This window comes from Achromobacter xylosoxidans A8 (assembly GCF_000165835.1).
In the GTDB taxonomy this organism is placed as follows: domain Bacteria; phylum Pseudomonadota; class Gammaproteobacteria; order Burkholderiales; family Burkholderiaceae_B; genus Achromobacter; species Achromobacter xylosoxidans_B.
The window spans coordinates 6,480,385-6,929,218 of record NC_014640.1; the positions used below are offsets into that span (position 1 = coordinate 6,480,385).

Annotated in this window: 436 protein-coding genes, 1 tRNA gene, 1 pseudogene and 1 riboswitch (1 of these 439 cut by a window edge); of the genes and pseudogenes, 211 read left to right on the forward strand and 227 right to left on the reverse strand. The window is 64.8% G+C overall.

What is annotated here, in order from left to right:
• The 7 genes from AXYL_RS29810 to AXYL_RS29840 all read right to left on the reverse strand — a co-directional run.
• Window positions 1-1,580, reverse strand: the 5' portion of a protein-coding gene (locus AXYL_RS29810) for a 7TM diverse intracellular signaling domain-containing protein (RefSeq protein ID WP_013396611.1). Its footprint begins 283 nt before the window's first position; the window shows 1,580 of its 1,863 coding nt (coding positions 1-1,580); its start codon is at window positions 1,578-1,580; its stop codon lies beyond the left edge, outside the window.
• Entirely contained in the window at window positions 1,577-2,287 is a 711-nt protein-coding gene (locus tag AXYL_RS29815; protein ID WP_013396612.1) for a LuxR C-terminal-related transcriptional regulator, read from the reverse strand. Before AXYL_RS29815 ends, AXYL_RS29810 begins: the two co-directional genes overlap by 4 nt.
• A 105-nt stretch (window positions 2,288-2,392) precedes the next feature.
• The gene (locus AXYL_RS29820) at window positions 2,393-3,178 is read right to left on the reverse strand and encodes an EAL domain-containing protein (protein WP_013396613.1); all 786 of its coding nucleotides are present in this window, start codon (window positions 3,176-3,178) and stop codon (window positions 2,393-2,395) included.
• A gap of 78 nt (window positions 3,179-3,256) precedes the next feature.
• Window positions 3,257-3,655: an Hpt domain-containing protein gene (locus AXYL_RS29825; protein WP_158307674.1), complete on the reverse strand. Its 399-nt coding sequence runs from the start codon at window positions 3,653-3,655 to the stop codon at window positions 3,257-3,259.
• A 25-nt stretch (window positions 3,656-3,680) separates the two neighbouring features.
• A complete protein-coding gene (locus tag AXYL_RS29830; protein ID WP_013396615.1) occupies window positions 3,681-4,310 on the reverse strand; it encodes a response regulator transcription factor in 630 nt (209 codons plus the stop codon).
• An 11-nt stretch (window positions 4,311-4,321) separates the two neighbouring features.
• Window positions 4,322-6,001: a hybrid sensor histidine kinase/response regulator gene (locus AXYL_RS29835; RefSeq protein WP_013396616.1), complete on the reverse strand. Its 1,680-nt coding sequence runs from the start codon at window positions 5,999-6,001 to the stop codon at window positions 4,322-4,324.
• A 23-nt stretch (window positions 6,002-6,024) separates the two neighbouring features.
• Window positions 6,025-7,878 (reverse strand): ATP-binding protein, encoded by a 1,854-nt coding sequence (locus AXYL_RS29840; RefSeq protein WP_080551117.1) that lies wholly within the window; start codon window positions 7,876-7,878, stop codon window positions 6,025-6,027.
• A 524-nt stretch (window positions 7,879-8,402) separates the two neighbouring features.
• Between AXYL_RS29840 and AXYL_RS29845 the strand changes: the two genes are divergently transcribed.
• The 10 genes from AXYL_RS29845 to AXYL_RS29890 all read left to right on the forward strand — a co-directional run bounded on the left by AXYL_RS29845 (window position 8,403) and on the right by AXYL_RS29890 (window position 20,575).
• Window positions 8,403-8,933 carry a fimbrial protein gene (locus AXYL_RS29845; RefSeq protein WP_013396618.1) on the forward strand — a complete coding sequence of 177 codons (531 nt, stop codon included), beginning with the start codon at window positions 8,403-8,405 and terminating at the stop codon, window positions 8,931-8,933.
• 83 nt (window positions 8,934-9,016) lie between these two features.
• Window positions 9,017-9,826 carry a molecular chaperone gene (locus AXYL_RS29850; RefSeq protein ID WP_013396619.1) on the forward strand — a complete coding sequence of 270 codons (810 nt, stop codon included), beginning with the start codon at window positions 9,017-9,019 and terminating at the stop codon, window positions 9,824-9,826.
• A gap of 15 nt (window positions 9,827-9,841) precedes the next feature.
• The gene (locus AXYL_RS29855) at window positions 9,842-12,346 is read left to right on the forward strand and encodes a fimbria/pilus outer membrane usher protein (RefSeq protein WP_013396620.1); all 2,505 of its coding nucleotides are present in this window, start codon (window positions 9,842-9,844) and stop codon (window positions 12,344-12,346) included.
• A gap of 40 nt (window positions 12,347-12,386) precedes the next feature.
• Window positions 12,387-13,397, forward strand: a complete 1,011-nt coding sequence (locus AXYL_RS34495; protein WP_013396621.1) for a fimbrial protein — start codon at window positions 12,387-12,389, stop codon at window positions 13,395-13,397.
• Window positions 13,398-13,431: 34 nt separating this feature from the next.
• Window positions 13,432-14,232: a winged helix-turn-helix domain-containing protein gene (locus AXYL_RS29865; RefSeq protein WP_013396622.1), complete on the forward strand. Its 801-nt coding sequence runs from the start codon at window positions 13,432-13,434 to the stop codon at window positions 14,230-14,232.
• 323 nt (window positions 14,233-14,555) lie between these two features.
• A complete protein-coding gene (locus AXYL_RS29870) occupies window positions 14,556-15,116 on the forward strand; it encodes a fimbrial protein (RefSeq protein ID WP_013396623.1) in 561 nt (186 codons plus the stop codon).
• A 13-nt stretch (window positions 15,117-15,129) separates the two neighbouring features.
• Window positions 15,130-15,861, forward strand: a complete 732-nt coding sequence (locus tag AXYL_RS29875) for a molecular chaperone (RefSeq protein ID WP_013396624.1) — start codon at window positions 15,130-15,132, stop codon at window positions 15,859-15,861.
• Window positions 15,862-15,942: 81 nt separating this feature from the next.
• Window positions 15,943-18,573, forward strand: coding sequence for a fimbria/pilus outer membrane usher protein (locus AXYL_RS29880; protein WP_013396625.1), 2,631 nt, complete (start codon window positions 15,943-15,945; stop codon window positions 18,571-18,573).
• Window positions 18,570-19,349, forward strand: coding sequence for a molecular chaperone (locus AXYL_RS29885; RefSeq protein WP_013396626.1), 780 nt, complete (start codon window positions 18,570-18,572; stop codon window positions 19,347-19,349). The genes AXYL_RS29880 and AXYL_RS29885 overlap by 4 nt, the downstream gene beginning before the upstream one ends.
• A 35-nt stretch (window positions 19,350-19,384) precedes the next feature.
• The gene (locus AXYL_RS29890) at window positions 19,385-20,575 is read left to right on the forward strand and encodes a fimbrial protein (RefSeq protein WP_013396627.1); all 1,191 of its coding nucleotides are present in this window, start codon (window positions 19,385-19,387) and stop codon (window positions 20,573-20,575) included.
• Window positions 20,576-20,642: 67 nt separating this feature from the next.
• On the opposite strand, the gene AXYL_RS29895 is transcribed toward AXYL_RS29890, so the two are convergent.
• Window positions 20,643-23,669 carry a filamentous hemagglutinin N-terminal domain-containing protein gene (locus tag AXYL_RS29895; RefSeq protein WP_013396628.1) on the reverse strand — a complete coding sequence of 1,009 codons (3,027 nt, stop codon included), beginning with the start codon at window positions 23,667-23,669 and terminating at the stop codon, window positions 20,643-20,645.
• A gap of 80 nt (window positions 23,670-23,749) precedes the next feature.
• The gene (locus tag AXYL_RS29900) at window positions 23,750-25,384 is read right to left on the reverse strand and encodes a ShlB/FhaC/HecB family hemolysin secretion/activation protein (protein WP_041654441.1); all 1,635 of its coding nucleotides are present in this window, start codon (window positions 25,382-25,384) and stop codon (window positions 23,750-23,752) included.
• A gap of 493 nt (window positions 25,385-25,877) precedes the next feature.
• Between AXYL_RS29900 and AXYL_RS29905 the strand changes: the two genes are divergently transcribed.
• The gene (locus AXYL_RS29905) at window positions 25,878-26,576 is read left to right on the forward strand and encodes a response regulator (protein WP_013396630.1); all 699 of its coding nucleotides are present in this window, start codon (window positions 25,878-25,880) and stop codon (window positions 26,574-26,576) included.
• Between the two features lie 229 nt (window positions 26,577-26,805).
• Window positions 26,806-30,186, forward strand: a complete 3,381-nt coding sequence (locus tag AXYL_RS29910; RefSeq protein ID WP_148260645.1) for a hybrid sensor histidine kinase/response regulator — start codon at window positions 26,806-26,808, stop codon at window positions 30,184-30,186.
• A 22-nt stretch (window positions 30,187-30,208) separates the two neighbouring features.
• Here AXYL_RS29910 and AXYL_RS29915 read toward each other — a convergent pair whose 3' ends face one another.
• Both AXYL_RS29915 and AXYL_RS29920 read right to left on the reverse strand, forming a co-directional pair.
• A complete protein-coding gene (locus tag AXYL_RS29915; protein ID WP_013396632.1) occupies window positions 30,209-31,735 on the reverse strand; it encodes a sulfatase-like hydrolase/transferase in 1,527 nt (508 codons plus the stop codon).
• Window positions 31,732-32,700: a Bug family tripartite tricarboxylate transporter substrate binding protein gene (locus AXYL_RS29920; protein WP_013396633.1), complete on the reverse strand. Its 969-nt coding sequence runs from the start codon at window positions 32,698-32,700 to the stop codon at window positions 31,732-31,734. Before AXYL_RS29920 ends, AXYL_RS29915 begins: the two co-directional genes overlap by 4 nt.
• Before the next feature lie 124 nt (window positions 32,701-32,824).
• On the opposite strand from AXYL_RS29920, the gene AXYL_RS29925 reads away from it, so the two are divergent.
• The 4 genes from AXYL_RS29925 to AXYL_RS29940 all read left to right on the forward strand — a co-directional run bounded on the left by AXYL_RS29925 (window position 32,825) and on the right by AXYL_RS29940 (window position 37,121).
• Window positions 32,825-33,799, forward strand: a complete 975-nt coding sequence (locus AXYL_RS29925; protein ID WP_013396634.1) for a LysR family transcriptional regulator — start codon at window positions 32,825-32,827, stop codon at window positions 33,797-33,799.
• A 293-nt stretch (window positions 33,800-34,092) separates the two neighbouring features.
• Window positions 34,093-34,524: a MarR family winged helix-turn-helix transcriptional regulator gene (locus tag AXYL_RS29930; RefSeq protein WP_049797877.1), complete on the forward strand. Its 432-nt coding sequence runs from the start codon at window positions 34,093-34,095 to the stop codon at window positions 34,522-34,524.
• A gap of 22 nt (window positions 34,525-34,546) precedes the next feature.
• Window positions 34,547-35,533 carry a Bug family tripartite tricarboxylate transporter substrate binding protein gene (locus tag AXYL_RS29935; protein WP_013396636.1) on the forward strand — a complete coding sequence of 329 codons (987 nt, stop codon included), beginning with the start codon at window positions 34,547-34,549 and terminating at the stop codon, window positions 35,531-35,533.
• A 4-nt stretch (window positions 35,534-35,537) separates the two neighbouring features.
• Window positions 35,538-37,121 carry a sulfatase-like hydrolase/transferase gene (locus AXYL_RS29940; RefSeq protein ID WP_013396637.1) on the forward strand — a complete coding sequence of 528 codons (1,584 nt, stop codon included), beginning with the start codon at window positions 35,538-35,540 and terminating at the stop codon, window positions 37,119-37,121.
• A gap of 32 nt (window positions 37,122-37,153) precedes the next feature.
• On the opposite strand, the gene AXYL_RS29945 is transcribed toward AXYL_RS29940, so the two are convergent.
• From AXYL_RS29945 to AXYL_RS29960, 4 genes are all read right to left on the reverse strand, one after another.
• Complete coding sequence (locus tag AXYL_RS29945) at window positions 37,154-39,292, reverse strand: LamG-like jellyroll fold domain-containing protein (protein ID WP_013396638.1); 2,139 nt, start codon at window positions 39,290-39,292, stop codon at window positions 37,154-37,156.
• Window positions 39,293-39,452: 160 nt separating this feature from the next.
• A tRNA-Pro gene (locus AXYL_RS29950) sits at window positions 39,453-39,529 on the reverse strand.
• Window positions 39,530-39,646: 117 nt separating this feature from the next.
• A complete protein-coding gene (ispB, locus tag AXYL_RS29955) occupies window positions 39,647-40,612 on the reverse strand; it encodes an octaprenyl diphosphate synthase (protein ID WP_041654444.1) in 966 nt (321 codons plus the stop codon).
• A gap of 196 nt (window positions 40,613-40,808) precedes the next feature.
• Complete coding sequence (locus AXYL_RS29960; RefSeq protein ID WP_013396640.1) at window positions 40,809-41,978, reverse strand: fumarylacetoacetate hydrolase family protein; 1,170 nt, start codon at window positions 41,976-41,978, stop codon at window positions 40,809-40,811.
• A gap of 103 nt (window positions 41,979-42,081) precedes the next feature.
• Here AXYL_RS29960 and AXYL_RS29965 point away from each other — a divergent pair, with 103 nt between their 5' ends.
• The 5 genes from AXYL_RS29965 to proB all read left to right on the forward strand — a co-directional run bounded on the left by AXYL_RS29965 (window position 42,082) and on the right by proB (window position 46,277).
• Window positions 42,082-42,840 carry an IclR family transcriptional regulator gene (locus tag AXYL_RS29965; protein WP_041654445.1) on the forward strand — a complete coding sequence of 253 codons (759 nt, stop codon included), beginning with the start codon at window positions 42,082-42,084 and terminating at the stop codon, window positions 42,838-42,840.
• A gap of 310 nt (window positions 42,841-43,150) precedes the next feature.
• Window positions 43,151-43,462 (forward strand): 50S ribosomal protein L21, encoded by a 312-nt coding sequence (gene rplU, locus AXYL_RS29970; RefSeq protein WP_006216228.1) that lies wholly within the window; start codon window positions 43,151-43,153, stop codon window positions 43,460-43,462.
• Between the two features lie 34 nt (window positions 43,463-43,496).
• Window positions 43,497-43,757: a 50S ribosomal protein L27 gene (gene rpmA / locus AXYL_RS29975; protein ID WP_006216229.1), complete on the forward strand. Its 261-nt coding sequence runs from the start codon at window positions 43,497-43,499 to the stop codon at window positions 43,755-43,757.
• 189 nt (window positions 43,758-43,946) lie between these two features.
• Window positions 43,947-45,083, forward strand: a complete 1,137-nt coding sequence (gene obgE, locus AXYL_RS29980) for a GTPase ObgE (protein WP_013396642.1) — start codon at window positions 43,947-43,949, stop codon at window positions 45,081-45,083.
• 57 nt (window positions 45,084-45,140) lie between these two features.
• Window positions 45,141-46,277 carry a glutamate 5-kinase gene (gene proB, locus AXYL_RS29985; protein WP_013396643.1) on the forward strand — a complete coding sequence of 379 codons (1,137 nt, stop codon included), beginning with the start codon at window positions 45,141-45,143 and terminating at the stop codon, window positions 46,275-46,277.
• 4 nt (window positions 46,278-46,281) lie between these two features.
• Here proB and AXYL_RS29990 read toward each other — a convergent pair whose 3' ends face one another.
• On the reverse strand, window positions 46,282-46,956 hold the full coding sequence (locus tag AXYL_RS29990) for a transcriptional regulator (RefSeq protein WP_013396644.1): 675 nt from the start codon (window positions 46,954-46,956) through the stop codon (window positions 46,282-46,284).
• Window positions 46,957-47,035: 79 nt separating this feature from the next.
• On the opposite strand from AXYL_RS29990, the gene AXYL_RS29995 reads away from it, so the two are divergent.
• From AXYL_RS29995 to nadS, 3 genes are all read left to right on the forward strand, one after another.
• Entirely contained in the window at window positions 47,036-47,488 is a 453-nt protein-coding gene (locus AXYL_RS29995) for a helix-turn-helix domain-containing protein (RefSeq protein WP_013396645.1), read from the forward strand.
• 182 nt (window positions 47,489-47,670) lie between these two features.
• The gene (locus AXYL_RS30000) at window positions 47,671-47,982 is read left to right on the forward strand and encodes a type II toxin-antitoxin system RelE/ParE family toxin (protein WP_013396646.1); all 312 of its coding nucleotides are present in this window, start codon (window positions 47,671-47,673) and stop codon (window positions 47,980-47,982) included.
• A 1-nt stretch (window position 47,983) separates the two neighbouring features.
• Entirely contained in the window at window positions 47,984-48,274 is a 291-nt protein-coding gene (nadS, locus tag AXYL_RS30005; protein ID WP_013396647.1) for a NadS family protein, read from the forward strand.
• A gap of 116 nt (window positions 48,275-48,390) precedes the next feature.
• Here nadS and AXYL_RS34500 read toward each other — a convergent pair.
• Both AXYL_RS34500 and AXYL_RS30020 read right to left on the reverse strand, forming a co-directional pair.
• A protein-coding gene (locus AXYL_RS34500; RefSeq protein WP_413772863.1) for an IS3 family transposase occupies window positions 48,391-49,739 on the reverse strand; the annotation gives its coding sequence in 2 pieces (ribosomal slippage) (window positions 48,391-49,269 and window positions 49,272-49,739; 1,347 coding nt in all).
• An 80-nt stretch (window positions 49,740-49,819) separates the two neighbouring features.
• Window positions 49,820-50,380: a SecDF P1 head subdomain-containing protein gene (locus AXYL_RS30020; protein ID WP_013396648.1), complete on the reverse strand. Its 561-nt coding sequence runs from the start codon at window positions 50,378-50,380 to the stop codon at window positions 49,820-49,822.
• Window positions 50,381-50,750: 370 nt separating this feature from the next.
• Here AXYL_RS30020 and thiC point away from each other — a divergent pair, with 370 nt between their 5' ends.
• Window positions 50,751-52,664, forward strand: a complete 1,914-nt coding sequence (gene thiC / locus AXYL_RS30025; RefSeq protein WP_013396649.1) for a phosphomethylpyrimidine synthase ThiC — start codon at window positions 50,751-50,753, stop codon at window positions 52,662-52,664.
• A gap of 984 nt (window positions 52,665-53,648) precedes the next feature.
• On the opposite strand, the gene AXYL_RS30030 is transcribed toward thiC, so the two are convergent.
• The 7 genes from AXYL_RS30030 to gpmA all read right to left on the reverse strand — a co-directional run bounded on the left by AXYL_RS30030 (window position 53,649) and on the right by gpmA (window position 61,808).
• Window positions 53,649-55,061, reverse strand: a complete 1,413-nt coding sequence (locus tag AXYL_RS30030; RefSeq protein WP_013396650.1) for an FAD-binding oxidoreductase — start codon at window positions 55,059-55,061, stop codon at window positions 53,649-53,651.
• Window positions 55,058-55,777 carry a FadR/GntR family transcriptional regulator gene (locus AXYL_RS30035; protein WP_013396651.1) on the reverse strand — a complete coding sequence of 240 codons (720 nt, stop codon included), beginning with the start codon at window positions 55,775-55,777 and terminating at the stop codon, window positions 55,058-55,060. Before AXYL_RS30035 ends, AXYL_RS30030 begins: the two co-directional genes overlap by 4 nt.
• A gap of 102 nt (window positions 55,778-55,879) precedes the next feature.
• Complete coding sequence (locus AXYL_RS30040) at window positions 55,880-57,067, reverse strand: GGDEF domain-containing protein (protein WP_013396652.1); 1,188 nt, start codon at window positions 57,065-57,067, stop codon at window positions 55,880-55,882.
• 107 nt (window positions 57,068-57,174) lie between these two features.
• Entirely contained in the window at window positions 57,175-57,930 is a 756-nt protein-coding gene (locus AXYL_RS30045) for a HesA/MoeB/ThiF family protein (protein WP_013396653.1), read from the reverse strand.
• Window positions 57,927-59,372 carry a S41 family peptidase gene (locus AXYL_RS30050; RefSeq protein ID WP_013396654.1) on the reverse strand — a complete coding sequence of 482 codons (1,446 nt, stop codon included), beginning with the start codon at window positions 59,370-59,372 and terminating at the stop codon, window positions 57,927-57,929. Before AXYL_RS30050 ends, AXYL_RS30045 begins: the two co-directional genes overlap by 4 nt.
• A 59-nt stretch (window positions 59,373-59,431) precedes the next feature.
• Window positions 59,432-61,048, reverse strand: a complete 1,617-nt coding sequence (locus AXYL_RS30055) for a murein hydrolase activator EnvC family protein (protein ID WP_013396655.1) — start codon at window positions 61,046-61,048, stop codon at window positions 59,432-59,434.
• A 7-nt stretch (window positions 61,049-61,055) separates the two neighbouring features.
• On the reverse strand, window positions 61,056-61,808 hold the full coding sequence (gpmA, locus tag AXYL_RS30060; protein ID WP_013396656.1) for a 2,3-diphosphoglycerate-dependent phosphoglycerate mutase: 753 nt from the start codon (window positions 61,806-61,808) through the stop codon (window positions 61,056-61,058).
• Between the two features lie 162 nt (window positions 61,809-61,970).
• On the opposite strand from gpmA, the gene AXYL_RS30065 reads away from it, so the two are divergent.
• From AXYL_RS30065 to AXYL_RS30085, 5 genes are read left to right on the forward strand one after another with little or no spacing between them, the layout of a single operon-like run.
• Window positions 61,971-62,393, forward strand: a complete 423-nt coding sequence (locus AXYL_RS30065; RefSeq protein ID WP_013396657.1) for a rhodanese-like domain-containing protein — start codon at window positions 61,971-61,973, stop codon at window positions 62,391-62,393.
• 51 nt (window positions 62,394-62,444) lie between these two features.
• Entirely contained in the window at window positions 62,445-62,702 is a 258-nt protein-coding gene (grxC, locus tag AXYL_RS30070) for a glutaredoxin 3 (protein ID WP_013396658.1), read from the forward strand.
• 39 nt (window positions 62,703-62,741) lie between these two features.
• Entirely contained in the window at window positions 62,742-63,275 is a 534-nt protein-coding gene (gene secB / locus AXYL_RS30075) for a protein-export chaperone SecB (RefSeq protein WP_013396659.1), read from the forward strand.
• 22 nt (window positions 63,276-63,297) lie between these two features.
• On the forward strand, window positions 63,298-64,380 hold the full coding sequence (locus AXYL_RS30080) for an NAD(P)H-dependent glycerol-3-phosphate dehydrogenase (protein ID WP_013396660.1): 1,083 nt from the start codon (window positions 63,298-63,300) through the stop codon (window positions 64,378-64,380).
• 47 nt (window positions 64,381-64,427) lie between these two features.
• Window positions 64,428-65,420: a Bug family tripartite tricarboxylate transporter substrate binding protein gene (locus AXYL_RS30085; protein WP_013396661.1), complete on the forward strand. Its 993-nt coding sequence runs from the start codon at window positions 64,428-64,430 to the stop codon at window positions 65,418-65,420.
• Between the two features lie 72 nt (window positions 65,421-65,492).
• On the opposite strand, the gene AXYL_RS30090 is transcribed toward AXYL_RS30085, so the two are convergent.
• On the reverse strand, window positions 65,493-65,963 hold the full coding sequence (locus tag AXYL_RS30090; RefSeq protein WP_013396662.1) for a tRNA (cytidine(34)-2'-O)-methyltransferase: 471 nt from the start codon (window positions 65,961-65,963) through the stop codon (window positions 65,493-65,495).
• A gap of 80 nt (window positions 65,964-66,043) precedes the next feature.
• On the reverse strand, window positions 66,044-66,889 hold the full coding sequence (locus tag AXYL_RS30095) for a ComF family protein (protein WP_237709954.1): 846 nt from the start codon (window positions 66,887-66,889) through the stop codon (window positions 66,044-66,046).
• Between the two features lie 50 nt (window positions 66,890-66,939).
• On the opposite strand from AXYL_RS30095, the gene AXYL_RS30100 reads away from it, so the two are divergent.
• The gene (locus AXYL_RS30100) at window positions 66,940-67,872 is read left to right on the forward strand and encodes a methyltransferase domain-containing protein (protein WP_013396664.1); all 933 of its coding nucleotides are present in this window, start codon (window positions 66,940-66,942) and stop codon (window positions 67,870-67,872) included.
• A 79-nt stretch (window positions 67,873-67,951) separates the two neighbouring features.
• Here the strand turns inward: AXYL_RS30100 and AXYL_RS30105 are convergent, their stop codons facing one another.
• The 7 genes from AXYL_RS30105 to rsmB form a co-directional block, all read right to left on the reverse strand.
• Entirely contained in the window at window positions 67,952-69,196 is a 1,245-nt protein-coding gene (locus AXYL_RS30105; protein ID WP_013396665.1) for a YbdK family carboxylate-amine ligase, read from the reverse strand.
• A gap of 308 nt (window positions 69,197-69,504) precedes the next feature.
• The gene (locus AXYL_RS30110) at window positions 69,505-70,974 is read right to left on the reverse strand and encodes a TrkH family potassium uptake protein (protein WP_013396666.1); all 1,470 of its coding nucleotides are present in this window, start codon (window positions 70,972-70,974) and stop codon (window positions 69,505-69,507) included.
• 51 nt (window positions 70,975-71,025) lie between these two features.
• Window positions 71,026-72,405 (reverse strand): Trk system potassium transporter TrkA, encoded by a 1,380-nt coding sequence (trkA, locus tag AXYL_RS30115; RefSeq protein ID WP_013396667.1) that lies wholly within the window; start codon window positions 72,403-72,405, stop codon window positions 71,026-71,028.
• Window positions 72,402-73,094: a response regulator gene (locus AXYL_RS30120; protein WP_013396668.1), complete on the reverse strand. Its 693-nt coding sequence runs from the start codon at window positions 73,092-73,094 to the stop codon at window positions 72,402-72,404. The genes trkA and AXYL_RS30120 overlap by 4 nt, the downstream gene beginning before the upstream one ends.
• A gap of 11 nt (window positions 73,095-73,105) precedes the next feature.
• Window positions 73,106-75,421 carry a sensor histidine kinase gene (locus AXYL_RS30125; RefSeq protein WP_013396669.1) on the reverse strand — a complete coding sequence of 772 codons (2,316 nt, stop codon included), beginning with the start codon at window positions 75,419-75,421 and terminating at the stop codon, window positions 73,106-73,108.
• The gene (locus tag AXYL_RS30130) at window positions 75,418-76,008 is read right to left on the reverse strand and encodes a DUF4390 domain-containing protein (RefSeq protein WP_013396670.1); all 591 of its coding nucleotides are present in this window, start codon (window positions 76,006-76,008) and stop codon (window positions 75,418-75,420) included. The genes AXYL_RS30125 and AXYL_RS30130 overlap by 4 nt, the downstream gene beginning before the upstream one ends.
• 40 nt (window positions 76,009-76,048) lie before the next feature.
• The gene (rsmB, locus tag AXYL_RS30135) at window positions 76,049-77,386 is read right to left on the reverse strand and encodes a 16S rRNA (cytosine(967)-C(5))-methyltransferase RsmB (RefSeq protein WP_013396671.1); all 1,338 of its coding nucleotides are present in this window, start codon (window positions 77,384-77,386) and stop codon (window positions 76,049-76,051) included.
• 93 nt (window positions 77,387-77,479) lie between these two features.
• On the opposite strand from rsmB, the gene AXYL_RS30140 reads away from it, so the two are divergent.
• Entirely contained in the window at window positions 77,480-78,112 is a 633-nt protein-coding gene (locus AXYL_RS30140) for a LysE family translocator (RefSeq protein ID WP_013396672.1), read from the forward strand.
• A gap of 31 nt (window positions 78,113-78,143) precedes the next feature.
• On the opposite strand, the gene AXYL_RS30145 is transcribed toward AXYL_RS30140, so the two are convergent.
• Window positions 78,144-78,896: an IclR family transcriptional regulator gene (locus AXYL_RS30145; RefSeq protein ID WP_013396673.1), complete on the reverse strand. Its 753-nt coding sequence runs from the start codon at window positions 78,894-78,896 to the stop codon at window positions 78,144-78,146.
• 185 nt (window positions 78,897-79,081) lie between these two features.
• On the opposite strand from AXYL_RS30145, the gene AXYL_RS30150 reads away from it, so the two are divergent.
• From AXYL_RS30150 to AXYL_RS30205, 12 genes are all read left to right on the forward strand, one after another.
• Window positions 79,082-79,861: an enoyl-CoA hydratase/isomerase family protein gene (locus tag AXYL_RS30150; protein WP_013396674.1), complete on the forward strand. Its 780-nt coding sequence runs from the start codon at window positions 79,082-79,084 to the stop codon at window positions 79,859-79,861.
• Window positions 79,858-81,480, forward strand: coding sequence for a methylmalonyl-CoA mutase (locus AXYL_RS30155; RefSeq protein WP_013396675.1), 1,623 nt, complete (start codon window positions 79,858-79,860; stop codon window positions 81,478-81,480). Before AXYL_RS30150 ends, AXYL_RS30155 begins: the two co-directional genes overlap by 4 nt.
• On the forward strand, window positions 81,477-81,893 hold the full coding sequence (locus tag AXYL_RS30160; protein ID WP_013396676.1) for a cobalamin B12-binding domain-containing protein: 417 nt from the start codon (window positions 81,477-81,479) through the stop codon (window positions 81,891-81,893). The genes AXYL_RS30155 and AXYL_RS30160 overlap by 4 nt, the downstream gene beginning before the upstream one ends.
• A complete protein-coding gene (locus tag AXYL_RS30165; RefSeq protein WP_013396677.1) occupies window positions 81,890-83,017 on the forward strand; it encodes a CaiB/BaiF CoA transferase family protein in 1,128 nt (375 codons plus the stop codon). Before AXYL_RS30160 ends, AXYL_RS30165 begins: the two co-directional genes overlap by 4 nt.
• Window positions 83,014-83,955, forward strand: a complete 942-nt coding sequence (locus tag AXYL_RS30170) for an ArgK/MeaB family GTPase (protein ID WP_013396678.1) — start codon at window positions 83,014-83,016, stop codon at window positions 83,953-83,955. Before AXYL_RS30165 ends, AXYL_RS30170 begins: the two co-directional genes overlap by 4 nt.
• Window positions 83,956-83,971: 16 nt before the next feature.
• Window positions 83,972-84,937, forward strand: a complete 966-nt coding sequence (locus AXYL_RS30175) for a Bug family tripartite tricarboxylate transporter substrate binding protein (protein ID WP_013396679.1) — start codon at window positions 83,972-83,974, stop codon at window positions 84,935-84,937.
• 3 nt (window positions 84,938-84,940) lie between these two features.
• The gene (locus AXYL_RS30180; RefSeq protein WP_013396680.1) at window positions 84,941-85,282 is read left to right on the forward strand and encodes a hypothetical protein; all 342 of its coding nucleotides are present in this window, start codon (window positions 84,941-84,943) and stop codon (window positions 85,280-85,282) included.
• Window positions 85,279-86,520 carry an ABC transporter substrate-binding protein gene (locus tag AXYL_RS30185; protein ID WP_013396681.1) on the forward strand — a complete coding sequence of 414 codons (1,242 nt, stop codon included), beginning with the start codon at window positions 85,279-85,281 and terminating at the stop codon, window positions 86,518-86,520. The genes AXYL_RS30180 and AXYL_RS30185 overlap by 4 nt, the downstream gene beginning before the upstream one ends.
• A gap of 72 nt (window positions 86,521-86,592) precedes the next feature.
• Window positions 86,593-87,669, forward strand: a complete 1,077-nt coding sequence (locus tag AXYL_RS30190; protein WP_013396682.1) for an isopenicillin N synthase family dioxygenase — start codon at window positions 86,593-86,595, stop codon at window positions 87,667-87,669.
• A gap of 71 nt (window positions 87,670-87,740) precedes the next feature.
• A complete protein-coding gene (locus tag AXYL_RS30195; RefSeq protein WP_013396683.1) occupies window positions 87,741-89,174 on the forward strand; it encodes an aldehyde dehydrogenase family protein in 1,434 nt (477 codons plus the stop codon).
• An 11-nt stretch (window positions 89,175-89,185) separates the two neighbouring features.
• On the forward strand, window positions 89,186-89,938 hold the full coding sequence (locus tag AXYL_RS30200; protein ID WP_013396684.1) for an SDR family oxidoreductase: 753 nt from the start codon (window positions 89,186-89,188) through the stop codon (window positions 89,936-89,938).
• Between the two features lie 36 nt (window positions 89,939-89,974).
• Window positions 89,975-90,526, forward strand: coding sequence for a cob(I)yrinic acid a,c-diamide adenosyltransferase (locus AXYL_RS30205; protein ID WP_013396685.1), 552 nt, complete (start codon window positions 89,975-89,977; stop codon window positions 90,524-90,526).
• Between the two features lie 19 nt (window positions 90,527-90,545).
• Here AXYL_RS30205 and AXYL_RS30210 read toward each other — a convergent pair whose 3' ends face one another.
• Window positions 90,546-90,761 carry a hypothetical protein gene (locus AXYL_RS30210; protein ID WP_013396686.1) on the reverse strand — a complete coding sequence of 72 codons (216 nt, stop codon included), beginning with the start codon at window positions 90,759-90,761 and terminating at the stop codon, window positions 90,546-90,548.
• Window positions 90,762-90,936: 175 nt separating this feature from the next.
• Here AXYL_RS30210 and AXYL_RS30215 point away from each other — a divergent pair, with 175 nt between their 5' ends.
• From AXYL_RS30215 to rimO, 4 genes are all read left to right on the forward strand, one after another.
• On the forward strand, window positions 90,937-91,635 hold the full coding sequence (locus tag AXYL_RS30215) for a heavy metal response regulator transcription factor (protein WP_013396687.1): 699 nt from the start codon (window positions 90,937-90,939) through the stop codon (window positions 91,633-91,635).
• Window positions 91,632-93,068 carry a heavy metal sensor histidine kinase gene (locus AXYL_RS30220; protein ID WP_013396688.1) on the forward strand — a complete coding sequence of 479 codons (1,437 nt, stop codon included), beginning with the start codon at window positions 91,632-91,634 and terminating at the stop codon, window positions 93,066-93,068. The genes AXYL_RS30215 and AXYL_RS30220 overlap by 4 nt, the downstream gene beginning before the upstream one ends.
• 113 nt (window positions 93,069-93,181) lie before the next feature.
• A complete protein-coding gene (locus tag AXYL_RS30225) occupies window positions 93,182-93,439 on the forward strand; it encodes a helix-turn-helix domain-containing protein (protein WP_013396689.1) in 258 nt (85 codons plus the stop codon).
• A 179-nt stretch (window positions 93,440-93,618) separates the two neighbouring features.
• Window positions 93,619-94,956 carry a 30S ribosomal protein S12 methylthiotransferase RimO gene (gene rimO, locus AXYL_RS30230; RefSeq protein WP_041656734.1) on the forward strand — a complete coding sequence of 446 codons (1,338 nt, stop codon included), beginning with the start codon at window positions 93,619-93,621 and terminating at the stop codon, window positions 94,954-94,956.
• Window positions 94,957-94,975: 19 nt separating this feature from the next.
• On the opposite strand, the gene AXYL_RS30235 is transcribed toward rimO, so the two are convergent.
• Window positions 94,976-95,293, reverse strand: a complete 318-nt coding sequence (locus AXYL_RS30235; protein ID WP_013396691.1) for a DMT family transporter — start codon at window positions 95,291-95,293, stop codon at window positions 94,976-94,978.
• An 81-nt stretch (window positions 95,294-95,374) separates the two neighbouring features.
• On the opposite strand from AXYL_RS30235, the gene AXYL_RS30240 reads away from it, so the two are divergent.
• Window positions 95,375-95,776, forward strand: coding sequence for a winged helix-turn-helix transcriptional regulator (locus AXYL_RS30240; protein WP_013396692.1), 402 nt, complete (start codon window positions 95,375-95,377; stop codon window positions 95,774-95,776).
• Here AXYL_RS30240 and AXYL_RS30245 read toward each other — a convergent pair.
• Window positions 95,773-96,333 carry a ferritin-like domain-containing protein gene (locus AXYL_RS30245; protein ID WP_013396693.1) on the reverse strand — a complete coding sequence of 187 codons (561 nt, stop codon included), beginning with the start codon at window positions 96,331-96,333 and terminating at the stop codon, window positions 95,773-95,775. The genes AXYL_RS30240 and AXYL_RS30245 overlap by 4 nt on opposite strands.
• Window positions 96,334-96,554: 221 nt before the next feature.
• On the opposite strand from AXYL_RS30245, the gene AXYL_RS30250 reads away from it, so the two are divergent.
• From AXYL_RS30250 to AXYL_RS30265, 4 genes are read left to right on the forward strand one after another with little or no spacing between them, the layout of a single operon-like run.
• Window positions 96,555-97,142, forward strand: coding sequence for a TIGR00730 family Rossman fold protein (locus tag AXYL_RS30250; RefSeq protein ID WP_013396694.1), 588 nt, complete (start codon window positions 96,555-96,557; stop codon window positions 97,140-97,142).
• 37 nt (window positions 97,143-97,179) lie between these two features.
• Entirely contained in the window at window positions 97,180-97,746 is a 567-nt protein-coding gene (locus tag AXYL_RS30255) for a hypothetical protein (RefSeq protein ID WP_013396695.1), read from the forward strand.
• A gap of 50 nt (window positions 97,747-97,796) precedes the next feature.
• Window positions 97,797-98,423 (forward strand): HAD hydrolase-like protein, encoded by a 627-nt coding sequence (locus tag AXYL_RS30260; protein ID WP_013396696.1) that lies wholly within the window; start codon window positions 97,797-97,799, stop codon window positions 98,421-98,423.
• Between the two features lie 17 nt (window positions 98,424-98,440).
• Window positions 98,441-99,067 carry a pyridoxamine 5'-phosphate oxidase family protein gene (locus tag AXYL_RS30265; protein ID WP_013396697.1) on the forward strand — a complete coding sequence of 209 codons (627 nt, stop codon included), beginning with the start codon at window positions 98,441-98,443 and terminating at the stop codon, window positions 99,065-99,067.
• Between the two features lie 34 nt (window positions 99,068-99,101).
• Here the strand turns inward: AXYL_RS30265 and fmt are convergent, their stop codons facing one another.
• Both fmt and def read right to left on the reverse strand, forming a co-directional pair.
• Window positions 99,102-100,043 (reverse strand): methionyl-tRNA formyltransferase, encoded by a 942-nt coding sequence (gene fmt, locus AXYL_RS30270; RefSeq protein WP_013396698.1) that lies wholly within the window; start codon window positions 100,041-100,043, stop codon window positions 99,102-99,104.
• Window positions 100,044-100,070: 27 nt separating this feature from the next.
• A complete protein-coding gene (gene def, locus AXYL_RS30275; RefSeq protein WP_013396699.1) occupies window positions 100,071-100,583 on the reverse strand; it encodes a peptide deformylase in 513 nt (170 codons plus the stop codon).
• 217 nt (window positions 100,584-100,800) lie between these two features.
• Here def and dprA point away from each other — a divergent pair, with 217 nt between their 5' ends.
• From dprA to AXYL_RS30290, 3 genes are all read left to right on the forward strand, one after another.
• Window positions 100,801-101,913: a DNA-processing protein DprA gene (gene dprA, locus AXYL_RS30280; protein WP_013396700.1), complete on the forward strand. Its 1,113-nt coding sequence runs from the start codon at window positions 100,801-100,803 to the stop codon at window positions 101,911-101,913.
• A gap of 129 nt (window positions 101,914-102,042) precedes the next feature.
• Window positions 102,043-102,951 carry a hydroxymethylglutaryl-CoA lyase gene (locus AXYL_RS30285; RefSeq protein ID WP_013396701.1) on the forward strand — a complete coding sequence of 303 codons (909 nt, stop codon included), beginning with the start codon at window positions 102,043-102,045 and terminating at the stop codon, window positions 102,949-102,951.
• Between the two features lie 8 nt (window positions 102,952-102,959).
• Window positions 102,960-103,433 carry a membrane protein gene (locus AXYL_RS30290; RefSeq protein ID WP_041656737.1) on the forward strand — a complete coding sequence of 158 codons (474 nt, stop codon included), beginning with the start codon at window positions 102,960-102,962 and terminating at the stop codon, window positions 103,431-103,433.
• A gap of 57 nt (window positions 103,434-103,490) precedes the next feature.
• Here the strand turns inward: AXYL_RS30290 and AXYL_RS30295 are convergent, their stop codons facing one another.
• Both AXYL_RS30295 and AXYL_RS30300 read right to left on the reverse strand, forming a co-directional pair.
• Window positions 103,491-104,507 carry an amino acid ABC transporter substrate-binding protein gene (locus AXYL_RS30295; protein WP_013396703.1) on the reverse strand — a complete coding sequence of 339 codons (1,017 nt, stop codon included), beginning with the start codon at window positions 104,505-104,507 and terminating at the stop codon, window positions 103,491-103,493.
• A gap of 192 nt (window positions 104,508-104,699) precedes the next feature.
• Window positions 104,700-105,941 carry a PLP-dependent aminotransferase family protein gene (locus tag AXYL_RS30300; RefSeq protein WP_013396704.1) on the reverse strand — a complete coding sequence of 414 codons (1,242 nt, stop codon included), beginning with the start codon at window positions 105,939-105,941 and terminating at the stop codon, window positions 104,700-104,702.
• 199 nt (window positions 105,942-106,140) lie between these two features.
• On the opposite strand from AXYL_RS30300, the gene AXYL_RS30305 reads away from it, so the two are divergent.
• Together AXYL_RS30305 and AXYL_RS30310 are read left to right on the forward strand one after the other, a co-directional pair.
• Window positions 106,141-106,860: a YggS family pyridoxal phosphate-dependent enzyme gene (locus AXYL_RS30305; protein ID WP_013396705.1), complete on the forward strand. Its 720-nt coding sequence runs from the start codon at window positions 106,141-106,143 to the stop codon at window positions 106,858-106,860.
• 128 nt (window positions 106,861-106,988) lie between these two features.
• On the forward strand, window positions 106,989-107,957 hold the full coding sequence (locus AXYL_RS30310) for a Bug family tripartite tricarboxylate transporter substrate binding protein (protein WP_013396706.1): 969 nt from the start codon (window positions 106,989-106,991) through the stop codon (window positions 107,955-107,957).
• 79 nt (window positions 107,958-108,036) lie between these two features.
• On the opposite strand, the gene AXYL_RS30315 is transcribed toward AXYL_RS30310, so the two are convergent.
• The gene (locus AXYL_RS30315) at window positions 108,037-111,996 is read right to left on the reverse strand and encodes a DUF3683 domain-containing protein (protein ID WP_013396707.1); all 3,960 of its coding nucleotides are present in this window, start codon (window positions 111,994-111,996) and stop codon (window positions 108,037-108,039) included.
• A gap of 132 nt (window positions 111,997-112,128) precedes the next feature.
• Window positions 112,129-112,665, reverse strand: a complete 537-nt coding sequence (locus AXYL_RS30320) for a YqaA family protein (protein WP_013396708.1) — start codon at window positions 112,663-112,665, stop codon at window positions 112,129-112,131.
• Window positions 112,666-112,740: 75 nt separating this feature from the next.
• Between AXYL_RS30320 and ilvA the strand changes: the two genes are divergently transcribed.
• Window positions 112,741-114,249, forward strand: coding sequence for a threonine ammonia-lyase, biosynthetic (ilvA, locus tag AXYL_RS30325; RefSeq protein ID WP_013396709.1), 1,509 nt, complete (start codon window positions 112,741-112,743; stop codon window positions 114,247-114,249).
• A 174-nt stretch (window positions 114,250-114,423) separates the two neighbouring features.
• Here the strand turns inward: ilvA and AXYL_RS30330 are convergent, their stop codons facing one another.
• Window positions 114,424-115,536 (reverse strand): porin, encoded by a 1,113-nt coding sequence (locus AXYL_RS30330; protein WP_013396710.1) that lies wholly within the window; start codon window positions 115,534-115,536, stop codon window positions 114,424-114,426.
• 462 nt (window positions 115,537-115,998) lie between these two features.
• Between AXYL_RS30330 and AXYL_RS34505 the strand changes: the two genes are divergently transcribed.
• Window positions 115,999-117,347, forward strand: a protein-coding gene (locus AXYL_RS34505; RefSeq protein WP_413772863.1) for an IS3 family transposase whose coding sequence is annotated in 2 segments (ribosomal slippage) — window positions 115,999-116,466 and window positions 116,469-117,347 — 1,347 coding nt in all. Because the reading frame shifts where the segments join, the coding sequence is not laid out codon by codon here.
• Window positions 117,348-117,415: 68 nt separating this feature from the next.
• Here the strand turns inward: AXYL_RS34505 and AXYL_RS30345 are convergent.
• A complete protein-coding gene (locus AXYL_RS30345; protein WP_013396711.1) occupies window positions 117,416-117,799 on the reverse strand; it encodes a DUF4148 domain-containing protein in 384 nt (127 codons plus the stop codon).
• 383 nt (window positions 117,800-118,182) lie between these two features.
• Between AXYL_RS30345 and AXYL_RS30350 the strand changes: the two genes are divergently transcribed.
• The gene (locus AXYL_RS30350; RefSeq protein WP_013396712.1) at window positions 118,183-119,073 is read left to right on the forward strand and encodes a LysR family transcriptional regulator; all 891 of its coding nucleotides are present in this window, start codon (window positions 118,183-118,185) and stop codon (window positions 119,071-119,073) included.
• Between the two features lie 3 nt (window positions 119,074-119,076).
• Here the strand turns inward: AXYL_RS30350 and AXYL_RS30355 are convergent, their stop codons facing one another.
• From AXYL_RS30355 to purT, 8 genes are all read right to left on the reverse strand, one after another.
• On the reverse strand, window positions 119,077-119,631 hold the full coding sequence (locus AXYL_RS30355; protein ID WP_013396713.1) for an adenine phosphoribosyltransferase: 555 nt from the start codon (window positions 119,629-119,631) through the stop codon (window positions 119,077-119,079).
• Window positions 119,632-119,685: 54 nt separating this feature from the next.
• Window positions 119,686-121,389, reverse strand: coding sequence for a thiol reductant ABC exporter subunit CydC (gene cydC, locus AXYL_RS30360; RefSeq protein ID WP_013396714.1), 1,704 nt, complete (start codon window positions 121,387-121,389; stop codon window positions 119,686-119,688).
• The gene (cydD, locus tag AXYL_RS30365; protein WP_041654462.1) at window positions 121,386-123,173 is read right to left on the reverse strand and encodes a thiol reductant ABC exporter subunit CydD; all 1,788 of its coding nucleotides are present in this window, start codon (window positions 123,171-123,173) and stop codon (window positions 121,386-121,388) included. The genes cydC and cydD overlap by 4 nt, the downstream gene beginning before the upstream one ends.
• The gene (gene cydX / locus AXYL_RS30370) at window positions 123,170-123,295 is read right to left on the reverse strand and encodes a cytochrome bd-I oxidase subunit CydX (protein WP_013396716.1); all 126 of its coding nucleotides are present in this window, start codon (window positions 123,293-123,295) and stop codon (window positions 123,170-123,172) included. The genes cydD and cydX overlap by 4 nt, the downstream gene beginning before the upstream one ends.
• A gap of 16 nt (window positions 123,296-123,311) precedes the next feature.
• Window positions 123,312-124,466 carry a cytochrome d ubiquinol oxidase subunit II gene (cydB, locus tag AXYL_RS30375; protein WP_013396717.1) on the reverse strand — a complete coding sequence of 385 codons (1,155 nt, stop codon included), beginning with the start codon at window positions 124,464-124,466 and terminating at the stop codon, window positions 123,312-123,314.
• Between the two features lie 13 nt (window positions 124,467-124,479).
• Complete coding sequence (locus tag AXYL_RS30380; protein WP_013396718.1) at window positions 124,480-126,054, reverse strand: cytochrome ubiquinol oxidase subunit I; 1,575 nt, start codon at window positions 126,052-126,054, stop codon at window positions 124,480-124,482.
• Window positions 126,055-126,181: 127 nt separating this feature from the next.
• Complete coding sequence (locus tag AXYL_RS30385) at window positions 126,182-126,727, reverse strand: GbsR/MarR family transcriptional regulator (RefSeq protein ID WP_013396719.1); 546 nt, start codon at window positions 126,725-126,727, stop codon at window positions 126,182-126,184.
• Window positions 126,728-126,974: 247 nt separating this feature from the next.
• Entirely contained in the window at window positions 126,975-128,192 is a 1,218-nt protein-coding gene (purT, locus tag AXYL_RS30390) for a formate-dependent phosphoribosylglycinamide formyltransferase (RefSeq protein WP_013396720.1), read from the reverse strand.
• Window positions 128,193-128,294: 102 nt separating this feature from the next.
• On the opposite strand from purT, the gene AXYL_RS30395 reads away from it, so the two are divergent.
• The 9 genes from AXYL_RS30395 (at window position 128,295) to AXYL_RS30435 (ending at window position 135,778) form a co-directional block, all read left to right on the forward strand.
• Window positions 128,295-129,284, forward strand: coding sequence for a KpsF/GutQ family sugar-phosphate isomerase (locus AXYL_RS30395; RefSeq protein WP_013396721.1), 990 nt, complete (start codon window positions 128,295-128,297; stop codon window positions 129,282-129,284).
• Window positions 129,281-129,889: a KdsC family phosphatase gene (locus tag AXYL_RS30400; protein WP_013396722.1), complete on the forward strand. Its 609-nt coding sequence runs from the start codon at window positions 129,281-129,283 to the stop codon at window positions 129,887-129,889. Before AXYL_RS30395 ends, AXYL_RS30400 begins: the two co-directional genes overlap by 4 nt.
• 37 nt (window positions 129,890-129,926) lie before the next feature.
• Window positions 129,927-130,559, forward strand: a complete 633-nt coding sequence (lptC, locus tag AXYL_RS30405; RefSeq protein ID WP_013396723.1) for an LPS export ABC transporter periplasmic protein LptC — start codon at window positions 129,927-129,929, stop codon at window positions 130,557-130,559.
• Window positions 130,556-131,182, forward strand: a complete 627-nt coding sequence (gene lptA, locus AXYL_RS30410; protein WP_013396724.1) for a lipopolysaccharide transport periplasmic protein LptA — start codon at window positions 130,556-130,558, stop codon at window positions 131,180-131,182. The genes lptC and lptA overlap by 4 nt, the downstream gene beginning before the upstream one ends.
• Before the next feature lie 32 nt (window positions 131,183-131,214).
• Entirely contained in the window at window positions 131,215-132,009 is a 795-nt protein-coding gene (gene lptB, locus AXYL_RS30415) for an LPS export ABC transporter ATP-binding protein (RefSeq protein WP_013396725.1), read from the forward strand.
• Between the two features lie 222 nt (window positions 132,010-132,231).
• Window positions 132,232-132,570 (forward strand): ribosome hibernation-promoting factor, HPF/YfiA family, encoded by a 339-nt coding sequence (hpf, locus tag AXYL_RS30420; protein ID WP_013396726.1) that lies wholly within the window; start codon window positions 132,232-132,234, stop codon window positions 132,568-132,570.
• 348 nt (window positions 132,571-132,918) lie between these two features.
• Window positions 132,919-133,374, forward strand: coding sequence for a PTS sugar transporter subunit IIA (locus tag AXYL_RS30425; RefSeq protein WP_006389881.1), 456 nt, complete (start codon window positions 132,919-132,921; stop codon window positions 133,372-133,374).
• Between the two features lie 21 nt (window positions 133,375-133,395).
• Window positions 133,396-134,322, forward strand: a complete 927-nt coding sequence (gene hprK / locus AXYL_RS30430; protein WP_013396727.1) for an HPr(Ser) kinase/phosphatase — start codon at window positions 133,396-133,398, stop codon at window positions 134,320-134,322.
• A 22-nt stretch (window positions 134,323-134,344) separates the two neighbouring features.
• Window positions 134,345-135,778, forward strand: coding sequence for a PLP-dependent aminotransferase family protein (locus AXYL_RS30435; RefSeq protein ID WP_013396728.1), 1,434 nt, complete (start codon window positions 134,345-134,347; stop codon window positions 135,776-135,778).
• A 32-nt stretch (window positions 135,779-135,810) separates the two neighbouring features.
• Here the strand turns inward: AXYL_RS30435 and AXYL_RS30440 are convergent, their stop codons facing one another.
• Both AXYL_RS30440 and AXYL_RS30445 read right to left on the reverse strand, forming a co-directional pair.
• Complete coding sequence (locus AXYL_RS30440; protein ID WP_013396729.1) at window positions 135,811-137,094, reverse strand: c-type cytochrome; 1,284 nt, start codon at window positions 137,092-137,094, stop codon at window positions 135,811-135,813.
• Window positions 137,095-137,106: 12 nt separating this feature from the next.
• The gene (locus tag AXYL_RS30445) at window positions 137,107-137,859 is read right to left on the reverse strand and encodes a c-type cytochrome (protein ID WP_013396730.1); all 753 of its coding nucleotides are present in this window, start codon (window positions 137,857-137,859) and stop codon (window positions 137,107-137,109) included.
• Between the two features lie 184 nt (window positions 137,860-138,043).
• Between AXYL_RS30445 and rapZ the strand changes: the two genes are divergently transcribed.
• Both rapZ and AXYL_RS30455 read left to right on the forward strand, forming a co-directional pair.
• Window positions 138,044-138,916, forward strand: coding sequence for an RNase adapter RapZ (gene rapZ / locus AXYL_RS30450; RefSeq protein ID WP_041656741.1), 873 nt, complete (start codon window positions 138,044-138,046; stop codon window positions 138,914-138,916).
• Window positions 138,913-139,875: a septal ring lytic transglycosylase RlpA family protein gene (locus AXYL_RS30455; RefSeq protein WP_013396732.1), complete on the forward strand. Its 963-nt coding sequence runs from the start codon at window positions 138,913-138,915 to the stop codon at window positions 139,873-139,875. Before rapZ ends, AXYL_RS30455 begins: the two co-directional genes overlap by 4 nt.
• 67 nt (window positions 139,876-139,942) lie before the next feature.
• Here AXYL_RS30455 and AXYL_RS30460 read toward each other — a convergent pair whose 3' ends face one another.
• Window positions 139,943-140,527 carry a methylated-DNA--[protein]-cysteine S-methyltransferase gene (locus tag AXYL_RS30460; RefSeq protein WP_013396733.1) on the reverse strand — a complete coding sequence of 195 codons (585 nt, stop codon included), beginning with the start codon at window positions 140,525-140,527 and terminating at the stop codon, window positions 139,943-139,945.
• Between the two features lie 3 nt (window positions 140,528-140,530).
• Window positions 140,531-141,466, reverse strand: coding sequence for a 16S rRNA (cytidine(1402)-2'-O)-methyltransferase (rsmI, locus tag AXYL_RS30465; protein WP_013396734.1), 936 nt, complete (start codon window positions 141,464-141,466; stop codon window positions 140,531-140,533).
• A gap of 67 nt (window positions 141,467-141,533) precedes the next feature.
• Between rsmI and AXYL_RS30470 the strand changes: the two genes are divergently transcribed.
• From AXYL_RS30470 to AXYL_RS30485, 4 genes are all read left to right on the forward strand, one after another.
• On the forward strand, window positions 141,534-142,016 hold the full coding sequence (locus AXYL_RS30470) for a YraN family protein (protein WP_013396735.1): 483 nt from the start codon (window positions 141,534-141,536) through the stop codon (window positions 142,014-142,016).
• Window positions 142,017-142,100: 84 nt separating this feature from the next.
• The gene (locus tag AXYL_RS30475; protein ID WP_013396736.1) at window positions 142,101-142,694 is read left to right on the forward strand and encodes a phosphoheptose isomerase; all 594 of its coding nucleotides are present in this window, start codon (window positions 142,101-142,103) and stop codon (window positions 142,692-142,694) included.
• On the forward strand, window positions 142,691-143,431 hold the full coding sequence (locus AXYL_RS30480) for a BON domain-containing protein (protein ID WP_013396737.1): 741 nt from the start codon (window positions 142,691-142,693) through the stop codon (window positions 143,429-143,431). The genes AXYL_RS30475 and AXYL_RS30480 overlap by 4 nt, the downstream gene beginning before the upstream one ends.
• Window positions 143,428-143,922, forward strand: coding sequence for a peroxiredoxin family protein (locus tag AXYL_RS30485; RefSeq protein ID WP_013396738.1), 495 nt, complete (start codon window positions 143,428-143,430; stop codon window positions 143,920-143,922). Before AXYL_RS30480 ends, AXYL_RS30485 begins: the two co-directional genes overlap by 4 nt.
• Before the next feature lie 146 nt (window positions 143,923-144,068).
• On the opposite strand, the gene AXYL_RS30490 is transcribed toward AXYL_RS30485, so the two are convergent.
• Complete coding sequence (locus AXYL_RS30490; protein ID WP_013396739.1) at window positions 144,069-144,857, reverse strand: MetQ/NlpA family ABC transporter substrate-binding protein; 789 nt, start codon at window positions 144,855-144,857, stop codon at window positions 144,069-144,071.
• Between the two features lie 266 nt (window positions 144,858-145,123).
• Between AXYL_RS30490 and argB the strand changes: the two genes are divergently transcribed.
• The 5 genes from argB to AXYL_RS30515 all read left to right on the forward strand — a co-directional run bounded on the left by argB (window position 145,124) and on the right by AXYL_RS30515 (window position 150,274).
• Window positions 145,124-146,026, forward strand: coding sequence for an acetylglutamate kinase (gene argB, locus AXYL_RS30495; RefSeq protein WP_013396740.1), 903 nt, complete (start codon window positions 145,124-145,126; stop codon window positions 146,024-146,026).
• On the forward strand, window positions 146,026-146,772 hold the full coding sequence (locus AXYL_RS30500) for a pyrimidine 5'-nucleotidase (RefSeq protein ID WP_013396741.1): 747 nt from the start codon (window positions 146,026-146,028) through the stop codon (window positions 146,770-146,772). The genes argB and AXYL_RS30500 overlap by 1 nt, the downstream gene beginning before the upstream one ends.
• 53 nt (window positions 146,773-146,825) lie before the next feature.
• Entirely contained in the window at window positions 146,826-147,401 is a 576-nt protein-coding gene (slmA, locus tag AXYL_RS30505) for a nucleoid occlusion factor SlmA (protein WP_013396742.1), read from the forward strand.
• A 314-nt stretch (window positions 147,402-147,715) separates the two neighbouring features.
• A complete protein-coding gene (locus AXYL_RS30510; protein WP_013396743.1) occupies window positions 147,716-149,209 on the forward strand; it encodes a DASS family sodium-coupled anion symporter in 1,494 nt (497 codons plus the stop codon).
• Between the two features lie 12 nt (window positions 149,210-149,221).
• Window positions 149,222-150,274, forward strand: coding sequence for an Ldh family oxidoreductase (locus AXYL_RS30515; protein ID WP_013396744.1), 1,053 nt, complete (start codon window positions 149,222-149,224; stop codon window positions 150,272-150,274).
• Window positions 150,275-151,283: 1,009 nt separating this feature from the next.
• On the opposite strand, the gene rodA is transcribed toward AXYL_RS30515, so the two are convergent.
• From rodA to AXYL_RS30540, 5 genes are all read right to left on the reverse strand, one after another.
• Window positions 151,284-152,420: a rod shape-determining protein RodA gene (rodA, locus tag AXYL_RS30520; protein ID WP_013396745.1), complete on the reverse strand. Its 1,137-nt coding sequence runs from the start codon at window positions 152,418-152,420 to the stop codon at window positions 151,284-151,286.
• The gene (gene mrdA, locus AXYL_RS30525; protein WP_013396746.1) at window positions 152,420-154,345 is read right to left on the reverse strand and encodes a penicillin-binding protein 2; all 1,926 of its coding nucleotides are present in this window, start codon (window positions 154,343-154,345) and stop codon (window positions 152,420-152,422) included. Before mrdA ends, rodA begins: the two co-directional genes overlap by 1 nt.
• Before the next feature lie 15 nt (window positions 154,346-154,360).
• A complete protein-coding gene (mreD, locus tag AXYL_RS30530; protein ID WP_013396747.1) occupies window positions 154,361-154,927 on the reverse strand; it encodes a rod shape-determining protein MreD in 567 nt (188 codons plus the stop codon).
• The gene (mreC, locus tag AXYL_RS30535) at window positions 154,914-155,798 is read right to left on the reverse strand and encodes a rod shape-determining protein MreC (RefSeq protein WP_013396748.1); all 885 of its coding nucleotides are present in this window, start codon (window positions 155,796-155,798) and stop codon (window positions 154,914-154,916) included. Before mreC ends, mreD begins: the two co-directional genes overlap by 14 nt.
• 84 nt (window positions 155,799-155,882) lie before the next feature.
• Window positions 155,883-156,926 carry a rod shape-determining protein gene (locus tag AXYL_RS30540; RefSeq protein WP_006216320.1) on the reverse strand — a complete coding sequence of 348 codons (1,044 nt, stop codon included), beginning with the start codon at window positions 156,924-156,926 and terminating at the stop codon, window positions 155,883-155,885.
• A gap of 227 nt (window positions 156,927-157,153) precedes the next feature.
• Between AXYL_RS30540 and gatC the strand changes: the two genes are divergently transcribed.
• From gatC to AXYL_RS30565, 5 genes are all read left to right on the forward strand, one after another.
• A complete protein-coding gene (gene gatC, locus AXYL_RS30545; protein ID WP_013396749.1) occupies window positions 157,154-157,462 on the forward strand; it encodes an Asp-tRNA(Asn)/Glu-tRNA(Gln) amidotransferase subunit GatC in 309 nt (102 codons plus the stop codon).
• Window positions 157,463-157,465: 3 nt separating this feature from the next.
• Window positions 157,466-159,001, forward strand: a complete 1,536-nt coding sequence (gene gatA, locus AXYL_RS30550) for an Asp-tRNA(Asn)/Glu-tRNA(Gln) amidotransferase subunit GatA (protein WP_013396750.1) — start codon at window positions 157,466-157,468, stop codon at window positions 158,999-159,001.
• Between the two features lie 4 nt (window positions 159,002-159,005).
• A complete protein-coding gene (gatB, locus tag AXYL_RS30555) occupies window positions 159,006-160,463 on the forward strand; it encodes an Asp-tRNA(Asn)/Glu-tRNA(Gln) amidotransferase subunit GatB (RefSeq protein WP_013396751.1) in 1,458 nt (485 codons plus the stop codon).
• Between the two features lie 129 nt (window positions 160,464-160,592).
• Entirely contained in the window at window positions 160,593-160,838 is a 246-nt protein-coding gene (locus AXYL_RS30560) for a hypothetical protein (RefSeq protein WP_013396752.1), read from the forward strand.
• Window positions 160,835-161,302 carry a type II toxin-antitoxin system VapC family toxin gene (locus AXYL_RS30565; RefSeq protein WP_013396753.1) on the forward strand — a complete coding sequence of 156 codons (468 nt, stop codon included), beginning with the start codon at window positions 160,835-160,837 and terminating at the stop codon, window positions 161,300-161,302. Before AXYL_RS30560 ends, AXYL_RS30565 begins: the two co-directional genes overlap by 4 nt.
• A gap of 49 nt (window positions 161,303-161,351) precedes the next feature.
• Here the strand turns inward: AXYL_RS30565 and pyrE are convergent, their stop codons facing one another.
• The gene (gene pyrE, locus AXYL_RS30570; RefSeq protein WP_013396754.1) at window positions 161,352-162,035 is read right to left on the reverse strand and encodes an orotate phosphoribosyltransferase; all 684 of its coding nucleotides are present in this window, start codon (window positions 162,033-162,035) and stop codon (window positions 161,352-161,354) included.
• Window positions 162,036-162,167: 132 nt separating this feature from the next.
• Here pyrE and AXYL_RS30575 point away from each other — a divergent pair, with 132 nt between their 5' ends.
• Window positions 162,168-162,956, forward strand: a complete 789-nt coding sequence (locus tag AXYL_RS30575) for an exodeoxyribonuclease III (protein ID WP_013396755.1) — start codon at window positions 162,168-162,170, stop codon at window positions 162,954-162,956.
• On the opposite strand, the gene AXYL_RS30580 is transcribed toward AXYL_RS30575, so the two are convergent.
• A complete protein-coding gene (locus tag AXYL_RS30580) occupies window positions 162,938-163,861 on the reverse strand; it encodes a LysR substrate-binding domain-containing protein (protein ID WP_013396756.1) in 924 nt (307 codons plus the stop codon). The genes AXYL_RS30575 and AXYL_RS30580 overlap by 19 nt on opposite strands.
• Before the next feature lie 105 nt (window positions 163,862-163,966).
• On the opposite strand from AXYL_RS30580, the gene AXYL_RS30585 reads away from it, so the two are divergent.
• Window positions 163,967-164,578 (forward strand): LysE family translocator, encoded by a 612-nt coding sequence (locus tag AXYL_RS30585; protein WP_013396757.1) that lies wholly within the window; start codon window positions 163,967-163,969, stop codon window positions 164,576-164,578.
• A gap of 429 nt (window positions 164,579-165,007) precedes the next feature.
• On the forward strand, window positions 165,008-166,354 hold the full coding sequence (gdhA, locus tag AXYL_RS30590) for an NADP-specific glutamate dehydrogenase (protein WP_013396758.1): 1,347 nt from the start codon (window positions 165,008-165,010) through the stop codon (window positions 166,352-166,354).
• A 188-nt stretch (window positions 166,355-166,542) separates the two neighbouring features.
• Here gdhA and AXYL_RS30595 read toward each other — a convergent pair whose 3' ends face one another.
• Together AXYL_RS30595 and AXYL_RS30600 are read right to left on the reverse strand one after the other, a co-directional pair.
• On the reverse strand, window positions 166,543-167,043 hold the full coding sequence (locus AXYL_RS30595; protein WP_013396759.1) for a copper chaperone PCu(A)C: 501 nt from the start codon (window positions 167,041-167,043) through the stop codon (window positions 166,543-166,545).
• Between the two features lie 19 nt (window positions 167,044-167,062).
• Window positions 167,063-167,962: a LysR family transcriptional regulator ArgP gene (locus AXYL_RS30600; protein ID WP_013396760.1), complete on the reverse strand. Its 900-nt coding sequence runs from the start codon at window positions 167,960-167,962 to the stop codon at window positions 167,063-167,065.
• 147 nt (window positions 167,963-168,109) lie between these two features.
• Here AXYL_RS30600 and AXYL_RS30605 point away from each other — a divergent pair, with 147 nt between their 5' ends.
• From AXYL_RS30605 to AXYL_RS30635, 7 genes are all read left to right on the forward strand, one after another.
• Window positions 168,110-168,742, forward strand: coding sequence for a LysE/ArgO family amino acid transporter (locus AXYL_RS30605; protein WP_013396761.1), 633 nt, complete (start codon window positions 168,110-168,112; stop codon window positions 168,740-168,742).
• Window positions 168,743-168,851: 109 nt separating this feature from the next.
• Complete coding sequence (locus AXYL_RS30610) at window positions 168,852-169,163, forward strand: antibiotic biosynthesis monooxygenase family protein (protein ID WP_013396762.1); 312 nt, start codon at window positions 168,852-168,854, stop codon at window positions 169,161-169,163.
• A gap of 52 nt (window positions 169,164-169,215) precedes the next feature.
• Entirely contained in the window at window positions 169,216-170,157 is a 942-nt protein-coding gene (locus AXYL_RS30615) for a LysR substrate-binding domain-containing protein (protein WP_013396763.1), read from the forward strand.
• Between the two features lie 330 nt (window positions 170,158-170,487).
• Complete coding sequence (locus AXYL_RS30620) at window positions 170,488-171,651, forward strand: ABC transporter substrate-binding protein (RefSeq protein WP_013396764.1); 1,164 nt, start codon at window positions 170,488-170,490, stop codon at window positions 171,649-171,651.
• Between the two features lie 142 nt (window positions 171,652-171,793).
• Window positions 171,794-172,666 (forward strand): branched-chain amino acid ABC transporter permease, encoded by an 873-nt coding sequence (locus tag AXYL_RS30625; RefSeq protein ID WP_013396765.1) that lies wholly within the window; start codon window positions 171,794-171,796, stop codon window positions 172,664-172,666.
• A gap of 3 nt (window positions 172,667-172,669) precedes the next feature.
• Window positions 172,670-174,592 carry an ABC transporter permease subunit gene (locus tag AXYL_RS30630; RefSeq protein ID WP_013396766.1) on the forward strand — a complete coding sequence of 641 codons (1,923 nt, stop codon included), beginning with the start codon at window positions 172,670-172,672 and terminating at the stop codon, window positions 174,590-174,592.
• 18 nt (window positions 174,593-174,610) lie between these two features.
• The gene (locus tag AXYL_RS30635; RefSeq protein WP_013396767.1) at window positions 174,611-175,333 is read left to right on the forward strand and encodes an ABC transporter ATP-binding protein; all 723 of its coding nucleotides are present in this window, start codon (window positions 174,611-174,613) and stop codon (window positions 175,331-175,333) included.
• Between the two features lie 899 nt (window positions 175,334-176,232).
• On the opposite strand, the gene AXYL_RS30640 is transcribed toward AXYL_RS30635, so the two are convergent.
• The 3 genes from AXYL_RS30640 to AXYL_RS30650 all read right to left on the reverse strand — a co-directional run bounded on the left by AXYL_RS30640 (window position 176,233) and on the right by AXYL_RS30650 (window position 178,028).
• A complete protein-coding gene (locus tag AXYL_RS30640; protein ID WP_013396768.1) occupies window positions 176,233-176,658 on the reverse strand; it encodes an organic hydroperoxide resistance protein in 426 nt (141 codons plus the stop codon).
• A gap of 143 nt (window positions 176,659-176,801) precedes the next feature.
• Window positions 176,802-177,263, reverse strand: a complete 462-nt coding sequence (locus tag AXYL_RS30645; protein WP_013396769.1) for a MarR family winged helix-turn-helix transcriptional regulator — start codon at window positions 177,261-177,263, stop codon at window positions 176,802-176,804.
• A 60-nt stretch (window positions 177,264-177,323) separates the two neighbouring features.
• Complete coding sequence (locus AXYL_RS30650) at window positions 177,324-178,028, reverse strand: Crp/Fnr family transcriptional regulator (protein ID WP_013396770.1); 705 nt, start codon at window positions 178,026-178,028, stop codon at window positions 177,324-177,326.
• A 169-nt stretch (window positions 178,029-178,197) separates the two neighbouring features.
• Between AXYL_RS30650 and AXYL_RS30655 the strand changes: the two genes are divergently transcribed.
• The 7 genes from AXYL_RS30655 (at window position 178,198) to AXYL_RS30685 (ending at window position 186,799) form a co-directional block, all read left to right on the forward strand.
• Window positions 178,198-180,174 carry an AMP-dependent synthetase/ligase gene (locus tag AXYL_RS30655; protein WP_041654496.1) on the forward strand — a complete coding sequence of 659 codons (1,977 nt, stop codon included), beginning with the start codon at window positions 178,198-178,200 and terminating at the stop codon, window positions 180,172-180,174.
• A gap of 5 nt (window positions 180,175-180,179) precedes the next feature.
• Window positions 180,180-180,977 carry an ABC transporter ATP-binding protein gene (locus AXYL_RS30660; protein ID WP_013396772.1) on the forward strand — a complete coding sequence of 266 codons (798 nt, stop codon included), beginning with the start codon at window positions 180,180-180,182 and terminating at the stop codon, window positions 180,975-180,977.
• An 11-nt stretch (window positions 180,978-180,988) separates the two neighbouring features.
• Entirely contained in the window at window positions 180,989-181,918 is a 930-nt protein-coding gene (locus AXYL_RS30665) for a branched-chain amino acid ABC transporter permease (RefSeq protein WP_013396773.1), read from the forward strand.
• A gap of 26 nt (window positions 181,919-181,944) precedes the next feature.
• On the forward strand, window positions 181,945-183,009 hold the full coding sequence (locus tag AXYL_RS30670) for a branched-chain amino acid ABC transporter permease (RefSeq protein WP_013396774.1): 1,065 nt from the start codon (window positions 181,945-181,947) through the stop codon (window positions 183,007-183,009).
• Window positions 183,010-183,135: 126 nt separating this feature from the next.
• Window positions 183,136-184,473: an ABC transporter substrate-binding protein gene (locus AXYL_RS30675; protein ID WP_080551121.1), complete on the forward strand. Its 1,338-nt coding sequence runs from the start codon at window positions 183,136-183,138 to the stop codon at window positions 184,471-184,473.
• A gap of 189 nt (window positions 184,474-184,662) precedes the next feature.
• The gene (locus tag AXYL_RS30680; protein WP_013396776.1) at window positions 184,663-185,502 is read left to right on the forward strand and encodes an ABC transporter ATP-binding protein; all 840 of its coding nucleotides are present in this window, start codon (window positions 184,663-184,665) and stop codon (window positions 185,500-185,502) included.
• A 28-nt stretch (window positions 185,503-185,530) separates the two neighbouring features.
• On the forward strand, window positions 185,531-186,799 hold the full coding sequence (locus AXYL_RS30685) for a phenylacetate--CoA ligase family protein (protein ID WP_013396777.1): 1,269 nt from the start codon (window positions 185,531-185,533) through the stop codon (window positions 186,797-186,799).
• Window positions 186,800-186,817: 18 nt separating this feature from the next.
• Here the strand turns inward: AXYL_RS30685 and AXYL_RS30690 are convergent, their stop codons facing one another.
• Genes AXYL_RS30690 through AXYL_RS30710 form a run of 5 tightly spaced genes read right to left on the reverse strand, consistent with a single transcriptional unit; the run spans window position 186,818 to window position 190,095 of the window.
• Complete coding sequence (locus AXYL_RS30690; RefSeq protein WP_013396778.1) at window positions 186,818-187,648, reverse strand: sulfite exporter TauE/SafE family protein; 831 nt, start codon at window positions 187,646-187,648, stop codon at window positions 186,818-186,820.
• 8 nt (window positions 187,649-187,656) lie between these two features.
• Complete coding sequence (locus tag AXYL_RS30695) at window positions 187,657-188,892, reverse strand: FAD/NAD(P)-binding oxidoreductase (protein ID WP_013396779.1); 1,236 nt, start codon at window positions 188,890-188,892, stop codon at window positions 187,657-187,659.
• 18 nt (window positions 188,893-188,910) lie between these two features.
• On the reverse strand, window positions 188,911-189,330 hold the full coding sequence (locus tag AXYL_RS30700; RefSeq protein WP_013396780.1) for a YeeE/YedE family protein: 420 nt from the start codon (window positions 189,328-189,330) through the stop codon (window positions 188,911-188,913).
• A gap of 1 nt (window position 189,331) precedes the next feature.
• Window positions 189,332-189,763 (reverse strand): YeeE/YedE family protein, encoded by a 432-nt coding sequence (locus tag AXYL_RS30705; protein ID WP_013396781.1) that lies wholly within the window; start codon window positions 189,761-189,763, stop codon window positions 189,332-189,334.
• On the reverse strand, window positions 189,760-190,095 hold the full coding sequence (locus AXYL_RS30710; RefSeq protein WP_013396782.1) for an ArsR/SmtB family transcription factor: 336 nt from the start codon (window positions 190,093-190,095) through the stop codon (window positions 189,760-189,762). The genes AXYL_RS30705 and AXYL_RS30710 overlap by 4 nt, the downstream gene beginning before the upstream one ends.
• A 123-nt stretch (window positions 190,096-190,218) precedes the next feature.
• Here AXYL_RS30710 and AXYL_RS30715 point away from each other — a divergent pair, with 123 nt between their 5' ends.
• From AXYL_RS30715 to AXYL_RS30730, 4 genes are all read left to right on the forward strand, one after another.
• Window positions 190,219-191,082 (forward strand): MBL fold metallo-hydrolase, encoded by an 864-nt coding sequence (locus AXYL_RS30715; protein ID WP_041654502.1) that lies wholly within the window; start codon window positions 190,219-190,221, stop codon window positions 191,080-191,082.
• A gap of 94 nt (window positions 191,083-191,176) precedes the next feature.
• Window positions 191,177-192,643 carry a polyphosphate:AMP phosphotransferase gene (pap, locus tag AXYL_RS30720; RefSeq protein ID WP_013396784.1) on the forward strand — a complete coding sequence of 489 codons (1,467 nt, stop codon included), beginning with the start codon at window positions 191,177-191,179 and terminating at the stop codon, window positions 192,641-192,643.
• Window positions 192,644-192,666: 23 nt separating this feature from the next.
• Window positions 192,667-193,116 (forward strand): GNAT family N-acetyltransferase, encoded by a 450-nt coding sequence (locus tag AXYL_RS30725; protein WP_013396785.1) that lies wholly within the window; start codon window positions 192,667-192,669, stop codon window positions 193,114-193,116.
• A complete protein-coding gene (locus AXYL_RS30730; RefSeq protein ID WP_013396786.1) occupies window positions 193,113-193,577 on the forward strand; it encodes an HIT family protein in 465 nt (154 codons plus the stop codon). The genes AXYL_RS30725 and AXYL_RS30730 overlap by 4 nt, the downstream gene beginning before the upstream one ends.
• Before the next feature lie 13 nt (window positions 193,578-193,590).
• Here the strand turns inward: AXYL_RS30730 and AXYL_RS30735 are convergent, their stop codons facing one another.
• Together AXYL_RS30735 and AXYL_RS30740 are read right to left on the reverse strand one after the other, a co-directional pair.
• Window positions 193,591-194,748: a glycosyltransferase gene (locus AXYL_RS30735; RefSeq protein ID WP_013396787.1), complete on the reverse strand. Its 1,158-nt coding sequence runs from the start codon at window positions 194,746-194,748 to the stop codon at window positions 193,591-193,593.
• 2 nt (window positions 194,749-194,750) lie between these two features.
• On the reverse strand, window positions 194,751-195,128 hold the full coding sequence (locus AXYL_RS30740; RefSeq protein WP_013396788.1) for a hypothetical protein: 378 nt from the start codon (window positions 195,126-195,128) through the stop codon (window positions 194,751-194,753).
• 228 nt (window positions 195,129-195,356) lie between these two features.
• On the opposite strand from AXYL_RS30740, the gene nhaA reads away from it, so the two are divergent.
• From nhaA to tenA, 4 genes are all read left to right on the forward strand, one after another.
• The gene (gene nhaA / locus AXYL_RS30745; RefSeq protein WP_041654507.1) at window positions 195,357-196,577 is read left to right on the forward strand and encodes a Na+/H+ antiporter NhaA; all 1,221 of its coding nucleotides are present in this window, start codon (window positions 195,357-195,359) and stop codon (window positions 196,575-196,577) included.
• A gap of 68 nt (window positions 196,578-196,645) precedes the next feature.
• Window positions 196,646-197,038 (forward strand): DUF488 domain-containing protein, encoded by a 393-nt coding sequence (locus AXYL_RS30750; RefSeq protein WP_013396790.1) that lies wholly within the window; start codon window positions 196,646-196,648, stop codon window positions 197,036-197,038.
• Window positions 197,039-197,165: 127 nt separating this feature from the next.
• Complete coding sequence (locus tag AXYL_RS30755; protein WP_013396791.1) at window positions 197,166-197,951, forward strand: 3-hydroxybutyrate dehydrogenase; 786 nt, start codon at window positions 197,166-197,168, stop codon at window positions 197,949-197,951.
• Window positions 197,952-198,051: 100 nt separating this feature from the next.
• Window positions 198,052-198,714, forward strand: coding sequence for a thiaminase II (tenA, locus tag AXYL_RS30760; protein WP_013396792.1), 663 nt, complete (start codon window positions 198,052-198,054; stop codon window positions 198,712-198,714).
• Between the two features lie 51 nt (window positions 198,715-198,765).
• Here tenA and AXYL_RS30765 read toward each other — a convergent pair whose 3' ends face one another.
• The 3 genes from AXYL_RS30765 to AXYL_RS30775 form a co-directional block, all read right to left on the reverse strand.
• Window positions 198,766-201,234 (reverse strand): TonB-dependent siderophore receptor, encoded by a 2,469-nt coding sequence (locus tag AXYL_RS30765; RefSeq protein ID WP_013396793.1) that lies wholly within the window; start codon window positions 201,232-201,234, stop codon window positions 198,766-198,768.
• A 196-nt stretch (window positions 201,235-201,430) separates the two neighbouring features.
• Entirely contained in the window at window positions 201,431-202,426 is a 996-nt protein-coding gene (locus AXYL_RS30770; protein WP_013396794.1) for a FecR family protein, read from the reverse strand.
• 11 nt (window positions 202,427-202,437) lie between these two features.
• Window positions 202,438-202,944 (reverse strand): RNA polymerase sigma factor, encoded by a 507-nt coding sequence (locus tag AXYL_RS30775; RefSeq protein WP_013396795.1) that lies wholly within the window; start codon window positions 202,942-202,944, stop codon window positions 202,438-202,440.
• Window positions 202,945-203,059: 115 nt separating this feature from the next.
• On the opposite strand from AXYL_RS30775, the gene AXYL_RS30780 reads away from it, so the two are divergent.
• The 3 genes from AXYL_RS30780 to AXYL_RS30790 all read left to right on the forward strand — a co-directional run bounded on the left by AXYL_RS30780 (window position 203,060) and on the right by AXYL_RS30790 (window position 207,146).
• Window positions 203,060-203,821 carry a uracil-DNA glycosylase gene (locus AXYL_RS30780; protein ID WP_013396796.1) on the forward strand — a complete coding sequence of 254 codons (762 nt, stop codon included), beginning with the start codon at window positions 203,060-203,062 and terminating at the stop codon, window positions 203,819-203,821.
• A 275-nt stretch (window positions 203,822-204,096) separates the two neighbouring features.
• Entirely contained in the window at window positions 204,097-205,869 is a 1,773-nt protein-coding gene (locus AXYL_RS30785) for a DEAD/DEAH box helicase (protein ID WP_013396797.1), read from the forward strand.
• Between the two features lie 89 nt (window positions 205,870-205,958).
• Window positions 205,959-207,146, forward strand: a complete 1,188-nt coding sequence (locus AXYL_RS30790) for a class I SAM-dependent methyltransferase (protein ID WP_013396798.1) — start codon at window positions 205,959-205,961, stop codon at window positions 207,144-207,146.
• Window positions 207,147-207,184: 38 nt separating this feature from the next.
• On the opposite strand, the gene AXYL_RS30795 is transcribed toward AXYL_RS30790, so the two are convergent.
• Both AXYL_RS30795 and AXYL_RS30800 read right to left on the reverse strand, forming a co-directional pair.
• Window positions 207,185-208,285: a tRNA CCA-pyrophosphorylase gene (locus AXYL_RS30795; RefSeq protein WP_013396799.1), complete on the reverse strand. Its 1,101-nt coding sequence runs from the start codon at window positions 208,283-208,285 to the stop codon at window positions 207,185-207,187.
• Window positions 208,282-210,426, reverse strand: a complete 2,145-nt coding sequence (locus tag AXYL_RS30800) for a lytic transglycosylase domain-containing protein (RefSeq protein ID WP_013396800.1) — start codon at window positions 210,424-210,426, stop codon at window positions 208,282-208,284. Before AXYL_RS30800 ends, AXYL_RS30795 begins: the two co-directional genes overlap by 4 nt.
• Before the next feature lie 117 nt (window positions 210,427-210,543).
• Here AXYL_RS30800 and AXYL_RS30805 point away from each other — a divergent pair, with 117 nt between their 5' ends.
• The 11 genes from AXYL_RS30805 to AXYL_RS30855 all read left to right on the forward strand — a co-directional run bounded on the left by AXYL_RS30805 (window position 210,544) and on the right by AXYL_RS30855 (window position 221,624).
• Window positions 210,544-211,218, forward strand: a complete 675-nt coding sequence (locus AXYL_RS30805; RefSeq protein WP_013396801.1) for a 5-formyltetrahydrofolate cyclo-ligase — start codon at window positions 210,544-210,546, stop codon at window positions 211,216-211,218.
• 424 nt (window positions 211,219-211,642) lie between these two features.
• Entirely contained in the window at window positions 211,643-213,076 is a 1,434-nt protein-coding gene (locus AXYL_RS30810; protein ID WP_013396802.1) for a circularly permuted type 2 ATP-grasp protein, read from the forward strand.
• A 2-nt stretch (window positions 213,077-213,078) separates the two neighbouring features.
• On the forward strand, window positions 213,079-214,050 hold the full coding sequence (locus AXYL_RS30815; RefSeq protein WP_013396803.1) for an alpha-E domain-containing protein: 972 nt from the start codon (window positions 213,079-213,081) through the stop codon (window positions 214,048-214,050).
• Between the two features lie 10 nt (window positions 214,051-214,060).
• Window positions 214,061-214,864, forward strand: a complete 804-nt coding sequence (locus tag AXYL_RS30820) for a transglutaminase family protein (RefSeq protein ID WP_013396804.1) — start codon at window positions 214,061-214,063, stop codon at window positions 214,862-214,864.
• 55 nt (window positions 214,865-214,919) lie between these two features.
• Entirely contained in the window at window positions 214,920-215,783 is an 864-nt protein-coding gene (locus AXYL_RS30825; RefSeq protein ID WP_013396805.1) for a proteasome-type protease, read from the forward strand.
• A gap of 223 nt (window positions 215,784-216,006) precedes the next feature.
• Window positions 216,007-217,005: a tripartite tricarboxylate transporter substrate-binding protein gene (locus AXYL_RS30830; protein WP_013396806.1), complete on the forward strand. Its 999-nt coding sequence runs from the start codon at window positions 216,007-216,009 to the stop codon at window positions 217,003-217,005.
• Window positions 217,006-217,063: 58 nt separating this feature from the next.
• Window positions 217,064-217,831, forward strand: a complete 768-nt coding sequence (locus AXYL_RS30835) for an IclR family transcriptional regulator (RefSeq protein WP_013396807.1) — start codon at window positions 217,064-217,066, stop codon at window positions 217,829-217,831.
• 295 nt (window positions 217,832-218,126) lie between these two features.
• Complete coding sequence (locus tag AXYL_RS30840) at window positions 218,127-218,579, forward strand: MaoC family dehydratase (RefSeq protein ID WP_013396808.1); 453 nt, start codon at window positions 218,127-218,129, stop codon at window positions 218,577-218,579.
• Between the two features lie 26 nt (window positions 218,580-218,605).
• Entirely contained in the window at window positions 218,606-219,460 is an 855-nt protein-coding gene (locus AXYL_RS30845) for an HpcH/HpaI aldolase/citrate lyase family protein (RefSeq protein ID WP_013396809.1), read from the forward strand.
• Window positions 219,461-219,462: 2 nt separating this feature from the next.
• Window positions 219,463-220,620 carry a CaiB/BaiF CoA transferase family protein gene (locus AXYL_RS30850; protein WP_013396810.1) on the forward strand — a complete coding sequence of 386 codons (1,158 nt, stop codon included), beginning with the start codon at window positions 219,463-219,465 and terminating at the stop codon, window positions 220,618-220,620.
• A gap of 29 nt (window positions 220,621-220,649) precedes the next feature.
• Window positions 220,650-221,624, forward strand: coding sequence for a Bug family tripartite tricarboxylate transporter substrate binding protein (locus AXYL_RS30855; RefSeq protein WP_013396811.1), 975 nt, complete (start codon window positions 220,650-220,652; stop codon window positions 221,622-221,624).
• 79 nt (window positions 221,625-221,703) lie between these two features.
• Here AXYL_RS30855 and metF read toward each other — a convergent pair whose 3' ends face one another.
• From metF to AXYL_RS30900, 9 genes are all read right to left on the reverse strand, one after another.
• The gene (gene metF / locus AXYL_RS30860; RefSeq protein WP_013396812.1) at window positions 221,704-222,552 is read right to left on the reverse strand and encodes a methylenetetrahydrofolate reductase [NAD(P)H]; all 849 of its coding nucleotides are present in this window, start codon (window positions 222,550-222,552) and stop codon (window positions 221,704-221,706) included.
• Entirely contained in the window at window positions 222,552-222,887 is a 336-nt protein-coding gene (locus AXYL_RS30865) for a phage holin family protein (RefSeq protein ID WP_006389784.1), read from the reverse strand. Before AXYL_RS30865 ends, metF begins: the two co-directional genes overlap by 1 nt.
• A 120-nt stretch (window positions 222,888-223,007) precedes the next feature.
• Window positions 223,008-224,426 (reverse strand): adenosylhomocysteinase, encoded by a 1,419-nt coding sequence (gene ahcY, locus AXYL_RS30870; protein ID WP_013396813.1) that lies wholly within the window; start codon window positions 224,424-224,426, stop codon window positions 223,008-223,010.
• 100 nt (window positions 224,427-224,526) lie between these two features.
• Window positions 224,527-224,661, reverse strand: a riboswitch (S-adenosyl-L-homocysteine riboswitch).
• A gap of 35 nt (window positions 224,662-224,696) precedes the next feature.
• The gene (locus tag AXYL_RS30875; protein WP_013396814.1) at window positions 224,697-225,803 is read right to left on the reverse strand and encodes a glycosyltransferase family 4 protein; all 1,107 of its coding nucleotides are present in this window, start codon (window positions 225,801-225,803) and stop codon (window positions 224,697-224,699) included.
• Window positions 225,804-225,881: 78 nt separating this feature from the next.
• Complete coding sequence (locus tag AXYL_RS30880) at window positions 225,882-226,118, reverse strand: DUF1289 domain-containing protein (protein ID WP_013396815.1); 237 nt, start codon at window positions 226,116-226,118, stop codon at window positions 225,882-225,884.
• A gap of 119 nt (window positions 226,119-226,237) precedes the next feature.
• Window positions 226,238-227,125: an alpha/beta fold hydrolase gene (locus AXYL_RS30885; RefSeq protein ID WP_013396816.1), complete on the reverse strand. Its 888-nt coding sequence runs from the start codon at window positions 227,123-227,125 to the stop codon at window positions 226,238-226,240.
• The gene (gene leuD, locus AXYL_RS30890) at window positions 227,122-227,769 is read right to left on the reverse strand and encodes a 3-isopropylmalate dehydratase small subunit (RefSeq protein WP_013396817.1); all 648 of its coding nucleotides are present in this window, start codon (window positions 227,767-227,769) and stop codon (window positions 227,122-227,124) included. The genes AXYL_RS30885 and leuD overlap by 4 nt, the downstream gene beginning before the upstream one ends.
• The gene (gene leuC / locus AXYL_RS30895) at window positions 227,766-229,187 is read right to left on the reverse strand and encodes a 3-isopropylmalate dehydratase large subunit (protein ID WP_013396818.1); all 1,422 of its coding nucleotides are present in this window, start codon (window positions 229,185-229,187) and stop codon (window positions 227,766-227,768) included. The genes leuD and leuC overlap by 4 nt, the downstream gene beginning before the upstream one ends.
• A gap of 36 nt (window positions 229,188-229,223) precedes the next feature.
• The gene (locus tag AXYL_RS30900) at window positions 229,224-230,201 is read right to left on the reverse strand and encodes a tripartite tricarboxylate transporter substrate binding protein (protein ID WP_013396819.1); all 978 of its coding nucleotides are present in this window, start codon (window positions 230,199-230,201) and stop codon (window positions 229,224-229,226) included.
• 126 nt (window positions 230,202-230,327) lie between these two features.
• On the opposite strand from AXYL_RS30900, the gene AXYL_RS30905 reads away from it, so the two are divergent.
• Window positions 230,328-231,251, forward strand: coding sequence for a LysR family transcriptional regulator (locus AXYL_RS30905; protein WP_013396820.1), 924 nt, complete (start codon window positions 230,328-230,330; stop codon window positions 231,249-231,251).
• Between the two features lie 49 nt (window positions 231,252-231,300).
• Here AXYL_RS30905 and AXYL_RS30910 read toward each other — a convergent pair whose 3' ends face one another.
• Window positions 231,301-232,305 (reverse strand): Lrp/AsnC family transcriptional regulator, encoded by a 1,005-nt coding sequence (locus AXYL_RS30910; RefSeq protein WP_013396821.1) that lies wholly within the window; start codon window positions 232,303-232,305, stop codon window positions 231,301-231,303.
• A gap of 81 nt (window positions 232,306-232,386) precedes the next feature.
• Between AXYL_RS30910 and AXYL_RS30915 the strand changes: the two genes are divergently transcribed.
• Together AXYL_RS30915 and AXYL_RS30920 are read left to right on the forward strand one after the other, a co-directional pair.
• Window positions 232,387-233,703, forward strand: a complete 1,317-nt coding sequence (locus AXYL_RS30915; RefSeq protein ID WP_013396822.1) for an MFS transporter — start codon at window positions 232,387-232,389, stop codon at window positions 233,701-233,703.
• A gap of 81 nt (window positions 233,704-233,784) precedes the next feature.
• Window positions 233,785-235,212, forward strand: a complete 1,428-nt coding sequence (locus AXYL_RS30920) for an amidase (protein WP_013396823.1) — start codon at window positions 233,785-233,787, stop codon at window positions 235,210-235,212.
• 61 nt (window positions 235,213-235,273) lie between these two features.
• Here AXYL_RS30920 and metK read toward each other — a convergent pair whose 3' ends face one another.
• Window positions 235,274-236,437 carry a methionine adenosyltransferase gene (gene metK / locus AXYL_RS30925; RefSeq protein WP_013396824.1) on the reverse strand — a complete coding sequence of 388 codons (1,164 nt, stop codon included), beginning with the start codon at window positions 236,435-236,437 and terminating at the stop codon, window positions 235,274-235,276.
• Between the two features lie 277 nt (window positions 236,438-236,714).
• On the opposite strand from metK, the gene AXYL_RS30930 reads away from it, so the two are divergent.
• From AXYL_RS30930 to xerC, 5 genes are read left to right on the forward strand one after another with little or no spacing between them, the layout of a single operon-like run.
• The gene (locus tag AXYL_RS30930; RefSeq protein ID WP_013396825.1) at window positions 236,715-237,581 is read left to right on the forward strand and encodes a lysophospholipid acyltransferase family protein; all 867 of its coding nucleotides are present in this window, start codon (window positions 236,715-236,717) and stop codon (window positions 237,579-237,581) included.
• A gap of 36 nt (window positions 237,582-237,617) precedes the next feature.
• On the forward strand, window positions 237,618-238,508 hold the full coding sequence (locus AXYL_RS30935; protein WP_013396826.1) for a lysophospholipid acyltransferase family protein: 891 nt from the start codon (window positions 237,618-237,620) through the stop codon (window positions 238,506-238,508).
• Window positions 238,509-238,538: 30 nt separating this feature from the next.
• A complete protein-coding gene (gene dapF, locus AXYL_RS30940; RefSeq protein ID WP_013396827.1) occupies window positions 238,539-239,450 on the forward strand; it encodes a diaminopimelate epimerase in 912 nt (303 codons plus the stop codon).
• A gap of 3 nt (window positions 239,451-239,453) precedes the next feature.
• On the forward strand, window positions 239,454-240,131 hold the full coding sequence (locus tag AXYL_RS30945) for a DUF484 family protein (protein WP_013396828.1): 678 nt from the start codon (window positions 239,454-239,456) through the stop codon (window positions 240,129-240,131).
• Window positions 240,132-240,151: 20 nt separating this feature from the next.
• Entirely contained in the window at window positions 240,152-241,147 is a 996-nt protein-coding gene (gene xerC / locus AXYL_RS30950) for a tyrosine recombinase XerC (RefSeq protein WP_013396829.1), read from the forward strand.
• Window positions 241,148-241,204: 57 nt separating this feature from the next.
• Here xerC and AXYL_RS30955 read toward each other — a convergent pair whose 3' ends face one another.
• Genes AXYL_RS30955 through AXYL_RS30975 form a run of 5 tightly spaced genes read right to left on the reverse strand, consistent with a single transcriptional unit; the run spans window position 241,205 to window position 245,501 of the window.
• Window positions 241,205-242,251, reverse strand: a complete 1,047-nt coding sequence (locus AXYL_RS30955; RefSeq protein ID WP_041656762.1) for a nickel/cobalt transporter — start codon at window positions 242,249-242,251, stop codon at window positions 241,205-241,207.
• 17 nt (window positions 242,252-242,268) lie between these two features.
• On the reverse strand, window positions 242,269-242,952 hold the full coding sequence (locus AXYL_RS30960) for a DUF1007 family protein (protein ID WP_041654528.1): 684 nt from the start codon (window positions 242,950-242,952) through the stop codon (window positions 242,269-242,271).
• On the reverse strand, window positions 242,913-243,896 hold the full coding sequence (locus AXYL_RS30965) for a metal ABC transporter solute-binding protein, Zn/Mn family (protein WP_013396832.1): 984 nt from the start codon (window positions 243,894-243,896) through the stop codon (window positions 242,913-242,915). Before AXYL_RS30965 ends, AXYL_RS30960 begins: the two co-directional genes overlap by 40 nt.
• A 22-nt stretch (window positions 243,897-243,918) precedes the next feature.
• The gene (locus AXYL_RS30970) at window positions 243,919-244,785 is read right to left on the reverse strand and encodes a metal ABC transporter permease (RefSeq protein WP_013396833.1); all 867 of its coding nucleotides are present in this window, start codon (window positions 244,783-244,785) and stop codon (window positions 243,919-243,921) included.
• Window positions 244,782-245,501: a metal ABC transporter ATP-binding protein gene (locus AXYL_RS30975; RefSeq protein ID WP_041654531.1), complete on the reverse strand. Its 720-nt coding sequence runs from the start codon at window positions 245,499-245,501 to the stop codon at window positions 244,782-244,784. Before AXYL_RS30975 ends, AXYL_RS30970 begins: the two co-directional genes overlap by 4 nt.
• Before the next feature lie 331 nt (window positions 245,502-245,832).
• On the opposite strand from AXYL_RS30975, the gene AXYL_RS30980 reads away from it, so the two are divergent.
• The 5 genes from AXYL_RS30980 (at window position 245,833) to hslU (ending at window position 250,534) form a co-directional block, all read left to right on the forward strand.
• Window positions 245,833-246,339: a Fur family transcriptional regulator gene (locus AXYL_RS30980; protein ID WP_013396835.1), complete on the forward strand. Its 507-nt coding sequence runs from the start codon at window positions 245,833-245,835 to the stop codon at window positions 246,337-246,339.
• A 388-nt stretch (window positions 246,340-246,727) separates the two neighbouring features.
• Window positions 246,728-247,846: a CobW family GTP-binding protein gene (locus AXYL_RS30985; RefSeq protein WP_013396836.1), complete on the forward strand. Its 1,119-nt coding sequence runs from the start codon at window positions 246,728-246,730 to the stop codon at window positions 247,844-247,846.
• Window positions 247,847-247,972: 126 nt separating this feature from the next.
• Window positions 247,973-248,437 (forward strand): RNA polymerase-binding protein DksA, encoded by a 465-nt coding sequence (gene dksA / locus AXYL_RS30990; protein WP_006389752.1) that lies wholly within the window; start codon window positions 247,973-247,975, stop codon window positions 248,435-248,437.
• A 149-nt stretch (window positions 248,438-248,586) separates the two neighbouring features.
• The gene (gene hslV / locus AXYL_RS30995; RefSeq protein ID WP_013396837.1) at window positions 248,587-249,126 is read left to right on the forward strand and encodes an ATP-dependent protease subunit HslV; all 540 of its coding nucleotides are present in this window, start codon (window positions 248,587-248,589) and stop codon (window positions 249,124-249,126) included.
• 73 nt (window positions 249,127-249,199) lie between these two features.
• Complete coding sequence (gene hslU, locus AXYL_RS31000; protein ID WP_013396838.1) at window positions 249,200-250,534, forward strand: ATP-dependent protease ATPase subunit HslU; 1,335 nt, start codon at window positions 249,200-249,202, stop codon at window positions 250,532-250,534.
• A gap of 154 nt (window positions 250,535-250,688) precedes the next feature.
• On the opposite strand, the gene AXYL_RS31005 is transcribed toward hslU, so the two are convergent.
• Window positions 250,689-250,994 (reverse strand): copper-binding protein, encoded by a 306-nt coding sequence (locus AXYL_RS31005; RefSeq protein WP_041656766.1) that lies wholly within the window; start codon window positions 250,992-250,994, stop codon window positions 250,689-250,691.
• A gap of 201 nt (window positions 250,995-251,195) precedes the next feature.
• On the opposite strand from AXYL_RS31005, the gene AXYL_RS31010 reads away from it, so the two are divergent.
• From AXYL_RS31010 to rfbC, 3 genes are all read left to right on the forward strand, one after another.
• The gene (locus AXYL_RS31010) at window positions 251,196-251,750 is read left to right on the forward strand and encodes a cob(I)yrinic acid a,c-diamide adenosyltransferase (protein WP_013396840.1); all 555 of its coding nucleotides are present in this window, start codon (window positions 251,196-251,198) and stop codon (window positions 251,748-251,750) included.
• 66 nt (window positions 251,751-251,816) lie between these two features.
• Entirely contained in the window at window positions 251,817-252,716 is a 900-nt protein-coding gene (gene rfbD, locus AXYL_RS31015; RefSeq protein WP_013396841.1) for a dTDP-4-dehydrorhamnose reductase, read from the forward strand.
• The gene (gene rfbC, locus AXYL_RS31020) at window positions 252,716-253,258 is read left to right on the forward strand and encodes a dTDP-4-dehydrorhamnose 3,5-epimerase (RefSeq protein WP_013396842.1); all 543 of its coding nucleotides are present in this window, start codon (window positions 252,716-252,718) and stop codon (window positions 253,256-253,258) included. The genes rfbD and rfbC overlap by 1 nt, the downstream gene beginning before the upstream one ends.
• A 1-nt stretch (window position 253,259) precedes the next feature.
• Here rfbC and lipA read toward each other — a convergent pair whose 3' ends face one another.
• Window positions 253,260-254,264 carry a lipoyl synthase gene (lipA, locus tag AXYL_RS31025; RefSeq protein ID WP_013396843.1) on the reverse strand — a complete coding sequence of 335 codons (1,005 nt, stop codon included), beginning with the start codon at window positions 254,262-254,264 and terminating at the stop codon, window positions 253,260-253,262.
• 170 nt (window positions 254,265-254,434) lie between these two features.
• Between lipA and AXYL_RS31030 the strand changes: the two genes are divergently transcribed.
• On the forward strand, window positions 254,435-255,247 hold the full coding sequence (locus AXYL_RS31030) for a substrate-binding domain-containing protein (protein ID WP_013396844.1): 813 nt from the start codon (window positions 254,435-254,437) through the stop codon (window positions 255,245-255,247).
• Window positions 255,248-255,301: 54 nt separating this feature from the next.
• Here AXYL_RS31030 and AXYL_RS31035 read toward each other — a convergent pair whose 3' ends face one another.
• From AXYL_RS31035 to AXYL_RS31060, 6 genes and pseudogenes are all read right to left on the reverse strand, one after another.
• Window positions 255,302-256,030: a tetratricopeptide repeat protein gene (locus AXYL_RS31035; RefSeq protein ID WP_013396845.1), complete on the reverse strand. Its 729-nt coding sequence runs from the start codon at window positions 256,028-256,030 to the stop codon at window positions 255,302-255,304.
• On the reverse strand, window positions 256,027-256,665 hold the full coding sequence (gene lipB, locus AXYL_RS31040; RefSeq protein WP_013396846.1) for a lipoyl(octanoyl) transferase LipB: 639 nt from the start codon (window positions 256,663-256,665) through the stop codon (window positions 256,027-256,029). The genes AXYL_RS31035 and lipB overlap by 4 nt, the downstream gene beginning before the upstream one ends.
• 18 nt (window positions 256,666-256,683) lie before the next feature.
• Window positions 256,684-256,959 (reverse strand): YbeD family protein, encoded by a 276-nt coding sequence (locus AXYL_RS31045; protein WP_013396847.1) that lies wholly within the window; start codon window positions 256,957-256,959, stop codon window positions 256,684-256,686.
• 161 nt (window positions 256,960-257,120) lie between these two features.
• Window positions 257,121-257,987 carry a D-amino acid aminotransferase gene (locus AXYL_RS31050; protein ID WP_013396848.1) on the reverse strand — a complete coding sequence of 289 codons (867 nt, stop codon included), beginning with the start codon at window positions 257,985-257,987 and terminating at the stop codon, window positions 257,121-257,123.
• A 126-nt stretch (window positions 257,988-258,113) separates the two neighbouring features.
• Window positions 258,114-259,366 (reverse strand): annotated as a pseudogene (locus AXYL_RS31055) (D-alanyl-D-alanine carboxypeptidase family protein).
• Between the two features lie 155 nt (window positions 259,367-259,521).
• The gene (locus tag AXYL_RS31060) at window positions 259,522-260,487 is read right to left on the reverse strand and encodes a GlxA family transcriptional regulator (RefSeq protein ID WP_013396850.1); all 966 of its coding nucleotides are present in this window, start codon (window positions 260,485-260,487) and stop codon (window positions 259,522-259,524) included.
• A 137-nt stretch (window positions 260,488-260,624) separates the two neighbouring features.
• Between AXYL_RS31060 and AXYL_RS31065 the strand changes: the two genes are divergently transcribed.
• Window positions 260,625-261,266 carry an HD domain-containing protein gene (locus tag AXYL_RS31065; RefSeq protein WP_013396851.1) on the forward strand — a complete coding sequence of 214 codons (642 nt, stop codon included), beginning with the start codon at window positions 260,625-260,627 and terminating at the stop codon, window positions 261,264-261,266.
• Between the two features lie 32 nt (window positions 261,267-261,298).
• On the opposite strand, the gene AXYL_RS31070 is transcribed toward AXYL_RS31065, so the two are convergent.
• From AXYL_RS31070 to AXYL_RS31090, 5 genes are read right to left on the reverse strand one after another with little or no spacing between them, the layout of a single operon-like run.
• Window positions 261,299-261,952 (reverse strand): alpha/beta hydrolase, encoded by a 654-nt coding sequence (locus tag AXYL_RS31070; protein ID WP_013396852.1) that lies wholly within the window; start codon window positions 261,950-261,952, stop codon window positions 261,299-261,301.
• Window positions 261,953-261,985: 33 nt separating this feature from the next.
• Entirely contained in the window at window positions 261,986-262,585 is a 600-nt protein-coding gene (locus AXYL_RS31075; protein WP_041656791.1) for an ABC-type transport auxiliary lipoprotein family protein, read from the reverse strand.
• Complete coding sequence (locus tag AXYL_RS31080) at window positions 262,585-263,541, reverse strand: MlaD family protein (RefSeq protein WP_013396854.1); 957 nt, start codon at window positions 263,539-263,541, stop codon at window positions 262,585-262,587. The genes AXYL_RS31075 and AXYL_RS31080 overlap by 1 nt, the downstream gene beginning before the upstream one ends.
• Window positions 263,528-264,367 carry an ABC transporter ATP-binding protein gene (locus tag AXYL_RS31085; protein ID WP_013396855.1) on the reverse strand — a complete coding sequence of 280 codons (840 nt, stop codon included), beginning with the start codon at window positions 264,365-264,367 and terminating at the stop codon, window positions 263,528-263,530. The genes AXYL_RS31080 and AXYL_RS31085 overlap by 14 nt, the downstream gene beginning before the upstream one ends.
• Entirely contained in the window at window positions 264,367-265,497 is a 1,131-nt protein-coding gene (locus tag AXYL_RS31090) for an MlaE family ABC transporter permease (protein ID WP_041654538.1), read from the reverse strand. Before AXYL_RS31090 ends, AXYL_RS31085 begins: the two co-directional genes overlap by 1 nt.
• A gap of 96 nt (window positions 265,498-265,593) precedes the next feature.
• Here AXYL_RS31090 and AXYL_RS31095 point away from each other — a divergent pair, with 96 nt between their 5' ends.
• From AXYL_RS31095 to AXYL_RS35225, 3 genes are read left to right on the forward strand one after another with little or no spacing between them, the layout of a single operon-like run.
• Complete coding sequence (locus AXYL_RS31095; RefSeq protein WP_041656813.1) at window positions 265,594-266,442, forward strand: biotin--[acetyl-CoA-carboxylase] ligase; 849 nt, start codon at window positions 265,594-265,596, stop codon at window positions 266,440-266,442.
• Complete coding sequence (locus tag AXYL_RS31100) at window positions 266,439-267,245, forward strand: type III pantothenate kinase (RefSeq protein ID WP_013396858.1); 807 nt, start codon at window positions 266,439-266,441, stop codon at window positions 267,243-267,245. Before AXYL_RS31095 ends, AXYL_RS31100 begins: the two co-directional genes overlap by 4 nt.
• Before the next feature lie 15 nt (window positions 267,246-267,260).
• A complete protein-coding gene (locus AXYL_RS35225) occupies window positions 267,261-267,437 on the forward strand; it encodes a hypothetical protein (protein WP_013396859.1) in 177 nt (58 codons plus the stop codon).
• 36 nt (window positions 267,438-267,473) lie between these two features.
• Here the strand turns inward: AXYL_RS35225 and AXYL_RS31105 are convergent, their stop codons facing one another.
• The gene (locus AXYL_RS31105) at window positions 267,474-268,769 is read right to left on the reverse strand and encodes a 3-deoxy-D-manno-octulosonic acid transferase (protein WP_013396860.1); all 1,296 of its coding nucleotides are present in this window, start codon (window positions 268,767-268,769) and stop codon (window positions 267,474-267,476) included.
• Between the two features lies 1 nt (window position 268,770).
• Window positions 268,771-269,811 carry a lipopolysaccharide heptosyltransferase I gene (gene waaC, locus AXYL_RS31110; RefSeq protein ID WP_041654542.1) on the reverse strand — a complete coding sequence of 347 codons (1,041 nt, stop codon included), beginning with the start codon at window positions 269,809-269,811 and terminating at the stop codon, window positions 268,771-268,773.
• A 205-nt stretch (window positions 269,812-270,016) separates the two neighbouring features.
• On the opposite strand from waaC, the gene AXYL_RS31115 reads away from it, so the two are divergent.
• Together AXYL_RS31115 and AXYL_RS31120 are read left to right on the forward strand one after the other, a co-directional pair.
• The gene (locus AXYL_RS31115; RefSeq protein ID WP_013396862.1) at window positions 270,017-270,853 is read left to right on the forward strand and encodes a hypothetical protein; all 837 of its coding nucleotides are present in this window, start codon (window positions 270,017-270,019) and stop codon (window positions 270,851-270,853) included.
• A 32-nt stretch (window positions 270,854-270,885) separates the two neighbouring features.
• Complete coding sequence (locus AXYL_RS31120) at window positions 270,886-272,070, forward strand: O-antigen ligase family protein (RefSeq protein ID WP_041654545.1); 1,185 nt, start codon at window positions 270,886-270,888, stop codon at window positions 272,068-272,070.
• Here the strand turns inward: AXYL_RS31120 and AXYL_RS31125 are convergent.
• Both AXYL_RS31125 and AXYL_RS31130 read right to left on the reverse strand, forming a co-directional pair.
• Entirely contained in the window at window positions 272,058-272,933 is an 876-nt protein-coding gene (locus tag AXYL_RS31125; protein WP_013396864.1) for an LpxD N-terminal domain-containing protein, read from the reverse strand. The genes AXYL_RS31120 and AXYL_RS31125 overlap by 13 nt on opposite strands.
• The gene (locus AXYL_RS31130; protein WP_013396865.1) at window positions 272,918-273,550 is read right to left on the reverse strand and encodes a PIG-L deacetylase family protein; all 633 of its coding nucleotides are present in this window, start codon (window positions 273,548-273,550) and stop codon (window positions 272,918-272,920) included. Before AXYL_RS31130 ends, AXYL_RS31125 begins: the two co-directional genes overlap by 16 nt.
• Window positions 273,551-274,711: 1,161 nt before the next feature.
• On the opposite strand from AXYL_RS31130, the gene AXYL_RS31135 reads away from it, so the two are divergent.
• The 16 genes from AXYL_RS31135 to AXYL_RS31200 all read left to right on the forward strand — a co-directional run bounded on the left by AXYL_RS31135 (window position 274,712) and on the right by AXYL_RS31200 (window position 291,903).
• Window positions 274,712-275,656 carry a Gfo/Idh/MocA family oxidoreductase gene (locus AXYL_RS31135; protein ID WP_013396866.1) on the forward strand — a complete coding sequence of 315 codons (945 nt, stop codon included), beginning with the start codon at window positions 274,712-274,714 and terminating at the stop codon, window positions 275,654-275,656.
• Window positions 275,653-276,240, forward strand: coding sequence for an acyltransferase (locus tag AXYL_RS31140; RefSeq protein ID WP_013396867.1), 588 nt, complete (start codon window positions 275,653-275,655; stop codon window positions 276,238-276,240). The genes AXYL_RS31135 and AXYL_RS31140 overlap by 4 nt, the downstream gene beginning before the upstream one ends.
• The gene (locus tag AXYL_RS31145; RefSeq protein WP_013396868.1) at window positions 276,237-277,343 is read left to right on the forward strand and encodes a DegT/DnrJ/EryC1/StrS family aminotransferase; all 1,107 of its coding nucleotides are present in this window, start codon (window positions 276,237-276,239) and stop codon (window positions 277,341-277,343) included. The genes AXYL_RS31140 and AXYL_RS31145 overlap by 4 nt, the downstream gene beginning before the upstream one ends.
• A 205-nt stretch (window positions 277,344-277,548) precedes the next feature.
• Window positions 277,549-278,838 (forward strand): lipopolysaccharide biosynthesis protein, encoded by a 1,290-nt coding sequence (locus AXYL_RS34510; RefSeq protein WP_080551123.1) that lies wholly within the window; start codon window positions 277,549-277,551, stop codon window positions 278,836-278,838.
• Window positions 278,839-278,976: 138 nt separating this feature from the next.
• Window positions 278,977-280,188: a glycosyltransferase family 4 protein gene (locus AXYL_RS34515; protein WP_013396870.1), complete on the forward strand. Its 1,212-nt coding sequence runs from the start codon at window positions 278,977-278,979 to the stop codon at window positions 280,186-280,188.
• Window positions 280,189-280,346: 158 nt separating this feature from the next.
• Complete coding sequence (locus tag AXYL_RS31150) at window positions 280,347-281,450, forward strand: N-acetyl sugar amidotransferase (protein WP_237709957.1); 1,104 nt, start codon at window positions 280,347-280,349, stop codon at window positions 281,448-281,450.
• A complete protein-coding gene (gene hisH / locus AXYL_RS31155; protein WP_013396872.1) occupies window positions 281,447-282,061 on the forward strand; it encodes an imidazole glycerol phosphate synthase subunit HisH in 615 nt (204 codons plus the stop codon). Before AXYL_RS31150 ends, hisH begins: the two co-directional genes overlap by 4 nt.
• A 61-nt stretch (window positions 282,062-282,122) precedes the next feature.
• Window positions 282,123-282,848, forward strand: a complete 726-nt coding sequence (locus AXYL_RS31160; RefSeq protein ID WP_237709958.1) for an AglZ/HisF2 family acetamidino modification protein — start codon at window positions 282,123-282,125, stop codon at window positions 282,846-282,848.
• Between the two features lie 38 nt (window positions 282,849-282,886).
• Window positions 282,887-283,924: a polysaccharide biosynthesis protein gene (locus tag AXYL_RS31165; RefSeq protein ID WP_013396874.1), complete on the forward strand. Its 1,038-nt coding sequence runs from the start codon at window positions 282,887-282,889 to the stop codon at window positions 283,922-283,924.
• A gap of 3 nt (window positions 283,925-283,927) precedes the next feature.
• Window positions 283,928-285,034: a UDP-2-acetamido-2,6-beta-L-arabino-hexul-4-ose reductase gene (wbjC, locus tag AXYL_RS31170; protein WP_013396875.1), complete on the forward strand. Its 1,107-nt coding sequence runs from the start codon at window positions 283,928-283,930 to the stop codon at window positions 285,032-285,034.
• A gap of 1 nt (window position 285,035) precedes the next feature.
• Window positions 285,036-286,169 carry a non-hydrolyzing UDP-N-acetylglucosamine 2-epimerase gene (gene wecB, locus AXYL_RS31175; protein ID WP_013396876.1) on the forward strand — a complete coding sequence of 378 codons (1,134 nt, stop codon included), beginning with the start codon at window positions 285,036-285,038 and terminating at the stop codon, window positions 286,167-286,169.
• Window positions 286,166-287,404, forward strand: coding sequence for a glycosyltransferase family 4 protein (locus tag AXYL_RS31180; protein ID WP_013396877.1), 1,239 nt, complete (start codon window positions 286,166-286,168; stop codon window positions 287,402-287,404). Before wecB ends, AXYL_RS31180 begins: the two co-directional genes overlap by 4 nt.
• On the forward strand, window positions 287,401-288,282 hold the full coding sequence (locus AXYL_RS31185) for an NAD-dependent epimerase/dehydratase family protein (RefSeq protein WP_013396878.1): 882 nt from the start codon (window positions 287,401-287,403) through the stop codon (window positions 288,280-288,282). The genes AXYL_RS31180 and AXYL_RS31185 overlap by 4 nt, the downstream gene beginning before the upstream one ends.
• Window positions 288,283-288,342: 60 nt before the next feature.
• Entirely contained in the window at window positions 288,343-289,374 is a 1,032-nt protein-coding gene (locus AXYL_RS31190; RefSeq protein WP_013396879.1) for an MraY family glycosyltransferase, read from the forward strand.
• A gap of 89 nt (window positions 289,375-289,463) precedes the next feature.
• Entirely contained in the window at window positions 289,464-290,048 is a 585-nt protein-coding gene (locus AXYL_RS31195; protein ID WP_013396880.1) for an acetyltransferase, read from the forward strand.
• 52 nt (window positions 290,049-290,100) lie between these two features.
• Complete coding sequence (locus AXYL_RS31200; protein WP_319946391.1) at window positions 290,101-291,903, forward strand: nucleoside-diphosphate sugar epimerase/dehydratase; 1,803 nt, start codon at window positions 290,101-290,103, stop codon at window positions 291,901-291,903.
• Between the two features lie 84 nt (window positions 291,904-291,987).
• Here the strand turns inward: AXYL_RS31200 and rfbB are convergent, their stop codons facing one another.
• Complete coding sequence (gene rfbB / locus AXYL_RS31205; protein WP_013396882.1) at window positions 291,988-293,052, reverse strand: dTDP-glucose 4,6-dehydratase; 1,065 nt, start codon at window positions 293,050-293,052, stop codon at window positions 291,988-291,990.
• Between the two features lie 171 nt (window positions 293,053-293,223).
• Between rfbB and AXYL_RS31210 the strand changes: the two genes are divergently transcribed.
• The 3 genes from AXYL_RS31210 (at window position 293,224) to AXYL_RS31220 (ending at window position 296,152) form a co-directional block, all read left to right on the forward strand.
• A complete protein-coding gene (locus AXYL_RS31210) occupies window positions 293,224-293,793 on the forward strand; it encodes a CoxG family protein (RefSeq protein WP_013396883.1) in 570 nt (189 codons plus the stop codon).
• Window positions 293,794-293,886: 93 nt separating this feature from the next.
• The gene (locus AXYL_RS31215) at window positions 293,887-295,242 is read left to right on the forward strand and encodes an MFS transporter (protein ID WP_041654554.1); all 1,356 of its coding nucleotides are present in this window, start codon (window positions 293,887-293,889) and stop codon (window positions 295,240-295,242) included.
• A gap of 19 nt (window positions 295,243-295,261) precedes the next feature.
• Entirely contained in the window at window positions 295,262-296,152 is an 891-nt protein-coding gene (locus AXYL_RS31220; RefSeq protein ID WP_013396885.1) for a DMT family transporter, read from the forward strand.
• Here AXYL_RS31220 and rfbA read toward each other — a convergent pair.
• The 17 genes from rfbA to AXYL_RS31300 form a co-directional block, all read right to left on the reverse strand.
• Entirely contained in the window at window positions 296,149-297,024 is an 876-nt protein-coding gene (gene rfbA / locus AXYL_RS31225) for a glucose-1-phosphate thymidylyltransferase RfbA (protein ID WP_013396886.1), read from the reverse strand. The genes AXYL_RS31220 and rfbA overlap by 4 nt on opposite strands.
• A 47-nt stretch (window positions 297,025-297,071) precedes the next feature.
• Window positions 297,072-297,398 carry a hypothetical protein gene (locus AXYL_RS31230; RefSeq protein WP_013396887.1) on the reverse strand — a complete coding sequence of 109 codons (327 nt, stop codon included), beginning with the start codon at window positions 297,396-297,398 and terminating at the stop codon, window positions 297,072-297,074.
• On the reverse strand, window positions 297,395-297,799 hold the full coding sequence (locus AXYL_RS34125) for a DMT family transporter (protein ID WP_013396888.1): 405 nt from the start codon (window positions 297,797-297,799) through the stop codon (window positions 297,395-297,397). The genes AXYL_RS31230 and AXYL_RS34125 overlap by 4 nt, the downstream gene beginning before the upstream one ends.
• A gap of 8 nt (window positions 297,800-297,807) precedes the next feature.
• Window positions 297,808-298,551, reverse strand: coding sequence for a class I SAM-dependent methyltransferase (locus AXYL_RS31240; RefSeq protein ID WP_013396889.1), 744 nt, complete (start codon window positions 298,549-298,551; stop codon window positions 297,808-297,810).
• Window positions 298,548-299,483, reverse strand: coding sequence for a class I SAM-dependent methyltransferase (locus AXYL_RS34520; protein WP_013396890.1), 936 nt, complete (start codon window positions 299,481-299,483; stop codon window positions 298,548-298,550). Before AXYL_RS34520 ends, AXYL_RS31240 begins: the two co-directional genes overlap by 4 nt.
• Entirely contained in the window at window positions 299,480-301,462 is a 1,983-nt protein-coding gene (locus AXYL_RS31245; protein WP_013396891.1) for an NAD-dependent epimerase/dehydratase family protein, read from the reverse strand. Before AXYL_RS31245 ends, AXYL_RS34520 begins: the two co-directional genes overlap by 4 nt.
• Complete coding sequence (locus AXYL_RS31250) at window positions 301,459-302,352, reverse strand: transketolase family protein (protein ID WP_013396892.1); 894 nt, start codon at window positions 302,350-302,352, stop codon at window positions 301,459-301,461. The genes AXYL_RS31245 and AXYL_RS31250 overlap by 4 nt, the downstream gene beginning before the upstream one ends.
• On the reverse strand, window positions 302,349-303,173 hold the full coding sequence (locus AXYL_RS31255) for a 1-deoxy-D-xylulose-5-phosphate synthase N-terminal domain-containing protein (protein WP_013396893.1): 825 nt from the start codon (window positions 303,171-303,173) through the stop codon (window positions 302,349-302,351). The genes AXYL_RS31250 and AXYL_RS31255 overlap by 4 nt, the downstream gene beginning before the upstream one ends.
• Window positions 303,174-303,288: 115 nt before the next feature.
• On the reverse strand, window positions 303,289-305,136 hold the full coding sequence (locus AXYL_RS31260) for a hypothetical protein (RefSeq protein ID WP_013396894.1): 1,848 nt from the start codon (window positions 305,134-305,136) through the stop codon (window positions 303,289-303,291).
• Window positions 305,137-305,440: 304 nt separating this feature from the next.
• The gene (gene clsB / locus AXYL_RS31265; RefSeq protein WP_013396895.1) at window positions 305,441-306,652 is read right to left on the reverse strand and encodes a cardiolipin synthase ClsB; all 1,212 of its coding nucleotides are present in this window, start codon (window positions 306,650-306,652) and stop codon (window positions 305,441-305,443) included.
• Entirely contained in the window at window positions 306,649-307,515 is an 867-nt protein-coding gene (locus AXYL_RS31270; protein WP_013396896.1) for an endonuclease/exonuclease/phosphatase family protein, read from the reverse strand. The genes clsB and AXYL_RS31270 overlap by 4 nt, the downstream gene beginning before the upstream one ends.
• 290 nt (window positions 307,516-307,805) lie before the next feature.
• Entirely contained in the window at window positions 307,806-309,593 is a 1,788-nt protein-coding gene (aspS, locus tag AXYL_RS31275) for an aspartate--tRNA ligase (RefSeq protein WP_013396897.1), read from the reverse strand.
• A gap of 41 nt (window positions 309,594-309,634) precedes the next feature.
• Window positions 309,635-310,300 (reverse strand): DUF502 domain-containing protein, encoded by a 666-nt coding sequence (locus tag AXYL_RS31280; RefSeq protein WP_013396898.1) that lies wholly within the window; start codon window positions 310,298-310,300, stop codon window positions 309,635-309,637.
• Window positions 310,301-310,316: 16 nt separating this feature from the next.
• Window positions 310,317-310,637: an FmdB family zinc ribbon protein gene (locus AXYL_RS31285; protein ID WP_013396899.1), complete on the reverse strand. Its 321-nt coding sequence runs from the start codon at window positions 310,635-310,637 to the stop codon at window positions 310,317-310,319.
• Between the two features lie 228 nt (window positions 310,638-310,865).
• Window positions 310,866-312,149 (reverse strand): putative Na+/H+ antiporter, encoded by a 1,284-nt coding sequence (locus AXYL_RS31290; RefSeq protein WP_013396900.1) that lies wholly within the window; start codon window positions 312,147-312,149, stop codon window positions 310,866-310,868.
• Between the two features lie 149 nt (window positions 312,150-312,298).
• A complete protein-coding gene (locus tag AXYL_RS31295) occupies window positions 312,299-313,795 on the reverse strand; it encodes a M81 family metallopeptidase (RefSeq protein WP_237709959.1) in 1,497 nt (498 codons plus the stop codon).
• 24 nt (window positions 313,796-313,819) lie between these two features.
• A complete protein-coding gene (locus tag AXYL_RS31300) occupies window positions 313,820-314,800 on the reverse strand; it encodes a Bug family tripartite tricarboxylate transporter substrate binding protein (RefSeq protein WP_013396902.1) in 981 nt (326 codons plus the stop codon).
• Between the two features lie 129 nt (window positions 314,801-314,929).
• Here AXYL_RS31300 and AXYL_RS31305 point away from each other — a divergent pair, with 129 nt between their 5' ends.
• Together AXYL_RS31305 and AXYL_RS31310 are read left to right on the forward strand one after the other, a co-directional pair.
• Window positions 314,930-316,261 (forward strand): aspartate aminotransferase family protein, encoded by a 1,332-nt coding sequence (locus AXYL_RS31305; protein WP_013396903.1) that lies wholly within the window; start codon window positions 314,930-314,932, stop codon window positions 316,259-316,261.
• Window positions 316,262-316,287: 26 nt separating this feature from the next.
• Window positions 316,288-317,160 (forward strand): MurR/RpiR family transcriptional regulator, encoded by an 873-nt coding sequence (locus tag AXYL_RS31310; protein ID WP_013396904.1) that lies wholly within the window; start codon window positions 316,288-316,290, stop codon window positions 317,158-317,160.
• Window positions 317,161-317,164: 4 nt separating this feature from the next.
• Here the strand turns inward: AXYL_RS31310 and AXYL_RS31315 are convergent, their stop codons facing one another.
• The 7 genes from AXYL_RS31315 to AXYL_RS31340 all read right to left on the reverse strand — a co-directional run bounded on the left by AXYL_RS31315 (window position 317,165) and on the right by AXYL_RS31340 (window position 323,534).
• Complete coding sequence (locus AXYL_RS31315; protein WP_013396905.1) at window positions 317,165-318,061, reverse strand: DUF6999 family protein; 897 nt, start codon at window positions 318,059-318,061, stop codon at window positions 317,165-317,167.
• Window positions 318,058-319,983, reverse strand: a complete 1,926-nt coding sequence (locus AXYL_RS31320; RefSeq protein ID WP_013396906.1) for a StlD/DarB family beta-ketosynthase — start codon at window positions 319,981-319,983, stop codon at window positions 318,058-318,060. Before AXYL_RS31320 ends, AXYL_RS31315 begins: the two co-directional genes overlap by 4 nt.
• 33 nt (window positions 319,984-320,016) lie before the next feature.
• Window positions 320,017-320,949 carry a fatty acid desaturase gene (locus AXYL_RS31325; RefSeq protein WP_013396907.1) on the reverse strand — a complete coding sequence of 311 codons (933 nt, stop codon included), beginning with the start codon at window positions 320,947-320,949 and terminating at the stop codon, window positions 320,017-320,019.
• Window positions 320,909-321,685: a sterol desaturase family protein gene (locus tag AXYL_RS31330; RefSeq protein WP_013396908.1), complete on the reverse strand. Its 777-nt coding sequence runs from the start codon at window positions 321,683-321,685 to the stop codon at window positions 320,909-320,911. The genes AXYL_RS31325 and AXYL_RS31330 overlap by 41 nt, the downstream gene beginning before the upstream one ends.
• A gap of 123 nt (window positions 321,686-321,808) precedes the next feature.
• Window positions 321,809-322,705: a 4-hydroxy-tetrahydrodipicolinate synthase gene (gene dapA / locus AXYL_RS31335; protein WP_013396909.1), complete on the reverse strand. Its 897-nt coding sequence runs from the start codon at window positions 322,703-322,705 to the stop codon at window positions 321,809-321,811.
• 141 nt (window positions 322,706-322,846) lie between these two features.
• Window positions 322,847-322,975 carry a hypothetical protein gene (locus AXYL_RS35425; protein ID WP_013396910.1) on the reverse strand — a complete coding sequence of 43 codons (129 nt, stop codon included), beginning with the start codon at window positions 322,973-322,975 and terminating at the stop codon, window positions 322,847-322,849.
• A gap of 73 nt (window positions 322,976-323,048) precedes the next feature.
• Window positions 323,049-323,534 (reverse strand): GAF domain-containing protein, encoded by a 486-nt coding sequence (locus AXYL_RS31340; protein WP_013396911.1) that lies wholly within the window; start codon window positions 323,532-323,534, stop codon window positions 323,049-323,051.
• Window positions 323,535-323,712: 178 nt separating this feature from the next.
• On the opposite strand from AXYL_RS31340, the gene AXYL_RS31345 reads away from it, so the two are divergent.
• The 5 genes from AXYL_RS31345 to AXYL_RS31365 all read left to right on the forward strand — a co-directional run bounded on the left by AXYL_RS31345 (window position 323,713) and on the right by AXYL_RS31365 (window position 328,610).
• Window positions 323,713-324,915, forward strand: a complete 1,203-nt coding sequence (locus AXYL_RS31345) for a PLP-dependent aminotransferase family protein (RefSeq protein WP_013396912.1) — start codon at window positions 323,713-323,715, stop codon at window positions 324,913-324,915.
• A 215-nt stretch (window positions 324,916-325,130) separates the two neighbouring features.
• Window positions 325,131-326,057, forward strand: a complete 927-nt coding sequence (gene ubiA / locus AXYL_RS31350) for a 4-hydroxybenzoate octaprenyltransferase (RefSeq protein ID WP_041656878.1) — start codon at window positions 325,131-325,133, stop codon at window positions 326,055-326,057.
• 116 nt (window positions 326,058-326,173) lie between these two features.
• Window positions 326,174-326,578, forward strand: a complete 405-nt coding sequence (locus tag AXYL_RS31355; protein WP_013396914.1) for a DUF1090 domain-containing protein — start codon at window positions 326,174-326,176, stop codon at window positions 326,576-326,578.
• A 313-nt stretch (window positions 326,579-326,891) separates the two neighbouring features.
• Window positions 326,892-327,284 (forward strand): DUF4148 domain-containing protein, encoded by a 393-nt coding sequence (locus AXYL_RS31360; protein ID WP_013396915.1) that lies wholly within the window; start codon window positions 326,892-326,894, stop codon window positions 327,282-327,284.
• A gap of 201 nt (window positions 327,285-327,485) precedes the next feature.
• Window positions 327,486-328,610: a saccharopine dehydrogenase family protein gene (locus tag AXYL_RS31365; protein WP_013396916.1), complete on the forward strand. Its 1,125-nt coding sequence runs from the start codon at window positions 327,486-327,488 to the stop codon at window positions 328,608-328,610.
• Window positions 328,611-328,670: 60 nt separating this feature from the next.
• Here AXYL_RS31365 and glcC read toward each other — a convergent pair whose 3' ends face one another.
• Entirely contained in the window at window positions 328,671-329,435 is a 765-nt protein-coding gene (glcC, locus tag AXYL_RS31370; protein ID WP_013396917.1) for a transcriptional regulator GlcC, read from the reverse strand.
• A gap of 238 nt (window positions 329,436-329,673) precedes the next feature.
• Here glcC and AXYL_RS31375 point away from each other — a divergent pair, with 238 nt between their 5' ends.
• The 3 genes from AXYL_RS31375 (at window position 329,674) to AXYL_RS31385 (ending at window position 333,697) form a co-directional block, all read left to right on the forward strand.
• The gene (locus AXYL_RS31375) at window positions 329,674-331,848 is read left to right on the forward strand and encodes a malate synthase G (protein WP_013396918.1); all 2,175 of its coding nucleotides are present in this window, start codon (window positions 329,674-329,676) and stop codon (window positions 331,846-331,848) included.
• A 121-nt stretch (window positions 331,849-331,969) separates the two neighbouring features.
• Window positions 331,970-332,587, forward strand: a complete 618-nt coding sequence (locus tag AXYL_RS31380; RefSeq protein ID WP_013396919.1) for a TetR/AcrR family transcriptional regulator — start codon at window positions 331,970-331,972, stop codon at window positions 332,585-332,587.
• A gap of 249 nt (window positions 332,588-332,836) precedes the next feature.
• On the forward strand, window positions 332,837-333,697 hold the full coding sequence (locus AXYL_RS31385; protein WP_041656881.1) for an isochorismatase family protein: 861 nt from the start codon (window positions 332,837-332,839) through the stop codon (window positions 333,695-333,697).
• Window positions 333,698-333,766: 69 nt separating this feature from the next.
• Here AXYL_RS31385 and AXYL_RS31390 read toward each other — a convergent pair whose 3' ends face one another.
• From AXYL_RS31390 to AXYL_RS31440, 10 genes are all read right to left on the reverse strand, one after another.
• Complete coding sequence (locus AXYL_RS31390) at window positions 333,767-334,360, reverse strand: TetR/AcrR family transcriptional regulator (RefSeq protein ID WP_013396922.1); 594 nt, start codon at window positions 334,358-334,360, stop codon at window positions 333,767-333,769.
• A 130-nt stretch (window positions 334,361-334,490) separates the two neighbouring features.
• Window positions 334,491-334,796 carry a DUF4148 domain-containing protein gene (locus tag AXYL_RS31395; RefSeq protein WP_013396923.1) on the reverse strand — a complete coding sequence of 102 codons (306 nt, stop codon included), beginning with the start codon at window positions 334,794-334,796 and terminating at the stop codon, window positions 334,491-334,493.
• An 83-nt stretch (window positions 334,797-334,879) separates the two neighbouring features.
• Window positions 334,880-335,185, reverse strand: a complete 306-nt coding sequence (locus AXYL_RS31400; RefSeq protein WP_013396924.1) for a DUF4148 domain-containing protein — start codon at window positions 335,183-335,185, stop codon at window positions 334,880-334,882.
• A 322-nt stretch (window positions 335,186-335,507) separates the two neighbouring features.
• Window positions 335,508-337,058, reverse strand: a complete 1,551-nt coding sequence (locus tag AXYL_RS31405; RefSeq protein WP_013396925.1) for an AAA family ATPase — start codon at window positions 337,056-337,058, stop codon at window positions 335,508-335,510.
• Between the two features lie 9 nt (window positions 337,059-337,067).
• Window positions 337,068-337,658, reverse strand: coding sequence for a hypothetical protein (locus AXYL_RS31410; RefSeq protein WP_049797881.1), 591 nt, complete (start codon window positions 337,656-337,658; stop codon window positions 337,068-337,070).
• 198 nt (window positions 337,659-337,856) lie between these two features.
• Window positions 337,857-339,569, reverse strand: a complete 1,713-nt coding sequence (locus AXYL_RS31420) for a hypothetical protein (RefSeq protein ID WP_013396927.1) — start codon at window positions 339,567-339,569, stop codon at window positions 337,857-337,859.
• A 10-nt stretch (window positions 339,570-339,579) separates the two neighbouring features.
• Window positions 339,580-340,059 (reverse strand): hypothetical protein, encoded by a 480-nt coding sequence (locus AXYL_RS31425; protein ID WP_013396928.1) that lies wholly within the window; start codon window positions 340,057-340,059, stop codon window positions 339,580-339,582.
• Between the two features lie 458 nt (window positions 340,060-340,517).
• Window positions 340,518-343,973 carry a DEAD/DEAH box helicase family protein gene (locus tag AXYL_RS31430; RefSeq protein ID WP_013396929.1) on the reverse strand — a complete coding sequence of 1,152 codons (3,456 nt, stop codon included), beginning with the start codon at window positions 343,971-343,973 and terminating at the stop codon, window positions 340,518-340,520.
• A gap of 35 nt (window positions 343,974-344,008) precedes the next feature.
• Complete coding sequence (locus tag AXYL_RS34525) at window positions 344,009-345,211, reverse strand: restriction endonuclease subunit S (RefSeq protein ID WP_013396930.1); 1,203 nt, start codon at window positions 345,209-345,211, stop codon at window positions 344,009-344,011.
• Complete coding sequence (locus AXYL_RS31440; protein ID WP_013396931.1) at window positions 345,208-346,686, reverse strand: type I restriction-modification system subunit M; 1,479 nt, start codon at window positions 346,684-346,686, stop codon at window positions 345,208-345,210. The genes AXYL_RS34525 and AXYL_RS31440 overlap by 4 nt, the downstream gene beginning before the upstream one ends.
• Before the next feature lie 495 nt (window positions 346,687-347,181).
• Between AXYL_RS31440 and AXYL_RS31445 the strand changes: the two genes are divergently transcribed.
• Entirely contained in the window at window positions 347,182-347,715 is a 534-nt protein-coding gene (locus AXYL_RS31445; RefSeq protein WP_041654575.1) for a hypothetical protein, read from the forward strand.
• 374 nt (window positions 347,716-348,089) lie between these two features.
• Here the strand turns inward: AXYL_RS31445 and AXYL_RS31450 are convergent, their stop codons facing one another.
• Complete coding sequence (locus AXYL_RS31450) at window positions 348,090-348,302, reverse strand: hypothetical protein (protein ID WP_148260648.1); 213 nt, start codon at window positions 348,300-348,302, stop codon at window positions 348,090-348,092.
• A gap of 123 nt (window positions 348,303-348,425) precedes the next feature.
• On the opposite strand from AXYL_RS31450, the gene AXYL_RS31455 reads away from it, so the two are divergent.
• Complete coding sequence (locus AXYL_RS31455; protein WP_049797884.1) at window positions 348,426-348,752, forward strand: DUF1778 domain-containing protein; 327 nt, start codon at window positions 348,426-348,428, stop codon at window positions 348,750-348,752.
• Between the two features lie 12 nt (window positions 348,753-348,764).
• On the opposite strand, the gene AXYL_RS34980 is transcribed toward AXYL_RS31455, so the two are convergent.
• The gene (locus AXYL_RS34980) at window positions 348,765-349,046 is read right to left on the reverse strand and encodes a hypothetical protein (protein ID WP_148260649.1); all 282 of its coding nucleotides are present in this window, start codon (window positions 349,044-349,046) and stop codon (window positions 348,765-348,767) included.
• A gap of 341 nt (window positions 349,047-349,387) precedes the next feature.
• On the opposite strand from AXYL_RS34980, the gene AXYL_RS31460 reads away from it, so the two are divergent.
• The 5 genes from AXYL_RS31460 (at window position 349,388) to AXYL_RS34985 (ending at window position 352,561) form a co-directional block, all read left to right on the forward strand.
• Window positions 349,388-349,663 carry a hypothetical protein gene (locus AXYL_RS31460; protein ID WP_013396935.1) on the forward strand — a complete coding sequence of 92 codons (276 nt, stop codon included), beginning with the start codon at window positions 349,388-349,390 and terminating at the stop codon, window positions 349,661-349,663.
• Window positions 349,660-350,028 carry a helix-turn-helix domain-containing protein gene (locus AXYL_RS35485; protein ID WP_080551127.1) on the forward strand — a complete coding sequence of 123 codons (369 nt, stop codon included), beginning with the start codon at window positions 349,660-349,662 and terminating at the stop codon, window positions 350,026-350,028. The genes AXYL_RS31460 and AXYL_RS35485 overlap by 4 nt, the downstream gene beginning before the upstream one ends.
• Window positions 350,028-351,086, forward strand: a complete 1,059-nt coding sequence (locus AXYL_RS34140) for an ImmA/IrrE family metallo-endopeptidase (RefSeq protein WP_013396936.1) — start codon at window positions 350,028-350,030, stop codon at window positions 351,084-351,086. The genes AXYL_RS35485 and AXYL_RS34140 overlap by 1 nt, the downstream gene beginning before the upstream one ends.
• Complete coding sequence (locus AXYL_RS34535; protein ID WP_013396937.1) at window positions 351,083-351,718, forward strand: C1 family peptidase; 636 nt, start codon at window positions 351,083-351,085, stop codon at window positions 351,716-351,718. Before AXYL_RS34140 ends, AXYL_RS34535 begins: the two co-directional genes overlap by 4 nt.
• A gap of 99 nt (window positions 351,719-351,817) precedes the next feature.
• Complete coding sequence (locus AXYL_RS34985; protein WP_148260650.1) at window positions 351,818-352,561, forward strand: hypothetical protein; 744 nt, start codon at window positions 351,818-351,820, stop codon at window positions 352,559-352,561.
• Here AXYL_RS34985 and AXYL_RS34540 read toward each other — a convergent pair.
• Genes AXYL_RS34540 through AXYL_RS34545 form a run of 3 tightly spaced genes read right to left on the reverse strand, consistent with a single transcriptional unit; the run spans window position 352,553 to window position 354,827 of the window.
• Window positions 352,553-353,224 (reverse strand): uracil-DNA glycosylase, encoded by a 672-nt coding sequence (locus tag AXYL_RS34540; RefSeq protein WP_013396939.1) that lies wholly within the window; start codon window positions 353,222-353,224, stop codon window positions 352,553-352,555. The genes AXYL_RS34985 and AXYL_RS34540 overlap by 9 nt on opposite strands.
• A gap of 9 nt (window positions 353,225-353,233) precedes the next feature.
• Window positions 353,234-354,514 (reverse strand): nucleoside triphosphate pyrophosphohydrolase family protein, encoded by a 1,281-nt coding sequence (locus AXYL_RS35235; protein ID WP_013396940.1) that lies wholly within the window; start codon window positions 354,512-354,514, stop codon window positions 353,234-353,236.
• Between the two features lie 25 nt (window positions 354,515-354,539).
• Window positions 354,540-354,827 carry a DUF4031 domain-containing protein gene (locus tag AXYL_RS34545; protein ID WP_013396941.1) on the reverse strand — a complete coding sequence of 96 codons (288 nt, stop codon included), beginning with the start codon at window positions 354,825-354,827 and terminating at the stop codon, window positions 354,540-354,542.
• 41 nt (window positions 354,828-354,868) lie between these two features.
• Here AXYL_RS34545 and AXYL_RS34550 point away from each other — a divergent pair, with 41 nt between their 5' ends.
• Complete coding sequence (locus AXYL_RS34550; protein ID WP_158307675.1) at window positions 354,869-355,195, forward strand: helix-turn-helix domain-containing protein; 327 nt, start codon at window positions 354,869-354,871, stop codon at window positions 355,193-355,195.
• Window positions 355,196-355,291: 96 nt separating this feature from the next.
• Here AXYL_RS34550 and AXYL_RS34990 read toward each other — a convergent pair whose 3' ends face one another.
• The 7 genes from AXYL_RS34990 to AXYL_RS31510 all read right to left on the reverse strand — a co-directional run bounded on the left by AXYL_RS34990 (window position 355,292) and on the right by AXYL_RS31510 (window position 363,547).
• A complete protein-coding gene (locus tag AXYL_RS34990) occupies window positions 355,292-355,861 on the reverse strand; it encodes a hypothetical protein (RefSeq protein ID WP_148260651.1) in 570 nt (189 codons plus the stop codon).
• A 327-nt stretch (window positions 355,862-356,188) separates the two neighbouring features.
• Window positions 356,189-356,623, reverse strand: a complete 435-nt coding sequence (locus AXYL_RS31485; protein WP_013396943.1) for a hypothetical protein — start codon at window positions 356,621-356,623, stop codon at window positions 356,189-356,191.
• Window positions 356,620-358,629, reverse strand: a complete 2,010-nt coding sequence (locus tag AXYL_RS31490) for a hypothetical protein (protein ID WP_013396944.1) — start codon at window positions 358,627-358,629, stop codon at window positions 356,620-356,622. Before AXYL_RS31490 ends, AXYL_RS31485 begins: the two co-directional genes overlap by 4 nt.
• Entirely contained in the window at window positions 358,626-360,170 is a 1,545-nt protein-coding gene (locus tag AXYL_RS31495; protein ID WP_013396945.1) for a site-specific integrase, read from the reverse strand. Before AXYL_RS31495 ends, AXYL_RS31490 begins: the two co-directional genes overlap by 4 nt.
• Window positions 360,145-361,203 carry a tyrosine-type recombinase/integrase gene (locus AXYL_RS31500; RefSeq protein ID WP_237709960.1) on the reverse strand — a complete coding sequence of 353 codons (1,059 nt, stop codon included), beginning with the start codon at window positions 361,201-361,203 and terminating at the stop codon, window positions 360,145-360,147. Before AXYL_RS31500 ends, AXYL_RS31495 begins: the two co-directional genes overlap by 26 nt.
• A 332-nt stretch (window positions 361,204-361,535) precedes the next feature.
• Window positions 361,536-362,057, reverse strand: coding sequence for a single-stranded DNA-binding protein (ssb, locus tag AXYL_RS31505; protein ID WP_013396947.1), 522 nt, complete (start codon window positions 362,055-362,057; stop codon window positions 361,536-361,538).
• Between the two features lie 293 nt (window positions 362,058-362,350).
• Window positions 362,351-363,547 carry an MFS transporter gene (locus AXYL_RS31510; protein WP_013396948.1) on the reverse strand — a complete coding sequence of 399 codons (1,197 nt, stop codon included), beginning with the start codon at window positions 363,545-363,547 and terminating at the stop codon, window positions 362,351-362,353.
• 186 nt (window positions 363,548-363,733) lie between these two features.
• Here AXYL_RS31510 and uvrA point away from each other — a divergent pair, with 186 nt between their 5' ends.
• Together uvrA and AXYL_RS31520 are read left to right on the forward strand one after the other, a co-directional pair.
• Window positions 363,734-366,589 (forward strand): excinuclease ABC subunit UvrA, encoded by a 2,856-nt coding sequence (gene uvrA, locus AXYL_RS31515; RefSeq protein WP_013396949.1) that lies wholly within the window; start codon window positions 363,734-363,736, stop codon window positions 366,587-366,589.
• 33 nt (window positions 366,590-366,622) lie between these two features.
• The gene (locus AXYL_RS31520) at window positions 366,623-367,285 is read left to right on the forward strand and encodes a glutathione S-transferase family protein (protein WP_013396950.1); all 663 of its coding nucleotides are present in this window, start codon (window positions 366,623-366,625) and stop codon (window positions 367,283-367,285) included.
• Window positions 367,286-367,292: 7 nt separating this feature from the next.
• Here AXYL_RS31520 and AXYL_RS31525 read toward each other — a convergent pair whose 3' ends face one another.
• The gene (locus AXYL_RS31525; protein WP_013396951.1) at window positions 367,293-368,195 is read right to left on the reverse strand and encodes a LysR family transcriptional regulator; all 903 of its coding nucleotides are present in this window, start codon (window positions 368,193-368,195) and stop codon (window positions 367,293-367,295) included.
• A 129-nt stretch (window positions 368,196-368,324) separates the two neighbouring features.
• Between AXYL_RS31525 and AXYL_RS31530 the strand changes: the two genes are divergently transcribed.
• Both AXYL_RS31530 and AXYL_RS31535 read left to right on the forward strand, forming a co-directional pair.
• A complete protein-coding gene (locus tag AXYL_RS31530; protein WP_013396952.1) occupies window positions 368,325-369,326 on the forward strand; it encodes a tripartite tricarboxylate transporter substrate binding protein in 1,002 nt (333 codons plus the stop codon).
• A 23-nt stretch (window positions 369,327-369,349) separates the two neighbouring features.
• Complete coding sequence (locus AXYL_RS31535; RefSeq protein ID WP_013396953.1) at window positions 369,350-370,543, forward strand: M20 aminoacylase family protein; 1,194 nt, start codon at window positions 369,350-369,352, stop codon at window positions 370,541-370,543.
• A gap of 50 nt (window positions 370,544-370,593) precedes the next feature.
• Here AXYL_RS31535 and AXYL_RS31540 read toward each other — a convergent pair whose 3' ends face one another.
• Genes AXYL_RS31540 through AXYL_RS31550 form a run of 3 tightly spaced genes read right to left on the reverse strand, consistent with a single transcriptional unit; the run spans window position 370,594 to window position 373,459 of the window.
• Window positions 370,594-371,721: a deoxyguanosinetriphosphate triphosphohydrolase gene (locus tag AXYL_RS31540; protein WP_041656895.1), complete on the reverse strand. Its 1,128-nt coding sequence runs from the start codon at window positions 371,719-371,721 to the stop codon at window positions 370,594-370,596.
• 23 nt (window positions 371,722-371,744) lie between these two features.
• A complete protein-coding gene (aroB, locus tag AXYL_RS31545) occupies window positions 371,745-372,821 on the reverse strand; it encodes a 3-dehydroquinate synthase (RefSeq protein WP_013396955.1) in 1,077 nt (358 codons plus the stop codon).
• Complete coding sequence (locus AXYL_RS31550; RefSeq protein WP_013396956.1) at window positions 372,818-373,459, reverse strand: shikimate kinase; 642 nt, start codon at window positions 373,457-373,459, stop codon at window positions 372,818-372,820. The genes aroB and AXYL_RS31550 overlap by 4 nt, the downstream gene beginning before the upstream one ends.
• 114 nt (window positions 373,460-373,573) lie before the next feature.
• On the opposite strand from AXYL_RS31550, the gene AXYL_RS31555 reads away from it, so the two are divergent.
• On the forward strand, window positions 373,574-376,021 hold the full coding sequence (locus AXYL_RS31555) for a penicillin-binding protein 1A (RefSeq protein WP_013396957.1): 2,448 nt from the start codon (window positions 373,574-373,576) through the stop codon (window positions 376,019-376,021).
• 60 nt (window positions 376,022-376,081) lie between these two features.
• Here the strand turns inward: AXYL_RS31555 and cyaY are convergent, their stop codons facing one another.
• Window positions 376,082-376,411 (reverse strand): iron donor protein CyaY, encoded by a 330-nt coding sequence (gene cyaY / locus AXYL_RS31560; protein WP_013396958.1) that lies wholly within the window; start codon window positions 376,409-376,411, stop codon window positions 376,082-376,084.
• A gap of 54 nt (window positions 376,412-376,465) precedes the next feature.
• On the opposite strand from cyaY, the gene lptM reads away from it, so the two are divergent.
• Both lptM and lysA read left to right on the forward strand, forming a co-directional pair.
• Window positions 376,466-376,627: an LPS translocon maturation chaperone LptM gene (gene lptM, locus AXYL_RS31565; protein ID WP_237709961.1), complete on the forward strand. Its 162-nt coding sequence runs from the start codon at window positions 376,466-376,468 to the stop codon at window positions 376,625-376,627.
• A complete protein-coding gene (lysA, locus tag AXYL_RS31570) occupies window positions 376,624-377,916 on the forward strand; it encodes a diaminopimelate decarboxylase (protein WP_013396960.1) in 1,293 nt (430 codons plus the stop codon). The genes lptM and lysA overlap by 4 nt, the downstream gene beginning before the upstream one ends.
• A gap of 60 nt (window positions 377,917-377,976) precedes the next feature.
• Here the strand turns inward: lysA and AXYL_RS31575 are convergent, their stop codons facing one another.
• The 6 genes from AXYL_RS31575 to tssJ are packed head-to-tail and all read right to left on the reverse strand — an operon-like array spanning window position 377,977 to window position 386,830.
• Window positions 377,977-379,239, reverse strand: a complete 1,263-nt coding sequence (locus tag AXYL_RS31575) for a serine/threonine-protein kinase (RefSeq protein WP_013396961.1) — start codon at window positions 379,237-379,239, stop codon at window positions 377,977-377,979.
• 19 nt (window positions 379,240-379,258) lie between these two features.
• On the reverse strand, window positions 379,259-379,993 hold the full coding sequence (gene tagF, locus AXYL_RS31580) for a type VI secretion system-associated protein TagF (protein ID WP_013396962.1): 735 nt from the start codon (window positions 379,991-379,993) through the stop codon (window positions 379,259-379,261).
• Between the two features lie 13 nt (window positions 379,994-380,006).
• Window positions 380,007-383,636: a type VI secretion system membrane subunit TssM gene (gene tssM / locus AXYL_RS31585; protein ID WP_013396963.1), complete on the reverse strand. Its 3,630-nt coding sequence runs from the start codon at window positions 383,634-383,636 to the stop codon at window positions 380,007-380,009.
• Window positions 383,633-384,910: a DotU family type VI secretion system protein gene (locus AXYL_RS31590; protein ID WP_013396964.1), complete on the reverse strand. Its 1,278-nt coding sequence runs from the start codon at window positions 384,908-384,910 to the stop codon at window positions 383,633-383,635. The genes tssM and AXYL_RS31590 overlap by 4 nt, the downstream gene beginning before the upstream one ends.
• Window positions 384,911-384,937: 27 nt before the next feature.
• A complete protein-coding gene (gene tssK / locus AXYL_RS31595) occupies window positions 384,938-386,272 on the reverse strand; it encodes a type VI secretion system baseplate subunit TssK (protein ID WP_013396965.1) in 1,335 nt (444 codons plus the stop codon).
• Window positions 386,273-386,290: 18 nt separating this feature from the next.
• Entirely contained in the window at window positions 386,291-386,830 is a 540-nt protein-coding gene (gene tssJ, locus AXYL_RS31600) for a type VI secretion system lipoprotein TssJ (protein WP_013396966.1), read from the reverse strand.
• Between the two features lie 139 nt (window positions 386,831-386,969).
• Here tssJ and AXYL_RS31605 point away from each other — a divergent pair, with 139 nt between their 5' ends.
• Window positions 386,970-387,341, forward strand: a complete 372-nt coding sequence (locus AXYL_RS31605) for a TssQ family T6SS-associated lipoprotein (RefSeq protein ID WP_013396967.1) — start codon at window positions 386,970-386,972, stop codon at window positions 387,339-387,341.
• 27 nt (window positions 387,342-387,368) lie between these two features.
• Window positions 387,369-388,130, forward strand: coding sequence for an FHA domain-containing protein (locus tag AXYL_RS31610; RefSeq protein WP_013396968.1), 762 nt, complete (start codon window positions 387,369-387,371; stop codon window positions 388,128-388,130).
• A gap of 4 nt (window positions 388,131-388,134) precedes the next feature.
• On the opposite strand, the gene tssH is transcribed toward AXYL_RS31610, so the two are convergent.
• The 10 genes from tssH to tssA all read right to left on the reverse strand — a co-directional run bounded on the left by tssH (window position 388,135) and on the right by tssA (window position 399,525).
• On the reverse strand, window positions 388,135-390,744 hold the full coding sequence (tssH, locus tag AXYL_RS31615) for a type VI secretion system ATPase TssH (protein WP_013396969.1): 2,610 nt from the start codon (window positions 390,742-390,744) through the stop codon (window positions 388,135-388,137).
• A 14-nt stretch (window positions 390,745-390,758) separates the two neighbouring features.
• Entirely contained in the window at window positions 390,759-391,862 is a 1,104-nt protein-coding gene (gene tssG, locus AXYL_RS31620; RefSeq protein ID WP_013396970.1) for a type VI secretion system baseplate subunit TssG, read from the reverse strand.
• A gap of 4 nt (window positions 391,863-391,866) precedes the next feature.
• The gene (locus AXYL_RS31625; RefSeq protein WP_237709963.1) at window positions 391,867-392,502 is read right to left on the reverse strand and encodes a DUF3540 domain-containing protein; all 636 of its coding nucleotides are present in this window, start codon (window positions 392,500-392,502) and stop codon (window positions 391,867-391,869) included.
• 25 nt (window positions 392,503-392,527) lie between these two features.
• Window positions 392,528-394,432 (reverse strand): type VI secretion system baseplate subunit TssF, encoded by a 1,905-nt coding sequence (tssF, locus tag AXYL_RS31630; protein WP_013396972.1) that lies wholly within the window; start codon window positions 394,430-394,432, stop codon window positions 392,528-392,530.
• The gene (gene tssE / locus AXYL_RS31635; protein WP_013396973.1) at window positions 394,432-394,983 is read right to left on the reverse strand and encodes a type VI secretion system baseplate subunit TssE; all 552 of its coding nucleotides are present in this window, start codon (window positions 394,981-394,983) and stop codon (window positions 394,432-394,434) included. The genes tssF and tssE overlap by 1 nt, the downstream gene beginning before the upstream one ends.
• Entirely contained in the window at window positions 394,983-395,798 is an 816-nt protein-coding gene (locus AXYL_RS31640) for a type VI secretion system accessory protein TagJ (RefSeq protein WP_013396974.1), read from the reverse strand. The genes tssE and AXYL_RS31640 overlap by 1 nt, the downstream gene beginning before the upstream one ends.
• 13 nt (window positions 395,799-395,811) lie before the next feature.
• Entirely contained in the window at window positions 395,812-396,279 is a 468-nt protein-coding gene (locus AXYL_RS31645) for an Hcp family type VI secretion system effector (protein ID WP_085947903.1), read from the reverse strand.
• Window positions 396,280-396,350: 71 nt separating this feature from the next.
• Complete coding sequence (tssC, locus tag AXYL_RS31650) at window positions 396,351-397,853, reverse strand: type VI secretion system contractile sheath large subunit (protein ID WP_013396976.1); 1,503 nt, start codon at window positions 397,851-397,853, stop codon at window positions 396,351-396,353.
• Between the two features lie 31 nt (window positions 397,854-397,884).
• Window positions 397,885-398,436: a type VI secretion system contractile sheath small subunit gene (tssB, locus tag AXYL_RS31655; protein WP_013396977.1), complete on the reverse strand. Its 552-nt coding sequence runs from the start codon at window positions 398,434-398,436 to the stop codon at window positions 397,885-397,887.
• A gap of 39 nt (window positions 398,437-398,475) precedes the next feature.
• Entirely contained in the window at window positions 398,476-399,525 is a 1,050-nt protein-coding gene (gene tssA / locus AXYL_RS31660; protein WP_041654587.1) for a type VI secretion system protein TssA, read from the reverse strand.
• 526 nt (window positions 399,526-400,051) lie between these two features.
• On the opposite strand from tssA, the gene AXYL_RS31665 reads away from it, so the two are divergent.
• Genes AXYL_RS31665 through AXYL_RS31685 form a run of 5 tightly spaced genes read left to right on the forward strand, consistent with a single transcriptional unit; the run spans window position 400,052 to window position 406,966 of the window.
• Entirely contained in the window at window positions 400,052-402,439 is a 2,388-nt protein-coding gene (locus AXYL_RS31665) for a type VI secretion system Vgr family protein (protein ID WP_013396979.1), read from the forward strand.
• 7 nt (window positions 402,440-402,446) lie between these two features.
• Window positions 402,447-402,851, forward strand: coding sequence for a hypothetical protein (locus tag AXYL_RS31670; protein WP_013396980.1), 405 nt, complete (start codon window positions 402,447-402,449; stop codon window positions 402,849-402,851).
• 2 nt (window positions 402,852-402,853) lie between these two features.
• Window positions 402,854-405,481 (forward strand): DUF2169 domain-containing protein, encoded by a 2,628-nt coding sequence (locus AXYL_RS31675; protein ID WP_013396981.1) that lies wholly within the window; start codon window positions 402,854-402,856, stop codon window positions 405,479-405,481.
• Window positions 405,478-406,536, forward strand: coding sequence for a pentapeptide repeat-containing protein (locus AXYL_RS31680; RefSeq protein ID WP_013396982.1), 1,059 nt, complete (start codon window positions 405,478-405,480; stop codon window positions 406,534-406,536). The genes AXYL_RS31675 and AXYL_RS31680 overlap by 4 nt, the downstream gene beginning before the upstream one ends.
• A gap of 46 nt (window positions 406,537-406,582) precedes the next feature.
• Window positions 406,583-406,966 carry a DUF4150 domain-containing protein gene (locus tag AXYL_RS31685; protein ID WP_013396983.1) on the forward strand — a complete coding sequence of 128 codons (384 nt, stop codon included), beginning with the start codon at window positions 406,583-406,585 and terminating at the stop codon, window positions 406,964-406,966.
• Between the two features lie 15 nt (window positions 406,967-406,981).
• Here AXYL_RS31685 and ccsB read toward each other — a convergent pair whose 3' ends face one another.
• The 3 genes from ccsB to AXYL_RS31700 all read right to left on the reverse strand — a co-directional run bounded on the left by ccsB (window position 406,982) and on the right by AXYL_RS31700 (window position 411,256).
• Window positions 406,982-408,349 (reverse strand): c-type cytochrome biogenesis protein CcsB, encoded by a 1,368-nt coding sequence (ccsB, locus tag AXYL_RS31690; RefSeq protein WP_013396984.1) that lies wholly within the window; start codon window positions 408,347-408,349, stop codon window positions 406,982-406,984.
• A gap of 8 nt (window positions 408,350-408,357) precedes the next feature.
• A complete protein-coding gene (locus AXYL_RS31695; protein WP_013396985.1) occupies window positions 408,358-410,436 on the reverse strand; it encodes a cytochrome c biogenesis protein ResB in 2,079 nt (692 codons plus the stop codon).
• A 118-nt stretch (window positions 410,437-410,554) separates the two neighbouring features.
• Complete coding sequence (locus AXYL_RS31700) at window positions 410,555-411,256, reverse strand: c-type cytochrome (protein WP_041656906.1); 702 nt, start codon at window positions 411,254-411,256, stop codon at window positions 410,555-410,557.
• Here AXYL_RS31700 and AXYL_RS35430 point away from each other — a divergent pair.
• From AXYL_RS35430 to hemB, 3 genes are all read left to right on the forward strand, one after another.
• A complete protein-coding gene (locus AXYL_RS35430; protein ID WP_255509206.1) occupies window positions 411,255-411,383 on the forward strand; it encodes a hypothetical protein in 129 nt (42 codons plus the stop codon). The genes AXYL_RS31700 and AXYL_RS35430 overlap by 2 nt on opposite strands.
• A gap of 114 nt (window positions 411,384-411,497) precedes the next feature.
• The gene (yihA, locus tag AXYL_RS31705) at window positions 411,498-412,121 is read left to right on the forward strand and encodes a ribosome biogenesis GTP-binding protein YihA/YsxC (protein ID WP_013396987.1); all 624 of its coding nucleotides are present in this window, start codon (window positions 411,498-411,500) and stop codon (window positions 412,119-412,121) included.
• Window positions 412,118-413,134, forward strand: coding sequence for a porphobilinogen synthase (gene hemB / locus AXYL_RS31710; protein ID WP_013396988.1), 1,017 nt, complete (start codon window positions 412,118-412,120; stop codon window positions 413,132-413,134). The genes yihA and hemB overlap by 4 nt, the downstream gene beginning before the upstream one ends.
• A 56-nt stretch (window positions 413,135-413,190) precedes the next feature.
• Here the strand turns inward: hemB and AXYL_RS31715 are convergent, their stop codons facing one another.
• From AXYL_RS31715 to AXYL_RS31745, 7 genes are all read right to left on the reverse strand, one after another.
• Window positions 413,191-414,075, reverse strand: a complete 885-nt coding sequence (locus tag AXYL_RS31715) for a DMT family transporter (protein WP_013396989.1) — start codon at window positions 414,073-414,075, stop codon at window positions 413,191-413,193.
• 137 nt (window positions 414,076-414,212) lie between these two features.
• Window positions 414,213-414,923 (reverse strand): ABC transporter ATP-binding protein, encoded by a 711-nt coding sequence (locus AXYL_RS31720; RefSeq protein ID WP_013396990.1) that lies wholly within the window; start codon window positions 414,921-414,923, stop codon window positions 414,213-414,215.
• Between the two features lie 35 nt (window positions 414,924-414,958).
• Complete coding sequence (locus AXYL_RS31725) at window positions 414,959-416,731, reverse strand: ABC transporter permease subunit (RefSeq protein WP_013396991.1); 1,773 nt, start codon at window positions 416,729-416,731, stop codon at window positions 414,959-414,961.
• Complete coding sequence (locus tag AXYL_RS31730) at window positions 416,728-417,651, reverse strand: branched-chain amino acid ABC transporter permease (protein ID WP_013396992.1); 924 nt, start codon at window positions 417,649-417,651, stop codon at window positions 416,728-416,730. The genes AXYL_RS31725 and AXYL_RS31730 overlap by 4 nt, the downstream gene beginning before the upstream one ends.
• Window positions 417,652-417,683: 32 nt before the next feature.
• Window positions 417,684-418,871 carry an ABC transporter substrate-binding protein gene (locus tag AXYL_RS31735; RefSeq protein ID WP_013396993.1) on the reverse strand — a complete coding sequence of 396 codons (1,188 nt, stop codon included), beginning with the start codon at window positions 418,869-418,871 and terminating at the stop codon, window positions 417,684-417,686.
• A 74-nt stretch (window positions 418,872-418,945) separates the two neighbouring features.
• The gene (locus AXYL_RS31740; protein WP_013396994.1) at window positions 418,946-419,713 is read right to left on the reverse strand and encodes an SDR family NAD(P)-dependent oxidoreductase; all 768 of its coding nucleotides are present in this window, start codon (window positions 419,711-419,713) and stop codon (window positions 418,946-418,948) included.
• On the reverse strand, window positions 419,710-421,416 hold the full coding sequence (locus tag AXYL_RS31745) for an FAD-dependent oxidoreductase (protein WP_237710065.1): 1,707 nt from the start codon (window positions 421,414-421,416) through the stop codon (window positions 419,710-419,712). The genes AXYL_RS31740 and AXYL_RS31745 overlap by 4 nt, the downstream gene beginning before the upstream one ends.
• A gap of 215 nt (window positions 421,417-421,631) precedes the next feature.
• Between AXYL_RS31745 and AXYL_RS31750 the strand changes: the two genes are divergently transcribed.
• Complete coding sequence (locus AXYL_RS31750; protein WP_013396996.1) at window positions 421,632-422,480, forward strand: IclR family transcriptional regulator; 849 nt, start codon at window positions 421,632-421,634, stop codon at window positions 422,478-422,480.
• A gap of 90 nt (window positions 422,481-422,570) precedes the next feature.
• Here the strand turns inward: AXYL_RS31750 and dsbD are convergent, their stop codons facing one another.
• The gene (gene dsbD / locus AXYL_RS31755; protein ID WP_167555711.1) at window positions 422,571-424,385 is read right to left on the reverse strand and encodes a protein-disulfide reductase DsbD; all 1,815 of its coding nucleotides are present in this window, start codon (window positions 424,383-424,385) and stop codon (window positions 422,571-422,573) included.
• A gap of 86 nt (window positions 424,386-424,471) precedes the next feature.
• On the reverse strand, window positions 424,472-424,819 hold the full coding sequence (cutA, locus tag AXYL_RS31760; protein ID WP_013396998.1) for a divalent-cation tolerance protein CutA: 348 nt from the start codon (window positions 424,817-424,819) through the stop codon (window positions 424,472-424,474).
• 113 nt (window positions 424,820-424,932) lie between these two features.
• On the opposite strand from cutA, the gene AXYL_RS31765 reads away from it, so the two are divergent.
• Window positions 424,933-425,370 (forward strand): HIT family protein, encoded by a 438-nt coding sequence (locus tag AXYL_RS31765; RefSeq protein ID WP_013396999.1) that lies wholly within the window; start codon window positions 424,933-424,935, stop codon window positions 425,368-425,370.
• A 73-nt stretch (window positions 425,371-425,443) separates the two neighbouring features.
• Here AXYL_RS31765 and rplQ read toward each other — a convergent pair whose 3' ends face one another.
• From rplQ to AXYL_RS31855, 19 genes are all read right to left on the reverse strand, one after another.
• A complete protein-coding gene (rplQ, locus tag AXYL_RS31770) occupies window positions 425,444-425,836 on the reverse strand; it encodes a 50S ribosomal protein L17 (RefSeq protein ID WP_006389635.1) in 393 nt (130 codons plus the stop codon).
• 184 nt (window positions 425,837-426,020) lie between these two features.
• The gene (locus AXYL_RS31775; protein ID WP_006216514.1) at window positions 426,021-427,007 is read right to left on the reverse strand and encodes a DNA-directed RNA polymerase subunit alpha; all 987 of its coding nucleotides are present in this window, start codon (window positions 427,005-427,007) and stop codon (window positions 426,021-426,023) included.
• Window positions 427,008-427,221: 214 nt separating this feature from the next.
• On the reverse strand, window positions 427,222-427,845 hold the full coding sequence (gene rpsD / locus AXYL_RS31780) for a 30S ribosomal protein S4 (RefSeq protein WP_013397000.1): 624 nt from the start codon (window positions 427,843-427,845) through the stop codon (window positions 427,222-427,224).
• 11 nt (window positions 427,846-427,856) lie between these two features.
• Window positions 427,857-428,258 (reverse strand): 30S ribosomal protein S11, encoded by a 402-nt coding sequence (rpsK, locus tag AXYL_RS31785; RefSeq protein WP_006216516.1) that lies wholly within the window; start codon window positions 428,256-428,258, stop codon window positions 427,857-427,859.
• A gap of 15 nt (window positions 428,259-428,273) precedes the next feature.
• Complete coding sequence (gene rpsM / locus AXYL_RS31790) at window positions 428,274-428,639, reverse strand: 30S ribosomal protein S13 (protein ID WP_006216517.1); 366 nt, start codon at window positions 428,637-428,639, stop codon at window positions 428,274-428,276.
• 43 nt (window positions 428,640-428,682) lie between these two features.
• On the reverse strand, window positions 428,683-428,796 hold the full coding sequence (rpmJ, locus tag AXYL_RS34555; protein ID WP_003806928.1) for a 50S ribosomal protein L36: 114 nt from the start codon (window positions 428,794-428,796) through the stop codon (window positions 428,683-428,685).
• Between the two features lie 34 nt (window positions 428,797-428,830).
• Window positions 428,831-429,049, reverse strand: a complete 219-nt coding sequence (gene infA / locus AXYL_RS31795; protein ID WP_003806927.1) for a translation initiation factor IF-1 — start codon at window positions 429,047-429,049, stop codon at window positions 428,831-428,833.
• Window positions 429,050-429,057: 8 nt separating this feature from the next.
• Complete coding sequence (gene secY / locus AXYL_RS31800; RefSeq protein ID WP_013397001.1) at window positions 429,058-430,383, reverse strand: preprotein translocase subunit SecY; 1,326 nt, start codon at window positions 430,381-430,383, stop codon at window positions 429,058-429,060.
• A gap of 14 nt (window positions 430,384-430,397) precedes the next feature.
• Window positions 430,398-430,838, reverse strand: coding sequence for a 50S ribosomal protein L15 (rplO, locus tag AXYL_RS31805; RefSeq protein ID WP_013397002.1), 441 nt, complete (start codon window positions 430,836-430,838; stop codon window positions 430,398-430,400).
• A 9-nt stretch (window positions 430,839-430,847) separates the two neighbouring features.
• Window positions 430,848-431,033: a 50S ribosomal protein L30 gene (rpmD, locus tag AXYL_RS31810; RefSeq protein WP_006216520.1), complete on the reverse strand. Its 186-nt coding sequence runs from the start codon at window positions 431,031-431,033 to the stop codon at window positions 430,848-430,850.
• 3 nt (window positions 431,034-431,036) lie between these two features.
• On the reverse strand, window positions 431,037-431,558 hold the full coding sequence (rpsE, locus tag AXYL_RS31815) for a 30S ribosomal protein S5 (RefSeq protein ID WP_013397003.1): 522 nt from the start codon (window positions 431,556-431,558) through the stop codon (window positions 431,037-431,039).
• A 15-nt stretch (window positions 431,559-431,573) separates the two neighbouring features.
• Window positions 431,574-431,939 carry a 50S ribosomal protein L18 gene (gene rplR, locus AXYL_RS31820; protein ID WP_013397004.1) on the reverse strand — a complete coding sequence of 122 codons (366 nt, stop codon included), beginning with the start codon at window positions 431,937-431,939 and terminating at the stop codon, window positions 431,574-431,576.
• Window positions 431,940-431,960: 21 nt separating this feature from the next.
• Window positions 431,961-432,494: a 50S ribosomal protein L6 gene (gene rplF, locus AXYL_RS31825; protein ID WP_013397005.1), complete on the reverse strand. Its 534-nt coding sequence runs from the start codon at window positions 432,492-432,494 to the stop codon at window positions 431,961-431,963.
• 12 nt (window positions 432,495-432,506) lie between these two features.
• A complete protein-coding gene (gene rpsH / locus AXYL_RS31830; protein WP_006392029.1) occupies window positions 432,507-432,902 on the reverse strand; it encodes a 30S ribosomal protein S8 in 396 nt (131 codons plus the stop codon).
• 10 nt (window positions 432,903-432,912) lie between these two features.
• On the reverse strand, window positions 432,913-433,218 hold the full coding sequence (gene rpsN, locus AXYL_RS31835; RefSeq protein ID WP_006216527.1) for a 30S ribosomal protein S14: 306 nt from the start codon (window positions 433,216-433,218) through the stop codon (window positions 432,913-432,915).
• Window positions 433,219-433,230: 12 nt separating this feature from the next.
• Entirely contained in the window at window positions 433,231-433,770 is a 540-nt protein-coding gene (gene rplE, locus AXYL_RS31840; protein ID WP_013397006.1) for a 50S ribosomal protein L5, read from the reverse strand.
• A gap of 12 nt (window positions 433,771-433,782) precedes the next feature.
• Complete coding sequence (gene rplX / locus AXYL_RS31845) at window positions 433,783-434,103, reverse strand: 50S ribosomal protein L24 (protein ID WP_006389623.1); 321 nt, start codon at window positions 434,101-434,103, stop codon at window positions 433,783-433,785.
• Between the two features lie 11 nt (window positions 434,104-434,114).
• Window positions 434,115-434,483: a 50S ribosomal protein L14 gene (gene rplN / locus AXYL_RS31850; protein ID WP_006216531.1), complete on the reverse strand. Its 369-nt coding sequence runs from the start codon at window positions 434,481-434,483 to the stop codon at window positions 434,115-434,117.
• Window positions 434,484-434,836: 353 nt separating this feature from the next.
• A complete protein-coding gene (locus tag AXYL_RS31855; RefSeq protein ID WP_041656915.1) occupies window positions 434,837-435,589 on the reverse strand; it encodes an aspartyl/asparaginyl beta-hydroxylase domain-containing protein in 753 nt (250 codons plus the stop codon).
• A gap of 192 nt (window positions 435,590-435,781) precedes the next feature.
• Here AXYL_RS31855 and AXYL_RS31860 point away from each other — a divergent pair, with 192 nt between their 5' ends.
• Window positions 435,782-437,209, forward strand: coding sequence for an NAD-dependent succinate-semialdehyde dehydrogenase (locus tag AXYL_RS31860; RefSeq protein WP_013397008.1), 1,428 nt, complete (start codon window positions 435,782-435,784; stop codon window positions 437,207-437,209).
• Between the two features lie 91 nt (window positions 437,210-437,300).
• Here the strand turns inward: AXYL_RS31860 and AXYL_RS31865 are convergent, their stop codons facing one another.
• Window positions 437,301-438,260, reverse strand: a complete 960-nt coding sequence (locus AXYL_RS31865) for a helix-turn-helix domain-containing protein (RefSeq protein WP_013397009.1) — start codon at window positions 438,258-438,260, stop codon at window positions 437,301-437,303.
• Between the two features lie 171 nt (window positions 438,261-438,431).
• Here AXYL_RS31865 and AXYL_RS31870 point away from each other — a divergent pair, with 171 nt between their 5' ends.
• The 6 genes from AXYL_RS31870 to AXYL_RS31895 are packed head-to-tail and all read left to right on the forward strand — an operon-like array spanning window position 438,432 to window position 444,131.
• Window positions 438,432-439,328: an alpha/beta fold hydrolase gene (locus tag AXYL_RS31870; RefSeq protein WP_013397010.1), complete on the forward strand. Its 897-nt coding sequence runs from the start codon at window positions 438,432-438,434 to the stop codon at window positions 439,326-439,328.
• Window positions 439,329-439,340: 12 nt separating this feature from the next.
• Window positions 439,341-440,513 (forward strand): substrate-binding domain-containing protein, encoded by a 1,173-nt coding sequence (locus AXYL_RS31875; protein ID WP_013397011.1) that lies wholly within the window; start codon window positions 439,341-439,343, stop codon window positions 440,511-440,513.
• A gap of 15 nt (window positions 440,514-440,528) precedes the next feature.
• Window positions 440,529-441,299, forward strand: coding sequence for an ABC transporter ATP-binding protein (locus AXYL_RS31880; RefSeq protein ID WP_013397012.1), 771 nt, complete (start codon window positions 440,529-440,531; stop codon window positions 441,297-441,299).
• Entirely contained in the window at window positions 441,296-442,045 is a 750-nt protein-coding gene (locus AXYL_RS31885) for an ABC transporter ATP-binding protein (protein ID WP_013397013.1), read from the forward strand. The genes AXYL_RS31880 and AXYL_RS31885 overlap by 4 nt, the downstream gene beginning before the upstream one ends.
• Window positions 442,042-443,052, forward strand: a complete 1,011-nt coding sequence (locus tag AXYL_RS31890) for a branched-chain amino acid ABC transporter permease (RefSeq protein ID WP_013397014.1) — start codon at window positions 442,042-442,044, stop codon at window positions 443,050-443,052. The genes AXYL_RS31885 and AXYL_RS31890 overlap by 4 nt, the downstream gene beginning before the upstream one ends.
• A gap of 11 nt (window positions 443,053-443,063) precedes the next feature.
• Window positions 443,064-444,131 carry a branched-chain amino acid ABC transporter permease gene (locus tag AXYL_RS31895; protein ID WP_013397015.1) on the forward strand — a complete coding sequence of 356 codons (1,068 nt, stop codon included), beginning with the start codon at window positions 443,064-443,066 and terminating at the stop codon, window positions 444,129-444,131.
• 12 nt (window positions 444,132-444,143) lie between these two features.
• On the opposite strand, the gene AXYL_RS31900 is transcribed toward AXYL_RS31895, so the two are convergent.
• From AXYL_RS31900 to rplD, 10 genes are all read right to left on the reverse strand, one after another.
• Complete coding sequence (locus tag AXYL_RS31900) at window positions 444,144-444,647, reverse strand: hypothetical protein (RefSeq protein WP_013397016.1); 504 nt, start codon at window positions 444,645-444,647, stop codon at window positions 444,144-444,146.
• A 112-nt stretch (window positions 444,648-444,759) separates the two neighbouring features.
• Window positions 444,760-445,041 carry a 30S ribosomal protein S17 gene (gene rpsQ, locus AXYL_RS31905; RefSeq protein WP_006216549.1) on the reverse strand — a complete coding sequence of 94 codons (282 nt, stop codon included), beginning with the start codon at window positions 445,039-445,041 and terminating at the stop codon, window positions 444,760-444,762.
• 2 nt (window positions 445,042-445,043) lie between these two features.
• A complete protein-coding gene (gene rpmC / locus AXYL_RS31910; RefSeq protein ID WP_003806912.1) occupies window positions 445,044-445,235 on the reverse strand; it encodes a 50S ribosomal protein L29 in 192 nt (63 codons plus the stop codon).
• Between the two features lie 11 nt (window positions 445,236-445,246).
• Entirely contained in the window at window positions 445,247-445,663 is a 417-nt protein-coding gene (rplP, locus tag AXYL_RS31915) for a 50S ribosomal protein L16 (RefSeq protein ID WP_006392071.1), read from the reverse strand.
• A 2-nt stretch (window positions 445,664-445,665) separates the two neighbouring features.
• Entirely contained in the window at window positions 445,666-446,460 is a 795-nt protein-coding gene (rpsC, locus tag AXYL_RS31920) for a 30S ribosomal protein S3 (protein WP_006216553.1), read from the reverse strand.
• Window positions 446,461-446,469: 9 nt separating this feature from the next.
• Window positions 446,470-446,799 carry a 50S ribosomal protein L22 gene (rplV, locus tag AXYL_RS31925; protein WP_013397017.1) on the reverse strand — a complete coding sequence of 110 codons (330 nt, stop codon included), beginning with the start codon at window positions 446,797-446,799 and terminating at the stop codon, window positions 446,470-446,472.
• Between the two features lie 3 nt (window positions 446,800-446,802).
• Window positions 446,803-447,078, reverse strand: a complete 276-nt coding sequence (gene rpsS / locus AXYL_RS31930) for a 30S ribosomal protein S19 (protein ID WP_006216555.1) — start codon at window positions 447,076-447,078, stop codon at window positions 446,803-446,805.
• Window positions 447,079-447,090: 12 nt separating this feature from the next.
• Complete coding sequence (rplB, locus tag AXYL_RS31935) at window positions 447,091-447,918, reverse strand: 50S ribosomal protein L2 (RefSeq protein ID WP_013397018.1); 828 nt, start codon at window positions 447,916-447,918, stop codon at window positions 447,091-447,093.
• Complete coding sequence (gene rplW / locus AXYL_RS31940) at window positions 447,919-448,215, reverse strand: 50S ribosomal protein L23 (RefSeq protein WP_006216557.1); 297 nt, start codon at window positions 448,213-448,215, stop codon at window positions 447,919-447,921. It abuts the gene before it with no gap.
• Window positions 448,212-448,832: a 50S ribosomal protein L4 gene (gene rplD, locus AXYL_RS31945; RefSeq protein WP_013397019.1), complete on the reverse strand. Its 621-nt coding sequence runs from the start codon at window positions 448,830-448,832 to the stop codon at window positions 448,212-448,214. Before rplD ends, rplW begins: the two co-directional genes overlap by 4 nt.
• Window positions 448,833-448,834: the final 2 nt, after the last annotated feature.

A 448,834-nucleotide genomic window follows, 5' to 3' on the forward strand; every position in this document is an offset into this window, starting at 1 on the left:
AGCGCCATGCACTGCAAGGCGCTGGGCGGCGCGCGCCACTGTTCGGGAACCCGCCAGTTGGCGCTGATGTCCAGTTCGTCGAACAGCTGCATGAAGCGGTGACGCAATGGCGCTATCCATTCCCGCGGCGTGGCCGGCACCGTAACACCCGCGCTGGAGCCGCTGTCTATAGTCTGTCGCAGATCGTCGCGCAGCAGCTTGAGCATGGATAGAAACTGCTGGCTGTGCAACGGCGCGCTGGCCTGCTCCACCATGGCCATCATGCGCACCAGCGACCCGCCCAGCCCGTCATGCAGATCATGCGCGATCTGCAGCCGGTCCTGCAGCCTGGCATTGGTCAGCGCCAGCGCGTGCTCGCGCTCCAGCGTGGTGGCGAGTTCGGTGCGCGCCTGCTCGATGCCGTCGGCGAGTTCCTGGTTGAAGCGCTCGATGCGGCGCACATTGCGCGCATGGCGCAGCCCCAGCACTGCGGACATGCACAGCGTGACCACCACGCTGGTGAACGGCGTATAGATATTCTCGCCGTCGATAAGCTTCAGCACCCGCAACAGATCGTGGGCGCAGGCGGCAACGAAGACCAGCAGGCACACCGCCAGCATCGCGTGCTCTGGCCGGCGGGTGCGCAGCGCATGCAACGGGAATTGCAGGCAATTGGCAAAGAAAATCGCGGACACGATCAGCACCACGCCCAGTTGCACCTCGGCCAGATGGATCTGCGGCACGAAGGCCAGCGTCGCCAGCAGCGCGGCCGCAAGCAGCCACAGCGCCTTTTCGATGCGCGGCAGCGACTGCCCGCCGAAGCGCCACGTAAAGACGCAAAAGCAGGCCACGTATAGCACCAGCACCATGATGTTGGCCCGGGCCGCCGTCAGGCTGTCCGGGAACGGCCAGGGACTGGTCACCAGCACGTTGGCGATGAACAGCACCCAGAACAAGGCCATCAGCGCATACCAACCAAAGGCGCGCTGCTCGCGGCGCATGAGCCAGATGCAGAAGCACAGCCCTCCCAGCACCGCCGAGACGATCAGGTTGAGCGTGAACAGCGTGCGGTGACGCCACCACAGGTCTTCGTAGCGCTGCAACACGGGGGCTTTCCCGCCGAGATAGACCGGCCCCAGGCCGGGCGATTGCCCTGCCACGCCAACTACCCGGATCCACAAGGTGTTCTCGCCGGGATGCAGCAGGGCGTCGGGAATCAGCCAGTAGCGCGGCATGTTCCAGCTGCGCGACAGCGGCTCGGTCAGCTGCGGATCGCTCCAGATCCGTTCGTCGTTGATATAGACCTCGCCCGCCATGACGACCGACTCCAGCGCCAGCGCGACCTGCCCGTCCGCAGCGCCTGCGCAATCGCGCCGCCAGCCTATTCGATACCAGGCCGTGCCGCTGTATCCCGGCCAGCGGGCGCTCCAGTCATCGGGCAGCGCGACCGTCTGCCACTGCACCGAATCGGGCCTGCGGCCGTCGTTGCCGCCCTGGGCGACCTGTATCGACAGCACCTGCGCCGTGCAGGCGCCAGCGGGCTCCTGGGCCCATGCCGGCGCCAGCCACAGCGCCAGCCACAGGACGGCAAGCCACTTCAATCGAGCAAGCCGCGCGTGCGCGCCGCGTGTATGGCCCGCGTCCGCGAAGAAACGGCGAGCTTGCGGTAGATGTGCTTGACGTGGCATTCGACGGTATAGCGCGACAGGTGCAGTTCCTCGGCGATCTCACGGTTGCCCAGCCCCTCGGAGACCAGGCGCAAGATCTGGCTTTCGCGCGGGCTCAGGGTTTCGCCCGAATCAGCGGACTCGGCCGGGTCGCCCGCTGCCGCATCGGACGGCCCTGTCCGCCTGGGGCGCAGCTCTTCGATGATGCGACGGGCCACGAAGGGATCGATCGGCGCCCCGCCGCGCAGCACGCTGCGGATCGACAGGGACACCTCCAGGTCGTCACGCTCCTTGAGCACATAGCCCGTGGCGCCCGCGCGCAACGCGGCAAGGATTGCGTCCTCCGTGCTCCATGCCGAAATCACCAGGATCGCCAGGCTGGGATCTTCCGCGTGCATCTCGGCGATCAGGTCCGTGCCGTTGCCGTCAGGCAGACCCAGATCGACCAGCGCCAGCGCGAACGGCTGGCTGGCAAGGCGCTCGCGCGCCTGCGCCAGCGTGGCGGCGAACACCAGCGCCTCCGGCGCATAGCCCAGCTGCAGCAACAGGCCTTCCAGCCGGCGGCAGATCAGGGGTTCGTCCTCCACCAGCAGCACCGGGGCAGGCAGGGTCGACTCGGAAGCAAGCATGTGAGCGGTCATCGGATGAGAGCGGGCGGAATTGCCCAGCCTGAACTATGTCTCAGCCGGGTGAAACCGCATATCCCTGGAAATGGGTATTTTCACAGGAATTCGGCCCTGGCGCGGCTAGCGCTTGCGGCTTTCGAGAAACTCGGAAAGCAAGATCGGCGGGGACAGCACATAGCCCTGCCCGTGGCTGCACCCCATGGACTGGAGCAGGGCGATATCCGGCGCGCTTTCAATGCCTTCGGCGACCACGCGCAAACCGAGCCGCTCCCCCAGCAGCACCGACAGGCGGGTGATTTCGCGCGCCTTCCTGTCGCGGCGGATGCGGCGCACGAAACGGCCGTCGATCTTCAGTTCGGCGATGGGCAGCGCGTTCAAGAGCTGCAAGGAGGCGTAGCCGGTTCCGAAATCGTCCATGCTGACCTGGCAGCCCGCCTTCGCGAATTTCTTCAGCGACCTGCGCAACGGTTCGAGGCGGGTGACAGGCTGGTCCTCGGTCAATTCGATGCGAAACCGCGTCAACGGTATGTTCGCGGCGCCCGCGTGGTGCACCAAGGCATCGATCGCGCCCTGGCTGGACAAGGTCGAGGCCGATGCGTTGATCGCCAGGGGCACGTCGATTCCCTGCGCGCGCAGGGCGGCCGAAGCGGCGACCGCCAGGCGGCAGATCTGTTCAAAAAAAGGCAGATCCACGCCAAGGCGATGAACGGCGGGAACGAATTCGGCCGGTCCAATCTCGCCCCTGACCGCGTGAGTCCACCGGGCCAGGCATTCCGCGGCGACCATTTCGCCATTCAGCAGATTGAACTGCGGCTGCAGCACGACGCTCAAGCCGTCGCCGCGCCGTGCCATCAACATGACTTCTTCGTCGCCAAGCTGCTGGCTTTGCGCTATGGCGCGTTTCATACTTCATTCCTGGTGGGCTTGGGGCGAAATTACATCCGCCACTCTACGACGCTTTGGGAACGAAAAATGTAGGATGATTCAGAATGTGCGCCTCACGCGCTCCAGGATTGCGCTCAAGTTTTGGACCACCGGCACATAGTCTTCCAATAGTTTCGCACGCGCCTGGCCGCCATCCTCGGCAAGCAATCCCTCGACGCGCAGGCAGAGCTCGACCAAGGCGCCACAGCCCAGCAACTGCGCGGTGTTCAGGATTCGATGCGCATATCGCTTGACCTCCGCCCACCGCTCCTGCTTGATCGCCAGCAGCAGGTCATCGACGTCCTCCCTATGGTTCTGATCCAGGCTTCGAGCAAGCTCCGCGGCGATATCCGGGTCGTTGCCGACCTTGGCAAGCAGTTCGCGGCGCAACACCTCCACGACCTGCGCCTGTCGGACTTCCTGCAGGGGATGAATGGCCGGAGCCGATGGATTATTCACGCGGGCATACGCCGTTTTGAGTTTTTTACATCGAAATTTTCGACTTTCTTGCAAAATCGACCAATTCAACCAAAGAGCCAATCTGCAATTTGTTCATTATCCTGGTCTTGTGCGTGCTCACCGTTTTATTGCTGATGAACAGCGCGTCGCCGATTTCCTTGTTGCTCAAACCCTGAGCCAGCATCTGGGTGACGACCATTTCCTTGTTGGAGAGCAGGTCGAGTTTCTTCTGATGGAAATCCACCACGTCCGCGTTGCTGGCCGCCTTGGCCGAGTTCGGAAACACGCTATAGCCCGCCAGCACGGACTCGATGCAGCGCACCAGTTCCTTGATTTCCAGACGCTTGCTGGCGTAGCCGCAGGCGCCAAGTTCCGCCACGCGCGACGCGAATACGGAAGGATCATGCGCTGACACGACTAGTATCCGCAAGTCCGGATTAACGGCAAGGATTCTGGAAATGGCTTCCAGGCCGCCCATTTTTGGCATGTCCAGATCAAGCACGATCAAGTCCGGGCGTTCGCTCCTGGCCAGCGCCAGCGTGTCGACCCCATTGTCCGCCTCAATTATCCGGTTAGCGCTGGGCAACAGCGCAATCTGCGTCCTCAGGACCAGACGAAATGCGGGATGATCATCAACAATCAGGACAGTCGACATCTCGTCCTCCTTCAGTGAATCGTAGTCCCGCAAGCCGGCGGTCGCCTGCCATGCGCGAGGATGAAGGATTGCAGCGTCTGCAGATCCACAGGCTTGATCAGCACGGCGTTCATGCTGGTCCGCGCGCCGGAAGCCAAATCGAGTTCAAGTTCGCTCGCGGTATAGCCCAGCACCGGCGTTGCCGCATTCAGGCCGCCGCCCGCCCTCAGGGCGGCCGTGAACGCGGCGCCGTCCATGACGGGCATGACGCAGTCGCAGATGATCAGATCGAACTCCAGCCGCTCCGCCAACGCCAGGCCGGCCGCGCCGTTCTGCGCGAATTGCGCGGAATGCTTCAACATCCGCAGCTGATGCTTGAGCAGCAGCCGGTTGGCTTCATGGTCGTCGATGACGAGTATGCGCAAGCCGCCGGCGTCGGCCGCCGCGAGCGCAGGGGCCGACGCCACGGCGGCGTGTTCGGAAGGCGGCAGCGCCAACGGCAAGCGCACCGATATCCTTGTGCCCTGTCCGGCCACGCTGGACACTTCCATGGATCCGCCCATCAAGCGCGCCAGCTCGCTGCATATTGACAGCCCCAACCCGATGCCTGCGCCCTGCTCCCTGAGCGCAGGCTCAAAGTGCGGCGCAGCCAGCCTGGCCTGAACATCCGCGGCGATCCCGGGACCGGTGTCCGCCACGCATAGCGTGATCCACTGGATCTCCTCCGTCGCCCGCCCGGCTTGCAGCGCAACATCGATGCGGCCATGGTCCGTAAAACGGACCGCATTGGACAACAGCTTATCCAGCAATTGCTTGAGCCGGATCGGATCCGAAAAATGGCGCTCCGCGAGCTCAGCCTCGACGTCCAGCGATAGCAGCAAGCCCTTCGCTTCCGCGGCGGCCCGGAACGGCGCCAGCGTGTCGGCCGCCAGCGCGCGCAGATCGACATTCTTGCGCCGCAGCTGGAAATGGCCAGTCTCCAGCTTGGAGATATCGATCAAGCCGCTGATCAGGGACAACAGCGATTGGGCGGACTGGCGCGACACCGCAAGCTTCTCGCGCGTGTCGCCGGACAGGCCGCCACGCTGCAGGATCAGCTCGAGCATGCCGATGATCGCATTCAATGGGGTGCGGATTTCATGGCTGATGAACGCAAGATAGGTCGACTTCATCAAATTGGCCCTTTCCATGCCCAACCGGGTTTCGGACACGTCCCGCAGCAAGTCGGGAAATCCGCGAAAACGCGCGTTGCCCCCTATCAAGCCGATAACGGCGCCGTCCGCCCCGCGCAAGGGCGCGGCCCATGCCGCCACCCCGGATGCGGGATCATGCTTGAAAGCATGCTCGCGCACCAGCGTTTCGCCGCTGGCCAGCACCTGGCGATAGTCGCGGATGATCTCTTCCAGATTGGCAGGCTGTCCGCTTTCAGGGGCCGGCGCGGACAGGGACTCCAGCGTGGCATGCAGCGGAAGGCCCCAGCCCTCGCTGCGGCACGTGTCGGCGTATGCCTTGAGCGAGTCGTTGCGCGTCATCAGGTTGAGATCGAGATCCCGGACGAAAAGCGCGACGGGCAGCGTATCCGCCAAGCGCGCCAGCCCGGCCAGCTCACCGCGCACAGACCTGGCGCCGCGAATGCGCAGCGCGACCCAGACCAATGCGGCAATCAGCGCCGCCGCCAGGACCATATTCAGGAACACGGAAAGCGTGAGCATGGCGCTTGCCTCGCGAGGAGCCACTATGCCGCTCCATCCCGCGCCAGCCCGCCTCGGGCGCACGCCGCCGGCAAGCAGGAGGCCAGCGCCTGTTCCAGTTCACGCAGACCCGCAGGTTTCACCAATACCTCATGCATGCCGGCCCGCAGGCCCGCCTCGCGATCCTCGGCGCGCGCGCCGGCCGTGTAGCCGAGCACGGGAACAGCGGCGCTTTCGCCTGAGCCCGCACGCAGCATCTGGATGAACCCGGCGCCGTCCATGTCCTGCAACACGTCATCGCAAACAACCAGGTCCAGCCGGCTGTCACGCGCCAGCGCCACGCCTTGGGCGCCGTGGTCGGCCACCAGCACCTCATGGCCGAGGAATTCCAATTGGCTTTTCAGCAGCAAGCGGTTGCCGGCCTCGCTTTCGACAACCAGCGTCCGCAGCCCGGCGGCCGGCCGTGGCGCCAAGCCGGGCGCGGTGTCTTGCGCCACATCGCTTGATGGGCTGGGTCCCAGCGCCAACGGCACACGCACATGGACATGGGTGCCCTCGCCGACAGCGCTGGAAATACGGATGGTGCCGCCTATGCGGTGCACCATCTGCTGGCAGTAGTGCAAGCCCAGGCCAGCGCCATCGGGAGAGGCGCTCAGTCCCGCTTCATAGCGGGACTCCGACAGCTTCTGCTGTATGTACGGCTCGATGCCGCTGCCGGTATCGATGACGGACAGCGTGACCCATTGCAGGCCGTCTTCCAGCGGCGCGCCGTCCAGGTGTATCCGGACCCCGCCGCGCGCCGTGTAGCGTATGGCGTTGGACAGGAAGTTGTTGAGCAGCTGACTCACCCCTTTCGCATCTGTCAAATGACAGGCGGCGACCTCGGGAGCCACCTCCAGCGTCAGGCTTATGCCTTTCTCATAGGCACTGGGCGCGAACAGCGCCACCACGTCCGCCGCGACCCTGCGCAACGAAATGGGGGCGCTCGTGCACGGGAGATCTCCCGTCTCCATTCCACGGATATCGACAATGGAAGGCAGCAACTGGAGCAGCGACTGGGCGGAAGACCGCACAGTCGCCAGCATCTCTTTCGATTGCCGGGGAGTCGCGGCATCGCACAAAGCCATCTCCAGCAGCCCCGCCATGGCGTTCAAGGGATTGCGCACATCGCGGCTGACCGCCGCGAGGAATCGGGTCTTGGTGTCATTGACGCGCTCTGCCCTACCGCGCGCGGCGGCCGAGTCGTCCAGCGACTGGCTATGGCCGAGGAAATACATCCCCTTGGATATCATGCCTATGACTTCGCCGTGCACACCGAACAGCGGCGTCACCCGCCCCCCGTATGGCGCCTTGATGCCGACCGTTTCCACCTCATTGTAAAAGTCATAGGAGCGCGCTGCGCCAGTAGCCATCGCAGTCTGGTACTCGCGCACCAAGGCCGCCACGCTAGCCGGCATCGGAAGCTGATCCTTCTCATCGCGGGAAAGGAATTCCAGATCGATGAATTCCGGCCTCACCCATCCGTTCCGGACCGTGATATCGACAAAGCGCTGCATGCCCGCGCTGGACGCGACCATGCGCAGCGACTTGTCCCGCACGGTGATATCCACGGGCGCGGCGGCAATCAGGCGGCCGACCTGCTTCAGGCGCCGCAGCGGATCCCGGTCTTTTCTTGCGGCGCGCCGCAATACTCCCCCGGCCGACAAAAGGACGAGAAATAACACGCCGCTCAACACCCAGGACCAGCTTGTGGCCGCGGCATGCGGCTGCAAGCGCTCGGCAACGATAGGCGCGCCATACGCGCATAGAGCGATGAGAATCGCGGCCGTCCCAACCGCTATCCGGGTGCGGACGACGCCGCTGCGCTGCATAGCGTTCGCAAGAACTTCCGGCTTCATTCTGGGGAGGGTCGGTGGTCGTGCCTGTGGCTGGATTTGGTACGCGCTGCGCAGCCGCGATTTTATCGCAGAAGGCTTGCCACAAACCCATTGCACGCGTCCGCGGCCCAACAAAATCCACGAAACGTTGCTTTCAAATCACGGCCCAAAACGGCCCAAAAAATACCAATTAAATCGCCTCATTCGGACAATATTGGCAATTATTGGCAAGAATCGCCGATCATCTTTTTCATATGAAATTTCATACAACAAGAAGGGAGGATTCCTACATTTCACAAATTCTGATTCTTTTAACTTTCGGTTGCCGACGAAATGCAGGACGCGGGATCCGGAGGAGCAGACGAATTGAATATCTGGCTGCGCCTTTTCATCAATATCCGAATTGAATGTTGATAACAGCCGGATTGCACGGAAGTTAATTCCTGAAAACCCATAGACAGCATTTCGAAAATCGGCCGCCATCTGTTTTCAATAATTTCCAGGCGGCGTTTTTGATTATTAATCGACTCAGGATATTTACTTCCATGAACAAGAACACGATTGCCAAGTTTGCCCTGCTTGCCACCGCGGCAGCTGTTTCCCAAGCCGCCCTGGCCGCAGACGGGACGGTTAATTTCGTCGGCGAAATCGTCGATGCGCCGTGCGACGTTTCTCCCCAAGCAACCAACCTGGTCGTTCCGCTTGGAAAAGTGTCGCGGACCACCCTGGACGGCGCCGTGGGCAAGTACTCGACGCCCGCGCAATTCGAACTCCAGCTGGCCAACTGCAGCGCCACGGCCAAGGGCGCAAGCGTGACCTTCACCGGCACCGCAGACACCATCAACACGGACACGTTGGCCATCGGCATCGGTGAACTTGGCTACGCCACCGGCGTGGCCGTCGAACTGCGCGATGCCGCGCAGAAAAAAATCAAGCTGGGAGCGGAGTCCCCCGACTACACGCTGCGCGCCGGCACCAACAATCTGAAGTTCGGCGCCGTCTATGTATCGACCGCCAACACGGTCACCGTCGGCCCCGCCAACGCCACCGCGCAGTTCACGGTCAACTACAAGTAACGCCGCTACGCCGGACCGCTAGTCCCTCACGGCGAGGGGCTGGCCGCAAGCCTCCTCGCAACAGGCGGTTCCACGAGAACCCGATGGCTTGCGAGCACAACATCGAGATCCCCATGCTGAAAGACATCGCGCAACGGTTCGTGCACAAGGCGCGACCCTTCATGATTTTCGCCCTGGCGGCCACGCTGGCCCACGCCAATGCGGCAGCCGGCGTGCTGGTCGGCGGCACCCGCGTCATTTTCAACGAGAAGGACCGCGAGGCCTCCATTCCCGTCAAGAACACTGGCGTGTCCCCTTACGTCGTGCAGGCCTGGATCGATGCCGGCGAAGGCAATGCCAAGGCGCCGTTCGTGGCCAGCCCGCCGCTGTCGCGGTTGGATCCGGGCCAGGAAAACGTGCTGCGCATACTGCGCCTGGCCGGCAATCTACCCCTCGACCGCGAATCGGTGTTCTGGCTCAACGTCAAGGAAATTCCGGAAAAGAGCCAGGACGAAAACGTGCTGCAGATCGCGGTGCGCACCCGCATCAAACTGTTCTACCGGCCGTCGGGCCTGGCAGGCCAACCTGGCGAACAGCGCCAGCAATTGCAATGGGCTGTCGTCTCCGGCGGCAGGGGCGCGGTGCTGAAGATCGCCAATCCGTCCGCCTATCACGTCACCTTCGCCACGCTGACCATCAACGGCGGCCAGCAGGAGATCAACGGCGGCATGGTGTCGCCTGGCGGCGTGCTGGAGTACCCCTTGTCCGGGTTGTCCGCGCCCAGGGACGTAGACGTCGTGTTCACGACCATCAACGACTACGGCGCCGAGACCCCCGAGGAAAAAGTCCGAGTGCCCAGCGCGCAGGTCCCGGTCCACGTCAAGGCCGAGCTCGTCGCGCCTGCCGCGCGTTAACGCCCGGAGCACGCAATGAATGGCGTATCGCAGGGTCGCATGCCCCCTACCGCGGCATTGGCATCGCTGTTGCTGGGCCTGGCCTCCTTCTCAGGCCAGGCCGCCGAGCCGGCGGGCACTGTCTTCAATCAGGAATTCCTGGGCACGGGCGGAGACCAGCCGCAGGCTGACCTGTCCATCTTCAGTTTCGGCAACAAGGTGCTGCCGGGCGAGTACCTGGCCGACGTGTTCGTCAACGATCAGTCCATGGGCAGGAGCAGAATCCTCGTCGAAACCCAGGAAGGCCAGAAGCAGCCTTCGGTCTGTCTGACTCGCAGCCAACTGGAGACCTGGGGCGTCAACATGGCCGCACTGCCCGAATCCGCTGGCGTGGACGGCGCCTGCGTGGACCTGCCCGCCCTGGTGCAAGATGCCGCCGTGAACTTCGATGGCGGCAAGCAACGGCTGCATCTGAGCATTCCGCAAGCCGCGCTCAAGCGCTCGGCGCGGGATTCGGTCGACCCGTCGCGCTGGGACAAGGGCATCACCTCGGGTCTGCTGGATTATCAGTTCAACATGTCGCGCCAGGGCGGAGGAAATTCCTCCAGCCGCGGCGCCGAATCACCCTACACGGCCTACGCCGGATTGCGCGGAGGCCTGAACTTCGGCGACTGGCGCCTGCGCCACGCCTCCAACTACAACCGCGGCACCAACGGACGCGGAGAATGGCAGTCGCAGGAAACCAATCTGCAACGCGACTTGCGCTCGATCAACGGCCAACTGCTGCTCGGCGATGGCTACACGCCCGGCAACTTTTTCGACAGCGTGCCGTTCCGCGGCGTGCAGGTCTATTCGGACGACGCCATGCTGCCGGACAGCATGCAGGGCTATGCGCCGACCATACGCGGCATTGCCCAGACCAACGCCCTCGTCACCGTCAGGCAGAACGGCTACATCGTGTACAACGCCTATGTCGCGCCCGGCGCCTTCGTGCTGGACGACCTGTACCCCTCCTCCTCCGGCGGCGACCTGGAAGTCACCATCACGGAAGCGGACGGCCGCCAGAACCGCTACGTGCAGGCCTATGCCTCCGTGCCCACGCTGTTGCGCGAAGGCACCTGGCGCTACAGCGCCACCGCCGGGCGGTATCGCGACGCCTACAGTTCGAACGAACGCGAGCCCACCTTCGTGCAGGGAACGGTTGCCCGCGGCCTGGGCCAGGAGTTCTCGCTGTATGGCGGCGTCACCGCCGCCAGCATCTACCAATCCGGCCTGGTGGGCGTGGGCAAGAACCTGCGCAGTTTCGGTGCGATCTCCCTGGACCTGGCGCATGCGCGCACCTCCACCGAGCGGCTGAAAACCCAGGGCCAATCCGTGCGCTTCCTGTATGGCAAGTCCTTCGATGAATCCGGCACCAACTTCCGCGTCGCCGGTTATCGCTACTCCACCAGCGGCTACCGGACCTTCCAGGAAGCGACCGGCATCGACGATTTCGAACGGGGCTACAGAATGCCCAGCCGCCGCAACGAACTGCGGTTCGAGGTAAACCAGTCGCTGGGCTCATGGGGCTCGATCTACGCGTCGGCGCGCCAGCAGTCGTACTGGCAGACGAATCAGAAGGAAAGGCTGATCCAGGCCGGATACTCAGGCTTCTACCGACAGGTCAGCTACAACGTCCAGGTTGACATGAACACCGGCCGCAACGGTTCGAACGACCGGCGGGTCATGCTGTCGCTGTCGATTCCGCTGGGCACCTCGCGTAGTAGCGCTCAGTATTCCGTAATCACCAGCAACAATGGCCGGACCAGCCATCAGACCAGCGTCTATGGCTCCGCGCTCGAAGACGGCCGGCTCACCTACAACCTGATGGCCGCCACCTCCAACCAGGAGAGCGTCAGCAGCACCGGGAACGCCAGCTACCTGTCCAGAGTCGGCCGCTTCGACCTGGGCGCGTCGCAGGGGCGGAACTCCAACCAGATCAACGCGGGCTTGTACGGCGGCATCGTTGTACATGGCGGCGGCGTAACGTTCGGCCAACCCCTGGGCGAAACCGTGGCGCTGGTGCGCGCGCCGTCGGCAGAGGATGTGCATTTCGAATCGCATCCGGGCGTCAGCACCGACGCCGGCGGCTACGCCATCGTACCGAGTCTGAGCCCGTACCGTTCCAACCGCCTGGCCATGATCACCGCGGACCTGGGCGACACCGTGGAAGTCAGGAACGCGGCGGTGAATCTGGTGCCCACCCGCGGCGCGGTGATACAGGCAGGGTTTGAGACGGTGGTGGGCTATCGCCTGATGCTGACGCTGACCCGCAAGGACAACAGCGTGGTGCCGTTCGGCGCGCGCATCGACAACGAAGCGGGCGAGGAAATCGGCATCGTGGGGCCGGACGGTCAGGCTTTCGTGACGGGGGCACAGCAATCCGGAACGATACAAGTGACCTGGGGCCGCAGCGCCAAGGATAGCTGCAGCGTGTCCTACAGCTTGCCGGAAGAGGAACGTCCCGCGCCCATACGGGAAGTCAGCTACATGTGCCAGTGACGCACCTATTGAAGATCGCAAAACATAGAACGGACACGAGATGAAAGAGCATCAGACCACTAAGAGCAATCGTTCAGGCGGACTTCTGTCGTTGGCCTGCCTGGCGCTAATGTTGTGTGTGTATGCGCCGCAAAGCCAGGCGAAATGCACATTGGGAAAAGGGCTAGACAAGAATGTGATCAATATCGCATTGGGCACCATATTCGTGCCAGCGAATGCAGAAGGCACCCTCAGCCGCACAATTGCCCGGAAGGAATTCCCCGTCTCGCACGACGACACATCGATCGTTACCTGCGACAGCGGTGGCGATAGTTCGTTGATCGGCACCGTCCACAAGGGAGTTCAACATACCAGCGGCAACCGGATCTACTCGACGAACATTTACGGGATCGCAATTCGAATAGGCTTCAAGCCTTGGCCTGGCCAGTCACCCATGCATTTTCCATTTTCAAAAGCTAATTCTGAATGGAGTACCAACAGTAAATGGATGGTAACCGTCGAACTCTACAAGTCCCATGACAAACCGGGAAACGGTCCTCTCGATGAAGGGATATATGCCTCCATGTACACATCGGACGACCCGCAAAACGCTCTGCGAGTAGTAGTCAGCGGACGCGCCACCACCATCAGCTCCCCTTCCTGCTCCGTGTCCGACAAGGATATGAAGGTTCAGCTCGGCAAGGTCTGGAAAAACATGTTCAGCTCGGTCGGCAGTACGGCAGCCGAACAACGTTTCAGCATCAAGCTGAGTTGCTGGAAAGTCGAACCCGAACTGAATTCCGTGTACCTGCGCATGGACGCCACGGCCGACGCTTCAGGCGCGCCGGGCGTGATCGCCCTGACCTCCAACACCAATGCCGCGACCGGCGTCGGCATCCAGATCCTGGACAAGGACCGCCAGCCGGTCGCCTATCGCCAAAGCGCCTTGGTGGGCGTATCCAAGGACGGCGTCTACGACGTGCCGTTCTACGCCCGCTACTACCAGACCGCAAGCCAGGTGACCGCGGGCGTCGCAAACGGCACGGCCACCTTCACGCTTGAATACAAATGAGCCCTTTCGCCCCCCGAACCACAGGCCATCAATCATGAAGAAAACCGCTTTCAACCACACCGTCCATGTCTGCGTCGAAGCGATAGAACCGGCTGCGGCGCTGGTGCAGGGGCTGGGCGACCGCGCCCAGATGGTGTGCCTGACCCAGTCCGCCGCCAGATTGCAGGAGCAGCTGGCCGAACCCGGCCTGCACCATGTCGTGTTGCACGGCAGCGCGGAATGGCTCGCCTCGATGCTGTACGCGCGCCGCGGCCCCTATGTCGCCGGACTGGTGTTGATGATCACCGCCAATGACTCCTCCAATACCAGGGCCGAACTGGTATGCGCTGGCGCAGACGCCTGCCTGTCCTCGGATGCGGGTATCGACGAATTGCTGGCGGCGCTGAGCAGCCTGGAACGCCTGTCTTCGGCCTTGCGCGCGCGTCTGCAGCGCGAAGCCGTACCCGCGCAGGAGGCGCAGGCACGGCAACGGCGAGCCCTGACGGGGACCGTCGCGAGCGTCCGCGTCACGCCGGTCCGCGAGTGGGCGCTGATCGAGACGGAGAAGACGCTGCGCGCGCCAGACAGCGCCGGCAAGATTGCGCTGAGCAACAAGGAATACGCGCTGTTGTCGTGCCTGAGCGGCCATGACTTCCGGTATCGCAGTATTGCGGACCTGCACCGCGAGGTCTGGCCGGATGCCGCTGGCCGCCCCGCGCACCTGCAGCGCGCCATCGTCTCCAGCGTGGTCGGCCGCCTGCGCCGCCGGGCGCGGCTGGCGGGGATCGAACTGCCGCTGCGCACGAGCTATGGGCAGGGCTATACGTTTGTTCATCCGCTGAGCAGCGCAAACTAGCAGCGGCCGCCAGGCGCCGCGCAGCAAAGGCGGCGGCAAACTCACCCTCGACGCACTTTCGTATTCCTCAGACGCGGAAATCGATGTCTTCCGACTAAATTTCCCGGCCCTGCCCCATACAGTATCCGTACTCGCCGGCATGCGCTGATTCGCGCATGCGGCCGGCGGGTATGAGCCGCCATATCACCGCATTCGCGGTGCCTGGCCTTACAGAAATCCCTCAAGAGATCGACGCCCTCCTGACGCGCAAGGACCCTGGTCCGGCCCGCGCCCGGGATGGTTTCGATCGCCGCGGGCAAGCCTAGCTTCAAAGGAAATACAACATGAAACGCAGTCTCGTCGCCTCTCTCCTGGCATCCGGAGCCTTGGTCTCCGTGCTCGCGCCAGTACCCGCCCATGCCGTCGACGGCGTCATCAATTTCATGGGCGTGATCCGCGCACCCGGTTGCGATATCAACGGCAACACGCCTGGCCTGGGCAACACGCAGACGGTGCAGCTGGGCACGCCCACCCCGGAAGAAGTGGGCCTGGGCAACGCGGTCGAAGCCGAGTTCCAGCTGAACCTTGCTGGCGGCGCAGGCTGCACCGATGGCAGGAAGGTCCGCATCATGTTCGACCCGACCAACGGCACGCCCGCGGGCAACCTGGCGCTGCTGGACGCCGACCGCGCCCCCAACGTCGAGATCCAGATCCGCAACAACGCAACGGGCAACACCTCCGTCATCCCCATCGGCGGTTCGGAAACCACGCCGCAGATCGCCACAATCGCGGGCAGCCCAGGCTCCGCGGAACTGAAGTACGCCGCCAAGTACGTCGAGGTCGGCGGCGCGGCGGGCGCCGGTTCGGGCGCGTCGAGCATCAAGTACCTGCTCTCCTACAACTGAGCGCGGGCCGGTCATGGCGTCGACAGCGCGCATCGTTTCATCCCTGGCGGCCGCTTGCGCCATGACCCTGTGCGCCTGGGCGGCTCCCGCCCGGGCCGGGCTCGTGCTGCAAAGCACCCGCCTGGTCATTTCACCAGAAACCCGGGACGCGACACTGGCCATCCGCAACGCGGGCGCCGGCCCCGTGCTGGCGCAGAGCTGGCTGGACGACGGCAATGCCGATACCTCGCCAGTGGACATGCGCGTGCCTTTCGTCCTGGCGCCGGCGGTCGTGCGGGTGGATCCTGACAGCGGCGCGGTGCTGCGGATCTCATATACCCGCGAGCCGTTGCCTGCCGACCGCGAAAGCCTGTTCTATCTCAACGTGCTGGAAACGCCGCCGCGCGACCCGAACGACGCCAATGTGCTGATCTTCCAGTTCCGGTCGCGCATCAAGGTGTTCTTCAGGCCGAATTCGCTGCGACCCCATGTTCAGGCTGCACCAGGACTGCTGACCTGGAAGCTGAGCGGGCAGGCGCTGGAAGTCACGAACCCGACGCCCTACCACGTGTCCTTCGCGAGCGTCGATCTGATCGCGGGGGGCAGGCGAACCGCCCTGGAAGGCGGCATGGTGGCGCCCTTCGACAAAACGCGCTTCGCCTTTCCGGCACGCGCGCCCAAACCTGCGGGCAAAGTCTCGGTCCAGTACGAGGTCATCACCGATTACGGCGGAACCAGCAAGAACGAGAAGACCGTTACCGAATAAAGGCGCGGCGCAACTTAGACCTGCGCATCACAGAGCTGACACGTCCCGATGGATTACCCACACGCAAGGGCTTGCCCCCGCTTGCCAAACCTCGCTCGTCCCGCGAGCCCGCGCCCGGCCGCGTTCAGGTCGGCATCCGGCCTTTCTGCCGCGCTGCTGGCGGCGGCGGCCTGGGCCGCGCCCGTACACGGCAAGCAGGCGTTCTTCGACCCGCAGATGATGTTCCAGGGCGCCGGCGGCACGGCCATCGACACGAGCCGCTTCGAACGCGGCAACCTCATGGAGCCTGGCCTGCACCGGCTGGACATCTACGTCAACGGACAGTGGCGCGGCGTGGAGGAGATCCAATTCCGCCTCCTGGCCGGCAGCGACGGCGCCACGCCCTGTTACGACGGCGAATTGCTGGCGCGCCTGGGCCTGGACACGGACAAGGCCGCGCGCGGCGACGGCATGCTTGCGCTGTCCGCAACGGCAGCCTGCGGCGAGTTGTCGCGCTACGTCCCCGGCGCCCAGGTCAAGCTGGAGGCGGCCGAGCAAAAGCTCTATCTCACCGTGCCCAAATACTATCTGCGCCTGGCCACGCCTGGCGCCTACGTGGATCCGTCGAACTGGGACAGTGGCGTGACGGCGGCGCGACTGAACTACAACAGCAATCTCTTCACGTCGGACAGCCGGGGGACGCGGACCACGCGCGGCTATGCCGGCCTGAACGCCGGCATCAACCTGGGCGCGTTCAGGTTGCGCCACTACGGCAGCGCCACCTGGTCGCCCGGCCACGGCGCCAGCTATCAGCGTGGCTATACCTACCTGAAAACAGATGTGCCGGCATGGAAGTCGCAGCTGCTGATGGGCGAAAGCTCCACCGAAGGCGATCTGTTCGACTCCGTGTCGTTTCGGGGCGTGCAGCTGGTCAGCGACGAACGCATGCTGCCCAGCGCGCTGCGCTCCTATACCCCTACGGTGCGCGGCACCGCCACCAGCAATGCCCAGGTATCGGTGTACCAGCGCGGCTATCTCGTGTACGAAACCACGGTGGCGCCCGGCCCCTTCGCGATCGAGGACCTGCAGGCCGCGGGATACGGCGGGGACCTGGACGTGCGCATCGTCGAGGCGGACGGCAGTTCGCGCAGCTTCGTCGTGCCCTTCGCCACGACGGTCCAGCTGCTGCGGCCCGGCACCAGCCGCTACAGTTTGACCGCCGGGCGCGCGATAGACCTGGGCATGGGCAGCAGCTCGCAGTATCTGCTCCAAGGCACGTTCAAGCGCGGGCTGGGCGACATGTACACGGGTTACGGCGGCCTCGCGTTCAGCCGGCACTATGGCTCCGTGCTGGCGGGCGCCGCGGTAAATACCCAGATTGGGGCATTCGCGGCCGACGTCACTCTGTCCCGTGCCGATCTGCCGGACGAAGGCACCCGCACCGGCGCCAGCTACCGCCTGTCGTACAGCAAAAACCTGCCCAACAGCGGCACCAACTTTTCGCTGCTGGCCTACCGCTATTCCACCAGCGGCTTCGTGGGCCTGCGCGAGAGCATCGCGCTGCAAGGCACGCCGCAGCGCTACCGCTGGTTCGGCGACATGGGCCGCACGCGCGGCCGGTTCGACGCCAACATCAGCCAGCAGCTGGGCACCAACGGCGGCAACGTCTATTTGTCGGGTTCGGCCATCCAATACTGGCAAGGTCGCAGCAACACCATCAATTTTGCGCTGGGCTATAGCAACCGCTGGCGCGACGTCTCCTATTCCTTCGGCGTGCAGCGCATGCAGAACCTCGCCACGCGCACTTCCTACCGGGGCGGCGGTCGGGACAACTCCACCCTGATCACCCTGAATCTCTCCATTCCCCTGGGGCGGGCCGAGCGCGGCGCCCCCACGCTCAACACCTATTACAGCGCAGACTCGCGCGCCGGCGCCAACGTCACCACCTCGGTCGCCGGCACGATGGGCGAATCCGACCGCGGCACCTATTCGGTGTCGGCGTCTCACGCCAGCCGCGAAAACGCCAACTCGGCAAGCGCGAACATCGGCTACCGCCTACCGCAGGCCTGGGTGGGGGCGGGCATTTCTCAAGGCTCCGGCTATCGCCAGGCATCGCTGAACGCATCCGGCGGGGTGCTTGCCCATGCCGGCGGCGTGACCTTCTCGCAGACGCTGGGCGAAACGGTAGCGCTGGTCCGCGCCGACCACGCCGAAGGCGCGCAGATCGGCTATGGCGGCGATCGCCTGGACGGCCGCGGCTACGGCGTCGTCGCCAGCCTGAGCCCTTACCAGCTCAACACGGTCGACATCGATCCGCGCGACATCCCCGACGACGTGGAGTTGCAGGCCAGTTCGCGCAATGTGGCGCCGCGCGCTGGCGCGGTCGTGCTGCTGTCCTATCCCACCCGCGTGGCGCGGCCGGTACTGATCGACGGCCGCCAGGCCGACGGCGCCGCGTTGCCCTTCGGCGCGGAAGTGCTGGATGCCGCCAACGACAAGCCGTTGGGCGCGGTGGGCCAGGGCAGTCGCATCGTCATGCGGGTGGAACAGGATCGGGGCCGCGTCATCGTGCGTTGGGGCCCCGGTCCACAGCAGCGCTGCGCGATCGACTACGCCTTGCCGGAGCGCACACGGCAGCGCGACCAAGGCTATGACGAGCTCTCCCTCACCTGCGCGCCGATGCCGGCGGACGGCGGCGGGCCAGCGAGCCCCGGGCCGCTGGCGCGTCGATGATGCGCCTGCGATCCTGCCGGGCGATTCTGCGCGTGTGCGCGCCATGCCTGGCCGCCGGCCTGCTGACGACCGCCATGGCGGCCTGGGCGCATGCGGGCCTGAGCGTGATCGGCACGCGCTTCATCTACCCAGCGCAAGCCAGGTCGCTGACGATACGCACCGGCAACTCGGGAGACGCGCCCATTCTGGTGCAGGCGTGGCTGGACCAGGAGCAGGCGCAGACGCGCACCGACCCCAGCAAGCTGTCCGCGCCCTTCGTGCTGACCCCGCCGGTCTACCGGCTGGATGGCGGCGAGCGCAGGGCCCTGGAACTGCGCTACACGGGCGGGTCCCTGCCGCAGGACCGCGAGTCGGTGTTCTGGATCAACTTCCTCGAGATCCCCTCGCTGCCGCCATCACGCTACAACCGGCTGCAGCTGTCGGTCCGGTTGCGGATGAAGGTCCTGTTCCGCCCCCCGGGACTGCAAGGCAAGCCGCGGGAGGCTCCGGCACACGTCACGTGGAAATATGGACGGACAGGCGACGCCGCCGCGCCATGGCAGCTGGAGGCGCGCAACCCCACCCCTTTCCATGTATCGCTGGCGCGGCTGGAGATCCCCGCCGCAGCCGGCATGCGGCGCCTGGAGGGCTTGACGCTGCCGCCCTACGCCACCAGCCGGTTCACGCTGCCCGCCGGCCATCAACCCGAGGCAGGCAGCACCACGCTGCACTATGAGGCGGCCGACGACGCCGGCGCCCTGGTCCGCGGCGTGGCGACGCTCGCGCCCGCAGACTGAGTCCGGGCAGGTCCCGGCATCCAGGAGAACACCCGATGAACAAGCCTCCCATTCCCGCGCTCACTCACGGCCCCGACCGCCCGGCACGGTCCGCCATTGTCCTGCTGGCCGCAGCGGTGGCGCTGCCATGCGCCCCGGCCCGCAGCGAACTGGTCATGAACCGCCCCGCCATCCACTGCACCCAGTCGAACCAGGCCGGCGGCCCCTGGCGCGAAGTCTCGCCGCTGACCAGTTCCTCGCAGATCGGCGACGTGCTGTTCGAGCGGGGAGCCGGGCTCTTCAACAACTTCCAGTTCGGCTCGGGAGTATCGCCAGGCGTGCTCCACGAACTGGTCGCGGCGGCGCAATGGGGCCACAACGTAGGCGTGGCCGCCGACGGCACGGCACAGACGAACGTGCCCGGCATTGGATTGCAGGTATCCGTCATGGGCGCGGATGGCGTCGAAAGACGGATCAAGCCCGGCGCACTGCCCGTGGTCGTGGACAAGCGTCCCGTGTACTACGACACCTCCGGGTCGGCATCGCAGAAGAACTCCACCGTCACCGAGTACATCCAGCGCCTGGTACTGACCGACTCCGCGGCCAACCTGCCCAGCGGGGAACTGAAAGTGACTGGAGTAGACCCCAACATTACGCTGATGCTCTATGCGGTCAACTATCAGCAGGGCAAGGTGGGCTACGGCGAGGTCATCCAGAGCTTTCCCGTGTGGACGCCGGGTATTGCCGGCGTCTGCGGCAATCAGCCCTTTTCCTACCAGGGCACGGGCGTCATCGGCATCGGCGGCGGCACCGGCGTGATCGTGCCCAACAAGTGCGAGGTCGGCGCCTATCGGACGATAGCGGTCTCGCTGGGCGACTTGCCTATCTCCATTTTCGACACGCCGGGGGTCACCTCGCCTTCCAAGGAATTCTCCATCGTGCTGAGCCAATGCAGCGCCGCGGCCAAGCCGACCATTACCTTCTCCGACAAGTACGGACCCAACCCGAATCCCCATGTGCTGAACCTGAAACCCGGCTCGGAAACGGCCGAGGGCATAGGTATCGCAATGATCGACGATGCCGCCAATACCCCTGTCCGCCACGGCATCGCGTATGCCATGCAACGCGTCGGCGACCAGGCCGTGCTGGCGCTGCGGGCCCACTACGTCCGCACGGCGCCGACCGACGGGACGGTCAAGGCCGGCATCGCCGACGGTAGCGCGGAGTTCACCTTCGAATTTCCTTGAGATGGCTGCGCCTCTTGCGAACAGGCCATGGACGCAAGCGCCCACGGCCCTTTTCAAGCACCGCCAATCAACGTTCGACGATGCCGTGGTTCAAGCCCACTTGCGGCACCAGGGATGCCAGTCCGAACGTGCTGTTGGCGCGCATCACCCCATAGTTCGCACCGGCCAGGCCGCCATAGGTGTGCGAAAGGGAGTTGACGAAGTTCACCTTGCCGCTCGCGCTGGAATAGGTGATCGCGCCCTGGTTGAGGCCCGCGATGCCGCCAAGGTAAGCCTGGCCGGCGCCGCCAACCTCCCCCGCGGAAGACGACTGCAGGACTTCCCCCATGTCGCCGTTCTCGCCCACCACGCCGCCGACATGGCTGTTGAAGCTGCCGTAAACATTGCCGTTGGCCATCGCTGAAACGATAAAGCCCCGATTGGCGCCAACCAGCCCTCCTACCGCGCTGTTCTTCCCCGCCTTCACGTCGCCGCTGGCGTTGACCGTTGCCAGCGTCCCGGTGTTGTAGCCGACCAGGCCCCCGGTGTAGGCATACGCCCCGCCAGCAACCTTGCCGCGGGCGACCGAGGCTTCTATCCTGCCGCTGTTGTAGCCAACCAGACCGCCCGCGTGGCCGCCATTGCGGGTTTGGCCGGCCCTGACCTCACCGCCCGCTTCTGCCGTATCGATGCGCCCGTCGTTGGCGCCGACCAGACCGCCCACATTGACGCCATACGCGGCCGTCACGTCGCCCGCGGCCGTGACATCCGCCAGCAGGCCGCTGCTGGTGTTGCGTCCGGCAAAGCCGCCGGTCGATCCGCCGCCCTCGGCACTGACACCGCCCTCAGCTGCCGACCCGGAAATGCTCCCGCTGTTCAAGCCCACCAGGCCGCCCGTGTAGGCGTTGCTGCCGTTCTGCACCCACCCAGTAGCGAACGAGCGCTCGATGGCCCCGCCCAGGTTGTTGCCCACCAGTCCGCCCACGCTGTGGCCAGCGCCCGTGGCCTGCGTGCCCGCGTGGCTGGAGGCGTCCGCGACCAAGCCGCGATTCACACCAACCAGACCACCCATGCCGCCCAGTTCATCGCGCTGCATGACGCCCGATACGGCGTTGTGCGAGACGCTGCGCGTGATGGTGCCGCGACTCGATACGGAGTTCAGGTTCTCGCCCGCCAACCCGCCGAGCGCGACCGTGTGCGAACCCGCGTACACGTTGCCCGCGACGCTGGCCCGGTCGATGCTGCCGCCGACGTTGGTGCCGACCAGGCCGCCCACCACATTGCGGTGGTACGAACTGCCCTTCACGTACATGCCGGTAGTGGACACGTTGATGATCTGGCCTGAGTTGTAGCCCACCAGCGCGCCCACCGACATGGACGCCACGCCGCTGGACGGCGTATTCACCTTCATCGACGCCAGGTTGATATTACGGATGCTGCCGGACGATGCGGCAAACAGGCCCACATTGGGACCGGCTCCGCTGACCGAGTAGCCGCTCAGCGTATTGCCCAGCCCGTCGAAGGTACCCGAGAAGGTGCCGTGCGAACCGCCTATGGACTGGATCGCGCCGCGACCACTCAGGTTGTTGCCCAGCACGTACAAGCCGCTCAGATTGCGGTCGATATCCTGAAGTTGAACGAGGTTCTGGATAACGGCGTAGCGCTGGCCATGCGCGTGGAACGAGGCGCCCGCGCCGGACAGCGTGATCGACGCGCCTTCGCCCAGCACATGGCCGCCTGGCGCCTGCAAGGACAATGCGCCATTGATGCCGCTGACGGCGGTCTTGCCGTTGAGCGCGATTTCGCCGCCAGCGGACATGGCGATGGCGGCGTTCTGGCCGGTCGCGGTCAGGTCTCCGGTGACCGCAATATCCCGCGCCGCGATCAAGCCTAGCGTGTTACCGCTGCGCCACGCGACCGGGCCGTCGAGCGCGACATCGCCCGCAGTGCCTTCCAACACGATGTTGGTGGCCGCGAGGTTGCTGGCGATGGTGTCCGCATGCACCGTGGCGTTTGCCGCGCTGGCGTTTGCACCCACGGCCACGTCCGCCGAGGCGATGCGCCACGTTCCGCTATCGCCATTCAACGCCCGCGCATCGACCTCGGCGCCGAGCCGCACTGTCACCTGCTGCCCGCGGATCTCTACCTCGCCCCCATTGCCATGCGAGGCAAGCGCGCTCGCATTCATCTTGCCGGCAGCCACCACCAGGCCGGCGTCGCCGCCATCCAGCGTAATCTTGCCGCGCTGACCCTGCAGCGTCTTCGCTTCGATGATGCCCTGGCTGTTGACTACCGTGCGCAAGGCTGCGCCGGCAGCCTTGGCGGTCATCAGCACCTGCCCGCCGTCGGCGCTCAGCATGCCGCCATTCTCGGCCAGGGCGGACAGCGCGGCGCCATCCATCCGCAGATCGAGCAAGCCGTTGCCGTCGAAGTTCACGGTGAACGCTCCGCCTGCCGCCAACGCGATCCGTCCCAGCCGCGCCTGGATTACGCCCTGGTTGCTGACCTTGGCGCCCAGCAGCGCGACACTGCCCCGATCGCGCGCCGCGATCACGCCCTGGTTCAGCACAGCGGCCTCCGACGCCCCCGTGAAACGGTAGTTGCCCGCGTTGAAATCCGCGTCGGAAAGCAACTTGGTCGAGGCAACCAGGCCACCCACATTGACCTCCGCGCCCTTGCCGAAGACGATGCCGTTGGGGTTGACCAGGAAGACCTGGCCATTGGCGTCCATGCGCCCCAGGATCGAACTCGGCGACAGACCATTCACTCTGTTCAGCGCGATGGAACTGGCGCCCGGCTGGTTGAAGGCGACACGTTCATCGGCGCCAATGTTGAAGCTGTTCCAGTCGATGATCAGCTTTTGCGTGTGCTGGTTGATCGACACCTGCTTCCGGTCCAGCGTATTGTGGATATCGCCGATACCGTTGCCGGCCGCAATCGTTCCGCCCGTCGGCGCAGCATGCGCGGAAGACAGGCCCGCCAAGCCGATCAGCGCCAGCGCCGCGACGCTGCCGCGCCTGCCGCCCCCCTTTTTTCCGTGACGCCGCACGGACTCGCGCGTCACGCTCCAGCATTGTCTGGCCTCGTTCCATACCAATGCATATGTCTTGTTCATGATTGCCTCGCAAGAGTGGCGGGTCCGCCGTCATGGCAGGCTGCGCCGGTTGGGAAAATTGCGCGCGTGCTGCGCCTGGATCAGAAGTAGTGCGATGCCTGGAGCCAGAAACGGGGCTCCTGGTCCGCCTCCGTCGCGAGTGGCTGCTGCCCAATCGGCCAGGCGATGCTCACATTCACCTGATGGCTGGCGCCGAACTGCGTAATGCCGAATCCCGCCGCGCCCAGGCCGTTGCGGTTGTCGCCCTGCGCCCAGCGGCGTTTGCTCAGACGCACGCCCCCCCGGTCCGCGAAGGCGTTCAGTTGCCAGCCGGGGGCCAGCTGGTAGCGCAACTCGGCGCTGGCCAGCCAACCTTCGTCGCCGCTGGCCGCGCCCAGCGGGTACGCGCGCACGCCATAGGGGCCGCCCAGGCTGAATTTTTCCGAACTGTCCAGGTTCCTCGAAGCCCACTGTGCCTCCAGCCGCGCAAACAGCTGGAAGCGGCCTGCGAGCTGCTGCAATCGGCTGGCCGAGAGATTGGTCCTGCCGAACCAGCCGGCTGCACGCACGGTCTGGCGATCCTCGCGCCCGGCCTGCGCGTCGCCCAGCCGCAGCCGGCCGCGGCTGTGCGACAGATTCCAGGCGTTCCGTCCACCGCCGAACCATCCGTCCTCGCTGTTGCCGGCCAGGGCCAAGGTCCATAGCCCGATACGCTTGCGACTGCTGAGCTCGAAGAGGTCCATGCGGTCAGCCAGACGCTTGCGCTCATACTGCAATTGCAGGCGCAGGCTGGCGCGACGCGTGCGCACCAAGGGCTGCTGAATGAACGCGGTCGACACTTCGGCGCGGCCATGCGCACCCAGAGGTTCGAAGCGCTTGCCCAGTTCGTACCGCATGCTGGACACGCCCACGCCGACCCGCGTGGACCAGGGCCCCAGCGGCAGCTGATAGGCCGCGTTGTAGTAGCGTTGACCGCGGTCGCTACCCAGCAGCCGCAGATTGAGCTGATCGCCCAGGCGCAGGGGGCTGTTGACGCCGAAGCTGCCGCTCAGCCGGTACTCGCCGGTGTAGTAGCCGCCGAAGTTGTCCGCGTCCAGGCTGCCGAAGATGAGCGGCCCCGCGTCAGCGTCCACCAGCAGGCTGGTGGTGCCGGTTTCGGCGCCAGCCTGCAGCGTACCCGTCACGGCCACGCCGGGCAGGTCGCTCAACAACAGCAGCGCGCGCTCCAGTTCGTCGGCCTGCACCGTATCGCCCGCGCTCAGGACGGAGAGCGGCTGCTCCAGTACCACGTCGCGGACCCGCGAGCGGTTCTGCAGGCGGATATCGCCGTAGCTGCCCTCCAGCACGGCAATGCGGAGGATGCCCGCATCGAGGTCCTGCGGCGGCAAATAGGCGCGCGCCAGCACATAGCCCTGATCGTGGTAGTAAGCAGTGATGCGATCGGCGGCCGCGCGCAGCTCCGGCAACGTCAACGCCGTGCCCGCCAGATCGGCCAACAGCGCCTGCAATGTGACCGCGTCGACGACATGGTTGCCTTCGTAGCGAAATTCGCGAACCAGGACGGAAGGGCCCGCGTCCGCCTCGCCAGACGCGGCGGCAGGCGGCTGCGGCTCGGGCAGCTGCACGTCGGGTGCGCTGCTGGCCGCGGGCATGGCGGGCAAGGCCGATTCCAGATCGCGAATGGCGCGCCCCGCATCCGGAATCTGCGCCCACGAGCTGCTCGTGTACAACACCATGGTCAGCCCGACGCCCGTAGCGGCCACTCGTTGGCATGCGCTTGAGCGCTTGCGGCGCAAGCATGCGTCCGCCTGCCCGGGTTTGCCGGTACGCTCCCCTGTCATTCCCCATCCCCTTGCTCTCAGCCACCTTGCACGGGCAGCGCTCGCTGCCCGGCCGGCTGCCGCTCCGGCCATGCCGGGCGACGCTCGTCTTGCAGGCAGAATACGGATCGCGCGGCGGCGGGGCTTTGGGAAGGCTACGAAAACGGAGTCGTACTTCTACGATTCCGCAGCAGGCTGCCACGGATTGCAAAGCGGCGGCGAGGGAGGCCGCACTTTCGTACTCCTCCTATTCTTCCGCGTTCCAGCAGTCGGTACTATGGCGGCAAGCGGCATCGTCACAACTGCCGCGCACATACGGCGTTTCAAACGCCTGCTTTCGAATCCCGCCGCAACCGGCCATGGACGCGCGGCGGTTCCAGTAGCAGGCTCTGGATGAACGGAAAAAAACATGTCACACGGCCGCATCCGCGTCATCGTCGCCGACGATCATCCCATCGTGTCCCTGGGCGTGAGCCATGAGCTCGCGCGGGACCCGGCGATCGAAGTCATAGGCTGCGCCAGGAATTCCACGGACCTGGTTGCCCTGCTGGAAGCGCAACCCTGCGACGCGGTGGTCTCGGACTATGCGATGCCGGGCGGCAAACACGGCGACGGCCTGGGGCTCATCGGTTTTCTGCGACGGCGTTTCCCGGCGCTGCGCGTGGCCGTGCTCACGATGATCGAGCATCCCACGCTGCTGCGGGCGCTGCTGGCCGAAAAGAATCTCTGCATACTCAGCAAAGCGGACTCCACGCGCCATATCGCCGAAGCGATACACGCGATGAGCCGCGGCCGGACCTACTATTCGCCGACGGTCAAGGACATGATCATCCGCGAATCCCTCTCGCCGCAACCATCCCGGCTGACGCGGCGAGAGGCCGAGATCATCCGCCTGTTCTGTGCGGGCACCACCATCACCGAAATAGCGCAGATCTCCAGCCGCAGCGTGCAGACGATCAGTTCACAGAAGCGCAGCGCGATGAAAAAGCTGGGTCTTGAACGCGATGCGGACTTGATCCGATACGGCTGCGCCGCACTGCCGGACCAGCCCGCCCTGGCCGCGGCCAACGCGGCGCTGCCCCAAGAGGAGGACGAGCAAGTCGCTTGAATCCCCGCCCGGCGGGCGCCCCACACGCTGTCGCTTGTGCAATGTCGACACGTAGAACGCATCCAGCATCCGAATGGCAGCCGCTTGATCCACATCAACGCCGCCACCGCCCCTTTGCGTCAAAGCGGCCGGAATGATGTTCAAGTGATTGCGCCCGCCCCTGAAACCCGCTGCGCCCGCCCATCCGCGGCGGCATGCCGGCGCCGCCCGATACGTATCCTGCCGCATCTTGATTCGACTACGCCACCGCCTGAGCCCCTCGCGGCTCGACACCGTGACGCGCTTTCGCCGCTATCAGCGCTGGCAGAGCCTGGGCGGCGGAGTGCTGATCACGGCTGCGGTGCTGTTGACCTTCGCCCTGGAAGCAAAGACCACCGCCGACAAGTACCTGGAGTATGTGCGCCAATCCTTCGTGGCTGAACATGCCGTGCTCATGAAGGAAATCTATACACGCGAGAACGCCTTCCGCATCGGTCTGGCCAGCGCGGAACTGATGTGGCGGGAAGCGGCTCCCTTCGACGCTGTGCAGATCGCAAAGTACCGCAGCCAGGGCGAAGAACTGTTATTGGAATCCGACGAGGATTCCCGCTCGCAATGGATATTGGGCTCGGGGAGCGGGCGGGTGGCGAATGCGGCAATAGGCAAGTTCTTCAATCTGGCCGAGCAGATCGGCCGCATTCCTTCAGGCAGCCCCGCCGACCATGGCAACTCGCTGGCCTCGTTCTTCTTTGGCGTCAACGGCAGCATTGCGGGTCTGGTCCCCGCCCCAGACCAGGCCGTCCGCCAAAGGATCCTGGCCGACCGCGACCGCTACCTGGCCCTGCTGACGGGCGAGGTCAGCCGGCGCATGCTGATCGCCACGGACGCAGGCACCGATACGTGGCGCTCCTTGCGCTGGATCCCTCCCGTCGCCAATCCGATTACCGGCAAGCAGGTGTTCCGCATCGGCGGAACCATACTGGACAAAGGCGTGCCCGTCGCCGTGCTGGTGACGGAGTATGCCCCCTTGCGGCCCGGCGCAACGCAAGCGGCGAATCGGCAAGCGGGGGCATTCGCCATCATATCGGCCAGCGGTCAACTCATCGCCGCATCGCCGGGCGCGGAGTCCGCCCCCGCGCAGGAGGCGGCACCCGCCGCCGATCTTGCAGACATCCCTGCCGGCACACGCCAGGAAAGGACACGTTCCGGCCAGTTCTCGATCTCGGAAGGCCTGGGTCCCACCAGTTGGGTGCTGGTCTTTACGCTGGACTGGAGCAGCATCGTCAACGCCATTGCCGCGCAGCTGACCATGCCCGCCACCATGACCGCAACGACGTTGGCGCTCATATGGGCCCTGCTGTTCTACTTCGAATTGCGCGTGGTCCGGCCCTTGATGAACCGCTCCCGGTTGGCGCTGGAAAGCGAGCATCTCAACCGTACGCTCATCGAAACAGCGCCGGTCGGCCTGGGTCTGATCGATGCGGCCAGCGGCAGCCCGCTGCTGCACAGCCCGGCCATGGAGAAGATGACTGCGCGCGTGGGCGCGGGAAAATTCAGCCTGTCGGCGGAACTGGCCAACCGTTACCGGCGGCGCGCAGGCGTGGCTGCAGGCACGCGCGACACGGATGTGGTCGAGGAAGACCTCTCTTTCGTGGCCCGCGACGGCAATCCCGTCACCTTGTCGGTCAGCATGGCGGGTGCGCGGTACCGGGGTGCCAACGTGGTCGTGGCCGCGTTCATCGATGTCACCGAAAAGTACCAGTTGGCGCAGCGCCTGCGCGAGGCCAAGGCCGCTGCCGACCGCGGCAATGCCGCCAAGTCGGCCTTTCTGGCGGCGATGAGCCATGAGATCCGCACCCCGCTGCATGCCATCCTGGGACACCTCGAACTGCTCTCGCGCTCGCGCCTGGCGCCAGTCCAGCGCAACCGGCTCGAAACCGTGCGCGCCTCGTCGGGCCTGCTGCTCGCCACGATCAGCGACGTATTGGACTTCTCCAAGATCGAGGCCGGCGAGCTCAGCCTGGAGCAGACGGAGTTCGACCTGCTCGAAGTCGCCTCGCGCGCCTTGTCCATGTTCGCGCCCCAAGCTCAAGCCAAGGGCCTGGCCTTGCTCGGCGAGCTGGGCGCTGCGCTCAGGCTGCCGATGCGGGGGGATGCCACCCGGCTGGGACAGGTGATCCACAACCTGCTCTCCAATGCCATCAAGTTCACCGACCAGGGCCAGGTGGTGCTGCGTGTCCGGACCGACACGACCAGCATCGCCATCGAGGTCGAGGACTCGGGCATAGGCATGACCGAAGAACAGACGCAGAGCGTCTTCCGCGCCTTCAGCCAGGCCGACGCGACCATAGGCAGACGCTACGGCGGCACCGGCCTGGGGCTGACCTTGTGCTGCCGACTGGTGGAGGCGATGGGCGGCTCCCTGTCGGTGCGCAGCGAACCTGGACGCGGCAGCCTGTTTGCGTTCACCCTGGAACCAGGTATCGACGCCGGTGAAAACGACAGGCCATGGTTCGCCGGCGAACAGGTATTGCTGCTGGCTGCGCGCGACAACTGCCGCCACCATCTGGAAGCCGTCCTGCGCACCTGGGGACTGCGCGTTCACGCCCGCCGCCACCCTTCCGAGCTGGACGCGGACATGCTGGACGAAGCGACGGTCCTCATCATTTGGGGGAACAAAGCGGATTGGCAGCCCCGGGACGAGGACAGATTGCTGGACCAGTCCTCATGGGTGATCGACTGCGGCATGCTGGGCCCCTCCATGCCACAGGATGCGGGGCGCAAGCTCAGCGTGTCCATGTATGGGCTGCAGGGCCTGGCCTGGGCACTGCGGCACGCGTTGCAGGACGCGCCCCTGGCCACGGCAATGCCCGTGCCGGCGCCGCCGCATCCGGTACGATCGTTGCGGGTACTGGTGGCCGAAGACAACGCCGCCAATCGCGGCTTGTTCGAAGAGCAGTTCAAACTGCTGGGCTGCGAAGTCGATCTGGCGGAGGGCGGCGCGCAGGCTTGCGCGCTGCTGGCATCACGCCGCTATGACGTGCTGGTGACGGATCTGGCGATGCCCGGCATGGACGGCTATGCGCTGGCCCGCCAGGCCCGCTCCGTCCGGCCGGACATGCCTGTCATCGCCGCCACCGCTTGCGTGACGGAAAACGAGCGGCAACGTTGCGATGAAGCGGGCATCGCGCGCGTGCTGACCAAGCCCTTGCCGCTGGCCGAACTCGAACTTGCCTTGCTGGACGTGTGCGGACAAGCCGCGCCCAGCCTGCAACAGTCCACGGCGGATTCCGGCGGCCCGCAAGCCCTGACCGACGGACGCGCCTTTCCACCCGCGCTGCTGCGCACCTTCGAACAATCCTGCGCACAATCCCTGGCCACCATCAAGCGAGCCGCCATGGACCAGGATAGGGGCCGCCTGCGCGGCGAACTGCACGCCTTGCGCGGCATGCTGGCCATCTTCCGCCTGCCTGCGCTGGCCACACAATGCGCGCAACTCGATGCGCACCTGGACCACTTGGGTGTCCGCGGCTCGGCGGAGGCGGTATCGGGCATCTGCGACGATGTGCTCGCGGCCGTGAAGAACGCCGTCGAGACAGCGGACGAACAGCGGACTGCGGAGCAGGCATGAACGCCCTGTCCGCGCCACGCCTTCAGGCGATGCCCGATGCAGGCACGCGCGCCGGCAACTGATCAGCGGGCCGGCTTTCGAGCATCTCAGCCAGCTCCCGCCGCTTCGCGGCATAACCCGGATCATCAAAGAGATTGTCCATCTCGTCCGGGTCCTCGGCCAGACAGTACATCTCGCCCGCGCCGCTACCCAGTTCCACCGTCAGCTTCCAATCGCGTGTGCGCACCGTGCGCAGCTTCAGCTCCACGCCGCAGCGCGATGCCGCCACGTCCCATTCGCTCAGCGCGAACTCGCGTTCGGCATCCCGGCCTTCCAGCAGCGGGCGCAGGCTGCGGCCATGCTGCGGCCCAAGAGCCGGTGCGCCGCCGTAGTCGCAGAAGGTCGCGGCCAGGTCCAGCGTGGAAACCGGGTCTTCCACCTTCTTTCCGGCTGCGATGCCGGGACCGCTGGCCACCATGGCCACGCGCAGCACGCCTTCGTAAGGCATCGGCCCCTTGAGCATCAACCCGTGATCGCCCAACCATTCGCCGTGGTCGGACGTGAAGATCACGATGGTGTCCTGATCCAGCCCGTATTCGCTCAAGGCCTTCATGATGCGGCCCACCTGGTGGTCCACCAGTGAAATCATGCCGTAGTAGTTGGCGATGATCCGGCGCAGCGCCTCGTCGGATTGGGTCGGCATGCGCGAGAAATTCTGGCGCACCGCCTGCACCTCGGCGTTGCCCATGGGCTTGCTCTCCATGCTGGCCCTGTGCCACCAAGGCCGGCGCTCGTAGTCGGTGGCACGATGGCGCGGCAGGTCGACCTCGTCGGGATGATGCAGGCGCGACCAGGGTTCCGGACAGTCGAAGGGATGATGGGGATCGGGAAACGAGGCCCACAGGCAGAATGGCTGGTCGCGGTGTTCCCGCAGGTAGTCGATGGTGCGATCGCCGATCCAGGCAGAGTTGTGCCAGGCTGCCGGCAATGCGGAATTGAAGGTCTGCGGCACGCCGCTGGCCGGCCCCAGATCGGTCTGGTACAGCTGGTTGCGCAGCTCACCCAAGCCGTCGCCGTAGTGCCAGCGCGAATGGTTCAGGCCGCCCGGCAAGGGCGTGGGCAGCCAGTAGTTGTGGCCCTCCACCACCAGCTCGACATGCTCGAAGCCCATGTATGGGCCCGCCCAGCCTGGCCCCATGCCGGCCTCGCTGTACTGGCACTCGGGCCGTCCGGTGGCCTGGAAGGTATGGTGCGTAGAAAAATGCGCCTTGCCGATGAAGCCGGTGTCATAGCCCGCGGCGGCCAGGCTGCCAGCAAAGCCCGCCTCGCCGGTGCGCAGATCCAGGTCTATGCCGTTGTCGCAGACGCCATGCGTCAGGGGCAGCAGGCCAGTCAGCATGGAGGCGCGCGAAGGCTGGCAGACGATGTTGGGCGTGATGCAGGCCGCAAAATGCGTGCCGCTGCGCGCCAGGAGGTCGATGTGCGGCGTCTTGACGCGCCGTCCCGCAAAGCCCAGGCAGTCGCCGCGATGCTGGTCGGTCGTGATGAGGAGGATGTTGGGGCGTTTCATTGCTGCTTGCTGATTGCGGTCTTGATATCGGAAAGCACGGGAGCGAGAACACGCGTGTCATGGGCGATGCGTTCGCTCAAGCTCAACCCGTCCTGGTCGCCCACGATCATGCCCTGGGCCTGCATCTTGTCCCGGACTTCGGGACTCTTCAGGACAGCGGCGACGGCGCGCTGCAAATCGGCCTGCACCGGCGCCGGCGTCTGCGCTGGCGCGAACAAGCCGAACCAACTGTAGAACGTGAAGTCCTTTACTTCGTTCTTCACCATCGGCAGGTCGGGCGCGCCGGCGATGGGCGCGGCTCCCGCGTTGGCCAGCCCCCGCACCTTGCCGGCCTTGATCTGCGGCACGGCGGTGCTGGCGACGATGAACATCAGATCGACCTGGCTGCCCATCACGCCGACAAAGCCCTGGGGCGCGGCCTTGTAGGGCACGTGCTTGAGCGAGATGCCGGCCGCGTGCTCGAACAGCGCCATCGCCAGATGATGGGTGGAACCCGGGCCGCCGCTGGCGTAAGTGATGGCGTCGGGCTGGGCGCGCGCCTGGTCCAGCAGTTCGCGTAAGGACTTGAACGACGCCGTGGGCGATGCCACCAGCACGTATTGCAGGGTCGCCAGCGTGGCGACGGGCGCGAAGTCCTCGGTGCGATACGGCACATCCTGCATCAGGTACGGCACGGCCGTGAACGAAGCGTCCGGCCCCAACAGCAAGGTGTAGCCGTCAGGCTTGGCGCGGGCCACGGCCTGGGAGCCGATGACGCCGGCTCCTCCCGCGCGGTTTTCCACGATGACCGGAACGCTCCATTGCTTGGACATTTCCGCGGCGACCAGGCGTCCGACCACGTCGGCGGCGCCGCCCGGCACCGATGGCACGACCAATGTGACCGGCCGGTCCGGATAGGCCGCACAGACCGCCAAGGGAACGGCCAGACTGCATGCGGCCAAGGCGCCGCATATACGTTTCAGCATGATTGTCTCCATCCCGCGGCTCGCCTCATTCACGGGCAGCTCGCCAGGAAAGATCATCAAACAGCGAGACATTCCAGTCCAATGATATATTTTGGCATTCTCATATCAGATTTGATATGTCAGGATGAGACCTCCAGATCCCGTTCCGTCCCTGCAGTCCGGCTGGTACCTGCGCGGCCGGCTGCGCCTGCGTCACCTGCAACTCATGCTGCTGCTGGACGAAGTCCACAACGTCGGCATGGCGGCGCAGCGCATGGCCACCACCCAACCCGCGGTGTCGCGCATGATTGCCGAACTGGAAGACATGTTGGGCGCGCGGCTGTTCGACCGGACACCGAAAGGCACCTTCCCCACTCCCCACGGCGACTCGCTGATCCGGCATGCGCGCTGGGTGCTGGGCGACCTGGAACGCATGAGCGGCGAATGGTCCGGCGCACCCGACCTCGACGTGGAAACCATCAATCTCGGCGTCAACTCGGCGGCCGCGGCCTACCTTGTGCCGCGCGCGTTGCTGCGTTTCGAGCAACGTGCCGCCAACGTCAATGTGCTGGTGCGCGAGGGTTCGCTGGAAGCCCTGGTGCCGGACCTGCACACCCGCAAGCTGGACCTGCTGGTGGCGCGCATGGGCGCAGCCGTCCGCACGCCCGACACCCTGACGCAAGTGTTGTACGAAGAACCCATGTGCTTATGCGCACGCAGCGCGCATCCGCTGGCAGAGGTATCCCAGGTCTCCTGGGCCCAACTGGCCGCCTACCCGTGGATCATGCCGCCGCGCGGCAGCCCGGCACGCATCGGCCTGGACATGCTGCTGCAGCGCCACGGCCTGTACCCGCCCTCGCGCATCGAGTCGGCCTCGGCCCTGAACAACATGATGCTGATGGCCAATAGCGACCTGCTGTCGCTGCTGCCGCGCTGCGTCGCCCGCCATCCCGCAGGCAGCTGCGACATCGCCATCCTGGACATCGAACTGCCGCCCGTGTTCGGCCCCCTGGGCATCGTGCGGCACCACAGCCTGGATCTATCGCCGCGGATGCGGGATCTGATCGACTGCCTGCGGACGGAAGCGGCCGACGCGGCGGCGGCATCCCCAGAAAGGTAAGTCAGGATGGCTGGCGTCGAGCCAGCGTCCTCCACCGTCCGACGACCCTCGGCATGATGCGCAGCAGCGCTTCGGACGCAGCACGGCCGCTCCACGCATCGGCTGTTAGTGAAACTACTGACGCCCTCACGCCTTGACACGGCAAATGCCCAGCCCTAAATTAATTACGTGATTTTTCACCTATTATTCACGCATAAATGACGAACATAAAGCCGCTCCTGAAAGCTGTTCCCAAGAAGTCGACGGCGCCGATCAAAGACGCGGAGGATCTATTCCACGTCACGGATTGGCCCATGCACTACTTCCTGGCCATCGACCGCTTCCATATCCGGAACATCGCTCGCGTGCTGTCCGCCCATCACTGCTCCCCCCTGATGTGGCGAGTCCTGAGCATCCTGGCCGACCGCGACGGACACAGCGTGTCGGAGCTGGCGGACCTCAGCGTGATCGAGCGCTCCAACCTGAGCCGCATCCTCGACGCCATGGAACGCGATGAACTGATCGAGCGCATCGGACATGAGACCGACAAGCGGCAAACGCATGTGTTCCTGTCCGAGCAAGGCCGTCAGCTCTTCGTCGAATCGCTGCCCGCGGTGCTGGACTACTACGCGCGGTTCCTCACGGGAATATCTCCGAGCGAGATGACCGTCCTGATGAGTGTGCTGAAGAAGATCAAGCGCAATGTCGCTTCGTTCGATTCACGAGATTCCAGCGACCTGGATTAGCCACTGTCCCGAGGGACCCATCATGAACATGAGCCGTCGTTCCGCCCTGCAATCGACATTTGCTTTCGCCGCGTCAGCCCTCTTGCCCAAGGCCGCTGACGCGCAGGATTCATGGGTTCCCACCAAGCCGATACGAACCATCGTCCCGTATTCGGTAGGCACTCCGCCCGACGTGGTCACGCGCATCGTCGCCGCGAAAATGACGACGAATATCGGGCAATCCGTGTATGTCGAAAACCGGCCCGGCGCGACCGGCACGGTAGGCCTGGGCGAACTGCTGCGCCAGCCATCCGACGGCTACACCCTCATGACCATGCTGCAGCCCATCTCGGTCGCGCCCGCGCTCTATCCGGCCCTGACCGTGGACCTGTCGCGCGACCTGAATGCGGTCGGCCAGTTCACCAGCTATTGCAATGTGCTCACCGTCCATCCCAGCATTCCAGCCCGCACGGTCGCGGAATTGGTCGCGCTGCTGAAGGCCAAGCCCAATGAATTCAATTTTGGCTCGGGCGGCAGCGGTACGCCGGCCCATCTTTCGGGTGAACTGTTCAAGCAACAAGCGGGCGTGCTGGCAACCCACGTGCCCTATAACCAATTCCCGCAGGCGGTGGGCGATCTGTTGCAAGGACGCCTGCAATTCATGTTCGTGACCAGCAGCGTCATCGTTCCGCATATTCAGACAGGCCGCGTCCGCGCGCTCGCCGTGACCGGCGCCAAGCGGATTGCCGCCCTGCCGGACGTACCCACGATGATCGAATCGGGCTATCCGGAGTTCGACGTCAGCGGCTGGGACGGCTTCGTCGTGCGCTCCGGCACGCCGCCGAAAATAATCGCGCGCCTCAATGCCGAGCTTGCCAAGGCCGTGAAGTCACCGGACGTTGCGGACCGGTTCCTGGCATTGGGCGTAGACCCCGTCGCCGGCAATCCCGCCCAGTTCTCGGACCTTATCGCCGCCGAGTCCCGGCGCTGGGGAAATCTGGTTCGCAGCGCCGGAATCAAGGCGGAGTAAAAACATGGATGGCAAACACGGCAAACCGATGAACAAGATCAAGAATGTTCTTTTCATCATGTGCGACCAACTGCGCGCCGATTATCTTGGCTGCTATGGGCATCCCACCATAAAAACGCCGAACATCGACGCCCTGGCGGCCCAAGGGGTGAAGTTCACCCGTGCCTACTGCGCGGCGCCCACTTGCGGACCTTCGCGCATGTCGTTCTACACAGGGCGGTCCATGTTCAGCCATGGCGCCATCTGGAACTTCGTGCCGTTGTCCATCCGCGAACAGACCATCGGAGATTTTCTGCGCCCGCATGGCGTGCGCGTGGCGCTGGCGGGAAAAACCCATTTCGCGGCCGACATGGAGGCGATACGGCGTCTGGGCATTCCAGCGGCGGACGGCTCCGCGATACTTGAGGGCGGCTTCGAAGTCGTGGATCGCTACGAAGGGCACGCGGACCCCGGCGGCGATCATCCCTACATGCGTTTTCTCAGGAACGCGGGCTACGGCGGACCGAACCCATGGGACGAATTCGTGATGTCCGCAAGCGATGCAGCGGGCAGGCGCGTCAGCGGCTGGCAAATGCGCAACGTGCATTTGCCAGCGCGGGTCCGGGAGCAACACTCCGAGACCGCCTACACCACGGACGTGGCGATCGACTATATCCGGCGGCAGGACGACCAGCCCTGGTTCCTGCACCTTTCCTACATCAAGCCGCACTGGCCTTACCTGGCGCCCGCCCCGTACCACGATCTGTACGGCGTCGATGATTGCATTCCGACCGTCAAATCCGAAGCGGAGTTGATCAACCCTCACCCCGTCTACGCCGCCTATCTGAAGCACCGCGAGTCGGTGAACTTCGCACGCGACGAAGTCGCGGCACGAGTCAAGATTCCCTACATGGGACTGATCTCGCAAATCGACCATCATCTCGGCCGCTTGATGGCCACTTTGCGCGAAACCGGTCAGGACCGGAACACGCTCATCGTCTTCACGTCAGACCACGGCGATTATCTGGGCGATCATTGGCTGGGCGACAAGGACCTGTTCCACGAACCTTCGGTGCGCATCCCGATGATCGTGGTGGATCCTCACGACGATGCGTCGGCAAGCCGCGGCAGCGCTTCAGCCGCGCTGGTGGAATCCATAGACTTCCTGCCGACCGTCATGGATGCGCTGGCGCTGGAACGACCCAACCATTTACTGGAAGGCGATTCCCTGCTTGGCCACACCCGCGGCCGCGACCCAGGCTGGCGGAATGCTGCCATCAGCGAGATTGACTACGCCTATCGCGAAGCGCGCGTTGAGCTGGGCCAGGATCCCCGACGTTGCCGAGGCTACATGGTGCGCACCGAAAACTGGAAGTACATCTATTGGGACGGACACGCCGAGCAGCTGTTTGACATGACGCGCGATCCTGACGAATTGCGCGACGTCGCCGGCGACGAGGGATTGTCCCGCGTGCTGTCGGAACACAAGGAACGGCTCTTCGAATGGATGCGCACGCGCAAGCTCAGCGTAACCGTGCCCGACGAGAACATCGTGGTCTCCCGCCACACGATCGAGCCACGGCACGGTATCGAGATCGGCGTTTGGTAGCGGGACGCGCCACGCGCGTCCCGCATGCCGGCCTAGCCGGCGCGGCGCGCGGTCAGCCACTGCGCGGGCTTGAGCGCCTTTTCCACGATGCGGATCTCACCGATGCTGCCGAAGAAGCCGTCGGCGCGTTCGCCGTCCCACGAACCCGCACCGATGACCCAGGGCATGTCGGCGGCCAGCGTCGCCAGGCCAGGCGCGTTGCTGACGTTGCGCAATACCGGCGCGCCCTCGATATAGAGGATGGTCTCGTGCGTGTCAGCGTCGTTGACCACCGCGACATGGAACCATTTGTCCGCGATGATCTCGCCCGACCAGTTGGTCTTGCCGCCGCGCTCGCCCGCCACGGCCGGCACGACTTCCCACTGGATCTCACGTAGGCTGGACACGGCGAAGATCAGGGGCGGGGATTCCGGGTCGCCGCCCGTGAACCCGGCCAGGTCGCCGCGCTTGCCGTCGCGCGTCATCACGTTCATCCAGGCGTGCTTCTGCGCGCTCCAGTCCTTGTCGATCTTGAGGAAGGCCTCGATCGTGTAGCCGTTGGGCACCGTGGCGCTGTTGATCGCCGCGGCGGCATCGGTGGTGAAGTAGCTCATGCGCGCCGTGTTCTTGTCCGTGTTCAGGAAGCGCACCGAACCGGGCGCGGCGGACAGGAAGTGATGATCGTCCGACCACAGCAGGTCGCCTTCCTGCGCGCCCGCCACGCCGTCGATGTTGAGCGCCGCGCGGCGGACCGGGTTCAGGCCGGTCGCATCCGCAACGGTCTCTCCCACCTTGACGGGCTGCCCGGCCTTGCCGCCGAAGAAGCGCCAGTGCGCCAGCGTCCCCGCCACCAACGGATAGTCATTGCTGTCGGCGGCCGGCTTTTGCTCGATGGTCGCGGGATCCGTGTAGTTGGCCAGGATCAACGCCGTGGCCTGCTCGACCAGCGAGGTATGCGTGGGCGCCGCGGCCTTGAATGTCTTGTTGAAGCCGGAGAAGCGGCTGGCGAAGTCCATCTTGATGGTGAATTGCTCATTGGGCGCGGTCAGCACCGCCTGGTCGAACGCATTGAGCGTGTCCTTGGGCTTCTGCGGTACCCAGGGCGAGAACGACAGCACCCGGATCTCGTTGTTGCCGAGATCGAATTCGTACAGACGCATCAGGCCGTTGCCGCCCTGATAGGCCATCTGGTAGTCCACCACCATCTCCTCCACCGCGTGGCCATAGGCATTGGTCTTGGTCAGGCGGGTGGCGCCGTGGTAGTGGCCGTTGAGCGTCATGAAGATCTGATCGTTGTCGCGGATCAGCTTGTCCCACAACATCTTGCCGTAGGGCACTTCCAGCGGGCTGACACCGTCCTTGTCGATGTTCAACAACTGGTGGTTGACCAGGATGGCGGGCAACGTGGGGTTGGCGCGCAACACCTGATTGGCCCAGGCCAGCGCGTCATTCGACGCGCGCCAGGATAGCGACAGCACCAGGAACTTCTGCCCTTCGGCCTCGAACACGTGGTACTCATGGAAGCCGCTGGCATCGCGGCCGCCGAAGGTCGCTTGTTGCTTGGCCCGCGTGACGCTGAAGTGCTGCAGGTACGGTTCCTTGGCCAGATCGCGCTGCGCATCCGTGTTGGCCGACTGGCTGCTCTCGTCCACGTAATCTCGGTCAACGATCACGTCATGGTTGCCCGCCAGGATCGAATACGGCACCTTGCCGTCTTCCAGCACCTTCATCGCGGCGCTGGCCACCTTCCACTGATCGGGCTTGCCCTGCTGATCGACCACATCGCCCAGATGGACCAGGAACGGAATATTGAGCGCCTTGGCGTGCTCGGCCACCCAGCGCGTCTGCGCCTGGTAGGGCTCGCTGCCGTACTTGCGCATGAATTGCTGGTTTTCGGCGTCGGTGGCGTAGCGCGAATAGAACTGCGTATCCGGCAGCACCGCCAGCGCGAAGCTCGACACCAAGGCCGGCTGGGGCTTGCCCGTGCCGCCATCGCCGTCATCTTCATCGTCGTCATCGCCGCCGCCATTGCAGCCGCTAAGCAGGAAACTGCCGCCCATGGGCAACAGCGTCACGCCCAAGCCGGCGCGCAACAAACTGCGCCGCCGGTTGTCGGGCGCCAGCGGCAAGGCATCCGCCGCCTGCTCCCCGATCTGCGTGTCACCCTGGCCGTGCTTGCTGTCCTTCGTCATCTCTGCTGCCTGTTCAAAAAAGGCGGGAGTCTAGAGACGCGGAATGACGGCCCAATGACGATGTCTGCCACGCAAATGCAAAAAAGCCGGCAGCGCTTGCGCGATACCGGCTTTCAGCCAAAGGCGTCGGGAAACACCTTCATGAATTCGACCACATGAGTGGTCGGGGCGAGAGGATTCGAACCTCCGACTCCTGCGTCCCGAACGCAGTACTCTACCAGGCTGAGCTACGCCCCGAGTCTTACTACCTTACTGCTGATCTCGTTGCGCTCAGTGCAACCAAACCATTTTCGCTTTGACAGAACCGCTACGTTTCAGACTGCTGGGTTACCCCAGATTTTTCGCCTAATTCGCTTAGCGATCTCTATTCACCGCGAAAGCGCAGAATTCTAACAGAGAATTTAGAAAAGGGGAAATGGGGTAGCCAGAAAGTGCCTGGCGAGCCAGATCGGCCTCGGCGACTGCGGCCTGGCGGGCGTGCTCCAGGGCGTCGGTGGCCTGGATGGCGGCGGCCACGGCGGCGAAGTCGGCGTCGCCGGTCTTGATGGCGTCGCGGATCAATTGCTGCTGTTCCGGGGTGCCCACTTCCATCACGCGGATCAGCGGCAGCGTGGGCTTGCCCTCGCGCAGGTCGTCGCCCACGTTCTTGCCCAGGGCGGCGGCGTCGCCGCTGTAGTCCAGCACGTCGTCCACCAATTGGAAGGCGGTGCCCACGTGGCGGCCATAGGCGGCCGCAGCGGCTTCCTGTTCGGGAGTGGCGCCCGCCAGCACGGCGCCCACCTGGGCGGCGGCCTCGAACAGCTTGGCGGTCTTGTAGCGCACGACTTGCAGATAGCGTTCCTGGGAGACGTCCGGGTCGTGCACGTTCAGCAGCTGCAGCACCTCGCCCTCGGCGATCACCGTGGTGGCTTCGGACAGGATGCTCATGACGCGCATCGAGTTCGCTTCCACCATCATCTCGAAGGAGCGCGAATACAGGTAATCGCCCACCAGCACGCTGGCGGCGTTGCCGAAGACCGCGTTGGCGGTGTCGCGGCCGCGGCGCAGGTCGGATTCGTCGACCACGTCGTCGTGCAGCAGGGTGGCGGTATGGATGAACTCAACCACGGCGGCCAGCAACTGGTGGTGCGTGCCCTCGTAGCCCAGCGCGCGCGCCACCATCAGCACCATGGCCGGCCGCATGCGCTTGCCGCCCGCTCCAATGATGTAGTCGCCGATCGTGCGGATCAGGACCACTTCGGAATTCAGCCGCTCGCGGATGACCGCGTCGACGGCTTTCATATCGTCTGCAATGGGGGCAACAAGCTCGGGGAGATTCAAGACGTATCCGGGAGAGTGAAACGAGCCGTGACGCGGACGCGTGCCGGCTCTTACCGCTGGGCCCGCCGCAGAGGGCGGGGGATTCGACCAAGGATTATACGGGGAGTGACGGACGTGAGCCGTCACCCTGGCAGAATCGCCGACGGGGACGGCGCCCGGCGCGCCCTCCCCCTGCCCGGCGCCATCTTGCAGCGGATCAGGCCTCTTGCCGCAGCAGGCCGCGGGCGGCCAGATTGGCGTAGAGCGCGCGCGCCCCGAAGGTCCAGGGTTCGATCTCGGTGGCCAGCCGCACTTCGTTGACCAGCGCCCCCAGGCGTTCGGAGGCGATCACGACGCGGTCGCCCAGCTTGTGGGTGAAGCCGGTGCCCGGGCCCATGCGGTCCTGGGTGGGCGAGAACATGGTGCCCAGGAACAGCATGAAGCCGTCCGGATACTGGTGGTGCCTGCCGCAGGTCTGACGCACCAGATCCAGCGGGTCGCGGCTGATCTCGCGCATGTGGCTGACGCCGTCCAGCTCGAAGCCGTCCAGGCCCTCGATGCGCAGGGAGACGTCGGCCTGGCGCACGCTGTCCAGGGTGTAGCCGCCGTCGAACAGGCGGATGAAGGGTCCGATGGCGCAGGAACCGTTGTTGTCCTTGGCCTTGGTCAGCAGCAAGGCGCTGCGGCCTTCGATGTCGCGCAGGTTGACGTCGTTGCCCAGCGTGGCGCCGACGACTTCGCCGCGGCTGTCCACCGCCAGCACGATCTCGGGTTCGGGATTGTTCCAGCGGGATTCGGGCAGTACGCCGATCCGCGCGCCCGTGCCCACCGACGCCATGGGCGGCGCCTTGGAGAAGACCTCGGCGTCCGGGCCTATGCCAACCTCCAGGTACTGCGACCACTGGCCCCGCTCGGTCAGTTCGGCCTTCAGTTTGGCCGCTTCCGGCGAGCCCGGACGCAGGCGGGACAGGTCGGAGCCGATCAGGGCCTGCATGCGGACGCGGATTTCCTCGGCGCGGCTGGCGTCGCCGCCCGCTTCTTCCTCGATCATCCGTTCCAGCAGGCTGATGGCGAAGGTGACGCCCGCCGCCTTGACGGGTTGCAGGTCGCAGGGCGCCAACAGGCGCAGTCCGTCCTGGCCCGCCAGGCTGGCGGCCATCAGGGTCCGCACGTCGCCCAGCGACTCGCCGGTGGCGCTGGCCACCAACGCCACGCGGTCGGGGCGGTCCAGCAGGTCCGCCATGGTGGGCGTGACCCCCGTGATGTCGATCACCTCGCCCTGGCGGACCGCCACCACACTGGGGCCATTCACCGGCCCTGGCCGCCACACCCGCCCCACCAGCAACGCCTGCTCCAGGTCGGCAGGCAGCGCCTTTGCTTGATCCATGAGTCTCCCTCGCCTTGCTCGAATGATGTGCGGGGCAGTCTAGGAGAGTTCAATTATCATGTCCAACATCCTGAATTTATGTCCAATATATTGGACAATCAACATGGCTTCCGAGTACGACGTCCCCGCTATCCGCCGCACGCACGACATCCTGCGGGTGCTCGCCAGCCGCCGCGCGCCGGTCAAGGCATCGGAGCTGGCCGAATCCTGCCAGCTCGCCCGCAGCACGCTGTACTTGCTGCTGGATTGCCTGGAGCAACGCCGCTGGATCGAGCGCCGTGAAGGCGGCTACGTCATCGGCATCGAACTGATGGCGCTGGGCTACGCCTATCTGCGCCAGGACGGATTGCAAGCGGCATTCCAGGCCGCCGCTGGCGTCTTCGTGGCGCGGCACAACGAAGTGGTGCAGTTGGCGACGCTGGACGGATTCGATGTGGTTTATCTGGCGCGCGAGGATGCGCGCCGCCCGGTGCGGCTGGTGTCGGACCTGGGGCTGCGCCTGCCCGCGCACGCCTGCGCGCTGGGCAAGGCTTTGCTCGCCAGCCTGCCGCCGCAAGAGCTGGCCGCCTGCGTACCCGCGGTGTTGCCGCGTGTCACCGAGCGCAGCCTCGCCACCCGCGCCGCGCTCGACCAGGAGCTGGAACAGGTGCGTGGCACCGGACTGGCGCAGGACCTGGAGGAAGTGGCGACCGGCCTGGTCTGCTTTGCCGCCTACGTGGGCATGACACCGCTGGGCAAGCGGGTGGCCGTGAGCACCTCCATCCCTACCGACCGGCTGGACGACGCGCACCGCCGTGACGTGATCGACGGAATCCGGCTGGTGGCGCGCGACATCGCCCTGCGGGTGATCCCCGGCGCTTGAAGCGCGCACGCCACACCTAAGCCCTTAGCCTGCAACAGCTTTTTGACTTTCCGAAAGTCCCGGGCTAATATTCCGGATTCGGTCAGCAATGCCCGAATTACGTCGGTTGCATTTGCGTCACCCCTCTGGGTGCAGAGGTAGGCTTCAGACCCGGTCTAATCCGGTTTTGGATCTTCCTTAAGCATCAAGGCCTTTTTTCTTTCCGCCAGACTCTGGCGCCAGATGAAAAAAGTGTCCCGCCAGAGCGGCAGTCCCGCCCAGCAGGGCAGGCAGCGCGGATGAACCCATTTACCTATTTAAGGAACACCCCATGTACGCGGTCGTAAAAACCGGTGGCAAGCAGTATCGCGTTGCCGCTGGCGAAAAACTCAAGATAGAACAGATACCGGCAGACATTGGGCAAGAAATCACCCTGGACCAAGTGTTGTCCGTGGGCGAAGGCGACCAGCTGAAAGTTGGCACGCCCCTCGTCTCCGGCGCCGTGGTCAAGGCAACGGTTCTTGCGCAAGGCCGCCACGACAAGGTCAAGATCTTCAAGATGCGCCGTCGCAAGCACTATCAGAAGCGTCAGGGCCACCGTCAGAACTACACCGAAATCCGCATCGAAGCCATCACGGCTTAAGAAGCGACTCGGTACCACTTAGCAGGAGCTAAACATGGCACAGAAAAAGGGCGGCGGCTCTACGCGGAACGGACGCGACTCAGAATCGAAGCGTCTGGGCGTCAAGGCATTCGGCGGCGAATTGATTCCCGCTGGTTCGATCATCGTGCGTCAGCGCGGCACGCGCTTCCACGCTGGCGTGAACGTCGGCATGGGCAAGGATCACACCCTGTTCGCGCTGATCGACGGCAAGGTTCAATTCGGCTTCAAGGGCGCGTTGAACAAGCAGACCGTTTCGATCGTCGCTGCCGAGTAATCGGACAAGCACGGTCAGCAACGCGGTTCGCCGCGTTTCAGAACGGCAAAAGCCCTGTCGCATGCGGCAGGGCTTTTTTGTTTTAAGCTTTTTTGATTTCAGGCAGCAGCCGGAAGGTTCCGGCCCCTGCCTCCCGGCGGCGCCCGATGACGGGCGTGCGCCCCACTACTCACTACACGCGCGGACATTATGAAATTCGTAGACGAAGCCACCATCGAAGTCGTCGCCGGCAAAGGCGGCAATGGCGTGGCGAGCTTTCGCCGCGAAAAATTCATTCCCCGAGGCGGCCCGGACGGCGGCGACGGTGGACGCGGCGGCACCATCTTCGCGGTGGCCGACCGCAACATCAACACGCTGATCGACTACCGCTACGCGCGCCTGCACCGCGCCAAGAACGGCGAAAACGGCCGCGGCTCGGACCAGTACGGCGCGGCCGCTCCCGACATCACGCTGCGCGTGCCGGTGGGCACCATCATCCATGACGCCGAAACCGGCGAAGTCCTGTTCGACCTGAACCAGCACGAACAAAAAGTCGTGCTGGCCGCTGGCGGCCAGGGCGGCATGGGCAACATCCATTTCAAGTCCAGCGTAAACCGCGCACCGCGCCAGTGGACGCCCGGCAAGGAAGGCGAGCACCGCTACCTGCGCATGGAATTGAAGGTGCTGGCGGACGTAGGCCTACTCGGCCTGCCCAACGCCGGCAAGTCCACGCTGATCACCCGCATTTCCAATGCGAAGCCGAAGATCGCGGACTACCCCTTCACCACGCTGCACCCCAACCTGGGCGTGGTGCGCACCTCGCCGTCGCGCAGCTTCGTCGTGGCCGACATTCCCGGCCTGATCGAAGGCGCCTCCGAAGGCGCCGGCCTGGGCCACCTGTTCCTGCGCCACCTGGCGCGTACCCGCGTGCTGCTGCACCTGGTTGATGTGTCCACCCCGGATCCCGATGCGGATCCGGTCGAGCAAGCCGTGGTGGACGCGCGCGCCATCGTCGAGGAACTGCGCCGCTACGATCCGGAACTGGCCGCCAAGCCGCGCTGGCTGGTGCTGAACAAGCTGGACATGGTGCCCGATCCCGAGGACACCAAGCGCCGCTTCCTTGAACTGTACGACTGGAAGGGCCCGGTGTTCGGCATTTCCGGCCTGTCGGGCGAAGGCACGCAAGACCTGATCTACGCGCTGCAGGACTACCTGGACGCCGAGCGCGAAAAGGAATACCTGTCGCAAGACCAGGCCGAAGCCGACTATGTCGCGCCGGACCCGCGCTTCGACGACAAGCGCTCGACCGCCGACCAGCGGCCCGCGCCGCGCGGCGACGACGAATAAGCCATAATCGCAGTCCTTACGATTACGCCTTTTTTATCGCCGCAGCCGGCCGCCATCATGTCTGCTGAAACACCCGCCGTTTCCGTCGTCACCAACGCCCAGCGCCTCGTCGCCAAAGTCGGCTCGTCGCTGGTCACCAATGAAGGCCGCGGCCTGGACCGCGCCGCCGTGGCGCACTGGGCCGCGCAGATCGCCGCCCTGCACAAGCAGGGCAAGCAGATCGTGCTGGTCTCCAGCGGCGCCATCGCGGAAGGCATGGCGCGCCTGGGCTGGCGTAAACGTCCCTCGGTCATGCACGAACTGCAGGCCGCCGCGGCCGTGGGCCAGATGGGCCTGTGCCAGGCCTATGAGGCGGCTTTCGCCGAGTACGGCCTGCGCACCGCCCAGATCCTGCTGACCCACGAAGACCTGGCCGACCGCCACCGCTACCTGAACGCGCGCAGCACGCTGTTCGCGCTGCTGCGCCTGGGCGTGGTGCCGATCGTGAACGAAAACGACACGGTGGTCACCGACGAAATCCGGCTGGGCGACAACGACACCCTGGGCGCGCTGGTCACCAATTTGATCGAAGCCGACACGCTGATCATCCTGACGGACCAGCGCGGCCTGTATGACTCCGACCCGCGCAAGAATCCCGAGGCCAAGTTCATGTCGCACGCCCAGGCCGGCGACCCGGCGCTGGAAGCCATGGCTGGCGGCGCCGGCAGCGGCATCGGCACCGGTGGCATGCTGACCAAGGTGCTGGCGGCCAAGCGCGCGGCGCATAGCGGCGCGCATACCGTGATCGCGTCGGGCCACGAACGCAACGTGCTCACGCGCCTGGCCCAGGGCGAGTGCATCGGCAGCGAATTGCGCGCCGTGCTACCTGTGTGGTCCGCGCGCAAGCAATGGCTGGCCGACCACCTGCGCCTGCGCGGACGCGTGGTGCTGGACGACGGTGCCGTGCAGGCTCTACTGCGCGAAGGCAAGAGCTTGCTGCCCATCGGCGTGACCGAGGTGGACGGCGAGTTCGGCCGCGGCGATGTGGTCGCCTGCGTCGATGGTCAGGGCCGCGAATGCGCCCGGGGCCTGATCAACTACTCATCGGCCGATACCCGCCGCATCCTGCGCCAGCCTTCGTCGCAGATTGCGCGCATCCTGGGCAGCATGACCGAACCCGAGCTCATGCACCGAGACAACCTGGTAGTACTCTGAAGCCCTACCCTCTCGCGGCGCCCTCGGGCAGCAGGATGTAGCCCCATCCGCGCACCGCGAGCACGGGCAGGTCGATATTGAGACGGCGCGCCTTGCTGCGCAGCCGCGACAACAGCACATCCACCCGCCGCGCCCCATCCAGGGATTTGCGCGTGCCGGCGGGAAAGAAGCATTCCCGGCGCAGGCAGTAGCCCGGCGCGTTCAATAAGCGGACAAAAAAAGCGCGCTCCGTTACCGTCAACGGCAGGTACTCGCCAGCAGGCCCGGCCAGCGCGCCAGCGTGCGGGTCGAGCCGCCAAGGCAGGGCAACGGCCGGCGCGCGCCGGTGCAGATTGCGCAGCAGGGCATCCCATTCCAGCACGTCCCTGTCTGCGGACATACAGACGTCCGCGCCCGCATCCAGCGCGGCGATGCGGTCGGACGCGCTGGCCGCCGCAGCATGCCACAGCACCGCCGCGGCTGGCGCCGCACGACGCAACATGGCAATGAGAGCCGGCACGCCCTTGATACCTCCCAAAAGTACCAGGGCATCAGCCGCCTGGGCCTGCAAGTGTTCCAATACCCCGGCGGACGTATCGAAGACCCGGGCCTGCCAACGCAACAGACGCAAGGCCTCGGCGAAATCCTCGCCCGCCGTTTCGTCGAGCCGTACGACGAAGACGCTGCCTCGTTGCTCCATGCGCTCACCTTTGATAAATATCACTTAAGTAATATTTATAACCACCAAAGCGCGTGACCAGCAAGCTTCAATCGCCGGTGTGAAAACATTCTCAGACCGACTGAAGCATGCGCGCCTGCTGCGTGGCCACACGCAGAAGGATCTCGCCCGTCTGGCGCGCATTTCGCAAAGTGCCATCGGCAGCTACGAAAGCGACTTGCGGCATTCAAGCCGTTCGGCCCGCAAGCTGGCGCAAGTCCTGAAGATCGAGGTCGAATGGCTGGAAACCGGCAAAGGCCCCATGGAACTCCCCGTGGAAGGCTACGACCTCAGCAACACCCTGCCCGCACCTGGCGTGGCCGAACCCGCGCCGCGCCCCGGCGGCCGACCGCGCCCGATGGCGCCCTGGCCCTTCCCGAATATTTCGCCTTCGCAGTTCGAATCGCTCACGGCTGACGACCGTCTGATCCTCGAATCGATCACGCAGGCCTACATCGAAAAAACCATCCTGCTCCGCCGCGGAGCGAAGACGCGCGGCCGCAAGCCGGGTTGATCGCAGGCCATCTTTCCTGGCCCCTCCCGAGCACGCTTTCGCCACGCGCATGCCAGTGACAGAAATCGCGCGCTAGCCGCCCGATCTCCCGCTAAAGCACGTACATTCGTCGGCGCCTCTCCGCGCCGCCGCTGGCGGTCCTCCGTGCTGTTTCAACTACGCCATTGGCGTACAATGCGATCATGGTTTTCATCGAAACCAGCGTCTTTACCAGGCAAATCACATCCCTGCTCCCAGATGATGGCTATCGAGAATTGCAGCAAATGCTGCTGGAGGATCCAGCATGCGGCAATGTGATTCCTGGTGGAGGCGGAATTCGGAAGATGCGCTACGCTCGGCCGGGCATAGGCAAAAGCGGTGGGCTACGGGTGATCTATTACTGGCTCACCGATGACGACCAGATTCTGATGTTGCTGGCCTACCCCAAGAGCGTACGGGACAACTTGAGTCCAGCGGAAATCGCTGAACTGCGGGCGCTGGTAAAGGATCTGTGAAATGGACAAGCAGTTGTTCGCCGATTTGAAGGCAAGCCTCAAAGAGGCTGCAGCGATACGCAAGGGCGAAACACGCCCCTCGCGGGTATCCACGCTTGATCCTTTGGATGTAAAGCAGGTGCGCGAACAGACCAAGCTGTCTCAGGCCGAATTTGCGGCGGCGCTGCAGGTCAGCGTTCGCACTTTGCAAAACTGGGAGCAGAGACGCCGAGTGCCTACCGGCCCCGCCGCCGCGCTGCTGAAAGTCGTGGCCAACGCGCCTGAGATCGCAATACGCGCCTTGCATCGTTAGACGCATGGGGCCGTGCGAGACGTTGCCCCCTCCATCGCTCCTCGCGCGCGCATCGAGCGTGTCCGTAAAAAAGCCCGGCACAGTGAACTGACCCCCAGAAGTTGGATGATCAGAAGCTAAAGCCCGAAGGCCTGAGCTCGGTACTGCACCGGACTCAGGCCTTTTAGCTTGAGTTTGATGCGTTCGTGATTGTAATAACGGATGTACTGGCGGATGCCCGCCTGTAACTGCGCGACGTTTTCGAAGCGATTCAGGTGGAAGAATTCGGACTTCAACGTGCCAAAGAAGCTCTCCATGGCGGCGTTGTCCAGACAATTTCCCCTGCGCGACATGCTTTGGGTAAGCGACCGATCTGCCAGCATGCGGCGGTATTGGGGATGTTGATACTGCCAGCCCTGGTCTGAGTGCAGGATGGGGCTGTCGGTGGGCTTGAGCCGCGCCAGCGCTTTCTTCACCATGGTGCCAATAAGCTTGAACACTGGCCGTTGGCTGGTCTCATAGGCCACGATCTCACCGTTATACAGGTCCATGACCGGCGACAGATACAGCTTTTCGCCTCGTACCTTGAACTCGGTCACATCGGTAACCCACTTTTGGTTCGGCCGCTCAGCAACGAAGTCGCGCGCCAGCACGTTGGCCGCCACGTGATGCGACTGGCCTCGGTAAGAGCGGTACTTTTTGACTCGCACCAACGACTTCAGGCCCAGCCTCTGCATCAGCTTCTGTACCGTTTTGTGATTCACTAATTCCCCCGCCTGGCGTAACGCGGCCGTGATCCGGCGATAGCCGTAGCGGCCCTTGTGGCGTGCATAGACCGCACTGATGCGTGCCTTCAAATCAGCGTACTGATCGGCAGCGCCCTGCGCCTTCAGGTGATAGTAGAACGTGCTGCGCGACAGTTTGGCTGCGCGCAGCAACCGTTCCAGCGGATGCTTATGCCTCAATTCTTGGACCACTTGCGCTTTGCAACGAGCGCTTGGGTCTTTTCCGCTTCGATCAAGGCATCGAGCTTTTTTAGGTAGTCCAGCTCCGCTCGCAGGTTCGCGACCTCTTCGCGTAGCTCCTCCTCGGTCATGTCTTTGGGCACTGGCTCGGGGGGATACTTATGTGGCATGGCGCGTTGTCCTCTCGGCTGGGGCTCCAACGCCCCAATACCATGCTTATGATACTGAGCGCGCCATTGGCCTATCGAACCCGCTGACCGAATATCGTAGAGCGCGACCACCTCTCGGTCTGACAGCCCCTCCCGCTCGGCGTGCTTCAACACCCTCAGCTTGAACTGCGCGTCATAGTGACCGGACTTCTTGGCCAAGGCCGCGCGCCCATGGATCTGAAAACCCGACACCCAACGCCGCAGCATCGAGTAGTCGACCTGCAGTTCAGCAGCAATCAACTCAATACTGTGTTGCCCTGATAAACATTTCTTGACCGCGCGCAGCTTAAAGCGCTCGTCGTACTTCGTCATGTAAAAACCCCCGAAGGTTGGATCTACGTCCAACTTTCGGGGGTCAGTTCACAGGCCGGGCTTTTTTTCGCTTGCTTCGCTCAGGGCTTGGCAGCGGGCGCCGGGGCGGCGCCGCCAGCCGGCGGCGTGGCAGCGTCGCCGCGGATCTTGGCGGCGATTTCGGAGGCGGCCTGGGCCGAGGCCACGCCGAAGGCGAGGACGCCGCGGTTCAGCGGTTCGCCGATGAGCGGGGCGGCGACCAGTTCCTGGTCGATCACGAGCGCCAGCATGTTGCCGACGTTCTTGGTGCTGACGTCATTGAGCTTGCGGGCGCCGGCTTCCGAGAAGCGCAGGCCAACGAAGTTCTGACCTTGGCGGTCGACCAGCGCGGCGGCGTCGGTGAGGTCGGCGCGCGTCAGGACAGGCACGGACTGCATGTAAAGCTTGCCGTCGGGCAGCGCGATTTCGCGCATGCCGGCGCCGGGCTGCTTCTGCGCCAAATAGAAGTCCACGGAGGCCGCGGCGGCGGGCTTGGTCGTCTCTTGGCCAGCTTGCGGCGTGGCGGTGTCGCCAGACGTCTTAGTCGGGGCGGTCTTGCAACCCGCTAGCGCCAACGTCACGACTACCAGGGCGGGCGCCAATTTGCGTAGGGTCAGTTGCATGCTCGATTCCTTCTTAAGTGGACTAAGACCAGGCCACTTCTCCATGGCCGGTAATGGGAAAAGTGTACCGAACCTGAATGACAGTGTCGCCCCAGTCTGAATCCAATTGTAAAGCGGTAATACCAGCTTCGGCCTGCACCGGTCTTCGCGGCGCAGCAGCCGCGCGATTCGTCGGAACGCGCCCCAGCCTCTATACTTCGGTTTCGCGCAGGGGTACTCGTCCCGCCTACAGGGCAGGACGTGTTGAGAGAGTCCCTTCGTACCAGTACGGATAATGCCGATGCTGGGAGCCGTATTCCCGCCATGCGTCTTTGCGCGCGTGGCGGGAGTTCCTTCCCGATCGGCTCCAACCACTCGCTTGGAGCTTTCCATGAACGCCAATCCCAAATTCCTGGCCGCTACCGCCGAAGTCGACGCGGCGGCCGTCGCACCGCTGCCCAAATCCCGCCGCGTGTATGAAGTGGGCTCGCGCCCCGACATCCGCGTGCCGTTCCGCGAAATCGAACAGGACGACACGCCGACGATGTTCGGCGGCGAGAAGAACCCGCCCCTGACCGTCTATGACTGCAGCGGCCCCTACACCGACCCGGAAGCCAAGATCGACATCCGCCGCGGCCTGCCCGAACTGCGCCGCGGCTGGATCGAAGAGCGCGGCGATACGGAAGTGCTGTCCGGCCCCACCAGCGACTACGGCAAGGAACGCCTGACCGATCCCAAGCTGACGGCCATGCGCTTCGACCTGCAACGTCCGCCGCGCCGTGCCAAGTCCGGCGCCAACGTCTCGCAGATGCACTACGCCCGCCGCGGCATCATCACGCCGGAAATGGAATACGTGGCGATCCGCGAAAGCCTGCGCCGCGAGCACTATCTGCAGACGCTGCGCGACAGCGGCCCCGATGGCGAAAAGATGGTCAAGCGCCTGCTGCGCCAGCACCCGGGCCAATCGTTCGGCGCCGCCATTCCCGCCGCCATCACGCCCGAGTTCGTGCGCGACGAGATCGCGCGCGGCCGCGCCATCATTCCGGCCAACATCAACCACCCGGAAGTGGAGCCGATGGCCATCGGCCGCAATTTCCTGGTGAAGATCAACGCCAACATCGGCAACTCGGCAGTCAGCTCTGGCATCGGTGAAGAGGTGGAAAAGATGACGTGGGCGATCCGCTGGGGCGGCGACACGGTCATGGACTTGTCCACCGGCAAGCACATCCACGAAACGCGCGAATGGATCATCCGCAACTCGCCCGTGCCGATCGGCACCGTGCCGATCTATCAGGCGCTGGAGAAAGTCGACGGCAAGGCCGAGGACCTGACCTGGGAGATCTTCCGCGACACGCTGATCGAGCAGGCCGAACAAGGCGTGGACTACTTCACCATCCACGCGGGCGTGCGCCTGCCGTTCATCCCGATGACGGCCGACCGCATGACCGGCATCGTCTCGCGCGGCGGTTCGATCATGGCGAAATGGTGTCTGGCGCATCATAAGGAAAGCTTCCTGTACGAGCGCTTCGAGGAAATCTGCGAAATCATGAAGGCCTACGACGTCAGCTTCTCGCTGGGCGACGGCCTGCGCCCGGGTTCGGGCTACGACGCCAACGACGAGGCGCAATTTGCCGAGCTCAAGACGCTGGGCGAGCTGACGCAGGTGGCGTGGAAGCATGATGTGCAGGTCATGATCGAAGGCCCGGGCCACGTGCCGATGCAGATGATCAAGGAGAACATGGAGCTGCAGCTGGAACACTGCCATGAGGCGCCGTTCTACACGCTGGGCCCCCTGACCACCGACATCGCGCCGGGCTACGACCACATCACTTCCGGCATCGGCGCGGCGCTGATCGGCTGGTACGGCACGGCAATGCTCTGTTATGTGACGCCGAAGGAGCATCTGGGCCTGCCGAACAAGAAGGACGTGAAGGACGGCATCATCACGTACAAGATCGCAGCCCACGCGGCGGACCTGGCCAAGGGCCACCCGGGCGCGGCGATCCGCGACAACGCGCTGTCCAAGGCGCGCTTCGAGTTCCGCTGGGACGACCAGTTCAACCTGGGGCTGGATCCGGACACCGCGAAGGAATTCCACGACGAAACGCTGCCTAAGGACTCGATGAAAGTGGCGCACTTCTGCTCGATGTGCGGACCGCATTTCTGCTCAATGAAGATCACCCAGGACGTACGGGATTATGCGGCGGCTCAGGGGGTTAGCGAGAAGGATGCGTTGCAGAAGGGGATGGAGGAGAAGTCGATTGAGTTCGTTAAGAAAGGGGCCGAGGTTTATCATCGGCAGTGATTTCGACCTTGTGACGGGTGTTGGTTCTTAAGACGCCTGTCGCGTCGGGGGCCTGCCATGGGCGGGGCAACGATTGCGGTCCGGAGCCTTCGCTCCGGACTGCCCCATCGTCATCCTCGTCCTCGCCTTCGGCGACTCCTACGGATTCCCTCGGGCTTATCGACGCCCCGCCCATGGCAGACCCCCGACGCGACAGGCTCTGCTATTGAATCTTCACGGGCGCGGGGCCGAGCAGTGTGCTTGGCATTCTCGCCACCGGTGGGGGTGGGCGAGGATCTTGCAGGGCCCGCCCCCGGCCGGCCGCGCGGGCGGCCTTTGGGGGCTTACGCGGTGTCTGGCGTCATGTGATGACGCTGCGCGCGGATGATGATCGCGTCGAATGGATGAAGTGAGTACGGGTATGCCCATAAGCTGCGGCACATGTCGCACGTACTCCAACATCGACGCATGCCGATCATGATGCGATGCTGGAAATTCGTCATTTCAACCCCGCCGCCGGATGGGCGGCGCGCGCGAGAGGATCTGTGTGCGCAAGCCACTATCCATCGCGCGCCGCCCATCACCGCCCCTCCCCCAAAGCGGCGACAACCACTAGCAAACGACCCGTTGCATTCGCGCCAGCGCAACCCTCATGGCGCACGCAACCGCGTATGCCGATTGCGGCCGCCCGGGCGGCCGTAATCGGCGGGCCCCGCAAAACTCGCAACCGACCACGGCTCTAGCAGCGCATCAAGCCGAGACGCGGGTAGCACGGCTGCGCGGGCGGCATGGCGGCGAGCAACCTCGATGCGCCCGAGGGAATCTGAAGGAACCGCCGAAGGCGGTGACGAAGATGACGAAGGGGCAGTCCGGAGCGAAGGCTCCGGACCGCAATCGTGGGCGCTCGCCGCCATGCCGCCCGCGCCGCCGTGCGGCCTACGAAGCCTCGTCCCCATACGCACAAATGAACAGCCCTCAAGGCCCCGCTCAAAAGCCCCCAAAAACCTACAGCAGCTTCCCAGGATTCATGATCCCCGCAGGATCCAATACAGCCTTGATCTCCCGCATCAACCGCAACTCCAGTGCATCCTTGCTATGCAAGAAATGATCCCGCTTCAGCTGCCCAATCCCATGCTCAGCAGAAATGCTCCCGCCATAGCGATTGACCTCGTCCAGCACCGCGTCCGTGATCGCCGCCCCATGCACCGCCACCCAGTCGCGGTCCGCACCCGCCGGCCGCGACAAGTTGTAGTGCAGGTTGCCGTCGCCGAAGTGGCCGAAGATGAAGGGGCGGATGTCCGGATACAGCGCGCGCACGCGAGCTTCGGCGGATTCCATGAAGTCGGGGATACGTTCGATCGGCAGCGACACGTCGTGCTTCAGGTGCGGGCCGTCGGCGCGCTGGGCTTCGGAGATTTCCTCGCGCAGCTTCCATAGCGCCTGCAGTTGCGCCAGCGATGCGGAGACAGCCGCATCCAGGCACAGGCCGCGTTCCAGCGCCGTGCCGATCACGTTTTCAACGAGGCCGTTCAGCGCGGCCTCGTCGGCTGTATCCGCCAATTCCACCAGCACGTAAGCCGGATAGCGCTGACCGAACGGTTCCTGCACGCCCGCGGCGTGCGCCAGCACCAGGTCCAGGCAATCGCCCGAAAAATACTCGAACGCCTGCAGCCGCGCCCCGCATTGTTCGAACAGGATCTCGAACAGCTGCAAGGCCTGCGCCGGCGATTCGACGGCGGCAAGCACCACCGAGCGCACGTCGGTGCGCGGGAACAAGCGCAAGGCGACGGCGGTGATGACGCCCAGCGTGCCTTCGGAGCCGATCAGCAATTGCTTGAGGTCGTAGCCGGTGTTGTCCTTGCGCAGCGTGCGCAGGCCATGAAAGATTTCGCCCGTGGGCAGCACGGCTTCCAGACCCAACACCAGTTCGCGCGCCATGCCGTAGCGCACCACGTTCACGCCGCCGGCGTTGGTGGCCACGTTGCCGCCGATCTGGCTGGAGTCTTCTGCCGCCAGGCTCAGCGGCAGCAGGCGGCCGGCATCCTGCGCGGCACGGCGCAGATTGCCCAGGATGGCGCCGGCCTCGGCCACCATGGTGTTGGCGATGGTATCGATCGAACGCACCGCGTTCATGCGATCCAGGCTCAGCACCACGTTGCCCGCGCCGCCGTCCGGCGTGGCGCCGCCGCACAGGCCGGTGTTGCCGCCGCGCGGCACCACCGGCACGCCCGCCTCCTGGCATAGCGCCAGGCAGGTGGCGACCTCGGCGGTCGTGCGCGGGCGCACCACGGCCTGCGCGCGGCCCTTGTACAGGCCACGCCAATCGGACAGCCAGGGCGCGATATCGGCCTCGGCGGTGATGACGGTGTCGGGGCCCAGGGCCTGGACCAGGCGTTGCGTAAAGTCGGATGCGCTCATGATGTCTGCCTTGCGGCGGGAGGGAGTAGATCGAGTTGCAGGCGGCTGGCCGCCTGTTGCAGATGGCGGGCGGCGGCGTGCCGCGCCCGTTCGGGATCGCGCGCGCGGATGGCATCGAAAACGGCCACGTGTTCCTGGTGCACGGCGGCCGTCAGGCCGGCCTGCAGGCGGCTGTTGCTGCGCGCGGTGCTGACGGCCAGCCTGAGCTGCAAGTTCAGGTACTGCAGCAGATCCTGATAGCAGCTGTTGTGGGTGGCGGCGGCAATGGCGCGATGGAAGGCGATGTCATGCTCCACGCCCCGCTCCGGATCTTCCAGATGCGACTCCAGGTCGGCCAGGGCGCGCGCCATGGCGGCCAGGTCGGCGTCGTCGCGCCGCAACGCGGCCAGGGCTGCCGCGCCGCCTTCCAGTTCCATGCGCAATTCGTACACGCCGGCCAATTGCTGGCGGTCCACCGCGATTCCTGCGGACAGCTGGAAGCCCTGCGCGCCGGTGCGCGACAGCACGGTGCTGCCGGAGCCCTGCCGGCTCTGGATCAGCCCTTGGGCGCGCAGGCGTTCGGTGGCCTCGCGGATGACCGCGGCACTGACGCCGTATTGCTCCGCCAGCACGCGGCCCGCCGGCAGCTTGGCGCCCACGGGGTAGGCGCCCCCGGCGATGTCGGCGGCGATCTGGCGGGCGACCTGTTCGGTCAGGGTGAGGCTCTTGGTCAACATCGGGACATTATAGGCACACTTCTCAGGTTATCTGATAACTTTTGAGAAGCAAGCCGCATGCGATCGAGGTTCAGGTTCCGTGGACCGCCGCGGGCAGCGTACTCAGGCGACGGCGGGTTCGCCGTCCGGCACGGTCGTCTCGGTCTCTTCGGCCCCAGCCACGGCGCAGCAGCGGCCGCCTTGCGCCTTGGCGCGGTAGAGGGCGGCGTCGGCGGAATGCAGGGCCGTTTCCGGGTTGCGGTTGGCGCCGGACACGATGGAAATGCCGATGGACAGGCCCACGCTGACTCGCGTGCCATCCGCCAGCGTGATCGGCTGGGAAGCGTCATGCAGCAGGTGTTCGCCCAGTTTCAACGCGGCCGTGGCATCGATGCCGGTCACCAGCACGATAAACTCGTCGCCGCCGATGCGCGCGGCCACGTCGTCCACTCGCAGCATGGACCGCATACGCTGGGCGATGGTCATCAGCACCTGATCGCCCGCGGCATGGCCGTAGGTGTCGTTGATGAGTTTGAAGTCGTCCATGTCCATGTACAGCAGCGCTGCGGAGCTGTCCTGGCCGCGTGCGCTGGTGCAGACGCGCTCCAGCGCGGCCTGCAGGCCGGCGCGGTTGGCCAGGCCGGTCAGCGCGTCCTGGCTGGCGCGGCGCTCGCTGTCGCGCTCGGCCAGCATGGTGGACACCAGGATGCGGTTGAGCCGGTGCGAGGCGACGCTCATGCTGACCAGGTAGAACGGGATCTGGATGAAGACGATGGCCGTGACGTATTCGCCAGTGAAGGCCGCGCCCAGGCACATCGGCCCCAGGCTCAGGAAGATCATGGCGCCCACCAGCCGCGGCGCGCCGTAGTTCCGAAAGCAGATGCCGCCGGCCATGGCCCCGCAGGACACGCCGGCCAGGGTGGCGGCCAGCCAGTCGCCGTTGATGAAGGTGACGAAAACGCCATAACCCACGCTGAACGCCCACAGCAGCGCCAGCAGAATGTAGATGTCGGTATGGGTGTTGCCGCCCTTGGGCGCTGCGCGCAGGGCGGATCGCAGTATCAGGACGCGGACCAACGCCAGCACCACCTCCATCCCCAGCCAGGACAGGTACAGCGGCTCGGGGCGGCGCCAGGCCACGACGCCGGAAATCATGAGGGTGTTGATGACGCCGCCGGCAAAGATGGGGAGCGTGCCGAACAGGCTGGCGATCAGGGCCGAGCGGATGTCCGCAGGGGTATCGTGCCCGGAATGCGTCAACCAACGCGTCAGGCGCCATTTGGGCAAGCTGAACTTAAGTGCTGTATCCACGCGGTAACATCCCTGGCCATCCACCCGATTTCGGGTAGGCTGGCTGGCGTTATAGCAGGTATTTCAAGCCTTTAATATTGTCCGCGGGGCCAATTCGGGCCGTGAAATCAGTGCCCGCGATGCCCGCAGACGGCGCATTCGGGGTCGCGCTGGACGTTGACGCTGCGCCATTGCATGGTGCGCACGTCCAGCCACAACAGGCGGCCGGACAGGCTTTCACCCACGCCGGACAACAGCTTGAGGGCCTCGGCGGCCTGCATGCTGCCGATGATGCCGACGACCGGCGCAAACACGCCCATCGTGGCGCAATTGGCTTGCTCGACGTCATCGCCTTCCGGGAACAGGCAGTGGTAACAGGGCGCGTTGTCGTCGCGCAGGTCGTAGACGCTGACCTGGCCGTCGAAGCGGATCGCGGCGCCGGATACCAGCGGCTTGCGGTGTTGCACGCAGGCGCGGTTGATGGCGTGGCGGGTGGCGAAATTGTCGGTGCAGTCCAACACCAGGTCCGCCTGCGCAACGGCGTCGGACAGGGCTTGGCCTTCCAGCCGCTCGACACGGGCATGGACCCGGGTCTGCGGATTGAAAGCCGCCAGCATGTCGCGTCCGGACTCGGCCTTGTGGCGGCCGACGCTGGCGGTGGTGTGCAGGATCTGGCGTTGGAGGTTGCTCAGCTCGACGACGTCGTCGTCGGCCAGGGTGATGTCGCCCACGCCGGCGGTGGCCAGGTAGAGCGCGGCGGGGGAACCCAGCCCACCCGCCCCCACGATGAGCACACGCGCCGCCAGCAGTTTTTCCTGCCCTTCTATTCCCAGCTCGTCGAGCAGGATGTGGCGGGCGTAGCGCAGCAGTTGCTCGTCGTTCATTTGTCCTTGTTGGGCTCGACTCCGGTCGGCGTGATCTTCATGCGCTGGGGCGTGCCGCCGCCGGCCTTGGCGTCGGCCTTGGCCTGGGCGCGGGCCGAACCCTTCTGCACCGGCTTGCCGGCCAGCACGTTCAAGGCCTGTTGCAGCTGGAAATCGTCCTTGCCGCCAAATTCGAACACCTTGGTCGGCACGTCGGCGTTGTCCTCGCCGCCGCTGGACTTCACTTCGTTGGCGGTCTGCTGGTTGGACAGGTGACGCTGCAGATCGGCTTCGCGCGGCAGGCGGAACAGGTCGCCTTCGGCCGTGTCGGCAACGACGTAGTCGGGTTCGATGCCGGTGGCCTGGATGGAGCGGCCGCTGGGCGTGAAGTAGCGCGAGGTGGTGAGCTTGACCGCGGTGGTTTCGGACAGCGGCAGGATCACCTGCACCGAGCCCTTGCCGAAGGTGCGGTTGCCCAGGACCTTGGCGCGCTTGTGGTCCTGCAGCGCGCCGGCCACGATCTCGGAGGCCGAGGCGGAGCCCACGTTCACCAGCACCACCATCGGCACCGTCTTGGTCCAGGCCGGCAGGCCGGCCAGGTAGTTGCTTTCGCCGCGGGCGTATTCCGACGGCGTGGCCAGGTACTTGTGGCGGGCGTCGGGGGTGCGGCCGTCGGTGGTGACGACAACCGAGTCGGGCGGCAGGAAGGCGCCGGACACGCCGATGGCGCTGGTCAGCAGGCCACCCGGGTCATTGCGCAGGTCCAGCACCAGGCCCTTGGGGGCTTCCTTGGCGCCCAGGTCCTTCAGTTGCTTGGCCAGGTCGGCGCCGGTCTTTTCCTGGAACTGGGCGACGCGCACATAGCCGATGCCGTTGTCCAGCATCTTGCTGCGCACGCTGCGCACCTTGATGATGTCGCGCACGATCTTCAGCACGATGGGCTGCGGGCGGTCGGCGCGCATGATGGTCAGCGTGATCGGCGACTTGGGCGCGCCGCGCATCAGCTTGACGGCGTCGTTGAGCGTCATGCCCTTGGTGGGCGTGTCGTCGATCTTGATGATGAGGTCGCCGGCCATCACGCCAGCGCGGGCGGCGGGCGTGTCTTCGATCGGGGAGATGACCTTGACGAAGCCGTCTTCCGCGCCGACCTCGATGCCCAGGCCGCCGAATTCGCCTTGCGTGGCCGTCTGCATTTCGCGGAAGGCGTCGGCGTCCAGGTAGGCGGAGTGCGGATCCAGGTTCGACACCATGCCGGAGATGGCATTGTCGATCAGGGTCTTGTCGTCGACGGCTTCGACGTAGTTGTTCTTGATGGCGGCGAACACGTTGCTCAGTTGCCTGAGCTCGTCCAACGGCAGGGGACTGCCGCGCTGGGCGACCGCGGTCACGCCTACGCTGAGCAAAACACCAGCCACCGCACCGATGGCAATCAGACCGAAACCGCGAAACTTACGAGTGCCCATGCACACTTCCCGAATTTTGTTTTCGCCGATGGGGTTTGGTAATTACCAACGACATCAATCTACTGCGCCAGCCATTGTGCCGGATCCACAGGAGCGCCACGATGGCGAATTTCAAAGTATAGGCCGGATTCCACTTGGCCGCCGGTTGCCCCTACCGTAGCAATAGTATCGCCACCCGTCACCGAATCACCCACCCGTTTGAGCAGACTTTGGTTGTAAGCATAGACGGTCAGGTATTGCTGCCCATGATCCACAATGATGAGGTTGCCAAAACCGCGCAGCCAATCGGCGTAGACCACCGTGCCGGGGGCCACCACCTTGACCGGCGTGCCTTCGGGCGCGCGCAGCACCACGCCGCGCCAGACGCCGCCATCCGGACGGTCGACCCCGAAGCGCCCCTGCACCTGGCCGCGCACCGGCATGGACAGCCCGTGGCGCAAGCCATTGCCGCCACCAACCGGCGCGGCGCGCGCGGTCTGGGTCTGCTGGGCGGGCTCGCTACGGCTTGGAGTGGGTTTTTCCTCTGGAGGTTCCGCCTTCTTGGACGGTTCCGCGGGTTTGGTTTGGGGTGGCGGCTCGGGCGTGGTCAGGCGGGACTGTCTCTGCTCAGCCGGGCGCAGGCCGGCGGCGTCCGGATCGGCCACGGCCACCGGACCGCGATTCTGGCGCGAGGCGGCTTCGACCTGCTCACGTGCCTGGGCGGCATCGCGAGCGTCACGGGCGTCGCGCTCACGCTTGGCATTGTCGGCGGCCTGCTTGGCGTTGTCGGCGGCGAGCTTGCGGTCGGCTTCGGCCTTCTTCCGGGCGTCCTCGGCGGCACGGCGTTCGGCGTCAGCGCGCTTTTTGGCTTCCTCGGCGGCCCGGCGGGCTTCTTCCGCGCGGCGCACTTCCTCGGCCCGCTTGCGCGCTTCCTCGGCCTTTCGGGCGTCCTCGATCTGCTTGGCGATGGCCGCGTCCAGATCGGTGATGAGCCGCGACAGGCGCTGGTCGTCGCGTCCCAGTTTGTTGGCTTCGGCGCGCTGGGCGGCGATCTGCCCCTCCAGTTGCGCCAGCAGCGTGGCGCGCTCTTTCTGCTGACCGACCAGCGCGGTCTTCTGCTCGGAGGTTTCGGCCACGACTTTTTCGATTTCGGCCCGGCGGGCGTCGGCGCGCCCCTGCAAGGCGGCCAGGCGCTCGATGTCCTCGCGCAGGGCCTGCACCGCACTGGCGCGGGCCTGCGAGACGTAATCCAGATAGCCCAGGTTGCGTCCCAGCACCTGAGGATCGTCGCCGGACAGCAGGGCCGTCCAGGGCGACAGGCCGCTGGTGTATTGGGTGCGGAGCTGTTCAGCCAGTTCGGTGCGGCGCTTGGCCAGCACCACCTGCTGCGTGCCGATCTGCTTTTCCAGGCCGGTCAGGTCGGTCTGCGCCTGGCGGTTGGACTCGGCCAGTTCCCGCAGGCGCAGGTTGATCTTGGAAATGGCCGACTCGGACTGCTTGAGGGCGTCGGCCGCTTCCTTGCGGGCAGCCTCGCGGTCATCGATGTCCTTTTGCAGGTTCTCGATGCGGTCGCGCAAGGCGGCCTGCTGCTTTTCCGCGTCGGACTGGCGGCCGGCAAGGTCGTTGGGCGCGGCGCGAGCCGACAACGCCCCACCGGTCAGCATGACCGCCAACAACAACCCTGCCGCGCGACGCATAGAAATATCAGTCCTTCTTAGCCTTGCCCTGGGCTGCCACCGCAGCCATGGCCGCCTCGATCTCGGCGGCATCGCCCAGATAATAGTGGCGGATCGGGCGCAGGTCATCATCCAATTCGTAGACCAGCGGCTGGCCGGTAGGAATGTTCAGGTTGACGATGTCCTCGTCCGAGACGTTGTCCAGGTGCTTGATCAGGGCGCGCAGGCTGTTGCCGTGGGCGGCGATCAGGACATTGCGGCCGGCGCGGATGGCCGGGGCGATGGATTCGTTCCAGAACGGCAGCACGCGCTCCACCGTGTCCTTCAGGCATTCGGTGGCGGGCAACTGGTCAGCCGGCACCTTGGCATAGCGCTTGTCGAAACGCGGATGGCGTTCGTCGTCCAGGGGCAGCGGTTCCGGGGCGATGGCGTAGGCGCGGCGCCAGATCAGCACCTGCTCGTCGCCGTACTTGGCGGCGGTTTCAGCCTTGTTCAAGCCTTGCAGCGCACCGTAGTGGCGTTCGTTCAGGCGCCAGGTCACGCCAACCGGGGTGTACATGGCGTCCATGGCGTCCAGGGCGATCCACAGGGTGCGGATGGCGCGCTTGAGCAGCGAGGAGTAGGCCAGGTCGAAGGTAAAACCTTCTTTCTTGAGCAGTTCGCCGGCCTTGCGGGCCTGTTCGCGGCCGGTCTCGGTGAGGTCGACGTCGGTCCAGCCGGTGAAGCGGTTTTCCAGATTCCACTGGCTTTCGCCGTGGCGCATCAGAACGAGTTTGTGCATGATTTGGGACGCTTGTAACGCGGGTTAAAGTGAAGGAATGCGCTCATTTTATAATTGAGCGATTTTGCCCTTGATTTTGCCCCGGCGCACCCGCCCATTTCCGCGGCGCGGCGCTTCAGGGTTTGCCTATACCAGGCTAGTCGCCGCACTTCAGGATGCCCCGTGGACCTTTTGCAATTCTTGATCGATAAAAACAACGTCTTCATCGTCGCCGTTGCCGTGATCTCCGGCATCATGCTGGCCATCCCTGCCCTGCGCAAGGGCCGCACCGGTTCGGCCGTGAGCACGACCGAGGCCATCCAGATGGTCAACCAGCGCCAGGCCGTCTGGGTCGACGTGCGCCCCGCCGAGCAGTTCCAGGCCGGCCACATCGCCCAGGCACGCAACGTGCCGGCAGCCGACATCGAGCAGAAGGCCGCCTCCCTGCCCAAGAACAAGCCGCTGGTCGTGGTTTGCGACAATGGCCGCGATTCGGCCCGCGCCGCCGCCAAGCTGCGCGCCCAGGGTTTCGCCGACGTCGTGCCGCTGGATGGCGGCATGCGCGCCTGGTCGGCCGCCAGCCTGCCGGTGACCCAGAAGGGTTGAAGCCTGGGGCCGCGCCCCCATCTACCTATTCTTGTACCCCCAGGAGCGCCTATGAACAAAGTCGTCATGTACAGCAAGGACTATTGTCCCTATTGCGCCCGCGCCAAGGCCTTGCTCGAGCAGCGCGGCGTGACCGACCTGGAAATCATCCAGATCGACCGGGATCCGTCCCAGCGCGAGGTCATGATCGAACGCACCGGCCGGCGCACCGTCCCGCAGATCTTCATCGGCGATACCCATGTCGGCGGTTGCGACGACCTGATGGCCCTGGACCGCTCGGGTGGCCTCGCCCCCATGCTGTCCAACTAATCGCCCCCCTTTTTGCCCCTCCCACCAACGGAAACACTCATGGCTGATCAAGACCAAAACACCCAGCAAGAAGGCGGCAACGACGCGCCCTCGTTCAATCTGCAGCGCGTCTACCTGAAAGACCTTTCGCTGGAAATGCCGAATGCGCCCCACGTTTTCCTGGAGCAGGAAGCGCCCCAGGTCGAGGTGAGCATCACCGTGGGCGGCCAGCGCCTGGCTGAAACCGTGTTCGAAACCACGGTCACCGTCACGGTCACCACCCGCATCAATGAAAAGGTCGTGTACCTGGTCGAAGGCACGCAAGCCGGCATCTTCGAAGCCGCCAACATCCCCGAAGAGCAGCTCGATCCGCTGCTGGGCATCGTCTGCCCGACCATGCTGTACCCCTACCTGCGCGCCAACATCGCCGATGCGATCACGCGCACCTCGATGCCGCCGCTGCACCTGACCGAAGTGAACTTCCAGGCCCTGTACGAACAGCGCCTGGCCGAGCTGCAACAGCAGCAAGGCGCCGCCAACGGCAACGGCAGCGACTCGGGCATCATCCTGCCCCCCGGCGCGACCCGCCAGTAAAGCAAGCCGCGGCGTGCCCCCCATGAACAATCCCGTTGTGCCACGCCTGCGCGTCGCCGTCCTGGGTGCGGGAAGTTGGGGCACCGCGCTGGCGGCGGCCGCCAGCCGCCGTCACGCCACCGTACTCTGGGCGCGCGATGCCGCGCAGGCGGTCGACATGGCCGCCTCGCACGAAAACGCGCGCTACCTGCCTGGCATCCCGCTGCCCAAGGCACTGAACATATCCTCCGATCTCGACGCCACGCTGTGCAGCCTGCAAGAAGACGGCGCGCGCCGCCTGATCGTGCTGGGCGTGCCCGTGGCCGGCCTGACCGCCATCTGCGGCGAGCTGTCCCGCCGGCTGCCCGCGCTGGGATTGCAGGACACCCCCATCGTCTGGACCTGCAAGGGTTTTGAAGCCGACACGGCCAGGCTGCCCCACGAAATCATGCGCGAGGCCCTGCCTGGCGCGACCGGCGGCGCCTTGTCGGGTCCCTCGTTCGCGCGCGAAGTCGCGCAGGGCCTGCCGGTGGCGCTGACCGTGGCCAGCGACAATCCCGCCTTGCGCGAGGCCACCACCGCCGCCTTCCATGGCGCGGCGCTGCGCGTGTATGCCAGCACCGACCTGGTCGGCGTGGAAGTGGGCGGCGCGCTCAAGAATGTGATCGCCGTCGCCTGCGGCATCGGCGACGGCCTGGCGCTGGGCACCAATGCCCGCGCCGCGCTGATCACCCGCGGCCTGGCCGAGATGACCCGCTTCGGCGTGGCGCTGGGCGCGCAAGCCGAGACCTTCGCCGGGCTGACCGGCCTGGGCGACCTGGTGCTGACCGCCACCGGCGAGCTGTCGCGCAACCGCCGCGTGGGCCTGGAGATCGGCTCCGGCCGCAAGCTGGCCGACATCCTGGCCAGCGGTATCACGGCCGAAGGCGTGCGCTGCGCGCGCGCCGCGCTGGACCGCGCCCGCGCCATCGGGGTCGAACTGCCGATCACCGAGGCCGTCTGCGCCGTACTGTTCGAGGGCGTGGCCCCCATGACCGCTGTGTCCGCCCTGCTGGCGCGCGACGCCCGCTATGAAAGCGTGGCGGGCAGCCAGCCGGAATCGGCGCCGGACAGCCGGCCCCACTGACCCGCTCAATAACAAACACAACGCACAACCCCGAGGAGACATCCTTCATGACGCAAACCCGCAAGTTCCGGGTCGGCCCGCTGCTACGCGGCCTGTGCCTGAGCCTGGCCGCCGTCCTGCCGGCCGCCGCCCACGCCGACTGGCCCGACCGCCCGATCCATATGGTCGTGCCCTTCCCGCCCGGCTCGTCGCCCGACATCCTGGCGCGTACGATCTCGGAGCCGCTGTCCCAGGCGCTGGGCCAGCCCATCGTGATCGACAACAAGCCGGGCGCGGGCGGCAATATCGGCACCCGCATCGTGTCGCAAGCCAAGCCGGATGGCTACACGCTGCTCTACACGATCAACGGCCCGCTGGTCACCGCGCCCACGCTGTACAAGAAAACGCTGGGCTACGATCCCCTGCGCGACCTGCAGCCGGTGTCGCTGGTGGGCACCAGCCCCAACGTGCTGGTCGTGCCCAGCAGCCTGAAGGTGGACAACGTCAAGGATTTCGTCGCGCTGGTGAAGGGCCGCGGCAATTCGCTGAACTACGGTTCTGTCGGCCCGGGCAGCTCGGCCCATCTGGCGATGGAAATGTTCAAGGAAAGCGCGGGCGTCGACCTGGCGCATATCCCCTATTCCGGCTTCCCGCAGGTCATTTCGGCCATCATCGGCGGCGACGTCCAGGCCGGCTTCATGGTGCCCGCCATCGCCGTGCCCCAGGCGCGCGACGGCAAGGTGAAGCTGCTGGCCGTGACCAGCCTGCAGCCCAGCGAGGCATTGCCCGGCGTGCCGACGATGGCGTCGCAAGGCTATCCGGATTTCGAAGCCATTTCCTGGAACGCCGTGCTAGTCCCGGCCGGCACGCCCACGCCCATCGTCGAACGGCTCAACAGCGAACTGGCGCGCATCATCGACAGCGATGCGGTGCGCAAGCAGCTGGCGCTGCAATACTTCACGCCCGCGCCGTCCACGCCCGAAGCCCTGACCACCCGCATCAAGAACGAAAAAGCGCGCTGGGATCAGGTGATCGAGAAGCTGAATCTGTCGCTGGACTGATTGCAGGACCGCTAGTGGGTCAAGCGCGATAGATGGCGGGGCTTTTGCCCCGCTTTTTTCGCGCCACTCCCGTCACACTCCCCCTTCATACCCCTGCTGCCGCCAGGCCTCGAACACCGTCACCGCGACCGCATTGGACAGGTTCAGGCTGCGCTGGCCAGCGCGCATCGGCAGCCGCAGGCGCTGCTGGGGCGGGAACATCGCCTGATGTTCCTCCGACAAGCCCGCGGTTTCGCGGCCGAACACGAACACGTCGCCCGGCTTGAAGCCGATATCCGCCACGCTGCGCTGCGCGTGCGTGGTCAACGCGTAGATGCTGGAGGGCGCGGCGCCGGTGTCGGCCAGCGCTTCCTGCAAGGTGTCGTGCACGCGCACCGGCTGCCATTCGTGGTAGTCCAGGCCGGCGCGGCGCATCCGGGCGTCATCGAGCTCGAAGCCCAAGGGGCGGACCAAGTGCAATTGCGCGCCGGTATTGGCGCACAGACGAATGGCGTTGCCGGTATTGGGAGGAATTTCGGGACAGACGAGGATGACGTGGAACATGGCGCTGGGAGCTCGAAACGGCTTGCGGCTGGAAGATCGCCGCACACCTGGAATTGTCGCCGATTTGCCTGCGGCCAGACTCAGGGTGTGCGCGCTGCGACCAGCACTGTGACGCTCGCCGCCCCCGCGGCCACCAAGGCGGCAGCAGCGGCATTGGCCGTGCTGCCCGTGGTCATGACGTCGTCAACCACGACGAGGTGCCGTCCGCGCACCTCACCCGCGCAATAAAACAGGTTTTGCGCGCCGAGCCGGCGGGCGCGGCGGCCCTGCGCGGTCTGCCTGGTGGTCTCGCGGCGCCGCCGCAGCAAGCCGCGCGCCAGAGGCAGTCCGAGTTCGGCCGCCAGGCTGCGGGCGATCTCCGCCGCCGGGTTCATGCCGCGCTGGCGCAGCGAGGCGCGGCTGGCCGGAATGGCCACCAGCAAGGCGCCATCAGCCAAGGGGCCGTCACGGCCCACGGCGGCCGCGATCAGCCGGGCCAGCACGGGCGCCATGCTGAGCCGCAGCCGGGTCTTCAACATCAGGATCAGGGTATCGGCGGGCGGCGCGTAGTCGAACGCGGCGACCGTGCGCGAGAAAGCCCGGGGGGTGCCCAGGCAACTGGCGCAGTGCGGCGCGCCCGGGCGCAGGCGCAACGCGCAACGGGGGCAGCGCGACAAGGCTTGCTGGCGCGCGATGGAAGGAGCGTCGAGGGTTGCGCCACGGATGGCCGCCCCGCGGATGTCTGCATCGCGGATGTCGGTTTCGTGGATGCCAGGTTCCCTATCGGTCTCGCAGATGTCGGCTTCGCATCCCGCGCAGAGCCGCGCCCCCGCCACCCGGGCACCGCACAAGGGACACTCGCAGCCGACCCGCGACAACAGCCACCGCCCCATGGCCCGTAGGGGCAATCGGAAGCCACGGCCGGGATGGGCAATAATGGATGCCATCCCTCATGAAACCATGATCCGCCCGCGGTGTAGACGCGGGCGCGACCGAAATGTCCCTGCCAGAATCCGCAACGCTCCCCTCCCTGCCCATCGTCAGCGCCGACGTGCCCCGGCAATTCGCCCGCCGCGGCGACCTGGCCGAGGCTCAGTTCCTGTACGGGGAAATCGCCCGCCGCATGCTGGGGCGCCTGCAATATATCCGGGTCCAACCCCAGGCCATGCTGGACGCCGGCTGCGGCGCGGGCGACAACCTGCCGCTGCTGCGCGAACGCTACCCCGACGCCGCCTATACCGGCCTGGACAACTGCGAGCCGCTGCTGGAGCAGGCGCGCAAGCGCCACGCGCCCGCCGGCCTGTCCGCCTGGATCGGCAAGCTGGCGCGCCGCGGCCCGGCCGCCCCGGCCTTCGTCAACGCCGACCTGGCGGCGACCGGCCTGGCGCCCGAATCGCTGGAAGTGGTGTGGTCCAACCTGGCCATGCACTGGCACCGCGCCCCGCACGCCGTGCTGGCGGAATGGCGGCGCATCCTCAAGGTGGGCGGGCTGGCGATGTTTTCCTGTCTGGGGCCGGCCACGCTGCGCGAGCTGCGCCAGGCCCTGGACGACGCGGGGCTGCGTACCGCCACGCCGTCCTTCGTGGACATGCACGATTTCGGCGATCTGCTGGTGGAAAACGGCTTCGCCGATCCGGTCATGGACCAGGAGATCCTGACCCTGACCTACCGCAGCCCCGAAAAACTGCTGCAGGACGTGCGCGCGCTGGGCGGCAACCCCGCCGAAGGCCGGCGCGGCGGGCTGGTGGGCCGGGATTGGCGCGACCGCCTCTGCGCCGCGCTGGAAGCGCAGCGCCGGCCCGACGGCCTGATTGTCTTGAGCATCGAAGTTGCCTACGGCCACGCCTGGCGCGCCGCCGCGCATCGCACCACTGCGGGCGAAACCCGGCTGTCGGTCAGCGCGATCGGCGGCCGGCACCACACGCCTTGAGATCAGGCTCGGCGGAGTTTGCCCGCCCGGCGGCCGGCTGGTAATTGGCCGGCGCTACATCGAGCGCCGGCCAACCGGCTCAGTGCAAACGTTCCGGCAATGGCACGCTGACCCCGGGCTCGGAAGCCGGCAAGGCCGACATAGGCTCGGAGGTGGCGCGGATGCGGCGCCTCAGGACTGCCGTGGGTTCCGCCGGTCCTACCCCGGGCGCGGCCACGCCGCGCCAAGCGTTCGACATGGCCTCCACCACCAGCGGCAGGTCGCGCAGGCGATGGAACTGGCTGCGCAGCCAGCGGGAATCGTTGCCGCTGCGCATGGATTCGTCGCGCAAGGCGGCGATCATGTCGCCCGTGCCCAGCTCTTCGGCCACCGGCATCAGGCGCTGGAACAGATTGCGCAGATGGTCCATCAGCCGCAGGCGCTGGCCATCCGGCGTCACATAGCTGCCCTGCAGGCCAAAGCGGCAGGCCTGGAAGTGGTTGCTGCGATAGGACAGCCACGCGCCGTCGCCCGGATCGCCCTCGCGCATCAGCAGCACCGCCAGCGCCTGGGCGAAGGCCGCCAGCTGGCAAGCCCGCTCGACCGTCAGCGGCGTATCGCACACGCGGATCTCGACCGTGCCGAACTCCGGCTTGGGACGGATGTCCCAGTACAGGTCCTTGATGCTCTCCGCCAGGCCATAGGCGCGCAGCTGCGCCAGATGGGCCTCGAACTGGTACCAGTCCTTCACTTCGGGCGGCATGTGGCCGGCCAGCGGGAAGCTGTTGACCGCGTTCAGGCGCGAGCACGAGAACAGGGTATCCACGCCCTCGCAGTACGGCGAGGAGGCCGACAGCGCGATGAAATGCGGTACGTAGGGCGACAAGCGGCGCAACAGTTTGATGGAATCGTCGCCGCTTTTGACGCCCAGGTGGATGTGCTGGCCAAAGACCGTAAATTGACGCGCCAGGTAACCGTACATTTCGGCCAGGTACTGGAAGCGCGGGGTGTCCGAAATGGAGCGCTCCTGCCAGCGCATGAAGGGATGCGCGCCGCCGCCGGCGACCGACACGCCCACGGCGTCCGCCGCTTCGATCAGGGCGTCGCGCATTTCGCGCATCTCGGCCAAGAGACCCATGGGGTGCTCGTGCACCGAGGAATTCAGTTCAATCATGGACCGCGTGATTTCCGGTTTAACGCGGTCGGCGATGGGATGGTTGGCCATTTGGGCCAGCAGCTCGTCCGAGGCTGCGGTCAGGTCAAAACTGCGAGGATCTATCAGTTGCAGCTCGAGCTCGATGCCCAGGGTGTTGGGGGCCGACGAAATGAACGGGATCTGTTCCATCTCGGACTCCTTTCTGAATGTTTGATGAGGGTGTGCGCCGTTCGACCTTGAAGCCCGGCAACATCCCGGGGGGCACTAGACGGCAGCTTGTGCACGCATGATAGCCGCTGTTTTGTGGCAAGAAGATGGAAAATCGTGACATTTATGTGCAACATCACGAAGCAATCGGTTTTTCCCTGTGAAGGAAAGTGAGCGAGCGCTCACGGCATAGAAACGGCGCGGGCTCCCGGCCCATGACGGCCGGATAGCGAGCCTGGAAGGGGCTTCCGGAAGGGGGTGGGACAACCCTTATACGGGTTATCCCTAGCCTATTTTCGCCAGAAAATAGGGGTGAACAGCACCAACACCGTCAGCAGTTCCAGGCGCCCGATCAGCATCGCGAAGGTGCAGACCCAGATCTGGAAATCGGACAGAACGGCGAAGTTGCCCATGGGGCCAACCGGGCCCAGGCCGGGTCCGGTGTTGTTGACGCTGGCGAAAACGGCCGAGAAGGCCGTGATCGGGTCCAGGCCGGACAGCAGCAGCAGGCTGGTGAACACGGCAATGGAGAGGCCGTAGAACAGCATGAAGGCCAAGACCGACGACATGGTGCGGGTCTCGACCGCCCGGCCGTTGATGCGCACCGGGCTGACCGCGTGCGGATGCAACATTGTGACCAGTTCGTTGCGGGCCTGCTTGACCAGCAGGATCGCGCGGATCATCTTGATGCCGCCGCCGGTCGACCCGGCGGAGGTGGCAAAGCCCGACAGCAGCAGCATGGTCAGCGGGGCGAACAGCGGCCACTGCGCGAAGTCGGTATTGGCGTAGCCCGTGGTGGTCGCCATGGAAATCGTGTTGAACATGCCATAGCGCAGCGCCTGCAGCGGATCGTCATAGACCCCCTTCAGGAACAGGAACACCGAAATGACCAGCCCGACTCCCAGTACCACCACCAGATAGGGAATCGCTTCCGGACAGCGCAGATAGGCGCGCCCGCTACGCTGGCGGAAGGCATTGAAGTGGGTGGCGAAGTTGATGCCGGCGATCAGCATGAACACCATCGCCACCATTTCCACCGCCACGGAATCGAAGTGGGCAAAGCCGTCGTCCCAGGTCGAAAAGCCGCCCAGGCCCATGGTGGTGGCCATATGGCACCAGGCCTCGAACCACGACAGCCCGACCGCCCGGTACGCCAGGAAGCACAGGATGGAGAACACGAAATAGACCGCGTACAGCGCCTTGGCGGTGCTGGCGATGCGGGGCGTGAGGCGCTCGTCCTTCATCGGTCCGGGCGTTTCGGCCCGCACCACCTGATGCCCGCCCACCCCGAGCAAGGGCAGGATGGCCACGGCCAGCACCAGGATGCCCATGCCGCCGATCCAGATCAGCGTGGCGCGCCACAGATTGATCGACGCGGGCAGCGTGTCCAGGTTGGTCAGGACCGTGGCGCCGGTGGTGGTCAGGCCCGACATGGCCTCGAAGTAGGCGCCGGTGAACGACAGAGGCAGCCCGGCGCCATGGAAGTAGAGCAGCAGCGGAATGGCCGCCAGCAGGGGCAGGCCGGCCCACACGGCCGACACCAGCACGAAGCCGTCGCGCGCGCGCAGTTCGCAGCGGGCGCGACGCGTCACCGCCGCCAGCCCCCCGCCTATGCCCACCGAGAGCAGGAACCCGTCCAGGAAGGCCTCCCGCGCCGCATCGCCGCCCACGTAGGCGACGGTCAGCGGGATCAGCATGGTGAGTGCGAACATCACCATCGTCAGGCCCAGGATGTAGAGGGTGCCCAGGACGCGCTTCATGGAGCTATCCGGCCGCGCGCGGGCCGCGCAAAAGGAAGGAGGCGGCGCCCATTAGAAGAAGGACGCCGAGACTTGGAACAGCTTTTCCACGCGCGGCATCTGCCGGCGCGAGGGCACGAAGACGATGACGTGGTCGTCGGATTCGATCACGGTGTCGGCGTCCGGCAGGATGATTTCGTCTTCCCGCACCAGCGCGCCGATGCTGGCGCCCTTGGGCAGGCTGATCTGCCCGACCGCGCGCCCCACCACCTTGGAGGTGGAGCGGTCGCCATGGGCGATGGCCTCCAGCGCTTCCGCCACGCCCTGGCGCAGCCGGTGCACGGCGGCCACGTCGCCGCGGCGCACGTGCCGCAGCAGTTCGCTCATGGTGGCCTGGGAGGGCGACACGGCGATGTCGATATGGCTGCCCTGCATCAGCTCGCCATAAGCCTGGCGGTTGATCAGGGCGATCACCTTGCGCGCCCCCAGGCGCTTGGCCAGCAGCGAGGACATGATGTTGTCCTCGTCGTCGCTGGTCAGCGCCAGCCAGGTGTCCATGTCCTCGATGTTCTCGCGTTCCAGCAGCGCTTCGTCGGTGCCGCTGCCGTGCAGGACCAGCACGCTGTCGGGCAGCTGGGTCGCCAGGTACTCACAGCGCTTCTGGTCGCGCTCGATGATGCGGACGCTGTATTTTTCCTCGGCCAACTGGCGCGCCAGGCGCAGGCCGATGTTGCCGCCGCCCGCGATCATCACGCGGCGCACGGCGCGCTCGGCCTCGCGCAGCTGCCGCACCGCGCGGCGCGCATCGCGCGAATCGACCACCAGCACCACCTCGTCGCCCGGGGCGATGACGGTGCCGCTGCCGGCGCGCAGCGGCCGGCCGCCGCGCAGCACGTCGATCACGCGCGCCTTCACGTCGGGCCAGACGTCTCGCAGCTTGTCGACGGGGGAATGGGCCATCGGGCTGCCGGCCCCGACCCGCACGGTCACGACACTGACCCGCCCTTCGGCGAACTCCACCACCTGCAGGGCCTCGGGAAATTCGATCAGGCTATGCAGATAGGTGGTGACGCTGCGCTCGGGACTGATCAGCGCGTCGATGCAGAAGCCCTCTTCGCTCATGAGCTCCGGATGTTCGGCGAACTCGACCGAGCGGATGCGGGCGATGCGGCGGGGAATGTTGAACAGCTGGCGCGCGATCTTGCAGGCCACCATATTGGCCGAATCGGAGGCCGCACAGGCGATCAGCAGGTCGGTATCGGCGGCGCCGGCGGCCTCCAGCACCGATACCTGCGAGCCGTCGCCAAGGACGACGCGCAGGTCGAAGTGTTCTTGCAGGTATTGAAGCTGGACGGGATCCGAATCGATCACCGTGATGTCGTTCTCTTCGGACACCAGGTTCTCGGCCACGCTGGTGCCTACGCGACCAGCGCCCATGATCAGGATCTTCATGAGCTCCGCTTACGGGCGGACTCGATGCCCAATTGCTTGAGCTTGCGGTACAGGTGGGTGCGTTCCAGCCCGGTGCGTTCCGATACCCGGGTCATGCTGTGGCTTTCGCGGACCAGGTGGTATTCGAAATAGATGCGTTCGAATTCGTCGCGCGCCTCGCGCAGCGGCTGGTCCAGCGAAATGCTGCCGAGCTGGCCGTTGGACGTGACCGGGACTTCGTTGGCCGGCGCGGCGGCCAGGACCGGGGGATCCAGTTCGTCTTCCAGCGCCACGGCGGCGCTGGCCACGGTCGCATTCGACGCGGCAGGCGCCGGGTGCGGCGCGCGGCCGCGGGCCAGGCCGGCGGCGACGGTCTTCAGCAGGCGCTGCAGCGTGATCGGCTTTTCCAGGAAGTCCATGGCGCCGATGCGCGTGGCTTCAACCGCCGTGTCGATGGTGGCGTGGCCGCTCATCATGATCACGGGCATGTCCAGCAGGCCTTGCGAGCCCCATTCCTTGAGCAGGCTGACGCCGTCCGTGTCGGGCATCCATATGTCCAGCAACACCAGATCGGGGCGCATGCGCAAGCGTGCGGCGCGCGCTTGCGCCGCGTTTTCAGCCAGCTCGACCGTGTGTCCTTCGTCGTAAAGGATTTCCGACAAAAGCTCGCGTATACCGACTTCGTCGTCAACCACCAGAATTCTGGCCATAAAGCATCCACCTATTGCGTAGCCGCATTATCCTTTTCTTGCGCGGTCGCGTCTATTGTATCGGCCTCGGAAGCCAGCCGGGTCAACAAGATCGAGATCCGCGCGCCTCCTTCCTTGCGGTTGGCAAGGTCGATACGCCCACCGTGTTCTTCCACGATCTTGCGTACGATTGCCAATCCTAACCCAGTCCCGTGGGACTTGGTGGTTACGTAGGGCTCGAACGCGCGCTGCATGACCTGGGGCGGAAAGCCCGGCCCGGTATCGGCCACGGTAAACCTAAGGGCCTGCTGGTCCGCGCGGTCGGGCTGTTCGCTGCGCATGAGCTGCGTGGTCACGCTGACCCGCCCTTGCCCGCCCTGCTCGGCGATCGCATCGCGGGCATTGGACATCAGGTTGTGGATCACCTGGCGCAACTGGGTAGGGTCGCCTTCGATGGGAGGCAGGTCCGGCGCCAGGGTCACGTCCAGGTTCAGGGCCTTTTCAGCCAGGCGCGACGAGCCGCCTTCGGGCTCCCAGCCGTACAGCGACAGCACGTCCGCCACCAGGGCGTTGAAGTCGATGCGCTGCATCACCGCCGGCGGCGTGCGGGCGTATTCGCGGAAATCGTCCACCATCTGCTTAAGCGACGCCACCTGATTGACGATGGTGTTGGTGGAACGCTCGACGATCTGGGCCTCGGCGGGGGGCAGCTTGCCTTCCAGCTTCATGGCCAGACGTTCCGCCGACAGCTGGATCGGCGTCAGCGGATTCTTGATCTCGTGCGCCAGGCGGCGGGCGACCTCGCCCCAGGCCACGGTCCGGTTGGCCGAGATCACTTCGGTAATGTCGTCGAACACCACCAGATAGCCGTTGCCGCGCCCGTCCACGCGCAAATGCGTGCCGCGCGCCAGCAAGGTCAAGGGCTGCGCCCCTGCCGGCGCCTCGCCCTGGCCCGGGGCGATCTCGAATTGCTGCTGCCAGTGCTGGCGCTCGGAACCCACCGCGGCATGGGCGGAAAAGGCCTGCCGGACGATGTTGGCGAACTCCAGCATGCCGGCCACCGTTTCCAGCGGACGGCCGATCACCGAACGCAGATCCGCCCCAAGTATGGTCTGGGCGCCCTGGTTGACCGTGGTCACGCGGAACGACTCGTCGAACACCAGCACCCCGGACGACAGGTTCGACAGCACGCTTTCCAGATAGACATTGGAGCGTTCCAGCTGCTGCCGGTTGCTCTCGACCATGCGGCGGGCCTCGTCGAGCTGACGCGTCATGGCGTTGAACGAACGCGTGAGCTGGCCGACTTCGTCGCGCTCCGGCGGTTCGGGCAGGGGCCGGTAATCGCCCACGCCCACGGCTTGCGTGCCGCCCGCCAGGCTGAGCAGCGGACGCACCAGCCGCTTGGACAGCGACAACGCCACGGCGATGGCGCCGAAGGCCGCCAGCAGCAGGGCCAGGGTCAGGGTGATGCCATACAGCTTGCGCAGGCCCAGCCGCGACAGCGCCAGTTCCTGGTAGTCGCGAAAGCCCTGCTGCACCAGATTGGCGTTGTGGGCGATCTGCTCGGGCACCGGCTGCATCAGCTGCAGCCAGCGGGGCTCGGACGCCGCCCCCAGCAGGTTGTCGTAGCGGTCCGGTCCCGTGAGCGGAATCACCACCCGCAGGTGCAACCCGCCTTCGGCGCCGGGCGTGACCGGATCGTCGGCTTCGGCGGCGGAATAGCCGCGCGCCAGCCGCAACTGATTGATGACCGTGGACGGCGGCGTCGCCGGCAGCAACTGGCCGTACTGGCTGGTGGAAAACGCGATCATGCGGCCGCTGCCGGTGAACACCATGGCTTCCTGCACGCCATTGGCCTCGCGCAGCCGGGTCAACGCCAGCGTCACCCCGCTATCGGAGTTGCGGTTCAGCTCCATGGCCATGGAGCGGGCGCGGGCGTCCAGGTCCGCCAGCAGCGAGTCCAGCGCGGCGCGGCCCAGGTTCAGGCCCGCTTCCAGGGCCGTGTCCACCCGCACGTTGAACCAGGATTCGATCGAGCGCGACATGAACTGCACCGACACGGTGTAGATCAGGGCGCCGGGCACCACGCCGATCAGGGCGAAGGCCAGGGAAAAACGGGCCGTCAGCCGCGCACCGAACTGGCGCCGGCGGATCTGCCGCGCCAGCCGCACGGTCAGCGCCACCACCCAGACGAAGAGCGCCAGCGCAAAAATGCCGTTCAGCACCAGCAGCGTGTCGTAGTAGCGCGCAAAGCGCGAGGCATTGCCGGTGGACCACGCCAACAGGCCCAGCAATGCCAGGCCGCTCGCGGCGCCAACCATCAGGGCCAGCCGAAGCAATAGCCTCATGACGGGTCTTTCTCCTTGTCGCTGAGCACGAACGTGAAGTCCAGCCAGGGCGTCGCCTGCACCCACGAACTGCTGTTCAAGGCGTTGACCTGGAACGGCCGCGGCAACAGCGAGGTATCCAGGCGCAAGCGCAGCTGGCCGCCGTAAAGTACGCCCGCATCGAACTCGTCGGCGTCACCCACCGGCCAGTTGCGGATATGGCGGATGACGCCCATCGCATCGTCCAGGGAGGCGACCGGGAAGGTCAGCTCACCCACGCCGACCCGCCATTGCCGGGTCAGGGCGTTGTAGATGATGCGCCAGGTGCGGGAAGTGTCGACCAGGGATTTGTCAAACCACCACCAGCGTTCGCGATTGATATTGAGATCCGCCGTGAAATAGAGCGGAACCCCGCGCTGGGCCGCGTCCCGCAGTTGCTGGTTCAGTTCGAACTCGATGTCCGCGTCGATTTCCAGCTTGCCGTCGCGCACCGCCGGGCGAACTTCGGTGACCTTCGGTTCAGCCCCATGCGCCTGCCCGCCCGGCACGAACGAAAGCAAGGCAGATACGAGCAACAACCCGAGAAATAAGCGCGGAATAATGGACATACGGCACCGGAACTACGTCATGCCCCCTATTCTTGGCGATTCAGGACTGCTTGGCAAACAAGGCGTAGAAAAACCCGTCGTGCTGGGCCGCAGGTGTTGCATCGACCGCAACTGGCAGCAACTGCCCGGGCGCCTCCAGGCGCTGCGCGTCAGGGTGACGCTGCATGAACTCCAGCGCCTGGCGCGCGCCCTCGATCGGAAAGATCGAGCAGGTCACGTAGAGCAGCCGCCCGCCGGGCGCCACTGTGCGCCAGAGCGCGTCCAGGATGCTGGACTGCAGGGTGGCCGTGCGGCGCACGTCGTTCTCGCGCCGCAACCAGCGGATGTCCGGGTGGCGGCGCACGATGCCCGAGGCCGTGCAGGGCACGTCGGCCAGCACCGCGTCGAACGGCTTGCCGTCCCACCAGGCGTCCAGGTCGGCGGCATCAGCCGCTTTCAACTGGACACGATCGCTTGCCAGGCCCAGCCGGTCCAGGTTCTGCCCGACCCGGACCAGCCGGTCGGCGTCGGCATCCAGAGCCAGCAGGTCGATGTCGGCCAGTTCCAGCAGATGGGCGGTCTTGCCGCCCGGGGCCGAGCAGGCGTCCAGCACCCGCATGCCGTCCGCGGGCGCCAGCAATTCGGCCGCCAGTTGCGCGCCGGCATCCTGCACCGACCACCAGCCCTCGGCAAAGCCCGGCAATTGCGTCACTGGCTTGGGCGTGGCCAGCACCAGGCCGGACTGGCCCACGGGCTCGGCCGCCAGGCCGGCGGCCTGGAACGCGGCCAGCACCTGCTCGCGGCTGGCGCGGCGACGGTTGACGCGCAGGGTCAGCGGCGCGGGCAGATTGGCCGCAGCCAGGATCTCGCGCCATTCGCGCGGATAGGCCACGCTCAGCTGCTTGACCCACCAGCCGGGATGGTTCCATTGCGCTTCGGGACTGTCGGCGACCGCGGCTTCGAGCGCCGCGCGCTCGCGCAGGAAGCGGCGCAGGCAAGCGTTGAGCATGCCCTTGAAAGAGGCCAGCTCGCGGCTGCGGGACGCGGCCGTCACGGCCTGGTCCACCACCGTGTGGGGCGCATAGACCGGCATGCCCGGCAGAGCCGACGCGGCCTCGCCCTCTTCTTTCAGCAAGGTCAGCGAGACCAGCAGCAGGGATTCGAACAGCACGCTGGGATAGCGCTGCACCATTTCGCGGCCCACGGCATCGGCCCAGCCCAGATAGCGCATGGCATGGAACGACACGGCTTGCGTGGCGGGCCGCAGGGCCGATTCCACGTCGCTCAGCGCGTCCGTCAGGGAACGGCCGTCCAGCACGCCCTCGACCACCTCCGCGCTGGAAAGCAGGACGGAGGACAACGGGGGGGCCAGATTGGGGGAGTCGGAACGCGTGGACATGGTGCAAATTCAAGAGATAAGACCGCTATGGTAGCCGGACCTGGACGAACCACGCCCGCCACGGCACACTGGCCCCCAGCCACGGAGCCCCTCATGACCCTTGCCACCCTGCTGCTCTTCATCCTGGCCTCGGCCGTCACCATCATCACGCCGGGCCCCACCGTCCTGCTCGCCATGAGCAACGGTTCACGCCACGGCGTGCGCGCCGCCTGCTGGGGCATGGCCGGCGCGGTGCTGGCGGACCTGGTCCTGATCGGCGCGGTGGCCTCGGGCCTGGGCGTGGTGCTGGCGGCGTCGGAAGTCGCCTTCCAGCTCATCAAATGGGTGGGTGCGGCCTATCTGGCCTACCTGGGCTGGAAGATGCTGCGCTCGGACGCGGCGCTTGTCATGCCCGCCGCCCAGGCGGATGCAAGGCGTCCGGCTGGATTGGCGCTGGGCCTGCGCAGCTTCGCGGTGGCGCTGACCAATCCCAAGGCGCTGCTGTTCATGTCCGCCTTCCTGCCCCAGTTCATCAATCCGGCCGCGCCCCTGCCCGCCCAGTACGCCGTGCTGGCCGGCGTCATGGCCTTGATGAACATCGCCGTGATGCTGGCCTACGCGGCGCTGGGCGCGCAGATGGTGCGCGCCTTCCAGGGCGCCGGCCTGCGCTGGCTGAACCGCATCTGCGGCGGCTTGCTGATCGGGTTGGCAGGGACGCTGGCACTGTACCGGCGCGGCACGCCTTGAGCGGCCTGCCCCTCGGCCGGCGCACCGCCCGCTAGGCCCGCCCCAGTTGCCGCGATAGAAAGCTGCAGGTCGCCACCAGCAGCTTCGCGCATTCGGCCACGTTGCCTTCCATGCGGTGCTTGGGTCCGGCAACCGCGACGGCCAGCGTTTCGTTGTTGATGGTGAGCGTCGTCGCGACCGCCCACACGTCGTAGACGTTCTCGCCCCGCGTCACGAAGTAGCCGTTCTTCCGGCTTTCCAGAATGTCCTGGATCAGCGCCTCATGCTCGGTCTTGGTCTCCGGCGTGATCGCGGCCAACTGCTGGTCTTCCAGCCAAGCGCGCAGGTCGCGCTCTTTCAGCGTGCCCAGAAAGGCCTTGCCGATCGAGCTCGAATGCAGCGGCTTGAACTCGCCGGGCTTGGCCGAATAACGGATGGAATGCAGCCCTTCGATGACCTGCAGATAAATCGCCGATTCGCCCAGGCGCTTGCCCAGGATCACGGTTTCGCGGGTGGAATCGCGCAGCCGCTCCAGGACCTGGGTGACGTGCTCGATGAACGGGTCCTTGGCCAGGATGTCGCTCGTCACATCGTACATGCGCTTGGTGGGATACAGCGTGCGCGGACGGTTCAGCGTGTAGAGGTAGCCGCGCGCCGTCAGCGTCGAAACGATGGCATGGCAGGTGCTCTTGGGGATGCCGGCCGCCTCGGCCAGATCGGTCAGCGATAGGGGCCGTTCATTGGCCTGAAACGCTTCAAAGACGTCAAGCACACGCTCGACGCCGGTCACCGTAACTCCAGACATGGCGCTTCCTTTTAGGGAAAGTGGGATGGCCGCAATTCAGCCCGCTGAATAAATCCGATAAATCCGTTCCGTTTCCGATTTGCCGCACGGTTTTGTTCGTAATACCGAACAACTGTCCTTGTTCCCGAATATTTTGCTTCATACCATCCTCAGCACGCAATACACCTCGACGGAGATCAGAAAGCGTGCAGACGAACAAGGACATCGCGGTAGAGGAGCGCGCCGGTGGCGAGGTGTGGATCACCATCGAACGGCCGCACAAGCACAACGCGCTCGCCCGCCAGGTGCTCGCCGAACTCGGACAGGCGGTGCTGCAGGCAGGCGCGCGCAAGGACACGCGCTTCATCGTCCTGACCGGCGCTGGCGACCGCTACTTCGCCGCCGGCGGCGATCTGGTGGAACTGGCCCAGGTGCGCGACGAGGCTTCCACCCGCGACATGGCCGAGCAGTCCCGCGCCGCCCTGGACGCGGTGCGCGCTTGTCCCGTGCCCGTGCTGGCCTACCTGAACGGCGACGCGATCGGCGGCGGCGCCGAACTGGCCCTGGCGTGCGACATGCGCATGCTGGCCAGCCACGCGCACATCGGCTTCATCCAGGCGCGCCTGGCCATCTCGTCGGTGTGGGGCGGCGGCGTCGATCTGTGCCAGTTGGCCGGCAGCGCCCGGGCCATGCGCATGATGAGCCGCGGTGAATCGATAGACGCCCCCCTGGCGCTGGACTGGGGCCTGGCCGACACCATCGTCGCCGACGGGCCGGCCGGCGCGGACATGCAGGCTTTCCTCAAACCGCTGCGCCTCTGCGCGCCCCAGGTACTGCGCGCCATCAAGGCGCAAACCGCGGCCTGGCGCCAAGGCGCCTCGTATGAGGCGCGCCGCGCCGTCGAACGGCAGCAGGTGATGCATACCTGGCTGCACGACGATCACTGGCGCGCGTCCGACGCCTTTCTCGCGAGGAGTGCGAAATGAGCGCCGAACAGCATCGCGAAGCGCGCGACATGGAGCCGCAGCTGAGCTCCACCAGCCCCAGCGGCATCGACGTGCCGACCAGCGTCGGCCCGGACGCCATCGACCCGGCCCGCATCGGCGCGCCGGGCGAGTACCCTTACACGCGGGGGATTTTCCCCGACGGCTACCAGGGCCGTCTCTGGACTATCCGCCAGTACTCGGGCTTCGGCACCGCCGAGGAGTCCAACGAGCGCTACAAGTTTCTTCTGGAAAAGGGGCAGACCGGCCTGTCCGTGGCGCTGGACCTGCCCACGCAGTGCGGCCTGGATCCGGTGCACCCGATGGCGCGTCCGGAGATCGGCAAGGTGGGCGTCTCGCTGTCCAACCTGAGCGAGGCCGAGATCCTGTTCAAGGACCTGGACCTGTCGAAGATATCGACCTCGTTCACGATCAATGGCACGGCCGCCATCATCTACGCCATGTATCTGGCCGTGGCGGACAAGCAGAATGTCCCGCGCGACAAGCTCACCGGCACCATCCAGAACGACATCCTGAAAGAGTACGTGGCGCGCGGCACCTGGATCTTCCCGGTACGCCCTTCGATGCGGCTGATCGCGGACTCCATCCTCTATTCCAACGAAGTCTCGCCACGCTTCAACCCGATCAGCATCGCGGGCGCCCACGTGCGCGACGCCGGTTCGACCGCGGCCGAGGAAATGGCCTACACCCTGGCCAACGGCCTGGCCTATGTGGAGGAACTGCGCGCGCGCGGCGGCGACGTCGAGAAGTTCGCCAAGCGCCTGTCGTTCTTCTTCTACGTCCACATGGACTTCTTCGACGAGATCGCCAAGTTCCGCGCGGGCCGCAGGCTATGGGCCCGCCTGATGAAGGAACGCTACGGCGTGCAGGACCCGAAAGCGCAGCACTTCCGCTTCGGCGTGGTCTGCGGCGGCTCGTCGCTGGTGGCGCCGCAGCCCTACAACAACGTCGCACGCGTGGCCGTGGAAACTATGGCCGCCGTGCTGGGCGGCGCGCAATCCATCTTCACCTGCGCTTTTGACGAGGCGTTCCAGATCCCCACGGAATTCTCGGCCGAACTGGCCGTGCGCACGCAACAGATCATCGCGTTCGAGAGCGGCATCGGCCGCACGGTCGATCCCCTGGGCGGCAGCTACTTCCTGGAGCAGCACACCGACCGGATGGAAGAGCAGATCACCAAGGTGATGGATGAGATCGACGCCTACGGCGGCGTGATCCCGGCCATCGAGGACGGCTGGATCCAGCTGCGCCTGGCCGAACGCGGCCTGGAACGCAAGCTCAACACCGACTCCGGACGCAACGTGATCATCGGCCAGAACTACTTCAGGAAGGCGGACGAAGAGATCAAGGTCGGCGAGGTCTTCAAGCTGGACCCGACCGTGGCCGAGCGCGCGCTGGAGAAGTACCAGCGGGTGCTCGACACGCGCCGCCAATCCGAGGTCGACCGCGCGCTGTCCCGGCTGTCCGCCGTGGCCGCCAAGGACAACGAGAACATCATGCCCTACCTCGTGGAGTGCTGCCACGCCTACGCCACCGTCGGCGAAATGGTGGAGCGCCTGAAGGACAAGTGGGGCGAATTCAAGGAGCCGGTGAATCTATGAGCGCCCAACAGACCTCTGCCGCCCTGGCGGCCAAGCGTATCCTGATCGGCAAGCCCGGCCTGGACGGCCACGACATCGGCGCCAAGATCGTCGCGCTGACGCTGCGCAACGCCGGGGCGGAAGTCATCTATACCGGCCTGCGCCGCAGCCCGCTGCAGATCGCGCAGGTGGCGGTGGACGAAGGCGTGGACGCGGTCGGCCTGAGCATCCTGTCCGGCAGCCACCGCGAGCTGGTCGCCGAAGTCATGGCGCAGCTGCGCGAACTGCGGGCGCACAGCGTGAAGGTCTTCGTCGGCGGCACCATCCCCGCGGAAGACTGGCCCTACCTGAAAGAACTGGGTGTCGCCGCGATCTTCACCGCCGACATGCCGCTGGACGACATGGTCCGCACCTTGGCGCAGAGCTTGTCATGAACGCGCCGCTCGCGGGGATCCGGATCATCGAAGTCGGCCATATGCTGGCCGGCCCCTACTGCGGCCTGATGCTGGCCGACATGGGCGCCGAGGTCATCAAGATCGAAACGCCCGAGGGCGACATCGGCCGCAGCGTCAGCCCGCATTTCGTGGGCCCGCACAATGCCTACTTCGCCAGCCTGAACCGCAACAAGAAAAGCGTGGTGCTCGACCTGGCAAGCATGGAGGGACGCGAGGCGCTGGGGCGCATCGTCGAAACCTCGCATGCGCTGGTGACCAATTTGCGGCCTTCCGCGATTCGCAAGCTCGGCCTCACCTATGACGCGTTGCGGCGCTGGAACGAACGGTTGGTCTGCGTGGCGCTGACGGGCTACGGGCTGGACGGCCCTTACGCGGACAACCCCGCCTACGACTACGTCATCCAGGCGATGACGGGTGTCATGGCCTTGACCGGCGATCCCGAGGCGCCGCCCACCAAGGCCGGCTACTCGGCGGTGGACAACTCGGCGGGCCTGGTGGCCGCGGTCGGGCTGCTGGCCAAGATCGTGCAGGGCGAAGGCGGCCAGGTCGATGTCGCGATGTACGACGTCATGCTCTCGCAGCTCAATTACCTGGCGGGCGCGGCGCTGAACGCAGGCGAAACCATAGAACGCCTGGCGGACTCGTCCCACCCCTATGTGGTGCCGGCGCAGATATTCGCGACGGCGGACGGATGGCTCACGCTGTTCATCACCCACGACAGGTTCTGGAAAACGTTCTGCTGCGAAATCGGCCGTCCCGAATGGGTGGCGGACCCGAAGTTCGCCACCATGGCGGGGCGCAGGACGCACCGGACCGAAGTCATAGCCGCCATCGCGCAGGTACTTCGCCAGGCGCCCGCCCGCGCATGGGTGCGCCGCCTGAGCCCGCTGGGCGTGGTGGCGGCGGAAGTCGGCACCTTGAACGCGGCGCTCTCCAGCGACATCGCCGCCGCGCGCGCGCTGGTGGTCGCGCTGGGCGACGGCAGCCTGCCGCTGCAGGCCGTGGCCAGCCCGATCCGCTTCCAGGGGTATGCGCCGGTCTACGGCCTGCCGCCCCTGCTGGACGAGCACGGCGACGAAGTGCTGGGCAGGGTCAGGACATGAACGCACCGGGCCGCCTCAAGCATGAAGGTAGTCCGGCGGACGCCCCGCCCCTGGACCGCTGGGCGCTGGGCCGCGCGCTGACACGCATGGCCAACGCCGACGCCGCGGAAGTGGCGCGCTTCGCGCTGCGCGATGCGACCGCGCACGCCGCCCGCCGGATCGGCATCACCGGCGCTCCGGGCGCCGGCAAGAGCACCCTGGTCGGGCATCTGGCGCTGGAACGCGCGCCGACAGGCCGCCTGGGCGTCCTGGCCGTCGATCCGAGCAGCCCGAAGAGCGGCGGCGCGATCCTGGGCGACCGCGTCCGCATGGACGACCTGGCCGGCATCGGCGATCTTTACATCCGCTCGCTGGGTTCGCGCCGCACCTGCGACGGCCTGGCCGACAACCTGCCCGAGATGCTCGACATCATGGACGAGTTCGGCTTTGACGAAGTGCTGCTGGAGACGGTCGGCATCGGCCAGGCCGAGTATGCGGCGCGCGCGCAAGTCGACACGCTGGTCCTGGTCCTGCTGCCCGAAAGCGGCGACATGGTCCAGGCCATGAAGGCCGGCATCATGGAAATGGCCGACATCTACGTCGTCAACAAGTCAGACCTGCCGGGCGCGAAGAAAATGGCCACCGACATACAGCGCATCGCCGCGGTAAGCCAGCAGCCCGAGGGCGCGTGGCGTGCGCCGGTACTGCTGGCCTCGTCCACGCAATCGGACTCGATCCGCGCGCTATCCCAAGCCATAGACCGGCACCAAGCCTGGCGCGCCACCGATCCAGAACGGCGCCAACGCCTGCGCGCCCAGCGGCTGCGCTACCGACTGCGGCGCATGCTCGAACTGCGCATCGCGCACGCCATCGCCCACGCCGACGACGCACTGTTCGACGCTCCGCTCGGGCAGCAGATGGGCCGGATACTCGCGGCCGCCGCCACGCTCGATTCCTGACTCCTGGAGAGCCGCCATGCTCATGCGCTTTTTCGCATCGTTGTTGACCGCCGTCTGCACCGCCGCGCCGGCCGCGAGCGCGAGCGCGGCATTTCCAGACAAGCCGGTCAGGATCATCGTCCCGCAGACGCCTGGCGGCGCCTCCGACGTGCTGGCCCGCATCATCGGCCAGAAGCTCACGGCGAAATGGGGCCAGCCGGTGGTGGTCGAGAACCACGCGGGCGCGGGCGGCAATGTCGGCATGGAGCTGGTCGTCCGGGCGGCGCCCGACGGCTACACCCTGCTGATGAGCTACGTCGGCACCCAAGCCATCAATGGCGCGCTGTACCGCAAGCTGTCCTTCGATCCGGTCCAGGATTTCGCGCCCGTCGCCACGCTGGCCACCCTGCCCTTCGTCATGGTGACGCGGCCGGATTCGCCATTCAAGACCGTCTCCGAAGTCGTGGCGGCCGCCCGCAACTCGCACATCAACTACGGCTCGGCCGGCAACGGCTCCGTCAATCACCTGCTGGGCGAGATGTTCAACGCCGCCACTGGCGTCAAGCTCGCGCACATTCCCTACCGGGGCGCGGCGCCGGCGCTGCAGGATCTGATGGGCGGACGGATCCAGGTGGTGTTCACCAGCCTGCCGTCCGTCATCGGCGCCCTCAAGAGCTCCACCCTCTATCCGATCGCGGTCACCAGCGCGCGCCCTGCCGCGGCATTCGACAGCATTCCGACCATCGCGCAGGCTGGCTTCAAGGACTTCGATGTCAATCCATGGTTCGGCCTCATGGCTCCCGGACGCACGCCGCCGGATCTGGTGCGGAAAATCAACAGCGATGTGAACGACATCCTGCGCCTGCCGGAAGTCGCGGCCAGCTTCGCGGCGCAGGGCGCGGAGCCCTACATCACGCAACCGGACGAGTTCGCGCGCGTCCTGCGTGCCGATGCGTTGAAGTGGGGCGAGGTGGTGCGCGCCTCGGGCGCGCAAGTGGACTGATCCATGTCGCGCGCACTGATCCGGTCACTGAAGAAAACGCAGCGCGTGGGAGCCCGGGCCCAGGCGTCAGCGGCGCAGCAGCAGGACGCCCGCTCGGCCGCGCTGTCCCTGCTGCAGCGCAGTGTGAGATTCAAGCATGACCGTCTGGCCGTCCTGCGGCTGGCCAACGCAGTACAGCTGGGCGCCAACGTCGACGAGACGCTGTGGGAATACTGCCATGCGGTAGCAAGCGGAATGGCCGACCCGACGCAGTTGCAGAAGGTCCTGACGCTGCGCCGCGGCACAACGGACCAACCGATCGGCGGCATAACGCCGGCGGAATCGAACTCCAGGAGACAGGAATGAAAACTTCTTCCTATAGCTGTTCGTTGCGCAAGCTCCCCTCGTCGGGCCGCCGCGTCGTGGCGTCCCTGTTCTGCATCGCCGCCTGTGTCCCGACATGGGCCCAGGCGAGCGGCGACGTTGTCAAGATCGGCGTGCTGGCCGACATGTCGGGCATCTACTCCGACATGGGCGGCGCCGGCATCACCGAAGCGGTGAAGATGGCCATCGCCGATTTCGGCGGCAAGGTCAACGGCAGGAAGATCGAGGTCGTGACGTCCAATCACTCGGCCAAGCCCGACGTCGCGGCAACCGCGGCGCGCGGCTGGTTCGACACACAAGGCGTGGACATGATCATCAGCGGCCCCAGTTCAGGCACCAGCCTGGCCATTGCCACGGTCGCGGCGGAGAAGAAGAAGATCGTCATCGTCACGGGCGGCGTCGCCGCCCAGCTGACCAACGAGGAATGCTCGCCTTACACCGTCCATTACCTCTACGACACGGTGGCCCTGGCCCGCGGCACCGGCGCGGCCATGACGCGCCAGGGCGGCAAAACCTGGTACTTCCTGACGGTCGACTACGCCTTCGGCAAGTCGCTGGAAAAGGAGACCACGGAGGTCGTCCGGGCCAATGGCGGCAGCGTCCTGGGCAGCGTGCGCCATCCTCTGTCCACCCCCGATTTCTCGTCCTTCCTGCTGCAGGCCAAGGCCTCGGGCGCGCAGGTCCTGGGACTGGCCAACGGCGGCGCCGACACCATCAATTCGGTCAAGGCCGCCAGCGAGTTCGGACTGTCTTCATCAATGAAGCTGGCGGGCCTGATGCTGTTCATCACCGACGTGCATGCCCTGGGCCTGGAGCAGACCCGCGGCATCAACCTGACCGAGGCCTGGTACTGGGACTCGGACGACAAGTCGCGCGCCTGGGCCGCCCGCTTCCAGCAGAAGATGAGCAAGATGCCCACCAGCATGCAGGCGGCCAGCTACTCGGCGACGCTGCATTACCTGCAGGCTGTCCAGCACGCAGCCAGCGACCAGGCCGAGGACGTGATGGCGCAGATGAGGAAAGAGAAAATCAACGACATGTACACCCAAAACGGCTACATCCGGGAGGACGGCCGCATGGTCCACGATCTGCGGCTCATGGAGATCAAGAGCCCGGCCGAATCCAAGGGGCCTTGGGACTACTACAAGCAGGTACAGATGATTCCTGGAGAGCAGGCGTTTGCCTCCAAGGCGGAATCCAAGTGCAAGTTCTGGAACTGATGAAAACGCCGTCCGAGTGTTTGAAGACCAGAGTGGTTTGGCAATTGTCCATACATCAAGGAGACATCGATCATGACTACTGCAACGAATCAGGTAAGCGCTTCTGAAGGCGTCAAGCAAGCCATAGAAAGCGGCCAGGGACTGCCCATCCTCGACGTGGGTCCGTATCTTGCCGGCAAGCCCGGCGCGCTCGAACAACTGGCGGCGGACGTGCGCTGGATCCAGGAGAACCTGGGCTTCTTCGCCATCGTCAACCACGGCATTCCCCAGGGGCTCATCGACGAATCGTTCCGCCAGACCGCCAAGCTCTTCGAGATTCCCATGGAAGAGAAGCTCAGGCATCGGGTCGGCTTCCACCACCAGGGCTACCTGCCGCCCAAGGCATCCATCCTGCAATCGACCGCCATCATGGAGAAGATCGCGCTCAACACCAAGAAGGACACCAACGCCGCCTGGCTTTTCATGCGCAACCGCACTGCCGACGATCCCAAGGTGGTGGCCAACGTCCGGCACCGCGGCTTGAACCAATGGCCGGAAAGCCTGCCGGAGTTCCGCAAGACCTTGTACGAATACCAGACCTCCATGGAGGCGCTCGCGCTCAAGCTGCTGCCCATCTATGCGCGGGCGCTGGACCTTCCGGCCGACCATTTCAACCATATGTTCAAAGCGCCGGAGTACTACCAGCGCTGCGCCTACTACCATCCGGAAGAGCGCCTGGAGGAAGGCCAGTACGCCCTGGCGCCACACTCCGACGGCAGCTTCCTGACGCTGCTGCCGATGACGCCGGTGCCGGGCCTGCAAGTCATGACCCCCTCGAAGGAATGGCTCAACGTCACCTACGTCAAGGACGCGCTGATCGTGAACACCGGCCAGGTCCTCAACCGCCTGTCCAACGACCGCTTCATCGCCACGCCGCACCGCGTGGTCAATCCCCCGATGAAGCGCTACGCGCTGACCTTCTTCTTCTACCCGGACGATGACGCCAACGTGGGTCCCATCCCGGCCTGTGTCAAGCAGGGTGAAAAAGCCAAGTACGACTCCCGCTCCTTCTACGACTTCTTCGTGCCCTACCTGGACGATCTGTACCACTACAACGATCCCAAGTTCATGAGCGAGGTCGAACCCGAAGGCATCCGTTCCCAGGCCTGACGGCGTGCCGCCGCCGACGGCAGCGCGCCTTGGCGGGCCGCAGCCGTCGTCTCAATCTGAAGGAGTAACGCGTGAGCAAATTGTTGATCGACGGCCGCTGGGTCGATGCGCTCGATGGCGAAACCATAGATGTCATCGATCCCTGCACCGGGCAGGCTTTCTCGCGGATCGCGCGCGGCCGGGCCGCGGATGTGGATCTGGCGGTCGCGGCGGCGCGGCGCGCGCTGGAAGGCGCCTGGGGCAGGATGACGGCGACCGAGCGCGGCCGGATCCTGCAGCGCCTGGGGCAGCTCATCCTGGATCATGGCGATGAGCTGGCCGAACTGGAGGCCCGCGATACCGGCAAGCCCATGTCGGTGGCGCGCGCGGACGCCGGGGCGGTGGCGCGCTACTTCGAGTTCTACGGCGGCGCGGCCGACAAGATCCACGGGCAGACCATTCCCTACCTGGCCGGCTACAACGTCAGCGTTGTCCGCATTCCGCACGGCGTCACGGCCCACATCATTCCCTGGAACTATCCCGCGCAAATGATGGGACGCACGCTGGCGCCGGCGCTGGCCATGGGCAACGCGGCGGTGGTCAAGCCCTCTGAAGATGCCTGCCTGACCGCCTTGAAACTGGGCGAATTGGCGCTGCTGGCCGGGCTGCCGGCCGGCGCGCTCAACATCGTGACGGGCTACGGCGCGGAAGCCGGCGCGGCGCTGACCTCGCACCCTGGCATCAACTTCGCGACCTTCACCGGTTCCCCCGAAGTCGGCGTCCAGGTCCAACAAGCTACCGCGCGCAACCACGTTCCCTGCGTGCTCGAACTGGGCGGCAAATCGCCGCAAATCGTATTCAACGACGCGGACCTGGCCAAGGCCGCGCCGATCATCGTCCGGGCCATCGTCCAGAACGCGGGCCAGACCTGCTCCGCCGGCAGCCGCCTGCTGGTACAGCAGGGCATTTACGACCGTTTCGTCCACACCATCGCGGCCGCTTTCGACGCGCTGAAGGCAGGCACGCCCGAGATGGATCTGGACTGCGGTCCGCTGATCAACGCACGGCAGCGCGACAAAGTGCAAGCCTTCATCGCCGAAGCCGCCGCCATGGGCGTGCCGCTGCTGGCGCAAGGCCGCCTGGCGCCGGACGCGTCAGGCGACGGGTATTTCGTCAAGCCGGCGCTGTTCGGGCCGGTACCCCGCGACCACCGGCTGGCCTCGCAGGAAGTGTTTGGCCCGGTGCTGTCCGTCATGCCGTTCAGCGACGAAGGCGATGCCCTGCAACTGGCCAATGCGACGGACTACGGCCTGGTCGCGGGCGTCTGGACGGAGAGCGGCAGCCGTCAGTCCCGCATGGCGCAGCGCATCGCCAGCGGCCAGGTATTCATCAATTGCTACGGCGCGGGCGGCGGCGTGGAGCTGCCCTTCGGCGGCGTCAAGAAAAGCGGCTACGGCCGCGAGAAAGGATTTCTCGCCCTGGAAGAAATGAGCACGACCAAGACCATTGTTCAACACTACGCATAAGGAATGCCACCATGTCCGGATTGAGCAACAAGATCGCGATCGTCACGGGAGCAGGCAGCGGCTTCGGTGCCGCCATCGCCCGCGCCTACGCCAAGGAAAACGCCAAGGTCGTCCTGGCCGACCTCAATCTCGAAGCCGCGCAGCAGGTCGCCCGTGAGCTGGGTGAAAACGCCAGCGCTGTCGCGTGCGACGTGAGCAACGGCGACCAGGTGCAAGCCATGGTCCGCCACTGCGTGGAGCGTTTCGGCGCGCCCGACGTGGTGATCAACAATGCCGGCACCACGCACCGCAACCAGCCCATGCTGGAGGTGGACGAAGCGACCTTCGACCGCGTGTTCGCGGTCAACGTAAAGTCGATCTATCTCATGGCGCTGGCCGTGGTTCCGCTGATGAAGGAAAAGAAGGACGGCGTGATCATCAACGTGGGCTCGGTAGGCGCCATCCGTCCGCGCCCCGGCCTGACCTGGTACAACAGTTCGAAAGGCGCGGTCAGGGTCATGACCAAATCGATGGCCGCCGAACTCGCCGCGGACGGCATCCGCGTCAATCTCATTTCGCCGGTCATGGCGCCCACTGGGCTGCTCAACGACTTCATGGGCGTGGCCGACAACGCCGAGAACCGGGCGCGCTTCGTATCGACGATACCGCTGGGCCGGATGTGCGACCCGGACGACGTGGCGAACGTGGCCGTATTCCTGGCCAGCGCCGAGGCACGCTTCCTGACCGGCGTCGAGCTCCCGGTCGACGGCGGCCGCTCCATCTAGGCCGGGCGCACGCGCCCGTCAGACAGGAAGAAAACCATGGCCAACCGCTTATCCGTCATCGCCACCCGCACCGGCGATGACGGCACCACCGGACTGGGCGATGGCTCGCGCACGCCCAAGGACGCGCCCCGCATCGCCGCCTTGGGCGAGGTGGATGAGCTAAACAGTGTGATCGGCGTGCTGCTTGCTGAAAAATTGCCCGACGAAGTCGCGACCGATCTGCACATCATCCAGAACGACCTGTTCGACATGGGCGCCGAGCTCTGCATCCCGGGGCATCGCGCGCTGGACCAGGCGCAGATCGCCCATCTGGACGGCCGCCTGGCGCATTACAACGCCGCCCTGCCGCCGCTGAAGGAGTTCATCCTGCCGGGCGGCTCGCGCGCATCCGCGCATTTCCACATGGCCCGGACCGTCTGCCGCCGCGCCGAACGCGCGGTGGTGGCGCTGGCACGCACCGAGGGTCTCAATCCGACGGTGCGGCAGTACCTGAACCGGCTCTCGGACCTGATGTTCGTGCTGGCGCGTGAGATGAACCGGCGCTTGGGGTTGTCGGATGTGTACTGGAGCAGCCGGCATTCGCGGTAGCGATGCGGAGAATCGAGCCTCAGCGCACAGCCTTCTTGGCGGAAGCGCCCTCCTGCAGACGCAGGTAGTTGGCGTAGCGTTCACGATAATCCGCGCCAAATACCTCAGGCGTTTCTTCCTGCCGGGTCACCTCGGGCAGGGCCGCGCTCGACCATGCCTGCAGGTCCGCGGCGATTTCCGCACTGGTCACCGTGCCAGGCGCGTACGGCGGGAATTCCGTTTCTTCCGTGGCCATGGCGGCGCGAGTTCCCTGTCATATTTATGCAGCGATTGCTGACAAGTTCGTCATTCTTGAGTCACTCTGAAGACGGCTTTGGTGCCCTAAAATGTTGCGCCACGCCGGTCCCTTCATAGACCGCTCGAAGTCCATACCGGCATAAAGAACTTCAAAAGATCCGCTAAGGGAACGCATGCGTTTGCTGGTTGTGGAAGACGAACCAAAGACGGCATCGCACATCAAGCGCGGGCTGACTGGATTGGGCTTTACCGTCGACTTGTCCGGCGATGGGAGCGAGGGGCTGTTCCTGGCCATCGAGCATGACTACGACGCAATCATCCTGGACGTCATGCTTCCCGGCCAGGACGGCTACGCACTGCTGAGACAACTGCGGGCGCGCAAGCCGACGCCGGTGCTGATGCTCTCGGCCCGTGGCTCCGTCGACGAGCGGGTCAAGGGACTGCGCCAGGGCGCTGACGACTACCTGGGCAAGCCATTTTCCTTCATCGAGCTGGCCGCGCGCATCCAGGCCCTGCTGCGGCGCCGGGTCGGCACCGGCGGCGATTCGACCTGGTTGCAGGTGGGCGACCTCCAGGTCGATCTGCTGGCGCGCCGTGCCACCCGCGCCGGCCAGCGGCTGAACCTGACCGCCAAGGAGTTCGCGCTGCTCAGCCTGCTGGCACGCCACCAGGGCGAGATCCTGTCCAAGATGATGATCTCCGAGCAGATCTGGGACATGAACTTCGACAGCGACGCGAACGTGGTCGAAGTCGCGATGCGGCGCTTGCGTCTCAAGGTTGACGCGCCATACGACACGAAGTTGCTGCATACCGTCAGGGGCATGGGCTATCTGCTGGAAAGCCGCGCCGAAGCCTGCGCCGCCTCGCCATGATCGCGTCCCTCTCGATGCGCCTGGCGCTGATGTTCACGCTGGCGGTGACGCTCACCGCCTCGGTTTGCTCCGTGCTGCTGCAGGGATCCCTCAGGCAATCGCTGCAGCAACAGATACAGCGCGAGCTTGAGTTGCGTCATTCGTTTCTGGATCCGCTGCTGATGTCGCGACAGTCGCCGGCGACCTGGCATGACGCCGTGTTCGCGCACAGCCCGTTTGCGTCGAACCGCATGGTCAATGCGCAGCACTGGATCCTCAGCGACGACCCGCTATACCGCCATGGCGGAGAACCGCCCAAGAGCGTGACGTCGAGCCAGCTACCCGACGGATTTTCCATCCTGCCAGGGGCAACCGATTGCTGTCCGTTGCACGTGCTTATCACCACCATACCGCCGGCGGGCATCCGGCCCGCGGTGCGGTCGGTCATCTCGCTCGACTCCTCCCCCTACATACAGACGCTCGACGACTTTACGGCCATCCTTGCCTCCTTATCCATTGCGGGTTCCTTGCTGGTGGCGATCCTAGGCTACTTCATTGCGCGGGCGGGCCTGCACCACGGTCGACGTCTCGGCGGCCAGGCTCGAGAACTGACGCCAGGCAATAGCGGACAGCGGCTACGCCTGGAACGGCTTCCCACCGAAATCAAGGACCTGGCCGCATCGTTCAACGGCGTTCTCGATCGGCAGGAAGTGGCCTGGCGACAGCTGGAAAGTTTCAACGCCAATGTTGCGCACGAACTGCGCACGCCGCTGACCAATCTCATCGGTCAGACTCAGTTTGGCCTGCGCGCGTGCAGGACCGAACACGAATTCAAGGAATTACTTCTGTCCAACCTGGAAGAACTGGAGCGGATGACGGCCATCGTCAACGATATGCTGTTTCTGTCACATGCGCAGACTGGCCAGATGGCCCTGGACCTGGGAGAAGTTTCGCTACGGGAAGAGGTTGCCAAGACCATGGAGTACCTCGAACCGCTATTCGAGGAAAAGGGACTGGCAATCGTTCTGGAAGGTGAAGTCCGCATGCACGCGGATCGGCGATTGTTCCATCGGGCGGTGGCGAATCTGCTGGAAAATGCCGTCCGCCACGCAGTCCCGCAAAGCAGGATCAGCTTGCGGCTGACAGAACAAGACGGCTTCGCCCACGTGTCCGTCGCCAATCGTGGAAACCCTATCGATCAGCAGGTCCTGCCGCGCCTGTTCGAACGCTTTTTCAGGGCGGAAGCCGCGCGCAGCCGTAGCAGCAAGCATCACGGCCTGGGACTGGCGATCGTCAAGGCCATCGCGACAGTCCATCAGGGCGACGTATTTGCACGCAGTGCGGGCGGCATCAATACTTTCGGGTTCACATTGGCCTGCCCGCTCCCTTTACCTGCTCACACGGTAGAGATGTCGAGCCAGGTTGGGAAGCCTGTCCGACTGGCGGTTGGATGACAATCAACCTACGGCAATGCCGTATAATTAAAAATTCGCCATCGCCGCCATCATGGCACGACGGCATCACCCCCTGGGACGCCACGCAGGCGCCACCCGACTTTTGAAGAGCCATGAAGAATGCTGCCCCGACGGCGCGCAGCGCACCGTGGCAGGCGTCGCATATCAGCGAAGCACGCAACCGCGTGGGCCTGCCGCAAACGGATTTCGCTGAACTGCTGGGCGTGAGCGTACGCACGCTGCAAGATTGGGAGCAAGGCCGGCGCACCCCCTCGGGCGCGGCGAAAACCCTGCTGCAGGTAGCCATGTTGCACCCCGAGACCCTGCGAGAACTGCCCCCGTGGCGCGCCAACGAACACGCTGAATCTTGAGGCCCGCCGCCCCGGCCTCGCCCGACATGAACAACACATCCGCCGCGCGACACGCTCGCCGCGCGATTTTTTGGTGAACTAGATTGGAAATCCTCGAAACCTCCCGGCCTGGCAAGGGCCCTGGCAAGACCGACAGCGCTGACGCGAACGCGTCCGCCGCCGCCACCCTGGCCAACACCATCGCCGCCGTCAACGCCGAAGGCCGAACCCCGCGCGTGGGCTTCGTTTCCCTGGGCTGTCCCAAAGCCCTGGTCGACTCCGAACGCATCCTGACCCAACTGCGCACCGAAGGGTACGAAGTCACGCCCGAGTATGACGATGCGGACGTGGTCGTCGTCAACACCTGTGGCTTCATCGACAGCGCCAAGGCGGAATCGCTGGAGGCCATCGGCGAAGCGCTGGCCGAGAACGGCAAGGTCATCGTGACCGGCTGCATGGGCGTCGAGGAATCGGTGATCCGCGACGTGCACCCCAGCGTGCTGGCCGTGACCGGCCCGCAGCAGTATGAAGAGGTGGTGCGCGCGGTTCACGAGGCCGCCCCGCCCAAGAAAGATCACAACCCCTACCTGGATCTGGTGCCGCCGCAAGGCATCAAGCTCACGCCGCGCCACTACGCCTACCTGAAGATCTCGGAAGGCTGTAATCACCGCTGCAGCTTCTGCATCATCCCGTCGATGCGCGGCAATCTGGTCAGCCGGCCGGTGGGCGACGTGCTGAGCGAAGCCGAGCGCCTGGTCAAGGCCGGCGTGAAGGAACTGCTGGTGATTTCGCAAGACACCAGCGCCTATGGCGTGGACGTGAAGTACCGCAGCGGCTTCTGGAACGGCCGTCCGGTAAAGACCCGCATGACCGAGCTCTGTATGGCCTTGTCCGAGATGGGCGTGTGGACGCGCCTGCACTACGTGTATCCGTATCCGCACGTGGACGAGGTGATCCCGCTGATGGCCGAAGGCAAGATCCTGCCCTACCTGGACATTCCGTTCCAGCATGCCAGCCCGCGCATCCTGAAGGCCATGAAGCGCCCGGCCTTCGAGGACAAGACCCTGGCCCGCATCAAGCGCTGGCGCGAGATCTGCCCGGACCTGACGATACGCTCGACCTTCATCGTCGGCTTCCCCGGCGAAACCGAGGAAGACTTCCAGTACCTGCTGGACTGGATGCAGGAAGCGCAGTTGGACCGCGTCGGCTGTTTCCAGTATTCGCCGGTGGAAGGCGCGCCCGCGAACCTGCTGGACAATCCGGTGCCGGACGATGTCAAGCAGGAACGCTGGGAACGCTTCATGGAGCTGCAGCAATCGATCTCGACCGCTCGCCTGGCGAAGAAGGTGGGCCGCGAGATCGACGTACTGATCGACGAAGTGGACGAAGACGGCGCCGTGGGCCGCAGCAGCGCCGACGCGCCCGAGATCGACGGCTGCGTCTACGTCAGTTCGGACAAGCCGCTGAAGGCGGGCGATCTGGTGCGCGTCCGCGTCACCGATTCCGACGAATACGACCTCTGGGCCGACGCGATCTGAATCCGGTCTCGCGCGCGGCTCAGGCTTCCAGCAGCTTGAGCCCCGCCACCCCGCCCACGATCAGCGCGATGCACAGCAGGCGCGCGGCGGATGGCGAATCCCCGAACAGCATGATGCCCAGCACGGTAATGCCCACGGAGCCTATGCCGGTCCAGATGGCATAGGCCGTGCCGGCGGGCAGCTGCTTCATGGCCAGCGTCAGCAAGAACACGCTGCCGAGCGCGGCGGCAATGCCGATCACGCTCGGCCAGAAACGGGTCCAGCCGTCGGCATATTTCAAGGCCAGCGCCATCACGATTTCCACCGCGCTCGCGGCGACCAGAATCAACCAGGCCATCTCGGCCTCCTGCCAGGGCTAGGGAATCGCCAGCGTAAGGGCTATAGTTACCTAAGGACAAGTACGCACCTTTTGGTAACCATGAAAAAGCTTGCCGCACTCTCGCCTGCTGGCGACGTATTCGACGCCGCGTGCCCCTCGCGCCGTGCCCTGGAGCTGATTGCCGGCAAATGGGTGCCGCTGATCCTGCCGGCGCTCGAGCACGGCCCCTTGCGCAACAACGAGCTGCTGCGCAGGCTGGACGGGATTTCGCAGAAGGTCATGACGCAGACGCTCAGGGAACTGGAACGCCACGGCCTGGTGCTGCGCGAGGATCTGGGCACCGTGCCGCCGCATGTGAGCTACCGCCTGAGCGAACTGGGCCGGTCCTTGAATGTGGCGCTGGTCGCGCTGGACCGCTGGGCCGAGCAGCATCATGCGGCGCTGGACGCGGCGGCGCACCTGCACGACGCGCGCGCCGCCTCCTTGCCGCAAGCGCGCTAGTTGCGCGCCAGGAAGTCCGACATGTCGTCGGCGTGCTCTTCTTCCACGGCCAGTATCTCTTCCAGCATGCGGCGCGTGGTGGAGTCCTGCTCGCCGATGTAGTCGATCATCTGGCGATAGCTGTCGATGGCAATGCGTTCGGCGATCAGGTTTTCCTTGATCATGTCCTCCAGCGAGGCGCCTTCCACGTACTCGGAATGGCTGCGCTCGAGCAGGCCCTTGGGCGACAGGTTGGGCTCGCCGCCCAATTGCACGATGCGTTCCGACAGCCGGTCCGCGTGCTCCTGTTCCTGCGTGGCGTGTTCGGCGAATTCCGCGGCCACGGGCTCGGCGTTGAGCCCGCGCGCCATGAAGTAATGGCGCTTATAGCGCAGCACACAGACGATCTCGGTGGCCAGCGCCTCGTTCAGCAGCTTCAGCACGGTCTGCCGGTCGGCGCGATAGGTGTCGGTCACCGCGCCGGACTCGATGTCCTTGCGCGCCTTCGCGCGTATCGCCTTGACGTCCATCTCGAACGGGCGGCCGGCCTGTGTTTGGGTACGGGTTGCTTGTTCCATATCGTGGCTCCTCTTGGTTAAGTGAAAGCACTGCGACACTGGGCTTCCAGTCTCTCCGAACAACCCAGTCTACCGATCGTGGCGGAACATGCTGTGTCCAAACATTGCCCCTGCCCCCGAAATCGGGGCGTCCGAAATGGTTTTCGAACCTTGCGTAAACTATGGGCTTCCCGAAAACCCGTGACGCAATCTGTAACGGGATAGGCTTCACCCAAAGATCTATGACTCTGAAGAACATTTGCGTGTACTGCGGCTCGAACCCGGGCGCCCGGCCGGATTACATCGAACAGGCCCGCGTGCTGGCCCGTGAACTGGTGCAGCGCGATCTGGGACTGGTCTACGGCGGTTCGGTCGTGGGCATCATGGGCGTGGTGGCCAATGAGGTGCTGGCCGCCGGCGGCCGCGTGATCGGCGTGATTCCCGAACTGCTGATGAAGAAAGAGCAGGCGCACCGCGGCCTGACCGAGCTTCACATGGTGCAGACCATGCACGAGCGCAAGGCCATGATGATGGAAAAGGCCGACGGCTTTATCGCGCTGCCGGGCGGCGCCGGCACGCTGGAAGAGTTCTTCGAGGTCTGGACCTGGGCGCAACTGAACATGCACAACAAGCCCTGCGGCCTGCTGAACATCGCCGGCTACTACGACGCGCTGGTCCAGTTCGTGAACCATGCGGTCGAGGAAGAATTCATCCGCCCCCAGCATCGCGACATGCTGGTGGTGGAAGAGGACCCTGCCCTGCTGCTGGACCGCTACGCCATGTACGAACCGCCCAATGTCTCGAAGTGGTTCGAACAGATCAAGGCCTGACGCCATCCATCAACCCGACCACCACGGAAGGCCCGCAATGCCCACCCATGCGTTGACTCCCGCCAGCACCGAGTCCGTACTGCGCGACTACTTTCACGCCAAGGACGAGAACCGCCCGCACTACATGGCGCGCGCGTTCGCCCCGGACGCGGTGCTGAAGATGGCATTGCGCACGCAAGCCATCGCCTTTCCGCCCGAGTCGCATGGGCTGGCCGCGATCACCGACACCCTGGTGCGCAAGTTCGGCCAGACCTACGACAACGTCTACACGTACTACCTGGCGCGGCCCGAGGCCGGCGCGCGCCTGCCCGCTTACCAATGCGACTGGATCGTGGGCATGACGGAAAAGGCCAGCGGCAACGTCCGCGTGGGCTGTGGCCGGTATGAGTGGGAGTTCCAGCCCGAGCCGTATCGCGCGACCGGCCTGGTCATCACCATCGAAACCATGGTGACCTTGCCCGCGCATGACACCGAAGCGGTTTTCGGCTGGCTGCTGGGGCTGGACTATCCCTGGACCAGCGCCGCCCGCGTGGTGGCCGCCGCGCCGCCGCTCGAAGGCCTGGCTCCCGTCGTGCACTATCTGCTGCATCCGAACGGCAGCTAGGGCCGGCGCTAGACTGCTTCCCGTATCAACAGGCTCTAGAGATTCACGCTTTGAAATACGACATTGCCGCTTTTGATTTCGATGGAACCCTGGCGGACACCATGCCCTGGTTCAATTCCATCCTGAACACGGTGGCCGACAAGTACGGCTTCCGCAAGATCGACGCGTCCGAACGCGAACAGCTGCGGCACCGCGATGCCGCCGACATCCTCAAGTTCCTCGGCATCCCGCTGTGGAAGCTGCCCGCCATCATGGCGCACGTGCGTACGCTGATGCAGGAGATCGATCCCAGCGTGCACCTGTTCGACGGCATTCCCGACGCGCTGGCGCGCCTGAAGGCGGGCGGGCTGCGCCTGGCGGTGGTCAGCTCGAACTCCATCGAGAACGTGCAACGCGTGCTGGGCGCGGAAACCGCCGCGCTGTTCGACGACTACGAATGCGGCACCGACCTGTTCGGCAAGTCCGCCAAGATCGACCGCCTGCTCAAGCAGCACGGCACCGCCCCCGAGCGCTTCCTGCTGGTGGGCGACGAAATGCGCGACATCGACGCCGCCCGCAAGGCCGGCGTGCGCATCGGCTCCGTCGCCTGGGGCTATAACCATGTCGAGGCGTTGCGCGAGCGCGGCCCCGACGAGCTGTTCCTGACCGTAGCCGACCTGCCAGCCACGCTGGCCTGAACCTGGAAGCCCCAGCCATGCACATCGATCCCGCCCATCTGGTCACCGACGCAGACGCCTTGCAGGCGTTGTATGGCGCGTCCGGCGAAGCCTCCCTCAAGAAGGAAGTGGATCATGTGCATCCGCACTACCGCGCCTTCATCGAGGCCGCGCCGTTCGCGGTGCTGGCGACCGCGGGCCCGGATGGGCTGGACGCCTCGCCGCGCGGCGATCCCGCCGGCTTCGTGGTGGTGGAGGACGACAAGACGCTGCTGCTGCCGGATCGCCGCGGCAACAACCGCATCGACAGCCTGCGCAACATCCTGGCCGACCCGCGGGTCGCGCTGCTGTTCCTGGTGCCGGGCGTGGGCGAGACCCTGCGGGTCAATGGTGCTGCGCGCATCAGCGTGGATCCTGCGCTGTTGGCGCGCTTTGAGATGGATGGCAAGCTGCCGCGCTCGGTGCTGATCGTGGACGTGCACACCGTGTACTTTCAGTGCTCGCGGGCCTTGCTGCGCTCCAAGCTGTGGGATCCGGCGACGCAAGTGCCGCGCAGCGCGCTGCCCAGCGTGGGCTGCATCCTGTCTGATCTGACGGCAGGCACCTTCGACGGCGTCACCTACGACCGCGAACTGCCGGCCCGCGTAGCCAGCACCTTGTATTGAAGGGCAATCCCGGGGCCGCCTGGCCCCGGCAGGTTCAGGCCGGCTGCCAGCCGCGCGCGAACACATCCACGGGCTGGCGCTTGCCGCCCGCCTTCTGCAATTCCAGCAAGCGCAGCACGCCGCTGCCAGTGGCGATGTCGATACCTGTGGTGTCGACCCGCAGCACGCTGCCGGGCGCGGCCGTGGTGGCCTCATCCAGCGCCTGCGCGCGCCAGACCTTCACCGGATCGGCCAGGCCGGGCAGGCGGATGCTGGCGCCCGGCACGGGGTTGAAGGCGCGCACGCGGCGCGCCAGCAGTCCGGCGGGCTGGGTGCAGTCGAGGGCGCCTTCGGCCTTGTCGAGCTTGGCGGCATAGGTCACGCCGGCCTCGGGCTGCTTGCGCGGCGTCAGGCCGCCCTGGGCCAGGGCGGCCAACGCTTCAACGATGGCCTCGCCGCCCGCCAGCGCCAGCGCATCGTGCAGCTCGGCCGCGGTGGTATCGCCGCCGATCGGCACCACGCGTTCCAGCAGCATGTCGCCGGTATCCAGGCCCTGGTCCATCTGCATGATGGTCACGCCGGTCTGGGCGTCGCCGGCTTCGATGGCGCGCTGGATGGGCGCGGCGCCGCGCCAGCGCGGCAACAGGCTGGCATGAATGTTCAGGCAACCCAGGCGCGGCAGATCCAGCACCCACTGCGGCAGGATCAGGCCATAGGCCGCCACCACCATCACGTCAGGCGCCACGCGCTGCAGCAGGGCCTGCGCCTCGCTGGCCTCTTCGGGATAACGGCCGTCCAGGCGCAGGCTGCGCGGCTGGGCGACTTCGATGCCGGCTTCCAGCGCCGCCTGCTTGACGGGGCTGGGCGTCAGCTTCAGCCCGCGCCCGGCCGGACGGTCGGGCTGGGTCATGACCAGAGGGATCTCGTGGCCGGCGGCGCGCAAGGCGTCAAAGGCGATACGGGCGAATTCCGGCGTGCCGGCAAAGACTAGGCGCATGGGAAGAAGACCGGGAAATGAAAAAAATCAAGCACGCAGCGCTTCGCGCTCGGCCTTCTTCAGCCTGGTCTTGATGCGGTTCTGCTTCAGGCTGGACAGGTATTCCACGAACACCTTGCCCTCCAGATGGTCCAGTTCGTGCTGTACGCACACGGCCAGCAGGCCGTCGGCCTCGAACTCGAAGGGCTTGCCGTCCACGTCCAGCGCCTTGCAGCGGATGCGGGACGCGCGCTCGACGTCGTCATAGACGCCGGGCACCGACAGGCAACCTTCTTCGTAGATCTTGTAGTCGTCGCTGTGCCACGTGATCTCGGGATTGATCAGGACCAGCAACTGGTTGCTGTCCTCGGACACGTCGATCACGACGACGCGCTCGTGCACGTCGACCTGGGTCGCGGCCAAGCCCACGCCCGGCGCGTCGTACATGGTTTCAGCCATGTCGCGCACCAGTTGGCGGATGCGGTCGTCGACCTCGGCGACCGGCTTGGCCTTTTTGTGCAAGCGCGGGTCGGGGTAACGAAGAATAGGAAGTAAAGCCATTGCGGGGGAATTGCCAGTAGTCAGGTTTACATAAGAGTTTAATTCATTAGACTCTTGATTTCTAATAGTTTTCGGCTAATTCCAGGATTGGCCGGATTGCCATATACCCTGGGGGTTCCTGCCCGCGCCGCGCCGCAAATCGGTCCCCCCGGGTCCCGCGCCCGCTCGCCCCGCATGCGACACTCTCGCCCCATCGACGCCCTTACGCGCCTGCCCCATGCCGCTCACGCAATCCCCTTCCGAACTGGCCGCCTGGCTGCGCCTGTCCCTGGAGCCGAACATCGGCTCCGCCACCGCCTGCACGCTGCTAGGCGCGCTCGGCCTGCCGGAACAGATCTACGCCCAGCGCGCCACGGCCTTGTCGCGCCATCTGCCCGAGGCGCTGGCCCGGCAGCTCGCCGCCCCCATGCCGCAAGAGATGGCGGCGCAGGTTAAAAGCGCGCTGGAATGGGTCGCCGCGCCCGGGCGGCATATCCTGACGCTGGCCGATCCCACTTACCCGCAAAGCCTGCTCACCATCGCCGATCCGCCCATCCTGCTCTATGTGGCAGGCGATCCAGCATTCCTGCAGGGGCCGTCGCTGGCAGTGGTAGGTGCACGCAACGCCACGCCCGGCGGCCAGGAGAACGCCCGCGCCTTTGCGCGCCATCTGGCTGGACATGGCTGGCGCGTGGTCAGCGGGCTGGCCCTGGGCATCGACGGCGCGGCGCATGAAGGCGCGCTGGACGCCGGCCCCGAGGGCGCCGGCACGGTGGCGGTCATGGGCACCGGCATAGACCGCATCTACCCTGCCAAGCATCGCGACCTGGCGCACCGCATCGCGGCGCACGGCGCGCTGGTGTCGGAACTGCCTCTGGGTACCGGCGCGCTGCCGCAGCACTTCCCCAAGCGCAACCGCATCGTGGCGGGCCTGGCGCGCGGCGTGCTGGTGGTGGAAGCCGCCCGCCAGAGCGGATCGCTGATCACGGCCCGGCTGGCCGCCGAGGGCGGACGCGAGGTCTTCGCCATTCCCGGATCCATCCATTCGCCGCTTTCGCGCGGCTGCCATGCGCTGATCCGCCAGGGCGCCAAGCTGGTGGAAACCGCCAGGGACATCACCGATGAGCTGGGCGGCGGTCCCACGCCTGCCGCGCGCGCCCAGCCCGCCACGGAGGAAACCTTGCCTGACCACCCCGTGCTCGACGCGCTGGGCTACGATCCGCTGCATCTGGACGCGATCCTGGCCCGCAACGGCATGGACACCGCCGAGCTGCAGGCGCAACTGCTCGAACTGGAGCTGCAAGGCCGCGTCGTCCGACTGGACGACGGCCGCTATCAACGGCTGAAATAGGGCCGTTCCCCCAAGGCAGTTGCCCTTCGCCTTGCCTGCAAAACGGCGCCTGCCCTATGGCGCTAATATTGTGCAGATAGCGCCGCCGCCTTGCCGCGCCGCTCACCCCATCCCGAGACAGGAATAGACATGGCTTTGCCCTCCCGCGTGAAGATCGTCGAGGTGTCGCCCCGCGATGGCCTGCAGAACGAAAAGGAATTCGTGCCCACCGACATCAAGGTGGAACTGGTCAACCGCCTGGCCGCCGCAGGCTTCCCCAATGTGGAAGCCGCCTCGTTCGTATCGCCCAAGTGGGTGCCGCAAATGGCCGACGGCGCCGAAGTCATGGCCCGTATCGAGCGCCGCCCCGGCACCATCTATTCCGTGCTGACGCCGAACATGAAGGGCTTCGAGGGTGCGCTGGCCGCCGGCGCCGACGAGATCGTGATCTTCGGCGCCGCCAGCGAGGCTTTCTCGCAAAAGAACATCAACTGTTCCATCGCCGAATCGATCGCGCGCTTCGAACCCGTGGTAGCAGCCGCGCGCGCCGCCGGCATCCGCGTGCGCGGCAGCATCAGCTGCGCGCTGGGCTGTCCCTACCAGGGCGAAGTACCGGTGGAAGCGGTGGTGGACGTGGCGCAGCGCTACCTGGCGATGCAGGTCGACGAGATCGACGTGGCCGACACCATCGGCGTGGGCACGCCCAAGCGCGTGCGCGAAGTGATGACGGCAGTGACGCGCGTGGCCGATCCCGCGCGCATTTCCGGCCACTTCCACGACACCTACGGGCAGGCGCTGGCCAATATCCTGGCGGCGCTGGAAACCGGTATCTCGATTTTCCACACCTCGGTGGCCGGCCTGGGCGGCTGCCCCTACGCCAAGGGCGCCACCGGCAACGTCGCCACCGAAGACGTGCTGTACATGCTGCGCGGCCTGGACATCGATACCGGCGTGGACTTCGACGCCGTGGTCGATATCGGCCAGTGGATGTCGGGCCATCTGAACCGCAAGGGTTCCAGCCGCGCCGGCAACGCCATCGCCGCCAAACGGGCGGCATGACGGACTCCATGAACACTCCCGCCGGCACGCCCCCCGCCGAGGACCACGCGGCGCTGCTGCGGGCCATCGGCCCGCTGCCCTTGTCGGGCCAGGCCTGGCCCGACTGGGTCCGCATCCTGACCTGGGTCATCCTGGCGGTACTGGGCGTGCAGGTGGTCACCACCGCCATCCGCGCGCCTTCGCAACCCTTCGACACCTTGCTGGCCGCCGTAGTGGCGCTGTGCTTCCTGGGACTGCTGTTCGTGTCCTGGCACATGCAGACGTCCATCACCACCATCGACGAACGCGGCCTGCGCCAGACCTGGTTCACGCGCCGCGAAGTCGCCTGGGAAGACGTGCGCTACGCGCGCTTCGTGCCGATGCTGTTCTCCAAGCGCCTGGTGGTGTTCACGCACCGCGGCCGGCCGATGATCTTTCAAGGCGGCACGCGGGAATTGCGCACCGCGTTCGTAAAGATCGCCGAACTGTACCGGCGCGGCTAGCGCCCGGGGGTTCCGCGCGCTGGCAATCGATGGCCGGGCGCGCGAAATCCATTCTCGTCAGCGGATCGGCAACGCGTACATCAGCCCGCCTTGCGTCCATTGCGCATTCAGGCCGCGCTTGATCTTCAAGGGGCTGCCCTGGCCCACGTTGCGCTCGAAGCTCTCGCCGTAGTTGCCCACCTGCTTGACGATGTTGTAGGCCCATTTCTCGTCCAACCCCAGGTTGGCGCCGCCACCGGGCGTGACGCCAAGGATGCGCTTGATGTTGGGATTGGCGCTCTTGGCCTGTTCGTCCACGTTGGCGGACGACACGCCGTACTCTTCGGCCTCGATCATGGCCGACAGCGACCAGCGCACGATGTTCAGCCAGGCATCATCGCCCTGGCGCACGAACGGGCCCAGCGGTTCCTTGGAGATGATCTCGGGCAGCACCACGTAGTCGTCGGGGTTCTGCAGCTTGGAAATGCGGATCGAGGCCAGGCCCGAAGCGTCGGTGCTGAAGACGTCGCAACGGCCCGCGGCAAAGGCGTTGACCACTTCATTGAAGGTCTCGATCACGACCGGCTTGTAGCTTACGTTGTTGGCGCGCGCCCAATCGGCCAGCGTGTTCTCGTTGGACGTGCCGGTCTGCAAGCAGATGGTGGCGCCGTTGATTTCCTTGGCGCTCTTCACGCCCAGGGACTTGGGCACCAGGAAGCCCTGGCCGTCGTAGAAGTTGATGCCGGCGTGGATGATGCCCAGCGCGGTATCGCGCTGCTGCGTGACGGTGGTGTTGCGTGTCAGCACGTCCACCTCGCCGGATTGCAGGGCGGTGAAACGCTGCTGCGAATTCAGCGGCACCACCTTGATCTTGTTGGCGTCGCCGAAGACCGCGGCGGCGATGGCGCGGCACAGGTCCACGTCCAGCCCCTGCCACTTGCCTTGCGCGTCGGGCGCGGAAAATCCCGCGAAGCCCGTGGTCGTGCCGCAAGCCACGGCGCCGCGCTGGCGCACCACGTCCAGCGTGGCTGCTTGCGCACCCTGCGCCGCTGCCGCCAGCAACGCCGCGCCGATCAACCCTTTTGCAATGTTCATGACCTCGTTTCCTGTTCTGCTTTGCGGGCGCGGGGACGCGCCGAGGCAAGAAGCTTATAGACATGAAGCGCTCGAACCAAATAACAAGCGCTTATTTAGGTATGCGCGCCCCGGCGCGCAAGCGCCAGGGCGGACAGGCAAAAAGCATAGCAACAGGCAAGGCGGCGGCGGATGCGCGCCGTCAAGCCGGCATCAGGCGGCCAGCGAGATCGACACCGGCTCGTTGGCTTCGCACGCGTCCAGCGCGCGGCCCAGCCGCACCATGCCCTGGGCGATCTGGCTTTCGTTCATGGTGGCGAACGACATGCGCATGGCGTGCAGGTCGGCCTGCGCCGCGTCGGCGTAGAAGGCCTTGCCCGGCACATAGACGACCTCGTGCTCGATGGCGTAGGGCAACAGGCGGGTGGCATCGATGTCGCCCGTCAGGCGCGCCCAGAAGAACATGCCGCCTTCGGGCTTGCTGAAAGTGACGCGGCCGTTGAGTTCGCGGGCCAGCGACTCGGCCATGGCGTCGCAGCGCAGGCCGTAGGCCGCGCGGATGCGCGGCACATGCTCGCCGTAGCGGCCGTTGGCCAGGTACTGGGCCACGACTTCCTGGATCCAGGCGGACGAGGCCATGTCGTCGGCGGCCTTGGCGCTGACGCAGCGGCGGCGGACTTCGGGCGGCGCCACCAGCCAGCCGATGCGCAGCGCGGGCGCCATGGTCTTGGACATGCTGGCCAGGTACACGGCCCAGTGGCGGGCTTCGCCTTCGGCCAGCGCGGCGATGGGCGGCACCGCCTCGCCGGCAAAGCGCAGCTCGCTGTAGGGGTCGTCCTCGACGATCAGGAAGCGGTGCTTGACCGCCAGTTCCAGCAGCCGCAGGCGGCGCTCGCGGGTCAGGGTCGCGCCGCAGGGATTCGAGAACGATGCCACCACGCAGACCATCTTGGGTTTGATGCGGCCGGCCAGTTCGTCCAGCGCGTCCACGTCGATGCCCTCGGGGCCCGACTGCACCGTATGCACCGTTGCGCCGGTGTAACGCAGCGCCTGCACGGAATTCGGAAACGCGGGCGATTCGATAATGGCGTGGTCGCCGGGCTGCAGCATGACGCGGGTCAGTAGCGCCAGGGCCTGCTGCGAACCGCCTGTCACGACCAGCTCGGTATCGGGGTTGCAGATCAGGCCGCGCTCCGCCGACAGACGCGCCAGTTCATGGCGCAGGCTGGCCTGGCCGTCGATGTTGGAATACTGCAGGCAGGCGCCCAGGCGAGCCAGCACCTGGGTCGATGCGATCGACAGGCCGTCCACGTCGAACAGTTCCTGCGCGGGGTAGCCGCCCGCCAGCGAAATGGTGCCGGGACGCATGGCATACGGCATGAGCGATCGGATGGGGGAAGCGGGCGGATTCAGGAAAGGCGTGGCGAAAGCGTATTCAGGCGCTGCGGTGGACATGGCGGGAGACAGTAAAGGTGGGAAACCGTGACGCCCGCTGGGGCGGCGCCGGATGGCATAGAACATTGAAATATAAACAAATATCTTCAAATTCTAAGCCTGCCGATTACACAGGGTCAACGACGCGCGCGGGCACTGTGGCGAAACGATCCTGCGCAGTCCTACACTATGGGACATCCCGTCCCTACCAGAGAGCTGAATGACCGCCGTAGACACCATGGCCGGGCGCCTTGCCCAGATCCAGCAACGCATCGCCGACGCCTGCGCGCGCGCCGGCCGCAGCCCGGACAGCGTGACGCTGCTGCCCGTCAGCAAGACCTTCGGCGTGGATGCCATCCGCGAGGCCATGGCGCTGGGGCTGACCCGCTACGGCGAAAACAAGACGCAGGAAATCCGCCAGAAGGCCGCGGCGCTGGACGGCCTGGGCCTGCAATGGGTGCTGATCGGCCATCTGCAGACCAACAAGGCCCGCGACGCCGCGCGCGACGCGGCCGAGGTCCAGTCGCTGGACCGGGTGGAGCTGGCCGAAGCCCTGCATCGCCGCCTGGCCAACGAAGGCCGGACCCTGGACGTGCTGGTGCAGGTCAAGACCTCGTCCGAGCCGAGCAAGTACGGCATGGATCCCGCGGACGTGCCCGCCTTCCTGCGCCGTATCGCCACCGACTTCCCGACGCTGCGCGTGCAGGGCCTGATGACGCTGGCCGTGAATTCGCCGGATGCCGCCGAAGTGCGCGCCTGCTTCCGCGCCCTGCGCGAGCTGCGCGACCGGCTGCGCCAGGAAAACCCGCCCGGCGTGTCGCTGGACCGGCTGTCCATGGGCATGAGCGGAGACTTCGAGCTGGCGATCGAGGAAGGCTCCACCGAAGTGCGCATCGGCTCGGCGATCTTCGGCGCCCGCAGCTACCCGGACCCGCAATAAGCCGCTGAAAACAAGGCGCAAAACATCCGCCTATTGCCGGGGACGCAAGGCATAATAACGGCGCATAACAGGCCCCCGCACCCCTCGCGGCGCCGGCCCATATTCAATTCCGCACTTGGAGACACCCCATGCATAAGCACGCGAAGCGCCTGTTGGCGCTAGCCGCCCTGTCCCTGGCCGCAGGCGCGGCCTCTGCCCAATCCTGGCCCGCCCAGCCGATCCGCTGGATCGTGCCCTACCCGGCGGGCGGTGGCGCCGACGTGGTGGCGCGCACGGTCGCGGGCGGCATGGAAAAGCCGCTGGGCCAGACCATCGTGGTCGAAAACCGTCCCGGCGCCGCCACCATCATTGGCGCCACCGCCGTGGCCCAAGCCGAACCTACCGGCTACATGGTCGGCACCGCCGACTCGGGCACGCTGGCCTTCAACCCGTCGCTGTACGCCAAGCTGTCCTACGACCCGTCCAAGTTCACCTACATCGGCGGCATCGCCAAGTTCCCGCTGCTGCTGGCCGTGAACGTCAACTCGCCGTTCAAGACAGTGGACGACGTGATCCAGGCCGCCAAGAAAGAGCCGGGCAAACTGTCGGCGGCCTCCGCCGGCGCGGGCTCGCCGCACCACCTGGCGCTGGAACTGTTCAAGCAGCGCACCGGCGCCAACCTGCTGCACGTGCCCTACAAGGGCGCCGCCCCCGCCATCCAGGACCTGCTGGGCGGACAGGTGGACGTGATGTTCATCGACCTGGCCGCGGGCCTGCCCAACGTCAAGGCCGGCAAGCTGCGCGTCCTGGCGGCGGCTACCCCGGAACGCGTCGCCGCGCTGCCGGACGCGCCCACCATGGCCGAACAAGGCGTGCCCAACTTCACCGCCTATGCCTGGCAGGGCCTGGTCGGCCCGGGCGGCCTGCCGGAGCCGGTGGTCAAGAAGCTGGCGGCCGAACTGGACGCCACGCTGAAGTCGCCCGCCGTGTCGCAGAAGATGCTGGACATGGGCGTGATCCCGATGCCGCTGTCCTCGCAGGAGTTCAAGGCCTACGCCGAGCAGGAACGCACCGCCTGGGCTGACGTGATCAAGAAGGCCGGCATCAAGCTGGAGTAAGCCCTCCGGCGCATTGCCACAAGTAAAAAAAAACCGCGGCCATTGCTGGCCGCGGTTTTTTTTGGCTGCGCGTACCGGCTTAGACCAGCACCCGCTCGATGCCGCCCGCATTGGCGCGGCGCACGTACTCTTCCATCCAGCCTTCGCCCAGGATGTGGCGCGCCATCTCGACCACGATGTAGTCCGCGTCCATGCCGGTATCGCCCTCATAGCGCGACAGGCCTTGCAGGCACGACGGGCACGAGGTCAGCACCTTCACGTCGCCGGTGAAGCCGTCGCTGCGCAGCTCGGCATCGCCCTTGAGCAGTTCTTCCTGCTTGCGGAAGCGCACCTGCGTGGAGATGTCCGGGCGGCTGACGGCCAGGGTGCCCGATTCGCCGCAGCAACGGTCGCTCTTGATGGCGTCGTCGCCAACCAGGGCGCGCACGGTTTTCATGGGTTCCTGCAGCTTCATGGGCGTGTGGCAGGGGTCGTGGTACATGTAGCGCACGCCCTTGGCCCCTTCCAGCTTGATGCCCTTTTCCAGCAGGTATTCGTGGATGTCGATCAGGCGGCAGCCCGGGAAGATCTTGTCGAACTCGTAGCCGGCCAGCTGGTCGTAGCAGGTGCCGCAGCTGACCACCACCGTCTTGATGTCCAGGTAGTTCAGCGTGTTGGCGACGCGGTGGAACAGCACCCGGTTGTCGGTGATGATCTGCTCGGCCTTGTCCGTCATGCCGTTGCCGCGCTGGGGATAGCCGCAGCACAGGTAGCCCGGCGGCAGCACGGTCTGCACCCCCGCGTGCCACAGCATGGCTTGCGTAGCCAGGCCCACCTGCGAGAACAGGCGTTCCGAACCGCAGCCCGGGAAGTAGAACACCGCTTCCGTGTCGGCCGTGGTGGCCTTGGGATCGCGGATGATGGGCACGTAGTTCGCGTCCTCGATGTCCAGCAGCTTGCGCGCCGCCTGCTTGGGCAGCCCGCCGGGCATCTTCTTGTTCACGAAGTGCACCACCTGCTCGCGCAGCGGCGGCTTGCCCACCGTTGCCGGAGGCGCGGCGGTCTGCTTCTTCACCAGGCCCGACAACAGGTCGTGCGCGGCGCGCTGGACCTTGTAGCCCACACCCACCATCGCCTTGCGGGTGGCGTTGATGGTGGCCGGGTCCTTGGCGTTGAGGAAGAACATGGCACTGGCCGTGCCCGGATTGAACGACTTGCGGCCCATGCGGCGCAGCACGGCGCGCATGTTCATGGACACGTCGCCAAAGTCGATATCGACCGGACAGGGGTTGTAGCACTTGTGGCAGACCGTGCAATGGTCGGCCACGTCCTCGAACTCTTCCCAGTGCTTGAGGCTGACGCCGCGGCGGGTCTGCTCTTCGTACAGGAAGGCTTCCACCAGCAGCGAAGTGGCCAGGATCTTGTTGCGCGGCGAATACAGCAGGTTGGCGCGCGGCACGTGGGTGGCACACACCGGCTTGCATTTGCCGCAACGCAAACAGTCCTTGATGGATTCCGAGATGGCGCCGATGTCGCTTTGCTGCATGATCAGCGACTCGTGGCCCATCAGGTTGAAGCTGGGCGTCCAGGCGTGGCGCAGGTCCGCGCCGGGCATCAGTTTGCCGGCGTTGAAGTGGCCGTTGGGATCGACGCGGCGCTTGTAGTCCTGGAACGGCGCCAGTTCGGCTTCGGTCAGGAATTCGTACTTGGTCAGGCCGATGCCGTGCTCGCCGGAGATCACCCCGTCCAGGTCGCGGGCGATCTGCATGATGCGCTCGACGGCCTGGTGGGCCTCCTGCAGCATCTCGTAGTCGTCCGAGTTGACCGGGATGTTGGTGTGCACGTTGCCGTCTCCGGCGTGCATGTGCAGCGCCACGAAGACGCGGCTCTTGAGCACGCGGCCGTGGATGGCGACCAGTTCGTCGACGATCTTCTTGTAGGCCGCGCCCGAGAACGTGCGCTGCAAGCCGGCCAGCACTTCGGTCTTCCAGGACAGGCGGATGGTGCGATCCTGCACCACGTCGAAGACGCATGCGCCCGGCTGCGCCGCGAGGCGGTCCGACAGCGCCGGCTGCAATTCGCCCAGGCCCAGGCCATGCAGCTCGGGCAGCGCCTGCATCAGCGGCAGGTCCAGGTTGTCCAGCAGCCACTGCCAGCGCTGCCTGACGGCGGCCAGCAGTTCCAGCGCCTGGCGGGTGCGCTCGGCCAGCATTTCGGCGCGGGTGGTCTCGACGTCCGTGTCATCGATCTTGCCGACGGGCAACGGCGTGCATAGATAGGCGTCCAGCTCGCCCAGCAGCTTGAGCTTGTTGCGGGTCGAGAGCTCGATATTGATGCGTTCGATGTGATCCGTGTATTCGCCCATGCGGGGCAGCGGGATCACCACGTCTTCGTTGATCTTGAAGGCGTTGGTGTGGCGCGCGATCGCGGCGGTGCGCGAGCGGTCCAGCCAGAACTTCTTGCGCGCCTCGGGGCTGACAGCCACGAAGCCTTCGCCATGGCGCGTGTTGGCCAGGCGCACCACTTCGCTGGATGCCGCGGCCACGGCGTCCTCGTCGTCGCCGACGATGTCGCCGATCAGGACCATCTTGGGCAGCACGCCGCGCTTGCTCTTGGTGGCGTAGCCCACCGCGCGCAGATAGCGCTCGTCCAGGTGCTCGAGCCCCGCCAGGATGGCGCCGCGGGCGCGGCCTTCGCCGTCCAGGTAGCCCTTGACCTCGACGATCGACGGAATCGCGTCGCGCGCCTGGCCGAAGAACTCCATACAGACCGTGCGCGTGTAGCGCGGCATGCGGTGCAGCACCCAGCGCGCCGACGTGATCAGGCCGTCGCAGCCTTCCTTCTGGATGCCGGGCAGGCCGGCCAGGAACTTGTCCGTGACGTCCTTGCCCAGGCCTTCCTTGCGGAACACGCGGCCCTGGATTTCCAGGGTTTCGGTCTTCAGCAGGCGCTCGCCCGGCTTGCCGCGGCCGTCGAACCACTTGAGCTCGAAGCGCGCCACGTCCACGTCATGGATCTTGCCCATGTTGTGGTCCAGGCGGCTGACTTCCAGCCAGTTGCCGTTCGGGTCGACCATGCGCCACCAGGCCAGGTTGTCCAGCGCGGTGCCCCACAGCACGGCCTTCTTGCCGCCCGCGTTCATGGCGATGTTGCCGCCGACACAGGAAGCCTCGGCCGAGGTCGGATCGACGGCGAACACGAAACCGGCCGCCTCGGCGGCCTCGGAGACGCGCTTGGTCACCACGCCGGCGCCGGCATGGATGACCGCCACGGGCTCGGTCAGCCCGGGCAGCAAACAGGACTCGACCTTGCCGAGCTTGTCGAATTTCTCGGTGTTGATGACCGCCGACTTCCAGGTCAGCGGAATGGCGCCGCCGGTATAGCCGGTGCCGCCGCCTCGCGGAATGATGGTCAGCCCCAGTTCGATACAGGCGGTGACCAGCGCCGCGATCTCGTCTTCCGTGTCCGGCGTCAGCACCACGAAGGGGTATTCGACGCGCCAGTCGGTGGCATCGGTCACGTGCGAGACGCGCGACAGGCCGTCGAACTTGATGTTGTCGCGCGCGGTGATGCGGCCCAGCACCTTCTGCGCCTGCTTGCGCATCATGGCGGTCTGGTCGAACTCGCCCTCGAACGCGGCGATGGCAGAACGCGCCCGCGCCAGCAGGCCGACGACCTTCTCGTCGCGGTGCGGATCATGGCCAGCCTCGGCGGGCACGTCCGGTTCGCGACGGCGGTCGATTTCGCCCAGGCGGTGATGCAGGGCTTCGATCAGCTGCTTGCGGCGCTTGGGGTTGTCGAGCAGGTCGTCCTGCAGATAGGGATTGCGGCGCACCACCCAGATGTCGCCCAGCACCTCGTACAGCATGCGCGCGGAACGGCCGGTGCGGCGCTCGCCGCGCAGGTCGCTCAGCAGGCTCCAGGCGTCGTCGCCCAACAACCGGCCGACAATCTCGCGGTCGGAAAACGACGTGTAGTTGTACGGGATTTCGCGCAAGCGCGCGGGTGCTGCGGGCGGCATCGCCCCGTTCAAGATGTGGCTAGCGAGTGGGGCGTTCATGGCTGCAAGAGGGGGCCCTTAAAAAACTATTTTATGCCATTGGACGAGTCTGGCCCCTAATACCCCTAGGGACGCGCTCGAAACCCGGAAATGTCGGGGATGGTACGTCCCCGATTAATTGCAATATCGGCGCTAGACCTGCCCGGGAAAGAACCACAGCAGGCTGGCGGTCATGACCAGATAACGCAGGAATTTGCCGATGGCCATGTAGAACACGCAGGGCCAGAAGGACAGCCGCAGCCACCCCGCGACCGCGCACAGCGGATCGCCCACGGCGGGCAGCCAGGACAGCAACAGGGCGGGTGGCCCCATGCGGTGGATCCAGTCGTGGGCGCGCTCATTCCAGCGCCCGCGCATGCGTCCGCCTTCGGTCGCGTCGGGATGCGGATGGGGGTGCTTTTCCTTCCAGCGTTGCACGGCGCGTTCGGCGCCCAGGCCCATGGCGTAGCTGATGGCGCCGCCAGCGGTATTGCCCAGGGTCGCCACCAGGATGGCCGGCCAGAACATGTCCGGCGCCAGCTTGATGAAGCCGAACACGGCCGGCTCGGACCCCAGCGGCAGCAAGGTCGCAGACACCAGCGAGACGGTGAAGATCGCAGACAGGCCGACCGAGGGCAGCGCCAGCACCCCCAGCATCCAATGCACAGCGGATAACAGACTTTCTTCCATAGTGGGGCGAGTGTAGCCGCGCGCGGGTGCATAATCTGCCCCACTTCCCTACTTCTTGCCGCCAGCCGCTGTCCCATGTCCACTGATTATCTGAAACGCATCCTGACCTCGAAGGTTTACGACGTCGCGGTCGAATCGCCACTGGAAGCGGCGCCGCTGCTGTCGCAACGGATTTCGAACACGGTGCTGCTCAAGCGCGAGGATACCCAGGCGGTGTTCAGCTTCAAGCTGCGCGGGGCGTACAACAAGATGGCCAACCTGAGCCCGGCCGCGCGCAACCGCGGCGTGATCGCGGCCTCGGCCGGCAACCACGCCCAGGGCGTCGCGCTGGCGGCCAGCCGGCTGGGCTGCCGCGCCGTCATCGTCATGCCCACCACCAGCCCGCAGGTCAAGATCGACGCGGTGCGCCGCCTGGGCGGCGAAGTCGTGCTGGCGGGCGAGAGCTTTTCCGACGCCTACGCGCATGCGCAGATCCTGGAAAAGAAAGAGAAGCTGACCTTCGTCCATCCCTTCGACGATCCCGACGTGATCGCCGGCCAGGGCACCGTGGGCATGGAGATCCTGCGCCAGCATCCCGGCCCGATCGACGCCATCTTCGTCGCCATCGGCGGCGGCGGGCTGATCGCGGGCGTGGCCGCCTACATCAAACAGCTGCGCCCGGAAATCAAGATCATCGGCGTGCAGACGGAAGACTCGGACGCCATGCTGCGCAGCGTTCGCGCGGGCCGCCGCGTGCAGTTGAACGACGTGGGCCTGTTCTCGGACGGCACGGCGGTCAAGATGGTGGGCGCCGAAACCTTCAAGCTCACGCGCCAGTATGTGGACGACTTCGTGGTGGTCAACACCGACGCGATCTGCGCGGCCATCAAGGACGTATTCCAAGACACGCGCAGCGTGCTGGAGCCGGCCGGCGCGATGGCGGTCGCGGGCGCCAAGCAGTACGCGGCCGAACACCATCTGAAGGGCAAGACGCTGGTGGCGATCGCCTGCGGCGCCAACATGAATTTCGACCGCCTGCGCTTCGTGGCCGAACGTGCCGAAGTCGGCGAAATGCGCGAAGCCGTGTTCGCCGTCACCATGCCGGAGCAGCGCGGCAGCTTCCGCCGTTTCTGTGAGCTGGTGGGCGAGCGCAGCGTCACCGAGTTCAATTACCGCATCTCCGACGCGGATCGCGCGCACGTCTTCGTCGGCATCCAGGTGTCCTCGGCGTCCGAGCCCGACAAGATCGCGGCCAACTTCCGCCGCCATGGCTTTGACACGCTGGACCTGACCCACGACGAAATGGCCAAGACCCACCTGCGCCACATGGTGGGCGGACGTTCCGCGCTGGCGCGCAACGAACTGTTGTACCGCTTCGAATTTCCGGAACGCCCGGGCGCGCTGATGCGCTTTCTGAACGCCATGAATCCGGACTGGAACATCAGCCTGTTCCATTACCGCAACCAGGGTGCGGATTACGGCCGCATCCTGATCGGCATCCAGGTGCCGCCTGCCGACAAGAAGCAGTTCCGCAGCTTCGTGGCGGAACTGGGCTATCCCCACTGGAACGAGACCGACAACCCGGCCTACAAGCTGTTCCTCTAAATCCACGCCCTTCACACGGGCGCCTGAAAAAACGAGAGGGCCTCCTTGCGGAGGCCCTTCCCTTCCCTGCTCAAGATACGTCCGGCGGCAACCAGTCGCGGGGGTTCGCTGTCACTCGGCGGCCCACGGAGATGAGCCGCGCATTCAGCAAGGTCTTGCCGGACGTCCTATCGCTTAGAAACGGTGACGCACACCGACGGCGACTGCCGTGTCGGTCGCATCGCGCTGGAACGCGTAGTTGTCGCCGTAGGAGGCGTACGCGTACAGGTTGGTGCGCTTGGTGAAGTCGTAGGTGTAGCCCAGGCTGTAGACGTTGAACGTCGCGTCGTCGCCCGTCAGCTTGTCGTTGCTGGCGGTGGCGCGCTGCCACGAACCGAAGACCGAGTGGCGGCCCAGCGGCACGGTGGCGCCGATCATGTACGAATTGGCGCGGAAGCCGTCAGCCAGCTTGAACGTACCCAGGTTCTGCATGCCAGCGGGCGTGGTGCCCATGTTCTGGCCGACGAACCAGCCATCGCGCGTCTGGCCGAACGCAGCCGCAACCTTCACGACTTCGAAGTCATACGAACCGCCCAGGATGTATTCCTGGATGCGGGCTTCGGACTTGCCGCCGGTCTGGCCGTTGGACGGGTTGAAGCGGTCATACGCCGCGGCCAGGTTCAACGGGCCGTTGACGTACTGCACGCCTGCGGTCAGCACGCGGTTGTTGTTGCCGGTCTGGAAGCCGGTCTGCGAGGTATCGCTGACCGCGTCATCGGCGCTGAACGAGTAGCCGATGCCCGCCTTGAAACCGCCCATGCTGGGGGTCTGGTACAGGACCATGTTGTCCAGACGCATGGTGTTGGCGCTGCCGAACGTGGTACCCATGTTGGCGGTGTTGTAGCTGATCGAGAACGGGTCGATCGAGCCGAAGTACTTGGAAGCCAGGTTGGTCTGGCGGCCGAATTCCAGACGGCCCCAGGTATCGCTGTCCAGGCCCACGGTGGCCTGGCGGCCCCACAGGCGGCCGTTTTGCAGCGACTTGCCATTCATGGGGCCGAAACCGCCTTCCAGGGTGAACACGGCGCGCAGGCCGTCGCCCAGGTCTTCAGTGCCGCGCAGGCCGAACCGCGAGCCGCTGCTCACGCCCTGCACGCCGCCGAAGCGGCTTTGCGAATTGCCGTCGAACTTGACCTTCTCGTAGCCAATACCAGCGTCGATCAAGCCGTACAGCGTCACGGAGTCTGCGGCTTGCGCAACGCTGGCAAAACCAGCCAACAGCGCGACAGCCAATAGCGTCTTCTTCATATAAGTCCCCAAAATGGCGAGATGAAAGGCAAACCGCAAACCCACCGCACACAGGGGCGGGAATCTGCGTGCCGCTGCGAACAAGTTAGCGGCGCATGCACTGAAGCCAGTGTCCAGCCTGCGCCAATTCGAAGTAACCCGGATTTCGAAGAACTACTTTCCATGGTTGGGATAATGACGGCCTACTTACCAGCTGCTCTCTTTGGAAACCTGCGTTAACACGTTGATATCAAATGCGAATTAAGGCTCGCAAAATATTGGACGGGCCTGGGATATTCTGCTGCCGAGGCCAGACGACCAACAAGAGTTGTTGATTGGCCCGCACAATTCTGATGCGAAAACGCGACACTATCGGCAGTTGGCTCACGGGCCGTTCGCCCTTCCACCTAGCGTAAAAAAGCCCCTCTGCATTGAACTGACCCCCGAAAGTTGGACGTAGATCCAACCTTCGGGGGTTTTTACATGACGAAGTACGACGAGCGCTTTAAGCTGCGCGCGGTCAAGAAATGTTTATCAGGGCAACACAGTATTGAGTTGATTGCTGCTGAACTGCAGGTCGACTACTCGATGCTGCGGCGTTGGGTGTCGGGTTTTCAGATCCATGGGCGCGCGGCCTTGGCCAAGAAGTCCGGTCACTATGACGCGCAGTTCAAGCTGAGGGTGTTGAAGCACGCCGAGCGGGAGGGGCTGTCAGACCGAGAGGTGGTCGCGCTCTACGATATTCGGTCAGCGGGTTCGATAGGCCAATGGCGCGCTCAGTATCATAAGCATGGTATTGGGGCGTTGGAGCCCCAGCCGAGAGGACAACGCGCCATGCCACATAAGTATCCCCCCGAGCCAGTGCCCAAAGACATGACCGAGGAGGAGCTACGCGAAGAGGTCGCGAACCTGCGAGCGGAGCTGGACTACCTAAAAAAGCTCGATGCCTTGATCGAAGCGGAAAAGACCCAAGCGCTCGTTGCAAAGCGCAAGTGGTCCAAGAATTGAGGCATAAGCATCCGCTGGAACGGTTGCTGCGCGCAGCCAAACTGTCGCGCAGCACGTTCTACTATCACCTGAAGGCGCAGGGCGCTGCCGATCAGTACGCTGATTTGAAGGCACGCATCAGTGCGGTCTATGCACGCCACAAGGGCCGCTACGGCTATCGCCGGATCACGGCCGCGTTACGCCAGGCGGGGGAATTAGTGAATCACAAAACGGTACAGAAGCTGATGCAGAGGCTGGGCCTGAAGTCGTTGGTGCGAGTCAAAAAGTACCGCTCTTACCGAGGCCAGTCGCATCACGTGGCGGCCAACGTGCTGGCGCGCGACTTCGTTGCTGAGCGGCCGAACCAAAAGTGGGTTACCGATGTGACCGAGTTCAAGGTACGAGGCGAAAAGCTGTATCTGTCGCCGGTCATGGACCTGTATAACGGTGAGATCGTGGCCTATGAGACCAGCCAACGGCCAGTGTTCAAGCTTATTGGCACCATGGTGAAGAAAGCGCTGGCGCGGCTCAAGCCCACCGACAGCCCCATCCTGCACTCAGACCAGGGCTGGCAGTATCAACATCCCCAATACCGCCGCATGCTGGCAGATCGGTCGCTTACCCAAAGCATGTCGCGCAGGGGAAATTGTCTGGACAACGCCGCCATGGAGAGCTTCTTTGGCACGTTGAAGTCCGAATTCTTCCACCTGAATCGCTTCGAAAACGTCGCGCAGTTACAGGCGGGCATCCGCCAGTACATCCGTTATTACAATCACGAACGCATCAAACTCAAGCTAAAAGGCCTGAGTCCGGTGCAGTACCGAGCTCAGGCCTTCGGGCTTTAGCTTCTGATCATCCAACTTCTGGGGGTCAGTTCAATCGGGAGGGGCTTTTTTCTTGCCTGCTGGACGGCTTAGCGGCCTTGGGGCGGGTAATCCAGTTCGCCAAAGGTGTATTCGCCGCGGGCCTTGGCTTCGGCCAGTTCCTGGCGGACTTGTTCGCGGGTCTTACCGGCGGTTTGCGACACGGCAGCTTTGGGTGGGTAGTCCAGTTCGGCCGAGGTCACCTGGCCGGCGGCCTTGGCGCTTTGCAGTTCTTGCTGGACTTGTTCACGCGTCAGGCTGGTGCGCTCGACGGCGGCGGGCGGGTAATCCAGTTCACCAAACGTGACCTGGCCGGCGGCCTTGGCGGCTTGCAGTTCCTGTTGGACCTGTTCACGCGTCTTGCCATCGGCGTGAGCGGCGGACATACCCACCAGCGTTGCGGTAACCATGAGTGCGGTAGCTAGGGCTTTCATTGCGATGACTCCATCCTAAACCTTGCACATCGTCTTCTGCCAGGCTGGCAGGTGCGATATGACAATTTGATTGCTGGGACGAAGTATCTGGCGATTGGAGCTTAGTAAAAACCCTTATTTTGGGGAACATATTTGCATGAATGGGACAATTACTGCTCGCCACCCTCAGAATCTGCGCATTTTCTGCACACTATGGAAGGCGATCATGCACCGGCAAGTCATGCCTCCATTCAGCCGCAAGCAAGCTGGGTAACGGAAGATGTGCGATTGATCTGGTAGATGCACCGTTCAGCGCAGGGAAATAGACATTTCTACTGGCGGGACAATGATTCCATTTATCATACAAATCTGCCAGAAATGGAATTTTGAACTTCGAGGGCCTCATGGATATCCAGCTTAACGACATCGCTCTGTTTGTCGAAGTCGCCAAGCGCAAGAACTTCAGCCACGCCGCCGAAGCCTTGAATATTCCGACGTCCACGCTCTCGCGCCGCGTCAGTGAACTGGAGCGCAGCATCGGCATGCGGCTGCTCAACCGCAGCACGCGCAAGATCGACCTGACCGAGGCCGGCGCCATCTATTTCGAGCGCTGCCGGCATATCGTGGAAGAAGCGCGCATCGCGCACGATCAACTGCTGGACATGGCGGTGCAGCCCAAGGGACGCCTGCGCATCTCGCTGCCCACCAGCCTGGCGCAGCTGTTCCTGCCGGCCGTCATCAGCGAATTCCGCGAGCAGCACCCGGACATCGAATGCGACTTCGATCTGAGCATGCGGCCGATCGACCCCATCAGCAATCCGTTCGACCTGATCCTGCGCTTCGGCCAGCAGCCGGACTCCAGCCTGATCTCGCGCAAGATCGTGCTGATGGCCCACCAGCTATATGCCTCGCCCGAGTACCTGGCGCGCCACGGCGAGCCTCGCGTGCCGGCGGATCTCAGCCATCACGAATGCCTGCGCCCCACCATGCGCGAGGAGTCATCCTTCTGGATGCTGCATTCGGGCGACAAAGTGGAACGGGTGCAAGTGTCGGGGCGCCTGTCGGCCAACAACGTCGGCATGCTCGGACGGCTGGCTGGTCAAGGCCTGGGCATCACCCCACTGCTGGTCTTCGACGCGATGGAACGCGCCATCAAGCAGGCGGGTCTGGTGCGGGTGCTGCCGGAGTGGAGCCTGACGCCCCTGCCCCTCTTCGCGCTGCTGCCTTCGCGCATGCTGCCGGCCAAGACCAAGGCGTTCCTGGACTTTATCCAGCCGCGCCTGTCGGACGCGTAGTTCCTACGCGGCGGTGTCGGCGCTGTATTGACAGACGGTGTAGAGCGGCGTGCCGGTGGCGGCGACCTTCGCGGAGCCGCCCAGGTCGGGCAGGTCGATGATGGCGGCCGCCTCGACCACGTTGGCGCCCAGGCGCTGCAGCAGCTTGATGGCGGCCAACATGGTGCCGCCGGTGGCGATCAGGTCGTCCACCAGCAGGACGCGCTGGCCGGTGCGCACGGCATCCGTGTGCATTTCGACCGACGCATTGCCGTACTCCAGCGAGTATTCCTCGGCCACCGTGCGGAACGGCAGCTTGCCCTTCTTGCGCACCGGCACGAAACCCAGATTGAGCTCATAGGCCAGCACGCTGCCCACGATGAAGCCGCGCGCGTCCACGCCGGCCACGAGGTCCAGGCGCTGGCGCATGTAGCGGTAGACGAAGAGATCGATAAGCACCCGGAACGCGCGCGGATCCTGCAGCACGGGCGTGATGTCGCGAAATATGACACCGGGTTGGGGCCAGTCTGGAACGCTGCGGATGGTGCGCCGGATGTACTCGGCGTTGTCGGTCTGCATGGAAGACGGCCCTGAAGAATTGAAGCAAGGCGAACTATAACCTCGCAACCGCGCTTAAGCCAGGATTGCCGTCCCCGATGACAATTCACATTCCTGTAGCCGGCCGCCCTGCAAGACATAGCGGCGATCGACCGCCCCGGGAGGCAAGGCTGCGTGGGTCGCAAGCACCACGGCGCGTCCTCCCACGGCGCCTGCCAGGTCAGTGAAGAATGCCGTTTCGGCCTCGCGATCCAACCCTGCGGTCGGCTCGTCCAGCACGATGACCGCCGCGGGCGACAACAGCGCGCGCGCCAGGCATAGGCGGCGCGCCTGCCCGGCCGACAGCTGCGAACCCGTCTCGCCCGCCCAGGTGTCCAGGCCATCGGGCAGGCCGCGCGCGAAATCGCCCAGCCTCGCGGCATCCAGCGCGCGCCACAAGGCGGCGTCATCCGCGTCGGGATCGCCGATGAGCAGGTTGGTGCGCAAAGTCCCCAGGAACACCGGCGCGTCCTGCGACAGCAGCGCAATGCGCCGGTGCCAATCGGCCTGTGCACAGGCGCGCGCGTCGCAGCCGCCGAAACGCACCTGTCCCGCCTGCGGATCCTCCAGACGCAAGAGCAGGTGCAGCAAGGTCGACTTGCCCGCACCGCTTGGCCCCACGATGGCGATCCGCTCACCGGGCGCCACACGCAGGGTGACGTCGTCCAGCACCAGCGGACTGGCACCAGCCCCTCGGGCGGGATAAGCAAAGCGCACGCCATCCAGCTCCAGCGCGCCGCTGTCGGGCAAAGCGCGAGGCGCGGACGGATCCTGCATGTCTGGCTCGCATTGCGTGACTTCGCGGATGCGCGCCGCCGCCGATATGGCCGAGCCCATGCGCGATGCCCCGCGCATGATGGGACCGGCCACTTCGAAGATTCCGATGACCGCCAGCAACAGCCCGGCAAGCGCGGGGCCTTCTATCCGCCCCGCTTCCAGCGTGTCCAGGCCGAACCAGAGCAAGGCCAGCACCGAGGCGCTGGCGGCGGCCTGGAGGAAGAACTGCCCGCGTACCGCCACCCGCGCCTGGCTGCGGCGGGCCAACGCGCTGGCCTGGCACAGGCGTTCGAAATGCGCGGCCGTCTGCGCCTGCGCATGCAGGGCCACCATGTCCGCGTGCCCGTCCACCGCGTCCAGCGTGGCGGCGCGCAGCCCCGCCGCGCTCTCCTGGGCCGCCACGCCCGGCTTGCGCGCGGCGCGCAGCAGCCACAAAGGCACCAGCACACAGGCCACCAGCAAAGCCAGGGCCAACGCCAGCGCGGCGGCGGGCACCCACAGACCCAGCACCGCGGTCAGCACCGCGCCCGCCAGCACCGCGGTGATCAGAGGCGCCAGCACAAATAGGAAAACCGTATCGAGCGCGTCGACGTCGCCTGTCATGCGCGCCACCAGGTCGCCATCGCGATAGCGCGCCAGTTGCCGCGGCGTGAGCCGGATCAGTGCCGAAAACACCTTCGCGCGCAAGTCCGCCAACAGGCGCAGCGTGGCGGAATGGCCGACCACCCGATCAGCGTAGCGTGCCACGATGCGCAGGAACGACAAGCCGCGCACCAGCGCCGACGGCGCAAACAGATTGAACGCGCCGCCCGCCCCCGCCAGCGCCGCGCCGGTCAGGAACCAGCCCGAAACGCCCAACAGGCCCACGCCTGCGGCCACCGTCGCCAGCGCGCAGAATAATGCGAGTAAAAGCCCGCTCTTACGGCGTGCATACAGCGGCAGGAGCAACAACAGGTTCTTCATGCGTCTTCCACTTTTCCGCCGGCCACACGCAGGGTCCGGCCCAGCCGGGCCGCCACTGCCGGCGCATGCGTTACCAACAGCAAGCTGCGGCCGGCGGCGAATTCCAGAATCTCGTCCAGCACGCGCGCTTGCGTGGTCTCGTCCAGATGCGCCGTGGGCTCATCCAGCAGGATCAGCCCCGGATCGCGCAGGAACAGGCGTGCCAGCGCGACGCGCTGCGCCTGGCCGCCGGACAGGCCGTGCCCGCGGCCGCCCAATGGCGTCGCCAGCCCTTGCGGCAAGGCCTCGGCGAACTCCAGCACACAGGCGCGGCGCGCGGCGGCCTGCACTTCGGCATCGGTAGCGTCGGGGCGGCCCAGACGGATGTTGTCCGCGATGGAACCGGCCAGCAGCTGCGGCTTCTGACCGATCAGCGCCACGCGCTGGCGCAACGCCGCCTCGTCCCATTCGGGCAGAGACACGCCGTCGATGCGGATGTCCCCCTGGAACGGACGCAGGCGCGCGATCGCCTCGATCAACGAGGATTTGCCGATACCGCTGGGCCCCATCAGCGCGGCGTGCCCACCCGGCGCCAGCGTCAGACAGGCGTCCGAAAGCACCGCCAAGCGGCGGCCCGGCGCGTCCAGATTCAAGCCTGCGATGGCAAGGGCAGCGCCTGATCCAGGGCGCCCGGGAATGCGTCCTGGGCCTGCGGCGGCCTCGGCAAGATTGCGCGGGCCAGATCCGCCGCCGGCCTGGCCATCGCCTTCTTGCGGCAGGCCATCGAACAGCAGCGCTATCTGCGACACCGCCGCCAACGCGGCCGCGCGGTCGTGATAATGCGCCGCGAACTGGCGCAACGGCGCATAGACCTCCGGCGCCATCAGCAGACAGAACAACCCGGCCTGCAAGGTCAGCGGCGACCAGCGCAGGTCCAGGAATCCCAGATAGGTCAATCCAATGTAGACCGCCACCCCGGCCACGCCCAGCGCCGCGAAAAACTCCAGCACCGCCGATGAAAGAAAGGCAATGCGCAGCACCGACATCGTGCGCTGGCGCAGCGCGTCGCTGGCCGCCACGACCGACGCTGCCTCAGCCTCGGCGCGGCCGTATAGCTTCAGGGTGGACAGGCCGCGCAGCCGGTCGGCGAAAAAGCCCGACAAGCGGGCGAAGGCGCGCAGGTGCCTGCGGCTGGCGCCCTGGGCGCCCCAGCCGACCAAGGCCATGAACAGGGGTATCAGCGGCGCGGTGATCAGCAGGACCAGTCCGGCGATCACGTCCATTGGCAACAACACCACGGAAAACGCGACCGGCAGCATGGCGGCCGCGGCCATGGCGGGCAGGTACTTGGCAAAGAACCCGTCCAGCGCTTCGACCTGATCCACCACTGCGCTGGCCAGCTCCCCGGACGCCTGCCCCCGGCTCCAATAAGGACCTTTTTGCACCAGGCGCCTGAAGAGCGATAGCCGCACATGGCGCTTGATGCGCTCGGCCGCGTCCGCGCCGGCGCGCTCGCCCGCCCAGGTGATGCAGGCGCGCAGCAGCATCAGCCCGGCTATGACCAGGATGTCGCCGAGCAGTTCTTGCCGGGGTACTTGCCTGACGATGGCCGCATCGAGCACGCTGGCCAGCAGCCAGGCCTGCACCACCAGCAAGACGCCGCTCAAGAGGGGCGCGGCGCCCGCCAGCATCAGCGGCAACCTGGCCGCCTTGGCGAGCGCCATCAACCACCGCGACTGTGCGCGCGGCGGTTTGTCCAGGGTTGCCGAGGGATCGTGCTCGAGGCTGCTAGTGCCGCCGCTCACGCGTCATTGCGGCTGGCGCGCGGGTCATGCGTATGCCCCTCGCGCAGCTCGAACCACATTGCATTGAGAATGGCGAAGGCACACGCCAGGCCCAGACCGAGTATCCACGAGAAATACCACATGGTGGAGGCTCCTTTTTCAGTATGAGTTGGGCGTGTCGCCCACCGATTCGTGGGTGACCTTGCCGCGCATGACGCGGTACACCCATGAGGTGTAAACCGTGATGAGCGGCAGGAAGATGGCGACCGCGATCACCATGATCCACAGCGTCAAGTGGCTGGACGAACCATCCCAGATGGTCAGGCCGGCCTGCGGCTTCGTCGACGAAGGCATGATGAAGGGGAAGAGCGAAAAGCCCACCGTCAAAATCACGCCGCTGATCGAAATCGCGGATGCCAGGAACGACAGCACATTGGCGCGCACGGTCAGCAGCAGCACCACCAGCAAGGCGCCGCCCACGCCCAGCGCGGGCGCGATCCACATCAGCGGCCATTTCGCGTAGTTGGCCATCCAGGCGCCGTTCTGCACCGCCACGGTCTTGAGCATGGGATCCGACGGACCGGCCATGTCCACCGCGCTGGTGATGACATGGCCAGGCAGGCCGCCCGCCACCCAGAAGCCGCCCGCCGCGAACAGCGCCGCGGTCAGCAAGGCGCACAGCCTGCCCCAGTTGCGGGCCCGCGACGAGATCGGGTCTTCCGTGCGCCAGGCCAGCAGTACGGCGCCGTGCATGGCCAGCATCACCACGCTGAGCACGCCGGCCAAGAGCGCGAACGGCATGAACAGCTGGTAGAAGTGGCCTTCATAGATCGGACGCAGGGTCACCGGATCGAAGGTGAACGGCACGCCCAGGATGATGTTGCCCATGGCCACGCCGAACACCAGCGAAGCCACCACGCCCGAGAAACAGAGCACGCCGTCCCAGCGGTTGCGCCAGCTGGTGCCTTCCATCTTGCTGCGGTACTTGAAACCGACAGGCCGCAGGATCAGCGCAATCAGCACCAGCATCATCGCCAGGTAGAAGCCGGAGAACGACGCCGCATACAGCAGTGGCCAGGCGGCGAAAATGGCGCCCCCCGCCGTGATGAGCCAGACCTGGTTGCCTTCCCAGACCGGCCCCACCACGTTGATCACCACGCGGCGTTCGATGTCGGTCTTGGCGACCACGGGCAACAGCGCGGCCACGCCCAGATCGAAGCCGTCCATGACGGCGAAGCCGATGAGCAAGGCGCCCAAGAGCACCCACCAGACCACGCGCAGCGTGCCGTAGTCGAAAGGAATAAGAGTATCCATCGCTGTCTCTCCCTCAGGCTCGCACGGCGGCGCGCACCGGATCGGCGGCGGCAGAGCCGGGCGCCGGCCCATCGGATTTCGGTCCCGCCTTCACGGCGTGCAGCATCACCTTCACGCCGATGATCAGCAGCACCGTGTACAGCACCAGGAATATCGTCAGGCTGATGGCCAGGTCGACGATGGTCAGGCCGGAAGCCGCGTAGTAGGTCGGCAGCACGCCTTCGATCACCCAGGGCTGGCGGCCGTATTCGGCCACGAACCAGCCGCTTTCGATCGCGACCCAGGGCAGCGGCAGACTCCACAGCGCCACCTTGAGCAGGCCGCGCCGGCTGTCCAGCCGCCCGCGCGAGGCCAGCCAGAAAGCCACGCCGAAGAACAGGATCAGGTACATGCCCACCGCCACCATGATGCGGAACGCCCAGAACAGCGGCGCCACGTTGGGCACGGTATCGACGGCGGCCTTCTTGATGTCGTCTTCGGTGACCTTGCTCATGTCGGGCTGGTAGCGCTTGACCAGCAGCGCATAGCCCAGGTCGGGCCAGGTCTTGTCGAAAACCATGCGCGCGTCCACGTCCTTGGGATTGGCGCGGATCTTCTGCAGCGCTTCATAGGCCACCATGCCGTCGCGGATGCGATTTTCGGCGCGCCGGATCAGATCGTCGATGCCCAGCAGCGGCGTGGTGAGCGAACGCGTACCGATGATGCCCATGACGTAGGGAATCTCGATCGCGAAATCGTTCTTGCGCTCGGCCTGGTTGGGAATGGCGATCAGGTTGAAGGACGCGGGAGCCGGCTCGGTATGCCACATGGACTCGATGGCCGCGATCTTCATCTTCTGGTGTTCGGTGGTGAGGTAGCCGCTTTCGTCCCCCAGCACCACGACCGACAGCGCCGAGGCCAGGCCGAAACTGGCGGCGACCGCCATCGAGCGCTTGGCCAGATCGATATGGCGGCCCTTGAGCAGGTACCAGGCGCTGATCGACATGACGAACATGGCGCCCGCGACATAGCCCGCGCTGACCGTGTGCACGAACTTGGCCTGAGCCACAGGGTTGAAGATCACCGCGGCGAAGTCGGTCATCTCCATGCGCATGGTGTCGGGATTGAAGATCGAACCGACCGGATTCTGCATCCAGCCATTGGCGATCAGGATCCACAGCGCCGAGAAGTTGGTGCCGAACGCCACCAGCCAGGTCACCACCAGGTGGCTGACCTTGGACATGCGGTTCCAGCCGAAGAAGAACAGGCCGACGAAGGTGGCTTCCAGGAAGAAGGCCATCAGCCCTTCGAGCGCCAGCGGCGCGCCGAAGATGTCGCCCACGTAGTGGCTGTAGTAGGACCAGTTCATGCCGAACTGGAACTCCATCACAACGCCGGTGGCGACGCCCAAGGCGAAGTTGATGCCGAAGAGCGTGCCCCAGAACATGGTCATCCGCTTCCAGATGGGGCGGCCGGTCATGACGTACACGCTTTCCATGATGGCCAGGATGAACGACAGGCCGAGCGTGAGGGGGACGAAGAGGAAGTGGTAGAGCGCGGTCGCGGCAAACTGGAATCGCGACAGATTTACGACGTCGAGATCAATCATTGGGTCGCTCCCAAGCAGTTGAGGTGCCGCGGCAACCGGCATGGTTCCCAGGCCGTCTCTCGCGCCATGTTACGAGCGTTGCATACAACTTCATAGAGGTTTCCTGAAAAATCGGGGCGGATCAAGGTCAGCCCTTGCCCCGCAATTTGCCGGCGAAACCCAGCACCTTCTGCACTTTCGAACCGAGCTTCATCAGGTTCTGCAGGGTTTCTGGCGGCAGACGTTGAACCTCATCGAACCATCCCGTGGACAGTTCGATCAGCTCCAGCATTTCGTTCATGCGTTGTTGCGCGTAGGCCTCATCGGGCCCTGACGGGCGTTCCAGCAGGGTGTCCCGCAGCAGGGTCAGCGTGGGATCGATTTCGCGCTTGCGCTTTTCTTCCATCAGGATGCGGAAGATCTCCCAGACGTCCTTGGGAGTTTCGAAGTAGTCGCGGCGGTCGCCGACTTGATGGATGAGCTTGACCAGGCGCCAGGATTGCAGCTCCTTCAGCCCGAGGCTGACGTTGGAGCGCGAAAAGCCGAGCGTCTCGGCGATGTCGTCGGCGTTCAGCGGCTTGGGCGCCAGGAACAGCAGAGCGTAGATCTGGCCGACCGTGCGGTTCACGCCCCACCGGCTGCCCATTTCGCCGAAATGCAGGACGAAGCGTTCGTTTTGAGGGGACAGGGCCATGGATCAGGCTACGCCGGCAAAGTCAGGGCCACGGCCCCGGGAAGACAAAAACAGTTACACCGCTTTCAGAAATTTCTGAAATTATCGAACAAACTATGCGAAAGCGCAAACCACACTGGCCCCAGGGGCATGGGCGCAAGACATCGCATCGCAGCGGCGACGGCCTGTCTTCCGGATTGCCGCGCCCAAACGAAAGCGGCCACCAGCCCGTGGGCTGGTGGCCGCCTGAACAGGGGAAAAAGAGCGGTCAGCCGGCCTTGACGGACACCGCCGCCGACACCCGCTTGGCCTTGGCCCGGGCCGCCGCCACGTCGTCGGCCACGGCCAGGCCCACGCCCATGCGGCGCTTGACGAAGGATTCGGGCTTGCCGAAGAGGCGGATGTCGGTGCCGGGTTCAGCCAGCGCTTCGGCCACGTTGTGGAACGACACCGCGGCGGCCTCGATGCCGCCATAGATGACGCTGCTGGCGCCGGGCTGGCGCAGGCTGGTGTCCACCGGCAGCCCCAGGAACGCCCGGGCGTGCAGCTCGAATTCGTTCTGGACCTGCGTGATCATGGTGACCATGCCGGTGTCGTGCGGACGCGGACTGACTTCCGAGAACCAAACCTGGTCGCCCGCCACGAACAATTCCACGCCGAAAATGCCCAGGCCGCCCAGGTTGGACGTGACCGCCAGCGCGATTTCCCGGGAGCGCTGCAGCGCGGCCGGAGACATCGGGTGCGGCTGCCAGCTTTCCACGTAGTCGCCGTCAACCTGCTTGTGGCCGATGGGTTCGCAGTAGCGGGTTTCGACCTGGCCGTCGGCGCCGCGGGCGCGCACGGTCAGCAGGGTGATTTCGTAGTCGAAACGGATGAAGCCTTCGACGATGGCGCGCCCGCCGCCCACCCGACCGCCCTCCTGGGCGTAGCGCCAGGCGGATTCGACGTCGTCGGCGCTCTTGATCACGGACTGGCCCTTGCCGGAGGACGACATGACCGGCTTGATGACGCAGGGATAGCCGATGCCGCCATCGATGGCGGCGCGCAGTTCTTCCTCGGTGTCGACGAAGCGGTAGGGCGAGGTCGGCAGTCCCAGGGTCTCGGCCGCCAGGCGGCGGATGCCCTCGCGGTTCATGGTCAACTGGGCCGCCCGCGCGGTCGGCGTCACCCGCGCCACGCCCGCCTCTTCCAGTTCCACCAGCAAATTGGTGGCAATGGCTTCGATTTCGGGGACAATAACGTGGGGCCGTTCCTGTTCGATGACCTTGCGCAGGGCCTGCGGGTCCGTCATCGAGACCACATGCGCCCGGTGCGCCACCTGGTGGCCCGGAGCATCGGCATACCGATCCACGGCAATCACTTCCACGCCCAGCCGCTGCAGGGCAATGATGACCTCTTTGCCCAATTCGCCGGACCCGAGCAGCATGACGCGGGTGGCCAAGGGGGACAGGGGCGTGCCAAGGACGGGGCTGGAAATGCTGGACATGGAGCGAGCCTGGAAAAAGTTGGAAAGCCGTTGAAATGACCCGCCAGCATGCCATACGGCCTTTCCGGGGGCAAACCCGCATACTGATATTAAAATCCCTGTATGACTGACCATCCCACAACATCGTCCGAGACCGCGCTGGCATCTGCGCGCAGAACGCTGCAGATTGAATGCCAGGGCCTGATGGACCTGTCGGCCCGGCTGGACGACAGCTTCACGCAGACCGTCGCGATGCTGCTGGCCTGTCGCGGCCGGGTGGTCGTCAGCGGCATCGGCAAGACCGGCCATGTCGCCCGCAAAATCGCGGCGACCCTGGCCTCGACCGGCACGCCGGCCTTTTTCGTGCACGCCGCCGAGGCCGTCCACGGCGATCTGGGCATGATCACCCAGGACGACGTCCTGATCGCGATTTCCTATTCGGGCTCCGGCCAGGAATTGCTGACGATACTTCCCGTCGCCCGCCGCATGGGCGCCAAGCTGATCGCGATTACCGGCAATCCGCAGTCCGAACTGGCGCGGCTGGCCGACGTCCACCTGGACGCCAGCGTGGCCCAGGAGGCTTGCCCCCTGAATCTGGCGCCCACGGCCAGCACCACCGCAGCCCTGGCCTTGGGCGACGCCCTGGCCGTCGCCTGCCTGGAAGCCCGCGGTTTCGGCCCGCAGGATTTCGCCCGCTCGCACCCAGGCGGCGCCCTCGGCCGCCGCCTGCTGACCCACGTGCGCGACGTCATGCGCCAAGGCGACGCCTTGCCCATCGTCCAGGCCGGCACACCGGTCTCGCAGGCGCTCGAGGTCATGTCCGCCAAGGGCATGGGCATGACCGTCGTGACCGACGCCCAGCATCGCCCCGTGGGCATCTTCACCGACGGCGACCTGCGCCGCCTGATCGCGCGTCAGGGCGACATCCGCAGCCTGACCGTCGAATCCGGCATGACGCGCTCGCCGCGCAGCATCACCCCCGACGCGCTGGCCGTCGAGGCGGCCCAGCAAATGGACAAACAACGGCTCAACCACATGCTCGTGCTGGACAGCGACGGCGTTCTGCTCGGCGCCTTGCACATGCACGATCTGATGGCCGCCAAAGTGGTATGACTATGACTCTTTCTGTTCCCATGACCCATCCGGCCGAAGCGCTGGTCCTGGCCCGCATCCCCGCCGGCGTGCGCGAACGCGCCGCCGCGGTGCGTCTCATGGTGTTCGACGTGGACGGCGTGCTGACCGACGGCAGTCTCTATTACGGCGAGAACGGCGAACTCCAAAAGCGCTTCAACGCGCTGGACGGCCACGGGCTGCGCCTGCTGATGGAAGGCGGCCTGAAGGTCGCTCTGATGACCGGGCGCTCCGGCCCCATCGTGGCGCGCCGCGCCGCCGAACTGGGCATCGCCGAGGTGATCCAGGGCGTCCGCGACAAGGGCGGCGCCCTGGCCGAACTTGCGCAGCGTTCCGGTGTCCAACTGAATCAGGCCGGCTACATGGGCGATGACGTCATCGACCTGCCCGCCCTGCAGCGCGCCGGCTTCGCCGCCAGCGTGCCGAACGCGCCGGGCTATGTCAGCCAGGCCGCCCACTGGGTGTCCACGCACACCGGCGGCAACGGCGCCGTGCGCGAATGCTGCGACCTGCTGCTGGCGGCCCAGGGACGCCTGGGCGCATTCCTGGCGGCGCCGGGCCTGCTCGGCCCGGGCGCCATCCAATGATTGCCAGGACAACCCATAGGCCCTTGCGGCAGATCCAATGAAAGAACGTTTTCCCTCCTTGATCGCGCTGTTCCTGCTGCTGGTGCTGGTCGCCAGTTCGTGGTGGGCGGCGGATTACGCGCAGCGGGCCATCCAGACGGATCCGCCGCGCCGCGTCACCCACGAGATGGACGCCTGGTCGCGCGACTTCGTCATGCTGCGCACCGACCCGAACGGCAAGCCCATCAACCGGCTCGAAGGCGTATACGCAGAACATTTCCCCGATGACGACTCCTACCACGTGACCTCGCCGCGCGCGGTGGGCCAGCGCGAGGACAACCCCATCACCGTGGCCATCTCGAAGACCGCAGTGATGGAGCAAGGCGGCAAGCGCATCGTCATGAACGGCGACGCCCACGTGCGCCGCCAGCCGGACGCCAATAACGACCTGCTGGACGTGCGCAGCCAGCAGTTGATCATTCTGCCCGACGACGACGTGGTCTACACCGACCTGCCCGCGGAAGTCATCAAGGGCCGTTCGCGCATGAACGGCACGGGCATGCACTACAACAACAAGACGCGCCAACTGCAGGTTTCGGCATCGACCGATGTGGAAATTGCCGGTTCCGAAGGCAAGCAGCAACGCCGGACCGAAATTCCCGCCAACAACACTGACCAGAAAAAACCATGACCGACCTCCGGATTCTCCTTGCCCCGACGACCCGCTTGCTCGGCGCCATCCTGCTGACCGCATCAGCGTTGGCTCCGGCCCATGCCGCGGATGCGCCCAAGGCAGCGACGCCGGCTGAAGAACCCAGCACGCTGATCCTGTCGGATACCCTCCACTACGACGACGTGAAGAAGAAGAGCGTGTTCACGGGCAACGTCAACATGACGCGCGGCCTCATGACCCTGACCTCCGACGTGCTGGAAATGAACGAGGACGCGCAAGGCAACCAGTACGGCACGGCCACCGCCAACAAGGGCAAGATCGTCACCATCCGACAGGAACGTCCGGAAACCTTCGAACTGATCGAAGGCACCGGCTTGCGCGCCGAATACGACGGCACGAAAAGCACCTTCGACCTGATCGGCCAGGCAGTCGTGACCCGCTTTGTCTGTGGAAAACCGTTCGACACCATTCGCGGCGAACGGGTACGCTACAACGAGAAGACCGGCACCTACGAAGCCCATGGCGGCCCCAACTCTGCCGCGGCCGGCGGCCGTGTCCGCTCGGTCGCTGAGCCGCGCGCCAAGTCGGATGCCGCCATCGCCGAATGCCGCAAGCAGCAGGCAGCCAAGAAGGGGCGTTGAACGCCTCCCATGCAACACCACTCGCAGCCACGATGAACCAACCTTCAGTGCCGACTCCGGTAACCTCCGCCCCCTCGGGCGTCAAGCAGGGCAGCCTGCGCGCAACCGGTTTGCGCAAAACCTATAACGGCCGGACCGTGGTGCAGGACGTGTCCCTGTCCGTGGTCAGCGGCGAAGTGGTCGGCCTGCTCGGCCCCAACGGCGCGGGCAAGACCACCAGCTTCTACATGATCGTGGGCCTGGTGCCCGCGGACGCGGGCCGCATCGAGATCGACGGCTCCGTCATCACCTCGATGCCGATCCACAAGCGCGCGCACATGGGCCTGTCGTACCTGCCCCAGGATGCATCCGTGTTCCGCCGCCTGACGGTGGAACAGAACATCCGCGCCGTGCTGGAGCTGCAAACAGGGCCGGATGGACGTCCGTTGTCCACGCCCAAGATCAACGAGCAGATGGAAGCGCTGCTGGAAGAGCTGCAGATCGGCCACATCCGCAGCAACGCCGCCATCTCCCTGTCGGGCGGTGAACGCCGCCGCGTGGAAATCGCGCGCGCGCTGGCCACCAGCCCGCGCTTCATCCTGCTGGACGAGCCCTTCGCCGGCGTGGACCCCATCGCCGTCATCGAGATCCAGCGCATCGTGCGATTCCTGAAGGGGCGCGGCATCGGCGTGCTGATCACCGACCACAACGTGCGCGAAACCCTGGGCATCTGCGACCGCGCCTACATCATCAGCGAAGGCAAGGTTCTGACCGACGGCCACCCCGATGAAATCGTGGGTGATCCGGCCGTGCGCCGGGTCTATCTGGGAGAGCATTTCCGCATGTAATGCGGCCCTGGGGAAGACCCCTAGGCGCCGCCTGCGCAAAGGCGCATGCACCCTGGGGGCTCAGCCATAAAAATGCCATGAACTTGCGCTAGGTCAGCTTGTTTTATCGGCCCGAGTCTATACACTAGTACTAAACGAACCCGCTCAATCAAGGAGAACGCCTAACGAATCAGCCGCGCTTTTCGCGCACCCTTTTTTCCTCTTTTAGAAGGAGAGCACACTATGAACCTGAGCATCTGCGGTCGTCACCTCGACGTCACCCCGGCCATCCGGGAATATGTCATGAACAAACTGGCGCGAGTGCTGCGGCATTTCGATCACGTCATCGATACCCAGGTCATGCTCTCGGTAGAGCCCCTGCGGCATAGAGCCGAAATCACCATGCGTCTAAGCGGTAAGGACATTCATTGTGAAGCAACCGATGAAAACCTCTATGCAGCCATAGACCTTCTTGCTGACAAAGTCGACCGTCAGGTCATCAAGCACAAGGACAAGGTACGAAGTCACACGGCGGAGTCCGTGAAGCGGCAAGCGGCGAATCTCACGCCACCCCAGCAGTAACGCGCTTCATGACCACTCGCACCGCGAGATTAGCTAAACAGCGATTCTAGAAATCCTGCCTAAGTCCCGGTGTCCCGCTAGACGCAACGTCCAGCCGGGGCATCGGCAAACTGCCCTCCCGTAGCCTTCTCCTTCTTTGTCCCCCATTCCCGGTTCCGCCGGCGATTCCGTTTTCCCCCGATTTCCGACGTTTCCCATGGCGCCGCCCTGCCGCCAGGCGCAAGAATGCCCACAATCCGCCGCTATCGGTCTATGCTGTCGCTCTTGCCGCCCCATGATGCGAGCGTGCCGAGCGCGCATCCCAGAGGCCGATTATTGCAGTGCATCATATAACCATATAATGATCCGATGAATCATTTGTCGCGCATCCTACCCGCCGGCAACGTCGTGCTCGATATGCTCGCAACGAGCAAGAAACGTGCGTTCGAACAGGCCGGTCTACTCTTTGAAAACAACCATGGCCTGGCGCGCGCGCTCGTGTTCGACAGCCTGTTCGCCCGGGAACGCCTGGGCTCCACCGCGCTCGGACAGGGCGTGGCGGTGCCGCATGGCCGGGTCAAGGGCCTGGAGCAGGCCCTCGCGGCCTTCATCCGCCTGGCCCAGCCCATCACCTTCGATGCGCCTGACGGGCAGCCGGTGTCGATGCTGCTCTGTTTGCTGGTGCCGGAAACGGCCACGCAGCAGCACCTGGACATCCTGGCCGAACTGGCGCAGCTCATGTCGAACAAGGCCTTGCGCGAAGCCCTGGCCACAGAGCCCGATCCGGCTGTCGTCCACAAGATGCTGACGACCGGCCAACTCTGACCTCCTCGCGGAAACGCTGCCATGCTCACGGTGCAGGAACTCGTCGACGACAACGCCGACAAAATCCCCTTTAACTGGATTTCCGGCCAGGGCGCCGCGGACCGCGCGATTCCCGACGACGGCATGTCGGCCGCGGACCTCGTCGGCCACTTGAACCTGATCCACCCGTCCCGCATCCAGGTGTTCGGACAGGAAGAGCTGGCGTACTACACCCGCTTCGACCTGCGCCGCCGCATGCACCACATGGATGAGCTGCTGATCGGCGGCGTCCCGGCGATTCTGCTGGCCGACGGCCTGACCCCGCCGCAAGACCTCATCGACCAGTGCGACCAGCATCAGGTGCCGCTCCTGTCCACGCCCGTGGCGGCCGCGCAGCTGATCGACTTGCTGCGCATCTACCTGGGCAAGAAGCTCGCGCCCACCACCACCGTGCATGGCGTGTTCCTCGACGTGCTGGGACTGGGCGTGCTGATCACCGGCGAATCCGGCCTGGGCAAGAGCGAACTGGCGCTGGAACTGATCTCGCGCGGACACGGCCTGGTGGCCGATGACGCCGTGGAGTTCTCGCGTACCGCCCCCAACATGATCGAAGGCCACTGTCCGCAGCTGCTGCAGAACCTGCTGGAAGTGCGCGGCCTGGGCCTGCTCGACATCCGCACCATCTTTGGCGAGACCTCCGTGCGCCGCAAGATGCGCCTCAAGCTCATCGTGCATCTGGTGCGCGCCACCGCGCAGGACAAGTTCGAGCGCCTGCCGCTGCAGGACATCACGCAGGACATGCTGGGCCTGCCGGTGCGCAAGGTCATGCTGCAAGTGGCAGCCGGCCGCAATCTGGCGGTGCTGGTGGAAGCTGCCGTGCGCAACACGATACTGAAGCTGCGCGGCATCGACACGCTGGGCGAATTCATGGAACGCCAGGCCATGGCGATCCTGCAAAGCAGCAAGTAAGCACGCGGCATCCGGCGGCACCTTGAGCCTGTATGAAAACCTGGCCGCCGAGATCGCCAAGTCGATCCGCGACGGCGTGCTGCGCGCGGGCGACAAGCTGCCCTCCGTGCGGAACGCCTGCGCGGCGCGCGGGCTGAGCCCGTCGACGGTGTTCCAGGCGTACTACCTACTGGAAGCGCGCGGCCTGATCCGGGCTCAGCCGCGTTCCGGCTATTACGTCAACGCGCCTGCCGCCTCCCTGCCCCCGGAACCCGGCGCCTCCAACCCCGACGGCGAATCCACGGAACTCGCGATCAGCGAGCGCATCTTCGACATCTTGGGGTCGGTGCGCAACCGCGACGTGACCCCGCTGGGCTCCGCCTTCCCTTCCCCGCTGCTGTTTCCGCTGCCGCGCCTGGCCCAGGCGATGGCCGCGCACCTCAAGCGCCAGGATCCGCTGGACACGGTGGAAGACCTGGCGCCGGGCAATCCGGGCCTGCGCCGCCAGATCGCGCTGCGCTACCTGATCGGCGGCATCAACGTGCCGGCCAGCGACATCGTCATCACCAATGGTGCGCTGGAAGCGCTGAACCTGTGCCTGCAGGCAGTCACGCAACCTGGCGACACGGTCATGGTCGAAGCGCCGACGTTCTACGGCGCGCTGCAGGCGCTCGAACGCCAGGGACTGAAGGCGCTGGAAATACCGACCCATCCGCGCACTGGCATCGACCTGGACGCGATGGAGACCGCCATCGAGCGCCACGCGCCCAAGGCATGCTGGCTGATGACGCAGTTCCAGAATCCTCTCGGCAGCCTGATGCCAGATGAAAGAAAGCGGCGACTGGTCCAACTGCTCGCGCGCCACGGCATCCCGTTGATCGAAGACGATGTGTATGGCGAGCTGTACTTCGGTCCGGCGCGGCCCGTGCCCGCCAAAGCCTATGACACCCAGGGGCTGGTGTTGCACTGCTCATCGTTTTCGAAGTGTCTGGCGCCGGGCTACCGCATCGGCTGGGCCAGCGCCGGCCGCTACACCCAGCGCGTGCAGCGCTTGAAGCTGTCGTCCACGCTGTCGGCGTCCGGCCCCGCCCAGGGCGCGATCGCCGAGTACCTGGAACAGGGAGGCTACGACCGCCACCTGCGCCGCCTGCGCGAAACGCTGCAGACGCAGCAACAGCGCATGGCCGAAGCGATCGCCCAGGAATTTCCCGCCGGCACGCGCGTGACACGGCCGCAAGGCGGATTCTTCCTGTGGCTGGAGCTACCGGCTGCCGTCGATGCGCTGGCGCTGCACCGGCAGGCGCTGGCACGCGGCATCAGCGTGGCGCCGGGTCCCATATTTTCGGCCAGCGGGCAGTTCGGCAGCGCCCTGCGCCTGAACTATGGGCATCCCTGGGATGCGGCCGCGCAGACCGCCATCCGCGTACTGGGCGAGTTGGCGCGCGAAGCCTGCTCGCTTGCCTTGAAGGCGCGCTAAGCCTGTGCAAGGCTCCTGGTAGCGCACCAGCCCTAGTTCAGCGTCGACGCGGCGCGCGCCCGCTTGACCTCCAGCGGCGTCACGCCGCCTGCCTCGTTGCCCCAGCTATTGCGGATGTACGTCACCAGCATGGCGATATCGCTGTCGTTGAGCAGTTGCCCAAAGGGCGGCATGCCATGCGGCCGCGGGTTCGCCGCCGTGGCCGGAGCGTAGCCGCCGTCCAGCACCATGCGTATGGCGTTGACGGGCGACGGCGCGGTGACGGTCGGGTTGCCGGCCAGCGCGGGCCAGGCCGTGCCGCTGCCCTCGCCCCCCGGCTGGTGGCATTGCGCGCATTGCTGGCGGTATATCTTGCCGCCCAGCTCCATGGCCGCCGGCCCGACCGCTGGACGCGCGCGCTCCGTCGAGGCCGGCGTGGCCGGCAGGGACTTGATGTAGACGCCGATGGCCAGCGCGTCGGCGTCGGTCAGGTGCTGGGTGCTGCCCAACACCACTTCGGCCATGGGGCCGCTGGCGCTGGAGTGCTTTGAAACACCGGTCTTCAACAGGGCGGCGATGTCCTCGGCCGACCAGCGGCCCATGCCCGTCTCCATATCGTTGGTCAACGGCGGCGCGTACCAGTCCAGTACCGGAATCACGCCGCCGGCCAGTGGCTCGGCCGAACGCAACCCGCCCAGGCTGTTGCGCGGCGTATGGCAGGCGGCGCAATGCCCCAGTCCTTCCACCAGGTAACGGCCACGGTTCCATTGCACCGACTGGCCCGCATCGGCTTCCTGCACGCCCGGCTTGAAGTACAGCGCGCGCCAGCCGGCCAGCAGCGCCCGCTGGTCGTAGGGGAACTCCATCTCGGCCGGCCGGCTGGGCTGGTTCACGGGCGCCACGGTGCGCAGATAGGCGTACAACGCGTCGGAATCGGCGCGCGTCACGCGCGTGTATTCCGTGTAGGGGAAGGCGGGATACAGCAGCGTGCCGTCGCGCGACTTGCCGTTGTGCAAGGCCTGCCAGAAATCGTCGGCGCTCCACGCGCCTATGCCGGTCTTCTCGTCGGGCGTGATATTCGGGCCGTACACCGTGCCGAACGGCGTGGGGATGGGCGTGCCGCCCGCCAGCGCCTTGCCGCCCCGGCTGGTGTGGCAGGCCATGCAATTGCCCGCCAAGGCCAGATAGCGGCCACGTTCGACCAGCGTCGCGGCGTCGTCCGCGGCCGCGGCGGGGCCGGTGCTGGCGTCGTCGCGCGTGCCCATCCAATAGAGGCCGCCCACCGCGACAACCGCGAGCAGCACCAGGACCGACAGGACTTTCTTCATGAGCGACATCCGGCCTCTCCCTTACCGTTGCGCCTGACTGCCGCATTCCGCGGGCAGGCGTATCGAACCCGCGGCTTCAGGCGCGTAGGGTTCCACCACGGGCTGCGAGGACAGCCACGCGGCCAGCGCGCCTATATCCTCGGGAGTGAGTTTGTTGGAGATGTCGGCCATGCAGTCAGGCGCGGCCGCGCGGCGCAGGCCGTTCTTCCAGCTGCCGATCTGCGAGCCGATGTAGTCGCGCGGCAAGCCCAGCAGCCCAGGGATGGCAGGCAGCACGCCGCCCAAGGCGGCGCCATGACAGGCGGCACAGGCGGGCAGGCCGCGCGCGGCGTCACCGTTCAAGGCGAGCTTGCGCCCGGCTTCCAGCGTGGCGGCGGAGACCTCGGCGCGCGTCGGCGCCGGATACGGCACGTGCTGGGTGGAGAAATACGCGGCCATCTCGCGCAGGTAATCGTCAGGCAGTCCGGTCAGCAGGTGCGTCATGGGCCGGTACTGGCGCCGGTCATCACGGAAGTTGAGCAGCTGGTGGTACAGGTATTCCTGGGGCTTGCCGGCCAGGCGCGGATAGTAGCCATCGGCGCCGGCCCGACCCTGCGCGCCATGACAGACCGTACAGGCGGCGACGCGGGCGTCCATGGTGTCCGGACGCAGGCTCTCCTGCGGTGCGGGTTGGGCCTGAGCGGGCGCCGTCATGAAGACGGCAGCGGCCCCTAGCAGGGAAATTGCCCAAAAACGCGGCAGTGAAACACTACGAAAGGAAATGAAGGCTAACATCTAGGTCGAATTCCATTCCCCCGAAACGCATGACGGCGGGGCGCGTATGTGAATCTGTCGAGTATCCGGCCCCAAGCTTACGCTACGGGAGCCAAACCGGTACAGGCGCAGATTGGCAGTTTACGGCCATATCAGATGTCATCCCGCCGGCATCGTCCTCGAAAAGCGTGCCACAATCATGTCCATGTTGAAAGTCGTCCTCGTCACCGGCATCTCAGGCTCAGGCAAGTCCGTCGCCCTGCGCATGCTCGAGGACGCCAGCTACACCTGCGTCGACAACCTGCCTGTACGGTTCCTGACCGAGTTCATTGCCAACGCCCGGGACGACGGCATGGAGCGCGTCGCAGTCGCTATCGACGTGCGCTCGCCGGGCGAACTGGCCGAACTGCCCGATGTGGTGACCGCGCTGCGCGCCATGGGCACCAGCCTGCGCGTGGTCTTCCTCGACGCCAGCACCGCGACGCTGGTGCAGCGCTATTCCGAATCCCGCCGCCGCCATCCGCTGACCGACCGTCTGCAGCGCGGAGGCACGACTCCGTCGCTGACCGAGTGCATCGCGCTGGAACGCGAACTGCTCGCGCCGCTGCGCGAACAGGAACACGTCATCGACACCTCGGACCTGACGCCGGGCCAGTTGCGCGTGTGGATCCGCGACCTGATCAAGGCCGACCGCGCGCCGCTGGTGCTGACCTTCGAGTCCTTCGCCTACAAGCGCGGCGTGCCGCGAGACGCGGACCTGGTGTTCGACGTGCGCTGCCTGCCCAATCCCTACTACGACCGCGACCTGCGGCCGCTGACCGGCCGCGACGAGCCCGTGGCTGCGTGGCTGGCAGGCTTCGACCTGGTCGGGCAGATGATCGACGACATCGCCGGCTTCCTGAACCGCTGGCTGCCGCAGTACACGCAAGACACCCGCAATTACCTCACGGTTGCCATCGGCTGCACCGGCGGCCAGCACCGTTCGGTGTATGTGGTCGAACAACTGGCGCTGCGCTTTGCCGACCACGACCCGCTGCTGGTGCGCCATCGCACCCAACTGCCTGACGAATCCGCATGACCCTGTCCCGCCCGACCCGCCTGTTCATGATGCTGCTGCTGGCCATTGCCGTGGCGGGCTGCTCCTCCACCGGCGGACGCAAGAAGGGCGGCGGTTACTACAAGGACGACGGGCCGGACGCGAATCCGCCCTCGAACCTGGACCAGATACCCGACGCGGTGCCCAGGATCGAACCCTACGCCAGCGGCGCGAACCGGCCGTATGTGGTGTTCGGCCAGCGCTATGTGCCGGACACCAGCGGGCAGCCGTACAAGAAGCGCGGCACCGCCTCGTGGTACGGCAAGAAGTTCCACGGCAATTCCACGTCCATCGGCGAGTCCTACGACATGTACGCCATGACGGCCGCCCACACCACGCTGCCGCTGCCCAGCTACGCCCGCGTCACCAGCATGGTCAACGGCAAGACCATCATCGTGCGGGTGAACGACCGCGGCCCGTTCCACAGCGACCGCATCATGGACCTGTCCTATGTCGCCGCGCACAAGCTGGGCATCATCGGTCCCGGCAGCGGCCAGGTGATCGTGGAAGCCATACCGCAGGACGAGATCCGGCGGCTGGCCTCGCAGGGCGCGCCCGCCACGGCCGCGCCTGAACCTTCGTCGGCAACGGGCTCCTCGCCCGTGTTGGCGCCGGTCGCCGCCGTGCCGGTGGCACTTGCGGCCGAACCCCTGCCTGGGCCCGCGCCCGGCTCGGCGCCGGTGCGCCAGCCGGCGGCGGGCGGCATCGGCAGCGTCTATCTGCAGGTGGGCGCGTTCAGCCAGTCGGCCAACGCGCAGTCGCTGGTCAGCCGCATCAACACGCAGCTGGGCGCCGAAGGCGCGCCGCCCGCGTCGGTCGAACAGTCGAATAATCTCTATCGGGTCAAGATCGGCCCCTACCCCGACCGCCAGAGCGCCTTGAACGCCGTGCCGCTGGTCTCGGACCGCATCGGCATCCTGCCCAGCATCGCCTCGCAGTAAGCCCGGCCCTGACGCAATAAGCGGCAATAAGCGCAACAAGCCCGGCTCTCAGGCCAGGCCTGCCCGCCTACCAGGGCAGTTCGGCCTGCCCGTCGCAAACCCGGCGTGCGCTTGCGCTGCGGCTGCGGTAGAAATTGCCTTCGTGCGCCAGCAAGGCCTGCTTGCGCGGCAGCCCGCCACCGAAGCCGGTCAGCGAGGTGTCCGCGCCGATGATCCGGTGGCACGGGATGATGATGCTGATCGGATTGCGTCCGACCGCCCCGCCGACCGCCTGGGCGCCCTTGGGCCGTCCCACGGTGCGGGCCAGATCGCCGTAGCTCGTCAGCACGCCGAACTCCAGGTCGCACAAGGCATGCCAGACCTGGTGCTGAAAGGTGGTGCCCACGGGATCCAGCGCCACATCGAAGACGCGGCGCTGGCCAGCGAACCATTCGTCCAGTTCGCGGCGCGCCTGTTCCAGGATGGGATCGGAGTCCGTAAGGATCCAGCCATCTGCCGCAGGCAGCAGTTCCTGGTCGGTGAACCAGGCGCCGCGCAGACCCTTGGGGCTGGCGACCAGGCGCATGTCGCCCAGCGGCGTGGGGATATCGCGGTAGACCAGGCGTTCGTCGGGATCCGCGGGCTTGTTGGACACGATTGTGGAATACACCATGTCTTACTCCGCCGATTTCTTGCGGGCCAGGGCCCGGTTGTACAGCACGTCCCGCGGCAGTCCGGAAACCTTGGCCGCCACGCGCGCCGCGTCGCGCAGCGACAACGACTCCAGCAAGGCGTCCAGCAGCGCATCGGCGCGCGGGTCGGCATCTTCGTCCACCTCATGCTCGGCAGGGGCGTGCGCGATCAGCACGAATTCGCCTTGCTCGCGGTGAGCGTTCGCGGCCAGCCAGGCCGCGCCCTCGCCCATCGGAAATGTAGCGATCTCTTCAAAGCGCTTGGTCAGTTCGCGCGCCACGGTCAGCAGGCGGTCCGGACCGCACACTTCCAGCAAGTCGGCCAGCGTGGCCGCAAGCCGGTGCGGCGATTCAAACATGACGACAGGCGCGGGCAAGGCGCACCAGGTACGCAGCCAGCGCTGGCGCGCCACCGCCTTGGGCGGCGGAAAGCCCGCGAAGGCATAGCCGGGATTTTCGTCAGTGGTGACGCCGCTGCCCATCAGCGCGGCGATGACCGCGCTGGGTCCCGGCACCGGCACCACGCCGAAGCCGGCCTCGCGCACCGCACGCACGATGCGCGCGCCAGGATCGCTGACGGCGGGCGCGCCCGCATCGGACACCAGCGCCACGCGCTGGCCCTGCGCCAGGCGTTCACAGATCGTTTGCGCCGCGGCGGCTTCGTTGTGGCGGTGGGCTGCCATGAGCGGCGTGCCGACGCCCCAGGCATCCAGCAGGGCGCGGCTGGCGCGCGTGTCTTCCGCCGCGATCACGTCGGCCCGCTGCAAGGCGTGCCAGGCGCGCAGCCCCAGGTCGCCCAGGTTGCCGATCGGCGTGGCCACGACATACAGCGTCGCAGCGGGCCAATGCTGCCCCGCCACGCGTTCAGCGACGCGGGACCAGGCATCTCCGGCAGGGGGAGGTGAGACATTTTGATTCATTGCAGCCTACTGACACGGGAAACCATGTCAGTGTAGCCGCCTATGCCCCGCCACCTCTGGAGCGTTCATGACGGATGACACCTTGCGACTGGCCTGCGAACTGGCCCTGGCGGCCCGCCGCCGCGCCGCCAGGCGCCGGCGCCGATCCGCACGCGCAGCGCCCGCTGATCGTCCGCCCCCGCGCCGCTCGCCCGCCCAACGCAAAGGCGACCACCACGAGGACGCCGCCCTGCGCCTGCTGCAGTCGCGCGGCCTGGTCCTGCTGGCGCGCAATCTGCAGACCCGCACCGGCGAAATCGACCTGGCCATGCGCGACGGCGACATCCTGGTGTTCGTCGAGGTCCGCTCCCGCGGCCCGAGCCGCTTTGGCGGCGCCGCGGCCAGCATCGGCCCGGACAAGCAGGCCCGGCTGGCCCGCGCCGCGGCCTTCTGGCTGCCCGAGCTGGCCCGGCGCCACTGGCACGGCAGGCCGCCCGCCGCGCGCTTCGACGCAGTCGTGTTCGAAGCCGGCGATCCCCAATGGCTGCGCGGCGCATTCTGGCAAACCTGAGGCCCGCCGCCCCGGTAACGGCCTGCCTGATAGTCGTTACGCCTGGACAGAACCGCGCCCCGGCCCCGTGAGATAATCGCGCCCATGGATATGACCTCTCGTATGACGTCGCACTTTCGCGACGCCATGGCTGCGTGCGAACAAAGTATGAACGTCCTGGCCGAGCCGCTGGCAGTGGCGGTGGACGTGCTGTTCGGCGCCCTGGCAAACAACGGCAAGATTCTGGCTTGCGGCAATGGCGGCTCTGCCGCCGATGCGCAGCATTTCATCGCCGAACTGGTGGGCCGCTTTGAACGCGAACGCCTGCCGCTGGCCGGCATCGCGCTCAATACCGACACCTCGATCCTCACCGCAGTCGGCAACGACTACGGTTTCGACGAGATCTATGAACGCCAGGTCAACGCCTTCGGCCAGGCCGGCGACGTGCTGGTGGCCATATCCACCAGCGGCAATTCCCCCAACGTGGTGCGCGCCATGGAAGCCGCCAGCGCCCGCGAAATGCACGTGCTTGCCCTGACCGGCAAGGGCGGCGGCGTCATGGGGGAACTCATTACGCCGATGGACGTCCATCTATGTGTTCCCAGCGATCGCACGATGCGCATCCAGGAAGTCCATATTCTGCTGCTGCACGCGCTGTGCGACGGCATTGACGCTCTTCTGCTTGGAGACACCGAATGATTTCTGACGTCCGTACCGCAGCCCGCCCCTTGATGCTCGCCGCGGCGCTATCCACCGCCGCGCTCTCGCTGACGGCCTGCGCGCCCCTGATCGTGGGCGGCGCGGCCGCCACCACCGCGGTCGTCGTGACGGACCGCCGCACCTCCGGCGTCCAGCTCGAAGACCAGAACATGGCGTTCAAGGCGCAAAGCCAGATCTCGCAGAAGCTGGGCGACACCGCGCGCGTCAATGCCATGGCCTACGGCGGCCACCTGCTGCTGACCGGCGACGTGCCCACCGAGGAGGCCAAGAACCAGGCCACCGCCATCGCCCAGGGCGTGGAAAACGTCAAACAGGTCATCAACCAGCTGAACGTGGGTCCCATCGCCTCGTTCGGTACGCGCTCCAACGACACCTGGCTGACTTCCAAGGTCAAGACCGCCCTGCTCAACACCAAGTACGTGCCCTCGGGCACCATCGCGGTCACGACCGACCACAGTGTCGTCTACCTGATGGGCAAGCTGACGCAGACCGAAGGCGAGTACGCCGCCAACGCCACCGCCGACGTCGGCGGCGTGGCCAAGGTGGTTAAACTGTTCGAGACGATCAGCCGCGAGGAAGCCATCCGGCTGTCGAACACCGGTTCCAAGTCCAACACTTCCACGGAAACCAAAGCGCCCATCGAAAGCGGCGCCGGCGCACCCAGCGACAACGCGGCCGGCACCAGCAGCGGCGTAGAGGCCATGCCCATCAAATGAAGAAAGCCATCATCGCACTGGCCGTCCTGGTGGCGGTCGGCATCGGCGCCTGGTTCGTCATGCGCCCCGCCCAGACCGCGCCCGACGTCACCTTCACCACGCTGGAAGGCAAGACCTTCTCGATGCAGGACCTGCGCGGCAAGGTGGTGCTGGTCAAATTCTGGGCCACCAGCTGCGTAACCTGTGTGAAGCAGATGCCGGAAACCATCTCGGCCTACAACGAGTACGCGTCCAAGGGCTACGAGGCGATCGCGGTCGCCATGAACTACGACCCGCCCAACTTCGTGCTGAACTTCGCCGACACGCGCAAGCTGCCGTTCCCGGTGGCCCTGGACACCAAGGGCGACATCGCCCGCGCCTTCGGCGACATCCGCCTGACGCCCACGGCCTTCCTGATCGATAAGCAGGGCCGCATCATCAAGCGCTACCTGGGCGAATACGACGTGGCGGAATTCCACGCCACCGTGGAAAAGGCCCTGGCGGCAGGCTGAGCCCCGCCACGCGGCATCCGCGCCAGACCGCCCCTGACCGGGCGGTTTTTTTTCGCCTTGCGGGCCGGGCAGGCAGCCCTGCGCGCACCAAAAGAAAAGCCGCCCGGGCTACGGGCGGCTTCCAGATCAGGCCAGGCGGGTCGGGCTCAGAATGCCGGAACCACGGCGCCCTTGTACTTGTCCTGGATGAACTTCTTCACCTCGGGCGTGTGCAGGGCCTGGACCAGCTTCTTGATGCCCGGCGCGTCCTTGTTGTCCGAACGGGTCACCAGGATGTTGGCGTAGGGCGAATCCGAGCCTTCGATGAACAGGGCGTCCTTGGTCGGGACCAGGCCCGCTTCCAGCGCGTAGTTGGTGTTGATCAGCGCCAGGTCCACGTCATCGAGCGAGCGCGGCAGCATGGCGGCTTCCAGTTCGCGGAACTTCAGCTTCTTGGGATTCTCGACCACGTCCGCGGCCGTCGCCAGGATGTTGGACGGGTCCTTCAGCTTGATCACGCCCTGCTTCTGCAGCAGCACCAGGGCGCGGCCGCCGTTGGAGGGATCGTTCGGGATTGCGACCGTGGCGCCGTCCTTGAGTTCGGACAGGCTCTTGATCTTCTTGGAATAGCCGCCGAACGGCTCGACGTGCACCAGCGCCACCGGCACCAGCGTGGCCTTGCGGTCCTTGTTGAAGGAATCCAGGTAGGGCTTGTGCTGGAAGAAGTTGGCGTCCAGCTGCTTGTCCGCCAGCTGCAGGTTGGGCTGCACGTAATCGCTGAACACCTTGATGTCGAGCTCCACGCCTTCCTTGGCCAGCTGCGGCTTCACCACTTCCAGGATCTCGGCATGGGGGACCTGGGTCGCGCCCACCACGATTTTTTCGGCATGGGCGGCGTTCGCCGCCACCAGGAAGACCGACGCCGCCAGGGCGGACCGGACAAAGTTCAAACGCATGTGTTGCCTCTTTTATGGGTAAAAAATCGGGGGCTGATGCCCCTGCCGGTGTGGCCCTGCCCCCTTTTGCGGGGCGCGCCGTTGCGAAATCGCCCCCAATTTACCTGAATGCCGGTTATTTGTCGGGCATATGAACATGGGTTTAAAGCATAAGAAACCTGGGGGTACTACAATCCGTCGTATGCTTGCGCTACCGCGTCCCGAACGCGTTTTTGTGCAGGCATTTTTTCTAACCACTCATACGTATATTTGCCGACTTAGCTGCCATGACCGACACCCCCGACCCTGCTGCCGTTTCGTCTCCTGCTGTCAAAGCCGCTGTGCTGTCTGAAGCACTGCCGTATATCCGACGATTTCACGGCAAGACCATCGTGGTCAAGTACGGCGGCAACGCCATGACGGAAGAGCGTCTGCAGCGCAGCTTCGCGCACGATGTCGTGCTGCTGAAGCTGGTGGGTCTGAACCCGGTGGTGGTGCACGGCGGCGGTCCGCAGATCGACGACGCGCTGCGCCGCATCGGCAAACAGGGCACCTTCATCCAGGGCATGCGCGTCACCGACGCCGAGACCATGGAAGTGGTCGAATGGGTGCTGGGCGGCCAGGTCCAGCAGGACATCGTCATGATGATCAATGAGGTCGGCGGCAAGGCCGTGGGCCTGACCGGCAAGGACGGCGGACTGATCCAGGCCCAGAAGAAGCTGATGGCCAACAAGGACAATCCGTCCGAGCCCATCGACATCGGTTTCGTGGGCGACATCACCATGGTGGAGCCGGCCGTGGTCAAGGCGCTGCAGGACGACCAGTTCATCCCCGTCATCTCGCCCATCGGCTATGGCGAAGACGGCACGGCCTACAACATCAATGCCGACGTCGTCGCCGGCAAGATGGCGGAAGTGCTGGGCGCCGAAAAGCTGCTGATGCTGACCAACACTCCGGGCGTGCTGGACAAGGGCGGCAAGCTCTTGCGCAGCCTGTCGGCCCAGACCATCGACGAACTGTTCGCCGACGGCACGATCTCCGGCGGCATGCTGCCCAAGATCTCGTCCGCGCTGGACGCCGCCAAGAACGGCGTGAACTCGGTGCACATCGTCGACGGCCGCGTGCCGCACTGCCTGCTGCTGGAAATCCTGACCGACCAGGGCGTGGGCACGATGATCAGCTCGCACTGATGCGGGCACAGCGTTACCTGCTGCGGCCGGCGCTGCGCATGCGCCGGTCCCGCCGCACCGCCACGGGCGTTTCCGAACGCCTGTGGCTGTTCGACCTGGACAATACGCTCCACGATACCTCGCACGCCATCTTCCCCAAGATCGACCAGGGCATGACCATGGCCGTGGCCGAGGCGCTGAACGTCGACATCGATACCGCCAACCGCATGCGCTCGCTGTACTGGAAGCGCTACGGCGCCACCATGATAGGCATGGTCCGGCATCATGGCGTGGATCCCCACGAATTCCTGCATCGCAGCCACGACTTCGACGTCGGCCCGCTGGTGCGCTCGGAAAAAGCGCTCGCCTACAAGCTGAGCCGGTTGCCGGGCCGCAAGGTGCTGCTGACCAACGCGCCGCTGCACTACGCCCGCGCGGTGCTCGCGCGGCTGGGCATCCTGCGGCAGTTCGACAGCCTGTGGGCCATCGAGCACATGCGTCTGCATGGCGAATTCCGGCCCAAGCCGTCGCCCGCGCTGCTGCGCCATGTGCTGGCCCGCGAAGGCGTGCAGGCGCGCAACGCGGTCCTGGTGGAAGACACGCTGGCCAATCTGCGCGGCGCGCGCCAGGCCGGTCTGCGCACCGTGCACGTGTATCACCCCGGGACGCCGTTCGCCCGCGGCCGTTCGCAACGGCCGGCCTACGTCGACTTGCGGGTAAACTCCGTCAGTGATTTGCTGTTACGCCGACGCCCCTTGCGGGGATAACGGCGCGCTCCTCCCCCCTTCACCGTCAAGCCTGCGCAAGAGCAGACCCCTCCATGGCGAGCAAACCCGGCGAGCGCAAGACCCAGATTCTGCAAACCCTGGCCGAGATGCTGGAGCAGCCGCACGCCTCCCGCATCACCACGGCCGCGCTTGCCGCGCGCCTGGAAGTCTCTGAAGCCGCGCTGTACCGGCACTTCGCCAGCAAGGCGCAGATGTTCGAAGGGCTGATCGAATTCATCGAAACCAGCATCTTCACGCTGGTGAACCAGATCGCCATCGCCGAACCCCATGGCCTGACCCAGGCGCACCAGACCGTCTCCATGCTGCTGACCTTCTCGGAACGCAACAAGGGCATGACGCGCGTGCTGACCGGCGACGCGCTGGTCACGGAAGACAACCGCCTGCAGGAACGCATCAACCACATCAACGACCGCATCGAGGCGTCGTTGAAGCAGTCGCTGCGCATCGCCGTCACCGATGGCGGCCTGCCGCCGCAGGCGAATGTGGCGGCGCATGCCAGCCTGCTGACGCACCTGGTGCTGGGCCGCTGGCTGCGTTATGCGCAGAGCGGCTGGCGCGTCGCGCCCACCCTGCATCTGGATGAACAGCTGCGGCTGGCACTGGGTTGAGCAGCCGGCCGGGTCATCCGGCCACAGTGCCGATTAGCATCGTGGCACGATCTAATTGATCCCCTGTTTGCCTGCTTCATCGCCGATTAGCGTTGTTCTACGCAACAATCTTCGCTTGCCCGCGGCGCGGGGCGACGAGCATAATGCCCGTCAGAGGTTTTCCACAAGCCCAAATCTCCACAGGCTTGATCTGTATCAATACGGGTTTTCCGCAATGCCGTCACGATCATGCTGTAGCGTCGACACACCGATTTGACCTATCCCGTTGCTCGCGGGGCGGTGTGTCGGCAGTTTGACCTCAACCGGAGATGGATATGACCGCGCAAGCCGCCGTCCCTGCCTCGCAAGCCCCAAAGAAAACCAAAATTCCAATCGGACTCATCGCCGGCGTCCTCGTGATGATCGGCGTGCTGATGATGCCGCTACCCGCCGACTTGCCTGTCGCGGGCCACCGGATGCTCGCCATCCTGGCATTCGCAGTGGTGGTCTGGATTACCGAAGCCGTGTCCTACGAAGCCAGCGCGATCATGATCACGACGCTGATGGCCTTCCTGCTGGGCACGGCTCCGACAATCAAAGACCCGCAAGTCATCTATGGCACCTCGGCCGCGATCAGCATGGCGCTGGCAGGCTTCTCGAACTCGGCGCTGGCGCTGGTCACCGGCGCCTTGTTCATTGCCGCGGCCATGACCTTCACCGGGCTGGACCGGCGCATCGCGCTGGTGACCCTGGCCAGGGTGGGCACCAGCACGCGCCGCATCCTGATCGGATGTATCGCCGTGACCATCGTGCTGAGCCTGGTCGTGCCCAGCGCCACCGCGCGCAGCGCGGCCGTGGTGCCCATCATGATGGGCGTCATCGCGGCCTTCGGCGTGGACAAGCGCTCCAACATCGCCGCCGGCATCATGATCATCGTGGCCCAAGCCACCAGCATCTGGAACGTCGGCATCCAGACCGCCGCCGCGCAGAACCTGCTAACCGTCGGCTTCATGGAAAAGATGCTGGGCGAACGCGTGGCGTGGTCGGACTGGCTGATCGCCGGCGCGCCCTGGTCGCTGATCATGTCGGCCGTGCTGATCTTCGTCGTGCTCAAGCTGCTGCCGCCGGAAAGCGACAGCATCGCGGGAGGCAAGGAAGCCGTCGAGAAGTCGCTGCTTGAACTGGGTCCCATGACCGGCGCGCAAAAGCGCCTGATGGCCGTGTCGCTCATGCTGCTGCTGTTCTGGTCGACTGAAGGCAAGCTGCACAAGTTCGATACCACCTCCACCACCTACTTCGGCCTGGTCCTGCTGCTGCTGCCGCGCTTTGGCGTGATGACCTGGAAAGACGTGCAATCGCGCATCCCATGGGGCACCGTGATCGTGTTCGGCGTCGGCATCAGCCTGGGCACCGCCCTGCTGACGACCCAGGCCGGCCAATGGCTGGGCAACCAGGTGGTGGCGCACACCGGCCTGGACCACCTGGGACCGCTGGCCATCTTCGCGATCCTGGCTGCCTTCCTCATCGTCATCCACCTGGGTTTTGCCAGCGCCACCGCGCTGACCTCGGCCATGCTGCCGATCCTGATCTCGGTGCTGGCCACGCTGCCGGGCGACTTCAGCCGCCTGGGCATGACGATGCTGCTGGGCTTCGTGGTCAGCTACGGCTTCATCCTGCCCATCAACGCGCCGCAGAACATGGTGTGCCTGGGTACGGAAACCTTCAACGCCAAGCAGTTCGCCAAGGTTGGCATCATCGTCACCATCGTCGGCTACCTGCTGATGCTGCTGATGGGCATGACCTACTGGCGCTGGCTGGGCTGGCTGTAAGGAGGCCGCATCATGAAGATTTCGATCGCCCAAGCCAATGAATACGGCCGCCGCGTGCTGATGGCCCAAGGCGTGCCCGAGGACATCGCGCGCGACGTGGCCGAGCACCTGGTCGAGTCCGACCGAGTGGGCTACACCAGCCACGGCCTGTCCATCCTGACCAACTACCGGCGCGTGCTGTCCGAAGGCCTGGCCCAGGCCGACGGCCGGCCCGAACTGGTCAACGACCGCGGCGCGATGCTGGCCTACGATGGCCACCACGGGCTGGGCCAATATGTCGGCAAGGTCGTCATCGAGAAGGCCATCGAGCGCACGCAGGAACACGGCCAGTGCATCCTGACCCTGCGCCACAGCCACCACCTGGGCCGCATGGGCCACTACGGCGAAATGGTGGCGGCCAAGGGCCTGATCCTGCTGGCCTTCACCAACGTGATCAACCGCTCGCCGACCGTAGCGCCTTTCGGTGGCGCGCAGGCTTGCCTGACCACCAACCCGCTGTGCTTCGCCGGCCCGCTGCCTGGCGGCCGTCCGCCGTTCATCGTGGACATGGCCACCAGTTCCATCGCCGTCAACAAGGCGCGGGTGCTGGCGGCCAAGGGCGAGGAAGCGCCTGCGGGATCGCTGATCGATGCCCAGGGCAACCCGACCACCGATCCCAATGCGCTGTTCACCGACCCGCCGGGCGCCCTGCTGCCATTCGGCGGCCACAAGGGCTACGCGCTGGGCCTGGTGGCCGAGCTGCTGGCCGGCGTGCTGTCGGGCGGCGGCACGATCCAGCCCGAGCATCCGCGCAACGGGGTGGCGACGAACAATATGTTCGCGCTGCTGTTGGACCCGCAGGTGGATTTCAATACGGACTGGCGGTCGATGGAGGTGGGCGCGTTCATCGACTACCTGCACGCCTGCAAGCCGCAACCGGGCGTCGAGGCCGTGCAGTACCCGGGCGAGTATGAAGCCCGCAATCGGGCGTTGAACGAGGATGCGTTGACGTTCGACAGCCGAATCTGGGATGGCTTGACCAAGCTGGCCGTCGACCTTGGGGTGCCTGAGGCGTTGCCTGCTTGAGGTTGCAGGCTGTTCTTGCGGGTAGCGCTTGCTTGCAGGCGTCGTTGGTTCTTAAGACGCCCGTCGCGTCGGCGGCCCGCCATGCGCGGGGCAACGATTGCGGTCCGGAGCCTTCGCTCCGGACTGCCCCATCCTCATCCTCGTCCAGGCCTTCGGCCTTCCCTACGGATTCCGTCGGGCTTATCGACGCCCCGCGCATGGCGGGCCGCCGCCGCGACGGGCTCGTTCAGCTGCAATTCGGCGTCAGCTGGGGCGGGCGGTGTGCTTGGCGTTCTGGCAACGAGTGGGGTATGGCAGTGGATCTTGCGGGGCTCGCCTCCGGCCGGCCGCGCGGGCGGCCTTCCGAGGCTTCCTCGGTGTCTTGCGGTTGAGGATGGCGCTGCGCGTGCATGAGGCACTGGTCAGTATTTAACGCCTCGAGGGCGGCGGCTCATGACTGAACGTCACCAGGCCGTTGATCATTGACCGCCTCGGAAGGCGGTGATCCATCACTGAACGTCGCCAAGCCAAGTAATCATCACCGACGCTAAGCCACGGTGCCGGATGGGTGGCGCGCGCGAGAAAGTCTTCAAGCGCAGACCGCTGCCTGCCGCGCGCCACCCATCACCGCCCCCCCCCCAATGATGCGGGGCCGCTAGAAAACCACCCTCCGTCATCGCGCAAGCGACCATCGCCACGACGCCCACGACCACGTATGTTGCCTACGGCCGCCCGCGCGGCCTTAGGCAACGGGCGACGCAAGACTCGCCACCAACCACGGATCTAGCAGCGCAGCGAACCAAGACGTACGTAGCCCGTCGGCGCGGGCGCCATGGCGGCGAGCAACCTCGATGCGCCCGACGGAATCCGAAGGGAAGGCCGAAGGCCTGGACGAGGATGAGGATGGGGCAGTCCGGAGCGTAGGCTCCGGACCGCAATCGTGGGCGCTCGCCGCCATGGCGCACGCGACGACGGGCGGCCTACGAAGACGGTCGAGACCGCCCCAAGAAAGTCCAAAAAATGCTCAAGATCAGGTCTTAACCGACCGATGCCGACTAATACTCATCATGATCCCAAACGCAATCCCCATGGTGAACAAAGCCGTCCCCCCATAGCTCATGAACGGCAACGGCACCCCCACCACCGGCAGAATCCCCGTCACCATCCCCACGTTCACGAATACATAGATGAACAGCATCATCGTCAGCGCTCCGACAAGCAGCCTGCCGAACTGCGACGACGCCCGCGACGCGATCGTCAGCCCGCGCGCCATCATCAAGCCGTACAGCACCAGGATCGCAATCCCGCCGTACAGTCCGAATTCCTCGGCGTACACGGCGAAGATGAAGTCGGTAGTGCGCTCCGGGATGAAATCCAGGTGCGTCTGCGTGCCCTTCATGTAGCCCTTGCCGTAGACCCCGCCCGAGCCCACCGCGATCATCGACTGGATCGTATGGAAGCCCTTGCCCAGCGGATCGGAGCTGGGATTGAGCAGCGTGCACACGCGATGCTTCTGGTAGTCGTGCAGCACCACCCAGTCCACCTCGGGCTCGCAGAGCTGGTCCTCGTAGTAGACCAGCGTGCCGATGGCGATGATGCCGGCCAGCATCACTGGCACCAGCAGCTTGAACGACAGGCCCGCGAAGTAGATCACGAAGAAACCGGCGCCGAACACCAGCAGCGCCGTACCCAGGTCGGGCTGCAGCACGATCAGGCCGAAAGGCGCGGCCAGCATGGCGGCGGCGGCCAGGAAGTCGCGGATGCGGACCGCGCCCTCGTGGCGCTGGAAGTACCAGGCCAGCATCATGGGCACGCCGATCTTCATCATCTCGGAAGGCTGGATGCGGGTCACGCCCAGGTTCAGCCAGCGGGTCGCGCCCTTGCTGGTTTCGCCGAAGAACTCCACGCCCAGCAGCAGCACCACGCCCACCACATAGAAGGGCAAGGCCAGCTTCATCAGCCACTTCGGCGGAATCAGCGCCATGACCCACATCGCGAAAAAGGCGATGATGAAATTGCGCGACTGTTCGGCGAAGCGCCAGTCGGTGCCGCCCACCGCCGAATGCATCACCGTCATGCCGAGCGCGGCGAACATCAGCAGGATCGCCAACAGCGGCCAATCGAAGGCCGTGAACACGCGTAGCAGGATAAGGCCCAGGCGTTTCATTATCGGCGCACCACGTCGGAAGCGATTTCCTCGACCGAGGCCAAGGGGTCCGCGCGATCGGGCCGCACGATCTTGTCCTGGCGATCCTTGGCCAGCCAATAGTCGAACACCTTGCGGGCGACCGGCGCGGCGACGCTGGCGCCCCAACCGGCGTTCTCGACGATCAGCGCCACCGCGATGCGGGGGTGCTCAAGCGGCGCAAAACCCATGAACAGCGCGTGGTCGCGCAGGCGTTCGTCGATGGCGCTGGCGCGGTAATGGCCGCCGCGCAGGCTGAACACTTGCGCGGTGCCGGTCTTGCCGGCCGCCTGGTAAGGCGTGTTGGCGAACGCGCGCCGCGCCGTGCCGGCCCGCACCACGTCCGCCATGGCGTTCTTGATCACATCCACGTTGGCCTGCTTGAGAGGAATGCGGTAATCGGGCGCGGACTCGGTGGGCTTGGCCACGCCGCTGCGCGGATCGCGCACCGCGTGCACCAGGTGCGGGCGGCGGTACAGGCCGTTGTTGGCCAACGTGGACGTGCCTTGCGCCAGCTGCAACAGTGTGAAGGCGTTGTAGCCCTGCCCCACCGCCACGGAAATCGTCTCGCCCGCATACCAGCGCTGGCGCTCCTTGTCCTTATAGGCCGAGCGCTTCCAGTCGGTCGAGGGCAGCACGCCGCGCTTTTCACCTTCCAGGTCGATGCCCGTGATCTGGCCGAAGCCGAATTGCTTGGTGAAATCGTGCAGCGCGTTCACGCCGATCTCGGGGCCCAAGGAATAGAAGTAGGTGTCGGACGACACCACGATGGCCTTGTGCATGTCCGTCATGCCGTAGGCCGCGCCGCCGGCGTTGCGGAATTTCTGGCCGCCGAATTCGTAGTAGCCGGGGTCGGAGATGCGATCGGTGGCGCGGCGCTTGCCCAGTTCCAGCGCGGCCAGGGCCACGAAAGGCTTGTAGGTCGAACCGATGGGATAGGTGCCGTACAGCGGCCGGTTGATCAGCGGATGGTCCGGCGATTCGTTCAGCATGCGCCAGTTGTCCACGTCGATGCCGTCCACGAACAGGTTGGGGTCGAACGAAGGCTGCGAGACGAAGGCCAGCACCTCGCCGGTATCGGGATCGATGGCGACCAGCGCCCCGCGCTGCCCCTCGAAAGCCGCTTCGGCCACCTTCTGCAGGCCCAGGTCGATGGACAGCATGATGTCGGAGCCAGGCACGGGATCGATCCGGCGCAGCGTGCGCATGGGCCGACCGCCCGCGGTCACTTCGACCTCTTCCAGGCCGGTGCGGCCGTGCAGCTGCTCTTCCCAGGTTTTCTCGATGCCCTTCTTGCCGATGACATCGGTGCCGCGGTAGTTGCCCAACTGGCCGGCGCGCTCCAGCTCTTCGTTGTCGCCCTCCGCGATGCGGCCGATATAGCCGACCACGTGACCCGCCGATGCGCCCTGTGGATACTCGCGCACCCAGCGAGCGCGCAGTTCCACGCCGGGAAACTGGAAGGAATGCGCCGCAAACCAGGCGGCCTCGGTTTCGTTGAGATTGTTGCGCAACTGCAGGCTGGCGTAGCGGCTGGACTCGGCGGCGCGGCGCTTGAAACGGCGCTGGTCGGTCGGGCTGATGTACACGACTTCGGTCAGCCGCTGGAACAGTTCGTTGAGATTGCCCGCCTGCGCCGGCACGACCTCGAGCGTGTAAGTACGGTAGTTGCGCGCCAGCACCTCGCCATTGCGGTCCAGGATCTCGCCGCGCCGCGGTGGAATCGGTACGACCGCGATGCGGTTGCGGTCGGCGCGCTCGGACAGGCCTTCGTAGCGGTCGACCTGCAGGTACCAGAACCGGCCGATCAGCACACCGAAGCAGGCCAGCGCGAACAGCCCGCCCACCCAGGCGCGCAGGCGGAAACGCTGCTTCTGCTGCTGGCCGGTTTTCTTGAACTCGAACATGACGCGGCGCCGCCGTCAGGCGGAGGAAGATTCGGCGTCGTCGACACCGCGCTGCGGCAAGTGCAGAACCCAGCCCGCCAGCGGCCACAGGGCGGCGGTCAGGAGCACGCTGATGCCCCAATCCCAGCCCGGCCATTTGCCGGCCAGCCACGCATGGATGATCTGGGTCACGAAGCGGGCAATGAAGAACACAGGCAGCATGTGCATGGCCTGGCTCCAGAGGTCGAACCGCTGCAGCCGGCGGTGCAGCACCACGGCGCCGTAGGCGACCAGCGTGTACGACAGCGCGTGTTCGCCCAGCAGGCCGGCATCGTGCACGTCCATCAGCAGGCCAAAGAAGAAGGCGGTGAACAGGCCGATGCGGCGCGGCTCGTGCACGCACCAGAAGGCGATGATCAGCAGCAGAATGTCGGGCGCGCCCTGCCACAGGCGCCACGGCAGCAGCGACACCAGCCACGCCACCAGCACCGTGGCCCAGACGAACACGCCATGCGCGGGGCCGGAGAGCCGGTCGGGCTGCACATTGCTGGGGGTGCCGAGGCGGCGCGTGGCCTGCCCCGAGGATTGCTTAGTCCGATCCACCGGAATCGACCTCCTGACGGTTGGACTCGGCGCGTTCCACATCGACCTGCAGAACCAGGAAGTGGCGGTAGCGTTCGGGATGGGCCAGCGGTTCGCACACGGCGCGCGCAAAGCCGGAGGCGGTATCGCGTTCGACCGAGGTCACCTTGGCCACCGGCAGGCCGGCCGGGAACAGGCCGCCGACGCCGCTGGTAACGATAGTATCGCCTTCCTTGATGTCGGCATTGGCGGCAAGGTAACGGACTTCCATCTTGCCGGGCGAGTTGCCGCCGAACGCGATCAGGCGCAGGCCATTGCGCAGTAGCTGCACGGGAATGGAGACCTGCTCGTCGGTGACCAGCGCCGCCTCGGCGGTCATCGGCGTGACGCGCACGATCTGTCCGACCACGCCACCTTCGTCGATCACCGGCATGCCCGGGGCCAGGCCAGCCTTGCTGCCCTTGTTGAACACCAGGCGCTGCGTGAACGCGTTGGTGGGTTCGTACATGACCTCGACCACCACCGCGGATTGCGCCACGGTGTCGGTCACGCCCAGCAGCCGGCGCAACTGCGAATTTTCTGCGGCCAGTTGGGCGCCATGCGTGGTCACCTGGGCCAGCTCGATGCGCTGGCGTTGCAGGGCTTCGTTTTCGCTACGGATGAGATTGGCCGCGTTGACCCATTCGTTCACTTGCTGGACGAGGTCGCGCGGCGCCATGACGGCGCGCTGGAAGGGGTACAGCGCCACGGATATCGTCCGGCGCGCCGGTTCCAGCATGCGCCATTGCGAATCCATGACGATCAGGGCCAGAGCAAGGACGACCAGAACGACCAGCCGCACCTCCGCGGGTGGGCCGCGCCTGAATAGGGGAGGAGTCCCTTGTCGTTGCATGAATCTCAGCCCGGACGCCCGCGTCCGTCGCTCCGGCAGCGGCCGGAGCCGTGAAAAAGCGGGGCTCCGGGCTGGCGGGCAAAATTAGTCGTTGATGAAGATGGCGCCCAGTTTCTCAAGGTGTTCCAGCGCCTCGCCGCAACCGCGCACGACGCAGGTCAGCGGATCGTCCGCGACCACGACGGGCAGGCCGGTCTCTTCCTGCAGCAGGCGGTCCAGGTCGCGCAGCAGCGCGCCGCCACCGGTCAGGGCGATGCCCTTGTCGGTGATGTCGGCGCCCAGTTCGGGCGGAGTCTGTTCCAGCGCGATCTTCACGGCGGAAACGATCTGGTTCAGCGGATCCGTCAGCGATTCCAGGATCTCGTTGGACGAGACCGTGAAGCTGCGCGGCACGCCTTCGGCCAGGTTGCGGCCCTTGACCTCGATCTCGCGGACTTCGGAACCCGGGAACGCCGAGCCGATTTCCTTCTTGATCAGTTCGGCGGTGGGTTCGCCGATCAGCATGCCGTAGTTGCGGCGGATATAGTTGACGATGGCTTCGTCAAACTTGTCGCCGCCGACGCGCACCGAGCCCTTGTAGACCATGCCGCCCAGCGAGATGACCGCCACTTCGGTGGTGCCGCCGCCGATGTCGACGACCATGGAGCCGCTGGCGTCGGACACGGCCAGACCGGCGCCGATGGCCGCGGCCATGGGTTCTTCGATCAGGAAGACGTGGGACGCGCCCGCGCCCAGGGCCGATTCACGGATGGCGCGGCGTTCAACCTGGGTGGAGCCGCAGGGCACGCAAACGATGATGCGCGGGCTGGGCGCCAGCATGTTGCGGGGGTGCACCATGCGGATGAACTGCTTGAGCATCTGCTCGGTGACCGTGAAGTCGGCGATGACGCCGTCCTTCATGGGCCGGATGGCCTCTATATTGCCGGGAACGCGGCCAAGCATCTGCTTGGCTTCGTGCCCGACGGCCTGGATGATCTTCTTGCCGTGGGGACCGCCTTCATGACGGATTGCGACCACGGACGGTTCATCGAGCACGATGCCCTTGCCGCGGACGTAAATCAGCGTATTGGCGGTACCGAGGTCGATCGCCATATCGCTGGAAAAATAACTGCGCAGGAATCCGAACATGGGAGCTCAGCTAAATTCTGGGGGGAATGAGGTACATGCCGCGGGGCGTAGGGCCCGTAAAACAACGGGTCCGCCTGTCATCACGGCGATTAAACCGTGAATCATAACTTATAATTTCCCCGGAAATAGCGCATAAATGCAGGCTATTCAAGCTTTGTAACGGGTTCGGCATATGCATACTGCCCTCTCCCGCCCCTCGGCCTTCGCTTATCGATTTGCAATCCCCCATGGCGCTCAATGACACAGATGTGGCCCGCATTGCCCGGCTGGCCAGAATCGAACTGACCCCCGACCAGCGCACCCTCGCGCAGGCCGAACTCAACGGCATCCTCCACCTGATCGAACGGCTCCAGTCCGTCGACACCCAGGGGGTCGAACCCCTGGCCCACCCGCTGTCCGCCCACGAAGACATCGTGCTGCGACTGCGTGAAGATGCCGTGACCGAACCCAGCTCGGAGGCCCGCCGCGAAGAGCTGCTGGCCAACGCCCCCGACGCCCAGGAAGGCCTGTTCCTGGTTCCCAAGGTCCTGGATTAAGTCATGACGAAACCCGCTCTGCACACCCAATTCAAGGGGATCGCCGCCCTGCGCGCGGCCCTTGCGCAACGCCAGGTCAGCGCCGTCGAGCTCGCCCAAAGCGCCTTGGCGGCCGCCGAAACGGCCAGCGGCCTGAATTGCTTTTTACATATTGACGCCGAATTGACGCTGGCCCAGGCCCGCGCCGCCGACTCAGCCCTGGCTGCCGGCTCGGCCGGCCCGCTGGCCGGCATCCCGATCGCCCACAAGGACGCCTTCGTCACCCGCGGCTGGCGCACCACCGCCGGCAGCAAGATGCTCGAGGGCTACGTCAGCCCGTTCGACGCCACCGTCGTAGAGCGCCTGGGCGAGGCCGGCGCCGTGTCGCTCGGCAAGCTGAACTGCGACGAATTCGCCATGGGTTCCGGCAACGAGAACTCCGCCTACGGCGCCGTGAAGAACCCCTGGGACCACGCCGCCGTGCCTGGCGGCTCCTCGGGCGGTTCGGCCGCCGCCGTGGCCGCCCGCCTGGTGGCCGCCGCCACCGGCACCGACACCGGCGGCTCGGTGCGCCAGCCCGCCGCCTTGTGCGGCGTCAGCGGCATCAAGCCCACCTACGGCACCGTGTCCCGCTACGGCATGGTGGCCTTCGGCTCCAGCCTGGACCAGGCCGGCCCGCTGGCCGAAAGCGCCCGCGACCTGCTCGAACTGCTGGACGTCATCAGCGGCTTCGACCCGCGCGACGCCACCAGCCTGGAAAAATGCGACGCCGCCACCAACGAGCCCGGCCGCGTCCGGCGCGACTTCGAGGCGGCCCAGGGCCGCTTCGACGCCGCCGGCAGCCAACCGTTGAAGGGCTTGCGCATCGGCGTGCCCGCCGAATACTTCGGCGCCGGCCTGGCGCCTGACGTGGCCGCCGCGGTCGAAGCCGCGCTGGCCCAATTCGAGGCGCTGGGCGCCGTGCGCGTGCCGGTGTCGCTGCCGCGCACCGAGCTGGCCATTCCCGCCTATTACGTCATCGCCCCCGCCGAAGCCTCCAGCAACCTGGCACGCTACGACGGCGTGCGCTACGGCCACCGCGCCGCCCAGTACGGCGACCTGAACGAAATGATCAGCCGCTCGCGCGCCGAAGGCTTCGGCGACGAGGTCAAGCGCCGCATCCTGATCGGCACCTACGTGCTGTCCCATGGCTACTACGACGCCTACTACCTGCAGGCACAGCGTCTGCGCCGCCTGATCGCGCAGGACTTCCAGCGCGCCTATGCGGACCAGTGCGACGTGATCATGGGTCCGGTGACGCCCACCGTGGCCAAGAACATCGGCGACAACCGCGACGATCCCACCGCCGACTGGCTGGCGGACGTCTACACCCTGGGCGTGAGCCTGGCCGGGCTGCCCGCCATGTCGATCCCCTGCGGTTTCGGTGGCGCTGGCAACCAGCGCCCGGTAGGCCTGCAGATCATCGGCAACTACTTCGACGAAGGCCGCCTGCTGGCCATCGCCGACCGCTACCAACAAGTGACGGACTGGCACACGCGTGCCCCGGTCCAGCAAGGCTGACAACATGAACTGGGAAATCGTCATCGGCCTGGAAACGCATACGCAGCTTTCCACGGACTCCAAGATTTTTTCGGGTAGCAGCACCGAATTCGGCGCCGCGCCCAATACCCACGCCAACGTGGTCGATCTGGCCCTGCCGGGCAGCCTGCCGGTCATGAACCGCGGCGCCGCCGAACGCGCCATCCGCTTCGGCCTGGCCGTGGGCGCCACCATCGCGCCGCGCTCGGTGTTCGCGCGCAAGAACTACTTCTACCCCGACCTGCCCAAGGGCTACCAGATCAGCCAGTACGAGCTGCCGGTGGTGGTGGGCGGTTCGCTGTCGTTCTTCGTGGGCGAGGAAGAGAAAACCGTCAACCTGACGCGTGCCCACCTGGAAGAAGACGCCGGCAAGTCCCTGCACGACGACTTCAATCTGGCCAACGGCGCGCCCGCCAGCGGCATCGACCTGAACCGCGCCGGTACGCCGCTGCTGGAAATCGTGACGGAGCCGGAAATGCGCTCGGCCGCCGAGGCCGTGTCCTACGCCCGCGCCCTGCACAGCCTGGTCGTGTGGCTGGGCATCTGCGACGGCAACATGCAGGAAGGCTCGTTCCGCTGCGACGCCAACGTGTCCGTGCGACCGGTGGGCCAAAAGGAATTCGGCACCCGCACCGAGATCAAGAACGTCAACTCGTTCCGCTTCCTGGAACGCGCCATCGTCTATGAAGCGCGGCGCCAGATCGAGCTGATCGAAGACGGCGGCACGGTAGTCCAGGAAACCCGCCTGTACGACGCCGACCGCGACGAGACGCGCAGCATGCGCAGCAAGGAAGACGCGCACGACTACCGCTACTTCCCCGACCCCGACCTGCCCACGCTGGTGATTTCCAGCGCCTGGGTCGACGAGGTCCGCGCCGCCATGCCCGAGCTGCCGGCCGCCCAGCGCGCGCGCTTCGAATCCGAGTACGGCCTGCCCGCCTACGACGCCGCCCAGCTGACCGTCAGCCGCGACCTCGCCGCCTACTTCGAGGCCGTGGCGCACGCGCTGCCGGCCGGCCAGGCCAAGCTGGCCGCCAACTGGGTCATGGGTGAAGTCTCCGCCGCCCTGAACAAGGACGAAAAGAGCATCGCCGACTCGCCGGTGCAGGCGCCGGCGCTGGCCGCCCTGATCGGCCGCATCATCGACGGCACCATCTCCAACAAGATCGCCCGCGAAGTCTTCGGCGCCATGTGGGCCGGCGAAAACGGCGGCCAGGCCGATGCCATCATCGACGCCCGCGGCCTCAAGCAGATCAGCGACACCGGCGCCATCGGCGCCATGATCGACGAGGTGCTGGCCGCCAATCCTGCCATCGTGGAAGAGTACCGGGCCGGCAAGCAGAAGGCGTTCAACTCGCTGGTGGGCCAGATCATGAAGGCCGCCCGCGGCAAGGCCAACCCGCAGCAGGTGAATGATCTGTTGAAGCAGAAGCTGGATAGCTGATCCTGGACCGGGCGCGCCTCGCAACGGTGCGCTCAGGAAGTATCAGACGAAACGAAGGGCCGCGGCGTATTGCCGCGGCCCTTCGTTTATCCAAGAATGATCTGGTCGATTTCGACCGGAGACTCGGACATGAATTACCTGGAAATCAGCAGCAGCGACCTGCTGCATCGGTTTGCCGACCACCTGCAAGCGGTCCGAGAGGGCCAGCATTTCATCATTTCACTGGACGGCGTGCTCTGCGCCAGGCTGACCCCCGCCCTGCCCACAACGTCGCTGGACGCGCATGATGCGCTTGAGGCAATGAAATGCTTCACGCCCGCGCCGGCCGTCCCGCACGAAGTCATCCGTTCCTGGATCGAAGAGGGCCGGGAATGAATCCGATCCGCTTGATACCGGACGCCTCGCTTGCCCTCGCATGGCTGATCGACCGCGCGGACGCCCACGAAGCACTGATAGCCCGGCATCTGCTGGAAACTGCTCACGAGTCTGAAAACACGGTGCCCCCCATCTGGCACACGGAAGTCGCGAACGGCATGTTGCGCGCCGAGCGCGGCCAACGAGCATCGGCGGGTCAGTTGTTATCGTTCAGACAGCTTCTCGAACGCCTGCCCATACTTCCAGACCCGGCTGCCCCATCTTCCTGCGTTGCCCGCAGCTATCTGCTGGCTCGAACGCACGGCTTGACCGTCTACGATGCCAGTTATCTCGAACTGGCCCAAAGAACCAACGGTTATCTGGCCACCTTCGACCGCAAGCTGGCGGATGCCGCCCGAGCGAGCGGCGTGGCCGTCTTCGGCCAACCCCATGGGGTCGCTGAGCCAGCGGCAAGCTATGGATAAAAGGGCGGCACCTGGCCGCCCCACTACCTGCACTCGCTGAGGACAGGCTTTACTTCACCCCGTACTTCGTCCGATACGCCAACACCGCCTCGCGGTGCTCGGCGAACGAAGCGTCGTCCTGCAGCAGCGCCAGGATATCCGCCAGCGAAGCAATCGCCACCACCGGAATGCCATAAGTCTTGGCCACGTCCTGCACGGCGGAATGCGCCGACAGGGCGTCGTCCGGACCCGCGCGCTCCATGCGATCCATGGCAATGAGCACGGCGGCCGGCTCGGCGCCGGCGGCGCGGATGATCTCCACCGATTCGCGCACCGAGGTGCCCGCGGTGATCACGTCGTCAATGATGACGACCTTGCCCTTGAGCGGCGCGCCCACCAGGGTGCCGCCTTCGCCGTGGTCCTTGGCTTCCTTGCGGTTGTACGCGAACGGCACGTCGCCGCCCTTCATGCCGGGGTGGCCCGCCAGCGCAATGGCGGTCGCCGTGCCCAGCGGAATGCCCTTGTAGGCCGGACCGAACAGCATGTCGAATTCCACCCCCGAATCCAGCAGCGCCTGGGCGTAGAACTGCGCCAGCTTGCCGACCGAGCGTCCGCTGTTGAACAGTCCGGCATTGAAAAAATAGGGACTGATACGGCCCGATTTGACCTTGAAGCTGCCGAAGCGCAGCACGCCCTCGTTCAAGGCGAAGCGGACGAAATCCAGGGCGGTGGCGGAAGAATGGGCGGCGGGCATGCGTAAAGGTCCGGTAGATGGCAAACGCAGGCATTTTATCCGCTGTCGGGGCTATTCCCGGACAGCCGCGCCGAGTCGGTTAAATTGCTGGCATTGTCCCGGCCCTCGCGGCCGCCCAACAGGAGTTTCGCTTTGCTGCGCATTACGTCGATCAATCTCAACGGCATCCGGTCCGCCTTCCGCAAGGGCCTGCAACCTTGGATGGAAAAGCATGCAGCCGACGTGCTCTGCCTGCAGGAGATCAAGGTATCCCACGAGGACCTGACCGACGACCTGCGCCACCCGCCCGGTTATACCGGCCACTTCCACCATGCCGTGAAGAAGGGCTATAGCGGCGTGGGCATCTACCTGCGCGACGCGGCCGAACGCGTCAACACCGGTCTGGATTGCGAAGAATTCGACCCCGAAGGCCGCATCATCCGCGCCGACTGGAAAAACCTGTCGGTCATCAGCGCCTACCTGCCCTCGGGCTCCAGCGGCGACGAGCGCCAGCAGGCCAAGTACCGCTTCCTGGACCGCTTCGGCCCCTGGATCGACGCCCTGATGCACGAGCACAAGACCACCGGCCGCGAGTTCATCATCTGCGGCGACTGGAACATCGCGCACAAGGAAATCGACCTGAAGAACTGGAAGGGCAATCTGAAGAATTCGGGCTTCCTGCCCGAAGAGCGCGCCTGGCTGACCGACGTGTTCGACAAGCGCGGCTTCGTCGACGTGTTCCGCACCATCGACGACCGCCCGGACCAGTACACCTGGTGGAGCAACCGCGGCCAGGCCTGGGCCAAGAACGTGGGGTGGCGCATCGACTACCAGATCGCCACGCCGGGCATCGCCGCCCGCGCCCGCAACGTGGCCATCTACAAGGACGAGCGCTTCTCGGACCACGCCCCCCTGACGATCGACTACGACGCCACGCTCTGAGCGGCATCCGCCGGACCGCCCACCGCCTCGTGTAGCGATGCGGCGGCTTCCCGGCGCAACCATTCCAGAAAGGCTTCCGCCCGCGGATCTTCTGAACAGGGCCGGGGCGACAGCAACACATAGGCCGAGCCGTCGCGGGCAAAACCGCGAGGCGCCTCCAACCGGCGATCGCCCAAGGCGTCGCACGCCATCAAGGCGGAACCTATCGCCACACCCAGGCCTGCGGCGGCAGCCTGCAAACTCAGATAGAAATGCTCGTAGGCCGGCCCGGACCGGCGCGGGGGCTTCATGCCTGCCGCCCGCGCCCAATGCCGCCAGGCTTGCGGACGGGTCGCACTGCTGAGCGCAGGCGCGCCGCCCCAATCATCCGCAGCCGGATCCGCGCCGACCAAGCCCGGCCGGCATAACGGCCCCGTCCATTCCTCGCACACCCGCTCGGCATGCAGGGCAGCATCCCAGTCAAAGTCATTGCGGCGCAACGCCACGTCCACGCCCTGGGTGACGAAATCCACGGGACCGCCTGCCGCATACAGGTGCACCTGCACGCCGGGATGGGCGCGCTGGAAGTCCGGCAGCCGCGGGATGAGCCACATCATGGCGATGGTGGGCTCGCAAGACAGCACCAGCGGCGCATCCGCCGCCGGCTGGCGCAGCTTGGCCAGGCCCGCCGCCAACTGCTCGAACAGGGCGCGCGTCACCTCGAATAGCTGCCTGCCCGCATTGGTCAGAAAAACAGCCCGATTGCGGCGTTCGAACAACGCCAGGCCCAGCGCGTCCTCGAGCAGCCGGATCTGCCGGCTGACGGCGCCATGGGTCACGTGCAGCTCTTCGGCCGCCTTGCCAAACGCCAGGTGGCGGGCAGCGGCATCGAACACGCGCAAAGTATTGAGCGGCGGCAGCTTCATGGCAAAAGGTGATTTTTTCTCACGTATATCCGACATTAGAAATCGTTTTTCCAGCGGGCGCCAGCGTCCCACAATGCCGGCTCCGTTTAGCAACCTGCTGCCGCCATGACCGAACTGATCGCCGTCGCCCTCATCACCATACTTGCCGTCATCAGCCCCGGGCCGGACTTCGCCATGGTCACGCGCAACAGCTATCTGTTCGGCCGGCGCACCGGCCTGATCTGCGCGCTGGGCATCGCGCTGGGCGTGCAGGTGCACGTGTTCTACACCATGTTCGGGGTCAGCCTGCTGGCGCACTACGCACAGCCCGTGCTGCAGGGCATCAAACTGGCGGGCGCCTGCTATCTGATCTACATGGGCTGGAAGACCTTCTTCAACCGCACCCAGGTCAGCCGCGACCTTTCGGAGCGCCCCCCTATCTCGGGCTGGCAAGCGCTATACAGCGGCTTTCTGACCAATGCGCTGAATCCCAAGACTACGTTGTTCGTGGTCAGCACCTATACCCAGGTGGTGTCGCCCGGCACGCCGCTGGCCTGGCAGTTCGGCTATGGCCTGTTCATGTCGTTGGCGCACTGGATCTGGTTCGGCGCGGTGGCGTGGTCGGTGTCCTCGCCCTTCCTGCGGCGGATGCTGCTGGATCATCAGCTTGCGGCCGACCGTGTGGTGGGAGCCGTCCTGATGGCGCTGGGCGCGGCGCTGGCCGTCGTACAACTGTAATCCCGCAGAGGGGACGTGATTTTGCTCAAACAAATAATGGGGACGCATTAAATCAGTATCGCTCCTCCAGCCAGCCAAAAACTACCCGAACGGGTCTGCCTTTCCTTTCCAACAATTCGGAAGGCCCTATGAACTCTCTATGAAAATAAATGGGGACATATTTAATTCCCTAGGAAATTCAATAGTCTTCGTTGAGAACCCACAATTCAAGGCGACTCAACCTTGATTCCCCACTTTTATATGCCCCCAATAAATTAGAAGAAAAAGTGCTTTGATATCAAGGTGATGGCACCATTTTTGGGCTTTGCGCAGGGCAGCAATTTACCCCTACAATTCCGCACCATACAGGTGCGTCCATGCACCAAAAAAGAATTTTCGCGCCCCAATCCGGCGCAGTCCGCACCTATTCGAAGCACCCCCAAGGAGATCATGTTGAAAGTGCAGAGTCTGGACGACTTCCTGCGTGGCGTCGCCGCGCGCGACCCGCAGCAGCCTGAGTTCATGCAAGCCGTCCAGGAGGTGATGCTGAGCCTGTGGCCTTTCATCGAAAAGCACCCCCACTACGCCGAGCACGCCGTGCTCGAGCGCCTGGTGGAGCCGGAACGCGTGATTCAGTTCCGCGTGTGCTGGACCGATGACCGCGGCCAGGCCCAGGTCAACCGCGCTTTCCGCATTCAACACAGCTCGGCCATCGGCCCCTTCAAGGGCGGCATGCGTTTCCACCCCTCGGTGAACCTGTCCATCCTGAAGTTCCTGGCTTTCGAGCAGACCCTCAAGAACTCGCTCACCACGCTGCCCATGGGCGGCGGCAAGGGCGGCTCCGACTTCGACCCCAAGGGCAAGTCCGACGCTGAAGTCATGCGCTTCTGCCAAGCCCTGATGATCGAGCTGTACCGCCACCTGGGCCCGGACACCGACGTGCCGGCTGGCGACATCGGCGTGGGCGCGCGCGAAGTCGGCTTCATGGCCGGCATGATGAAAAAGCTGTCCAACTCGACCGCCAGCGTGTTCACCGGCAAGGGCCTGACCTTCGGCGGCAGCCTGATCCGCCCCGAAGCCACCGGCTACGGCACCGTGTACTTCGCTGAAGAAATGCTCAAGCGCGTGGGCAAGTCCTTCGACGGCCTGCGCGTGTCCGTATCGGGCTCGGGCAACGTCGCCCAGTACGCGATCGAAAAGGCCATGGCGCTGGGCGCCAAGGTCGTGACGATTTCGGATTCTAACGGCACGGTGGTCGACGAAGCCGGCTTCACGCACGAGAAGCTGGTGGCGCTGATGCACATCAAGAACGACCTGCGCGGCCGCCTGGACACGTATGCCCGCCAGTTCGGCCTGGTCTATGAAGCCGGCAAGCGCCCGTGGCACGTGCCGGTGGACGTGGCCCTGCCCTGCGCCACCCAGAACGAACTGGAACTGGCCGATGCGCAAACGCTGATCAAGAACGGCGTGCTGTGCGTCGCCGAAGGCGCCAACATGCCGGCCACGCTGGAAGCCGCCAAGGCCTTCATCGCCGCCCGCGTGCTGTACGCGCCCGGCAAGGCCAGCAACGCCGGCGGCGTGGCCGTATCCGGCCTGGAAATGGCCCAGAACTCGGCCCGCCTGGCCTGGACGCGCGAGGAAGTCGACGCGCGCCTGCACGCCATCATGCGCGACATCCATGAGAACTGCGTGCGCCACGGCCACAGCGAACGCGAGTACGTGAACTACCTGGACGGCGCCAACATTGCCGGCTTCGTGAAGGTGGCTGACGCGATGCGTCAGCAAGGGCTGTATTAAGCCCCCCCCCCGAAGCGCTGCGCGCTTCCCCCCAGGGGGCGCCGCAGCGGACCGGCAGAGCCCGGCTCCGCGCGGCCCCGATTGGGGGAGACCTGTTGTGTCGGGGCGGACCTGCCTCGTTGACAGGAATCCACCTGAGCCGGCCCATGGGCCGGCTTAGTTTTTCAGGCGCGGGCAGCGCCTGGCGCTTAGTGCTTCATCGTGCCGTGATTCATGGCGCCGTGGTCCATGCCGGGGTTATGCGAGGCCGGCTTGACCTTGAATTGCACGGCGACTTCGCCGGCTTTTTCGAACTTCAGCGTAGCCGGGACCGTGCCGCCTTCGGCGAACGGGGCCTTCAGCTTGATGAACATGACGTGGTAGCCGCCCGGGCTGAGCTTGACCTCGGTGTCGGCCGGCAGCGCGATGCCGCCTTCCACCTGGCGCATCTTCGAGACGCCGTTCTCGGTCTGGACCGTGTGCAACTCGACGCGCTCCGCCGCGTCGGACGACACCGACAGCAGGCGGTCAGCAGCCTTGGCATCGTTGTCGATGTCCATATACCCCGCGCCATTGGACTGGCCGGGCGCGGAGGCGCGCACCCAGAGGTCGTCGACCTCGATCTGGCCAACCTTGTAGTCCTTCGCCCAAGCCGAGCCGGCCGTGCACAGGCCCAGGGCGGCGATGACAGCGAACTTGCGGATGTTCATGGGTTGTTCTCCTAGGGGGTTAACGCCGCCTGACCAGGCTGCGGGCAGCTGACAGGACCGAATCCGTCAGGGCTTCCATCGCTTCGGAGTTTACCCGCCAATGCTGCCAATACAGCGGCACGTCCTCCCAGGCGCGGCCCCGAAGCAGCATCAGCTGACCTGCATCAAGGTGTTCCTGCACCAGCGGCAGCGGATTCATGGTCCAGCCCAGGCCGCCCAGCGTGGCCTGCACGAACGCGCGGGTGGAAGGCACCCACCAGACCGGCGGCTGCCAAGGCGCGGGGTCCGCGATCTTGTGCGCGAAGCGGGCCTGCAGCGCGTCCTTGCGGTTGAACACCAGCACCGGCGCCTGCGCCAGCGTCTGGGCGTTGACGCCCTGCGAGAAGTAGCGCTTGTGGAATTCGGGCGTGCAGGTCGCGACATAGCGCATGCTGCCCAGCGCATGGATGCGGCAGCCCTGGACCGGCTCGGCCAGGGCGGTCACGGCGCCCAGCACCGAGCCATTGCGCAGCAGCGTCGCGGTGTGGTCCTGGTCTTCGGACTGCATGTCCAGCGTGGCCCGGGTGCGCGCCGCGAACTGCACGGCCGCGTCGACGAACCAGGTCTCCAGGCTGTCGTGATTGACCGCGACCGGAATGCTGGCATAGGGCACATCGTCGTCCGCCACGCCCAGGCGGTCGAGCGCGTCGTGCTCCAGCAGCGCCGTCTGCTCGGCCAGCCGCACCAGCACCTGGCCGTCCGCCGTGGCCACCGCCGGCACGGTGCGCTGGACCAGCAGCCGGCCCATGCGGTCCTCCAGCGCCTTGATCCGTTGCGACACTGCCGACGGCGTGACGCTCAGCGACAGCGCCGCCCGCTCGAAGCTGCCTTCCCGCACTACCGCTGCCAGGGCGCGCAGGTTGCCGTGATCGATTTTCATAAGATTAGTTTTGCTTAAGATAGTGAAGGAAAATTAGCTTTATTTCATATCTACTGCAAGCGAAAATGGCCTTGTTACCGGAGCGCTGCGAGCGCCCGGCGTTGTCATCCAAACGCCGCCACAGGCGTAGCAGCACAGGTGCAGGTCATGTTCGCCACGTTGTCATCCCCCCTTTTCTTCACTGCCTGGGCCAGCGGCACGGCCACCGGGCTGGGCCTGTTCGCGGTCGTGGGCGCGCAAAGCGCGTTCATCCTGCGCCAGGGCCTGATGCGCGCGCACCTCTTGAGCGTGGTCGCCATCTGCGCGCTGATCGACGCCATCTTCATCTTCGCCAGCGTCTCCGGCCTGCAAGCCCTGACCTCCTGGTTCCCCTGGCTGACGACCGCCGTGCTGTGGTTCGGCGTGGCCTTCCTGTCCTGGTACGCGCTGCAGTCGGCGCGCCGCGCCTGGACCGCCACGGGCGGACTGGCTGCCGCCCGCGACGTGGTGCCGTCGCGCCGCGCCGCCATCCTGGGCGCGCTGGGCTTTTCGCTGCTGAATCCGCACTTCTGGCTGGACATGGTGGTGGTCGGCTCGCTGGCGCACGGCTTCGAGGACGCACGCATGGCCTTCGCTGCCGGCGCCTTCACCGCCAGCCTGCTGTGGCTCGCGGTGCTCGGCATCGGCTCGCGCCTGTTCGCCCCGTTCTTCGCCAGCGCCTCGGCCTGGCGCGTGCTGGACGGCCTTATCGCGGTGGTCATGGCCGCATTGGCGGTCAGCCTGGCGCTCAAGGGCGTATAAGGACTTCCGAAGGCGTTTAAGCCACGCCTCCCACAGTTTCCCCGAACGGCCGCCCGGACTTCCCGGCGGCCGGTTTGCTTGCGACCCCAGCCACGCCCGGAGTCCCACCATGTACAGCTCCACCTTCATCTTCGCCAAGAAGCAATTCGACGATGATTTCCATCGCCTGGACCAGGCCATCGCCGCCGCCGCCCGGGCCATTCCGGGCTATCTGGGCGAAGAAAGCTGGGAAGATGCGGCCCGCGGACTGATCTCCAACGTCTACTACTGGGAATCGCTGGAAGCGCTGGAGCAATTGATCCGACACCCCGCGCACCTGCAAGCCAAGGCCGCGCAATCGCGGTGGCTCGACGGCTACCGCGTGGAGATCTCCCAGGTGCTCAGGCGTTACGGCGAAGGGCTGACGCCGCCGTCCTTATAATCTGCCGGTTGCCATTCTTTCGTCGGGCGCAACACCGGCCCGCCAGACGATCATGCGCGGTCCCTCCCCCTCCAAAGATGTGCGCCTGCCGCCCCTGGCAGCCATTCAGGCCTTCGAAGCGGCCGCCCGCCTGGGCTCCTTCGAGCGCGCCAGCGAGGAACTCTTCGTCACCGCCAGCGCCATCGGCAAGCGCATTGCCGCGCTGGAGGCCATGCTGGACGTCACCCTCTTCATCCGCAGCAGCCGCGGCGCGACGCTGAGCTCTGCCGGGCGCGAGTACCTGGACCAGGTGCGCACCGCGCTGGATCTGCTGTCGGACGCGTCGCTGCATAAGCGCGGCGAACCGAAGCTCGAACCCTTGCGGGTCGTCTCCACTCCCACCTTCGCCCGCCAGGTGCTGATCCCCGCCCTGCCCGGCTTCACCGCGGCCCATCCCGAGGTGGAACTGGAAATCATGCTGTCCATCCCCTACCTGGACATCATGCCGCCCAATGCCGACGTCTGGGTGCGCTTCGGCAGCGGCAAGTACCCCGGCCTGAACGCGCGCCAGCTGACGGCGGATCCGGTTTTCGCGGTCTGCGCGCCCGGCTACCGCGACCAGCATGGTCCCTTCGAGCGACCCGCGGACCTGGCGCGGGCGCAACTGCTGCGCTGTCCCATGGAGCCTTGGCGGCCATGGCTGGCCGCCGCCGGACTGGACTGGCCCGAACCCGCGCGCGGCGTGTGGCTTGTAGACCTGGGCATCATGCTGGCGGCGGCGCGCGCCGGCCAAGGCCTTGCGCTCACGCGGCGCGCGCTGGCCGCGGAATGGCTGGACGAAGGCAAGCTGGTGCGCGTCCTGGACATCGAAATCCCCGGCGAGGCCCAGTATTACCTGTGCACCGAAACCGCGCGGCCGCCAGGCAAGGCGGTCCAAGCGTTTTCCCTATGGCTGGAAGGCGTGTGCAAACAGGTCTCCCAATGGCCACGCGGCCTGCCAGCCCGTCAGGAATAAATTTCCAGGCAGGGGCGGAATGAAATTCCGCGCAGCCCGCCGCCGCGCTGGCTAGGATGCGGCCAATGCAATGTCCCGCCCATGCCCGCCACGGCACGCAGCCTACTTCCCCCTTTCACACCCAGGCAGCGCCGCAGCGCATGACAGGAATCCTCGTGCGTCCGTACTAGGTATTTACGCGGAAAAACCCCGTCGGGTCAGTTTCGCGTAAGTGATTAGGCAGACAGTCACGACACGCCACACAGGAGAGCGCCGCAGCAATTGATTTCCGCCGCCTGGCGCCGGCACACGGTTTTCCACGCAGTTCTACCAATTACAACGGAGACATCAATGGATTTTCGTTTGAAGCTGCTCGCAGGAACCCTTGCATTTGCCGCAACGGCCGCGGCCCACGCCGCCGACCCCATCAAGATCGGCGTAGCCGGCCCCTACACCGGTGGTTCGTCCTCCATGGGCGTCAGCATGCGCGACGGCGTGCGCCTGGCCATTGAAGAAATCAACAAGAACGGCGGCGTCATGGGACGCCAGCTGATCGCCGTGGAACGCGACGACGAGGCCAAGAACGAGCGCGGCGTGCAGATCGCGCAAGAACTGATCAATAAAGAGCAAGTGGCAGCCACCGTCGGCTACATCAATACCGGCGTGGCGCTGGCCTCCCAGCGCTTCTACCAGGACGCCAAGATCCCCGTGTTCAACAACGTGGCCACGGGCAGCGTCATCACGCACCAGTTCAAGGCGCCGGAATACCCGAACAACTACGTGTTCCGCAACGCGGCGCACGACAGCATCCAGGCCCCGATGATCGTGGAAGAAGCGGTGACCCGCCGCGGCTTCAAGAAAGTCGCGATCCTGGCGGACTCCACCAACTATGGCCAGCTCGGCCGCGAGGATCTGGAGAAGGCCCTGGACGCCAAGGGCATCAAGCCCGTGGCCGTCGAAAAATTCAACATCAAGGACGTCGACATGACGGCCCAGCTGCTGAAGGCCAAGGCCGCCGGCGCCGAAGCCGTGCTGACCTACGGCATCGGCCCCGAACTGGCGCAGGTCGCCAACGGCATGACCAAGCTGGGCTGGAAGGTGCCGATCATCGGCAGCTGGACCCTGTCCATGGCCAACTACATTGACAACTCCGGTACCAACGGCGAAGGCGCGCGCATGCCGCAGACCTTCATCCAGGACCCGGACACGCCCAAGCGCAAGGCCTTCATCGACGCCTACCTGGCCAAGTTCAAGCCCAAGAACAACCGCATCGACTCGCCGGTGTCGGCCGCCCAGGGCTATGACTCCATCTATCTGCTGGCCGCGGCCTTCAAGCAGGCCAACTCCACCGACGGCCCGAAGGTCCGCGAGGCCCTCGAAAACCTGCAGACGCCCGTCGAGGGCGTGGTGATGACCTACAACAAGCCCTTCAGCGCAAACAACCACGACGCCATCACCGCCAAGGAAGTGGTCATCGGCGAAGTCAAGGGCGGCCGCGTGATCAAGGCCAACTAAGGTCCCGCAGCACATCCGGCGGCGGCTGCCCGGCCGCCGCCATCCGCGCCCTGCCTGCCAGGGCGCGGGTCTGCCGCCGCCTGAAAACCGCGTTCTGCCCAAGGGGGTTGGGACGGAACCACAGCGCTACACGACACACACCATGATTCTTCTACAGCTCATCTATAGCGGTATCGCGCTGGGCATGATCTATGCCGTCATCGCGTTCGGATACCAGCTCACGTTCGCTACGTCGGGCACCCTGAACTTCGGCCAGGGCGAAGCCCTGATGCTGGGCGCACTGGTCGGCCTGACGCTGGTCGGCCTGGGCGTGAACTACTGGGTGATGATACCCATCGTCTGCATCTTCGGATTCGCGCAAGGCGCGCTGGTCGAGCGCGTGGGCGTCAGGCCCGCCATCAAGACCCGCTCGGAGTTCGGCTGGATCATGGCCACCATCGCGCTGGGCATCATCTTCAAGAACGTGGCCGAGAACATCTGGGGCCGCGACGATCTGCGCTTCCCCTCGCCGCTGCCGGAAGCGCCGATCCAGGTACTGGGCGCCAATGTGCTGCCCATGGAATTGCTGGTGGTGTTCGGCGCCCTGGCCATGATGCTGCTGGTGGAAATCTTCAACCGCAAGTCCATCTACGGCAAGGCCTTCGTCGCCACCTCCAACGACCGCGACGCCGCCGGCCTGATGGGCATCAACACGGGCATGGTCATCACGTTTTCCTACGCGCTGTCCTCGCTGACAGCAGCGTTCGCCGGCGTGCTGGTCGCGCCCCTGACCCTGACCGGCGCCACCATGGGCGCAGTGCTGGGCCTGAAGGCCTTCGCCGTCGCCATCATCGGCGGCCTGTCCAGCGGCATGGGCGTGGTGGTGGGCGGGCTGATCCTGGGGATCGCCGAAACGACCACCGGTTTCTATCTTTCGACGGGGTACAAAGACGTGCCGGGATTGGTGTTGCTGCTGCTCGTACTGACCTTCAAGCCCGCCGGCCTGTTCGGCAAGACCGCGATCAAGAAGGTGTAAGCGATGAAACCCTTGCACCTCCTGCTATCCATCGTGGCGGTGGCCTGCCTGGCCGCCGTGCCGCTGGGCGTGACCAACACGTACTATCTGCACTTGATCGAAACCATCATGATCTACTCGATCCTGCTGTTCGGGCTCGATATCGTGGTGGGCTATACCGGCCAGGTCTCGCTGGGCCACGCCGGCCTGTTCGGCATCGGTTCGTATGTCGCCGGCGTGCTGTTCTTCCACCTGCAGATGCCGATCTGGGTCATCCTGCCCACCGCCATCCTGATCGCGGCGGCCTTCGGCGCGGTGCTGGCGCTGCCGGCGCTGCGGGTCACGGGGCCATACCTGGCCATGGTGACGCTGGCCTTCGGCACCATCATCCAGATCCTGATCAACGAGATGACCTTCATGACCGAAGGGCCCTTGGGCATCAAGATCTCCAAACCCGCCATCGCGGGCCACGTGCTGACCAAGAGCGAGTACTTCTGGCTGGTCGCCGCATTGCTGGTGCTGTCGCTGATCGTGGTGCACCGCATCCTCAAGTCGCACCTGGGCCGCTCGTTCGAGGCCCTGCGCGACAGCCCGATCGCGTCGGACTGCATGGGCGTGTCGGTCTACCGGCACAAGGTGTTCGCCTTCGTCATCAGCGCCGGCTTCGCCGGCCTGGCCGGCGCGCTGTACTCGTACTCGGAACAGTACATCTCGCCCAATACCTATAACTTCGAACTGACCATCCTGTTCCTGCTGGCCATCATCATGGGCGGCCGCAAGAGCCGCACGGGCGCGCTGCTGGGCGCTTCCATCATCGTGCTGCTGCCCAAGATGCTGGACGACATCTCGACCTTCCGCCTGATCGCGCTGGGCGTGGCCATCCTGGTCACTGTCGGCAGCGTGATCGCGATCTCCAAGGGCCGCACCGAGCCGCGCCGCGTCGTCGTGCCGGTCGTAGGCACCATCCTGCTGGCGGTGTTCTCGTACTGGCTGGAGGTGGTGACCGACTGGCGCCTGACGATCTTCGGCGCCATGATCCTGTTCGTCGTCTACTACCTGCCCGACGGCATAGTCGGCTTCGTGCGCAACCTGTTCTTCTCCAACCGCCGCGCCGCGCTCTCGGTCAAATCGGACCTGGTGAAAGAGCAGGAAGCCGTGCCCGATGCGGCCAAGGGCAAGGGCGACACGCTGCTGGCGGCCAAGGGTGTGCTGATGCAGTTCGGCGGCCTGAAGGCGCTGAACCAGGTCGACCTGACCGTCAAGCGCGGCACCATCCATGGCTTGATCGGACCCAACGGCTCCGGCAAGAGCACCATGATGAACGTGCTGACGGGCATCTACGTGCCAACCGCCGGCGCGGTGGAATTCTCGGGCAAGTCGCTGGTCGGCATGACCCCGGCCGACATCGCCGAGACCGGCATCGCGCGCACCTTCCAGAACGTGCAGCTGTTCGGCGAAATGACGGCCCTGGAGAACGTGCTGGTCGGCCTGCACCATACCTTTACCACGGGCCTGGCCGGCATCGCGCTGCGCACGTCCAAATGGAAGGGCGAGGAACAGGGCGCCCGCGCCCGCGCCATGGCGCTGCTGGAATTCGTGGGCCTGGAATCCCTGGCCAGCGAGGAAGCCCGCAACCTGCCCTACGGCAAGCAGCGCCTGCTGGAAATCGCCCGCGCCCTGGCGCTGGATCCGCAACTGCTGCTGCTGGATGAGCCCGCGGCCGGCCTGACCGCGCCCGACATCGTCGAGCTGCTGGCCATCATCCGCAAGGTGCGCGACCACGGCATCACGCTGATCCTCATCGAACACCACATGGACGTGGTGATGGGGGTGTGCGACACCGTGTCGGTGCTGGACTTCGGCCAGAAGATCGCCGAGGGCCTGCCCAACGAAGTGCAAAGCAACGCCAAGGTCATCGAGGCGTATCTGGGCGGCGCGCCCGCCTGACGCCAAGGGGACAACAAGATGCTATCGATCAAGAATCTGGAAGCGGGCTACGGCAAGGTGAAGGTGCTGCACGGCATCAGCATGGAGGTGCCGAAGGCCAAGGTGGTGACGCTGATCGGCTCCAACGGCGCCGGCAAGACCACCACGATGCGGGCGCTGTCCGGCATGATCCGCCCCACAGCGGGCGAGGTCACGCTGAGCGGCAAGCGCATCGACGGCCTGGAGTCCCACCGCATCGCGCGGCTGGGCCTGGCGCACTCGCCCGAAGGCCGGCGCGTGTTCCCGACGCTGTCGGTCACCGACAACCTGCTGCTGGGCGCGTTCCCGCGCCTGACGGGCAGCCGTCCCAAGGGCGACGTGCAGTCCGACCTGGGCCGGGCCATGGATCTGTTTCCGCGCTTGAAGGAACGCCGCGATCAACTGGCCGGCACGTTGTCGGGCGGTGAACAGCAGATGCTGGCCATGGCGCGCGCGGTGATGCTGAATCCCGAACTGGTGCTGCTGGACGAACCTTCAATGGGGCTGGCGCCGATCCTGGTGGAAGAAGTGTTCCGGATCATCGCGCGGCTCAAGGATGAAGGAGTGACGATGCTGTTGGTGGAGCAGTTTGCTGCTGCGGCGTTGAATGTGGCGGATTATGGGTATGTGTTGGAGAACGGGCGGATTTCTGTGCATGGGAGTGCGGATAAGTTGAAGCATGATCCGGCTGTTGTGGCGGCTTATTTGGGTGGATCGCATTGAGGGCTTCAGTGTTGAGTTCTTGAGACGCCTGCCACGTCGGGGACTCGCGTAGGGCGGGGCAACGATTGCGGTCCGGAGCGTTCGCTCCGGACTTCCCCTTCGTCATCCTCGTTGTCGCCTCCGGCGACTGCCTTCGGATTCCCTCGGGCTTATCGACGCCCCACCCTACGCGAGTCCCCGACGCGGCAGGCTGTGCTGCTTGAATCTTTACGGACGCTGGGGCGGTCTGTGTGCTTGGCGTTTTTTTCCGCATCGGGGTGTGGTGGCGTGTCTTGCGGGGCCCGCACCAGGCCGGCCGCCCGGGCGGCCTCTTGGGGCTTACGCGGTGTCTTGCGTCGCGTGATGGCGCTGCGCGCAGTGGCTGCGGCAGAACGTCTATTCAGCTCAGCTCTGCCTAACACCTGCAATTCAACTCCGGCGCCGGATGGGCGGCGCGCGCGAGACGCTCTGCGTGCGCAAGCCATTGCCCAACGCGCGCCGCCCATCACCGCCCCACCCCCTGGACGGCGATGCCATCAGAAAACAGCTGTCCACATTCGCGACAGCGAACACTATAGAAATTTTGTAAATCACGTATGTCATTTACGGCCGCCCGCGCGGCCGTAAATGACGGGCAACACAAGACTCGGCACCGACCACGGATCTAGCTGCGCGACAGGCCAAGACGTACGTAGCCCGTCGTCGCGTGCGGCGTGGCGGCTCGCAACCTCGATGCGCCCGAGGGAATCTGAAGGAAAGGCCGAAGGCCTTGACGAAGATGACGAAGGGGCAGTCCGGAGCGAACGCTCCGGACCGCAATCGTGGGCGCGAGCCGCCACGCCGCACGCGACGACGGGCGGCCTACGAACAAGGCCGCCCGCCAACAGCACATCAATCAACGATCAGACAATCGTCAACTATCAAACAATCGTCAACGTCACGTCAATATTCCCACGCGTAGCATTCGAATAAGGGCAAACGATATGCGCCGCAGCCACCAGCTTCTCAGCCTCGGCCCGCTCCATCCCCGGCAACGAAATCTTCAATTCGACTTCGATCCCGAACCCCGTAGGAATAGGACCGATGCCAACAGCGCCGTCAATCGTCGCATTCGACGGCATGGCGATCTTGTCGCGGCCGGCGACGAATTTCATGGCGCCCATGAAGCATGCCGAATAGCCCACCGCGAACAGCTGTTCCGGATTGGTGCCGGCCGCGCCCGCGCCGCCCAGTTCCTTCGGGGTCGTCAGTTTGACGTTCAGGTTGCCGTCGTCCGTGGCGCCCGTGCCTTCACGGCCGCCGGTAACGTGCGCATGAGCGCGGTAGAGCACTTTTTCGATAGACATGATGCGTTTCCTTTCATGGAAATGGAGGTTGGACTGCCAGGCCCGGCGGGAACATCCCGTCTTCGCCCTTACTAATTAAATAGTGCAATATTAAATAGTGCACTATTTATTGAATCTGACGATGGCGGGCCTTGCCCGCCACTTCAAAGACTTGCGGTCAGCTTCTGCCGTAGCGCATGCAGCGTTTTCATCATACCTTGCGCCTCTTCCAGCGAACACTGCGCGGCATCCGCAATGGAATGCGGCACCGCCTCGGCCTGCGCGCGCAGCTCGCGGCCCTGGCGCGTCAGGCCGACGATCACCTGGCGCTCGTCTTCGACCGCGCGCTGGCGCGTCACCAGGCCCGCCGCTTCCAGCCGCTTGAGCAGCGGCGTCAAGGTCGCGGAATCCAGGAACAGGCGCTCGCCGATATCCGTCACCGTGATCTCGTCGCCCTCCCACAGCACCAGCATCACCAGGTACTGCGGATAGGTCAGGTCCAGCCCGCGCAACAGCTTGCGGTACACCTTGTTCATCGCCAGCGAGGTCGAATACAGGGCGAAACACAACTGGCTGTCCAGCAGCAGCGGATTGAATGCCGCCTTGGGTTTGGATCGTGATTTCATTGCGCAATATTAAATAGCGCGCTATTTATCGTCAAGTTTTTTTTTCGAACGGCCTGTGCACTAGGCCGGTTCTCCTTCGACCGCCGCACGATCCGACCCGTATTGCTTCAGGCCATCCAGGTCCAGCACCCGGACCGCGCCGTACTCCACGTTCAACAGACCCGCCTCTTCCAGCTTGCGCAGCGCCTGGTTGGCGCGCTGCCGCGATACCCGGGCCAGATAGCCTACCTCTTCCTGCGTAATCGCCAGGCGCATGCCCATGCCGGGATACAGCAAAGGGTTGAAGAGCTCGGCCAGGCAGCGGGCCACGCGCGCGTCAGGATCCAGCAGGCGGTCGTACTCCGCCTTGCCGATGAACTGCGCCACGCGCTCATTCAATTGGTGGAGCAGATAGCGGTTGAACGGGATGCTGCTGTCCAGCAGCCAGTCGAAGGTGGCGGCCGGCAGGCGCGCCACCACCGAATCCCGCAGCGCAACGATGTCGTACTTGCGGATCTCGCGCTTGAGCAGCGAGCCTTCACCTATCCAGCCGCCGGCAGGCACGCCAGTCAGTGAAGCCACCTTGCCTTCGGCGTTACCCACCGAAACCTTGACCAGCCCCGCCAGCACGCCTATCCAAGCCTGTGCGAGTTCACCTTTGCGCTCTATGATCGACCCGGCAACCACCTGCTGCACGGTCAGGTCCCGCTCGACGCGTTCTTGCTGATCGCGGCTGAGCACGCGAAACCAGGCGGCGGCGAGTTGCAGGGAGTCGGCTAGCTGCATCGGGAATACCCTAAAAGTTCCTTGAATGTCGCGATGGTGACAGTTGGTAGCAACCCAACCTTATACCTTAACTCCTGCCGTAAATCTAAAACCAACTGGTCAAGCGCTTCATCGCCACCGCCGCTTACGCGGACTCCTGGCCCGATGCGCCCAAACCGGAGGAGACATCGTGGCACATACACCGCCCGCATCTGCACGGATGCCGGCTGCGCTGGATACCTTTCCGGCGCTGCTGTTCACGCATGCCAGCGTTCGCGGGTCGCGGCCCGCCATACGCGAAAAAGATCTGGGGATCTGGCAAACCCTTACGTGGTCCGAAGTGGCTGAGCATGTCCGGCACGTCGCGCATGGCTTGGCCGCGCTGGGCATCAAGCCCGGCATGCACGTGGCCGTCATCGGCGAGAATCGTCCGCGCCTGTACATGGCCATGATGGCCGCGCAGTCGCTGGGCGCCATACCGGTGCCGCTCTACCAGGACGCCGTCGCCCAGGAAATGGTCTACGTGCTGCAGGACGCCGAGATCACCGTGGCCATCGTCGAAGACCAGGAACAGGTCGACAAGATGCTCGAAGTCCGCGAGCAATGCCCTGCCTTGCAGCACGTGGTGTACGACGATCCGCGCGGCCTGCGCCATTACACCGACCCGATGCTGCGTTCGTATGAACAGCTGGAGGAACTGGGCCGCGAATACGCTGCGCAGCATCCCGGCTTCTTCGACCAGGCCGTCGCCGCCGTGCAGCCGCATGATCCGGCCGCCATGTTCTATACGTCGGGCACCACCGGCAAGCCCAAGGGCGTGGTGCTCACGCACCATGCGCTGATCGACCGCGCGCGCGCCGTGTCCGAAATGGAAAAGCTGACCGACCAGGAAGACGTGCTGGCCTATCTGCCGCCTGCCTGGATCGGCCAGAACATGTTCTCGTACACGCAGCTGCTGGTCACGGGCTTTACGGTGAACCATCCCGAATCGCCTGACACCGTGTCGATCGACATGCGCGACATCGGCCCCACCTATTACTTCGCGCCGCCGCGCGTGCTGGAAGGCCTGCTGACGCATGTGATGATCCGCATGGAAGACGCGGGGCTGATCAAGCGCAAGCTGTTCGCGGCCTGCATGAAGCTCGCGCGCCGCGTGGGCACCAGGATCCTGGACGGCGAACAAGTCAGCGCCTGGGACCGCCTGCGCTACGCGCTGGGCAACATGATGATCTACGGTCCGCTGCGCAATGCGCTGGGCATGAGCCGGGTACGCGTGGCCTACACCGCGGGCGAGGCCATCGGCCCCGACCTGTTCGTGTTCTACCGCTCCATCGGCATCAACCTCAAGCAGCTCTATGGCTCCACGGAAACCTCGGTCTTCGTCTGCGTGCAGCCCGACGGCCAGGTGCGCGACGACACCGTGGGTCCGCCCGTCGACGGCGTCGAGATCCGCGTGGCCGACAACGGCGAGATCCTGGTCAAGAGCCCGGGCCTGTTCAAGGAGTACTACCGCAACCCCGAAGCGACCGCCGAAGCGCGCAGCGCCGATGGCTGGTTCCACACGGGCGACGCGGGCTATCTGGACACCGACGGCCAACTGAAGATCATCGACCGCGCCAAGGACGTGGGCAAGCTCGCCAACGGCAGCCTGTTCGCGCCCAAGTACATCGAGAACAAGCTCAAGTTCTTCCAGCACATCAAGGAAGCGGTGGCCTTCGGCGCCAACCGCGAGGACGTGTGCGCCTTCATCAATATCGACCTGGAAGCCGTGGGCAACTGGGCCGAACGCCGCGGCATGCCCTATGCCGGCTACACCGACCTGGCGTCCAAGGACGAGGTCTACCAGCTGATCGCGGAATGCGTGGAACAGGTCAACGCCGACCTGGCCACCGATCCCAAGCTGTCGGCCTCGCAGATCAGCCGCTTCCTCATCCTGCACAAGGAACTGGATCCGGACGACGACGAGCTGACCCGCACGCGCAAGGTGCGCCGCGCCTTCATCGCGCAGAAGTACGGCGTGCTGATCGACGCGCTGTTCGGCGGCAAGCAGTCGCAGTTCATCGAGACCGAAGTGAAATTCGAAGACGGACGCACCGGCAAGATCTCGGCGGACTTGAAGATCCGCCCGGTCAAGACCTTCCCCGCCATCACCGCCAAGGCCGCGTAGAGATCATGAGCAACAACGACCGCGACCAGCGCATCGGCGACGTCATGCTGGACATGCAGAATATCTCGCTGTCCTTCGGCGGCGTGAAGGCGCTGACGGACATTTCCTTCAATGTGCGCGAACACGAGATCCGCGCCATCATCGGCCCCAACGGCGCCGGCAAGAGCTCGATGCTCAACGTCATCAACGGCGTCTACACGCCGCAGCAAGGCGGCATCGAGTTCCGCGGCGAGCGCTTCTCGCGCATGAATCCGCGCCGCGCCGCCGAAATGGGCATCGCCCGCACCTTCCAGAACCTGGCGCTGTTCAAGGGCATGAGCGTGCTGGACAACATCATGACCGGCCGCAACCTGCGCATGAAGTGCGGGTTGCTGGCGCAGGCCTTCCGCCTGGGCCCGGCCGAGCGCGAAGAGATCCAGCATCGCGAGTTCGTCGAGAACATCGTCGACTTCCTGGAAATCCAGGCCTACCGCAAGACGCCTGTCGGCCGCCTGCCCTACGGCCTGCAAAAGCGCGTGGACCTGGGCCGCGCACTGGCGATGGAGCCGCGCCTGCTGTTGCTGGACGAGCCGATGGCCGGCATGAACATCGAAGAGAAGCAGGACATGAGCCGCTTCATCCTGGACGTGAACGACGAGTTCGGCACCACCATCGTGCTGATCGAGCACGACATGGGCGTGGTCATGGACATCTCGGATCGCGTGGTGGTGCTGGACTACGGCAAGAAGATCGGCGACGGCAAGCCGGACGAGGTCCGCGCAAACGAAGACGTCATCCGCGCCTACCTCGGCGTGTCGCACTAAGGCGGACAGACATGGGATTTTTTCTAGAGACCTTATTCGGCGGCCTGATGAGCGGCATGCTGTATGCGCTGATCGGCCTGGGCTTCGTGCTGATCTTCAAGGCATCCGGCGTCTTCAACTTCGCACAGGGCGCGATGGTGCTGGTCGCCGCGCTGTCCATGGCGCGCTTCTCGGAATGGCTGCCGCGCTGGTTCGGCTTTGACAACATGATCCTGGCCAACGTGCTGGCCTTCATCGTCAGCGCCATCGTGATGTTCCTGCTGGCGGTCGCCATCGAACGCTTCGTGCTGCGCCACCTGGTCAACCAGGAAGCCACCACCCTGCTGATGGCGACGCTGGGCATCAGCTACTTCCTGGATGGCCTGGGCCAGATCACCTTCGGCAGTTCGGTGTATTCCATCAACGTGGGCATGCCCAAGGATCCGCTGATGATCCTGGATTCGGTCTTCGAGGGCGGCTTGCTGATCAACCTGGAAGACCTGACAGCGGCGGTGATCGCTGCCCTGCTGGTGGCCGCGCTGGCACTGTTCTTCCAGTACACCTCGACCGGCCGCGCTCTGCGCGCGGTGGCCGACGACCACCAGGCCGCGCAATCCATCGGCATTCCACTGAACCGCATCTGGGTGATCGTCTGGAGCGTGGCGGGGCTGGTGGCGCTGGTGGCCGGGATCATCTGGGGTTCGAAGTTCGGCGTGCAGTTCACGCTGTCCACCGCGGCGCTGCGGGCGCTGCCGGTGGTGATCCTGGGCGGGCTGACCTCGGTGCCGGGCGCCATCCTGGGCGGCCTGATCATCGGCGTGGGCGAAAAGCTGTCCGAGGTCTATCTGGGGTCGCTGGTAGGCGGCGGTATCGAAATCTGGTTCGCCTATGTGCTGGCGCTGGTGTTCCTGCTGTTCCGTCCGCAAGGGCTGTTCGGCGAGAAGATCATCGACCGTGTCTGAGCCCACAGGCCCTCTAGGATAAAAACATGTTCTATCGCGAAAACGGCCAATTCAAGACCAGCTATCGCGCTGACCAGCAGATCTTCCCGATCCGCCAGGACCGCATCTTCATCTGGCTGCTGCTTGCAGTGGCCTTCGTCGCCATCCCGGCCATGGCCAGCGACTACCTGCTGCGCGCCATCCTGATTCCGTTCCTGATCCTGGCGCTGGCCGCCGTGGGCCTGAACATCCTGGTGGGCTATTGCGGCCAGATCTCGCTGGGCACCGGCGCCTTCATGGCGGTGGGCGCCTACGCGGCCTGGAACTTCGGCGTGCGCTTTCCCGGCATGCCGCTGATTATCCAGATCCTGCTGGGCGGCTTTTTCGCCACCATCGTCGGCGTGATCTTCGGCATACCCAGCCTGCGCATCCGCGGCCTGTACCTGGCGGTGGCGACGCTGGCCGCGCAGTTCTTCGTGGACTGGGCGTTCCTGCGCATCCCCTTCTTCACCAACTACTCGTCGTCCGGCAACGTCTCGGTGCCGCCGCTGACCGCCTTCGGTTTGCCGGTGCAGAGCGCGCTGGAGAAGTACCTGTTCGTGTTGATCCTGGTCGTCGTCTTCAGCCTGCTGGCCAAGAACCTGGTGCGCGGCGCCATCGGCCGCCAATGGATGGCGATCCGCGACATGGACGTGGCGGCCTCCGTCATCGGCATCCGCCCCATGTACGCCAAGCTCACGGCCTTCGCGGTCAGCTCGTTCATCGTCGGCGTGGCCGGGGCCTTGTGGGGCTACATCCACCTGGGCTCCTGGGAGCCGCTGGCGTTCGACCTGACGCGTTCGTTCCAGTTGCTGTTCATGGTCATCATCGGCGGGCTGGGCTCCATCATCGGCAGCTTCTTCGGCGCGGCCTTCATCGTGCTAGTGCCGGTGGCCCTGTCCAACATTCCGCACGCGCTGGGCATTCCGCTGTCGGTGGACACGGCGGCGCATATCGAACACATGGTGTTCGGCGCGCTGATCGTGTTCTTCCTGATCGCCGAACCGCATGGGCTGGCCAGGCTGTGGAGCATCGGCAAAGAGAAGCTGCGCATCTGGCCTTTCCCCCACTGATTTCGCATTGATTTCCGCGGTCCGGAGCGGCACAAGCGCCCCGGACCCGCCCTGAATACCCGGCTCAAGACCGGGCCAATCCCGGTGTCCCAGGGTTTACTGACCCAAGCACCACGCAGGAGGTAAATGGAGATGAAGCGTCTTAACCTGAAGTTGGCGGCAGCTTTGATGGCCGCAGCCGGCGCCGCGGGCGCCGTGGCCACGCCGGCAATGGCGGCGGAAGAGCAGTTCGTTCCGTTGCTGGTGTATCGCACCGGGTCCTTCGCACCCCTGGGCATTCCCTGGGCCGACGGCAAGCTGGACTACCTGAAGCTGGTCAACGAACGCGATGGCGGCGTCAACGGCGTCAAGATCACGTACGAAGAGTGCGAAACCGCCTACGCCACCGACCGCGGCGTGGAATGCTACGAGCGCCTTAAGGGCAAGGGCACCGGCGCATCGGGCTTCGACACCCAGTCCACCGGCATCACCTTCGCCGTCAGCGACAAGGCCATGGTCGACAAGGTGCCGGTTGAAACGATGGGCTACGGCCTGTCGCAGTCGGTCGACGGCAGCGTGTTCGAATGGAACTTCCCGCTGCTCGGCACGTACTGGACCGCGGCCGACGTGATGATCCAGGACATCGCCAAGAAAGAAGGCGGCATGGACAAGCTCAAGGGCAAGAAGATCGCCCTGGTCTACCACGACTCGCCGTATGGCAAGGAGCCGATCCCCCTGCTGCAGAAGCGCGCGGCCAAGGAAGGCTTCGAGCTGGTGCTCTATCCCGTGACCGCCCCCGGCGTGGAACAGAAGTCCACCTGGCTGCAGATCCGCCAGGCGCGTCCCAACTACGTGCTGCTGTGGAGCGCCGGCATCATGACGCCGACCGCCATCCGCGAAGCCCAGGCCAGCGGCTATCCGCGGGACAAGATGTACGCGATCTGGTGGGCCGGCTCCGAAGGCGACGTGAAGGACCTGGGCGATGTCGCCAAGGGCTACAACGCCATCACCATCCACAACAGCGGCGCCGAGCACGACAAGGTCTACGACGACCTCAAGAAGTTCGTCTACGACAAGGGCCAGGGCGCGGACAAGACCGGCAAGACCACGCTGGGCACCATCGCGCATACCCGCGGCATGATGATCTCGATGCTGCAGGTGGAAGCGATCCGCACCGCGCAAGAGAAGTACGGCAAGGGCAAGGCGCTGACGCCCGAGCAGGTGCGCTGGGGCTTCGAGAACCTGAACCTGACGCAGGAAAAGCTCGACAAGCTGGGCTTCGGCCAGATCATGCGTCCGGTCAAGACCTCGTGCAGCAACCACAAGGGCGACGACTGGGCCCGCATCGTGCAGTGGGACGGCGCGAAGTTCAAGGTGGTCTCCGATTGGTATCAGTCGGACAAGACCATCCTGGACCCCATGGTGAAGGAAGGCGCCGCCAAGTACGCGAAGGAAAAGAACATCACGCCCCGCAAGTGTGAGTAGTCCCCCCGACGCACCTGCGGTGCCTCCCCCCAAGGGGCGCCGCGCGCGGACCGGCAAAGCCGGCTCCGCGGCGGCCCCGCTTGAGCCGCGCCGGCTGCATGCGGCGCAGGTACCGCAGATGCAGAGGATGTTGATACGAACCGGCTGCCGTCCCTTGGGACTGGCAGTCGCCACACCGCAGGAACCTTTATGAACGACGCCAATATTGCTGCCACGACAGACACCCCCAAGGTGCTGCTCGACGTGAACGGCATCGAGGTGATCTACAACCACGTGATCCTGGTGCTCAAGGGTGTTTCCCTGCAAGTGCCGGAAGGCAAGATCGTGGCCTTGCTCGGCGCCAACGGCGCGGGCAAGACCACCACCTTGCGCGCCATCTCGAACCTGCTCAAGGGCGAGCGCGGCGACGTCACCAAGGGCCATATCCAGTACCGCGACCAGCGTATCGAAAAGCTGTCGCCGGCGGAGCTGGTCAAGCGCGGCGTGGTGCAGGTGATGGAAGGCCGGCACTGCTTTGCCCACCTGACCATCGAGGAAAACCTGCTGACAGGCGCCTATACGCGCAGCATGAGCCGCGGCGACACCGCGGCGGCGCTGGAGCGCGTCTACCAGTATTTTCCGCGCCTGAAGCAGCGCCGCACCAGCCAGTCCGGCTACACCTCGGGCGGCGAACAGCAGATGACCGCCATCGGCCGCGCGCTGATGGCCAACCCCAACATGATTTTGCTGGACGAGCCCTCCATGGGCCTGGCGCCGCAGATCGTCGAAGAGATCTTCGAGATCGTGCGCGACCTGAACCAGCGCGAGCGCGTCAGCTTCCTGCTGGCCGAGCAGAACACCAATATCGCGCTGCGCTATGCCGACTACGGCTACATCCTTGAAAACGGCCGCGTAATGATGGACGGCGCCGCCGCCGACCTGGCCCAGAACGAGGACGTGAAGGAGTTCTACCTGGGCATATCCAGCGGCGAACGCAAGAGTTTCCGCGACAACAAGTTCTACCGCCGGCGCAAGCGCTGGCTGGCGTGATTCCTGGCATACGAGAGGGTGCGATCCCATGTCCGAGTTTTTCGATGTTCTGGAAACCAGAGCGCCCGAGCAACGCGAGCGCGAGCTGATGGCCGCCCTGCCCGCCGCGATCGCCCGGGCCATTGCGCGTGCGCCTGCCATCGCCGAGCAGTTGCGCGGCATCGACCCCGCCACCATCACGTCGCGCGCGGCCTTGGCAAGCCTGCCGGTGCTGCGCAAGCACGAACTGCTGGAGCGCCAGCAGCACAGCCGCGATGACGCGACGGCGCCTGCCGGGCCGCAGAAAGCCTTCGGCGGCTTCTCCGCCATCGGCTGGGGCGAGGCGATGCGGGTGTTCGCGTCGCCCGGCCCCATCTATGAACCGGAGAGCGCGCGCGGCGACTACTGGCGCTTTGCCCGCGCCCTGCACGCGGCGGGATTCCGCGCGGGCGAACTGGCCTACAACTGCTTTTCCTACCACTTCACACCCGCCGGTTCCATGATGGAAACCGCGGCGCATGCCGTGGGCTGCACCGTATTTCCGGGCGGCACCGGGCAGACCGAACAGCAGGTGCGCGCAATTCAGGACCTGGCGCCCACCGGCTATACCGGCACGCCCAGCTTCCTCAAGATCATCCTGGAGAAGGCCGACGAACTGGGCGTGAAGCTGGATTCGTTGCGCCGCGCGCTGGTATCCGGCGAAGCCTTCCCGCCGTCCCTGCGCGACTGGCTGGCGGCGCGCGGCATCGACGGCTACCAGGCCTACGGCAGCGCCGACCTCGGCATGGTCGCGTTTGAAACGCCGGCGCGCGAAGGCCTGGTGCTGGGCGAGGACATCATCGTCGAGATCGTGCGCCCCGGCACCGGCGAACCCGTGCCTGATGGCGAAGTCGGCGAGGTCGTGGTCACGACCTTGAACCCGGACTATCCGCTGGTGCGCTTCGGCACCGGCGACCTGTCCGCCGTCATGCCCGGCATCTCGCCTTGCGGCCGCACCAATACCCGCATCAAGGGCTGGATGGGACGCGCGGACCAGACCACCAAGGTACGCGGCATGTTCGTGCATCCGTCGCAGGTCGCCGATGTGGCGCGCCGCCACCCGGAGATCCTGCGCGCGCGGCTGGTGATCAGCGGCAGCACGGGGTCCGACCGCATGGTGCTCAAGGTGGAGTCCCGGGTGCGCAGCGAAGAGCTGGGCAAGCGCATCGCGGAGTCGGTGCGCGATGTGACCAAGCTGCGCAGCGACGTGGAATGGGTGGACGCGGACGGCCTGCCGAACGACGGCAAGGTCATCGACGACATCCGGACCTACGAGTAAACGGCGCTGCTGGCGGCCTCACGCGGCCGCCAGCAGCGCCAGCATGCCCTTGACCAGCATCGCCACGGCCACCACGCCCGCGAACAGCGCGAAGCTTTGCTGCAGGCGCCGCGGCGGAAAGCGGTCGGCCACCTTGCGGCCGGCCAGCATGCCCAGCACCGCAGCCGCCGTGAACGGCGCCGCGATGCGCCAATCCAGATGTCCGCCCGCCGCGGCGGCCACGACGCCGCTGGCGGACACCAGCGCGATCACCGCCAGTGAGGTGCCGACAATGGCCTGCATGGTCAGGTCCGTGGCGCGGCGCAACGCGGGCACGATGACGAAGCCGCCGCCCACACCCAGCAAACCGGACAGAAAGCCCGCGACCAGGCCCGCGCCCGTCAAGGCGCGCGCGCAGGGCGCGGTCCAGCGCAGCCTGCCGGTACTGGCGTTGAGCTGGCAGGGCGGGGTGCGCGGCGCGGCATGGACCGCCGTCGCGGGCTTGGCGCCCTGGTTCCACATGCGCCACGCCACCATGCCCAGCACGCCGGCGAAGATGATGGCCAGCGGCGCATTGGGCAGGCGCCGCGCCGCCCACAGGCCCAGCGGCGAAACCAGTATGCCGGTGACGGCCATGAAGCCCGCCGCGCGATAGCGGACCTGGCCCTTGCGCAAGCCCAGCACCGCGCCCAGCGCGGCGGACAGGCCCACTGCCAGCAAGGCGATGGGCGCGGCCTGCGAGACCTGCAAGTGCAGGCCGAAGACCAGCAGCGGCACCGCCATGATGGCGCCGCCGGCGCCGGTCAGCCCGAGTATCAGGCCCACGCACGCCCCCAGCGCCGCGCTGACGGCCAACACCGTATCGATCATGGCGGCGCTCAGTTGCCCAGCGGGCGGGCCAGCCATTCACGGCCCTTGAGCATGCCATTCCAGTAGATCCAGGGCAGCAAGGTCGCCTTGAGGAACCAGGCGCTTTTGCGCGGCACGGTCGGATCCAGCGGGAAGGTCGGCAACAGCTTGCCGCCATAGCCGAACTCGGCCAGCACGATGCGGCCGCGCTCCACCGTCAGCGGGCAGGAGCCGTAGCCGTCGTACTTGACCGGCATGGCGTGGCCTTCGCGCAGCGCCAGCAGGTTCTCGGCCACTGTCACGATCTGCTTGCGCGCGGCCGCGGCAGTCTTGGCATTGCTGGTGCAGATACCGTCGCCCAGCCCGAACACGTTGCCATGGCGCACGTGCAAAAGCGTGGCGGGATCCACTTCGCACCAGCCGGCGGCATCCGCCAGCGGGCTGTTTTTCAGGAAGTCGTGCGGGACCTGGGGCGGCACCGCGTGCAGCATGTCGAAGGACTTCTCCACGCGCGTCACCGCGCCGTCAGCGTTCTTGAGGTCGAACCAGGCCTTGCGCGCCGCGCCGTCCACCGCCACCAGCGCTGAATTGAAGGCCAGCGCGATGCCGTAGCTTTCCACGTAGCGCATCAGCGGCGGCACAAAGGTCGGCACGCCGAACAGCGCCGCGCCCGCCAGGTCGAACTCTACGTCGATGCGGTCCAGCACGCCTGTGCGCTTCCAGTGATCGCAGGCCAGGTACATGGCTTTCTGCGGCGCGCCGGCGCATTTGATGGGCATGGCCGGCTGCGTGAACAGCGCCTGCCCGCCCTTCAGTCCGCGCACCAGTTCCCAGGTATAGGGCGCCAGGTCGTAGCGGTAGTTGGAACTGACGCCGTTCTTGCCCAGCGTATCGGCCAGGCCCTCGACCTTGTCCCACGCCAGGCGCAGGCCGGGGCAGACGATCAATTGCTGGTAGCTCACGGCGCTGCCGTCCGCCAGCCGCACGCGGTTGGCTTCGGGCTCGAAGCCTGCGGCGGCGGCCCGCAGCCAGGTGGCGCGTTTGGGCATGACGGCGTCGGTTGGGCGCACGGTCTTGGCGACGTCGAAGGCGCCGCCGCCCACCAGCGTCCAGGCCGGCTGGTAGTAGTGCTTGTCGCTAGGCTCGATGACGCCGATGCGCAGGTCCGGACGGCGGCGCAGCAGGCTGGCGGTGACGCCTATGCCCGCCGATCCGCCACCCACCACCACCACATCGAAATCGCGCTGCGCCTCTGCTGTCGGCATGCTTGTCTCCTCGCCGGTTTACCGGCTTTTGAATTTTTCCAGGACTGAAAATATCGCCATGCCTGCCACCATGGCGGCCACGAAAATCAACGCCTCGGTCACGCCGGCCGCCGCGGCCACCAGTGCCGGTCCCGGGCAGAAACCGGCCAGCCCCCAGCCCGCACCAAACGCCACGCTGCCGACGGCCAGGCGCAAGTCCACCTGGGTGGCCGTGGGCCAACGCATGGGTTCGCCCGACAGGCTGGCGCGGCGGCGGCGCAAGAGTGCGAAGCCCGCCGCGGTCACCAGCACGGCGCCGCCCATCACGAAAGCCAGCGACGGATCCCAGGCGCCGGCGAGGTCAAGGAAGCCCAGCACCTTGGCCGGATTGGCCATGCCGGAAATGATGAGGCCCAGGCCGAACACCAGGCCCGATGCGAAGGCGATCAGCGCGACCATGTCAGAGCGCTCCCAGATGACGGATGACGTAGACCACGGCAAAGCCCGCGCCCATGAACAAGGCGGTAGCGGTCAGCGAGCGGCGCGATCCGCGCGACACACCGCAGACGCCGTGGCCGCTGGTGCAGCCCGAGGCGTAGCGCGTGCCGATGCCGACCAGCAAGCCCGCCACGATCAGGCGCGTGGTGCTGGCCTCCACCACCACAGGCGGCAAGGCGCTGCCCAGGCGGTACAGCCAGGGCGAAACCAGCAGGCCGATTAGAAAGGCCAGCCGCCACATGCCGTCGCGTTCGCCCTGAAGCAGGCCGCCCACAACCCCGCTGATGCCCGCGATGCGGCCCGCGCCCGCCATCAACAGCACGGCAGCCGCGCCGATGAGCAGGCCGCCCGCGCCCGCGGACCAGGGAGTGAAGGCGGACCAGTCCAGGCTCACTTGAGTGACTCCATGGCGCGGCCGCAGTACAAACTCGATAGTGTCTTCATGACCTGGCTGACCTCGAAACTGGCCATCTGGTAGTAGACGTACTTGCCCTCGCGCCGCGTTGCGACCAGTCCTTCATCGCGCAGCACGCCCAATTGCTGGGACAGCGTGGGCTGATGGATGCCAGTCAGCGATTCGAGTTCGCTCACGTTGCGTTCGTTCTGGACCAGCTGGCACAGCAGCAGCAAGCGGTCTTCGTTGGCCAGCGCCTTGAGCAGCGCGCAGGCCTGGGAGGCGGATTCGCGCAAGACGGCGACTTCGCACTCGGTCAGGGCTTCATTCATTTGATACGTATCAATCGGCGTGAGGGAGTTTGATCATTATATTTACCAATATAATATTCAACAATATTATTGAAATACATATAGTGTTTCATCGTGCAGCGACTCGCTGCGATGCGAGCGTTCATGTCTCCCCAGATCCAGGCCTTTTTCGATCCCGTCACCGCCACCGTCACCTACGTCGTGCATGAGCCCGCGCCGGGCGGCGCCTGCGCCATCATCGACTCGGTGCTGGACTACGACCCCAAGTCCGGACGCTGCAGCACCGCCAGCGCCGACCGGGTGGCCGACTACGTGCGCCAGCACGGCCTGAAGACCGAATGGCTGCTGGAAACCCACGCGCATGCCGACCACCTGTCGGCGGCGCCCTATCTGCAGCGGCAGCTCGGCGGCGTCATCGCCATCGGCCAGAGCATCCAGACCGTGCAGGGCGTGTTCAAGAAGATCTTCAACCTGGAACCGGAGTTCCAGCTGGACGGCTCGCAGTTCGGCCATCTGTTCGCCGACGGCGAAACCTTCCGCATCGGCGCGCTGACGGCGCAGGCCATCCACGTGCCCGGCCACACCCCGGCCGACATGGCCTACCTGATCGGCGACGCCGCTTTCGTCGGCGACACGCTGTTCATGCCGGACGTGGGCACGGCGCGCTGCGACTTCCCCGGCGGCGACGCCCATCAGCTCTACCGTTCCATCCAGCGGCTGCTGAGCCTGCCCGCCGGGACGCGGCTGCACATGTGCCACGACTACCCGCCCGCCGGACGCGACGCCTCCTGGCAGAGCACGGTGGCCGAACAGCGCCGCGCCAACATCCACGTGCGCGATGGCGTCAGCGAAGATGAATTCGTGGCCATGCGCACGCGGCGTGATGCCACGCTTTCCATGCCCACCCTCATCCTGCCCGCCATCCAGGTGAACATCCGCGCCGGCCACTTCCCGCCGCCCGAAGACAACGGCGTGCGCTATCTGAAAATACCCGTCGACGCGCTCTGACAGCGGCGGCGGGCACCGCGATCCGGGCTTGCGCGCCCCGGGCTTATCCCGCAAGATCGTCCGATCGCAGAATTGCCGATCAGACGGATCCCCCATGTTTGCAGAAGCCGAAGCCGACCCCAGCCTATCCAAGGAAGAATTCAAGCCGCTGGAGGCGAAGCTGCGCGTCGCCTTGCTGAACGCGCAGTACCAGCGCCTGCAGAAGGCCGACAAGACGCTGCTGATCGTGATCGCGGGCATAGACGGCGCCGGCAAGGGCGCCACCGTCAACCTGCTGAACGAGTGGATGGATCCGCGCCACATCAAGACGCTGGCCTACGGGCCGCGTGAAGGCGCCGCGCTGCAGCGTCCGCCATTCTGGCGCTATTGGAACGACCTGCCGCCCAAAGGCAGCACCGGCATCGTCTTCGGATCCTGGTACGCGCCGCTGCTGTTCGAGGCCACGCGCAAGAAGCCTGACCAGAACAGCATCGAGGCGCAAGCCGCGGCCATCCGCCACTTCGAGGCCATGCTCGCCGCCGAAGGCGTGCAGATCGTCAAGCTCTGGTTCCATTTGTCGGCCAAGGCGCAGAAGGCCCGCGCCGAACGCCTGCTGGCCAGCCCCGAAACCTCCTGGCAGGTCAGCCCGATCGACCTGAAGGTCTACAAGAAGTACGACCGCATCCGCAACGCCGGCCAGGTGGTGCTGAACCGCACGGACAGCGGCCACGCGCCCTGGGTCGTGATCCCCAGCGCGGACGAGGACATCCGCGCCGCGCGCACCGCCGAAGCGGTGCTGGCCGCCATGCGCCAGCGCGGCGTGCCGCGCATCCCGCCCGCCTTCGTGGCGCATGCCCGGACCACCCGCGTCGTCGACCGCCTGGGCGAACTGGACTACGAGGCCAAGACCGACAAGGACGATTACGAATCCGAACTGGGCCTGCTGCAAGGCCGGCTGGCGCGGGCGGCGCGCTCAAAGAAATTCCAGGAACGCTCGCTGGTGCTGGTATTCGAGGGCCAGGACGCGGCTGGCAAGGGCGGCGCGATCCGCCGTGTGACGCATGCGCTGGACGCGCGGCAGTTCGACATCACGCCCGTATCCGCGCCCAACAGCGAGGAACAGGCCAGGCCCTATCTGTGGCGCTTCTGGCGTCACGTGCCGCGCCATGGGCGCATCGCCATCTTCGACCGGTCCTGGTATGGCCGCGTGCTGGTCGAGCGCGTCGAAAAACTGACCGCGCCTGCCAACTGGCGCCGCGCCTACGCCGAGATCAACGACTTCGAGGGGCAACTGGCGGCCAGCGGCGCGCTGGTGCTGAAGTTCTGGCTGGCCGTGACGCCGGACGTGCAGCTGGAGCGCTTCAAGGAACGCGAGAATTCCCCCTTCAAGAATTTCAAGATCACGGCCGACGACTGGCGCAACCGCGACAAATGGAAGGACTACGCGGCCGCGGCCAACGAGATGCTGGCGCGTACCGACCTCGCGCACGCGCCCTGGCATCTGGTGTCGGCCAACGACAAGCGCTACGCTCGATTGCAAGTGCTGCGACACATCGTCGAAGCCATGGAAGACCAACTCTGAATCCCGCCTGGAGGCCGCAAGCCATGAGTACCGCAGAAATCCGTCCCATCGTCGCCGCCGACTTCGAGGCCTGGCTGCCACTTTGGAAGGGCTACCAGGACTTCTATCGCGTCAACATCGACGACGCGGTCACGCGCAACACCTGGGCGCGCTTCCTGGACCCTGCCGAACCCATGCACGCGGCGCTGGCCTATGAAAGCGGCCGGGCCGTCGGCATGGTGCACTGGATCTTCCACCGCTCCACCTGGACGGCGGGCGACTACTGCTATCTGCAAGACCTGTACGTAGACCCGGACGTGCGCGGCACCGGCGCCGGCCGCAAGCTGATCGAACACGTGTACGCGCAGGCCGCCGCCGCCAACTGCTCGCGCGTGTACTGGCTGACGCACGAGGCCAACGCCACCGCCATCCAGCTCTACGACCGCATCGCCGACCGCTCCGGCTTCATCCAGTACCGCAAGGTGATGCCGTGAGCGCACGCGATCCCAACTGTCCGCTATGCCAGGAAGACGGCGGCACGCTGCTGTGGCGTGGCCCGCACTTACGCATCATCGAGGTGGACGACCCCGACTATCCGGGCTTCACGCGGGTGATCTGGAACGGCCACCTGGCCGAAATGACCAGCCTGTCCACCGACGGCCGCGACCTGCTGATGCGGGCCGTGTACGTGGTGGAGGAAGCGCAACAATCGGTCCTGGGACCCGACAAGATCAACCTGGCTTCGCTGGGCAACATGGTGCCGCACCTGCATTGGCATGTGATCCCGCGCTGGCGCGGCGACCGCCATTTCCCCGATCCGATCTGGGCGCCGCCGCGCGTCGCCGCCGGCGCGGAATCCGCGGAATGGCAGGAGCGTCAGGCGCGCGTGCAGGCGCTGCTGCCGCGCTACCGCGACCGGCTGGTCGAGGCCATGAACGCCCTGCTCTGGCACTGAGCCGCCGCCCGCCTCAGGCGATGCGCGCCGATCCCCGCAGTTCCGCCAGCCAGCCGGCATAGGCCTGTTCCACCAGGGCCGCCGTGCGTTCGGCGGAAAACTGGCCCTGGCCCCGGATCAGCTCCCGGCCCGCGTCGCCCATGCGGCGGCGCAGCGCAGGATCGGCCAACAGGCTTTCCAGCGCGCCCGCCAATGCCGCCGGATCGGCAGGCGGCACCAGCAGACCCGTCACGCCAGCCTGCATGGTTTCCGGCACGCCGCCCACATTGGTGCCCACCACCGGCAGCCCCATGGCCGCGGCCTCGATGAATACCGTGCCCAGGGCCTCGCGCAGCGTCGGCAGCGCGAACACGTCGAAGGCAGTCAGGACGTTGCCGATGTCGTCGCGCCGGCCCGTGAAATGCACGCGCTGGGCCAGGCCCAACGCCTCCGCCTGTGTCCGCAACTGCCCGCCCATGGGCTGGCCTTCGCCCACCAGCACCAGATGGGCATTCGGGAACGTGGCGGAAATGCGATGGAAGGCGTCGATCAGATCGCAATGGCCCTTGTCCGCCCGCATCACGGCCACGCAACCGACCACCAGCGCGTCCTCGGGCAGGCCGAGTTCGCGCCTGACGCAGACGCCGCTTTGCACCTGGGGCAGCACCACCGGCGAATGGATGGTGGCGATGGCCTCCGGCCGCGCGCCCCCGTCCAGCAACTGCCCGCGCACGTAGCGGCTGACGGCGATGACGCGATGCGCCAGCCAGGTATAGGCGTAAAGGGAATTGATGGGCTTGGCCAGATGGCGCGTGCGCACGATGAGCCGCGTGCCGGCCAGGCGGGCCGCGATCGCGCCCAACACCGTATCGCGGCGGCTGTGCGTATTGACCACGTCAAAGCGCCCGCCACGCAACAGGCGGCGCATGACGGCGACGCAACGCACGAAATTGAGCGGGCCGTCCATGGCAACGAGATGCACCGTAAAGCCGACCTCGCGCAAACGCCTGCCCAGTTCCGCGTCGGGTTGGCAGACCGCTTCCAGATGATGGCCGCGCTCGCGCATGGCGATCATCTCCTTGTAGATGCAGAACTCCTGGCCGCCGAACGATGTGGCGGCTTCCGTATGCAGGATGCGCAGGCGCGCGTCGGGGCCGGGCCGGGCCTGGAGCGATTCGTTGGGATCCGGCATGATCAGGGATGGCCGCCTTGAGAGGTGTCCGCGTCGCTCCAGCGGCGGCCCTGCGACAGCAGGTAGGCCTCCAGGTAAGAAATGTCTTCCTGGTCCAGCGCCACCGCACCCGCGCTGGCGTGATCGCGCGGGCACTCGGAAGCCTGCAGCCGGTTTTCGGACCAGACGCGGGCCGCGCCAGTGCGGGACAGTTCAAAGCGCGCGCCCGCGCGCGCCCAGCCCAGCAGGCGTGCGCTGGGAATCAGTTGCCGGGTTTGGTAGATGCCGTGCGAACTGGGAGCCGCGGGCACGGTCAGTGTGTCACCGACATCCACCAGGCGGCTCGCGGCGCCGGGCTTGCCGGGCGTATAGGTCAATACCGTAAGAGGGCGTAGTGGCATTTAGCTAGCAAGAGTCGCCAGGCGGCCTTGCAAGCCACATACTGGTCGGGATTCAACGAAAGGGTTCGGTCGCCGAGCAAGCAACGCCAAGAATTCGACGCTGATTGGCTGTTTTTTCAAATAAATGAAAGACGTTCGACGAAATAGAAGAGTCCCGAAATGCCAATTCAGGTAAAATTCAGGAATGAAACGCGCATCTTATCAAAACGTAAGCAAAGCCGGTACTGCATGAATTCACAGCCCGTACCGCCCCACAAACCGGTCTCGTTCCTGCAAGCGTTCCTCCGTTCCGAAGCGCTGGGCGGCTATGTCCTGATGCTGGCCGCGCTGGTCGCGCTGGTGGTTGCCAACAGCCCGGCCGCGCCCGCCTATTTCAGCGTGCTGGAAACCAAGCTCGGCTTCCACGTCGGTCCGGTCCTGCTCAAGGAAACCGTGCTGCACTGGATCAACGACGGCCTGATGGCCGTGTTCTTCCTGCTGGTCGGACTGGAAATCAAGCGCGAGGTCCTGGACGGCCAGCTACGCGGCGCCGCCCGCATCGTGCTGCCCGGCATCGCCGCCCTGGGCGGCATGGCGTTGCCGGCGCTGATCTATGTGCTGATCAACTTCGGCAGTCCCGACACCCTGCGCGGCTGGGCCATCCCCGCCGCGACCGACATCGCCTTCGCGCTGGGCATCCTGGCGCTGCTGGGCAGCCGCGTGCCGACCTCGCTGAAGATCTTCCTGACGGCGCTGGCCATCCTGGACGACCTGGGCGCCATCGTCATCATCGCCCTGTTCTATACCGCCGAACTGAATGTGTTCGCGCTGAGCATGGCGGGCGCCCTGCTGGCCTGCCTGTTCTGCCTGAACCGCGCCGGCGTGCTGCGGCTGACGCCCTACCTGCTGATCGGCGCGGTGCTGTGGTACTTCGTCCTGAAGTCCGGCGTGCATGCCACGCTGGCCGGCGTGGCGCTGGCGCTGACCATTCCGCTGCGCCCGCAAAACCAGGGCCATCCCGGCGCGCATTCGCCCCTGCATGTGCTGGAGCACGCGCTGCACAAGCCGGTGGCGCTGCTGATCGTGCCGATTTTCGGCTTCGCCAACGCCGGCGTGTCGTTCGCCGGCATGGGCCTGGGCAGCCTGGCGCAGCCCGTACCCCTGGGCGTGGCGCTGGGCCTGTTCCTGGGCAAGCAGCTGGGCGTATTCGGTTTTGCCTGGCTGGCCATCAAGAGCGGCATTGCCACCCTGCCGCGCCACGCCAGCTTCACGCAGCTATATGGCGTGTCCCTGCTGTGCGGCATCGGCTTCACCATGAGCCTGTTCATCGGCGCCCTGGCATTCACCGATCCGGCCGCCATCGACGCCACCAAGATCGGCGTGCTAACGGGTTCGCTGGCGTCCGCCGTGGTCGGCTTCCTGCTGCTGCGCGCCTGCGGGACGCGCGCCGGCACCGCCGAAAATCCTTGAGCAGGGCCTGAGTACGGACGGCGGGCGCTAAAGTAGCGGGATCCGAAACCATTCCGGGAGCCGCCGCCATGAAGCCGTCCGCCATCACCGTGCAACGCGTCTACGAGGGCTTGGGCCCGGAAGGCAGCTACCGGGCGCTGGTGGACCGCATGTGGCCGCGCGGGCTGCGCAAGGCGGATCTGCACCTGGACGAATGGGCCCGCGACATCGCGCCCACCCAGGAACTGTGCAAATGGTTCAGCCACATCGAGGAACGCTGGGAAGAATTCCGCCAGCGCTACCAAGCCGAACTGGCGGAACCCGAGCAGCAGGCCCGCATGGCCGCCTTGCTGGACGCGGCCGGCGACCGCCCGCTGACCCTGCTCTACGGCGCCCGCAACACCGAACATAATCAGGCCGTCGTGTTGCACGACGTCCTGCAGGACTATGTGCGCCATCACCGCAAGCGCAAGAAGGCCTGAACCAGCACCCGCTTGCGCGTTCAGCCTGCTCTAATCCTGGAGCGCTACCATCAAGCCATGCTCCCCGCATCCGTGGGCGACAGGGCGTGGCCCGGCCCACCGGCAATCCCAACCCGGAGGTTCCAGCATGCATAACCTGAATGGAAAAGTCGCCGTCGTCACCGGCGCAGCCAGCGGCATCGGCAAGGAAATCGCCCTCACCCTCGCGCGCGCCGGTGCGGCAGTCGCCATCGCGGATCTGAACCAGGCAGGCGCCGACGCCGTCGCCCGCGAAATCGAACAGGCGGGCGGCAAGGCCATGGGCGTCGCCATGGACGTCACCAGCGAAGACGCCGTGAACCAGGGAATCGACCGCGTTGCCGCCGCCTACGGCAGCATCGACATCTTGATCTCGAACGCGGGCATCCAGATCGTCAATCCCATCGAGAACTTCGCATTCTCGGACTGGAAGAAGATGCAGGCCATCCACGTGGACGGCGCATTCCTCACAACCAAGGCGGCGCTCAAGCACATGTACAAGGGCGACCGCGGCGGCGTGGTCATCTATATGGGCTCGGTCCATTCGCACGAAGCCTCGCCGCTGAAGTCCGCCTACGTGGCCGCCAAGCACGCCCTGCTAGGCCTGGCGCGCGTGCTGGCCAAGGAAGGCGCGGCGCACAATGTGCGCTCGCACGTCATCTGCCCGGGTTTCGTGCGCACGCCGCTGGTGGAAAAGCAGATCCCCGAACAGGCCAAGGAACTGGGCATCAGCGAAGAGGACGTGGTCAAGAAGGTGATGCTGGGCGACACGGTCGACGGCGTCTTCACGACGGTCGAGGACGTGGCGCAGACCGCCCTGTTCCTGGCCGCCTTCCCCAGCGCCGCCTTCACGGGCCAGTCCTTCGTGGTCAGCCACGGCTGGTACATGCAGTGATTCGGCCCGCGCCGCCTATTGCCGCGCGGTCTTTGATACCCTAGCCCTCTTTGTGGACCGGCGCGCAATTGCGCGCCGGTCGCCTGCCTTGAGGAACCCCATGTCTTTCAGCTCCGATGCCTGGGCGCGCAACGCCGCGCTGTACGAAACCACGCGCGACATGCCGTTCAACCAGGAACTGGCCAGCGGCCAGCTCGACGAGAACGCATTCAAGCACTACATGATCCAGGATGCGCACTACCTGGTGGCCTTCGGACGCGCACTCGCCATCGCCTCTGCCAAGGCCGATGACGCCGACGGCGTGGTGCAGTTCGCGGATGCGGCCAAAGGCGCGGTCGTCGCCGAACGCACGCTGCACGCGGGCTTTCTGAAGCAGTTCGGCATCGACGACGCCACCTTCGAAGCCACGCCGCTCACCCCGGCCTGCCACCACTACACCAGCTACCTGATCGCCACCGCCTGGAGCGCGCCGTACCCGGTGGCGCTGGCGGCCCTGCTGCCCTGCTTCTGGATCTATGCCGAAATCGGCCGCGAGATCCACGCGCGGGCGGCCCAACCCAATCCCTATGCGGCCTGGATCGAGGCCTATGCCTGCGAGGACTTCCACGCCCTGGTGCGCAGGGTCATCGCGACGGTCGACCGCGTCGCCGAACAGGCGTCCGCCGAAACGCTGGCGCAGATGCACGCGGCCTACACCCGCGCCGCGCAGCTGGAATGGATGTTCTGGGATTCGGCATATCGGCAGGACGGCTGGCCGGTCTGAACGCCGGCGCAGCCGCCGGGCGCGCGTGTTCGTACGCGCACCCGGCCGCCGTTAGAACTGATAGCGCGTGCTCAGCAGGAAACTGCGAGGCGTGCCGTAATAGTTGCCGCCGTTGTTGCCTGCCAGCGTATCGAAATAGCGCTTGTCGAACAGGTTATTCACGTTCAGCTGGAAGTCCAGCTGGCGGTTCACCCGATAGCCCGCCACCAGATCGACCACCGCGTAGGGTGATTGCTTGATCACATACCCGGCGCTGCTGGTCAGAGACTGCGTCGTGATCTTGCTTTGCGCGCGCACCGCTCCGCCCACCCGCCACTTTTCCAGGGCCCCGGGCAGGTGATACATCGCCGACACCTTGAACTGGTGCTGCGGAACATAGCTGGCATAAGGTTGACCGGATGCGCCATCCACGCCCCCGCTTGAGACCTTGGCCCGGGTGTAGGAATAGCCGATGCCCACATTCAGGCGCGGCAGCAATTCGCCATTGATGTCGATCTCCACGCCCTCGCTCTTCACCTCGCCGACGGCGCGGTAGCAATTGGTGGCCACGAAGCACGATGGGATGTCCGTGACGGCTTGCGGCAGGTTGGTCTGCGTGGTCGAGAACAGCGCAATGGCGGCGTTGACGCGTTCGTCCAGGTAGCTGCCCTTCAAGCCGATTTCGTAATTGGTGCCTTCCACCGGCTTGAGCACGGTGCCGGACGTGTCCAGGTAGTACTGCGGCTTGAAAATGCTGGAATAGCTGGCGTAGACCGAATGGTTGTCGTTCAGGTCATAGATCAGCGCGGCATAGGGCGTGAAGTGGGCATCTTCGCCAAACTCGCGCTGACTGCTCCAACTGCCCTGGGTCTGTTTATTGTCGAAATCGAACCAATCCATGCGGGCGCCCAGGATCATGCTCAACGGATCGGCCAGGCGGAAGCGGCCCGTGGCATAGAGCGAGCTCAACTCGGAGCGCTGGTCGCGGCGCCACATCGTGTCTTTGACGAAGTCCTGGCGGCGCATGGAATCCGGGTCCCAGGTAGAGGGGTCGACGCCCGAGACCATCAGATAACCGCCCGGCTCGTTCAGGTAGCTGTAGCCGTTGTCGAGCCAATGGTCGTTGCGGTAGCTCGCGCCCACCGCGATGTCATGCTCGCGACCAAACAGCGTAATCGGGCCTTGGGCGGACAGGTCGAAGCTGCGCTGCTTCTTGTCATAGTCGTAGCGGCCTCCCATTACGTCATACACGTTGCCGCTCAGCCCACTGTCGCTGGCGACGAAGTACGCGCCATCCAGCGACGATTTGCCATTGACGCCCCGAGCCGCCGCGCGCGCCATCCAGCCGTTGGCGAAGGTGTGCTTCAGCTCGGCGAACAGGCTGTATTCACTCTTGTCCCAATAGCTCCATGACGGCGAAAAGCGGCGCGACCGCCGGATATCCAGCGGAGTGCCATCCACGGCGGTGGGCACGCCCATCCATTCGGAGCCAGGGTTGTCTTCGCGATTGGAATGCCCGCCCAGCGTCAGGACGGTGTTAGCGGTCAGGTCGATGTCCACCACGCCGTAGTACAGCTGCCTGCGGCTGCTGTAGCCGTCGGTGAAATAGTCCCGCGACTGCTGCGACGTGACGAAGCGTGCGCGCACCGAACCGCTGTCGTTCAATGGCCCGCTGGCATCGAATTCGCCCGAAAAGTTGTTCCATGACCCCGCGCGCGCGGTGGCAATGAATTGCGCAGCGTCGGTCGGCTGCTTGCGCACAAAGTTGATGGTGCCGGAAGGGTCGCCCATGCCGGTCATCAGGCCAGTGGGGCCGCGCACGACTTCCACGTGGTCGTACATGGCCGTAGTGCTGTAGGTGGAGGTGTCCGTCTCGTACGACACGGGCAGGCCGTCCATCAGGAAGGTATTGATGGTGAAGCCGCGTGAGAAATAGCGCGAGCGGTCATTGCTCCAATGGTTGACCGTGACGCCGGTGGTGCTGTTGGCCACGTCGTCGATCGTCTGCATGGCGAAGTCGTCCAGCTTCTGCCGGGTGACCACGCTGACGGATTGCGGCGTTTCCTGGATGGTCAGCGGCAGCTTGGTCGCCGTGCTCATGGCGCCAGTGGTGTAGGAACCGGTGTCCTCGGTGATCGAGTTGCCCTTGCCTACGACGGTGATGGTGTTCATCACCACGCTGTTGGCGTCCCCTACGCGCGACACCGACACATTGCTGCCCGATCGTTCAAACGCCAGCCCGGACCCTGCCAGCAGCGCCCGCAAGGCCTGGTCCGGCGTCAGATTGCCCGCCACGGCGGGCGCCTGCAGCCCCCGTACCGTATCGGGCGCGTACGCCAATTCCAGCGATGCCTGCGTCGCCAGTTGCGTCAAGGCGCCTTCCAGCGACTGCGCGGGGATATTCACGGCCAGCGGCGCTTCCTGCGCGTGGACCTCACGTTGCGGCATGGCCAGCGCCAGCATCAAGGACAGGGCCAGCACGGTCAGCCCGCGCGTCGGCTCGGCCTGGCGCGATGTGGGTCCAGAGGGTTTACGGTTCACGAGACTAGCGTTCCTGGAGGGGTCTTGAGACAAGGCGCGCCAGTCAACCCATGACGGAGGATGCTGGCGCAGCCGCGGCATCGGATCGATGCCCTTGGGAGACAAGACGCCTGTCGCGGACAAATCCCTGATGGAAAAACGCGATTGAATAGTAACTATTCGTAATTGAACGGGCCGACGGGATGGCCGCAAAAAGCTAGCGGCGCACGATCAAGGCCGAGCCATCCGCGCCGCTTTGCACGCGCACCGGCGCGATCGCGGGCAGCAAATCCAGGAAGGCCCTGGGATTGTCGACGCTGAACACGCCCGAAATCCGCATCGCCGCGACGTCATCACCCGACACGCGGATCGGCGCGTGGCCGTAGCGGTTCATTTCGGAAACGGCTTCGGACAGCGGCACGTCGCGGAATACCGCGCGGCCGCGCTGCCAGGCCAGCACAGTCGCCACGTCCAGTTTTTCGGACGGCGACAAGCGCCCATCCTGCGCCGTGCGCGTGCCTTGCCCCGCCGTCAGCAGTACCTGGCTGCGGTTCCACCAATGGCCAGACTGGACCGCCACCGTGCCCGATTCCACGGCCACGCGCACAACATCGGCGTCGCGCCGGACATTGAAGCGCGTGCCCGTCACGCGGATGGTCACGCCGCCGGCCTCAACATAGAACGGCCGGCTGGCGTCCGGCGTCACCGAAAATGTCGCCTCTCCCGCTTTCAACTCCACCACGCGGCGGTCCGCGAGTAGCGCTACCGACAATTGCGTGGCGGTGTTCAGGTCGACGATGGACGCATCGGGCAGCGACACCTGCTGGCGTTGCCCCAACTGCGTTGCGTATTGCGCGGCGTAGCTGGGATCGCCCTCGCCCCATCGCGGCAACGCCACGGCCGCGACCACGGCGGCGGCGCCTGCAAGGACCAGCCCCGCCGCCAGGCGACGCCGCGGCGGCGCGCGGCGGCGGGATGCGGCTAGCGGCTCCTGCGTCAGCGCGCGCAACCGCTCTTCCCCCAACTGCGCGCTGGCATTCCAGATGCCGCGCGCGCGGCGGAACTCCAGGTCGTGCGAGGGATGCGCCCGCCGCCACGCTTCGAACTGCAGGCGCTCGGCCTGGCTCATCTGTTCCGAATGCGCACGGGCGAACCAATAGGCGGCCGCATCGCGGGGATCGGTCAGGGTGTCGGGGTCGATGGGGTCGGTCATTGCGCGGCGGATCAATCCGGGCAGAAGTGTTTCAGCTGTTCGCGGACTTCTCGGGTGGCGTCCATGATATAGCGCTCGACGGTATTGAGCGCCAGGCCCATCCGCGCCGCGACTTCGGGCTGCGAATAGCCTTCGAGCCGGCACCACACATAGGCTTGCCGCTTCTTTAGCGGCAAGCTGGCCAGGGCGCATTCCAGCGCGTCAGCCAACTGGCGAGCGCGAGCGCTGGACTCCGGGTCATGCCACTGGGCAGGGTCATCGGCGGCCCAGGCTTCCAGCGATACCTCATCATGCCGCGCCTGCCGCCGCATCTCGCTGATCAGCCGATTCTGCGCCGCCCGGCGCAAATAGGATTTGCCGTTGGATACGCTGCGGCTGCCGCCGCTCAGCAAGCCGGCCATCACATCCTGCGCGGCGTCCTCAGCCTCGCTGGGCCTTGAATTGCGCTTGGCCCACGCACCCACCAACTCGCCGTAGTGGGCGAGCCAACCTTTCAGGCTGCTGGGAGGACTGGACATGGCGGCAATCGCGGCGAATGCAGGAAGGCCGCAATATTAACAATGATTCTCAATTCGAATACAACAGCATGTCCACGAGACGGGCCACCTCACCCTCTATGCCAAAATCGCGCCCATGCCTACCGATAATCGCCTCGTCCCTGACGCCCTTGGTACCCAGACCGCGCAACTACCCGACGCCTGGGCCGCCGCCTTTACACCTGGCGCCGTCGCCGACGCGCTGGCCGCCGTGACCGCTCACGTGGAAAAGCGCCTGAGCGAAGGCGCGACCATCTATCCCGCGACGCCCTTCCGCGCCCTGCACGGCCTGGCGCCGTCGGACGTGCGCGTGGTGATCCTGGGACAGGACCCGTACCACGGCCCCGGTCAGGCCCAGGGGCTGGCCTTCTCGGTGCCGGACGACTGCAAGCGGCCGCCCAGCCTGCGCAACATCTTCAATGAGATCGCCCAGGAGTATCCAGGCAGCGGCGTTCCTGCCGGCAACGACCTGAGCGACTGGGCCGATCAGGGCGTGCTGCTGCTGAATACCGCGCTGACCGTGGAAGACGGACAGCCTGCGTCCCATGCCAAGCGCGGCTGGGAAACGGTGACGGATGCGTTGATCGCCCTGGTCGCCAGAGATCCCTCCCCGAAGGTTTTCATGCTCTGGGGAGCCCATGCCCAAGCCAAGCGGGCGTTGCTCCCGGACAACAGCGGCCACCTGGTCCTGATGTCCAACCATCCCTCCCCGCTTTCCGCCAGAAGGCCCCCCGTGCCCTTCCTGGGCTGCGGCCATTTCCTGGCGACCAATCAGTGGCTGACCAACCAAGGGAAAAACCCTATTGATTGGGGGCTGGACAAAAAAATAATTCCCATGCAAGGCGAATTCGGGTTATGATCGCCGCACTGCACAAAACGAGTTCGGCATTTACCGCCTTGATTTAGCGGAAGTTTTCGCAGTCTGCCGGGTAACAGCCCCGGCCCCATGCCGAACTATCATCGATTCCTGACCCCTTTCCTTTCGCCCTGCGTTCCACTCAGTACTAGAGAACGCGCCACGCGCATGGTTGATCCGGTCGGCACGATGCTCCATCAACCGTCGCCTGGATCCGGCCGCCTAATCCCCTGGCCCGACCAAGCACTGCGTCGCATTGATTGCGGCAAGGGAAAGTAATGTCTTTCGAAAACCTGGGTCTTGCGCCCGCTCTGTTGTCGGCCGTCCAAGAAGCTGGCTTCTCCACCCCCACCCCGGTCCAAGCCTCCGCCATTCCCCAAGCGCTGGCCGGCCACGACTTGATGGTGTCCTCGCAGACGGGTAGCGGCAAGACCGCGGCCTTCATGCTGCCGGCCCTGCATCGTATCGCCCAGATGCCCGCCAACAAGGGCGTCGGCGTGCAAGTGCTGGTGCTGACCCCGACCCGCGAACTGGCCCTGCAAGTCACCGACGCCACCGCCACCTACGGCCGCAAGCTGGCCGACCTGCGCACCGCCACCGTCGTGGGCGGCATGCCCTACGGCGCGCAGTTGAAGGCGCTGTCGCGCCGCGTGGACGTGCTGGTCGCCACCCCCGGCCGCCTGATCGATCACCTGAACTCGGGCCGCGTCAAGCTGAACACCGTGCACACGCTGGTGCTGGACGAAGCCGACCGCATGCTGGACATGGGCTTCATCGAAGACATCGAGACCATCGTCGGCCGCCTGCCGGAAGACCGTCAGACGCTGCTGTTCTCGGCCACGCTGGACGGCACCATCGCCAAGCTGGCGGCGCGCATGATGCGTGATCCGCAGCGCATCGAAATGGCCGGCGCCAAGGAAAAGCACACCAACATCACGCAAAGCCTGCTGTACGCGGACGATGCCAGCCACAAGATGCAATTGCTGGACCACGTGCTGCGCGACGCCGCGCTGGACCAGGCCATCGTCTTCACGTCGACCAAGCGCGGCGCTGACGATCTGGCCGACCGCCTGGCCGACCAAGGCTTTGCCGCCGCCGCCCTGCACGGCGACATGAACCAGCGCCAGCGCACCCGCACGCTGTCGCAACTGCAACGCGGCCAGCTGCGCATCCTGGTCGCCACCGACGTGGCCGCCCGCGGCATCGACGTGCAAGGCATCAGCCACGCCGTCAACTTCGACCTGCCGATGCAGGCCGAAGACTACGTGCACCGTATCGGCCGTACCGGCCGCGCCGGCCGCAGCGGTTTGGCCTTCACGCTGGCCACGCACTCCGAGCGCCACAAGGTCCGTCGCATCGAGCACTACATTGGCCAATCGATCACGCCTGAAGTGATCGCCGGCCTGGAACCCAAGCGCACCCCGCGTCCTTCGACCGGCGGCGGTGGCGGCAAGCCGTACGGCAAGCGTCCCGGCGGCGGCTACCAGGGCAACCGCGAGGGTCGTTCCTTCGGCGGTCCGCGTGGCGAATTCAAGCCGCGTGAAGGCGGTTACCAGGGCAATCGCGACAGCGCCCCGCGTGAAGGCGGCTACCAAGGCAATCGTCCGTTCGGCGACCGCCCGGCCCGTTCCTTCAGCGATCGCCCCAGCTTCGGCGACCGTCCGCAGCGCGAAGGCGGCTACCAGGGCAACCGTCCCTTCGGTGACCGTCCCCAGCGCGAAGGCGGCTTCCGCGGCGGCGACCGCGATTCGCGCCCCAGCTTCGGCGATCGTCCCAGCTATGGCGACCGCCCCCAGCGCGATGCCCGCCCGTTCAGCGAGCGCGGCCCGCGTGAAGGCGGTTTCCGTGGCGGCGACCGTGACTCGCGCCCCAGCTTCAGCGATCGTCCGAGCTTTGGCGACCGTCCCAGCTTCGGCGACCGTCCCCAGCGTGAAGGCGGCTTCCGCGGCGGCGACCGCCCCGAAGGCGGTTTCCGTGGCAAACCCACGTTCGACAAGCGCCCCGGCGGCCCCGCCAAGCGCTTCGCCAAGCCGGCTGATCGCCGCGGCTAATCGCCCCGCTTGAGCCCACCACAAACCCCGCGCCTGTCGCGGGGTTTGTTTTTTGGGAAAATGACTGCTTGTCCACGCACCACCCGACCATGCAACGATCCGCTCCCGCCAACCTGCCCGCCCTTGCCCCCGCCGCCCAGGAACACAGCGCCGCCGCCGCCGCGCACCTGCGCGCCACGATCGCCGCCCATGGCGGCTGGCTGTCGTTCGACCACTGGATGGCGCAAGCGCTGTACGCGCCCGGGCTGGGCTACTACGCGGCCGGCAACGTCAAACTGGCTGACGCCGACGGCGACGTCCGCGCCCCAGCCGGCGACTTCGTCACGGCGCCCCAGCTGAGCCCGCTGTTCGCCCGCACGCTGGCGCGCCAAGCCGCCCAGGTGCTGCGCCAGACGCAGACCGAGACCGTGCTGGAATTCGGCGCCGGCACCGGCGCGCTGGCCGAAGGCGTGCTGCGCGAACTGGATGCGATGGGCCTCGCCCAGACCCGCTACCTGATCCTGGAAGTCTCGGCTGACCTGCGCGCGCGCCAGGCCGAAAGGCTGGCGGCGTTCGGCGACCGCGTGCAATGGCTGGACGCGCTGCCCCAGAGCTTCGCCGGCTGCGTGCTGGCCAACGAGGTTTTGGACGCGATGCCGGTGTCGATCTTCCACTGGAGCGAGGCCGGCGAAGTGCTGGAACGCGGCGTGGCGGTGGATGCCTCGCAAGACTTCGTATGGCAGGACCGCCCCGCGCCCCCGGCACTGGCGGCCGCCGTCGCCGCCCGCATGCCGGCCCTGCCCGGTTACGTATCCGAGATCAACCTGCAAGGCGAAGCCTGGATCGCCGCCATGGGCGGCTGGCTGGAGCGCGGCGCGGCGCTGCTGGTGGACTACGGCTTTCCGCGCAGCGAGTACTACCATCCGCAGCGCGCGGGCGGCACGCTCATGTGCCATCTGCGGCATCACGCCCATGGCGATCCTTTCACCGCGCCGGGCCTGCAGGACATTACCGCCCACGTCGATTTCACCGCCATGGCAGACGCCGCGCTCGAAGCCGGCCTGCAGGTCCTGGGCTACACCTCCCAGGCCCGCTTCCTGATGAACGCGGGGCTGATGGATCTGCTGGCGCAACTGGATCCGAGCGACGTGCAGCAATACGCGCAGGCGGTAGCGCCCGTGCAGAAGCTCTTGTCCGAATCGGAAATGGGCGAACTGTTCAAGGTGCTGGCGGTGGGGCGCGGCATCACCGAACCCTTGGCGGGGTTCTCGCGCGGCGACCGGCTGAGCAAGCTGTAAGGGCGCGCAGCGCCCCTTCTTTCAAATCGGTCGCGGAATCACTGCGCCCGCAGGCGCTCCAGACGCGCTGCTCGGACCTGTTCCTTGATACGCGCGGGATCTCCGGCGCAGGCGCGGGCGATGACCCCGGCATCCACGCCGCGCACGGCCGCCACGCGCGACAGCCAAGCCGGGCGGTCCACGGCACGCAGCACCGCGGCCGTATCCAGCAGATCGACAAAGCGTTCCGGCTTGCGCAGCGCGTCGGCACGCTCCATCAGCCCCAACTGCGCATCGGCAGGGTCCGCGCCCTGCTCCGCGGCATCCAGCCCCGCCAGCACTTCCGGCAGCAGCCGCGCGTAATCATTGCATTCGGTAGGCACGCGCAGGCGGCGGCCCATGGCGTCGCGTTCTGGCGTCAGCCGGCACAGCAAGGCGTAGCGGCCCGGCAGCGATAGGTCTTGTGCGGCCGCGCGGTCCACATCCGCCGCGGTCTGGTCCACACCTTGCAGCTCGGGCATCACGCGCGCCAGCGCCCCGCATTGCTGGAGGATGCCCAGCATGCGCGACGGCGCCGCCGCCATCAGGCCGCGCGACAATTCCTTCCAGACCCGCTCGGCCACCAGCGCATCGGCCTCGCCGGCCTCGACCATGCGGCGGCACAGTTCGATGGTTTCGGGCGCCACGGAAAAATCGCCAAAGCGCGCCGCGAAGCGGGCCAGCCGCAGGATGCGCACCGGATCCTCTTCGAAGGCCTCGCCGACGTGGCGGAAGATGCGGTCGCGCACGTCCGCCGCGCCGCCCAGGGGATCGACCAGTTCGCCGTCCTGCGTCTGCGCGATGGCGTTGACGGTCAAGTCGCGACGGCGCAAGTCCTCTTCCAGCGTGACATCGGCGCCGGTGTAGAAGGTGAAGCCCTTGTAGCCCCGCCCCGATTTGCGTTCGGTGCGCGCCAGCGCGTATTCCTCTTTGCTGCGCGGATGCAGGAAAACGGGGAAATCGCCGCCCACCGGCACGAAGCCGCGGCGCGCCATGTCCTCGGGCGTGGCGCCGACCACGACCCAGTCGTGGTCGCCGGGCGGCAGGCCGAGTAGCGCATCGCGCACCGCTCCGCCCACGATATAGACCTGCAGGCCGTCGGTGGCCGGATCCCGCGTCATGGAATCGAGGTGCTTTCCGCGCCCAGCGGCACGATGTTGCCCAGGCGTTCCTTCAGGGACTGGGACTGGCCGGTGAACATGGCCGCGTAATAGACCGAGTTGGACATCACGTTCTTCACGTAGGTGCGCGTTTCGTTGAACGGGATGGTCTCGGCGAAGATGGCGCCTTCCACCGGATGCGTGAAGGTCGAGCGCCAGTTGTGCGGACGGCGCGGGCCGGCGTTGTAGCCCGCGCTGGCCAGCATCTGCGAACCGTTCAGGTCGCGCAGCACCATGTTCAGATAATTGGTGCCAAGTTCGGTATTGGTGTCGAAGTCGTTGACGCTGTCGGGCGTGAAGTTGCTCATGCCGATCTTGCCCGCGACCCACTTGGCGGTGGCCGGCATCAGTTGCATCAGGCCGGATGCGCCCACGTGCGAACGCGCGTCCATGATGAAGCGCGATTCCTGGCGGATCAGGCCGTAGACCCAGGCCGGGTCCAGCGCGATGGCGTTGGCCTTGGCGGTGACGCGGCCTTCGAAGGGCGCGATGAAGCGCTGGCTGAAATCGAACTCTTTTTCCGTGCGGTCGGAGGTGTTGACCACGCGGTCGTAGATGTTCTCGGCGCGCGCCAGTTCGGCGGCGGCCATCAGTTGGCGGTCGCTCATGCCGCGCAGCGTGAAGTTCCATTCCGGCACGGCTTCGGCGCGCCAGCCCAGGCGGAAGAGCTGGATCGCGCGGCGCAGGCCGGGATTGGCGCGGGCCTCGGTGATTTCCTGGTCGCTGATGGGCGCGGGACGCGGCGGCACGGTGATGCGGCGGCCCAGTTCCTCGGCGGCAAGTTGGCCGTAGAAGTCGAAGCGGTCGGCGATGCTGGCGTAGGCGGTGGCGGCCTGTTCCTTGTTGCCGCGCGCGGCCTGGCCGCGAGCTTTCCAGTAGATCCAGGACGAGTCGGCCTGCTGCGAGGCCGGCATCTGGTCGATGGATTCCATCACCCACTTCCAGTCGATCTTGGGCTGGCGCAAGGCGGCGCGCACCTTCCAGGCGGCGTTGTACTCCGTCATGCGGATGTGGCCGGCCTCGTGGTACCAGTCGTCGGCGCGGCTGTCGAGATTCAGCGCGGCAACCAGCGCGTACTGGCCGCGGACCCAGGCCAGGTTCGACTTGGCCATGGACTTGGACCAGTCCCCGGACTTGCCCCATTCGCGGCGCAGGTAGGAATCGGCCACGCTGACATCGGAGCGCGCCAGGCGCGCCAAGGCGATGGTCACCAGCTCCTTCTCGTTGCGGCCCACGGGCTGACGGCTCTGGCGCGTCAGCCACTTCATGGGATCCTTCATGAGCAGGTCATAGGTTTTCAGGTCGCCCGGCTCGAACATGTACTGAGCGAATTTGCGCGCGTCGGCCGTCTTGTTGGCCTCGATGGCGTCGCGCAGCTGGGGTTCCAGTTGTTCCCAGCCCATGATGCTGTCAGCGACCAACTGGTCGTACAGCGCCCAGCAGGCGCCGCCCGGCGCGAACACGGCCGCGGCCTGCGCCGCGTTAACGCGCTGCCCGGTCATGTGTTTGGCATCGAGGATGGCGCACTCGATCTGCGCATTGCTGTTCTTGACGGGCGCGAGCTTGCGCACGGTTTCGAAGTCGCCGCTGCGGGCGGCGGCCAGCAGCCAGTCGCCGCGCAGGCGGTCGGCCAAATAGGCGTCGGAATTGCCGCTGATGAATTTCTGCAGGTCGGCGGTGGGCCGGCCCGTGGCGGGCGGGGTCCACAGCTGATAGCGCAGCAGCCAGTATTCGGGGTACATGCCCAGCGGGTCCGGCTTGGCCTGCGGCACCAGCGCGCCCAGCACGGACCACTGCTTGCGGTTCATGGCTTCGCGCGCCGCGACCACGGCGGCCAACGCGGGCGTCTGGGAAGTGGGCGGCAGGCCCGCCAGCACGGCCGGCGGCACGGAAATGGCGGGTTGCGCCGCCTGCACGGCGGGCTCGGGCTGGGTCTTGACGGACGCACTGCGCTGTTGCGCATCCACCGGCGCACAGGCCGCGGTGAACAGCGCCAGCAGCGGCAGCCAACGGCGCAGGCCGGGAGCAGCTTCGGATGTGGCGGCGGGCCCGGATTTCCGCGCGGTTTTCTGATACCGTCCGGATTGCAGAGTCTGTGTCATGCCCTGTCCCTCATACACTGGCCTTGCCGTACGCCAGCATGCCGGCAATCCGCATTTTCGTCCGCACTTTCGCCCGCACGTTCGCCATCATTTGTCCATCCCTCTTACAGCCACCGCATGACTACGCAAAATACTCCAGAGGATACCGCAGTACAGCTACGCGCGCGATTGCGAAAACTGCGCGCCGAACTGCCGGAAGACCAGCGTAGCCGCGGCGGCCTGCTCATGCGCGCCCGCTTGTTCACCTGGCTGAACGTGGCGCGCGACGAAGCCGTGCGCGCCGGCCGCCCCGCGCCAGCCACCGTGGCCGCCTTCTGGCCCATGGCCGACGAGCCCGACCTGCGCCCCCTGCTGCAGCAATGGGTCGAAAACGGCGTGGCCGTGGCGCTGCCCGTGGTGCGCGAACGCAACGCCCCGCTGGCCTTCCTGCCCTGGACGCCGGACGCCGAATTGCGCGCCGGCCCCTACGGCATCCAGGAACCGGTCGCAGGCCCCGAACTGCTGCCGGACGTGGTGCTGGTGCCTACTCTGGGCTACACCGAACAGGGCGACCGCCTGGGCTACGGCGGCGGCTATTACGACCGCACCCTGGCCGCGCTACGCGACCGCGGCCACCCGTTCATCGCCATCGGCATCGCCTGGAGCTGCGGCGAACTGGACGCCGGCCATGAACCCGCCGCGCACGACTTCCCGCTGGACGCGGTGCTGACCCAGGACGGCTGGGTGCCCCAGGCGCCGCTGGAACAAGGCGGCACGGGCGGCACCACGCTGCACAGCTTCCGCATGAACTGACGCACCAGCTTAGACCTGCCAGCTTGCACCAAAACGGTGCATGACCTAACATAGCCTGCGAGGCCGGCCACGCCCCCGGCCCTATTACGCAGCACGCCGCGCACCTTGCGCGGCCCGTCTCGGCGGCGCCACCGCGCTGCCCCATCCGTTCCCCCTGGCCCAGCTTTTCCGCGCCAGCCCGACTGACCCCGTTCAACCCGCCAGCCCCGGCCAGTCCGCGCCTGGCGCTTGCGCCATCCCTGGCCTCAGCCGCCGCGGCGATGGCGCCGCAACGCCCTTCGGAGGATATTGGTCCCCAGGGGCGCGCCCCGCGCGTGCCAGCCAGGCTGGCACGCGTGTTGCTTAATCCTTTGCAACCGGCCGGACATCGGCCGGGCGGTTGTCGCGCGCGAGCGCGGCGGCCAGCACCTGTACCGGAGGAGCCATGAAGGACAGATCACCCCGTCCCGCCGCCTATGACGAAATGCGCGACAGCGCCGGCGGCATACGCTCCCATTGCCAGGCTTTCGAGCGCTGGCACGATGAGCAGTCCGCGCAGGCCATGGCCGCGCGCCGCCTGGAAGCGGACCTGAGCTTTCGCCGGGTCGGCATCACGTTCTCGGTGGCGGGCGACGCGGCCGGCACCGAACGGCTCATCCCCTTCGACCTGATCCCGCGCATCATCCCCGCCGACGAATGGCGCCTGCTCGAGGCAGGCCTGAAACAGCGGGTGCGCGCGCTCAACATGTTCATTCACGACATCTATCACGGGCACGACATTGTGCGGGCCGGCGTCGTGCCTGCCGAACAGGTTTTCCTCAACGCCCAATACCGCCCCGAAATGCAGGACGTGGACGTGGCCGAGGACATCTACTGCCACATCGCCGGCGTGGACATCGTGCGCGCCGGCGCGGGCGAGTTCTATGTGCTGGAAGACAATCTGCGCGTGCCGTCCGGCGTGTCCTACATGCTGGAGAACCGCAAGATGTCGATGCGGCTGATGCCAGACGCCTTCAGCCGCATCAAGGTGGAACCGGTGGCGCATTACCCCGACCTGCTGCTGGACAACCTGCGCGAAGTGGCGCCGCATGGCGGTGACGATCCCACCGTGGTGGTGCTGACGCCAGGCATGTACAACTCGGCCTACTTCGAGCACGCCTTCCTGGCGCAGCAGATGGGCGTGGAGTTGGTTGAAGGCCAGGACCTGTTCGTCGAGCAGAATACCGTCTACATGCGCACCACGCAGGGGCCCCGCAAGGTGGACGTGATCTATCGCCGCCTGGATGACGACTTCCTCGACCCGCTGTCGTTCCGCGCCGATTCCGCGCTGGGCGTGCCCGGTCTGCTGTCGGTGTACCGCGCCGGCCGCGTCACGCTGGCCAATGCCATCGGCACCGGCATCGCCGACGACAAGTCCACTTACCTGTACGTGCCGGACATGATCCGCTTCTACCTGGCCGAGGAACCGATACTGTCCAATGTCCCGACCTGGCGCTGCAACCGGCCGGATGAACTGTCGCACGTGCTGGCCCACATGCACGAACTGGTGGTGAAGGAAGTCCACGGTTCGGGCGGCTACGGCATGCTGGTGGGGCCGTCGGCCTCGCGCGCCGAGGTCGACGCGTTCAAGGAGCGGGTGCGCGCCAATCCCGCCAACTACATCGCCCAGCCCACGCTGGCGCTGTCCACCGTGCCGACCTACGTGGAATCGGGCGTGGCGCCGCGTCACGTGGACCTGCGCCCCTACGTGCTGTGCGGCAAGGACATCCGCACCGTGCCGGGCGGCCTGTGCCGCGTGGCCCTGATCGAGGGTTCGCTGGTGGTCAACAGCAGCCAGGGCGGCGGCACCAAGGACACCTGGGTGCTGGAGGAGAACTGAACATGTTGAGCCGAACCGCAGACAATCTGTTCTGGATGTGCCGCTATACCGAGCGCGCCGAGAACACCGCCCGCATGCTGGACGTGAACCTGCAGATGTCGCTGCTGCCGCAGGACGCGCAGACGCGCGAAGGCTCGTGGCTGGCGGTGCTGCGCATCTCCGAGCTGCAGGGCCTGTACCAGAGCAAGTACGCCTCCATCTCGCCGCACGACGTGCTGCAGTACATGGTGCGCGATCCCGAGAATCCCTCATCCATCTATGCCTGCATGCGCGCCGCCCGCGAGAACGCGCGCGCCGTGCGCGGCAGCCTCACCACCGAGGTCTGGGAAACCTACAACACCACCTGGCTGGAACTGCTGAAGCATCTGCATACCGGTCTGCTGGAGCGCAACCCGGGCGAGTTCTTCGAATGGGTGAAGTTCCGTTCGCACCTGGCGCGCGGCGTCACCATCGGCACCATGCTGGAGGACGAGGCCCTGTACTTCCTGCGCATCGGCATGCACCTGGAACGCGCCGACAGCACCGCGCGCATGCTGGACGTGAAGTTCCACGAACGCAGCGCCAATGGCCAGGACGGCCGAACTGAGCCCGCCGGCGCGGCGGCGCTGCAAAGCGAGTTCTACCGCTGGTCGGCGCTGCTCAGTTCGGTATCGGGGCTGGAGATCTACCGCAAGGTGTATCGCGACGTCATCACCCCTGACCGCGTGGCGGAGCTGCTGATCCTGCACGGCGACATGCCGCGCTCGCTACTGGCCTCGATGCGCGCGGTGGCCGACGACCTGGCGCGCGTTTCCAACCAGCGCTCGACCGAAACCGAGAGGCGCGCCGGCATGCTGTGCGCGGAACTGCAATACGGGCGCGTCGAAGACATCCTGGACAGCGGCCTGCACCAGTACCTGGAGCGCTTCCTGGACCGCATCAACGATCTGGGCAACCGCATCAGCCAGGACTTCCTGGTGCCGCTGTCCGCCTAGGGAGACCGGAATGAAACAGATCATCACCCACCTCACGCACTACCGCTACACCGCGCCGGTCACCTACAGCATCCAGACCCTGCGCCTGACCCCGCGCGACGACGAGCACCAGCGCGTGCTGCGCTGGCACATCGAAGCGCCCGGCGCGCTGGACAAGCAGGTGGACGCCTACGGCAACATCACGCACACGCTGACGCTCAACCAGCCGCACAGCGACATCGAACTGCGCGTGGTCGGACAGGTGCTGGTGGCGCCGCTGGAACGCGGCCTGCTGGGCAGCGAGGACAGCCGCCTGCCGGTGCACGCCTATTGCGTGCAGACGCCGCTGACCCAGGCCGACGACACCGTCATGGCCTTCGCGCGTGGCGTGTTGCCCAGCGGCCTGAACACGCCCGACGACATCCTGGCCCTGGCCACCGCGGTCAGCGACCGCGTCGCCTACGAACCCGGCACCACCGATGTCACCACCGCCGCCAACCAGGTGCTGGCCATGGGCCACGGCGTCTGCCAGGACCATGCCCACCTCTTCCTGGCCTGCGTGCGCGGCCTGGGCGTGCCGGCCCGCTACGTCAGCGGCTACCTGTACACCACCGCCGAGCACGCGGCCAGCCACGCCTGGGCCGACGTCTGGCTGCCCGACGTGGGCTGGACCAGCGTGGACGTCACCAACCGTCAGTTCGCCTCCGACTGCCACTGCCGGCTGGCGGTGGCGCGGGACTACGACTCGGCCTCGCCGGTGCGCGGCGTGCGCAGCGGCGGGGGCCAGGAATCCATGGAGGTCAGCGTGCAGGTCCAGACCAGCGCCCAGCAGTAACATCCCGCGGGCCGCGCCGCAATACAATGCGGCGTGGTTTTCCCAATTTCAGATCATGACCTACTGCGTCGCCGCCCGCCTTGATTCCGGCCTGGTTTTCCTGGCCGACTCCCGCACCAATGCCGGAGTCGACCAGATCAGCGTCTTCCGCAAAATGACCGTGTTCGAGCGTCCTGGCGACCGCGTGATGGTGCTGATGAGCTCCGGCAACCTGGCGGTCAGCCAGGCCGTGCTGAACGCGCTGGCGCGCCAGCATGACGAAGGCGGCGAAACCGTCTGGAACGCGCCCGACATGTTCGAGGCCACCCGCCGCGTCGGCGCCGCGGTGCGCGACGTCTATCACCGCGAAGCCCCCGCCCTGCGCGAGCAGGGCGTGGACTTCAACGTCAACCTGATCTTCGGCGGCCAGATCGGCACCGAGCGCTGCCGCCTGTTCCAGGTGTATTCGGCCGGCAACTTCATCGAAGCCGGCCAGGAGTGCCCGTACTTCCAGATCGGCGAAGCCAAGTACGGCAAGCCCATCCTGGACCGCGTGCTGCGTCCCGACACCTCGCTGGACGAAGCCGCCAAGTGCGCCCTGATCTCCATGGACTCCACCCTGCGCTCGAACATCTCGGTGGGCCTGCCGCTGGACCTGCTGGTCTACGACACGCACTCGCTGCGCGTCACGCACTTCGCCAGCATTGACGAGCACAACGAGTACTTCCGCATGATCCGCGGCACCTGGGGCGAACGTCTGCGCCAAGTCTTCGCCGAGATCCCGGACCCGCTGTGGACCCAGCCCGACTCGCCGGATTCGCTGGTGCCGCCCAGCCGCGTGCACCAGCCGCTGCGCGCGGAGCCGGTGGACGTGCCCGCGGCAAGCTATGCCGCGCCACAAGTGCTGGCAGAGGATCCGGGCAAGGATCAGGCGAACTAGGAGCACTGTTTCACGTTCCGCTATCGGAAGCCCACAGGCAGCAACTTTATTGCGGTGGGCTTTTGCACATGAACGATCGCCCTTCCGCGTAAACCCTCCTTTCCAGCAACCGAAGCCCGGCTTGCGGAACCGCGAATTCTCATCCGGGCGTGGGCGCGCCACACTGGTGTCCGGCCGTCATGCTTTGCCTTGGGGGCCTCGACAACACCACAAGGAGCGAGACATGCCCCCCATCTACGCGCGCGCACTCAAGCGCGCGGCCTGGCCCGTGCTGGCCCTGTCCTGCCTGGTTTCTGGCAACGCCGGCGCGCAAGGCGCCTATCCCAACCACCCCATTTCGCTGGTCGTGCCGTTCGCGGCGGGCGGGCCGACCGACGTCGTGGCGCGCAGCCTGGGCGCGTCCATGTCCAAGACGCTGGGCCAGAGCATCATCATCGAGAACCGCACCGGCGCGGGCGGCACGCTGGCATCGCAGCACGTGGCGCGCGCCGCGCCCGATGGCTATACCTTCCTGATCCACCACAACGGCATGGCCACCGCGCCGGCGCTGTACCGCAAGCTGTCGTTCAATCCGCTGACGGACTTCGCCTATGTCGGACAGGTGGCCGACGTACCGATGACGCTGCTGGGCCGCAAGGACCTGCCCGCGGATGGCATGAAGGACTTCATCAAGTACGCCAAGGAAAACGGCAACAAGATCAACCTGGCCAACGCCGGCCTAGGCGCGGTGTCGCAGCTCTGCGGCATGCTGCTGCAGGAATCGCTGGGCGTGCAGTTCACCACCGTGCCCTACGCCGGCACAGCGCCGGCCATGACCGCGCTGCTGGGCGGCCAGGTGGACGTGCTGTGCGACCAGACCACCCAGACCATCCCGCAGATCAAGGCCGAACGCGTGAAGCTATACGGCGTCACCACGCTGGACCGCATCAAGACCCTGCCCGATGCGCCGACCCTGCAGGAAAACGGCCTGAAGGACTTCGAGGTCAAGGTCTGGCATGGCGTCTACGCGCCCAAGGGCACGCCGCCCGAGGCCATCGCCAAGTTCAACGAGGCACTGCGTGCCGCGCTTAAGGATCCGGCCTTCACGCAGAAGATGGCGGAACTGGGCGCCGAGATCGTGCCGGAATCCAAGCAGACGCCGCAGGGCCTGCAGACCTGGCTGCAGTCCGAGGTCGACAAATGGGGCGGCATCATCCGCAAGGCGGGGGTGTACGCCGACTGACGGCACGGAGGGACAGCGGCGGTTGCCGCTGCCCGTTCATGAATATATATTCCCGTGCATGAGTACGAACGACGTAAAAAGCGCCAGGCGCGTCCTGGACATCCTGCAGTTCTTCGCCGCGACGCGGGCGCCGGCCACGCTGTCGCAGATCTCGGCCGGACTGGGCATCCCCAAGTCCAGTTGCCTGGCCTTGCTGGACACCTTGGAAGGCGACGGCTACGCGCATCAGACCGCGGGCCGTTATTACCTCACCCGCCGTTGGCTGAACGAGGCCCGCACGGTCGCCGAGCATGATCAACTGACCACGCGCATCCGGCCCACGCTGGAAGCGCTGCGCGACGAGCTGGACGAGACCCTGATCCTGGCCCAACGGTCCGGCGACCAGGTGGTCTACCTGGACGTGGCCGAACCCGAGCGCATCGTGCGTTTCACCGCCAGGGTCGGCCAGCAGAAACCGCTGCATGCCTCCGCCTCCGGACGCGCGCTGCTGGGCGCCATGCCGCCCGCCGAGCGCGAAGCGCTGGCCACGCGCCTGCCCCTGGACCGCTACACCGGCAAGACGGTCAAGACACACAAGCAGCTGCTGCAGCTGATCGAAACCGAAGCCAGGCGCGGCTGGCACGTCAACCTGGCGGAACATCAGGCCGACACCCTGTCGGTTGCCGCGCCGCTGGTGCTGTACGGCGCCGTGCTGGCGCTGGTCGTCGGCGCGCCGCTGGACCGCTCTGCCGCCAAGGCAGACCGCATCGGCCAGACCTTGCTTGCCGCCAGCCGCGAACTCACGCAACGCCTGGACAGCCCGGCGCCCGCCGCGCCTGCCTACTAAGGCCAGTCCCTAAAAAGGGACGCGCCAAGCCCCGGCCTCCTCCCTGTCCCTGACATGGGACGGCCGCCCCCCTTTCCTGCTCCCCGCCACGCGCTCTCCGTGGTGGTGGTGGCGCACGTCCGCGCCCGCCACCACCGCAACGACTGCTGCGGGTTTACGCCAAGCAAAAACCATTGCCCGCCCTCGTTCATATCTATAAACTTTTGTTCAAGAGTAAGAACGCAGATCGGATTTACCGGCAGCGCGCTCTCGAAATCCGGGCCGCTCCCGGCGCTCCACACACGAAGGAAAGAATATGGCTGGCCTCTACTACGAACAGTTTTCTCCCGAACAGACGTTCGAACATGCCTGGACCCGCACCCTGACCGAAATGGACAACGTGCTGTTCAGCTCCCTGACGATGAACGTGCAGCCGCTGCACCTGGACGCGCACTTCGCGGCGCAGACGGAATTCGGCAAGCCCCTGGTCAACAGCCTGTTCACGCTGGGTCTGCTGATCGGCATGACAGTCAACGACACCACCCTGGGCACCACGGTCGCCAACCTGGGCATGACCGACGTGAACTTCCCCAAGCCCGTTTTCGCGGGCGACACCCTGCACGTGCGCACCCGCGTGCAGTCGATGCGCGAGAGCAAATCGCGCCCCAACGCCGGCATCGTCGAGTTCGAGCACACGGCGCTGAACCATCGCGACGAGGTGGTGGCCACGTGCAAGCGTTCGGCCCTGATGCGCAAGCGTCCCGCCTGAGCTGCCGCCGCATCGGGAGAACCGTAATGACCCGCTCTCTGTTGTTCGTACCCGGCGATTCCGGGCGTAAATTCGATCACGCGGCCGCCAGCGCCGCCGATGCCCTGATCCTGGACCTGGAAGACTCCGTCGCTCCGGACCGGAAGCCAGCGGCGCGCGCGGAAGTCCGCACCATGCTGGAGCGTGGCGCTCCGGCCAAGCAGCTATGGGTACGCATCAACGCGCTGGATAGCGGCGACGCCCTGGCCGACCTGGCCGCGGTGCTGCCTGCCGCTCCTTACGGCATCGTGCTGCCCAAGTGCTCCGGCCGTGCCGACCTGCTGCACCTGTCGCACTATCTGGACGCTTTCGAAACCGTGGCCGGCACGGCGCCCGGCGCCACGCGCATCCTCGCCATCGTCACCGAAACCGCGCAATCCCTGTTCGGGCTGCACGACTACCGCGATGCCACGCCCCGGCTATGGGGACTGTCCTGGGGCGGCGAAGACCTGGCCGCCGACGTCGGCGCGCTGCGCAACCGCGACGCGGGCCGCTATACAGAACCCTTCCGCCTGGCGCGCTCACTGTGCCTGATGGCCGCCGCCGCCGCCGGCGTGCGCGCGATCGACACGGTCTGCGTCGATCTGGATGCGCCCGAGGTGCTGGCCGCCGAGGCCGGCGAGGCGTTCCGTGACGGTTTCGTCGGCAAGATGGCGATCCATCCGCGCCACGTCGATGCCGTCAACGCCGCGCTGAGTCCGGACGACGGCCAATTACAGTGGGCCCGTGCGGTCATCGCAGCTTTCGCCGCAAACCCGGGCGCGGGGACCTTGCGGCTGGACGGCAAGATGATCGACCGTCCGCACCTGCGCCTGGCGCGCCGCCTGCTGGGGGAGGACTGACCATGCCCGGACCACTGCACGGCATACGCGTCATCGACATGACCAGCGTCGGCATGGGACCCATGGCCACCCAGATGCTGGGCGACATGGGCGCCGACGTGATCAAGGTGGAATCCGCCGAGGGCGACGTGTTCCGCCACGTCACGCCTCAGCGCCACGCCGCCATGAGCCATACCCATCTGAATCTGAACCGCAACAAGCGCAGCGCGGTGATCGATGCCAAGACCGCCGAAGGCCGCGCGCAGCTGGACGCGCTGATCGGCGGCGCCGACGTCTTCATCTCCAATATGCGCGCCCCAGCCATGCGCCGCCTGGGCCTGGACTACGCGACGCTGCAGCCCCGCTTTCCCGAGCTGGTCTATTGCGCCTGCTACGGCTATTCGGAGCAAGGCCCCTACGCGGGACGCGCCGCCATCGACGACACCATCCAGGCCGCGTCCGGCATGGCTTGGCTGCAGGGCGGCGCGGGCGCCGAGGCGCCGCGCTATGTCAACTCCGTGGTCGCCGACAAGGTCGTGGCGCTGTACGTGGCCAACGCCGTGACCAGCGCGCTGTTGGCGCGTGAACGCGGCGCGGGCGGCCAGGCCGTGGAAGTGCCGATGTTCGAATGCATGGTGGCCTTCCTGGCGCCCGAACATCTGGCCGGGCTGACCTTCGTGCCTCCCGAAGGGCCGGCGGGCTACACGCGCCTGCTCAACGAGTACCGCCGCCCCTTCCGCACCCAGGACGGCTACATGAGCGTGGTGCCTTACACCACGCCGCAATGGCAGCGCTTCTTCGCGCTGGCCGGCAACCCCGAGATGGCGCAGGACCCGCGCTACCTGACGCTCAACAGCCGCAGCAAGCATTTCCCCGAGCTGTACAGCTATGTCGAAAGCGTGTTGGGCACGCGCACCACCGCGCAATGGATCGAACTGCTGGCGAGCGCCGACATCCCCTACGCGCCGGTCAATGGCTTCGAGGAATTGCTGGCCGATCCGCACCTGCGGGCCACCGGCTTCTGGCATGAATCCGAGCACCCCACCGAAGGGCGCCTGATCCAGGCAGGCCTGCCAGTCAGCTTCAGCCGCACGCCGGCGGATATCCGGCGGCACCCGCCCGGACTGGGCGAACACACAGCCGAAATCCTGGCGGAAGTCCAGGCCGGCCGGGCCGCCTGAGCCCAGGTTCCAAGCACGAGGAGACAGACATGAAAAACAACATCCAATCCGCCCTGATCGCCGCCGCGCTGTGCCTGCCGTCCCTGGCAGGCGCGGCCCCCGGCTACCCGCAGGCGGACAAGCCTATACACTTCGTGGTCGGCTTTCCCGCCGGCAGCACCATCGACAACGTCTCGCGCGTGGTGGTCGACGATATCCGCGCCCGCAGCGGCGCGCAGATCATCGTCGAGAACAAGCCCGGCGCGCTGGGCGTGCTGGGCGTGGACACGGTGGCGCGCGCCGCGCCCGACGGCTACACCATGATGCCGAGTTCCAGCGCCACCAGTTCGTCCGGCCCTTACCTGTCCAAGGCCTTCCAGCGCTACGACGCCATGAAGGACTTCACCCAGGTCGGACGCGTGGTCCGCTTCGACGTGGTCATCGTCACCCGCGCCGCCGGCCAGCATGGCGATGCGCGCCAGCTGGTGGCGGCGGCCAAGGAGAAGCCAAACTCGGTGACCAGCGGCTATGGCTCGGGCACGGGTCAGGTCGTCGCGGCGGCGTTCAGCCGCGCTGCGGGCGCCGACGTGCTGGCCGTGCCCTATAAGGGCCAACCGGCAGCCATCACCGACCTGCTGGGAGGGCGTATCGATTTCGTGGCGGCCGACCTGGGGGCCGTGCTGCCCCAGATCCGCGCCAAGAACCTGAACGCCGTGGCCCTCGTTTCCAATAAGCGTTCGACCATCCTGCCGGCCGTGCCCACCGCCCAGGAACTGGGCATGGGCAGCCTGGACCTGACCGGCTGGATCGGCGTGGCCGGCCCCGGCGGACTGGCGCCCGAGGCCGCACAGTGGTGGTCCGAGCAACTGACGGCCACGATGCGCGAGCCCGCGATCCAGGAAAAGCTGCGCGCCATGGGCATGGAGCCCGATCTGGCCACGGGCGAACCGCTGCAGCAGTTCGTGCGGTCCCAATACGACGCTTGGGGCCAACAGATCCGGCAGGCGGGCATCCAGCCGGAGTAAGCGGCCAGCGCGCGCCCAAAGAAAAGCCCACCCTTGCGGGTGGGCTTGGCCTTTACGGCGGTTGCCAAACGCGCCGCCGCTATGCCTGCAGCGACAGTTCCTTCCACACGGCCATGGGCGCTTCCGCGTGGTTCAAAGTGTAGAAATGCACGCCCGGCGCGCCGTTGTCCAGCAGCGTCTGGCACAGCTCGGTCACCACGTCCACGCCGAAGGCGCGGATGGAAGCCTTGTCGTCGCCGAACTCGGCCAGGCGCAGGCGGATCCAGCGCGGCACTTCCGCGCCGCACATTTCCGAGAAGCGCAGCAGCTGCGTGTGGTTCGTGATGGGCATGATGCCCGGCACGATGGGCACGTTCACGCCCTTGGCCTGGGCCCGGTCGACGAAGTCGAAATAGGCGTCGGCGTTGAAGAAGTACTGCGTGATGGCCGCATCGGCGCCGGCTTTCACCTTGTTCACGAAATGGTCCAGGTCGGCCGAGGGGCTGGCCGCCTGGGGGTGCATTTCGGGATAGGCCGCCACTTCGATGTGGAACCAGTCGCCCGTTTCCTCGCGGATGAACGACACCAGCTCATTGGCGTAGCGCAGTTCGCCCGCATCGCCGCCCATGCCCGAGGGCAGGTCGCCGCGCAGGGCCACCACGCGCCGCACGCCGTCGTTCTTGTAGGCCTGGAGAATGTCCCGCAGGTCCTGGCGCGTGGCGCCGACGCACGAGAGGTGCGGCGCCGCCTCGCAACCCAGGTTGCGCAGCGTGCGCACGGCGTCCGCCGTGCCGGCGCGCGTGGAACCACCCGCGCCAAAGGTCACGCTGACGTACTTGGGCTGGATGGCCAGCATCTGCTTGGCCGCGCGCACCAGCCGCTCTTGGCCGGCCAGGTCGCGCGGGGGAAAGAATTCCAGACTGAAGGCGGGAGTAGTCGAGTCAGACATCAGGGAATCAGTTTGGTAAGCAAGCCAGAGATGATGCTGTACAGGATCGCACCGCCCACGGCCCACCAGAACCCGTTGACCTGGAAGCCCTTCAGCACGGAGCCGACGAACCAGAACAACAAGGCGTTGATGACGATGAGGAAGAGACCGAGAGTGACGATCGTGATGGGCAGTGTCAGCAGCACCAGCACCGGCTTGACCAGCATGTTGACCAGGCCCAGCACCAGCGCGGCGATGAGCGCCGATCCGAAGCTGGCCACGGTGATGCCGGGCAGCAGGTAGGCAACGGCCAGCAAGGCCACCGCGTTCAGGATCCAGACGAGTATCAAGGCCATGTTCGATCTCCTGTTGTGAGCCTGCCGGCCCTACCGCGGCGATACGTTCGCGGCAGGGATCCTGCAGGCCGGAAAGCCCGCGCCGACGTGGCGCGGCACTTCCCTATTTTGCTACAACCATCAATAGCGGTAGTGCTCGGGCTTGTAGGGGCCTGCCACCGGCACGTTGATGTAGTCGGCCTGGTCCTGGCGCAGGGTCGTGAGCTTCACGCCCAGCTTCTTCAGGTGCAGGCGGGCGACCTTCTCGTCCAGGTGCTTGGGCAGCACGTAGACCTGGCCCGAGGTGTAGGCTTCGTTGCGCGTGAACAGCTCGATCTGGGCGATCGTCTGGTTGGCGAACGAGGACGACATCACGAACGAGGGGTGGCCGGTGGCGCAACCCAGGTTCACCAGGCGGCCCTGGGCCAGCAGGATGATGCGCTTGCCGTCCGGGAAGATGACGTGGTCGACTTGCGGCTTGATTTCTTCCCACTTGCAGTCGGCCAGGCTGGCGACGTCGATCTCGTTGTCGAAGTGGCCGATGTTGCACACGATGGCCTGGTCCTTCATGGCGTTCATGTGCTCACGCGTGATGACGTGGTAGTTGCCGGTGGCCGTGACGAAGATGTCGCCGTGGGCGGCGGCCTCTTCCATGGTCACGACCTTGAAGCCTTCCATGGCGGCCTGCAGGGCGCAGATCGGATCGACTTCGGTGACCCAGACCTGGGCGCGCAGCGCGACCAGCGCCTGGGCGCAGCCCTTGCCCACGTCGCCGTAGCCGGCCACGACGGCAACCTTGCCGGCGACCATCACGTCGGTGGCGCGCTTGATGCCGTCGACCAGCGATTCGCGGCAGCCGTACAGGTTGTCGAACTTGGACTTGGTGACCGAGTCGTTGACGTTGATGGCGGCAAAGGCCAGCTCGCCCTTCTGCGACATCTGGTACAGGCGGTGCACGCCGGTGGTGGTTTCTTCCGTCACGCCCTTGATCAGGGCCAGGCGGGTCGAGTACCACTTGGGATCGCGCTTGAGGGTTTCCTTGATGGCGGCGAACAGGATGCGCTCTTCGTCGCTGCCCGGGTTGGCCAGCACCGAGAGGTCCTTCTCAGCCTTGGTGCCCAGGTGCAGCATCAAGGTGGCGTCGCCGCCGTCGTCGAGGATCATGTTGGCGTTTTCGCCATTGGGCCATTCGAAGATCTTGTGGGTGTACTGCCAGTACTCTTCCAGCGTTTCGCCCTTGACGGCGAAGACCGGCGTGCCCGACGCGGCGATGGCGGCGGCGGCATGGTCCTGCGTGGAGAAAATGTTGCACGAGGCCCAGCGCACTTCGGCGCCCAGTGCCACCAGCGTTTCGATCAGCACGCCGGTCTGGATGGTCATGTGCAGGCTGCCGGCGATGCGCGCGCCCTTGAGCGGCTGCTTGGCGGCGAATTCCTCGCGGATGGCCATCAGGCCGGGCATTTCGGTTTCGGCGATGGCGAGCTCGCGGCGGCCCCAGCCGGCCAGCGACATATCGGCGACGAGGTAGTCGGAGAAAGATTTATCGGTCACAGCATTCATGGTGTGTAGGCTCCACGTGAAATACGAACGGCGCACGATATGGCCGGACAACGCGAAGACACCACGATGGTCGAGTGCTCGCCTTTCCCGCCATATGCGACAAAGGTGAGCGCCGTTGCTGTAGCGCCGCGCAAAGCGCGCCGCTTGAACAAGGATTCCTGAGCCTGGCGAGCCTGGTTCCGCAGCCGTACAAGCTGGCGGGAACCGCAGGGTCGTCGCAACGCTCCTCAGGATTGCCGGGCATTGTACCCGGGAACCGTGCGCCAGGGATCAAACCCCTGGCTCCCTGGCGGGCATTTCGCCGCCGGGTCGCCTCGCCAGCGCGGCCCCTTCGGGCACGCACGATACCTCTGCGTGTTCCACGCCACGGGCGCTCCCGTCCAGGGGCACCAGTGCAGCCAGCAGGGTCGAGGCAACCGAGTCCCAACTGCGCGTCAGCGCGTGTTCACGCACCGCGTGGCGGTCCAGCGACAGGGCCGCGCGGCAGGCGTGGGCCAGGTCCTCGTCCAGGAATCCGGTGACGCCCTGGGCCACCACCGCCAACGGCGCCTCGCTGCGGAAGGCGGCCACCGGCGTGCCGCAGGCCATGGCCTCCAGCATGACCAGGCCGAAGGTGTCCGTCAGGCTGGGAAACACGAAGACGTCGGCGGATCCATAAAGCGCTGGCAGCGCTTCGTCATGCCGCATGCCCAGGAAGACAGCGCCGGGAAAACGCTTCTTCAACCGCGCCTCATCCGGCCCCGCGCCCACCACCACCTTGCTGCCGGGCAGATCCAGCGACAGGAAGGCGTCCAAGTTCTTTTCCCGCGCCACGCGGCCCACGCTCAGGAATACGGGACGGGGCAGATCGGGGAAGGCCTGGTCGGCGCCCGGCTGGAACTTGCGCGGGTCCACGCCGCGCGACCAGATCTGCAGGTTCGCCAGGCCGCGCCGCGCCAGCACGTCGCGCACCGTGGGGGTGGGCACCAGCACGCGCTGCGAGGGCCGGTGGAACCAGCGCAGATAGCGCCACGGCAAGGCCGCCGGGATGCCCATGCGCGCCTGCAGGTAGTCCGGGAACATGGTGTGGAACGAGGTCGTAAAGCGCCAGCCCCGCGCCAGCGCCATGCGGCGCGCGGCCAGGCCCAGCGGGCCTTCGGTGGCGATGTGCAGGGCGTCGGGCACGATGTCGCCCAGGATGCGGCGCAATTGCCGGCCGGGCTGCAAACACAGCCGCAGGTCCGGCTCGGAGGGCGCCGGCACGGTGCGGCTGCCCTGCGGGTTCACCACGATCAGCTCGTGGCCCCATTCGCCGAGGATCTGCTGCATGGTCGTCCAGGTGCGGACGACGCCATTGACTTGCGGATGCCAGGCATCCGTGACCAGGACGATGCGCATGATGGAGCCGGAAGTGGGCAATAGCGCGATTTAGCCCGCGCCATATGACATGCCCAAGACGGCCTGCGCGGCCGGGTGCTAGTTGTTGCGGCGGGGATACCCTTGCGCCGTGATGCGCACCCAGACTTCGCGCTTTTCCTCTTCCGTCATGAAGACCCAGTTGGCGACTTCCATGGCCGTGCGGCCGCAGCCGCGGCAGATGTCGTCAAACAAGGTGGAGCAGACCGCCACGCAGGGGGAATCCGTGGCTTTGAAGGCGCGTTGCGCGTCTTCGGGCTCGGGAATTTTGGAGAGGTCGACGTGGTGCTGATTCATTGGGCCTAGGTTAACACCCGGAGTGCGTCCCCTTTTAGAAGGCCCTATGTCCTGCCCGGACTTCAACATCTGTCGGCGCCCGCAGTGCTAAGCGCCGGCAACCAGGCTCGCAGAGCGCGTCAGCGCCAGCCGAAAAACTCCGCCGCCTGCGCCAGCAGGGCGTCCGGGCACTCTTCGGCCAGATAGTGCGCGCCCGGCAGCGGACCGCCGGACACGTCCTCCGCCACCGTCCGCCACAGCGCCAGCACGTCGAAATTCCGGCCTACCGCGCCGCGCTCGCCCCACAGCGCCCGCAAGGGCATGCTCAGGCGCTCGCCAGCGTCCCGGCCGGCGCGGTCATGCTCCAGGTCCAGCGTGGCGGAGGCGCGGTAGTCCTCGCAGAGGCCCGTGGCCCAACCGGGCAGGCGCGCGGCGCGCTCGTATTCGGCCATGGCCTCGGCGGAAAAGTGCGCCAGCCCGCCGGGCCGGCCGCCCATCACGGAACGCAGGTAGAACACCGGGTCGCGCTCGATCATGGTTTCGGGCAGGGGCGCAGGCTGGATCAGCCAGAACCAGTGGAAATAGGCCTGGGCGAAGGCGCGCGTGGTGCCTTCGTACATGTCCAGCGTGGGCGCGATGTCCAGCAGCATCATGCGGCTGACGGCGGCGGGATGATCCAGCGCCAGCCGGTGCGCCACCCGCGCGCCGCGATCGTGCGCCAGCACCTCGAAGCGCTCGTGACCCAAGGCGCGCATCAACCCGATCATGTCGGCCGCCATCGCGCGCTTGGAATGCGCCGAATGGTCCGCGGACGCAGCAGGTTTGTCGCTGTCTCCGTAGCCGCGCAGGTCTGCCGCCACGCAGGTGCGATGGCGGGTCAGCTCCGGCCAGACGCGGTGCCAGATGGCGTGGGTCTGGGGATGTCCATGCAGCAACAGCAGCGGCGGGCCCGAACCGTCGACACGCGCGGCGATCTCTATGCCATTGGCGGCGATGCGGCGTACGGGCAGGTCGAAAAATGCGGTCATACGGCCTCTCGGTCCAGGCGGTCGCGCACGCGGCGCGCCAGGTCTTTCATCCAGGGATGCCGCGCCCAATGGCGGGCCTCGAAACGTTCTACCTCGTCCAGCTGCTGCAATGATGCGCCCACCATGTCCTGCCCCTGGACGTACATGCGGCGATGCCGCTCGGGCAGCGTGAACGCCGCCGTCCAGCCGTCCGCCGCGACGACGCGCCCGGCCGCCACGTCGATGCCGAGACGGTTGGTATCCGCATTGGACACCCGCGCGAGCAAGGCGTCGATCTCGGCCGGCGCCAGGCTGATCAGCAACAGGCCATTGTTGACCGCATTGAAGTAGAAGATCTCGCCGAAGCTGGGCGCGATCACGGCGCGGATGCCGAATTGCTGCAGACCCCACACCGCATGCTCGCGGCTGGAACCGCAGCCGAAGTTCGGCCCCGCCACCACGATGGACGCGCCGGCATAGGCGGGCTGGTTCAGCACGCAATCGGGCCTGGGCGCGCCGCTGGCGTCAAAGCGCAGGTCATGCAGCAAGCCCCGGTCCAGTCCCGCCTTGTCGATGATGCGCAGGAACTGCTTGGGCATGATCTGGTCGGTGTCCAGATTGGAAAAAGGCAGCGGCGCGGCGACGCCGGCTATGGTTGCGGTCATGCGTGTTGCTCCCAGGCGCGAATGTCGACGATGCGGCCGGCCAGCGCGGCGGCGGCGGCCATGGCCGGACTCATCAGGTGCGTGCGGCCCGCGCGCCCCTGCCGGCCTTCGAAATTACGGTTGGTGGTGGAGGCGCAGCGCTCGCCAGGGCTGAGCACGTCGTCGTTCATGGCCAGGCACATGGAACAGCCGGGCTGGCGCCATTCGAAGCCGGCCTCGATCAATTGCGCGGCGATGCCCTCGGCTTCGGCCTGCGCGCGCACCGCGCCCGATCCGGGCACCACCATGGCCCGCACCCCCGCGGCCACCTTGCGGCCGCGCACCACGGCGGCGGCCGCGCGCAGATCCTCGATACGCCCGTTGGTGCAGGAGCCGATGAACACGCGGTCTATCGGCAGGCCGGCTATCGGCGTGCCCGGGGTCAGGCCGATGTAGTCCATGGCTTTTTCCAGCGCCAGGCGCGCCAGCGCGTCGGGCTCGGCCTGGGGATCCGGCACCACGCCGTCCACCGGCATGGCCTGGTCCGGGCTGGTGCCCCAGGTGACAAAGGGCGCGATCGTGGCGGCATCCAGCGCGTGCTCGGCGTCGAATGCGGCGTCCTCGTCCGAGCGCAGCGTGGCCCAGTAGGCGCGCGCCTGCGCCAAGGTTTCGCCTTGCAGTTCGGGCGCGTGCGCGGCGACGTAGGCCTCGGTGATGGCGTCCGGCGCGATCAGCGCGGCGCGAGCGCCCGCCTCCACCGTCATGTTGCACAAGGTCATGCGAGCCTCGGCGGACAGCGCGGCTATCGCCTCGCCACAGAACTCCACCGCGTGGCCGCGCGCGCCCTGCGCGCCGATGCGATGCACGATGCAGATCACCAGGTCCTTGGCGGTGACGCCGGCCGGCAGCGCGCCGTCGACGCGGATGCGCATGTTGCGCGCCACGCGGTACGCCAGCGTCTGCGTGGCCAGCACGTGTTCGACTTCGGATGTGCCGATGCCGAAACCCAGCGCGCCCAACGCGCCGTAGGTGGTGGTGTGGCTGTCGCCGCACAGCACCACCATGCCCGGCAGGATCATGCCGTGCTCGGGCGCGATCACATGTTCGATACCTTGCAGCGGGTCGGTGGTGTCGAACAACGCAATGCCCTGTTCGTCGCAATTGCGCTTGAGGTTGAGCGCCTGGCGCGACGAGGCATCGTCGGCGATCACGCGCAGCGCCGACGGCACCGGATGCGTGGGAATGATGTGGTCCACCACCGCCATCTGCTGCCCGGGACGCAGCACGCCGCGGCCGCGCGCGGCCAGGCCGCTGAAGGCCTGCGGGCTGGTGTACTCGTTCATGATGTGCAGGTCGACGTAGAGCAGGATGTGCTCCGCGTCGATCCGGGCCACCTCATGGCTGGCCACCAGTTTGTCGTACAGCGTCATGCCGGGCATGTCTTGCGTCCTTCGTAGTTGGGTCTTGCGGCCCGATCAGTTGGCCTGGATGCCGGCGTCCTTGACGATGCCGGCCCAGCGCGTCATCTCGGCGGCCACCATGGCGTCGGTCTTGGCGGGCGAGGAAATCAGCGGATCAAAGCCCTCGCGGCCCATGCGTTGCGCCAGCTCCGGCGAACGCAAAGCCTGTTCCAGCTTGGCGTTCAAGGTATCGATCACGGCTTGCGGCGTACCCGCGGGCGCGCTGATGACGAACCAGGTGTTGAACTCGTAGCCGGGCAGGCCGGATTCAGCGATGGTGGGCACGTCGGGCAAGAGCGGCGAACGCTTGGTACCGGTCACGCCCAGCGCCTTGAGCTTCTTGCCGTCGACCTGCGGCTTGGCCGCGGACAGCACCGGGAAACTCATCTGCACCTGGCCGCTGATGGTGTCCACCATGGCCGGGCCGCCGCCCTTGTAGGGCACATGCAGGATCTGCGTCTTCGAGACCGACTTGAACAGTTCCGCAGCCATGTGGAAGGTGCTGCCGGTGCCCGCCGAACCGAAGCTCAGATCGTTGGCGGGCCGCTCGCGCACATAGGCCAGCAACTCGCTCACGTTGGCCACCGGCAGCGTGTTGGTCACCGTCAGCACGTGCTGCGAAGTCCCTATGGTGCCGACCGAACGCAGGTCCTTCCGCGTGTCGAAGGGCATGCTCTGGAACAGCGCCGGGTTGATGGCCAGCGACATGGTGTTGACGGCCAGCGTGTAGCCGTTGGGCTCGGCGCGCGCCACCGCGGCCATGCCGATATTGCCGGAGGCGCCCGCGCGGTTCTCCACCACCACGCTCTGCCCCAACGCACGCCCCCAGGCGTCGGAGATCAGGCGCGCGGCGATGTCCACGCTGCCACCGGGCGCGAATGGCACGATGAGCGTCACGGCGCGCTGGGGAAAGGCGTCGGCGGCGGCCGGCGGGGTCCAACAGGATGCGGCGATGGCCGCGCACAAGGCGCCGGCCGCTATGTTGATCTTCATTCCTGGTCTCCTCGTTTGGCCGCGCCAGGCGGCTCTGTAGTGGTGAGCCCAGTGTATAAGCCGGTCTCGTTCTTATAATTAATGATCCGAATAAAGCTTTATTAAATTCAGTTTATAAATAAGCCCATGGACGCCCTCTCCGACCTTGCCTTCTTTTCGCTGGTGGTCAAGCACGGCAATCTGTCCGCCGCCGCCCGCGAACTGGGCCTGACTCCGCCCGCGGTCAGCACGCGCCTGGCCAAGCTGGAACAGCGCCTGGGCGTGCGGCTGCTGAACCGCACCACCCGCCGGGTCAGCGTCACGCAGGAAGGCGAGCTTTATCTGGCCGAAGGCGGCCGCATCCTGACGGACCTGGAAGCGCTGGAACGTTCCGTGTCGAGCGCCCGCGCCCGGCCCCAAGGGCTGCTGCGGCTGAACGCGACCTTCGGCTTCGGCCGCGCCCACATCGTGCCCGCCGTGTCGGACTTCGCTCGCCAGTACCCGGAAGTGGAGGTGCAGATGCGCCTGACCGACAGGCCGCTGAACCTGATCGAGGAAGGCTTCGACGTGGCGGTGCGCTTTGGCGACCTGCCCGACGCGCGCCTGACCGCGCGCAAGATCGCCTCCAACCGCCGGCTGCTATGCGCCTCGCCGCGCTACCTGGAAACGCATGGCGAACCGCGCGCGCCGGGCGACCTGCAACGCCATCGCTGCATCGTGGTGCGCGAGAACGACGTGGCCTATGGCACCTGGCGCCTGGAATCCGGCCTGCGCGCAGAGACCGTGAAGGTGCGCGGGCCGCTCAGTTCCAATGACGGCCAGAGCGCCCTGGAATGGGCGCTGGACGGTCACGGCATCGTGATGCGCTCGGAATGGGAAACTGCGGACCATCTGCGCGCCGGCCGCTTGCGCGTGGTGCTGGCCGACTGGCGCACGCCGCCCGCCGACATCCACGCGCTCTACCCCGAACGCCTGAACCTGCCCGCCAAGACCATCGCGTTCGTGGAGTTCCTGTCGCAGCGCTTCGCCCGGCATCTGCGCGCGCCGGGTTCGGACGCCGCGGTCTGGTGAACAGGCGCTCGCGTCCTGTCCCGCGGCGGCCGGGACCGGGATGGCGCCGCTAAACGTCCGCCCCCAGCCGCGCGCCAGCGCGGACAATGCCGCAGCGCTTGTGTGCCCGCATCACCACGCCGACTTCGCTGTTCAGCACGCCGTCCAGCTCGCCCAGGCGGCGCGTCACCACATCCCACAGATGCAGGCTGTCGCGGCACAACACGTGCCAGAACAGCTGCGACGCACCGCTGGTGCCGAACAGGCAACGGGTGTTGGGATCCAGCGCCAGGTGCGCGGCCAGCGCGTCCACGGCTTGCGGGCGCACCTGCACGGAAATCACCGCCTCCACCGGGAAGCCAACCAGCGCCGGCTCCACTTCCACGCGGAAGCTCAGCGCGCGGCGCTCCACCATGTTGTGCAGCAGGCGCTGCGCGGTGGGCTCGCTGACGCCTGCATGCTCGGCCAATTCCGCCAGGCTGGCGCGGCCATCGCGCATCAGGTAGGCCACCATGCGCTGTTCAGCGTCGGTCAGGGCTGCGGGCGGCTGCGACAGCGTGGGCTCGGCGGCGGCGCCATCCGCCTGAGCCTGGATGCGCCACTGGCCGGCGCGCCGGAACGGCCGCAGCACCAGCCGCGCTTCCACGTGCTCCACCCCATCGATGGACGGCAGCACGCGCGTCACCACGTCCGGCATGTCGGCGGCGTCCGCCAGGGTCAGCTCGGCCATCAGGTCGGCCGAGCCGGCCAGCGTGACCACCAGCTGGCTGATATCCAGCCGCGCCAGCTGGTCCGCCACCTCCGGCACGCGACCCGAACGGCAGCGCACCCAGGCATGCAGCACCACGCCGCGGCCGGTGGCCAGCGGATCGGGTTCGGCGATGACACGCAAGGCGTCGGCATCCATCAGGCGCTTGAGGCGGCGCGCGACGGTGCGCTCGGCGATGCCGGTCGCCGCGCCCAGCTCGCGCCAGGACGCGCGCGGGTCCGCCTGCAGCGCGATCAGGCAGGCGAGATCGGTGTCGTCCAGCCCCGGAGCTAGGGGCTTACCCTTACTTGACGTGTCCATATTCATTAAATTAACGTTCGCTCATTGATAAAAACATAAAATTAAACGGTCTTTTTGACCAAAAATAAATTCTTATTTGAGGTTTTCATGAGCAGCACATCAGCGCCCCTGCGCAAGCCGCAGGGGGCAGCCGCCTCGGCCGGCCCCGCGCCCGTCTCCCGCGCGCGCACCATTCTGGCCGGTAGTGTAGGCAATGCCGTCGAATGGTTCGACTGGACCATCTACGCGTCCTTCGCCATTTTCTTTTCCAGCCAGTTCTTCCCCGAAGGCAACGAAACCACGGCCCTGCTGGCCACATTCGGCATTTTCGCCGTGGGCTTCTTCATGCGTCCGGTGGGCGGCTGGCTGCTGGGCATTTTCTCCGACCGCTATGGCCGCAAGGCCGCGCTGGGCCTGACCATCCTGATGATGGCCGGCGGCTCGCTGATCATCGCCGTCACCCCCACCTATGCCGCCATCGGCCTGGCCGCTCCGCTGCTGCTGACCGCCGCGCGCCTGCTGCAAGGCCTGTCGCTGGGCGGGGAGTATGCCTCGGCCACGACTTTCCTGGCGGAAATGGCGCCGCCCAACAAGCGCGGCTTCTATTCCAGCTTCGTGTTCTTCAGCGCCGCCGTGGGCATCCTGGCCGCGTCCGCCATCGGCTGGGTGCTGACCTCGACCTTGACCAAGGCCGAGATGGCCGCCTGGGGCTGGCGCATTCCGTTCTTCCTGGGCGCGCTGGGCGGCCTGGCCGGCATGTGGATCCGCCGCTCGATCCCGGAAACCGAGGCGTTCTCGCACGCCAAGAAGGCCGGCGTCGAAAAGCAGCCGCTGCGCACCTTGCTGCGCGACCATCCGCGCGAAGTGCTGCGCATCGTGGGCTTTTCCATCCTGACCACGTTCGCGTTCTACATCTTCGTGGCCTATGTGCCCACCTACGCCATCCGCCAGGTGCACGCCGACCCGAAGACCGCGTTCGCCGCCAACACCGTCGCGCTGATCGTGTTCATGCTGGTGCAGCCGCTGTTCGGCATCCTGTCCGACCGCATCGGCCGCAAGCCGCAGTTGATCTTCTTCGCCGCCGGCTACCTGGTGTTCTTCTATCCGCTGATGACCACGCTGGGCCCCTCGTTCGGTTCGATCCTGGCGGTGGAACTGTTCGGCCTGGTGCTGTACGCCATGTACACCTCGATCGCGCCGGCCATCATGTCCGAGCAGTTCCCCACCAGCGTGCGCGCCGTCGGTATCGGCACGCCGTACAACCTGGTCGTGGCGCTGCTGGGAGGCACCACGCCCTATCTGCTGACCTGGCTGCAAAGCAAGGGCATGGAGCGCTGGTTCTTCTACTACGTGCTGGCGGGCGCCGTGATCACGCTGATTACTTTCATCCGCATGCCGGAAACCAAGGGCCAGAGCCTGAAGTAAGCCAATAAAGAACAAGCGTCACGCACTAGCGCTTTCCGGTTCCCGCAGGACCGGAAAGCTTTTTCTTTTCCGATGAGACCCATGCCAGCACAAGACACCGCCCTGCACTTCCAAGACGCCCAGGCCCTGGCCGGCGCCATCCGTCGGCGCGAACTGAGTTCGCGCCAGGTCACCACCCACTTCCTGGACCGCATCGAGCGCGCCCCCGCGCTCGCCGCCTACAGCGAAGTCACGGCCGAGCGCGCGCTGGCCCAGGCCGACGCCGCCGACCGCCTGCTCGCGGCGGGCATGCTGCTGGGTCCCTTGCATGGCGTGCCGGTGGCGGTGAAGGACAGCGTGCAATGGGAGGGTGTGAGCGTCTGCCTGGGGTCACTCGCCCTGCAGGGGCGCATCAGCGACGCCACGGCAGCCCCGCTGCAAAAGCTGGCCGCGCAGGGCATGGTGGTGCTGGGCAAAACACGCATGACCGAGTTCGCCTTTGGACTGTCGGGCCAGAACCCCACGCAAGGCACGGCGCGCAACCCTTGGGACGCGCAGACGGCGCGCGCGCCGGGCGGCTCGTCCAGCGGCGCGGGCGTGGCCGTGGCCGCAGGCCTGGCGCCACTGGCGCTGGGCGGCGACACCGGCGGCTCGGTGCGCGCGCCGGCGGCGCTGAACGGCCTGGTCGGCTTCAAGCCGTCCACCGGCGTGATCAGCCGCGACGGCTGTCTGCCGCTGTCTGACACCCTGGACGTGCTGGGTCCGATCACGCGCAATGTGGCCGACGCCCGCCTGCTGACGAAACTGCTGGCCGGCCCCGACATCGGCGACCCGGCCACGCTGGACTATCCCGCAAGCGCCATCGCGGCCTTGCGCCAGCCTGCCGCGCGCGGCCCGGGCCCGGTAGCGGTGCTGGCCCCCGAAGCCTGGCCCGCCCCCTTGGCAGACGCCGGCCTGCGGGCCTGGCGCGAGGCCGAGGAAAACCTGGCGCAGGCCGGCTACACGCCTACTCCCTGGCATCCGCCCGCGGCCCTGTCGTTCGCCCGCATGGCCGACGACAACTCCGTGGTGCTGGCGTACGAGGCTTACCGCTATTACGGCGCGCTGGCAGAAGACCCGGCCACGCCGCTGTGGGAAGTGGTGCGCAAGCGCATCGCGTCCGGCGGCCGCATCACGCAGGCCGACTACGAAGCCGCACTGCAACGCCGCGCCGCCGACATGGCCGCGTTCGCGCAGGCCATGCAGGGCCTGGACGCCCTGCTGATGCCCGCCTGCGACCAGGCCGCGCAAGCGCTGGACGCTGACGACACACGACACGCCGGCCTGGGCAAGCTGCTGCGTCCCGCCAACTTCCTGGGCGCGGCCGCCATCTCGCTGCCGGCGGGCTTTGATACCGAGGGCATGCCCATGGCGGTGCAACTGCTGGCGTCCGCGGGCGGCGACGCCGCACTGCTGGACTGCGCTGCAGCGCTGGAGCCGGTGCTGGACCCGGCGCCGCGCCGGCCCAACCTGTCAACCTGGGGTCTGTAAACCCCGCACGCAAGAAAAAGCCCCCGCAGTGCGGGGGCTGTGCTTACAGAATCAGAAAGGCTTACACGGCCTTCTTCAGATCCTGCACCTTGTCCGTGGCTTCCCACGAGAATTCCGGCTCGGAGCGGCCGAAGTGACCATAGGCGGCGGTCTTGGCATAGATCGGGCGCAGCAGATCCAGCATGTTGACGATGCCCTTCGGACGCAGGTCGAAGTGCTCGCGCACCAGCTTGGCGATCTGGTCGTCGGGGATGACGCCGGTGCCTTCCGTGTACACGGTGATGTTGATGGGCTCGGCCACGCCGATGGCGTAGCTGACCTGCACCTGGCACTGGCGCGCCAGGCCGGCGGCCACGATGTTCTTGGCCACGTAGCGGGCGGCGTAGGCGGCCGAACGGTCGACCTTGGACGGATCCTTGCCCGAGAACGCGCCGCCGCCGTGCGGGCAAGCGCCACCGTAGGTGTCGACGATGATCTTGCGGCCGGTCAGGCCGCAATCGCCTTGCGGGCCGCCGATGACGAAGCGGCCGGTCGGGTTGACCAGGAACTTCGTCTGCGGCGTGATCAGGCCTTCCGGGAAGCTGGGCTTGATGATGTCTTCGATCACCGCTTCGCGGATGGTCTCTTGCGAGACTTCCGGCGCGTGCTGGGTCGACAGCACCACGGTGTCGACTTCCGCCGGGCGGCCGTCGATGTAGCGGAACGTCACTTGCGACTTGGCGTCGGGACGCAGCCACGGCAGGCGGCCGTCCTTGCGCAGCTCGCTCTGGCGCTGCACCAGGCGGTGCGCGTACCAGATCGGGGCGGGCATCAGGTCAGGCGTTTCGTCGCAGGCATAGCCGAACATCAGGCCTTGGTCGCCCGCGCCCTGGTTCAGGTAGTCCTCGGAGCTGCGGTCCACGCCCTGGGCGATGTCCGGCGACTGCTTGTCGTAGGCGACCAGCACCGCGCAGCCCTTGTAGTCGATACCGTATTCGGTATTGTCGTAGCCGATGCGGCGGATCGTATCGCGCGCGACCTGGATATAGTCGACGTTGGCGGTGGTGGTGATCTCGCCGGCCAGCACTACCAGGCCGGTGTTGCAGAGCGTCTCGGCTGCGACTCGCGCATTCGGGTCCTGCGTGAAGATCGCGTCCAGGATCGAGTCGGATATCTGGTCGGCAACCTTGTCGGGATGCCCTTCGGAGACGGATTCGGAAGTAAAGAGAAAGTCGTTATTGGCCACAGATGCGTCCTTGGTGGCCGGCTTAGCCGGCGCATAGGTTCACGAGGCGCGTTGCACCCCCGACCGCATGACATACGCAAATCTGGGCGCGACGCTTTAGCGGATTTGGCAAAAGGCGCGCAAAGCGCTACACCCTTGCCGTCGCCCCGCAAGTTGTCGGTTAACTCGGCGACTGCGCTATTTTAAGCGAAAATGCGGTTCTGCCGCCAAAGCCAGGGGTCTAAGCATATTCCCCCTGCCCCAGGCGCACTTCCCGCCCGTCCCACTTTCCTGCCGCATGCTGCTCTTCCTGTTCAGATTATTCGCCGCCCTGCCCCTGTCCGTCGCGCACGCCGCGGGGCGCCTCGCCGGGCGCGCGATCTACGCCTGGCCAGGCAAATACCGGCAGCGCCTGCAAGCCAACGCGGTCCAGGCCGGCTACCCCGACCCGGCCTTCGCGCGCCACGCCGCGGGCGAAATCGGCGCCATGATCCTGGAAAGCCCGCGGGTCTGGTTCCGCAATGAACAAAGCCTGGCCCAGGTGATCTCGGACGACAACGACGTGGTCAGCGCGGCCCGCGCGGAAAACCGCGGCATTCTGTTCCTGACGCCGCACCTGGGCTGCTTCGAGATCACGGCCCGTTACCTGGCCCGCCAGATGCCCATGACGGTCATGTTCCGCCCGCCGCGCAAGGACATCCTGGCGCCGCTGCTGGAAACCGCTCGCAACACTTCGGCCGTCAATGCCGTGCCGGCCAATATGCAAGGGGTGCGCGAGTTCGTGCGCGCCCTGCGCCGCGGCGAGTCCGTGGGCATGCTGCCCGACCAGGCGCCCAGCGTGGGCGACGGCGTCTGGGCCCCGTTCTTCGGGCGCATGGCCTACACCATGACGCTGCCGGGCAAGCTGGCCACGCAGACGAACGTACCCATCATCCTGACCGCGGGCGAACGGCTGCCGGGGGGCCGGGGCTGGCGCATCCATTACGTGCGCGTGCCCGAGCCGCTGCCTGCCGACGCCGAAGCGCAAGCCGCGCTGCTCAACGCCGCCATGGAAACGCTGATCCGCCGCTGCCCGGAGCAATACCTCTGGAGCTACAACCGCTACAAGACGCCGCGCGGCGCACCGCCGGCACCTGCCGCCGACACTGCATCCCCGGCCAACTGAACCGCCGCGCCCCGTCCGCTCCACTTTCCTTACCCTATGACTAATTTCAAAACGCGCGCGCTGGTATCCCTGTTGAAATGGTTCGCCCGCATCAAGCCATCGACGCGGCTGCGCATCGGCGCGGGCCTGGGCTGGCTGGCGCCACGGCTGGTCAAATCGCGCGCGCGCATCGTGCGCCGCAATCTTGAGCTGTGCTTTCCCGAGCAGCCCGAACAGGTCCGCGAACAGTGGGTCGCAGACCACTTCCGCGCGCTGGCGCAATCCATCGTCGACCGCGGCGTGCTCTGGTACGGCACGCCCGAGGCTGTCAGGGAGATGGTGACGCTCAGCGGCGTGGACGAAGTCAACGCGCTGATCGCCCAAGGCCGGTCGGTGATCCTGCTGGCGCCCCATTTCATCGCCATGGACGCGGGCGGCACCCGGCTGACGATGGATATCCCCAGCGCCGCCACCATGTATACCCCGCAAAGCGACCCCAACATCGACGCCGTCATGGCCGCCGGACGGGCTCGTTTCAATGAGGCTTACCTGGTCAGCCGCAAGGACGGCGTGCGTGAACTGATCCGCCATCTGCGCGCGCCCCGCCCTGTCTATTACCTGCCCGATATGGATTTCGGCCGCCAGGGCTCGGTATTCGTGCCCTTCTTCGGCATCCAGGCGGCCACTCTGCTGGCAACCGCCCAACTGGCCAAGAAATGGGATGCGGCGGTACTGCCGGTCCTGGGCTTCTGGAATCCGGATACCGGCCGCTATCACATCGAAGTTCTGCCCCAGCTGGCCGACTTTCCGGGAACTGATTCGCTGGAAGATGCCACCGCCCGCCTGAACCGCGAGTTGGAATCCTGGGTCCGCCGCTGCCCCAGCCAGTACTACTGGGTCCACCGGCGCTTCAAGACGCGTCCGCCGGGCGAGCCCAAACTCTACTGAGTCCGCGGCCCGCGCCGCTCGCGCCCCAATATGGGCGATAATCCGGTGATGAACTGGAACTTCACCAAAATGCATGGCGCGGGCAATGATTTCGTCGTGCTCGACGGGGTCCGCCAGACCATCGACATGACGCCCGAGCGCGCCCGCGCCTTGGGCGACCGGCATTTCGGCATCGGCGCCGACCAGATCCTCCTGGTCGAGCGCGCGACGCGGCCCGACGCCGATTTCCGCTATCGCATTTTCAATTCCGACGGCAGCGAAGTTGAGCACTGCGGCAACGGCGCGCGCTGCTTCGTGCGCTTCGTGCATGAGCAGGGCCTGTCCGACCGCAACCCGCTGCGCGCCGAGATCGCCACCGGCATCCTGGTGCTGGACCAGGGCGACGACGAGCAAGTCACCGTCGACATGGGCAGCACGCGCTTCGAACCCTCCGCCCTGCCCTTCGACACCGCCGGCCTGGCCTCGCGCGTCCAAGGACAGGACACGCTGTGGGAACTGGAGCTGGACGCGCCCGCGGGGCTGCCGCGCACGGTCGCGCTGTCCGCCGTGGCGATTTCCAACCCGCACGCCGTGCAGGTCGTGGACGACGTCGACACCGCGCCCGTAGCCATCCTCGGGCCGTTGATCGAAACCCATCCGCGCTTCCCGCGCCGCGTCAACGCCGGCTTCATGCAGATCGTGGACCGCAACAACATCCGCCTGCGCGTGTTCGAACGCGGCGCCGGCGAAACGCTGGCCTGCGGCACCGGCGCCTGCGCCGCCGTCGCGGCCGGCATCCGCCGCGGCCTGTTGGACTCGCCGGTGCGCGTGCAAGCGCGCGGCGGCGTGCTGACCGTCGCCTGGAACGGCGAGCAACTGCGCATGACGGGCCCTGCCGAGTCCGTCTTCACGGGGCAGGTCGACATCGACAAGCTCGTCTTCTCCATGGGACTGAACCGATAAGCCATGACTGATACCGCTATTACCGCCCAGGACATCGCTGCTTTCCTGCAAGACAATCCTGGGTTCTTCGACGATCACGCAGATGTCTTCGCCACGCTGCAGGTGCCGCACCCGCACGGCTCGCGCGCCATTTCGCTGGGCGAACGCCAGATCCTGACCCTGCGCGAGCGCAACCGTGAACTCGAATGGCGCTTGAACGAGCTGGTGCGCAACGCCAGCGCCAATGAAAGCATCGGCACGCACGTGGCCAAATGGTGCTGCCGCCTGCTGTCCGAATGCGATCCGCAGCATGTGCCGGGCGAAATCGCCCTGGGGCTGGCCGAACAATTCGAGCTGAACCACGTGGCGCTGCGCCTGTGGGACCTGTCCGAATTGCCCGCCGCCGGTTACGGCGAGCCCGTCACCCAGGACGTGCGCGCCTTTACCGACAGTCTGAAGACGCCCTACTGCGGCACCGACACCGAGTTCGAAGCGGCCGGCTGGCTGGACGCCAAGCCCAAGTCGCTGGCGCTGGTGCCGCTGCGCCTGGAAGCAGACGGCCCTGCCGTCGGCCTGCTGGTGCTGGGCTCGGACGACGCCGAACGCTTCACGCCCGAAATGGGCACGACCTTCCTGGAATCCATCAGCCAGCTGGCTTCGGCGGCGCTGCATCGCCTGAATCCGGCCTCACCCAAGGCCTAGCGGCGACACGGGCGGACGCCATGCCGAAAACCACGCAAGCGCAGGACACGGCCCCGCCCGAAACTCCCCTGCCGGACGCGATGAGCGCCTGGCTGCGCCATCTGGAAACCAACCGGCGCTATTCGCCCCATACGCTGGACGGCTACCGCCGCGAACTGCATTTCCTGCGCGAGCTTGCCGACCACGCCAAGCTGCCGCTGGACAAGATCGGCAACGGCCACATCCGCCAGTTCGTGGCGCGCCTGCATGCCCAGGGGCGCGGGCCGCGTAGCCTGGCGCGCACCTTGGCGGCCTGGCGCGGCTTCTATCAATGGTGGGCCCCGGCCATCGAACTCGCAGGCAATCCCGTGGCGGGCGTGCGCGCCCCCAAGGCGCCGCGCGGCCTGCCCAAGGCCTTGTCCGTTGAACAGACCCAGGCCCTGCTGGACCGCGCGCCCGCGCAAGTCGCGACCGAACCCGCCGCGCTGCGCGATCAGGCCATGCTCGAACTGCTCTATTCCAGCGGTCTGCGGCTGTCGGAGCTGGTGGGGTTGGACCTGCGCTACGAACGTTCCGGCAACTATGAATCGCGCGGCTGGCTGAGCCTGGAAGAGGCCGAGGTCATCGTGCTGGGCAAGGGCGGCAAGCGCCGCTCGGTGCCCGTGGGCCAGGCCGCCCTGGAGGCCCTGCGCAAATGGATCGCGGTGCGCCCGCAGCTCACGCCATTCACCGCGCAGCCCGAGGACGCGGCCGCGCTGTTCCTGGGCGCACGCGGACGCCGCATCTCGCCGCGCGTGGTGCAGCTACAGCTGGCGCGCATCGCGCAACAGGCCGGCGTGCCCACGCATGTGCATCCGCACGTGCTGCGCCACAGCTTCGCCAGCCATGTGCTGCAGTCCGCGCAGGACCTGCGCGCCGTGCAGGAAATGCTGGGCCACGCCAACATCTCCACCACCCAGATCTACACGCGGCTGGATTTCCAGCATCTGGCCCGCGCCTACGACCAGGCGCATCCTCGCGCCGGGCGTAAATCCTGAACGTCTCGGGTCCGCTTCGTCAGACGTGAGCGGCGCCGCACGCTCATAGCGCTGGCCTTAACCGCCTCCGGCGATCACACCGCCCAGCAGCATCACACCCAGCAACAGCACCGCCAAAGCAGCCAACGCTTCCACGCCGTAACGCAGGCGCGCCGCCCCCGCGCCGGACAGCCGGCTGCCGATACGCGTGGCCGCGCCGCCGGCCGCGACCGCCAGGCAGGCCAGCGCCGCCACCGTCAACCCAGTGCCCAGGCCCATCGCCAGGGCCGAGGCCACGCCGGCCAGGAAGAAGCCCTGCGCCAGGGCGAACACCAGCACGATCAGCGCGCCGCTGCAGGGGCGCAGGCCCACGGCCAGGATCGCCGTTCCCGCGCGGCGCCAGTTCAGCGGACCTGACACCTGTTCGGGTGCGGGCACATGCGCGTGACCGCAGCCGCAATCGTGGTCGTGATGGTGATCGTGGTGGTGATGGACAGGGGCGTGAGTGTGAGCATGCTGCAACAAATGCTGCCGGCCCTGCCCGCGACTGCGGGCCTGGCTGTTGTAGTGCTCGTGCTCATGCATGGAATCCCCGGATGCGCGCCGCGCGCGGGACCGCAGCAACGGAATGATCGCCTTGACCCACACCAGCCACGCACCCAGCAATGCCACCAGCGCATAGGAGCCTAGCTCCAGCCAGCGCGTCGCGTTGTTCATCGTTGCGGCGGTAGCGTTGAAGATCAGCGCCAGCACTGCCACCAGCACAATCGCCACCAGCGCCTGGATCAGCGCGGACGCCAGCGCCAGCAGCGCGCCGTTGCGCGCGGTCTGGCGGTTGGCCAGCACATAGGAAGAGATCACCGCCTTGCCATGCCCCGGCCCCAGCGCATGGAACACGCCGTAGGCGAACGACAGCCCGATCAAGGCCCAGGCCGCGCCGCCGTCCGCCTGCCAGGCGCGCACCGCGCCCGTCAGCTGCCGGTAGAAATGGCTTTGCCAGACGGACACCTGGCCGAAGAAACCGGCCAGCCAGCCCGGCCCGCCCATGCCCGCGCCGCTCTCAGGCACGCCGAAGGGGTGCGCGCCCTGCGCCGCGACCGCACCGGCTGCGCCCAACAACAGCACGGCCAACAACGCGAGCGCTACTCGCACCGCACTTCGATACGATGCGTCAGCCCCTTGGTGATGGCGAAAAGCTCGTCCGGCAAGGCGTCCGGGTCGGCCGGGATCGCGGCCAGTTGCTGCATGGTTTTCCAATCCAGTTCCTTGGGCTTGCGGTAGGCTGAGGTGCAGGCTTTGGCATCCTGCCCGCCGAGCGAAACCGCGCCGTTTTCATCGAAGGCGTAGGCCACGAAATAGGTGGGATCGTAGATGTCCACCTGCGCGCCGCCGACGCCCGGCGCCACCGGCGTGGCCAGCGGCAAGGTGAAGGACAGCGTCAGCCGCGTCGTCTTCGGATTCCAGTCGACGCGCGCGTCCTGCGGGGCTGCGAAGGCCGCCGTCTTGCCATCCACGGTGACGCGCGTGAAGTAATGCGAGATAGGCTCGCCCAGCGCCTGCATCCAATCCCGCGCCATACCCTGCAGGATCTCGGGCGACAGCGAACCGTCCTTGCCCTTCTTCAATCCCTGCGTGGCGTAGGCGCCGAACATCTCGTCAAACCGCCAGACTTGCCGCACCGCCGTGATGCGCTGCTGTCCATCGATATCGATTGCCGCGCGGGCATCGATCCACATATGCGGGTGCGCGCTGGCGGCGCCGGCCGCCAGCAGCATTGCTGCCGCGGTCAGGGCTGCATGGCCGCGGCGAGCTGACGTGCGTTCCATTCAAACATTTCCAGGTAGGTGGCGCCGGGCTGTCCGGGCTTGGACAGGGCGTCGGAATAAAGCGTACCACCCACCTTGGCGCCGGTTTCGCGGGAGATCTGCTGGACCAGCCGGGGGCTGCTGATGTTCTCCACGAACACCGCCGGCACGCGCTCGCGCTTGACCTGTTCGATGATGCGCGCCACCTCGCCGGCCGCGGGTTCCGCATCCGTGGACACGCCCATGGCGGGGATGAACGCCACGCCGTAGGCATCGCCGAAATAGCCGAAGGCATCGTGCGAGGTCACGATCTTGCGGCGCTCGGCCGGGATCGCGGCGAAGGTCTTGCGGACCTGGGCGTCCAGCGCCTGCAAGCGCGCGGCATAGGCCCGCGCACGCTGACGATAGGCGTCCGCCCGCGCGGGATCCGCGGCTGCCAGTCCCTCCGCGACGTTGCGCGCATAGATGGCGCCGTTGGCCAGGTTCTGCCATGCATGCGGATCTGCATCGCCATGCTGGTGGCCATGGCCATGGTCGTGGTCGTGGTCGTGGTCGTGGTCGTGGTCGTGGTCGTGGTCGTCATCATCGTGCCCGCCGCCCGCGAACTTGCGCGGCTTCACGCCCTGCGAGGCGACCACGGTGGCGCTGGCAAAACCCGACGCCTTCGCCAGGCGCGGCATCCAGGTCTCGAAGTCCAGGCCGTTGACGAACAGCACGCGTGCCGCGGCCAGCTTCTTGGCGTCGCCCGGCGTCGGCTCGTACTCGTGCGCGTCACCGTCCGGCCCCACCAGCGTAGCGACGCTGACGTCGTCTCCGCCCACTTCCCGCACGATGTCGCCCAGGATGGAAAAACTGGCGACGACCTTCAGCGACTCGGCGGCCTGCGCGGTTCCGAACCACGCCGACAGGCACAGGCCTGCCATGGCCAGCAGCGCGCGGCGGCGCGCCAGGGAATTGAAACGCATGGCGTATCTCCTGTTGGATGAATCAGACCCGGCGCATGCGGCGCCGCGCCGGCAGCAGCCCGCCTTGCGGGCCGCCCACGATGGAAAACAGATAGCAGGCGCCCGCCGCCAGAATGATGGCGGGCGAGGCCGGCACGTTGAAGTGGTACGAAATGAGCAGGCCAGCCGTCGAAGCCGCCACGCCCAGGCCCGCGGCCAGCGGAATCTGGCGGGCGGCCGAGCGGACCCAGAAGCGCGCGGCGGCGGCGGGCAGCATCATGATGCCGACCACCATGAGCGTGCCCAGCACCTGAAAGCCCGCCACCAGGTTCACCACCACCAGCACCAGGAAGCCCATGTGGACCCAGCCCCCGGCGCCGCCGCTGGCGCGCAGGAAGCCAGGGTCCAGGCATTCGGCCACCAGCAGCCGGTAGATCGCGGCCAGCGCCAGCAAGGTCGCGCTGGCCGTGGCGGTGACCAGCAGCAGCGCCGCGTCGTCCAGCCCCAGCACCGTGCCGAACAGCACATGCAGCAGATCCATGTTGGAGCCGCGCAGCGACACCAGCAGCACGCCCAGCCCAAGCGATATCAGGTAAAACGCCGCGAAGCTGGCGTCTTCGCGCAACGGCGTAAGGCGCGCCACCAGCCCCGCCAGCAAGGCCACGGCCAGTCCCGTGGCGATGCCGCCCAGCATCATCGCCCCCAGCGACAGGCCGGCCAGCAGAAAGCCCGCCGCCACCCCGGGCAGGATGGCGTGCGACATGGCGTCGCCCATCAGGCTCATGCGCCGCAGCACCAGGAACACGCCCAGCGGCGCGGCGCCCAGCGACAGGGCGCAGGCGCCGGCCAGCGCGCGCCGCATGAAGCCGTAGTCCAGGAAGGGCGACAGCACCCATTGCGCCAGGCTCATGCGCGGCTCTCCGCGTGCCATTGCCGCGCCCGCTTCAGGTGCGCGTCGTCCAAAGCGTTCTCGGTGTCGCCCCAGGCCACGACCGATCCGGACAGCAACAGGCATTCGGGAAAATGGTCGCGCACCAGATCCAGGTCGTGCAGCACCGCGATCACGGTGCGGCCCTGGCCGTGCAGGCCGCAAAGCAAGGCCATCAGGTCGTCCGCCGTGTGGCTGTCCACCGCGGAGAAGGGTTCGTCCAGCAGCAGCACGGGCGCATCCTGCACCAGCATCCGCGCAAACAGCGCGCGCTGCATCTGTCCGCCCGACAGCGCGTCCACGCCGCGTCCGGCCGCGTCGGCCATGCCCACGGTTTCCAGCGCGTCCATGCAACGGTCCAGCTCCTCGTTCGCATACCGGCGCCATCCGCCCACGCGCCTCCAGGCGCCCATGGCCACCAGGTCCAGCACCGACACCGGAAACGATCGGTCCAGCTCGGCGGCCTGGGGCAGCCAGGCCAATTCCGACCGGCCCGCGCCGCTGATCCGCACGCTGCCAGCCATGGGACGCAGCACGCCCATGATGCCTTTGATCAGGGTGGACTTGCCGGCGCCATTCGGCCCCACCACGGCGGTCATGCCGCCGGCGGCGAAACGCCCCGACACCGATTTGAGCGCGGCATGTCCATGCCAGCCGAAGGAAGCGTCGGCCAGTTCGATCGTGACCGGCGCGTTCATCGCGGCCACCAGTCCAGCGCCCAGCCGGTCAGGGCCCACAGGACGGCGGCCGCGGCCAGGGCGGCGGCCATGCGGCGCCAGGCGGAAACGAGGAAGGCGGAACGCGGCGGGAGGTTTTGCCGGCGCGCGGTTGCAGGCGTCCGGGGCAAAAGCGTGAAATGGGACATGGAAAGAATGCGGAGACAGATAGCGGCTGCGGCCAAGTTTTATTATGTTATATCATAACTAAAAGGCTTGATTCCCCCGCGTTCGCCCGCATCTGGATGTTTTCTGCTACCTTCCAGGCATCTCGCGCGCATCGCGCGCGTTTTCCATAGAGATAAAGTCAGCCATGTCCGCACCGCCCCGCACCCCTCGCAGCGATACCGTCGGCGCCCAGCTCAGCGTCGCCGAAGCGCTGTGCGAGCAGCGCGGGCGCCGCCTTACTCCTATCCGCCGCAAGGTGCTGGAACTGCTGCTGCGCCACGGCCGCAGTCTGAAGGCCTATGAGTTGCTGGACGCGATGCGCGCCGTGCATCCGGGCGCCGCGCCCCCGACCGTGTACCGCGCACTGGACTTCCTGATGGACGAGGGCCTGATCCACCGCCTAGACGCGGTCAACGCCTGGAGCGCCTGCCACGACGCGGGCGGCGCGCCCCATGACCTGCTGGTGGTCTGTACGGGCTGCGGCGCGGTCGCGGAAGTATCCGACCCCGCCATGAGCCGCCAACTGGCCGAACGCGTCGCCCAGACCGGCTATGCCCTGGCCACGCACGAAACCGAAATCCGCGCGCTGTGCCCCCAGTGCCAGCAGAAGCAACCCGCCGCAGATGCCGGCCACGGCCATCACCATCATTAAGAACTAGTGCCGGCGGGCAGCCCGCCCCCGGCTCTCCGCCATCGGGCGCAAGCCTGCGGCGCGGCCCTTCATCCAGATGCGCGCATCGCGCTCTTGAAATCCGGCAAACCGCCCCCAAATAGTGGTATCGCCCGATACTTGAGGGCGTACGGACGCCATCTGGATGGCTACGGCCCCAGGGTTGACCCTGGGTTTGCCCCCTGCCCCCGACTGTGCTGTAATCCTGCGTCCGGCCGCTGCAGGCGACCCATGCAGCCTGCGGCAAACATCCTCCGGCAAAGACTGGGAAACCCCGTTCAAGCGTCGCAAGACGGCGTTCCAAGACAGGGTTGCGATCCCCGCCGAGAGTTCCTGTTTAACGCCTTGACTTCACGCTAGCAGCTTCGCCATGAACACCCCGCGCAGTTTGGACAAAATGGTTCCCGTCACCATCCTCACCGGCTTTCTCGGTGCGGGCAAGACCACCCTGCTCAAACGCATCCTGACCGAATACCATGGCCGCCGCGTCGCGGTCATCGAAAACGAGTTCGGGCCGGAAAGCATCGACAACGACCTGCTGGTGCAGGACAGCAACGAAGAAATCATCGAACTGTCCAACGGCTGCGTCTGCTGCACGGTGCGCGGCGACCTGATGCGCACCCTGTCCGAGCTGCGCGCCAAGCGCGAAGCCGGCGAACTAAATTTCGAACGCGTCATCCTCGAAACGACCGGCATGGCCAACCCTGGCCCCGTGTGCCAGACGTTCTTCATGGATGACGACATCGCTGAGTACTACCGCCTGGACGCGGTGGTCACGGTGGTCGACGCCAAGCATGGCATGGCCACCCTCGACGCCCAGCCCGAAGCCCAGAAGCAGGTCGGTTTCGCCGACCGCATCCTGATCTCGAAGCGCGACCTGGTCAACGAAGTCGACTACGAAGCGCTGCGCCACCGCCTGGTTCACATGAACCCGCGCGCGCCGATCACGCCGGTCAACTTCGGCGAAGTCGACCTGAAGTCCATCATCGACATCAGCGGCTTCAACCTGAATTCCATTCTGGACATCGACCCGCAATTCCTGGCCGATGAGCACCCCGACGCCGCCCACGACCATGTCCATGACCACGATCATGGACATGACCACGGCCACGATCACGACCATGATCACGAAGGCGACTGCGGGGCGCATTGCAATCATGCCCACCATCATCACCATCACCAGCACGACGACGAAATCGGCGCGTTCGTGTTCCGTTCCAACAAGCCGTTCGATCCCGCGCGCCTTGAGGAATTCCTGGGCGGCGTGGTGCAGGTCTATGGTCCCGACCTGATGCGCTACAAGGGCATCCTGTACATGAAGGGCATCAACCGCCGCATGTTGTTCCAGGGTGTGCACATGATGATGGGCGCCGAACCCGGCAAGCCGTGGACCGCAGCCGAAAAACCGTCCACCAAGATGGTTTTCATCGGCCGTAAGCTGCCCCAGGAGATTTTCACCCGGGGCTTGGAGCAGTGCCTGGCGGGGTAATCCCCCTTCCTGACGTGACGTGATGCGACGAAGGCAGTACTGTGAGGTACGAATAGCGTAGGCAACAAGTAATACGGACCGGGAATGGACGCCCGCGCCAGGATCGATTCATAGTGGAGTGTTTTCATGGCTACCAAGGCAGCAACCAAGAAATCAAGCAAGTCGACGAGCGATACGGCGATTGATCTGCCCAGCGAGAAGGAATTGCTGGCCATGCCCGAGTCCGACTATATGAACGAACGCCAACTGGCGTTCTTCAAGGAACGGCTCAAACAACTCGAGCAGGACATCCTGGCCAACGCCGGCGAAACCACCGAGCACCTGCGTGAAACGCAGTTCGTGCCCGATCCCGCCGACCGCGCCACGATCGAGGAAGAACACGCCCTGGAGCTGCGCACCCGCGACCGCGAGCGCAAGCTGCTGAAGAAGGTGCAACAGTCCATCGCCCGCATCGACAGCGGCGAATACGGCTGGTGTGAGGAAACCGGTGAACCCATCGGCATCCCGCGCCTGCTGGCCCGCCCCACGGCCACCCTGTCGCTCGAAGCGCAGGAACGCCGCGAGATGCGCCAGAAGCTCTACGGCGACTGATCCGTCCCGTATTCAGCCCCTACGCTGAAAGGCTATGCTGGTTTCCAGCATGGCCTTTTTTCTTTGGCCGCCCTTCAACGGGGACGCAAGCGTTCTGCCTTGATTTCCCCGCAACCGCCCCCAGCTAATCCCTTCATAGGAAGGAACGCATGGAACAATTTCACGCCACCACCATCGTGTGCGTGCGCCGCGGCAACCGCGTCGCACTGGGCGGCGATGGCCAGGTCACCCTGGGCAACATCGTCATCAAGGGCACCGCCCGCAAGATCCGCCGCCTGTACCACGACAAGATTCTGGCCGGCTTTGCCGGCGCCACCGCCGACGCGTTCACCCTGCAGGAACGCTTCGAGGCCAAGCTGGAAAAGCACCAGGGGAACCTGATGCGCGCCGCGGTCGAACTGACTCGCGACTGGCGCACCGACCGCGTCCTGCGCCGCCTGGAAGCCATGCTGATCGTGGCCGATGCCGAGCACACGCTGGTGCTGACCGGCAACGGCGACGTGCTCGAACCGGAACACGGCCTGGCGGCCATCGGCTCTGGCGGCGCCTACGCCCAATCGGCCGCGCTGGCGCTGCTGCGCAACACCGAACTTTCGCCCGAGGCCGTCGTCAAGCAATCGCTGGAAATCGCCGGCGACCTCTGCATCTACACCAACCAGAACCACGTCATCGAAACGCTGGGCGACTGACGCCCGCCACGCGGCGCGCCCAGCGCGCCGCGGCCGCCACCCCAGCCCGCCCTAGCTTCAAGGATCCGCCCTCATGTCCGCATCCAACATGACGCCCGGAGAGATCGTCTCCGAACTCGACAAGTACATCGTCGGCCAGAACCGCGCCAAGCGCGCCGTGGCCGTGGCGCTGCGCAACCGCTGGCGCCGCCAGCAGGTCGCCGAACCCCTGCGCCACGAAATCCACCCCAAGAACATCCTCATGATCGGCCCCACCGGCGTGGGCAAGACCGAGATCGCGCGCCGCCTGGCCAAGCTGGCCAACGCGCCCTTCATCAAGATCGAAGCCACCAAGTTCACCGAAGTGGGCTACGTGGGCCGCGACGTCGACACCATCATCCGCGACCTGACCGAATATTCGATCAAGCAGACGCGCGAGCTGGAAATGCGCCGCGTGCGCACCCAGGCTGAAGATGCCGCCGAAGACCGCATCCTGGACGCCCTGGTGCCGCCCCCGCGCGGCGCTTCCGGCGAACCGGAACGCGGCGAGGACAACAGCGCCCGCCAGACCTTCCGCAAGCGCCTGCGCGAAGGCAAGATCGACGACCTCGAAATCGAGATCGAAGTCGCCCAGGCCGCGCCGCAGATGGACGTCATGACGCCCCCCGGCATGGAAGAAATGGCCGAACAGCTGCGCGGCATGTTCGCCGGCATGGCCCGCGACAAGAAAAAGCCCAAGAAGATGAAGGTGCGCGAAGCCTTCAAGCTGATCGTCGACGAAGAAGCCGCCAAGCGCGTCAACGAAGAAGACCTGCGCACCGTGGCGATCAACAACGTCGAGCAGAACGGCATCGTCTTCCTGGACGAAATCGACAAGATCGCGGCCCGCCAGGAATCCGGCGGCGCGGACGTCTCGCGCCAAGGCGTGCAGCGCGACCTGCTGCCGCTGGTCGAAGGCACCACCGTCAACACGCGCTACGGCATGGTCCGCACCGACCACATCCTGTTCATCGCGTCCGGCGCCTTCCACCTGTCGCGCCCCTCGGACCTGATCCCTGAACTGCAGGGCCGCTTCCCGATCCGCGTCGAACTGGAATCGCTGACCGCCGAGGACTTCGTGCGCATCCTGTCCGACACGGACGCGTCGCTGACCAAGCAGTACACCGCGCTGATGGCCACCGAGGACCTGCAGCTGGAGTTCACGGAAGAAGGCGTGCGCCGCCTGGCCGAGCTGGCCTTCGAGGTCAACGAAACCACCGAGAACATCGGCGCCCGCCGCCTGTACACGGTGATGGAGAAGCTGCTGGACGAGCTGTCGTTCGACGCCACCGCCAGCAGCGACAAGAACGTGAAGATTGACGCTGCCTACGTCAACGCGCAACTGGCGGAAGCCGCCAGCAGCCAGGACCTGGCGCGCTACGTGCTGTAAACCGCGGGCGCGCAGCGCCCCCGGCAAAACGCCGTCCGCAGCCTCAGGGCAGCGGACGGCGTTTTTTTACTGCTGGAGTGCCCAGGACAAGCGCGCGTCCTGGGTGCTGCAAGCCCGCGCAATGTGTGGACTTGCGTACCCGGCCTGATGGCGGCTAGTTGGTAATCGCGGTCACGATGTACTTGCCGTCCTTGCGGACCGCCGTGAAGCGCACCTTGTCGCCCGCCTTGATCTTGGCCAGCAGCGCCGGATCCGCCTCATAGACCAGCGTCATGGCGGGCAGGTCCAGCGGCTTGATGGCGTCGTGCTTGATCGTGACCTTGCCGGCGGCCGGATCCACCCGCCGCACTTCCCCGCTGGCGTCGGCCTGCTGCGCGAACGCCAACGGCGCGGCCAGCGTGACGACGGCCACCGCCGCGGCGGCAGCCATGGGCATTGCATACTTGCGGTCAAAAATCATGCAGATATCCTCCGATTGCAGGGGCAGCGCGAGACCGGCGTCCCCGCTTTCCATAGTGCTAGGATACCGCCCTTGTGCAACAGTTCCCCCGCCCTGACGCAACAATTCTGACAGTTGATTGCGGAACACGCGAAGCGCGCCGCCATTATTCATGGCTGGACGCAAAACCCCTACCTTTCGTCACTCATTTCAGGAGTTCCCATGGCCAACCGCTTATCCGTAATCGCCACCCGCACGGGAGACGACGGCACCACGGGTCTTGGGGACGGATCACGCACGCCCAAGGACGCCCCGCGCATCGCAGCGATGGGCGACGTCGACGAACTGAACAGCGTCATCGGAGTGCTGCTGACCGAGGACCTGCCCGCCGAAATAGCCACGGACCTGCTGGGCATCCAGCACGACCTGTTCGACATGGGCGCGGAACTCTGCATCCCCGGACACACCGCCCTGAGCGACGAGCACATCGCCCGCCTGGACTCGCGCCTCGCCCACTACAACGCGACCCTGCCGCCTCTGCGTGAATTCATCCTGCCCGGCGGCTCGCGCGGTTCGGCCCAGGCGCACATCGCGCGCACGGTCTGCCGCCGCGCCGAACGGGCCGTAGTGGCGCTGACCCGGATCGACCCGGTGAACCCGCCCGTGCGGCAATACCTGAACCGGCTGTCGGACCTGATGTTCGTGCTGGCGCGTTGTATAAACCAGCATGCGGGACAGAAAGACACGTTCTGGGCGGGCGCCCAGGCGCGCAAATAGTCTCGCGCCCGGGACGCGTCCTGCGCGGCCAGGCCAAAGAACGGTACGGAACTTAGCAAGGGCCGCGTGAAGATCTTATTGCTGGGCAAGGACGGCCAGGTCGGCCGCGAACTGTGCCACGCCCTGCTCCCCTTTGGAGAGATCGTGGCGCTGGGCCGCGACGGCGCGGATCTGCGCGATCAGGATGCACTGCTCGCGGTCTTGTCGTCCTGCCGGCCCGATGTGATCGTCAACGCAGCCGCCTACACAGCAGTGGATGCGGCCGAAAACGATCGGGAGACCGCCACTCGGGTCAATGCGCTGGCGGTGGCCACGCTGGCTCGCCACGCCCAGGCCGCCCGCGCCCTGCTGGTCCATTTCTCGACCGACTATGTGTTCGACGGCGCCCAACAGCGGCCCTACTCGGAAACCGATGGGCCCAACCCCCTGAACGTGTACGGCAGCACCAAACTTGCGGGCGAGCGGGCCATCCAGGCCACGGGTTGCGATGCGCTGGTGTTCAGGATCGGCTGGGTCTATTCGCGGCATGGCAAGAACTTCCTGAACACCATGCTGCGCCTGGCGCTGGAGCGCCAAAGCCTGAACGTGGTGTCCGACCAGCATGGAGCGCCCACATCGGCTACATTCGTCGCCGACGTTACGGCCCTGGCGATCCGGCAACATTGCGCGGGGCGGTTGCCCGCTGGGACCTATCACTTGGCCGCCGCCGGTTCGACCAACTGGCATGCCTATGCAAGATACATCGTTGCCGGAGCCGCCGCGCGCGGCGCCAGCCTGATGTTGGCCCCGGAACAGATCCATGCGATCGCGGCGCGGGACTATCCCGGAGCCGCGCAGCGGCCGAGCAATTCCACGCTGGATACAGCCAAACTGTCGCACGCGCTGCAACTGCGTATGCCATCATGGACCGAACAGGTGGATCGCACCCTGGATCAACTCAGCCAATCCGGCAAGCCCGCATTTTGATGAAAGCCACCCCACTCGCCATTCCCGACGTCTTGCTCCTGGAACCCAGGGTACTGGGCGACGAGCGCGGCTTTTTCTTCGAGAGTTTCAACCAGGCCGTGTTCGAGGCGGCAACGGGGCTGCAGCGCAACTTCGTGCAGGACAACCATTCACGCTCCGCCCGCGGCGTTTTGCGCGGCCTGCATTACCAGGTCGAACAACCCCAGGGCAAGCTCATGCGCGTATGCGCGGGCGAGATCTTCGACGTCGCGGTGGATCTGCGGCGCGATTCGCCGTCATTCGGGCAATGGGTCGGCACCTTGCTCAGCGCCGAAAACAAGCGCCAGGTGTGGATCCCGGAAGGCTTTGCCCACGGCTTCCTGACACTGTCCGATTACGCCGAAGTCCTGTACAAGACCACGGACTATTACGCACCGCAGCACGAGCGCTGCATACGCTGGGACGATCCGCAACTGGCGATCGCCTGGCCTTGCCAGCAGCCGCCCCTGCTGTCCGAGAAGGACCGCAACGGCGCGCCGTTCGCCGACGCGCCGGCCTGCTGACTCAGTTCACGCCGGCCGCATGCGCCTGTTCGTCGGCGTGGTACGAGGAACGCACCATCGCCCCCACCGCCGCGTGCGAGAAGCCCATGGCATAGGCCTCGCGCTCGAACATGGCGAAGGTGTCCGGATGCACGTAGCGCAGCACCGGCAAGTGATGCTCCGAAGGCTGCAAATACTGCCCGATGGTCAGCATGTCCACGTTGTGCTCGCGCATGTCGCGCATCACCTGCAGGATTTCCTCGTCGGTCTCGCCCAGGCCCAGCATCAGGCCGGACTTGGTGGGGACTTCGGGGTGCAGCTGCTTGAACTCTGCCAGCAGCTTCAGCGAGTGCATGTAGTCCGAGCCCGGGCGTGCCTGCTTGTACAGGCGCGGCACGGTTTCCAGGTTGTGGTTCATGACGTCCGGGGGGCCGGCGTTCAGGATGGTCAGCGCGCGGTCCAGGCGGCCGCGGAAGTCGGGCACCAGCACCTCGATGCGGGTGGTGGGCGACAGTTCGCGGATGTGCGTGATGCAATCCACGAAGTGGCCGGCGCCGCCGTCGCGCAGGTCGTCGCGGTCCACCGAGGTGATCACGACATAGGACAGCTTCATCGCGGCGATGGTGCGCGCCAGATTCAGGGGTTCATTGGTGTCCAGCGGATCCGGGCGGCCGTGGCCCACATCACAGAAGGGGCAGCGGCGGGTGCACTTGTCGCCCATGATCATGAAGGTGGCCGTGCCCTTGCCGAAGCATTCGCCGATGTTCGGGCAGGACGCTTCCTCGCACACCGTGTGCAGGTTGTGCTCGCGCAGGATGCGCTTGATGTCGTAGAAGCGCGAGCCGGGCGCGGCGGCCTTCACGCGGATCCACTCGGGCTTTTTCAGGCGCTCGGCCGGGACGATCTTGATGGGGATGCGCGCCGTCTTGGCCTGCGATTTCTGCTTTTGCGTCGGATCGTAGACCGCCTCGGCGGGCGCGGCGGCGGATTCGTTCGAGGGAACAGGAGACTCGACAAGCGTGGACATGGGGCACCTTCATGACCGGCGCGCGGACGTGCCGGGTCTGAGACAAAAACGGCATTTTACCCTTCGCCGCCCCAATCCGCCGGGCAGGCTCCGTCCCCCAGGCGGCGGACGTCCTCGGGCCGGACCGGCCTGGGTTATCGTCACGCCTGACGAATCCGCCGGTTTTACCCATGTCTTCCCTGCCCCCGCCCCGCCCCATCGCCCTGATCGCGCCCCGACTGGACTGGGCGCCCGCAGCCCGCGCCGCGCAGGCCTGCGCCGAATTGCTGTTGCCCGCCGGCTACTACCTGGCCGCCGGCCCCTGGCATGACGCCCCCGGCCTGACCCGACTCGGCGACTTGCGTCCCGCCGCCGTCCTGTCCATAGGCCCGCTGGACGATCCCGGCCTGCGCGCCGTCCTGGCGACGCTGGAAATCCCCATCGTGGAAACCTGGAGCGCATCCGCCCAGCCGCTGGACGGCGCTGTCGTGGTCGACAACGCGGAAGCCGGCCGCATGGCCGCGCGGCACCTGGCCGCCAAGCGCCATGCGCGGGTCGCCTGCATCAGCACCGACAACCCCTGGGAACGCGCCCGTCGCGAAGGCTTTATCAGCAGCGCGGCCGCGCTCGGACTGGAACGGGTGGCGGACATCGTGCAGCCCGAAGTCCAGCACATGAACGACGGCCGCATGGCCTTCCTGCGCCTGCTGGCCACCAACACGATCTTCGACGCGGTGTTCTGCACCACGGACCTGCTGGCCGCCGCTGCGGTATCCGAAGCCCACAACCGCGACCTGCAGGTACCGCAGGACCTGGCGGTGCTGGGCTACTCGGACGACGGCAGCGCCGCGCAATGGGCGCAGGGCTTGACCACTTTGGGCGCCGACGCCGCGACCCTGGGCCGGCGCGCCGGCCAGCTGCTGCTGGACCGCCTGGAAGGCGAACGCGGCACGGGCGAGCGGGAAATCGTCGACGTGGTGTTCGAGGAACGGCTCAGTACCTAGGGCGTATCGGAGGTGGCCGGCAGCCCGGCCCTGGCGGCCCCGGCCTTCCCTGGGCTAGGCAATGCCTTCATACAGCGGCGGAAAGCCGCTGGCCTGGAGCATGCCGTTCGCTTCCCGCAGAAAAGCGGGCGTGGCCGTCTCCGGAACCTGGATCAGCCACTGCACGGCGTCTTCCTTGCGGCCACGCAGCAAGAGCAGGCGGCCCAGATGGAACATGCCACGGAAATCGCCGCCTTCGGCACAGCGCTGGTAGCAATCGAAAGCGCGGTCCAGGTCCTGTTCGACCACGTCGCCGGCCTCGTAGTAGCGGCCCACCACGCCGATGGACTTCACGTGGCCGGCCTGCGCCGCTTTCTGGTAGAGGGCCAGGGCCGCCGCGGAATTCTGCGCCACGCCGCCCCGGCCGCTGCGCAGCATGTGGGCGTAGTTGTACATGCCCCAGTCCAGGCCCTTGTCGGCGGCCAGGCGAAACCAGTAGGCCGCGACCGTGTCGTCGCGCGGCACGCCCCAGCCGTTCTCGTAGCAGCGACCCACCATGTTGATGGCCATGGGATGGTCGGCATGGGCGGCGCGCTTGAACCACGCCAATCCCTGTTCCTGATCGCGTTCGACGCCGGCGCCGTCCAGCAGCATCTGGCCGTAGATGGTCTGGGCTTCGATCAGCCCCAGTTCGGCCGCCGCGCGAATCCATGCCGCGTAGTCCTCGGCCGGCCCCCGCTCGCGCAGGCGCGCCAACTCTTCAGGCGTGGTCGCGGCCACGTCGGCCGCGGTATAGCTCTTCATGTCTTGTTCCTTGCGCGGTCCCAGGCCTGCGCCAGATTGCGCGCCAGCGTCTCGCCTGTCTCGGTCGGCTCGCGGTGCACGCCGCAGGCCGCCATGTCCACGGTACGCAGGCCCGCATAGCCGCAGGGGTTGATCCCCAGAAACGGCGCCAGGTCCATCCGCACGTTCAGCGATACGCCGTGATAAGCCCGGCCATTGCGGATCTTGATGCCCAGCGCGGCGATCTTGGCCAGCTCGCCCCCGTCCGGATCGGGCACGTAGACCCCCGGCGCGCCCGGTTTGCGGCAGGCGTCGGCCACGCCCATCTGGGCCAGCGTGTCGATGACCGCGCCCTCCAGCAGATTGACGTATTCCTTGACGTAGATGTCGGCGCGGCGCAGGTCGAACAGCGCGTAGGCCATGACCTGGCCGGGACCGTGGTAGGTCACCTGCCCGCCGCGGTCGCAGTGGACGATGGGAATGTTTCCGGGGTTGAGCACATGCTGGGGCTGGCCGGCCTGGCCCAAGGTGTAGACGGGTGCGTGTTCGCAGAGCCAGATCTCGTCAGGCGTATCGGCGCCACGCAGATTGGTGTACGCCTGCATATCGTGCCAGACCGACAGGTAGTCGGCCGGCCGCGCGAGCCACTTGATCACGGCTGTCCTGCTCTTGTGTCAGAGAACGATGGACACCATCGGATGGCCGTGCAGGGCGCGGTAGAGCGCGTCCAGCTGCTCGCGCGAGGTCGCGCGCACCGTGAAGGTCAGGCCCATGTAGTTGCCGCCCTTGCTGGGCCGCATTTCCACCGTCGCTGCGTCGAACTCAGGGTCGAACTGCAGCACGACTTCGGTCAGCGTCTGCGCGAATTCCGGGTGCTGCTTGCCCATGACCTTGATGGGAAAGTCGCTGGGGTATTCGATGAGGGAATCTTCGGGCGGAATATTTTGCATGATGTGCCTATAAGGTGTTGCCCCCCAGGGCTCGGCCACTGCTCGATCCTGCACCCGAGGGCTGTGCCACGGGGCGGCCAGATCCTATGTATATGGGGGCAAGCCGCCAGCCGGCAAGACCGCCGGGGCGGCCCCGCAGGAGCCGCCCGGTGATGCCGGGCCTAGAGCGCGGCGATGCGGGCATCATAACCCGCGCGCAATTGCGCAAAAACGGGGCCGGGCTTGCCCGAACCCACCGGCTTGCCATCCAGCGACACGATGGCCAGCACTTCCTTGGTGGCCGAGGACAGCATCAGCTCGTCGGCTTGTTCCACTTCTTGCCGCGTGATGGGGCGCGACTCGAAAGGAATGCCGGCCTCGGCGGCCAGCTCGCCCATCAGGCCGTAGCGGATGCCTTCCAGGATCAGGTTGTTCTTGGGCGGCGCCAACAGCTTGCCGCCGGAAACTACCCAGATATTGGTGGACGAGCCTTCGGTCAGGTAGCCGTCGCGGAACTGCACCACTTCGTCGACCTCGGCATCGACCGCCTGCTGCTTGGCCAATACGTTGCCCAGCAGGGACACCGATTTGATTTCGCAATGCAGCCAGCGCTCGTCCGGAATGCTGATGGCGCTGAGGCCGCGCTCGCGCTGGGCGGCAGGCGGCGGCGACCAGGCCGAGATCATGCCGAAGACCGTCGGCGTGACGGGGGTCGAGGGGAACTGGTGGTCGCGCTTGGCCACGCCGCGCGTCACCTGCAGGTAAACGATGCAGGTCTCCAGCTTGGTGCGCGCCAGCAGCTGCTGGATCAGGTCGATCCAGCCTGCGCGGTCGAAAGGCTGGGCAATCCGCAAGGCAGCCAGGCTGCGGTCCAGGCGGTTGAGGTGTTCGGCCATGCGGAACGCATTGCCTTGGTACACGGGGACGACTTCGTAGATGCCGTCGCCGAAAATGAAGCCACGGTCGAGGACAGAGACCTTGGCCTCGTCCACGCGCAGAAACTCACCGTTGAGATACACCTGGCTTTCGCCCGGCACGCCCGGAATCATGAGGCACTCCTGAGTATGAAATGGAGAGGGACGAACCGTCTGGTCCGTCCCGTGAATAAAGCACGGGCGTTTCATGCGAAACGCCCGTTGCTAGCTTACACCCCCCGCGCCCACGGCGCGGCAGGATTATTCGAACCAGCGCTTGACGGTATCGACCATGCGGCCGAAGAAGCCGGCGCGCTCGACCGCGTCCTGCACCACCAGCGGTTCGGTGCGCAGCACCTTGCCGTCCAGCGTGAATTGCAGGGTGCCGACCTGCTGGCCCTTGGCCAGCGGAGCGATCAGCGGATCCGTGCGCTGCGCCACCGGCTTCAAGTCGCCGGCCTTGCCGCGCGGCACCGCAATCGACACGGGGTTGGGCGGGCCGAGCTTGACGCTTTCAGCCGTGCCTTCCCAGACGCGCGCATCGATGCCAGGCTGGCTCTTGTCGAACAGCTTGACGGTGTCGAAGTTCTGGAAGCTCCAGTTCAGCAGCTTCAGGCTTTCCTCGGCGCGGGTGGCTTCGCTGTCCGTGCCTACCACGACCACCAGGATGCGGCGGTCGCCGCGCACGGCGGTCGACACCAGGCAGTAGCCGGCTGAATCGGTGTGACCGGTCTTCATGCCGTCCACCGAGGGGTCGGCCCACAGCAGGCGGTTGCGGTTGGGCTGGGTGATCTTGTTGTAGGTGTAGCTCTTCTGCTTGTAGTAGTGGAAGTGGTCCGGGTGATCGGTGATCAGGTGCGAGGACAGGATGGCCAGGTCGCGCGTGGACGTCATGTGCTGCGGATCGGGCAGGCCCGTCGCGTTCATGAAGTGGGTGTTGCGCATGCCCAGGCGTTCGGCTTCCTGGTTCATCAGCGAAGCGAACGAGGCCTCGCTGCCGCCCACGGCCTCGGCCAGGGCCACGGAGGCGTCGTTGCCGGACTGCACGATCATGCCCTGGTTCAGCTCATCGACAGTGACCGGCTTGCGCGGTTCGATGAACATGCGCGAACCGCCCGTGCGCCAGGCGCGCTCGGACACCGGCACGGTCTGCTCCAGCGTCAGGCGCTTTTCATCCAGCGCGTTGAACACGACGTAGGCCGTCATGATCTTGGTGAGCGAGGCCGGCTCGACCTTCATGTCCGGGTTGGAGGCGGCCAGGGTCTGGCCACTGTTCACGTCCATCACGATCCAGGCCTTGGCCGCGATGGTGGGGGCCGGCACGGCCGAGACGTCGCCCACCGGCACCACCGCCGAAGCATTCCGGCGCCAGCGGCTGCGGCCGGCGCCGCGGCCGGAGCCTGCTGCGCCCAGACCGGCATCGAAGCTGCCAGCATGGCTGACAGCACCGCGCCTGACAGCAGGCGACGGGTGAAGACAACGGGGGAGTGAGCGGAGTAAGGCAAATTCTTCATCGGCAACGTGGGTCCAGTAATGACGCCCGCCGGCGCGGGGCAAGTGGCTGACAATTATAGGCAGTCGATCAGACCCGTCCGGCCCGCCCGGGGTTCCCGCGCATTTAAAACATGCAACTTGATGCAACCTGGCGGCCTCGGGACGCGGCAACGGATCAATCGGGACTGCCGCCGTGATGGCGACGGTACACGGCCGGAGAAACGCCCACGTGCTTGACGAAGGCGCGGCGCAAGGTGTCGACGTTGGCAAAGCCGCATTGCGCGGCCACCTGCTTGGGCGTGGCCGAGCCCGCCTCCAGCAGCGCGCGGGCTGCGGCGATGCGCGTCATCTCCACCCACGCGGCCGGCGTGACGCCGACCTCGGCGTGGAACAGCCGCGTAAAGTGCCGGGGGCTCAGGCCCGCATGTTCGGCCAGCGCTTCCACCGACAGCGGCAGCCCAGGGTTGCCGGCGACCCAGCGCTGGACCTCCTGCAGCGCCGAGCGCCCTACCGGGCCGGCCTGTCCCTTGCGGCTGAATTGCAGTTGTCCGCCTGGCCGCTTGAAGAACATCACCAACTGGGCCGCCACACTGGCGGCCACGTCCCGGCCCAGGTCTTCCTCGACCAGCGACAACGCCAGATCCAGGCCAGCCGTCACGCCGGCGGACGTGCGCACTTTGCCGTCGCGCACATGCAGGGCGTCCTCTTCGACGGTCACCTTGGGATAGGCCAGGCGCAGCTGCGCCGCCGCATTCCAATGGGTCGTCACCCGTCGTCCATCCAACAGGCCTGCCGCGGCGAGCATGAAGGCGCCAGTGCAGACGGAGCCATAGCGCCGGGCGCCCCTGGCCGTCGCGCGCAGCCATTGCAAGGCGGAGCTGCTGAGCATGGCGCTGGCGGCCTGCGGCGTGCCGGCAACAAGCAGGGTATCCAGGCGCGGCACAGGGCCGTCAAGCGTCAGGTCGGGCAGCAGGCGCGCGCCCGATGAACTGCGGATCGGACCCGCCTCGTAGCCCACCACGCGCAGCGCGTACTGCTCGCGCCCGAGTTCGGCATTGGCCTGGGCGAACACGTCCAGGGGCCCGGAGACATCGAGCATCTGGACACCTGGCAGCGCAAGAATGGCTATGGTCTTGGTCATGGAATCGCGCCTTGCCGACTGGTGTCGGGAAATCGCATGTTTTGGCGGAATCTGGCGTATTACGACGATTGAAGCCATTCTAGTGCGGCGGGAGAATTTATCGAACCCCTACCCCACCACCTGTAAGGACTCCCGCCATGAACCCTGTCATCGACGGCATTCAGATCCCCGACAGCAAGCTCGCCCGTGAAATCACGGAGCTGGTACGCGACACCGCCACGCCGCTGCTCTTCCACCATTCCAGCCGGGTCTACTACTTCGGCGCGCTCGCTGGCAAGCGCCGCGGATTGAAGTTCGACCCGGAATTGCTTTATTGCGGCTGCATGTTCCACGACATGGGCCTGACGCATCAGCACAGCAGCGACTGCTGCCGCTTCGAGGTGGACGGCGCCAACGCGGCGCGCGACTTCCTGAATAGCCGCGGCATTTCGCAACAGGACATCGATCTGGTGTGGACCGCCATTGCGCTGCACACCACGCCCGGCATTCCCGAATTCATGCACCCGGTCGTCGCGCTGGTGACAGCGGGCGTGGAAATGGACGTGCTCGGCCTGACTTATGGCGAATACGGCGACGCCCAGCGCGAAGCCGTGGTGGCGGCGCATCCGCGCAGTCCGCGCTTCAAGGAAGAGATCATCCAGGCCTTCTACGAGGGCATCAAGCACAAGCCGCAGACGACGTTCGGCAACGTCAAGGCCGATGTGATCGCCGACAAGGAGCCGGCCTTCAAGCCTGGTAACTTCTGCAGCATAATCCGCGGCTCTCGCTGGCCGGGCTGAAGGCGTTGGCGCCGCAACAGCGGCGCCCCGTCTTAGTCCAGCGCGACCTTCAACCGCGCCTGCACCAGCTGGCGCAGCACCAGCAGCTTGCCATGGAAGAAGTGCGATGCGCCGGGCACCACCACGACGGGGATCGAACGCGGGCGCGCCCAGTCCATGGCCTCGGACAGCGGCACGACCTCGTCTTCCTCGCCGTGCACCAGCAGCGTGTCGTCCGGCACCTGCACTTCGTGCGACTGGAAGCGGTTCACGGCCGGCCCCATCAGCATCAGGGCCGACGGCAGCACAGCATCACCCTGCTCCGCCAACGCGGCATAGGTCTGCGCCGCGACGGCAGTGCCGAACGAGAAACCGGCCAGCACCCAAGGCGCATGGGCCAGTTCGGGATGCAGTTCGCGCATCTGCGCCACGACCGCCAGCATGTCCTGGGTTTCGCCCACGGATTTGTCGAACGCGCCTTCGGACTGGCCGACCCCGCGGAAATTGGGCCGTACCGCCACCAGGCCGTGCTGCACGCAGGCGCGCGACAGGGTCGTGACCACTTTGTTCTCGCGCGCGCCGCCCTGCAGCGGATGCGGGTGCAGGACCAGCGCCCAGCCGCGCGGCGTGCCCGCGGGCCAGTCCACGGCGCAGTCGATGCGGCCGGCGGCTCCGGTGAATGCGTGGGTTTCAGTGCGTGCGGACATGGCGTAACTCGGGATACGGAAAAAAAAGCGATGTTAACCGCCCGGCCTGGGCGCGGGCTTCAGCGTCGTGGCCAGCCACTGTGCCAATTGGTCGGCGGCGTCGTCCGTCGCCAGGCGCAACGCCGTGACCCCGCCTTGCGCGTCCTGCGTGGGCGCCGGCGCGCGTGCCTCGATGCGCGTCTGGCCCAGCACGCTGCGGCCGCTGAGCAACACCGCCTGCAGCAGCACGCGGCCTTCGCTGGACTGGCCGTCGGCCGCGAATACCTGTTCGAACTGGGACAGCGACACCTGCAGCTGCGGCGTCTGCAGGGTGACACGCTCATCCAGCACCGGCCCCTGGCGCGACAGGCGCTCGGTAAGGCGCTGCCGCACCAGATCCGCCGGCGGCGAGGCCCAGCGATAGCTGGCATAGGCCTTGGGCGCGGCGCTGTCGCCCACGCGCCAGATCACGCCGGTATCGGACAGGCTGGGCACGGCCTGGAAGACCAGCGCAATCGTCTCGCGCGCGGGCAAGGCCGGCGCCGGGCGGGAATCCAGGCCCAGGTCGAACACCGAGGGCGGTGCGGCCACCCGGCCGATGCCGCAACCGGCCAGGGCCAACGTCAGGATAAGAACGGCGCTACGCATCTTCATCATTTGGACGATCTCCCGAAGCCTGCAAAGCCGGCCTCGCCGGGCCCGGGCTCGCGGGGCGCCGGGCCGAACAGGAACGATTGCGGCGTGTTGTCCACACGGCGCAGGGTAACGGTGGCGCCGCGCGCGGCCGCGCTGACATTGGCGGCCATGCCGGTGATCGCCGGCAGGGTCTCGCCATCCAGCCGCGCGGCGGCCAGGGCGATGTCGTTGAGGCTGCTGGTGGCGGCGGACAGGGGTCCGCCAGGCGCATTCAGGCGCGCCAGCGACTGGCGAGCCTGCGCGGCCAGGTCGCCAACTTCGCGCGCGGCGCGGTCGGCCTGGCGCGAGGTCTTGTCCAAGGAATCCATCAGGGGACCGAGCTTGGCCATCGTGGGCCCCAGATCCTGGCTCGCAGCCCTGAGCGATTGGGTGATATCGGTAGCGTTCTGCAGGCTGGCAGTGAGCGCCTGCACATTCTGCTCGCTCAGCACGCGCCGCAGTTGTTCGGTGACCTCTTCCACGTTCGAGATCAGCTTGCCGCCGCGCTGCTCGATGCGATCGAGAAAACCGGGGCGCAGCGGAATGGCGGCCGGATGCGCGGCCGACGACGCCAGCCGCTTCATCGACGTGCCGTCGTCGCGCAGTTCCACGTTGGACATGCCGGTCACGCCCTGCACGCCCAGCTCGGCCCAGGTGGATTCGGTGATCGGCGTGTTCGGCGCCACCCCGATGCGGATGCGCACCTGCCCGGGCTTGTCCGGGTTCAGGGCCAGCGACTGCACCTTGCCCACCGGCACGCCCTGGTAGCGCACCGTGGACTGCGGGTTCAAGCCGCTGACGGCGGTGGCGGAGATGATTTCGTATGGCTGCAGCTGCGTCCGGTCTCGGCCGATCCAGATGGCCACCAAGGCGGCTGCGGCAAGCAGGACCAGCGTGAAGATGCCGGCCATGAGCGCATGACTACGGTTTTCCATGATGCAATCCCTTCGGCGCCAGATCCCCCAGCGCGCGCAAACCGCGCTCGCCCAGGAAGAACGTGTGAATGAACGGGTGATCGACCTTCAATACTTCCGGCACCGTGTCGCACACGATCACCCGTTTGTCCGCCAGCACGGCGACGCGCGTGGCCAACGCCAGCAGCGTGTCCAAGTCGTGCGTCACCATGACGACGGTAAATCCCAATTGCCGGTGCAGGCTGCGCACCAGGTCCACGAATTCGTCCGAACGCAACGGGTCCAGGCCGGCGGTGGGCTCGTCCAGGAACAGCAGTTCCGGATCCAGCGACAGCGCGCGCGCCAGCGCCACGCGCTTGACCATGCCGCCGGACAGGTCCGAAGGCCGCTTGTCGGCATCGCGCGCCGACAAGCCCACCATCGCCAGCCGGCACATGACGACGTCGCGCACCAGGTCTTCCGGCACCGTGCGCAGTTCGCGCAGCGGCAAAGCCACATTGTCGAACACCGACAGCGCGGAAAACAACGCCCCCGCCTGGAACAGCATGCCCCAGCGGTAGGACAGCCGCCGGCGTTCGCCCGCCGTCAGCTCGAACAGCGAATGTCCCAGCACCCGCACCGTGCCCGCGGCCGGCCGGTCCAGCCCGATGATCTGCCGCAGCAGCACCGTCTTGCCGGTACCCGAGCCGCCCACCAGCACCAGGATCTCGCCAGGGAAGACCGTCAGGTCCAGATTGTCGTGCACCACATGGTCGCCGAACGCCGTGCGTAGCCCGCGCACCGTGATGACGGGTTCTACCGTGACCCCGTCCTCGGCGAACAGCTTGTGCTGAGCGGCGCTGTTCATCAAATGCCCACCGAACTGAAGATGACGGCGTAAAACGCGTCCAGCAGGATCACGCCGGTAATGGAGGTCACCACCGAGGTAGTGGTGCCGCGTCCCAGGCTTTCCGTGTTGGGCTGGATGCGCAGACCGAAATGGCAGGCGATCAGCGCGATCAACATGCCAAAGGTCACACCCTTCAGAATGCCGATCCAGTAGTTAGTCAGTGAAATCGCATCCGGCAGCGACTGCAGGAACCATTGCGCCGACACGCCCAACTGCATCTGCGCGGCCAGCATGCCGCCCAGGATCGCCATGGCGTCCGTCCACAGCACCAGCAGCGGCATGGTCACGGCCAGCGCCACCACCCGCGGCAGGATCAGGCGCTGCCCGTGCGAAATGCCCATGACCAGCATCGCATCCAATTCCTGCGTCACCCGCATCACGCCGATCTGCGCGGTGATCGCGGAACCCGAACGACCGGCGACCAGGATGGCGGCCAGCACCGGGCCCAGTTCGCGCACGATGGACACGCCCAGCAGGCGCACGATGAAGCGGTCCGCGCCTATCATCTGCAGCTGCTGCGCCGACAGATAGGAGAGCACCACCCCGATCAGGAAACCGACCAGCGCCGTAATGCCCAGCGCCTGCGCGCCAGTACGGTATACCTGCGCCGAAATCTCGCGCCAGGGCCCCAGCCGCGGGCGCCGCAGCATGCCGCCGAAATCCAGCACCAGCTGACCCAGCATGACGAGCAAGGCGCGGCCATTGTCGATGGCCTGGAAGATCGCCTCGCCCACGGCGCGCGGCCAGCTCCACGGATCCCGCTTGGGCGCCGCCGCCGGCGTCTCGCCCTTGTTCATGGCCAGGGCGTTGAAAACATCCTGCTGGCCAGCCGACCAGCGCACGCGCTCGGGCAGCTTGTGGCCCCAGGCCTCCCAGATCAGCAGCGCGCCGATGGTGTCGAGCCGGCCGATGCCGTGCAGGTCCCAGCGCGCGCCGCCATCGGTGGCGCAGGCCAGCGCCTCGCGGCGGCGCTGCACTTCGCCGGGTTCGGCCAGCGCCAGCACGCTCCAGTCGCCGGCCACATGGCACACGCCTCCTTCAAAGCGGAAAGGCGCGGCGGCAGGTGCGGACGTAGCGGAATGCGGCATGAAGGCAGAATACCGGTGCAAAAATGTATCGCCAATCATAAACGCTGGCGCTGGCCGACCGCGAGCGCGGGCCGCGTGCCCTACAATCGCCGCCATATGCCCGCTCAAGCCAGCCCCATCGACCTGCCCGCGCCGGAAACCCTGGCCCGCACGCTCAGCACGCGCCTGCCCGCCTTCCAGGACATCGCCTGGACCGGCAGCACCGGATCAACCAACGCCGACCTTCTGGCACGCGCACGCGCGGGCGCTGGCGGCAAGCCCTGGCTGCTCGGCACTCACCTGCAGGAAACCGGGCGCGGCCGCGCCGGCCGCCCGTGGCAGAACCGCACGGGCTCCACCTTGATGTTCTCCTGTGCCTTCGACGTGCATCTGCCGCCCGCGCAACTGCCCGCGTTGTCGCCGCTGGCCGGCATCGCCGCCTGCGAGGCCCTGCGCGCTGTCGCCGGCCCGCATGCCACCGGGCTGTGCATGAAGTGGCCCAACGACGTGCAATGGCACGACGCCAAGCTGGCGGGCGTGTTGGTGGAAACCACCCGCAATCCTGGCGGCAGCGAGGCCGGCCATACGGTCGTCATCGGCATGGGTGTGAACCTGGTCGACGCCGCCCGGCTGTCGCTCGCGCTGGAGCGCGAAGTCGCCGACTGGTGCCAGGTACAGGCGGGCGCGGCCCGCCAGGCAAGCGCCGCCGACCTGGTCTGCGCCAGCGCCATGGCCTGGCTCGAAACGGTCCAGACCCTGGAGCGCGAGGGCTTTGGCGCCTTCAGGCAGCGTTTCGACCAGGTGGACGCTTTGGCCGGCCGCAAGGTCAACGTGCTGGACAAGGGCGCTATTCTTCTAAGCGGCACCGCCAGCGGCGTGGACGAGCAAGGCCGCCTGCTGGTGCAAACGCCCGAGGGCACCCAACCGATCCTGATCGGTGAAATCTCGATTCGACGCCAAGCATGATTATTCTCATCGACTCCGGCAACAGCCGTCTCAAGGTGGGTTGGCTGGACGCCGGCAACCCCGACACGCCGCGCGAGCCGGCGGCGGTGGCCTTCGACGGTCTGGACCTGGACGCCCTGGACCGCTGGCTATCCACCTTGCCGCGCCGCCCCTTGCGCGCGCTTGGCGTCAATGTGGCCGGCGAGGCCCGCGGCGCAGCCATCGCCGCCATCCTGCAAAAACACGGCTGCGCGGTGACCTGGTCGCCGTCGCAGGCGACCACGCTGGGGCTGGTCAACAGCTACAAGACGCCCACGCAACTGGGCGCCGACCGCTGGGCCTCGCTGCTAGGCGTGCTGTCGCGCCTGCCTGGCGCGCACCCGCCCTTCGTGCTGGCCAGCTTTGGCACCGCCACCACCATCGACACCGTCGGCCCCGACAACGTCTTCGCCGGCGGCCTGATCCTGCCCGGCCCGGCCATGATGCGCAGCGCCCTGGCCCATGGCACCGCCAATCTCCCCATCGCCAACGGCCAGGTCGTGGCCTATCCCACGGACACGCACGAGGCCATCGCCTCGGGCATCGCCGCTGCACAGGCTGGCGCGGTCGTGCGCCAATGGCTGGCCGGACGCCAGCGCTACGGCCAGACGCCGCAAATCTACGCGGCGGGCGGCGGTTGGCCCGAAGTGCACCAGGAAATCGAACGTTTGCTGGCGGACGCCGGCGGCGCCTTCGGCGCCGCTCCGGTGCCGATTTATCTGGATCACCCCGTCCTGGACGGCCTGGCGGCGGTTGCCCGCGCCACCCTGGACGTCGACGCCTGAACGGAGCCCCCGGCCATGCGCGTGCTCTTCATCCTCATCCTCCTTGCAAATCTGGGGGTCTATGCGCTGGGCCAGGGCTGGCTGGGCGTGCGCCCCGAGGACGAAGGCCGCGACCCGCGCCGCTTCAACCAGCAACTGAATCCGGACGCGGTGACCCTGGTCCCCAAGACGGCGCCGCCTCGCGCCCCCTGAAGCCCCGGCCGGCGCACACGCCGGCCGAGATGGGCGCTAGCCCGCCCTTCCCGCCTCCAGCCACGGCGCCAGCGCGTCCAACGTACGCTCCGTGGCCCCCGAATGCATGCGGAACCATGCCAGTGCCGCCTCTGCCGCACGCTGACGGCGCGGCTCGTCCGCCAGCAAGGCCATCGCCGCATCCACCGCCTCGGCGGCATCGGCCGCGCGCAACGCAGCGCCCGCCGCGATGGCGTCTTCCGCCGCCTGCTTGAAATTGAAGGTATGCGGGCCAACGATGACCGGCACGCCCGCTGCGCAGGCCTCGATCAGGTTCTGCCCGCCCAACGGCGCGAAGCTGCCCGCCACGATCGCAGCGTCCGAAGCGGCGTAGTAGAACGCCATCTCGCCCAGCGTGTCGCCCAGCAGCACCGCCGTGTCCGGGCCCGGCGCCTCGCCCACGGACCGCCGGACGTACGGCAGCCCGGCCGCTGACAGCAGACGCGCGGCCTCGTCAAAACGCTGTGGATGGCGCGGAATCAACACGAACAAGGGCGCGCCGGGCCGGGCGGCATGGCGCTTGATGCCCTCGATGAAACCGCTGTCCTCGCCCTCGCGCGTGCTGGCGACCGCCACCACCCGCCGGCCCAGCCGTTCGCGCCAAGCCTGTCCCGCGGCAACTCGCGCCGCCGGCAGGACCAGATCGAATTTCAGATTGCCCGTCACGACCGGCTGCGGCGCCCCGGCCTGCACCAGCCGGTCCGCATCCTCGGCGGTCTGCGCCAGCACCGAGTCCAGTCCGCCCAGCGCTTCGCGCATCACGCCGCCCATCCTGCCCGCCTGCCGCAGCGACGACGCCGAGAACCGCGCGCTGACCAGCGCCATCGGCACGCCGGCGCCGCGAGCGGCGGCCAGCAGGTTGGGCCAGATCTCGCGTTCGATAAGCAGGCCGCAACGCGGCCGCCAGGCCGCCATGAAACGGCGGGTCGCGCCGGGAAAATCGTAGGGCAGCCATGCCTGGCGCAACTGCCCGCGGGCGATCGCGTAGGCGTACTGGCGCGCGCCCTCGGCCCGGCCGGTGGCCGTCATGTGCGTCAGCAGCACCGGCAGCCCCCGGTCGAGCAAAGCCTGCAGCAAGGGCTGCGCAGCGCGGGTCTCGCCCAGGCTGACCGCATGCACCCAGACGGGAGCCGTCCACGCTGTACAAGAAATAGCGGGGGCCGGGGCATGACCGAAGCGTTCGCCAGAGAAGATTTCCCATTGGCCGCCCGCGCGCCGGGCGCGGTGGCCCATCCAGAGCCAGACCAGCGGTGACAAAGCCCTGAGCGCCAGCGAGTAGACGCCGCGGTTCATGTCACTGGGCGGCCAAGGCCTGCTCCACCGCCGCCATCACGGCCTCGCGCGAAGGCGAAGCCCCGCGGTCGCCCAGGCTGGCGGTGTAGCTGGAGCCGACCAGCGGCGTGCGCACCGGGGTCGAGGCGCGGTAAATGCCGATGGTGGGACGGCCCAGCGCGGCCGACAGATGGGTCAGGCCGCTGTCCAGCCCCACCATCATGCGGGACCCGGCCAGCAGGCGCGCCACCGCGCTCAGATCCATGCGCGGCATCACCTCGGCGCCGTCCATGCCGGCAATCAGCAGGCGGGCGCGCTCGGCCTCCTGCTCATTCCCCGCCAGCAATTTCAAAGTGCAGCCCGCCTCGCGCAGGCGGCGGAAAACGACGCGCCAGTCTTCTTCCGGCCAGAGCTTGTCGTCGCGGCTGGCCGACGGCATGATCACGGCGTAGCCGCGGTCCGTATCCAGATGGTGCAAACGCGGCAGTTCGCCGATGTTCATGCCCTCGCTGCCGACTTCCAGCACGGGGTCCGCCGCAGCCTGTGTCGCCTGGCGCGCGAAAGCCTGCAGGCCGAAATCGGGCGCGCCGGCGTACTGGTAACCGAACGTCAGGGCGGCAAGCTTGCGTTGGCGGATCACCGCCGGCTGCCAGAACTCCACCCGATGCCGCACGTTGTAGAACAGCGACGCCAGCGGCTCGCGCGCCGAACGCCAGTCCAACCCATGCCGCACACCACGGGTCTGGCGCACCAGCCAGGCGGATTTCAAGAGCGCCTGCATGTCGAGCACGATGTCGTACTGTTTGGACCGCAGGCGTTCTTTCAGCACATGGCGCTCGGCCCTGACCTGGCTCGACCACCATGCCTTGCGCCAGCGGCGATGCGCCACCTTTATCACCTCATTGACCGCCGGGTGCCATTTGGGGATTTCGGCGAATGCTTCTTCCGCCACCCAGTCGATTTCGGCGTCCGGCACATATCGGGCGATATCGGATATTGCGGGCAGCATGTGCACCAGATCGCCGAGGGACGATGTGCGAACGATGAGAATGCGTGTTGGCATCAAAGCAAAGACGGTTCGGTCAGAAACGCGAATGTACAACACAACGCCGTCCTTCTCCCGGGTGCGCGGCCGAATTCAGGCGCTACGATCCCTACTACACATCGCGGCTGGACGGTCACAATTCCACATACAGCGAAGCGCAGACTTGCCCGTCATCTTGGCCGGTTGACATACAATCACAATCTCATCAATGAGTTCGACCGAAATGCAATCCAAACCTGGCGATTTCCCGAATATTGTCGGCCTGCTGCTCTCCTATTGGAAATTGCTGGTTTTGGCCATTATCTTGGGAGCCATCATCGGCATCACCATGCCCAATCGCACCCCGCTTTGGACGGCCTCCGGACTCATTAGACTTGGGCAGATTAACGGGACCCTCCTTACCGATGGAGCGACGATTGGATCGGTCGCGCAGCAACCTAGCTTCATGCGCGACACCCTCGAGAAAGCTGGTCTGTCGAGCGATTTGCGCGATCCGAAAGCCCTGCTGGCGTCACGCACGTTCACCACGCTCGCTCAAGGCACTCCGAGTCTCGTCCTGTTGCGGGTAAATGCCTATGTGCCGGAAGATGCCAAGCGCATCGTGGAAGTCGCCATTGCCACGGTGCAGCAACGGACCGAAGCAGCTTTCCACGACGAAATTGAGCAGCGCAAGCGCAAGCTCGCAAATGCTGAAAAACAGTTGGCGGAAAACCTCAGCGAACGGGACATGGTCGTTGGGGCGCTCCAATCGGGGCAAATTGCCCCTGCGACGGCCGTAATGGATTCGCTGGTGGTGTCGTATCTGCTGCGCGCCACCCAAGCCGATTCCGACCGTTTGCGCCTCTTGATTGAGGCGCTGCAGGATCAAATTAATCCGATCCGCACTTTCAACACAAAGCTGGAGACACCGATTTCGGTTACGACGCCTCTGGCCGCCAGCAAGATCGTCAGCGGCGCAATAGGTGGCATTGTCGGTTTCATCATCACCTTCTTGTTGGCGCTGATTCAAATCCTGATTCGTACCCGATATCCCGTGAGCAGGCTCATCAACCGCGACTAACGCGTCGGTTGAAAGTGATGCCGTATGCAACTATGTTCACTGATCGCAGCAATCCGAACAAAAGCGAAGGCGTGGCGCGGTGGCTAGCGTTTGGTGCATTTTGCATCATGTTTCCGGCCTACATCGCCTACCAAATTTCCGTGCAAAAAGGGGTAATCCACCCATATCTGGGTGGGTACTTTTCGGCCGGGATAGCAATCAGCCTGCCACTGCTGCTGCTTGCTGCCTGTATCAAACCACACTCGCGTATCCCTCCCGACTTGGTGGAATGGTTGTTCGTCCTGTTCATGCTGCTTTTCGGCATGAGCCTCGCCGTGGGCGTGTATTTCAATGTCACGCCCGAGATCCTGAAGCCCAATGCGATCACGTGGGTCTCGTTCGTTGTGCTGTACCTGCTGGGTTTGCTTTTCCCCTGGGGCGAAAGGACTGCGACGCTCTATGCGCAGTTCATTTTCGTCGGTCTTCTACTTCTCATCGTGCTCAATACGGCAGGAGGCCAACTGGTCGGAGTAGGCTACATCGCGCCGGGAGCCGACAAGGAATTGAATTACCAAGCGGTCGCGCTGGCCTACATCGTAGCAACCCTGGCCGCGCTGCCCCCCGCACGTGTTTTGATCAGATACGCCGGCTACATACTCTCGATCATTGCTTTGTACTTAATCGGCGCACGCTCCGAATTCATTGCCTTTGTGCTTATCGCTGGCACAATCGAGTTCTGCATGGCCAAGCGAAAAGCGCAGTTCGTCGCGCTAGGCATCGTCGGAATTGTCGTGCTTCTGGCCCTGGCCCATGCCATGCTCGGCACGCTGCCGGGCAGCCGCATCCTGGGCCTGTCCGATGTCAGCGAAGACGCTTCCAGCATTGCCCGAGCCGCGCTGACCAGCGAGGCATGGCTGTCGATCAGCGAGGCCCCCTTCCTTGGCAACTACGGCAGTTATCTGCCCGGCAACTACGCCCACAACATTCTTTCCGCCTGGGTCGACATGGGCTTGTTGGGCTTCGTTACGCTAGCACTGCTGCTGACGTTCGCTGGCGCCAGCATCATGCTCACTTACCGCGGCCAGATCCGCACGCCCGTATTCCTCGTAACGGCAGCGCTGCTGATGGCGAACATACTGCTTTTGCTCTTCGCCAAGTACTACACCTATCAATTGCTGCCTATTGCAATCGGCGCCTATGCGAACCTGCGGCGCCGGGATGCCGGCTACTCCACGTGACGAATGTGTTTGGCGGGGTTGCCCGCCACGATGCTCTTATCATCGACATTGCGCACAACCACGGCACCAAGGCCCACAATGGCCTTCTCACCGATTTTCAGCTGGTTTAGTACGGATGCATTGGGCGCGACCCAAGCCTGGGCGCCAATGCGTACGCCGCCGCTGATCTCCGCGCAAGCAATGACGAACGCATCCTCGCCCACATCGACGTTATGCGCGATGTGCACGTGATCGTCAATCTTTGCCCCGCGCCGGATCAGCGTATCACCCAGCGTTCCACGGCAAACGGTAGTTAACGAGCCGATCTCTACATCGTCCTCGATGATCACTCGGCCCAAATGGGGAAGCCGCAGCGCCTTGCCATCAACATCACGTTCGAATCCAAAGCCATCTTCACCGACGACCGCGCAGGACTTGATGATGCTGCGCGCACCGATGGTGACTTCGTCCTGGATCACGACGTTGTGCAAGATCCGTGCGCCCTCGCCGACCACCACCCCCTTGCCAAGCACCACGTTCTGCCCGATGAAGGCAGTGGGATGAATGTCGGGCTCGGCCTGGGACCAGACATAGCCCGCCGTCTCTTCGATATAAGCCAATGCCCGCGCGAAATCCAGCCTGGGAGTCGGCGACACCAGCGCATGGCCTCTCACCAAGGCAGCGTGCTCCGGCGAGACTATCACCACGGCTCCGGCTGGCGCCTTTTCCGCCCAAGGCCCCGATTTCGCGAAGCTCAGCGCTCCCGCGACCGCTTCGTCGACCGCCGCGATAGACCTAATCTCGACATCGCTCGCCAAGGCCGGCAACCCCAGATATCGGGCGACGTCATTGGCCGAAACCGGCTTGCTTATTGCTCTACCCATCGAATCACCTCGAAAGCTTCCGCATAGCGCATGCCGACCTGGCAACCACGCTGCACAGCAAGACTGTGGATCAATTCATCGTAGTTTGGCGCACGAAATGCCTGCGACTTATAGGCAGCCAACGCGCGGATCTTGGACTGCAGATGCTTCTCTTCCACTCCGTGGAAAAACGTCAAATCCGTCCGGCGGTTATTCCAGGGAATTTCGTAACCCAGAATCGTTGCGCGCTTGAATGCCCTGAACGCTTCACGATTGATGACTTCGTGATCCTGGTGCGTGTCGTAGGAATTCGGGCCCACCACCACATCGGGATCGATCTCCTTGCGAAGGCGGACCATGGCTTCCAGGATTTCCTGGCGGTCACGCGGGAAATACCGCACGCGAAACTGGAACACCTGCAATTGTGAGGCCGGTAGGTTGATTTCTTTCGCCGCATCCACGATTTCGGTGCGCAGAATGTCCTGCGGCAGGCCAGCGGGCACGGATTCCTCGGCAGCGGAAAACGCCGCATAGTGCACTTCGTGCCCTTGCTCCGCCCACTTCGCCATCGACGCGCCGCAGCCCCATTCGCCATCGTCCGTATGGGGGCCCAAAATCAGGTACTTTTTCTTCTTCAAACCTATTCTCCTGGAGCAGATCATTGTGCTCGGCTGGGCCGCACCTCGCCCGCTCCTGTTCGGCTCGCCCTACCGTAGGGCTGCCTCGTGCGCCGGCCCCTAAGGCCCAGCATTCAACCCGGAATTATGCCAAAACATTGGAACCAATATCGTTCAGCAGCAATACCAACGCAACCAATCCGACGCCAGGCCGGAGCGTACCCACATGCGGACTTGTACTGTGGTATGAAGCGCAAGGCTGCAGCCGCAGAGGGCGACCAGAAGTATCACTGATTGAGAGGAAATTCAAGAAGTAATACCCGCGCCCAAAACGCGCCGCCATTCTCGCCGCTTCTGTCCTGCGTTCGTCGATCCAAACATCGTCGCCGATATGCAATTCGCCTTCCAGAGTACGTAGCGCGATAATTCCGTCTTGACGCTGTCTTTATGGAAAAGAAAATCGGGACGTATCTTTGAGCGGATGCAGGGTACCGCCTACGGTTACGCCACTAGTGATCGAGTTGAGCCAACGCACCAATACGGATGCCGTTAAAACGGTGACAGATTGTGCGCCGCAAAATTCATCCAGCATGTAGTTTTCGGCAGCAAATTGCAAAACCGGGCTACCGGCACGACGGTCACGCCGACGCCAACGAGTTGATCCCTACGTGCAGACTTTGCTTGCAATTCCAGCCGTCCATCGCTTGTCCCTGTGGCAGAACCCGAGCGGCTATAGTATAGTCTTCGCGATCCTCCCGCACGGTTCCCGCGAGTGTCGTAAGCACCGACCACAAGTGGTCTGCCAGTGATGCCCGCCATTGCTCCGTGCTCGCCCACTATTTCGCTCTACAGCCACCAAAATGAAGAACGCAGCCCAGGTGGACAGCCGGGGCGACACGTGAACCGGCATCCAGGCAGGCTGTCGCCTCTCCTTTACCCCCAAGCTGGCGCTAGGCATCTCGCCTTCCCGCGTTGCCATTGCAGCGCGCTCGGCTGCGGCTGCCGATCCGCGGCCTGCCGTCGACGCTTGGCAAGTCGGCACCAATCGATGTTGCAAATACCCCACCATAACGCGGTGGCGGTACATATGCTTTCATGCGAATCCGGACAACAGGGCATAGTTGTTCCTGCGGCTTTCGCTTTGTCCATGGCCTATCAATCTACCGCTAAATATTCAACTCTATGAAGAATTTTGCCCTCATCGGCGCCGCCGGATACATTGCGCCGCGCCACATGATTGCCATCAAGGAAACCGGTAACGATTTGGTCGCCGCGTTGGACCCCAATGACTCTGTAGGCATTATTGACAGCCATTTTCCGAACGCCGACTTCTTTACCGAATTCGAACGATTCGATCGTCATTTGGACAAATTGCATCGGGCCGGCGATTCGAAGCGCGTAGATTATGTCGCTATTTGCTCGCCGAATTATCTTCATGATTCGCATATGCGGTTTGCGCTACGCTCTGGCGCCGACGCCATATGTGAAAAGCCGCTCGTGTTGAATCCGTGGAACATCGATGGCCTGCAGGATATCGAGCGCGATACCGGCCGCAAGGTAAACACCATTCTTCAGCTGCGCGTCCACCCTGCAATTGTCGCGTTGCGCGAAAAAGTGCAAAAGGAAAAAAAGGCTACCAAGCATGAGGTCGATCTAACGTATATTACGTCGCGCGGCCATTGGTACTTGCAGTCCTGGAAGGGAGATTTGAAAAAATCTGGTGGCATCGCGACCAACATCGGCGTCCATTTCTTCGACATGCTCCATTTTATTTTTGGAGCGTTGCAAAATAACGTTGTGCACCTGTCGGATGACACCAAGGCCGCGGGCTATCTCGAATACGAGCACGCTCGTGTCCGCTGGTTCCTGTCGGTAGACTTCGCTGACGTCCCCGAAGCACAACGCAACGCAGGCCAACGCACCTTCCGCTCCATCACCGTTGACGGCGACGAGATCGAATTCTCCGGCGGCTTCACCGACCTCCACACGCGCAGCTACCAGGAAATCCTGGCGGGCCGTGGCTTCGGACTCGAAGAGAACCGCGTGGCAATCAGCACCGTCGCGGCGATTCGCCAGGCGCCGCTCGCACCACGCACGGGCGACTATCACCCGTTCCTGAAGAAATGAGCCACTACCAGCACCCCAGCGCCATCGTGGACGAAGGCGCTCAAATCGGTGACGGTTCGCGCGTCTGGCACTTCGTGCACGTATGCGGCGGCGCACGCATTGGCACGGGCGTCTCGTTGGGACAGAACGTCTTCGTGGGCAACAAGGTCGTCATCGGTAATGACTGCAAGGTGCAGAACAACGTCTCCGTCTACGACAACGTCGTTCTTGAAGATGGTGTTTTCTGTGGACCGAGCATGGTCTTCACGAACGTGTACAACCCGCGATCCCTTATCGAGCGCAAGGACCAATACCGCGACACGCTCGTCAAGCGCGGCGCCACTCTGGGCGCCAACTGCACCGTGGTTTGTGGCGTCACCGTGGGCGCCTTCGCATTCATCGGCGCCGGCGCGGTCGTCAATCGGGACGTCCCCGACTACGCGCTCATGGTGGGCGTACCCGCCCGACAAATTGGCTGGATGAGCGAATTCGGCGAGCAACTTGACCTGCCGGTGCAGGGCAATGGCGAAACGCTGTGCCCCCATACCAATGCCCGATATGTGCTCAGCGACGGCGTTTTGACCAAAACGGAAACCAATTCATGATCGATTTCGTTGACCTCAAGGCTCAACAGAGCCGCATTAAAGACAAGATCGACGCAGGCATCCAGCGCGTACTAGCGCACGGCCAGTTCATTCTCGGACCCGAAGTCGCTGAACTTGAACAAAAGCTGGCAGCTTATGTCGGCGCCGAATTCTGCATCAGCTGCGCAAACGGCACGGACGCCCTGCAAATCGTACAAATGGCGCTGGGCATCGGCCCTGGCGACGAAGTCATCACACCGGGCTTTAACTACATCGCGACCGCCGAGACCGTCGCGCTGCTGGGTGCCAAGCCGGTCTACGTAGACGTCGACCCGCGCACGTGCAACCTCGACCCCACGAAGCTCGAAGCGGCGATCACCCCCAAGACCAAAGCCATCATTCCGGTTTCGCTCTATGGGCAATGCGCCGATCTCGACGCGATCAACGCCATCGCTGAGCGCCATGGCATCCCCGTGATCGAGGATGCCGCCCAGAGCTATGGCGCGACCTACAAAGGCCGCAAGTCCTGCAATCTGAGCGCGATTTCGTGCACCAGCTTTTTCCCGAGCAAGCCTTTGGGCTGTTACGGCGACGGCGGCGCAATCTTCACCAATGACCCCGAGTTGGCCCGTGTTATCCGCCAGATCGCCCGTCATGGCCAGGACCGCCGCTATCACCATGTCCGCATCGGTGTGAACAGCCGACTCGACACTCTGCAGGCAGCCGTCCTACTTCCGAAGCTGGAAATCCTCGACGAAGAACTGGCCCTGCGCGATCAGGCCGCAGCCCGCTACACCGCCGCGTTCCACGCCGCGGGCATCACCGATACGCCTTTCGTGGCCGATGGCAACGTTTCCGCATGGGCGCAGTACACAATCCTGGTGCCGAACCGCGCCGCACTACAAGAGCACCTGAAAGCCCAGGGCATCCCGACGGCAGTGCACTATCCGATTCCGCTGAACAAGCAGCCTGCCGTGCGTGACGACTCGGCCAATCTGCCGATCGGCGATCATCTTGCCGAACAGGTCATGAGCTTGCCCATGCACCCGTACCTGGAGCCGGATGTCCAGCAACAAATCGTTCGGGCAGTCGCCCAAGGCATCGAACGTAGCGTCCACCGCTGATGCCCCGCGGGCATCGCTGGCGGCAGCCCTGGACCGCGTCCCCCTCACATGCCGACTATCAATATTCGGACTTAGCCCACTCAGTTGAGGGGGCTGACTGATTGTGAAGGGAGAGATGCCCAGTTTAGAGTCGGACCTGGCTAGGTACAGTGCTTCGCTGCCTTAAAACTGCCTGCGATGCTATCGGTGAAAGGCTGATTGATTCATGTCCAGTAGATTTCGCTATAAGAACATAAAGAGTTTTTTTCAAAACCACGGATTGTTGCGTTCAATATTGATCTTGGTAAGTGGCGCCGGGCTTGCTCACCTTATCACTGCGATCGCTCTGCCATTTCTTACCCGGCTGTATACGCCAAATGAGTTCAGCACTTTGGCAGCATTTTCCGCCGTGCTGTCCACTATTTCTGTAGCCGCATGCTTACGATTTGATATCGCAATTCCATTGGCTAGTCGCGATGAAGAAGCCCGCCATCTACTTGGATTTGCGTTAGCCGCTACATCTGTTATGGCTTTCGTCGCCGCGGTCGTGGTCTTTTGGAAAGGAGATGCGCTCGCTGCACTTTTTGGCAGAGGTCTGTCAACTGCCCATCTTTGGCTTATGCCATTGGGCATTATATGCGCAGGAGCTTATGCTGCATTTCAAAATTGGTTCATCCGAGAAAAGAAATTTTGGTCGATAGCAAAAAGCAGAATTGCCCAGTCAATAGCAAGCGTTGGAACACAAGTAACACTCGGAATTTTAGGGGCGGGTGCGGTAGGCCTGCTAACGGGATATATATTTAATACTGGCATTGGCTTTTTAATTCTTTGTGGAATTTGGTGGTACTCGAGAGGATCGCGACCAACCCTTCACGCGGAACTGCCACCTAGTCCAAAAGCAACATGGAAAAAATATGACCAATTTCCAAAATTCTCAGTTGTAGAGGCTTTAGCCAATAGTGCCTCCACTCAAATACCATTGATGATAATAGCCGCCTCCCTTACTGGACCGGAGGCAGGCTATCTATTATTGGGGATAAGTATAATACAGGCTCCCATGGCGGTACTGGGATCATCCATTTCTCAAGTATTTATCTCCCAAGCCCCAGAACAATATCGGCAAGGAAAGCTCAATCAGTTTGTTTCCTCCATGCTGAAAAACTTGCTAAAAACAGGCGGCCCTCCGCTATTGGTTTTAGGTGCCGTTTCTCCGTTTTGCTTTGGCATAATATTTGGAGCAGGATGGGAACGCGCAGGGACTCTAGTAGCATGGATGACTCCATGGTTTATCCTGCAGTTTGTCGTTGCCCCCGTATCTTCGAGCTTGCATATTATTGGCGCACTCAGGCTCGCACTATTCGTGCAAGTGCTGGGATTCTTGTTAAGAACGGGCGCAGTTTATCTCTGCACGCGCTTTGCTTCGGATTGGGTTTCTGAGGTCTATGCGCTGACCGGTGCGTTGTTTTATTTATTTTATTTGGCAGTGACAATGATGGCAATCAAGAAACATCGTTAGATCCATGTCTTTCTGGATTTCATGTCAAACGATGGCGAACATTATTAAGAGAAAGTCACTACAATCGGCTCCGGCCTTCCGCAATTGTTTTGCCTTTATGGCGCACTGTTCCGTACTATCAAAATCCCCGTGCAAACGATGAGCATCCGCAAAAGAGTCCTCTATATCGATGGCGCCGGCCCTTTTGGCGGAGCAAGCAGAAGCCTTTTTGAATTGGTAAGACGCATGAAAGATACGGGCTTTATTTCTCCGTATTTTTTGACGACCAGAGGATCTTCCAACGAGTACTACCAGAAAGTGGCGGAGGATATGGTTGCCACTGTGGGCTTAACTCGATTCGACAATACCGAGTATAGCCACTATAGAGGGCTCCGATGGTTAGTGCTATTGCGTGAACTTTGGCATTTGCCGTTCATGTTGTCCGCTCTATTTCAAGCCAAGCGGCGATGGAAAAAATTTGATCTCATTCATGTTAATGAGATCACGGAGCTTATTCCCGGCCTGCTGGCCAAGTATTTGTTCGGATGCCCTTTGGTGGTGCATGTAAGATCGGTTCAGTCAAGAAAAGACAATCTGAGAACCAAATGGATAACCAGATTGTTGAAGAAGGTTGATGGAATTGTCTGTATTGACGAAACGGTCTCAAGAAGTGTTGATGCGCGTAATAAGATTGTAATTCACAATTCTTTTACTATTGACTCGGACAAATTAGACCAGGACTTTGAAAGCAGGATCTCCGCATACAAGAATTTCTTCCGCGTGGGCTTTGTTGGCAATTTTCAGGAGAACAAGGGAATTGCCGACCTGGTTGAGGCAGCCGTTTATTTGAAAGATCAGGGAAACATAAAATTTCTGATCGTGGGCGATGAAACGGAAAAGAAGAAGCTTTTTAGAAGACTGGTTGAACGTGTGCTTGGGTTAAGTCAAGATGCGAAATCACGAATTATTTCCCGGGTGAAAGAGGCAAGTGTCGAAGATAATGTAATTTTTTTCGGAAAGACTTGGGACATTTCGTCGGCGTACAAGAACTTCGATGTCTTGTGTTTTCCATGCCATGCGAATGCCCCTGGACGTCCTATTTTCGAAGCAGCCTTTTTCAAGGTTTCATCAATTGCTTGCATAGAAAACCCCACTGCAGACACTTTGATTCCTGACGTAACCGGCGTGACAGTGCCAGAGAAGGAGCCGAGGGCCCTGGCGGACTCGATTCTTTCTTTATCGAAAAACATATCCAAAGTGGAAGAAATGGGTGCAGCCGCCTTTATGCTGGCTCAACAAAATTTCGATCCAAAAAGAAACTCGGAAAGAATGAAAATTTTCTATAATTCCATTTTTGACAAAGAAGTTTAGAGCTATACTGGACGGCTATTGCACGTTGCCTCCAAGTTCTTTTTTAAATGTTTTTATGCCTTCTACGGCCCGACTGCGTGACGGGCCTATGGCGGAATGATTGACCTGGAAGTGATATGGCGACAGATGGGAATTACAGGATTTGTAATCGCACCATAATGGACACCAGCGATCCGAACATTACGTTCGACGAGCGCGGCGAGTCCGATTACTGCGCGAATTTTGACACGCAGATCAAACCCAATTGGCATACGGATGCGCGCGGCGAAGCCGAACTCATGCGGACGGCCGAGAGGATCAAGGCCGCAGGCAAAGGCAAGGACTTCGACTGCATCATCGGCTTGAGCGGAGGTTTGGACAGCTCGTACACGGCTTACATCGCCAAGGAAAAAATGGGCTTGCGCCCGTTGCTGTTCCACGTCGACGCCGGTTGGAATACCGACCAGGCCGTCGGCAACGTGGAAAAGCTGGTCGATGGCCTGGGCCTGGAGCTGTATACGGAGGTCATCAACTGGGAAGAAATGAAGGACCTGCAGGTCGCCTTCCTGAAAGCGCAGATACCGGACCAGGACCTGCCCCAGGACGTTGCTTTTTTCTCGGGGCTATATAAGTTCGCCAACAAGCACAAGCTCAAGTATGTGCTGACGGGCGGCAACTATTCGACCGAATGCTGTCGCGAACCGGAAGAATGGGGCGGCTACCCGGGTATCGACAAGCGCCTCATCCTGGATATCCACAAGAAATTCGGCAAGCGTCCGCTCAAGACTTTTCCAATCGTCGACATTCTGACGTACAAGCTGTACTACCGCTACGTGCTGGGCATGCAGGTCTTCAAGCCATTGAACCTGGTGCCGTACATCAAGGCCGACGCCGAGCGGGAACTGGAGTCGCGCTTCGGCTGGAAGAAATTTCAGCACAAGCATCACGAATCGCGCTTCACCCGCTTCTACGAAGACTACTGGATGCCCCGCAAGTTCGGCTACGAAAAGCGCCGCGCCCACTTCTCCAGCCTGATCCTGACCGGCCAGATGACGCGTGACGAGGCCCTGGACCGCATTTCGCGTCCCGAACTCGATGAGCACTTTTCGCGCCAGGAATTCCGCTACGTCGCGCACAAGCTGGACCTGACCGAAGACGAACTGCAGGCGATATTCGACGGCCCGAACCAGACCTTCCGCGATTACGCCAACAAGAAGGCGCTGATCGGACTGGGCGCGACCGTCATGCAGAAGATCGGCCTGGAAAAGAGGCTTTTCCGATGATCGCCATTATTGACTACGGCCTGGGCAACGTCCTGGCATTCGCGAATATGTACCGCCGCATGGCGGTACCTGTGTCCATTGCCCGCACCGCCGAAGACCTGGCTGGCGCAACCAAGCTGATCCTGCCCGGCGTGGGCGCATTCGACTACGCCATGGATTCGTTCCGCCGTTCAGGCATGTATGACGCCGCTGTCGAGCGCGTCACCAGGGACGAGGTCCCGGTCCTGGGCATCTGCGTCGGCATGCAGATGCTGGCGGGCGGCAGCGAGGAAGGCTCCGAGCCCGGCCTGAACTGGGTGCCCGGCATGGTCCGCAAGCTGGACACCACCCATTTCACGCAGCGCACCCAATTGCCGCATATGGGCTGGAACGACGTTTATCCCCGTCAGGCCTCACCGCTGTTCGCCGGCCTGGAAACGGATGCGCGCTTCTACTTTCTCCATTCGTACTATTTCGACTGTCAGAACCAGGACGACACGCTGGCGAGCGCCGAATACGGCACCAAGTTCGCATGCGCGGTCAATCATAAGAACGTCTATGGCGTGCAATTCCACCCAGAGAAAAGCCACGAATTCGGTGCGCGGCTTCTGAAGAACTTCGCGGATATCTAACGTGCTTCGTCCCAGAATCATTCCCTGCCTACTGGTCCGAGATAAAGGTCTGGTCAAGACCGTGAAGTTCTCGTCCGACAAGTACGTCGGCGACCCGATCAATGCCGTCCGCATCTTTAACGAAAAGGAAGTGGACGAGTTGATTGTCGTCGACATCGACGCCACTACCAAGGGCCACGGCCCCGATCTGCAAATGATCGAACGCCTGGCCGCTGAATGCCGCATGCCATTCTGCTACGGCGGCGGCGTCAAGACGGTCGAACAGGCGCAAGCCATCATCAGCCTTGGCGTGGAGAAGGTCGCCCTCAGCTCTGCGTTGGTCGAAGACCCCTCGCTCGCAAGCCGGATCGCCGACAAGCTCGGCCGCCAAAGCGTGGTCGCAGTCCTGGATGTCAAGAAGAAGCGCTTCAGCTCGCGTTACGAGGTCTGGACGCACAATGCCAGCAAGAACACACACCTGAACCCGGTTGAGCTTGCCCCCCTGCTACAGCAGCATGGCGTGGGCGAGATTGTCGTCAACTCCATCGACCATGACGGCGTCATGAAGGGTTATGACCTCGGCATCATCGAGCAGATCCGCAATGTGACGACCGTGCCGATGTCGGTGCTTGGCGGTGCGGGCTCCGTCGCTGACCTCGGCGAACTCATCAAGAAATTCGGGATCATCGGCGCCGGCGCCGGTAGCCTGTTCGTGTTCAAGGGCGCCTACAAGGCCGTGCTGATCAACTACCCCACCTTGGCTGATCGCGAAGCGCTGGTACGCGCGGCGCATCTGCACAGTGCCTGAACGGCATTGCCTCGGCTCATAGAAAGAGACTTGCGAATATGTTGAAACCTAACGCCAAACTGCTCATCACCGGCGGCACGGGATCCTTTGGCAATGCCGTCCTCAAGCGCTTCCTCCAGACGGATATCGGTGAAATCCGGATATTCAGCCGCGACGAGAAGAAGCAAGATGACATGCGCAAGCGCTACTCGCATCCGAAGCTGAAGTTCTACCTCGGCGACGTCCGGAATAGCCAGAGCCTGCTGAACGCGACGCGCGGCGTGGACTACATCTTCCACGCTGCCGCGCTCAAGCAGGTGCCTTCCTGCGAATTCCACCCGATGGAGGCGGTCTACACCAACATCCTGGGAACTGAAAACGTCCTGGAAGCCGCCATCCGCAACAAGGTGAGCAAGGTGGTCTGCCTGAGCACGGACAAGGCGGTCTATCCCATCAATGCGATGGGTATTTCCAAAGCCATGATGGAGAAGGTCATGGTCGCGAAATCGCGCGACCTGGATGCGACCGAGACCGTGATCTGCGGCACGCGTTATGGCAACGTGATGGCTTCGCGCGGCTCCGTGATTCCGCTGTTCATCGAACAGATGCGCGCCGGCATTCCGCTGTCCATCACCGACCCCGACATGACCCGCTTCATGATGACGCTGTCGGACGCGGTGGACTTGGTGCTGTACGCGTTCGAACACGGCAACAACGGTGATCTGTTCGTGCAGAAGGCACCCGCGGCTACCGTCCAGACACTGGCCACGACCCTGGCCCGCATGGTCGGCACACCCGAGCACCCGATCAACGTGATCGGCACGCGGCACGGCGAGAAGCTGTACGAAGTCTTGCTGAGCCGTGAGGAAATGGCGTGCGCCGAGGACATGGGCGATTACTATCGCATCCCGCCCGACCTGCGCGACCTGAATTACGCAAAGTTCGTCGAACAAGGCGAAGAGAAGATTTCGCGCAGCGAAGACTACAACTCGCACAATACCCAGCGCCTGGACACCCACGGCATGGAGCAATTGCTGCTGAAGCTGGAATTCATGCAAGCCATTCAGCGCGGCGAGCAAGTGACGCCGGAGGAATAAGCCATGAAGGTTCTCATCACCGGCAGCAACGGGTTCGTTGCGCAGAATCTCATCGCCACGCTGCAGGAGCGCAAGGACATCGAGATGTTGCGCTTCACGCGCGAAGACGACGTCTCCCGTCTGGAGGAACTGGTAGGCCAGGCCGATTTCGTCTTTCACTTGGCCGGCGTGAACCGGCCCAAAGATCCCGCCGATTTCCAAAGCGGCAACGCTGGATTGACGCAACAGCTCTGCGCCAGCATCGCCCGCAGCGGCCGGCGCACGCCCGTGATCTACTCCTCGTCGACCCAGGCAAGCCAGGACAATCCTTATGGCCTGAGCAAACGAGAGGCCGAGGATGCGCTGTCGCAGCTGGCAGATCAGCATGGCTCGCCCGTCCACCTATTCCGCCTGCCCAACGTATTCGGCAAATGGGCGCGCCCGAACTACAACTCCGCAGTAGCGACGTTCTGCCACAACGTCAATCGTGGCCTGCCCATCCAGATCAATGATCCGGCTGCGGCAATCACGCTGGTGTACGTGGATGACGTCGTCGCCCGCTTCATCGAGCTGATGGACGGCGCCGTCACCGACGACCGGTTCTGCACCGTCGCGCCCCAGTACCGGATCACGGTCGGCGACCTCGCCGCGCAGCTGGAGACGTTCCGCGACAGCCGCAACACGCTGATCACGGCGCCCGTCGGCACCGGCCTGGTTCGCGCACTGTATGCCACCTACGTCAGCTACCTTCCGCCCGAGCGCTTTTCCTATGAAGTGCCTAAGTACGGCGATCCGCGCGGCGTGTTCGTCGAAATGCTCAAGACGCGGGACAGCGGCCAGTTCTCCTACTTCACCGCCCACCCCGGCGTGACGCGCGGCGGCCACTACCATCACTCCAAAACCGAGAAATTCCTGGTCATCAAGGGACGCGCGCGCTTTCGCTTCCGCCACATTCTGACCGGTGAATTCCACGAGCAGGACACGGATGGCGAAAGGCCGGAAATCGTGGAAACGGTGCCCGGCTGGACGCACGACATCACGAATATCGGCGACGACGAAATGGTCGTCATGCTGTGGGCCAACGAGATCTTCGACCGCGCCCGTCCCGACACTTATGCCCGCCCTCTCTGACATGAAAAAACTCAAAGTCGCCACTGTCGTCGGCACCCGGCCGGAAATCATCAGACTGTCGCGCGTGCTCGCCAGCCTGGATCGCCATTGCGACCACGTGCTGGTTCACACCGGCCAGAACTACGACTACGAACTCAACGAGATCTTCTTCCAGGACCTGGGCATCCGCAAGCCGGACCATTTCCTGAACGCAGCGGGCGCCACTGGCGCGGAAACGATCGGCAAGGTAATCATCGCAACCGACCAAGCCCTGGCCGAGATTCAACCGGATGCAATGCTGGTGCTGGGCGATACCAACAGCTGCATGGCTGTCCTGCCCGCCAAGCGCCGCAAGATCCCCACCTTCCACATGGAAGCGGGCAACCGCTGCTTCGACCAGCGCGTGCCTGAGGAGATCAACCGCCGCATCGTCGACCACACGTCCGACATCAACCTGACGTACAGCGACATCGCGCGCGAGTATCTGTTGCGTGAAGGCCTGCCCTCCGACCGGATCATCAAGACCGGCAGCCCGATGTTCGAAGTGCTGAATCATTACCGCGACGGCATCGAAGCATCCGACGTTCTGGATCGCCTGGGCCTGACGCCCGGCCAATTCTTCGTCGTGAGCGCCCACCGCGAAGAGAACATCGATTCAGACCACAACTTCTCCAAGCTGGTGAAGTTGCTGAATACGGTGGCCGCCACCTACGATCTGCCCGTTATCGTCTCGACCCATCCGCGCACGCAAAAGCGCGTGGACGCGATGGGGGTCAAATTCCACGCGAACGTGCGCCTGCTGAAGCCGCTCGGTTTCAAGGACTACAACAAGCTGCAGGTGTCCTCGTGCGCCGTGCTGTCAGACAGCGGCACGATCACCGAAGAATCGTCGATCCTGAACTTCCCGGCGCTCAACATCCGCGAGGCGCACGAGCGTCCCGAAGGCATGGAGGAAGCGTCCGTTATGATGGTTGGGCTGGAGACCGACCGGGCGTTGCAGGCGCTGGAACTGCTTACGCACCAGTCGCGCGGCGCGAACCGCGATTTCCGCCTGGTGGCGGACTACAGCATGCCGAACGTGTCCGAGAAGGTGGTGCGCATCATTCATAGCTATACCGACTACGTCAATCGCGTCGTATGGAAAAAGGCGAATTGAAGATCGCACTCGTTACCCAGTACTTCTGGCCCGAATCCTTCTCGATCAACGACCTGGTTGAAGCCTTGGTGGCCCAAGGCCATACCGTGGAAGTCTTCACGGGCAAGCCGAACTATCCTGACGGGAAGATCTTCCCTGGATATCAGGCGGAGGGCGCGTCCGAAGAATTGTTTGCCGGCTCCGTCGCTGTGCATCGGGCGCCGTTGCGCCCGCGCGGCGCCGGCGGCGCGGCCAACCTCGCACGTAATTATCTGTCCTTCGTCTGGAACGGCCTGCGGCATTTCCCGCGGCAGGCCAAGGGCAAGTCGTTCGATATCGTTTTCGTATTTTCGCTGTCTCCGATCACCGCGGCCATTCCCGCAATCTATCTGAAATGGCGTCTGCGCAAACCCATGGCGATGTGGGTGCTGGACCTGTGGCCGGAAAGCCTCAGCGCAACCGGCTTCATCAAGAACAAGTTCGTGCTGAACGCCATCGGGCTGATGGTGCGCGGAATCTACGCATGCTCCGGCCTGATCATGGTGCAGTCGCGTGCGTTCATCGACGCGGTTTCTCGCTATGCCGACCCGCGCAAGCTGGTCTACTACCCGAACTGCTCGCGCGACACGCCGCACACGCTGTCCGCCGACACGCAGGTACCGCGCGCACTGCTGGAGGAAATGGAGTCGCGCTTTTGCGTCGTGTTCGCGGGCAACCTGGGAACCGCGCAGGCCGTCGAAACCTTGGCCGCGGCCGCCGAGCAGCTCAAGCATCTGCCCGATGTCCGCCTCGTGCTGGTCGGCAGCGGCAGCATGTCGCCTTGGCTGGCGGAGCAGAAACAGGCCCGCAACCTGGACAACCTGATTCTTGCCGGCCGCTTTCCGGCCAGCGAAATGCCACAGTTCCTGACGCGCGCGCAAGGACTGATCGTTTCGCTCAAACGCAGCGAAATCTACGCGCAGACTGTACCCGCGAAGATCCAGACCTACTTGAGCGCCGGCCGCCCCATCCTCGCCTCGATCGACGGCGAAGGCGCGCGTGTCGTCGAGGAAGCGGGCGCCGGGCTGGTCAGTCCGGCCGAAGACGCCGGGCAATTGGCGCGCAACATCGAGCAATTGCACGGCATGTCGGCCGAGGCGCGCACCGCCATGGGCGAGCGCGGCCGCGCCTACTTCCTCGAACATTTCGAACTGGAAAAGCAGGCTGCCCGCCTGGCCGAACTGCTGCAGCAACATATCGATCGAGGTGGACGATGAGCCAAGCAATTACCGTGGGCGTCCTGGGCGCGACTTCCCCTGCGGGCCGGCAGGTGCTCGTCAAGCTTGCGGCTGCCGGTCACCGTGTTGTGGCATTCTCGCGCAGCACGCAACCGGCCGGCGAAACCGGCGCCGTAAGATGGGTATCGTTGGCCGACAGCCAGGCGGAAGATGCCGCCCGCGCCGCGGGTCCGATTACGGTCTGGATTGCGCTCTGCCATATCTGGGTGGTCGGTGAGCATTTCGATTTCATGCGCAGGCTGGGCGCCCAGCGCGTCGTCTGCCTGTCCTCGACCAGCCGCTACACCAAGATCAGCTCCCAGAACGCCTACGAAGAAGCCCTGGTACGGCGCCTGTCCGACGGCGAACGCGCCCTGGCCGAATGGGCCGAGGACGCCGGCATCGGCTGGACGGTGCTGCGCCCCACGCTGATCTACGGACGCAGCACCGACCGTAACCTGTCGGAGATCGTCCGCATCATCCGCAAGCTCCACATCTTTCCCGTGTTCGGGCGTGCCGGCGGAATGCGCCAGCCCGTCTATGTGGATGACGTCGCGCAGGCTGCCGTGCTCGCGGCGTTCGCGCCGCAAGCCGCCAACAAGGGATACAACATTTCCGGCGCGGAAGTACTGAGCTATCGGGAAATGGTGACGCGGATTTTCAAAGCCATGGGCCGGGCTCCGCGCCTGCTGACCGTCCCGATCTGGCTATTCAATTCCGCCCTGTTCTTCCTACGCCTGATTCCGCGCTACCGGAACTGGAATAGCGACATGGTGCAACGCATGAACCGCGACATGGTATTTGCGCACGACGACGCAGCGCGGGATTTCGATTTCAAACCGCAGCCATTCGTCCTGCGCGATATCGACGTTCTCTGAATTCGCGAGCGTGTCTGTTTTTCACTGGCCCGAATCCGGCCATTTCTGCATAAAAAGATAATGGATGCCCTGACGCTACCGTGGTGGTTATTCGCAGTATTCGCGGCGCTGGCCTGGCTGTTGACAGGCGCGCTGCGCCGCTATGCGCTAAAGCATGATGTCATCGACGTGCCAAATGCGCGCAGTTCGCACAAGACACCCACGCCTCGCGGCGGCGGTATTGCGTTTGTCATCAGCTTTCTGCTGGGATTGGCGACGCTGGCCGGTACCGGGAATATTGCACCCGTGGATGCGATCGCCCTGGGCGGCGCGGGCGCCTGGATCGCGCTCATCGGTTTTCTCGACGACCACGGCCATATCCCGGCGCGCTGGAGATTGCTGGCCCACTTCGCCGGGGCAGCCTGGGCGCTCTACTGGATAGGCGGCGTGCCCTCGATGTCGTTCTGGGGGCTGGAACTGCAAACAGGCTGGTTGCTCTCGATCTTGGGCGCGCTGTACCTGGTATGGATGCTCAATCTCTACAATTTCATGGATGGCATCGACGGCATTGCCAGCATCGAGGCGCTCTGCGTCACGGTGGGCGGCTGCATTCTGTACGCGATGGCCGGCCAACCGTTGGCAGGCATTCCCAGCGCGCTGCTGGCGGCCACGGTGGCGGGCTTCCTGATCTGGAATTTTCCGCCGGCGAAGATATTCATGGGCGATGGCGGCAGTGGCTTCCTCGGCCTGATGCTCGGCGCCCTGTCGCTCTTGGCTGGATGGCATTCTCCGGCCATGTTGTGGGCGTGGCTGGTGCTGCTGGGTGTTTTCATCATCGACGCAACCGTGACCCTGATACGCAGGCTTGGGCGCGGAGAAAAAGTTTATGAAGCGCACCGGACTCACGCGTACCAATATGCTAGCCGCAAATATTCCAGCCACAGAAAAGTCACGCTTACGGTGCTTGTGATTAATATCGTGTGGCTGTTCCCGTGGGCTGCGGCAATATCGACAGGATTAATCAACGGTCTGACTGGCGTACTTTGCGCATATATACCGCTAATAGCCCTGTCCATACGGCTTAAGGCGGGAACCCCGGAAACCACAAACTGAACATTTGGTAGCCCGGCAGCGGGCGCATCTTGAGTAGAATTCCGTCTGCGTGCGTTTGGCCGCAAGACACAGGCATGAATGGCGTAATTATGAATTCCAAAGGCATCTTGCTCATCATCGGCAGCGGCGGGCATGGACGCGCGGTCGCCGAAGCCGCCGAGCTGACAGGCGAATGGACCGGTATTGACTTCGCCGATGACGCGTATCCCGCCCTGCAGCAGTCGGGCGACTGGCACATCGTCGGCTCGACCGGCCAGCTGCCGGAGCTGGCCCGCAACTATCAGGCGGCGGTCGTGGCCATCGGCAACCAGGCTGTGCGCCAACGCTTGACCGACACGCTGACTGATCTCGGCATACCGCTCGCAACCATCGTTCATCCGCGGGCCTGGGTCAGCGCGCTGGCCGAGGTCGGCGCTGGCTGCGCCATCATGGCCGGCGCCGTGGTCGGCGCCTGTGCGCGTTTGGGGCGTGGCGTCATCGTCAATGCCAACGCCACAGCGGACCACGATGTCGTGCTCGGCGACTTTGCCCATCTTGGCGTTGGCGTCCAGCTCGCCGGCGGCGTAGTCATTGAAGATCGCGCCTGGCTGCAGGCCGGATCCTGTGCCGGATACCGGGTCCGGGTGCCTGCGGACGCCGTATTGCCCCCGGGTTCGCGCCTGATCGCGGATTGAATCCAGACTAACTATAAAAATGATCATCCCTACCCACTTTCGAACCGCACTGGTGTTTCTGTTTGACCTGGCGGCAATCCTCATCGCCTGGCTGGGGGCATTCCTCATCCGCTTCAATTTCGAATGGCCGACCGAGTGGGAAGGCCCCATAGCGCGAGCGCTGCTCGTCTTGCTGCCCGTGCAAATCATCGCCTGCCGCTGGGCGGGCCTGTATCGCGGCATGTGGATCTTCGCCAGCCTGCCAGACCTCAAGCGCGTCCTGAACGTGGTGCTCGCCTCAACGGTCGCCCTGCTGCTCTTTGCCTTCCTCAATCGTGGCCAGCCCGCATTGCCGCGTTCCATCCTGGTGCTGTATCCCTTGCTGCTGCTCTTGGTCATGGGCGGTGGACGCGCCGCCTGGCGCATGTGGAAGGAACACAGGCTATACCGCGCGGGCTTCGGCAAGGGCACGCCCGTCGTCGTGGTCGGCGCGGGCACGGCTGGCGCCATGCTGGTCCGCGAACTGGGTCGTAGTTCCGATTGGCATGTGGTGGCGTTGGTGGACGACGATCCCGCCAAGCGAGGCCTGGAAATCTCCGGCTGTCGCGTGGCCGGCGGCACCAACAGGCTGCCAGAAATCCTCAATGACTACGGCGCCAAGCACGTTATCCTGGCCATTCCTTCCGCCAAGGGAACCGCCATCCGCCACGTGTCCGACATCGTGACCCGCGCGGGCGCGTCGCTGTTCACCGTGCCGGGGTTGAGCGAGCTGATGAGCGGCCGTGTCGCCATCAACATGATGCGTCCGGTAAAGATCGAGGATCTGTTGGGCCGCGAATCCGTGCATATCGACAACGTCAATATCCACGAAATGATTGCCGGCAAGCAGATCCTGGTGACCGGCGCGGGCGGCTCGATCGGCAGCGAACTGTGCCGTCAGCTTGCACGCTTCGCGCCGGCCGCCATCATCCTGTACGAGGTGAGCGAGTTCGCCCTCTACACCATCGAACAATGGTTCACCGACAACCAGCCCTCGGTGCGCGTCATCCCGCTAGCGGGAGACGTCAAGGACGCCACGCGCGTGGATGAGGTCTTTGCGCGCTACAAGCCGGACATCGTGTTCCATGCGGCGGCGTACAAGCACGTGCCTCTCATGGAGATCGACAATGCCTGGCAAGCTGTGCGCAATAACGTGCTCGGCACCCTGAACGTGGCCCAATGCGCCGAACGCTACCAGGCGCAGCGCTTCGTCCTCATCTCTACCGACAAGGCCGTGAACCCCACCAACGTGATGGGAGCGACGAAGCGCATGGCTGAGATGGTGTGCGAAGTGCTGCATGGACGGAACGGCAAGACGCGGTTCCAGATCGTCCGTTTCGGGAACGTGCTGGGCAGCACGGGCAGCGTCATTCCCAGGTTCCAATCCCAAATCTCGCGCGGCGGCCCCGTTTCCGTCACCCACCCCGAGATTACGCGTTACTTCATGTCCATTCCCGAAGCGGCTCGGCTGGTGTTGCAGGCGGCCGCCATGGGCAACGGCGGAGAAATCTTCGTGCTGGACATGGGCGAACCCGTCAAGATCGCGGATCTGGCGCGCAACATGATCCGCCTCTCGGGATTCACCGAAGAGGAGATCCACATCGAATTCACGGGGCTGCGCCCGGGCGAGAAACTTTACGAAGAGTTGCTCGCGGATTGTGAAGAAACACTGGAAACACCGCACCCCAAACTGCGGATCGCGCGTTCCCGTCCCGTTCCCGACGGTTTCCGTGAAGCCGGCATGAGCTGGATCGCAGGATCCGAACCCGTGTCAGACGAGGACGTGCGCGCGGAATTGAAATGCTGGATGCCCGAGTACGAGCCCTCCAAGCAATGAGGCCGCCCTGACCCCAGGTTTCGGCTCGCGCCAACAACACCTCCGCCAGATCTCCCTGGCGGTGAACCAGAAACCTGGAACCGGCTATTCCGCGTAGTGTTGGCCGACCCAGCTCCGGTGATAGGCGCCGTTAACGATGTCATCCACCCATTGGCTGTTGCCGAGATACCATTGCACGGTCTTGCGCAGCCCGGTTTCGAATGTCTCGGCCGGCCGCCAACCCAGTTCTTCGCCGATCTTGGATGCATTGATGGCGTAACGGCGATCATGGCCGGGCCTATCCTTAATGAAAGCGATCTGGCCCTTATACGAGGCGCCGTCCGACCGAGGCTGCAGCGCATCCAGCAACGCGCATATCTCCGTCACCACTGTCAGATTCGTGCGCTCGTTCCAGCCCCCGATGTTGTAGGTCTCGCCCAGGCGTCCGGCTTCGAGCACTCTGCGCAGGCCGCTGCAATGGTCCTTCACGTACAGCCAATCACGCACTTGCTGACCATCGCCATATATAGGCAACGGCTTGCCGGCAAGCGCGTTGGCGATCACCAGCGGAATCAGCTTTTCCGGAAACTGGAGGGGGCCATAATTGTTCGAGCAGTTTGTCGTCAGTAGCGGCAAGCCATACGTGTGATGATAGGCCCGCACCAGATGGTCGCTGGCGGCCTTGCTTGCCGAATATGGACTATTGGGCTCATATGTGTGCGTTTCGGTAAACGCATCTTCATGCGCCGACAACGAACCATAGACTTCGTCCGTCGATACGTGCAGAAGGCGAAAACTGGCTTGGGCTGCCGGCTCCAGTTCGCTCCAGTAAGTTCTTACGGCTTCCAGCAGACTGAACGTGCCGACGATATTGGTTTGAATAAAAGCGCCAGGCCCATGGATGGAACGGTCCACGTGCGATTCGGCAGCCAGATTGATTATCGCGCGCGGCCGATGTTGCATCAGTAGCTTGCCGACCAGGGCAGTGTCGCAAATATCGCCTACAACCAGTTCGTGCCGCTTATCCCCTTGCAGCGCTCGCAGACTCTGTGGATTGCCCGCGTAGGTGAGCTTGTCCAGGTTGATGATTGGTTCATCGCTTTGAGCCAACCAGTCAAGCACAAAGTTGGCTCCGATGAAACCGGCGCCGCCGGTAACGAGAATAGTCATGGGATTTACAGGGGGATGAGGCGCCGACAGAAAATGGCGGGCGAATGCCGATTCTACTCTGCCCCTCCTGGCCCGTGCCGCGCACGCGCACGTGAAAAATTATCAGGTTGGTGTTTTGCGCGGATTGGGTACACAATAAAGACACGGACCGCACCGAGCAAGGAGACGACCATGCGCATTGCAGATGCCCAGTGGATTCCTTCAAGCCAACACCAAACTTGGGATGCCCTGACCGATCCTGCGGTGCTGCAGCGATGTATTCCAGGCTGCGTAGAGGTTTCCCGCCTTAGCCCGACCGAGTACGCCGTCAAACTCCACGCCAAGGTAGCGGGAATCGACACCGACTACGACGGAGAGATCCTAATGTCCGACGTCGATCCCCACAACAGCTGCACGCTAGTCTTCGAAGGCAAGGGACGCGCCGCCTGCCTGGCTATCGGAACTGCGCAGATCAACCTCAGCACCAAGGATGAAGGCACGCGGGTCGCGTATACCGTCGCCTGCATGACCGGCGGCAAGCTGGCGGAGTACGGTGAAGGGATGCTGCTGAAAGCGGGCGACAAGATCATCCAGAAGTTCTTCGCCACCTTCATCGACTACATGGCCGCCCAGCCCCGCGTGGCACCGCCGCCGCCACCGCCCGAGCCCGAACCACGCGGACTGTCCAATTCGCGCTGGTCCTGGATCATGGTAGTGCTGGTGATCGCGGTTTTCTGGGGCTACCACGCCTTCTATAAGTGAAATCCCTGACGCGCCGGTGATATGCTTTGCGGCATGACGCCGCCGCCCGCCTCACCTCCACCCCCACCCGCCCATACACGACGCGACCTGCTGATGGGTATGGCGGGGGTTTCGGCGACCGTCGTGCTGGCCGCGCTGGACTCCACCATCATCAGCACCACCCTGCCGCGTGTGGCCGATGCCCTGAATGGCATGGCGTTGTACGCCTGGGTGGGAACCGGCTACCTGCTGGCCACCGCCGCCTCCATCATGATTTTTGGCCGGCTGGGGGACATGTTCGGCCGCAAGCCCCTGATGCTGCTGTCGGTACTGATCGTCGCGCTAGGCTCGATCGCCTGTGGCCTGTCGCAAACCATGACCCAACTGATCATCTTCCGATCGCTGCAAGGTGTAGGCGGCGGCATGATGATAGCAACCGCGTTCGCCGCGCCGGCGGACCTATTTCCCGACGCCAAACAACGGGTGCGCTGGATGGCGCTGGTATCGGCCGCGTTTGCCATGGCCAGCGGCATCGGCCCAGTCCTCGGTGGCGCCGCAACGCAAGCGCTGGGCTGGCGGGCAGCCTTTTTCATCGCACCGATCGCGGCCGTGGCCGCGTTCTTCCTGCTGGCCCGTTACTTCCCCCGCATCCGCCCCATCCACGACGGTAGCCGCAAGATCGACTGGCTTGGCGCCATCTTGCTAGTCCTCGCGGTCGGCGCTCCGCTGGCCGCACTGGAACTGGCCTTCGCCAGCGGTGATCACGCCCAGCCCATGTTGGGATTGGCGCTGGCCGTGCTGGGCGTCGCGGCCATTGCCATCCTAATCCCGACGGAACGCCGCGTGACCTCCCCCATTTTCCCGTTGCGCGTGCTGAGGGGCGCGGAATCGCGCCTACTGAATCTGGCGGCAATGATGGTGGGTGCGGTCATGTTCGTGCTGATCTTCTACAGCCCGCTGCTGTTGCAGCAGGTACTGAGCTATACCCCCAGCGAAGCCGGCCTGCTACTCACGCCCCTGGTTGCCGCGATTTCCGTAGGAAGCATCATCAACGGCCGCCTATTCCCCAAACAAGCCGAACCGCAGCGCCTGATGGTGTTCGGCGGTTGCCTGCTGGCGGCCGGTTCGCTAATGGTGCTGCTGATCTCCCCGGGCACCTCGGCCTGGTGGATCCTGGCCGCTTTCTTCGTCAATGGCTGCGCGCTGGGCTTCCTGCTGCCCAACCTGACCCTGTTCATGCAGATGCTGAGCGAACGGCGTGACGTAGGCGTAGCTTCGGCACTGGTTCAGACCACTCGCGCCATCGGCAGTGCGCTCGGGACGGCTGTGGTTGGCATCATCATCTCCCACAGCACGATACTAAACGGAGTGCGCGCGGGCCTGATGCTATGTATTGTCCTGTCACTCGCCTGTGCCGTGCTCGCGCACCGGGTGAAAATGAAGAACTTGGTCACGTCGCGAAACCAGTAGGCAACGCCGGGGCTAACAGATGCGTCAACGTGATTTAACAGATTTGCTGCTTTTGGCGGCGGTCTGGGGCGGGTCGTTTCTATTCATGCGCCTAGCCGTGCCAGAATTCGGTCCCATCGCGCTGATCGAACTTCGAGTCGGATTGGCGGCATTATCCTTGCTCCCGATCGCCGTCCTTCGCGGCAAGCTACCCGTAATGGCACGGCACTGGCGATCCATTCTCGTGGTGGGCACGCTGAACGCCGCTGTGCCCTTCCTGCTCTATGCGTACGCTGCGCAATCCCTGGGCGCGGGGTTCCTCTCTGTAGCCAATGCCGTAACGCCGGTCTGGGGCGCTGTTGTAGGCTGGCTTTGGCTCAAGGACAAACTGCCTATAACGCGGGCGATAGGATTGGCCTTAGGGTTTCTAGGTATCGTCGTACTGGTCTGGGATAAGTTGGACTTCAGGGATGGAGGCGCGGGAATGGCCGTGCTCGCCTCGATCTCCGCACCAATCTTCTATGGAATCGCCGCCAACTGGACCAAGCGCTTCCTGAGCGAGGTAGACGCCCTAGCCAACGCCACGGGCAGCATGGTGGCCGCAGCTCTTGTTTTGCTGCCCTTCGCCCTTGCCGCGTGGCCAAGCACAACCATTTCCGCAACGGCGTGGCAAGCAACTATCGTCCTCGCTGTCGTATGTACCGGCGCGGCCTATATCGTGTTTTTCCGGTTAATCGCCAATGTAGGTCCGACGGGGGCCGTTAGCGTCACTTTTCTGGTTCCCATTTTTGGGGTGCTATGGGGTTCGTGGTTTCTCCACGAACCGGTCACTCCCTCAATTGCAGCTGGCGCCGGCATTATTCTGATAGGCACGGCGCTAGCTCTAGGCTTAATCAAGCCAAGACGGGCGGACCGAACCAGAGCGCCTTAATATGTTCGCTTGAATTCCTGAGCGATCGAGGCAAGATAGTCCCTGTATTCACAATTCGGCATATCCAAAAGCAAGCGTTCGAACTCATCTATGTTCAGAAAGCCTCGCCGTAGTGAAGCTTCCTCGGGGCACCCTATCTTGACGCCCTGCCGGCGTTCAATCATTTCAATATAGGCTGATGCCTCCTGCAAAGCGCTACTTGTACCCGCATCCAGCCAGGCAAAACCTCGACTCAGCTTGTGCACGCGCAACTCGCCGCGCTCGAGATACAGCCGATTAATATCCGTGATCTCGAGTTCACCTCTTGCCGATGGTCGCAGGCTCCTGGCCATCGGCAACACCTGGTTGTCATAGATATAAATGCCGGGCACCGCGTAATGGCTACGCGGCTGTTTCGGCTTTTCTTCAATGGACAAGGCATTGCCTTGCCCGTCAAACTCGATCACACCATAGCGTTGCGGATCCTTCACCGGATAGGCAAAAACAGCAGCACCCGAAACAAATCCTTCGAGTGCCTCCGGAAACGCCCGGGCCCCAGAAAAAATATTGTCCCCAAGCATCAACACGACACTATCGTCACCAATGAACTTTTCCGCGATCAAAAATGCTTGCGCAATACCCTCTGGCTTCGGCTGCGGCAGATACTCGATTGATAGCCCCCATTGCGCGCCGTCACCCAGCAATTGCTGAAATCTTGGTAGATCGTGAGGCGTGCAGATAATACAAAACTCCCTGACCTTCGCCGCTATCAGCATGGTCAACGGGTAGTAAATCATCGGCTTGTCATAGACAGCCTGCAATTGCTTGCTTGACACGCGCGTAAGCGGATACAACCGCGAACCATTGCCACCAGCGAGAATAATTGCTTTCATTTTTCAATACTCGTCAAGGTCTCTCCAATATGAGACGGCAACTCAAATTAGAACAGCGTAAGCAGTACGCCAAGCAAAATTACACCCACACCAAGCCAAAAAGACTTGTTCACTTTCTCGCCGAAGAACACCACACCCCCTAGAGGTACCAAAATATACGCACCTGCGGCGAAGGGTACTAGCTGGGATAGCTGCAATGTCCGCAACACCCAAACGGCAATCAACATCGACACGAACATCAAGCTTCCGCCGGCGCCGAGCAGCAAGATGCCCAACAACGTGTGCACGCGTTTGGATGCCCCCTTGACGCACAACTGAGACGCACTGCTGCAGCACACCGCTGCCACGCACAGCATGAACTCGGCCAATGTCATGATACGGTGCCAGCGTTCCGAGTCGTGATGAGAATGCCAACACAGATTAAAACGATACCCACGCAATAGGGCCAAGTCAGGGAATCGCCAAAGCAAAAAAAACTGACGATGGGCGTGAGGACGTAGACGGCAGCGGTCCACGGATACGCCTGCGACACTGGCAAGCGACGCAATGCAGCCAGCCAAGAAAACATGCCGAACAGGCAGGCAACGCCTCCGGCAATAAACCAGGTGTTGATCCAGCGCTGCAAGCCTTCCCCGGTCCCACCAATAACTGGGCCAGCAGCTAACTTGAATGCCAGCTGAGAGAAGACCGTGGCGCAGATGGTCAAACTGACAAACAGCCACGGCAAATAGCGACTGCCTTCTGTTTTAGCCACCGTTTCTCCATCAATCACCATGGCCTCTTCTAGCCACGGGTGGCGACAATCGTGCATTGCCCGCAGCCGATCTCCCTGACCAACGGCAGTCGCTCCACAATTCCCTCAAGTCCCTTGCAGAGCCTTGCCATCCAGTCTGGGCAAAACATGGGTACCAGGTTTGTGTACTCGACCTTACGCACCGTCATGCCGGCACTGGTAGCCCAGCCTTTTAATGTTGCCCCAGAGAATGAGCGCTCCTCGTGTTCGATATGGTAACGGGAAAAACGCTCGAGCAATTTCAGGACAGGGTTATACCCATTAGGCTCAAGTATTACCAAGGTTGGAGCAATAGAACTCACGCAATCAATCGCCTTTTTGGGATCAGGCAGATGGTGCAACACACCTCGCAGCACCACAACATCAAACTGCCTGTCGCCGAGCAGGGGTCCAAGATCGTAGATGTTTCCGACTTCGAAAGACACTTTGTCAGCGATGTCCATCTCGTGCGAACGCTTGTTGGCGCTCTCAACGGCCATGCTCGCTGGATCGATGCCCAATACGAGCTGAGCGCCATGCGCTATAAACTCGACCGAATAGGTGCCATCACCGCAACCCAGGTCCAATACTCGCTTTCCCTTAAAATCATAACTACTGGAAATCGATTCGCTAATCCGGCGATTCGCATACTTTGCAGACAATTTCTCGGCGGTGTAGGCATACGAACCTGTCCGACGGACATCCTCATCAAAACGCGCTACGTTATCTTTTACGGTCTTCGTGGGGACACTCATTTGAGCTCCTTTCGTGTTTTTCTTCCGGTCGCAATTATATTTCCCACGCGCAAAGCTACGCGCAGTTTTGCCAGGCCGGTCCTCTCCAGCACATACGCAACACCCCGCTTTAACGTTCGAGGCAGCGGCATCAGCCTTAGCCAGTATCGCAACGGGTAGGCATTACTGATGGCTTTTACTTGTATATCTTCGAACCCGGCGCCTTTCAGAAGAACTGTTATGGACTGCGGATTAAACAACTGGAGATGCTCGACATCGATTATTGGCGACTTCATGCCAAGCATACGATTAAGAAATCCTGAACGATTATGTACCACTACGGCAACCATGCCGTCCTGTTCAAGCAGATCAAAGGCGGTTCGTGCAAACTGCCCCGGATCCCGCAAATGCTCCAATGTCATGAACGAACATATCAAGGCAAGCGGCGTATTTTCCAATGCAACCGCAGAAAACATCCCTTCGCGCAACCATGGGAGAACTTCCGGACTGGCGGCGGCTATTGCCTGTCGTGATGGCTCGATGCCAATAACCTCCCGGAACCCGCTACGCTTCAACCAAGGCAGCAAAGGACCGCTGCCCGCCCCCACATCGACCGCCGCGCTCCGCGACACTAGGTTTCTCAACGGCGCCTGCAGGGCACGCGCATAGCTCCTGGCTGCGCAGGACGCCTCTTCCACAGAATCGTAAGCCGCATCTGCGTAAGCATCTGATAAAAACGAGTTATCAGGCGGCTGCGGTGCAAATACCAGGTCGCAGTCCGAGCAGCACACCAGTTTCAAACACATGAATTCTGGCTGTTTGCGAGAAGCATATGTAAATTCGCTCACCTTCTGCTGGTCCAACCGCTCATCAGCAAAATGCGAATTCCGGAAGCTGCCACATCCGGGGCATGCCCGACCCTTGCTGGCAGTACTCGGCACGGCCGCGTTCATACTGACGCTCCTGGGCCGTCCTGCTCAGCGGGTTTTATCTTGCCGCCCGAAATCAGACTTCTTCGTATGAACGCCGGCCGCGCCTTCGTTTCTTCAAGGATCTTTCCGACGTACTCGCCAAGCAGGCCAACTCCCAGCATCGTGGTAGACCCGAAAAACATCACGATCAATGATAGAAAAGTTACCCCTTTTGGCACAGACTCAGCATCGAAAATTCGAATACCAATACTAATCAAAGCGAGCAGCACGGTACCGACGAACGCAAGCCCTCCGAAGGCAGTCAACAAGTGCAACGGCATCCTGGAAAATGAGAAGATCGCCTTCTTCGCCCAGCCGATGTTCTTTATCCAATTATTAGTGCTGATGCCGAACATTCGCTCGGGCCGCACGTAGTCAACCCCAACTTGATTGAACCCCACGTAGGCGCGCAATCCACGCAGGAATGAGTCCCGCTCTTGACAGTTAAGGATCCACCGAACCACCGTGCGATCCATAAGCGAGAAGTCGCCAGCATTCCGCGGAATGGGCACTTCGCTCAGGGCGCTGAACAACTTATAAAATCCTCTATAGCACGCCTCCAACCAGGGGGGCATATCCCTCTTGATTCGACGTCCATACACAACATCCGCCCCAGCCCGCCACTCCGCCACAAATGACGCTATCAGTTCCGGCGGATCCTGCAGATCACCGTCAAGCAAAACACACGCTTGCTTACTGGCCAGTTCCATACCACTACGAAAGGCCGCCTGCGAACCGAAATTTCTAGAATGAGTGATACCCAAAACATGCGAATCGCGCGCGGATATTTCTCGGATTATCTCTGCTGAGTCATCCGGTGAATTATCGTTCACGAATATTATCTGGTAATCCACACCCAGATCGGTGAAAACCCGGACCAACCTATCGTGCATGATAGGAATAGCTTGTGCATCCCTATAACACGCGATGATCGCCGAAACGGAGTATTTCCCTTCGCGAATCTTGCTCTTCTTCGTGAGGGCATCGAACGGCAAACCGGACGATTGCAGATATTCCTGCCACCAATTACGCGTACGACGCAATCCCTCCCGCAGTGGCACGCTTGGTTCCCAGCCCAGCTTCTGTCTAGCCTTGCTGATGTCGGCAAACCAATTATCTACATCCCACGCCCTGCCTGCAGCCACATTAAATCGTGGCTTTGCACTAAGGGAGAAAATCTCGGTGGCTGTGTTCGCCAAAGCCTTCAATGTGGTTTCGACGCCCGTTCCTATATTGAAAGATTCACCAGCGATCTCCTGCCTCATCGCCAGAGCGGCATTGGCAAATGCCAGCACCACGTCGTCCACATGAACAAAATCTCGCGAAATCTCGGCTCCTGCGAATACCGGCAACTCTCCGTTCTCAGCGTTGTGGCACAGCGCCGGAATCAAGCGTGACGAATCCTCATAGGGGCCATATACGGAATACAGCCGCAAATTGACGACAGGCACGCCCTTCACTTTACCGTAATAGGTGATGGCTTGCGTTGTCGCGGCTTTGCTGACCGCGTAGTCGCTATTCGGAATTAGTGCGGCGTCTTCTCTGGGACCGGCAGAATTCAATCCGTATTCTGAGGAGCTTCCCGCATGCACGAATGCTGTCAACTCCCTCGCCAAAACGAGCTCCATCAGTTGAATAAAGCTCAGGTAATTCGTTGCATGGATGCGCGCTTTGTCTTGTTCGAAGGAATAGGCACCGAATGATGAACAGTCGAATATGGTCTTGGGATTGACACGATCCAACACCATTCTCATGCTGTCTACGTCTTGTAGATTCATGAATATGAGATTGGTCGTCTGGACACCGCTCAGCCGCCATGAGTCGCCAGAGAAAGTGGTCCCCACCACATCATTCCGCTGGTGCAGCAATTGACGCAGCAAATTCGCACCGATAAAGCCGCTTGCACCTATAACCAAAATAGGGCCCGGCACATCGCGTAGTTTCGCCCCGATGTCAATCACGTTCCTTCCACCATTGCCAAGATGCCCCCAACGTCCAAACCACATTGCGCCCGATGAAAAGCCTGGGATCCAAACTCCCTCACGGCATGCCCGGACGCATGGCGATGGTTGAAACTTGCCGGCACGCACGCTCTAGTAGCCAATGCCAAAGAAAACTGCATGCCGAGCCCGCCGGCGGCCACGTGCTCCTCGACGATGTAAACAGCCTGCCCAGAGGCTATGACGGCAAGGATTTCCACGGGCACGTCGCCAAACGGCAGCTCGCATACCGCCCACACCGCCGGTCGCCACTCCTTCGGCAATCCCTGCAGCGCCTCCCATGCCACTCCAGCCAATGGACCAAGCGCCAGCAGTATGCCGTGGTCGCCAGGGAGCACCTTACGCCAGGCTGCGTACGGTTCCACCGTCGCGCCTTTAGGCCGGGCGTCGTAGCCTAAACGCAGATATGTCGGACCATGAATGTGGGAAATGAGCGTCGGCAAATCATCGTCGAAGGCCGGCACCAAAACGCGCACACCCAGTGCGTTCATCGCCGCACAATCTTCCAGAGCGTGGTGTGTTGGCCCCATGTAACCGTAGGCGTAGCCGCCTCCGTTACCGACCAGGCATACTGATAGCTGCCCAAAGCAGATGTCATTCCGGATCTGTTCATATGGGCGTGCGTAGCAAAATGGAGCAATGCTATACACAAATGGTTTGAGTCCTTCGCGCGCCAGCCCCGCCGCCACGCCCACCATGTTTTGTTCGGACACACCCATGTTCACAAACCGGGGGCCCAATGACTCCCGCACTTCCTCAAGCGCCATGAAACCCAGATCGCCTGTAAGAAAGAATGCACTCGGATCGTCTTTATATTGCGCGATAATTGCCTGAGCGAATGCGACTCTCATGAGCTGGCTGCCTCATCATCCAAACGCATGCACGCTGCCGCAAAAAGATCGTCCGAAAGCGGCAAATAATGGGATTCCATCAAGTTTTCGTTGTGCAGACCCCGGCCCTTTATCGTATTCAGTACGATGATCGCCGGCTTACCTGGATGGCGCGACGCAAGAGTACTCTGCAGCGCCTCTGGATCGTGTCCATCGGCACTCACGACGTGAGCACCAAACGACATCAACCGCGGTGCCAAGTCATTGCACGAAATGACATCATGCGTAGATCCAAACCCCTGCAGACCGTTCTGGTCAATTACGATCGTCAAATTGTCCAGCTTCTGATGGACCGCGAATATCAAGGCTTCCCAGCAGGATCCCTCCTGCCACTCGCCATCCGAGCAGAGACAATAGATGTGGCGGCCACTCTTCTGATGACGCGCAGCGAGCGCCAATCCGGCAGCCAATGAAGGACCGTGCCCTAGACTGCCTGTCGAAAACATCAGGCCTGGGACCCCAGTGCCCGAAGGATGGCCCGGCAATTGAGTTCCATCCTGGCAGAACGTGTCGAGTTGCGCATCGGTCAGCAATCCAATGCTCCAAAGCGCCACATAGAGCGCGCCAGCCGAATGACCCTTGGAGAGTACGAAACGATCTTGCGGACGCATGATCAGAAGATGCAGGGCAATCATCGCGTCCAGGCAGGACAGATTCCCTCCGATATGGCCCGCACGTGCACGGTGATGCATCGTCAGTAAGCGCCTACGCGCCTTGAAAATGGCGGCAGGCAGCGATGCTACCTCCGGCAGTCGGCCACCGACGGCTGTCTTGTTAGTCATACGACAAGGCTCAAGAAGAGAGAGCGCACTAGTTCGTCACTAGCTCGCAGCGGATTTACCATACCGGATTAAGAACCTTGCGACGGCCCCATGTGTCGGTGCTTTCTCAAGAAACTCAAGGCCTACGCACCGAACCCCTGCTCTCCCGCGCAGCGTCGCACGCCGCAACCGCCGCCTTGAGCTCTCGGGTGGGTTTGTAGAGAAATTGACTATAACTAGCCGCAACTTCCCCTTTGGGCGACATAACCGTACCAATCAAGGCGTAATCTCTTGAAAGGTCAATCCCCAACTCTGGTAATAGACCTAAAGGCATCGGTCGGACTCCCTCGGGTTCTGCCAGCAGCCATGCCTCAGCCATCTGTTTGCATGGCACAGTGTCCAGCATGACTCTAGCCAGATCCTGGCTGCCGGGATAACCGCCGACCATCCAAGGTTGCCCGATGGCGTTCCCTCCCAGCGCGTAGACTGTACCCGGAGAGCGCCCAGTGAGGTCTATGACAGGTGTTCCCGCCACGAACCCACTTCCCCTTGCCAAATCACGCAGGTTGCTGATGTACCGTTCCACTGGCTCGGCTACCTGCAAGGGCCGAGTCCCTGGCGTTAGAAGGAGTCTAGCATGTTGGTCAACCAGAGGTACGCTCTGGCGATACGGTGCCAAAACAGTCAATCCAAGTAGGCAAACCGCTCCAAACTGAAGAAAGGCGGAGATGGGCAGGGTAGCAATCCAGGCCCCCTCCTCCCGCCGTCCTGGCACTACCAAGGCAACAGCGCTGAGCCCCCAAAACATGGCATTCGACCCAGCTGCCGGCCAGTAGTTTGCTGCGGTACCGAAAGCGGACAGGTGTGGCACTAACAGCAATAGGGCCGCCAGGACGACTTGGCGGAAAGACGGCCAAGGAGCGTAGCCAACCAGCGCCCGCACCACTACTGCAACTGCGGCTCCAGCCGGCACAGCGAGAAAAACGACGTTACGGAAGATGGTCAACGACCCATTTATCAGCGAATAGCCGGCCATGGCCATCATGGCCAGGACACTCGCTACAACCACCAAAGTCAAGGAGCCGACAAGGCCGAAAGCGCGAAGCGGCTGAACCAGGAGCACGAGAATCGTTGCCAGGGCCAATATTAGGCAAAGATGCCACTCATACTCGCTCATGGCGATGATGTCGGCTCTGAACATTGACACGTAGTCATGCTGCGCACCCAGTATTTGATACATCGCAGCGCCATTCTTCAGCCTATCCGCGAACCGATATATCGAGCCATCCTCCAGCAATGCACTAGCCGTCAACAGCGCCCCGCCAAGCAAGCATGCCAGGCCCAGCAGGCGCCAATTGACTTGCCTAGTGACGCAAAGACATGTGAACGCCAGGATTGCGAACGCCACCGCGGAAGTGGGCTTCGCCATGAAGATCAGCCAACAACCGATGACAAGACAGAACCACCCAAGCGTGCTGGTCCTGCTGGCCGTCCTGTCTGCCAGCACATATCCAATCACGCCCATGGTCAGGCCCTGGGAATTCAGTATGTTGTAGTTCGGCGTGGGAATCCACGGGCCCACCGTAAGCAGCGCCATGGAGCCCAGCATCAGGGCAACGCACAGCGTGCCACTCAAACTCCAGCCGCCCTTGAACGGCGACGACCGCCACATCACCAGCCCGCCCAACAACGCAGCCAATGCAAACGTCACCAGATAGGTAAACCAACGCAACATGGTGACGTCGCCGGACAATAGGACGTACAGAGGGTGATAGATAAAACCGAACTGCGTGGCTGACGCGTGGTATTGCCATGGATCGCGCATCCACAGCAGGTAGAACGCCTCGTCACTGAGTTCCACCCCACGACCGCTCAAGGTCCAGAACCAATAGAGAGCGATCGCGGCGGTACTCGCCCCAAAAAACGCCACTCCTAGCGTCAGTACCGATTTCCAACTGCGCTGGGCCTCCATCGCGGCAATCATCAGTCCCTCAAAAAAAATGGGCAACCGCCCAATAGCTGTGCCCCGAAAACCGGCGAAATTCTAGCACCCGTGAAACGATGGCAACAACATATGCGGAATAACCCCTAAGGACGCTGACATGCGTTAAATGCCTGCTCCAACATCGTCTTGCAAAACTGACTAATGCGTTCGGCGCATGCCACACCAGGGATTTATCATCCAGGACTTGGCTACCGCTATCTCCCGGAATCTATAGGTATCGGTTGCCATCGATCTGGAGCAAGCAACGGCAATCTGCGCGGCGACGGGCAGTGCACACTCCGGATCAGTACTTGTCCGAGGTCCCCGTCAACGCCACCCCGATGCGCAGCAGCGTATAGGAAACCGCGTCGACCCAACGCCGCAACCATCCGCGGCGCTGGTATTCGATCGGCCGAATGAAGCGCCCGCCCTCCCGGATGGCCGCCTCCAGCCGTTCCTGCAGGTCCCAGGAAAAGGGCTGGTCGTCCACCACCACGTTGGCTTCGCGCGCCAGCAGCAGGCTGAAGGGGTCCAGGTTGGACGACCCCACCGTCGCCACGTTGTCGATGACTGCCACCTTGGCGTGCAGGTAGCTCGGCATGTATTCGTAGATCTCGATGCCGTCGCGCAGTAGCTGGTCGTACAGCGAGCGCGTGGCGTGGTACTGCATGCGGTATTCGATCTTGCCTTGCAGCAGCAGGCGCACGCGCACGCCACGCGCGGCGGCCTTGGCGAGCGCGCGGCGGAACTGGCGGCCGGGGAAGAAATAGGCGTTGGCAATGAGGATGTCGCGGCGCGCATGCGCGATGCCGTACAGGTAGGCGCGTTCGAAGGTCTGGCGGAAGCGCAGGTTGTCGCGCAGCACCAGCGCCGCGCGCAGGTCGCCACAGGGCGCAACGGAAGCGTGGCGCGGCTTCAGCAGGCGCATGCGGTTCCAGTCGCGCGGATGGCGCCGCAGGCGCGCCCAGTTCAGCCGTACCCACAGCAGTTCCTGGGCATAGGAGGCTTCGGTGACCAGCGGTCCCTGCACCTGCACCGCGAAATCGAAGCGCGGCCCCGTGATGCCGTCCGTCGGGTCCTGGTCATCGTAGTCGTCGATGATGTTGATGCCGCCGATGAAGGCGATGCGTCCATCCACCACCGTAACCTTGCGGTGCAAGCGCCGCAGGCGGCTGCGCGATGGAATGTAGCGCGCGAACCAGCGCGGCTCGGGGCGGAAAATGCGGCACTGCGCACCAGCGTTGGTCAGGCGCGTGCGCAAGGGATCGACGAACTCGGCGCTGCCGAAGCCGTCCAGCACCACCCGCACTTTGACCCCGCGCCGCACGGCGGCCTCCAGGCAGTCCAGCACCTGCGAGCCGGTGCGGTCCGGCGTGAAGATGTAGGTTTCCAGGTGCACGCTGACCTGGGCGGCGTCGATGGCCGCGCACAGCGCGGGAAAGAAGTCGGCGCCGTTCTGGAGCAACCGAATGTCGTTGCCCTGCGTCCAGTCCAGCTTGGACTGCTCTGCCCTCACGGCAGTTCCAGCTCGGCCAGCAAGGGGGAATGATCAGAAAGCCTGGCCCATTCGCGGCCGCGCAGCACGCGGGCGCTGCGCACGGCGAAGCCGCGCTGGTAGATGCGGTCCAGGCGGAACCACGGGAATACCGCGGGGAAGGTGCGCGGCGGCGGCAGCAGCAGGCGCGAACTGTCGCCCATGCCGAGCTGGTTGGTGCGCTCCATGACGGAGACGCCGCCATTGGGCAGCCCGCGCAGGGCATTGCTCAGGCGCTTGACCGAATCGCGCAGGCGCGGCAATTCGCCGCCATGGCTGCGTGGCGCATGCGAGAACACTTCGTACAGGCCCAGCTGCTGCACGAACAGCGGCGCCAGGCGATCGCCCCAATCATTGAAATCGCCCGCGATCAGGATGGGCTCGCCATCCGGCACCATGCGCCGGATGCGCTCGGTCAAGGCCAGGATCTGGCGGCTGCGGCTGCCGGCGAACAGGCCCAGGTGTACGACGAAGCAATGCACGGCACGCCCGCCCAGCTCGATGCGCGCGTGCAACAACCCGCGCTGCTCCAGCCGGTGGTCGGAAATATCCAGATTTTCGTGGTCAAGAATGGGAAAGCGCGACAACAGCGCGTTGCCATGGTCCGTCTCGTGGCGGATGGCATTGCGGCCATAAGCCACATCCAGCCGCAAGGCGGCGGCAAGGGATTCGTGCTGGGCATCGAGCAGCGATTTCTGCTCGTTGCGGCCCTGGACTTCCTGCAGGAAGACCAGATCCGGACGCAGGCCATAAAGGCCCAGACGCAATTCGTTCAGGGAGTCGCGCCGGCCCAATGCCGAGCGGCCCTTGTGTATGTTGTAGCTGACGACGCGGATGAGCGACATGGAAAATGGCGCCTTTCAAAACTGGGGAACCGCCGGCCACCGCAAAAAAGAAGCCCGGCCAGCACCGCCAAAATCAGGCGGCGTTTGCCAGATTACTCCAATTCAGAAGACCGTTCCCACCGCCGCGGCGCACACCCCGCCCTCAAGCAGCAACAGGTCCCAGCGCCCAGTCGAGCACCCCACGCCGCAAGCAAACAACGCCCCCCAAGCCGGGCCGCACGGATCCGGGCTCCGCCGGTCCGTAGCGGCGCCCCCCTGGGGGGGAAGCGCCTACGGCGCTTCGGGGGGGGTCACTTCGGCTCTACGTTGCGCAAGCGGATGTGCAGTTCGCGCAACTGCTTCTCGTCGACTTCCGAGGGCGCCTGAGTCAGCAGATCCTGGGCACGCTGGGTCTTCGGGAAGGCGATCACGTCGCGGATCGATTCGGCGCCGGTCATCATCGTGACGATGCGGTCCAGGCCGAAGGCGATGCCGCCATGGGGAGGCGCGCCATACTGCAGCGCATCCAGCAGGTAGCCGAACTTCTCGCGTGCTTCCTCGGCGCCGATCTTGAGCGCGCGGAACACCTTGCTCTGCACTTCTTCGCGGTGGATACGGACCGAGCCGCCGCCGATTTCCCAACCGTTCAGCACCATGTCGTAAGCCTTGGCGAACGCCTTGCTGGGATCGGTTTCCAGGAAGTCTTCGTGGCCATCCTTCGGGCTGGTGAAGGGGTGGTGGGCGGCGGTGTAGCGGCCGTCTTCCTCGTCGTACTCGAACATCGGGAAGTCGACCACCCACAGCGGCTGCCAACCGGCTTCGAACAAGCCCGTCTTTTTGCCGAATTCGCTGTGACCGATCTTCACGCGCAGCGCGCCGATGGCGTCGTTGACGACCTTCTCGCGATCCGCGCCGAAGAAAATGATGTCGCCATCTTGCGCGCCGGTGCGCTTGACCAGTTCGGCCAGGGCAGCGTCATGCAGGTTCTTGACGATGGGCGATTGCAGGCCTTCACGGCCCTTGGCCACTTCGTTGACCTTGATGTAGGCCAGGCCCTTGGCGCCATAGATGCCGACGAACTGGGTGTAGCCGTCGATCTCGCTGCGCGACATTTCGGCGCCGCCGGGCACGCGCAAGGCGACCACGCGGCTGCCGGGCGCCGTGGCGGCGGCGGCGAACACCTTGAAGTCCACATCGCGCATGACGTCGGTCATGTCAGTGAATTCGAGCTTCACGCGCAGGTCCGGCTTGTCCGAACCGTAGCGACGCATGGCTTCGGTCCACGGCATGATCGGGAACGGCGAAGCCAGGTCGACGCCCTGCACCACCTTGAACACGTGGCGGATCAGGTTCTCGAAGATTTCACGGATCTCGAACTCGTTCAGGAACGAGGTTTCGCAGTCGATCTGGGTGAATTCAGGCTGGCGATCGGCGCGCAGGTCTTCGTCGCGGAAGCACTTGGTGATCTGGTAGTAGCGGTCAAAGCCCGACACCATCAGCATCTGCTTGAACAGCTGCGGCGATTGCGGCAACGCGAAGAAATGGCCAGCGTTCACACGCGAGGGCACCAGGTAGTCGCGCGCGCCTTCGGGCGTGCTCTTGGCCAGCATCGGGGTTTCGATGTCGATGAAACCCAGCTGGTCCAGGAACTTGCGCGTTTCGATCGACACGCGATAGCGCAGCATCAGATTGCGCTGCATCTGCGGACGGCGCAGGTCCAGCACGCGATGCGTGAGGCGCGTCGTTTCCGAGAGGTTGTCGTCATCCAGCTGGAACGGCGGCGTGACCGACGCGTTCAGGATCTCGACTTCCTTGCAGAGCACTTCGATTTCACCCGAAGCCAGTTCGGCGTTGGCGGTGCCCGCCGGACGCTCGCGCACCAGGCCGGTGACGCGGACGCAGAATTCGTTGCGCAGGCGCTCCGCGGTGGCGAAGGCGGCGTTGTCCGGATCGAACACGATCTGCGCCAGGCCCGCGCGGTCGCGCAGGTCGATGAAGATGACCCCGCCGTGGTCGCGGCGGCGGTTCACCCAGCCGTACAGGGTGACGGTCTGGCCGAGATGGTCACGGCAAACCTGGCCGGTGTAGCAGGTACGCATGCGGGATGACTCCGTTTATGTGCTTGGTTATAGCGTAAGGGTTACGAATCGGCGCGAGGCGTGTCCTGCACGCCAGGAGCCGGGACGGGAGCGGCCGGCCGGTCCGCAGGCGTCGCCGCCTGAACCGGGGCGACTACGCCCATGGAAACGATGTACTTCAATGCCGCGTCCACGCTCATCTGAAGATCGATCGCGTCGGCGCGCGGGACCATCAGGAAAAAGCCGGACGTGGGATTCGGCGTGGTCGGCACGTACACGCTGATGTGGTCGCCGGGCAACCGGTCGGCCACTTCGCCGCTAGGCGTGCCGGTAACGAAAGCAATGGTCCAGCTGCCCGCGCGCGGATACTGCACCAGCACCGCGCGGCGGAACGCCTGGCCGTTGGGCGCAAGCACGGTATCGCTGACCTGCTTGACCGAGTTGTAGATCGAGCGCACCAGGGGTATGCGGCCCAGCATATTTTCCCACTGGTCCACCATGGTGCGGCCGATCAGGTTGGCGGCGAACACGCCCGTCAGAAGCACCACCACGATGACCAGCACGAAGCGGAAGCCGGGAATGTCGATGCCGAACAGCGATTCGGACGACAGGAAGCCGGGCACGAACCCTTCGAGGGTCGCAACCAGCAAGCCCAGCACCCACACCGTGATGACCAGGGGAACCCAGATCAGCAGGCCGGTGATGAAGTACTTCTTGATGACGCGCATACGCATCGCGTGTGCTCTAGGAGGCGGCGCTACCGGCGGCAGGCGTCGCCGGGGCGGCCGGAGCTGCGGGCGCGGCGGCAGGCGCGGCGCTTTCAGCGGACGCCGCCGGCGTGCTGGCCGCAGCCGCACCCTGGCTGGCGCCGTTGCCGTTGCCGTTGCCGCGGAAGTCCGTGACATACCAGCCGGAGCCCTTGAGCTGGAATCCAGCCGCGGTCACCTGCTTGGAGAACGTGCTTTGGCCGCATTCGGGGCAAACCGAAAGCGGCGCATCGGAAATCTTCTGCAAGACGTCTTTGGCATGGCCGCAGGCGCTGCACTTGTAAGCGTAAATGGGCATCTAGGACTCCCAGGCGCGGGCCCGGCGTATCAAAAGCCGCTGTCGCCGGACGCGATGTCCGGGGCCGGATTGAATCCGAACGGAAGCGGCGGGCGGGCAAGGCCGGAAAAAATACGGGAAAGTCTTGAATTTTAGCGGTTTTTCGTGAACGGCCGGTGTCCGCCCCCGGCAGCCCACCTGGGGCGGCGCCTCAAGGACGCCGCCAGCCGGTTTTCCGGCCCCGTCGCCCTATACGGGAAGCAGGAACATGACGGCCGCCACCAGGGTCGGCGCCAGGGCCGACAGGAACAGCCGCCCCGACGAAATGCTGCCGTCCGGGAAGTGGTTCTTCAGGATGGCGAAGCCGGCCGGGTTGGGCGCGTTGGCGATCACCGTCAGGCCCCCGCCCGTGACCGCGCCGGCCACCAGCATGTAGCGCCAGGCCTCGTTGGTGCCTTCGACCAGCGAACCCAGGTAGGTCAGCGCGGCGTTGTCGGTAATGGCGGTGAGCGCGGTGGCGCCCCAGAACAGCACGAAGGGCTCGAGCCCGCCCAGCAGGTCCTGCAGCCACCATTTCTGCAGGCCGCCCAGCACCACCAGGCCGGCCAGGAAGAAGCCCACCATCAGGCCTTCCTTGATCATCAGACGGCTCTGGTAGCGCTTATAGGCTTCGGCAAAGCCGATGAACATCATCAACAAGCCCAGGAAGATGGCCGGATGGTGCGCGCTGAGCACCACGGCGACCAGGAAGACCAGATGCACCAGCATGACCAGCAGCGGCACCGGTCCGCGCGCATCGCCGCCTTCCGGCGCGTCCACGCCGCCGCCCGTGCCCACCGAGCGCTCCAGCAGCGCCTTACGGCAGATGAAGGTCAGGAGGGCCGCGTTCAGGCAGACCGCGATCGCGGCGCGCCAGCCGAAGTGCTGGGCCATGAAGGCCGAGTCCCAGCCGAAGGTGGAGGCCACCATCAGCACGGGCGGCGCGGCATAGGAGGTCAGCACGCCGCCGATGGAGACGTTGACGAACAGCACGCCAAGAGTCAGGTACTTGAAGCCCGCGCGCCCGCTGCTGCGGAAGTAAGCGTCGCGCAACAGGATGGCAGCCAGCGTCATGGCGGCCGGTTCGGTGATGAAGGAGCCGCCCAGCGGTACCAACGACATCACGACGAAGAAGGTGGCGAGTTCGCGCGGCAGCGGCAGCACCCGCGCCACCAGCCGCACCAGCGTCCCCACCAGTTCAAGGATCGGCCGGCTGGCCGCCACCACCATGATCACAAAGACGAACAGCGGCTCGGTGAAGTTGCGCGTGTCCATGTACTCGATGGCATGCGACGGACCCGACAGCGCCGCCATCGCCACGATCAGCACGAAGGCCCAGACGCCAAACACGGCCTCGACTTCGGAGAACAGATGCCAGATGCCCGCATGCGGTCCGCCACGATGCGCGAGCCGCGCGAAGAAGGGAACCGAGAAGGTATGAAGAACCGCCACTGCGAACAGGAGAGTGGCGATGACTTCAAGTGTCTGGGGCATGTAAACGACTTCCGGAAGAGGGATACGACAGCGCGGACGCCGCCCGGCGGGCCTGCGGGGCAAGGGTCGCAATATAGCGCAAGGCCCTTGCCGTGTAACGCAGGGTCAACACCAAGGCGCGCGGATCCGCGCCGCTATTTCCGCCAGTCTTACGCGTCGTTGGCTGCGCCCTGGCGCGCATGCCGGAACGGCAGCAGCCGCAGGTCCAGCGCCGAGGGTCCGGGCGCGTCGACGTCGATGATCGCGGCGCACAGCGGCAGGAAGGCCGCGCGGAAGTGGTTCTTGGCCTTCACGCACAGCAGCCGCACCTGATTGAGGTCGATGCCATGCAGGGTGAAGAAGCCCGGATCGTTGGCCGGCGCCACCAGTTCGGTAATGATGACCTGCACGTTGGGCCGGTCGCGCAGCGACAGCAGCGCGGTGCGACCGCAACGCGTGCGAACGCCCGTTTCCATCGGCCCGGTGTTGCTGAATTCGCCGTCGGTGTAGCGTTCGACCCGGAATGCCGCGCGCACTGGCGGACCGAAATCGCGGCTTACGCGGCCGCCCAGGTCCAGTTCGCAATCGCCGCCCAGACCCGCTTCGTACGCGCGCCTAACCGCATCCGGATCCGCGAAGCTGGCGAACACGCAAGACAGATCGATCTGCGCATCCAGCAAGGCGCGGAACAGTTCCGGTGTGTCGCAGACGCCTCCCGACAGCGGGTTGTCGCCCGGATCGGTGACGGCCACCAGGCCGCCGGCGCGCGCCGCCTCCACGGCTTGCGCCAGGCCCTCTTGCGGCGTCGGCAAGGTGACCGCAAACGCAGGCGCCAACCGCCGCATGGCGGCCATCATGGTCTCGGCCGCGGCCTGCGCCTGCGCGCCCGCGGCATCGCGGACCGTGTCGGCCACCACCAGCACCGATGCGCCGGTATCGACGGTATCCGCGTACGGAAAGCCGCCGAACACCGAGACTTCGGCCACGCCTTCTCGTACCTGCGCTGCGGCAAGATCCTGCAGCTCGCGCATCGGACCGGCATCGGTGCGCATGTTGAAGCTGGACAACAGCAAATCCGGCTTGGTCACCAGCACCCGCGGCGACAGCGTGCCGGCCTGCGCGCGCAGCAACATGTCGAGCACCCGCCCCGCCGCCTCGCGCATGTCGATGTGGGGATAAGTCTTGTAGCCGCTGGCGCAATCCAGCAGGCTGCCCAGTTCAGGGGCCAGGTTGGCGTGCAGGTCGAAGCTCGCGCCCAGGGGAACGCCGGGCAACAGGGCCCGCACGGCGCGCACGAAGTCCAGGTCGGGCGTCTGGCGCAGGTCGGTGATGGCGGCGCCGTGCAACGACAGGTAGACGGCGTCCCAGCCGGCGTCATCCGCGGCCAGCTCGGCCAGTACCTCTTCGGTAAAGGCGCGGTGCACGGCGTCTGCTATCGACCCGCCAGGCAGGGCGGATGCGCAGCGCAGGGCCACGACCTCCCAATCCGGATGCGCGCGGGCGAACTCGGCCACTTCACCCAGTTCGGTGGCCGTGCCAGCGGCGGCGGCCAGGGCGTCGCCGCCCTTGCGCCACTCGCGCCGTTCGAAATCCGCCATGGTGCAGGGCACCGGGCAGAAGGCGTTGCCTTCGTACCAGAAGCGCGCCACCGCCAGCCTTTTCTTCATGCCCTTGCCCATGCGTTTCCCCGCTTATTCCGGACGGATGTCGGTGCCTTCGATCAGGACGCGGTACTTCTCGCGCTCGGTCTGCAGATGCTGCGCCAAGGCTTGCGGCGTGCCGCCGATGGGCTGCGCGGCCAAGGTTGCCAGCCGTTCACGCGTGGCGGGCGCATCCAGCACGCGCTGGGCGGCGGCGTTGAGCTTGTCGATGACCGCTTGCGGCGTGCCGGCGGGCGCCATCACCACGAACCAGGAGGTCAGCTCGAAGCCCGGCACGGACTGCGCGATGGCGGCCACGCCCGGCGCGGCGGGCACCGGCTGGGCCGAAGTCACGCCCAGAGCCACCAGCTTGCCCGCCTTGATCAAGGGCAAGGCGGTGGGCAGGTTGTCGGCGGACAGATCGATCTGCCCGCCCAGCAGGTCATTGTTGGCCTGGCTGGCGCCCTTGTACGGCACGTGGCGGATGTCCACCTTGCCCATGCGCTTGATCATCTCCAGCGCCAGATGGCCCGAACTGCCCACGCCCGGCGAACCCCAGTTCAGCCGCCCGGGCTCCGCGCGCGCGGTGCGCAGCAGGTCGTCCATGTTCTTCAGGCCGGACCCGGGATGCGTCAGCACCACGTTGGGCACCTGCGCCACATAGGCGACCGGCGCGAAGTCCTTGACCGGGTCGTAGCCGATCTTCTTGTAGACGTAGGCATTGATGATCTGCGTGCCGGGCGTGCCCAGCAGCAGGGTGTAGCCGTCCGGCTGCGCGTGCGCCACCTCGGACGCGCCCAGGCTGCCGCCCGCGCCGGCCTTGTTGACCACCACCACGGATTGGCCGAGTTCGGCGCCCAGACCCTCGGCCATCAGGCGGCCCAGCAGGTCGGTCGTGCCGCCGGCGGCGAACGGCACCACCAGCCGCACCGGCTGTTCCGGCCAGGCGGCGCCGGCCTGCCCGGCCGCGCCCAACGCGGCAGCCGCCGCAATCCCTAGAGTCCAGCCACGCAACAGATGGGAAAACTTCATGACGCCCCCTTGAGCGAATGATGACGATGCAACGGCCAATGCGACAATAAAACCGTTTGGTTTATTTTTACAATAAATATACCATGTGTTTTATTTGACAAACCAGACCACGAGTCACCGCCCCCCATCATGAGCCGCATCATCCATCGCAATGCCAGCCCCCTGCCCGTCGCCGTCAAAGGCGAAGGCTGCTTCATCGTCGACCAGGAGGGCCGGCGCTACTTCGACGCCTCGGGCGGCGCGGCGGTCTCGTGCCTGGGACACGCGCACCTTGAAGTGCGCGCCGCGGCCATTGCGCAGCTGGACGCGCTGGAGTACGCACACACCAGCTTCTTCACCACGCCGGCCGCCGAAGAGCTGGCCGAACTGCTGGCGGCCAACAGCCCGGCCGGCCTGGGCAACGCCTATTTCGTTTCGGGCGGTTCGGAAGCGGTAGAGACCGCCTTGAAGATGGCGCGCCAATACCATGTTGAACGCGGCGAGCCGGGACGCTACCGCTACATCGCGCGGCGCCAGAGCTATCACGGCAACACGCTGGCAGCCTTGTCGGTGGGCGGCAACGCGGGCCGGCGCGCCCTGTACCAGCCCGTGCTGATCGAAAGCCACCACGTCTCGCCCTGCTTTGCCCTGCATTACCGCGAGGCCGGCGAAACGGACGAGCAGTACAGCGACCGCCTGGCCGCGGAACTGGACGCCGAGATCCTGCGGCTGGGCCCGGACACCGTGTCCGCCTTCATCGCCGAAACCGTGGTCGGCGCCACCGCCGGCACCGTCGCGCCCGTACCCGGCTACTTCCGCAAGATCCGCCAGGTGTGCGACCGCCACGGCGTGCTCTTGATCCTGGACGAGGTCATGTGCGGGCTGGGCCGCACCGGCAGCTATCACGCCTTCGAACAGGAAGGCGTGGTGCCGGACCTGCTGACGCTGGCCAAGGGCTTGGGCGGGGGCTATCTGCCGATCGGCGCCGTGCTGGCGCATGACCGCGTCATCGGGGCCATCAACGCGGGCTCGGGCGCGTTCCAGCATGGCTACACGTATGTCGGCCACCCGGTGGCCTGCGCCGCGGCGCTCGCGGTGCAGCGCATCGTGCTGCGCGACAAGCTGGTGGAGCGCGTGGCGGACATGGGCGCGCAGTTCGGCGCCATGTTGGCGGCGCGCCTGGAAAAGCATCCACACGTGGCCGACATCCGCGGCCGCGGCATGTTCTGGAGCGTGGAACTGGCCGAGGATCCCGGCAGCCTGCGCGCGTTCGCGCCGCAACGCCGCCTGCATGCACGCATCAAGGCCCAGGCGCGCGACCTGGGCCTGCTGTGCTATCCGGGCGGCGGCACCGTGGACGGCAAGCTCGGCGACCACGTGCTGCTGGCGCCGCCCTACCTCAGCACGGCTGACGAGCTGGCGTTCACGGTGGATGCGCTGACCCGCGCTATCGATCTGGCGCTGGCGGACGATACGCCATAATACGCGGCACCTTACCCGGAGCGCAGATGGATAAAGCCGCCATCGACAAACTGATCGAAGCCCAGTTTTCCGCCCTGCCGCCCAAGCTGCGGCAGGCGGCCCGTTATGCGATCGATCATCCCAACGACATCGCCCTGGAATCGATGCGCGCCGCGGCCGGCCATGCCGGCGTGCAGGCGGGCGTCATGCTGCGCCTGGCCCGGCAACTGGGATTCGACACCTACGAGGCGTTCCGCCAGCCGTACCGCGACTGGCTGGCCGCGGGCGGGTCGAGCTTTTCCGGCCGCGCCACCGCCCTGCGCAAGCGCCCACAGCACGACGCCGACGCGGGCCTGGTCGCCGACATCCTCGATGCCGAAGTGCGCAACCTGGGCAGCAGCCTCGGCCCCGCCGCCCTGCCCGCGCTGAAGGCCGCACACGGCCTGCTGGCGGGCGCGCGCCGCATCTACGTCATCGGCCTGCGCAGCCTGTATCCGGCAGCCTATCACTTCAGCTACGCCTGCGGCATGTTCCTGGACAAGGTCACGTTGCTCAGCGGCGTAGGCGGCACCTTGGCCGATGAACTGCGCCGCATCGGGCCGGACGACGCGCTAATCGCCTTCAGCCAGGCACCTTATGCGCAGGCGGCAGTCACGGCCGTGGAATTCGCGCATGAACGCGGCGCCGGCGTGGTGGCGGTCACCGACAGCGCGGTGTCGCCGATTGCCCCAGGCGCAAAGGCGCTGCTGCTGGTGGCCAACGACACGCCCTCGCTGTTTCCCTCGGTGGTGCCTGCGCTGTCCATCGCGCAGACGCTGGCCGCCCTGCTGGTCGCGCACAGCGGCGAGGAAAGCCTGCGCGAAATCTCCAACAGCGAAGCGCAGTTGCAGCGCTTCGGCGTGTACGCGGAAAAGCGCTGAGACCTCAGGCGATCGGCGCGGGCGGCTCGCCGCCTTGCTGCGCCTCTTTCATTTCCATCAGCAGGCTGTGCAGCATCTCGGTGGACAGCCCGTGCAGCACCAGCCGGTAGCCCGCGCGCAGGGTCGACATCGGCACCAGCGGATGGTTGTTGTTGACCAGGATCAAGTGCTGCGGCGCGCCCAGCAGCTTGGCCGCGTAGATGCCGATGGTCTCGTCCAGCTGCAGCGAATTGGCCGCGCGCCAGAAGTCGTTGTCGGTCAGCATCAGCTGATACAACGGCGTGAAGAGTTCGATCGCGCTTTGCAGGTCCAGGAAGTTCAGCTTGCCCTGCGGCATGTCTTCTAGCAGCAAGTCCGGATCGCGGATCATCGAAAAATCGACTCGTTCCGGCGCATGCATTTCCACGCCTGCGTCGCGCAACGCCTGGTTCAAACGAATGACGAAATTGAACAGGTTCAGGTCATGCTTGACGAAGAGTTCGTCCTTTAGATCGTCGATATCGCGCGGCTCCAGCGGCGTGGTGGTGACACGCACCGGCGAGTTGGCCGCGATGAAGGACAGTATCTGCGCGCCCAGGTGGAAGTGGCGCAGGATCAGCCAGTTGGCCTCGGGCGACACGAAGCGCTTCAAGCCCCAAGCCAGGATGCGGTGCAGCAGCTTCGAATGCGACCAGCGGCGCGGCAGGAAGGTCTTGATGACCTGGATCAGGATGATGAAGGCACGCGCCAGCGGCCGCAGAAAGGGCAGCAGGTACTGGCGCGAAGCGCAGCTGGAATCCGTCAGCCAGGCCTTCTTGACCTTGTCCGGCAGAGGCGTGCTGCGGTCCAGGTAGAGCGCCAGCCAGGGGCTGGGATCGGCGGGATCGTGCGGCTTGGCAAGGAATTCGGGCTCTTGGCTCATGACGCGTCGCCTTCCATCACGTGGTGGAACTGCATTAGGTACAGCGCGGCCGTGCGGCGCGCGGTGTCGACGATGCGCTGTTCGGCGCGGCCGTCCTCGTCGCAGTCCAGCGCCAGCTCCACCGCCGACAGCCAGCGCGCCAGGTGATGCTCGTCGTTGTGGCCGTGGTACTCCAGGAAGCGGAAGGCGTCGGGCGGCAGCGTCAGGCTGGCCTTGAGCAGCGGCAGCAGCGCCGGCACGATGCGCTGCCCGGTGCCCTCGATGATGTAGATGGCGCCCAGCAAGCCGATGGGATCGCGCGTAGCGGCCAGGCCGTGCAGATAGGCGTTGAGCGCCTCGCCGCCGGGATTGCGGCGCAGGGCATCGATGCTGTCCACCGGACCGCCCGCGTTGCGGTAGTCCTGGAACAGGATCTGGAAATCGTTCTGCTCTTCGCCGGCGTGCGTATCGATCAATGCGGCCAGCGGCGCGTACTGCTCCGACAGCGAGGCCGCGCCTTCGCGCATCCACTTGCTGCCTTCGCGCACCTGCGGAATCCAGTTCTCCATCCAGTTCAGATAGTCGGCCGTCTGGAACTGGCGATTGCGCAGGCGCCGCACTACCGGCGTGCGCCACACGCGCGAACGGTAGTCGTGCCAGATCGCGGCCAGTTCGGTCAGCAGCTGGCCCAGGCCTTGCGGCGCCATGTCCGGATCGTGCGGCGGCGCGATCGCGGCGGCGTCGTCGCTGTTCGCGTCCTCGCGCGCGGCGACCGTTGCGGGCGCGCCCACGGCGATCTGCGGCGCGTGCACGGCTTCGGCTTCCAGCAGCATGTACGCGGCCATGAAACGGCCCGATTCCGGGATGTAGCAGAAGATCTGCTCGCCCGGCTTCACTTCGCGCGTTTCCAGGAACTCGGCCAGCATGATCAGGATGGACGCCGCGCCGGTATTGCCGCGCCACGCCAGGTTGCTGAACCAGCGTTCACGCGGGATCACCAGGCCGGCCTTCTCCATCAAGTCTTCCACCACGGGAATGAACTTCTCGGACGAGTAGTGGCACAGGAAGTGGTCCACCTGGTCCGGATCCACCCAGCCGTCGCGCACCAGCTTGGCGTATTCATGGATGCCGATGTCGAACAGATGCGGCAGCAGGCGGATGTCCTGACGCAAGGACAGCGCGCCATCGGCCTCGGCCTCGTTCCACGACGGATAGTCCAGATGACCCTTGGCCCGGTCGGCCGACAGGCCCAGCTGCATGCACACCGGATAGTCGCCCGAGAACGAACGCTGATGCACCCACTTCAGACGCAGGCGCACGCCTTGCGAGGCGCCCGGCAAGGGCCGTCCGCTATTGCCCAACAACACCGCCCCCGCGCCGTCCGACAGCATCCAGCGCAGGAAATGCGCGTCGAAGTCGGCGTCGTAGCCGCGCGCCGCGAAGCGCGAGCGCTTGAACAGCCGCGACGGCAGCTCGCTGGCCACCGCCAGGGCGCTGGCGTGTCCGCCCAGCTCCACGCCCTGCGCGGCCGTCTGGATGGCCGACACGCCCGCCGCGCAAATGCCGTGCACCGACAGGGTTTCCATCGGATGCGCGGCCAGCTCGCCCTGGATCATGTTCGAGAAACCCGGCATCAACGCGTCCCCGCCCGACGAGCCGCTGGCCAGCAGCGACACGGCGGACAGGTCGCTGTCGTTGCGCCGCAGGCAATCGCGGATGGCGTTGGCCGCTAGCTGCGCGTTGGTGAATACCGTGGCGCCCTCGGGATCGATCGCGTAGTAGCGCTGCTTGATGCCGTTCTCGGCCAGGATGCGGCTCTTGATGCGGCTGGACATGCGGTTCAGCGGCGCGATGTAGCTGTCCATGGCATCGTTGGACACGGGCTCGCCCGGCATGAAGTAGCCGGCGCTTTCCAGGTAGACACGATGAAACGCAATGGGCATGAGAGGCCTCTGGTGGATGTAGGGAGTGCGGCGCTAGCGGATGTGCTCGGGCGCCATGCATGAACGGCTGCGAAAGCGCGGCATGAAGGCGCCCAGCACGAACACGCGGAACATATAGGGCGTGAGGCCCGGCTCGTTCAAGGCCGGATTCACGCGGTTGCGGTATTGCTCGCGGTGCAGGCGCGTCAGTTCGGACCAGTGCGCCCGCGGATGCTCGTGGTGGGCGGTGTGCAGGCCGATGTTGAAGAGCAGCGGATTGACCAGCCCTTCGAAATTGCGCGCATAGTTCAGGCCCGCGACGGACCGAGGCCCGCCGTCGGCGTGCGCATGCTGCAGGTAGTTGGTAGCCAGCAGCCAGTGCAACCCATGCAGCTGCGGCACGATGACGAACAGCAGCGCCTTCATGGGGTTTACGGCCAGCAGCCCGCCCCACAGGCCCAACCATACGCCGTACTGCGCCATGCAATAGCGCCAGGCGCCCGGCCAATGCCGGTACAAGCGGCCCAGCCACGCGAAGAACAAGGGATACAGCACCCAACCCGCCTGCAATGGATGGATCAGGTAGCCCCACAGATGGTTGGTGTCGCCGCCAAAGCGATAGGTACGCGCCACGTCGCGCGCGCCGTGCTTGTAGCGATGGTGGTTGGCCACGTGCGCCGGATAGAACACGAAGGTCGGATGCCCCTGCAGCAGCGTGATCCAGAAATCGGTCGCGCGGTTGGTCCAGCGTCCGCGCCACATGCGGATGTGCGTATGGTTGTGGTGGATGACGCCCACGCCCAGGGTCAGGAACAGCATCAGGCCGTACAGCGGCCACCAGAAGCCGTGCACCCACTGCCACGCCGCCAGCGCCGGCAACGCGGCCAGGTAGGCCAGGCTTTGCCAGTCGCGCCAGCTGCGCAGCGACGGCAGGCGGCGCTGCCGCTTAAGCGCGCCCGCCAAGCGATTCTCGCTGCCGGAAAGCATTCAGCTGGGCCTGCGCCGCCTCGGCCTTGAGACGGGTGCGGAACAGACGATCCATGAAGGTGAACTGGAAGCCGTAGTTGCCGTTGTAGCAGGCGTGGTGCAGGTGATGCCTGCGGCTGGCGGCGAACCAGTGCGCGTAGGACACGTTGGGAAAGAAGTCGTAGTTGGCGTGGCCGATGCAATTGAAGAACAGGCTGAACAGCGGCACCGACGCCAGCGACCAGAAACTGAAGTCGTGCAGCACCATGGGCAGCATGATCACGTTGCCCAGCATCAGCGCTTCGATGGGATGGAAGCTGTAGGTCGAGAACGGCGTGGTCACGACCGAGCGGTGATGCGGCAGGTGGAAGCGGCGCAGCAGCTTGGTGTGCAGCAGGCGGTGGTTGATCCAGAAATGCACGTCGTTCCAGGCCACCAGCACCAGGATCTCGAGCGTGATCTTTTGCCAGCTGGCATCCGGGTCCAGGTGCGCCCAGCCCAGCTGCAACAGGCCCCAAGGGAAAATCATGCCCGTGCCGAACAGCAGGATGGACAGCCCGGATTGCGCGAGCTCGCGCCGCAGCTGGCCCGGCGCCAACGGACGCGGATCCAGCGGGCGTCCGATGCCCAGCGCCGGCAGGACGTAGTGCGTCAGCAGCCAGGTGGCCGCGCCGAAGACCAGATAGATGCCGCCGAAGAAAAGCAGGCCCGCCAGCATCACTTGCCAGGCGGACAAGGCTACAAAAGCTTGGGCCATGAACGTTCTGTTTCACCCTGAGAATGGGCGCATGATAAGCAATCCGTCAGCTTCCAGGTAGGACATTTATTACAAAATGAATCCGAAGGCCACAAAGCTGGCGGACTGCTCGCCAAGTTCGGGCTACTGGCAAGGATATTGCCGGTTCAACCCCGCCACGGCGGCGTCCATGCGCGCGGCCAAGGCCATGCTGGCGGGCGGCATGGGCATGCGCAGCTCCTCGCTCAGCAGGCCCTGGCGCCCCAGTTGCGCCTTCAAGGGACCGGGATTGGGCTCGGCGAAGGTCAGCTGGATGATGGGGACCAGCGCGTGGAACAGCTTGCGGGCCAAGTCCAGCTGCTGCGCCTTCACGGCCTGGTGCATGGCCACGAACAGGTCGGGGCGGATATGTGCCGCGGCCGCGATCATGCCGGCGCCCCCCAGGCTCATCACGGACAGCGCCTGCAGGTCCTCGCCCGCCAGCACGTGCATGTTGCCGTCGGCGATCAGCGCGATCGTCTTTTCCAGCGAGCCGCCGCAGTCCTTGATCGCCGCGATATTGGGATGCGCGGCCAGCGCCAGCAAGGTCGCTGTATCCAATGTCGTGCCGGTGCGATAGGGAATGTCGTAGAGCACCAGGGGGAAGCGCGAGGCATCGGCCAGGCAGCGGAAATAGGCGGCGGCGCCTTCCTGGCCGGGGCGCACGTAGTACGGCGCGGGCGCCAGGATGCCGGCCAACGGACGCGTGCCGAAGGCGGCCAGGCGCTGCATCACGTGTCCATGATGGTTGCCCGCCAGGCCCATGATGACGGGCAGCCTGCCGGCCTCGGTCAGCACGGCGTCCAGCACCGCCAGCTGTTCGGCATCGTCCAGCGACGCAGCCTCGCCGGTGCTGCCGCACACGACCAGCCCGTCCACGCCCGCGGCGGCATAGTGGCGCACCAGGCGGCGCAAGGCCCCGCCATCCACGGCGCCGCCGGAAAACGGCGTGACCAGAGGCACCCAGACGCCCTGGATCGGAGATTGATGATGAGATTGCATGTGAACACTCCTGCGTTGTAAGCGGACCGTGGTTGGGGACCGTACAGAAGTGCTCGGGATGCCAGGGGATGCGCGGACGGCGCCAAGCGCCGCCAGGAGGCCGCTGTTCCGTCGCCCATCTGACGGAACAGCATGCTCCGGTCAGATGAGCGGCTGTTTTTTGGATTTCAGGCCGGCGCAAGCCAGTACCACGCCCTGGGCGCGGAACGGGAAAGCGGATTGCTTGGCCTGATGAATCATGAATGTGGGAACGGATGCGGTGGTGTGCAAGCGCAGATGCGGGAATCTACCGGGAGGCCGCAACCGTGTCAACGGCGCGCAGCGCGGCGGCTGCCGCCGCGGCTCAGCCCAGGCTGGCCAGGAACACCGCGCACAGGGCTTCCATGCCCTGGCGGTCGTCCTCGTCGAAACGATCCGGCACCGGGCTGTCCACGTCCCACACGCCGATCAATTGGCCCTGGTGGACCAGCGGCACCACGATCTCGGAACGCGAAGCCGCGTCGCAGGCGATGTGGCCGGGAAAGGCATGCACGTCGGGCACCAGCTGCGTCTGGCGCTGGCTGGCCGCGGCTCCGCACACGCCGCGATTCAGCGGAATGCGCACGCAAGCCGGCTTGCCCTGGAAGGGGCCCAGCACCAGTTCCGTGCCGTCATAGAAATAGAAGCCCGCCCAATTCAGGTCGGGCAGGGCCTGGTAGGCCAGCGCGCTCAGGTTGGCGGCGTTGGCGATGCGGTCGGGCTCGCCGTCGAGCAGGGCGCGGGCCTGGGCGACCAGGCCGGCATACAGGGCGGCCTTGGAGTCGGCGACGATGGGAGCGGCTTCGAACATGGAAAATGTAACTGTACAGGCGGTTATCGATGCAGGTGATTTTAGGGGCTGCGGCCGTTAAGGGGGCCGGGCCGCCGCCGTGTGGGACAATAGTTTTTTTCCGAATGTTTTTCCGCCGGGCCACCCAAAGGGACCAACCGCCCGTATTTTCCTACCCTTCTTTTTCAAGAAGCACTCCATGGACAAGCCTCTCGAACCTGCGTTTTCCTTTTCGGAACGCGCCCAGCAACTCACCAGCTCCGCCATCCGCGAGATCCTCAAGGTCACCGAGCGCCCCGAAGTCATTTCGTTCGCCGGCGGCCTGCCGGCGCCCGGCGGCTTCCCGGTAGAGGTAGTTCGCGCGGCATTCGACAAGGTACTGTCCACCAACGGCCGCGCCGCCCTGCAGTACGGCCCCACGGAAGGCTTTGCGCCGCTGCGCCAATGGGTTGCCGATGATCTGAACAAGGCCGGCGCCAGCGTCGCCGCCGACCAGATCCTGATCGTGTCGGGTTCGCAGCAAGCGCTGGACCTGCTGGGCAAGGTGCTGATCGACAAGGACAGCAAGGTGCTGGTCGAAGACCCCAGCTACCTGGGCGCGCTGCAATCGTTCAGCCTGTACCAGCCCAACTTCGTGCCGGTGCCCACCGACGAAGGCGGCCTGATCCCGGAAGCCATCACCCCTGAACTGGCCGAAGGCGCCCGCTTCCTGTACGCCCTGCCCAACTTCCAGAACCCCACCGGCCGCACGCTGAACCTGGAACGCCGCATCGCGCTGGTCAAGCGCGCCGCGGAACTGAACCTGACCATCGTCGAGGACGACCCCTACGGCGAACTGCGCTACGCGGGCGAACCGCAGCCCGGCCTGATCGCGCTGGCCGCCGAATACGGCGCCAACGTGGTGCGCCTGGGCACGTTCTCCAAGGTGCTGGCCCCCGGCCTGCGCCTGGGCTACATCGCCGCCGCGCGCCCGCTGATCAACAAGCTGGTGCAGGCCAAGCAAGCCACCGACCTGCACACGCCCACGCTGACGCAGATGGCCGTGTACGAGATCGTCAAGGACGGCTTCCTGGAAGAGCACCTGCCCAACGTGCGCGAAATCTACCGCGCCCAGGGCAGTTGCATGCTGGAAGCCATCAAGCAGGAGTTCCCGGACACCGTCACCTGGACCAAGCCTGAAGGCGGCATGTTCATCTGGCTGACCTTGCCCGACCACATCGACAGCACCAAGCTGCTGGAAAAGGCCATCGCGCAAAACGTGGCGTTCGTGCCCGGCGCGCCGTTCTACTGCGGCGCCGGCAAGACCAACACGCTGCGCCTGAGCTTCGCCACCGTGCCGGAAGACAAGATCCGCCGCGGCATTGCGATCCTGGGCAAGCTGCTAAAAGACGAGGTGAAGTAGGCCCCCCCCCCCGAAGCGCCTGCGGCGCTTCCCCCCAGGGGGGCGCCGCTACGGACCGGCGGAGCCCGGATCCGTGCGGCCCCGCTTTCGCCACGACAGTGGCAATATGACGCGGGTGCCTCGTAGGTGCTGTAGGACATGAACGGCGGCCGGGCGCGATGCCCGGCCGCCGTTGTTTTATGCTCTTGGTTTTCCCATTCCGTTTCGCCGTGACAGTGAGCGCCCCCCAACCATCCCCCGTTGACCTCAGCGACATCGTCTTCACCGACTGGGTCGAACGCTGGCTGCCCAAGTCCTGGCGGCCCTATGCCCGTCTGTGCCGCCTGGACCGCCCCATCGGCACCTGGCTGACCCTGCTGCCGGCCATCGCCGCGCTGGTACAGGCCGCGGGCGGCCTGCCGGACCTGCGGCGTTTGATCGTGTTCTCGCTGGGCGCGCTGCTGATGCGCGGCATCGGCTGCACCGTCAACGACATGTGCGACCGCAACTTCGACAAGCACGTCGAGCGTACCCGCTTCCGTCCGTTGACCAGCGGCCAGCTCACGATGAAGAACGCGGTCTGGTTCCTCATCGGGCAGTTGCTGGTCTGCGGGTCGCTGCTATTCTTCCTGAACGAAATGAGCCGCTGGCTGGCCGTGGCCGTGCTGCCCTTCGTCTTCATCTACCCGCTGTGCAAGCGCGTCACGTACTGGCCGCAAGTCGTGCTGGGCATCTGCTTCAACTGGGGCATGCTGATGGCCTGGTCGGACACGCAGAATCACGTGCCGCTGGCCGCCATCGCCATGTGGGCGGGCGCGGTGCTGTGGCAGGTCGGCTACGACAGCATCTACGCCTACGTGGACGTGCGCGACGATCGCAGCCTGGGCCTGCATTCCACCGCCATGCGTTTCGGCGACCAGGGCAAGCTCTGGATCGGCGGCTTCTACCTGGCCACCATCGCGCTGTGGGCCTGGGGCGGCTATGCCATCGGACTGTCGTGGGCCTATCAGGTCGGCATGGTGGCCGTGGCGGCGCACTTGGCGTGGCAGTTGTGGGTCTTCGACATCCAGCGGCCCGACCGCAACTTCATGCTGTTCCGCGCCAACCTCTGGCTGGGCGCCCTGTTGGTCGCCGCCGCGCTGGCGGGTACGCTGATCCGCTAAAAGCCGCATCGGCGCCGCACTAGCGGCCGCGCCGATGCCCCGTTGACGCTGCGCATTGCCCGCGGCGCCGACTGGGACCATGATGTAGCCTCCGCAACACATTCCGGAGACCACGCATGCCCTCATTGTTCAAATCCCTGGCCTTGACGGCCGCCGCAGCCGCCGCGTTCGTGGCCATTCCGGCCCAGGCCGCCAGCGATTGCTCGGCCCAGCGCGGCTGCGCCGCCAAGTTCTGCGCAATCGAAAACGACATCGCCGCTGCCAAGGCGCAGAACAATACCCGCCGCGAAGCCGGGCTGCGCAAAGCCCTGGCCGAAGCCAAAGCAAACTGCACCGACAGCCGCCTGCAATCGCAGCGCGAAGCTGATGTGCGCGAGAAGCAAAGCAAGGTCGCCGAACGCGAAAGCGAGCTCAAGCAGGCCCGCGCCAAGGGCAAGCAGGACAAGATCGACAAGGCCCAGCGCAAGCTGGACGAAGCCCAGGCGGAATACAACGCCGCGCTGGTTGAACTGAACCGCTGATCCCCCCTCCTGCCAGCCCCGGATCAGTCCGGGGCTGCGCGCCATCACTTCCCCCCCTCCGCCGCCTGACCTCCGCCCCTCCCGGGTGGACTACCTCCTATGGTGTCATCAAACGGAAATTCCACCATCCATGGTGCCATTTGGCGAAATGAAAACCTATTAGTCTCTTTTTTGGAAAGATGTTTTCAGGGAATCAGGGTTTATCCGGGGGTGTTTTGAGGCCAGAATGCATCTCATCGGGACACAGCAAGCGAACCCCCAGGCAATCAGGCCGGCGGTTCGGCTCCCAAGCTCAAGACACTGGAGGTCTGCCATGAAAACCCTTGCTACCGCTTTGATGCTGTCGATGTCCGTTCTGGCTGCCGGCGCCCAAGCCGCCGAGGCTGATCAGGGTCCCACCCGCGCTCAAGTCCAAGCCGAACTGCAACAAGCCAAGGCCTCGGGCCAATACACCTTCGGCGAAGAAGGCTACCCCGCCGCCATCGCCCCGAAGTCGACCCTGACCTCGCAGCAAGTGCAGGCTGAACTGCAGCAAGCCAAGAACGCCGGCGAAGTGACCTTCGGCAATCTGGACTACCCGCCCGTCGCCGCCGCCGAACAAGCCACCTCGTTGACCCGCGCCCAGGTCCGCACCGAACTGGCTGAGGCCAAGTCGGAAGGCCTGGTCACCTTCGGCAACCTGGACTACCCGCCCCTGGGCAGCTGATCCCCCCCTGGCCTCCCCGGCCAGGCAGCGCCCCGAAGCCCTCCGGCCCCAAACCGGAGGGCTTCGTTCTTGACGTTTCGACAATAAATTAAGTCGAATTAACGTTACCTACGGCCGATTCGACTATTTAGCATCTACACATCGACAGCGCCCCCGCATAGGATGAGCTCACCCACTCCCCTTCCATGCAGGAGCCGCACCATGACCACCGCCTCTCCCCGGCCCGTCCTACTCCTGGGCGCCGGAAAAATCGGTTTCGCCATTGCCCTAATGCTGGAACGCAGCGGCGGCTACTCGGTGCTGGTTGCCGACCAAAATCCCGAGCGCCTACGCATCGTGGCCGAGCTGGGCTGCGGAACCCGCCAGATTTCCGATGACGACAGCGTGGCGCAATGCATCGAAGGACGCTACGCGGTGATCAACGCGCTGCCCTTTCACCGCGCCGCCGCGGTGGCCGGCCTGTGCGCCAAGGCTGGCGTGCACTATTTCGACCTGACCGAAGACGTGGCCAGCACGCACGCGATCCAGGCGCTGGCGGAAACCGCAAGCAGCGTGCTGATGCCGCAATGCGGCCTGGCCCCGGGCTTCATCGGCGTAGTCGGCAACGCATTGGCGCGCCGCTTCGACACGCTGCTCGACCTGCGCATGCGCGTGGGCGCCCTGCCGCGCTATCCCTCCAACAGCCTGCGCTACAACCTGACCTGGAGCACCGAAGGGCTGATCAACGAGTACTGCAACCCTTGCGAGGCCATCGTCGACGGCCAGCTGACCAGCGTGCCCGCGCTGGAAGGCTACGAAACCTTCGCGCTGGACGGCGTGGAGTATGAGGCCTTCAACACCTCGGGCGGATTGGGCACCCTGCCCGCCACCTTGCGCGGCCGCGCCCGCAACGTGGACTACAAATCGGTGCGCTACCCGGGCCACTGCAGCATCATGAAACTGCTGCTCAACGACCTGCGCCTGCGCGACCGCCGCGACCTGCTCAAGGAAATCTTCGAAGCCGCCATTCCCACCACCGAGCAGGACGTGATCGTGATCCAGGCCTCGGCGTCCGGGCGCCGCCATGGTCGCCTTGAGGAAGAGTCCTACCCCATCCGCATCTTCGGCGCGGAAGTCGACGGCCATCGCCTCAGCGCCATCCAGCTCTCCACCGCTGCGGGAATCTGCGCCGCGCTGGATCTGGTGGCGCAAGGCGCCTTGCCGCAACGCGGGTTCGTGGGCCAGGAAGCGATAGACCTGGACGCTTTCATCAACAACCGTTTCGGCCGGGTCTACGCGGGCAAACCGCTGGCGTTGGCGGGCAGCGGCGCCATGGCCGACCGCTGAATCCGGGCGCGCGCCGCCCCCAGCGTCCTATCCCGCAAAAACTCACGGCGGGATGGGACGCTAGCTCCAGCCTTCCAGGCGCAAGGTCGCGCGCACCAGGCGCTGCTCTTCCTGCTCGATATCGGCCAGGCTCTGGCGCACGCTGTCTACGTGGTCCGCAGCCGCCTTGCGCGCCTGCTCCGGCTGGCGCGCCGTCACGGCGTTGAACAGCCGCGTGTGCTGGCGGTCGATCTGACGCTTCTCTGGCTGGCGGTGGTACAGGTTGTTGACGCAGGCGAAGACCGATCCCAGCAGCAGATCCGTCAGGGATTGAAGCGTGTGCACCAGCACCGGATTGTGCGAAGCCTCGCAGATGGCCAGGTGGAAAGCATGGTCCAGGTGCGCATGCGTCGCCGTGTCGGTGGCCGTGCCTTGGGCCGCCACCATTTCGTCGTAGCGGCGGCGGATCATGATGAAGTCCGCCTCGGTGCCGCGTATGGCGGCCAGCCGCGCGGACTCGGCCTCCAGCAGCGAACGCACTTCCAGCAAGTCATAGAGCGTGCGCGGCTGCGAATTGAACAAGTGCATCAAGGGGCCGGCGTCCACCTTCGAGATATGCGCCACATAGGAACCCTTGCCCTGCGCGGTATGGATGATCTCGCGCGCGCGCAACAGCTTCAGCCCTTCGCGCAGCGCCGTGCGCGACACGCCGAGCTTCTCGGTCAGGCGCCGTTCGGAAGGCAGCGCCTGGCCGGCCTTCAGCACCCCGTCCAGGATCAGGCGCTCGATCCGCTCGGCGACCTCGTCCGCCACCTGGCGGGGCTTTTCCTCTGTTTCCGCGTACATGCACTCTCCGTCACCAGTGGTATGACCAAGCGGCACCGCGACTGGGACGCTTGAGAAACACCTCTGTAAGTAGCTGATATAAAACCATAAAAAATACCGCCTTGCCCATACGGCAGTGCACAAACTGGTATGACCAGTTGGTTTTGATATGGACATTGAGACAGACGCGAACGATGATGTCGGGACCAGATACGCCCGGCGCGCGGCGTCGGCCAGTCCCTTACCGCTAGAGAACCGCATGACTCAACGCATCCAGCACCACGGCCTGCAAGTGGCGGCCAATCTCAACCAATTCATCGAACAGGAAGCCCTGCCCGGCACCGGCCTGGATGCCGACGGCTTCTGGCAAGGCTTCGCGGCCCTGGTGGACGACCTGGCGCCCAAGAACCGCGCGCTGCTGGCCGAACGTGACCGCCTGCAGGCCGAGCTCGACGCCTGGCACCGCGCCCATCCCGGCCCCATCGCCGATCCGGCCGCCTACCGCAAGTTCCTGGAAGGCATCGGCTACCTGCTGCCGCAGCCCGCCAGCGTGCGCGCCACCACCGAAAACGTCGACACCGAAATCTCGCAGCAGGCCGGCCCGCAGCTGGTTGTGCCCATGTCCAACTCGCGGTACGCGCTGAACGCCGCCAACGCGCGCTGGGGCAGCCTGTACGACGCGCTCTACGGCACCGACGCCATTCCCGCCACGCCCGGCGACACGGGGCACGGCTACAACCCGGAACGCGGCGCCGCCGTCATCGCCCGCGCCCGCGCCTTCCTCGACACCGCCGCTCCGCTGGCCCAGGGCTCGCATGCCGACGCCCGCGGCTATACCGTTGAAAACGGCCAATTGCGCGTGGCGCTGGCCAACGGCGCCACAGGTCTGAAGAACCCCGCGCAGTTCGCCGGCTACCAGGGCGAGGCGTCCGCCCCCTCGGCCATCCTGCTCAAGAACAACGGCCTGCACTTCGAAATCCAGATCGACCGCGGCCACAGCATCGGCGCCACCGACGCCGCAGGCGTCAAGGACGTGCTGGTTGAAGCCGCGCTCACCACCATCATGGACTGCGAGGACTCCATCGCCGCCGTGGACGCCGACGACAAGGTCCACGTCTACCGCAACTGGCTCGGCCTGATGAAGGGCGACCTGACCGAGGAGGTCACCAAGGGCGGCAAGACCTTCACCCGCAAGCTCAACGCCGACCGCAACTACACGCGCCCCGACGGTTCGCCGCTGACCCTGCACGGCCGTTCGCTCATGTTCGTGCGCAACGTCGGCCACCTGATGACCAACCCGGCCATCCTGGACCGCGAAGGCCGCGAGATCCCCGAAGGCATCCTGGACGCCGTGGTCACCAGCCTGGCCGCCTTGCAAGACCGCCAGCGCAAGCTGAATTCGCGCACTGGCTCCGTCTACATCGTGAAGCCCAAGATGCACGGCCCGGTCGAAGCCGCCTTCGCCAGCGAATTGTTCGACCGTGTCGAAGACCTGCTGAAGCTGCCGCGCAACACCCTGAAAATGGGCATCATGGACGAAGAGCGCCGCACCAGCATCAACCTCAAGGCCTGCATCGAGGCCGCCGCCGCGCGCGTGGCCTTCATCAACACGGGCTTCCTGGACCGCACCGGCGACGAAATGCACTCCAGCATGGAAGCCGGCCCAATGCTGCGCAAGGGCGACATGAAGTCCACCGCCTGGATCACCGCCTACGAGCGCAACAACGTGCTGGTCGGGCTGGACGCGGGTTTGCGCGGCCGCGCCCAGATTGGCAAGGGCATGTGGGCCATGCCGGACCTGATGGCCGCGATGCTGGAACAGAAGATCGCCCATCCCAAGGCGGGCGCCAACACCGCCTGGGTGCCCTCGCCCACCGCCGCCACGCTGCATGCGCTGCACTATCACCAGGTCGACGTGCAGACCGTGCAGCAAGAACTGGAGCGCACCAAGCTCGACAGCGTGCGCGATGATTTGCTGGGCGGCCTGCTGACCGTGCCGGTCGGAGACCCGTCCAAGTGGTCCGCGCAGGACATCCAGCAGGAACTGGACAACAACGTCCAGGGCATCCTGGGCTACGTGGTGCGCTGGATCGACCAAGGCGTAGGTTGCTCCAAGGTGCCGGACATCCACAACGTCGGCCTGATGGAAGACCGCGCCACCCTGCGCATCTCCAGCCAGCACATCGCCAACTGGCTGCGCCACGGCGTGACCAACCGCGACCAAGTCATGGAAACCTTCAAGCGCATGGCCAAGGTGGTCGACGGCCAGAACGCGGGCGACGCGCTCTATCGTCCGATGGCCGGCAACTTCGACACGTCGCTGGCGTTCAAGGCCGCCTGCGCCCTGGTGTTCGAAGGCCTGACCCAGCCCAACGGCTACACCGAGCCGCTGCTGCACAAGTACCGCCTGGAGTTCAAGGCCGCCCAGGCCTGAGCCCGACGTGCCAGGCCGCGGCACGAAAACCGGACAGCAAAGGCTGTCCGGTTTTTTTTGGGGGGTCGCGCCCCTGAAAAATAATGCGCGCCATTTCGCACGATCGTGCTAAATTTGCCGCATGACTGCCAAAACCGAGAAAAGCGAACTGACCTTCGCGGCCATTGTGGACGCGGCCCTGGACATGGCCGCGGCACAGGGCATGGAAAGCCTGTCGCTCGGCCAGGTGGCCAAGCGCCTGGGCATCAGCAAGAGCGGCGTGTTCTCGCGCGTGGGGTCGCTGGAAGCCTTGCAACAGGCGGTGCTGGACGAATACGACCGGCGTTTCGTCGGAGCCGTGTTCGCGCCAGCCATGGCCTATCCCCGCGGCCTGCCGCGCCTGAACGCCCTGGTCTCGCTCTGGATCGAACGCGCCAGCAACGTCGAAACGCTCACCGGCTGCATCTATGTGGCTGGCGCCTTCGAGTATGACGATGTGGAATCGCCCCTGCGCGCGGTGCTGGAAGGCAATCTGCGGCGCTGGCGCGACGCCATGCTGCGCACGGTCAACCAGGCGCTGGAAGCCGGCCACGTCAGGCCGGACACGGATCCCGAACAACTCGTGTTCGAGGTCTACAGCCTGATGATCGGGCTGATGCACGATGCCCGCTTCCTGCGCGACCCCAAGGCTCCCGACCGGGTGCGGGCCGCTTATGAACGATTGATTTCCACCTACCGCAGTTTCAAATACCTCGAGTAGTCGTCTTTCTTGCGCCGGCCTGTGCCGGCAATTCTTCACTTTAATTTCGCACGATCGTGCGAAATTTGACAGGAGTCTGACATGTGGATCCTTATCGCAGTGATCGCCGTTTCAGCAGGAGCCAGAGTCTGGCTGCAGTGGCGTGCCCTGCTGAAACAGTTGCCGGACTGCGCCGAGCATCTGGTACTTTTCTAGAAAGACATGGCCATCCCGTTCTATATTTCGAGTTCGCCTCCCCCGAACGTCGTCATGCCGCGCTCCAATCATCTACTGATCATCGATCCGCAGAATGACTTCTGCGACCTGCCTGAGTCCTACCTGCCCAGGGATCCCGTGACAGGCGCTGCGCATGCGCCCGCCCTGCCGGTGGCTGGCGCGCACGCCGACATGCAGCGGCTGGCGCGCTTCATCGACACGGCCGCGCCCGCGCTCACGTCGATCACGGTGACGCTGGATTCGCACCACCGCCTGGACATCGCCCATCCGACCTTCTGGTCCACCGGCGATGGCCAAGCCGTGGCTCCATACACGCCGATCACGGCGGCGCAGCTGCGCGCAGGCGAATTCCGGCCGCGCCACGCCGACGACCTGCCGCGCACCTTGTCCTACCTGGACGAACTGGAAGCGCGCGGCCGCTACACCCTGATGGTGTGGCCGCTGCATTGCGAGATCGGCACCTGGGGCCACAACGTGCATGCCGACGTGCGCGCCGCCTACAGTCGTTGGGAAGACGAGCGCCAGTTCATCGTGCGCAAGGTGCCCAAAGGCATGAACCCCTGGACCGAGCACTACAGCGCGCTGATGGCCGAAGTCCCCGACGCCGACGATCCGCGCAGCCAACTCAACCACAGCCTGCTGGATTCGCTGGACCGCGCCGAAACCATCCTCATCGCCGGCCAGGCCGGCAGCCATTGCGTCAAGGCCACCGTCGAACACCTGGCCGAGCATCTGCCCGGCCGCGACCTGTCGCGCCTGGTCCTGCTGACCGACTGCATGAGCCCGGTCGCGGGCTTCGAAGACGCACAGGCGACATTCCAGCAGCGCATGCGCGACCTGGGCATACAGGCGCGCACCAGCGTCGACATGGCGCGGGCGCTGCTCGCGGCCTGATTTCGCCGCGCAAAGACAACGGCCGCCTGCTTGCGCATGGCGGCCGTGGCTGACAGGCTGAAGAAGCGTTCAGGCGCCGCCTTCGTGGCCTTCGCACTGCACGTACAAGGCGCCGATCGCTTCGCACAGGGCGGCGGGTTGCTGGAACAGGCGCGCAATCAGTATGCAGCCCTGCACCGTGGCGAACACCGCGCGGCCGGCCGCCTCGGGCGTGCCGGAGAACTTCATCGTGCCCTGCGCCGCGCCTTCGGCCAGCACCCGGGCCAGCCAGGCTTCGTGCGCGCGGAAGAATCCCTGCAATGCGCCGCGCACACGTTCGGGCAGCGAGTTCACCTCGGCCGCCAGCATGCCGGCCAGACAGAGTTCGCCGGACCCGCAGGCGCGCGACTCCATCATCGACAGATATTGATCCAGCTGCTCCTGCGCCCGCAGCGAAGTATCGATGGCGCGTATGGCAGCCAGCGCACGCGTGCTGTAGGCGTCGACAGCTTCGTAGAGCAAGTCGTCCTTGCCCGGAAAGTAATAGTGGATGCTGGACGTCTTCACGCCCACGTGCTCAGCCAGGTCGCGATAGCTGAAGCCGTTGCATCCGCGCGTGCGGATCAGCTTCTCGGCATGAGCCAGAAGCTGTTCGCGAGTGGTGTTGGAAGTAGGAGTGTCCATGGCTGAATATTACCTACTAATAGGTTGATTCGTCATCGGTTCCGGCAGCGTTGCCACTGCTCCAAAACCCTTGCGGATCCCGGCCGGGAAACATCCCGCCCCCCGGGATCCGCATGTGCCGGCATCAGATTCAGCCTTGCACGGGCGGGTAGGCCAGTTCGCCACTGTCGGTCAGGCCATGCGCACGGGCGGCGGCCAGTTCTTGCTGCACTTGCGCGCGGGTCTTGTCGCCGGTGGCGGCAAACAGGGTCGTCGGGTAGCCTTCTTCGCCAGACACCAGTTCGCCATTGGCGCGGGCTTGGGCCAACTCTTCTTGCACCTGGGCGCGGGTCACCGTGCTTTCGGTGTTCAGGGGAGGCGGGTAGCCCAGCTCGCCGGCTTGGGCGGCGCCGATGAAGGAGGCGGACAGGATCAGGGCGGATACGAGGGTCTTCATGGTTGATCTCCAGTAAGGATCGGGTGCTGCATTCGGGATTCGAAAAGCTATCTACTTATAGATAGATTTGATGTGAAAAATACTCAGCCTTGCACGGGCGGATAAGCCAGTTCGCTGCTGTCAGTCAGGCCTTGAGCGCGGGCGGCGGCCAGTTCTTTCTGGACTTGGGCGCGGCTCTTGTCGCCGGAGGCAGCAAAAATCGTGGCGGCGTAGCCTTCTTCGCCGGACACCAGTTCGCCATTGGCGCGGGCCTGGGCCAGCTCTTGTTGCACCTGGGTGCCGGTCACCGTGCTTTCGGTGTTCAGGGCGGGCGGATAGTCCAGTTCGCCGGCTTGGGCGGCGCCGATGAAGGAAGCGGACAGGATCAGGGCGGATACGAGGGTCTTCATGGTTGATCTCCAGATAACGATTACGTAGCGGTTCAAAAAACTATCTACTTATAGGTAGATGAAGAGGGAAATAAAAAAACGGTCCTACTGTATTTCTGGTTTCGACTGCGGCGGGGTGTTTGGTTTGCTGCGTCGATGGATGAATCTTATCTACTACTAGGTAGACAACGCAAGAGGGTTTTGTGAAACAAAATGCTTCAACCCGCCTCACCGTTTGGCGCGACTGCCGATTGAACCCTGTCTCGGGTCCGTCCAGCGAGAAGCTGCAACGCCTGCGGCATGCCGGCGCGCATGTCGCAGGCATGCGAACCCGGACAATCCTTCACCCCAACACTTGCCGCCGGGGCCGCGCCGGAGCGATGGCCGCGCCTATGGGTTGGCCGGAGGCCGGCACGGCGCGCTCACGGCCCCAAGCGCGAATGTTCTCGATTTGTTCCGGGGCGGTCTTCGACAACGGCACCACATTGCGGAAGCTGTCGCGGAACAGTTCGGGCGTGACGGCCGCGTCACCGCTGAGATAGGCCTCCTTGACGACTTCGCGCACGGCGGCTTCCAGGTCCGAACCAGCGAAACCGTCAGACAACTCCACCAGTTCATCCATCAAAGCCTGCGGCTGCGCGGCTTTCAGGCCACGCTTGATATAGATGTCGATGATCTCGTGACGCTCGTGCGCGGTGGGCAGGTCCACGAAGAATAACTCGTCGAACCGGCCACGGCGCAGCAGCTCGGGCGGCAACTTCGACACGTCATTGGCCGTGGCCACCACGAACACCCGCGACCGGGCTTCCTGCAGCCAGTAGAGGAACTGCCCCACCAGCCGGGTCGACGTGCCGCCGTCGCCCGACCCCTGCGCGCCGGCCAGGCCCTTCTCGATCTCGTCGATCCACAGTATGCAGGGCGCCACATGGTCCGCCGTGGCCAGCGCGTCCTTAAGGCGCGATTCGCTCTGGCCCAGATACTGGCCGTGGATCGTGGACAGGTCCAGGCGATACAGCGGCAAGCTCCAGCTCGCCGCGATGGCCTTGGCGGACAGAGACTTGCCGCAGCCCGGCACACCCACCAGCAGCACGCCACGCGGCGGACGGATGCCGCGTTCGCGCAGGTCGGCGGTCAGCAGCGGCCGCTCCTTGTCCAGCCAGGCCTTCAGGCCGCCCAGCCCCCCCACGCTCAGTTCGTTGCCGCGCACCGACACGCGTTCGATGCCGCTGATGTCAGCGAAAATGCGATCCTTGGCGTGCATGAGTTCCACCATGTCGCTCTTGGCGATGCGGCCATTGGCCAGCAACGTGGCGATGATGTTCTCGGCTTCGATGCGCGAGATGCCCGCGAGGATCGCAGCGGCGCGGCGCTCATCATCGGTGTCCCATTCGATCTCGAAGTGGCTGCGGTACGCCTCCAGCGTATCGTGGATGATGGCGTACATCTCGTCCTCGCTTGGCGCGGAGAGCGTCAGCGCCATGCCGGCCCGCTGGAGTTGGCCCCACACCGGTTTGGTCGTGATGACTATGACCACGCCGCTGTGCTCAGCGGCCAGCATCACGACATCGAGCAAATGACGGGCAGAGGCAGTGTCGTCCTCGATGTCCGAGATTTCAGTCAACACGCAGGACAGATTCTGGCGCTGCGCGAACTGCTGGCTCGCGAAGTCGACCGCGCCTGTGACCGAGCGGTCTTCGTTCACGCTGCGGCCGGTCGCGAGTTCGCGCGTGCCCTGCGACAGGGTGTGCACGAAGATGGGCGCGTTGAGCGGCGCCACCACTTCGCGCAACAGCTCCAGCACCCGGCTGCGCTCGGCGCTGCGGATCGAAATGAAGGGAATGCGGGCCTTGAGGTAACGCGTCAGCGTGGCCTTGAACTCGGTCGTGTCGCTCATGGATCGATATCAGAGAATAATGTTGCGCCGGCGCGCGCCGGTTTGCGAAAGAGGATGCTGTGCCGCCGCGCCAACGGCAGCGCCCATGCCCATCGCCCGCGCTGTGGAGGCGGCGCCCCCGTCCTGGGCGGCGGGCTCGTACCGCACCAGCGGGTTGTTGCGCAACAGGACCAGCAGGCGGCCGCTACGGTCTGTCCTGGCGCTGTCTTCCAGCGACTGTTGCGCGCGCTGCGCGAACTTGCGCAACTCGTCGGTCAGGTGCGTACGCAACGTGGCGGGAAAGCTCTCGATGTGCGCCAGGCGATGCAGGAAAGCCAGATGCTTGCGAGCATTCAGAATGGCGCGCACGACCTGGCTTTCGTCGTTGCCTATGCTCAGGTCACGGGTCAGGTGTTCCGAGCAGCGCATCAGACGCGCATTGAACTCTTCCGCCAGACGCTGTGAAAATAGCGTGACCACGCCACCGCTGGCATTGAGTTCACCCGCACGCATCGCATCCAGGCAGGCCTCGTCTTGCAGCCCTTCCGACAAGCGATCCAGCCAGACAGACCACTGCGCATAGCTGCGCGGCACATCGGCGGGCGCGGGCGCCGCGTTCACTTGAAGCGGCGAATGAAGGGCGAGGCGGGCAACAGGTCCCACGCCGGCAGCGCTCCCGCCAGCGCATCGCGCGTATCGGCAGACGCCGGTACCGCGGCGCTTGCAGGCGCTGCAGCAGGGACGACGGCTGGCACTACAGGCCGCGATTCAGGCATAAGCGCGGGGTCCGGGGAAATCTGGCGGATCATCGTTGGTTCCTTAAGCCTTGACCATGACGCGGCGCACCGCGTCATGCGAAGAAAGCACGTGCTGTTCAGGGGAGATGCTTTCCAGCAGTTCGGCCACGCGGGTCGATATCGAGTCGCGGGCCGCAATATCGCGACGCAACTCGACCACTTCGGCCAAACACGCGCGCAGCGCATCGCCGGCCTGCTGGCGCAGCTTGGCATAGTTCGCCTTGACCGTCTTGCGTCTCGTCTCCATCTGGCGATGCGTGAGGTAGACCCACAACAGACCAGCGGCGCCCAGCAGCAGGGGCAAGATGCCCACGCTCACGGAACTCAGAACGAGGGCCGCGCTCAGCGCCGCGCCCAGCCAGTGCTTGGCCGTGAACTTGATGGCGGCCAGATCGCCTGCCTCGCGCACGGCGATGGCGTCCTCCAGGCTGCGCAGCAGTTCGGCCTCGTTGTCGCCGTTTTGCGTGATGCCTTGCCAGTCTTCGATATCGAGATGCACGTCGGCCGGCACGGTCATGCGCGCCTTAGCGGTCACATCGGCATGACCGTCCAGGATCCAGTCTCGCGAATGCGCGACCGCGAACCGTTGCGTGGCTCGCGTCACGTGCGAGACCTCGGGATGCATGGCCGCGTTGGTAAGCAGTTGGGTGAAATCGACTTCCTCGTCCAGCGCGGCGCTCTGCAGGTCGAAACGCTTCTGGGCGGCGCGGCGGTCGCCGCTTTCCTCGATGATGAGGCGGCACAACTCTTCCTGGCGGCGCAGCGGCAGCTCTTCGTCATCGAAACGCGTGACCAGCTTGCTCAACAGGTCGTCGACCGCCGCCAGCACGCTGGCGGCGGGACGGATCTCGCCCAGAAACACGCCTTCGAAGTGCGCCAACGCGGCGGCGTGCACGGCAACCCCGTTGATGGCTTGATTGAGCTCGGGCCAGGTCGGGCTCATGCGCTTGAGGTGCGGATAGCGGTTGCCGTGGTCCTCGTTGGGGGCCTTGGACAGCAGCGCGCGCCCCCATTGGTTGCGTTGCGCCTCGACGAACCCGGCCTGGGCCGACAACTCGTCGATCCAGTCGGCGATGCGCTTGGTGCAATGCAGGGCGACTTCCGCGCCAAATACGCCATTAGCCAGCGCATCGACCATGACCACAGTCTGGCGGTCAAGCTTGAACGGATTCTGCAAGCCGAAATAGCGATCCAGCCAGATGCGGTTGAGCTCGTTGCGGCCCGCGCGACGGGCGATCAGGGCGAAAAACAACGAGGTCTTCTCGTCGTCGCGACGTATGGCTTCGCTGAGCGCCCGCTCGGCCAGTCCGCGGTTGTCGCCCAACCAGGACGACAGCGCCACAAGCGCCGGCGCGAGCCAGTAGCGCGGCGCCGAGATCATGAGTTCTTCGGTCGCGCTGCGCAGCGTCTCGTTGCGCACGAGCTGGATATCCGAGGCCTGCAGGATGCCAGTAGCCTGGCGTCGCACGATTCCGTAGTACTCGTAGGTCGTGTCCAGCTCCTGGCGCACCTTCACCTGACGGGTTTCGGCTAGCGACAGCTCCTTGGCCTTCAGGTCGGACTCCACGAAGTCGGCGAACGCCTGCTCGAGCCTGGACAACTCGGCGCGCGTCTGGTTCAACTCCCGGCCCACCGAACCCACCTGGTCCGATACCGTGCCGATGTCGCCCTGCAAGCCGCGCAGTGAACCCAGGATGCTGCTCAGGTCTGCCGTCTGGATGATGCGATCTGCCATGTCTGCCTATTCAGTTTTCGATGATGGCGGTCTGACCGTTGACGCCCACGGCGATCAGTTTGTCGGTGTAGACCTCGATAAATGCGTAGTAGCCGTTGCGCGCCAGCGACCGGGCCTGCTCCATGCCCTGGGGCAGGGCCTCGCCGCCCTTGAAATGCTGGATGATGCTGCCCGAACAACTCAGCGTATGGACCTCGTAAGGCGCGCCCAGAAAACATTTGGCGATGATGCCCAAAGGCCAGGCCTCGACATGCACGTCCGGGAATTCCTGACGGATCGCATCGATGAGCGCCTCGGTGGCGGCCCTGCTGTGGACATGCCCGCCGGCATCAAGACGAGTCATGGCTTCGACGTAGGCGGTCGATCGGCGCTGGCGCAGCCGGGCCTGCAATTCAGCGGGGTTCAGGCGGGCACGGGATGCCGTGCTGAGGCTCAAATCGGTCTTGAGCTCGACTTTGGGGACTGCCGCCCCAAGGATGGAACGCACCATTTCGACTGACGAGCCGCGAAGGCCCCTGGACGCAAAAACTGTGACGGAGCGAAGCTTAACCCATTCTTACAAAAAATTTCGTAATGAACGGCCAGCGCGTACGGCGATTGCGAGCGCAAGAACCGGCCCGCGCCGCACGGACGCCCGCGATCAAAACAGACGGAAATAAAAAAACCCCCGCCTGAGGCGAGGGTTTGCATGAACCGGCCAGTAGCGATCAAAATGGTTATACGCACTAGAAGATGTTGATAGACGCCTGGAACGCAGTGGGAAACTCTAGAATCGCTGAACAAAAGTGTTGGTAGCGGTGGCCCAGCGCCGTCCACTCTCCGTCGTTCTACGTGTTTTACGGTGTTTTGTGGGTAGCAGGCACTGTTGTTCCACAACCACAAACAAGCCACAGGCCACGCTCACATTACATAGCTTTTCTGTCAACAGAGCCTTCAGGCGACGAACCATCAAGCCGCCTTCCGAGCAAGCTCATCCAGGATCCCAACGATCGCCTCCGCGTCCGCATCACGGAACGCGCCATCCAATCCTTCATGATGAATACTGGTGAATGGAGCGTCATAAAGTTGGCCGGGATCGACGGCTCCTTGCCGAGTAAGCCGCTCGATGATCATTTCCACAAAACGGATCTGCTGGCTGTTGTAGCGCGTGCTATCCAGGAAGATGCCAAAGGCCTCCTTGGCCGCGTTGCGATCCAGGCCTACCAGTGAGCGTATGAACTGCGGCAGCGACACCTCACCAAACTCCTGCACAAAGCGATCCCGGCCGCCTACCGCTTCGGCTTCGTAGACAAATCGCTCCAGCTCGGTCAGATCGGTCGGCGTCAAGGGTTTGGCGAAGCGTAGCTTGGCCATGGCGACGTGATTCTCATTGGCCCGTATCCAGGCCTCGACCTTGCGCTTGTACAGCGCAGTATTGATGCCAGTGCTGAAATCCCGCAGTTCGACCCTACTGGCCGCCCCGAGGACATCCTGCAAATCGGTGTAGACCGGCCCAATGGACTTGCGCTCGATGAATTGAATCAGGCCGCGTAGATGCTTACGCAGGTGCTCAATGATCGCCAGCGTGATGTCCTGCCAATAGGCTTCGGTCTGCACTTCCTGAATCAAAGGCAGCTCCTGCTTGACGGCCGGAATGCTCTGCACGTTCTCCAACGCCATGGCTAATTCAATCACCCGGTCACGATGACGGACGAAATCCTGGCTGTGCTGAACAATGGCGATCTGCAGGCCCAAGCAAGTCATGTCAAACAGCTTGGCGGTGATGTCTTCTTCGGGCAGTTGACTGGGCAAGCCCGCGACGTGGTCACGTAGTTCCACGTAATCCGTAGCACCAAGCGTGTTCCAACGCCCTCTGTCGGTGAACTTGCTGACGTGCTCACGCTGCTCACGCACGAGGAAGTTATCCAGGTTCATCGCCGCCACTTCATCATGCAATTGGGTCTGCAAGGCTGCTTGCAAGCCTTCCAATGCGTTGTAAGCAGCAGTCCCCTCTTGCAGTGCACCGTTTCCACTTGGTGGCGCGTCAGGTAGCAGAGACAACAACTCCAGGCGGCGCTTGAATAGCCGCTTGCCCAGTGGCTCGCTCATAGGCGACGGCGCGCCAGCGGGGTTTTCGTTGAAAAACTCGAAATTCCCGCAAAAATCAAAGATCACGAACTCGGTCTTGTCTAGCCCAGGGCCAAACAAGTCTTTAGACAGGCGCGTGCCGCGCCCGATCATTTGCAAGAACTTGACCTTGGAACGGACTGCCTTGAAAAACACCAGGTTCACTACCTCGGGCACATCGATACCGGTGTCTAGCATATCCACGGAGATGGCGATCTGCGGCAGCTTGGCGGCTACGCTGAAGTCATCAATCAGCGATTGGGCGTACGTCACCGCGTGGGTGATAACGCGGGCAAAGTGCCCCTGGTACTGCGGATAGTTGTGGTCAAAGCGCTTGGCGATGAACTTAGCATGCTCCTGGTTCACCGCGAAGATGATGGTTTTTCCCAGTCTATCGCCACCTTCCACTTTGATGCCATGCTGCATCAGATGCTGGAGCATCTTGTCCACGGTATCGATATTGAAGAGCTTTTTGTTGACATCCGAAGCCTGCACCTCATCGGGCGCTTCTTCGTCGCCCCAATCCAACGACTCCCAGTGGTCTTTTTCTTCGCCGGAAAGCTCGTCGTATTTGATGCCTTCACGCACGAATTTCAACGGCACAGACTGCATCGTTGGCTTGACCAGATAACCATCAGCCACGGCCTCGTTCAGGCTATAGGCATCTGTAGGCACACCCTTTTCCAGGCCAAACAACTGGTAAGTGTCGCGATCCACCTCATCACGCGGCGTGGCGGTCAAGCCGACTAGGTAGGCATCAAAGTAGCGAAAGATCGCGCCGTATTTTTGGTAAACGCTGCGGTGTGCCTCGTCGATGACGATCAGGTCAAAATACCCCGCGCCATACTTGCGCTGCACCCCATCCATCTCTTCTATCAGACCCATCATGGTCGGATAGGTGGAGAGAAACACGCGCCCCTGGCCGTCTTTCTCCTGAACCAGGTTGACCGGGCTGGAGTCCGGGAGGTGCGCTTTGAAGGCATTGGTAGCCTGCCGCACGAGCGCCACGCGATCAGCCAGGAACAGCACGCGCTTGACCCAGTTGGCACGCATCAGAAGGTCGATCAAGGCCACAGCGGTACGGGTTTTGCCGGTGCCGGTGGCCATGGTCAGCAAAGCGGCGCGATGCCCCGCCATGAAATGTTCGCCCACCGCGCGGATGGCGCGCGTCTGATAGGCGCGCTCGACGATGCTGCTGCTGATCTCAAGACCACGTAGGTCCTGATGCAATGACCTGCGGCTGATGGCCAACTCCAGCTCTTCACGCGAGTAAAAGCCTGACACTTCGCGCGGCGCGGCGCGTTTGTCGTCCCACAGCCAGGTCTTGTGGCCATTGGTATATAAGATCAGCGGGCGCTGGCCCTTCATCTGTTCCAGGCAATCGGCGTAGAGCTTCGCCTGCTGCCGCCCGACTTCCGGGTCGCTGAAGCTGCGTTTGGCCTCCACCACGGCGAGCGGCTTGCCGTTCTGCCCCCACAGGACGTAATCGGCAAAGCCTCCGCCAGGCTTGTTGGGCATGCCGACCAGCGGCACCTCGATGCCCATATTGTCGCCCTCTACCCAGCCGGCTTCGCGCAGCAGCACATCAATAAAGCGCTTGCGAGTCTCGGCCTCGGAATAGTCATGCGTGTCTGGGACGGCGATATTGGCGGCCTTGGCGGCGGCCAGCTCGGCACGCGCCCGCGCCAGTTCGGCATCCAGTTGGGCCAGTCGCGCTTCGTACTCAGCGGAAGTAGCCGCCACGACGGCGATCTGCTTTTCGCGCGCCTCGATCTGGGCGGTCTGCACCTGCAGGCGCTCCTTGAACTGGGCCTCCTGCTTTTTAAGCTCGTCCCGAGTGAAAGCGACTGCCTCATCGGCGTTCACCAAGTGCGGAATACGCTTTTCGTCCCAGTCGGCGACTAGGGATTTGGGATCGCTGGTACGCGTAAAAGTGCGCGCCAGCCAGTACATCACGTGGAACAGCTCGCGCACCAGATGCATCGAGTCGCCATGGCGAAGGGGTGCGCTGCCGTGCACGGCACGATTGCCCAGTTTCTGGATCAAGCGGGTTTTTTGCCGTATCTGAGGCGGAACTAGGGCCTCGAACGCTGGCTGGGTCAGCAGCACGCCCAGGCTATCGTCATACGGCAGACGCAGAGTCAGGTCATGCTCATACAACCAGTGCACAGCCTGCTCCAAGGCGTGGCGAGTGCGCATGCAGGCCGCGCGCGGATCGGAATACACCAGTTGTTCGGCGCTGACAGCAGGATCGTATAGCGATTCGAATTCTGCGCGGAGAAACTGGAAGTTGCTCATGACCTAGTGAGGACCTGTATTGGTAACTCGATATGTCAGAGTTTGCCAGAGAAAGCGAGATGTTGCAGGCTGGCGAATAAGGCGTTGGACTTCTCGGCGGCGCGATGCATGATCTGTTTTTGGGCTCCGATTTTTTCGACAATGGCGGCGAATTGCCTTTGTAGCCCTTCATCGGGAATCGGAATCGGCAAACCCGAAAGAATCTGTTGATTGATATTTTGGATATTCGCTCCTTGCCCCCCTTGAAAAATAAGGCGGCGGAATGGTACAGAGCGGAACAAATGGGCAACGTAAGTCGACTGCAGGGAGACGTCAGCAATCCGGTAACGGATGCAAAAACCACTGTAGGTAACTTTCTCCATTCCTGGGTAAACCGCCATGCAGCGACCTACTAGTTCTCGGTTTCCGTTGGATCGAACAAAGAGCAGATCGCTATCATGAAGAAAATAATCTTCCGCAGGCAGGTCATTGAGTTCAATGAACGCAAGACTGCTGAAATCATCTAAGGCAGCCTTGGATTGGAAATCCCCCACGCCCACATAGCGAACAGTCGCGCCGCTTTCGCCTTTGCCGAAATTGAGCCCATTCTTAAAGGAGCCATGCGCATTAAGGGAGCCAATGGCCCAACCTCTTGGGTTCGTCACCGGATCGCCAAACATCTCGATAAACACCGATTGCAGCAGTTCATCCAGCTTGGTAATTGCGGCACGGCGCTGCGCGCGCAGAGCATCTGCCTTGTCGAGGACGTCGGCAATGCGACGTTGTTCAGGTAGAGAAGGAACTCGAATTTCGAGATTATCTAGATGTTCATTTCGCAGATTGTTTATATTGGCTCCAGCGGCCAATGAAGAAATTTTTCTCCGATAACTTGATGTTTGAAAAAAATGAGCAAAATATCCGGCATCGACTAGTGAATTTGGTCGCAACACCTTGCAAAACGCTCCGAATCCTGCAGCCAGATCATTCTCGACGCGAGCTGCCTTGCCAACCACATCTAAGCTTCCGCTAGATGCAGCGATAACAACGTCTCCAGCTTTTAAAAACTGGCGTTCGCTTATGCACGCGTCGGGCACATACACCAAATCATCGAACGTCAATCCATGCTTCGTAATATTGTTGGCTCGAAGAATTGCCTTGTAGCCTGCTTGATTGGACAGAGTCGCATCGCTCTTGGAGTACGACACCCCACGAAGTTGCTCGCATAAGTCCCCTACGCGACGAGTAACTACAGCGCTCATCTAAGCCACTCCTCCAACTCCGCCGTCCCCTTAGCAATTTCCGTCTCGAGCGCCTTGAGGTCTGAAATGAGCTTCGCCGGTGATTCATACTCGATCACCTCATGAACCACCTGCTTATAGCGGTTGATGCTCAGGTCATAGTCATTGGCAGCAATCTCATCCTTGGGTACCAGGAAGCTTTGTTCGGTGCGTTCGCGCCCCGCCTCCCTAGACTGGTTCTGCCAGCGGCTCAGGATATCTGGCAGGTTGTCGTTCTCGTGCTTGGCATGATCCAGCTCGTTACGCTTGTCATCCAGCGAATAGCCGTCGGCCCGCATATCGTAGAACCACACCCTGTCAGTGCCACCGGAGTTGGTCTTGGTGAATAGCATGACGGCCGTGCTCACACCCGCGTAAGGGCGGAACACACCCGATGGCATAGAGATGATGGCGTCGAGCTTCTGCTCTTCAACCAGCATCTGGCGAAGGGTCTTGTGCGCCTTGCTGGAGCCAAACAGCACGCCATCAGGCACGATCACCGCCGCTCGCCCCCCTGGCTTGAGCAGGCGAAGGAACAAAGCCAAGAACAGCAACTCAGTCTTCTTGGTCTTGACCATGCGCTGCAAGTCCTGCGCCGTGCTTTCGTAATCCAGACTGCCAGCAAAGGGCGGATTGGCCAGGATCAGGCTGAACTGACCCTCTACCCCGGCGTGGCTTTCGCTCAAGCTATCACGGTTTTCGATGGCGGGGTTTTCCACCCCGTGCAGCAACATATTCATGCTGCCCACGCGCAGCATGGTGCTGTCGAAGTCGAAACCATGGAAGGTATCGTGGTTGAAGCGCTTGGCGCTCGCCTGGTCGGTATAGATCTCGTTGCGGTGATGGTGCTGCAGGTACTCTGCTGCAGCCACCAAAAAGCCCGCCGTGCCGCAGGCCGGATCGCAGATGGTGTCGGCAGGCTTGGGAGCCATCATCTCCACCATCAGTTTGATGATGTGACGCGGCGTACGAAACTGGCCGTTCTGCCCCGCGCTGGCGATCTTGCCCAGCATGTATTCGTAGAGATCCCCCTTGGTGTCGCGATCATCCATGGGAATGGCGTCCAGCATGTCCACCACCTTGGCCAGCAGCGCGGGCGAGGGGATGGTGAAACGCGCATCCTTCATGTGCGTGGCATATGTGGAATCGGCCTCACCCAAGGTCTTGATGAACGGGAAGACTTGGTTGGCAACCAAGTCGTAGAGCGTGGCTGCGTCACCTAGTTGCTTGAACACCGACCAACGCAGGTTCTGCTGCTCAGGGCTGAAAACCGGCTCTTCTATGGGCTTGCCCAGTCGCGCTGCCTTTTTCTCGCGCACGCTGTGGATTTCGTCCAGCCGCTTGATGAACAGCAGGTAGGTCATCTGCTCGATGACTTCCAAAGGGTTGGAGATACCGCCGCTCCAGAAAGCATCCCAGATGCGGTCAACCTGCGACTTGATGGTGCCTGTAATCATTTAATCTCTACTGAACTGGCCCCACACGGAAGGCGCGATGCGGGCATTGACTGGCAAGCGGTATGGCTACCGCCATTCACGGCCACGTATGTTAGTGCATTGATTGGGTGTACGTTGAAGTGCCTCTAGGCACTTCAATCCGCACGTCAGCTGGCACGATCGGGATCAGCCGCAGACTACCGGGCAAAGAGGGGGATCAGTCCGATCCGCACCTAGACGCATGAAACACTTACGCAATGGGTAATCCTCCATCGAAGCGCCGCTGTGGATTACCCTCCCAGGGAATAACGAACCTGGCCTGCTCACACTGAAAAGTTCAATAGGGACCACATGGCATACATTCCAATCCGAATCGACTTCGTTGACCCGGGAACGCAATGCACGCGCATTGCGGATAACGGACGGCAACACGGTTTCAGAACCAACACGGCGACTATCCTTCTGGATGAGGCGACTGGAAAAGAATACCCATTCGGACCTACGTGTACCCATTACATGATCACCGACAAATCGCTCCTTCGTGGTATCCCCGACTTCACAACACGCGACTTCACGCAGGAGGAAGGCGAAGGCGATGGTGGAACTGGCGGAGGCTCCGGCGGGAATGTCCAAGCAGCTCATGCGTCCAACCGGGAGAAAGCCATGGCATCTGCAAAACGCTACATCATGCTGCGAATGGACCGCGTCGCAAATATCCCAGGTATCCAGTCCGGCATTCAGTACCAGCCGCTAGCCCAAATCTACGCTGGGTTCCAACAAACCCGTGAACTTTCAGACAGCGACATCAACCACATCATCAACCTCGACAGAGCGCCGGCCACACCGAACATTTACCGTTCCGACCACCTGCTCGATGTCTATACCGCGTATACGCAACTACAGAGGCGCATCAAAGAGACGAAGCCAGGGACATATCGCGATTTTCTGACGAGTGTGCGCGACAGGTCTTTGCTACGAGGGCTGAAGCTCTCATCCGCACAAATTGAAAAGGCCGGACTCAAGCTCCACCCAAAAGCGTTTCAGGGCTGAATGAGTGGACGTTAAGCGCTGAGCGGAACGGCCGCCTCCAATGGCGCGGATACACCGACCAAATAGATTCGACGCCCAACGCGAAAAAAACCCGCCATCCTATGAGGAAGGCGTGCTTACTGCTAACCAATCTAAGCAAAGTCGAATTTTTGGCCAGTTCGCGCCGCAGCCCCGGTTTTGTAGGTAGACGATGTTGAAAACTGGATTCAGAGAAGCAAACCCTAGCGACGGATCATGGATCAACAGGTCCATTTGCCATACGCCCCGCCACCTCTCACAAAAGCCAAACAACCAGCGAAGATGCAACCAGCGCGACTCTCACTGCCGCCTCGGCAACCTCCAAACTGCGCGGCGCGCGTCAGCTTAGAGGTGCGTTACAGCAACTTAGCCCCAACGTCCCGATCGGACCTCTCAGACGCGCCCTCCTCGGCCGATTTCGGATTGGTGACATCGCGTCGCCCAAACGGACTCTTCCACCTGGCGGTGTAGGCCAGTTTTGGATTCGCCGCAGCAACGAAGGCTTGACCGAGGCCTCCTTGCTCGTCAGAACCCGCACCATCCTCTCCCAAAATATCCATGATCTTCATGCTCCTTCGCCGACCCACCTGCTGCATCTCCATTTTCCTCATCATCCGATGCGAACCAACGGAAGAATACTCGCAGTCGCGCCCCGTGGAACAGTTGGCGACACCCGCAGCAGATGACCTCTGTTGAGCGACCCACTAAACTCACACTGCGGGACCGGTCCCGACCTCGAGAGGTTCAACATGCTTAGATCGGATCAACTCAGAATTGAGATAACGCCAGCACTCCTCGCCCTTCTGGAACGCGCTGCAGCACTGGAGGACAAGACTTTGGAAGAGTTTGTCGCTCAGGCGCTAATACGAGCCGTTGAGGCGGCGGTGCCCACAAATGACGTAATTTTTCTGTCTAAAGAGGGTCAAGAGGTGCTTGCGCAGTCATTGCTCGACCCGCCTCCGCCAAACGCAGCCTTAAAGAAGGCGTTTCAGCACCACAAGAAACTATTTGGGTACTAGCCCGAAGGCTCGTCAACGAAAGAGTTTCCCCAGCTTTCCGCTCTTGGTGAGCACCCCAGACCGTCGCAACGCCTCCAAGGTCTTTTCGATGCCAATGTCGTAGGGATTATCTGCTGGAACCTCAACCTCAAGAACTTTGATACGAACGGGCAGGCGTCCCGTGCGCGATGCCGCTTCGCCGGCCAATTTAGGGGCATCCGCGCGTTTCTTATTCTCGGAGGATGAGTATGGGCCGATCCTCGAGTACCGAGCAATAACTTTGGTACGGGACATAGCAGTAACAGTTTTTTCCATGATTGAGCCCGCAGATGGGCGGCGTAAGCATCCCGATAGTAGTATGCGCCATGCTGGACGAGCAAGATTGAACGTTTTGCGTTCGTGCCTCAGAGATTGACCATCCCACAGGCTCGCGCGTCGCAGGACCCACGGCCTAAGCTTCTTCTTCGCTGTAGAAGACGTCGAGGATTTGCGACGCGTCCACGAGTCTTCGTTCTCGGGGCGCTTCCTCTTGAAGCTGATCGTGCGGGCGCGAGAACTCTCTCCCTGTCCCGCGCGAACCGCGTTGCGCTGCATTTTGACAAAATGCAGCCTTGAATGTACGATTTTCGTACACTAACAGGCACTTCGAGGACACCATGACGGACCTAGAGAAACAGATTAAAGCGGCGTTGGAAGAGTTCTGGGACGAACACGCCCTGATACCCGAAGCGGGTGGGCCAAGCACAGTGAATGAGTTGCTTGAGCCGATAGAATCCATGACCGCCGTCGAAGTATTGGCAACACTCGACAAGGTTGTGGGTACCGAACTCCCGAACAGCGTTATTCAAGCCGGAGGCTACAAAACGAGGGAGGAATTCGTTGACGGGCTGTCCGGCAAAGTCATTTCGTACCTCCAGGCCAAGAAAAAATGAGTCAAGGCACCCCAGGCCCAGTTGATGAACAAAGGTTGCTCCTCGCTCAACGCCTGCGCGAAGCTCGTGAGTATGTCGGTCTGTCGCAAGAGGATGTTTCCACCGCTTTGGGAATCTCAAGACCCGCAGTTACGAACATAGAAGCCGGTACGCGTAAAGTCGAGGCCGTTGAATTGGACAAGCTGAGCCAGTTGTACGGTAAGACGGCGCAGTTCTTTCTCACTGGGGAATCGAACGTTCAGGATACTCGTGTTGTCTTTCTCGCGCGGGCGACCCACGGGCTAAGTGACCGAGACTTCGAAGAGCTAGGTCGGTTCGCCGAATTCCTGCGTAGCTCTGGAAGATCGAAACGACGAGGCTCGTAATGGCACGTGACGACTTGCTGCAAGCTGGACGCCGGGCCGCTGAGGTTCTCGATGAATTCCGCGCAAAGGACCGCATCAAAGATGGGTATACGCGAGTTGACCCGGCGCAGTTAGCCAGCGAGGCCGACGTAACAGTAATGTTCCGACCGTTGGAAAAGCTTCTGGGAGGTTTTCTTCGAGAGGAAGGTGAAGCAGGAATATTAGTCAATGTATTACGCCCACGCGGGCTAGTGCATATGACATGCGCGCATGAGCTCGGCCACTACTTTCTGGGACATGAGAGCAACACCGACGAGACAGTGGACATCGGGATCAACGCAGCCCTAGTGGAACAGCAGGCGAATCAATTTGCATATTCACTTCTTGCACCTCGCTGGCTCGTCATTACCATCATGAGAATGAAAGGATGGTCGAAAGAACACCTGAACGATCCCGCGAACGTCTATCAGCTATCTCTTCGTCTGGGGACTAGCTTCGAAGCGATGGCCTGGTCGCTAGTACGCCTCGGATTGCTGTCTCCAGCCTCAGCAACTCGCACACTTAAGCAGCAACCAAAGTCCTTGAAGCTTGCTGCTTTGAACATCGACGACGTGTCATCGAAAGTGCCCGGCGACGTCTGGATTCTCGATAAGACCGACAAAGATCGGATTATCGAACCAGCGTCAAACGACCGTTTTGTCGTTGATTTGCCCAATCATGCCGCCGCAGGTCACTTGTGGACCGTCGACGAGTTGCGTTGTGAGGGATATACGCTCGAACCGTTTGTGCAAGATGCACGCGTAGTGTTCGGGCGCGAAAACCTGCCGATTCGGGTGGGGAGACTGGGCGCGGGCACGATGATGAGATATGAACTGATATCAACAGTCGACTTCAGCGGCCATCACACGATTGACGATAACAGGCGTTCAACAATCTCGCTTCATGAAACCGCACCCTGGTCCCAGGAATCCGAAATTCAAGATCTACTTGGTTTCAGTGCCGAATTCGACGACGTCAGCGGCGGGTTGTCGAGACCTGAGCGCGCTCGTCGGCTGAATAGCATTCGGAGCATCGAATGATTGAAGTTGAAGTGAATCACTCTGAGCGCCTCGGCCCACCACGCAGTCAAGGTCGGCGGCCAACATGCTTGGTGTTCACGACTTCCGATTTGAATGCGTTCGCCAATGCGACTGCGCCTCTAAGCGTGGAATTTCTATGCCATTATGCCGCTAAGGCGGAGGCAAGCTGGGAACCTAGCGACGGTTTTACCGTAGACCAAGTATTTACGGCAGTCGCGAGCCCTGGACAGCCCGAAGAATACATCTACCCTTACCGTCCGGATTCGCTAGATGCGCCGCTTCAAACTCCGCCGAGCGGGTTGACGCCGCTTTATCGAAGCCCCTCAAACACGCGTGCGTTGACACTCTCCGACGTTACCGCGTTGATCCGTCAAGGGCGGGCAGTGGGCGTAGTGATGGCGGTCACGAAGTCGTTATTTTACCCGGGAGATGGTATTGTCCAGTTTGACCCATATGTCATTCCAAACCAGTTCCACGCGATGGTCGCCGTGGGAGTCGGGAAACATCGCATGACCAACGAAACGCATATTTATCTCCGGAACTCCTGGGGAGCCGCATGGGGTAATCAGGGGCATGCTTGGGTGCCAGAAAGACATCTTCAGCTGCACATGCATGAGGGATTTTCGGTATAAAAGAACGATATGGCCATTCTCTTTGACAAGCAATCCCGGCTAGTGCCTACATGGTTGGCTGCCGCAAAGCATCTCGAATCCGCTCCGAATCATACGGCGATGAATCTCGTGCTCGAAATCAGCGAACCGCTAGCGATAACGGCTGAGGACCGGGCAATAATGCAGCGAGTAGACGTTGCTCTGGGGGCAGTAGACCTGACCCTCCGTACGGTTGCAGGCACCATCTTTCCGTTGGACCTCTATGAGCGTTATGGCCGCCCCGACTTCTACGACAAGTACAAAACCATGCTCAAGCGCGGAAAGAAACATGGCACTTGGGGTACTTATGCATCGAGGATGATTGAAAGACCCTCTGTGAAGGGAAAGGCGTCAATCAACCCTTTGGATATGCTTGTTAACCGACTACGCCAAGACGGACAACCGAAGAAGCAAGGCGGATCGGTCTCGTCATTTGCATCCGCTTATGAACTTGGGGTTGCAGACCCAGCCGTGGACTTGGCCCTTGATGATCATTTCGGAGGCGATGTGCCGACGTATAACGCGGCCGTAGACGGCCGTCGATGGATGGGGATGCCCTGCCTCTCGCATCTTAGTTTCAAACGTGTCAAAGAGGTGGACGGCTATGCTGTTCACCTCTCCGCGATGTATCGGTCACATCATTACTGCGCTCGAGCACTCGGGAATCTTTTGGGCCTAGCCCAACTTCTTTCCTTTGTTGCGAAAGAGGCCGAACTGAAAGTCGGGACACTCACTTGCCTCTCGTCACATGCCGTGCTCGATGCCACTACTTGGGGTGGCATAGGACAAGCCCAACAAGTTTTGGGTCTGACCGGATCAAAATAATGTGGACTGTGCCGTGGAAATAGATGGTAGCAAGCTGGCTCCATAAATTTCCCGCATGCCTCTACGAAAGTCCGTGACGCCACCGTAACTTGGATGACGCACGCACTCAACGCTTACACCGAATGCTTTGGCGTACGTGGCAGCATCCTGCCCGATACAGATGATTCTGCGTATATTTAGCCACTTGAACAGTGCATCATTCAGTTCAGATACAGAGGCTAACTCTCTAGCGGTAAATTTCCGGTTGGTCAGCGCATCGTTGGCTTCATGCGGATGGAACGGAAATACATTCCACAATAGCGGACATCGTTCCAGACGCGCCAAGATTGCCCAAATCTCAGCGGCAGTCCTCTCCGCGACGACGGGCCCTCTAGTCGCTTTATTGGCGGCTGCGCCCGGGTAGGTTAGCGCAACGTCGTCGAGCCGTTGCTCGTCTGTCAACGCCAATCCTGTACGTCGCCCCCCTCGATAACCGAGATCGCGGCCCATCCAAATAGTGTCAACGCCGAGCTCTTCGATGACGCTCAGATAGTTGCGAAGGTTTCTACGGCGTACGGCAGGTGCGTCCGCAAGGTCATGAACCTCGCATCGGTTCCTGTAGGGATTGAATACGCCTTCCATTTCGATTTCGGATAGCGCAGAAACAAATGAACGAGGAGTCATACTTCTTCTTTAATCAAAGTCGGGAGGTACGGCACCGACCACCATCTTCTTCTTCGGCACAACGAGCAGCAGGGCAGGCTTCTCCTCTTCCCGTATAGGAGAGAAGATGATGGAGTGTGCTTCCATATCCACAGTCACTTCGCCGCCTCCCGCTGCACAAAGCTCACGGAAAACCTTGAACCCATCAAGGATGGCCTTTTCCCACTGCCATAACGGGCATGCGTAAACTTCGTAGCCCTTCACCATCTCGCGAACCTGCTTCAGCACGCCATAGTCCAGCTTACCAGGTGCGGTATCAGTAAAGTACCGATGGCGATATGCGTGATTGAAAATCCACGTGGCAATGCCTTCTTCGATAATCATCGCTCGAGCGCCGTCTTCGTCGCGATCGACCTCCGGGTTGCTTTTGCGCTTCAGCTTCAGGAGCCCGCGCACGACTGGCGACCAACCTAAGTGAGCGATGTAGGCCAAATGGAATACATCGTGGAACCGATAACCGTCCGGTTCCGTGCGGTTGTCTGTCAGGCGATCACCGATATTTACACGGTTCATCTGCTGGACAACATAAGGAACGCCATCAACCCCGTGCAGCTCAATAAACCGCATCGTGAAACTACGCGGCAGTTGTTCTAGCTCCGAGTATGAATCATCGAACAGCGCATGATGTGCGGTTCCCTCTCGTGGCCACCTTGATTCGAACTTATCCAGATTTTCTTTGGCGACCTGGGCGATTGAGAGCTTAAATTGGGCGCAGACAAGGACCATATCTGCGAGCAGCGAGCCAAGCAGCTCGAGGCTTGAATGACTTGCGAGATCTCCTACACTTGTTATCGCCATCAATTGGCCGCAATGTGCACCAAGTCCACACAGCGTTTCAGTTCGCGTGTCTGAGGCCAGCTTATTCTGACAGAATGCTATTAGGCCATCGAACTCAGCAAACGTTACATTGCCTGTTGGCCTATTGTGATTCACTTCGAGGCGTCGCTGAAGTTCATCTAGGGCGGTAAGCCCTAGGTCGTTCAGGCTGTGTTGGCATTCAATGCCGACGGTTGTCAGATACCAGAGTGCATCGCCGATCTCTTCCGTTACATTAGCCTGTTCCGCCGGCCCAAGGTCGCGTTTGGATTTTTTGATGGCCGCGAGAATCCCACCGACTTCTCCGAAAAGACCGTATCTGAGTTGATTAAAGGCTTCAGGAGTTCCTTTGAACTGGTTCGACGCCGAGGCGCGTGCCTCATATTCAGAAAGCGGCAAAGCTAGGTTCTTGTCGGAAATGTCTGAATTGAACACGGCGGTGGCCCCCAGTCTGAGTTTTCTATGACTGCAACACTGAAATTCCTTCTCTGCGAAGCTCGGTTTTCAACTGCTTCGCGCATGTCACGATAGTACCGCGGTCGCCCTCCAAGGCACCAAGCATCAGGGCTTTCTCTCGCACGCTTACTGTAACGTCGTAATGCGGATAAATAGAACTCTCTTGGAACCAAGAACGGCGGAGTCCGAGCCTCTGGGCGAAATCATGCAGTTCGTGCAATGAATCCGCAACTAGGTGACACCATAGCTTCCCGCGCCACGATATGCGCTCATTATCGACGTAGATTGCCATGCTTGCTATTTTGCAAAATTTTTTGCAAAATAGCAAGCAGCATGCAAACAAATCGCAAGTCAGCCCTCGCTGCTAAGCAACTCGGAGACACACTTCGACGTCGTCGACAAGAGCGCGGCTTAACCCTAGAACAACTGGCGTCCGAGCTCAACGTGGACGTCAGCCAGCTTTCCCGGTTTGAACGCGCGCAATTCAAAATCGTGTCTCAAAATTTGCAAAAAACTGCCGATTTTTTGCAAGTTCGGGTCGATGACGGCATCGAGGAGCCGGGTAGCGTGGTTGAGCAATTTGCTGAGCTGCTCGGTCGGTCTGCTAGACATAGAGCTGCTGCGATTGCTCTGGTCCGAGCACTCCAGGAACTTCGTTGACGCGTGCTCCCAGACATACGCTGGATTGATGGCTTAGCTTCGACCGTCGGGAGGAGGTGCGGAGTGCAGCCGGCAATCAGTTCGGCTGCGTTCGTTCTAACGGTTCACGTGACGTCGGATAAAGGCCCGATATTCGTCAGACGTATTAATTTGAACTTTGAATCCTTCAGCGATTTTCACCGGCCCCTTTCTAAACGAATTTCTTCCGAACCCGTCATAGCCTACTTCTGCATGCGCGCCCGCCCCGAGGCTGAAGCACCAACGACGAATGGAGGCCGACAGTTCTGCAAGATCCTCTCGTTGCAAACAGCGACCAGTTAGTTGGCCGTGAAAGACTTTATTTCGGACGTCTCTTGCATCTTCAAGAGCTGGCCGAAGTTCACCATATACCACCCCTACCATGTCTTCAACGGATGCACGATACAGGGCATTTATGCCTAATTCGAAACCTTCGTAATACGCGTTCCTGCTGGCACCCAGCACCTCCCTTAATCGTCCAATGTCTCCAGGCCCAAACGCTGGGGATTGGAAGATGAGATACGTGAAGAGCTTTCGAAGCTGCCGCTCCATCTTAATGACAGATAGCGTGAATGCATCAACTCCGCTAGTTGGCATTTGGCATTGTGTGATGAGATCGACTACTCTAAATTCACTTTCAACAGTCATGATAAGAGCCTGGGAACGACTTGGAGAGCGGCATCAGGCCGCCAGCTTTTGCCCATAATACGAGATCCAGCCTTGTCTTCGCGGATGCCATTGTCAGGCAATTCGCTCAGTTGCTCGGCCCGGTCTGCCAGACATAGAGCTTGCCTCAACGGGCCACTTTGAGGGCTTACAAGTGTTTTCTCTGCCTTTGAACCGGTCGCGTTCCGGCTTTGGGAGCGGGGCGTTAAACATATCCACCATACTGCCCTTGCGCTCTGCATTACGACCGATTTTTATTGCTCGGTTTCACTTCGTGCAAGCGACCGTCCCCCTGCTGGCCACTTTCCGTTACTTCGGCGGCTTGGAGCGCTCACGCTCCGGTTTCGGCAGCGGCGTGTTGAGCATCATGATGGTCACCCCTTTGCGTTCCGCGTTGTGCGCCCAAGTCACGAACTGCTCCTTAAGCAATCGGTTCTCCTGTGTCAGTCGGTCAACCTTGCCCTGCAGCCGGTCGACTTGCTCCAATGCCGCTCGTACCCGCTCATCGCGAGGCGTGGCAGGCGTGCCACTCCAGGTTCCCCTCAGGGCTTCCTTCTTGAAGGCAAACGCGTTGGCGATCTCCGGGTAGCCGGAGAAGGTAAATCGAGAGTAAGCAATGCCAGTTGAGTCCTTCACCGCAGCAATGAGCAAGTCCCATGTGAGCTTGCCCTTCCAGCCGTCCAGGGCAGCGAGGACTGCCTGAATGCGCTCGTCAGTCAGATCTGGCGCGCGAGTTTTCTTCATGACAACAATTTCCGTTTTGCGGTCTGGACGAAATGGATGGGTTGAGATGCTGGTTCCTGCGTGATGAGGGCAGGATTGATGACGTTCAACCGAATCTGGGCACCGCGCGGGACCGAGGGGTCCTCATATATGGACAGCAGTGAGTCGATACGCTCGAGCGTCTTCGTCTGGTGAGCTACCCACGAGTCAGCCCCGTATTCATCATCTGTAAGCCCCTGCTTTGCCACCTCCAGGAGTTGTTCCGTCTCGGCCTTGCTGGCGCGAAGGTTCGCCTCTTTGTGCGCTTCGCCCTTGACACACTCGTGCTCCTCGCAATTTATGCAGTCGCGGTGCATCTGGCATGGTTCGCTGGCGAAGTCATGCAGGCAGTACCCAAAGTCCGTTGTGTGAGCGGCTGTAGCACCCAGCTCAGAGAACTGCGTGCGGCCCACCAACCGGCGTGGCTCCCATGCAACTAACCCACCCATGAATCCCTGGCTCAAGGCATCACTGATGGGGGCTTGAACCTCATCGGAAGTCATGTGGTCATAGGCTCTGTTCTGGGCCGCGTCCTTCCGCCCAGAGAACAAGGCGATTTCGGCGCTGCTCATGCCACCCATTTGGGCAAGCATGTTCAGGTAGTGTCTAAGGCTGTGGGTGTTCATTTCGATAGGAGAGCCGTCGTCCTCCGTGTACCCGAATCGGTCAAAGATGCTAGGCCGCCCATCGTGCCGCACCAATGCGCTGGCGATTGTGCCGTAGTCCGCGCAAGTAAACATGCACCGGCAGGTCCTATTCGTCACGTGCATTTCGTCGACCCGGACGACGACCAACGAATCCTTGCAGAGCAACTGCGGGGCTCCTGGCACATAGGGAAACGTATCAGGTAGCATCGACAAAACAGCCTGCTCGACATCCTTGAAGGTGAAGGCGACACGTCTGGCATCCAGCTGGTGCTTCGGCAGCTTGTGCGTCTTCTGCGCCCAAGTGTTGGCCGAGACTCTTAGGGCGTCCTCGCCCCACAGAATCGCCGCAATCTCCGTCGTCGATAGCAGCTCGCGGCCACGAAGGTGGGCTACATCTTCATGGAGGTATATGGACGTCGGATTCTCGGTGTACCAAGCCGCAATCTCTTGAGCAGGCCGAGTTACCGCCAGAAGGTTCGCTACGGCTTGCTCCGCCACCGAAGCCATCACGGTTGGAAGCCACTTGATGGTATCGTTCGCACCCTTGGAACCCGCCCATCGCAACCCTACGTGGCCCGCGAAGCGACCGTCCCCCTTTTCAACGCAGTTCCGGGTCAGCCGCAGTACCTCATTGATTCGCTCCGGCGCACAAGTCATGAGAGCAGTGCCGCTCGATACAAGCACGTCACGCACTGCAACCGCGTCCTGAAAAATGCCCCCAAGGGCCCGCAATGCAGCGGCGGAGGGCATCTTCGATTGTCGCGCTGTTAGCGCTTCCTTGGAGATTCTAGAGCCCAGTTCGCGTGGCTTTTTTAGCCCATGCTCCCAGGGCTGTCGGAGGGTGATAAAGCCCTTCGAGCCCATCAGATCAGCCACTATCTTGAGCTGGCCTGCAACTCTATACGCGACGCCAGCGGAAACGTTCTTATGGGCTAGTTCGACTGCCGTATCTAGCACTTCCTCATTGACCGCCGTAGGTCGCGAACCCTTGCCCCACTCGCGCAGCGACGCCTCGAGATACCGCAGCGCGGAGATTCGGACCGCCTGCGAGGTGACCGGACGACTGTCCTGCAGGTAGACCAGGACTGCCTTGGCGAAATCGAGAAACTGCGGAGGCATTGAGGGGTCCGGCTTATCCTGACTAGCGGCCTCCATGGTGCTGAATATTGCTCGAAGCCTGCCGTTATGCCCCTTACGGTTCCCAGTGTCCCAGACGTTCCCGTCAAACTGGAGGCGGGCTCCTAGGACCTCGGATTGGCGGCACAGCGCGACGAAGGCGTCAAGGTTCTCCTGGGGTTCGCGCTCAGCGCGTGGGACGAAATGGAGGACAGTCCCGCTCACAATGTGCTCCCTTCGGCCCGCTGGGTCCGCACCATGGCGCACTCAGCGATGACCTCCCTTACCGCGATGATGGCCGCGTCATTGATGGTAGCCATCTTGGGGTCGGCAGACCACTTTTCTCGCTCCTGCTCCAAGCGAGCGAGGACCGCCTCATGGGGGCCGTCCAACCACGGCTCAAATCGAAAGCACGTATAGCACGCGACCGGTTTGTCGAACGCACAGGAGTGAGTCGAGCCGGCACAGCTCGCGAGACCTTTTGTCGACACCCTGAAGTCAATGATAGTGCTACCCGGCACGTCCTTTTGGGTCGCCTGCTCTTCACCGTTGATAAGGCGTCCATGAAAGCAGCGAGCAACCGGTGCAAGGTTAGGGCCCATCGCCTTGTTCATGTTCGAAAGGCCGGTGGGGGACTGCTCAAAGTAGACGTCGACGTTTTGCAGATCAACGTGCCCCAGAAGGTGCGCCACAACGGTCCTACTGGCCCCCTCGTCGACGAGCCGAGTGCCGAATGTCGGCCGGAATCTTTTAGGACTAACCGGCATCTCCTCGTAATCAAGCCTTGGAGTTGCGGGCGCTATCTCGCTGAGAATGCGCGAGAAAGTGTGGGACAACTGGTCCCTGGTACAGTGCCCATAGAACATGTCATCTTTACCTCGAAGTTGTTCTCTTGGACCTCGGGCCAAGACTTCGGCAACTGGAAAAAGCGGGGCGTCAGCGCCCCGGCCGGCGATTCGCTGGCTCTCTATGTGCTCCGTCACCATGCGACCGGTCTGCGGAGAAAGGTCAAACGTGAGAAAGCTCGCGCGTGAGTGCTCAAGCCCAGTCTTCACGCGTGGCAAGCGCAGAATGAACTTGCCATTGATACCCTCCAAGTCCTTCAACTTAAGAGAGGCGTACTGAGAAATCCGGCCACCGGCAGCAAACAGGAGGCGGAAAAGAACAATGATCCAACGCGGTATAGCACCAGTCCCGTAAGCCGCGTCCACCGCCTTGTAGAGGGTGATGTACTCCTCCTCGCTGAAAGGCCCATCGACCGGATCGCGCTGGCGCACAGCCGCACCCTTCACATTGCCCGGCTTGCGACGTTCACGGAGGTACTGAACGCACTCCGCCTCGACGCCAGGAAGATCCAGCGCATGCCACTTCTGCAACAGGACGTTTAGATTCCCGAGCCGCCATTTCTCATGCTCCTGAAGCCGCGCAGCATAGTTGGACACCTCGGAGACGCTCACGGACTTCAAAGGAGCTTGGCCGTCACGAAGCGCGAGGAAGTGTACGAACGCATTGAACAGATTCCCCGCGTACGTTGGAGCGTTAAGCTTCACAAAGACGTGCAGGGTGTACTTGAGCGAAGCAATAGGAAACGTCGCCGCCGTGCTTAGCCGGGAAAAGTCCAGCCGGATGCGGAACACTCCGTCGACCCAGTGCCAGAGATCGTCGTTCGGGTTGAATCCGATGCCGCTGCGCGTATGAGCACGTTCCGGCAGAGCGCGCGCTAATGCCCCTGTTTGCTTCTTATTTGTCGTCGCGGAGCTTGTCATCGAGTTCTTCCTGGAGCCTGAGGGCTAGTTCCCTGCCCTTTCTATCGGTGTACCGACGCGTATAGGTGGCCGCGATCTTCGAGTTGTCGCTCCAGCCCTGCTGGCTGTTGCGCGCCCGCTGTTCCGCGACCTCGGGCAGGTTCATGGCCTCGGCCTGTTCCGAAAAACGCTCGTTCCAGGTGTGACGCATCACGTGGCTAGTGAGGGTCATCGGTAGCTCAGGAATCGCAGCTCGCAACTCCTTGAAGAGCTTGTCCACGGCCTGCATTGATAGCGCATTCCCATCCTCCGAGACAATGATCTGTGGAATAGACCGTGCAGCCTTGATACCTCGGCGTTCCTTCAAGTACGCCTGCAGGGCCCTCATTACGGACGGTGAAAGCTCCACAGTCCGATCGTAGGTTTTCGTGTTCGGTTGTCGGAGACGACGGTCTTCACTGGCATCGGCACGACGCAGAATGTTCAGCTTTGGCTGATTCGGGTGGATATCGCCAATCTGAAGGCCGAGAAGCTCTCCCCTTCGCATACCGCTGGCAAGAAGAAGGACAACGATTAGCCAATTGCGCCGCCGGACAAAACCACGAACCCATGGGTTATCAGGAGAGTTCGGGTGAACCACAGCAAGCACTCGATTCTGCTCTTCAATACTGAGCCCCACCCGCGCGCCCAACTTTGCGCGCCTGGACACCTCTGGAATGTGCGTCCGGAACATCGTGATGGCACGTGTGGACTCCGCCTCGAGGTCCCGCCGGTCGCCATGAGGTAGCGAGGCTGCTACGTAGCCTGAGATGAACGAGAGGTAGTCCGCCATGTATCGAAGCCGAGACGCGCACGTCTGAGCGTCGACCGGTTGGCGTTCGACCTGCTTCTGGCTCTTCCGGATGCTAATTCGCCGGATGTCGATGACATTCGATTTGCCGTCGGGCGACTCAATTTCAAGGTCCTCGGACCGATAGCGAGCGGCTGACACGAGGCGATCCAACTCAGGGGCGGTAAGGAATTGCCCACTCAAAAGCCGCTCGAGCAGGTTCACGCCGGCTGCATCTAGCTCACGATACAGAAGCGCCAAGCAGCAGCAAACGAAGTGAATCGTGTTAGCCGCACGTCCCTTGTTTCGGTACTTCCCTAGAAATAGGGTGACCTCCTGAACCGGAAGTCCATTGACCCTCTGTAAGAGGGAGTGCCGTTCGCCGTTTCGGAACGTGATGCGTTGAGCAACAAATTTGGTCATCTACCCACAACTGTTGTGTATGTACGGTTTAGCCCACATGGGCACTACAGCACGAAAACAGGTGTGGGTAAAGAAAAAGGCCCCCCTCCAAAGGAGAAGAGGCCTTAATCAACATTAATAAGGGATGGTAGGAACTAGAACGGAATATCGTCGTCCATATCCGCCAAATTAGCACCGCTGCTGGCCGGAGCCGCTGCGGGCGCCGGGCGCTGTTGCGGGGCCGGGCGCTGGGCCGGGGCGCGCTGCTGTGCCGGACGCGAAGGCGCGTCGTCGTAGCCACCACCGCCGCCAAAGCTTGCGCCACCGCCGCCGCCGTCTTCGCGGCCACCCAGCATCTGCATCTGGTCGGCGACGACTTCGGTGCTGTAGCGGTCAGCGCCGGTGTCCTTGTCTTGCCACTTGCGCGTCTTCAGACGGCCTTCGATGTAGACCGAGCGGCCCTTCTTCAGGTATTCGCCGGCGATTTCAGCCAGGCGGTTGTACATGACGACGCGGTGCCATTCCGTTTCTTCGCGGCGTTCGCCCGAAGCCTTGTCTTTCCAGGTGGAGGTGGTGGCAATGGACATATTGCAGATTGCCGCCCCTTCGGGGCTGTAGCGGACTTCCGGGTCGCGTCCCAGATTGCCCACGAGTATGACTTTGTTAACCGATGCCATGCCGTTGTCCCTCTGTTGTTGACAGCCTGCGTGTGCGTTGCCGCGGACGCGCCGGCAACAACATAAAAGCGATGTTGAAGACCGGCTTCATGAAACACGCCGGTCACCGCAACGATGACCGGCGACGCCGGGTTAAACCCTGAGTGAAGCCCTGATTTGATGCGTATTATCGACGAAAAGAGCCCGCCGCGCCAAACCAGGATGTGACAAAGCCGTCCACCCCGGCTAGCCGATTTTCGCGGCTGTTGGGCGCTTTTCGGGGAACGATCCCCGACTTTCCCGAGGGGAATTCGCTAGCAAGCCGGCTGGGGCAGCGGCCGCAACGCCCAGGTCACGGCCAGCCAGATCGCCGACAGGATGGCGGCAGCGATGAAAACAGCGCTGGACCCAGAATGCGAGGCCAGCCAGCCGCCCAGCGCGCCACCCGCGAACAGGCCGGCGGCCTGGGCGGTGTTGTAGAAGCCCAGCGCCAGGCCTTTATAGGCCTGCGGCGCCACCCGCGACACCAGCGAGGGCTGCAAGGCTTCCAACACATTGAACGCCACGAAGAAGCCCGTCAGGGCGGCGGCCAGGGTGTAGAAGCCATGGCTGGCCGCGGGCAGCAAGGCGCACACCAACGCCAGTCCTGCAACGGCGGCGCGCAGGGCGCCGCGATGGGCGCGGCGCTTTTCCGCGATGAACACCACCGGCACCATCAGCACGAAGGAAACCAGGATGACCGGCAGATAGACCTTCCAAAGCTCGCGCGCGTCCAGGCCGCCTACCTTGGCCAACAGGGCCGGCACCACCACGAACAGCGCCACCTGGATCAGGTGCAGCACGAACACGCCAAAATTCAGCCGCAGCAGGTCGCTGTGGGTCAGGACTTCGCGCGGCCTGGCCGCCTGCATGGTGCGGGCCTGGGTCAACGGCACCACGGGCACCACCCAACCCGCCACGGCCAGGCAGATCACGCCCAGGCAGGCGATGGTCCAGAACAGGCCGGACAGGCCCCACCAGCCCACCAGCACCGGCGACAGCACCAGCGAAACGGCGAAGGACAGGCCGATCGACCCGCCCACCATGGCCATGGCGCGGGTGCGGACCTCGTCGCGGGTGGAATCCGCCAGCCAGGCGGTCACGGCCGCCGAAATGGCGCCCGCGCCCTGGATGGCGCGGCCGATGGTGATCCAGTACACGTCGGACGCCTGCGCACAGACAATGCTGCCCGCCACGAACAGCAGCAGGCCGAACAACACCACCGGGCGGCGGCCCCAGCGGTCGGACGCCAGGCCGAAAGGGATCTGCATGAAGGCCTGGGTCAGGCCGTACATGCCCAGCGCCAGGCCGACGCGGGCGGGATCGTCGCCGCCCGGCATGCCGGCAGCGGCCACGGCGAAGACGGGCAGCAACAGGAACAGCCCCAGCATCCGCGCGGCGAACAGGCCGGCCAGCGCCACGCTGGCGCGGCGCTCGGACGGGGTCAATTTCAGTTTTTTATCTGCCTGCATGCGAAAAATTCAACGATGACTAGGGCTCGCCCGCGCGCGTGCATGTCACACGCTCACGGTCTGATCTGGCGGTGCAATGCCGCCCCCGGGACTATCCAGGCTGAAGAACTGCCCCGAACGCAGGGGGATTCGGCGCGCTATAGTACCAAGTTGGCCTTTGAAACCGCTTAAAAGAGCCCGATCGACGTGACAATACGCATTCGGGGTGCGCGCACCCACAATCTCAAGAACGTCTCGCTCGACCTGCCACGCCACAAGCTGGTGGTCGTCACCGGCTTGTCCGGTTCGGGCAAATCCTCGCTGGCATTCGACACGCTGTACGCGGAGGGCCAACGCCGCTACGTGGAAAGCCTGTCCGCCTACGCCCGGCAGTTCCTGCAACTGATGGACAAGCCGGACGTGGACCTGATCGAGGGCCTGTCGCCGGCCATTTCCATCGAACAGAAGGCGGCGGGACACAACCCCCGCTCCACCGTCGGCACCATCACCGAGATCCACGACTACCTGCGCCTTCTGTACGCGCGGGTCGGCACGCCCTACTGCCCGGACCACGGCCTGCCGCTACAAGCGCAGAGCGTCAGCCAGATGGTGGACGCGGTGCTGTCCTGGACGCCCGAGACCCGCCTGGCGGTGCTGGCCCCGATCGCCCGCGGCAAGAAAGGCAGCTTCGAGGACGAGTGCGCCAGCCTGCAGGCGCAGGGCTACGTGCGCCTGCGCGTGGACGGCCAGATGACCGAAATCGACGGCATGGCGCCGCTGAAGAAGACTGAGAAGCACGACATCGACGTCGTCATCGACCGGCTGCGCATCAAGCCCGAGAGCAAGCAGCGCCTGGCGGAAAGCTTCGAAACCGCCTTGCAGCTGGCCGAAGGCCGCGCCCTGGCGCTGGACATGGACAGCGAGCGCGAACAGGTTTTCTCCAGCCGCTACGCCTGCCCGGTGTGCAGCCACAGCCTGCCCGAGCTGGAGCCGCGCCTGTTCAGCTTCAACAACCCCATGGGCGCCTGCCCCAGCTGCGACGGCATCGGCCAGGTCGGCTTCTTCGATCCCAAGCGCGTGGTCGCCTTCCCCGAGCTGAGCCTGGCAGCCGGCGCCATCCGCGGCTGGGACCGCCGCAACGCCTTCACGCATTCGCTGCTGACCAGCCTGGCGGCGCACTATGAATTCGACATCGAGGCGCCCTTCGAGGAACTGCCCGAAGCGCTGCGCGACAAGGTGCTGTACGGCTCCGGCGACGAAGAGATCTCGTTCCTCTATCTGAACGAGAAAGGCCGCAGCACGGTCAAGCGCCACACCTTCGAGGGCGTGATCCCGAACCTGGAGCGCCGCTGGCGCGAGACCGATTCGGCCACGGTGCGCGAAGAACTCGGCAAGTACCGCAACATCAAGACCTGCCCGGACTGCGGCGGCTCGCGGTTGCGGCCCGAGGCCCGCAACGTACTGATCGGCCAGGATCCGCGCGGCGGCGAACGCCACGGCCAGGCCATCTATGAAGTCGAGGCCATGCCGCTATCGACCTGCCTCGCCTGGTTCCGCGACCTGAGCCTGACCGGCGCCAAGCAAGAGATCGCGCAACGCATCGTGCGCGAAATCGAGGCGCGCCTGAGCTTCCTGAACAACGTGGGCCTGAACTATCTGTCGCTGGACCGCAGCGCCGACACCATCTCGGGCGGCGAGGCGCAGCGCATCCGCCTGGCCAGCCAGATCGGTTCGGGCCTGACCGGCGTGATGTATGTGCTGGACGAGCCCTCCATCGGCCTGCACCAGCGCGACAACGACCGGCTGATCGGCACCCTGCAGCACCTGCGCGACCTGGGCAACAGCGTGATCGTGGTCGAGCACGATGAAGACATGATCCGTATGGCCGACTGGGTGGTGGACATGGGGCCGGGCGCGGGTGAACACGGCGGCCAGGTGGTGGCGCAGGGCGACCCGGAAGCCGTGCAGCGCGACCCGAATTCGCTGACCGGCCAGTACCTCAGCGGCGCGCGCGCCATCGCCATTCCGCAGCGGCGCCCCGTCAACGAAGAACTGTCCTGGCTGACCCTGGCGGGCGCAAGCGGTAATAACCTCAAGACCGTGGACCTGCGCATCCCGTCGGGCCGGCTGGTGTGCGTGACCGGCGTGTCCGGTTCGGGCAAGTCCACGCTGGTCAACGACACGCTGGCGGTCGCCGTTTCGCGCCAGTTGCACCACGCGCAGAGCGAACCCGCGCCCTACGTGTCGATGCAGGGGCTGGAAAACTTCGACAAGATCATCAGCGTGGACCAGAGCCCCATCGGCCGCACGCCGCGCAGCAATCCCGCGACCTACACAGGCCTGTTCACGCCGATCCGCGAACTCTTCGCGGGCGTGCCGGAGGCGCGCACCCGCGGCTACGATCCGGGGCGCTTCAGCTTCAACGTCAAGGGCGGACGCTGCGAGGCCTGCCAGGGCGACGGCGTGGTCAAGGTCGAGATGCACTTCCTGCCCGACATGTACGTGCCCTGCGACGTCTGCCACGGCAAACGCTACAACCGCGAAACGCTGGAAATCCGCTATCGCGGCCGCAACATCAGCGAAGTGCTGGACCTGACCGTGGAGCAGGCGCTGGAGTACTTCGAGTCCGTGCCGGCCATCGCCCGCAAGCTGCACACGCTGATCGACGTGGGCCTGTCCTATATCCGGCTGGGGCAGAGCGCGACCACCCTGTCGGGCGGCGAGGCGCAGCGCGTGAAGCTGTCGCAGGAACTGTCGCGACGCAGCACCGGCCGCACGCTCTATATCCTGGACGAACCCACCACGGGCTTGCATTTCCGCGACATAGAACTGCTGCTGCAGGTGCTGAACCAACTGGTCGACAGCGGCAATACCGTGCTGATCATCGAGCACAACCTGGACGTCATCAAGACCGCGGACTGGGTGATCGACATGGGCCCCGAAGGCGGCGATGGCGGCGGCCGCGTGGTCGCGCAGGGCACGCCGGAAGACGTGGCCGACACGCCCGCCAGCCACACCGGACAGTATCTGGGCAAACTGCTGCGTCGCAGCCCGGGCGCATGAACCCTCACATCAATGGCTAGAAAGGATCGCGGCATGTACACCTTGATCATCGGCAACAAGAATTACTCGTCCTGGTCCCTGCGCCCCTGGATCGCCTTGCGCGCCACGGGCATTGCATTCACGGAACAGAAGCTCGGCTTCTTCACCGAGGAATTCTCGCGCCGCGTGAGCGCGGTGTCGCCCGCGGGCCTGGTGCCGGTGCTGCTGGACGGCGACTTCGCGGTCTGGGATTCGCTGGCGATCTGCGAATACCTGGCCGAGCGCCATCCCGAGGCCCACCTGTGGCCGCAGGACCCCAAGGCGCGCGCCCGCGCCCGATCGCTGGCCGCCCAGATGCACAGCGGCTTTGGCGCAATGCGCCAGGCGCTGCCCATGAACGTCGAGGCGCGGCTGCCCGGCATCGACCTGCCCGAGGCCGCGCGACAGGACATCTCGCGCCTGCAAGCCATCTGGCACGACACGCGCGCGGAATTCGGCCAGGGCGGCGCTTTCCTGTTTGGCGCATTCTCGATCGCCGACGCCTTCTTCGCGCCGGTGGTCTCGCGTTTCAATACCTATGGCATCGCGGCCGCGGGTCCGGTGCGCGACTACATGGACGCAGTGCTGGCGCTGCCCGCCATGCAGGAGTGGACGCGCGATGCACTGGCCGAAGCCACCTTCGTGCCCGAGGACGAGCCCTACCGCAAGCACCGCTAGCGCGGGTTCAATCGCGCAGGCGCTGGGCCACGAATTCACGCACCAGCGCCATCGCGGGCGCCTCGGTGCGGCCCGTCAAGGTCACCATCGCGAACAGCGCGTGGCTGCGCAGCGGCGGGTCGGTGGGCAATTCCGTCAGTTCGCCCGCAGCGATGCCGACCCGCGCCGCGCCCACGATGCCCAGGAATACCGCGTCCGACACGCGCACCGCTTCCAGCACGCTGCCGATTTCATCGCAGCGCAGGCGCATCGACGTCTGCGGGTCCGCCTCGATACCGAAATGCTCGACCACGATGCGTACCGTGTCGGCGGCCAGGAACGTCGACGCCAGCGGATAGGCCGCGACCTCCGCGAAGCGCGCCGGCCGCCCCGCCTGGACTAGCGGGTGGCCGCGGCGGCAGATGAACCCGGCGCGCATTTCCGATATGGGTTCGATGCGCAGATCGGCCGCCGGCACAATGCCGCGGGTATCGACCACCAGCGCATCCAGGCGCCGCTGGCGCAACAGCGCCAGATGGGCCTCCGGCGAACCGCGCATCACATCCAGCCGCACTTGCGGATAGTGTTGCGCCACGTGCGCCAGCAGCGGTGTCATGAGCATGACGCCTGGCCCCGATCCCAGGCCTATGCTGATGCTGCCCCGGTCGCCCTGGGTCAGCAGTTCGGCGCTGCGGCGCAATTCGCCCGATTCGAACAGGATGCGCCGCGCGCGGCCGGCGACGGTCAGGCCCAGCGGCGTCAGCTCGGTCCGCTTGCCCATGCGGTCCAGCAGCCGCGCCCCCAGGTCCTCTTCCAGCAGCCGGATGCTGCGGCTGAGCGCCGACTGGGTCAGATGCAGATGTTCGGCCGCGCGGCTGAAGGAGCCTGCCTCGGCCACCGCCAGCAGATGTTCGAGCTGCTTGAGATTCATGCCCGAGTCCCCGTTCAAGTATGAGTTTTTTTTCTAGCTTCCAGAATAACAATTCGTTAGACAACTAGCGAGGCCAGTCCCTAGCATGCGGAACACGCCTATATCCATTCCAAGGGGAATTTCGTGAGCATGCTTTCCAATGGCCTGCGCCAGGCCGGCTGTGCGCTGGCGCTGGGCGCGGCACTGCTGGGCCAGAGCGCCCAGGCCGCAGACTATCCCGACCGGCCGGTCATGATGATGGTGCCCTACCCGGCAGGCGGCGCATCCGATTCCATCGCCCGGGTGGTGGCCTCGCCCGTGTCCAAGCAGCTGGGCCAGCCAGTACTGGTGGAGAACCTGGGCGGCGTCAGCGGCGCGCTAGGCGCGCAAAAGGTGCTGGGTGCCAAGGCCGACGGCTACTACCTGTTCCAGGGCTCGCCCAACGAGCTGATCCTGTCCCCCATCGCCAACCCCGCGGTCAAGCTCAAGAGCGAGGACTTCCGCCTAGTGCAGATGATAGGCATGGCGCCCCTGGTGATCGTGGCGCGCGCAGACCTGCCCGCCAACAACGCTGACGAACTGGTCACGCTGGCGCGCTCGCGTTCGGCCACTCAGCCGCTGACCTTCGGCAGCGTGGGCGTGGGCTCGCTGTATCACGTGCTGGGCGAGCACATGGCCCGCACCATCGGCGCCAACATGATGCATGTGCCCTACAAGGGCGGCGCGCCGCTGATGCAGGACATCGGCGGCGGCCAAGTGGACCTGGCCATCCTGCCGCTGTCGCAGCAGCAGGTGGCGCTGGCCGAACAGGGCCGCATCAAGCTGCTGGCCAGCCTGGACCCGCAGCGCAGCCAGTTGCCGGCGCTCAAGTCGGTGCCGTCGGTGAATGAAGGCCAGCTGCTCAAGGGCTTCAACTTCACTACCTGGACCGGCTACTTCGTCAAGCGCGACACGCCGCAAGACGTGGTGTCGCGCCTGAACGCCGCACTTAATGCTGCCATGCAGGATCCGGCGGTGAAGGACAGCCTGGCCCACCAGAACATCGAAGTCTCCGCCCCCATGAGCGCGGAACAGGCCGATGCCATGTACCGCGCCGAGACCGAACGCTTCCGCGAAATCTCCAGCCACGTGAAACTGGCCGGCAACCCGTGACCCGATTCCAGGATCTACCCGACATGCATCCCATCCTGCAGACCATGACTGCCCAGGCCGCCGAGTTCGTCTCGATCCGCCGCGACATCCATCGCCACCCCGAGCTCGGCTTCCAGGAATTCCGCACCAGCGACCTGGTGGCGCAATGCCTGACGCAATGGGGCTATGAAGTGGAGCGCGGCCTGGGCGGCACCGGCCTGGTCGGTCAGCTGCGCCGCGGCACGGGCGGCAAACGCCTGGGCCTGCGCGCCGACATGGACGCCCTGCCGATCCAGGAAGCCACGGGCCTGGATCACTCCAGTTGCAACGAAGGCGTGATGCATGCCTGCGGCCACGACGGCCACACCGCCATGCTGCTGGCGGCAGCGCATCACCTGGCCAGGCACGGCGACTTCGACGGCACGCTCAACCTGATCTTCCAGCCCGCCGAGGAAGGCCTGGGCGGCGCCAAGCGCATGATGGAGGACGGGCTGTTCCGCAAGTATCCGTGCGACGCCATCTACGCCATGCACAACATGCCGGGCCATCCGCAAGGCCGCCTGCTGCTGCGTGACGGCGCGGCCATGGCTTCGTCCGACAACGTCACCATCGTGCTGGAAGGCGTGGGTGGACATGGCGCGATGCCGCATTGCGCCGCCGACCCGGTGGTGGCAGGCGCGGCCATCGTCATGGGTCTGCAAAGCATCGTCGCCCGCAACATCGATCCCCTGCACATGGCGGTGATCACGGTCGGCGCGTTCAACGCCGGCAAAGCAAACAATGTGATTCCCCAGACCGCTACGCTGAAACTCAGCGTGCGCGCGCTGGACCGCGGCGTGCGCGACACCTTGCAGACGCGCATCACCGAACTGGTCCACAGCCAGGCGGCCAGCTACCAGGTGCGGGCGACCATCGACTATGGCCGCGGCTATCCCGTGCTGGTGAATACCCAGGAAGAAACCGATTTCGCGCGCCAGGTGGCGGTGGAACTGGTGGGCGCCGATAGGGTGGAGCTGCAGACCCGGGCACTGACCGGCAGCGAGGACTTCGCCTTCATGCTGGAGGAAGTGCCGGGCTCCTACCTGCTGGTGGGCAATGGCGATGGGTCAGCGGACGGCTTCAACAGCGGGCACGGCGCCTGCATGGTGCACAACCCGGGCTACGACTTCAACGACCACAGCCTGCCCGTGGGCGCGGCCTATTGGGTGCTGCTGACGCAGCGCTATCTGGCGGGCTGAAGCGAGGGCAAGGCGTCTGAGACCTGCGCCCGCGCCGCCGCGCGCGGGCCTCAGGCCATCTCGAACAGGCGCTTGTGTTCGCGGATGGCGTAGCGGTCCGTCATGCCGGCAATGTAATCGGCGATGGCGCGGGCCTGCTCATTGAACGCCGGCCGGCGGTAGTCGGGCGGCAGCAGGCGCGGATCGTCCAGGAAGGCGGCGAACAGCTCGCGCACAATGCGCCGCGCCTTGGTCGTCATGCGCAAGACGCGGTAGTGGCGGTACAGATTGTCGAACAGGAATTTCTTGAGCGCGTCGGCCTCGCTGCGGATCTCCGGCGAGAACGTCGCCAGGGGCGGCGCGCGGCGCACGTCGTCGGCAGTGGCGGGCGCGAACTCGCGGATGCGCGCCAGCGAAGTCCGCGTCAGGTCGACGATCAGCGTATTGATCATGCGGCGTATGGTTTCGGCCACGGCGCGGCGCGGGGCCAGCCCGGGATAGCTTTCCAGCACATGGGCGTGGTGGCGCTCGAAGATCGAGACTTCCTTCAACTGTTCCAGCGTGATCAGGCCCGAACGCAGGCCGTCGTCGATGTCGTGGTTGTTGTAGGCGACTTCGTCCGCCAGATTGGCCAGCTGCGCTTCTAGCGAGGGCTGGGTGCGGTCCAGGAAGCGCTGGCCCACGTCACCCAGTTGGCGCGCATGCGCGGCCGAGCAGTGCTTGAGGATGCCTTCCCGCGTTTCGAAGCACAGGTTCAGGCCGTTGAAGTCCGCATAGCGTTCTTCGAGTTCGTCCACCACCCGCAGGCTTTGCAGGTTGTGCTCGAAGCCGCCCGCCTCGGGCGCCAGTTCCCGCATGCAGGCATTGAGCTCGTCCTGCCCGGCGTGGCCGAACGGCGTGTGGCCCAGGTCATGCGCCAGCGAGATGGCTTCGGTCAGGTCTTCGGACAGGCCCAGGCTGCGCGCCAGCGTGCGCGCGATCTGGGCCACTTCCAGGCTATGGGTCAGGCGGGTGCGGAACAGGTCGCCTTCATGGTTCACGAAGACCTGGGTCTTGTATTCCAGGCGCCGGAACGCGCCGGAATGGACGATGCGATCGCGATCGCGCTGAAACTCCGTCCGATTTTCCGGCGGCGGCTCGGCATAGGTCCGCCCGCGCGATTGAGACGGGTGGGATGCATAGGAAGCCAGTTCTTTCATCTGCAACACCGTCTCCAGCATGTCTATTGGGTGGTACGGGCCAGGACGGCGCGCACCGCGTCGTCGGGAGCCGGGCGCATCATGGCTTCGCCGATGCGGGTCATGAGCACGTAGCGGATCGAGCCGCCTTCCGTTTTCTTGTCCACCTGCATCAGGTCCAGCCAACGGTCGGCGCCCAGGTCAGGGGCCACGGCGGGACAGCCGATGGCGGTCACCAGCGCGCGCACGCGCTCCACGTCGGCGCGCTCAAAGCCGGCGACGTCGGCCGACAGCTCGGCAGCCTGCACCATGCCGCAACCCACCGCTTCGCCATGCAGCCAGGCGCCGTAGCCCAGGCCGGATTCGATGGCGTGGCCGAAAGTGTGGCCCAGGTTCAGGATGGCGCGCAGGCCGGATTCGCGCTCGTCCTTGCCCACCACCTGCGCCTTCAGCTCGCAGGAGCGGCGGATGGCATGGCTGACGGCGTCCGGATCCAGCGCGCGCAGCTTCTGCGCGTTTTCTTCGCACCAGGACCAGAACGCCGGGTCGAGGATCAGGCCGTACTTGATCACTTCGGCCAGGCCCGCGGACACCTCGCGCGCCGGCAGCGTGTTCAGCACGTCCGTATCGATCTCGACGGCGACCGGCTGGTAGAACGCGCCGATCATGTTCTTGCCCAGCGGATGGTTGACGGCGGTCTTGCCGCCCACCGACGAATCGACCTGTGACAGCAAAGTCGTCGGCACCTGCAAGAAGCGCACGCCGCGCATGTAGACCGCGGCGGCGAAGCCGGTCATGTCGCCGATGACGCCGCCGCCCAGCGCCACCAGCACGCAGCGGCGGTCCAGGCGGTTGCCCAGCAGGGCGTCGAAGATCAGGTTCAGCGACTGCCAGTCCTTGTAGGCCTCGCCGTCCGGCAATTCGATGCGCAGCACCCGCTTGCCGGTCCTGGCCAGCGCCGCCTCGGCGCGTTCGCCGTACAAGGCGGCGACGGTCGGGTTGGTCACCACGGCGATCGCGGTGGCGTCGGCCGGAATGCTCTGGTCCAGGACGTCCAGGCGGCCCGGGCCGATGTTGATCGGGTAGCTTCCGCCCGGGGTGTCCACGTGTACAACGTTCATATGTGCTTCTCGAAGGCTTGCAATTGCGGCAGCAGCGCCTTGACCAGGGTGTGGATGGGCATGGCGCCCGTTTCCACCACCAGGTCGGCCACTTCCTTATAGAGGGGTTCCCGCAGGGTCATAAGGTCACGCAGCGTGCCGCGCGGATCGGCGGTGGCCAACAGGGGACGGTTGCGGTCGCGGCAGGTGCGGCGGAACAATTCGTCCACGCTGGCCCTCAAATAGACCACGATGCCGCGCTCGTGCAGGCGCTGGCGGTTTTCCGGCGCCAGGATGGCGCCGCCCCCGGTGGCGAGAATTATGTTGCGTCGTTGGGTACACTCTTCCAAGGCGGCTGATTCCCGGCGACGAAAACCGGCTTCGCCCTCGATTTCGAAGATTACCGGCACCCGCACGCCGCAACGCGCCTCGAGCTCATGATCCAAGTCCATAAACTCGCGCCCCAGCGCACGCGCCAGGCCACGCCCTATGGTCGTCTTGCCCGCGCCCATCATTCCGACCAGGAAGACCGGCAGGTCATGCGGCAATGTAGCGGCCCTGCCTGTGCACTCAGCGGCGCAAGGCAGGTTTTCAGGCGTCTCGCCAGAGGACGCCGGGTCCGGGTCGGCCTCCGGACATGAGATAGCGGAAAAGTTCATGACGGCATTATCACATCAGCCGCCAGTTGCCCGCCTACCACACTGAACGATTTTGTTACAGAAACCGGTGCCCCGTGCCAAGACGGACCCGGAGATACCCGTAAAATCGCCGCGATGAGCAAGCCCCAGAATTCCTCCAAGAAAGACAAGCCCGCCAAGAGCGGTTCCCCGATACTGCGATTCTTCGTCAAAACCGGCATCTTCTTTGCCGGCCTGTTCCTGTGCGGCGTACTGCTGGCCGGAATGGCGTTGGCGCTGGCCTGGCCCAACCTGCCGGACCTGAACGCCATGACGGACTACCGTCCTCGGGTGCCGCTGCGCGTCTATACGGCGGACCGCGTCCTGATCGGCGAATTCGGCGAAGAACGCCGCAACGTGCTGCGCTTCAACGAAATCCCGGACGTCATGAAGTCCGCCGTGCTGGCGGCCGAAGACGACCGCTTCTATCAGCACGGCGGGATCGACTGGATGGGCGTGGCGCGGGCCGGCCTGACCAACCTGATCAGCATGTCGAAGTCGCAGGGCGCCAGTACCATCACCATGCAGGTGGCGCGCAACTTCTACCTTTCGTCGGAGAAGACCTATTCGCGCAAGTTCTATGAACTGCTGCTGACCTTCAAGATCGAATCGGAGCTCACCAAGGACCAGATCCTCGAGCTCTACATGAACCAGATCTACCTGGGGCACCGCGCCTACGGTTTCGCGGCCGCCTCGCGCACCTATTTCGGCAAGCCTCTGTCGGAAGTCACGCCCGCGGAAGCCGCCATGCTCGCCGGCATCCCCAAGGCGCCGTCGCGTTTCAACCCGATCGCCAATCGTCCGCGCGCCGAACTGCGCCAGCGCTACGTGCTGGGCCGGATGCATTCGCTGGGCTACCTGACCGAACCGGAATATCAGCAGGCGATGGCCCAGCCCATCGTCATGAAGTCCGCGGAAGGCACGCCGGCCGGCGGCTATTCCATCCATGGCGAATACGTGGCGGAACTGGCGCGCCAACTGCTGTTCAACGTGTACCAGGACAACGTCTATTCGCGCGGCATCAATATCTACACCACGGTGCAGTCCAAGGACCAGGAAGCGGCCTACCGCTCCGTGCGCGAAGGCGTGCTCGAATACACGCGTCGCGCGCCCTATCCCGGCCCCGAAGAACAGCTGGACCTGCCCCCGGGCACCGAGAACAACCCGCAGGCGCTCGATGAGTTCCTGGACGGCGTGTTCGACAAGTTCAGCGACAGCGGCGACCTGCTGACGGCGCTGGTGCTGTCGGCCAGCCCCACCGAAGTGAAGCTGGCGCGCAGCTCGCGCGAGATCATCACCGTCACCGACAAGAAGGTGCTGGGCGTGGTGGCGCGCGCGCTGAACGACAAGGCCAAGCCCGAGCAGCGCATCAAGCGCGGCTCCGTGGTCTACATCCGCAAGTTCGGCGACAACTGGGAAATCATCAACCTGCCCTCGGTACAGGCGGCCTTCGTGGCGCTGTCGCCGCAGGATGGCGCGATCCGCGCCATGGTCGGCGGCTTCGACTTCTACCGCGGCAACTTCAACCGCGTGACGCAGGCCTGGCGCCAGCCGGGCTCGAACATCAAGCCCTTCATCTACGCCGCTTCGCTGGAACGCGGCCTGACGCCGGGCACGCAGATCTCTGACCAGCCCTTCGAGCTGACCGCCGCCCAGACCGGTTCCAAGGCCTGGAACCCGAAGAACTACGGCAATCAGTACGAGCCCATGCTGACCCTGCGTCAGGGTCTGTACAAATCCAAGAACATGGTGTCGATCCGTATCCTGCAGGCCATCGGCCCGCAATACGCGCAGGACTACCTGACCCGCTTCGGCTTCGACAAGGCCCGCCAGCCCGCCGTGCTGCCGCTGGCCCTGGGCGCGGGCTCGGTCACGCCCCTGCAACTGGCCGGCGCCTTCTCGGTGTTCGCCAACGGCGGCTACCGCGTCACGCCCTACCTGATCGACCGCGTCACCGACAGCAACGGCAAGGTCATCATGCAGTCCAAGCCGGTCGTGGCCGGCGACGCCGCGGCCCGCGCCATCGACCCGCGCACCGCCTGGATCATGGACGACATCCTGCGCGGCGTGGCCACCTACGGCACCGCGGCGCGCGCCCGCGTGCTGCTCAAGCGCAACGACATTGCCGGCAAGACCGGCACCACCAACGAATCCGTGGACGCCTGGTTCTCCGGCTACACCCCGTCGCTGGTCGCCACCGCGTGGCTGGGCTTTGACCAGCCCAAGTCACTGGGCTCGCGCGAAACCGGCGGCGGCGTCGCCATGCCGATCTGGGTCGATTACATGCAGACGGTACTCAAGGGCGTACCCGAAGAGAAGCCGCGCCCCCGGCCCGACGGCCTCATCGTGGAAAACGGCGAGTTCTATTTCTCCGAATTCCCGCCCGGACAAGCGGTGGCACGTCTGGGCCTGCCCGAAGCCGACACGCTGGGTGAATTCCTCAACGGCCTGAATGGCAGCACCAGCGAGGAAACCCGGATCAAGGTGGCGCCGGGCGTGGGCACGCAAAGCAATACGCCCTGGTCCCAGAAGATCCCGTTCTGACGCGCAAATGACAAGGCCGGCCCCATGGGCCGGCCTTTTTTTCGCCTGAACCTGGCTTTTTTACAGGCGTATCGTCACGGGCACGCCAGCGGCTGCGGAACAGATCTGCGACAGGGCGTCCGGCAACTGCGGGCCGCCTCGGGTATCGTTCCAATGCTGGCCATCGTAGCGGTAATGGAAGCCGCCGCTGCGCGCGGCGACCCATAGCTCCTGCATGGCAGCCTGGCTGTTCACCACCACGTGGGTGTTGTCTTCGAAAACCATCGTCAGCACATTGCCGCTGCGGCTGGTTTCGACATCGACATCGAGCGAAGCCGCCCAGTCATCGGCCTGGCTTTCGATGCTGTTCAGCACCTGGTCGATCAACGCAAGAAATTCGGTTTCGGTCATAATCGAGCCTGCAAGATTTAGGAGTTCCCAGTGTTCCACTTGGCATTTCGCCGCATGGTCCTTCGCATTGTAGCCACGCTGCTGGCGACCGGCATGGTCGCGGCCTGCGGGTACAAGGGCCCCTTGTACATGCCGACGCCTGACGGCAAGCCGCCCTCGCGTACGCAACAGCAACAACAGCCGATGGTCATCCCGCCGGCGCCGTCGCTGCCATGACTTCCCGATTCCCCGCGCAGCCTGAACTGGCCGGTCATCCGTACTTCCAGTTCCGCAACAATGTCCTGTACGCCGAGGACGTGCCGCTGGATCACCTGGCCGAAAAGCTGGGCACGCCGCTGTACGTGTACTCGCGCGCCGCGCTCAAGGCCGCCTGGGAATCCTACCGCAACGCCGTCGGCCAGCACCCCGTGCTGGTCTGCTACGGCATGAAGGCCAATTCCAACCTGGCCGTCCTGAAGGAATTCGCGCGCCTGGGCGCGGGCTTCGACATCGTTTCCGGCGGCGAGCTCAAGCGCGCCCTGGCGGCGGGCGCGGACCCGTCCAGGATCGTGTTTTCAGGCGTGGGCAAGCAGGCCTGGGAGATGCGCGCTGCGCTCGCGGCCCAGGTCAAATGCTTCAACGTCGAATCCGAAGCCGAATTGCGCCGGCTGTCGGAAGTCGCGCATGGCATGGGCCTGCGCGCGCCCGTCTCGCTGCGGGTCAACCCGGACGTGGACGCGCAGACGCATCCGTACATTTCCACCGGCCTGAAGGAAAACAAGTTCGGCATCGCCATCGAGTCGGCGCTGGACGTCTACCGCAGCGCGCAATCGCTGCCGGGCCTGGACATCGTGGGCGTGGACTGCCACATCGGATCGCAGCTCACCGACATCAGCCCCTATTTCGACGCGCTGGAAAAGCTGCTGGACCTGATCGAAAAGCTGGATCAGGCAGGCATCCGGATCGCCCATCTGGACCTGGGCGGCGGCCTGGGCATCCGCTATACGGATGAGATCCCACCCTCACCCCAGGTCTTGCTGGACCGCGTCTTCGAACGCCTGAACGCGCGCGGCTTCGGCCATCTTCAGCTGGTGCTGGAGCCCGGCCGCTCGCTGGTGGGCAATGCCGGCGTCCTGCTCACCCGGGTCCAGTACCTGAAGCACTCGGAAGCGCGCAACTTCGCCATCGTCGACGCCGCCATGAACGACCTGCTGCGCCCCGCGCTGTACGAGGCCTTCCATGGCGTGCGCCCCGTGCATCCGCGTGCGGGCGACGCAACCCTCTACGACATCGTCGGCCCGGTCTGCGAAAGCGCCGACTGGCTGGCCAAGCAGCGCAAGCTGGCCATCGAGCAGGGCGACCTGCTGGCGGTGGAGTCCACGGGCGCCTACAGCATGGCCATGGCCAGCAACTACAACGCGCGGCCCCGCGCGGCCGAAGCCATGGTCGACGGCGACAAGTACTACGTGGTGCGCCAGCGCGAAACGCTGGACGACCTGCTTCGGGGCGAATCCACCCTGCCTTGACGGGCTTCCGCCATCTGCGGCGCGATCCACGCGCCGCATGCGGGCGCGAACCCACGTCTTTCACTTGAACTCATGCGTGATGGAAGCCGGCCGGCCCGGAGCCACCGTCAAAGTCATGCGGTGATCCCCCGCCGACGCGTTGCGCACCGTCACCTGGTAGCGGCCGGGTGGCAGGGCCAGTTCGCGCAGCGGCGGACTCACCCCGCGCGAACGGCCGTTGACCAGCACCTCTCCCCAGGGACGCACGGCCACCTGCACCGTGACGGGCGCGGCCTGGGGCGGCGGGGTCGCGGGTGCAGCCGGCTCTGAAACCGGGGGGGCTGCCGCGGCTTCAGGCTCAGGGGCGCTTTCCGGTTTTGAGCTGGCGGCCGGCGCCACGGATCCGGCAGCGGCAGTCTGCGGCGCCGAGGCGGGTCCGGTCGCGGCGGAAGAATCCGGCAGGGTCTGTGGCGTCGGCGCAGGCGCTGTTGCGACGGTTGCGGGCTGCGGCGGCTGCGCCGGCCGCAACCACGCATACCCGACCGCCGCAAGCAGCAGGAGGCCCGCCACGGCCAGCGGCAGCAAGCGCCCCGGCCGCGCCGAGCGTTCCGGCCGCATCGCGGTCAGGCGGGCGGCAACCGGCGGTGGATCGGCAGATTCGTCGGCGGGCGTCTCCGCCATCAATGAGGGCGCAAATATGTCCGGCTCCGGCTCCGGATCCGCCGCGGGCGCCGGCGCTGGATGCGCCACAGCAGCCGCCACGGCCGGCGGGATCGCACCCATCGCCGCGACAAGCGCCGCAGCCGTCCGCGGCCTGGCCTGCTCCTCCATCGCCAGCCCCTCGTCCACGGCGGCGCAGAACGCCGCTCGATAGGTGCCCGGTTGCCATTCGTCCAAAGGCGGGCAGTCGTCGCGCACGCGCCGTGCCAGCGCGCCCGGAGGGGCTGCACCCGACGCCAGGAAGTACGCCAGCGCCGACAGCCCGTACACGTCCGTCCAAGGGCCGCAAGCATGGCTCGGATCGTCCGTGTACTGTTCGAACGCGGCGTAACCCGCGTGCCGGACGGCGTCATCCTCATCCGGCGCAACATCGGCAGGTGGCGCCAGGACGGCAACACCCTGCGCATCGCGGATCACGGCGCTGGGGCAGATGCCGCCGTGCGCCCGGCCGGCCTCGTGCAAGGCGGCCAGGGACGCGGACAAACCGGCGACGAGGTGCAGGATCTCCTGCTCACGCAGCCGCCCGGGCGGCAGGCGCAAGATATCGGCCAGGCGCGCCTCCTCTGGAGCGGCCGGCAAGCCTGCCGGGCCCGGTCCCGGCGGCACAGCTGAAGTTCGAAGCATGCGCGGTCCTCCGGCAGGTTCAGGGATGCCAGGTCGGCAGGGATGAGAACAATCTGGCGAACAGCGTAGCGTTCAGCGCGCCGCCATGAATGTAGGTCTGCAAGGCCGCGCCGTCCGCCTGGTTGGTCCACCAATAGCTGGTGTGGGAACTGGGGTTGAAGCAGAACGGCAGATCGGGCCAGGCGCCCAGCGCGCGGCGCGCCAGCGGCGCGGAATCCTGCTCCCGGCCCGCGCTCAGGATGTCCATGATGTCGCTGCCCGCGCGCGGCGCGGCGCCTGCGCCTGGCGCGGACACGCGCGCCGCCGCCACGGGCATGCGCAACTGCTGCAGGCTGCGGTCGAACTGTTCCGCCGGGCAGCCATGGCGCACCGCGGCTAGCATGCTGGCGCCGACCTGCCGGTAATAGTCGCTGGCGCCGTCCAGGATGCTGCTGTGGTACTGCTCGGGCGGCACGGCCATGACCACGCACAGCGGATAGCCCCGACCCACCCGGTCGCGGCTGGGCGTGATGCAGCCCAGCTGCGCGACGCCGGCGCCCGGCCCCGATGGAATCGCGAAATTCCAGATGGGCGCCGACGCGAAACCGCGCGCGGCATTGACGTCCGGCGCCTGCTTCAGCGCAGCCAGCCCGAACTGCAACCAGCGGTCCCACCAGGTGATCAGCTCGCGCGGCAGACGCCGGTGCACGAAATCTCCCGCCGCCGGAATCTTGCCGTACCAGCCCACCCGTCCCCGCTCCACTGCTAGCTCCATGTCCATGTCCTGTTCATGACGCGCCGGGGCAGGCAAAGGCCTGCATCTCGGCCAGATGAAAAGGGCTTTTGACGCTGCTGGCGGTGATCTCCAGCACCACCTTGCGCCCGCCCAGGTCGAATGTGGCCAGCGTGATTTCCGCCGTGGCGCCGCGCCGCAGTTGGGCGCGATCCAGCATGCGGTTCAGCGCCCAGGGGCCGGATGTGGTCATGCCCGCCGCCCCTTCCTGCGGCGTAAGCTCTATGCGCACCTGGTTGCTGCCGCGGGGGCCGGGCCACTGCACCGTGGTCGCGACCTGCGGGCCGTGCGCGTAGCGCACCGCCTGGCCGTCCACGTCCATCACGAACTGGGTAATGTCCGCGTCCATTTCCACGGGCCTGATGGCCACCCGGTACGAGGGCATGGGGTTGCCCGCCATGAAGTACACGTCGCGGATGACGCCGGCGCGCTGGAAGGCATCCAGCGTGCCGGAGTTCTCCCCCGACTTGCCATCGATGCCGGGCTTGAAGCGCCAGCGCTGTCCGGACACATCGATCTGGTTCGCCAGGTTCTTCTGGAAGAAGTCGTCCATCAGGCCGTTGGGCCCGAACAGCCGCGCCATGTCGTTGGGCGCCACGTCGCGCGTGGAACGGCCGGAAAACGGGTAGCGTCCGGCCACGGACTGGCTGCAGAACATGCCTATGGTGGCGGACACGGTCTCGCCCATGCGCGCCCGGGCCACGTCGGACACCTCGCCGGACGCGTTCACGGACAGGGAATTGAGCACGTCGCGCAACGGCCCGGGCAGGCGTCCCGCCTCCGCCCGCAGCTTGGTCACGGCATCCGAACTGGGCGCGGGACTGCCGCTGCGCAAGGCCGCGTCCGCCGCCGTCAGATAGGTATAGAGTTCGTTGATGAGGCCCGTGGTTGCGGCGATCGGAGAAGCAGCGCCGGCCGTCGCGCCCTCGCCTTCGGCCAGCCGGCGGTAGGGTTCGAAGTGCTGGTCCACGATGCGCTCCAGCTTCTCGTCACTGGCGTCGGCCCGCATGGCCGCGCCCGGCCCGGTCGGCCCGAACATCTGCTCCAGCGCCTCGCGCGTGCTGCTGACGCGGTCGCGCGCCTGATCCACCAGCGAACGGTCGTCCTTGCCGGTATCGCGCAGCAAGGAGGTTTCGCGCGCGACGCCGCGCACCAGCCGCACCAGCGGTGACTCCGGCGCCGACAAGGTGCGCGCCATCTGGATGTTCTGCAGCAGCGATTTGCTGGGCGCCAGCTGCAGATCGTTCAGATAGCCGTCCCACTGCGCCACGTAGTCGTTCATGTACAAGCGCTTGATGTCCACCACCAGCTGGCGTTGCGCCGTCTGGTCCAGCTGGCTGCGCAAGGGTATGTTCAAGATCCACGCATCGTCCGACCGCAGCACCTCGGCCACGCCGGTGACGCGCTTGTTGAACACGTCCCAGTAGCCGCGATAGCTGTAGAGCGCGGGTATGCCCTGGCTCAACGGCTTGCCGCTCTTGCGCACAAAGACGGCGCTGGCCTGCGCGCCGCCCAGCGTCACCACCGTGATCTCGGGCGCCGCATCGGCGTTGGCCAGGGTGCGGCGCAGCCGGCTGTAGGCGCGTTGCGCCAGCGTGTAGCGCGCCAGCTTCTCGCGCGCCTGTGCCACCAACGCGTCATCCTTGGGAAACGGCGAGGCCAGCACATGGCTCTGCGTCAGGTTGCGCAGGTGCAGCGACAACTGTTCGTACTGGCGCCGCGTGTAGCCCTCGGGCAAGGTGGCCTGCATGTCCGACAGCAGCCAGGCATGCATGAACTCCGCGTCATAGCGCTCCGCCTCGTACAGCATCAGATAGGCCCGCAGCGCCTCGTAGGAATATTCCAGGTCGCTGGCCGAGGCGTCGCGCAACGCGGTCTCGACGCGCCGCGCCACTTGCGGCAGCAGCACCTGGTCCAGGGTGTTGCCGTACACGCCCTGCGCCGCCGCCTGCAGTTTCTGGCCCTGGTAGAGGCCATAGCGATAGCTCAGCGGCGGGTTGTCGATCTCGAAGCCTTCATGCTGCGGCAGGTACCAGAGGCTGTCCAGGAAGGGCATCAGTCCCAGCAGGTCGCCGGTGCGCGTGATCTTGATGTCGCGCGTCAGCTTCTCCACTGCGGGTACGCGCCGCGCCACTTCCTCCACGTAATCGGCGTTGTTGCGATAGCTCATCGCCCACCCCCCGATCAAGGCCACGAAGGCCGCTGTCACCAGGCCGTAGCCCGCCCAATGCAGCTGCCGGTAGCGGCGTTCCCAGCGCAGGTTGCGGCTCGCCAGGCCCGCTTCGCGGAAGATCACGTCCTGCAGCAGATTTTTCAGGAAGTAGCTGCGGCCCTCTCCTTCACCCGGTACGCTGGCCGCGGACGCGGCGCCGCCGTCGATGCGCAGGTAGCGCTTCAGATGCCCGGTCACCTGGTCGAAGGTTTCGCCGCCCTGCGTGCCGCTGGTGAAGTAGACGCCTCGTGGAATGACGCGCGCCTCGAATTTCGAGGTCGCGAACACATCGCTCAGGAAATGGCCCAGGATGGCCTGCAGGCCGGCGAACTGCTGCGGCAGCATATAGGCGAGCGCGCGCCGCGCCGGATCGCTCTCGGCCGCCACCACTTCGGGCAAGGCGTCATCCAGGCGCCGCTGCAACAGGGCATATTCCTCGTGAAAGGCCTCGTACAGGTCGAAGTCCGGCTCCTGCGCGCGCGCATACGGCAAGGTGAAGCCCCATATCTGCGCCAGTTCCTCGCGGGTGAAGGAAGCGAAATACTCTTCGAAGCCCGACAGCAGGTCGGTCTTGGTCACCAGCACATAGACCGGAAACGCGATGCCCAACTGTTCACGCAGTTCCTGCAGCCGGCGTCGCAACACCGCCGCATGCTGCGCCCGTTCCGCGTCGGAAGCCGACAGCAGGTCTTCGACGCTGACCGTCAGCATGGCGCCATTAATGGGCTGCCGGCCGCGATACTTGGACAGCAGGCCGAGAAAGCCGCGCCACTCTTCCTCGTCGCCAGTCGGATCGCTTTCGTGCGTGGTGTAGCGCCCAGCCGTGTCCAACAGCACGGCATCGTCGGTAAACCACCAGTCGCAATTGCGGGTGCCGCCCACTCCCCGCAGGGCCACCTTGCCATAGCGTTCCGCCAGGGGAAAGTTCAGCCCCGAATTCACCAGCGCGGTGGTCTTGCCCGCGCCCGGCGCACCGATGATCACGTACCAGGGCAACTGGTACAGATACTGCTTGGAGAACCGGTCCAGCGCGCCGCGCCTGCCACGGCTCTCGAAGCGTGTCTTGCGCAGCAGTTCCACGGCCTCGTGGAACCGCGCCTCCAGCTGGCGTATCTCGTCATTGCCGGCGGCCTCCTCCAAAGGCTTGTCCGCCTTGGGCTTGGGCCGCCGCAGCTGGCTCAGCAACTGTGCGTTCAAACGCCCCTCGCGCCATTTGCGCCACAGCAACCGCAGCAGCCAGATTGCGAACATCGCCACGATGACCGCAATGCGCACTGTTTCGCTTTCCAGCGGGCGCACGGTGCCGATCGCGATAAGCGGCCCTGCGATCCAGATCAGCACCGCCAGGGCCACCAGCCCCAGGAAGTTCCACACGCGGCGGCTGAAGAACCATCCGAACAGCCTGTAGATCATTCCTGTCCTCCCTGCTCGTGCGCCGGCGGCGGCACCAGCACCGTGATCTCCACTCGCCGGTTCAGCGCGCGGCCCGCAGCCGTGTCGTTGGGCGCCACCGGATCGGCATCGCCGCGGCCCTCCGCGCGCACCCTGGCCGTCTGGCCCAGGCGCTGCTCCAGCATGTCCTTGACCGCATCCGCGCGCGCCTGCGACAGGTGCCAGTTGGACGGGAAGCGCGCGCTGCGCATCGGCGTATTGTCGGAGTAGCCGCGCACCAGAATGCTGCCCTGCGTCTCGCGCAAGGCATCGGCCACGCGCGACAACACCGGCAGATACTGGTCGCGCACGGAACTGGCGCCCGACTCGAACACGCCGTCGCCCCGCAGCACCACCACGCTACGGTCCACCTCGTCGCGCACGGAGACCAACTGATCGCGGATCTCGGGCGCCAGGAACACCGCCAGCCGCGGCGCAGGCGCCGGCCGCTTCACCGCCGTCGGCGCGATCTGCACGGTAGGCGGACGCAGCTTGGCGATGGATGCGAACACGGCGTCGGATTGGCTGCCCAGGCGCCAGCCCAGGCCCCAGTACAGCGCCAGCGCCAGCACGGCGGCCAATGCGCCGAACACCCACAGCGGCACGGGCAAGCGGCGCAAGGGCGTCTGCGCCGGTTCGTCGCGCCAATGGGGCGACAACGCTAGTGGATACTCGCCGCGCGCGCCGCGCAGGATCCGCAACAGGCGCTGCCGCAACGTCTCCAGCTGCGAGCGGCCGTTGTCGATCACGCGGTAGCGTCCTTCAAAACCCAGCAGCAGGCAGTAGTACAGCAGCTCCAGCAGATCCAGATGCTGCCCCGGGTTCTGCGACAGCTTGGCCAGCAGCTGGAAGAACTTTTCGCCGCCCCAGGTCTCGTTGTGGAAAGTGACCAGCAGGCTGTGCGCGGACCACACCCCGCCCCCGCCCCATGGCGTGAGCGCGGCGGCCTCGTCCAATGCCGTGCACAGGCAATAGCGCGCGCCCAGTATGGTTTCGTTGGGTATGCCCGCCTGCTGCGCGCGCAGCTCGAACTGGCGCACCTCGTCCAGCAGGTGCTCGCGCAGCATCGCGGGCGACGGATGGGCCGCCGTTGCGCGGATCTGCGGAATCAGGTCCAGCAGCGGGTTCGCCGCCGCCACCAGCGGATTGGTGCCGCTGATGACGTAGTCGTGGGGCCGCAGCCTGCCCGCCGTACTGGCAGCGCCATCGCCCATGCCGCCCGGAGGGCCGGCCAGCGTGTGATCCGAAGCATGCATAGTTGTCTCCGTCTGGTTGGACTGCGCTCAATCGCGCAGCGCCCAGAACTCCATCGTCAGCCCGGGAAAATCGCCCGCCAGATGCAGCGCAAGCGCGCCGGTGCGCTCCAGCTGTTTCCAGAATTCGCCGCTCTTATCCAATTCGAAATAGACATGTCCGGCGCTGTATGGGATCTGCCGCGGCGCCACCGGCAGCGCACGCACGGCGACGCCCGGCAATTGCAGGTGCACCAGGTCTCGGATGCGTTCCACCGGACCGATCTTGACCTGCGCCGGAAAGCGCATGCGCACGGCCTCCACGCCCAGATCCGCATGCACCGCGAGCACGAAGCCGGCCGACTGCAACAGCTCCGCATCCTGGATCTGCGCCACGCGCACGCCTTGGCCCCGGTCCTGCAGCGGAATCTGCAAGGCACGTTGCTCCAGCACGGCTGACAACGAACGACGCAGCTCATTCATCAGGGGCGTGAAGCTGCCCTGCAGATCGTCGTGCGCATACCCCGGCAATACGCCCGGCCGCCGCGTCGCGGATGTGAAGGTGGCGAGGTCGCAGGCCAGCATCAGCCAGTCGTGGAACAGGCGCTCGGGATGCTGCGCGGGGCTCTGGCGCGCATGCCAGACCGAGCCCATATAGCGGTTGACGGTCTCCAGCAGCATGAAGTCCGACACCTCGGAGACGCCGCCGCGGCCGGGCTGCGACAAGCGCGCGGCCAGCGCCTCGCTGCGCGCGTCGAGCAATCCGTGCAATTCATCGACAAAGCCGCGCAGGACCGGATGCTCGCCCGCCGCCACCCAGGGCGCTATGTAGCCCTCGTCCAGCACTACTCGGTTGTCCGAGCGGCGCTCCAGGATGCGCGCCACACCCAGGCCCAGCCAGTCGTCGGTCAGCTCGTCCTCCAGCATCAGCCGCAAGCGCAAGCGGCCCAGCTGCATCAGGACGGGTTCCAGGGCCACCGATCCGCTGTCCTCCACCTCGGCCTCGTGCACCAGATAGCGCGCCAGCGTGTCTTCCTCGCCTTCGTAGATGACGTCACTGGCGCCGGCGCGCACGCGCGGCAGGGCCAGCAGGATGCGCGCGCCGCGCGTTTGCGCCGGCACTTCGAACGCCGCCGGCGCCGCGTCCGGGTGCGAAAAATCGAATGGCGTGCCATCGGGCATGACGCCTTGCGCCCGCGTCAGCGCCACTTTGCCTATCGCCAGCGCGTCGCGGTCCAGCGACAGCTGGCTGAAGCCCCAGAAGAACCCCTGGAGCGCGGCCGCGCGCTGCTGCGCGGTGTGCAGCATATGGCGTTCAAACTGCTGGAAATGCTGGGGCCGCAGGAACATACCCTCCGACCAGATCACTTTGTCTCTGCTCACCATGTCCGGTTCTCTCTGCATCTAAAAAGGCCACCACGAACGGCTGCGATCCACTTCTTCCAGCCCGTCGCGCTTGACCGCGACTTTCACCGTCTCCTCATTCGGCGAAAACTGCCAGACCTTGTACATATTGGTGTTCTGCGCCTCGGGCAGCGCCACCAGCAGCCGCCACTTGCTCTGCTCCAGTTCGCGATAGGCCGCCACCACGCCCACCACGCGCGCCTCGGCATTGCCGGGGTACTGCACCACCTTGGTCTCGCCCGGCTTCAGGATCACCTGATCGACATTGAGCAGCTCAGCGCCCAGCGCCGCATGCGCATCGCCCTGCAAGGTGAAAAAGTCGCGCGATTCGAAGATGCTGGCTGACTTCAACTCGTAGATCGTCACCTGCACCGGCGACGGCCTGCCGCCCGCGTTCTGGTTGACTTTGGGATCCGCGCGCAGCTCGATCGCATAAGGCACGGGCACGCGCCTGGCCGTCGACGAACATGCCGCGAGCAGCGCTGCCGCCAGCACACCCGCAAGAATCGCCACGATGCGTCGCCGTCCCGTCGGAATCATTCGTAGGCATGGACTGCTCATAGGACCTCGGAAATAAAAGTACACACGTCTGTTACGCCGCGACGCATACCTTGCACGACGGGCCGCTATCATCGGCGGAATGACCAGGCCTACCCACCCCGAACGACACGCCCGCGCCATGAAACAGCCCGCACGCATCAGCTTGATATCCGCTCTCGCCCTGCTCGCCGCCTGTGCCGCCACGCCATCGCCGCAGGCCGTGGACGCCTTGCAGCAGGTCCGCGACGAATATGCCGCCAGCCGCTTCGGCGCTGTCGTGCGTACCGTGGCGACTTCCGACGCGCTGGCGTCCGCGCCCACGCCCACGCGGGTGGAAGCCCTCAAGCTGCAAGCCTTCAGCTACTGCGTGACCAACTACCGCCAGCTGTGCGAGGACAGCTTCGTCCGCATCCTGCAGCTGCAACCCTCGTTCCAGCTTGCGCCGAATGAGGCCGGACATCCCCTGTGGGGACCGGCTTTCCAGGCGGCGCAGGCGTCCCAGACTCGCTAACGCGCCGACGGCGCCCAGGAGACAGGCGTGAAACTCATCGTGTTCCAGCGTGCCGGCGATCCGGCCTTCGACCCCATCCACGCCGTGTTCACGGCGCCCGGCGCCACGATAGGCCGCAGTCTCGACAATCACCTGGCCCTGCCCGATCCCACGCGCGCCATCTGCCGCGTGCAGGCGGCGATCCGCGTCAACGACGCGGACGCCGGCTTTGTGCTGAACCTGAGCAGCATGAGCGCCGTCAGCGTCAATGGCCAGGCGCTCGCGCGGGACCAGGAAGTGCCGCTGAATCCCGGCGACGAATTGCAGATCGGCGATTACCGGCTGCGGGCAGATACGGGCGCGTCCGAAGCGGCGGTAGCCGCTACGTCCGTGGTCGCCGACGACGACATCTTCAGCGACCTGATCGGCCCGGGCACCTTGCCCGTGGGCAGCGCGCCGGACGTCTCCACGCATCCCTTCGATCTGGACTCCGCCCAGGCGCGCAATCCGGAAGACCCCTTGCGCCACCTGCCGCCCGGCGATGGCGCGGTGGCGAGCGCGCTCACCGATCCCCTGGCGCTGTTCGACGCGCCCGGCGATGGCACGCCCAGCATCTTCTCGGACGGCACCCCGTCCGCCCTGCCCGCCGACGATGCGCTGGCCGAGCACCGCGCCCATCCCGTCGATGATGCCTTGGGCCGTCCGCGCGAGTCCGCGGACCATCGCAGCGCATCCGACCATCTGCGGGAGATCGGCGGCTACTTGCGGCCCGCGCCCGTCAAGCCAGAGCCTGGCGGCCAAGACCGCTGAAGTCTCAGGCGTAGTCATAACGGAACTCCCCGTCGGCGGCTGACAGGCCTACCCTGCTCAGCCTGCGGTCCTGCATCGAAGCGCCCAGCAGCTCCCGGCTGATCCTGGGCAGCACCGTGTTGGTGAGCACGGCATCCACCATGCGCGCCCCCGACTCCACTTCGGCGCATCGCGCCACGACCAGCGCGGTGGCTTCGGGCGTCACCTCCAGCACGATGCCGTGGTGCTCCGACAGGCGGCGGCGCACGCGCTCGAATTGCAGGTCCACGATGCGTGCCAGCATGGTGTCCGGCAACGGCAGGTACGGCACCGCGACCAACCGCCCCAGCAGAGCGGCCGGAAAGGCCTGCAGCAGCTGCTCGCGCAATGCCGCGGCCAACGCGACGCTGTCCGGCAACAGCTCCGGGTCGCGGCACAGCGCCGCGATGCGGTCCGCACCCACGTTGGAGGTCAGGATGATCACCGCGTTGCGGAAATCGATGTAGCGCCCCTCGCCGTCCTCCATCCAGCCCTTGTCGAAGACCTGGAAGAAGATCTCATGCACGTCGGCGTGCGCCTTCTCCACCTCGTCCAGCAGCACCACGCTGTAGGGCCGCCTGCGCACCGCCTCGGTCAGCACGCCGCCCTCGCCATAGCCCACGTATCCAGGCGGCGCGCCCTTGAGCGTGGACACCGTATGCGACTCCTGGAACTCGCTCATGTTGATCGTGATCAGGTTCTGCTCGCCACCGTAGAGCGCTTCGGCCAGGGCCAGCGCGGTCTCCGTCTTGCCGACGCCGCTGGGGCCGCAGAGCAGGAACACGCCCACCGGCTTGTCCGGGTCGGTCAAGCCGGCACGAGAGGTCTGGACCCGGCGCGCCACCGCCTCCAGCGCTTCGCGCTGGCCGATCACCCGCGTCGACAGCGTATCCGCCAGATCCAGCACGGCGCGCGCCTCGTCCCGCAGCATGCGGCCCACGGGGATGCCGGTCCAGTCGGCCACCACCGCCGCGACCGCCGCCGCGTCGACCGCGCAATGCACCATCGCCGTCTCGCCCTGGCTGGCCGCCAGCGCTACGCGCGCCTGCGCCAACGCGCGGCGCTGGTCTTCCTGCGCATCGGACGCAGCAAGGTCCAGCGTCTTGCGCAATGTCAGCACATGCCCGGCCAACGCACGTTCCGACTCCCAGCGCGCCGCCAGCGTCCGCTCATCGTCCGCGGCGCCGGCCTGCTCGGCCGCCAGGCGCTGGATCCGCTGCGCGTCGCCTTCGCCCAGGCGCAGTTCACGTTCGGCGATGCGCTGCGCCAACTCCAGTGCCTGGACCCGCCTGCGCGCGTCCTCCAGGCTGGGCGGCACCGCATGCTGGCTGACCGCGACGCGCGCGCAGGCCGTGTCCAGCAGCGCCACCGCCTTGTCAGGCAGCTGGCGCGCGGGAATATAGCGATGCGACAAGGTCACCGCCGCCTCGATCGCCTCGTCCAGCAGCAGCACGCCATGATGGGCCTGCAGCGTTTCAGCCAGGCCCCGCAGCATGCCGAATGCACGCGCCTCGTCGGGCTCGTGCACCTGGACGACCTGGAAGCGGCGGCTCAGCGCGGGGTCCTTCTCGATGTACTTCTTGTATTCCGACCAGGTGGTGGCGCCTATGGTGCGCAGCTGGCCGCGCGCCAGCGCAGGCTTCAACAGGTTGGCCGCGTCCCCTGTGCCCGCGGCGCCGCCTGCGCCCACCAGCGTGTGGATCTCGTCGATGAACAGCACCACCGGCCGCTCGCTGGCCTGCACCTCGTCTATGACGCCGCGCAGCCGTTGCTCGAACTCGCCCTTCACGCCCGCGCCCGCCTGCAACAGGCCGATGTCCAGCAGATACAGCGCAACGTCGCGCAGCTGCGGTGGCACCTCTCCCGCCGCCAGGCGCAGCGCCAGGCCTTCCACCACGGCCGTCTTGCCGACGCCGGCCTCGCCGGCCAGTAGCGGGTTGTTCTGGCGCCGCCGCATCAGCACATCGATGAGCTGGCGGATTTCCTCGTCGCGTCCGGATACCGGATCGATCTCGCCCGCGCGCGCGCGAGCGGTCAGATCGACCGCGAAGCGCGCAAGCGCGGAACCGCCCTCGCCCGGCGCCCCGGCGGCGGCAACGGACGCCGCCTCGGCCGCGTCTTCCGGCGAGCCCTGCACGATCTCTTGCAGCTGTTCCAGCAGCGTATCCGGCACGATGCGCGAGAACTGCGCCGACATGCCCAGCAGCACGTGGCGCAGCGCGTAGGTCCGCGCCAGTCCCGCCAGCAGATGGGCGCTGCGGATGCGTGCCGCGCCATAGCGCAGCGACCCCAACACCCAGGCCCTTTCGACTGCGTGATCAATGTGTTCGGACAGATCGGACACCGAACCCGCCCCGGCCGGCAGGCGGTCCAGCTCCGCCGTCAGGTCGGCTTGCAATGCCGCCATGTCCAGTCCGAAGCGGCGCGCAATCCGGTGCAGGTCGCTGTCTTGCGCATGCAGGATCTGATGCACCCAATGCACCAGTTCCACATAGGGATTGCCGCGCAGCTTGCAGAACGCGGTGGCGCCCTCCAGCGTCTGGTAGAGCAGCGGATTGAGCTTTCCGAAGAGGTCGATGCGGCCGATATCCGACATGGCAGGGTGGCGCGTCAGGCGCGCGTGGTCGTTGAGGTTGAAGCCGGCAAGCGGCCACGCGGCGGGATACGGCCGCGGCTTTCATAATCCAGCAGGAGATCGCCAGCTTCGCCTTGCTCGGGCCGGCGCTTGCCCAGCCACGAAGAGAGGCCCAGCGGTCGCTGCGCCCCAAGGGCCAGTCCGCGCGCATCCTGCGCACGCAGCACCGGGCGCAGATCCCAGGCCAGCTCCATGCCGATGTAATGCCTGACCCAATGCGTCAGCTGCCGGGCGCGCTCGCCTCCAGGCAGAAAGCTCTGGTAGTCCGCCAGCGCCAAGGGACCGATCTCGATGCGGAACTTGTGCTGGGCATCGCGCACCGCGATCCCCAGCACGGTGTCACGCCCCAGCCCCGCCAAGCCGCCCAGCCCCAGTCGCTGTGCCGGTTCCAGGCGGATCCACTGCGGCACGAACTCGCGGATGCGCACCGGCAGGCCGAAGAACGATTGCAGGATGTGCTTGAGTCCTTCCGGATTGCGGGTCTGGCGCGTCAGATGCCCCGCCATGTGGTACTTGGCATGGTCCAGCACGGCGTCGCGGCGCCGCATCGACGGTTCGCCCATGTGCAGCAGGCTGGCCACGTAGCGCGTGAAGCGCTCATCCTTGCGATCCAGGCTGACCGTGCTCTGCGCATCGGCCCAGGCGCGGTAGAACAGCAGGATGAGCCGATGGTGGAACACGTCCGCGAATGCAGACAGCGTGCGGTCGCCGTGATGCGCCATGCGCTCGCGAGCGTGTTCCGTCAGATGCAGAGGCAAGGGCCCGTTCGGACCGAACAGGCCGAAGCTGAATATCGACAGTTCCGCGGGCTGGCCGCCCATGGCTGCGCGCGCGCCCGCTACGGTGGATGGCGCGAATGCCATCGACGGCTCCTGCCGCAGCCGCACGGGTTCGTGGCGCGCGACCGTGTCGCGGCCCAGCGGCTTGCGCGCCCCGGAGAGCGCATCTATCCAGCGCAAGGCATGGAACAGGTCGTGGGCGTGCGGTTCGCGCTCCAGCGCGCGCCACCATTGCGCCAGCGCGCCGTCTGGCGCGGCGGGCGGATTTTCGGCAGCGGCAAGGGGTTGGGCGATGTCCACCGTCCTATCCCATGTGGATCTGCTTGGCGTCCACCTTGACCAGGTCGCCGCCCGTCACCATCGTGTAGGCCGCGTGCAGCCGCGCGCTCTGCTCAGCCTGGAAATCGATGGCGCCGGCGCGCACCTGGTCCATCTCGCTGACGCTGCGCAGCGACAGCCGCGCCATCAGGGTCATGCGGTCCAGCACCGCCTCATAGTTCCGGCCCACCAGACGCGTCTCACCCACGGTGGCATGCAGCTGCTTCGCCACCATGCGCATGCTGCCGCAGGTATGGCGTTCTTCCTCGGCTTCCACCGCGTACTCGGACGCGCGCACGCGCACGGCGCGCTCGCTCTCCAGCAGCACCTCGCCGCTGCGCGAACGCAGTACCAGTTCGCCCTCGGCTTGCAGCGTGGTGCGCCCCGGATCGGCCTGCACGGTGATGGCGATCAGGTAGACCCGGGCGGGGTCCGGGCCACTGATCAGCACCTCGTCGCCCGGTTGCGGCTCCAGCAGGCAGCTGGCGGCGCGCTGCGCGGTCCAGACACGGCCGTCGCAAGCCACCGCGTAGCTGCCGTCGGGTTCGCGGCGCAGCAACTCGCCCAGCAGATGGACGGGGTCGTAAGCCATGCGGCTCAGAGGTGTCGCGGACTTCATCATGCGCTCCTTTTTGTGTGCACAGGCCCTAGACCACGGGCCGGCGTCCCATGCGGGGCTGGTAGCGGGCGATCTCACCGCGCTGCAGGCTCGAGAGGACCAGCTCCGACATCAGATTGATCGATACGTGGCGCGCGAAGAACTGCTCCAGCACGGCGCCGAACAAATAGGGGCTGATGCCCGAAAACGCCGTCTCGTCCACCTGCAGCGCAATGCGCACGCCGCGCCCATGGACGATGGGGCCTGGCACCGGCAGGCGATGATGCACCGGCGTGGCGCTGACATGCCGCAGGCCGGCGATGTGCCGGCGCGTGGCGGGCTCGGCCAGGCTGCCGTAGACGTGCAGCATCTCGCGCAGGGTTTGCGCGCCCTGCTCTGCGTCCAGGTCAGTCAGGCTCAAGTAGTTCAGGCCCAGGTGGCTGATCAGATGCCAGGTCGCGGCATTCTCCGCCAGCGCAGCGCGCGGCCGCGTGGGTCCGTGCAGCACCTTCACCGAGCGCACCGGCGCCGACACGCGCAGGGTCATGTCGGTCTCGGTCCCAAGCGGCAGCAGCAACGCCAGATCGCGGTTGGTGCACAGGGTTTCCAGGGTCAGGTGGCGCAGGTCACCGGAAAACGGCGCTTCCCGCCGGTCCACCAGCGACAGGAACACCTCGCTGCCGATGTAGCCGCTGCGGGTGCCGTTGCGCTGCGCAATGTCCGAAACCAGCCGCGCCTCGCGGCGCACGGAAAAGTAGGCGCCGTGCTCGTCGGGATCGCTGCCCAGCGAGCCATAGAATGGCCGGAACTCCTGCTCCTGGCGCTGTGCGGAAGCGTGGCCCGCCACGCGCGTCACGCCGTAGACCTCGTAGTCCAGCGGGCGGCTGCGGTCGATGACCACGTGGTACTCGGAAGTCCTGGGGGTTACCGCCACGCGGTCCGCCCGCTTGGCGAACAGGTTGATCACCGGCGCGCAATGCAACGCCAGATTGGCGGCCGATATCGCGCCCTCCAGTTCCGGCGCCGCCATCGAGAACAACAGGGTCAGGTCGAATGCGCGGGTCTCGCGCTGCGCGCCTTGGGGCATCGCGGGCGTGCGCAGCCCCCGCTTCAGTCCGTTGATGCTGAAGAACAGATAGCGCTGCGCGAACGCGAAGTACTCTTGCAGCAGCCGGTAGCCCTGGAACACGCGCGCGTCGCCCGGCAACAGCGCCTGCTCGTCGGCAAAGCCTTCATGGCGCACCGCGCCCGGGGGCAGCCTGTTGATCCAGGCTAGCGGCCGTGCGGCGTCATGGCCCAGCACCGCCACGGTATGCCCCATCACGACTTCCAGCAGGCGCTGCATCTGCAGGTCCTGGCCGTTCAAGTGAAACACCAGTTGATCGAGATCCAGGTCTTCCAGCCGTTGTCCGCCGCATACCTCTATCCGGATACGCAGCGCGCTCAGCACCCGCGCGGTGCGCCCCGTCAGACCCAGGCGCGCCAGCGGCAGATCCTGCGGCGCGGCTGTGAACTCCGCCTGCGTGACCTGCAGGGGCCACAGGCGCAGGGCGTGGCCGGTGGTGAAGTCGCAGGGCGTCTGCTCGCCGCGCGCCACGCGGCCGCGCAGCAACGTGCCGCGTGGCAGCTCGAAGCCTCCCGCCAAGGTGCCCTCGTTCATGCTGGGCGCAAACTGCACGATGGCCATCGCTGGCGTGGGCGCCAGGTAGTTGGGGTACACCACCTCCAGCAGCCGTTGCGAGAAACGCGGAAATTCCGCATCCATCTTCATATGGATGCGGGCAGTCAGAAAGCTGAAGCCCTCCAGCAAGCGCTCGACATAGGGATCGGCCACCTCGGTCGCATTCATGCCCAGGCGTCCGGCCACCTTGGGATGGGCTTGCGCGAATTCCGCGCCCAGCTCCCGCAGATAGACCAGTTCCCGGTTGTAGTAATCCAGCAGGCGATCGTCCATCAGGCACCACCCAGATCGCGCAGATCCATGTGGCCGCTCTCCAGGTCGATGTCCGTGCGGAACAGGAACTCGAGCGGCTGCGGCACGCACCACAGCATGCCGCGTATCTCCAGGCTCAGCACGTTGTGGTGCTCCAGCGTGCCAGCGTCCGACACACAGCGCACTTCCACCGAAGAGCGCAGGATGCGCGGCTCAAATGCGGCTATCGCTTCGCGGATCGACTCTTCCACGTCGATCCAATCGATCTCCGACATGCGCTTTCCCGCCATGGCCCGCACGCCGAAGTTCAGCGCGGAGGCGGCCACCGGCCGATGCGCCGACAAGTCCTGGGACGCCTGCAGGTTCACGGTATTGAGCAGCCAACGCAGGTCCCGCAGCACCGCCGCGCGCAACGCCTCATGCGTGAGCATGGCGTTTTCGCGCGGTTCCTCGCGCTTGGCGGGATCGTTATCCATCAGGCGATCCAGCAGCGACGGCTGCAGGCGGTCCCGCGCCGCGCGCTGGCCGCGCGACAGCGGTTCCCAATCGCCCGGACGGTCTGCGTGGCCCATCACGCCAACTCCAGTTTGCGCACCTCGAGCAGGGCCGTTTCCGCGGCATCCGTCAGCCACATCTTCTGCCCCACGCCCGCATAGGTATCGCCGTGCAGCGTACGCCAATCGGTCGTCCTGCCCAGCTTGGCCGAGTCCGACAGTTCGACCATGCGCGAGCCCGGCGCCGCCGGGTAACGCGCCGGCACCAGGCCCTGCCGCGCCTGGCCATCGGTCAGTTCGATCTCGGCTTGCGCCCAGATCAGATCGCACAGGCCTTCCGGCGCCAGCAGGCGCACGCGCTTGAGTCCGGCAAAGGGCAGCCAGACATAACGCCCGCCCGTCAGGAACTCGAACACCGGACCGAGGCGGCTGTCGCCATCGCAGATCCACTGAAACGGCTGCGCCGCCTCTTGCGCCGCCAGCTCCAGCAGGCCGGCATGCGTGCTGGCTTCCTCGAAAGCCTTGCCGCGCAGCTCGGCGGCCTGGGCCGGCGCGGTGCCGTCCAGGCGCAGCGCCGATATCATGTCCCGCAGCCAATCGGCGGGCTCATCCAGCAGCGCAGGCTCGCCTTGCCCGGCGAGCACCGCCTCGCGTTCGCGCTCCGCCGCGATGGCGCTGGCATAGAGCACCTGCGTCGGGCGCGCCTGCGCATTGAGATGCCCGCAGACGTCAAGTTGCTCGGCCGCGCGCGCCCAATCGCCCTGCACCGCCAGCAGCTGGAACAGCTGAGCGCGCAGGTCCGCGTCGGCGGGCTGCCGGCGCACCTGCGCCTGCAGCTCGTCCAACTGGCCAGCCAGGCTGAGCGCGCCGAAAGGAACGGCAGCTATGGACATCGGTGCCTCCGCCCTAGCCCACTTCCTTGTTCTGCTTGATATCCCAGGCCACCAGGCTTTCCGCGCCCTTGCCGCCCTTGTCGGTCTGCTCCCAGTACTGCTGCTTGACCTTGGCGGCCTGGAAGGCGAAGTTCACCACCACGCCCTCCGCACTTCTATCTCCGGAAATCTGCACCGACGACACCAGCACGTCCTCCAGCGTGATCTTGGAATACTCGATCTGCTCGCCGCCCGCCTTGCACATGGACAGCTCGATCTTGCTGAGATGCTTGCCGCTGGCGCAGTGCTTCATCACGGCGGGCGCGGCCTTGTCGATGCGGGCCACCACGTGCAGGTCGTTGAAGCTGGCCTTGCCCGCACCCAGGCCGCCGCCGCTGGCCAGGTTTCCTGGCTGGGTGGCGCCCCACGAGAAGGACACGATGTCGGTCCAGTCCTTGTGGTTGGAGTCCTTGGATTCGCCATTGGCTCCATCGATTTTCATGAACATGTCCACTGCCACATCTGTCTCCCGGAGTTATGGGGCACGGTTGCGCCCCGATTTGTCAGCGCCACTCAGCCTTCGTTCTGTTTGAGCGAGGGCAGCTTGGAAACCAGCCGCAGCGACACCGTCAGCCCTTCCAGCTGATAGTGCGGCCGCAAGAAAAACTTGGCGGAGTAATAGCCAGGGTTGTCCTCGATTTCCTGCACCTGCACCTCGGCGGCGGCCAGCGGTTTGCGCGCCTTGGTTTCCTGCGAGGAGTTCACGGGATCGCCGTCCACGTAATTCATGATCCAGTCGTTCAACCAGCGCTCCATGTCGTCGCGCTCGCGGAACGAGCCGATCTTGTCGCGCACGATGCACTTCAGGTAATGGGCAAAACGGCAGCACGCGAAGAGATAGGGCAGCCGCGCGGCCAGCTTGGCGTTGGCCGAGGCGTCGGCCTCGTAGTAGTCATGCGGCTTTTGCAGCGATTGCGCGCCGATGAAGGCAGCGAAATCGGAGTTCTTCCTGTGCACCAGCGGCATGAAGCCGTTCTTGGCCAGCTCGGCCTCGCGCCGGTCGCTGATGGCGATCTCGGTCGGGCACTTCAGGTCCACGCCGCCGTCATCGGTGGGAAAGCTATGGCAGGGCAGATTCTCCACGGCGCCGCCCGATTCCACGCCGCGAATGGACGTGCACCAGCCGTACAGCTTGAACGAGCGGTTCACGTTGGCCGCCATGGCGTAGGCGGAATTGGTCCAGGTGTAGCGATCGTGGTTCGAGCCGTCGGTGTCTTCCTCGAAGTCGAACTCGTCGACCGGATTGGTCCGGGCGCCGTAGGGCAGCCGCGCCAGGAAGCGCGGCATCGCCAGCCCGATGTAGCGCGAGTCCTCGGACTCGCGCAGGCTGCGCCATGCGGCGTATTCCGTGTTGGTGAAGATCTTGGTCAGGTCGCGCGGGTTGGCCAGTTCCTGCCACGAATCCATCTGCATCACGTTGGGCGAGGCGCCCGCGATAAAGGGGCAGTGCGCGGCGGACGAGATCTTGGCGATCTCACCCAACAGTTCCACGTCGGGCGGGCTATGGTCGAAGTAGTAGTCGCCGACCAGGCAACCGATAGGCTCGCCGCCGAACTGGCCATACTCTTCCTCGTACACCCGCTTGAAGATGGGGCTCTGGTCCCAGCCCACGCCCTTGTGCCGCTTGAGCGTGCGGCCCAGCTCCGACTTGGACATGCACATCACGCGTATCTTCAGGAGCTCGTCGGTCTCGGTATTGGTGACCAGGTAATGCAGGCCGCGCCACGCGCCCTCCAACTGCTGGAAATCGGGGTGGTGCATCACGCCGTTGATCTGCTCCGACATCTTCCGGTCGATCTCGGCGATGATGGCCTGGATCGTGCGGTAGGCGTCCGACGACAGACCGACACCGCTGTTCTCCAGCGCCTGGTGCGCCAGCGTGCGCACCGCGTGCTCCACCGCCTCCTGCGCCTGCTCGGTCTTGGGCTTGAATTCCTTCTTCAGCAGGGCGGACAGGTCGTCCGCCTGCAAGGTCTCGACAGCGCGCGCGTCGGCGCGTTTGGCCACTGCGGTCATGGCATTCTCCGAAAAGCGATTCGTGCGGAAATCAGGCGGCGGGATCCGTGGCAGGGGCGTCGGATGCGCGCGGCTCCTCTTGCGGCTTCGGCGCCGCCGCCAACGCGTTCATCAGCGCCGGGTTCTTGAGCACGCTGCCGATCAGTTCCTCGGCGCCGGTCTTGCCGTCCATGTACGTCAACAGGTTTGCCAACTGCGTGCGCGCGCTCAGCAATTCGTTCAGCGCGCCAACTTTTCGGGCGACGGTAGCGGGCGAGAAATCATCGATGCTCTCGAACGTGACGTCCACGTTCAGATTGCCTTCGCCCGTCAGCGTGTTGGGTACCTGGAACGCCACGCGCGGCTGGATGGAACGCATGCGTTCATCGAAGTTGTCGATATCGATGTCCAGGAACTTGCGCTCGCCCACCTCCGGCTGCGGCGTTTCGGACTTGCCGGCCAGATCCGCCAGCACGCCCATCACGAACGGCAGCTGGATCTTGCGCTCCGCGCCGTAAATCTCCACGTCGTACTCGATCTGCACCCGCGGCGCGCGGTTTCTTGCAATGAACTTCTGGCCGCTTCCCTTCAGGCTGGTCGCCATGGTGTCGTCTCCTTTTGTTGGTGCGGCGGCTGGCCCGCCTTACGGTTCCTGCCGGTTTGCCTCGGACCGCGGCAGCCATGCCTCGAATTGCTCCAGCCCCTGGGGGGCCAGATTCTTGATGATGTCGTGAAAGCTCATCGGGATAAGCTGCTGGGCGCGGCGGATGAGATAAGGCGCGGGATGGCCGGGCTCGTTGGCCTCGAAGTACGCACACACCTTGGAGAGCATCGCCAGCGCTTCGTCGCGCGACTGGATGGGCAAGTCCTGCCTGCGCGCCGCACCGTCGGCGGCGAGATGCATGGCGGCGGAAGGGGCCGCAGCAGCGGGTGCATCGTCCGCCAGAACTTCGGCCTGCGGCGCGGATTGAAGGTCCCGCGTCGCCTCCAGCACCAGGTCCAGGGTGCGAAGCATGGCGGCGTAATCGGGCGTCCAGGCATCACCCAGCTTGTCCGCCACGAGTTTCTGCATGCGCCGCAGCGCGTCGGCCGCGGACTGCAGCGCCTGCGCGTCGGCATTGCCTTGCGCCCAGGCCTGGCGCAGGCGCTCGACAAGTCGCGGACGCCCGCCCGGATAGGCGTCTGCGTCCTGTCGGCTGCCATCGAGCAGCGCCTCGGTATCGCGCAAAGTCAGTTGTCCGTGCACGCCGCTGACCAGGCTGGCCGAACGCACGCTGCGCGCGCAGCCCTGCATGTCGCCAAAGGCCGCCAGCGCATTCATACGGGGCATGGGATCGTTTTCACCGACGCTGTCGAGCCGGGGATGCACCGGCTCCCAATAGCGTTCCAGGGTGTCGACGGCCAGCGCCAGGCCATCGCTATAGCCCGGTAGTCCGCGGATCTCGGTCCAGGCCGAGGTCAACAGGCCGATGATGCGCAGGTCGCGAGTGCGTTCCAGCAGCGCGCGGGCCAGGCGTTCGACTTCGCGCCAGTCAGGCGGCTGCGCGGCAATGATGGTCGAGCCGAACTGCTGTTCGTCGCGACCCGCCGCGGCTTGCTGCAGTTGCAGGAAGTCAGCGTCGTATTCGAGGTCTTCCCCGCAGGGCAGACGTGAATCGAGTGTATTGAGGATGTCGGCGAATTCCATAGTCATCACTTAAATGCCTGCTGGGATGCTGCCTGGATACAACCACTACGCTCCGCGCTGCTCCACGGAAGGGTGAATTCTAGGCATCTCTTTCCGCATGCAACGGCAACCTAACAACTACAGATTTTTCTTACAGATAGCTAACACCCGAGTAAAAAATTGAACACTTATCTCCCAGCAGCACTGATTTTTAGACACAGACCTTACGGAATTGGCCGGCACACGGAAGGACTGTTACCGAAGCGTAAAAAACACAAAAGCATGTGATAGCGCTTCTCGGGCGCTTTGGCCCCTGCCTACAATCGGCGCTCACGCTGGCGGCAAGACCGGCGCGCTTCAAGAAGACTCAGAGACAGATTTCCCCGGTCGCATGCCCGCTTATCGTGAGCCATGCCCGTCCTTTGCAAGCGGCCCCATCCCGTGGCCGGTCATCCCATTGCAGTCCTCGCGACGCGCCTTGTGCGCGCCCGCGAAAAAATCCAAAGCAGCACACGCAACAACAGGCGCAGCATTCTCATAAGGAGACGGTGAGATGGACCGCAACGTGCCCAGCGATCGTGTCGTCAAGGCGCATACGCCCCTGCCGCCGGAACAGCTGAAGTTCCGCGCCATGCATGGCGCCGAAAGTCTTTCACAACTGTTCGAGCTGGAGGTCGAGCTGGTCTCCGAGTCGTACTCGTTGGACATGAAGTCGCTACTGGGCAAGCCTTTGACGCTGGAGATCGAGACCGGATCATCCGCGCCGCGCTATCTCGGCGGACACGTCACGCGCTGCGCCCTCGTCGGTCGCGAGAACAACACCTCGCGCTACACCATCTATCGCGCCACGGTGCGCCCGTGGCTCTGGTACCTGACCCAGACCTCGGACAACAAGATCTTCCAGAACAAGAGCGTGCCCGACGTCATCCGCGAAGTGCTGAAGGACTATGACTATCCTGTCGAGTTCAAGCTGGTGGACAGCTACCGCAACTGGGAATATTGCGTCCAGTATCAGGAAACCGACTACGCCTTCATCAGCCGCCTGATGGAGCACGAAGGCATCTACTTCTGGTTCAAGCATGACAAGGGCAAGCACACCCTGGTGCTTACCGACGACATCACGCAGCACGAACCCGTCGCGGACTACGAGCAGATCCCCTACTACGGGCCGGACCGCATCACCGTCCCGCGCGAAGACCATGTCCACAAATGGGAAGTGGCCGAGCAGATCACCCCCGGCGCCTTCGCCACCACGGACTACCACCCGCTCACGCCCGCCGCCAGCCTGGAGGCGCGCCGCAATAATCCCGGCGCCCACGACCACGGCGACCTGGAGATGTACGAATGGCAAGGCGGCTACACCAACCCCGACGACGCGGAACACTACACGCGCGTGCGACTCGAAGATCTGCAATGCAGAAAAGAGCAGAGCGCCGGCGCATCCAACGCGCGCGGGCTGGCCACGGGCCATCTCTTCACGCTGCGCAATCATCCGCGCCAGGCCGAGAACCGCGAATATCTCGTGGTCAGCACGTACTACCGTATCCGCGAAACGGGCTATGCCAGCGGCCAGCCCGACCCCGGCAGTTTCGACCTGGAGTTCGTCGTGCTGCCGTCCAGCACGCAATTCCGCGCACCCCGTGTCACGCCAGTTCCCCGTACCCATGGGCCGCAGACCGCCACGGTGGTGGGCAAGGAAGGAGAGGAAATCTGGACGGACAAGATGGGCCGCATCAAGGTGCAGTTCCATTGGGACCGCTACGGCAAGAAGGACGAGAACAGCTCCTGCTGGGTGCGCGTATCCAGCCCCTGGGCCGGCGGCGGCTTTGGCGGCATCCAGCTGCCGCGCGTGCGCGATGAGGTGATCGTAGACTTCATCGGCGGCCAGCCCGACCGCCCCATCGTGATCGGCCGCGTCTTCAACGCCAACAATCTGCCGCCCTGGGACCTGCCGGACAATGCCACGCAAAGCGGCTTCCTGAGCCGCTCCAAGAGCGGCACGCCGGCGACGGCGAACGCGCTCATGTTCGAGGACAAGAGCGGTAGCGAACGCATCTGGCTGCACGCGGAGCGCGAACTCTGCACCGAGGTGGAAGCCAACGAATTCCATACGACGGATGTAAATCGCACGACCACCATCGGCGAAAACGACACCACCAAGATCGGCGGCAACCGCGACATCAAGGTCACCGGCACCGACAACCTGCGCGTCGAAAAGACCCGAGATGTGTTCGTAAAGGGACATGAGGAATACACCGTCAAGGCGTCGCGCACGGTCAATGTGAAAGACGGCCTGATGGACGAGAAGTTCGACAACGGCTTGAAGACGACTGTCGCGGCCAAGGGCGAGGAACGCGAGATCACTGGTCTCTTCAAGGAGACGTTGAAGAACGGCGAGCAGGTCTACGTGAACGAAGGCGACTCGCTGCATCACGTGAAGACCGGCGCGCTCACGGAGAAAGCCAAGGGCAAGGTCGAACTGCTTTCCACCGACGCGAACATGGACGTCAAGGCCAAGACCGCGATGCGGGTGGAGTCCGAGACTTCCACCATGGATCTGAAGGCCAAGGGCAAGATAGACATGGAGTCGACAGGATCGACCGTGCTGGTCAAGGCCGACGGCAACATCACGTTGAAGACCCCTGCCGACGTCGTGCTGGACGCCGCTAACGTCAAAGACCTTTCCAAGGAGAGCTGGCTGCAAGCCACGCCGTTCTCCATCGGCCTGGCGGTGGCAAAGGCGGAATTCGGCATGCATCGCCTGGCGCTGTTCCGCACCACGGTCATGCTGAACGGTTCCTTCACCAACTACGCCCTGGTCAGCAGCATCGGCCAGCTGGTTTCCTACCGCACCACGGGCTCCAGCTATCAGTTCGACGCCGTTGCCGCGGAAAAAGTCGGCTTGGGCGCCTCGATGATGGGCCTCTGGAGCATCATCTGAGGCCGCCATGTCCGACTTCCTGAACGCCTGGCCCAGTTGGGCCAAGTGGGTGTGGCTGGGCCTGCTGCTGTCGCTGGCGCAGGCCGCATACATGCTGTGGCGCGAGCGCCAGCGCCGCGCGGCGGGGCGCAGGGAGGTACAGCGGCAGGACGGCTTGCGCGCCAGCGGGCTGCCCGGCACCGCGCGGGTGACCGCCGCGCGCGACACGCGCCGCCGCATCGGCGACACCTTGTACTTCATCGTCGAACTGGACCTGGAAGTCTTCGCCACCGGTGCCACGCCTGCCCTGTCACGCACACTCAGCGTGCCGCTGTCGCCGCTGCACCTGGGCGATTTCAGCGCTGGCAAAACCATACAGGTGCGCGTCGATCCCGCGACCCGCGAGGTCGTCGTGGACCAGGCCACCGGATAGCCATGAAAACCATCAAGCCGCTACGCCTGGGCCTGCTTACCCGCCCCTACCGCTGGCAGCGCCGCGACATGTTGGGCGTCGCTGTTTTCGCGCTGGTCGACATCAGGCAAACACCCACGTTGCTCATGGACCAGGAACTGTGGAAACTGGCGGGCGCCGAAGCCGGCGGCCTGCTGGACCTGGCCACGCCCAAGCTGTGTCCGGAGGTGCTGGTTGCGGGCCACGCCTATCCGCACGATCCGGCAAGCCCTGGTGCCTGCGCCGTGCGCCTGAAGGTCGGCGCGATCGACAAGTCGCTGCTGGTGTTCGGCGACCGCTATTGGCTGGACGGCAAGGCCACCGCCCCCCAGCCGTTCGAACGCATGCGTCTGGACTGGAGCCATGCCTATGGCGGTCCAGGCTGCGCGGAAAACCCGCTGGGCCTAGGCGCACAGGAAGAAGACATCAACGGCGTGCGCGTGCGCAGGCTCCCCAACATCGAACACCCGCAAGAGCGCATCGCATCGCCCTCCCAGCGCGTGGCGCCCGCCGGTTTCACAGCCATGCCCATGGACTGGCCCCAACGGGCCGCGCTGCTGGGCCGCCAATATGGCCAACAGTGGCTGGAGCATGACTTCCCCGGCTTCGCATCCGACATGGACTGGCGCTTCTTCAACGCCGCCCCGGCCGACCAATGGGGCGCTCCCAACGCGGCCTTGGCCGGCGGCACGGAGTACGAGCTATGGAACATGCACCCGGACCAGCCGGTGCAGCGGGGCCGCTTGCCCGATTGGCGCGCCCGCTGCTTCGTCAGCCGCCATGCCGATGGCAACGCACTTGAAGAAGTCGCGTTGCGCCTGACTACGGCCTGGTTCTTCCCCGACCGCGCACAACTTGCGCTGATCTGGCATGGCGCGCTGCCGGTGCGCGAAGACGACGCGGCCGATATCCTGCACCTCATGCCCGCGCTCGAACACGCCGGCCAGGCCCGCGATATGGCCCATTATCAGGCCGTGGTGGGGCAGCGCCTCGATGCGGAGCTCGGCGCCGTCTACGCCTTGCTCGATGCACAGCTGGTGCCGGAAGACATCTGCGGCGAACTGCCGCAAGCCGCAATGGAGGCTACCGTACAGCGGCCGTCGAATCGCAACATCTATGCCGGCGCAGCCCGGCGCCATGCCCGCGAACGCGAATCGCTGCTCGCCCAAGGCCTGGATCCCGATCTGTACATGGTTCCCCTGGAGCCGCCACCGCAAGCGCCGAGCCTGTCCGATCTGCCGCAGACGATACTGCGCATGCAGCAGGAGCTGGAGGAGGCCAAACGCTTGTCCAGCGGCCCCGCGGCGCGTGCCCTGGCCGACCCCAACCTGCCGTCCATGGTTGCAGTCGCGGGCGTCGACATGGACGCGCTGCGCAAGCTGGACGATGACGGCAAGCTGCCGGCCGGCTTCGATCCGCGCGTGGTGAAGCGGCATATCGCCGACTTCGACGCCAACCCTCACACGCAGGCCGGACGTGGCGCGCAGGACGCCCCGGGTTCGCCGCCGCCGCTCGGCCAGACCCTGGGTCCGCAGGTGCATCAGGCATATCAACAATCGGCGCATCAGTTTGCGCCGCCCCCGCCCATGCCGCCGTTGCGCGCGCGGCGCACACGCATGAAGCTGGAAGCGCGCCTGAAAGGCAACCGCGATTGCCGGGATATGAACCTGACCGGCGCGGATCTGAGCGGAATGGATCTTTCCGGTGTCGACTTCCAGCGCGCCATACTGGCCGGCGCCAAGCTCGCCGACGCGCGCCTGGATGGCTGCAACTTGACCGACGCCGTGCTTGCCGGCGCCGACCTGACACGCGCCAGCATGCGCGGCGCCGATATGTCGCGCGCGAACCTGGGCCGCACGCAATGCGTGCAGACGGATTTCACGGACAGCCGGATCCAGGACACTACCTGGGACCATGCGAACTGCGAAGAATGCCGCTTTGCCGGCAGCACCTGGTTGCTGGGACGCCTGCATCAGGCTCGCCTGCGCGGCTGCGACCTGAGCGGCGCTTCGTTCGAGCAATGGGCCACGATAAATGCCAATTTCGAAGACTGCCGCTTTCACGGCGCGCGGCTGAATCAATGCGTGTTCATGCAAGGAACAATGGCGAACGCCGATTTTTCCCGCGCGGACCTGCAGCGCGTCAGCTTCATGGACGTGGCGTTTTCCGGCCGCTTCAGCCTGGAGAGCGGCACGCTCGATGGCTGCGCCTTCGCCGGCCGTGTGGAGCTTGCCGGCGCCTGCCTGCGCGGAATGCAGTTCAAAGTGGGCAGCGCGCGCGGCGCCATGCTCGACCGGGCCGACATGCGCGGCGCGCAGCTTGCCGCCAGCGATTTTTCGAACTGCAGCCTGCGGGAAGCGGACCTCAGCAGCGTCACCGCCCCCGATACACACTTCGTACGCGCCGATTTCACTGGCGCGCGCCTGCGCAACGCCAATCTGATCAACAGCCTGCTCGGCAAGGCCATCCTGTTGCGCGCCGATCTGACAGGCGCCAACCTCTTTCGCGCGGATGTCGCGCAGGCGCTGATCGACGGCAGCACCGGACTGGACGACGCCTATACCCAGGGCGCCAAGCCCTGGCCCGCCCGGCAGCCGGAGAACGCCGCATGAACCTGGATCAATTGCTGGACCAAGTGCGCCATGGCGAACCGATAGCGCACCTCAGCCTGGCCGGCCAGGACCTGCGCGGCCTGGATCTGGCCGGCGCATTTTTCGACCAGGTGGATTTGAGCGGCGCCACGATGAGCGATTGCCAGTTGCAGGACAGCCAGTTCATCAACTGCGTGCTGACCGGCCTGAACGCCGCCGGCGCCAATCTGGATACAGCGCGGCTGTTCCGCTGCCAGGCCCGCGGCCTGGTGCTGGACCGCAGTCACGCCCATGGCGTCAGTTTTACCGAATGCGATCTGGGCCAGGCCAGCCTGGAACAGGCCGAGCTGAGGGAGGCTTCCTTCAACTCCACCTCGCTCGAAGCCGCCTCCTTCCGGTCTGCCCGCCTGGAACGCTCGATCTTCTCGCGCAGCACGTTGGCACGCGCCGACCTGTCGCAGGCCTGGATGAGCTTCACCCTGTTCCACCAGCTGGACCTGCGCAGCATCGCGCTGGCGGGCGCCAGCGCGGAAAGCACCATGTTCATCGAATGCAATCTGGCAGGCCAGGATTTCGCCTCGCAAGCCTACCCGCTCTGCCATTTCACCGACTGCCAGCTGGATGCCGCGGATTTCCGCAATACCGATCTGCGCCAGGCCGGCTTCAAGGGCGCATCACTGCGCGACGCGCGCTTCGCTGGAGCATCTGCGCCCCAAGGCTTGTTCCCTCAGGCGGATCTGAGCGGCGCTGACCTGCAAGGCGGCCGCTTCGACGGCGCCATCTGGGCCGAGGCGACGTTGGACGGCGCCTCCTTGCGTGGCGCCAGCCTTTCCTTGTGTGTCTTCCAGCGCGCGCGTTGCGCCAACGCCGATTTCCGCGGCGCCAATCTGACCGACGCCGATTTCTCGCTGGCCGACCTGGGCCAGGCCGACCTGCGCGATGCCACCTTCCTGCGCACGCGCATGCATCGCGCATTGACGCAAGGCACTCGCTGGACGCAACGCCGCGGCATCATCGAAAACGACGGGCCCCTGCTGGAAGCCGAACTCTGGTCGGCCGGGCGCGCCACCACTTGACCCCGCGTGCGGCATCGCCGCCCACTCATCGCACAAGGAGATAAATATGCTCGCAGTCTGCCAGTTGCCCAGCCTGGCCGTGGGCGTGCCGGATGTCTGCAAGACGCCCGTGCCGCCGGTGCCGCATATCGATACGGCCACATCGTCCATGGGGATCCCGGTGGTCTGGAACGTATGGTTGATGGCCGCGCCCGTGCACAACATGGCGACCCTGATACCCGTCACGCTGGGTGATACCGCCGGCGTGGGCGGCGGCCTGATCTCGCAGACCTTCATGGGGCAGTCGCGCTACATGACGGGCGCGTTCACCATGCTGGTGCGTGGCGCGCCCATCGTCCGCATGACCAGCCTGACCTTGCAGAACACCATCAATGCGCCCGGCTTCAAGGTGTACTCGCCGCAGCCTGTGATGGTCGTGCTGACGGCCTGAACAGGCCGCGCCCGCCTACAGTTCGCCGTAGGAATGCAGCCCCGACAGGAACATGTTCACGCCCAGGAAAGCGAAGCCGGTGATCAGCAGCCCCATCAGCGCCCAATAGGCCGCCATGGTGCCGCGCAGGCCCTTGATCAAGCGCATGTGCAGCCAGGCCGCGTAGTTGAGCCAGACGATCAGCGCCCAGGTTTCCTTGGGGTCCCACTGCCAGTACGCGCCCCAGGCGTCGGCCGCCCACAGCGCGCCCAGGATGGTGGCGACCGTGAAGAACGCGAAACCGATCGCGATGGCGCGATACATGATGTCGTCCAGCACCTCCAGCGACGGCAGCGCCGCGGCGATGCGGCGGCGGCCCAGCAGGATGGCGCCCACGATCACCGCCCCCACGCCGAAATACAGCATCCAGGTGGCCGACAGGCCGTCGGTGCGGAACACCATGGGCTCGGCGCACAGCAGCACGCCCAGCACGAACAACGGCGCCAGCTTGGCCCAGGACGTAGTCTGCCCATGCTGCTTGACCAGGTAGGCAAAGCCCACCATCGCCGCCAGCGAGAACGTGCCGTAGCCGATGAAGTTGGCGGGAACGTGCAGTTTCATCCACCAGCTCTTGAGCGCCGGTACCAGCGGCTGGATCTGCCCGGCGTCGCGCGTGAACGAGTACCACAGCAGGAACACCACGGCCGACGTCACCACCAGCATCACGAAGCCGCCCAGCGCGCGCGTGGCGTACTTGCGTTCGTAGTAGAGGTAGAACAACGCCGTGATCAGCGCGAACAGCACGAACACTTCGTACAGGTTGCTGACCGGGATGTGGCCCAGGTCCGGCCCCATCAAGTGCCCCTCGCGCCAGCGCACCAAGAGGCCGGTGACGCCGGCGAACACCGCGCCCCAGCTCAGTGCCGTGCCGAGCCAGGCGGCGGTGGGACTGAAGAAGCCGATCCAGTAGCAGACCATGGCCAGCGCGAACAGCGCGCACATCCACAGGATCGCCGATTGCGAGGAGAACAGGTACTTCAGGAAGAACACCTGCTCGGCCCGGGCCAGGTCGTTGCCGTACAGCATCAACGCCAGTCCGGCCGCAATCGCACAGGCGATCATCAGGTGGCGCAGCGGGCGCCACAGCCAGCCCATCCAGGCCAGCACCGGCACGGTGCCGCACAGGATGATCTTCTCGTAGTAGTCCATCGCGTTGCTGTAGCGGGTCAGCGCGAAGCCCGCGCCCACCGACAGCAGCAGGAAGAAGACGGCGTCGGTCCAGTCAGGCCTGCCGCGCTGCGCGCGGCTGTCGCCGGTTTCGGACAAGGCGTCCTGCCAGAGCTGATCGGGCGAGGCGGCCCGCGCTTGCGGCGAGGAGGGATGCGTAGTGGTCGTAGTGGACATAGGAAACCTTAAGACCTCTTCTGGCGCAGCAGCGCCTGCTTGAAGCGTTCGAACTCCTGGTTGAAGTCGAGTGTACGCTTCTGGGACGTCATGGCCGCCAGGACGCTGCTGCCGTTGCCTTGCGGCTTGACCCAGATCCAGATGCGGCGGTCTCGAATATAGAACATCGAGAACACACCCAGGACCAGCAGCAGGCTGCCCAGGTACACGGTGTTCTTGCCCGGCGTGCGGCTGACTTGGAACACGCTGGCTTGTACATGCTGGAAATCCGCCAGCGACAGGAACACCGGCGCCGGGTAGACGGTCAGGTCCGACAGCGCCGCCACCGCCAGCCGCGACCACACCGCGGCGCGTTCCGCGTCCGGGCCCTCGACGGCCACCGCCGGCAAGCCGGCGCGCTCGCGCTCGATGGCACGCAATTCATTCATGCTGGCGCCGATCAGGCGGATCACCACGTCGGCCGCTCGTTCCAAGTCCTGCGGCGGCGTGTTGGCCTGCAGGAACGCCGCCACGGCCTGCAGACCGCCGGAGGCAAAGGTTTCCAGGGCGCGCTCGGCAGCCGTCTGCAGCGGCTGGCGATCCATCCCCGCCGGGCTGTTGCGTTCCGCGAAGCGGCGCGCGGCTTCCTGGCGCGCCGCGGGGTCGGCCAGGGTCGCGCGCAGTCGCATGAATTCGGCGATCGAGCTGTCGTCATCCGCCGGAATGCGCAGATAGCGGAAGGGTTCGGAGGCGTTGTTGCGCACCCCGGCCAGGAACACGGCGGCGCCGTCCAGTTCCACGGGCAGCATGTAATTCTGGAATTCGTGGGCCTGGCCGGCGTCGTCGATCAGCTTGTATTCGACGCTGGGGCCGACGTTGCGCAGGTTTTCGTTCTTCTTGCCCGCGGCGCTGCCGGACACCGACGCGACGTGTTCGGCGAAGCTCTGGTTGCCGCCCTTGGGGTCGCCGCGAGTCAGGTCTTCCACGTTGATGGGCCGCAGGGCGGTGATTTCAACGCCCATGCTACGCGCGCCACGAGCAGTGTGAGCGGTTACTTCGCTGGTCTTGCCCACCGTACCGTCAACGGCAAAGGTAGCGGGGTCAGATCCTACTAGCGGGTAGCCTTTCAGCACCACCGTGCTGCCGCCGTCGTCGAAGCTGGACTGGTAGACCGTCATGCCCTTGAAGCGCAGCGGCTCATTGACCTCGATGGTGGAATCAAAGCTCTTGCCGGTATCCGGGTCGGTGACCTCGACCTCGCTGGCGAAGCGGCTGGGCATGCCGGTGGAGTAATAGTCGACCACGAACTTCTTGAGCTTCAGCGTGAAGGGCATGGGCTGCACCAGGGCGCCGTCGCCCACCATCACGACCGCGGTGCTGGCCTGGCCGCCCTCGGGCACCAGCACGCTGGCGCGGAAGCTCGGGTTGTCGACCGACAGGCGACCGCTTTCCGGCACTTCCGAGATCAGCATGTTTTCGACGATGGGTTTCTTGTCGCCGAACATGACCTGCAGGCGCACCGGCAATTCGCTGTCCAGCAGGCCGCCGATGCAGATGATGACCATGGCGGCGTGGGCGAACACATAGCCCAGCCGGTTGGCGCTGCCCTTCTTGGCCGCCAGCAGCACCCCATCCGCATCCTGGCGTTCGCGCACGGCATAGCCCAGCCGGCCCAGCAGGGATTTCAGGCCCGCAGCGGTCTGCGGCACGTCGGTGGGTTCTTCGGTTTCGACGCGGTGCGGGAAGGCGCGCAGGCTGCTGGCGCGCACATGCTCGCGGAACGAGCGCGCATCGCGCAGCATCTTGGGCGCATTGCGGATCAGGCAGACCGAGGTCGACACGACCAGAAAGCCCATGATCAGCAGGAACCACCAGCTGTTGTAGACGTGCCAGATGGAAAACTTGTCGAACACTTCAAACCAGAACGGCCCGAACTGGTCGATGTAGTTGTTCGACGAGCGGTTCTGCTGCAGCACGGTCCCCACCAGGCTCGCCACGCAGATAAACATCAGCAAGCTGACGGCAAAACGCATCGAGCCCAGCAATTCGAAGAAATCGCCGGGCAGGCTGCGCAGGGAGGGACGGGAGTGTGTACGTGTCGAATTCATGAAAAAAGGGGGGCCGCGCTATCGGCTACCCCCCTCATAGACAGCGCGCGGCGGAACGAGGTTCCGCTGCGCCAGGTTTGCAGAACGCGGACCAGCCGCGCGCGTGGCGGGCTGACGCCTACCGCAGGCCGGCGGCGTAATCCGACACGGCCTTGATGTCCGCGTCCGACATGCGGTCCGCGATGGCGAACATGACGTCGTTCTTGCGGTCGCCGCTGCGGAACAGCTTCAGCTGCTCTTCGATGTACATGGGGAACTGGCCCGACAGCCGGGGGTACTGGCTGGGAATGCCTGCGCCATTGGCAGAATGGCACGAGGCGCACGCCGGAACCTTGCGATCCGGCAAACCGCCGCGCCAGATCTTTTGACCCAGATCAACCAGCTTCTCCTGGCCGGCCGTGGCGGGCTCCTTGAGCGGCTGCTGCGCCAGGTACAGCGCGATGTTCTGCATGTCGGCGGGCGTCAGATTCTGCGCCATGGCCGTCATCGGGGTGGGATTGCCGCCCGCGCCGTTGCGCACCGGCAGCTTGGCGCCAGGCTTGATCTGGAAGTCCGCCAATTGCTTGGCCAGGTACTCGTGGGACTGCGCGGCCAGGTTGGGGTTCACCGGTATGGTGCTATTGCCCGCCGCGCCATGACAGGACGCACAGGCGATGATGCCCCTGGCCGCATCGCCCTGGTCAAACAGCTGTCCGCCCTTGGCGGCATCTGGTTTTACCGGGCCCGCAGCGCCTTCGGCGGCGAAACTCGTAGTAGATAAGGCGGAGGCGCCGAGCAACAGCCCGCTCGCAACCAACATCCGGGACAGCACACGCTTCATGAAGACCTCGACGATCGCATCGATCAAGGCGCAAAAAGGCGCCCACGCCTGCCCGCACACCCTGGAATACCGTATCGAACCTGTTTTGCCTTCCTGCCTGCGATGTTGCTGCGAACTTGCCGGATAAAGCATTCAGCAAGCGAAACAGTAAGCAAAAAAGACGGCTCCGCGCACGGGGACCACTGTTGCAAACGCCGGATTATACAATAGGGCTCGAAACCAACCGTATCCAAAGCCACCCGTGTCCCTCCTACATCGCGCCTCTTTCCTCACTTCCGCGGCTCGCCTCGACCAGTTGCCGGCCGCCGGCGCTCCCGAGGTCTGCTTTGTCGGCCGCTCCAACGCCGGTAAATCCACGGCCATCAACGTGCTGTGCAACCAGCGCCGCCTTGCCTTCTCCAGCAAGACGCCGGGCCGCACGCGCTTGATCAATATGTTCGGCCTGCCCGACCCCTTGGATCCGGAAGGCCACATCGGTTTTCTTGTCGACCTGCCTGGCTACGGCTACGCGTCCGTGGCCCGCAACGAGAAAGAAAAGTGGGCCGACATCCTGGGCGGCTATCTGCGCGACCGCGAATCGCTGGTCGGCATCGTGCTGCTTATCGACATCCGCCGCGGCGTCACCGAACTGGACCGCCGCCTCGCCAATTTCATCGCGCCCACCGGACGCCCGGTGCTGGCATTGCTGACCAAGGCTGACAAGCTGCCTTACGGCCAGCGCATGCGCACCGTGTTCTCCGTGCGCAAGGACCTGGCCGACATCGGCGCCTTGCACACCATCCCCTTCTCGGCGCCGGAACGCATCGGCCTCGAAGAGGCGGGCGCGCATATAGAAAACTGGATTTCTCCCAAGGTCGTACCATGAACCCGCAGATCATCTCCCCTGAATTCCCGGTATCCCGCCCGCGCCGCCTGCGCCGCGACGACTTCACCCGCCGCCTGGTGCGCGAGAACGCGCTGACGGTCAACGATCTGATCTATCCCGTGTTCGTGGCCGAAGGCACCGGCCTGCAGCAAGCCGTGCCGTCCCTGCCGGGCGTGGTCCGCTACTCGCTGGACACGCTGCTGCCCGTGGCCCGGGAATGTGTGGAACTGGGCATTCCCGTGCTGGCGCTGTTCCCCGCCATCGATCCCTCGCTCAAGACGCCTGACGGCATCGAAGCCACCAACCCCAATGGCTTGATCCCGCGCGTGGTGCGCGAACTGAAGAAGCAGGTCCCCGAACTGGGCATCCTGTGCGACGTGGCGCTGGACCCGTACACCAGCCATGGCCAGGATGGCGTCATCGACGAGAACGGCTACGTCATCAACGAAGCCACGGTGGAAATCCTGGTCAAGCAGGCGCTCACGCAGGCCGAGGCCGGCGTCGACATGGTCGCCCCCAGCGACATGATGGATGGCCGCATCGGCGCCGTGCGCCGCGCGCTGGAAGCCAAGGGCCACATCCACACGCAGATCATGGCCTACTCCGCCAAGTACGCCAGCGCCTTCTACGGCCCGTTCCGCGATGCCGTGGGCTCGGCCACGAATCTGGGCAAGTCCAACAAGATGGCTTACCAGATGGACCCGGGCAACCTCGACGAAGCGCTGCGCGAAGTCGCGGCCGACCTGCAGGAAGGCGCCGACATGGTCATGGTCAAGCCCGGCATGCCGTATCTGGATGTGCTGCGCCGGGTCAAGGACACGTTCCGCGTGCCGACCTTCGCCTACCAGGTCAGCGGCGAATACGCCATGATCAAGGCCGCCGCCGCCAACGGCTGGCTGGACCACGACAAGGTCATGATGGAAGCGCTGCTGGCGTTCAAGCGCGCCGGCGCCGACGGCATCCTGACGTACTTCGCGATCGAAGCCGCGAAGCTGTTGAAAAGCCAGCGCTAAGCGCTGACGGCATCGCGGGCGCGGCCAACGCAGGCCGCCCGCGACGCCCGCTGCATTCAGGTCTTTGCGGCCGCACTGCGGCCCGCCACCGGCGCCCCGCGCCGCAATCCCAGCCAGGTTCCCGCCAGCACGCAGGCCAGCCCCGCGACGTGCGTGGGCGTGACGTGCTCGTCCAGGAACAGGGCCGCGAACAGCAGGCCGAAGATCGGCAGCCAGTTCACGAACAAGGCGGCGCGGCTGATGCCCAGCCGCGCAATCCCGGCATTCCAGACGATGTTGCTGACGCCCGAGGCGATCACCGCCGAGAACAGCAGCACCAGCCACGGCCACCACGTCATCTGCCAGGTATCGCCTTGGTAAGACGCGGGCGTCAGCGCCGCGTGCACCACCAGCATCAGGCCGCCGGCCAGGTACATGTACCAGAGCATGCCCAGCGGATCCATGCTGCGCGACATGCGCTGGATCACCAGCCCGCCGCACACGAACACCAGCACCGCCACGAACACGATGGCGTCGCCCCAGCCCGTCAGGCCGATCTGCGCGCCGCTGCCGACCACCACCATGCCCACGCCCAAGAGGCCCAGCAAGGCGCCGGCGATACGCACCAGCGTCAGTCTCTCGCGATAGAAGATGGCGGCCAGCAGCGCCGACAGCAAGGGGCTGGTCGCCATGATGAGCGTACCGTTCGCCGCCGACGACACCCGCAGGCCTGTCACCAGCGCCATCTGGTGGGCATACACGACCAGGAATCCCGCCAGCGCGACCCAGCCCAGTTCAGCACGGCCCAGCCTGGGGATGCGGCCACGGCGGGCCTTGATGATGAGGGTGACGGTGATGAACGCAATGACGATGCGCACGGCGGCCAGGGCCTGCACATCCATGTGCAGCGTCAGGTACTTGACCGAGACGATGTTCAGGCCCCAAGTGGCCATGACGAACATCAATTGAAGATAGATAAGACCTGTGCGGTCCTGGCTTGCATCAACTGTCGGGGACGTCACGGGCGCCGGCCTGGAAGGGAGTGGAGTGCGCCGCCCACGCGGCGCTGCGGACATGGTATCGCGCCTGCGTGCCGGACTCAATGCGCGCCGAGGTAGGCCGCACGCACGTTGGGATCGCGCAGCAGTTCCGCGCCCGTACCGCTCAATGTGATGCGCCCGGTCTCCAGCACATAGGCCCGGTCCGCCACGCCCAGCGCCTGGTTGGCCATCTGCTCCACCAGGACGATGGTCAGGCCGTCGTCGCGCAGCTTGCGGATGGCCGCGAAAATGTCCTGCACGATCAGGGGCGCCAGCCCCAGTGACGGTTCGTCCAGACACAGCAGGCGCGGTTCGCTCATCAGGGCGCGCGCCATCGCCAGCATCTGCTGCTCGCCGCCGGACAGCGTGCCGGCCAGTTGCTCACGCCGTTCGCGCAGCCGCGGAAACAGCCGGTAGCCGCGCTCCACGCCCGCGGCCACGGCTGCGGAGTCCCTGCGCCGCGTATAGCCGCCCAGCACCAGGTTGTCGTAGACCGTCTGGTCCGCGAACACGCCCCGCCCTTCCGGCGACAGCGCCAGACCCAGGCCCACGCGCTGATGCGCCGCCACCTGCGTGATGTCGCGTCCGTCGAAGGTCACGCGTCCGCCCTGCAAGGGCTCCAGGCCCGCCACACCCTTCAACAGCGTGCTCTTGCCCGCGCCATTGGCGCCGATGATGGTCACGATCTCGCCCGCGCGGATCTCCAGCGACACGTCGCGCACCGCCTGGATGGCGCCATACGAAATCTGCACGGATTCTAGTTTCAGCATCGTCTACGGCCTGTTCATACGCAAATGGCCTGGCCTCAGGCCATGCCGGTTCCGAGATACGCCTCGATCACGCGCTTGTCCGCCTGCACCTGCGCGGGCTTGCCCTCGGCGATCTTGATGCCGTAGTCCAGCACGATCACGTGATCGGAGATCGCCATCACCAGATCCATGTGATGCTCGACCATCAACAGCGTGATGCCGCAGGACGCGCCGACGCGCACCAGCAGTTCGCCCAGTTCCGCCGTCTCCTGCGGGTTAAGCCCTGCAGCCGGCTCATCCAGCAGCAGCAGGGTCGGCTCGGTCGCCAAGGCGCGCGCCAGTTCCACGCGCCGTTGCAAGCCGTAGGGCAGGCTGCCCGCCGGCGTATCGGCCAGATGCTCCAGCCCTACCATGCGCACCAGCCGGTAGGCGTGTTCGCGCGCGCGGCGCTCCTCGGCGCGCGCGCCGGGCAGTCCCAGCAGCGACGCCCAGAAGCCGTTCTTCATGCGGCTGTGGCGGCCCAGCAGCACGTTGTCCAGCACCGACAGCTCGCCGAACAGGCGCAGGTTCTGGAAGCTGCGGCCTATGCCCAGCTTGCAGATGACGTGCGGCCGCTCGCCCGCGATGTCCGTGCCCTGGAAGCGGACCACGCCCGCGTCCGGCAGCACCACGCCGCTGAGCATGTTGATGAGCGTGCTCTTGCCCGCGCCGTTCGGCCCGATCAGTGCGTGCACGTGGCCGCGCCGCAGGCAGAAGGAAATGTCCTGCGCCGGCTTCACGCCGCCGTAGGCCTTGCACAGGCTCTCCACCACCAGCAGCAGATCCTCCTGCGCTGGGGCCGCCGGTTTGGCCACGGCCGGCGTCGCGGCCTCGCCCGCTCCTTGCGGCCGTGCGTCCGCCACCCGCCGCGCGCGGCGCGAGAACAGCCCCATCACGCCGCCCGGCATGAAGTACAGCGCGAACAACAGCAACGCACCGTAGAAGAAGTGTTGCACCGACGGCCAGCGTGCCAGCAGCGCGTCGATAATGGTCAGCGCGATCGCGCCCACTGCCGGCCCCGCCTTCGATCCCGCCCCGCCGAACAGCACCAGCAGCAGGATGAAGATCGACAGGTTGAAGCCGATGAAATCCGAGTTGATGTACTGGTTCTGCTGCGCCACCAGCGCGCCCGCGATGCCGCAAGTCACCGCCGCCACCACGAACGCGATGACCTTGGCGCGATACACGCGCACCCCGACGGAGGACGAGGCGATCTCGTCGGCCTGCACCGACAGCAGCGCACGCCCGAAGCGCCCATCCAGCACGTTGCGCAACAACAGCTGCGTCGCCACGCACAGCACCAGCGCGAACCACACCCACTGCTGATTGGTGAATGCGTTCCCGCCCCAGGTCAGCGGCATGATGCCGAACAGGCCCGAAGGGCCGCCGAACACGTCCACCCATTCGGTGACGATCTTCTCCATCACGATACCGAAGGCCAGCGTCACCATGGCCAGGTAAGGCCCCTTCACGCGCAGCGACGGCAAGGCGATCAATACGCCGAACACCCCAGCCACCACGGGCGCCGCCGCCAAGGCCAGCCAGGGATCGACCTGCCAGCGCGAGGTCAGCAAGGCCGCCGTGTAGGCGCCGGCGGCAAACAGTCCCGCCTGGCCCAACGACTTCTGCCCCGCATAGCCCACCAGCACGTTCACGCCCGCCGCGCACAGGTAGTACACGCAGGCCATGAACACGATGCGCAGGTAGTAGTCGTTGTCCACGAGAGCCGCGAATGCGGCCAGCGCCGCCGCCAACGCCACGGTAATCAAGGACTGCCCGTGCCGGTTCATACCTTCTCCACCAGGCGCTTGCCAAACAGGCCTGTAGGCCTGACCGCCAGCACCAGGATCACCAGCCCGAAAATCGCTACCTCGCGCCATTGCGACTGCCAAAGGTTCACATAGGACTCCAGCAGCCCCAGCACAAATCCCCCCAGCACGCAGCCGCGCGGATTCGACAGGCCGCCTATCATCGCGCCGGAAAAGCCTTTGAGGCCGATCGCCAGGCCCATGAAAATCGAGGCCGACGTGATCGGCGCAACCAGAAACCCCGCCAACCCGGCCAGCGCCGAGCTGGCGAAGAAGGCCCCGGTCATTACCGCGTTCACATTGATGCCCATCAGGTTGGCCACCGCGGGATTGGCGGCCACCGCCCGCATCGCCTTGCCCAGCATGGTCCGGTTCATGATCCGGTCGAACAACACCATCACGGCCACCGCCACCGCGAGCAGCAGCAGCTCCTGGCTGCGCACGCCTGCGCCGAACACGCGGATCACCTCATCGCCAAAGGGCGCGGGCACCGTGACGGGCGCCGGCCCCCAAACCGCGAACGCGGCGCTCTGCAGGAGTATGCCGAAGCCAAGCGTGCTCATGACCCACGCCATGCCCGGCCGCGAAGCGAATGGCCGCACACCGAACACGTACAGCAACACGCCCAACAAGCCCATCACCAGCACCGCCGCCAGCCCGGCCAGCAGATACTCCCAGCCGCTCAGCGCCAGGCCCGTGAAGGCTGCGGTGGTGACCGGCTTGCCGGCCAACAGGAACAAGGCGCCGACCCCGATGAACGCGCCCACGGACACGAACTCCCCATGTCCGAAATTGAGCGTGCGCGTGGTGGTGAACGTGATACTGAAACCCAGCGCCACCAGCGCATACGCGCCTCCCACGGCCAGCCCGCTGACGAGCGCCTGCAACAATGTCGCCAACATGACGGCTCCCTATCCCTGTCGCTGTCCTGCTTCTACTTGGCAACGGCGACGGTCACGTCGTCCGCATAGGGCACCAGCTTGCCGTCCTGCCAATGTGCCCACTTGTAGTCGCTCACCAGCAGCGCGTCATGCGTCGTGGCCGAGAACGGCTTGGTGTAGGTCTTCATCGCGCCTTCATAGGTGCCATCCAGGTTCTCCAGCGCCAGGCGCACCTTGTCGCCATCGGTAGAGTTCGCCTGCTTGATCGCCATGCCCAGCAGGTTCATCCCGTCATACGCATGCGCCAGGAAGCCGAACGCGGTGGGCGAGGTCATCTTGGCCGATACGCGGTCATACAGCTTCTGCTGCGCGGGCGTGCGGTTGTCGGTGATGGTGCGCAGGAAGAAGGGCTTCTCCGACAAGGTCTTGCCCGCCGTGTCGTAGAAGGCGATGTTGTCCGCGGCCCAAGAGGTCAGCGTCAACGGAAACCAGTTGATCTTCTCCATGCTGCGGAACACGTGGGCGATAGGCGTGCTCTGCGCCCAGATCACCACCGTATCCACGCCTGCGGCCTTCAGCTTGTTCAACTGCGACGTCATGTCGGTATCGGCCACGCCGAACTTCTCGACCGCCACGGCCTTGACGCCCTGCGCCGCGCCGACTTCCTCCAGGTCCTTGAGCGCGCTCTGGCCGTAGCCAGTGGTCTCGATCATGAAGCCCACGTTCTTGACCTTGGGATTTTTCTTCAGGTAGCCGATCACGCCGTCCACTTGTTCTCGATCCACCATGCCGACGCGGAACATGTAGTTGTCGGCGCCAGCGCGCATGGGCTTGGTGATGTCGGTGCCGGAACCGATGGCGCCCATGACGGGAATCTTCTTCTGGTTCGGGATGTGCTTCCAGGCCAGCGCATTGCCCGAATTGGTGGGGCCGACGATGGCCACGACCTTCTCGTTATCGATCAGGTCGGTCATGTTCTGGATCGACTTGGGCGGCTGCGACAGGTCGTCGCGCACCACCAGTACCAGCTTGCGCCCGAGCAGGCCGCCGTTGGCATTGATGTCGTCGATGGCCGTGCGCAGGCCCAGCACCGCGGCCTGTCCGCTTTGCGCGGACGGCGAGGCCGACAGGTCGCCGTTAAAGCCGATCTTGATGTCCTGGGCGTAGGCCTGCGCACCCACAGCCAGCGCGCACAAGACGGCCGCCTTGGACAAGGTGGAAAAAATCCCCGTTGCTTTCATCGTTGTCTCCAGTGTTTTTCAGATGTGCTGCACGTCGATGATTCTTCTGCCTGCTTGGCGCACGGCGTCCGCCGCTATACCGCGAGGTAGCCGCCATCCACCGGCAGCGACACGCCTGTCACGTACCGCGCCATCGGCGAAGCCAGGAATACAGCGGGGCCCACCAGGTCCTCGGGCTGTCCCACCCGTCCCAGCGGTATGCGCTGCATGAAATTCGCCAGCCGGGCCGGGTCGTCCCGCGTGTACTGCGTCATCGGCGTTTCGATGACGCCCGGCGCGATCGCGTTGACCCGTATGCCGTCGGGCGCAAGATCGCGCGCCATGGCCTGCGTCATCATCTTCACGCCGCCCTTGGAGGGCGAGTAGCCCAGGGTAGCGCCCACCCCCGCGAATGACGCGATCGAGCCCACGTTGATGATGACGCCGCGCGTGGCGCGCAGCGCTCCCAGGAAGGCATGGATCATGTTGAAGCTGCCGTTCAGGTTCACGTCCAGCACGCGGCGCCAGTTCTCGGCGGCGCGCGGACTGTCTATGCCTTCGCGGATCAAGATGCCGGCATTGTTGACGAGCACATCGATCGGCCCCACTTCCAGCTGGACCTGCGCCGCCACCGCCGCGCAGGCCTCGGGGTCCGTCACGTCGAGCGCATGGCTCCAGGCCTCGCCGCCCCCGGCGATGATGGCGCTTGCCGTCTGCATGGCGTTGTCGGCCTGCACGTCGGTCGTCACCACGCGCGCACCCGCGGCCGCCAGGCCCAGCGCCAGGGCTCGTCCGTTGCCCTGCCCCGCTCCCGTCACCAGGGCCAGCTTGCCCTGCAGCAGCCCCGCCGGCGCGGCGCTCATGCAGCCGCCTGCGCGGAGGCGTCTGCAGCCGGCACGCCCGCTGCCGGTCTGCCCGACGCGGCTTTGCCGGCGGCGGCGATGCTCTGTCCCGCGATGTAGCCGAAGGTCAGCGCCGGCCCCAGGGTGATGCCGGCGCCGGGATAGTTGCCGCCCATGATGCTGCAGGCATCGTTGCCCACGGCGTACAGGCCGGGGATGACGGCGCCAAGTTCGTTCAAAGCGCGGCCTTGGCCATCCACCTTCAGGCCGGCGAACGTGCCGATATCGCCGATCATGACCTTGATCGCGTAGTACGGTCCCTTCACTATCGGCGCCACGCACGGGTTCGGACCGTGCAGCGCATCGCCCTGATAGCGGTTGTAGGCCTTGCTACCCTTGCCGAATTGCGGATCGCGTCCCAGCGCGGCCTCGCGGTTGTACGCTTCGACCGTCTGGCGCAGGCAGCCGGCATCGATGCCGGTCTTCTGCGCCAGTTCCGCCACCGACGCGGCGCGCGTCAGATAGCCCGTATCCAGATAGCGCTTGATGGGCAGCGGGAATGGCGCGACGCTGCCCAGGCCGTATTTGCGCAGGGTCTTGTGGTCGCAGATCAGCCAGGCGCAGGTATCGCCCTGCCCCTCGCATGCGCGCACCATCTCCTGCACGAAGTCATGATACGAACTGCCCTCGTTGGCGAAGCGGCGGCCGTTGCGCGTAACGGCAATGACGCCCGGCTTGGCGCGGTCGATGAAGTGCGGCATGTAGCCCGGACTGCCGTCCTTACGCGTGACGACGGACACCGGCACCCATGCGGCCGCATTGGGCAGCGTCGTATTCACCTGCCCGCCCGCGCTCTCGGCCAGGCGCAGCCCGTCGCCGGTGTTGCCCGCGGGCGATGGCGAGTAGTGCTCCGTGCCGTTGGGCGCGTGCGCGTACAACTGCTTGCGGCGTTCGATGTCATACGGAAAACCGCCGGATGCCAGCACCACGCCGCGCGCGGCGCGCACGCGCACGGTCGCGCCGTCGCGCTGCACCACCGCGCCGCGCACGGCGCCATCCTCGATGATGAGCGACCTGGCCGGCGCATTCAGCCACAGGGGAACGCCCAGCTTGAACGCGGAAGCGGCCAGGCGTCCCGCCAGCGCATTGCCGTTGGTCAGCGTCATGCCGCGCCCATGCTTGGCCACGTCCAGGAAATGCCGCGTCAGGCGCTTGGCCACGTACCAGGCCGAAGCCAGCGAGCGGGTGGCGCGCATGAAATGCACGATCTCCTTGCCCGAGCCCAGCATCATGCCGAACACCGTCAGTTCGGGCAGCGCGGGCGCCAGGTCCCGTACGTGCGCGCCGAGCTTGCGGCCATCGTAAGGCCGCGCCACCATCGAGCGGCCGCCCTGCTTTCCGCCGGGCGCTTCCGCGTGATAGTCGGGAAACACCAGCGGCATGTCGAACTGCACTTCGGTGTTGGATGTGAAGAAATCCACGGCACGCGGGCCATGTTCGAGAAACGCGTCGACGCGTTCGGCGTTGTAGCTGCTGCCGGCTTCGTGGCGCAGATAAGCGCGCCCCTCGTCCGGTGTTTCATGGATGCCCTGCACCTTGGCCAGCGATGTGCCCGGTATCCACAGCCAGCCGCCCGAACGCGCGGTGGAGCCGCCAAAGCGCGGCTCTTTTTCAACGATAAGGACCTTCAGGCCTGACGTCGCCGCGGTGATTGCGGCAGCCATGCCCGACGCGCCCGACCCGACCACCAACACGTCGCAGTCGTATTGACGAGAATCTTCCACGTTGTCTCCATACCCTTGGGGGGTGGCCTGCTCCCGATCGCGAAACCGGGGCGGCCTTCTTATTCTTTCGACTGTAGAGAACGCATTTGATAATGTCAATATGGTTCACGATTAGCGAAAGTACTAACATAGGCAATCACATTCGATAAAAGAAAATGGCCACCAGACCCAGCTCCGGCAAGCGCACTGCCGATCGCACGCCCGCCTCGCCGCCGCGCAGGCGCGGCATCCAGTCCATCGAAGTCGGCGGCAAGATCCTGCTGGCGCTGCTGGAACATTCGTCCTCGCTGCCCTTGGGCGCGCTGGCCAAGGCCGCCGGCATGTCTGGCGCCAATGCCCACGCCTATCTCGTCAGCTATGGCAATCTGGGCCTGGTCAGACAGGACCCGAACAGCGGCGAATATGAACTGGGTCCGCTCGCGCTGCAGCTGGGCCTGGCTGCGTTGCACCGGCTCGATCCCATCAAGATCGCCATCCCGATGACGCGCGAATTCGCCGAAAGAACCGGCCAGACCATCGCTATCGCGGTGCTCGGCAACCTCGGGCCGGTCATCGTGCATCTGCACGAATCCAACTACCCCATCCACGTCAACATGCGCACCGGCACGGTCATGTCGCTGACCAACACCGCGACGGGCAAGGTATTCGCGGCGCTGCTGCCGCCGAAGAAGATCGAAAGCCTGCTGCACGAAGACCATCTGCGCCTGGGCGCGGTGCCTTCATTGGGCCAGACCGAGAAATTCGAACGGACCCTGCGTGAAGTCCGTCAGCGAGGGGTGGCCCGCGCCGTCGGCGATCCCATCCCCGGCATCAATGGCCTGAGCGCGCCCGTGTTCGATTCGAACGGCAACGTCGTGCTCGCGATCACCGCGATCGGCGCGGCCGGCGTGTTCGACGTGCGCTGGAGCAGTCCGCTGATCGACGACATCAAGCGCTGCGCCGACGCCATCTCGGCGGAGCTGGGTTGGCAGAACCGCGACGCGCGCGCGACGCGCCAGGACTAGAACCGGCAAAGCAAAAGGCCGCTGCGCGGATGCATCCGTGCAGCGGCCTTCATGTATTGCAGATCAGCCTTGCGGCAAGCGCGCGGCGCTTCAGCGCACCAGCACCTTGTCCAGCGATTCGGTGAAGCGCTTGGCGTCCTGGAAGCCCACCACGCGCGCCTCGGGCAATTCCTTGCCTCCCGGTTCGAAAAACATGATGCCCGGCGGGCCGAACAGGCGGAAGCGCTTGAGCAGCGCGCGGTCGTCGGCGTTGTTCGCGGTCACGTCGGCCTGCACCAGCAACATGCCCGACATGCGCTGCGCGACGCCCGGATCGGTGAACGTAAAGCGCTCCATCTCGCGGCACGACACGCACCAGTCGGCGTAGAAATCCAGCATCACAGGCTGGCTGCTTTGCGCCAGCAAGGCGTCCAGTTCGGCGTTGTTGCGCACGCGGGTGAAATGCACCTCGCCATTGTTGGCCGCCGTGGCGGCACTCGCGCCAGCAGGCGCACCGGCACGCGCTGCCAGGTGCGACAGGGGTTGCAGCACGTCGCGCCCGCCGCTGGCCGCACCGATGAGCCAGGCCGCCGCCGCCAGCGCCAGCAACAAGCCCACGCCCTTGCCGAACATGCGTGCCGAACCCGCGCCTTCCGGCAAGGCATCGAAAGCCCGCAGCATCACGGCGCCCACCACGGCCAGGAAGGCCCAGCCCGTCATCTGCACCCAGGTCGGCACCACCGGGATCAGCATCCACCAGGCGGTCGCCAGCAACAGCATGCCGAACAGACGCTTCACGCCGTCCATCCAGGGACCGGCCTTGGGCAGCAAGACGCCCGAGGACGCGCCCACGATCAACAGCGGCACGCCCATGCCCCACGCCATCGCGAACAGGGCCGATCCGCCCAGCACCACGTCGCCGGTCTGCGAGATGTACAGCAGCGCGCCGGCCAGCGGCGCGGCCACGCAGGGCCCGACGATCAGCGCCGACAAGGCGCCCATCACCAGCGCCCCGGTGTAACGCCCGCCCGGGATGCGCGCCGAGCGTTGCGACAGCCAACCCTGAACGCCGGCCGGCATTTGGAACGTGAAGGCATCGAACATGGCCAGCGCCAGCACGGCCAGCAGTATCGCGAAGAGCGTGAGGATCCACGGCGTCTGCAGCCAGGCAGCGAGTCCCGCTCCGCTCAGTCCTGCGGCCACGCCCAGGGCCGTGTAAACGACCGACATGCCGAGCACGTAGGTCGCGGCCAGCGCCAGGCCGCGGCCGCGCGACGGTTTGGCCTGCGCCGCGCCGCCCAGCACGATGGACGAGAGGATGGGAATCATGGGGAGCACGCAGGGCGTGAAGGCCAGCAGCAGGCCCAGCACCAGGAACACGCCAGCGGTCTTGACCCAGCCCAGCCCGCCCAGCGCGTCGGCCAGGCCGGTATCGCCGGCATTGACCAGCGCGCCCAGGCCGCCCGAGGTACCCGATGCAGCCGCGGGGCTTCCTCCCGGACCAGCCAGCGCGTAGCCGCCAGCCACCGGGGTCAATTTCACACTGCTGTCCATGGGTGGATAGCACAGGCCCGCGTCCGCGCAGCCCTGCGCGGTCAGGGTCAGGGTGAAAGGCTGTCCGCCTGCGGTCACCGGCACGCGGATCACCACGTCCTGGTGAAAGACCTCCATGTCCTTTTCAAAGGTCGGGTCGTACTTGACCTCACCCTTGGGATAGACGGCTTCGCCCAGGGTGGCGGCGCCCATGGGACTGATGGTGATGCCGAAGCGTTCCCGGTACATGTAATAGCCGGGCGCGACGCGGTAGCGCATTTCCAGCGTATCGGGCGCCACCATCTGGGCGCTGAACGCGAAGGCCTTCTCAGGATCCAGGAACTCGGCCTCGGCGCGCGCGGCCGCCTGCCAGCCCAGCAACAGCAGCATCATGGCCAGCAAGGCTGCAAGATGCCTGAAGAAGGCGCGTGACGCGCAGGACTCGCGCCGGGGCGCGCCGATACCGGCTAGTTGCAACATCAGTCTCTCTTGTTCTGCGTGACGGCCGTCTGCTCACGCACCCAGTCCAGATAGGGCGCGGCGCCGCCGATGACGGGCAGCACGATGATCTCGGGCACATCGTAGGGATGCATCTGCGCCAGGGCCTGCACTACAGCCTGGTGGCGCGCGTATGTGGTCTTGATGTGGATGGGGATTTCTTCCGCCCCTTCGACCTCTCCTTTCCACATGTAGATGGACAGGCCCGGCGCGCCAAGGTTCACGCAAGCGGCCAGGCCGTCTTCAACCAGGATATGCGCAATCCGCTTGGCCAGCAGCAGGTCGGGCGCATTGCTGATGACCAGCACAACGTCGTCATCTCGCAACATGGAAGCTCCTCGGGATACCCGTATGGGACATAACTCAGGGTATTTTATCGGTATTGCGGCCATCGACCGGATCCGCCGGGCCTGAACGCGCCGCCGCTCCCACCGAGGCACGCATGTCCGATAACTGCCTGTTCTGCCGCATCGCCCGCCACGAAATCCCTGCGCACGTGATCCACGAAGACGAGCGCCTGCTGGCGTTTCTCGATATCCATCCGGTGCGCCCCGGGCACACGCTCATCATCCCGAAGCAGCACTATCCCTATTACGAAGACATGCCGGCCGACCTGGCGGGCAGCATCCTCAACCTGGGACAGAGGCTCGGGCGTCACATGAAGCGCCTGTATGACGTGGAGCGCGTGGGCTTCGCCTTCACTGGCATCCACGTGGCGCACGCGCATGCGCACGTCATCCCCATGCATCATCCGCAGGACGTCACGTCCACCCAATACATCGAGCAGCAGGACCTGACTTTCAAGATGCCGCCCCAGCCCGACGCGGCAGCGCTGGTCGCAACGGCGGCGCAATTGCGGGGCGAACTGCACGCCTCGTAGCGCGCGGCGGCTGCACAAAAAAAACAAGGGCGGGTCCGAAGACCCGCCCTTGTCGCTTATCGAGCTACCGAAGTTATTCGGCGCTGTCCTCAGCGGCTTCATCAACTTCCGGACGGTCAACCAGTTCCATGAAAGCCATGGGAGCGTTGTCGCCTTGACGGAAGCCCATCTTCAGCACGCGGGTGTAGCCGCCGTTACGGGCCGCGTAGCGCGGGCCGATTTCGGCGAACAGCTTCACCACGGCATCGCGATCGCGCAGACGGGCAAAAGCCAGACGCTTGTTCGCGAGGGTGGGCTCCTTGCCCAGCGTGATCAGGGGTTCGATGACGCGGCGCAATTCTTTCGCCTTCGGCAGCGTGGTCTTGATGGCTTCGTGGGTGATCAACGAAACGGCCATGTTGCGGAACATGGCAAGACGGTGACTGCTGGTGCGGTTGAGCTTACGCAAGCCATTACCGTGACGCATGATAAGTTTCCTTTGAATCTAAAGATGGCTGTCGCCATCGGGTTGCCGGCTCTTCTATCAACCTGCAATCAGGCCGCGGTCCGGTAGAAAACGGTGCATTTTACGACGATTTCGCAAACCAGCCGGCGCAAGGCCGGCTGCCCGCGGGAACCGCCCCTTTTCAGGCGCGGCACCCTTGCAAGACTTAGGGACGCTCCAGGCCCAGCGGGGGCCAGTTTTCGAGCTTCATGCCCAGCGTCAGGCCGCGTGCGGCCAGGACTTCCTTGATCTCGTTGAGCGACTTGCGACCCAGGTTCGGGGTCTTGAGCAGCTCGTTTTCGGTACGCTGGATCAGGTCGCCGATGTAGTAGATGTTTTCGGCCTTCAAGCAGTTGGCCGAACGCACGGTCAGTTCCAGGTCGTCGACCGGGCGCAGCAGCACCGGATCGATCTGCGGCGTGCCGCGGACCGGGGCTTCGTACGAATCGCCTGCGCCTTCCAGGGCGGCGAAGACCGAGATCTGGTCCATCAGGATGCGGGCCGACTGGCGCACCGCTTCCTCGGGCGAGATCACGCCGTTGGTTTCGATGTCCAGGACCAGCTTGTCCAGGTCGGTACGCTGTTCCACGCGGGCGCTTTCAACGGCGTAGCTGACGCGGCGGACCGGGCTGAACGAGGCGTCCAGAACGATGCGGCCGATGGTGTGGGTGCGGTCTTCCGACAGCGCGCGCACGTTGCCCGGCACGTAGCCGCGGCCCTTTTCGACCTTGATCTGCATTTCCAGCTTGCCTGCGTCCGTCAGGTTGCAGATGGCATGGCCGGGGTTGATGATCTCGACGTCGTGCGGCAGCTCGATGTCGCTGGCCAGCACGGTGCCCGCGCCAGTCTTGCGCAGGACCAGGGTCACTTCGTCGCGGTTGTGCAGCTTGAAGACCACGCCCTTCAGGTTCAGCAGGATGTCGACGACATCTTCGCGAACGCCCGGGATGGTCGAGTATTCGTGCACCACGCCCGTCATCTGGACTTCGGTCGGCGCGTAGCCGGTCATCGAAGACAGCAGGATGCGGCGCAGGGCGTTGCCCAGCGTGTGACCGTAGCCACGCTCGAACGGCTCCATCACGATCTTGGCATGGTGCGTGCCGACCGGTTCGACTTCAATGGAGCGCGGCTTCAGGAAACCTTGAGTGGACATTTACTGTGTTCCTTTTCAATACCCTCGGCTCGTTACACCGATAAGGCTGATGGACAGGGTGAAACTTGAAACGCGGACGGCGCCAAAACACCGGCCGATACTTACCGCAAAGCCCGCTCCGCCAAAAAGCGGAAAGCGGGCTGCTGCGGAGCGTGCAAACGGGTCGCGAGACCAGCTCGCCGGCGCACTGCGAAGGTAGCGCCGGCAGGCCTGATTAACGCGAGTACAGTTCGACGACCATCGATTCGTTGATGTCGCGAGCGACGTCAGCGCGATCGGGGGCCGACTTGAACGTACCGGTCAACTTGGTCGTATCGACTTCCACCCACTGGGGGATGCCGATGCTGGTGGCCAGATCGAGCGATTCCTTGATGCGGCCTTGCTTCTTGGCCTTTTCGCGGATCGACACGACGTCGCCAGCCTTGACCAGCATCGAAGCGATGTCAGCCGTGTGGCCGTTCAGTTCGATGGCGCGGTGGCTCACCAGCTGGCGAGCTTCGGCGCGCGTCGAGCCGAAGCCCATGCGGTAGACGACGTTGTCCAGGCGCGATTCCAGCAGCTGGATCAGCGTTTCGCCGGTGTTGCCACGGCGGCGCTCGGCTTCAGCGAAGTACTTGCGGAATTGCTTTTCCAGCACGCCGTACATGCGCTTCAGCTTTTGCTTTTCGCGCAGCTGCAGGCCGTAGTCGGAAGTGCGGGCACCCGAAGTGCGGCCGTGTTGGCCAGGCTTGGAATCCAGCTTGCACTTGGAATCCAGCGAGCGACGGGCGCTCTTCAGGAACAGGTCAGTACCCTCGCGGCGCGAGAGCTTGCATTTGGGTCCAATATAACGTGCCATGTGGATTCCCTTTAGATACGACGACGCTTCGGCGGACGGCAGCCGTTGTGCGGAACGGGCGTGATGTCGGCGATGGACGAAATCTTGATGCCCAGCGCGTTCAGAGCGCGGACCGACGATTCGCGACCGGGGCCGGGGCCCTTGATGCGCACTTCCAGCGTCTTGATGCCGTACTCCAGCGCGACGCGGCCAGCCGTTTCAGCAGCGACCTGCGCGGCGAACGGGGTCGACTTGCGCGAGCCCTTGAAGCCAGCACCGCCCGACGTGGCCCACGACAGTGCGTTGCCCTGACGGTCGGTGATGGTGATGATGGTGTTGTTGAACGAAGCGTGAACGTGCGCGATGCCGTCCGAGACGTTCTTCTTGACCTTTTTGCGCACGCGCGAAGCGCCGCTGGTGGAAGCTTTCGCCATAATCCAGTTCCTCGATTATTTCTTCAGGGACGCAGCAGCACGACGCGGGCCCTTGCGGGTCCGGGCGTTGGTGCGAGTGCGCTGGCCGCGCACGGGCAAACCGCGCTTGTGACGCATACCGCGGTAGGTTCCCAGGTCGATCAAACGCTTGATCGAGAGCTGTACTTCACGACGCAGGTCGCCTTCAACCGTGAACAGACCAACATGTTCGCGGACGCGTTCCAATTCAGCGTCGTTCAGATCCTTGACCTTTTTGTCAAAGGGTACGTTTGCCGCTTCGCAAATCTTGCGAGCGCGCGTACGACCAATGCCAAAAATGGCGGTCAGTCCGATCTCGGCGTGCTGTTGCGGCGGGATGTTAATGCCAGCAATACGGGCCATGACTATTCCTTGAATAAATCTGTTGCGTAGTCGCTAACCCGAGTTAGCCTTGACGCTGCTTGTGACGCGGGTCGGTGCAGATAACGCGCACCACGCCGTGACGTTTGATAACTTTGCAGTTGCGGCAGATCCGCTTAACCGATGCCATTACTTTCATGGTTGACTCCTAATTTTCCGTAATCCGGTTCCGCTCATTTGGAGCGGAAAACTATCCTGGCTCGCGTCAGATCATAGGGCGTGAGCTCCACTGTGACCTTGTCACCCGGCAGGATCCGGATGTAATGCATACGCATCTTGCCGGAAATATGGCCCAACACCACGTGGCCGTTTTCGAGCTTGACGCGAAATGTCGCGTTCGGGAGGTTCTCAAGAACCTCGCCTTGCATCTGAATGACGTCGTCCTTGGACATTCTTTTGCTTACCGCATCGGCAAACCCGCGCCCTTGAAGTTAGCCTTCTTGAGCAACGAGTCGTACTGGTGAGACATCATGTAGGCCTGAACCTGTGCCATGAAATCCATCGTCACCACCACAATAATCAACAGGGACGTACCACCGAAGTAGAAAGGAACGTTCCAGCGCATCACCAAGAATTCCGGCAACAGGCACACCAACGTGATGTAGATGGCACCTGCGAGCGTCAGACGCATCAGGATCTTGTCGATGTAGCGCGCTGTTTGTTCGCCCGGACGGATGCCCGGAACAAACGCACCACTCTTCTTCAGGTTGTCCGCCGTTTCGCGGCTGTTGAACACCAGAGCCGTGTAGAAAAAGCAGAAGAAAATAATCGCGACCGAGTACAGCGTGATGTAGAGCGGTTGACGAGGCGACAGGGCCGCAGCCAGGTCGCTAAGCCAGCGCATGTTCTCACTGCTGGAGAACCAGCTCGTGATCGTGGCCGGGAACAGAATGATCGACGACGCGAAGATCGGCGGAATCACCCCTGCCATGTTCAGCTTCAGCGGCAAATGCGAGCTTTGACCACCGTAGACCTTGTTGCCGACCTGACGCTTGGCGTAGTTCACCGTGATCTTGCGCTGTCCGCGTTCCACGAACACCACAAAAGCGGTAACCAGCACCACCAGAGCCACGATGAACAGTGCGGAAAGCACGGACATCGAGTTGGTGCGGACCAGGTCCAACAGTGCAGCCAGCGCCGCGGGCAGACCCGCAACGATACCTGCGAAGATCAGGATGGAAATCCCGTTGCCCAGACCACGTTCCGTGATTTGCTCACCCAGCCACATGACGAACATGGTGCCGGTGACCAAGGTCACGACGGTCGTGAAGCGGAACAGCATGCCCGGATCGATCACCAGTCCCTGCTGGGACTCCAACGCTACCGAAATGCCCACAGCCTGCACCAGCGCCAGCACGACCGTGCCGTAGCGGGTGTATTGGGTGATCTTCCGACGGCCGGCTTCGCCCTCTTTCTTGAGCGATTCCAGCGACGGCACCACCACAGACATCAGCTGCATGATGATGGATGCCGAAATGTACGGCATGATCCCCAGGGCAAAAATCGAGAAGCGCGAGAGCGCCCCGCCCGAGAACATGTTGAACAGGCCCAGGATCCCGCCCTGGTTCTGACGGAACAAGTCCGCCAGCGCATCCGGGTTGATGCCCGGTACGGGGATGTGTGTACCCAAACGGTAAACCACCAGGGCGAGCACCAGGAACACGAGGCGGCGCTTCAGATCGCCGTACCGTGCTCCGGTTTTGCCCAATGCCTGCGCGTTAGCCACTCGTCACCTCGTGATCAAGCAAGCGAGCCGCCCGCGCCTTCGATGGCGGCGCGAGCGCCGGCCGTCGCGGTAATGCCCTTGAGCACGACCTTGCGCGAGAGTTCACCCGACTTGATGACCTTGGCGTAACGAACCGCCTGGCCAATCACGCCAGCGGCCTTCAGCACTTGCACGTCGACTTCGTCGATGGGCAGGGCTTGCAGGTCCGACAGACGGACTTCGGCGTACAGGTGCTGGCCGAGCGGGGTGAAACCACGCTTGGGCAGACGACGCTGCAGCGGCATTTGACCGCCTTCGAAGCCAACCTTATGGAAACCGCCCGAGCGCGACTTCTGACCCTTGTGACCACGGCCGGCGGTCTTACCCAGACCCGAACCGATGCCACGGCCGACGCGGCGCTTGGCGTGCTTGCTGCCCTCAGCGGGCTTCAGCGAATTAAGTTGCATATCCGACATGGTGATTCCTTAGGCTTCCGAGACGGAAACGAGATAATCCACCTTACGGATCATCCCACGCACCTCGGGCGTATCGACCAACACGCGGCTGCTGTTGATGCGACCCAAGCCCAAACCGCGAACCGTATCACGGTGCGATTGCTTGGTACCGATCACCGAGCGCACGAGGGTCACTTTGATCTGCTTCTGAGCCATGATTTACCCCAGGATTTCTTCGACCGACTTGCCGCGCTTGGCAGCAACATCAGCCGGGGTCATGGAGGCGCGCAGGCCGTTCAACGTGGCGCGAACCATGTTGTAGGGGTTGCTCGAGCCCAGGCTCTTGGCAACCACGTTACGCACACCCATCACATCAAAAATAGCGCGCATCGGGCCGCCAGCGATAACGCCGGTACCTTCAGCAGCGGGCGAGATCAGCACGGTAGCGGCGCCATGCTTGCCAACCACGGTGTGGTGCAGCGTGCCGTTCTTCAGAGCGACCTTGAACATGCCGCGGCGGGCTTGTTCCATAGCCTTCTGAACGGACACCGGCACTTCACGCGCCTTGCCCTTACCCATGCCGATGCGGCCATCGCCATCGCCAACCACGGTCAGCGCGGCAAAGCTCATGGTGCGACCACCCTTGACCACTTTGCTCACGCGGTTGACCGCGATCATCTTTTCGCGGAGGCCGTCATCGTTCTCTTTTTCCGCGGCGTTCTTGCCTTGTACTTTAGCCATTTGACAGATCCTCGCTTAGAACTTCAGGCCGGCTTCACGCGCGGCATCGGCCAGCGCTTTCACGCGGCCATGGTAACGAAAGCCCGAGCGATCGAAAGCGACCAGTTCGATACCGGCAGCCTTGGCCTTTTCGGCCACGCGCTTGCCAACCAGCGACGCAGCGGCTTTGTTGCCGCCCTGACCGGTTTGGCCGGCCAGTTGCGCGCGCACTTCGGCTTCGACCGTCGAGGCGCTGACCAGAACGCGATCGCCTTCCGGCGAAATGATGTTGGCGTAGATGTGCTGGTTCGAGCGGAAAATCGAGAGGCGATGAACGCGCAGCTCGTTGATCTTCCGGCGGGTCGGAACCGCACGACGCAAACGGGAAACTTTTTTGTCCATGATTCGTCCTTGCGTGCGCCGTTATTTCTTCTTGGTTTCTTTGATGACGACGCGTTCGTCCGAGTAACGCACGCCCTTGCCCTTGTAGGGTTCGGGTTCGCGGTACGCGCGGATTTCAGCGGCCATCTGACCGACGACTTGCTTGTTGGCGCCCTTGATGACGATTTCCGTCTGGGTCGGGCACTCGGCCTTGATGCCGGCCGGCAACTGGTGCAAAACGTCGTGCGAGAAACCGAGCTGCAGCTTAACGGCATCGCCTTGGATCGAGGCGCGGTAACCCACGCCAACCAGGGTCAGCTTGCGCTCGAAGCCCTTGCTCACGCCGGTGACCATGTTGGCCACCAGAGCGCGCACGGTACCCGACATGGCGTTGGCGTGACGGCTTTCGTTGGCGGCGACAAACGTGAGTTTGCCGTTGTCCAACGCAACCGTGACGTCGCCAGTCAGGGCTTGGGTCAAGCTGCCCAGCGGGCCCTTGACGGTGATCTGATCCTGCTTGATGTCAGCTTCGACACCCTTGGGCAGTTCGACCGGATACTTAGCGATACGTGACATTCGAATTTCTCCTTAGGCCACGTAGCACAGCACTTCGCCGCCGACGCCGTTGGCGCGAGCCTTACGGTCGGTCATGACGCCGCGCGAGGTCGAAACGATAGCCACGCCCAGGCCGTTCATGACCTGAGGAATGCTGGTACGGCCCTTGTAGATACGCAGACCGGGGCGCGACACGCGTTCAATGCGCTCGATAACCGGACGGCCAGCGTAGTACTTCAGGGTGATCTCGAGCTCAGGCTTGGCCTGGGTGCCCTTGATTTCAAAGCTGTCGATGTAGCCTTCGTCCTTCAGCACAGCGGCAATGGCCGCCTTCAGCTTCGAGGAGGGCATGTTCACCGTAACTTTGTCCACTTGCTGCGCATTGCGAATGCGGGTCAGCATATCGGCGATGGGATCGCTCATGCTCATATTGTTTCTCCTACCAGCTGGCCTTGGTGATGCCGGGGATTTCACCCTTCATCGCCATTTCACGCAGTTTGTGGCGCGTCAGGCCGAACTTGCGGAACACACCGCGCGGACGACCGGTGACCACGCAACGGTTACGTTGACGCGTCGGGTTGGCATTGCGCGGCAGCTGTTGCAGCTTGAGCCGAGCTTGGTAACGTTCTTCGTCGGTCTTCGACTGGTCGTCGATGATCGCCTTCAACTCAGCGCGCTTGGCAGCGAACTTGTCAGCCAGCTTGGCGCGCTTGATGTCGCGATTGATGAGGGAAAGTTTAGCCACGTCATCAGCCCCTTAGTTACGGAACGGGAAGCTGAAGGCCGTCAACAGCGCCTTGGCTTCTTCGTCGGTCTTCGCGGAGGTGGTGATGCTGATGTTCAGCCCACGCAGCGCGTCGATCTTGTCGTACTCGATTTCGGGGAAAATGATCTGCTCTTTCACCCCGATGTTGTAGTTGCCACGGCCGTCGAACGCACGACCCGAGATACCGCGGAAGTCGCGCACGCGAGGCAGCGCAACCGCCACCAGGCGATCCAGGAATTCGTACATGCGTTGACCGCGCAGCGTGACCATGCAACCGATCGGGTAGTTTTCGCGGATCTTGAACCCGGCGATAGCCTTCTTGGTCTTCGTCACGACGGGCTTCTGGCCGGCGATCTTGGTCAGGTCACCAACAGCGTGCTCGATGACTTTCTTGTCCGACACCGCTTCCGACACACCCATGTTCAGGGTGATCTTGGTGATGCGCGGCACTTCCATCGTGCTCTTGTAGCCAAACTTGGCTTGCAGGTCGGCAGCGACCTTGCTCTTGTAGAGATCTTGCAAACGAGACATGTCTATCGCCCCTTACGCCTTGGCGCCGACAACGGCACCATTGGAACGGAACACGCGAACCTTGCGGCCTTCGACTTCTTGCACGCCCACGCGATCGCCACGGCCGGTGGCCGGGTTGAACAGCGCGACGTTCGAGATGTGAATCGGCATGGTCTTTTCGACAATCCCGCCCGGGTTGTTAGCCATCGGGTTGGCTTTCACGTGCTTCTTGACGACGTTGACGCCTTCGACCAGAACGTGGTCGGCATCGACGCGCGCCAGCACGGTACCGCGACGCTTCTTGTCGCGGCCGGTCAGGACGATGACTTCGTCGCCTTTACGAATGTTGTTCATCGTAGGGCTCCTTACAGCACTTCCGGGGCCAACGACACGATCTTCATGAACTTCTCGGTACGCAGTTCGCGCGTAACGGGTCCGAAGATGCGGGTGCCGATGGGCTCCAGCTTGGCGTTGAGCAACACGGCGGCATTGCCACCGAAACGAATCAGCGAACCGTCTTTACGGCGCACGCCCTTGGCGGTACGAACCACCACGGCATTGTAAATTTCGCCTTTCTTGACGCGTCCGCGCGGAGCCGCATCTTTGACGCTCACCTTGATGATGTCGCCGATACCGGCATAACGGCGCTTGGAGCCACCGAGCACCTTAATGCACATGACATGACGCGCACCAGTGTTATCGGCCACATCCAGCGTGGTCTGCATTTGGATCATGATTTTTCCTGTTCCAACTTAACTGGAAATACGGTTTTCCCAACAAGGGAACACTGCAATTCCTGCCAGTTTTGGTCCCGTCAGGTCTGCCGCCCTGCTTTTGTGTTGGCATGTCTTGAGCTTTCGCCCTACTCACGCAACTGGTTGGCAACGCAACGACCCTGGGTTGAAATCCTGCGGGTATTCCCCCAACACGTCGGGCTAACCTGCATAGGCGCGGGCCAACTCGATCGACAATCTGGGAAAGCTGATAATTCTAACGTGGTTAGTTTTTGAGCGCAAGCACTTTGTGTGGATAACCCACAAAAGCCACGCTCCCCCTGGGAAAGGGGTGGACCGAGGCTATCCGCCCCCTATTTCTGGCGGTAGTAGCCCTTCTCCCAGGCGTCATGATTGGCCTTGCCGCGACGGATCTCGTCCGTGAACGGCGCGGCCATGAGCACCAGGCGGTTCAGCCATTTTACCGGAGCGCGGCAGGGGCGCTCGAAGTCCACGAAGAGCACGGCGCGCAAGCCGGCAGTGTCGTTGTGCACTTGGTGCGGGTACAGGTCGTCGAACACCACCGCCCGGCCTTCGCGCCAGCTGTAGCGCTCGCCCCCGACCTCGATCCAGCATTGCTCGGCCGGTTCCGGCACCACCAGCCCCAGATGCAGGCGCAGGACCCCGTTGTACGGACCCGTGTGCAGGGGGATGCGCTTGCCGGCCTCCAGGATGGAGAAGAATGCCGTGCGGATGCCCGGGATCCCCTGCAGCGCCCGGGCCGTGGCGGGACACCGGGCCAGATTACGTTCGGAACGCAGGCCGTAACCCATGAAGACAAAGGTCTTCCATTGGTCGTCCGAGGTGATCTGGCCCACATCGGGCGAGATTTCGTGAAACGCGGGCAGGTGCTGGCGCTCGGAGAGCAGGCCCGCCAGTTCAGTGCGGATGGCAGGCGCCTGGGCCTCGAGCGCGGCTACCCAGGGAAACTGGCCGTTGTCGAAAATGGGACGGTCGCCGACCAGCGAGGCCTGGGCGATGCGATTGCGCAACCAATCTATGAAGCGGAAAAAGACGCGCGAGTAGAAACTGGGCTTGCTGGGCGGACGCGCATCGACGGGTTGCACAATGAGTAGCCGGATAGACAGCCAAAGATGCACCATTTTGTCCATGCCGGCGCGGGCACGCAAGACTTGCGCCGGCAGATTGGCTCCAATGCGCCGCCGGCCATTGGCCCTCCCCGCCACGGACAAGCTGGTTTAGACTGGCATGGGCGACAGTGATCGCTATCCACTCCTATTTCGCAAGGGAAGACAGGCATGTATGAACAGTTGGCGCTGTATATCGACGGCGAATTCGTCGCCGGAGAGGGCAGGCGCACCCAGGACGTCATCAACCCGGCCACGCTGGAAGTTCTCGGCCAGTTGCCCCACGCCACCGAAGCGGATCTGGATCGCGCGCTAGCCGCCGCCCAGCGCGCGTTCGAGTCGTGGAAGAAATCCTCTCCCATGGACCGTTCGGCCATCCTGCGCAAGGTCGCGACGCTGTCGCGCGAGCGCGCCAAGGAAATCGGCCGCAACATGACGCTGGACCAGGGCAAGCCGCTGGCCGAAGCCGTGGGCGAAGTCACCTCCTGCGCCGAACACGCCGACTGGCACGCCGAGGAATGCCGCCGCATCTACGGCCGCGTGGTCCCGCCGCGTAATCCCGACGTGCGCCAGTTCGTGGTGCGCGAACCCATCGGCGTCTGCGCCGCGTTCACGCCCTGGAACTTCCCGTACAACCAGGCCATCCGCAAGATCGCCGCCGCGCTCGGCGCCGGCTGCACGGTGGTGCTGAAGGGTCCTGAAGACTCGCCCAGCGCTGTCATGGCGATTGCCCGCATGTTCCATGATGCCGGCCTGCCCAAGGGCTGCCTGAACATCGTCTGGGGCGAGCCCGCCAAGATCTCGGACTACCTGATCCGTTCGCCGATCGTGCGCAAGGTGTCGTTCACCGGCTCCGTGCCGGTGGGCAAGCAGCTGGCCGCGCTGGCTGGCGCCCACATGAAGCGCGTCACGATGGAACTGGGCGGCCACTCGCCCGTGCTGGTGTTCGACGACGCCGACATCGACCGCGCCGCCACCATGCTGGCCAAGTTCAAGGTCCGCAACGCTGGCCAGGTGTGCGTGTCGCCCACCCGCTTCTACGTCCAGAACGGCGCCTACGAACAGTTCCTTGCGCGCTTCTCCGAAGTGCTGAAGAACATCAAGGTCGGCGACGGCCTGGAAGAAGGCACCGACATGGGCCCGCTGGCGCACGAGCGCCGCGTCCCCGCCATGAGCGCCTTCATCGACGACGCCAAGAAGCATGGCGGCAAGGTCGTGGTCGGCGGCGGCCCGCTGGACCGCAAGGGCTTCTTCTTCGCCCCCACGGTCGTGACCGATCTGCCCGACAACTCCATGCTGATGACCGAAGAGCCCTTCGGCCCGGTCGCGCCGGTGGTCCGCTTCACGGATACCGATGAAGTGCTGCGCCGCGCCAACAGCCTGCCCTTCGGCCTGTCGTCCTACGTGTTCACGAACTCGCTGCAGACGGCCACCAAGGTCTCCAACGGCCTGGAAGCCGGCATGGTCAACATCAACCATTTCGGCAGCGCGCTGGCCGAGACGCCCTTCGGCGGCATCAAGGACAGCGGCATCGGCAGCGAAGGCGGCCTGGAAACGTTCGACGGCTACCTGGTCACGAAGTTCATCACGCACATCTGACCCTGACGGCAACACAAAGCCCCGCAGCAACCCTGCGGGGCTTTTTCTTGTCTGGCATCTAGAACGCCAAGCGGAGCCGACAGAGGGCTCGTCAGGAACTCGCCCGCAGATCGCGCGGCGTCATGCCGAAGCGGCGCTTGAACAGCCGGCTGAAATGCGAGGGATGCGAGAAGCCCACCTGGTAGGCCAGTTCGGCGATGCTGCGGTGGCTATGCTGCGGATTCAGCAGCAGTGCGCGGCACTTGTCGAGCCGCTGATCGAAAATGAAGGATTCCACCGACAGGCCGCCCGCGCGCAGGATGCGATGCAGGTAAGCCACGGACAAGCCGCAGCCCTGCGCCACCTGTTGCGGCGACAGCGCCGGATCCGCCAGATGCTGGCGGATGTAGGCCAGCACGCGCTGGCGGTGCGCCAGCGTGACGCTGCTGTCCGACTCCGACGCGTGCCCCTGACCCGACTGCACCAGGAACAACACGATCAAGTCGATCAGGCGCTCGCCGAGTTCCGAGGCTTCAAGGTCCGACCAGCCGTCCACGCCCTTGAACAGGTGGTCCATGTAGCTGGCCAGCAAGGCGCCGCGCGGCGAGCCGTCATCGACGCGCAGCTTGTAGAAAGCGCCGATGCGGGAATCGCGCTGCAGCAATGCGCTACGCGGAAACGATACGCTCAGGCTGCGGTAACCCGACGCACCCTGCGCCGTGGCCTGATAAGGCAGGCTCTGGTTCATCAGGTAGACGCAGCCAGGTTCAACCTGGAATTCCCGCCCCTGCTGCTGCACGGCCAGAGGTCCTGCCAGCGGCAGGCCGAAGGTATAGAACTCCTGGTCCAGGCGCGACACGTTGCCGGTGGTGCGCTCCAGCTTCTGGCCCTGGTAATGCAGGTCGTTGAACTGCAGGCTGCCCCGGCGCGCGTAGCGCACATGTCCGGCGAAACTGTCGGGCCGGCCGCGATGCACCTCGAACGGACCGAACGCGTGCGACAACGCCGCGCGCCATTCGTCGCGCCGGTCAGCGCTGGCGCTGGCCGAAATGGCGAATTCCGTATCGGACATGGCTCGGTCTCCTTGGACGCCGGCGCCGCGGCCGGGCGCTCGTGATCCTGCGTCTACATATTCTTGACTCACCCTGCTGCGGGGCGTCCGGCGCCTTGAAGGCGCGCTTGGCGCAAGTCTATATTCAGCCCGATAAGCACACAACCTGGACAACCCGGGAGGAGGAGACTCATGGCACCAGCGCCCACAGCGGCCGGCCGCCACGCGCCGGCTTCGCGCTACCTGCGCTGCGCAGGCCGCGAGCTGCACTACACCGAATGGGGCGCCGCCGACGCGCCCCCCGTCATCATGTGGCATGGGCTGGCCCGCACCGGCCGCGACTTTGACGACCTGGCCCAGGCGCTGGCGGATGACTACCGCATCATCTGCCCGGATGCGATCGGCCGCGGCCTGTCGCAATGGAGCCCCGACCCGGTTGCCGAGTACCAGCTGGATTTCTATGCCACGCTGGCCCGCGCCCTGGTGGACGGGTTGTCGCTGGCGCGCGTGCGCTGGGTGGGAACGTCCATGGGCGGCGCCACCGGCATGCACGCCGCCGCCACCACCTTGCGCGACCGGATCTCGCATCTGGTCGTCAATGACATCGGCCCGGAGCTGCCGCAAGCCGCCATCGACCGCATCGTGGCCTACGTCGGCGCGCCGCCGGCTTTTGACACGGTCACGCAACTGGAAGCCTGGCTGCGCGTCGCCTACAAGCCCTACGGCTGGCAGAGCGACGAGCAATGGCGCCGGATGGCCGAAACCTCGGTGCGCCGGCTGCCGGACGGCCGCATCACCCTGCACTACGACCCGGCCATCGTCGGCCAGTTCAGCAACCATCCCGCCGACTACGACCGCTGGAGCGGCTATGACTCGCTGCGTATGCCGCTGTTGCTGCTGCGCGGCGCCGATTCGGACCTGCTGCTGCCCGAGGTTGCCGATGCCATGACCCGCCGCGGACCCTGCGCGCAGCGCATCGACTTCCCCGATTGCGGCCATGCCCCTGCCCTGAACGTCGCCCCCCAGATCGACGCCATCCGACTATTCCTTGCCACGCCGGACCACACGGCGGATCACCGCCCCCAATAACAGGAGACTCCCATGAAACGCGTCCTGCTCGCCGCGCTCGCCGGCCTCTGCATGAATTCCGCGATAGCGGCAAAAGACTTCGTCGTGGCCCACGTCTACGACAAGACCGGCCCCCTCGAAGCCTATGCCAAACAGACCCAGAACGGCCTGATGCTGGGGCTGGAATATGCGACGCAAGGCACCATGACGGTCGCCGGCCGCAAGATCCGCGTCATTGAAAAGGACAACCAGGGCAAGCCCGACGTGGCGCGCGCCCAGCTGGCCTCGGCCTACGCCGACGACAACGCCGACATCGCCGTGGGCCCGACCTCGTCCGGCGTCGCGCTGGCCATGCTGCCCATCGCCGAGGAATACGAGAAGATCCTGCTGGTCGAACCCGCCGTGGCGGATTCGATCACCGGCGACAAGTGGAACAAGTACATCTTCCGCACTGGCCGTAATTCGTCGCAGGACGCCATCGCCAACGCAGTCGCCTTCGACCAGGCCGGCACCTCGATTGCCATGCTGGCGCAGGACTATGCCTTCGGCCGCGATGGCGTGAAGGCGTTCAAGGGCGCCTTGAAGAACGCCAAGATCGTGCATGAGGAATACCTGCCGGCCAACGCCACCGACTTCACCGCCGGCGCCCAACGCCTGTTCGATGCGCTGAAAGACAAGCCAGGCCGCAAGATCATCTTCATCCTGTGGGCCGGCGCGGGCAATCCGTTCAAGATCGCCGACCTGGATCCCAAGCGCTTCGGCATCGAGATCGCCACGGGCGGCAACACGCTGGCCGCCATGACGCCGCTGAAGTCGCTGGCCGGCATGGAAGGCGCCACCTATTACTACTACGGCATTCCCAAGAATCCGATCAATGACTGGCTGGTGGCGGAACACCAGAAGCGCTATGGCCAGCCGCCGGACTTCTTCACCGCGGGCGGCATGGCCTCGGGCATCGCGATCGCGACCGCGCTGGCCAAGACCAAGGGCGACTCCGATACCGACACGCTGATCAAGGCCATGGAAGGCATGAGCTTCGATACGCCCAAGGGCAAGATGACCTTCCGCCCCGAGGACCACCAGGCCATGCAGTCCATGTACCACTTCCGCATCAAGAACGATCCGTCGGTGCCTTGGGCGGTGCAGGACCTGGTCAAGGAAATCACGCCGGACCAGATGTCGGTGCCGATCCAGAACAAACGCTGATCCCGCTGCCCATCCATGCTGGAAACCCAATCGCTCACGATCCGTTTCGGCGGACATGTGGCCGTCAACGAAGTCAGCTGCAGTTATGCGCCTGGCACCCTGACCGCCATTGTCGGCCCGAACGGCGCGGGCAAGACCACCTACTTCAACTTGATCTCCGGCCAGCTGCGCGCCAGCGCCGGAACGGTGCGCCTGAACGGGCGCGACCTGACCTCGCTGGCCGCGCCCGCGCGCATGCATGCGGGGCTGGGCCGCGCCTTTCAGCTGACCCAGCTGTTCCCACGCCTGAGCGTGCACGAGAACGTGCGGCTGGCTTTGCAGTCCCGCCAGCAAGGCATGGGCTGGCGCCAGATCCGGTTCTGGCGCACCTGGAGCGACGATCGCGGCCTGATCGAGCGCGCCGACGCGCTGCTCGAACGCACCCGCCTGTCCGCGCGCCGCGATCAGTCCGCCGCCGACCTGCCGCATGGCGACCAGCGCAAGCTGGAGATCACCATGCTGATCGCCCTGGAGCCGCAGGTATTCATGTTCGACGAGCCGACGGCAGGCATGAGCGTGGACGATGTGCCCGTGGTGCTGGAGCTGATCCGCGAAATCAAGAACGACCCGAGCAAAACGATTCTGCTGGTGGAGCACAAGATGGACGTGGTGCGCGAATTGGCGGACCGCATCGTGGTGCTGCACAACGGCCAGCTGATGGCCGATGGCGACCCTGCTACGGTGATCGCCTCGCCCATTGTGCAGCAGGCCTATCTGGGCGTCAGCCCGACGGAGAAGCCGGCATGACGCAAGCGCTGCTGGAACTGAAGGACGTGCACACGCACATCGGCGCGTACCACATCCTGCACGGCGTGGATCTCGCCGTTCCGCCCGCGGCCGTGACCATGCTGCTGGGCCGCAATGGCGCCGGCAAGACCACCACGCTGCGCACCATCATGGGATTGTGGCGGGCGTCACAAGGCCAGGTGAACTTCGACGGCGCGCCCGTCGGCGGCCCAGGCACGCGCACCTCGCCGCCCGACATGGCGCGCATGGGCATGGCTTACGTGCCGGAGAACATGGGCATCTTCGCCGACCTGTCGGTGAAGGAAAACATCCTGCTGGCGGCGCGCCAGGCCCGCAACGCCAGCCAACTGGATACCGCAAGGCTGGAGTGGATCTTCGGATTCTTTCCGGCGCTGAAGAAGTTCTGGCTGCATCCCGCCGGCAAGCTCTCGGGCGGACAGAAGCAGATGCTGGCGGTCGCGCGCGCCATCATCGAGCCGCGCCGGCTGCTGCTGGTGGATGAGCCCAGCAAGGGCCTGGCGCCCGCCATCATCCAGAACATGATCGACGCCTTCATCGAACTGAAGCAGGCGTCCACCACCATCCTGCTGGTCGAGCAGAACTTCAACTTCGCGCGCCTGGTCGGCGATCACGTCGCCGTGATGGACAACGGCCGCGTGGTCCACGCGGGCGGCATGGCCGAGCTGGCCGCGGACGACGAACTACAGACGCGCCTCCTGGGCCTGTCGCTGGGAAGCCACCAATGAGCACGCTCGAAATCGATACCCCGCTGCCGCGCGTGCGCGCGGACCTGCGCCCGGTCCTGCTGGTGCTGGCCCTGGCCGCGCTGGCCCTGCCCCTGGTGGGTTCCCTCTCCACCTGGGTCACCCTGACCCTGGCGGGGCTGGCCATGGGCATGATCATCTTCATCGTGGCCTCCGGCATGACGCTGGTGTTCGGCCTGATGGACGTGCTGAACTTCGGGCATGGATTGTTCATCGCAATCGGCGCCTATATGGCTGCCACGGTGCTGGGCGCCATGGCCGATTGGACGCAATCCGGCAGCCTGTGGATCAACCTGGGCGCCGTGCTGCCTGCGATGATCGTCGGCATGCTGGTCGCGGGCGCCGTGGGCCTGGCGTTCGAGCGCGTGATCGTGCGCCCCGTCTATGGGCAGCATCTGAAACAGATCCTGATCACCATGGGCGGCATGATCATCGGCGAAGAGATCATCAAGATGTTGTGGGGCCCACAGACGATTTCGCTGCCGCTGCCCGAAGCGCTGCGCGGGGCGTTCCTGCTGGGCGACGCCGCCATCGAGAAATTCCGCATCGTCGCCCTGCTGACGGGGCTGCTGGTGCTGGGCGGCATGCTGTGGCTGCTCAACCGCACCAAGCTGGGCCTCTTGATCCGCGCAGGCGTCGAGGACCGCGAAATGGTGGAAAGCCTGGGCTACCGCATCCGCCATCTGTTCGTGGGCGTGTTCGTCGCCGGCTCGATGCTGGCGGGACTGGGCGGCGTGCTGTGGGGCATGTATCAGCAATCGATCGTGCCGCAGCTGGGCGCGCAGGTGAACGTGCTGATCTTCATCGTCATCATGATCGGCGGCCTGGGTTCCACCGTGGGCTGCCTGATCGGCGCGCTGCTGGTTGGGCTGATGGCCAACTACACCGGCTTCCTGCTGCCCAAGGCCGCCCTGTTCTCGAATATTGCGCTGATGGTCGCCATCTTGTTGTGGCGTCCACAGGGCGTGTATCCGGTCACGAATCGCTAGGAATCGCCGACATGTCCGTACGCCTGCTTTCCGGCGATCCCCCCCGCAGCACGCTGCTGGCCCTGGCGCTGATCGCCATCGTCGCTCTGCTCGCCACCGCGCCCTTCCTCTTTCCCGGTCCCAAGTCGCTGGCGGTGGCCGCCAAGATCCTGGTGTTCGTGATCCTCGTGGCCAGCTACGACCTGCTGCTGGGATACACCGGCATCGTCAGCTTCGCGCACACCATGTTCTTCGGCATCGGCGCGTATGGCGTGGCGATCGCCAGCATACGCATGGAACCGAGCTGGACGGCGGTACTCGTGGGCCTGAGCGGCGGACTGGTGGTATCGCTCGCGTTCGCCCTGCTGATCGGCCTGGCCAGCCTGCGCGTGCGCGCCATCTTCTACGCCATGATCACGCTGGCGGTGGCCGCGGCGTTCCAGACGCTCGTATCGCAGCTGTCCGACCTGACGGGCGGCGAGGACGGCCTGAACTTCAAGGTGCCGCAGATGCTGCGGCCGGCCTTTCGGCCCTTCTCCGAACAGATCTTCGGCGTGACGGTGGACGGCCGCATCATCACCTATTACCTGATCGCCGCGGTCTGCGTGGTGCTGTTCCTGCTGCTGCTGCGCATCGTGAATTCGCCGTTCGGCCGCGTGCTGCAAGCTATCCGCGAGAACCCGTTCCGTGCGGAAGCCATCGGCTACCGCACCGTGTTGTACCGCAGCCTGTCCAACCTGTTGGCCGCGGCCTTCGCGACACTGGCTGGCGCCATGTACGCGCTCTGGCTGCGCTATAACGGCCCGGATACCTCGCTGTCGTTCGAGATCATGCTCAACATCCTGCTGATGCTGGTGATAGGCGGCATGGGCACCATGTATGGCGCCGTGGTGGGCGCCAGCCTGTTCGTCTTCGCGCAGAGCTATCTGCAGGACGGCCTGCACGTGATCCACGATGCGGTGTCGGGCGTGGCGCCCTTGGCGCTGTTGTTCGAGCCGGATCGGTGGCTGCTGTGGCTGGGGATCCTGTTCGTGGTGTCGGTGTACTACTTCCCTACGGGCATCGCGGGGCGGCTGCGGGAACTGGCCGGGCGCCACTGAAGCCTGCCGTCATCAACGGCCGCGTTGACTCAGCGCATCCGCGTCGCGCCGCAAACCGTCAACTCGCTGCTGCATTTCGTCCAGGCTGCGGCGCGTGTCCAGGGAACCCCGGTTCAGCTGCGAGCCGGACGGGGTCGGCGCCAAGCTCGGCATGGTCATGTTTGCGCCAGGATTCAAAGGGATCATCGCGGGCGGATGCGGGTCGGCCGCAGGTTTCTCGCTGAGCAGCTTTTCCAGCACTCGCATCTGCTCCCTGCGTTCCCCGATGGCGCGTTCCTGGTCCATCAACGCTTGCTCATTCGCATCCTCTGTACCAAAGATCGCCGCATGATCACGCGACAACCCGTCCAGGCGCACCCGCGCATCGGGACCGGCATCGAGCAAGGCCCGGCCCAAGGCCGCGGGATCCTGCGCCGGCGGTGACTCCTGCCGCGTTTGCGCGGCAAGCGGAGGCGCCGCCATCCAGGCGCACGCCATCAACAAGCCAAGCCGGGCCGCGTTCATGAAACCGCGCATTGTCCTGATTCCTGGGTTCGACACAAAAAGTTCGGGCGAAAAAAAACGGCAAGGGTTTTATCCCTTGCCGTCTTATATCAGAACGGCGGACCGTTCCGATGGACTGCTTTACTTAGATGATACGTGCGGCTTCAACCAGACGCACCACGCGCCACGACTTCGAGCGCGAGATGGGACGGCCTTCAGCGATTTCAACCGTATCGCCTTCGTTGTACTGGTTCGATTCATCGTGCGCCTTGTACTTCGCGGAACGCATGATGATCTTGCCGAAGATGGGGTGCTTGACGCGGCGCTCAACGAGCACGACGACAGTCTTGTCCATCTTGTTGCTGACGACCTTGCCAACCAGCGTACGCTGGCGCTTGGCCACTTGGGTGTTTTGAGTTTCGCTCATCTTTATTTCCCTGCCTTCTCGGTCAGCAAGGTACGAACGCGCGCAATGTCGCGACGCACGTTGCGCAGCTGGCTGGTGTTGGCCAGTTGCTGCGTGGCCTTCTGCATACGCAGACCGAATTGTGCCTTCAGCAGGCTTTCGAGCTCTTTGCCGAGCTCGGCGGCGTCTTTCGAACGGAGTTCGCTAGCTTTCATGTTAGTACTCCTTAAGCACCGATATGACGCGCGACGAACGTGGTCGAAATCGGCAGCTTGGCAGCGGCCAGGCGGAAAGCTTCACGCGCGAGCTCTTCGCTAACCCCTTCCATTTCGTAGAGCACCTTGCCGGGCTGAATTTCAGCGACCCAGTACTCCGGGTTGCCCTTACCGTTACCCATACGGACTTCGGCAGGCTTCTGCGAGATGGGCTTATCCGGGAAAATGCGGATCCAGATACGGCCGCCACGCTTGATGTGACGATTGATGGCACGACGAGCAGCTTCGATCTGGCGAGCGGTCAGACGGCCACGGCCGGTGGCCTTCAGACCGTATTCGCCGAACGACACGTGGGTACCACGGGTCGCCAGACCGGTGTTGCGGCCCTTCTGCTCTTTGCGATACTTTCTGCGAGAGGGTTGCAGCATGGTTATTCTCCTTCAGGCGCCGGAGCAGCGTCCGCCTTGCGGGGACCACCACGACCACGACCACCCGGACGACCGGTGCGAGCACCGTCCGGACGATCACCACGCGGAGCGCGGCGCGGACGACGTTCTTCTTCGCGCGGGGCAGCGGTTTCCGGCGGCAATTCGCCGTTAGCCAGCATGTCGCCCTTGTAGACCCAGACCTTGATGCCGATCACGCCATAGGTCGTGTGGGCTTCGGAGGTGCCGTAGTCGATGTTGGCCTTGAGGGTGTGCAGCGGCACACGGCCTTCGCGATACCACTCGGTGCGAGCAATTTCGATACCGTTCAGACGGCCCGAGCTCATGATCTTGATGCCTTGGGCACCCAGACGCATGGCGTTCTGCATCGCGCGCTTCATGGCGCGACGGAACATGATGCGCTTCTCGAGCTGTTGCGAGATCGAGTCGGCGATCAGTTGAGCATCGGTTTCCGGCTTGCGGATTTCTTCGATGTTGACGTGCACGGGCACGCCCATCAGGCGCTGCAGATCAGCCTTCAGGCTTTCGATGTCTTCGCCGCGCTTGCCGATCACCACGCCCGGACGAGCCGAGTAGACGGTGATGCGGGCATTCTTGGCGGGACGCTCGATGATCACGCGACCGACGGAGGCGCTCTTGAGCTTCTTCTTCAGGTACTCGCGAACGCGAATGTCTTCGGCCAGCATCGTGCCGAAGGCCTTGTCGTCGGCGAACCAACGCGAGGACCAATTACGGGTGACCGCGAGACGGAACCCAGTGGGGTGAATTTTCTGACCCATCGTGACTCCTTAAGCTCCGACCTTGACCGTGATGTGGCAGGTCTGCTTCTCGATACGGTTGCCGCGGCCCTTGGCGCGAGCGGAGAAGCGCTTCATCGACTGAGCCTTGTCCACAAAAATCGTGGTGACTTTCAGTTCGTCGATGTCGGCGCCGTCGTTGTGCTCGGCGTTGGCGATGGCGGACTCGACAGCCTTCTTCAGGATGACGGCAGCCTTCTTCGGCGAGAAGGTGAGGATGTTCAGCGCTTGCGAGACGGACTTGCCGCGGATCAGGTCCGCAACCAGTCGGGTCTTTTGAGCGGAGATGTGAACCCCACGGATAATGGCAGTAGTTTCCATCGCTTACCTCTTCGCCTTCTTGTCCGCGGCGTGACCCTTGAACGTACGGGTCAGCGCGAACTCGCCCAGCTTGTGACCGACCATGTTCTCGTTGATGTAAACGGGAACGTGCTGCTTGCCGTTGTGCACAGCGATCGTCAGACCGATGAACTCGGGCAGGATCGTGGAGCGACGCGACCAGGTCTTGATCGGCTTCTTGTCTTTGCCCGCGACGGCCGTGTCCACCTTTTTGATCAGGTGAGCATCGACAAACGGGCCTTTCTTGATCGAACGTGACATAGTGTTCGCCTCTTACTTGCGCTTGCGCCGTTGGACGATCATATTGTTCGTCCGCTTGTTGCGACGGGTCTTGAAACCCTTCGCCGGGGTGCCCCACGGGCTGACCGGTTCGCGTGCTTCACCGGTACGGCCTTCGCCGCCACCGTGCGGGTGATCCACCGGGTTCATGGCAACGCCACGAACCGTCGGGCGGATACCGCGCCAACGCATTGCACCGGCCTTGCCGATTTGGCGCAGGCTGTGTTCTTCGTTACCGACTTCACCGATGGTGGCGCGGCATTCGATGTGCACACGGCGGACTTCACCGGAGCGCAGACGCACTTGAGCGTAGATGCCTTCGCGAGCCAGCAGGACGGCGGAAGCGCCGGCCGAGCGGACCATCTGAGCACCCTTGCCAGGCAGCATTTCGACGCAGTGAATCGTCGTACCCACCGGGATGTTGCGGATCGGCAGCGTGTTGCCAGCGCGGATCGGGGCTTCGACGCCCGACAGCAGCGTGGCGCCAACTTCCAGACCGCGCGGAGCGATGATGTAACGACGTTCGCCGTCGGCGTAGCACAGCAGAGCGATGTGCGCCGTACGGTTGGGGTCATATTCCAGACGCTCGACCTTTGCCGGGATGCCGTCCTTGTCGCGACGGAAGTCGACGACGCGGTAGTGCTGCTTGTGGCCACCGCCACGATGACGGATCGTGATGTGACCGTTGTTGTTACGGCCAGAACCACGGGTCTTCTTTTCCAGCAGCGGCGCGTAGGGCTCACCCTTGTGCAGGTTCGGGCTGACAACCTTCACCATGCCACGGCGGCCAGCCGAAGTCGGCTTAACTTTTACGAGGGCCATTTACTTCACCTCCGCAAAGTCGATTTCCTGGCCGTCCTTGAGCGACACGTAAGCCTTGCGCTCATTGCGACGACGGCCAACGAATCGGCCAAAGCGCTTGACTTTGCCCTTACGGTTGAGGACCTGCACGGACTCGACCTGCACCTTGAAGAGCAGTTCGACGGCAGCCTTGATTTCCGGCTTGGTAGCGTCAGCCACGACACGGAAAGCGACTTGCTGATTCTTCTCAGCGACGAAGGTGGCCTTTTCGGTCACGATCGGGGCCAGAATGACTTGCATCAAGCGTTCAGCGTTCATCCCAGCATCTCCTCGAGTTGAGCGATGGCCGGCTTGGTGATCAGCACTTTCTTGTAGTGGACCAGCGACAACGGATCGGCATAACGGGGCTCGACAACGGCAACGTGCGGCAGGTTGCGGGTGGCGAGGTAAACATTTTCATCAACGCTGTCGGTGATGATCAGGACCGAGTCCAGGCCCAGGCTCTTCAGCTTTGCAGCTGCGTCCTTGGTCTTGGGCGATGCCAGATCGAACGATTCGACAACAGCGATGCGGTCTTCGCGAGCGAGCTGCGACAGGATCGAACGGATCCCGGCGCGGTACATCTTCTTGTTGACCTTCTGGCTGAAGTTCTCTTCCGGCGAGTTCGGGAAAATCCGACCACCGCCACGCCACAGCGGCGACGAAGTCATACCGGCGCGAGCGCGGCCGGTACCCTTCTGGCGCCAGGGCTTCTTGGTCGAGTGCTTGACTTCAGTGCGATCCTTCTGAGCGCGGTTACCCGAACGGGCGTTGGCTTGGAAAGCCACCACGATCTGATGAATCAGCGCTTCGTTGAAGTCACGGCCGAAGATGGTGTCGGGTGCGCTGAACGTAGCAGCGGCCTGACCTTGGTCGTTCAGGAGCTTGAGATCCATTT

Coding starts and splice junctions, on each gene's coding strand:
- AXYL_RS29815 (WP_013396612.1), bottom strand. CDS start 2,287: ATGACCGCTCACATGCTTGCTTCCGAGTCGACCCTGCCTGCCCCGGTG.
- AXYL_RS29820 (WP_013396613.1), bottom strand. CDS start 3,178: ATGAAACGCGCCATAGCGCAAAGCCAGCAGCTTGGCGACGAAGAAGTC.
- AXYL_RS29830 (WP_013396615.1), bottom strand. CDS start 4,310: ATGTCGACTGTCCTGATTGTTGATGATCATCCCGCATTTCGTCTGGTC.
- AXYL_RS29835 (WP_013396616.1), bottom strand. CDS start 6,001: ATGCTCACGCTTTCCGTGTTCCTGAATATGGTCCTGGCGGCGGCGCTG.
- AXYL_RS29840 (WP_080551117.1), bottom strand. CDS start 7,878: ATGAAGCCGGAAGTTCTTGCGAACGCTATGCAGCGCAGCGGCGTCGTC.
- AXYL_RS29845 (WP_013396618.1), top strand. CDS start 8,403: ATGAACAAGAACACGATTGCCAAGTTTGCCCTGCTTGCCACCGCGGCA.
- AXYL_RS29850 (WP_013396619.1), top strand. CDS start 9,017: ATGGCTTGCGAGCACAACATCGAGATCCCCATGCTGAAAGACATCGCG.
- AXYL_RS29855 (WP_013396620.1), top strand. CDS start 9,842: ATGAATGGCGTATCGCAGGGTCGCATGCCCCCTACCGCGGCATTGGCA.
- AXYL_RS34495 (WP_013396621.1), top strand. CDS start 12,387: ATGAAAGAGCATCAGACCACTAAGAGCAATCGTTCAGGCGGACTTCTG.
- AXYL_RS29865 (WP_013396622.1), top strand. CDS start 13,432: ATGAAGAAAACCGCTTTCAACCACACCGTCCATGTCTGCGTCGAAGCG.
- AXYL_RS29870 (WP_013396623.1), top strand. CDS start 14,556: ATGAAACGCAGTCTCGTCGCCTCTCTCCTGGCATCCGGAGCCTTGGTC.
- AXYL_RS29875 (WP_013396624.1), top strand. CDS start 15,130: ATGGCGTCGACAGCGCGCATCGTTTCATCCCTGGCGGCCGCTTGCGCC.
- AXYL_RS29885 (WP_013396626.1), top strand. CDS start 18,570: ATGATGCGCCTGCGATCCTGCCGGGCGATTCTGCGCGTGTGCGCGCCA.
- AXYL_RS29890 (WP_013396627.1), top strand. CDS start 19,385: ATGAACAAGCCTCCCATTCCCGCGCTCACTCACGGCCCCGACCGCCCG.
- AXYL_RS29895 (WP_013396628.1), bottom strand. CDS start 23,669: ATGAACAAGACATATGCATTGGTATGGAACGAGGCCAGACAATGCTGG.
- AXYL_RS29900 (WP_041654441.1), bottom strand. CDS start 25,384: ATGGTGTTGTACACGAGCAGCTCGTGGGCGCAGATTCCGGATGCGGGG.
- AXYL_RS29905 (WP_013396630.1), top strand. CDS start 25,878: ATGTCACACGGCCGCATCCGCGTCATCGTCGCCGACGATCATCCCATC.
- AXYL_RS29915 (WP_013396632.1), bottom strand. CDS start 31,735: ATGAAACGCCCCAACATCCTCCTCATCACGACCGACCAGCATCGCGGC.
- AXYL_RS29920 (WP_013396633.1), bottom strand. CDS start 32,700: ATGCTGAAACGTATATGCGGCGCCTTGGCCGCATGCAGTCTGGCCGTT.
- AXYL_RS29925 (WP_013396634.1), top strand. CDS start 32,825: ATGAGACCTCCAGATCCCGTTCCGTCCCTGCAGTCCGGCTGGTACCTG.
- AXYL_RS29930 (WP_049797877.1), top strand. CDS start 34,093: ATGCACTACTTCCTGGCCATCGACCGCTTCCATATCCGGAACATCGCT.
- AXYL_RS29935 (WP_013396636.1), top strand. CDS start 34,547: ATGAACATGAGCCGTCGTTCCGCCCTGCAATCGACATTTGCTTTCGCC.
- AXYL_RS29940 (WP_013396637.1), top strand. CDS start 35,538: ATGGATGGCAAACACGGCAAACCGATGAACAAGATCAAGAATGTTCTT.
- AXYL_RS29945 (WP_013396638.1), bottom strand. CDS start 39,292: ATGACGAAGGACAGCAAGCACGGCCAGGGTGACACGCAGATCGGGGAG.
- AXYL_RS29960 (WP_013396640.1), bottom strand. CDS start 41,978: ATGGATCAAGCAAAGGCGCTGCCTGCCGACCTGGAGCAGGCGTTGCTG.
- AXYL_RS29965 (WP_041654445.1), top strand. CDS start 42,082: ATGGCTTCCGAGTACGACGTCCCCGCTATCCGCCGCACGCACGACATC.
- rplU (WP_006216228.1), top strand. CDS start 43,151: ATGTACGCGGTCGTAAAAACCGGTGGCAAGCAGTATCGCGTTGCCGCT.
- rpmA (WP_006216229.1), top strand. CDS start 43,497: ATGGCACAGAAAAAGGGCGGCGGCTCTACGCGGAACGGACGCGACTCA.
- obgE (WP_013396642.1), top strand. CDS start 43,947: ATGAAATTCGTAGACGAAGCCACCATCGAAGTCGTCGCCGGCAAAGGC.
- proB (WP_013396643.1), top strand. CDS start 45,141: ATGTCTGCTGAAACACCCGCCGTTTCCGTCGTCACCAACGCCCAGCGC.
- AXYL_RS29990 (WP_013396644.1), bottom strand. CDS start 46,956: ATGGAGCAACGAGGCAGCGTCTTCGTCGTACGGCTCGACGAAACGGCG.
- AXYL_RS30000 (WP_013396646.1), top strand. CDS start 47,671: ATGGTTTTCATCGAAACCAGCGTCTTTACCAGGCAAATCACATCCCTG.
- nadS (WP_013396647.1), top strand. CDS start 47,984: ATGGACAAGCAGTTGTTCGCCGATTTGAAGGCAAGCCTCAAAGAGGCT.
- AXYL_RS30020 (WP_013396648.1), bottom strand. CDS start 50,380: ATGCAACTGACCCTACGCAAATTGGCGCCCGCCCTGGTAGTCGTGACG.
- thiC (WP_013396649.1), top strand. CDS start 50,751: ATGAACGCCAATCCCAAATTCCTGGCCGCTACCGCCGAAGTCGACGCG.
- AXYL_RS30030 (WP_013396650.1), bottom strand. CDS start 55,061: ATGAGCGCATCCGACTTTACGCAACGCCTGGTCCAGGCCCTGGGCCCC.
- AXYL_RS30035 (WP_013396651.1), bottom strand. CDS start 55,777: ATGTTGACCAAGAGCCTCACCCTGACCGAACAGGTCGCCCGCCAGATC.
- AXYL_RS30045 (WP_013396653.1), bottom strand. CDS start 57,930: ATGAACGACGAGCAACTGCTGCGCTACGCCCGCCACATCCTGCTCGAC.
- AXYL_RS30050 (WP_013396654.1), bottom strand. CDS start 59,372: ATGGGCACTCGTAAGTTTCGCGGTTTCGGTCTGATTGCCATCGGTGCG.
- AXYL_RS30055 (WP_013396655.1), bottom strand. CDS start 61,048: ATGCGTCGCGCGGCAGGGTTGTTGTTGGCGGTCATGCTGACCGGTGGG.
- gpmA (WP_013396656.1), bottom strand. CDS start 61,808: ATGCACAAACTCGTTCTGATGCGCCACGGCGAAAGCCAGTGGAATCTG.
- grxC (WP_013396658.1), top strand. CDS start 62,445: ATGAACAAAGTCGTCATGTACAGCAAGGACTATTGTCCCTATTGCGCC.
- secB (WP_013396659.1), top strand. CDS start 62,742: ATGGCTGATCAAGACCAAAACACCCAGCAAGAAGGCGGCAACGACGCG.
- AXYL_RS30080 (WP_013396660.1), top strand. CDS start 63,298: ATGAACAATCCCGTTGTGCCACGCCTGCGCGTCGCCGTCCTGGGTGCG.
- AXYL_RS30085 (WP_013396661.1), top strand. CDS start 64,428: ATGACGCAAACCCGCAAGTTCCGGGTCGGCCCGCTGCTACGCGGCCTG.
- AXYL_RS30090 (WP_013396662.1), bottom strand. CDS start 65,963: ATGTTCCACGTCATCCTCGTCTGTCCCGAAATTCCTCCCAATACCGGC.
- AXYL_RS30095 (WP_237709954.1), bottom strand. CDS start 66,889: ATGGCATCCATTATTGCCCATCCCGGCCGTGGCTTCCGATTGCCCCTA.
- AXYL_RS30100 (WP_013396664.1), top strand. CDS start 66,940: ATGTCCCTGCCAGAATCCGCAACGCTCCCCTCCCTGCCCATCGTCAGC.
- AXYL_RS30105 (WP_013396665.1), bottom strand. CDS start 69,196: ATGGAACAGATCCCGTTCATTTCGTCGGCCCCCAACACCCTGGGCATC.
- AXYL_RS30110 (WP_013396666.1), bottom strand. CDS start 70,974: ATGAAGCGCGTCCTGGGCACCCTCTACATCCTGGGCCTGACGATGGTG.
- trkA (WP_013396667.1), bottom strand. CDS start 72,405: ATGAAGATCCTGATCATGGGCGCTGGTCGCGTAGGCACCAGCGTGGCC.
- AXYL_RS30120 (WP_013396668.1), bottom strand. CDS start 73,094: ATGGCCAGAATTCTGGTGGTTGACGACGAAGTCGGTATACGCGAGCTT.
- AXYL_RS30125 (WP_013396669.1), bottom strand. CDS start 75,421: ATGAGGCTATTGCTTCGGCTGGCCCTGATGGTTGGCGCCGCGAGCGGC.
- AXYL_RS30130 (WP_013396670.1), bottom strand. CDS start 76,008: ATGTCCATTATTCCGCGCTTATTTCTCGGGTTGTTGCTCGTATCTGCC.
- rsmB (WP_013396671.1), bottom strand. CDS start 77,386: ATGTCCACGCGTTCCGACTCCCCCAATCTGGCCCCCCCGTTGTCCTCC.
- AXYL_RS30140 (WP_013396672.1), top strand. CDS start 77,480: ATGACCCTTGCCACCCTGCTGCTCTTCATCCTGGCCTCGGCCGTCACC.
- AXYL_RS30145 (WP_013396673.1), bottom strand. CDS start 78,896: ATGTCTGGAGTTACGGTGACCGGCGTCGAGCGTGTGCTTGACGTCTTT.
- AXYL_RS30155 (WP_013396675.1), top strand. CDS start 79,858: ATGAGCGCCGAACAGCATCGCGAAGCGCGCGACATGGAGCCGCAGCTG.
- AXYL_RS30160 (WP_013396676.1), top strand. CDS start 81,477: ATGAGCGCCCAACAGACCTCTGCCGCCCTGGCGGCCAAGCGTATCCTG.
- AXYL_RS30165 (WP_013396677.1), top strand. CDS start 81,890: ATGAACGCGCCGCTCGCGGGGATCCGGATCATCGAAGTCGGCCATATG.
- AXYL_RS30170 (WP_013396678.1), top strand. CDS start 83,014: ATGAACGCACCGGGCCGCCTCAAGCATGAAGGTAGTCCGGCGGACGCC.
- AXYL_RS30175 (WP_013396679.1), top strand. CDS start 83,972: ATGCTCATGCGCTTTTTCGCATCGTTGTTGACCGCCGTCTGCACCGCC.
- AXYL_RS30180 (WP_013396680.1), top strand. CDS start 84,941: ATGTCGCGCGCACTGATCCGGTCACTGAAGAAAACGCAGCGCGTGGGA.
- AXYL_RS30185 (WP_013396681.1), top strand. CDS start 85,279: ATGAAAACTTCTTCCTATAGCTGTTCGTTGCGCAAGCTCCCCTCGTCG.
- AXYL_RS30190 (WP_013396682.1), top strand. CDS start 86,593: ATGACTACTGCAACGAATCAGGTAAGCGCTTCTGAAGGCGTCAAGCAA.
- AXYL_RS30200 (WP_013396684.1), top strand. CDS start 89,186: ATGTCCGGATTGAGCAACAAGATCGCGATCGTCACGGGAGCAGGCAGC.
- AXYL_RS30205 (WP_013396685.1), top strand. CDS start 89,975: ATGGCCAACCGCTTATCCGTCATCGCCACCCGCACCGGCGATGACGGC.
- AXYL_RS30210 (WP_013396686.1), bottom strand. CDS start 90,761: ATGGCCACGGAAGAAACGGAATTCCCGCCGTACGCGCCTGGCACGGTG.
- AXYL_RS30215 (WP_013396687.1), top strand. CDS start 90,937: ATGCGTTTGCTGGTTGTGGAAGACGAACCAAAGACGGCATCGCACATC.
- AXYL_RS30220 (WP_013396688.1), top strand. CDS start 91,632: ATGATCGCGTCCCTCTCGATGCGCCTGGCGCTGATGTTCACGCTGGCG.
- AXYL_RS30225 (WP_013396689.1), top strand. CDS start 93,182: ATGAAGAATGCTGCCCCGACGGCGCGCAGCGCACCGTGGCAGGCGTCG.
- AXYL_RS30235 (WP_013396691.1), bottom strand. CDS start 95,293: ATGGCCTGGTTGATTCTGGTCGCCGCGAGCGCGGTGGAAATCGTGATG.
- AXYL_RS30240 (WP_013396692.1), top strand. CDS start 95,375: ATGAAAAAGCTTGCCGCACTCTCGCCTGCTGGCGACGTATTCGACGCC.
- AXYL_RS30245 (WP_013396693.1), bottom strand. CDS start 96,333: ATGGAACAAGCAACCCGTACCCAAACACAGGCCGGCCGCCCGTTCGAG.
- AXYL_RS30250 (WP_013396694.1), top strand. CDS start 96,555: ATGACTCTGAAGAACATTTGCGTGTACTGCGGCTCGAACCCGGGCGCC.
- AXYL_RS30255 (WP_013396695.1), top strand. CDS start 97,180: ATGCCCACCCATGCGTTGACTCCCGCCAGCACCGAGTCCGTACTGCGC.
- AXYL_RS30265 (WP_013396697.1), top strand. CDS start 98,441: ATGCACATCGATCCCGCCCATCTGGTCACCGACGCAGACGCCTTGCAG.
- fmt (WP_013396698.1), bottom strand. CDS start 100,043: ATGCGCCTAGTCTTTGCCGGCACGCCGGAATTCGCCCGTATCGCCTTT.
- def (WP_013396699.1), bottom strand. CDS start 100,583: ATGGCTTTACTTCCTATTCTTCGTTACCCCGACCCGCGCTTGCACAAA.
- dprA (WP_013396700.1), top strand. CDS start 100,801: ATGCCGCTCACGCAATCCCCTTCCGAACTGGCCGCCTGGCTGCGCCTG.
- AXYL_RS30285 (WP_013396701.1), top strand. CDS start 102,043: ATGGCTTTGCCCTCCCGCGTGAAGATCGTCGAGGTGTCGCCCCGCGAT.
- AXYL_RS30290 (WP_041656737.1), top strand. CDS start 102,960: ATGAACACTCCCGCCGGCACGCCCCCCGCCGAGGACCACGCGGCGCTG.
- AXYL_RS30295 (WP_013396703.1), bottom strand. CDS start 104,507: ATGAACATTGCAAAAGGGTTGATCGGCGCGGCGTTGCTGGCGGCAGCG.
- AXYL_RS30300 (WP_013396704.1), bottom strand. CDS start 105,941: ATGTCCACCGCAGCGCCTGAATACGCTTTCGCCACGCCTTTCCTGAAT.
- AXYL_RS30305 (WP_013396705.1), top strand. CDS start 106,141: ATGACCGCCGTAGACACCATGGCCGGGCGCCTTGCCCAGATCCAGCAA.
- AXYL_RS30310 (WP_013396706.1), top strand. CDS start 106,989: ATGCATAAGCACGCGAAGCGCCTGTTGGCGCTAGCCGCCCTGTCCCTG.
- AXYL_RS30315 (WP_013396707.1), bottom strand. CDS start 111,996: ATGAACGCCCCACTCGCTAGCCACATCTTGAACGGGGCGATGCCGCCC.
- AXYL_RS30320 (WP_013396708.1), bottom strand. CDS start 112,665: ATGGAAGAAAGTCTGTTATCCGCTGTGCATTGGATGCTGGGGGTGCTG.
- ilvA (WP_013396709.1), top strand. CDS start 112,741: ATGTCCACTGATTATCTGAAACGCATCCTGACCTCGAAGGTTTACGAC.
- AXYL_RS30330 (WP_013396710.1), bottom strand. CDS start 115,536: ATGAAGAAGACGCTATTGGCTGTCGCGCTGTTGGCTGGTTTTGCCAGC.
- AXYL_RS30345 (WP_013396711.1), bottom strand. CDS start 117,799: ATGAAAGCCCTAGCTACCGCACTCATGGTTACCGCAACGCTGGTGGGT.
- AXYL_RS30350 (WP_013396712.1), top strand. CDS start 118,183: ATGGATATCCAGCTTAACGACATCGCTCTGTTTGTCGAAGTCGCCAAG.
- AXYL_RS30355 (WP_013396713.1), bottom strand. CDS start 119,631: ATGCAGACCGACAACGCCGAGTACATCCGGCGCACCATCCGCAGCGTT.
- cydC (WP_013396714.1), bottom strand. CDS start 121,389: ATGAAGAACCTGTTGTTGCTCCTGCCGCTGTATGCACGCCGTAAGAGC.
- cydX (WP_013396716.1), bottom strand. CDS start 123,295: ATGTGGTATTTCTCGTGGATACTCGGTCTGGGCCTGGCGTGTGCCTTC.
- cydB (WP_013396717.1), bottom strand. CDS start 124,466: ATGGATACTCTTATTCCTTTCGACTACGGCACGCTGCGCGTGGTCTGG.
- AXYL_RS30380 (WP_013396718.1), bottom strand. CDS start 126,054: ATGATTGATCTCGACGTCGTAAATCTGTCGCGATTCCAGTTTGCCGCG.
- AXYL_RS30385 (WP_013396719.1), bottom strand. CDS start 126,727: ATGGCCCTGTCCCCTCAAAACGAACGCTTCGTCCTGCATTTCGGCGAA.
- purT (WP_013396720.1), bottom strand. CDS start 128,192: ATGTCCAGCATTTCCAGCCCCGTCCTTGGCACGCCCCTGTCCCCCTTG.
- AXYL_RS30395 (WP_013396721.1), top strand. CDS start 128,295: ATGACTGACCATCCCACAACATCGTCCGAGACCGCGCTGGCATCTGCG.
- AXYL_RS30400 (WP_013396722.1), top strand. CDS start 129,281: ATGACTATGACTCTTTCTGTTCCCATGACCCATCCGGCCGAAGCGCTG.
- lptC (WP_013396723.1), top strand. CDS start 129,927: ATGAAAGAACGTTTTCCCTCCTTGATCGCGCTGTTCCTGCTGCTGGTG.
- lptA (WP_013396724.1), top strand. CDS start 130,556: ATGACCGACCTCCGGATTCTCCTTGCCCCGACGACCCGCTTGCTCGGC.
- lptB (WP_013396725.1), top strand. CDS start 131,215: ATGAACCAACCTTCAGTGCCGACTCCGGTAACCTCCGCCCCCTCGGGC.
- hpf (WP_013396726.1), top strand. CDS start 132,232: ATGAACCTGAGCATCTGCGGTCGTCACCTCGACGTCACCCCGGCCATC.
- AXYL_RS30425 (WP_006389881.1), top strand. CDS start 132,919: ATGAATCATTTGTCGCGCATCCTACCCGCCGGCAACGTCGTGCTCGAT.
- hprK (WP_013396727.1), top strand. CDS start 133,396: ATGCTCACGGTGCAGGAACTCGTCGACGACAACGCCGACAAAATCCCC.
- AXYL_RS30440 (WP_013396729.1), bottom strand. CDS start 137,094: ATGTCGCTCATGAAGAAAGTCCTGTCGGTCCTGGTGCTGCTCGCGGTT.
- AXYL_RS30445 (WP_013396730.1), bottom strand. CDS start 137,859: ATGTTAGCCTTCATTTCCTTTCGTAGTGTTTCACTGCCGCGTTTTTGG.
- rapZ (WP_041656741.1), top strand. CDS start 138,044: ATGTTGAAAGTCGTCCTCGTCACCGGCATCTCAGGCTCAGGCAAGTCC.
- AXYL_RS30455 (WP_013396732.1), top strand. CDS start 138,913: ATGACCCTGTCCCGCCCGACCCGCCTGTTCATGATGCTGCTGCTGGCC.
- AXYL_RS30460 (WP_013396733.1), bottom strand. CDS start 140,527: ATGGTGTATTCCACAATCGTGTCCAACAAGCCCGCGGATCCCGACGAA.
- rsmI (WP_013396734.1), bottom strand. CDS start 141,466: ATGAATCAAAATGTCTCACCTCCCCCTGCCGGAGATGCCTGGTCCCGC.
- AXYL_RS30470 (WP_013396735.1), top strand. CDS start 141,534: ATGACGGATGACACCTTGCGACTGGCCTGCGAACTGGCCCTGGCGGCC.
- AXYL_RS30475 (WP_013396736.1), top strand. CDS start 142,101: ATGGATATGACCTCTCGTATGACGTCGCACTTTCGCGACGCCATGGCT.
- AXYL_RS30480 (WP_013396737.1), top strand. CDS start 142,691: ATGATTTCTGACGTCCGTACCGCAGCCCGCCCCTTGATGCTCGCCGCG.
- AXYL_RS30485 (WP_013396738.1), top strand. CDS start 143,428: ATGAAGAAAGCCATCATCGCACTGGCCGTCCTGGTGGCGGTCGGCATC.
- AXYL_RS30490 (WP_013396739.1), bottom strand. CDS start 144,857: ATGCGTTTGAACTTTGTCCGGTCCGCCCTGGCGGCGTCGGTCTTCCTG.
- argB (WP_013396740.1), top strand. CDS start 145,124: ATGACCGACACCCCCGACCCTGCTGCCGTTTCGTCTCCTGCTGTCAAA.
- AXYL_RS30500 (WP_013396741.1), top strand. CDS start 146,026: ATGCGGGCACAGCGTTACCTGCTGCGGCCGGCGCTGCGCATGCGCCGG.
- slmA (WP_013396742.1), top strand. CDS start 146,826: ATGGCGAGCAAACCCGGCGAGCGCAAGACCCAGATTCTGCAAACCCTG.
- AXYL_RS30510 (WP_013396743.1), top strand. CDS start 147,716: ATGACCGCGCAAGCCGCCGTCCCTGCCTCGCAAGCCCCAAAGAAAACC.
- AXYL_RS30515 (WP_013396744.1), top strand. CDS start 149,222: ATGAAGATTTCGATCGCCCAAGCCAATGAATACGGCCGCCGCGTGCTG.
- rodA (WP_013396745.1), bottom strand. CDS start 152,420: ATGAAACGCCTGGGCCTTATCCTGCTACGCGTGTTCACGGCCTTCGAT.
- mrdA (WP_013396746.1), bottom strand. CDS start 154,345: ATGTTCGAGTTCAAGAAAACCGGCCAGCAGCAGAAGCAGCGTTTCCGC.
- mreC (WP_013396748.1), bottom strand. CDS start 155,798: ATGCAACGACAAGGGACTCCTCCCCTATTCAGGCGCGGCCCACCCGCG.
- AXYL_RS30540 (WP_006216320.1), bottom strand. CDS start 156,926: ATGTTCGGATTCCTGCGCAGTTATTTTTCCAGCGATATGGCGATCGAC.
- gatC (WP_013396749.1), top strand. CDS start 157,154: ATGGCGCTCAATGACACAGATGTGGCCCGCATTGCCCGGCTGGCCAGA.
- gatA (WP_013396750.1), top strand. CDS start 157,466: ATGACGAAACCCGCTCTGCACACCCAATTCAAGGGGATCGCCGCCCTG.
- gatB (WP_013396751.1), top strand. CDS start 159,006: ATGAACTGGGAAATCGTCATCGGCCTGGAAACGCATACGCAGCTTTCC.
- AXYL_RS30560 (WP_013396752.1), top strand. CDS start 160,593: ATGAATTACCTGGAAATCAGCAGCAGCGACCTGCTGCATCGGTTTGCC.
- AXYL_RS30565 (WP_013396753.1), top strand. CDS start 160,835: ATGAATCCGATCCGCTTGATACCGGACGCCTCGCTTGCCCTCGCATGG.
- pyrE (WP_013396754.1), bottom strand. CDS start 162,035: ATGCCCGCCGCCCATTCTTCCGCCACCGCCCTGGATTTCGTCCGCTTC.
- AXYL_RS30580 (WP_013396756.1), bottom strand. CDS start 163,861: ATGAAGCTGCCGCCGCTCAATACTTTGCGCGTGTTCGATGCCGCTGCC.
- AXYL_RS30585 (WP_013396757.1), top strand. CDS start 163,967: ATGACCGAACTGATCGCCGTCGCCCTCATCACCATACTTGCCGTCATC.
- gdhA (WP_013396758.1), top strand. CDS start 165,008: ATGTTGAAAGTGCAGAGTCTGGACGACTTCCTGCGTGGCGTCGCCGCG.
- AXYL_RS30595 (WP_013396759.1), bottom strand. CDS start 167,043: ATGAACATCCGCAAGTTCGCTGTCATCGCCGCCCTGGGCCTGTGCACG.
- AXYL_RS30600 (WP_013396760.1), bottom strand. CDS start 167,962: ATGAAAATCGATCACGGCAACCTGCGCGCCCTGGCAGCGGTAGTGCGG.
- AXYL_RS30605 (WP_013396761.1), top strand. CDS start 168,110: ATGTTCGCCACGTTGTCATCCCCCCTTTTCTTCACTGCCTGGGCCAGC.
- AXYL_RS30610 (WP_013396762.1), top strand. CDS start 168,852: ATGTACAGCTCCACCTTCATCTTCGCCAAGAAGCAATTCGACGATGAT.
- AXYL_RS30615 (WP_013396763.1), top strand. CDS start 169,216: ATGCGCGGTCCCTCCCCCTCCAAAGATGTGCGCCTGCCGCCCCTGGCA.
- AXYL_RS30620 (WP_013396764.1), top strand. CDS start 170,488: ATGGATTTTCGTTTGAAGCTGCTCGCAGGAACCCTTGCATTTGCCGCA.
- AXYL_RS30625 (WP_013396765.1), top strand. CDS start 171,794: ATGATTCTTCTACAGCTCATCTATAGCGGTATCGCGCTGGGCATGATC.
- AXYL_RS30630 (WP_013396766.1), top strand. CDS start 172,670: ATGAAACCCTTGCACCTCCTGCTATCCATCGTGGCGGTGGCCTGCCTG.
- AXYL_RS30635 (WP_013396767.1), top strand. CDS start 174,611: ATGCTATCGATCAAGAATCTGGAAGCGGGCTACGGCAAGGTGAAGGTG.
- AXYL_RS30640 (WP_013396768.1), bottom strand. CDS start 176,658: ATGTCTATCGAAAAAGTGCTCTACCGCGCTCATGCGCACGTTACCGGC.
- AXYL_RS30645 (WP_013396769.1), bottom strand. CDS start 177,263: ATGAAATCACGATCCAAACCCAAGGCGGCATTCAATCCGCTGCTGCTG.
- AXYL_RS30650 (WP_013396770.1), bottom strand. CDS start 178,028: ATGCAGCTAGCCGACTCCCTGCAACTCGCCGCCGCCTGGTTTCGCGTG.
- AXYL_RS30660 (WP_013396772.1), top strand. CDS start 180,180: ATGAGCAACAACGACCGCGACCAGCGCATCGGCGACGTCATGCTGGAC.
- AXYL_RS30665 (WP_013396773.1), top strand. CDS start 180,989: ATGGGATTTTTTCTAGAGACCTTATTCGGCGGCCTGATGAGCGGCATG.
- AXYL_RS30670 (WP_013396774.1), top strand. CDS start 181,945: ATGTTCTATCGCGAAAACGGCCAATTCAAGACCAGCTATCGCGCTGAC.
- AXYL_RS30675 (WP_080551121.1), top strand. CDS start 183,136: ATGGAGATGAAGCGTCTTAACCTGAAGTTGGCGGCAGCTTTGATGGCC.
- AXYL_RS30680 (WP_013396776.1), top strand. CDS start 184,663: ATGAACGACGCCAATATTGCTGCCACGACAGACACCCCCAAGGTGCTG.
- AXYL_RS30685 (WP_013396777.1), top strand. CDS start 185,531: ATGTCCGAGTTTTTCGATGTTCTGGAAACCAGAGCGCCCGAGCAACGC.
- AXYL_RS30690 (WP_013396778.1), bottom strand. CDS start 187,648: ATGATCGATACGGTGTTGGCCGTCAGCGCGGCGCTGGGGGCGTGCGTG.
- AXYL_RS30695 (WP_013396779.1), bottom strand. CDS start 188,892: ATGCCGACAGCAGAGGCGCAGCGCGATTTCGATGTGGTGGTGGTGGGT.
- AXYL_RS30700 (WP_013396780.1), bottom strand. CDS start 189,330: ATGGTCGCGCTGATCGCCTTCGCATCGGGCCTGGTGTTCGGCCTGGGC.
- AXYL_RS30710 (WP_013396782.1), bottom strand. CDS start 190,095: ATGAATGAAGCCCTGACCGAGTGCGAAGTCGCCGTCTTGCGCGAATCC.
- AXYL_RS30715 (WP_041654502.1), top strand. CDS start 190,219: ATGTCTCCCCAGATCCAGGCCTTTTTCGATCCCGTCACCGCCACCGTC.
- pap (WP_013396784.1), top strand. CDS start 191,177: ATGTTTGCAGAAGCCGAAGCCGACCCCAGCCTATCCAAGGAAGAATTC.
- AXYL_RS30725 (WP_013396785.1), top strand. CDS start 192,667: ATGAGTACCGCAGAAATCCGTCCCATCGTCGCCGCCGACTTCGAGGCC.
- AXYL_RS30735 (WP_013396787.1), bottom strand. CDS start 194,748: ATGCCGGATCCCAACGAATCGCTCCAGGCCCGGCCCGGCCCCGACGCG.
- AXYL_RS30740 (WP_013396788.1), bottom strand. CDS start 195,128: ATGCCACTACGCCCTCTTACGGTATTGACCTATACGCCCGGCAAGCCC.
- nhaA (WP_041654507.1), top strand. CDS start 195,357: ATGAATTCACAGCCCGTACCGCCCCACAAACCGGTCTCGTTCCTGCAA.
- AXYL_RS30750 (WP_013396790.1), top strand. CDS start 196,646: ATGAAGCCGTCCGCCATCACCGTGCAACGCGTCTACGAGGGCTTGGGC.
- AXYL_RS30755 (WP_013396791.1), top strand. CDS start 197,166: ATGCATAACCTGAATGGAAAAGTCGCCGTCGTCACCGGCGCAGCCAGC.
- tenA (WP_013396792.1), top strand. CDS start 198,052: ATGTCTTTCAGCTCCGATGCCTGGGCGCGCAACGCCGCGCTGTACGAA.
- AXYL_RS30770 (WP_013396794.1), bottom strand. CDS start 202,426: ATGACCGACCCCATCGACCCCGACACCCTGACCGATCCCCGCGATGCG.
- AXYL_RS30775 (WP_013396795.1), bottom strand. CDS start 202,944: ATGTCCAGTCCTCCCAGCAGCCTGAAAGGTTGGCTCGCCCACTACGGC.
- AXYL_RS30780 (WP_013396796.1), top strand. CDS start 203,060: ATGCCTACCGATAATCGCCTCGTCCCTGACGCCCTTGGTACCCAGACC.
- AXYL_RS30785 (WP_013396797.1), top strand. CDS start 204,097: ATGTCTTTCGAAAACCTGGGTCTTGCGCCCGCTCTGTTGTCGGCCGTC.
- AXYL_RS30790 (WP_013396798.1), top strand. CDS start 205,959: ATGCAACGATCCGCTCCCGCCAACCTGCCCGCCCTTGCCCCCGCCGCC.
- AXYL_RS30795 (WP_013396799.1), bottom strand. CDS start 208,285: ATGACGCGGGATCCGGCCACCGACGGCCTGCAGGTCTATATCGTGGGC.
- AXYL_RS30800 (WP_013396800.1), bottom strand. CDS start 210,426: ATGACACAGACTCTGCAATCCGGACGGTATCAGAAAACCGCGCGGAAA.
- AXYL_RS30805 (WP_013396801.1), top strand. CDS start 210,544: ATGACTACGCAAAATACTCCAGAGGATACCGCAGTACAGCTACGCGCG.
- AXYL_RS30810 (WP_013396802.1), top strand. CDS start 211,643: ATGAAGGACAGATCACCCCGTCCCGCCGCCTATGACGAAATGCGCGAC.
- AXYL_RS30815 (WP_013396803.1), top strand. CDS start 213,079: ATGTTGAGCCGAACCGCAGACAATCTGTTCTGGATGTGCCGCTATACC.
- AXYL_RS30820 (WP_013396804.1), top strand. CDS start 214,061: ATGAAACAGATCATCACCCACCTCACGCACTACCGCTACACCGCGCCG.
- AXYL_RS30825 (WP_013396805.1), top strand. CDS start 214,920: ATGACCTACTGCGTCGCCGCCCGCCTTGATTCCGGCCTGGTTTTCCTG.
- AXYL_RS30830 (WP_013396806.1), top strand. CDS start 216,007: ATGCCCCCCATCTACGCGCGCGCACTCAAGCGCGCGGCCTGGCCCGTG.
- AXYL_RS30835 (WP_013396807.1), top strand. CDS start 217,064: ATGAGTACGAACGACGTAAAAAGCGCCAGGCGCGTCCTGGACATCCTG.
- AXYL_RS30840 (WP_013396808.1), top strand. CDS start 218,127: ATGGCTGGCCTCTACTACGAACAGTTTTCTCCCGAACAGACGTTCGAA.
- AXYL_RS30845 (WP_013396809.1), top strand. CDS start 218,606: ATGACCCGCTCTCTGTTGTTCGTACCCGGCGATTCCGGGCGTAAATTC.
- AXYL_RS30850 (WP_013396810.1), top strand. CDS start 219,463: ATGCCCGGACCACTGCACGGCATACGCGTCATCGACATGACCAGCGTC.
- AXYL_RS30855 (WP_013396811.1), top strand. CDS start 220,650: ATGAAAAACAACATCCAATCCGCCCTGATCGCCGCCGCGCTGTGCCTG.
- metF (WP_013396812.1), bottom strand. CDS start 222,552: ATGTCTGACTCGACTACTCCCGCCTTCAGTCTGGAATTCTTTCCCCCG.
- AXYL_RS30865 (WP_006389784.1), bottom strand. CDS start 222,887: ATGGCCTTGATACTCGTCTGGATCCTGAACGCGGTGGCCTTGCTGGCC.
- ahcY (WP_013396813.1), bottom strand. CDS start 224,426: ATGAATGCTGTGACCGATAAATCTTTCTCCGACTACCTCGTCGCCGAT.
- AXYL_RS30875 (WP_013396814.1), bottom strand. CDS start 225,803: ATGCGCATCGTCCTGGTCACGGATGCCTGGCATCCGCAAGTCAATGGC.
- AXYL_RS30880 (WP_013396815.1), bottom strand. CDS start 226,118: ATGAATCAGCACCACGTCGACCTCTCCAAAATTCCCGAGCCCGAAGAC.
- AXYL_RS30885 (WP_013396816.1), bottom strand. CDS start 227,125: ATGACCGCATTTTTCGACCTGCCCGTACGCCGCATCGCCGCCAATGGC.
- leuD (WP_013396817.1), bottom strand. CDS start 227,769: ATGACCGCAACCATAGCCGGCGTCGCCGCGCCGCTGCCTTTTTCCAAT.
- leuC (WP_013396818.1), bottom strand. CDS start 229,187: ATGCCCGGCATGACGCTGTACGACAAACTGGTGGCCAGCCATGAGGTG.
- AXYL_RS30900 (WP_013396819.1), bottom strand. CDS start 230,201: ATGAAGATCAACATAGCGGCCGGCGCCTTGTGCGCGGCCATCGCCGCA.
- AXYL_RS30905 (WP_013396820.1), top strand. CDS start 230,328: ATGGACGCCCTCTCCGACCTTGCCTTCTTTTCGCTGGTGGTCAAGCAC.
- AXYL_RS30910 (WP_013396821.1), bottom strand. CDS start 232,305: ATGAATATGGACACGTCAAGTAAGGGTAAGCCCCTAGCTCCGGGGCTG.
- AXYL_RS30915 (WP_013396822.1), top strand. CDS start 232,387: ATGAGCAGCACATCAGCGCCCCTGCGCAAGCCGCAGGGGGCAGCCGCC.
- AXYL_RS30920 (WP_013396823.1), top strand. CDS start 233,785: ATGCCAGCACAAGACACCGCCCTGCACTTCCAAGACGCCCAGGCCCTG.
- AXYL_RS30930 (WP_013396825.1), top strand. CDS start 236,715: ATGCTGCTCTTCCTGTTCAGATTATTCGCCGCCCTGCCCCTGTCCGTC.
- AXYL_RS30935 (WP_013396826.1), top strand. CDS start 237,618: ATGACTAATTTCAAAACGCGCGCGCTGGTATCCCTGTTGAAATGGTTC.
- dapF (WP_013396827.1), top strand. CDS start 238,539: ATGGGCGATAATCCGGTGATGAACTGGAACTTCACCAAAATGCATGGC.
- AXYL_RS30945 (WP_013396828.1), top strand. CDS start 239,454: ATGACTGATACCGCTATTACCGCCCAGGACATCGCTGCTTTCCTGCAA.
- xerC (WP_013396829.1), top strand. CDS start 240,152: ATGCCGAAAACCACGCAAGCGCAGGACACGGCCCCGCCCGAAACTCCC.
- AXYL_RS30960 (WP_041654528.1), bottom strand. CDS start 242,952: ATGGAACGCACGTCAGCTCGCCGCGGCCATGCAGCCCTGACCGCGGCA.
- AXYL_RS30965 (WP_013396832.1), bottom strand. CDS start 243,896: ATGCGTTTCAATTCCCTGGCGCGCCGCCGCGCGCTGCTGGCCATGGCA.
- AXYL_RS30970 (WP_013396833.1), bottom strand. CDS start 244,785: ATGAGCCTGGCGCAATGGGTGCTGTCGCCCTTCCTGGACTACGGCTTC.
- AXYL_RS30975 (WP_041654531.1), bottom strand. CDS start 245,501: ATGAACGCGCCGGTCACGATCGAACTGGCCGACGCTTCCTTCGGCTGG.
- AXYL_RS30980 (WP_013396835.1), top strand. CDS start 245,833: ATGTCCGCACCGCCCCGCACCCCTCGCAGCGATACCGTCGGCGCCCAG.
- AXYL_RS30985 (WP_013396836.1), top strand. CDS start 246,728: ATGAACACCCCGCGCAGTTTGGACAAAATGGTTCCCGTCACCATCCTC.
- dksA (WP_006389752.1), top strand. CDS start 247,973: ATGGCTACCAAGGCAGCAACCAAGAAATCAAGCAAGTCGACGAGCGAT.
- hslV (WP_013396837.1), top strand. CDS start 248,587: ATGGAACAATTTCACGCCACCACCATCGTGTGCGTGCGCCGCGGCAAC.
- hslU (WP_013396838.1), top strand. CDS start 249,200: ATGTCCGCATCCAACATGACGCCCGGAGAGATCGTCTCCGAACTCGAC.
- AXYL_RS31005 (WP_041656766.1), bottom strand. CDS start 250,994: ATGATTTTTGACCGCAAGTATGCAATGCCCATGGCTGCCGCCGCGGCG.
- AXYL_RS31010 (WP_013396840.1), top strand. CDS start 251,196: ATGGCCAACCGCTTATCCGTAATCGCCACCCGCACGGGAGACGACGGC.
- rfbC (WP_013396842.1), top strand. CDS start 252,716: ATGAAAGCCACCCCACTCGCCATTCCCGACGTCTTGCTCCTGGAACCC.
- lipA (WP_013396843.1), bottom strand. CDS start 254,264: ATGTCCACGCTTGTCGAGTCTCCTGTTCCCTCGAACGAATCCGCCGCC.
- AXYL_RS31030 (WP_013396844.1), top strand. CDS start 254,435: ATGTCTTCCCTGCCCCCGCCCCGCCCCATCGCCCTGATCGCGCCCCGA.
- AXYL_RS31035 (WP_013396845.1), bottom strand. CDS start 256,030: ATGAAGAGCTATACCGCGGCCGACGTGGCCGCGACCACGCCTGAAGAG.
- AXYL_RS31045 (WP_013396847.1), bottom strand. CDS start 256,959: ATGCAAAATATTCCGCCCGAAGATTCCCTCATCGAATACCCCAGCGAC.
- AXYL_RS31050 (WP_013396848.1), bottom strand. CDS start 257,987: ATGATTCCGGGCGTGCCGGGCGAAAGCCAGGTGTATCTCAACGGTGAG.
- AXYL_RS31060 (WP_013396850.1), bottom strand. CDS start 260,487: ATGACCAAGACCATAGCCATTCTTGCGCTGCCAGGTGTCCAGATGCTC.
- AXYL_RS31065 (WP_013396851.1), top strand. CDS start 260,625: ATGAACCCTGTCATCGACGGCATTCAGATCCCCGACAGCAAGCTCGCC.
- AXYL_RS31070 (WP_013396852.1), bottom strand. CDS start 261,952: ATGTCCGCACGCACTGAAACCCACGCATTCACCGGAGCCGCCGGCCGC.
- AXYL_RS31075 (WP_041656791.1), bottom strand. CDS start 262,585: ATGAAGATGCGTAGCGCCGTTCTTATCCTGACGTTGGCCCTGGCCGGT.
- AXYL_RS31080 (WP_013396854.1), bottom strand. CDS start 263,541: ATGGAAAACCGTAGTCATGCGCTCATGGCCGGCATCTTCACGCTGGTC.
- AXYL_RS31085 (WP_013396855.1), bottom strand. CDS start 264,367: ATGAACAGCGCCGCTCAGCACAAGCTGTTCGCCGAGGACGGGGTCACG.
- AXYL_RS31090 (WP_041654538.1), bottom strand. CDS start 265,497: ATGCCGCATTCCGCTACGTCCGCACCTGCCGCCGCGCCTTTCCGCTTT.
- AXYL_RS31095 (WP_041656813.1), top strand. CDS start 265,594: ATGCCCGCTCAAGCCAGCCCCATCGACCTGCCCGCGCCGGAAACCCTG.
- AXYL_RS31100 (WP_013396858.1), top strand. CDS start 266,439: ATGATTATTCTCATCGACTCCGGCAACAGCCGTCTCAAGGTGGGTTGG.
- AXYL_RS35225 (WP_013396859.1), top strand. CDS start 267,261: ATGCGCGTGCTCTTCATCCTCATCCTCCTTGCAAATCTGGGGGTCTAT.
- AXYL_RS31105 (WP_013396860.1), bottom strand. CDS start 268,769: ATGAACCGCGGCGTCTACTCGCTGGCGCTCAGGGCTTTGTCACCGCTG.
- waaC (WP_041654542.1), bottom strand. CDS start 269,811: ATGCCAACACGCATTCTCATCGTTCGCACATCGTCCCTCGGCGATCTG.
- AXYL_RS31115 (WP_013396862.1), top strand. CDS start 270,017: ATGCAATCCAAACCTGGCGATTTCCCGAATATTGTCGGCCTGCTGCTC.
- AXYL_RS31120 (WP_041654545.1), top strand. CDS start 270,886: ATGTTCACTGATCGCAGCAATCCGAACAAAAGCGAAGGCGTGGCGCGG.
- AXYL_RS31125 (WP_013396864.1), bottom strand. CDS start 272,933: ATGGGTAGAGCAATAAGCAAGCCGGTTTCGGCCAATGACGTCGCCCGA.
- AXYL_RS31135 (WP_013396866.1), top strand. CDS start 274,712: ATGAAGAATTTTGCCCTCATCGGCGCCGCCGGATACATTGCGCCGCGC.
- AXYL_RS31140 (WP_013396867.1), top strand. CDS start 275,653: ATGAGCCACTACCAGCACCCCAGCGCCATCGTGGACGAAGGCGCTCAA.
- AXYL_RS31145 (WP_013396868.1), top strand. CDS start 276,237: ATGATCGATTTCGTTGACCTCAAGGCTCAACAGAGCCGCATTAAAGAC.
- AXYL_RS34510 (WP_080551123.1), top strand. CDS start 277,549: ATGTCCAGTAGATTTCGCTATAAGAACATAAAGAGTTTTTTTCAAAAC.
- AXYL_RS34515 (WP_013396870.1), top strand. CDS start 278,977: ATGAGCATCCGCAAAAGAGTCCTCTATATCGATGGCGCCGGCCCTTTT.
- AXYL_RS31150 (WP_237709957.1), top strand. CDS start 280,347: ATGGACACCAGCGATCCGAACATTACGTTCGACGAGCGCGGCGAGTCC.
- hisH (WP_013396872.1), top strand. CDS start 281,447: ATGATCGCCATTATTGACTACGGCCTGGGCAACGTCCTGGCATTCGCG.
- AXYL_RS31165 (WP_013396874.1), top strand. CDS start 282,887: ATGTTGAAACCTAACGCCAAACTGCTCATCACCGGCGGCACGGGATCC.
- wbjC (WP_013396875.1), top strand. CDS start 283,928: ATGAAGGTTCTCATCACCGGCAGCAACGGGTTCGTTGCGCAGAATCTC.
- wecB (WP_013396876.1), top strand. CDS start 285,036: ATGAAAAAACTCAAAGTCGCCACTGTCGTCGGCACCCGGCCGGAAATC.
- AXYL_RS31185 (WP_013396878.1), top strand. CDS start 287,401: ATGAGCCAAGCAATTACCGTGGGCGTCCTGGGCGCGACTTCCCCTGCG.
- AXYL_RS31190 (WP_013396879.1), top strand. CDS start 288,343: ATGGATGCCCTGACGCTACCGTGGTGGTTATTCGCAGTATTCGCGGCG.
- AXYL_RS31195 (WP_013396880.1), top strand. CDS start 289,464: ATGAATTCCAAAGGCATCTTGCTCATCATCGGCAGCGGCGGGCATGGA.
- rfbB (WP_013396882.1), bottom strand. CDS start 293,052: ATGACTATTCTCGTTACCGGCGGCGCCGGTTTCATCGGAGCCAACTTT.
- AXYL_RS31210 (WP_013396883.1), top strand. CDS start 293,224: ATGCGCATTGCAGATGCCCAGTGGATTCCTTCAAGCCAACACCAAACT.
- AXYL_RS31215 (WP_041654554.1), top strand. CDS start 293,887: ATGGGTATGGCGGGGGTTTCGGCGACCGTCGTGCTGGCCGCGCTGGAC.
- AXYL_RS31220 (WP_013396885.1), top strand. CDS start 295,262: ATGCGTCAACGTGATTTAACAGATTTGCTGCTTTTGGCGGCGGTCTGG.
- rfbA (WP_013396886.1), bottom strand. CDS start 297,024: ATGAAAGCAATTATTCTCGCTGGTGGCAATGGTTCGCGGTTGTATCCG.
- AXYL_RS31230 (WP_013396887.1), bottom strand. CDS start 297,398: ATGACATTGGCCGAGTTCATGCTGTGCGTGGCAGCGGTGTGCTGCAGC.
- AXYL_RS34125 (WP_013396888.1), bottom strand. CDS start 297,799: ATGGTGATTGATGGAGAAACGGTGGCTAAAACAGAAGGCAGTCGCTAT.
- AXYL_RS31240 (WP_013396889.1), bottom strand. CDS start 298,551: ATGAGTGTCCCCACGAAGACCGTAAAAGATAACGTAGCGCGTTTTGAT.
- AXYL_RS34520 (WP_013396890.1), bottom strand. CDS start 299,483: ATGAACGCGGCCGTGCCGAGTACTGCCAGCAAGGGTCGGGCATGCCCC.
- AXYL_RS31250 (WP_013396892.1), bottom strand. CDS start 302,352: ATGAGAGTCGCATTCGCTCAGGCAATTATCGCGCAATATAAAGACGAT.
- AXYL_RS31255 (WP_013396893.1), bottom strand. CDS start 303,173: ATGACTAACAAGACAGCCGTCGGTGGCCGACTGCCGGAGGTAGCATCG.
- AXYL_RS31260 (WP_013396894.1), bottom strand. CDS start 305,136: ATGATTGCCGCGATGGAGGCCCAGCGCAGTTGGAAATCGGTACTGACG.
- AXYL_RS31270 (WP_013396896.1), bottom strand. CDS start 307,515: ATGTCGCTCATCCGCGTCGTCAGCTACAACATACACAAGGGCCGCTCG.
- aspS (WP_013396897.1), bottom strand. CDS start 309,593: ATGCGTACCTGCTACACCGGCCAGGTTTGCCGTGACCATCTCGGCCAG.
- AXYL_RS31280 (WP_013396898.1), bottom strand. CDS start 310,300: ATGCGCGTCATCAAGAAGTACTTCATCACCGGCCTGCTGATCTGGGTT.
- AXYL_RS31285 (WP_013396899.1), bottom strand. CDS start 310,637: ATGCCCATTTACGCTTACAAGTGCAGCGCCTGCGGCCATGCCAAAGAC.
- AXYL_RS31290 (WP_013396900.1), bottom strand. CDS start 312,149: ATGCCCCAGACACTTGAAGTCATCGCCACTCTCCTGTTCGCAGTGGCG.
- AXYL_RS31295 (WP_237709959.1), bottom strand. CDS start 313,795: ATGAAGAAAAGGCTGGCGGTGGCGCGCTTCTGGTACGAAGGCAACGCC.
- AXYL_RS31300 (WP_013396902.1), bottom strand. CDS start 314,800: ATGAAGTTTTCCCATCTGTTGCGTGGCTGGACTCTAGGGATTGCGGCG.
- AXYL_RS31305 (WP_013396903.1), top strand. CDS start 314,930: ATGAGCCGCATCATCCATCGCAATGCCAGCCCCCTGCCCGTCGCCGTC.
- AXYL_RS31310 (WP_013396904.1), top strand. CDS start 316,288: ATGGATAAAGCCGCCATCGACAAACTGATCGAAGCCCAGTTTTCCGCC.
- AXYL_RS31315 (WP_013396905.1), bottom strand. CDS start 318,061: ATGAGCCAAGAGCCCGAATTCCTTGCCAAGCCGCACGATCCCGCCGAT.
- AXYL_RS31320 (WP_013396906.1), bottom strand. CDS start 319,983: ATGCCCATTGCGTTTCATCGTGTCTACCTGGAAAGCGCCGGCTACTTC.
- AXYL_RS31325 (WP_013396907.1), bottom strand. CDS start 320,949: ATGCTTTCCGGCAGCGAGAATCGCTTGGCGGGCGCGCTTAAGCGGCAG.
- AXYL_RS31330 (WP_013396908.1), bottom strand. CDS start 321,685: ATGGCCCAAGCTTTTGTAGCCTTGTCCGCCTGGCAAGTGATGCTGGCG.
- dapA (WP_013396909.1), bottom strand. CDS start 322,705: ATGCAATCTCATCATCAATCTCCGATCCAGGGCGTCTGGGTGCCTCTG.
- AXYL_RS31340 (WP_013396911.1), bottom strand. CDS start 323,534: ATGTTCGAAGCCGCTCCCATCGTCGCCGACTCCAAGGCCGCCCTGTAT.
- AXYL_RS31345 (WP_013396912.1), top strand. CDS start 323,713: ATGGACAAGCCTCTCGAACCTGCGTTTTCCTTTTCGGAACGCGCCCAG.
- AXYL_RS31355 (WP_013396914.1), top strand. CDS start 326,174: ATGCCCTCATTGTTCAAATCCCTGGCCTTGACGGCCGCCGCAGCCGCC.
- AXYL_RS31360 (WP_013396915.1), top strand. CDS start 326,892: ATGAAAACCCTTGCTACCGCTTTGATGCTGTCGATGTCCGTTCTGGCT.
- AXYL_RS31365 (WP_013396916.1), top strand. CDS start 327,486: ATGACCACCGCCTCTCCCCGGCCCGTCCTACTCCTGGGCGCCGGAAAA.
- glcC (WP_013396917.1), bottom strand. CDS start 329,435: ATGTACGCGGAAACAGAGGAAAAGCCCCGCCAGGTGGCGGACGAGGTC.
- AXYL_RS31375 (WP_013396918.1), top strand. CDS start 329,674: ATGACTCAACGCATCCAGCACCACGGCCTGCAAGTGGCGGCCAATCTC.
- AXYL_RS31380 (WP_013396919.1), top strand. CDS start 331,970: ATGACTGCCAAAACCGAGAAAAGCGAACTGACCTTCGCGGCCATTGTG.
- AXYL_RS31385 (WP_041656881.1), top strand. CDS start 332,837: ATGCCGCGCTCCAATCATCTACTGATCATCGATCCGCAGAATGACTTC.
- AXYL_RS31390 (WP_013396922.1), bottom strand. CDS start 334,360: ATGGACACTCCTACTTCCAACACCACTCGCGAACAGCTTCTGGCTCAT.
- AXYL_RS31395 (WP_013396923.1), bottom strand. CDS start 334,796: ATGAAGACCCTCGTATCCGCCCTGATCCTGTCCGCCTCCTTCATCGGC.
- AXYL_RS31400 (WP_013396924.1), bottom strand. CDS start 335,185: ATGAAGACCCTCGTATCCGCCCTGATCCTGTCCGCTTCCTTCATCGGC.
- AXYL_RS31405 (WP_013396925.1), bottom strand. CDS start 337,058: ATGAGCGACACGACCGAGTTCAAGGCCACGCTGACGCGTTACCTCAAG.
- AXYL_RS31420 (WP_013396927.1), bottom strand. CDS start 339,569: ATGGCAGATCGCATCATCCAGACGGCAGACCTGAGCAGCATCCTGGGT.
- AXYL_RS31425 (WP_013396928.1), bottom strand. CDS start 340,059: ATGGTGCGTTCCATCCTTGGGGCGGCAGTCCCCAAAGTCGAGCTCAAG.
- AXYL_RS31430 (WP_013396929.1), bottom strand. CDS start 343,973: ATGAGCAACTTCCAGTTTCTCCGCGCAGAATTCGAATCGCTATACGAT.
- AXYL_RS34525 (WP_013396930.1), bottom strand. CDS start 345,211: ATGAGCGCTGTAGTTACTCGTCGCGTAGGGGACTTATGCGAGCAACTT.
- AXYL_RS31440 (WP_013396931.1), bottom strand. CDS start 346,686: ATGATTACAGGCACCATCAAGTCGCAGGTTGACCGCATCTGGGATGCT.
- AXYL_RS31445 (WP_041654575.1), top strand. CDS start 347,182: ATGATCACCGACAAATCGCTCCTTCGTGGTATCCCCGACTTCACAACA.
- AXYL_RS31450 (WP_148260648.1), bottom strand. CDS start 348,302: ATGAAGATCATGGATATTTTGGGAGAGGATGGTGCGGGTTCTGACGAG.
- AXYL_RS34980 (WP_148260649.1), bottom strand. CDS start 349,046: ATGGAAAAAACTGTTACTGCTATGTCCCGTACCAAAGTTATTGCTCGG.
- AXYL_RS31460 (WP_013396935.1), top strand. CDS start 349,388: ATGACGGACCTAGAGAAACAGATTAAAGCGGCGTTGGAAGAGTTCTGG.
- AXYL_RS35485 (WP_080551127.1), top strand. CDS start 349,660: ATGAGTCAAGGCACCCCAGGCCCAGTTGATGAACAAAGGTTGCTCCTC.
- AXYL_RS34140 (WP_013396936.1), top strand. CDS start 350,028: ATGGCACGTGACGACTTGCTGCAAGCTGGACGCCGGGCCGCTGAGGTT.
- AXYL_RS34535 (WP_013396937.1), top strand. CDS start 351,083: ATGATTGAAGTTGAAGTGAATCACTCTGAGCGCCTCGGCCCACCACGC.
- AXYL_RS34985 (WP_148260650.1), top strand. CDS start 351,818: ATGAATCTCGTGCTCGAAATCAGCGAACCGCTAGCGATAACGGCTGAG.
- AXYL_RS34540 (WP_013396939.1), bottom strand. CDS start 353,224: ATGACTCCTCGTTCATTTGTTTCTGCGCTATCCGAAATCGAAATGGAA.
- AXYL_RS34545 (WP_013396941.1), bottom strand. CDS start 354,827: ATGGCAATCTACGTCGATAATGAGCGCATATCGTGGCGCGGGAAGCTA.
- AXYL_RS34550 (WP_158307675.1), top strand. CDS start 354,869: ATGCAAACAAATCGCAAGTCAGCCCTCGCTGCTAAGCAACTCGGAGAC.
- AXYL_RS34990 (WP_148260651.1), bottom strand. CDS start 355,861: ATGACTGTTGAAAGTGAATTTAGAGTAGTCGATCTCATCACACAATGC.
- AXYL_RS31485 (WP_013396943.1), bottom strand. CDS start 356,623: ATGAAGAAAACTCGCGCGCCAGATCTGACTGACGAGCGCATTCAGGCA.
- AXYL_RS31495 (WP_013396945.1), bottom strand. CDS start 360,170: ATGACAAGCTCCGCGACGACAAATAAGAAGCAAACAGGGGCATTAGCG.
- ssb (WP_013396947.1), bottom strand. CDS start 362,057: ATGGCATCGGTTAACAAAGTCATACTCGTGGGCAATCTGGGACGCGAC.
- AXYL_RS31510 (WP_013396948.1), bottom strand. CDS start 363,547: ATGCAGGCAGATAAAAAACTGAAATTGACCCCGTCCGAGCGCCGCGCC.
- AXYL_RS31520 (WP_013396950.1), top strand. CDS start 366,623: ATGTACACCTTGATCATCGGCAACAAGAATTACTCGTCCTGGTCCCTG.
- AXYL_RS31525 (WP_013396951.1), bottom strand. CDS start 368,195: ATGAATCTCAAGCAGCTCGAACATCTGCTGGCGGTGGCCGAGGCAGGC.
- AXYL_RS31530 (WP_013396952.1), top strand. CDS start 368,325: ATGCTTTCCAATGGCCTGCGCCAGGCCGGCTGTGCGCTGGCGCTGGGC.
- AXYL_RS31535 (WP_013396953.1), top strand. CDS start 369,350: ATGCATCCCATCCTGCAGACCATGACTGCCCAGGCCGCCGAGTTCGTC.
- AXYL_RS31540 (WP_041656895.1), bottom strand. CDS start 371,721: ATGAAAGAACTGGCTTCCTATGCATCCCACCCGTCTCAATCGCGCGGG.
- aroB (WP_013396955.1), bottom strand. CDS start 372,821: ATGAACGTTGTACACGTGGACACCCCGGGCGGAAGCTACCCGATCAAC.
- AXYL_RS31550 (WP_013396956.1), bottom strand. CDS start 373,459: ATGAACTTTTCCGCTATCTCATGTCCGGAGGCCGACCCGGACCCGGCG.
- AXYL_RS31555 (WP_013396957.1), top strand. CDS start 373,574: ATGAGCAAGCCCCAGAATTCCTCCAAGAAAGACAAGCCCGCCAAGAGC.
- cyaY (WP_013396958.1), bottom strand. CDS start 376,411: ATGACCGAAACCGAATTTCTTGCGTTGATCGACCAGGTGCTGAACAGC.
- lptM (WP_237709961.1), top strand. CDS start 376,466: ATGGTCCTTCGCATTGTAGCCACGCTGCTGGCGACCGGCATGGTCGCG.
- lysA (WP_013396960.1), top strand. CDS start 376,624: ATGACTTCCCGATTCCCCGCGCAGCCTGAACTGGCCGGTCATCCGTAC.
- AXYL_RS31575 (WP_013396961.1), bottom strand. CDS start 379,239: ATGCTTCGAACTTCAGCTGTGCCGCCGGGACCGGGCCCGGCAGGCTTG.
- tagF (WP_013396962.1), bottom strand. CDS start 379,993: ATGGAGCTAGCAGTGGAGCGGGGACGGGTGGGCTGGTACGGCAAGATT.
- tssM (WP_013396963.1), bottom strand. CDS start 383,636: ATGATCTACAGGCTGTTCGGATGGTTCTTCAGCCGCCGCGTGTGGAAC.
- AXYL_RS31590 (WP_013396964.1), bottom strand. CDS start 384,910: ATGCATGCTTCGGATCACACGCTGGCCGGCCCTCCGGGCGGCATGGGC.
- tssK (WP_013396965.1), bottom strand. CDS start 386,272: ATGGTGAGCAGAGACAAAGTGATCTGGTCGGAGGGTATGTTCCTGCGG.
- tssJ (WP_013396966.1), bottom strand. CDS start 386,830: ATGATTCCGACGGGACGGCGACGCATCGTGGCGATTCTTGCGGGTGTG.
- AXYL_RS31605 (WP_013396967.1), top strand. CDS start 386,970: ATGAAACAGCCCGCACGCATCAGCTTGATATCCGCTCTCGCCCTGCTC.
- tssH (WP_013396969.1), bottom strand. CDS start 390,744: ATGTCGGATATCGGCCGCATCGACCTCTTCGGAAAGCTCAATCCGCTG.
- AXYL_RS31625 (WP_237709963.1), bottom strand. CDS start 392,502: ATGATGAAGTCCGCGACACCTCTGAGCCGCATGGCTTACGACCCCGTC.
- tssF (WP_013396972.1), bottom strand. CDS start 394,432: ATGGACGATCGCCTGCTGGATTACTACAACCGGGAACTGGTCTATCTG.
- tssE (WP_013396973.1), bottom strand. CDS start 394,983: ATGGGCCACGCAGACCGTCCGGGCGATTGGGAACCGCTGTCGCGCGGC.
- AXYL_RS31640 (WP_013396974.1), bottom strand. CDS start 395,798: ATGTCCATAGCTGCCGTTCCTTTCGGCGCGCTCAGCCTGGCTGGCCAG.
- AXYL_RS31645 (WP_085947903.1), bottom strand. CDS start 396,279: ATGAAAATCGATGGAGCCAATGGCGAATCCAAGGACTCCAACCACAAG.
- tssC (WP_013396976.1), bottom strand. CDS start 397,853: ATGACCGCAGTGGCCAAACGCGCCGACGCGCGCGCTGTCGAGACCTTG.
- tssB (WP_013396977.1), bottom strand. CDS start 398,436: ATGGCGACCAGCCTGAAGGGAAGCGGCCAGAAGTTCATTGCAAGAAAC.
- tssA (WP_041654587.1), bottom strand. CDS start 399,525: ATGACTATGGAATTCGCCGACATCCTCAATACACTCGATTCACGTCTG.
- AXYL_RS31665 (WP_013396979.1), top strand. CDS start 400,052: ATGGACCGCAACGTGCCCAGCGATCGTGTCGTCAAGGCGCATACGCCC.
- AXYL_RS31670 (WP_013396980.1), top strand. CDS start 402,447: ATGTCCGACTTCCTGAACGCCTGGCCCAGTTGGGCCAAGTGGGTGTGG.
- AXYL_RS31675 (WP_013396981.1), top strand. CDS start 402,854: ATGAAAACCATCAAGCCGCTACGCCTGGGCCTGCTTACCCGCCCCTAC.
- AXYL_RS31680 (WP_013396982.1), top strand. CDS start 405,478: ATGAACCTGGATCAATTGCTGGACCAAGTGCGCCATGGCGAACCGATA.
- AXYL_RS31685 (WP_013396983.1), top strand. CDS start 406,583: ATGCTCGCAGTCTGCCAGTTGCCCAGCCTGGCCGTGGGCGTGCCGGAT.
- ccsB (WP_013396984.1), bottom strand. CDS start 408,349: ATGTCCACTACGACCACTACGCATCCCTCCTCGCCGCAAGCGCGGGCC.
- AXYL_RS31695 (WP_013396985.1), bottom strand. CDS start 410,436: ATGAATTCGACACGTACACACTCCCGTCCCTCCCTGCGCAGCCTGCCC.
- AXYL_RS35430 (WP_255509206.1), top strand. CDS start 411,255: ATGAAGACCTCGACGATCGCATCGATCAAGGCGCAAAAAGGCGCCCAC.
- AXYL_RS31700 (WP_041656906.1), bottom strand. CDS start 411,256: ATGAAGCGTGTGCTGTCCCGGATGTTGGTTGCGAGCGGGCTGTTGCTC.
- hemB (WP_013396988.1), top strand. CDS start 412,118: ATGAACCCGCAGATCATCTCCCCTGAATTCCCGGTATCCCGCCCGCGC.
- AXYL_RS31715 (WP_013396989.1), bottom strand. CDS start 414,075: ATGTTCGTCATGGCCACTTGGGGCCTGAACATCGTCTCGGTCAAGTAC.
- AXYL_RS31720 (WP_013396990.1), bottom strand. CDS start 414,923: ATGCTGAAACTAGAATCCGTGCAGATTTCGTATGGCGCCATCCAGGCG.
- AXYL_RS31725 (WP_013396991.1), bottom strand. CDS start 416,731: ATGAACCGGCACGGGCAGTCCTTGATTACCGTGGCGTTGGCGGCGGCG.
- AXYL_RS31730 (WP_013396992.1), bottom strand. CDS start 417,651: ATGTTGGCGACATTGTTGCAGGCGCTCGTCAGCGGGCTGGCCGTGGGA.
- AXYL_RS31735 (WP_013396993.1), bottom strand. CDS start 418,871: ATGAAAGCAACGGGGATTTTTTCCACCTTGTCCAAGGCGGCCGTCTTG.
- AXYL_RS31740 (WP_013396994.1), bottom strand. CDS start 419,713: ATGAGCGCCGCGCCGGCGGGGCTGCTGCAGGGCAAGCTGGCCCTGGTG.
- AXYL_RS31745 (WP_237710065.1), bottom strand. CDS start 421,416: ATGGCTGCCGCAATCACCGCGGCGACGTCAGGCCTGAAGGTCCTTATC.
- AXYL_RS31750 (WP_013396996.1), top strand. CDS start 421,632: ATGGCCACCAGACCCAGCTCCGGCAAGCGCACTGCCGATCGCACGCCC.
- dsbD (WP_167555711.1), bottom strand. CDS start 424,385: ATGATGCTGCTGTTGCTGGGCTGGCAGGCGGCCGCGCGCGCCGAGGCC.
- cutA (WP_013396998.1), bottom strand. CDS start 424,819: ATGTTGCGAGATGACGACGTTGTGCTGGTCATCAGCAATGCGCCCGAC.
- AXYL_RS31765 (WP_013396999.1), top strand. CDS start 424,933: ATGTCCGATAACTGCCTGTTCTGCCGCATCGCCCGCCACGAAATCCCT.
- rplQ (WP_006389635.1), bottom strand. CDS start 425,836: ATGCGTCACGGTAATGGCTTGCGTAAGCTCAACCGCACCAGCAGTCAC.
- AXYL_RS31775 (WP_006216514.1), bottom strand. CDS start 427,007: ATGTCCACTCAAGGTTTCCTGAAGCCGCGCTCCATTGAAGTCGAACCG.
- rpsD (WP_013397000.1), bottom strand. CDS start 427,845: ATGGCACGTTATATTGGACCCAAATGCAAGCTCTCGCGCCGCGAGGGT.
- rpsK (WP_006216516.1), bottom strand. CDS start 428,258: ATGGCGAAAGCTTCCACCAGCGGCGCTTCGCGCGTGCGCAAAAAGGTC.
- rpsM (WP_006216517.1), bottom strand. CDS start 428,639: ATGGCCCGTATTGCTGGCATTAACATCCCGCCGCAACAGCACGCCGAG.
- rpmJ (WP_003806928.1), bottom strand. CDS start 428,796: ATGAAAGTAATGGCATCGGTTAAGCGGATCTGCCGCAACTGCAAAGTT.
- infA (WP_003806927.1), bottom strand. CDS start 429,049: ATGTCCAAGGACGACGTCATTCAGATGCAAGGCGAGGTTCTTGAGAAC.
- rplO (WP_013397002.1), bottom strand. CDS start 430,838: ATGTCGGATATGCAACTTAATTCGCTGAAGCCCGCTGAGGGCAGCAAG.
- rpmD (WP_006216520.1), bottom strand. CDS start 431,033: ATGGCTCAGAAGCAGATCAAAGTGACCCTCGTGCGCTCGGTGATCGGT.
- rpsE (WP_013397003.1), bottom strand. CDS start 431,558: ATGGCTAAAGTACAAGGCAAGAACGCCGCGGAAAAAGAGAACGATGAC.
- rplR (WP_013397004.1), bottom strand. CDS start 431,939: ATGGACAAAAAAGTTTCCCGTTTGCGTCGTGCGGTTCCGACCCGCCGG.
- rplF (WP_013397005.1), bottom strand. CDS start 432,494: ATGTCACGTATCGCTAAGTATCCGGTCGAACTGCCCAAGGGTGTCGAA.
- rpsH (WP_006392029.1), bottom strand. CDS start 432,902: ATGAGCATGAGCGATCCCATCGCCGATATGCTGACCCGCATTCGCAAT.
- rplE (WP_013397006.1), bottom strand. CDS start 433,770: ATGTCTCGTTTGCAAGATCTCTACAAGAGCAAGGTCGCTGCCGACCTG.
- rplX (WP_006389623.1), bottom strand. CDS start 434,103: ATGAACAACATTCGTAAAGGCGACGAAGTCATCGTCCTGACCGGCCGC.
- rplN (WP_006216531.1), bottom strand. CDS start 434,483: ATGATCCAAATGCAGACCACGCTGGATGTGGCCGATAACACTGGTGCG.
- AXYL_RS31860 (WP_013397008.1), top strand. CDS start 435,782: ATGTATGAACAGTTGGCGCTGTATATCGACGGCGAATTCGTCGCCGGA.
- AXYL_RS31865 (WP_013397009.1), bottom strand. CDS start 438,260: ATGTCCGATACGGAATTCGCCATTTCGGCCAGCGCCAGCGCTGACCGG.
- AXYL_RS31870 (WP_013397010.1), top strand. CDS start 438,432: ATGGCACCAGCGCCCACAGCGGCCGGCCGCCACGCGCCGGCTTCGCGC.
- AXYL_RS31875 (WP_013397011.1), top strand. CDS start 439,341: ATGAAACGCGTCCTGCTCGCCGCGCTCGCCGGCCTCTGCATGAATTCC.
- AXYL_RS31880 (WP_013397012.1), top strand. CDS start 440,529: ATGCTGGAAACCCAATCGCTCACGATCCGTTTCGGCGGACATGTGGCC.
- AXYL_RS31885 (WP_013397013.1), top strand. CDS start 441,296: ATGACGCAAGCGCTGCTGGAACTGAAGGACGTGCACACGCACATCGGC.
- AXYL_RS31890 (WP_013397014.1), top strand. CDS start 442,042: ATGAGCACGCTCGAAATCGATACCCCGCTGCCGCGCGTGCGCGCGGAC.
- AXYL_RS31895 (WP_013397015.1), top strand. CDS start 443,064: ATGTCCGTACGCCTGCTTTCCGGCGATCCCCCCCGCAGCACGCTGCTG.
- AXYL_RS31900 (WP_013397016.1), bottom strand. CDS start 444,647: ATGCGCGGTTTCATGAACGCGGCCCGGCTTGGCTTGTTGATGGCGTGC.
- rpsQ (WP_006216549.1), bottom strand. CDS start 445,041: ATGAGCGAAACTCAAAACACCCAAGTGGCCAAGCGCCAGCGTACGCTG.
- rpmC (WP_003806912.1), bottom strand. CDS start 445,235: ATGAAAGCTAGCGAACTCCGTTCGAAAGACGCCGCCGAGCTCGGCAAA.
- rplP (WP_006392071.1), bottom strand. CDS start 445,663: ATGCTGCAACCCTCTCGCAGAAAGTATCGCAAAGAGCAGAAGGGCCGC.
- rpsC (WP_006216553.1), bottom strand. CDS start 446,460: ATGGGTCAGAAAATTCACCCCACTGGGTTCCGTCTCGCGGTCACCCGT.
- rplV (WP_013397017.1), bottom strand. CDS start 446,799: ATGGAAACTACTGCCATTATCCGTGGGGTTCACATCTCCGCTCAAAAG.
- rpsS (WP_006216555.1), bottom strand. CDS start 447,078: ATGTCACGTTCGATCAAGAAAGGCCCGTTTGTCGATGCTCACCTGATC.
- rplB (WP_013397018.1), bottom strand. CDS start 447,918: ATGGCCCTCGTAAAAGTTAAGCCGACTTCGGCTGGCCGCCGTGGCATG.
- rplW (WP_006216557.1), bottom strand. CDS start 448,215: ATGAACGCTGAACGCTTGATGCAAGTCATTCTGGCCCCGATCGTGACC.
- rplD (WP_013397019.1), bottom strand. CDS start 448,832: ATGGATCTCAAGCTCCTGAACGACCAAGGTCAGGCCGCTGCTACGTTC.